Raw genomic sequence first — 461,373 nt, 5'->3', positions numbered from 1 at the left:
TAATTAAAGAAACACCTGAATATTTGCATTATTCAAAAATGCCAAGCTTTAGCTACAATCAACGTTTTCACCATGCGACTAACCTGGCTTTGAAATATGATCCATCTGTTGATGGTCTAAAAACTGGCTACACTAAAGCAGCGGGTTATAATTTGGCATTAACGGCTTCACGTCCTTCATTTTCATCTGACTTAGCTCAAAGACGTTTATTAGTAATCGTTTTAGGTACACCAAGTGCGGTAAAACGAGCTGAGATTGCAGATAAATTAATGAATCTTGCTTATACCTATACACGTGATGAAGTCATTATTCCTGAGCAAAAATTAATTGCCGAGCTGCCTGTTGTAAAGTCGACTTTAAAGATGTTTAAGGTAGCGACAAAGCAGCCTACGATTGTAACGACCTCTTTATATGCTGACCCAGCACCAATTGACTTAAATAATTTTGATAATCTAACTCAGCGCGTTCAAGTACTTGATAGTAACCTTCAGCCAAAGGTTATTGCTCCGCTCGAAACGACTCAAACACGTGTAAACATTGAGTTAAATGAAAAACAATTAACTGCGCCGTTAATGAAAGTAATGAGCTTAGCCACAGTATCGATTTATCAAAATAATCAACTGATCCGTAGTCTTCAAATCGAAGATAACGTACATATTGAAGAAGCCAATATTTTCCAAAAAATTGCAATGTGGTTTTCTAGCCTCTTCTCTATTTTTTCATCAAGTGAACATAGTGCTGCAAAACTCTACCCTGTAGATTCGCACTAAAAACATCAAATTGTGCACAGATGCACAATAAATTTTATAAATAAAAGATGGCATAATTTAGCCATCTTTTTTTATAGAAAAATAATTAGGTGAAAAAAATGGCCCAAAATTTACATCATATTGTAATTGTTGGTGGTGGTGCTGGTGGCTTAGAACTAGCAACTCAACTCGGTGAAACTTTTGGGAAAAATCGTAAAGCAAAGATTACATTGGTTGACCAAAACCTCACTCATATTTGGAAACCCCTGCTTCACGAAATCGCTGCTGGTTCTTTAAATCCGCATGAAGAACAAACTAACTATTTCGCACACTCAGAAAAACATCATTATGAATTTGTGCTAGGAACATTAATTGGAGTCAATAAAGATAAAAAATTAATTGAACTAATGCCCCCTCAAGTGTCTAAGGATCAACAGAATCATCCGCAAGAGCTCAGTTATGACACACTTATTTTAGCGCTTGGCTCAGTATCAAATGACTTTAATACCACGGGTGTACGTGAAAACTGCCATTTCCTCGACAGCAGAAAGCAAGCCGATGTTTTCCAGCAAGATTTATTACATCTTTATATTGAAGCTCAAAATCAACCTAATCAACGAACTTTAAATATCGGAATCGTTGGTGCGGGAGCAACAGGTGTAGAGCTTGCAGCCGAGTTAATTGAAACAACCAAAAACTTTTATCGATATGGTTTAAAGAAGATTCACCCTAACCAAGTCAAAATTACCCTCATTGAAGCCTCTGAGCGCATTTTACCAGCTCTGACGGATAAAACTGCTGAACATAGTGCCGAGCAACTCAGAAAAATGGGCGTTGAAATTTTAACTCAACACCGCGTTGAAAAAATTGATAAGCATTGCATCTACTTTAGTAATGGCAACCAACTCAAAAGTGATATTACCGTTTGGGCAGCAGGCGTAAAAGCACCTAAGGTATTAGAAAGTTTTACAGACTTTAAACGCGATAACATTAACCGTTTAATGGTCTATGCAACCCTGCAAACCTATTCTGATCCAAATGTATTTGCGTTTGGTGATTGTGCCCATTGCCAACTTGATGCAAGACATCCTCCTCTTGGACCACGTGCTCAAGTTGCTAGCCAACAAGCAAGCTTTTTAGTCGATGCTATGGCTGCCAGACTTAATGGCCGTTCACAGCCCATGTTTACGTTTAACGACAAAGGTTCCCTCGTGTCTTTAAGTCGTAATAAAGCCGTTGGAGAATTACTTGGCGATGTCAGCGTGCAAGGTTATATTGCAAAAACCATGTACGTATCTTTGTATCGTTTACATCAAGCAACGATTCATGGATACACTCAAGCTGGACTACTCACAATGAAAGATTTACTTACAAGACGTGTACGTCCAAAAATTAAGCTGTATTAAGTTGAATTTTTTAAGTTCGTCCCTATTTATATAAAAACGCATTAGAAAAAGTGCCAAAGATTAAGATTTTGTAGTCTACAAAATTTATTTTTCACTTTATGATGTACGCTTTAATTGATTGAATGGATCAAAAACATGACTGCTATTGCAAATAACCACGTGGTTTCATTCCACTACAAATTAACAAACGCTGAGGGTGAAACACTTGATCAATCTCAAGGCGAACCACTTGCCTATTTGCACGGTGCAGGCAATATCATTCCTGGTCTTGAAAATGCATTAGAAGGTAAAACTGTTGGTGACAAATTTACTGTTAATGTACCAGCAGCTGAAGGTTATGGCGAATACAACCCAGACCTAGTACAAGAAGTTCCAGCTCAAATGTTCCAAGGTGTTGAAAACATTCAACCTGGTATGCAATTCCAAGCTCAAACAGATGACGGCGTTCAGATCGTAACTGTTAAAGCTGTTGAAGGCGACAACGTTGTTGTAGATGCTAACTTCCCACTTGCTGGTCAAGATTTAACTTTTGAAGTTGAAATCGTAGAAATCCGTGAAGCTTCTGAAGAAGAATTAGATCACGGTCACGTACACGGTGCAGGTGGTCACCACCACTAATTCATCTTTAGATGAAGATAAAAGCAAAGCTTCGGCTTTGCTTTTTTTATGTATTTATTTTTATATAATATCTTGATAATAAACCTCTAACTCACTCAACTTTATAAGGGTATCTTTCATGTCAAACGTAAATCAGCTGATTTGGTTTCGTCAGGATTTGAGAGTTCGAGACCATGCTGCTTTATGGCATGCTTGCCAGCAAGGACCTTCAATTGGGTTAGTTATTTTGTCGCCTGAACAATGGAAAATACATCACGATGCACCTATAAAAATTAATTTCTATTTACGTCAGCTTCAACAACTTAAAAAAGAATTAGAGAAGCTTAATATCCCACTGATCATTCAAGTGATTCCCTACTGGAAAGATATTGCAGATTATATTTGCGAACTCACACATCAACTTCATATCGAAAATGTTTACTCAAATATAGAAGTAGGTGTGAATGAGTTAAAAAGAGATAAAACTGTACAGCAGGCTTTAAATCAACAAGGTAAAGAACTTTTTTTATTTCATGACCGTACGATTTTTCCTTTACGTTCTATTCGCAACCAGTCACAGCAACCATATCAAGTTTTCGGCGCATTTAAAAAAGCATGTTATTCGAAACTAGATATCAGTGGTTTGCCTCAGTGCTATCCAATTCCTGAAAAGCAAAAATCTAACCCAGAGTCTGATTCAAATATAAAAAGTTTAAGTCTAGAAGATATCGAAGCTTTTTTTGACTCATCTATTTCTAAAGACCAACAAAACTTGTGGCCGACTGGAGAAGGTTTTGCTCTGGAGCAGCTCGACGTATTTATTGAAAATCATTTATCTGATTATAAGTTAGAACGTGACTTTCCAAATGTAAAAGGAACTAGCCAACTTTCCCCCTATTTAAATCTTGGAATTTTGTCTATTCGTCAATGCTTACAAGCCCTTTTCCGAACTGAACATGGCAACTTCCATATTGCAAACGAAGGTCAGCAGACTTGGTTAGATGAACTGCTTTGGCGAGAGTTTTATCAGCATATTTTATTTGATTTTCCACATGTGTCTAAACACATTCCGTTTAAAAAAGATACTCAGAAAATTAAGTGGAATCATAATCCAGAGCACCTAACCGCATGGCAAACTGGCCAAACAGGTATACCGATTATTGATGCGGGCATGCGTCAGCTACAAAAAACAGGATGGATGCATAATCGAGTACGCATGATTACCGCTATGTTTTTATGTAAAAACCTACTCATCGATTGGCGAATAGGTGAACAATGGTTTATGGAACACTTAATCGATGGTGATTTAGCAGCTAATAATGGTGGTTGGCAATGGTGTGCATCAACCGGAACTGATGCTGTCCCCTATTTCCGAATTTTTAACCCTATTGCTCAATCTAAGAAATTTGATCCAAACGGAGACTATATTCGTCAATGGGTGGATGAGTTAGCAGATCTAGACAATAAAATGATTCATGAACCCTACTCAAGTAAGACTCCACTTCAGTTGAATTATCCGAAGCCAATTGTTGATTTGAAAGAAACTCGTATGAAAGCAATTGAAACTTTCAAGAGTATTTAGATAAGACTTGCGTCTTATCTGTTTATTTTTGATTAAAAAAATACGAGAAATTTGACTATATTGTGACTTTACTCTAAAAATAATACTAAAAGGATTTATAAAAGGACAAACACAACAATAAATTCAAAAAGCATCACAGCTCATTATAAAAGTATAAAAATTAACATTACAAAAAAGGTAGCCAGAGGTCGCATGCAGCAAAAGAACCCAGGAAGAACACTCGTCTTATGGATTATCGCAGCTCATCTATTTATGGGGATGGTGGCATATGAGTGGCTGCCTGTAAGTTTTAGAGGAAGCTGGATTTTTATTCTTATTCTTTTAATTTCTGGTGCTTTTTTAGAAGTCGGCGCATCTTTAATTGTGGGTTTACTCGCTTTCATAGGTGTTGCAGTATATTTTCTACTCGACCTAGGGGCACAAACACATATTGAACGTCAGCTCCTTTTACTTTTTATTATTCCTCTCATTCCTCTTTTTCTTAGTGCTGTACGCCATAATATTGAAATTAACGTCCAAAAATATCGTGATATACAAAGTTATGATCGAAATTATCGCCGTGATATTTTCCCGCTTAGCGCACTTAAGTATTTTCAACGTAGTTTCTTCAAACTTCTTGATCATCACCACATACAAGATTATGAAGTCTTTGAAATCAGGATTCTCAACCGAAGCTTAATTAAAGAAATGTTAGGCGATGATGTATGGAAAACCACTCAAAATGAAATGATTAAAATTTTGAGCCAGCATCACCCGCAAGAAATTGTTTTCCAGTTTGCTGATGATGATCTAGAAACGATATACAGTATTGTTATTCGTAAACAAAAAACCGAAGAAGAACCTGAATTTATTAAAAAGCTAAGAGAAATTATGACTTTGCGGCTTGAAGTCGAATATAAAGTTATTCAGATTCCACCTGAAGAGGAGATTACTTAATGTCTAATCTTCTTAATATTTGTGGAATTATTATCGCCTCTAGTCAATATCCAGATGGCACTTTGCAGCAGTTCTATCGTCAATATTATCATTGTGAGATTAAATCTGAACAAACAAAAACTGAAGTTCAAAGTATTAATGACCTTTCCATGTTTTTCCCATCACAGGACACATGGTGGCCTATTTTTACAATTGACCAAATCAGTTCCGATAGCTTTCAAGGACTTATTCATAAAGGAATAAAGCCAGGCATCATATTACCAGATGAGGTTTTTAGCTTTTCTCACTATTTCTTATTAAAAGAGGCAGTGAGCCAAGGTGCTATTCCGATTGTACTTTTTAAATCTGAACAACCTCAATATTTTGCCGCCAAAGCTACATTTTCAACTGCAATTGGCTTGCGACCTATGGCTGCTTTTGTTTCAACAGGTTGGGATGAAAACTTAATTTCCCAGACGGCTGGCAGCTATATTGTTAAGTTTAATCCAAAGGAACTTCCGCTACCCTCTAGAGAGATTAAACAAAAGCAGCACTTATTTTATTCAGCCAAAAATTTTAATGGTCATGTTTCAGGTTATGAAATTATTATTAATCCTCCTGCTGATCTTCCGACTACAAATATTCGATATCCTCAACTCGGCATTTCATGGAAATTTAATAATATTAAATACATAAGTACCCCAGAACATGTAAACACTAGTTTTATTGGGTATATTTTTATTGGTTTAAGCACAGTCGTAGTTCCACTCGATCTTATTTTAACCACAACCTATCCTGACCTACTTGGTACTTTCGGCAGCTATATTTCTTGGATCTCCTTGGTCGTCGGGGTGATTTTATTGTTATTGCTGATCTCATCTATTATTAGGAGGGTTAAATCAAATGGCTCCCATTGATATTCTCTTCCTATTTGGTTTTTTAGGCATCTGGATTCCTCAAGCATTTTGGGCATGGCTAAGTTATCAGGCTTGGAAATACTCAAAAACAGCAGAAAAAGAGTTACAAAACTTACCCGTACCCGATAGATGGCCCGTTTTGAGTGTTTTGATTCCTGCCTATAATGAAGGTGTAGTCATTGAAGATACTTTACATGCAATCGCGCAACAGGATTATCCGGCAGAAGCATATGAAGTTTTGCTGATTAATGACGGTTCTAAAGATAACACCCTAGAAATCGCCGAAAATCTAGCGCAGATTTATCCTTGCATAAAAATTGTCAATGTTCCTAAAGGAATGGGAGGCAAAGGTAAATCTAGGACACTGAATAATGGCCTACCACATGCCAAAGGTGAACTCATTGTTGTTTATGACGCAGACAGTACGCCTGAACCCGATTGCGTAAGGTTATTAGCTCAAACACTACTTGCAGATAAAAAATTAGTGGCTGTAAATGGCAAAGTAAGAACCCGTAATTGGCAAGATAGTATTTTGACTCGATTTATTGCCATTGAATTCATCTTTTTCCAATGGATTTTCCAAGGCGGGCGTTGGCAACGTTTTGAGCTATCGACATTAATGGGTACCAACTATGTCATTTGGCGTGATGCTTTAGAAACCTTGGGTGGTTTTGATGAGAAGTCATTGGTCGATGACACTGAAATGAGCTTCCGTATTTTCATCGGTCAAAAACGAATTAAATGGGTTCCCTACGCTATTGGTTGGCAACAAGATCCGCCATCTTTGAGTGTATTTGTTAAACAGCGCTCACGTTGGACTCAGGGTAATTTTTATGTGACTCGTAAATATTTACCCGTAGCGTTGAGAACCCCATTTCCTATTGGAATTGAAATTCTAAATAACATTATGTGCTACATACTTTTCGTACCCGCTTTATTCTGGAGTCATATTACCTTGACGCTTGGGTTACTGGGTATCGCTGGCATTTCAGTTCCAGGCCCCTTCACATTATTGTGGGGCCTCTCGTTTTGCCTATATGTTGCACAAATGTGGTTTACCCTTTCACTCGAAAAAGTTAAACCAGAACTCTATTTTTACTCTGTTTTATCTTACGTAAGTTATTCACAAATATTTCTATTTATTGTTTTTAAAGCCGCATATGACATGCTTAAAAATAAAATACAGGGCAACTCCCTTCAATGGTACAAAACGGAACGTAGCAAGGAGAAAAAATAAATGAAAAAGACTTTTGATCTCTACAAAACAGCTCAAGTGCTCCTTGCCAGCACCAGTCTTATGCTCGCCATGTCTGCTCATGCGTACATATGGAAACTCGACGATATTAGCACTTCTACTAAATATACGGTCGAGCCTCATTTTTTCTATATTGGAAAAGGTGCCCAGTGGCAAAACATTCAATTTTCAAGTGATTATTCCACTGAAAGTGATACAACTTTACTCGTAAAATATGATGACAAACTCATTTATAACACTACACTGAGTGGGGATGGTCAATTCAAATTTGATATACCAGCAAGTCAGAGTGGCTTTCATCGTTTAGATTTTATTATTCAACAGTATGCTAAACCGACTACGCTGAATCAAACCAAAGAAACATTCTGTACAGAAGATATTGATCACTTAACTTATTTAAGCAATTCCCAACTCGACTTTACGCCTATCCGTAATATATACCGTTTAAAAGACTTGCCAGATGCTTTGGCTAATCCACAAGCGAGACGGCCTACTCCGTTTGTTGGTATTTTAAAATATAACCGTAAAGAGATTATAGAAGCTTCTATGCTCGCTAGATTAGCAAGCTCATGGACTTCAATCACACCAATTGAATGGGTTGATTCAGGACAAACTAATTTAAATGATGAAACAAATTTCATTATTGAAGTGATTCGCTCAGCTACGCCACTCAAAGGGGGTGCTTTAGTACAAATTGCAAAACCAGCAGATGGAGTGGCCACTCTTTCAATTAGTTATCACACACCACAAGAACTCACTGCTGCCATAAATGGACTAATCAATCCCTCGTATGTAGAGCAACTTGATACAGGAAGTGCAGTTTTCCCTACAACGATCTCTACACCAACTTGGGCACAGTTTAAAAAAATCAATACACTTGCAGACTTAGGCATTGAGGACTTCAGATTAAATCACGCGGAAAAGAACTTATTCCTTGATTTCCCAGCAGTATGGCAACCAACCGATATCTTGCAAGGGCAAATTGCACTACGTATTCAAAGTGGTTTATTGCAAGGTTCAAATATTACGGCTTGGATTGATGGTGGACTCGCAGGCAGTATGAAAACAGCCGATCTTGCTTCCGATCCCGTAAACCGACAATTTAACATTTTTGCCAAAGCTATTTCTAATACCACCAATTTTAATTTAAAGCTAGAAAACTCAGTCATTGCTAATTCACAGTGTTTACCTACTGCACATGGTTCGCTCTGGATTGATACAGCTAAATCTACCCTAAAGCTACCCCATAAACTCAAAAATGGCGTAGCCGCAATTTCAATGACTTTAGCAACGACTCCGACAATTGCAATTGATGATCAATCTGGTGCGTTAAATATCGCGATTGTATTAGGCCAAACTGCGAAAAAAATGCTTTTAACACAAGGACCAATGCCACTTAACCTAGTCCGTTATTCGCCAAGTGCTCCACAAGCAATAAATGTTCGTGTGAATAAAGATATTTATCAACAACAGGTATTAATGCATCAAGATATTATTTATGCGCCTGCTGCTGTTAATGGTTTTATTGTGAGTTATAACAACAATCGCTTTGATGTGATTACCGACTCACAAGGCGGTGCACAAGCTTTCATGCACCTATGGGAAAAAATACAACATAAAATTCCAAATAACGTGACAAAAATGCTCGTTTCAGAAAATGGAAATATTTATGTTTTACAAAAACTTATTGTTGGAAATCAAAAAGCACCATTAGTTCAACAATCTTCTTTCTTCTTATTAGTTGTGATTATCTCTGCAATCATGATAATAATTATCTTCTTGTGGTACTGGTTAAGACGAAATAATGAAAAAACAGATACCAATTAAAATAGCTGCTTTTATTATTTTAATTATTTGTAGTGTTATCGCTTATGCGGGGTTGTTCAAACATCAAGGACAAGCCCCGCATATTGAAGGAATTTTCTGGCAGCCCGACAATAACACTACTCCACCAGAGGGAAACTGGCACTATTTAGGTGTTGATACATTTGTTCCCCAATGGTCTGTTGTTGAGTCTAAATCATGGTGGAAAGAATCAAATTTTCCTCAATGGGAAAAAGCAATTAATTTAGAAAAAATTAAACAAAAGCCTTGGGCTAAAAATCTAATATTGGGTTTAGCCGGCGAATATAATGAACCTAAAGCTCGGGCAAATGTAACTGAGTTAGGGGAAAAATCTGCTGAAATTATAAAAGAGCAAAAAACTACACCTAAAGGTTATTATTTTCCAGTGGAAGCAGATCCGACTTGGTTAAGAGTAAGTGCTTTAGGTCAGGTTTTAACTAAACTTCCGGTACCAGTTTGGGTGAGTATTTATAGTGGTGAAACCGAACCCGAACATTATGATTTATGGGTTAAAAGCTGGTTACCAGAACATAACGGCGTTTTCTTCCAAGACGGAGTTGGCGTAGGTGTACGTTCCCCTCAACAAGCTAAACATATTTTAGATCAACTTGAACAACAGCTTGGAAAAGATAAAGTAATTATAGTACTAGAAGCCTTTAGAGTTAAAAAGAATGGGCAATTTAGAGCTGCATATCCTTGGGAAATTATTTCTCAACTAAAAGCATATGAAGGAAAAACTGTCTATATTTTTGATGGACCACATTACATGAGCCGCTGGTGCGTCAATATTGTGAGCTTGTGGTATCGCCTCACTTATGGTGGTATTCCTACCACCATAAAGCAAGTAGAACACTAGACTAATTTTTTTATTAATAGAAACCTCTACTATTAGAAATCCTTATAAAAGACGAGTTCCACTCGGGTATTGTTGTAATGATCTTTTGTATTTACTGGCACATCTTTAAAGTAATTGCCATATAGTCGTTCAACACGTAGTTTTATTGGTTGATAATTAAAAGGCTGCCATGAAATGCCGGGGCCATATTCAAATAAATTGTTGTAATACTCATCTTTACTGTCAGCTAAGCCATGCAATTTCAAATAAGCTTGTACAGTTCCGTTTTCGCCTTTATAGACATTCAAACCCGTACGTAAGCGTAAATCGCCAATAACGTTATAATCTTCTCTAGAATAAGTTGCTGCATTACCATATAAATCAGTGAAGTAATCATTAAAGCAAAGTGAATGATTACAATTATTTTGAGAATACCACTCTTGATAACCTGTCACCCCACCGACAACACTTTCACGAAATTTATCTCTATTTCGATCAATCAGATCGTAACTTCCCCCTACTTCTAAATACATGCGCACAGGTATAGATGTCCAAGGTTGATAATTAGCGCCCACACCTAGAGTTACTGCATTTTCATCAATAATTTCAGGTCGTACCCCGCCCTGAGATTGGGTATCACGGTTTAGGTTTAAAAAGCCATACACTTGTGCTCGACCATTATCAAGATTCTTACCATAGCGAGCTTTAAGTGGAAAAATCACATCGTCGTAACGTGACTCATATGAAGGTGCAAAATACACATCACGGAAATAAGTTTTGACTTCCCCTCCACTTAAATTCTTTACGGCCTGTGTCGCCTTATTGGCAATATCGGTATCTTTAGATTGCGTAAGCTCCTTAAAAACTACCAAAGCTTCTTTATTATTTTTTTGAGAGTTAAGTAAATAGGCTTCTTGAAGTTTTAAATTATCGTCTGCTGGGTCTAATGCCTCTGCTTTTCTTAAACTTTGCAAAGCTGCTTCTTGTTTGCCTATTCTAATCTGCAAATAAGTTAAACTTTTCCATACTTTAATATCTTGAGGTGTCATTTCGCCGAGCTCTAATAATAACTTCTCGGCATTTTCCGGTTGAGTCTTCTCAATTTTATAAAATTGGTCCCATTTATCATAAATCGGATTACCTGGTTTATATTCTTGATTCACAATCTCTTGGGCGAATGTAGTCTCCATGCTTAAGAGGCCTAAAGCTGGACAGATCGAACCAATAACGATGAGGGAACGGGTTAGAGATTTTATTGTTTTGTTATTCATTGAGACCTCTAGAGTAAAGTGGATAGAATGTTTGCGTAGAAGTAAGATTAAAATTTAATCAATAAATATTATAATTAAACTTATAAATTACACTATTTTGTAAGTAGGCTAGATTCCATAAATTGTTCATTTTATCTCCTTTTATATTATGTTTTAAAAAGTAGTTATCTGATTGTTTTTCCTATAATGACACATTTTTTAATCGTATTATTGTAAATAATCTTATAGGATAAGATAAAAATTTATAACTAAAAAAGGTAAAGTCATGTCCTTTTCCCAACATCCAGAACATCATTTTATTCACCGCTCAGGTTGGTTAAGGGCAGCCGTTTTAGGCGCTAATGACGGAATTATTTCTGTTACTAGTCTAATCATGGGAATGGCTGCAAGTGGAGCCACTGCTCATACGCTTCTTATTACCTGTATTGCTGGTTTAATTTCTGGCGCAACCTCTATGGCAGCCGGAGAGTATATTTCTGTAAAATCACAAGAAGATATTGAAAAAGCTGACTTAAAATTTGAAGCACAAGAACTCAAAAAGCATCCGCAACGTGAATTGGATGAGCTCACCCAAATTTATATAGCCAGAGGCTTAGCACCAGATTTAGCTCGACAAGTTGCGACTGAACTTACAAATCATGATGCCTTAGGTGCTCACGCACGTGATGAAATTGGTATTCATGAAAATACAGCAGCAAATCCTGTTCAAGCTGCATTAGCTTCAGCTGGCTCATTTTCATTTGGGGCATTGTTTCCTATGCTCGCTATTCTACTCAGTCCTGATATATGGATCGAAAAAACAGTTTTAATATTTGGCATTATTTCATTAGCTTTTTTAGGGGCGCTATCAAGTCATTTCGCAGGTACTTCTAAGCTGAAAGGAAGTTTACGCATTACCTTGTGGGGAATCTTAGCAATGGCTTTTTCAAGCTGGATCGGATCTTTGTTTCATGTTACTCCAATTTAAAAAACCAGAACTTTTAAATATTTAAGAAATAAATATTTAAAAACTAAATGCCCAATATTATTTGCTCTTGGTTCTGATTTCACGTTATGGTGAAGAGAAAGAAATGAGGTGAATAAAATGACCCTGTTACAACAACTTGAAATTAAACATCCGATTTTTCTTGCCCCTATGGCGGGTGTGTCTACCCCTGAACTTGCCGCAGAAGTTTCTAATCAGGGTGGTCTTGGGTCATTAGGGCTCGGAGCAAATACGGCAAAAAGTGCTCGAGAACAAATTTTAAAAACCCAAACACTTACAGAAAAATCATTTCAGGTTAATTTTTTCTGCCATCAGCCCGAACAACTTAATCCTCAAACCTCAGCACAATGGATTGAATATTTACGACCACAGTTTGAAAAGTTCGGAGAACAGCCTCCTCAAAACTTAAACTGTATTTATCCAAGTTTTCTTGATAATGATGATTTTCTAAATGTCGTATTAGAAACCAAACCTAAAGCGGCCAGTTTTCATTTTGGCATTCCCCATCCCCATCAAATTCAGGCATTAAAAGATACCGGAATTATCACTATGGTTTCTGCTACCAATTTAGTTGAAGCACAAGCCATTGAAGCGGCTGGTATAGATATTATTATTGCTCAAGGGATTGAAGCAGGCGGACACCGAGGAATCTTTAATAAGACTTTTGATGCAGCAATTAAAACGAGTGATTTAGTACATCTTATTGTCAAACATTGCAAACGACCTGTAGTAGCCGCTGGTGGCATTATGAACGGCGCACAAGCACGACATATGTTGAGCTTAGGAGCTACAGCTGTTCAACTCGGAACTGCTTTCGTTCAATGTCCATCTTCAAATGCATCTGCCGAGTACCGTAAAGCTTTATTTAATGAGCCTGTGACGCAAATTAGTGCCAGTCTTTCTGGACGTCCGGCCCGTGGATTGCTCAACCATTGGCACACACAAATTGATTTACCTAATCGCCCTCCTCAACCCGAATATCCCTATACCTATGATTTAGCCAAGCAACTCAATGCAATTGCAAGCAAAAATAAAGACTATGGCTTCGGTGCTTTTTGGGCGGGTAGTAATGTCTCACAAATACGTGAATTAGCTGCTGCCGATTTAGTTAATCAGTTAGTGGTAGAAATGCTAGAAGATGAGTAAATTTAAAAAAGCCAGTAAATTTACTGGCTTTTTCTTTAATGAGTTTCTAATAAGTTAACCTGTTCAACTTGCACATCACTCATCAAATTGCCTTCAGCTAATAACTGATTAAAATAGTTTTCGACCACTAATGCTTGTTCAGCAGTACTTTCAACTTTATACATATTTTGGCGGAATTCATTACTTGAGCGTAATCCTTTTGTGTACCAAGCAATATGTTTACGGGCAATACGACATCCAGAATATTCACCATAAAATTGATAAAGTTCTGATAAATGCCCAAGTAGCACATGCTTCACCTCTTCAATATTAGGTGCAGCTAAGTGCTCTCCAGTTTTTAAATAATGAGCAATTTCACGGAAAATCCATGGTCGACCTTGAGCAGCACGACCAATCATGATTGCGTCAGCACCTGTATAATCGAGTACATATTTTGCCTTTTCAGGACTATCAATATCACCGTTCGCAATAAGTGGAATATTGATTAACTCTTTGACATGTTTGATCAAATCATAACGTGCTGTATTTAAATACATGTCTTCACGGGTGCGACCATGTAAGGCCAATGCAGCAATTCCCACTTCTTCTGCTCTTTTTGCGACTCTTAAAATATTTTCTTGACCATTTAAAAAGCCCAAACGGGTTTTTAATGTCACAGGAACATCAACAGCAGTAACCACTGCATCAAGAATTCGTGCCACTAAATCTTCATCTTGTAACAATGCTGAACCAGCAAGTTTATTACATACTTTTTTGGCTGGACATCCCATATTGATATCAACAATTTGTGCGCCATTTGCCACTTGATAACGTGCAGCTTCTGCTAATTGCTCAGGATCAGAACCTGCAATTTGAGCAGAAATTGGAGCGAGTTCGCCGTCAAAATTTGCACGGTAGAGGCTCTTTTTGCTCATCCGCAAAGTTTTATCAGCAGTCATCATTTCACTGACTGCATGGCCTGCGCCAAAATACTTGCAGAGTGTTCTAAATGGACGGTCAGTGACCCCGGCCATAGGAGCAACGATTAAATTATTTGACAGTTGATAGGGACCAATATACATATATATTCATACAATTGATGATCAACATAGTATACTTCATCCGCTTAATCGGCTCATCTTTTTATGCAGGTGCTTTCCTCGCCATGAACAAACCGTTGTCTTCCCGTTTTTTATTAAAATCATTCGGTATGGCTGCCGTATGCATGAGTTTAGCTGCTTGTGGTGATAAAGCTTGGTGGTCAAATAATGATGAGCCTGAATTAGAAAGCCAGCAAATTAAAAAGTTAATTCCATCGCGTGTGCATGATCGTGAGTCATGGGCTAAAGATATTGACGACATTATGAAAGACTTGGATATTCCTAAAACCAAGAAAAATGTCTGTAGTATTGTGGCTGTAGTAGATCAAGAATCTAACTTTGTTGCCAACCCTCAAGTACCGGGTTTAGGCCAAAAAGCAGTTGAAGAAGTCAGCACACGTTTAAATGAAAAGTTTGAAGATAAGCTTGGCAAAACCATTGGTGGAACAATTGCCGGTTATTTTGAAGAAGTGCTAAGAACTCAGCCTTCTCCCGATAACAACTATATGAGTCAAATGCGTAAAGTTAAAACCGAAAAAGACCTCGACTTACTTTACCGAGAAATTTTCGATTTTATGGCTAAGCATTACCATGTGAGTGCGTTAACAGGTGCGGCCAAATTAGTTGGGCAAGATATTGGCGAGAAAATGAACCCTATTACGACCTTGGGTTCTATGCAAGTTCATATTAACTATGCGAAAGCCAATAAACGCTCAAGCATGAATACTGCTGCACTTCGTGATGACTTATATACTGAATATGGCGGTTTATATTATGGTATTCATCGTTTAATGGTTTATCCAGCAGACTACGATAAAGCCATTTATCGATTTGCAGACTATAACTCAGGTATGTATTCTAGCCGTAATGCTGCTTTTCAAAGCATGTTAAATGACCTAACAGATACAGAAATCAGTCTTGATGGTGATCTACTTCTTTACACAAAAGATGGTGATCCGCGTCCGACTCAAAGCCAGTCAGAAAAAGAACTGATTACTGTATTTGCAAAAAATAATGTATTGGTTACCCCACGACAAATTCGTGATGATCTTAAATTAGAAAAAGAGAAAAAGTTTGAAAGTACTCAAACCTATATTGCTCTGACGAAACTTTATAAAGCAAAGACAGGTAAAGAACCTATCTATGCAATCATGCCGCAAGTGGTCATTTCTGGGCCAAAATTAAGTCGTGACTATAATACCAACTGGTATGCAACCCGCGTAAACGGACGATATGAATCATGTATGCAACGAGCGAAACGCATAAGACTATAAAAAGTCTCGCCCTGTTCGATTTTGATGGAACCTTGTGTAGTAAAGATAGTTTTACAGGGTTCATCTTTTATGCTTTGTCTAAGCGCCATATTGTTAAACAAGGTTTGAAAATCCTGCCATGGATTCAAGCCTACTATCTTAACTTTTATCCAGCCCATGCTATGCGTGCCAAGTTATTTCGTAGCATGTTCAAAAATACCCCTGCAATTGAACTGCAAAGATTAGGTGAAGAATATGCACAAGAGTTAGTCTCTTCGCTTTCACCTGAACTTTTCGCACAGTTACAACATCATCAGTTACGTGGTGATCGAGTGGTACTGGTTTCCGCTTCAATTGATGTCTATCTTGCTCCACTTTGTAAACTACTAAATATCGAATTAATTTGTACTGAAACTCAAATTAAAAACGGCATGATGACAGGTTATTACTCCACCCCAGATTGTAGTAGTGAACAAAAGAAATTAAGAATACATCAGCAATACACGCTCCAGCATTACCATCAAGTTTATGCGTATGGTAATAGCTCAGAAGACCTAGATATGCTCAGTCTCGCGACACATCCGTATATGGTGGGTGAAGACCGTGTTTTACCTAGTTTAACGCCAGAAAAAAAGCTCGCATAAAGCGAGCTTTTTTATTTAGATATAACTTAATAAATTGCCATATGATCACGATGAATCATTTCAAGTGAACGAGCTTCACCTAACACTTGATAAACCTTATCTGAGGCTAAGCCTTTAATAATTTCAGCAGATCGTGAACTGAAATTCACTCGACCTACTGCAATACGTTTACCTTGTTTATCTACACATTCAACCACATCGCCACGATCAAAATGTCCTTCAACAGTTTTAACTCCTACAGGGAGTAAACTACGATGTTTTAATTTAATCGCTTCAACAGCACCATCATCAATTACAAGACGGCCAGCTGTTTGTAAATGAGCAGCGAGCCATTGTTGATGAGCAGTCATGCGGTCTTTATCTGTAGTAAACAGCGTACCTAGCATTTCACCTGCCATCGCACGTGACAAGACATTGTCACTTTCACCACTCGCAATGAGTGTTGGACAGCCCGACTTAGCAGCTAAACGTGCGGCACGAACCTTAGTCACCATACCACCTCTGCCGAGCACACCACCACCGCCAGCCATTTCGAATAAAACATCGTCCATGGCACGAACAGTAGATAGTAATTTCGCATCGGGGTTATGACGCGGATCTGAATCAAACATACCCTGCTGATCAGTTAAAATGATCAACAATTCTGCATGAACCTGACCTGCAACCATCGCGGCTAAAGTATCGTTATCACCAAAGCGAATCTCGTCGGTAGATACCGTGTCATTTTCATTAATAACCGGAATCACACGCCAATCAATCAAGTTTTGCAAAGCATCACATGAGTTTAGGTAACGACGGCGGTCCGCTAGATCATCATGGGTGAGTAAAACCTGAGCAGTACGAATGCCATGTTCTTCAAGTACACTAGACCAAGTATGAATTAAACCCATCTGCCCAATCGCAGCACAGGCTTGTAGACTGGGTAGATCGGTGGGTCGACTTGCAAGCTTCATACGAACCATACCTTCAGCCACAGCTCCAGAAGACACTAAAATAATTTCATGTCCTGCATTGTGTAGATCTGCAATCTGTTTCGCCCAATGCGAAATAGCATTCAAATCTAAACCTTGCCCATTGGCTGTGAGTAAAGATGATCCGATTTTAACAACGATTCGTTTACACTCACTGAGCTGACGTTGCCCATCGACCACTTCTATCATGTTTTCCTCGGTTTTTTAGTCACGAACGTAGATGCTTTCTACATCATTGTCGTCTTCATCATCGTCAAAATCATCATCATCGCCCAACATGCCTTCAAGACGTTGTGCTCGACGCATAGCGCGATATGCTTCTTTTGCCGCAATGGTTTGTTCACGTGTTTCAACTTCTAGTTGTTCACGGAAAGCTCTTACTTCTGCTGCATATTCAGGATCTTCAACTTCGCGTTCACGTTGTTGTTCAATCTGATCCATGAGGTAATACACAACGTCTTTTGTACCTTCACTTAATAGACCTGATGTCTTAAAGACAGGCCCAGTCCACTCTAGTTCATCTAGAATATGCTGACACCACTCTTCACGACTTTCTTCAGCAATCTGATCAAGTTTATTCAGCACTAAAACAATCGGAAGTTTAGCCAAAGTAGGAGAAAACTTAGCTAACTCATTCATAATTGCTTTTGCATTATGCGCAGGATCCGAACCGTCAATTGGTTGCACATCAATAATGTGTAAAAGGATACGCGTACGTGCCAAATGTTTAAGGAAACGAATTCCTAAACCAGCACCTTCCGCTGCACCTTCAATCAAACCAGGAATATCGGCCATTACAAATGAACGATGACGGTCAGCATCTACAACGCCAAGGTTTGGAACCATGGTTGTAAATGGATAATCTGCTACTTTTGGTTTTGCAGCACTTACAGCACGAATAAAGGTTGATTTACCAGCATTTGGCATACCCAATAAACCAACATCTGCCAATACTTTTAATTCAAGACGAATTTCACGAAATTCACCTTTGATGCCTGTCGTACATTTACGCGGAGCACGGTTAGTTGATGATTTAAAATGGGTATTCCCCAAACCACCGTCACCACCACCTGCAACCAGAATTCTTTGGCCATCTTCAACCAAATCGCCAATAATATCGCCTGAATCTGTATCAACAATTGTTGTACCAACGGGTACTTTTAAAACCACATCTTCACCACCACGTCCGGTACAGTTAGCGCCTGCACCATTCTTTCCGCGTTCAGCACGGAACTTACGTGTGTAACGGTAATCGACTAGCGTACTTGTATCATCATCAGCTTGAATATAGATACTTCCACCACGTCCGCCATCACCACCATCTGGGCCACCAAATGGTACAAATTTTTCACGGCGAAAACTGGCTACGCCATTGCCACCGTCGCCAGCCTCTACGGTAATGACTGCTTCATCAACAAAGCGCATCTGCCAATCCTCTAAAAACTCTAAAACCGCCTATTCTGCCATATTTTCATAAAATTCTCGAATAGAAAATGGGACAATTCCCATTTATAACGGTCTGTTTTTATCTTTAAGTCATCAAAAGCAATTTAGATTTACAAATACAGGCTTTACCCAACATAAAATGCAGAATAACTATTTAATTTTTAAGGATGCACATTGCGCAGTGGCAAGGTCATTTGCATATCAAGATTTGCTTTTGTTTTTGGAACCGAATTATACATGATCGCATTAAATGAAGAGACATTCCCCATTTCCATAGGATCATTCACTTGTAGACTTGGGTTAAATCGATGTTTAACCGATAAATTTACTGGCTCATCAAATTCAAAATAAACAGGACCATCAAAAACAATTTTAACTGGAATGGTATAACTACGTTTTAAATTAAAAGGAACATCCAGCTTGATGGGAACATCTAGTTTAAGTGGAAATTTTGGCAAAAATTTACTTTGATAGACGAGGTCTGTCGTAGTTTCAAGAGGCATAACCTGATCAATTTTTAAAGTTGTCGAATAGTCAACACTCACTGTAATTGGTGTCTCTACAGCAAAACTTAAATCTGCCAGATATTTCCCTTTTAAAGGTAAAGTTAGTTGGCGGTCTATATCTAATGTTGTATCAAGTTTACCAATAGATTGAACCTGTAAAGTATTGCCAACTTGAATCTTTGTTTCTAAAGAGTCAGGCAAACTAATATCGGCATTATGAGCCGAAACAACTAAATTAGCTTGAATATTGAGATATACCCAAAACATAACAGCAGCAAGGATCATCATTAAGAAAAAACTGATCAACATACTCTTGAGTGAACGAAACATTACTATTCACCCTATTGATCAGTTGTTGTCTGCGATGTTTCTGAACCCACTACCCGATTTAATCGCATAGTGGACAGAGGAATTTTTAACTCACCATTTGCAATCTTCACAGGCAATGTGTTTTTCACATCAACCGAAGCATTTAGTGCTGTTTTAACAGGGACATTCAAATTACCCTCAATTGGAATATTAGTATCCAATCTTGCTTTTAGAGGAATATGTAAATTTTCTTTTAATACCGTCCGCACTGGCGCATCAAATTTTAAATGAACCTTTTGCTCAAGCGGAACATTAATATCAATCGGAACATCAAGTTTTAATGGAATTGTTCCTTTTAATGGTAACGTAATATCACGTCCTAAAACCCTCACTTGAACCTTCGTATCGATTGGTAAATTCTGTTCAACTTTTAATGTTTCTTTGACAGGAATGGTGGTGCTAATCGGCACCATATTATCGAAGTAAACACGTGGCGTTAATGTCTGGGTTAATGGAATATTCAGTTTCTCATCAATTGGAATACTGGCATTTACCCGCCCTTTTACATCCACGTTTAAAGCATCTTGTACTTTAACCTTAACTTGTAGAGGTTCTTGCAAGTCAATAGCAACTGCTTGATTCTTCAAAGGAATGTAAATATTAAAATGCTTAAACACCCATATTGCAATGAGTACACCACATAAATTGGCAATAATGATGAATATAAAAACGACCAACAAACGTTTAAACTGCGACAATTCCTATCCCTTACTATTTTCTTTTTTTCCTTAATTCCTATTCTCATTTATTTACAAAAAATAGTCAGCATATATTTTGTACGGTTGTAAAAAAACCCAGTCTAAACTGGGTCTTTTTGTGAAAATCTTTTATAGATCGTTAAATGATCTTAAGCATTCAATTCTGCTGGAATTTTTTTGTAACTTACGCCGCACATTTGTTCAGCGATACGTAATACCTGACAGCTATAACCAACTTCGTTATCGTACCAAACATAAGCAGTTAAACGGTTACCAGAAGTAATCGTTGCTTGAGCATCATACACACCAGCAGTACGAGAACCGATAAAGTCACTCGATACAACTTCAGTCGAGTTGGTATAACCAATTTGACCTTGAAGGCTAGAGTTAATCGAAATTTGACGAATGTATTCGTTCACTTCTTCACGATCAACTTCTTTATCAAGCGTTAAGTTCAAGATAGCAAGAGATACGTTTGGCGTAGGAACACGTACAGAGTTACCAGTTAACTTACCTTTCAATGCAGGTAATGCTTTAGCAACAGCTTTAGCAGCACCAGTTTCAGTAATAACCATGTTCAATGTAGCTGCACGACCACGACGATCTGCTTTATGGTAGTTATCAATTAAGTTCTGGTCATTTGTAAATGAGTGAACAGTTTCAACGTGACCGTTAAGAACTTTATATTTGTCATCCAATACTTTAAGAATTGGAGTAATTGCATTTGTTGTACAACTTGCAGCAGAGATGATTTTGTCTTCATCTAAGATATCTGTGTTGTTTACGCCAAATACAACGTTTTTCATTTCGCCTTTACTTGGTGCAGTCAATACAACACGTGCAACGCCTGGGCATTTCAAGTGTTGGCTCAGACCTTCAGCATCACGCCATTTACCAGTGTTATCGATTAAAAGCGCGTTTTGAATACCGTATTCAGTATAGTCAACTTCACTTGGGCTTGATGCATAAATCACTTTAATGAAGTTACCGTTAGCAATGATTGCTTCGTTTTCTTCATCAACAGCGATTGTACCAGCGAAAGTGCCATGAATAGAGTCACGACGAAGTAAAGAAGCACGTTTTGCTAAATCGCCATCAGAAGATTTACGCACAACGATTGCTTTAAGGCTTAGGCCACGACCTAAACCTGATTGGCTAATGATTAAACGAGCCAAGATACGGCCAATACGACCAAAACCATAAAGAACTACATCTTTAGGCTGTTCAGAAGTTGCACTACCTTTAATTGACTCAACTGCTTGAGCAACAAAAGCGTCAACATCACCGCCTTTTTCTTTATATTCAACTGCAAGTTTACCGATATCAACTTCTGCAGAACCAATGTTTTCAACTTTTGCTAAAGCTTCTAAAATTGGAAATGTATTTACAACAGAAAGCTCAACATCTACAACACGTGTACGACGGTGAGTTTTCAAAATTTGAATAACAGAACGGTTAATTAAAGAGCGACCGTAAACAGATACGACAATATTTTTTTCACGGTATAATTGACCGATTACGGCAATCATACGTTCCGCGATTTCTTCACGGTTTTTCCAACGGCCTTGGTGTTCAGCATGCAGGGCGATGATAGTGTCTTTGCTCACAGATACGTCCTCTAATTAATTATATCTAGGCGTGATTTTTTAAACCCCGTAATTGTAATGGAATTATCGACAAGAATGAATCAAAAGCTGACGTTAGTGGCTAGATTTTCCTAAAATTCATCATAAATTCATAAAATACCTATAATTATTTTTTATTATCTTATTGTTTAAAGCAGCTAAATTTTTGCTTTTTCTTACTTTTTAGATTCTGATGCTCTAATCGTGAGCATCATTTTTTAATCTTTTTTGATATTTTGCGACGTTTAGCTGCAAATTTTTGGCTTTTTGACGTTGGTGATAAAGGTGAACCGCACCTTCTAAAACGAGTACAAATACTGCACACCAGATCGGAATATAAGTAAACCATTCTTCTTGGCCAATACTCTCCCCTAAAACTAGGGAAGCTAAAGCAAGCAAAACTGGTTCCAAATACCCTAAAAGGCCAAACACAACTAAGGGTAAAAAGCGGCTTGCCAGAATATAACTTCCCAAACCAATAGCACTTAAAATTCCAAGCCCAATAATGATCAAAGCAAGACTCGGTTGATCTATAAATTTGCTATAAGGGAGTAAACCTGTATGGGTTAAATAAATCGCAATCGGCAAAATAATGACTAAGTCCCACCAAAAGCCGCCTAAATTGTCTGTTTTAATTTTTTTACGCAATAAAAAGTAGGCAGAATAGCCAACCGCAACCAATGCAGTTTCCCAAGCAATACTTCCTAAACGCCAGATTTCATGGCCCACGCCAATGACAGCAAGAATAATTGCGACCCATTGAAATTTTGATATTTTTTCGCCATATAGCACACTGCCAGCCAATACTAAAACAAGTGGCAATAGAAAATATCCTAAAGATACTTGTAGGCCTCGCCCATGCATAGGCCCCCATAAAAACAGCCAAAGTTGGACTGAAGTTAAAACGGAGGTTGTGATTAACAATAATAATAAAGATGGCTTAGCCAAAATACGCTGGTAGATATTTTTGATATACGCTAAATCGCCACTCCACCACATAAACAAAGTTAGAAATGGGATTGTTGCAATAATCCGCCATCCGAAAGTTTGTTCACTATCAAGCTGGCCTAACAATTGAGTATAAAAATAAAGTACACCAAAAGTGACAGATGCCATGACAGACAAGCTCACGCCCTTAAACATCACCACCCTCTTAGACTTTAGTAAAAATAGCTCACCACAATACTTGATTTATCCACTATAAAAAAGAAAAAACCATGTGAAAACATGGTTTTCTCTTAATCAGACATTTACATTTATTCTTTATGTTCTGTACGGATAATATCACGAATATCAAAACCTAATGTTTTTGCATAATTTAGATATTCATCCACTACTTCTTGTTCAGGATGAGGAGTTCTTGATAATACCCAAAGATATTTACGAGAAGGTTCTCCCACTAAAACAGTTTGATAGTCTTCATCTATTTTTAAAATCCAGTAATCTCCACGAATAACTGGAATCCATCGCACAGCTTCCGGTAAGAAACTCACCTTCAATTTGCTGTTATATGGCGGGTTAACCACGAAGGCTTCACCAATAGATTGCTGTAATTGTTTTCTATTGTCATAGCAGCGATTATCTACAACCACATTTCCATTTTCATTTAAGGTGTAAGTAGCAGATACGTTATAAGCACATTTTTTTTGGAAAAATGCAGGCTTACGCGCGACTTCATACCAAACACCTAAATATCGGTCCAGTTCAACTTTATAAACAGTTTGCAAGGGTTTCGGCTGAGCATAGACATAGGTTCCAACAGCTAAACCAGCCAAAACGACACCGCCTAACGCAATTTTAGCCAAACGCCAACTGGCTTGCGGAACATTATTTCGAAATGCCATTGTTGCCCTCAACGATTAGTTGTGAATACAAAAGAACTCAAATATCTACAGTAGCTTGTTTTTTAAACACATTATGTAGCGTTATGTATTCATTTATTGCAACATCTGCGCTTTTAATCGAAGAATTTCATCACGTATCCGCGCTGCTTGCTCAAACTGTAAATCTTTCGAGGCCTTTAACATGTCTTTTTCAAGCTTAGTAATATGTTTAGTAAACAATTTAGGGTCTGAAAGAATATGTCTTTCATCGGCACTCAATGCTTGTGCTTGTTCAAGTACTTTTTCATCAATCTCGTCATCTGAAAGTACCTCACCCGAGTCAATTTCTTTGACAGCCTGACGAACCGCACTACGAGGCGTAATACCATGCAACTCATTAAATTCAATTTGCTTGGCTCTACGACGATCAGTTTCATCTATTGCCTTTTGCATAGAGTCAGTAATTCGGTCAGCATATAAAATTGCTTTACCTTTTACATTACGCGCAGCACGACCAATTGTCTGAATAAGTGAACGTTCCGAACGTAAAAAGCCCTCTTTATCTGCATCTAAAATAGCGACCAAAGAAACTTCTGGCATATCCAGACCTTCACGTAGCAGGTTAATACCGACTAAAACATCAAATACGCCTGTACGTAATTCATGAATAATTTTGACACGTTCAACCGTATCAATATCTGAGTGGAGATAAGCCACCTTAACGCCATATTCTTTTAAATATGAAGTCAGATCTTCTGCCATACGCTTCGTTAAAGTCGTAATTAATACCCTTTCATTCAAACTCTTACGAATATTAATTTCAGAAAGAACATCATCCACTTGGGTTAAGACAGGACGAATCTCAATTTCAGGGTCGATGAGACCTGTTGGACGTACCACCTGTTCAACGATTTGGTCTGACTTTTCTAATTCATATTTAGCAGGTGTTGCACTTACAAAAATGGTGGTCGGTACAATACGTTCCCACTCTTCAAATTTCATAGGACGGTTATCAAGCGCACTTGGTAAACGGAAGCCATAGTTTACTAAGTTTTCTTTACGCGATCGGTCACCTTTATACATCGCTCCAATTTGTGGAACGGTAACGTGTGATTCATCAATAATCAGTAAAGCATCTTCTGGAATATAGTCGAATAAAGTCGGCGGAGCTTCACCAGATGGTCGTCCCGACAAATGACGTGAGTAGTTTTCGATACCATTGGTATAACCCAGCTGTTGCATCATTTCCAGATCGTAACGTGTCCGTTGCTCAATACGCTGTGCTTCGAGTAATTTGTCATGTTCACGGAAAAATTTAAGTTGATCTTGTAATTCATCCTTAATTGTATCAATCGCACGCGTTAAATGATCTTTCGGTGTTACGTAGTGGCTTTTCGGATAAATCGTTACCCGAGAAACTTTACGAACCATTTTACCTGTAAGCGGGTCAAACCAACGGATTGAGTCGACCTCATCATCAAATAGTTCAATTCGAATGGCATGTTGATCAGATTCTGCTGGGAAAATATCAATAATTTCACCACGAATTCGATATGTACCACGTAAGAACTCAAGTTCATTACGCGTATATTGCATTTCAACCAAACGACGGATGATTTCATCACGGCTTACTCGGTCACCCTCGACCACATGCAGCAACATTTGCATATAAGCATTTGGATCACCCAAACCATAAATTGCAGACACCGATGCCACAATAATTGCATCGCGACGTTCTAATAAAGCTCGTGTTGCAGATAATCGCATCTGGTCAATGTGATCATTAATAGCTGCATCTTTTTCGATGAACGTATCCGAAGATGGAACGTAAGCCTCTGGCTGGTAGTAATCGTAATAACTTACAAAATATTCAACCGCATTATTAGGGAAGAAAGATTTAAACTCACCATAAAGTTGGGCAGCCAAAGTTTTGTTATGAGCCATCACAATTGTAGGGCGCTGTGTTTGAGCGATCACATTTGCCATGGTATAGGTCTTACCTGAGCCAGTTACCCCTAGCAATAACTGATTACGAAAACCATGCTCGATACCATTGACCAGCTTTTCAATTGCCTGTGGCTGATCACCTGCTGGCTGATAATGAGTGACCAAATCAAAAGGTTGATTTTCGTTCAAAGTTATCTCTCTTTATGAAAAAATTGAATTTAACGTCTCCCCTTTTAATGGGGATTTTTATCTTAATTTAAAGTGCAAATTGAGTTGGAAATTCAATGTAAAAGATTAAGCATCTTAACACTTGACCAATACTATAATCAGTTGCAACATGAAGCTATCCATTAAATAAAAAGCATAACCATGACCTATCAATATCATGATGAAAGTATTGTAACCGAACTTCCAGAAGATACAGTTTTTGTATTTGGTAGTAACCTTGCTGGACAGCATGGTAGCGGCGCAGCACGCGTTGCCAGTCAACACTTCGGAGCAGTTGAAGGTGTGGGGCGCGGCTGGGCTGGTCAAAGCTTTGCAATTCCAACTTTAAATGAACATATTCAACAAATGCCTCTTTCACAAATCGAGCACTACGTTGAAGATTTTAAGATATATGCAAAAAATCATCCTAAAATGAAATATTTTGTCACTGCTTTAGGTTGTGGCATTGCAGGTTATAAAGTCTCTGAAATTGCACCACTCTTTAAAGATATCGATCACAACGTTATCTTTCCAGAATCTTTTAAACCTTATGTTGAAGATAATGCAGTTTCTCAATTTCCAACATTAACTCAAAAGATGGTAAAAAGTTTCATTAATGATGAAGTAATTTTTTACTTCAATCATGGAAGTGAATCTTTTGAAGAAGCCTTAGATAAAACAGATTTATCAGCTGCTGAAAAAGCAATTGCTCTTATTGTTTTAAATGAAGAGCTATACCCTCGGGATCGTTATGGCCGAGGCCGCGATCATGAGCTTAGTGATATTTTAGGTAAGCTCAATGGTAAAATTTTTGACCTGCATGGAAACTCTGAGGGGGCCATGATTTTTGTGAGCGCAGTGGTTGCACTCATGGAACTTTATGATTTTGACGAGCAAGACTTTATCAAATTATGGCGTGGTGAAAAGAATATTGACCACCCTATTAATCGTTAATTTCTCTAATAAACTTATGAGCTAAGCAGATAATATCTGCTTTCTCATTATTTTATTTTTACTTACATTTAATTTTCTTATTTTTAATTATTCTAATAAATTTAAGTTCTTTATATTCCCAAATCTTAATTTTTCTCATTATACTTTAAGGCGAACTGAATACTTAAAGAAACATATGGAAACTTTAGATTCTTCAATTTTTGACCTTAGCCCAATTCCAATGTGGATTGAGGATTTCAGTGAAGTTAAACAACAATTTGATCTATGGAGAAATCAAGGTATTGAAAACCTCCATGAATTTTTAAGCCAAAATAAAAATTTAATTATTGAATGTGCCCATAAAATTAAAATTGTTCGTGTGAATCAAAAAACCTTAGAACTTTTTGAAGCAAAAACTCACGAAGAGCTATATTCGAGTTTAAATCTCATTTTTAAAAAAGAGATGTTTGAATCCCATATTAATGAATTAGAGGAACTATGGAATGGTAAAACCCATTTTTCAAGCACGACTGTAAATTACACTTTATCGGGCAAACGTATTGATGTTCAGTTAAGAGGATCAATTTTACCCGGTTCTGAATCGACTTTTGAACGTGTATTAATTACCACCGAAGACATAACGCCTTATCAAAATGCGCTTCGTGAAGAAGAAAAAAATCGTCGCTTAGCTGAATCCATGTTTATCTACTCACCCACGTCTCTTTGGGTTGAAGATTTCAGTCGTATAAAAAATAGAATTGATCAACTTAGGCTATTGGGAATTGAAGACTTTAGAACTTTTCTAGATGTTCACCCTGAATTTGTCCGCCAGTGTATAGAAGATATTCTGATTTTAGATGTTAATCAGGCAACTCTCGATTTATTTAAGGCTCCTGATAAATCCACACTTTTCAGAAATACACATAAGGTTTTTGCTGAAGAGATGATTGAAACCTTTCGGGAACAACTCATCGAATTATGGCAAGGTAATATTCATCATAAACGTGAAGCCATTAACTACGCTTTAGATGGCCAAATAAGAAATGTCTTGCTTCAATTTACCGTTTTTCCCGGATATGAAGAGACTTGGGGACTTGTACAAGTTGCACTTACCGATATTACCGCGCGAAAAAAAGCGGAAAACTACCTTGAATATTTAGGACAACACGATGTTCTTACCAAACTATATAACCGCGCTTTTTTTACAGAAGAACTGAATCGTTTAAACCGAAGCATTATTCGCCCTGTTTCTTCAATTTTCTTAGATATGAATGGATTAAAAGAAACCAATGATCAGTTTGGTCATGATATTGGGGATGGTTTATTGCGTCGCGTTGGAAATATTTTAAGTCAGGCCATTTTAAATACGCCCTATACGGCTTCTAGAATAGGTGGCGATGAATTCGTGATTTTAATGCCGGGGGCAGATGAGGCGAATGTTCTCATTGTGCTTCAAACCATTCAGGAACTTTTTAATATCGACAATCAATATTATTCAAGTCACCCAATTAGCATCGCAATTGGACATGCAACCACTCAAACAAATGAGCAAATTGAGGACATGTTAAAGCGAGCGGACCATCACATGTATCAAAAGAAAAAAAGTTATTATCAGGAAATTTTACTCAATCAATAAAAAAACAGGCATATTGCCTGTTTTTCAAAATTAGCGTTTTCCCATAGAACGACGCGTACCACGTGGAGGCATCCACGTTCTATCTGCGTATTGCTCTGGTTTAGGACGTACTTGGTTGTGTACCGCATCGTCGGCTTGATTGCTTTCATTCGGCATTGGGAATGGCAATTTCACCAAAGCCTTTTTCTGTTTTGGCTGTTGCTCAGTCATGATTCATTCTCGAAATTTCGATTGCGACTTATTATAAATGATTTTTATCATTTCTTTCCAAAAAAGCTTCAATTGAATAAAACAGAGACAAGATCTTTCTTAAATCAAACTTTTTTACATCTAAAAATACCCACATCCGCAAATTACTTAATTTTTGCGATAAGATAGTATGCTTTTTATTTTTTAATCCCATAAGAGGAATATTGCCGTGGACGTACGTCTTTCTGATCGTGTCAATGCTATCAAACCGTCCCCTACACTTGCTGTAACCAACAAAGCTGCTGAACTTAAAGCTGCTGGCAAGAACGTGATTGGTTTAGGTGCTGGCGAACCAGACTTTGATACCCCGCAACACATCAAAGATGCTGCAATTGAAGCGATTAATAATGGTTTCACCAAATATACGGCTGTAGATGGTACTCCTGGATTAAAAAAAGCAATTATTGCTAAATTTAAGCGTGATAATAATCTTGATTATCAAGCGAATCAGATTTTGGTTTCATGTGGTGGTAAGCAAAGCTTCTTTAACTTGGCGCTTGCTCTATTAAACAAAGGCGATGAAGTTATCATTCCAGCACCTTTCTGGGTAAGCTATCCAGATATGGTCATTATTGCTGAAGGTACTCCAGTCATTGTGAAATGTGGCGAAGACCAACGCTTCAAAATCACTCCTGAACAATTAGAAGCTGCGATTACACCTAACACTCGCTTAGTTGTATTAAACAGCCCTTCTAACCCAACTGGTATGATTTATAGCAAAGCTGAATTAGAAGCTTTAGCTGAAGTTCTACGTCGCCACCCACAAGTATTTGTTGCATCTGACGATATGTATGAACCAATTCGTTGGGAAGATGAGTTCTACAACATCGCAACTGTTGCTCCAGATTTATATGACCGCACGATTGTTTTAAATGGTGTTTCTAAAGCATATGCAATGACTGGTTGGCGTATTGGCTATGCAGCCGGCCCAGCAAAAATCATTGGTGCAATGAAAAAGATCCAATCACAGTCAACTTCTAACCCAACTTCTATTTCGCAAGTTGCTGCTGAAGCTGCATTGAATGGTCCACAAGACGTTTTACAACCGATGATCGAAGCGTTTAAACGCCGTCATGACTTAGTTGTAAACGGCTTAAATGACATCAAAGGTATCTCTTGCTTACCTGCTGATGGCGCTTTCTATGCCTATGCAAACATTCGTCCTCTTATTCGTGCAAAAGGCTTAAAATCTTGCACAGAGTTCTCTGAATGGTTATTAGAAGAAACTGGCGTAGCAGTAGTACCTGGTGATGCATTTGGTTTAGGCGGTTTTATGCGTATTTCATATGCAACAGCTGACGAAGTACTTGTTGATGCGTTAGCACGTATCAAAAAAGCTGCTGACTCAATTGAAGGTGTAGATGCTGCTATCGCTTCAATCGAAGCTGAAAAAGCTGCGAAATAATCTGTAAAAATTAAAAGGGCCTCAAAATGAGGCCCTTTTTTATAATTTAAATTATTATAGGTTAAATAACGCAGCGACCTGTGACTCAGTCAATTTCTTTGTATCATTTTGAAAAGTATAAAAATCAGGTTTTGAATCAATAAAAATTTCCATATCCAAATTCAAGTCTTCTACTGGCTCATTTAAAGAAAATGCATTGATGTTGCAGTAACTTTGATCTTTCGTTCTCCAAAAAATTGTTGTTCCACAAACATTACAAAAACCTCGTTCTCCCCAGTCAGAAGAGTTAAATACACTAAGATGCTTTTGCTGAATAAACTTTAAACTATCTTTGACCACATCAATTGTCATAATGACACCACTGGTTTGTCTACGACACATCGAGCAATGGCAAGCATGTACATCATGATTTTTTAATTCAACTTCAAAAGTTGTTTCACCACATAAACACTGACCGTTCATTATTATTTTCCACACTAAGTTTATATTTTTAGAGTTATAAAATATTCTGCTCAACCAGAATTTACAAGTTTATAAACTATAAAGTGGCCTATATTTCTTGTACTTGACAATATGTATTTTAACGCCTAATTTAACATCAAGTTCTATTTTAGAACTTAAAGAATTAAAGGACTCAAAAAATGAAAAATCCGATGGAAATGAATGGCCTTGAATTTTTACAAGCCATGATAGAAGGCCATATTCCTCCTGCAAGCATTAGCAAAACTATACCTATGCAACCTACTGAAATCTCAGAAGGATCTGTTACTTTCAAAGCCCAAGCGGATCATAATCATCTAAATCCACTCGGTGGCGTGCATGGTGGTTTTGCTGCAACAGTCCTAGATTCGGTGACTGGCTGTGCAGTACATACGATGTTACCTGCGGGTGTAGGCTATGGCACAATCGACCTTAACGTGAAAATGTGCCGCCCCATTCCAAAGAACCATCCTTTAATTGCGACAGGAAAAGTCATTAATTTAAGTAAAAATTTAGGTATTTCCGAAGGAAAGATTATTGATGAGGAAGGTAAACTGTATGCCTATGCAACAGCAACCTGCATGATTATTCGTCCCTAATGATTAAAGGCAGCCTTAAACCGCTGCCTTTTTTATTGAGTAATCTTGATTATTTGGACGTTCACAAGTTTGCGCAATCACATAAGGTGCCCAAATATTTTTAAGTTGAAGTTCTATAATTTCTTGATGCTCAGTAGACCAAGCTAACACTTTATTTTTACCCAACAACAACTCCCCTTCTAATTGAAAAATATATAGAGATTTAGAGGAGTTTAATAATTTCGAGCTTTTTAAAATTTTAAGTGAATTATGCACATTCCATTTAGAACTAAACCAAAGCTGCAGTAAATCGCCTAAATATAAATTCTGTTTTTTGAAAGGATAAGCATCAATCCATGCATCTTCTACAGGTGTGTAATAAGATTCTGATTGAGTTAAGACATTAAGATAATTTTGTTGATAAAAATCAAAATTAGAAAAAATAGAAGCGATCGTAAGCGTTTTCATACTTATCTCCGATTTAGCCATTTTAGTGCTGGCAAGTTGGTTTAAATCCACACTGTTTGGATTTCTCCAAACGCTTGTTCTTTCTTGAATCTAGCAATTGACTTTTTAAAGTGCAAGTAATTTCTTAACACAGCGCCCAACTGATCAAATAAAAAGCATACAACACAAAAATGAAGTAAACATGACAATTTAGACTTGACCCTTCTCAAAATCTCCTTATAATCGCATGCAGATTCTCCCATAGCTCAGTCGGTAGAGCGACGGACTGTTAATCCGCAGGTCCCTGGTTCGAGCCCAGGTGGGAGAGCCAAATACTAAAAAGCCCGCAGCATTAAAGCGGGCTTTTTTTTGCCCTAATTTTATTAATAGCTATAAAAAAATCCCCTATCAATATAGAGGATTTAATTTTCATGGGTAAACCATTTACTTGTCTTAATGATCTAATCTAAGTTTGAAAAAGATATTCCTTTCTTAAATCATTATTCCATTTCAACTACTTTTAAAGGATTAAAAGACTGAGTGGTCGGCATCATTTCAATACGATTAATATTAATGTGCGGAGGTTGTGAAGCAACCCAAGCTACCGTATTTGCAATATCTTCAGGCAAGATTGGATTCTTTTTATCATAAAGACTGTTCACTTTCTCTTGGTCACCTTTAAAACGTACCAAAGAAAACTCTGTACCCCCACAAAGCCCGGGCTCAATGTTAGTTACTCGAATGCCGGTACCTGATAGATCAGCTCGAAGGTTTAAACTAAATTGCTCCACGAATGCTTTGGTTGCACCGTAAACGTTACCACCCGGATATGGGTATGTACCTGCAATTGACCCCATATTGATAATTAAGCCAGACTTTTTATTTACCATGCTTGGTAAAATTAGTCGAGTAACAGTAATAAGCCCCTTAACATTGGTATCAATCATAGTGTACCAATCATCTAAGTCTGATTTATCCGCTGACTCCAACCCTAATGCCAATCCAGCATTATTTACCAATAAATCAATTTGACTAATTTGAAATTCGGCTGGTAAATCAACTAGGGCCTTATTTATATTTTCTATGGTATCTGTCATGTCAAATACTAAGGGATAGAACTTTTCACCAAGTTCTTGCTGTAATTCTTTTAATTTTTCTGCCCGTCTTCCACAGCCAATAACTTTGTAACCTAACTCAATCAGTTTTTTTGAAATACTATAACCAAAGCCCGCAGAGGCGCCTGTAACTAATGCTAACATTCTTATATCCTTAAAATATTCGACTAATTTAGTTGAACCGATTATGAACAAAACTATCTTTATATTTACATAATATTCGTTATTACTTTAAAAAATAAAAGTTTTTAAAAAAATTTTAAGAGAAATTAAAATTTATAAAAAATATATTTATTAAATAATTATATGCATTAAAAAACTAAAAGCAGAATATGCCTACCGCCGAAGAAATAAAGCTCACCTAATAAAAAAGTTTACCTTTTACGGTAAACTTTTTATTTAAAACTTCTAATATTATGCAGGCACACCGCTGTGAAAACGGAAAGTATCATCAGGCGTTAAAATCAGATTTTTTTCAACCTCACGAATATGCTCAATGCGCTGCTGAATATCCTCTTTAGGATTTTTCATTTTTGCAGTTTTTGCAACATCAAGTGCAAGTGCCAAATAGTCTTCAAAATGACGAGACTCCGACTTAAGCAAATAGCGATAATAGCGTCCTAACTCATCATCTACACGTGGGGCAAGAGCATGAAAGCGTTCGCATGAGCGCGCCTCAACAAAAGCACCTACCACAAGTACATCAATTAAAGCTTCTGGCTCATAAGTACGAATCTCTTTACGCAACCCACCAGCATAACGCCCTGCACTTAAGCCATCCCATTTCTGACCACGCTTAGCCATAAGCTCAAGCACTTGTTCATAATGAAGCATTTCTTCCCGTACGAGCTGCGCAAGCTTTACTTGCAAATCAGGGAAGAAGCTATAACGGAACATTAAATTCATTGCTGTACTAGCTGCTTTTTTTTCACAATTCGCATGATCTTGCATCAAAATATCTAGATTATTGATTGCCTCATCTAACCATGCTTTTGGTGTTTGGCAGCCTAAAAAAGCCAAGACAGGTTGCATTAATTCATCGTAATTGATACTCGACATAACCAAATTAACCTGCCACCTGAATTGCTGCTTTCATATCTTTAACAGCTTGAACCAGACCCACAAAAACACTATCTGCAATAATTGAGTGTCCAATGTTTAACTCATGAATTTGTGAGATAGCAGCAATTGGAGCAATATTTTTAAGGTTAAGGCCATGACCAGCATTTACAACCAAACCTTTTGAAGCTGCATATTCAACACCTTTGATAATACGCGCCAACTCAGCCTGTTGATCTTGCTCTGTTGCCGCATCTGCATATGCACCCGTGTGTAACTCAATCGTAGGTGCACCACATGCAACTGCTGCATCAATTTGAGCTAAATCTGCATCAATAAATAATGATACGTCACAGCCAATAGCAGCTAAAGTCTGAGTTGCAGCTTTAACTTTTTCAAAGTTACCTACTACATCTAAACCACCTTCGGTAGTTACTTCTTGGCGTCTTTCAGGAACAAAACAAACATGCTGTGGCTGAATTTCTTTCGCAAACTCGACCATTTCATCAGTAACAGCTAACTCAAGATTCATACGTGTTTTTAATAATGGACGCATGCGGCGTACGTCATCATCTTGAATATGGCGACGGTCTTCACGCAAATGCAAAGTAATGCCCTCTGCACCAGCTTGTTCACAAATAAGAGCAGCTTCTACAGGATCTGGGTAAGTAGTACCGCGCGCCTGTCTCAAAGTAGCAACATGGTCTATGTTTACACCAAGCAATGCAGCCATAAATAAATCCTAATTACGATTGAGTTTGAGTGTTTTGAATCCACAATTGTCGACTTTTTAGGGGACGATCACCTAAAAGCGATGTAATCATTTGACGGTATAGTTTACCTAATAATTGCAATTGTTCGAGAGAAAAATCCTGCCCTTGCTCATAATCCAACATAGACAAAATCGCTTTCCCTGACAAAGAAGAACGACTCGCCTGCACAACAGGAGCAAAACCCTCTGTCACTTGAAATTGATAAAACTGATGAGCCTGAATCGGCTGTTGTTGGGCATCGACTGAGAAATCAAGTGCGTATCCAAGTTCAGGAAGTAAAATATGCTCGAACTGGCGCAAAATCTGCCGAAGAAAAAGGTCAGGATTTTCGTGGGAAGATAATTGTTGTAATTGAAGTAACGTTAACTGATATTGCTCAAACGTTTGTGGCATTGTCTCTTCTAATGGACAAAGTCTAAGAACAACTTCATTTAAATAAAATCCAGCAAAAAAAGCATCACCAAAAAAGAAAACAGGCTGATTTAAGATTTCAAGCTTTGTAAAGTTTTTCAGCTCACTTTTACCCGTGGCTTGCAAGCGGATAGGCTGATATTGAGGGGGCGGAGTCTGTCTTAAAATACCATCGACTCGCCCATACTCCTGAGTAAAAAGATGCACAATATGACTTTTTTCACGGTACTTACGGTGATGAATCATATATCCATGGAGGACTTCATTGCGCATCATAAAAAGAAACTATTCCTCAGATTCTTTTTCTTTTTTGTCATCCTCATCATCACCGTCAGGAATTACCGCCCCTACAACCGCCGCTGTACCTTTAACAACACCTTTTGTAGTTTTATAGGCGATACCTACTGGTACGGTTACAAGCTTGTATACACAACCTTGTAACATCAATGTACATCCAATTATAGCGACCAATGATGTAATTGTTTTCATACCAGCATCCTTATCCTTTAGATATCACTATACCCTAAGCTTTTTAAAGCACGCTCATCATCAGACCAGCCACCTTTAACTTTAACCCACAAAGTAAGCATGATCTTTTGCTCAAACATTTTTTCCATGTCTTTACGAGCATCCATACCGATTGTTTTAAGCTTGGCACCTTTTTCACCAATCACAATCGCTTTTTGGCCTGCACGATCTACAAAAATCGTTGCATCAATATAAGTACAGGCTGGCTTTAAACGACCAGTTTTTTCATTAACAGTCTCTTCTTCCGTTTTGAAAGATTCAATTTGTACTGTTAAATCATAAGGTAATTCTTCACCTAACTGACGCATGATTTTTTCGCGAATAATTTCGCTAGCTAAAAAGCGTTCAGAACGGTCAGTAATCTGATCAAATGAATACAAAGGCGCTTGGTAAGGAAGATACTTCTCAATCGTTTCGCTCAAGTGTTCCAAATTTGCTCCGCGTAATGCAGATACAGGAACGATCTCGGCAAAATTCATAAGTTTAGCGCGCTCTTGAATCAAAGGCAGAATATCTCTTTTATCTTCAAAAGTATCAGCTTTGTTAATCACCAAAATAACTGGCATTTCAGCATTCTTGAGTTTTTCAAGCACTAAGTCGTCATTTTGCGTCCACTTATAAGCATCAATAACAAATAAGACCAAATTGACGTCGCGCAATGCAGAATGAGCTGCACGATTCATCATTTTATTAATAGCGCGCACTTCTTTTTTATGCATACCTGGGGTATCTACATATACCGCCTGCATTTTTTCACGCGAATCAATACCAATAATTTTATGACGTGTTGTTTGAGGTTTACGCGAAGTAATAGAAAGCTTTTGACCTAACAAATGGTTCATGAGGGTAGATTTACCCACATTTGGACGTCCCACAATCGCCACAAATCCGCTCTTAAAATCCGAAGGAATTGTTACGCCTTTGGAACTAAAAAATTGATCAATCAGATTATTAGGATCTTGGTTCTCATTTGAATCTGGATTGATTTGATCAGAATGCATCGACATGCAGGTTATTGCTCCAATAACTTTAAAATTTCCGCCGCTGCTGCCTGCTCGGCAAAACGACGACTTGAACCCTCACCATGAATCTTTGATAAGCCATCTATCAAACATTCAACTTTAAAGTGCTGGTGAGGTGCATCACCCTGAATATCTACAACCTCGTAAACAGGGAGAGGTTTTTTACGTGCTTGTAGATACTCTTGTAAACGTGATTTAGGGTCTTTAAGTTGATCCGTAGGCTCAATATGGTCTAAATACGGTACATACCATTTTAGCACAATATCTGTAAGTAAGTTGAGATCACCACTATCAATATAAATTGCACCAATAATGGCTTCTACCGTGTCAGCCAATATTGACTCACGATGATGACCACCAGATTTCAATTCACCCGTACTTAATATTAAACACCGACTAAGTTGCAAATCGGTTGCAATCTTACCTAACGCCTCCTGACGTACTAAAGTCGCTCGCATACGCGTTAGGCGACCTTCGTTTTCATTTGGATAGGCATGATATAGATAATTGGCAATAATCATGCCTAATAATGAATCGCCTAAAAACTCCAAGCGCTCGTAATTGTATTTATGACTCACCGAACGATGAGTCAAAGCTAACTGTAACAATTCAAGCTGCTTGAATTGATATCCGATTCGACTCAATAAGCGAGGATCACTTAGTTTGAACTGATGTTTTATCAAAACTCTTCTCAAATGTTAAAACTAAATCAATATTTGATAAGAAGGGTTTTCTTACCTCATATTTCTTTTGGACTTTTAGACCAGACTCATTAAACACTTGCGCAATCTCTTTAAAATGAAGATCACGAATATTGTTCATTTCCAGTCGCTGATCCATTTGTGTCATAAACTTCTGTGGAGTGATGTCAGAAGAGCTTTCTTGTAAAAGCTCTTCTATTTGATTGTTAATCAATCGATCATCCCAATATGCTGGCCAAACTGCAAGTACAGCTTTTACTGCAACCGCAAATATAACCACCCCAAATAAAATTGCTAAATACGAAGTACCTTGTTGTGCCTTACGCATTTCTTTTTTTCCTAATGGTTGTTTTTAATCTATTTTTCCATTTCGGCCAAAGTTAGGAAGATGTAAACCTGGTTCTTTATGCATCCAGACATAGAATGCTCGTCCTGTTAAATTTTCTTCAGGAACGAAACCCCAGAAACGACTGTCTGCACTTTGATCACGGTTATCCCCCATTGCAAAGTAATGTCCTTTTGGAACAGTCACTTCCCAATATAAACCGTCTTGGTTTGCATATTTACCATTTTCAACATAGTTGATAAACGGTGCTTGACGCGCCACATTTACGCCTTCAAGTTCACGCATTGTAAAGGTGTGCTCACCAATCGTCTCTTTATGATAAATAGACGTTGGTGTATCTAATACATCTTTTTCACGGCTAAACTGTGTTAATACTTTCGGTACTTTTTGTCCGTTAATAATCAATTGTCCATGATCATAAACAAGATGATCGCCTGGCAAACCGATTACACGTTTAATATAACTAATGGTAGGTTGAGGTGGATAACGGAATACAATCACATCACCACGCTTTGGTTCTCCCACATCAATAATTTTCTTATTAACGATAGGTAAACGCACACCATAATCAAATTTATTAACCAAAATAAAATCACCAGTTTCTAAAGTAGGTACCATAGAGTCCGATGGAATATTAAATGGTTCGTAAAGGAATGAACGAAGTACAAGTACTACAGCTAAAACTGGCCAAAAGTCATAAGCCCATGTAATAACAAAATTTTCGTTCCCGCGCCCTTTATTTGCACGCTGCTTGAATACAAGTTTATCTAACAACCACACTGCAAATAGAATCAGCGTAACTGGAACAAGAATTAAATTAAAATCAAAATCCACACGACCTCACTCGCAGCCTAGCTGCTTGTCTTAAAGTAGGGGAAAGTAATGTCTTACTCCCCCCGACCCTCATTTCTTATCTTTCTACTTTCAATACAGCCAAGAACGCTTCTTGTGGAATTTCAACACTTCCCACTTGTTTCATACGTTTCTTACCTTCTTTTTGTTTAGAAAGTAGTTTTTTCTTACGCGAAACGTCACCACCATAACATTTTGCCAATACGTTTTTACGCATCGCTTTTACAGTAGAACGGGCAATAATTTGCGCACCGATTGCTGCCTGAATAGCAACATCGAACATTTGGCGAGGAATCAAGTCTTTCATTTTCTCAACCAATGCAATACCACGATGGCGTGCATCATTACGGTGACAAATCATAGCCAAGGCATCAACCTTTTCGCTATTAATTAACACATCAACCTTAACTAAAGCTGAACTTTCAAAACGTACAAAGTTATAGTCTAAAGATGCAAAGCCACGAGAGCATGACTTTAATCTGTCAAAGAAATCCATAACGACTTCAGCCATCGGGATTTCAAAAGTAATAGAAACTTGGTTACCCAAGAATTTCATATCTTTTTGTACACCACGACGTTCGATACATAGCGTCATTACATTCCCTAAGTATTCTTGAGGAACAAGGATATGACATTCTGCAATCGGTTCACGCAAATCTTCTACAGTAGATCCGTCTGGCATTTTTGATGGACTGTCGATATAAATCGTTTCGCCCTTCTTGGTTAATGCTTCATAAATTACAGTAGGCGCAGAACTAATGAGATCAAGATCGTACTCACGCTCTAAACGCTCTTGTACAATCTCCATGTGTAGCATTCCTAAGAAGCCACAACGGAAACCAAAGCCTAGTGCATCAGAACTTTCTGGTTCAAAGAATAAAGCCGAGTCGTTAATCTGCAATTTTTGTAGCGCTTCACGGAATGGCTCAAAATCGCTCGCATCAATCGGGAAAAGACCAGCATAAACCTGTGGTTTAACTTTTTTGAAACCCGGTAAAATCGTAACATCAGGGGTAGATGCAAGCGTAATCGTGTCACCTACTGGCGCACCAAAAATATCTTTAATACCCGCAATTACAAAACCTACTTCACCAGCTTCAAGGATATCTGTTTCCGTATGCTTCGGATTAAACACACCCACTGAAGTGACCGGATGAGTTTGACCTGTCGATTTAACCAACATTTTGTCGCCCTTACGGATACGACCTTGTTTAATACGTACAAGAGAAACTACACCTAGGTAGTTATCAAACCATGAGTCGATAATTAATGCTTGTAATGGAGCATCACGATCACCTTCAGGCGCTGGAATAACATCGACTAAACGCTCTAAAACACCTTCAACACCTAAACCAGTTTTCGCTGAACAGGTTGGTGCATCTGTGGCTTCAATCCCGATAATTTCTTCAATTTCATGAATTACACGTTCAGGTTCAGCCTGAGGCAAATCAATTTTATTTAAAATAGGAAGAACTTCGAGACCTTGTTCAATCGCGGTATAACAGTTTGCAACTGATTGTGCTTCTACACCTTGTGCAGCATCTACAACCAATAGTGCACCTTCACATGCAGCTAATGAACGAGAAACTTCATACGAGAAGTCTACGTGTCCGGGAGTATCAATAAAGTTAAGTTGATATTCCTGACCATTAGGATGAGTATAATATAGCGTGACTGAAGCGGCTTTAATGGTAATCCCACGTTCGCGCTCAAGCTCCATTGAGTCCAAGACTTGAGCTTGCATTTCACGATCTTGTAGACCACCACACATCTGAATAAAACGGTCAGCCAATGTAGACTTACCATGGTCAATGTGGGCAATAATCGAGAAATTTCGTATATTTTTGATATCGACGGATTTTTTAGCTTGCGCCATGGGTTACCTTGAGAAAATATAGAGTGCTATGTAGCTTGTTTTAATACACAGCCAAAGCAGTTAAATAAATTGCGTGAGATTATAACAGATGGATATTTTAAAGTATCCAAAATAATCATGAGCTTTGTACTTATGTTTTAAAAATGACAATCAAAGTGAGGCCACTACTTCAGGTTATTGAGCATACGAAATAGTAAAATCATAAGGGTTTATGCTTGAATCAAGCGGCTTGTATGCATGGGTAAAAGTTGGAGACATTCGTTTTGGACGTCCTGTAGCAATTTCAATGCATGCCCATTTAGTATTTCCGACAAATAATACGGCCTGATCTGATGGGCGGAAAAATACATATTGGCGAAACGAATAAAGAGCATTGATATCATCTAACCATGTACGTAATACAATTTGTTCGCCTTCAAATGCAGCTTTACGATATTGCACATGATGCTCAACCGCGACCATTGCATGTTTTAGTTCAAGATATTTAGTTACCCCGACTCCTAATGTTTCAACATGAGCAGCAGCTACATCTTGCATCCACTGTACATACATCACATTATTCACATGTCCTAACGCATCAATATGATGTGGCTGCACCTGAATATGTAAATCAAAAATACTACTCACAAATGTTCACTCTTATTTATTAAATTTCAAACTAAAATAAGTGTAGGTAGATATCACTATACGCTCAAGATAAATAACAAAAACCACCCATGTTTAGGGTGGTTCATTGTTTCTTTTTTAAGTTTACTGAATACGTAAACCAAGCATTGCGCGTTGTCCCTGACGAATAATTGCAACACGCGCTACCGTATTTTTTTGCAAGTTAGAAACGACTTTTGCAAAATCCTGACTATTTAAAATCTGGTTATTGTTGACTTGAACAATCACATCACCCGGTATGATATTTGACAATGATGCTAAGCCACCACGGCGAACATCTTGTACATAGATACCACCTTTTACACTTAAAGCACTTTTTTCTGGCTCAGCTAAATCACGAATGCTCATTCCTAAAACTGGGCCTTTAGATACAGTACTTTGTGCACCTGTGGCAGGCGTTTCATCTGGAGCAGTCGTTAAAGTTGCTGAAATATTACGGGTTTTGTCGTCACGTAATACTTCAAACTGAACAGTTTGATTCGGCTGTACTTTGTTTAATGCGTAGAGTAATTCACTCGTGCGCGATACCGGATTACCGTTATATTTCAGAATCACATCACCCGCTCGCAAGCCTGCTTTTTGTGCAGGTGAGTTCGGAGAAATTTGAGTAATTAAAGCACCTTCAGGTTTTGGTAACTTGTAAGCATCGGCAAGGTTGCGGTCAATGTCTTGCATCATCACACCAAGATAAGAGCGTGTTACCTTACCTTTAGTTTTAAGCTGTTCGGCTACATCCATCGCTACGTCAATCGGGATAGAAAAAGACAAGCCCATATAGCCGCCAGTACCACTAAATATTCGAGAGTTTACCCCGACTACTTCACCATTTTGGTTAAATAGTGGACCACCAGAGTTACCTGGGTTTAGCGCAACGTCAGTTTGAATAAATGGTACCGAAGTTTCACCACTCATATTTCGTGATTTAGCACTCACAATACCTGCCGACGCAGAGTAGTCAAAACCGAAAGGCGAACCAATTGCTAAAACTGGCTCTCCCACTCGCAAACGGTCAACATTTCCTACGCGTAAAGCTGGATAGCTATTTCCAGTCACCTTTAACAATGCAACGTCTGTACGCTCATCACTCCCAACCACAGTTGCATCAATTTCACGGCGGTCATTTAAAGTAATACTAATGCGTGAGGCATTTTCAATCACATGGTGGTTGGTGAGTAGGTAACCATCTTTACTAATAAAAAATGCACTACCGTATGCAGTTTTTTCTTGTGGACCCTGTTGCTGTGGAATGATGACCTGATTTCCAAAGAAACGTTTCAAAATTTCAGGGACTTGCTGCTGCAACAGTTCATCCTGAGTCATTTTTTTTACGACGTTTACACTCACCACTGCTGGACTAACTTGTTCAACGAGGTTTGAAAAATCAACAGCAGCATTTGCCTGAACAGCAGCAACTGTAAATACCGCTGCATACATTCCTTGTTGTAAATAGCGAGTTTTCATTCGGTGCTCACCCACAATTGGTCTACGAGAATAAGAATAAAACTGTTGTATCACAACGCTTTGGGGTTGTGCGTAACAATATGTTTATTTGTAAGGCATCCTTACAATCATTATTTTACGCATTGCAACTTTTTAAGCCAATTGCAATTTTTCTCTGAGTTAGAGCGCTTAAGCTCTTGCCTTTTTAGATAAAAAGGGGTGTCATTAGCGGACGTTTTAGATTGTTGCGAATGGACATGCCTAATTTACAGACAATTCACCACTTTGACGTGATTATTGTGGGCAGCGGCGGTGCTGGTTTAAGTCTGGCTTTATCGTTACCAAATCATTTTAATATTGCAGTTTTAGCCAAAGCTGCTTTAACCGAAGCAAGTACCTTCTATGCTCAAGGTGGTGTTGCTGCTGTTCTTGATGAGACTGACTCTATTCAACAGCACATTAATGACACTATGATTGCAGGCGCTCATTTATGTGAAATGGATGCGGTACAACATACCGTAGAAGGCGGTCGTCCTTCTGTTGATTTTCTTTTAAAGCAAGGTGTGCAATTTACTTTAGATGAAGATGAACAACTTCATTTAACGCGCGAAGGTGGCCATTCACAGCGACGCATTATCCATTCTGCTGATGCAACAGGTAAAGCCATTTCAACCACCTTGGTTGAACGTGCCAAAGAACGTAAAAATATTACTATTTTTGAAAATTACATTGCGATTGATTTAATTACATCGCATAAATTAGGTCATACAGATCAAGCAAATCGCGCTATTGGTTTGTATGCCTTAGATGAAAATACAGAAAAAGTTCATACTTTCCTTGCACCATTTACCGCACTTGCTTGCGGCGGTGCGATGAAAGCTTATCTGTACACATCTAATCCAGATATTGCTACAGGTGATGGTATTGCAATGGCCTTCCGTGCAGGTTGCCGTGTAGCCAATATGGAGTTTAACCAATTCCACCCAACTTGCCTGTATCACCCTCAAGCGCGCTCTTTTTTAATTACCGAAGCCATGCGTGGTGAAGGTGCTTATTTACGCTTGCCAGATGGCGAGCGTTTTATGCTACGTTTTGATGATCGTGCAGAACTAGCTCCTCGCGATATTGTGGCACGTACCATTGACCATGAAATTAAACGCCTCGGTATTCGTCATGTGTGGTTGGACATTACACATAAATCACCAGAGTTTATCAAAGAGCACTTCCCTACACTTTATGCGCGATTGCTTGAGTTAGGTATCGACATTACCAAAGACATGATTCCAGTGGTACCAGCAGCGCACTATACATGTGGTGGTGTTGTGGTTGACTCAAATAGTCAGACTGATATTGAAGGTCTCTATGCGATTGGTGAGACGTCTTATACGGGCTTACATGGTGCAAACCGTATGGCAAGTAACTCATTACTTGAGTGCTTCGTTTACGGCATGAGTGCAGCAAAAGATATCGAAAATAAATTTGATGAAAACTTCAAATTACCTGAAGTACCAACTTGGGATGACTCACAAGTAACCAACCCTGATGAAGATGTAGTGATTTTACAAAACTGGGATGAGTTACGTTCGACCATGTGGAACTATGTTGGTATTGTAAGAACTACAAAACGTTTAGAACGTGCTTTGCACCGTATTGAAATGTTAAAGCGTGAAATCACTGAGTATTATCAAGACTACCGTGTCAGCAAAAATTTAATTGAGTTGCGTAACCTTGTTTTAGTATCTGAGATGATTGTGCGCTGTGCTATGCAACGTAAAGAATCACGTGGTCTACATTACACGCTTGATTATCCAGAAACTTCGAGTGAGATTCGTAAAACAGTTCTAACACCGCCAAATTTTGCAGTTGAACAGCCATTGGTTAATACTGATATTTAAGCTGTTCTTCTAAAAAAAGCACAGTTCAGACTGTGCTTTTTATTTGCTTTAATATTTATGATCTAGGTGGAATTGAATAAGTTGCGGTCACATGTGCAACGGGTTCTTCTAACCCTACTGAATAAATCCAGACCTCACCCACGACCAAGCTCTTTCCGACTTTCATGAGTTTACATTCACTACGTAAGTCTTGATCACCTGCGGGTTTTCTTAGAAAATTAATATTAAAATTGGTCGTTACAGCTAAACCGATAATTCCGATTTCACCTAATATTGCAATATATAAAGCAAAGTCGGCCAAAGTCATCATGGTTGGACCAGATATGGTACCACCGGGCCGTTGATGCCTTTGATCGACATGATAATAAACGACAGCAGCTTTAGGCGTGACTGATTCAATCGTGCAATGTTCAAGACTTGGTGGAAATTCCTTTTCAAGAAATGCCACGATTTCTTCTTTTGAGCTTTTCATCCTTGTTATTCTTCAATCTATAAATCATATGTAAGATAGCATAAGAAAATAGCAGATATTTTCTATGACGTTTTAAATCAGAATTAACGTCATTTTTCACCACTCCCATAGTCTATAAGAGTGGCTCATCCAATTGCTTATCCTAAATATTGCAATGCCTGTTCGAACACCTGATCAGGACTTTGGGTTGCATCTATTCGCTTAATACGTTCAGGTTCAGCTTTCCACAAGGTTTCATAACCTTCACGAACCTTAGTAAAGAAACTTAACTTTTCTTGTTCAAAACGATCTAAAGCTCCACGTTCACGTGCACGGTTCATCCCGAGTTCAATCGGTGCGTCTAACCAGAACGTTACTTCTGGCATGCGTGAAACAAAGTTCTGATTTAAAAGCTGTAATTTATCTTGGCTTAAACCACGACCAGTACATTGATAAGCAAAGCTTGCATCGGTAAAACGATCACTTAATACAATTTTATTAGACTCTAAAGCCGGCAAAATGACTTGTTGTAAGTGTTGAGCACGTGCCGCATAAATTAAGAGTAGCTCAGTATCATGACTCATATTTTCATCATGATTCACTGCCAAAAGCATAGAACGTATTTGTTCAGCTAGCGGCGTACCACCCGGTTCACGGGTTAAAACAACTTGTTTACCTTGCTCTTCAAAATACTGATGAATTTTTCGAATGAGTGTAGTTTTACCTACCCCTTCCGTGCCTTCAAAGCTAATAAACATCTCTTTTCCTTATTTCTTCGATCTCAACACGGATAAGTACTCTTGCACCGCTTGATTATGCGCTTGCAAGCTTGCTGTAAATTTATGCCCACCATTACCAGTCGCTACAAAATAGATGTTATTTGAATCATCTGGATGCAATGCAGCTTCAATTGCTTTTTGGCTTGGTAAAGCAATTGGCGTTGGCGGTAAGCCATTAATAGTATAAGTATTATATGCTGTTGGGGTACGGAGGTCTTCTCGAGTAATATTGCCTTTATAGTTATTACCCATACCGTAAATAACAGTTGGATCCGTTTGTAAGCGCATACCAATTTTTAAACGGCGAACAAAAACTCCTGAAACTTGTGTAAGTTCACTGTCTAAACTTGTTTCTTTCTCAACAATAGAAGCCATAATTAATGCTTCATATTTATCTTTATAAGGTAAATTCGGCGCACGATTTGCCCAAGCTGCATCTAGTGCTTTCATTTGACGGTGGTATAAATCGGTCAGAATTTTCTTATCTGTTTCACCTTTGGCAAAGAAATAAGTATTAGGTGCAAACAGACCTTCAGAATGCCCATAAGGAATCCCAAGCGCCTTCATCAACTGATCATCTGGTAAATCTAATATTGTATTTTTTACGTTTTTATCATTTTTGAGTGCAGTAATAAGCTGTTTAAAAGTTGTACCTTCAATGACCAAGACACGGTTCATCTGAGCATTATCTGCATCAGATAGCATCTCTAATACTTCCCTTACACTCATTCCCTGTTCAATTTCATACACACCAGCTTTCATGCTGTCATGAATCATAAATTTCTGATAAAGCTTCAATACCACTGGAAAGCTAATTTTGCCTTCTTTCGCCAAACGATCAATAAAACCAGAATAGGTTTCACCAGATGTAATGGATAACATCTGTTTTTTGCCTTCAATAGGATAAGCTTTGAATAGACTCGACCATAAAATGGCAAAAGTAGAAATTAAAACAATAAAAAGGCCAATTAGAACCAATCGCTTAGAAAATTTTGGAGCTTGTTTTTTGTTATTTTTCTTGGCGTTTTTTGCTTTCGCATTCACAGGTGGCTTCGGCATATTAATGAATCTGATTTAAGTTAAGGATATGAAATAAATCTATGCATGCCTGTGTTTCTAGCGTTTTCTCACCTAAATGAGTGACTACTCGCATAGGGTTTAAAGCATTACAAAAGAATAGACTTTGTATTTCAGATACTTCATCTAACTCAATTACACGTACTTCACAGGCAATACCATGGTGCTGCATACGTGCCAGAATTTCTGCCCGCATTACACCGTGGACGCCATTATAGCGAAGTTCCGGAGTAATCCATCTATCATTTAAGCGAATAAAACAATTACTACTAACCCCTTCAACAATATAACCTTGTACATCAGTAACTAATGCTTCAGCCCACCCTAGTTGATCTGCTTCTTTTTTTAGCAATACTTGTTCAAGACGGTTTAAAGATTTAAGCCCGACCAAGCTTGGCATGGTTAAACCTAAGGCCTGATTTAAAACACCACACTGTATAACGTCTGGCAAAGATGGCTCTAAAGCTTTCGGATAAAACCAGATATAAATATCGGCGTCATGCTTTGGCAAACTATAGCCACGGTCGCCTATCCCACGACTAATCACAATTTTTAAAGTGCCGTTGAGTACAAGATTTTGCTTTTGTAATTGCTCTAAGCTCTGTTCTATGAGTTCAAAATCCGCAATTAAAGACAGTTTTTGACATGCAAGTTTTAGGCGCTCCCAATGTCTTTCTTTAAGCTCAATCTGATTTTGGAAAACACGAATTGTGGTAAAGCATCCATCTCCATAATGAAATGCTCGATCCAGTAAAGGAATGGTTTCAACAGGTTGCCCATTTTTAAAACACCACATGTTTAACCCATCCTATGCTTAAAACGACCCGACAATACAACACCTTTCATTTAAATATTAAATGACTGATTTTAAAAAATTATACCGATTTCGTATCAACTTTTGAAACTTGTTCTATATCAAGATTTAAGAATAACTTATCTATTTTTACTATTTCTATTTTTTTCATATTAAATTCGTTTTTTATTATTTTTTTAGAATAAAGACTAGCGCTATTCTGCGTTCATGTTTTGAACATTTCATATTTTTTGAGGACTTATCTCATGCGTTTTTCACAATTAAAAGTCGGGGTTATCGCTGCACTTCTGTCTGTTTCATCATTTGCAGCGCAAGAATTTTTAAACGTCTCTTACGATCCTACTCGTGAGTTATATACAGATTTCAATAAACAGTTCGGTACTTACTGGAAACAACGTACTGGTCAAGATATTGAGTTCAAACAATCACACGGCGGTTCTGGTAAGCAGGCGCGTGCAGTGATTGATGGCTTAAATGCAGATGTAGTGACATTAGCACTTGCAGCTGATATCGATGAAATTGCGGAAAAAGCAAAATTACTTCCAGCTGACTGGCAGAAAAAGTTACCGCAGAACTCTACCCCATACACTTCAACAATTGTGTTTTTAGTGCGTAAAGGTAATCCAAAACAAATTAAAGACTGGGGTGATTTAATCAAACCAGGTGTAGAAATTATTACGCCAAACCCGAAAACTTCAGGTGGTGCTCGTTGGAATTATCTTGCAGCTTGGGCTTGGGCAAAACATCAACCAGGTGGTAACGATGCTAAAGCACAAGAGTATGTTCGCCAAATTTATAAACATACTAAAGTTTTAGACTCAGGTGCACGCGGTGCAACCACAACTTTTGCTGAACGTGGTATTGGTGATGTATTACTCGCTTGGGAAAACGAAGCATATTTAGCTACTCGTGAACAACCAGGCAAATTTGAAATTATTACCCCGTCTCTTTCGATTTTAGCTGAACCTCCAGTTGCAGTTGTTGAGAAAAATGCTGCGAAAAAAGGCAACTTAACGATTGCTAAGGGTTACCTCAACTACTTGTATTCACCAGCTGGTCAAGAAATTGCAGCACGCAACTTCTACCGTCCACGCAATGCAGCCGTTCTTAAGAAATACAGCAACGTATTTAAGCCATTGAAGCTTGTAACTATCGATAAAGAGTTTGGTGGTTGGACGAAGGTACAAAAGAAACACTTCGACAATGGTGGTGTTTTCGATCAAATCGTGAAAATCAATAGTACAGAGAAGTAATTCTTTGTACTAAAGATAAGGAGAACAGACATGATTCATACTGTAATTGTTCCAGGTGTAGGTGGAAGTGAACATCAGCATTGGCAATCTTGGTTGCAGCGTAAACTCGTGTCTAGTTCTCGTGTTGAGCAAAAAAACTGGGATAGACCTGTACTAAATGAATGGGTCGAGCAATTCGTTAAAACGGTTCAAGCAGCGCCAGCTCCTGTGCAAATTGTTGCTCATAGCTTTGGTTGCTTAACAAGTGTTGCTGCTTTAGCTGAGCATCCAGAGTTAAAAAATCGAGTTAAGAAACTTATTTTAGTCGCTCCGGCAAATCCAGCACGCTTTGGGGAAGCAGGTTTTGCTCGACATAGTTTGACCGACTACAAAGATTATTTTCATCAATTAAAAATTGATGTGCCTACAACGCTCCTCATTAGTGAAAATGATCCATGGCTTGGTTTTTTTGATGCATTACAACTTGCGAAATCATGGAAATTAAACCCTGTTAATCTTGGTGAAGTCGGCCATATTAATGTTGCTTCAGGTTTTGGCCCGTTTCCAGATTTGCTGAATTATTTGATTCCAGAAGATTCGATGTGTAGTCACTCATCTATCGACCCGGTAAAAACTCATTTCTCTTTGAAATTTGCTTAATACCCAGCTTTATATCGCACCGTTTATCTTTATTTATTCGCTTACTGGTTTCAGCAGGCTTTTCTCTTTGAGGAAATATCATGTCGCAGCGATCCCGAGTGCTGCCTGGGTTTGGTCTATCTTTGGGCTTCACCCTCGCCTACGTTTCTTTTATTGTGCTTATTCCATTAGCCGCAGTCTTTATCAAATCATTTGGAATTGGATGGGACGGATTATGGGAAATTTTAACCTCTGAGCGTATTTTAAAATCGCTTCAGCTCAGCTTTAGTTCAGCTTTAATCGCAGCCTTTATTAATGTTGTGTTTGGCTTACTTTTGGCTTGGTGCCTTGTACGTTATAACTTTCCTGGGAAACGCTTGGTTGATGCATTAGTCGATTTACCTTTTGCTCTTCCAACTGCAGTTGCAGGTATTGCGCTTACCTCACTCTATGCACCCACTGGTTGGATCGGTCAGTATTTAGAACCACTCGGTATTCAAGTTGCATATACGCCAATCGGTATTACGTTGGCATTAATATTCATCGGTATTCCATTCATTGTAAGAACAGTTCAACCTGTACTCAGTGATATCGAAACTGAACTTGAAGAAGCAGCTTCGGCACTCGGCGCAAATCGCTGGCAGACAATTACTAAGATTATTTTACCGATATTACTACCAGCTCTATTCACAGGCTTTGCTTTAGCATTTGCTCGCGGTGTCGGTGAATATGGTTCAGTTATTTTTATTGCAGGTAACCAGCCGTTTAAAACAGAAATTGCTCCGCTCATGATCATTTCACGCCTTGAAGAATATGATTATGCAGGTGCAACAACAATTGCTGCGGTCATGTTAGTTCTCTCTTTCATCATCTTATTTGCCATTAATTTACTTCAAGCATGGGCAAACCGTCGTACAGGGAGAAATATCACATGAACCTACATACTGACAGCAATGCACTTGCGCTTAAATTGCAATCACGAGATGCAACACGCGAACCAACTTGGGTACGTTATACCTTAATTACAATTGCGCTGATTTTTTTCCTCAGTTGCCTCATGTTGCCACTCATTCTAGTTTTTGTAGAAGCATTTAAACAAGGACTTGAAGTCTATGTTCAGGCTTTGATTGATCCAGATACGTTATCAGCAGTGAAATTAACTTTATTAACCGCAGCAATTGCAGTGCCGATTAACGTGATCTTTGGTGTTGCCGCAGCATGGGCTGTTTCCAAGTTTCAGTTTAGAGGTAAGGCAGTTTTAACCACCATCATTGATATGCCTTTTTCGGTTTCACCCGTTATTGCAGGTTTAATGATTGTACTTATTTTTGGTGCTCAAGGTTGGTTTGGCGGCTGGTTAATGGACCATGACATTAAGATCTTGTATGCAGTACCCGGAATTGTTTTAGCAACCATCTTTATTACAGTCCCTTTTGTAGCTCGTGAGTTAATTCCACTCATGGAGGCTCAAGGAACAGAGGAAGAAGAAGCAGCGATTGTATTGGGTGCTTCAGGCTGGCAAACCTTTTGGAAAGTGACATTACCTAACATTAAATGGGGTTTGATTTACGGCGTGATTCTGTGTAATGCCCGTGCAATGGGTGAGTTTGGTGCAGTATCGGTAGTTTCTGGCCATATTCGTGGTGAAACCAATACCCTGCCACTTCATGTCGAAATTTTATATAACGAGTACACCTTTAGCGCAGCATTTGCCGTGTCCTCATTGCTTGCTTTTTTAGCCCTATTAACGCTGGTATTGAAAACGTGGTTAGAACTACATCAAGACAAACCAGAACCACATTCAACTGATTCGTAAGGAATGAAATCATGAGTATTCAAGTTAAAAATATTGAAAAACACTTTGGTGCATTCCATGCGCTTAAAAATATTTCTCTAGATTTTCCAGAAGGTGAACTGGTTGCCCTACTCGGCCCATCTGGTTGTGGTAAAACAACCCTACTTCGGATTATTGCAGGATTAGAATCAGCTGATGGTGGTCAAGTGCTACTTGAAGGTGAAGATGCGACCAATGTACACGTGCGTGAGCGTCAGGTTGGTTTTGTATTTCAGCACTATGCTTTATTCCGTCACATGACAGTATTTGACAATATTGCATTTGGTTTACGTGTTCGTCCTCGTGCAACACGCCCTTCAGAAGCTGAAATTAAAAAACGTGTTACTCGTTTACTTGATCTAGTTCAGCTTGGATTTTTAGCAGACCGCTACCCTGCTCAGCTTTCTGGTGGACAACGTCAGCGTATTGCTTTAGCCCGTGCTTTGGCAGTAGAACCACGAGTCTTATTGCTTGATGAACCATTTGGTGCGCTAGATGCTAAAGTCCGTAAGGAATTACGTCGCTGGTTACGTAACTTGCATGATGAATTGCATATTACGTCAATCTTTGTAACCCACGATCAGGAAGAAGCACTCGAGGTTGCAGACCAAATTATTGTAATGAATAAGGGCAATGTCGAGCAGATCGGCTCACCTCGTGAAGTTTATGAAAAACCTGCAACGCCATTTGTATTTGATTTCTTGGGTCAAGCAAATCGTTTTGAAGGTGAACATGCCGGCGGTATTATTCGTATTGGCAATGACCGTATTGAATTACCAACGGCAGTTGAGGCACCTCAAGGAAAAGTGATTGCTTTTGCCCGTCCAGATGAGTTACATATTCACTCGCAACCGCAAGCGAATACGATTGAAGCGACTTTTGTACGTGAAATCTGGATTGCTGGAAAAGTTGTGGCGGAATTACAAGACCGTAATGGACGTTTAATTGAAATTGCTCTGAGCAGTGAAGCTGCAAAATTACATGCATTTAAACCAAATCAAACTGTTTGGGTGAGTGCATCTCAATTGCACTTATTTGCAGATCAAGTTGCTTAAGAAATATATTTGGTGAGGAAATATCTTGCGGAACTAAAGCAATTCCTCACCTCTTTTGAGGAAAAGTGTGAATGAACTTTCAACAATTAAGAATTATCCGAGAAACTGTACGCCAAAACTTTAACTTAACCGAAGCATCGGCTGCACTCTACACGTCTCAATCAGGTGTAAGTAAACATATTAAAGATCTAGAAGATGAGCTAGGTGTACAGCTTTTTATACGAAAAGGTAAACGTCTTCTAGGTTTAACAGAACCAGGACAATCTCTTCTTGGCATCGTTGAACGCATGTTGGTTGATGCTGAAAATATTAAACGCCTTGCAGAAGATTTTAATAAAGTTGATGAAGGCACATTAACGATCGCAACAACCCATACTCAAGCACGTTATGTGCTACCTCCGATCGTAAACCAATTTAAGAAGTTATTTCCTAAAGTTCATTTGATTTTACAACAAGCCAGCCCTGTTGAAATTTCAGAAATGCTCTTACAAGGTGAAGCGGATATTGGGATTGCTACAGAGTCTTTAACAACTGAAGAAAATCTGGCTAGTATTCCTTACTATCAATGGCAACACAGCATTATCACACCGCAAAATCATCCTTTAGTAAAGGCAGACAAGATTACGCTTGAGCTTTTAGCGGATTACCCACTCATTACTTATCATGGCGGTTTTACAGGCCGCTCTAAAATTGACAAAGCTTTCGAAGAAGCTCACCTAGATGCAGATATCGTAATGTCTGCTCTTGATGCAGACGTTATTAAGACTTATGTCGAATTGGGCATGGGAGTCGGAATTGTCAATGACGTGGCCTATGACACAGAACGTGATCATCGTTTAAAACAAACTAAAACTGATATTTTTGGTGTCAATACGACATGGATTGCAGTTCGCAAAGGTCATCTACTACGCGGTTATGGTTACGAGTTTATTTCCTTATGCTCACCTGATGCCGATATCAAAGCACTTAAGAAAATTGCTTACCCAGATGAATAAAGATTCAACAATAAATAAAAGAGCTTTTTAGCTCTTTTATTTTATGAGACGCAAAAAAAAAACGAGCCGAAGCTCGTTTTTTCTTTTAGATCTTACCAGTAGAAGTTCACACCAACTTTACCAACTGGTAACCATTGGTATTTATCGTCATTCGCGATTTTACGAGCTTCCGCATTTACTGCTTCTTCAAGTGATTGATCACCAGTTGTAACTGCTGAACCTGTTGAAACAAGTTTAACTGTTGGGTTACCAGTGTAATAAGCACCTACTTCACCGAATACACCCCAGTTTTTATTGATTTTAGGTGCAAAACCAAAACCTAGGTATGGAGCGATATCATTTTTATAAGACATTTGACCGTTAATTTTTACACCATCGGCACCCGCAATAAAGTCTTGGTTATTGACACGGAATGAACGGGTCGCATCAACGTTACGAGTCAAATCATAGTCATTATCAAGATATGCTGCACCAGCCGCTACATATAGACCTTGAGCCCAACGGTTAGTACTTGCACCCCATGGACGAATTTCAGCATTTAAATAAACATTGTTGTTATCCATATCGATGTCATAGGTTGAGCCGTTGACTTTTACATCATCAGACCAAGAAATGTCACCACCGTTATAACCGAGTGCCAAACCTACATATGGGTTTGCTTGCCACAATAAAGCACCACCGTAACCAGTTGTACCTACCTCAGCACGCGCCCCCACAGGAATTAATTGGTTTTTGTCAAATGCGTAGCTGTCATGAACAACTGCTTCATCTGCCATTACAGCACCAGCAGCGAATAAAGCTGTTGTTGTTACTAAAACACGTAATGCTTTCATAGTTTTCTCCTCAAAAAGGCTCTGTTTTTAATTTATTCATCTTGTGACTGAAATCATAATAAAGAGAGCTTAGAGTCTTTTTTATACAAAAAGTGGTAGATTTCTGTTATTTTTTGATACAAATTGAGTTAAATTTTTATTTTCAAATCATTTTTGTGTAAAAAACACTTGATTATCTAATAAGCTTATTTTCATTTACCTCATTTATATCCTCAATTAAACGTAACACGTTTTTTCAAAGATTCTTGTCACAAATTAGTGTAAAATCTTTAAAATTTTTTATGGAAGGAAGATCATGTCTCAGCTTTCTACGATCATTGAGCAAGCATTTGAAGACCGCGCAAACTTTACTGCAGCAGATTGCTCAAGCGAAATCCGCCAAGCTGTTGAAGAAGCAATTGCTGGTTTAGATAACGGTACACTTCGAGTTGCTGAAAAGATCAATGGTGAATGGGTTGTTCACCAATGGTTAAAAAAAGCTGTTTTATTATCATTTAAATTAAATGACAATAAACCAATCGAGTCATGTGATCTTCGTTTCTACGACAAAGTTGAAACTAAATTCTCTGGTTGGACTGAAGAACAATTTAAAGCAGCAGGTGTTCGTGTTGTTCCTCCTGCTGTAGCACGTCGTGGCAGCTTCCAAGCTAAAAACGTAGTGTTAATGCCTTCTTATATAAATATTGGTGCTTATGTAGATGAAGGCACAATGGTTGATACATGGGCAACTGTAGGTTCATGTGCTCAAATCGGTAAAAATGTTCACTTGTCTGGTGGTGTAGGTATCGGTGGTGTTTTAGAACCATTACAAGCTAACCCAACCATTATTGAAGACAACTGCTTTATCGGTGCGCGTTCAGAAATCGTTGAAGGCGTTATCGTTGAAGAAGGCTCAGTTATTTCAATGGGCGTTTTCATTGGTCAATCAACTAAAATTTATGACCGTGCAACTGGCGAAGTCCATTATGGTCGCGTTCCAGCAGGTTCAGTTGTTGTAGCAGGTAGCCTGCCGTCTGCTGATGGTAAATACAGCTTATATGCTGCAATTATTGTGAAAAAAGTTGATGCGCAAACACGTGCAAAAACAAGTTTGAACGATTTGTTACGCGCTGACTAATTTCAGTTTGATCAAACATCTCTACGGTCAACACTGATCGTAGAGATTTTATTTTTTATATAGTGTGGTATTTCTAGAATGGCTTCCTTACGTTCCTCTGCAATTCCTGTCTCAGACCCTGCGTCCGGTTTACGCATTACCGAGATTTTTTACTCGTTGCAGGGTGAAGCAAACGCCTCTGGCCTACCGACTGTATTTATCCGTCTAACGGGCTGTCCATTACGTTGTAGTTATTGTGATACCACTTATTCTTTTGAAGGCGGTGAACGTTTTTCACTTGAACATATCATTGAAACAGCTACCCAATATCAAACTCCTTATATTTGTGTAACTGGTGGTGAACCACTTGCACAGCCAAACTGTTTAATTTTATTACAACGTCTATGTGAAGCTGGCTTTGATGTTTCTTTAGAAACCAGTGGCGCGCTCGATGTCTCAAAAGTAGATTCGCGTGTTTCTAAAGTTCTTGATTTAAAAACTCCAACTTCTGGTGAGGAACATCGTAATCTCATCAGCAATCTTGATCATTTGACTGCGCACGATCAAATTAAATTCGTCATTTGTAATCGCGAAGATTATGAATGGTCAAAGCAGCAAGTTGAAAAATATCAACTGCATAAAAAAGTCAGTACCGTTTGGTTCTCCCCTGCCTTTGCAGTTGAAAAAGGTGCTGTTAGCCTGCCACGTCTAGCACGTGATCTGGCACAGTGGATACTTGATGATAAACTCCTCGTTCGCTTCCAACTTCAGTTACATAAACTGCTTTGGAACGATGAATCAGGTCGTTAATCACTCAATAAAATAAATCATTCCGAATATGGAGAAAAATATGCGCCCTCGTGCCATTGTTTTGCTTTCCGGCGGCTTAGACTCAACCACTTGCCTAGCTTGGGCACAAGCACGCTATGAATGTATTGCTATTAGTTTTATGTATGGCCAACGCTCAACGACTGAACTAGATGCAGCAAAAGCATTAGCTCAACGTGCAGGTGTTGAACATCGTGTAATTAATATCGATTTGGCGAATTTAGGTGGATCTGCACTTACAGACCACAACATTGCTGTACCTGAACAGTTACAAGAAGGTATTCCTGTAACTTATGTACCAGCGCGTAACACTATTTTCCTCTCTTATGCTCTAGCCGCAGCTGAAGTATTTAATGCTGAAGCGATTGTTATTGGTATCAATGCTGTTGATTATTCAGGATATCCTGATTGTCGTCCTGAATTTATTGATGCTTTTGCGAATATGGCACGCTTAGCAACTAAAGCTGGCGTAGAAGGAAAACCACTTAAGTTTGAAACACCACTGTTACATTTATCCAAAGCGAATATTATACGTTTAGGGATTGAACATGGCGTAGACTATAGTCAAACGGTATCTTGCTACCAAGCAGATGCTCAAGGACGTGCGTGTGGCAAATGTGACAGTTGCCGTTTGCGTAAAGAAGGCTTTATCGAGGCTGGTGTTGCCGACCCAACACGCTATATACCGTAATAAGTAGGTAAAATTTATGAAGTTGTTAAAATCAAATCTTATTCTTTCATCTTTGTTTTCAACAGTTGCTCTTATGGCTGGTGCAGCACATGCTGCCGAAAACCCAGTTCAAGCAGCATATAAAAGTACCAACGTTAAAGGTGCATTAGTTAACGTTTGTAAAGATCAAACAGCTAAAGGCGGCAAACTAAGTTCATCTGAAGTTAGCAAATTCTGTAGCTGCCAAGTTGAAGCACAAGGTAAAGTGACTGAAGCACAAAAATGGGAAATCCAAAGTGCAATCAATGCGAAGAAAAGCCCAAGCTCTCTAGGATTTGTACAACAACAAAACCGTGATCTTAAAGCATGTTTCGGTCCTCAGTTAACAACTAAACTTGAAAAATTAACTGAAGATGCAATGAAAGCTGCTCAACAACAAGCTCCTAAAAAATAAGCTTTTGTTATTCCAAATTAAGCCTGCATTTATGCAGGCTTTTTTGTAGCTCTGTTAAAATGACCTTATCGAACTTGAACAATTCATCTGAAATAAACCATGCAAGAACAATGGAAAACTAACGCAATAAATAAGACCTCTATTGTCTCATTCAGTGGTGGCAAAGACAGCTCCCTTGCACTCTACCATGCAATGCAAACTGGTACAGTTAATGGACTCATTGTCATGCTAGAAGAGCAAGGTCAGCGCTCTCGTTCGCATGCTATGCCACTTGATATTATTCAAGCTCAAGCTGAAGCAATTGGCCTACCCGTATTTATGGCTTCTTCAAGCTGGAATGACTATGAAGCTAAATTTATTGAATTACTCATTCAGGCAAAACAACAAGGTGCCGAGGTACTTGTTACAGGTGATCTAGATATGCCTGAACATGGCTGTTGGCATGATCGAATAACTCAACAGGTGGGACTTAAATTAGGAATGCCTCTTTGGCTTCGCCCACATCGTGAAGTTGTTGAAGAATTTATTAATCTTGGTTTCCGTAGTGTTCTTGTGACAGTGAACTTAAAACTAGGAATGACAATTGAAGATTTAGGAAAAACTTTAAACTTAGAATATATAAAAGAACTTGAAAACCGCGGTATTGATCCATGTGGGGAAGGTGGTGAATTTCATACGACTGTGATTGATGGCCCAATTTTTAACAAACCAATTCCTGTAAGAAAGCTCGATATTGTTTATCATGAAGAATATGCTTTTTTACCACTTGAATTAGATCAAATTTAGCTTTTTTGAAGGATGAGAAATGACTGACAATATCCAATTACCAAATCAGGTATTCCCAACAACACAGGGTGAAGTGAACTTGACTGAGGTCGAAAATGAATGGTTAATCATTTACTTCTACCCTAAAGATTCAACTCCAGGATGTACAACACAAGCTGTTGGTTTTTCTTGTCTAAAAGATCAGTTTGAAGCTTTAGGTGCTCGTATTTACGGTGTTTCGCGCGACTCAGTAAAAGCACATCAAAACTTTACTGAAAAGCAGGCACTGACTATTGATCTGATTAGTGATAAAGAAGAAATACTGTGTAAACACTTCGATGTGATTAAAGAAAAAAATATGTATGGCAAAAAAGTAATGGGGATTGAACGCTCTACTTTCATTTTCCATAACAAAACTTTAGTTAAAAGCTACCGTAAAGTTAAAGCTGCTGGACATACAGAACAAGTTCTAGAAGACTTAAAAAACCTTCAAACAGCTTAATAAAATTAACAAACAAAAAGCGAGTTTCACACTCGCTTTTTGTTTGCAAAGCATTACCCAATACTTTGACTTTGGCGTATCATAAAAACATTAGAATAATTATTTTAAGGCAATGATATGAGTCTACTCAAAACTTGCTCTTTGCTGCCTGCTACTCTTTTTATCGGTGCATGTAGTGCAAATACATTAGTAATGCCCACTGATAGCACCACATCAATTGCTCAAATTCAAAACAATTCCAATGAAATAAGCTGCCAAGATTTACAAAACCCAGCCTATCAACAAGCTGTATTGAGCACAATTAATCAGATCCGACAGCAATCACGCCAATGTGGTCAGCAGTATTTCCCAGCAACCAAACCTTTGAGCTGGAGTAATAATTTATATAAAGGTGCACTTTCTCATAGTGAAGATATGGCTGCACACAACTTTCTCGGGCATGTTGGCTCAACAGGTCTGGACTTAAAATCACGTTTGAAAATTTACAATACCCTTGGTAAAGCCAATGGTGAAAATGTCGCTAGTGGCCAAAAAACTTTAGGGCAAGTTATGTCTAGATGGCTAACAAGTCCCTTGCATTGTAGTAATCTAATGAATCCAAAATTCACCACTTACGCAATCGCGTGTGCTTCTGATCAGTCTGTGAAGCAAAAGAGTTATTGGACTCAACAATTTGGTACACGTTAAAAGGAAAAATGATGCAATCTGGTTCAATCACTCCAATTTTAAGAATTTTTGATGTTGATTTAGCTCAATCATTTTATCTTGAGTTTTTAGGTTTTCAGCTTGATTGGCAACATCAATTTGAAGATAACTTTCCTTTATATTTACAAATTTCCAAAGATGATTGCGTTATTCATTTATCCGAGCATTTTGGTGATGCAAGTCCACATAGTGCAATTCGTATTTATTGGGAACATATTTATGAGCTGTACAGCGAACTAAGCAAAAAAGATTATAAATTTTCTAAGCCTCAGGTTGAAAAAACAAATTGGGAAACACTTGAACTCAGCATCACCGATCCTTTTTCCAACCGAATTATCTTTTGGGCAGATGCTTAATCATTCAGTCCGCTAAAATTTGATAATGGAATACTTTCGATATAATTCTCCATTGATCATCTTCAAACACAAATGTAAGTGCATCATAAAAATATTTAGGGTGGATAACGCATTCAACATGGACTAGCGCCAACCGTTCATTAATCACATTGATTGAACTGATTTTATCCTGTCGTGTTTGTCGCATTGAAGCTGGAGAAATCCGACTCGCAACAATCGGAAAATATTCAGCCATGCTAAGTCGTAGTATGGGTTGCTCGGTTACATTGATATATATGGCATCAGGATGAAAAACATTATTTAGAAGTTGCACATCACAAAAATACAAACCATCAAAATATTGCTCTAGTTGTTTTTGAATCTCAGTAATAGGATTATTTTGCATTTTAAGTACTCAAACTTTGTCTTTTTCGTATCGCAGAAACAGTTTCACCTGCAACACCCCAATTATCAGTTTCAACTTCATCAATGACTACAAATGTAGTTGCAGGAGAACCACAAGCTGAATTAATTTAGATTGGTTTTATCATCGATAAGATATTTGCGTTGTAGTTCAGCATAAACTTCCGTCTCTTTAAATTCATCTAAAAATTTAATCGTTCCTACAGGGAAAAATTCCGTTTGGATTTCACCACGATAATAAGCTTCACGCATTGGTGTTGCCGAAATTGAATCTTTTAAGCTATCCAGCTCAACCATAATCCATTCAGGAAACAGTCTCAAATAATAGGAAGACTCGTCTTTAAAATGTCCGATCAAACCAACTTTTAAGTTAGGTTCAATTACGCCATTCACTAAAGATTTGACTTGTTTCACCCACTTTTCGTCATTATAAACATCTACCACATGTACAAAACGGATGCGTTTTTGTTCTTCTAGAGAAAAATTTGACAAGATCATTTGCTCACGCTCTATTGCTAAGAACGGATTTTTAATATTACGTTCCATTTGAGCAGAGCCTAACGCCAAAACCACATAATGGCTTTGTTGTAAGGCAATTTCAATGGTCTGCATATGAGCCAAATGAAATGGTTGAAAACGCCCTATAAAAACGAGATAGTCAAATTTATACATAATTAGATTTTCACTTTTTATGAACTCATCAGTAACGCTCATTACAAAAAATATGCGCCATAATGAGAACCTAAAAATTAACAACGTGGTTTAAAGCAAGGATAGTACGATGACACTTAGCTGTATTCAACAACCTCATCAACATTTAAACGCAAATTTAGAAGGTGGCGTACTCACCTTAGCCATAAATCGCCCAGATGCAAAAAATGCACTCTATGGCGAACTTTATTTATGGATTGCCAAGGCACTGAATGAAGCCGACCTTCATAAAGATGTTCGAGTAGTTATTCTACGTGGTGTCGAGCAAGATTTTACCGCTGGTAATGACATGAAAGATTTTATGGGTTTTGTACAAAATCCAAATATGGGGCCAGCTGGAGAAGTTCCACCATTCGTTCTACTTAAAGCAGCTGCCAAATTATCAAAACCACTTCTTATTGCAGTAAAAGGTGTGGCAATTGGAATTGGCGTTACGATTTTATTACATGCAGATTTAGTTTTTGCTGACAACACGGCCCTATTTCAGATTCCATTTGTAAGTCTTGGCCTTTCTCCAGAAGGTGGTGCAAGTCAATTACTCATTCAACAAGCGGGTTATCACAAAGCAGCTGAGCTTCTACTTACTGCAAAAAAATTCAATGCTGAAACTGCTGTACAAGCAGGCTTAGTTAATGAAGTAGTTGAAGATTCTTACGCATCTGCTCAGGCAACAGCTCAGCATTTAGCAGCTTTGCCTCTTGCATCATTAAAGCAGACAAAAGCGCTTATGAAGCATAATTTAGAGCAAATTATTGAATGTATTGATCATGAAGCTGAAATCTTTATGCAGCGCGTTCACTCACCTGAAATGCTAGAAGCAGTACAAGCATTTATGCAGAAACGTAAACCAGATTTCTCTCAGTTTAATTAAAATCAATTTCTATGATTTGAATAAACTCAAAGGCAGGCTCTTCATAAGGATGGCTTGCCTTTAATGCTTTCGCTACAGCCTTGGCATTTTCTTCAATTACAATTGTTTCTACACGCCACTCATCAATTTGTTCGAGTTCACCTAGCTCTCCGATATAAGGATCGGCTCCTTTAACTGGTTTGAACTGCCCTATTCCTTTCACTTGCCATGCACAGTGTTCATAATTACCGATACCACCTGCACCAGCAGAGAAAATGGCTTGTTTAGTCGATTCAAGATGTGACTCAGGTACGTAATAAATCAGCTTTAACATGGGCAAAATGACTCAAAACTAGTGAACTTGCTTTAAATCATACCGTTAAAAAAGCTTCAAAATCAAAGTCAGCTCATCATTACCAAATAATTTGCTCCAATAAAGAGGATTTGAATCGCAAGTGCTAAGCCAAATAAACGCCAGCCCTTATCTTTTTTATAAAACGTTTTTATATGATTTTCATTTTTCATCATTTTGATCTCCGATTTTTTATCGTTGTTACAGAGAAAGCAAAAATTGAACCAACCTCAAATAAAGCATAAGGGGTTAAATAGTAAGCTGTCTATACTCTTATACGTTTTTTTAAAATGCTTCAAGAGCTTCAACAACCCATATGCAGCTATTAGTTTGAAGAAATTTGAAAATTCAGTGATTTATCTTCATCCCTATAATTTTAAGCATCCGATTTCTTTAAATATCTATTCTCATATATTGTCATAGCGAAAGCCAAACCACACAAAATGACAAAACCACAAGTCATTGGAATTAATGTACCGTTATATAATTGCCCAATAATTGAGGCAAGAATAAGTGACAAGACAGAGGAAGCTGCACCAATAATAGCCGATGCCATTCCAGCGACATGCCCCATTGGTTCCATCGCAATCGCGTTTAAATTACCAAATAGAGTTCCAAATAATAAAAATAAAATACAGGCATAAAGCATAAACATCCAGAATGATACAGCCACGCCTAAAAGCTGAATTCCCAAGAAAATTAAAGAAATTAAGCACAAACCTAAAAAGCCATAAATACAGATTGGACGCATACCAAACTTCATAACAATTTTAGAGTTTGTAAATGAGGCGATTCCCATCACACCAGCAAGCACAGCAAAATAAGCACTAAACTCTTGTCCTGTTTTACCAAACTGCTGCATAAAGATTTGTTGAGAAGTTCCCAAATAACCAATGAATCCACCAAAGCAAAAGCCTGCACATAGCAAATAGCTCATAGTGGTTTTATTACTTACAACTTCTTTAAAGCCCTCTTGAAATGCTTGCAACCGCATAGGTAAACGATTTTCAGGAAGTAATGTTTCTTCTAATCGTAAAGCAATCCATGCTCCAATCACTGTGGCATAAACCATATATAAAACAAAGATCTCACGCCAACCAAAAAAATGAATAATGAGTTGTCCTAGACTCGGAGCAACTGCTGGAGCCACCATGAATACCATCATGATTAAAGACATGATGCGAGCCATTTGAGCTCCGCTGTATTTATCTCTAACAATTGAAATCGTAGCAACATAAGGCCCTGAAACACCAATACCTTGAATAAAGCGCCCAACTAAAAACCACTCAAAACTTTGCGTTGTAAAGCACAATAAACTTCCCAGAAAATAAATAATAATTCCTGTGAATAAAATGCGTTTACGCCCAATCGCATCGGATAAAGGCCCCGCAATGAGCTGCCCAATGGTCATGCCAGAAAAGATACCAATGATGACCCATTGCGACTGATTATTATTTTTTAATTCAAAAATACGTCCAATCTCGCCTAGCGCAGGCAAAACTGCATCTATCGAAAAAGAAACAATCGACATGAGCAATGCCATAAGCAATGCAAATTCACGGAAATGGATTTTTGATTTCATTTTTCTTCCAATTGCAGGGCAACATAAATTAAAGCAAAAAAGTTACATAGATCATTATGTATCATTTTTCATTTTTTTAGATAAGTACTTATCCAAGTAGTTTCGAGAAACAAACGATCAAGCAGACATTTCATCTAACTGACTGATGTCTATAGGGTTCTGGCATACGCATTTATAACAGCATTAAGTATAAAAAATAGTAGGCTAATATAAAAATAGTTTAAGTTTAAAAAGTTATTTCTTTGTCTTTTATATACATAGACTGGGAACAATACAAACCACTCCCATGCAGGACAAAAGGCCTGCTTTTTCTTCAAAAACTGTCTATCTCGTACAAAAATAAAGATCTGTAAGAGAATCAATACCAAATTAAAAATATAAATTACTTCAAAGCCGAATTCTATCTTCACCAATACAAGGCTTCCAATAAAATTGATTAGTGGTAAGAAAATTAACAATTTGAAACTTAGGTTATTTAATTTCTCTAATTCTTTAAGATTATTCATTTTCATCTATGTCCTATCTACTTTTTCTTTTAATGAATTCTATGATTTTATTCATATATGCAGATAAAGAAAATGCCACTCGAGAGTGGCATTTTCAAGAATTTATATTTTAATTAACCAATAAACTTACGTGCGTTACGGAACATACGTAACCATGCACCATCTTCAGTCCACTCTTCTGGACTCCAAGAGTGTTGAATTGCACGGAAAGTACGCTCAGGGTGCGGCATCATAATCGTTGCACGACCATCTTTAGAAGTAACACCAGTAATCGCTTCAGGTGAGCCATTCGGGTTCAATGGATAATGTTGAGTCGGGTTACCGTGGCTATCAACATAACGCAATGCAACTTGGTTAGATGCGTTTAAGCTTGCAATGTTAGCTTCACTTGCAACAGCACGACCTTCACCATGTGCTACAGCAATCGGTAAGATTGAACCTTCCATACCATCAAGCAATACAGAAACAGATTTTTCAACACGAACGTTTACGCTACGAGCTTCAAAAACTTCTGACATATTGCGGTGGAAACGTGGCCAGTGTTCAGCACCCGGAATAAGTGGTGCCAATTGTGACAACATTTGGCAACCATTACAGATACCTAAGCTGAATGTTTCTTCACGATGGAAGAACTGTTCAAACTGATCACGTAATTTAGCATTGAACAATACTGATTTTGCCCAACCACCACCTGCGCCCATTACGTCACCGTAAGAGAAACCACCACAAGTCACTAAACCTTCGAAATCACTTAGGCTTACACGACCAGCAAGTAAATCGCTCATGTGTACGTCAATCGTATTAAAGCCAACTTTGTCAAAAGCTGCTGCCATTTCAATATGACCATTTACACCTTGCTCACGCAAGATTGCCATATTAGGACGACGTGTATTAATGAACGGCGCTTCAATAGGTTCATTCAAGTCGAATGTTGGTTTAGCAATCAAACCTTGATGCGTATTATCAGTAATTAATGAAAATTCCTGATCAGCAGTTTCTACGTTATCACGTAAACGCTGGATCTGATGAGATACCTCAGACCAAGCTTGTTGTAATTCAGCACGATCTAAAGTTAAACCATTTACAGATAATTGATCTGAGTTATTTACACGACCAACTACAGCAATTGCATCTTTTAAGCTAGAAGCTGCGATTTCTGCTTGTAAAGCTTCCCAATCAGTTGCTTTGATTTGAAGTACTGTACCAATTTCTTCTGCAAATAAGCCCGCAGTAGTCTGGTTTTCTAACGCAACACCTAAACGTGCAGCAAACATCATTTCAGCTACAGAAGCTAATAAACCACCATCGCCGATGTCATGGTAAGCTTGAATCAAACCACGATTGTTCCAGTCTTGGATTAAAGCGAAGAACGCTTTGAAATCATCAAAACTATCAACATCTGGAGTGATTGAACCGATTGCTTTATATACTTGAGCAAGAATCGAACCACCTAAACGGAACTGACCTTTAGATAAATCAATACGTACAAGTACTGAATCTTCTAAATTTTTAAGTTCAGGTGTTAAGGTCTTACGAACATCAGTTACTGGAGCGAATGCAGTAATTACACCCGTCATTGGAGAAGTTACGGCTTTATCTTCACCGTTGTCATTCCAAGTCGTACGCATTGAAAGTGAGTCTTTACCTACTGGAATCGCAATTCCTAAAGCAGGACACATTTCCATACCAATCGCTTTCACGCCTTCAAACAATGCTTGGTCTTCACCTTTTTGACCAGCAGCAGCCATCCAGTTTGCAGAAAGTTTGATATCGCTAATTTGTTCAATGTTTGCACATGCAATATTGGTAATTGCTTCAGCAACTGCCAAACGAGCAGATGCTGCTGGATTTAACAATGCAACTGGTGGACGTTCGCCCATTGCCATTGCTTCACCAGTGAAACCTTGTAAACTTGTTGTCGTTACTGCTGCATCCGCAACAGGAACCTGCCAACGACCGACCATTTGATCACGAGCAACCATACCTGTAATTGAACGGTCACCAATTGTGATTAAGAATGACTTAGACGCAACTGTAGGGTTTTTCAATACGCGGAAAATCGCATCTTTCAAATCAACTTTTGAAGCGTCAAAATCATCGCCACTACGTTCAATAGTTTCATAAGAACGTTGCATGCGTGGCGTACCACCAAGCATTACCTGCATTGGCATATCAACAGCATCATTTTGGAACAACGGATCTTCAACTGTTAAGTGACGTGCTTCAGTTGCTTCACCTAACACAGCAAACGGACAACGTTCACGTGCACAGATTGCTTCGAACTGCTCTAAAGATTCTGGACGAATAGCAAGAACATAACGCTCTTGTGCTTCATTTGACCAGATTTCCATTGGGCTCATGCCCGGTTCTAATGAAGGAATCTTACGAAGGTCAAGAACTGCACCTAACTCATGATCATTCACAAGTTCGGGCATAGCATTTGATAGACCGCCCGCGCCAACGTCGTGTACAGAAACGATTGGGTTGAAGTCTTCTAAACGCCAGCAAGTATCGATTACTTCTTGACAACGACGCTCCATTTCTGGGTTTTCACGTTGTACAGAAGCGAAATCAAGGCTTTCACCCATTGTACCGCTATCTACAGAAGATGCTGCACCGCCACCAAGACCGATTAACATTGCAGGGCCACCCAATACAATGAGCAAGTCACCTGGTTGAATCGCATCTTTTTCTACATGGTCAGGACGGATATTACCGTAACCACCAGCAATCATGATTGGCTTGTGGAAGCCTTTCACTTCACCATTTACATTCTGTTCGAAAGTACGGAAATAACCATTTAACGCAGGACGACCGAATTCATTGTTAAATGCCGCGCCGCCTAATGGACCTTCAATCATGATTTGTAATGGCGAAGCCATACGTGAAGGTTTACCGTAGTTTTCTTCCCAAGGTTGTTCAAAACCAGGAATGTTTAAGTTCGAAACTGTGAAACCTGTTAAACCAGCTTTTGGTTTACCACCACGACCTGTTGCACCTTCATCACGGATTTCACCGCCTGAACCAGTTGCAGCACCAGCAAATGGAGAAATTGCTGTTGGATGGTTATGAGTTTCAACCTTCATTAAAATATGAGCAGCTTGGCTCTTATATTTATAAACAAAGTGACCATTTTCATCCGCTTTCGGATAAAAACGCATCGTGTCATACCCCACAATTACTGAAGCATTATCTTTATATGCCGATAACACATCAGTTGGAGATTCTTTATAAGTGTTTTTAATCATCTGGAACAATGATAATGGTTGTTTTTCACCATCAATTGTCCATTCAGATCCAAAGATTTTATGACGACAGTGCTCAGAGTTTGCTTGTGCAAACATCATCAACTCGATGTCATTCGGATTACGACCAAGCTTACCGAATGCTTCAGTTAAGTAATCAATTTCTTGTTCAGATAACGCAAAACCAAACTCATTGTTAGCTTTAACCAAAGCTTCTTTGCCTTGGCCCAAGATATCAATTGAATTTAATGGTTTTGGAGCTGTTTCTGAAAATAATGCTTTTGCATCATCAATTTGAGCAAAAACTGTTTCTGTCATACGGTCATGAAGTACTTGTTTAACTTCATTCGTAATTTCAGTAACACCTTTTAACGTGAATAAAAGACCACGTTCTAAACGGTGTACTGGTGTATTACAGTTTTTGAAAATATCAGTTGCTTTAGAAGACCAAGGTGAAATAGTACCCACACGTGGTGTAACTAAAATCTGAATCTCATCACTTGCAGATTGACGAAGTTCAAAAGACTCACCGTCATTCAATAATTGCAAAGCAGATTGATGTTGCTGCTCGTTGAGCGCTTGATCAAACAAATAGACCCATTGGCTGTCAAAAGATTGAACAGAACTAATTGACGATAAACGTGTTAATAGTTGAGCTTTCTTAAAAGAAGAATGTGCTGCTGCACCGGCCACGATAAACATGTTGATTTTGGCTCCACGGGCAGGTCTTGTGAACCTTACCGCAATGTGACTTTAGAGAGAGCGCATATTCTACTGCTTCTTGCTAAAATCAGCTAGATGTAGAATCAGTATTCTGTAACCTAATTCTGCAAGAAGTGAGTAGTTTTTTGTTCAAAATCATTTTTTTAGGCATTCTAGCTAAAAATAAATTGTTTCATGTTTATTCAATAACATAATAAAACCTGAACTAAGACAAACTATGTCGCACCAAGCTAGTGCTTTTAACTTTTTTTTGGCATGATCAGGTTTTACAGTTTTGAATAATGATAAATGGAACAAATGCGTTGGTTAGAGCTGCTTTCTGCAGTTCGTTTAGGTAGTAAAAAAAGCAGTACAGAACTGGCTCGTAGCCCATTCCATAAAGATTATGACCGTATTATATTTTCTCAAAGTTTTCGTCAGCTAAACCGTAAGACGCAAGTTCACCCACTCGCACAGCATGATGGCATTCATACCCGTTTAACTCACTCACTTGAAGTTTCCTGTATTGGCCGCTCAATGGGTATGCTTGCTGCAGAAAAAATAAAAAATGAATTACCCGTCTGGATTTCCCCTGCCGATGTCGGCGCAATTATTCAAGCAGCCTGTCTTGCCCACGACATTGGAAACCCACCTTTCGGGCATGCGGGTGAATATGCGATTCGCGAATGGTTTGACGATGCTTCACATGATGATTTTTTGAAGAAATTAAGTCCTGAAGAGGAAGCAGATGTTCGCCAGTTTGAAGGTAATGCTCAAGGATTACGTTTATTAAGTCGCATTGACTATCATCCAAATGATGGAGGAATGCGCTTAACCTATGCAACCCTAGGTGCTTATTTAAAGTATCCATGGCTTTCAAAAACGATTGCGTCACAAGGTGATCGCCCTTCTCATCAACGAGCAAAGTTTGGTTGTTATCAATCTGAAAAAGAAATTTTAAAACAGATTGCAGAACAACTCGGACTTATTCAATTAGGTGAATACCATTATTGCCGTCACCCGCTCACCTATTTGTTAGAAGCTGCGGATGACATTTGCTATGCCTTAATTGACTTAGAAGATGGCATTATCTTAAATATGCTGAGTTACCAAGAAGTTGAGCCAATTTTCTTAAACCTTATTGCCGACTATGGTCAGCCTGAAGAATTGTCACATCCAAATAGTACATGGCAACAAAAGATTTCGGCATTACGTGGTCGTGTCATGAAACGGCTTGTAGATGAAGTCACTACAGCCTTTGCTAAACATCATTATGAAATCATTACAGGTCAGCTTAAAGGTAACCTTTTACAATATTGCTCACCTGATATTGCTATTGGTATCGAAACAGCCAAAAATCTGGCGCGTGATAAAATTTTTGAGCATCCACAAAAGTCTGGCTTAGAAATTATTGCGCATCAAAGTTTACAAACAATTTTGGATGCATTTGTACCGCTGACCACACCACATAAATCTTTAAGCTTTAAAGAACAACGTTTAATGTCTATCCTTAATCTGTATGGTGCTAACTTTAGCAATAATCATTACAGCAATATTATGCAAGTACTCGATATTATCAGTAAGTTTTCAGATCATCAGGCTTATAGCTTGGCTCAAGAGCTACAAGGTAATAAAATTGGTTTGTTTTAAGCTGGCTTAATATAGAAAGAAATAAAACCAGTGTCGTTTTCAATTAGTGTTAAAACGACCAGATTTACAGTTATGAATAAGTGAAACTAATCTATGATCGGATGTTTAATTGGCGAAGTGTTTGCCCTAGAAGCCCCTACTGTCTTACTGAATGTAAATGGTGTGGGTTATGAAATTGATACGCCACTTTCAACATTTTGCCAATTACAAAAAGGCCAAAAAGTTACGTTATGGACGCATTTGGTTGTCCGCGAAGATGCTCAACAGCTTTACGGTTTCAGTGATGCTCAAGAAAAAATAATTTTCCGCACCTTATTAAAAGTAAATGGTGTCGGCCCGAAAATGGCATTAGGGATTCTATCGACGTTAAGTGTTGAGTTACTAGTGCACACGATTGAACATGACGACATCAACACGTTAATAAAAGTCCCAGGCGTTGGCAAAAAAACAGCCGAGCGTTTAATGATTGAACTTCGTGACCGTTTCAAAACACTGGCTCAAGGAACTTCTTCTACGACTACCCTGCCTCAAATTCAGTTTGCTGCAAACTCTCCTGTGGCAGAAGCAGAAGCAGCTTTGCAATCTTTAGGTTACAAGCCACTTGAGGCACAAAAAGCTGTTGCTGCTGTTAAAGCCGATTACACCGAATCAGCCGATATTATTCGCGCTGCTCTAAAATCAATGATGAAGTAAAACACTTATGCAAGACCGTTTAATCAGTGGAGCAGAAAAACCAGAAGATCATTTTGATCGGGCGATTCGACCAACTTCACTTGCCGACTATATTGGGCAACCTGTAGTACGCGAACAAATGGAAATTTTCATTGGCGCTGCTCGCGGTCGTGGTGAAGCACTCGATCACACGCTGATTTTTGGTCCACCCGGCTTGGGTAAAACCACACTTGCCAACATTATTGCGCGTGAAATGGGCGGTAATCTTAAATCTACTTCGGGGCCAGTTTTGGAGCGTGCGGGTGACTTAGCTGCAATGCTTACCAACCTTGAAGAAGGCGATGTCTTGTTCATTGACGAAATTCACCGCCTTTCTCCAGTGATTGAAGAAATTCTTTATCCAGCGATGGAAGACTACCAATTAGATATTATGATTGGTGAAGGGCCTGCTGCTCGTTCAATTAAACTCGATTTACCCCCGTTTACACTGGTCGCGGCTACAACACGTGCAGGTTTGCTCACCTCACCTCTACGTGACCGTTTCGGTATTGTGCAACGTCTTGAGTTTTACTCTGTAGAAGACCTCACTCATATTGTGTCACGCTCTGCAAACTTGATGAATGTACCCATTACTGTTGAGGGCGCAGAAGAAGTTGCACGCCGTGCACGTGGTACACCACGTATTGCCAATCGTTTATTACGACGTGTTCGTGACTATGCCCAAGTAAAAGGCACAGGCGAAGTGACCCATGAAATGGCACAGCGTGCGCTTGATATGCTCAATGTTGATAAAGCTGGCTTAGACACCCTAGATCGCCGTTATTTGAGCATGCTGCTAGAGCGTTTTGATGGCGGCCCTGCTGGAGTCGAAGCGCTTGCAGCAGCAATGGCTGAAGATAGCGGCACACTTGAAGATGTGATTGAACCGTATTTAATTCAACAAGGTTATGTGATGCGTACCGCGCGAGGTCGCATTGCAACAAACCAATCTTATTTACAGTTTGGAATGACACCACCTGAGCCTAAAAACTAATCAAAGGAAGAGAGTTTTCTCTTCCTTTTTTAATTCTTCTATTCTTCCGACTCAAATAATTATTTTCTTATCAATAGATTAGTTACTCGATACCTTTTAAGTCTTTCTTTATACCTTATTGATTTTTTAATATTTTTAAAAACTGAATTATAAGAAATCTAGATATTAAATCTTATGAACAATAATATTTTTAGGATAAGGACATGTATAAGAAAGCCGCTTTATTTTTACCACTTGCCTTAATGAGTCAGCTGAGCCTAGCAGATTGGGTTACCGATGCTGCTCAACAAAATGAAAATCAGATTATTCAGCTAAGACAAAACATTCACCAACACCCTGAACTCGGCAATATGGAATTTAAAACCTCTGCCCTTGTTCAAAAAGAATTAAAGTCTTATGGCATTCAAGTCAAAACAGGCTATGCGAAAACCGGTGTAATTGGCATCTTAAAAGGTAATAAACCCGGCCCTATTATCGCACTTAGAGCGGATATGGATGCTTTACCTATGGAAGAAAAGAGTGGTGTTCCCTTTGCCAGTAAACAAAAAGCAATTTATCAAGGTAAGGAAACTTATGTGATGCATGCATGTGGACATGACGCACACACTGCAATGTTATTAGGTGCGGCAAAAATTTTGGCTGCGAATAAAGATAAAATATCGGGCACAGTTATTTTTGTTTTCCAACCTGCTGAAGAAGGTGGTGCAGATATAGATAACTTCACTCAGGGTGATCAAATCGGTTCACGAAAAATGATCGCTGATGGTGCTTTTAAAGACTACAAACCAGAAGCTATTTTTGGAATGCATGTCATTGCGGGTATGAAAAGTGGTCATCTTTATTATAAAGATGGTGCCATTTTAAATAGTGCAGACCACTTACGTATTCAGGTCAACGGCAAGCAGGTTCATGGTTCGACGCCATGGTTAGGCAGAGATCCAATTTATGCATCGGCACAAATGATTAATAATTTACAAAGTCTTATTAGCCGAAGAACAGATCTAACCCAAGGTATGGGCGTAGTCAGTATTGGCAATATTCAAGGTGGTACAGCAGGAAATGTGATTCCCGAACAAGTCAATATGATTGGCACCATTCGCTCTAATAACGAAGAAATAAGAAATAATATCTTAAAAAGTTTACCAGTCATGATAGAGCATAATGCTCAAGCCAATGATGTAACTGCTAAAGTTGAAATTGCACCTTATGCACCAGTAACCATGAATGATAAAACCCTTACTCAACTTATTCAGCCAACATTAGCCAAAGTTGTAGGAGATTCAAAACTACATGTACTTGATCACAATGCAAGCGCTAGTGAAGATTTTGCCTATTATGGCAAGTTAATGCCCTCATTTTTTGTTTTCTTAGGGGCTACACCAGAAAATCAAGACTTAAGCCAGGCTGCACCGAATCATAATCCCTATTTTATTGTAGATAACAAGGCCTTAAAAACTGGAACCGAGCTACATGTAAGGTTCGTATTAGATTATCCGAATATATCAAAACAAGTCCAAACTTCATGGAAGCCCTCTTAACTTAAAAAGCTTGCTAGCCATAAGATGTAGCGTTTTTAGATTAGAAATTCAACAATCGCAATTGAAAGGTTGTGCCATAGGACTTAGTATGCAATCTGCTAAACTGCCCCGTATTTAAAAGCAGATGTATGGCTTTTGAATAGAACTAATGTTTTATTCAAAGCCATATTTTAAATATAAAGCTCTATAGTGAACTAAAACGGAATCCTCTCATGGCGAATCATTTTGAATTCAACATTCGTGTTTATATTGAAGATACGGACGCAGGCGGTATTGTTTACCATGCCAACCACATTCGCTATATGGAACGTACTCGTACTGAATGGCTCCGTGCTTCTGGCGTTGATCATTACTGGCATCAAAAAGACTACAACTTTGTCGTACACAAAATTGACGTAAAATACATGCGTCCTATTTTAATGGATGATTTAATTACTGTTACAGCACGTGTAGTTTCATGTAAAGCTGCGTCATTTGTGTTGCAACAAAATATTTATCGTGGTGAAATCTTGCTTGCTTCTGGCGAGGTTGAGTTGGCATGTTTAAGCAAAGAACTTGTAGCTCGTCGTCTTCCAGAAGAAATACGTGATCTTATTCGTAAAGAATTGGAACAAGACTAAAAAAACAACCGGCATATGTAACTATGGCAACAAACATTGAATCAACCCTGCATATTTCTGACCTTATTTTACAGGCAAGTCCAGTCGTTCAGTTGGTCATGCTAATTTTATTGTTAGCATCAATCTTTAGTTGGTATCTGATTGCCAAGTTACATATGAGTTATAAAAAAGCCCATCAAGAAGATGAACATTTCCAAAAAATGTTCTGGTCGGGTGCTGAACTCAATACGCTTTACAACAATGCTCAGCTCAACTCAAAACGCTCAGGTCTTGAAGATATTTTTTATCAAGGGTTGAGTGAATTTTTTAAACTTAAAAAACGTCAGGCCCCTGTTTCACAAACGATTGAAGGAACTGAACGTATTTTACGTGTAGGTTTGAGTCGTGATCAGAGCCACCTAGAATACGGCTTAGGTACTTTAGCAAGTATTGGCTCTGTAGCTCCTTACATCGGTCTATTCGGTACCGTTTGGGGGATTATGAATGCATTTATCGGTTTAGCTGCTGTTGATCAAGTCACTTTGGCAACTGTTGCACCAGGTATTGCCGAAGCACTTATTGCAACCGCAATTGGTTTATTTGCTGCAATTCCTGCTGTATTGGCTTTTAACCACTTCACTTCTAAAAGTGAAAGTGTTTACTCTGATCGTGCTTTATTTGCTGAAGAGATGATTGCCTTATTGCAACGTCAGTCTGTGGGTTCATCACAGGAAGATGCATAATGGCAATTCAGCGTTCAGGGCGCTTTGAGCGTATAAAAAAACCACTAAAAAGTGATATGAACGTCGTACCCTATATTGACGTTATGCTTGTACTTTTGGTTATTTTCATGGTGACTGCTCCCATGATTACTAGTGGTATTAAAGTCGATTTACCTCAAGCAAATAACCATCCAATCGAATCAAAAGATATGCCAGCCATGGTCACCATTGGTAAAGATGGCAATATTTATCTTCAGTATGAAGATTACAAAGATAGTGAACCATTGTCTCGTGAAAAACTTGAAGAAGTTTTAAGCGATGCTCAAAAGCAAGCTGAACAAGAAAATAAACAACTCACAGTTTTAGTCAATGGTGATAAGTCTCGTCCTTACGGAGAAGTCGTATCATTGATGGCAAGTTTACAAGAAGCAGGTTTAACTCAAGTTGGCCTTCTGACAGAGCCTTTAAAATAAGCTATGAATAAAAATCAAAAGCCACACTTTAAACAAAATGCGATTGCATTGAGCTTCACACTAGGAGTTCATGCAATTGCCATTGTTGGCTTGCTTTTTTTAGGCTTGAGTAAACCACCTGAACAGCCAAAAAAGCTAACAACTATTTTAGTTAAGCCAGAAGATTTACCTCCTCCTTTAGCCAAAGAAGTTGAACAAGAAACTACAGCTACCAATGAAGCAAAAGAGGTGTTAACCCCTATTGTGGATGAAACGCTTCCTGAAAATCTTCCGGCTACGCCTCCTCCTCCAACCGCTCAACAACTTGCTGCTCAAAAGCAAAAGGTCGAACAGGCACAGCAAGCAAAATTAGCTGAACAAAAACGCAAGGCTGAGGAAGCGGCGAAAGCTAAACAAGCAACAGAGCAGCAACGTGTAGAGGAAGCACAAAAGCAGCAGGCTGAAGCTAAACGTCAAACTGAAGCTAAAGCAAGAGCGGAAGCTGAACAAAAACGCAAAGCCGAACAAAGTGCGAAAGCTGAAGCAGATGCTAAGGCTAGACAAAAAGTCGCTGAAGAGGCTAAGCGTAAAGCTGAGACCGATGCAAAGCTGAAACGTGAGGCTCAAAAGTCTGAAAATGCTAAACTTTTAGCCCAGCAAGAAGCTAAACGTAAAGCTGAAGCTGAGGCAAAAGCCAAGCAACAAAAAGCTAATGATGATGCTAAACGTAAAGCCGACGCAGATGCGAAAGCCAAGCAACAAAAAGCTAATGACGACGCTAAACGTAAAGCCGACGCAGATGCGAAAGCTAAGCAACAAAAAGCTAATGACGATGCTAAACGTAAAGCTGACGCCGATGCAAAAGCTAAGCAGCAAAAAGCTGCTGACGATGCTAAACGTAAAGCTGACGCCGATGCAAAAGCTAAACAGCAAAAAGCAAATGAAGATGCCAAACGTAAAGCTGATGCCGATGCAAAAGCTAAACAGCAAAAAGCCAATGACGACGCTAAACGTAAAGCTGATGCCGATGCAAAAGCTAAACAGCAAAAAGCAAATGACGACGCTAAACGCAAAGCTGACGCCGATGCAAAAGCTAAGCAGCAAAAAGCTGCTGACGATGCTAAACGTAAAGCTGAAGCAGAGGCTGAAGCAAAAGCTGCATCTGCTCAAAAAGCACAAGAAGAGGCAGCTCAAAAGAAAGCCGAAGCTAAAAAAGTTGCTTCTTCAGCTAGACGTGATTTTGAGCAAAAAATTCGACGCTCTTGGGATGTTCCAACGGGCAGTAGTGGTAAAACAGTTGGTGTTCGTTTTACCCTCTCAGATTCGGGAAGTGTCAATTCAATTGTAATCACGCGTTCAAGCGGAGATGATGCTTTAGATGCAAGTATTAAGGCCGCAATTCAAGCCTCTGCGCCATATCCTATGCCATCAGACCCAGATGCAAGACGCGAAGCAAGAAGTGTTACCTCTACATTTAGAGCGCAATAATTTTGAAAGAGTTACATGCTTTAAATAGTTTAAGGCATGTAACTATGCTACAAAATCAACAGTCACAAAAATACCAGCTATGACTTTAAACTTATGAATACGAGCCGCAAACACCTGCTATCTTTAGCATTGATCACCGCATTAAGCCCTGTAGCTCCTACAACTGCTTTTGCCCAGTTATATCTGGAAATTGCTAAAGCACCAGATCAGGCACCTAAAATTGCTATTGTCCCGTTTAATAATGACAATGGGCTCTCTCCTATTGTTGAAACTGACTTAAACCGTTCTGGACGCTTTACAAGCTCATCTAAAAATTTACCTGCTAATGCTGCAATCAATCAGATTCAAGCTTCTGACTGGCAAGCTGCCGGAATTCCATATGTAGTTACAGGACAAATTAAACAAACAGCTACGGGTTTTGAAGTTCATTACCAACTTTATGATGTACAAAAGCAGCAATACATTTTAAATGAACTTTTAAATGTACCCGCTTCACGTATACGTCAAGCTGGCCATATGGTAAGTGATGCTATTTATCAAGCACTTACAGGCATTCCTGGTGATTTTAGTGGCCGTATTGCGTATGTACTCAGAAACCCTGCCACCGCTGCAGAGCGTTATACTCTACAAATTGCAGATACCGATGGTGAACAGCCAAAAACTGTTTTGTCATCTCGTGATCCAATTCTTTCTCCGGCATGGACACCAGATGCCAAGAAAATTGCTTATGTTTCTTTTGAAACCAAACGTCCAGCAATTTATCTACAAGATTTATCTACTGGAACACGTGAAGTACTCACTAGCTTTAAAGGCCTAAATGGCGCACCGAGTTTTTCACCTGATGGTCAATCAATGCTATTCACAGCATCTATGAATGGCAATCCAGAAATCTATCAAATGGATTTATCAACTCGCCAAGTTAAACGTATGACAAACGACTCGGCAATTGATACAGAAGCACGTTATACACCAGATGGAAAATCGTTTATTTTCACTTCTGACCGTGGTGGTTCAGCCCAAATCTATCGTTATACCTTTGCTGATGGTTCAGTAAAACGTCTAACGTTTAAAGGTTCATTTAATGCACGCGGAACTTTGAGTGCAGATGGCAAAAAGATTGCTCTTGTTCATCGTCCAAGTGGCAGCAGTTATAAAGTTGCAATTCAGGACATTAATACTGGCATCACCAATATTCTTACTCCAACCAGTTTAGATGAATCACCAAGTTTCTCACCGAATGGGCAAATGGTGGTCTACGCGACTCGTGAAGGTAACCGCGGCTTGTTATCTATCATGTCTACTGATGGACGTTTCCGTATGAATTTACCAAGTGAACAAGGTGAAGTACGTGAACCAGCTTGGGCACCAAAATAACTTTTAATTCCATTGATGGAGAAGATCATGAAATCAATCAAATATTTAGCTTTACCCTTTCTTAGCGTAGCACTTGTAATGACGGGTTGTGCTAGCCGCAAACCAGCAACAACTACTGCAACTGGCACAAATCCAAGTACAGTTAACACATCTGGTTTAAGTGAAGATGCGGCATTAAATGCTCAAAATTTGGCTGGTGCTTCATCGAAAGGTGTAACTGAAGCAAATAAAGCTGCTTTGGCTAAACGCGTTGTTCATTTTGATTATGACAGTAGTGATTTATCTACTGAAGACTATCAAACGCTTCAAGCCCACGCTCAATTCCTTATGGCAAATGCAAATTCAAAAGTTGCATTAACTGGCCATACAGATGAACGTGGTACACGTGAGTACAATATGGCTTTAGGCGAGCGTCGTGCTAAAGCTGTACAAAGCTACTTAATTACCAATGGTGTAAATCCACAGCAACTTGAAGCTGTAAGTTATGGTAAAGAAGCTCCTGTGAATGCAGGACATGATGAATCTGCGTGGAAAGAAAATCGCCGCGTTGAAATTAATTACGAAGCAGTGCCTCCTTTATTAAAATAAGGCATATGCATAAAAAAACGCTCATATTTTATGAGCGTTTTTTTATAACAACACAACTTAAGAAGATTTCTTTTCTTCTTCAGAATGTTGCATAGATTCAATCAAATCATGCTTATTAAAATCTTTATATTCAGGCTTAGCCTCATAGTCTTTCCAAGCTTCCTGAACATTTTCTTTCGAAATTTCATCTAGATTGATTGGTTCACCTGCTGTTGGGGTAGCATCAAACTTCTTTGTTGTCATTTCGATTCTCCTAAAAATATACAGTCCGTTGTCATATAATCAACATACCATTTAAAATGGGGGTTGTAAGCATAAATCCAACACAAATAAAGTAAGATAATTTTTATTTTGTGACATTCTCATCTAGAATATGCCACGTATTTATCTGACTCATTTTGATGCTTGAAGCACAGGAGCTTTTTTTATGTCCAACCTCACATTGTCCCAATTTTTACAACAACAAAAAGGGAATCTAACACCTGAGTTGGCTCAAGTCATCGACACTATCGCCACCACCTGTAAAACGATCGATCAAGCCTTACAAAAAGGTGCGCTCGCTGGTATTTTGGGTAGTGCTGGTAATGAAAATGTTCAAGGTGAAACACAGAAAAAACTTGATGTGATTTCAAATGACTATTTAATTGATGCTTTAAAAGTTCATCCACAAGTGGGTGGCCTCGCTTCTGAAGAGCTTGATGAGTTCACACCTGCACAAGAAAATGGTAAATATTTAGTTTTATTTGATCCATTAGATGGCTCAAGTAACATCGACATCAATATGTGTGTAGGTACAATTTTCTCTATTCTGCCTGCAAAAAATGCAGTAACCCAAGCAGAAGATTTCATGCAAGCAGGTACACAGCAAGTTGCTGCTGGTTACGTACTTTATGGTCCATCAACCATGATGGCCTTAACTGTAGGAAATGGCGTAGTATTCTTTACTTTAGACCCAGAAACTCAAACATTCTTGCTTACTACTGACAATGTTCAAGTTTCAGCAGATACTCAAGAGTTTGCAATTAACGCATCTAACCAACGTCATTGGGAAGAACCTGTAAAACAATATATTGATGAATTACTTGCAGGTAAAACATCTGTACGTGAAAAAGATTTCAATATGCGTTGGGTAGCATGTATGGTGGGTGATATTCACCGTATTTTATGCCGCGGTGGTATTTTCCTTTATCCATACGACTTAAAAGACCCGAAAAAAGCAGGTCGCTTACGTTTAATGTATGAAGCAAACCCAATGAGTATGCTGATTGAACAAGCTGGTGGCACATCAACTACAGGCCGTGTTCGCATTTTAGATATTGAACCGACAGAACTTCACCAACGTGTTCCTGTAATTATTGGTTCTAAAAATGAAGTTGAGCGTGTAACAAGCTATCATTAATAATTTTAATTATTTAGGGCATCATAGTATCATGATGCCCTTTTGTTGGATATTTTCTCATGGCGGTTATTTTTTTAGAATCAAAAGACAATGCAAAAATTAAACATTTGCGTGGGTTAATCGAACTTAATAGCGCCCGAAAAAAGCACCAACAAACAGTTCTTGAAGGTACCCATCTCTGCTTGACGTGGTTACAACAGCAAAAGAAGATTTTTTCTTTATTTACGACAGAACAAGCATTAGAACATACTGATTTAAAAAAAATAATTGAACTACATCAAGGTCATATCTTTGTTATTAGTGAAGTTTTATATAGAGATTTGAGCACACTTGGTACAAGCTTACCTTGTTTAGCTATTATTGATTTACCTAAAACTGCATCAACAATTGACTATAAAGTAGATACTTTAATTCTGGAAAATATACAAGATCCAGGTAACGTAGGCACATTACTACGTTCAGCAGCGGCAGCAAATATTAAACAAATTATTTGCACACAAGGATCTGCATCACTTTGGTCGCCACGAGTTTTAAGAGCAGGCATGGGCGCTCATTTTAGCTTACATTGTTTTGAAAACTTCCAACTCACAGATATTCTTCCAAAATTTCCAATACCAGTTTTTGTTACAAGTTCTCATCGCTCAACTAGTCTTTACTCAAAAGATCTTTCAAAACCATGTGTCTGGATTTTAGGAAATGAAGGCCAAGGTGCAAGTGATTACGCCCTAGATCATGCAGAATCTGTAACTATTCCTCAGCCTGGTGGACAAGAGTCTTTAAATGTAGCAATTGCAGGATCAATTTGTTTTTTTGAGATGGTTCGTCAACGCCAATAAAACGTTAATTTATTTTACATCTCACATATTTGTGAAAAAAATCAATTACACTAGTAAAAAATAACCGATTGTTGTCAACCTCCCACCTCTTTTCAACGTTATATAAGAGATATATTGAAGATAAGGTGGGTATGTCCAATGACAGGATTTTCCATCTCCATGGATTTAGCACCGAAAAAGTCTCGATCGGAAACATCTAGTGCTCATGCAAGCACGGCTGAACAACGCCTGAAAGTTTTCATGCAAGATGTTACTGGTCGTGCTTTGGTGATGATGGAGAGTGCTACCCAAGGTCAACAAGGTATTGCGATGGATTTGGTTCAAGAAGCATTTATTGCTTTACACAAATCTTATGCCGATAAAAGTACTGAAGAATGGTATCCCCTGTTTTATACTATTTTAAACAACAAACTTCAGGACTGGCGCCGCAAAGAATCTCGTAGAGCAAACCCATTTTCATTCTTCAAAAAAGTTAGTCTGGATAGTGACGACGATGAAGTTATTGATGTAGTTGATGAAAAAGCCATTAATCCTGCGGATTTTCTTGATCAAGCAGTGACTATCGAAGAAATTCGAGAAGCAATTTCAAGGCTACCTGTTCGTCAACAACAGGCATTTATGTTACGTGCGTGGGAAGGTTTTGACACACACACAACAGCTCAGATCATGAACTGTACTGAAGGTAGTGTAAAAACCCATTATCACCGAGCAATTCAGGGACTTAGAGAGTACTTAGCCCATTTAAATCCCTTGGGAGGTTCTGATGAATCATGATGATTTCACTAAAAAGGTGACGTCTAAACTTGATAGTTTGGCACATCACCATAAAAATAAAACAGTGGTCATGAATCATGTGCTTGACCATATTCAACAAAAACCAGCCTCTTTTTATAGTGTCTGGAAAATGTCTGGTTTTGCACTTGCAGCTGCGATCACAGGTTTTGTAATTTTACCTAATTCAGCAGATATTGTTGATAAGCCGCAAAATCAAGTGATTGTAAATCCTAAATTATCTCCACAAATGGTGGAAGATTTAGAAATGCTAATGGTCTTGGGTGAGGATAAAGTACAACATGGCAGCTAAAAAATTAGCACTTATCCTTTGTTCATTAAGTTTCCTGCAAACGAGTTTTGCAGGTTTTGAACGATTTTGGATTTTTTCTAAGGATGCCAATACACAAGTTGATGACACATGGAATGCTCTTTCTGAAGAGGAACAACGTGCAGTTATTAAACGCTACCAGAGCTTAAAAGAGTTACCAGCGAATCAAAGTACGAACCTACAGCAACGTATGGACTGGTTTACTCAACTTCCCGATGCTGAAAAAGAAAAAATGCGTGAAGCATGGCAAAAAATGAGTACACAAGAGCGTAATGACTTACGCCAGCGTATGCTTAAAGCGAATGGCGAAGAAAGAACAGCTATTCGTGAAGAGTATATGAACAAGTATTTAGAACATTAAATATAATTCTGTAAAATTCATACACAGTGACTTTAATGTCTTAAATAATTTTCTATGAAAAAACCTCCAATTGGAGGCTTTTTTATACAGTTTATTTACGGTAGCGTCTATAGACCGCTAAACCAAGTAAAGATGCTAAAGACAAAATTCCTAAGCTACCACCACCGCCCCCACCACTTCGAGAATCATCTGTGGTAGTTGCAGTACTTATTAGATTAATTGTCCCAGCCTTAGATGAGATTTTACCATCTGCATCATAAACGTTATAGCTTAATGAATCGTTGAAAACATTAAAGACGTTATTTGCCTGAATATAGATATTTCCGCCATAACAAATTTTATCCTTGTCATCTTTTGGACATGGTCCTTCTTTATCAGCTTTAACTACTTTAAAAATACCATCTTTCGATGTTTTACTTGGTAAATAAATTGGTAACTCTACACCCTTTTCATTTACCCAAAATTGTGATTTAGGCTTTAAAAGCTTGTTTACAGGCCCATCACCGTCATCGTTAGCATATTTAAGTAAATTCAAAGGAATAGTTTCATTTGCAAGATATTTAAAGGTAATTGTTCCATCGCCAGAAATCGGTTCAATATTATTAAAACGAGCTTTTATCAGACCGCTTGAGCTTAATTTATTATCAGCTGTTGTAATTGTATATTTACAATAAGCATAGGTACCAGCTTGAGTCACCGTATCGTCTTTGCGATAAAAAACAATTTGCTGTAAAGCACTATTCCACTCACAGAATACCTTGTCCTGATCAGATAGATCTTTAACTTGTTGAGCATCATATTTATCATCAAGAGATCCAATACCTAATGGCTCAGTTACAATACGATAATCTGTGGTGTTGAAGAACTTCAGCACATGATTAGCGTCTTCAGTCGGTAAAGGTAAATCATAGTTCTTTAAATCAAGATAGATTGCGCGATACTTAAGATTTGCTTTAGTTGTATCAATTAGGTTCTTAAATTCAGCTAAACGTACTTTATAGTAAGTAATAAAGTTAGAAGGCGTCTTAGGGTCCTTAATATAATTATCAAATAAATCATAATTTTGTTGATAAGTATCAATTAAAGTTGTTAATGAAATATTACTAACATCCTCTAAATCACCTGCAGTGAGCTTCATTAACTCCACAGAACCAATATCACAACTATTACGACTGTCTGGCTGATAATATGAGGTACTATCTGTCAAACGGTTTAAACCACGTTGATCAATTGTGGCACAACTTCCTTTACTATCTTGATCAACGTCAATTAAATCTGTGCTAGAAGAAATATTTTTTGGATAGTAAATAGGTAAGAACCCAGTATAAGCAGTTGCCGCTTGTAAAGGACTTAATAAATTGCTGAATGCTTGTGTACTAATATTAATATTAGTCTGACCATCTGGTAGAGATTCCTTTGGAACATCACACTTTGCTGTTGCTGATGTCCAGTCAAGTGCATTGAAATCCAGAGTCAGACCAACACTCTTTTGCTCTGCTGCCGCACCTAAAAGATATTTACAAGCATAACTTCCAGTATTATAAGCCAATACGTTAAAACTTAGCTTTTTTGCGCCCAGTTTGTCGTAGAGGAAAGTACTATTCGCATTGTTTTCAACAATTGTATTATTTAAAAGTACTAAACTACTGCTTGAACTTAAAATACTTGATGTATTGGCTGGATTATTGGTATCACCAGTAAACTTAATAATACTGCCGTTCGTACTATTCGCTATATTTTTTGCAATGGTATTAACCGATAATGTCGCACTAGGTTTACCACAGAACTCAAATGTACTTGTTGAAGCAGTATTACCATTATTCACAATACTATTTGATGTAAGGGTAATCGTACGTGGTGCATAGACAGTATCACTAAAACATCCCATTGATAAAACACTGCCTTGTGTTGCGTTATTACCTTTAAGTAATGAATGACTTGCTGACAAAGTAATATTAGGTGAAGCTAAATAAATTGCTCCACCGTTTGTTGCTTGAGATGATAAAATCTGGCTATTTTGAAAAGCAATATCAGCACCAGCATAAATCGCGCCACCCTGGCCAGTTGTAACGCCATTTTCAAGAATTACATTATTTAAGGTCAAGGGCTGTTTATAGGTAGTCGTATTGAAAATGCGTGATTTACCTTGAGCATTAATACGTGTTTGTAAGTCAAGTTGTGCAGGATAATCATTAGTTAATACGCTTTTTTTCTGCCAATCTACGGGATCAGCACCAAAAATAGCAATATTAGCATTTGGAACTAATTCCTTATTTAGAGTGTAAACTCCTGCTTTAAGCTGAATCGATTTTTGTGTAGTTTCACGCGTATCAATAACAGTACATCCACCATACGATTTACGCAACTCAGCTGTTTTTATCGCTTCACGCAATGAACAAGCATTAGTATTGTCGCCATCTTCATCGTCAAAAGTTGTAACATCAATTCTTCCAGTCGTTGTATCTGCAAATAATGGCATCGCAGAAATCACAGCTAATGCTAATAAAGCCTTTTTATAATTTTTCATAGCCTTTATCATCCTTGATTATGACTTTAAACGTCTTAAAGCAATTAAGCCAAATAGACCAAAAACTAAACCACCACCTACACTTCCGCCTCCACCCGCACTTACAGATTTATCTTCAATACCTGATGGTGGATCTTGTACGATTTGAACTGGAACAGTTAGATAAACATCTGCAGCATCATTAAAACGTGTGGTAGTAGTAACGACTAATAGATTAAATACATCTGCTCCATGCCAGTTCCCATTTGGAACATAAGTTAAATTTCCCTGAGCATCAATAGTTAAAGTCCCTTTAGATGGTGTACTGGTTTGAACAATCTTCATACATCCAGACTGCCAAGCTTGACCATCTGTTCTTTTTCCGAACATTTTTTCACATGTTCGTGAAGAAACTAACTCACCATCACCTATCACATCAGCAATATTAAATTTGGCAATTTCTCCATATTTAATATCTTGACCATGCGTACTAATATCATCTCGGTTAATTGTTAATTCAATTGAACCTAAATCGCATAGCTCATCATAACCACTACGATTTTTTCCACGTTGGTCCTGTTTTTCACAACTTGCTAAGCCGACAGAAGTACCATCACTATATAAACGACCTTTGTTAATTAACAATGATTGTGAAAGGCTAGTATATTTATCGAGAATTCGAGGTTTAAAGAAACCTAAGAAACTATCACTTGGTGTTGAATAAGGGCAAAGCAATCCATCTGCAGGTGGTACATCGCAAATTCCTTCATCTGCATTCCCTGCAATTAATTTTTCATTAGCTGAATATATAATATTTGGTAACTCTGCCGAAGCATTACGATTACATTCTGTTGTTACTAAATTGCTCTGCACAATGGTTTTATCTGTTGCAGATACCTTACAGTTCGTCGTATTGCCTACTAAAATACTATTAGAGACAGAAGCTTTTCCTTGTGGAGCATCAAAATATAAGCCTCCCACATTTTTAATTAGAGTAATATTATTGATCACCATGCCATCACGGACATTGGCAATAAAACTACCTTTATTATGAAAAATCGTACTATTACTTAAACCAATAATACGAGAGGTTAAATATCCTCCCGTACTTTCATCTGCAAATTTAGTTTCAGCATGAAACAATGTGCCATTTGCTGCAGTTACTTCATTATCACGCACTACAGAGCGACTGATATAGTAAAGTGGCATATCACTATATAAAATGCCCCCCTGACTCGCTTTATTATTCTGTATCAGGCTATTAGTAATCGTTACTGAGCCTGCTGTTTTTGTAGTATTTGATAAAATCCCTGCGTTATAAATTGCTCCGCCATTTGTTGCATAGCCATCCAACAAACGTGAATTTTGAATAACTAATTGTTCATGATTATAAATTAAACCGCCGTTACCCTGCGGTACTGCACTCTTTGAACCAGCACCTTTTAAATTGACATCAACAAATGAAACTGTAAAAGAAGCTTTTTCAACACTACCATCATCTATACGGAATAGTTGATCCGTACCAACCATTTTAATCGTTGCATTATGAGAGTTGGGAGCTCCTTCCTCAACCAGAGTAGAATCATTTTTTGCAGTACTAATAGCTACAGGAACAGTAATTACTATACTTTTATTCAAAGTATATTCTTTATCACGCTGCAAAATAATATTTGAAGAAGCATCTTTATTTCCGCAACCATTGTAACCGTTTGCATATTTTTCAACATCAGCAGCATTGGAAGATGCACGATATTTTAGAAATTGTATTGCTTCTCGTAATGAACAGACCGTGTTATCGACGTCTTCATCAGTTGTAGTTGTGACTTGAATATCGGCAGAATAAGCGTGTCCAGCAGCAGCCAATAAAGCAAAAGCAATGCTCCGTTTGAGCATACCCATCTCCTTACATCTTTTTTCATTTTTCTTTGTCAATATTGCAAAATTTCCGCTTTTGCAATCGCATCCTTTGTGCGTACTTTGTCACAGCAAGTAGAATTTCTCAAGACATTTTGGTCGGTCTGTAGAGTCATTTTTGAATCAGCTTACAAAAAGCTTCATACATTTAAAAAACTTTTTTAAATACAAAAATGTGAATGTTTAAAAATTAGAAAGTGCTTTAAAAAGAGCAAGTGCTCTGAAATTAGAATTTTTTGTCCGAGACACTATTTTTAATAGTTTTTATGTGCGCAGGTGAGGCAATAAGACAAGATTAAATAATATCTATGGTTGATATTCATCAATCAAAGCATAAATTTGCCTTAAAGTTGCATTCGAAAGTTTTGTTTTTTCGCCTTTGAGAAGTTTTTCTAACTGAGCAACTGTCTGTAGTAAAAGAGAAGCTTGGTGAGGGCCATGTAATAATAAGTAGTCAACAATTTGCTGATCAAAATGGATACCACGTCTAGACATTACAGACGTAACTAAAGAGTAACGGTCCGCATATAAGCTTCCACTCGGCACTTTAACACTAACAGCTTGCGTAAGTCGCGACTGTAAGTCTGGCAATTCTAACTTTAATTCGATAGGCGCTACACGTGAAGAGAATACTAGCTGTCCTTCGTGATTATTCATTAAATGGAAGACAGCTTTTTGCCAATGAGGCACACCACTAATTGATTCAATATCATCCAAAGCGACAAGATCATAATGCTCTAAAGAAGTAATTGCTTCGATAGGAGCATCAAGGAGTTCAAGCAAAGAAACTTTAATTGCAGATTTACCTACTTCTAAATAAGAGTCACAAATTGCGGAAAGTAAGTGACTCTTTCCTGTCCCTGCTCCACCGTAGATGTAAAACCTACTCACCAGACCAGCATGTAGTTGACGCACAGCATCGACTACATTCCCCCAACTTGGTCCCGAAAAATCACTGATTCGGGCATCAAGTTGAGGTTCTATATCCAGTTGGAGTTGACGCATATATTGAATTAACCTTGAAATTATTTCTGGTTAGGGGATTTCAGTTCATCTGTATCTTGCTGTGTTTTAACTTCAAGATCAAGCTTAGTGCTTTCGGTTTCTACATGAATTTGCTCAATATCGCCATGTTGGATCACTAATGTAGAAGGTGGAGCATAAAGTGAGCTTCTTTCATAATTCTCTCTTAAATGCTTCAACAACACTACAATAACAGCAGCAACAGGCAATGCAATTAACATTCCTAAGAAACCTGCAAGCTGTGCACCTGCCAATACGGCAAAAACAACTGCCACAGGAGATAAACCAATTTTATCACCCAGTAGGAATGGCTGAAGAATATAACCCTCTACCGCTTGGCCAATCATAAATACTACGCCAACCAGTAATAAATGCATCCAATCCAAACCGAACTGGAACAAGCTGGCAATAACAGCTGCAATAATACCTACGGCAAATCCTAAATAAGGAATAATACTGGCAAGACCAGCCACCATACCAATAATAAGACCAACTTCCAAACCAATGAGCTGCAAACCAACTGCATATACTACGCCTAGCAATAGCATGACGAGAAACTGACCCTTAACAAACGCACCTAAAACGCTATGGCATTCACCAACGATCTGTAAAGTAGTTGCTTCATATGGGCGTGGAATGAGACGGCGTAAGTTTTGTAGCATACGGTCCCAGTCTAATAAAAAATAAAAAGCAATAATTGGAATTAGAACAACTGTTCCACCAATTTGAATAAAATTTAGACCTGATTGTGCAAGCTTTAATAAGACAGCTTGAATACTATCGGCACTGTAATTTGTCTGAACATAATCCATGACAGCTTTGGACATTTGATCTGTATCAATTTCCATTTGCTGAACATTAAATGTCGAAGAAACCCATGGCAATAGTTCTGCATTAATCCAGTGAATACCTGCTGGAATGCTATCTCGGGCGTAAACCAATTGTTTCCAGATCAGAGGAACCAAATACCATAGTGCAATGGTTAGTGTTACACCAATTCCTATGAACACCACGCTAATTGCTAACCAGCGAGGCAATTTGATTTTTACCAGAACATCAACGAGTGGACTGAATAAATAAGCCAGGAAAAAAGCACCGATAAAAGGAATGACTACAGGCTTGAGTAAGTACAATACCCATACCAGCAATACAATACCTGCGAGTAAAAGAATACGGCGCAGTATACGATCTTGCATAAAATCTAGCCTTTTTTGATTTAATCGTTATAAATGAAAAAATATTTTTATTAAAGATAGCATTTTCGAGCATAAATAACATAAGAGTTTCGTATATTCAGGTTATAATCTGCCGCCAATGCGGAGACTTCATTTATGAGCAACTCAACTTCTACCCCAAATACCAGTTTAAGCTACAAAGATGCGGGTGTCGACATTGAAGCGGGCGACGCACTGGTCGATCGTATCAAGTCAGTCGCTAAACGTACAAGTCGTCCTGAAGTAATGGGCGGGCTTGGTGGCTTTGGTGCACTATGCAAAATTCCTAAAGGTTATGAAGAGCCTGTTTTAGTTTCTGGAACCGATGGTGTAGGAACTAAATTACGTTTGGCACTTAATCTTAATCGTCATGACACAATCGGCCAAGATCTTGTGGCTATGTGTGTAAATGACCTTTTAGTTTGTGGTGCAGAACCATTATTCTTCCTTGATTATTACGCGACTGGTCACTTAAATGTTGACGTTGCTGCAAATGTTGTTACTGGTATTGGTAAAGGTTGTGAGCTTGCAGGTTGCGCACTTGTAGGTGGTGAAACCGCAGAAATGCCAGGCATGTATGAAGGCGAAGATTACGATCTTGCTGGTTTTGCTGTTGGTGTTGTTGAGCAAAGCAAAATTATTGATGGCTCTAAAGTAAAGTCTGGTGACGTACTTATCGGTGTTGCATCAAGTGGTGCTCACTCGAATGGTTACTCATTACTACGTAAAATCTTAGACGTTAAAAACGTTGATTTAACTCAAGTGATTGATGGTCGTCCTCTTGCAGATGTTGCAATGGAACCAACACGTATCTATGTAAAACCAGTTCTTGAACTTTGCAAACAAGTTGATGTGCATGCTATGGCACACATCACTGGCGGCGGTTTACCTGGTAACTTACCACGTGTATTACCAAATGGTGCTCAGGCAGTCATTGATGAAGCTTCTTGGGAATGGTCTGAGTTATTCCAACTTCTACAACGTGAAGGCAATGTAGAGCGCTTTGAAATGTACCGTACGTTTAACTGTGGCGTAGGTATGGTCATTGCTGTTGATGCTAATGATGCAGAAAAAGCAATTGAAGTGCTTAATGCTCAAGGTGAAAAAGCTTGGAAAATTGGACACATCCAAGAAAATGCTGAATCAGTGGAAGGCGCAGACGAAAAAATTCGTGTGATCTTTGCATGATAAAAATTGCTGTTCTAGTCTCTGGGAACGGCAGTAATTTACAAGCCTTGATAGATGCAAATCTATCAGGGCAAATTGTAGGTGTACTGTCTAATAAAGCAGATGCTTATGCCCTAGAGCGTGCTCAAAAAGCCAATATTGCTACGGCCGTTATTTCTCATAAAGACTTTCCAACTCGTGAAGTGTTTGATGAAGCAATGCATCAACAGCTCTTGGCTTGGCAAGTGGATGTGGTTATTTTAGCCGGTTTCATGCGCATTTTAACTCCCACCTTTGTCAACAAATGGCAAGGGAAAATGCTGAACATACATCCCTCACTTCTTCCAGCTTATAAAGGTGTGAACACTCATCAACGTGTCTTAAACACAGGTGATCGTTTACATGGTTGTACCGTACACTTTGTAACGGCTGAACTTGATTCTGGTCAATCAATTGCCCAATCCGCTATTTCAGTTAAAGAACATGATACTGCCGCTTCATTAGCAAATCGAGTGCATGCACTTGAGCACTTTATCTACCCACAAGTAGCAGAGTGGTTATGTAACGGTCAACTTACATGGAAAAATGGCCAAGCTTATTTCCGTGATCAAGTTCTTGAACACCCTATTCGTTTTGCAAATTGGTAAAACTTTTTAATTAAAAGCAAAAATAAAAAAGGACATGCCAGCATGTCCTTTTTTTTATAAGTCTAAAAATTAATTTGGCTGATGATGAATCAATTTCTTTATAGAATTCACTGTATCAATAGGATGTTCTAGAGGAAACATATGTCCCCCTTCAACCACAGTAAATGGGATTCCCATTTTTCGCTTTGCCATTTGAGGAAAGCCTCTTTTTAAGAAATCACTTCCTTTACCTACAACTAAATGCACAGGCATCTTAGGTTTTGGCATAGGCAGCCACCACCAAGAAGGATTCTTACGGAAAATTGCAACTTCATCCTCACGAGAAATCGTTAAAGTAACTCCGCCACGGACCGAATCTTCTTTCAAAGCATAGTCGATGTAGGCTTGAAAACAATCTTCATCAAAATCTTTATAGAAACCTTTGGGACGCAGTAATTCAGCAGCCTGCTCTCTTGATTCCCAATGTTCACGACGGCGTGCAGATAAGCCTGCTGGAGTCATCGCATCAACCAATTTAGGACGAAATAGTTTTGCCATATGAAATGCAAATGAATATCGCCCTAAAATAAGAGGCGGATCTAACATAATAACTTGAGAGAAGAGTTCAGGACGCTGAAAAGATGCCATCAACGTTAAAACCGAACCAAGAGAATGGCCAAGTCCAATCACTTTACGTCCTTTCGCCTGTCGCACAATACTGTCAATTACCTGATCAACCAAAGCAGGCCAATGGTTAGTCACAGGATAACGTTTATCAGGACCAATCAGAGGAACATAAATAATGTCATATTCCCCTTTCAACTGGTCAAACAGTTTTTGATACACTTTTGATGGCACGCCATTCGCATGAGCAAAGTGTATAACTGGTTTCATTGACATACCGCTATCCTAAAACAGATTTTATTGTAATTTTGCGCTTTGACGAGTCTGCACTTCTTGAGCAATAGATTCACTTACCCCTTGCCCGATTTGTGCCCCCATACGACCTAAAATGGATTGTAATGGGTTGCGCTCAATTGTGTAGTCAACTTTATTATCAAGGTTTAGTTCACGCATCAAGCTCGTAATGTTACCTGAACGGTCAGCAACACCTAATTGGATTGCTTGTTCGCCAGTCCAGAATAAACCAGAAAAAATAGCTGGATCATTCGATTTTAAGCGCTTTCCACGCCCTTCTTTAACTGCAGTGATAAAGTGAGTGTGAACATTATCAAGAACAGATTGAATATGTTGCTTTTGCACAGGATCAATCGGTTTTGTCATACTTAAAATGTCTTTATTGGTTCCTGCCGTTAAAGTGCGATCTTCAATACCAAGTTTCTGAGCTAAACCAGTAATCCCATAGTTAGGCATGATCACACCAATTGAGCCGACTAGACTTGATGGATTGACAATAATCTCATCCGCAGCAGACGCAATATAATACGCACCTGATGCGCCCATATCACCAATAACAGCGTAAACCTTTTTATCTGGATGCTGTTTTTTCAAATAACGAATTTCCTGCCAGATTTCATCAGACTGAACTGGGGAACCGCCAGGTGAGTTAATATTAAGTGCAATAGCTTTACTATTTGAAGCTTCAAAAGCACGTTTAAGCGCTTTATTGGTATCTTCACTATTTACTGATTGATTACTCGAAGCATCAATAGTTCCAATAATATCCACTACAGCCAAATGAGCACTACTGCTACTTACTGCAGAGCCTTCTTTGCTGGTTGAACAGCCTTTACCCATAAGTACAATAATGAATAATAAATAAATAAAAGTTAATGTTTTAAAGAAGATTCCCCAACGGCGACTACGGCGCTGTTCCTCTACTGAAGCAAGTACAGCCTTCTCAAGAATTTGCCATTCTGGTCCATTTTGTTTAGGGATTATAGGTTCATTTTGTGGTTTTGGTGGCCAATCGGACATAAAATTCCAATCCAAATTAATCTAAAATGATGTCATTATATACGTTGATTTGATAAAAACTGTCTAAATAATATGATTTCATTTATAATAATTTTATCTTTTTTTAATTATTGCTTCCTTTTTACCGCGATAGATGACCAAATTAGATACAAAAAGCATGAACTACTACCTACTCAAAACTTTTAGCCGCCAGCCAATTCAATTTGGACGTTTTCTTGCTCGTATGTTGGCAGGGTTAATTAATACTTTAAAAATTACTAAAACATCAAAAAGTATAGAACTAAACCTACAAATCGCCCTCCCACATTTAACGCCACAGCAGCGAATAGAAATTACGCAGCAAGCTATTCGTAATGAAGTCACCTCATACTTTGAATTTTTAAGTATTTGGGGCTCATCAAATAGTAAGAATATTTCACGTATTCACCATATTGAAGGTGAACATTACTTTCACGAAGCACTTGCCGCAAAAAAAGGTGTGGTTTTGATTGTTCCACATTTTGGTACATGGGAAGTCCTGAATGCTTGGTGTTCACAATTCACTTCAATGACAATTTTATACAAGCCAGTAAAAAATGAAGATGCAGACCGTTTTGTTCGAGAAGCACGTAGTCGTGAACAAGCTCACTTGGTTCCTACTGACGAAACTGGTGTAAGACAAATTTTTAAAGCCTTAAAACAAGGTGAAACTACCGTAATTTTGCCTGACCATACGCCTAACGTCGGCGGCAGTATGATCAATTATTTTGGTGTTCCCCTTGCCTCAAGTAATTTAAGTACCAAGCTTATTCAAAAAACTAAAGCAAAAGCTTTATTCCTTTACGCGATTCGTAACGAAAATGACGGTTTTACAATGCACGTTGAACCTATGGATGAGAAAATCTACGAAGGTAGTGCAGATGATGGAACTTATGTCATTCATCAGGCTATTGAACAACTCATCCATCGTTATCCAGAACATTACCACTGGAGCTATAAACGTTTTAAAGCAAACCCTGCTTTAGATAATATTTATAATATTGATCCAGCTGAAGCTCTTCAAATTGTGGATAAGCTTAAAGCAGAAGCTTCACAAATTTCTGTGAAGCCAAGTACGCTCGAAACGTCGAGTGTATAAAATCATTTGATGATTCTCAGATACAAAACTTAATGTTCCTTGCTCAACTGTGCTTTTAAATGGAATATTAAGTTCTTGTATTCTCGCTAAAACTTCTTTGCTTGGATGACCATATCGGTTATTAAAACCGGCAGACGCAATAACAAGCTTGGGATTTAACATCGCTAAGAAGTCATAGGCTGAACTATGCTTACTACCATGATGACCTAAGACCAAAACATCTACTTTTAAATCAGGATATTCTTTTATCAATTGATATTCTGCTTCCCATCCCGCATCCCCCATAATTAAATAATTCTGATAACCCCTTACTTGTTTTAAATGAATATAAACAACACAAGAATATTCATTTTGGTTAGTAGGAACTAAATTTAAATCATTTTCTTTAGGCCAAAGTATCTCAATATCTAACTGTGGATATTGCCATTTTTGCCCTTGATGACAATAGGTAAATGATTCTTTCACCTTCTCTGCCCATAGCTGATTTGATATAACTTGTTTGATAGGAAAAGCCTGAGCGATAAAAGGAAATGCCCCACTATGATCTTGGTCAAGATGAGATAACACGACGTGATCTAGTTGCTTAATACCTTTCTGACGTAAATATGGAACTACTACATTTTGACCAATACTGAAAGTTTTCTCGTCATAAGAACCACCCGTATCAATTAACCATGTCTGCTCTGGATGTTGTAGAAAAATCGCTTGTCCTTGGCCTACGTCTATAATATTTAATTGAATTTGCTGTGAGGTTTTATTCGGAATGAGTAAGGGTAAACAACATATAAGACTCCAAGATTTTGGTAAAACACCACGCGGTAAAAATAAAATAATAATGGCACAGCTTAAGCCTATCAAAGCCAGTGGTGTCAGACTAAAACCTTGCAACGGTAGAGATAATTTCTCTAAAAGACTAAAGCATGTCAGCACCATACTGAGCAAAATATCATTAAACTGAAAGAGTGCATTTCCAAGTGAATTAAAAATAAGCCACACACAAGCCGCGAAAATATTTAAAGGAACAATAACTCCTCCTAACAGAGGAACAGCAATAATATTTGTGAGAGGTGCTACCCATGAAATCTGCTGAAAGAAAATCAACATTAGAGGACATAGAGCAATATATATTTTGCCCTGAGATTCAATTAAATTTTTAGTTAAAAGAATTATTTTAGATAGCAAACTCAATGAGGCAAGATTTGGTGCCTGTACTATGGTTTGATAAATGCGTAATAAAATAAAGCAAGAACCATAAGAGAGCCAAAAACCTGCTGATAAAACACTAAATGGATCAAAAAGTAAAAGTAGACTTGCGCTATAAACCAAGAGCGAAAATGGCTTAACTGGCAGTTTGAGCAACAATAAAAAGGCAAATAAAAATACTGAGAGTAAAGTTCTTAAGGCTGGAATTTCAAAGCCGACAAAAGCTGCATAAATCAAAACGCCAAAACATAACGGAATCATTGCTAAAATTTGCTTGGGCTGCCACAAATAAAGCTGAGGATAATAACGTCGTACTAATTGATGTAATCCCCAAGATAACAAGATTGCGAAAATGAGGACATGAGGTCCTGAAATGGCCAACAAATGAGAGATTCCTAACTGCTTAAATTGATTTTTAATGTCTTCATTTAAAAGACTTTCATCCCCAGTTAGAAGCGCTAATAATAGTCCTTTATTCTGAAAGGGAGATTTTTTTAGCATTAATCTAAATTTTAGACGGAGTTTTTCTATATTTAATTGTTGGCTAGTCAAAAAATTTTGTTGCTGTTTTAAGTGATTTTGATAACCTAACCGATAAATTTCATTAGAGTTTAAAGGCTCAATATGCCGAACACTGAAACCTGACATTATGTTTCGTTGAATGAACCATTGTTCTTGATCAAAAGCACCTGATACTGCATAACTATGAGCTGGTCTGGTTTTACCCGAAATTCGATAGTAATGACCTAATTGTAATTTTGGCTCCTCGATTAATGCACTCTCATTTTCATTTTTTAAATATAGCAACCAATTCACCGTATGGGATGACCGCCCTAGAACTTGAGCGAGTTGCTGTGCCTTATTATCTTTTTCTTCGCTTATTCGGTCTATATAAACCACAATCTCTAAAGACTCAGGTTGCATCTCCCGTAGTTGTAGTCTTTCATTTAAGGCATGCTGAGCATACTGATGGCCTATAACAAAAAGGCTAAGACCACAGATTAAATAATAAACTCCTTTTAATATGGGACGATTTAAAAAAATATGCCGCTTAAAAATATAAAAAATTAAGCAGATAAAGAGCAAAACTTTACCAACCCAACCATATTGCATTACTAAAGGAAGATCTATTCCCATAAATGCAATACCTACAATCCACCCCAATAAAATAAGCTTTAACATTTAAAATCATATCGTTATCTTTTTAGGGGCAAAATTAAAGCCCAACTGAGTGGGCTTTAACAATGTGATTTAATGACAATTTTTTAAGAACCGCTTACCCAAAGACCATCTTCCATATGCAAGATTGAATCTGCTGCCTGAGCCAACTGCTCATCATGGGTCACAATGAGCATAGCCATATTGAGCTCTTTCTTAAGATCAGTCAGTAATTCGAAAATACCAACAGCTGTTTTACGGTCCAAATTACCCGTTGGCTCATCCGCTAAAACTACGGCAGGTTTAGTGACTAAAGCACGTGCCAAAGCCACACGTTGACGCTCACCACCTGAAAGTTCACCAGGTTTATGATCCATACGGTGAGATAATCCCACTCGATCTAGTAAATATTCAGCTTGTGCCTTTACCGACTTATATTGACTGTCTGCTCGAAGCATTAAAGGCATTGCCACATTTTCAAGCGCAGAAAACTCAGGTAATAAGTGGTGGAATTGATAAACAAAACCAAGGTATTTGTTACGTTGAAAACCACGTTCGGCTTCACCTAAATTATCAAAACGTTGACCATTTAAAAATACTTGTCCTTGTGTTGGTTGTTCTAGACCACCTAACGCATGAAGCAAAGTACTTTTACCTGAACCACTCGCACCCACAATTGAAACAAACTGCCCTGCTTCAACTTGTAAAGAAAGACCTTTAATGACTTCAACCTTAGATTTACCATCATCAAAATGTTTATATATTTCTTTTGCTTCTAAAACAATTTTACTCATAGCGCAGTGCCTCGGCAGGTTGAACTTTGGCAGCACGAAGCGCCGGATAGATAGTCGCCAAGAAGCTTAAAAGTAAAGAAACAATCACGATAATCGTCACATCTTGCCATCTTAAATAAGAAGGAAGGTAATGCACGAAATAAGCATCGAATAGATTTAAGCCCAACACATTGTTAAACCATGAAATGATATCGCTAATGGTTAAAGCTAAAATTACACCTAAAACTGTACCCGCAACTGTTCCAATCACACCAATCACGGTGCCTTGCACCATAAAGATTTTAGTAATCATTGATGGCGACGCGCCTAATGTACGTAAAATGGCAATATCTGATTTTTTATCAGTCACAACCATGACTAACGACGAAACAATATTAAATGCTGCAACCACAATGATAAGTACAAGTAATAAACCAACTAGTGTTTTTTCCATTTGAATGGCATTAAACAGGTTGCCATGCGTATAGGTCCAGTTCGTTGCATAGAAATTGCTTGGTAAACTTTTTACCAAATCATCTGCAACTTGTGGCGCGGCAAAAATATCATCTAGTTTTAAACGAACACCTTGAGCACCATCAGGCAAGCGTAATAAGGTTGACGCATCATATAGGGCGATATAACCCACCATAGAGTCGACTTCAGCGCCTACACTAAAAATACCCACCACTTTAAAACGCTTGAAACGAGGTACAACACCGGCTGGAGATGGTGTTGCTTCAGGTAAAACCAATGTCACACTGTCATTTAGACGTAAGCCTAATGAGTCAGCCATATCTTTACCAAGCACAATACCAAACTCACCCTTTTTAAGTGAATCTAGACTCCCGGCAACAATATGATTTTGAATAATAGACACATTCTTTTCATATTTTGGGTCAATACCCGTCACCATAATACCAGCGACTTGCCCTTGCGCGGTTAACATACCTTGCAATTGGGTAAAAGGTGCAACCCCAGTTACATGTGGATGATGTTCAACTCGTTTTACCAGTTCAGGCCAATCCGTGAGGATTTGTGTAGATGAAACTGTCGCTTGCGGCACCATTCCCAAAACACGGTTTTTCAATTCACGATCGAAACCGTTCATTACAGAAAGTACCGTAATCAGCACTGCGACACCTAGTGTCAAACCGACCATCGAAACCAATGCAATAAAAGAAATAAAATGATTACTGCGTCTTGCGCGAGTATATCTCAACCCTATATACAGTGAGATTGGTTTAAACATACCTTCTAAATCCAAGGTGATTGATGGGAAATAGCAGATGCCAATGTCAAATTACATTCACATTTACTATTTGGCCATATCGTTAGATGCTGTATTAAGGTTTAAAAATCAGTAAGTTCTGATCTTCCCTTAACAATCCTAATATTATATTGCTGCGCTATTTTCTACTACTTAAGTTAGGAGATCAATTTGATCATGCATTTCGCTACGAATTAGAACAATTTAATGAATAAGCTCAACAAATTACCCAAATCTTCTCCTATTTAGACTTCATATGTTGAGCAAAGTTCCGGTTTGCCTGAATGTCTTTATAGAAATATAAAAAGAGCCCAGACAAGATAATTAAAGCCCCTACAAAAACCATAATCGAAAGTTGTTCATGATTTAAGGCAGCTCCAATCATCATCGCTAACATTGGTGTAATTACTGTCGTTAAAGATAAAGTCGTTGGCTGAATATTTTGTATAAGTTTGAAATAACAAAACATGGCGACTAAAGAAGCCATGAGTACCGTATAAATTAAGGCAAATAAAGATTTAGCTTCTGGCAAATGTGTCGGTGCATATTGCCAAATAAATGGAATAAAACAACTAGCAAAAATAGAAGACACTAAAATAGAACCTGTTGCCTGAGCCATCGGCTGGATCTGAGCATTAACTTTCTTAACCCAGAAAATTGAAAAAGAATAAACAAACACACTGATCAGCATAAGGACAATACCAAACGGATGCACATGCTGATTTGCACCGCTCAAACAAATAATCGCTAGCCCACTGACCGCAATTGCCATACCCAACCATTGCAGCTTATAAAGTTGTTGGCCAAATGCAAACCGACCAATAAGCCCTGCCATAATAGGTGCTAAGCCAAACATAAGTGCAATCATGCCTGAACTTAAATATTGGGTTGCGGCATAAGTAAAAATTTGGGAACCAATTAAGCTAAAAGATCCGGCAATGTAGCTATGAACTGCTTGTCGATGAGCCGGAAAAGGTGTTCTTAAAATCAGTAATATGATTACTGCCAAAGGCAATGCAATAAAAAAGCGTAACAACAATGCCCACATCAGATGTAAATCAGACACACTCCAAACAATAGCCAATGGAGTGGTTGCCCAAATGAACACTAACAAGGCATAAGTTAAAGCCAAATTGGTTTGCGATGGCATGTGATGCTCACTTAGCTGTTTTACGTTTTTGCTTTAAAATTGTTTGATCTAATGAACTTGAAAATTCACGCTTATCTCGCTCGGAAATAGGCGGTGGTCCACCAGTTTGCACACCCGCACCACGAAGCGTATCCATGAAATCACGCAGATGTAAACGTGCTTTAACATTCGCGGTTGTATAAACTTCACCACGTGGATGAATAGCAACGCCCCCTTTCTCGATCACCTGAGCTGCCAGTGGAATGTCTTGCGTAATGACAATGTCATTTTCAATCATACGATCAACTATTTCTTTATCGGCCTGATCAGCGCCACTTAAAACCTGTATTGACTTAATACGAACAGAAGGTGTAATTCCAACATTTTGATTAGCAACAAAAATAACTTCTAATTGATAACGATCTGATGCACGCAAAATTACTTCACGTAAAATTTTTGGTAAGGCGTCTGCGTCTACCCATAGTTTAAATGGCAGCACGTTATTCTCTATTTCCACTAAAAATCTAAGTCTAACAGATGCTTTTCGAAGGTGAGTAGAAATAAACATTAAACTTATTTTTAATTTCAACATTCAAGTTTTTATAGACGAAGCTTACTTTTAATTTATAAATAGAAGCCACATTTCTCTTTAAATGACTAAATATGTGCTTTTACAAGAGAATTTACACATGACGACTTGAAAAATAGTAAACACCCTCGATTTAATATAACAAGTAATGTGAACCCAACAGCATCGTGCTTATGAAAAATCAAAACAGTCCAGAAGTAATTAAAGTAAATGACCAAAATTTTGGTAGTCATGGCGAACATTGGAATCTATTGACGTCCCATCCTGAAACAGATGTGCCAAAATGGTTAGGGCTAGCACTTGATGCACCTGTAATGCCGATGGGCTTATGCGAACATGAAGAAGATATGGATCAATCTTTTTGGTTGATTCAAGGTCCACAAAACCAAAAAGTTACAATCAACCAGATTATTGCTGTTGAAAACCAAAAGCCTCGAGCACTCAAAACAGCCTTTCCAAGTTTTGAAAGCCCATATCAATATAATGCAAAAATTGAACGTATCATTACTTGTGACTCTGCAACGCAAGCCGTGTTAAGTTTAAGACTAAATAAGAATACAACCGTTTATGCGTTTGATAATTTATTTAGCGTTAACGCTTGTCAATATGACAAAAACCAAAACTATCAAGTTCAATTTAATGCATGGGCTTATGAATTAGAACCAGTTCCAGCAGGTGAGAAAATTGTTGTTGATGACCCAGCTTCAATTAAACATCACCGTGCATTAAATGCAATTTTGACTGAACATAATGGTATTGCTCCTGAAAACTTACAGGAACTCATTAATGAATGGCAGCCAAAAACCCCAGAAGATCAAGAACCTGTAACTGTTGATTTTTCTAAAATGGTCGCATATTTATATGGCGAAAATCTTGGTCAAGAAGATGAAGCATGGTTCCAAGGTAATATTGTTGGCAAAACTTCTATGACATTTATGGGGGCAGAATATACCCTTTATGATGTTACTTTGGTTTTAGAAGATGATCTTCCTGCCATATTAGTGCGCATTGCGACCAAAAACGATTTGTATAAAAACTTTAATATTGGCGAATATATTCGCGGTAATATCTGGATTCAGGCGACTATTTGTGCTAAAAAGGGTGAAACTAATTGAATTTCACTAATATTTTAATAATTAGGTTATTGAATGAAGATTATACCCGAACAAACTACCAGCCTCATTCAATCTAGTAGCCTGCGCGTAAAGGTCGATACTGGTGCGTTTTGCTTTTTTGTATTGGGTATGTTTTTAGCTGCCATATTCATGCACCAACTTGGTTTAGTACCTTTTTAGTTTATAAAATTTATTCAAAAATAAAGCCCTCATTTGAGGGCTTTATTTATTTGATTTGCTTAACCATTACGTTTTGCAAAATCATCCATAAAGCTAATTAAAGCCTGTACGCCTTCTAATGGTACAGCATTATAAATACTTGCACGCATCCCACCCACAGAACGGTGTCCAGCTAAATTCAACAAATGGTTTGCTTCCGCTTCTTTTAAGAATTGCTTGTCTAAAGCTTCATCTGCCAAGGTAAACGGTACATTCATAATTGAACGGTTCGGAATTGCAATCGGGTTATTGTAGAAATCACTTGAGTCGATATAACCATATAACAACTGAGCTTTTTCAAGGTTAACTTTATGGATAGCATCTACCCCACCCTGCTCTAACAACCATTCAAATACCAAACCAGACAAGTACCAAGCGTAAGTCGATGGAGTATTTACCATAGAACCATTTTTCGCTTGGTCACCATATTTTAAAATGCTTGGAATTTCTGGTTTAGCTTGATCAAGTAAGTCATCACGAATAATGACAATTGTTAAACCAGCAGGACCAATATTTTTTTGTGCGCCAGCATAAATCAAACCAAACTTGGTCACATCTAATGGAGCAGATAAAATACTTGATGAATAGTCACAAACGAGTGGAGCTTTTACATCAGGAATTCCTGCGAACTGTAAGCCACCAATCGTTTCATTATCCGCATAATGTACATAGGCTGCATCGTCAGATAAATTCCATTCGCTTTGCTCAGAAATTGCGAACTTGCCATCTACTTTAATACCAGCATTTACAACATTAATGTCGCCATAACGTTTTGCTTCTTTTAATGCTTTTTCAGACCAGATGCCTGTGTCAATATAATCAGCTTTACTGTTCTTACCTAAAAGGTTTAAAGGAATCGCAGAAAATTGTAATGACGCACCGCCTTGTAAAAACAGTACTTTATAATTTTCTGGAATATTCATTAACTTGCGTAAATCTGCTTCGGCTTTTTCAGCCACAGCAACATAGTCAGCACTACGGTGACTCATTTCCATGATGGATAGACCTTTACCTTGCCAATCCAACAATTCTTGTTGAGCTTTTTCTAAAACGGCAGTAGGTAATGCAGCAGGACCAGCACAGAAATTGTACGCGCGCATGATTTTTCCCTTGTATAAAGTCAAACACAATAAAAATGGCATTTAACCACAGATTGCTTAAGCTTGCAGCAGCTTCTCAAGTAAATATTTCAATGCTGGACTGTATTTAAGTTTATTTTTTCAATTATTGTTGTTATTTCCATAGTTTTAATTATCGCCTTCAAAATTTAAAAAGATTTTAAGCAAAAAGATCAACTTGACTTGTGATTATCATTTCACATACCTTGATAGATATTAGAAAAAATATTGGCTTAGTAAATTCAATAATTAAAGGAGCTAAAATCAAAATGTTTTTATACAAATGTATAATAAACAATATGATAATTGAATTTAATAACAAGAAATTTAAACTATAAGGGATGCCAGAAATTGTTATTTAAAATGCCAGCACATCGATATAGACAGTCTATTTTTCCCTTTTCATTTAAACCAAAACATCTTGCTTTGGCTTTAGGCTTTTTTTTCACTAATCATTTATATGCCGGAAGCTTAAGTTATGCTGAAGCAGAACAACAAGCTTTAAAAAGTTCATACAGTACTCAAGCCAACCAAGCATTACAGCAAGCATCTCAATTAGAAGCTGAAGCAGTAAAGGGCCTCGGATTACCTCGAGTTGATTTAAATGTGAGAGCCTATGCTTTTCATAGTGAAACAGATGTACCTCTTGGCTCTTTTAAACAAAAACTTGAGAATGATTTAAGCCAAGGGCTGAATGACAAACTTTCACAGTGGAACAATGTCATTCCATCGGATGTGCTGGGACAAGTTCAAGAAGGCGCCAATCAAACCATCCATGATGGTATTAACCGATTTCCAGATTATGCGAATCTGACCATTGAAGATCAGGTTGTACGCCCTTCTATTTCAGTCGTTATGCCACTCTATACAGGTGGTTTAACCAGCAGTGCAAAAAAACTAGCAAATATTCAAGCACAGCGTTCGGAGCTTTCAAGCCAGCAACAACAAGATATACAGCGGTTTGAAGTAGTACAAAGTTACTTTAATGTGCAATTACAGCAGCAGCTGGTCGCAAGTAGCTTATTTAACTTTAACGCGATGCAGAAACATTACAGCAATGCCCTAAAGCTCGAACAACAAGGATTTATTAGTAAAGGGCAACGCATGCAGTTTGAAGTCGCTCGTAATAATGCAGAACGTACTTTACAAAATACTCAAGCCAACTTAAATGCCAGTCGCTTCAGTCTTAATAATCTTTTACATCAACAAAATAATATAGATTTAAGTACGCCACTATTTGTAAATAACACCCCAAGCCAGTCTCTAGAATCTCTTTTAAGCAGTTATTCACAAAAATCTAGCCTTGTACAAAAAATGCAGATGGATACTCAACTGGCTAATGTAAATATTCAAGCTCAGGAAGCTGCAAAAAAACCAAGTCTTTTTGCCTTTGGTGAATATGCTCTCGATAAAAATGAAAACTGGATTGTCGGTGTAATGGCAAAATACAACCTATTTTCAGGTGTTGATAAAAATAAGAATATTCACGCTGCTGAATTGAAGCGCTATGCCTCTGAACTCATGACTGAACGAACTAAACAAGAGATTGAAGCTCTTTTGAATAAGTCATATAACGAACTTAACTCTGCTCAACAAAGTCATCAGCTCTTACAAAGAAACGTAAATGCCGCTCAAGAAAACCTACGTATCCAAGAGCTTTCTTTCCGTGAAGGAATGGGTACAGCAACCCAAGTAATTGATGCACAAAATGCATTAAGCGCGTTAAAAACTGAAATGGCTTTAAATGCTTATAAATATGTCATGTCACTCGCGACTTTACTACAAAGTCACGGCTCAATTGACCAGTTTAAAGCATACGTTAATCAACCACATACCGACTATATTCGTTAAGGGGAGTATAAAATGAATCAAGACTCAGCTCATTCAGAACAAGATGCTCCTGTTGCGGATACAGCAGAAACCAACCAAGTTCAAAAAGATGATCAAGCGAGTGATCATCAAGAATCAAGCACAAATAAAAGTGATTCCAAACCACCTAAAAATTCAAAAATTAAACTGATTATTGGTGTAATCATTATTGCCCTATTGGGTTTAATTATTTTTGGTTTATGGAAAAGTTATCAACCAAAGCCTATTGAACTACAAGGCCGAGTTGAAGCCGAAACAATTCACGTAAGCACAAAAGTTCCGAGTCGTATTGAAGAAATTTATGTACAAGAAGGCCAGAAAATTTCCAAAGGCCAGCCACTTGTTCGTTTGGTTAGCCCGGAAATAGAAGCTAAAAAACAACAGGCTTTGGCTACCTTACAATCTGCTTTAGCATTTCAATCTACGGTAGATCGTGGTTCTCAACAAGAGAATATCGATACACTTTATGCCAACTGGCAAAGCACGAAAGCACAAGCAAATCTTGCAAAAACCACTTACCAACGTGGTGAAAATTTATATAGACAAGGTGTCATTTCACGTCAAAGACGAGATGAAATGCTTGCAGCACAAACTTCTGCTCAAGAATTAAGTGAAGCCTCTTATCAACAATATGCTCGTGCAAAACGTGGCAGTACGAGCCAACAAAAATCTACAGCAGATGCACAGGTTGAAATTGCAAAAGCAGCTGTAGGTGAAGCAAAAGCACTAGAGGAAGAAACACGTTTACTCTCTCCTATTTCAGGTACGGTTTCAAAAACTTACGGTAAACCTTCTGAATTAGTTGCTATGGGTGTACCTGTTGTCAGCATTTTAGAAGATGATGATTTATGGGTAAGTTTAAACGTGGGTGAAAATCAATATGCCTCTGTTTATAAAAATAAAACCCTTGAAGGATTCATTCCAGCACTTAATCAGAATGTGAATTTTAAAATTAAGAATATAGATGCTGAAGGTGAATTTGCCACTATAAAAACGACTCGCCAAACTGGAGGCTATGATATTCGCAGCTTTAAATTGCATCTTGTGCCTGAGCGTCCAGTGCAAGATTTAAAAGTTGGGATGAGTGTTCTATTTAAAATTAAAGAAGAAAAATAAAGCATGTTTGCCAGTATATTACGTGAACTAAACTATCTAAAAAGCAACAAATGGGATTTGTGTATGGTGACACTCATCCCCGCTTTTATCATTTTTATGTTTAGCAGCATGTTTTACGCAGGTAAAGCTGAACACTTACCAATTGCGATTATTGAACAGGATCAAAGTGAACTCAGCCGTAATATTGAAAAGTATCTTTCTTTAAATCATACGGTAGATATTAAAACAATTACGGCGAGCTCCACAGAAGCGGAACAACTACTCAATGAAACCCAAATATGGGGATATGTTTTCATTCCAGACGGTGCTGAAAAACGCTTTGTGAAAGCGCAAGATGCTCAAATCAGCATTGCATTTAACCAGTCTTTTTTTAGTGTCGGGAACACGATTTCCTCCGCAATGTTGATCAGTACCCTCAATGCTTTAGCAGACTACGCAGGCCAGAGTTATCTAGCAAATAATATCCCCTATTTAGATGTTCCTACCGCTCATGTCAAAATCTCAACGCTTTATAACCCAAGCATGAGCTATGAGTTTTATTTAGAACCCTTCATGGTTCCAGCCGTATTGCATTTGTTGCTATGCTGCTGTGTTGCCTTTGCTATTGGACAAGAACTTAAACGTGGCACATTAACCACTTGGGTAAACCGAGAAAGTTTTATTCAAGGCTTATTGGCTAAAAATTTGCTCTATAGCCTTATTTTTTGTTTCTGGACATGGTTATGGATGTTTTGGCTAGTCGAAATCCGTGGCTGGTTTGTAGCGGGTTCTCTTAGTTTATTGCTATGCGCACAGTTCCTACTTTATTTTGCCTACGCTTTGATTAGCAGCACAGTTATTTTAGCAACCAAAAATTTAAGCAAAACTTTTGGCTTTATTGCCGTTTATGGTGGGTCATCTTTGAGTTTCGCAGGCGTTACCCTGCCTTTAAATAATGCACCGATTTTCACTAAGTTTTGGTCACTTATTATTCCCTATACCCCTTATGCCAAACTGCAAACTGAACAATGGGTCATTGGAAGTCCAATTTTCATTTCAATCACTCCATTTTTAATACTTCTGGGTTACTGCCTTATTTACTTCTTTTTAAGTTCTTTGCTGCTTAAAAAATTAATTCGGGGAGCAATTTAATGAAAGATTTTTTTCAGGCATATTTGCAGACTTTTAAAGATATTGTAGGAAACAGTTCAGTTTTCACGACTCTGATTTTATCGGTCATTCTTTATAGTTTTTTTTACCCGACCGCCTATAAAGCTGAGCGGGCAGAATCAATTCCTATTGTCATTGTTGATGAAGAGCAAAGTCTCTTAACTTCTCAATTAATCGGTCAAAGTGCAAATAGTCCGCATGTTCATATTGTTACTGTTACAAGCAATTTCTTACAAGCAGAACAAATGGTTCGTGAACAAAAAGCCGATGGTATTTTACTTTTACCAAGCAACCTAACGCAAAGCTTACGCCGTGGAGAAGCTGGCGGAATTGGCTTATATTTAAGTACAACCAACTTTTTAAAAACTAAAGAAATTGGTTTAGGCTTAGCTACATCCATCGAAGCAACCTTAAAAGAATATGTCGAAAAATTTGGAGAGCGCACACATTTCCAACCCGCGCTTTCTATTCATCAAGTCCCTTTATTTAACCCCCTTTCAGGCTATGGAAGTTACATTTTTCCGGCTGTTGCATCTTTAATTATCCATCAAACCATTGTGTTAGGTTTAGCGATGCTGATTGCAAGCTACCGTGAGCAACACCAAAAAATTACAGCTGTTCGCTTCGCTGGAATTTTCGCAAGTATATTTACCATTGGTTGTTTAAGTAGTTTTTATCTTTTTGGTTTTACGTTGTGGTTCAACGACTATCCACACGGTGGAAACTTCATAGGTTTACTCGTTGCTGTTCCTATTTTTATTAGTTGTGTGATTGGATTAGGCATGTTGATTGGCTCACTTTTAGATATGCCAGAACGTGCCGGACATATTATTGTGTTTAGCTCTGTACCCTTATTCTTATTAACTGGCGCTGCATGGCCACATCAAGCAATGCCCGAATGGTTACAATGGTTTGCGTGGTGTTTACCATCAACACATGGGGTACAAATGTTTGTGCAACTTAACCAGATGGGTGTTCCTTTAGCCACAGTTGTACCAAAACTGATTTTTCTTGCGACAATCGGTCTTATTTTTTTAATCTGGGCATATTCACGTTTAAAAACCTCCAAGTGAAGAGTTTTCTGAACTTGGAGCATAAATTATATTTTTATTTACTATAAAATCTGATAGTTAAAAGTCATTCCTTAAAAACCATTGACCATAAAAATATAAAAAAACCAATAAATTCAAATTATTAATTAGTAACAATTGTCATAAAACCTTAAAAAAACTTTAAGTTGAAATTAAGAAAATTTCTCCATAGTAAAACTGTTTAGTTTTTCAGCAGCCTAAAAGGGTAACTCTGCTACCCTGCTCTATGACGGAATTTGATATGGCAAAGGTATGTTATTGCGCAGATGACTTTGCAATGAATGCAGAGATATCTAATGCAATTATTCAGTTAATTGAAAGAGGAGCACTTCAAGCGACCTCATGTATGACCCAATCTGAACTCTGGGAAACTGCTGCTGCCAAACTTAAACCTTTTTCGAATCAAATTGACATTGGTTTACACTTAAATTTCACTCATGCGTTTACTTCAGGTAATACGGTTTTCTCATTACCTGCACTCATGTTTCGCGCATGGTCATCAAATCTTAACCTTGAATTAATTACCCAGTGTATTGAAGAACAATGGGATGCATTTGTTTCAGTCATGGGAAAACAACCCGATTTTATTGATGGACACCAACATGTTCATCAATTTCCGTTTATACGGGATATTTTGCTACAGCTTTTAAAAGAGAAAAATTTCACTGGTTGGATACGTAATTTACAACATCCAATTTATCTACCCCATTATCGTTTTAAAACGCATATGCTTTCTGCACTTGGCTCAAATGCCTTAGCAAAGGCGTGCCAAACTTACCAGTTTAGCCAAAATGAATATTTCGCTGGTATCTACGACTTTAAACAAACTGATTATGCCGAACTGAATCAATATTGGCTTGCTCAAGCAAAAGACCACTTACTTATTATGTGCCATCCCTCACTTTCTATACCAAGTGAGCAAGACCCAATCCAGCATGCACGTATCCAAGAATACCAATATTTTTCTTCTGATCAGTTCCCTCTTGATTGCCAGAAAAATGGCATCCAACTTACCAGACTAGGGGCAATGCAATGAGCACAAAACCTTTTTTATCCTGCGTTGTTCCCGCTTATAACGAAGCAGAGAATTTAAAGACATTTATTCCAGCTTTAGCAAACAGCTTAAAGCAACAAAATCTTAGCTATGAAATTATTGTGGTCGATGATGGCAGTAAAGACGATACTATTCCGATCTTACAAACGATGATCGAAGATTATCCTTTAGTTGTACTGGAATTATCACGAAATTTTGGTAAGGAAGCTGCTTTAAGCGCAGGTTTAGACCATGTAAATGGTGAAGTTGCGCTACTCATTGATGCTGACTTTCAACATCCTTTTGAAGCAATTCCGACCATGATTAACCTTTGGAAAAATGGTTATGACATGGTTTATGGCATTCGTAATCGTACTACTGAATCATGGCTAAAACGGACACTAACCCAAGGTTACTACCGTATTTTAAATTTAAGCTCACCTATTGATATTCCTGAAAATGCTGGTGATTTCAGACTTCTTGACGCAAAAGTTGTTGAAGCAATTAAACAATTACCAGAAAAAAATCGCTACATGAAAGGCCTTTATGCATGGGTCGGTTTTAAAAGTATCGGGATCAATTTCTCTGAGCAAGATCGTCAACATGGTCGTTCTAGTTTTAACGTAAAGTCATTATTCAATCTGGCAATGTCTGGTTTAACTGGGTTTTCAGATTTACCTTTGCGAATTTGTATTTATCTAGGTGCCCTGTTGGCTTTAGGCGCTATGAGTTACGGTGTTTGGATCATTATTAAAACCCTGATTGAAGGAATTTCTGTACCAGGTTGGGCAACTCTTGCGGCAGGCATGACGCTATTAGGTGGCATTCAATTGTTATTCATTGGAATTTTAGGTGAATACATTGGCCGAATTTATGCAGAAGTTAAAAATCGACCAAAATATATTGTTTCAACCGAACATTCTCGTATTAAGCAAGAACACCCAATCACTCACTCCGAAAATACGTTCTCTAGTTTCTAATGTTTGCACATATTTTTCAGCTCGCGCGGTTTACCACGACTGGGGCCGCGGCGGCACTTACGCACTACAGTATTGTCATGCTCTTGTTTAAACGAAACATTGCATTGCAGTATGCTAATTTAGTCGCCTTTCTACTTGCCTATTGGGTGAGCTATTTTGGGCATCGTATTTTTACTTTTAAAGCCCAGCATATTTCTCATCGACACACACTACCCAAATTTACCTTAGTCGCTGGATTAGGTTTTTTATTCAATGAGAGTTTTCTCTTACTTTCTAATCTTTACTTCAGTGCCCCTGTTTCAACATTGGTTTGTGTAGCTATTGTCCTGACTTCAATTGTGACTTTCTTGCTTAACCGTTTTTTTGCATTTCAACATTAAGGATTATGTATGCAGCAATGGCTTCGTAGTTCCAAATTCTTATTAATATTTTTACCGATTTGGTTGTTTGTTTTGTCTTGGATAAGACCCCTCTCTGTGCCAGATGAAGGACGCTACGGAGATATTAGTCGATCTATGTTTGAGTCGGGAGATTGGTTGATTCCCCGTATCAATAGCTTGCCATTTATGCATAAGCCTCCTCTATTACATTGGTTAAGTTCTATATTTATGGAACTGTTCGGTATGCATATTTGGGTATTGAGATTAGTTCCAGTGCTAGCAGCTACACTCATGCTCGTCAGCCTATTCTTATTCGTTAGAAAGCACATTTCAGAACGTATAGCACAACTTACTGCCATTATTTTAGGCACCAATTTACTGTTTTTTGGTAGTAGTGAATATATTAACCATGACCTACTGCTTGCTTCATGGATTACAGTCAGTGTTTTATGTTTTGTTGATTTCACAATTTCAGCGCGTAAATCTATTTTATTTTTAGGATATTTTGCAGGTGCGGCTGCGTTCTTAAGTAAAGGCCTGATTGGTATATTAATTCCCGGCATGATTCTCTTACCATGGTTGCTTTACACCAAACAATGGAAAAAAATCCCTTCATTGCTTAACCCTTTGGGGATTCTGTTATTTATATTATTGGTTAGTCCATGGCTCTATGCAGTCCAACTTAAATATCCTCAATTTTTGCATTATTTCTTTATCGACCAACAATTTAGTCGATTTAGCTCAAAAGAGTTTAATAATAAGCAACCATGGTGTTTCTATCTCGTTATTTTGATGTTCAGCTTTTTACCATGGATTCTGTCGAGTAGATTTGGATCTATTAAAGCCGTATTTCAAAATTACAAGAAGTCCGCTTTACTGGCCCTGCTTATATGGTGGTTTATTTCTGTTACGGTTTTCTTCTCTATTCCGCCTTCTAAGCTAGCTGGCTATATTTTACCATCTGTGCCTCCACTCGCTGTTTTCTTGGCTCTTGTTATCAACCAAGTACTTGAAAGTGAATATAAAACTAAATTACAGGTTTGGGGTATACCTATATTTATTATGCTGGTCGGAATAGGTATTGCTGCTACACCGCATTTCATGCGTGCACATCAACCTTTTTTCCAAAACCAAGCGATATTTATTTATATCATTGGCACGCTATTGGTTATGCTTCCACTGGCTTTAGTCTGGTTATATAAAAAGCAAAAATTAAACTATTTGAACTATATTTTTATCAGTTTAATTGTTCTGTGTAGTTCAGTCCCATTTGCTGTTCGTATTTTAGATACTAAAAATAATGTGGGACAAACAAGTTTTTCTGAATATATGACACCATCAACAAAAATAGTTTTCTACAATTACTATTTCTATGATGTGCCTTTCCTTTTGCAGCTAAAACAGCCTGTATATATTGTGAATCAATGGGATACTGTGCATTCAGATAGTGCTTCTTTAGAAATTAAAGATGGTTTATTGTTTGAACCACAACGCAAAAAATACTTATGGAGTGAGCAACAGCTTCAAGATGCTTTAACGCAAAAACAAGATTTGATTGTCGTAAGTCAGCCTAATAATTTTGCAACTAAAGATCCATCTGCTAAAACACTACATTATCGAAATTATGATGTGTTTATCTTCCACTCAAACAAATAAATAACCTAATAAAAAAGGAAGCTTACGCTTCCTTTTTTTTTTAATTAAGACTTACTCTTCTGACACATCGTCATTCGTAGAAACTGCATCTTCACCATCTACTTCTGAAGTATCAACTTCTCCTTCGAGAAACTCTTCTTCATCTTCGACAGCTTCAATAGACACAACGCCCACTAAAGTTTCTTCTTCGCTTAAACGAATCAGACGAACACCTTGTGCATTACGACCAGTCATTGCAACTTCAGCAGCACGCGTACGAACTAATGTACCACCATCAGAAATAAGCAACAGTTCTTTGCTTTCATCAATAGATACTGCACCTACAAGCTCACCATTACGTTCACTTGTCTTAATCGCAATAACACCCTTACCACCACGTTTTTTGGTTGGGAAGTCATTTACAGGAGTACGTTTACCATAACCATTAGCACTCGCACACAGCACTTCACCCGTTTCAGGAACAACAACAAGCGATACGATGCGACTTACTACATTTAAATCTGCTGAATCTTCGTTGTCATCAGATTCATCATTTTCAACTTCTGCATCTTCTTCACTTAAAGTACTGCTTGCAAAGCTAACACGCATACCACGGACGCCTTTAGCAGTACGACCCATTGAACGCACGTCGGTTTCTGCAAAACGAATTGCCTTACCTTCATTCGAGAACAACATAATTTGCTGATTACCATCAGTAATCGCAACACCAATCAAGGTATCTTCTTCATTTAGTTCAATTGCACGTAAGCCATTTGAACGAATGTTAGCAAACTGCTCCAAATCAACACGTTTAACGGTACCTGAAGCTGTCGCCATAAATACATAATGGTTTTCTGGGAACTCAGTTAACGGCAAGATAGCTGTTACTGTTTCATTCGCATCTAAAGGTAACAAGTTTACAATTGGGCGGCCTTTAGCACCACGTGATGCTTGAGGTACTTCAAATACGCGAAGACGATACACTTTACCTACGTTAGTAAAGCAGAGTACAGTCGCATGGTTTGAAGCCACAATCAGATGTTGAATAAAGTCATCATCTTTCATTGAGGTCGCAGACTTACCACGTCCACCACGGCGCTGAGCCTGATAGTCTGAAAGTGGTTGAGTTTTTGCATAACCTGTTTGTGAAACCGTTAATACAACTTGTTCTTCAGGAATTAAATCTTCACGGCTAAAATCAATACGTGATTCAATAATTTCTGTACGACGACCATCACCATACTGTTGTAGTACTTGCGCTAATTCTTCACGAATTACAGCCATCAATAAATTGAAATCATTAAGAATTGCCGTAAGTTCAGCAATTTGACCTAAAATTTCAGTATATTCTGCATGTAATTTGTCTTGCTCAAGGCCCGTTAAACGATGTAAACGCAATTCTAAAATTGCACCCACTTGCGTTGGTGATAAACGGTAAATTGATTCAGTTAGACCAAATGGACGATCTGGGTTTTCACCTTCGATTTCATCTGGGCGAACAGAAATAGCGCCAGCTTTTTCAAGTAAAGAGATAACGCCACCACCAGCCCACTCACCTGCTAGTAAACGCTCGCGCGCTTCAGCTGGGTTAGCAGAAGTTTTGATGGTTTCAATAATTTCATCAATATTGGCTAAAGCAACAGTTAAGCCTTCTAAGATATGACCACGTTCACGTGCTTTACGTAATTCGAACATGGTACGGCGTGTCACTACTTCTTGGCGGTGACGAATAAATGCCGCAATAATATCTTTCAGATTCATCAATTTTGGTTGTCCGTTATCAAGACAAACCATGTTGATGCTGAATGAGTTTTCAAGCTGTGTATTTAAGAATAAGTTATTTACAACAACTTCTGCGTTTTCACCGCGTTTTAAGTCAATTGCAATACGCATACCGTCTTTGTCAGACTCATCACGAAGCTCTGAAATACCTTCAAGTTTTTTCTCTTTAACTAACTCGGCAATACGTTCAATAACTCTTGCCTTGTTGACTTGATATGGAATTTCAGTAAAGACGATAGTTGTACGACCTGTCTTTTCATCTTCTTCGAAATGGTATTTACCACGAATGTGCAGTCGGCCTTTACCTGTACGGTAAGCATCAACAATGCCTGATTTACCGTAAATAATACCGCCAGTAGGGAAATCAGGACCAGTAATGTATTCCATCAACCCTTCAACCGAGATATTCGGATTGTCAGCATAGGCTAAGCATGCATTCACAACTTCTGTCATGTTATGCGGTGCCATGTTAGTTGCCATACCTACGGCAATACCAGCAGCGCCATTAATTAACAAGTTAGGAACACGTGTTGGAAGCACCTGAGGAATACGCTCAGATCCGTCGTAGTTATCTTCCCAGTCAACTGTGTCTTTTTCTAGATCTGCAAGAAGCTCGTGCGCTAACTTAGTCATACGGACTTCGGTATAACGCATTGCAGCCGCGCTATCACCATCGATTGAACCGAAGTTACCCTGACCATCTACCAATAAATAACGTAAGCTAAAATCTTGAGCCATACGTACAATAGTTTCATAAACAGCTGAGTCACCATGAGGGTGATATTTACCGATTACGTCCCCAACAACACGTGCAGATTTCTTGTAGGCTTTGTTATAGTCATTGCCCAATTCGTGCATGGCAAATAGCACACGACGGTGAACAGGTTTCAGACCGTCTCTCACATCCGGCAATGCACGAGATACGATTACACTCATTGCGTAATCTAAATATGAATGCTTGAGTTCATCCTCAATGGCAATCGGTCGGATTTCCGATACGCTCATGCATACTCCTTCTTACAGATAGAAATTTCCATCTGCTAATATGTCTTGATCTTGCAAAAAATTTAGTTCTGAAAACTGAACTAAAATCGAAAAAAATATAGCTGTATAGTATAGCACAAACTGCTCGTTAACTGGGAGTTTAGCAATCTGAAAATAGCATTTTTTTACAATAAAAATTTCATTAGAATTAATAAGTTAAAATTAGAGAATTCTAGTTTTAAATGTATTTCTTAAAACTCAACAGTTCGAACAAAATATAGACAACATAAAAGTGCTCTCTTTAGAGCACTTTTCATCTAATCTTAAAAACAAAACTTAGTTTATTAGCCAAAATACATAATATTTAGCTTGAACATACTCATCTTGTTGTAAATCCATTATTCTTTAATTTCTTTAAATAATGGGTTTGAAATATCATTTTATAGGCCGATATTGAGCAGGAATCCACTGATATCCTTTTGAGCCTTTACCAATGTGTCCAATGCCAGGAAAAGCGATATGTGCTGCCCCTACCCACCATTGGTTTTTATAGGCTTGTTCAAAGATATTCTTACGAACAGCAATAGCCTGATTCGAGTGAGTATCAGGTTTGTAGCTTGCATCAGGATAAGGAAACTGTACTGCACCATAGTGTACAACATCGCCTAGGCCTAAGAACTTTTGACCGTTTTGTCCATCTACTAAATATGAAGAATGCCCTTCAGTATGACCATGAGTAACGATGAGTTGAACATTCGGTACGTTAAAAGAAGTTTTGGTAAAAGCGACGAGTTGCCCTGCCTTTTGGTATGGCTGTAAGGCATCTCTCGTCATTTTAAATATTGGCTTAAAAAAATCGGTAGCTTTTGCTTCATTCGTTCGCGATGTCCAAAAATCTACATCTTCTTTAGCCAGATAAACTTTTGCATTCGGATAAGCCATTTTGCCATCAAGTGTAATACCGCATAAATGATCAGGATGAGCATGTGTAATCAAGATGGTATCTATTTGTTCAGGCTGTACGCCTGCGTTCTTTAAATTTTCACGCACATGGCCCAAGGTTGGACCAAAACATTTTGCTGTGCCAGCATCAATTAAAATATTTTGTGTGGGTGTTTGAACAAGATAGGCAGAGAAATCTGTGACAATCTGATTATGCTCATCTATAGGAACAAAGTTTTCTGCAAACAATCGATTGGCTTTTTCAGCTGAAATACCCAATAAATCACTACGAGGTAGTCCCAACTCGCCATCAAACAATGCTGTTACCTTAAGGTTTCCTACTGGTTGTAAAAAATAACCATCAACTTGATGTACACTTGGCGTTTGTTCTGCATGTATAACTGTACTGGCACTCAGCAGTAAGAATATCGTAAGTGATTTTAATGATTTCATCATAGAGTCCTTCGTATTTTCATACTTTAACTCTATTGGTTTTGATCTATTTAAATCGCTCAATAAGCGATAAGAAACGCTCAAATTGACTTATTCGGTAACTAGAACAGCTGGATCTATACCATAACGCTCTATAAAGCGATCACGAAAAATAGCAACAGACTGGTATCCCGATTTTGCCGCAATAGTTTTCATAGGTAATTTTTTCGAATACAACAACTCAAGTGCAAAAGTAAGCCGTGCGTGGGTAATTGTTTCTCTTAAGGATGTGTCTTCATGGCTAAGCTTACGGCGCAGTGTCGCACTGCTCAAACCTAATCGCATTTCAAACTCACTAGACTGCCAATGGTGCTGTGGATTCTCTATGACCCAATCATGAATGATTTTTGTCAATTTAGGTGGTGGTACAATTAACACATCTGAACAATGCTGTTGGCATAACTGTACAAGTATAGCGGTAATACATAAACGTGCTTTCACCACATCATGATTAAATAAAGCCGCTTGCCACTCAGCTAAAGATGTAGCGAAATCATCAATTGAAAACTTTAATATTGCTTCAGTTCTGTCTACAACAGGCTTAGCCCAAATCATTTGTGCAGCTTGAATGACTTCTTCACACATAGGCACCAGAATAGTGAGATATTCACCCGTTATAGGGTCAGGCAGATTAACTGCATCGATAACCGTATCGGGTTTTATAATGTATAGATCGCCGGCACTAAAATTGATTTGTTTTGTTTGAAGATTTAATTGTTGTTGCCCATATAAAATAAATCCCATGTGCAACTGACTAACTTTAATATTGGATAGTCCATGCTGATTTTTCGAACGAATACATAAATAATCTCGTGCCATATCTGCCCGTGCCAATCTCACAAGTGATTGATGCAATTGGTGGGCCTCTAGGGAAGCGGAATAATTAATATTCATAATGATGATCTAAATAAAAAACGCCCTTGGCTATTTATAGCACAAGGGCGTTTTTCGAATAAGTGACAAGCTGTAAATTACAACTTGCTTACTAACTCTGGTACTACAGTGTTCAAATCACCAACTAACCAGTAGTCAGCAACACTGTTGATTGGCGCTTCTTCGTCTTTGTTGATTGCAACAATAACTTTAGAATCTTTCATACCAGCTAAATGCTGGATCGCACCAGAAATACCTACAGCAACATAAAGGTCAGGCGCAACGATTTTACCAGTTTGACCCACTTGGAAGTCGTTAGGTACAAAGCCCGCATCAACTGCCGCACGTGAAGCACCTTGTGCTGCACCAAGCTTGTCAGCTAATGGATCAAGTACTTTATGGTAGTTCTCACCAGAACCTACACCACGACCACCAGAAACTACGATACGAGCCGCAGTTAATTCTGGACGATCAAGCTTAACGATTTCTTCAGATACAAAATGAGAAATACCTGCATCTTTCGCATCACTTACTGCTTCAACCGCAGCAGAACCACCTTCAGCAGCTACTGGATCAAATGCTGTACCACGAACTGTACCTACAATGATTGCTTCGTCAGATTGAACAGTCGCAATCGCGTTACCTGCATAAATCGGACGCTTGAATGTATTTGCAGATTCAACAGAAATAATGTCTGTGATCATGCTTACATCAAGAAGAGCAGCAACACGTGGAAGAATGTTCTTACCAGTTGTTGTAGAAGCAGCTAATACGTATTTGTAACCTTTAGCTAAATCAGCAACTAAAGCAGCTACGTTTTCAGCTAACTGGTTTGCATAAGCAGCATTATCAGCAAGTAGAACCTTGCTTACACCAGCAACTTTAGCAGCAGCATCAGCAACTGCCTGAGCACCAGAACCAGCAACTAATACAGTAATATCACCACCGATTTTTTGTGCTGCAGCAACAACGTTTAAAGTAGCACCGTTAAGTACTTGGTTGTTGTGATCAGCGATAACTAAAATACTCATGATTTTATCCTTCCGTATTAGATCACTTTCGCTTCATTTTTCAATTTTTCAACAAGCTCATCTACAGATTTCACTTGTACGCCAGCTTTACGTTCTGCTGGAGCTTCAACTTTAACAGTTTTAAGCTTAGTACCAGCTGCAACGCCATAATCAGCAGGAGATTTAGTATCAAGTGGCTTCTTACGAGCTTTCATGATGTTAGGCAATGCTGCATAACGTGGCTCATTCAAACGCAAGTCAGTTGTAATGATTGCTGGAAGTGCCAGTTCAACAGTTTGTAAACCACCGTCAACTTCACGAGTTACTTGTACTTTGCCGCCATCAACTTTCACTTCAGAAGCGAATGTACCTTGGCCCGCACCTAATAATGCGCCAAGCATTTGTCCTACTTGGTTAGAATCATCATCAATTGCTTGTTTACCAAGAAGGATAAGTTCTGGTTTTTCAGCGTCAACAACACCTTTTAAAATTTTAGCAACTTCTAAAGCGCCAATTTCATCAGTGGTTTCAACTAAAATACCGCGGTCTGCACCCAAAGCCATTGCAGAACGGATTTGTTCTTGAGCTTCTTTAGGACCCACAGAAACAACAACGATTTCTGTTACTGTTCCTTTTTCTTTTAAGCGAACCGCTTCTTCCACTGCGATTTCACAAAATGGGTTAATTGACATTTTAACGTTAGTTAGGTCAACCCCACTATTGTCCGGCTTAACACGAACTTTGACGTTGGCATCAACCACGCGTTTTACAGCAACAAGAGCCTTCATGTAATCCTCGGCTGTTCTAGCAAAAGTAAATGTTGAGAAAAGTATATTAACTCTTCAATTAAAATTTTTTAGGTACCCTATCTTGCAATGTGTTTGGCATTTCGGTCAAGTCACAATTTTCGCTACTGCTATAAAAAAGATGAAATGCCCAGTTCACTAATTCAAATTGCTTATTCGCTCAATGAATTTAGCAAATAAGCCAAACAAATTTTAAACCTTGAATTTCTTAATATTTTAAAAAATATGGTAGCGTAAAATCCTTTAATTTTAGAGGGGAAAAAAACAACAAAAACACCATTTTCTCCCCGTATGAGAGCACTCACGGTACTCTGAAAAATTGGCAATTAGGTAAGAACATCCATAAATAAATGTTGAACAAAATAAAAAGCCAGTTACTGCTAATTACTTAATTTCTCAGCATATATTTCTATTAAAAACAAAATATTAAGTTACCATTTAAACATAGGCAAAGGACTCCAAGGCTTTTGTAAAAAACGCTTTAATCCTAAATAAACTAGCGTTTTATGAAATCCAGCATTTGGATATTGGCGTGTTAACTTTTTGAACTCACTTTTAGGAATATTTGAACGTAATAAGCCTAAAGAGAAATCTGCATAGTCAGCTTGTCTAAAATATTCAACCAATGGGTATTCTGAAAACTTTGTCGTTGTTAATTTATGATGTTCTGTAATCATTAATGTTATTTCTATTTGCCAATCTAATAACCGATGCAAAGACAAATAACTTAACATCACTTTGACGGATGGCTCTAAATAATCAATTGTTTTACTTGTCCATATCCCAATATCATGAAAGGCAACTGCAATAGCTACTTTACGTATAGTCTCTTCATTACTATCTTGGCTTAATATTAAACAGCATGCTGCCACACGTTTACAGTGATTTAAGTATCCTGGATAATCTGCATCAATAATATTTTGATATTCCTGTAAAATTGTCTCAATCAAGATACTACATTGTCTAAATGCATCTTGATCAAGTGATAAAATCAAACCTTCTTTAGTGTTCATTCTTTTGTGCTCTCGGATGAGCTCGATCATAGACTTGTGCCAAATGATCAAAATCAATATGTGTATAAATTTGTGTCGTAGATAAATTACTGTGGCCTAACATTTCTTGTACTGATCGCAAATCACCACTGCTTGATAACATATGGCTAGCAAAACAATGCCGTAATAAATGAGGATGCAAATCTACATTCACACCTGCTCTTTGTGCTTGAAGCTTTACACGCTTTTCGATTTGCCGTGGGGTTAACGCGCCACCTCTTTGAGAAATAAAAACGAAAGCATTTTGATCAAAATGGCCTTTCCAGATTTTATAAATTTTCAGCCAATTCAATAGGCTTTCTTTCGCCTTTTTTCCAAACGGTACAATACGGGTTTTATTTCCTTTACCCGTAATACGTACCAGTTGACGGTTAAAATCGATATCTTTAATTGTTAAGCCTTGCAGTTCAGCCAAACGCAAACCACTTGAATAAAGTAACTCGAGCATGGCTTTATCTCTTAACCACAATTGCTGATCAATTGGTTTTTCAGGCATAGATTGATCTAAAATTTGATTAACCGTTTCTATGTCGATCATACCCGGCAAGGGTCTAGGCTGACGTTTTAACTTAAAGTCATCAGTAGGGTTAATTTCTAAATATTTTCCTTGTTCAGCCCATTTCATAAACTGGCGAATTGAAGTGAGATGACGCTGCATACTGCTTGAACTTAATTGGTCCTGCTCAACACGCTGGGCCAAATATTCACGTAAATCTGAAGCTTCAATATTTCTTAAATCAATTTGTTTGAGCTCGCAGAACTCAAGAAAGCTTTTAACATCTCTTTCATAAGCTGTAATCGTGTGCTCAGACTGGTTCTGAATTTTTCTTTCTTTTAACCACATTGAGAGCAGCTGTAATGCAAAATCCAAATTGCTCTCCATTTATTTGCTCATTTTATTTTTTCAGTGTATCAAAAAGTAGTTGTTCAGGAAATTTAAGATCGTACAGCGCAACAACTCATTACCTTATATATTACACTTCATTTTAAGTATTCGTCGGAACCCTGCTGTCATGACTACCATACTCATTCCCTACTTAATTGCCATTACTTTACTTACGCTTACCCCTGGTCTGGATACGACTTTAATTATTCGTACCGCTACTCTTGAAGGTAAATCGAAAGCATTTCAAGCAGCTGTTGGTATTAGCCTTGGCTGTATTGCATGGGGAATTGTGGTTGCTTGTGGTCTAGGGGCTTTGCTTATGGCTTCTGATCTAGCTTTTAATATTCTGAAATGGATGGGGGCTGCTTATTTAGCTTGGCTGGGTTTGAATATGATTTTAAAACCGCGTAGCCAACTTGCGGACATGCAAGAAAACAACTCAAATGTCCCTTCTTCACAGAATTGGTTTATTAAAGGTTTTTTGGGTAACTTACTTAATCCCAAAGTCGGAATTTTTTATATTTCATTTCTTCCACAATTTATTCCACCACAAGCATCGGCTGTTACTTGGATTATGGGGCTTGTGATGATTCATGTGGTGATTGGAACCTTATGGTCAATTTTATTAATTTTGGCTATGCAACCACTATCACGTTATCTGAAACAACCCCAATTTGTGAAATATATGGACCGGATTACGGGCAGTATTTTTGTGTTGTTTGCTTTGAAATTGGCTTTGAGTAAAAGATAAATTTTAAAAAGCGTGCTAACGCATAGCACGCTAAATAAGATTTAAAAACTTACACTAGTTTTTCTAAGTAGGTTTTTATTTGAACTGAAACTTCATCGGCATGTTTTTCTGCCAATTGATGGTCCCCACCTTTCACAACATATAACGTCGAATTTTCAAACTTTTGATTTAAATATTGACCCACCTGAACGGGGCTCACTGGATCGTTATCACCCCAGATTAATAAAGTTTCAATGCTTATATCTGATAAAAACTCTTCGTAGTTAGCATTGGTAGTAATAAACCAATCTGGATATTTTAAAAATGCTTGGCGGTATGCTTCTCGCCAGTCTTGTACATTAAATCTTTCAAGGTTAATTCCACCCGAAGTTGCAATCAAGACTAACCCTTTTATCAGTTGAGGTTTTTGCAACGCTGCCGCAACAGCAAAAATGCCACCCATAGATTGCGCAATAATTACAGATTCTTCATTAATTTGATCGACCACATGATTTGTTAGATCTTTAAAACTTTTGACCTCAAAGGATTCAGGTGTATCGCCGAAACCGGGGTAACCAATAATTTTTGTCTGGTAATGCTGAGGTAATTTTTCAATTAAGGGATGCCAAAATGTCATACTACCTGATGCGCCGGGTAAAAAGATTAGATTATTCATATTTTTATAAAGTAATAAAATTGAAAAATTATTGTATATAAAAGAAAGCCTCTTTTATCATTTTAGTTAATAAAAGAGGCCTCTATTTAGGTAATGTTATTAGCCTTGGAAATAACGTAAATCCAAACGCCCATCATATACATGAGTTGTTGGACCCGTCATCCAGACCACATCGCCTTCTTGCCATTCGATTTGTAGCTTACCACCAGCAAGTTCAACTTCCACTGAGTTACTCAATAAGCCACGGCGCATACCACTTACCGCAGCAGCACAAGCTCCTGTACCACATGCAAGTGTTTCACCTACACCGCGTTCAAATACACGAAGGCGCACATGCTTTTCATCAATGATTTGCATAAAGCCAGCATTCACACGTTCAGGGAAACGTTTATGTGATTCAACTTGTGGGCCAATGCCAGCAACATCTGCAGTTAATACATCTGGAACAATAGTGACAGCATGAGGATTGCCCATATTGACCACATCAATACTAATGTTTCGGTCATTGGCTAACTCAAGTGTATATAAAGCTTCTGGTTGTTCAGCAATGAATGGAATTTCATTCGGCAAAAATTTCGGGTAGCCCATATTCACGCGAACCCAACCATTTTGCCCCAGTTCAGGTTTGACAATCCCTGCTTTGGTTTGAACAGTAATACTAGTTTTCGTTGTTAAATGACGCTCATGTACAAAGCGAGCAAAACAGCGTACACCGTTACCACATTGTTCAACTTCAGAACCATCTGCATTAAAAATACGATATTTAAAATCTGCTTCCGGTAAATCAGGTGGTTCAACAATTAAAAGTTGATCAAAACCAATACCGAAATGACGATCGGCTAAGCGTTGAATTGTTTCTGTATCCAAATAGGCGCGTTGGCTGATCAGATCAACCACCATAAAGTCATTGCCTAGGCCATGCATTTTAGTAAATTCTAACAACATTTCATTTACTCCTCAGGCAATAAACTTTCTTTTTCCCAAAGGGATTCAACTGTTTCACGTTCACGAATCAAATGGGCTTTGTCGCCAGACACCATTACTTCTGCGGCACGTCCACGTGTATTGTAATTTGAACTCATTACAAAACCATAAGCGCCAGCACCGAGAACAGCTAACAAGTCATTTTCTTTTAAAGCCAATGAACGATCTTTACCAATGAAATCACCTGTCTCACAGATTGCACCAACAAGATCCCAAGTTTTTTCTTCAGTATCAGAACTTGGCACCACAGGTTGGATATCCATCCAAGCTTCATATAATGCAGGGCGAATTAAATCATTCATTGCTGCATCAATAATGGCAAAGTTACGGTGGCTCGTTGGCTTGAGCAAATCAACTTTAGTTAAAAGCACACCTGCATTTGCACTAATGCTACGGCCCGGTTCCATATAAACCTTGAGACCTAACTTTTCTAAAGCAGGTTTCATTGAGTTAGCATATTCTTCAACACTTGGCGGTGTTTCATCTTTATAACAAACACCTAAACCACCACCGATATCAATGTGTTTAAGATTAATACCAAGTTTTTTCAACTCTTCGATCATCAACATGACACGGTCTAAAGCATCAACGAATGGTTTAGTCTCGGTTAATTGCGAACCAATGTGGCAGTCAATTCCAATAATCTCAAGGTTTGGTAAAGATGCAGCATATTGATAAGTTTCATAAACGGTATCACTTGGGATACCAAATTTATTTTCTTTAAGGCCTGTTGAAATATAAGGATGTGTTTTTGCATCTACGTCTGGATTTACACGTAAAGAAATCGGCGCTTTTTTGCCTAGACGAGCTGCAACTTTTTGAAGACGATCTAGTTCGGCATACGACTCTACATTAAAGCAAGCAATGCCTACATTTAACGACGTTTCAATATCGGCTTCAGTCTTACCTAAGCCAGAAAAAACAACTTTAGATGCATCTCCACCCGCTTTTAAAACACGTGCAAGCTCACCACCTGATACGATATCAAAACCAGCACCAAGTTTTGCCAATACATTAAGAACAGCTAAATTTGAGTTAGATTTCACCGCAAAACAGATTTGATGATCAATAAAATCAAAAGCACGATCCATATCTAAGTAATGTTTTTCAAAAGCTGCTTTTGAATAAACATACAAAGGTGTGCCAAATTGCTGCGCAAGCTGCTCCATAGAACATTGCTCTGCGTGCAATACTCCATTAATGCGAGTGAAACTCATGAATGTGTCCTTATTTCAAAGCTTAAGGTGAAGTTGTTTGGGTTGGGGCTGATGATTCAACTGGCTGATCAGCTTGTTCATCCTGTTGCACAACTTGTTTCTGTTCTTTATTACGATAGAGCAAGTATTTCGCGCGTTTGTCATAATTCGGATCAGAAGGTAGCTGTAATGCTCCTGACTGACCGCAAGCGCTTAGCAAAATACTGCTGCTCAATAAACTGATGAGGCAAATGACACGACGCATCTGAGCACCTGATTTAAACAATTCGATGCAGTATACCGTGATCGTGCAGGCGGCTAAAGAGTAAACTTAAAGAGAAAAACAATATGCATAAAAAACGCCAGCTTTTCAGCTGGCGTTTGATCATAACCAAATAAATTTAATTACTTTTTATGACGCGGTTTATAGAAGAAGAAATAACCAATGATCAAGATAATAAACCAAATTGGGCTGACTTTAAGCGCTTTAAACGTATCTGGCTCTAAAGACAACACGTAAATCATACCAATAAAGAAAATAATCGTGATCCAACATGTAAATAGGCCACCCGGCAATTTAAATGTTGATTTTGCATGCAGCTCAGGACGTGTAGTGTAGTAACGGATATAACTCCAGATAATCAGTAACCACACGCAAATGAACAGAATCGTTGAAAGTGTTGTTGCAAGCGTAAACGCCTCAACGGTATTTGGTACAAAATACTGTAATGCTGCACCTAACAATAAACACGCAGCAGAGAAATACAATGCGTTTGCAGGTACCGCACGTCTGTTCAATTTACCAAAAGCTTTTGGTCCCTGATCTTCACGAGATAGACCAAACAACATACGGCTTGTTGAAAACACGCCACTGTTCATTGATGACATCACTGATGACAACACAACTAAGTTCATTAAGATTGCTGCTGCCGCAACGCCTGCTTGACTAAACAAGTTTACAAACGGGCTGATCGCCGGATCAATTTTATTCCATGGTGTTACTGACATGACAATAATTAATGCGAACACATAGAAAATAATGATACGAATTGGAATTGAGTTAATTGCTTTAGGCAAATTACGTTCAGGATCTTTAGTTTCCGCAGCTGTTGTTCCGACAAGTTCTACACCAACGAAAGCAAAAATCGCAATCTGGAAGCCTGCCAAGAAGCCATGTACACCCGTCGGGAAGAAACCACCATTTGCCCACAAATGAGTAAAGGATGCCACTTCACCTGTAGTCGAGGTAAAGCCTGTAAAGATCATCCATAGACCCACAGCAATTAAAATAATAATTGCTAGGATTTTGATAAGCGCAAACCAAAACTCCAACTCACCAAACAGGCGAACTGTTAACAAGTTCAAGCCCATAATGAATACGATGGCTGCAACACTGATCATGGCACCTTCGACAGGAGAGAAAGGTAGACCATTATTAAAGAATTGTAAGTAATAGATAATTGCAGAAAGATCGGCAATACCAATGGTGATCCAACACAACCAATAGGTCCAACCTACAAAATAACCTGCCCATGGGCCAATTAAATCTGTTGTGAAATCAATAAATGATTTATAGGCAAGATTTGAAAGAAGTAATTCGCCAAGCGCACGCATGACAAAAAACACCATCACACCAATAATCAGGTAAATAAATAAGATTGAGGGGCCAGCAAGACTAATCGTTTTGCCTGATCCCATAAATAATCCCGTACCAATTGCACCGCCAATCGCGATCAGCTGTAAATGCCGATTTGAGAGGCTACGATGGAGCTCACCTTGTTCATGAGGCTCATTCAGATTTTGATTCGACATCTTATCAATACACTCCAGTAATTTTTTTTAGTCCGTTAGCTAAAATCAAAAAGACGATATCGCACCATTTGCAGGTATCTTTTAAATGTATATTTTTTGATAATTTTTCAGCTAACCGATTTTTATCTGTATTGCTGATGATTTCAAGCTACATACAATTAAATCTGATAATACGCACAAGCCCATAGCAATACAACGCACTTTACGGTCTAAAAACATGACTTGAACTTGTCTGATTTTTAAATTAAAAAGACGATTCAATTGACCATTTTCTAATCTTCAATTTTATTTCAGTCCTTCATCTGTTTATTAAAAACACCCCTGCTCGACCTTAATCTTTTAAATTAACTAACACATGACAATGACCTAATATTTTCGTTGTTTTAAATTAAGCAAAATGTATTCCACTTCAAAACTGATTCTCTATTTTGGTTTTGTTATACTCCGTTTCTACTATTAATTAAGAAGTTTTTAACTGAAGTCGAATATGAGCAAAGTCAAAACTGTTTACCGTTGCGAACAATGTGGTGCCGATCATCTTAAATGGGCAGGTCAATGTTCAGAGTGTGGTGAATGGAATTCTTTGACTGAAGTCAAACTTGAGCCTACCACTGCTCACCGCGCACGTCCAAAAGTTGGAGGCTATGCTGGCCAAGCTGCCAATATTACAACTCTAAATAAAGTCACTTTTTCCCATGAAACACGCTTACCGACAGGCATCAGCGAATTTGACCGCGTACTTGGCGGAGGCTTAGTTACGGGTTCAGTCGTATTGATTGGTGGTGACCCGGGTATTGGTAAATCGACTATTCTTTTGCAAACAGCAACCTATATGGCAAGCGCAAAAAGCTCTGCACTTTATATTACCGGTGAAGAATCTTTATCTCAGGTTGCACTTCGCGCTCAACGTCTTGACCTACCTACTGACCAGTTAAAAGTCATGGCAGAAACCTGTGTTGAACGTATTTGCGAAGTCTTAGAACAAGAAAAACCTGTCGTGGCGATCTTAGATTCGATCCAAACGCTTTATACAGAAACACTTCAATCGGCACCGGGTGGTGTTTCACAAATTCGTGAATCTGCTGCTTTATTAACTCGTTATGCAAAAAATAGTGGCACTGCACTCTTCATTGTTGGTCACGTGACCAAAGAAGGTGCACTGGCAGGTCCACGTGTTTTAGAACACATGGTGGATTGTGTACTTTACTTTGAAGGCCAATCAGACTCACGTTATCGAATGATTCGTGCTGTTAAAAACCGTTTTGGTGCGGTGAACGAGCTTGGCGTATTTGGCATGACAGATAAAGGCTTACGTGAAGTTGCTAACCCTTCTGCCATTTTCTTAAGCCGTTATGATGAAGCGATTCCGGGTTCAATTGTCATGATTAGCCGTGAAGGAACTCGTCCTCTTTTGGTGGAAGTCCAAGCTTTAGTTGATGATGCTCAAGGACAACCTCGTCGCGTAGCATTGGGTCTGGAACAAAACCGTTTGAACATGCTGCTTGCTGTAATGCATCGCCATGGCGGTGTTCAAACCACCGGACAAGACGTCTATGTCAACATTGTTGGTGGTTTAAAAATTACAGAAACAGGTTCTGACTTGGCTGTTTTACTGGCCTGTGCATCAAGTTTACGAACCAAAGCATTGCCTCAGCAACTTGCCGTTTTTGGAGAAGTTGGCCTTTCTGGTGAAATTCGTCCTGTACCAAATGGCCAAGAGCGTTTAAAAGAAGCTGCAAAACATGGCTTTAAGTATGTCATTTTGCCTAGAGGTAATGCGCCGCAAAAAGCAATTCCCGGCGTACAAGTCATTGCGGTTGCCCGTCTGCATGAAGCATTGACTGAGGCAATGCAACTCAGTGATGAATTGACATAAAAAAACATACTTTTATGGTTGAAATTTAGCGTAAATACCTTCATAAATACTATTACAATTTAATTTTAGACAGGAATTTCCTATGGAAGTACACCAGCGTGGCTTGATTACCGGTATTTTAATGGCTGCTTTAGCAATTTCGCCTCTTGCTGAAGCTAAACGTGCAGGTGGTGGTAAAAGCCACGGTATGGCACGCTCTACTACTTCAAGCCAGTCTTATCAACAACCTCGTCAAGTGACTCCTGCTCAACAACCTGCTACTGCACCTCAACGATCAGGTCCGGGTGTTGGTTCAATGGTTGCAGCTGGTGTAGCTGGTGCTGCCGTAGGTGCTGTTGCAGCAAATGCTTTAGCTGATGACAAACCAACATCAACTGAACATCAAGCAACTCAAGCTGGAACAGAACAAGCTGCTCAAGCGCAACAAGAAGAGAAAAAAGGTGGAATTCCTAGCTGGCTTTGGGTATTACTTGCAGCAGCTTTAGCCTTTTTTGTTTTCCGCAAATTGGGCGCAAAAAAAAAATTAGCAGCTAATAATCCTTACGCACCAAATAACGACGGTCAAAACCCATTTGGTCGTTCTGCTGCACCACAAGCGACACCACGTAATGCAGGAGATAATACAAATATCTTTGGTCAATCTGTTGGTGGCGGTGCAGCAACCCAAGCTCCTTTTGGCGGTGCAACAACGAGCAATGGCAATCAACTTCCAGATGGTAGTGAACCTGCTGCTTTCTTACGTATCGCACGTCAACGTTTTAATCACATCCAGTCGATGAATACTGCAAGTAACATTGAAGAAATTCGCCGTTACTTAACACCAGAACTTTATAGTTCTATGTATAACGACATCATGGAAAACCAAGATCAAGACGTTGCTGAATTTAGCAATCTGAATGCGATGGTTGTAGACAGTGCGACTGAAAATGGTCAATACGTTGTAAGCGTACGCTTTACTGGTACTGTGAGTGAAGATTTAAACAGCTTGCCACAACCATTTACTGAAATCTGGCACTTTGTTAAACCTGCTGGTTCTCAGCAAGACTGGGTTGTTGCTGGTATTCAACAAGCTTAAGCTAAATAAACCCTCAATAAAAAAGCCACAATATTGTGGCTTTTTTTATTTGTCAGTTTTTAAGCAATTTCAGCTGGGAATGTAATGACTTTTTCAATTTTGACCTGATCCATTGCAACCATGAGTAAACGGTCGATACCTAAAGCAATTCCTGAACATTCTGGCATATGAGGCAACGCTGCTAAAAGATGCTCATCTAAAGGCATAACATGAAGGCCTTGCTTAGCACGCTCTGCATTGTCTGCTTCAAAACGAGAACGTAACACCTCTGCGTCGAGTAATTCATCGTAAGCATTGGCAAGCTCTAAACCTTCAATATAAACCTCAAAACGTGCTGCGACCTCTTCCCCATCTTCATCTACTTTCACTTTTGCCAAAGATGCCATTTCTGGTGGAAAGTCAGTTAAAAAGACTGGCGCATCAAATCCTAAACTTGGTTCAACAAAATGAGAAAATAATAAATCCATGTAAGCTAGGCGGTCATCGCCTAAATCAAGATTTAATCCCACACGATTTGCAGTACCTTTGAGTTGCTTCAATGTTGCTTGCAATGGGTTGATATCGAGGCGATCTTGAAAGGCATGTTTATAACTTAAAATAAACGGACGAACTTCACCAAAACGATGCTGCAAACAGCTTTGCAATAAATCGGCGGTTTCATGCATTAATGCTTTTAAGTCTAGACCCGGGCGGTACCATTCGAGCATGGTAAATTCACTATTGTGTTTACGTCCGTGTTCATCGTCACGAAAAACCTTACAGATTTGATAAATTGGCCCGCTACCACTCGCTAGTAAACGCTTCATGGCAAACTCTGGAGAAGTCTGTAAATATTGAGTCTGCAATTTGCCATTAATATGACGTAAAGCCTGAACAGACGCTAAATGTACATCGGTGACACCTGCTTGTGAAACAATCGGTGTTTCCACCTCCATGACATCACGTTCAGCAAAAAAATGACGAATCTGGTTATAGAGCTTGGCACGTGCTTTTAAGGCATCAATTGAACAAGTTGGTTGATAACTTAAACTCATGCCTGCGGCCCTCCATGTGCTGCCCATTCACGGCGCAGTGGATAGTTTTTACGTAATAAATCAAATGCTTTTTGCTCTACTTTGCCCTCTTTAATGCAGGCACGGATGTTGGCATCATCTTGAGCAATATCATAAATCTGAGTTAATTTTTGCTTTAACACTTCTTTTAAATCATTTCCTGAAAAATAGTCGTCACATGCAGGCAACTGAGTCTCGAAACGTTTATTTATATCAAACCCAAACTTTTGGCAGAATGCTTCATAAATCATTTGCGTACCGCGAGCCTTCCCTTCAAGGCTATAACCTGCAATATGCGGTGTTGCCAACGCTAACATGTCTATAAGTTCTTCTGATATGACGGGTTCATGCTCAAATACATCGAGCACAACTTTACGCTGAGTACGCTGAATATCTTCGATTAAAGCAGCTTCTTTCACGACCGGACCACGCGCACTATTAATTAAAATCGTGTTCGGTTGAAGTGCAGCAAACGCTTGCTCATCAAAAAGATGATACGTCGCATGTTCACCATTTTTGGTTAAAGGCACATGAATTGAAATTGCATTCGCTTGTTGCAAAAGGGTTTCTAAACTTACATTTTTAATTGAATCTAACTGCACAAATGGGTCAAAGCCTATTACATTCCAGCCCAGCAACTGGGCCATATGTGCCAAACGCTTACCGACGTTTCCAAGCCCCACAATGCCTAGGGTAAATTTTTCTTGTTGTTCTAAAAGGTTGGCATCTAAATGAAGTAAAGCAGTAATGACATATTCAGCAACTGCCTGCGCATTACAACCTGCAGCATTGGCCCATGTAATTCCTTGTTTTTCTAAAGCAGGAATATCTAAATGATCGGTGCCGATTGTGGCACTACCCACATATTTTAAAGCGGTGTTTTGAATTAAACTTTCGTTTACTGCGGTGACTGAGCGAACCAATAAAGCTTCAGCATCTTTTACATCTGCGTGTGTTAAGGTGCGTCCTGCATGGTGTTGAATATCGCCAAATTCTGAAAAAAAGTAATCGGTAAATGCCAAGTTTTCATCTGCGACGATTTTCATTATCTGCAACTCAAAGCTTATAAAAACGTTATTATCCTTTGAGTTGTAGCAAAGCACAATGTTCAGGGCGTTAAATTACGATAAGGCTTCTAAGCGTAGTTCACCTACAAACCACCACCAAAATAAAAATAAGCCATCACCGCAAGAGTAAGCCACATTAAAATAATAAGTACAGCAACCAAATAATTTCGTGGCCCTTTTTCATGTTCTTCTAGCCATTGGTTAGCTTGCTGTTCTGCATCGAAAATAACTTGTTGAGGCGTAAATCGAAGCGCTAACCAAATGAGTATCGGCAAAATGATGGCCTCATCTAAAAGGCCTAAAATAGGAATAAAATCTGGAATTAAATCGATTGGACTAAAGGCATAAGCCACAGCCACCACAGCAATAACTTTTGGGAACCATGGCATTTGAGGATGCTTTGATGCAAACCAAAGCATAATAATTTGTTTTTTTAGACGTTTTGCCCATTCTTTTAGTGATTGTAACCAAGACATTTGGACAGACTCTGAACTACATAACTCTGATCATAAAGTATAAAGTTCGTGCTTAACTTAAAATTAGGCAAAATAGAAATGTATATTTCCATTATGTTTGATCATTCTTAGTATTTGAGCTGATCTGATCAATATTTCAATGCATGACCTTTATGTATATAAAACGAAATCATCTCCACGACAAAAGCTTGCTAAAGTTAGGCCTGAAGTTTTTGCGAGTCGAATAGCCATACTGGTTGGGGCAGAAATTGAAGCCAATAAACCAATATTAAGCTGAGCGCATTTACGAATTAATTCGTAGCTTGCACGACTGGTCATAACAACAAAACCCAAACTGGTGTCGTAGTTTTCTTGAGCTAAATAACCTAGTAGTTTATCTAAGGCATTGTGACGGCCGACATCTTCAAATAAAGCCATGATTTTACCTTGAACCACCCAAGCAGCGGCATGAGCGCCACCCGTCAAGGCAGTAATTTTTTGTTGATATTTTAATTGAGAAATCGCGATTGGAATTTGTTCAAGCCATTCTTTGGAAGGTTCGATGGTAATTTTAGAAATATCGAGCTGAAGCTGCTCCAAGCTTTCAATACCACACAAACCACAGCCTGTACGACCCACCAACATACGCCGCCTTTCTTTTAATGCAGCAAATGCTCTAGATGAAATGGTCATATTCACTTCAATTCCCAGTTCACTTTCATGAACCTCAATGGCATACAATTCTTTTAAGCTCGTTAAAATTCCTTCGGACAGACTAAAACCCTTAGCGAACACACTCACATCGGTAGGTGTAGCCATCATTACTGCATGAGAAATGCCGTTATATACCAAAGCAATCGGATGCTCTTGAACAATATTATCTAAAACACTTTCAGATTCGGTTTTCTTAAACCGCTTTACTTGTAATGTTTCAACCCCATAAGAATGTGGTGTCAAAATAATTTCCTTTATCTTGAAATGGCGCTTGATTAGAGCGCCATTTGTTTGAATTACATTTTTAATATCGCTGTTAATTTAAAGGTTACTTACTTTCTTATCTGCATCTTCAGGGTCAACTGCCGTTGCCAAATTAAAGTGTGCGGGCGCATCACCAGCATGCAATATCACAGGAACACTTTTTGAAGCTGGAATTTTGGCGTATTTATCATGACTGCTTAACGCCACTAAAGGATTAGTCTCTGGATAGTACGCAGCTAAACTGCCACGTGGAATGTTGTAAGGCACAATACGGAAACTATGTACAATCCGCTTAACCCCATCTGAGAAAACACTTTCAATATCAACCCACTGATTTGCTTCAAAGCCAGCTTCATCAATGTCTGCTTGGTTCATAAACAAAACACGGCGTTGCCCAAAAACTCCGCGGTAACGGTCGTCGAGACCATATAGCGTCGTGTTGTATTGATCGTGAGAGCGAGTGGTCATTAAGGTATAAACTTTGCTGTCAGTATAAGCAGCAGCATATTGATTTTCTTTATCGCCATAGACTTCACTCAGAGGTGTAATCATAAACTGCGCCTTACCACTTTTTGTGTTCCAAATGTGCTGATTGGCTGGATGCTCTAGATGGAAACCACCCGGGTTATAGACACGTAAATTAAAATCATGGAACTCATCAAAGACCTCAGCAATTGAGTCACGAATACGATCATAGCTTTCAATGTACCATTTCCATTTGATCTTACTATCTGGTAGCACGGCTTCAGCCATTCTTGCCACGATGTCGGGTTCAGATAAAATATTTTCAGAAATTGGGGTATTACGCCCAGCCGACAAATGAATATTACTCATCGAATCTTCGACTGAAATGGCCTGCGGACCATGAAGCTGCTCATCAATTTCGGTACGGCCTAAACATGGCAAAATCAGAGCCTCTTTACCACAAACCAAATGGCTACGGTTTAACTTGGTTGCAACATGAACGGTTAAATTACACTTTCTAAGTGCTTCTTGGGTATACGGTGTATCTGGCGTCGCAACTGCAAAGTTACCACCTAAACCAATAAAGACTTTGACCTCACCTTCAGCCATAGCTTTAATCGTTTCAACGACACCATGCCCATTTTTTCTAGGGGATTTAATCCCAAACACGCGGTCAATGTTGTCGAGTAATTTAGGACTAGGTAACTCATTAATGCCCATAGTTCGGTCGCCTTGCACATTACTGTGCCCACGAACTGGACAAAGCCCTGCACCCGGACGACCAATTTGCCCACGAGCCAATAATAAATTCGCCAACATATGCACATTAGCTGTTCCATGGCGATGTTGAGTAATACCCATCCCCCAACAGAAAATTGAGCGCTCAGACTCTAAAAAGAGCTTAGCGAGTTTTTCTAAATGCTCTGGTGATAGACCCGAGTGTTTATAAATATCTTCCCACTCAGTTTTTTCAACCTCGGCAATCATCTCGTCGAAACCGATTGTATTCACCGCAATAAAGTTTCGGTCAAAAACGCTTGGTTTACCTGAAGCGAGCGCCTTTTTATCCCACTCATTTAGGTGCTTTAAAATCCCTAACATCAGTGCATAGTCACCACCAATTTTAGGTTGGAAATAATAACGACTAATTGGGGTACTGCCGTTAGTCATCATTTCAAGTGGTGCTTGTGGGTCTTGGAAACGTTCAAGTCCTCGTTCTTTAATTGGGTTAATCGCAACAATGTTACCGCCACGTTTAGACACTTCACGCAAAGTACCTAACATACGTGGGTGATTAGTTCCGGGATTGTGCCCAAAACTAAAAATTGCATCAGCTAAATCAAAGTCTTCTAGGGTGACTGTGCCCTTTCCTAAACCAATCGAATCAAGTAATCCAACGCTTGTGGTTTCATGGCACATGTTCGAACAGTCTGGGAAGTTATTTGTTCCAAAGCTTCGCACAAACAATTGATATAAAAATGCTGCCTCATTACTTGCACGGCCAGAGGTATAAAACGCAGCTTGATCTGGGTTATCTAAGGCATGAAGATGCTTAGCAATAATCTGAAATGCTTCATCCCATGAAATTGCCACATATTTATCGGTTGCAGCATCGTAGCGAACTGGATCTGTTAAGCGACCTAAGTCTTCTAGAAAGAAATCACTTTGTTCTGATAACCAACTGACGGTATGACCTGCAAAATATTCGGGAGTCACTGTTTTACTGGTTGCTTCAAATGCAACTGCTTTTGCGCCGTTTTCACAGAAGTTAAAGGCATGAGCATTTTTCTTTTCTGGCCATGCACAACCGGGACAGTCGAACCCTGTAGGCTGGTTAATATTGAGTAAGGTAATCGAACCTTTTTTTAAAATATCTTGCCGCTTTAAGTTTCGAGCGACACTAAGAAGTGCTCCCCATCCGCCCGCAGGATGAGTATAGGGTTCAATTCGTGCAAAGCCGTTATTTTCCTGAATATGCTTTTGTTCTTCTGAATTATCCACTTTGTCATCCTCTTATTACTTTTTACACATTCTATAGGTGCAATAAATCACAACTTAATTATGGTTATATCTACGCTATTTGCTGTTTATCTTAATAAGTAAAAATCCACTTTTATCTTACTCATGATATTTAGAGGCAGCCTCAACGCTAGTTATAATATGTGCCATATTTTTTATAATTACAATCATTCAGCAAAAACCAAAAAATTATTTAAATTAAATAAAAACAACATCTTAAAAACAAAACGATCTATTTTTTACAGATAAAAACATAATTCACTTTATATTTTTAAAAAATAGAAATGATGTAATGAGCTGAAATTTACGTCATTTTAAGTAGGTTTTTATGGGTTTAAGCAGTATAAATTAATTGAAAAAAACAGATTCAGAGAACTTATGAAGGTTGTGATTGCGCCAGACTCTTTTAAAGACAGCCTATCGGCTTTGGGCGTCGCTCAAGCCATTGCCAAAGGATGGCAAGAGGTTTTTCCAAATGCTGAAACACTGATATGTCCAATGGCAGACGGTGGTGAAGGAACCATAGAAGCGGTGTTAGAGGTCTGTGAAGGGGAATGGCGTGAAAAAACCGTAATGGGACCATTAGGTCAGCCTGTTCAAGCAAGATGGGGATGGTTAGAAAAACAAAAAATCGCCATCATTGAAATGGCTCAAGCCAGCGGCATACAGTTAGTTCCACCGTCTGAGCGTGATGCTTGTCACAGCACAACGTTTGGCGCAGGCCAGCTCATTTTGGATGCTTTAGATGCAGGTGCAAAAGATATTATTTTAACTGTGGGTGGCAGTGCAACCAATGATGGTGGTACAGGGTTACTCAGTGCTTTGGGCGCAGTTTTGCTCGATGCTAACCACAACGTTTTACCCGCAGGTGGACTCGCGCTTAAAAACCTATCAAAAATTGATTTAACGCATTTCGACCCACGTATTCAGCACACACGTTTTTTATTGGCTGCCGATGTGACCAATCCACTTTGTGGTCCAAACGGCGCATCTCATATTTTTGGTCCACAAAAAGGTGCTTCACCTGCTCAAGTAAAGTTACTCGATGGAGCTCTTGCCCATTTTGCCGATGTCTCACTTAAGCTTTTAGGTTTCGATAAACGAGATGAAGCGGGTTCTGGCGCTGCGGGAGGTTTAGGTTTTGCAGCCAAAAGTTATTTAAATGCTGATTTTAAGGCTGGAGTTAAGGTTGTGGCCGAACTCAATCAGCTTGCCCAAAAAATCTCTAATGCAGATTGGGTCATTACGGGTGAAGGTAAATTTGACCAACAAACCTTAAGTGGTAAAACAGTTTTTGGGGTGAGTCAAATTGCCAAAACACACAATGTTCCTGTCATTGTCATTGCAGGAACATTAGGCGAAGGCTATCAAGCGCTTTATGAGCACGGCGTTACAGCTGCATTTTCGCTAACTAATGGCCCGATCACATTAGAACAAGCCTGCGAACATGCGGCAGAACTTATTTATGAAAGAACAGTCGATATTGCGAGGTTAATTCAATTTAGCCAAACCAGTTTGAAAGATAACCAAGCTTAATCTGCTAATTTTAAAAGACTTTCTTTACAGCTTTCCAATATTTCATCGCTAAGCACAGATTGGTCTGGGCATGCGCGAGACAAGGCAATTGCCCCTACAGATTGAGCAAGAATATTAATAGCTTGCTTTCTCAACTCTGGCGTTTCCAAAGAAACTTGTTTTGCTCGTTCATTCATAATGAACTGAATAAGTTGCTCAATGCCCTCTTCAAATTCGACTTTTACTTCGTCTGGCTGTCTTGCAGTATCACAAGATAGTGCAGTTAAGGTACAGCCCAAATCTCGGTTGTCTCGATGAGTGCGGGACACATAAAGCTGAATAAATTGAGTTAAGTTTAAGCCTTCTATTCTTTTTAAAACCTGCTCAAGCCCGTGCTTAACGGTAATTGAGACAAGGTCTGTTTTCGAAGTGAAATGTTTATAAAAGCCGCCGTGAGTAAACCCTGCGCTAGACATTAACTCGGCAATGCCAACTCCGTCATAGCCTTTGTTACGAAAGAGTTGAGTCGCCTTTTCAACAATTTTTTCTCGGTTTTCTTTTACCTGAGTTTTACTGACTTTCATGTTGGCCTACTCACTTTTTATTCACCCTACTGGTCATAATTATACATTGATTATGGTTGACATCAAAACCTGTATATTTTAGATTATAGTCATAATCTAAAAATTAAAGCGTGGAGACATCACATGTCAGCTCAATCAAAAGTACTTATTACAGGAGCTTCGTCAGGAATTGGTTCTGTCTATGCAGACCGATTTGCTCAACGTGGCCATAACTTAATCTTGGTTGCACGAGACACCAATCGCTTAGATAAAATCTCAAAAGATCTTCAAGAAAAATACGGTGTACAGGTCGAGTTCATTCAAGCCGATCTATCAAAAGATCAAGACATCACTAAAATTGAAGATGTACTCAAAAACGATGCTGATATTGAAATTTTGGTAAATAACGCTGGGATTGCACTGAATGGAAACTTTTTGACTCAAGATATTAAAGACATTGAAAAACTTATAACTTTAAATATGACCGCAGTTGTTCGGTTGTCTCATGCAATTTCGCAACCTCTTCTACGCAAAGGTAAAGGCGCGATTATTAATTTAGGTTCAGTGCTTGGATTAGCTCCTGAACTTGGTTCGACCATTTATGGCGCAAGTAAATCTTTCATCCAATTTTTTAGCCAAGGCTTACATTTAGAGTTAAAAGATCATGGCGTGCATGTTCAAGCCGTATTGCCATCTGCAACTAAAACCGAAATTTGGGAGCGCTCAGGCATCGACTTAAGCCAAGTTCCACCATTAATGGATGTCAATGATTTGGTCGATGCAGCTCTGATTGGTTTTGATCGTAAAGAAACGATCACAATTCCTGTGCTAAAAGACGTAAATCAATGGAATAATTTTGAAAAATCACGTATCACATTACTACCAAACTTTTCTTCGGCTGAAGTAGCCCAACGTTATAAAATTAACTAATGCTACTACCCAATTCTCAAGTAGGAAAATCTTATGAACGTTATTGATGCCATTCAGAAACGTCGTGCTATTAAACGCTTCGATTCTTCATTTCAACTCTCTGAAGAAAATAAACAACAGTTATTACATGAAGTTTTAGCAAATGCACCAAGTGCATTTAATTTGCAGCACTGGCGCCCTGTTGTAATTGAAGACGCTGAACTAAGACAAAAAATTCGCACCATTGCTTGGGACCAGCCACAAGTTACCGAGGCTTCTTTACTGATTGTGCTATGCGCAAAAGTAAGCTCGTGGGAAACAGATGCTAAACGTGTATGGGATGGAGCTTCTCCGGAAGTTCAAAATATTATGGTTGGTGCAATTGACCAATATTACCGTGACCGCCCACAAACCCAACGTGATGAAGTGATGCGTAGTGCGGGTATTTTTGCTCAAACTTTAATGTTGCTTGCCCAAGAGCATGGTTTAGACAGTTGCCCAATGGATGGTTTTGACTTTGATGCGATGGCGAAGTTAATTAACTTACCTGAAGATCATGTGGTGTGTTTAATGATTGCGGTTGGTAAGTCAGCTTCCGAGCCTTACCCACGTGTGGGCAAACTTCCTTACGACGATGTCATTATTCAAAATACATTCTAAGTTTTTAGTCAGATTTTAGACCCTCATGCTGCTTATAGCGTGAGGGCCTAATTTTTAATAGCTCTTATTATTTTTGTGAAACTATTTTCCTGCTGAGTTATTTAATCTATTCGTTAAACGCCGAACTAAAAGAAAAAATAAAGGCACAAAGAAAATAGAAAGTAGAGTTCCCGAAATCATACCGCCCGTTACGGCGATACCAATTTCTTTTCGGCTCACAGCTCCTGCTCCTGTAGATACAGCCAATGGTAGAACACCTGCAACAAAAGCCAGAGATGTCATAATAATTGGCCGTAATCGCTGACCCGCACCTTCAATAATGGCGTCCATTAATGCCTGACCAGCCTCCAATTTGGCTGCCGCAAATTCAACAATCAAAATAGCATTTTTGGCAGAAAGTCCAATCGTGGTAAGCATAGCCACCTGAAAGTAAATATCGTTAACAAAACCAGCTAGGCTTGCAGCAACTACAGCACCAATAAGACCCAAAGGAATAACCAGCATGACTGAAACAGGAATAGACCAACTTTCATAAAGTGCAGCCAAACACAAAAAGATAAAGATGATGGAAGCCAAATATAACCAGATCGTTTGGCCACCCGCGAGCTTCTCTTGATAAGACAATCCACTCCACTGAAGATTAAAGCCTTGTTGTTGATCGACCAATTGCTGCATCTTATCCATAGCCCCGCCTGAACTTTCACCCGTTGCAGCAGAGCCTTGAAGTTGTACGGCTGAAAGACCGTTAAAGCGTTGCAGCATTTGAGGCCCCATTTGCCACTTTACAGAAGAGAAACTAGAAAATGGCGTCATTTGACCAGTAGCGCCACGAACATACCACTGCCCAATATCTTGAGGTAAAGAACGATAGTTCGCTTCGCCTTGTAAATAAACTCGCTTAACACGTCCCCTATCAATAAAGTCATTAATATAAGATCCGCCCCAAGCAGAAGATAAGGTATTACTGATATCAGCTTGAGCTAATCCAAGAGCACTGGCTTTTCTTTGATCGATATCGACTTGTAACTGGGCTTTATCTTCTAAGCTATTCAAACGTACTGCTGCTAGGCCAGAATCAGCATTTGCTGCTTTTAACACATTATTTTGTGCAGCGATTAAAGCATCTCGTCCTTTATTTTCAGCATCTTGCAACCAAAGTTCAAAACCACTTGATTGCCCAAGCCCTCTTACAGCAGCGGGTGAAAGTACCTGAACACGTGCGTTACGCAGTGACTTAAAATGTGCATTTGCGCGAGCAATCACAGCTTCGGCTGTATTTTCACTACCTTCTCGGTCATCCCAATGTTTGAGTCCAGCAAATGCCATTCCCACATTTTGACCACTGCCTGCGTTATTTCTACCCATCACCATGAAAATCACATTGAGATTATCCTTTTCTTTCGTTAAAAAATAATCTGCGATCTGATTACCAACCCTTTCTGTTTCAGCTAGTGTCGTGCCTACAGGCGTACTAAATTGAACCATAACCGAGCCTTGGTCTTCTTGGGGTAAAAACCCCGTATTCATACGCGTATATTGCCAACCTAACAAAGCTGTAATACCCACGAATATGATCATAAATATTTTGGGTTTACCTAAAACAGCAACTAGCTTTGTACGGTAGCCTGATTGACCTTGCTCTACTTTACGGTTGAACCAAGTAAAAAATTTTCTCTGTTTATGCTTTTCATTTGCAGGTTTGAGTAAGGTTGCACATAGCGCAGGTGAAAGTGTTAAAGCAACAATTGCAGAAAGTACCATAGCCGATACGAGCGTTACCGAGAACTGGCGATAGATAATCCCGACGGAACCACCAAAAAATGCCATAGGTAAAAATACCGCTGCGAGTACCATGGCAATACCCACGAGCGCACCTGATATCTCCTTCATTGAAATTAAGGTGGCTTGCCGAGCATCAACATTTTGTTCATGCATAACCCGCTCAACATTTTCCACGACCACAATTGCATCATCTACAAGCAAACCAATTGCCAAAACCATCGCAAACAAAGTCAGTGTATTAATGCTATAACCAAGTACGCTCAATACGCCAAATGTACCTAACAATACAACTGGGACTGCAATTGCCGGAATTAAAGTCGCACGCCAGCTCTGCAAAAATAAGAACATGACAATAATGACGAGAACAATCGCTTCAGCTAAAGTTTTAATCACTCCATTTACCGAAGCTTCTACAAATGGCGTACTGTCGCGTGGGTATGCAACTTTTAAACCCGCTGGCATAGAGGCAGTTAATCGTGTGACCTCAGCTTTAACTCGCTCAGCGGTTTCTAATGCATTGGCACCAGATGCAAGCTGAATAGACATCCCCGAAGCTGGCTTTCCATTCAGACGTGTAGACGTCTGATAACTCTCTGCACCGCGCTCGACTCGGGCAACATCTTTAAGTAATACAACCGCACCATTTGTTTGTGTCCGCAAAATAATATTTTCAAATTGGCTCACGGTTTGTAGCCGAGATAATGCTGTTACTGTTGCATTTAGAGCCTGCCCATCACGCGTGGGTAATGCGCCTAATTCTCCCGCAGTAATTTGAGTGTTTTGTGCTTCAATTGCGGTTCTAACGTCTGATGGCATTAATCCATAACTGTTTAATTTATGAGGATCAAGCCAGATACGCATTGCATATTGAGCACCAAATACAGTGATTTCACCTACTCCATCGACCCGACTTAATGGGTCTTGAAGTGTGCTCACCATATAGTCAGATATGTCGACAGAAGATCTAGTCCCACTTTCATCATAAAGCGCAAAGACCAGTAAACTATCGCCTTGTGATTTTGTTACAGTGATCCCTTGCTGCTGAACCTCTTGAGGCAATCGACTCAGCGCCTGATTCACAGCATTTTGCACCTGCACCTGCGCAGTATCGGGATTGGTATTTTGATCGAAACTCAGACTTATTCGTGCTTGTCCTGCCGAACTACTACTCGATGAAAAATAAAGAAGACCATCAATACCCTTAATTTGTTGCTCCAAAATCTGGGTCACACTGTCTTCAACAGTTTTGGCCGATGCTCCCGGGTAATTCGCAGTGACATTTACACCCGGTGGTGCAATGTCAGGATATTGCTCAATGGGTAACGTTAAAATCGAAATCGTCCCCAATGCCATAATACAAATAGAGAGGACCCAAGCAAAAATAGGTCGTGCAATAAAAAAACTCGACAACATAGAGAATCCTCAGCTCATTGGGGTAGGATCAATCGTCATGCCGGCACTTAAACCTTGCAGACCATCAACAATGACTTGATCTCCCGCTTTCAAGCCAGAGGTCACTAACCAACGATTATCAATCGCACTCCCTAAAGTAATTTTTCGTTGTTCGGCTTTATTATCTTTTCCAACAACCCAAACAAGCGCATTTCCTTCTGCATCTCGGAACAGCGCACCTTGAGGAATTAAGATACTGTTAGGACGTGTGCCCGTTCCAAGTTCCGCCCGTACATATATTCCCGGTAATAAAGCATTATTCGAGTTAGAAAACGCAGCACGTAACGTGACACTTCCAGTGGCTTCATCTACTGCAATATCACTAAATTTAAACGTTCCTTGTTCCGCATAGTTCGTGCCATTTTCAAGCTGTAAACGTACTGAAAGCTCAGTCGGTTTTATTCCATTTTCAGTAAGCTGTTTGCGCAGCGCCATGTATTCATCACTCGACTGAGTCAAATCAACATACATGGGATCTAGTTTTTGAATCGTTGCTAAAGGATCTGTTTGGGCCGAGGTGACTAAAGCTCCACGTGTAATTGAAGAGCGCCCTATCCGTCCTGAAATAGGCGCAGTAACTTGTGTATAACGTAAATTGGTTCGTGCCGTTTTCAGTAGGGCTTCATTTACTGTCACGGTGGCTTTTGCTTGTTCATATGCACTTTGAGCATTATCAAGCTCTTGCTGACTCACGCCATTTACTTTAATCAATTCTTTATAGCGCTCGGCTTGCAAACGAGTCGAATTTACTGTTGCTTTAGCGAGTGCAAGGTTACCCGCGGCCTCGTCAACGCTATCCCGATAAAGTGAAGAATCAATTTTATAAAGGGGTTGGCCTTTACTTACCTGAGAGCCTTCTTTAAACAATTGCTCGACAACCACGCCATTTACTTGCGGTCGCACTTGAGAAATCTCAGAGGCAACTGTTCTTCCAGCCAATTGATAGGTAGATTCAATCGTCTCTGGTTTTATAGTGATCGTGCCCACCTGTTGAATATTTTTAGTCACAGGCTGATCAGAATCACAGCCATTCAAAAAAAGTAGCAAAGGCAATAAACACAAAGCATTACGATGTAAAAAATTAAAAACAAACATATCTGGGACCCCAGACTTATAGACAATTTATTTACTTTACTGTAAAGTAAATAAATAAGATGTGCAAGAAATCCTCATATGTTAAAAAAATCTCCAGGTCGTCCTTCTCGAATTCGCCCTACTATCCTTGCAGCAGCGCGTGCACTATTTCTTGAGCATGGATTAGAAGTTCGTTTAGAAGCTATCGCAGCTAAAGCCGGAACAAATCGACAAACTTTATATAACCATTTCCCAACTAAGACGGCTCTACTTATTGAAGTTTTTGATCATTTAAAAACAGAAATGGAAGTGCCTTTTGTTGAACAACATGAATTAAAAAATAAGCGCCTAGATCAATTACTCTTAGAAATTGGGCAGGCTGTACAAAATCATTTTTATCATATTGATGTCATTCGCCTGCAAAGATTGCTGATTATTGCATTAGTTGAAATGAAGGAAATTCTTCCAAAAATTCAACAGCGTACTCAAGGAAATATTAAAAGATCGTTAACCGATATTCTTGCAACAGCACACAATGCAGGCATTGTTAAAATTGATCAGCCAGAGGAAGCAACAAAAGCATTCCTCGGTGCTGTAATGGGATATGCATATCCTGCTACGCTGATTAGCGGAAACATTCCGACCCCTCAAGAGCTACAGCAGTTAAATGAAGAAGTTTGCCGGACCTTTTTAAAAGCATGGCAATATAAAGAATAGATATTTCAGAGCTTATTCCTTAAACTTAAATTAATGAATAAGCCTGTAATAAAATAATATTAAAGAGAAAATTAATTATATTTCTGTAAGGTTTTAATCAAAGCCTCATGAAATTTTTTGGGATTTTGCATTTGTGGAGCATGCCCCATATTGGCAAATTCTATTAATTCAGCATTTGGAATCCTTTTGGCAGCTTCTTTACCAAGAACACTGTATTGACCAATTTTTTGTTTAACTTCAGGTGGGGCAATATCACTTCCAATAGCAGTGGTATCATCAGTCCCAATATAAAGCACAGTAGGTACTTTAATGTTAGGAAACTCATAATAGACAGGTTGGGTAAAAATCATGTCGTAAATAAGTGCTGAATTCCAAGCGACTTTCTCATGTCCTTTACCTGCATTTAATCCAGCCAGCATATCAACCCATTTACCATATTCTGGCTTCCATTCCCCTCCATAATACGTTTTTGACTCATAAGCCTTAATTGACTCAGCACTTAAATTCAATTCGCGCTGATACCATTGATCAACACTACGATATGGAACTCCTTTTGCTTTCCAATCCTCTAGTCCAATCGGATTAATCATTGCTAATAATTTTGTTTGTTTGGGATACATCAACGCATAGCGAGTAGCCAACATTCCCCCTGTGGAATGTGCTAACAAAATAGGATTATTAATCTTTAACCTATCCAATAAAGCATGTGTATTTTGCGCAAGCTGTTGGAAGCTATATTGATAATGATCTGGTTTGCTAGAAGTACAGAAACCGATTTGATCGGGAGCAATCACCCGATAGCCATTTTGTGTTAGAAAACTAATGGTTTCTTCCCAAGTTGCACCACAAAAGTTTTTGCCATGCAAAACCACCACTGTTTGCCCATTAGGTTTTTGGGGTTGAACATCCATATATCCCATTTTTAAATTTTGCTGTTGGGATGAGAAGTTAAAATATTGGAGCGGATAAGGATATTTAAATCCTTCTAAATGCTCTCCATACACATTATTTGCAGAACTGACTGTTGATGCAGTAAGACAAGCAAAAAATAAAGACAAGAATGGCAGTTTATTTTTCATCTTTCATTTCTCTCGAACAAATAGGAATAAGGATGTTTTAGCTGAGTTACATCCGAGTTCAAGATCGATTCGAATGTAAAAGTTTTACGGATTATTTAAATAGAAATTTGGATAAACTTTTCTCGACGCCTTCAGGGTTTTCTTCAATTAGCCAATGACCTGTGTTAGGTAAAATTACCGCTTCTAACTTAGCTGGATCTTCCACAAACTTCGCTCTCATTTCTTTAATCAAAACATCATTCACTCCCTTTTCACCACTAAGTGCCATTGCAGGAATAAATAACTTCTTGTTATTTGCTAAAAGTGCTTCATTTTGTAGGGCTGAGTCTTTTTTTGAACGGTAATAGCCAAAAGCTGCTTTTAATTTATCTCGAGTCGAATACGGCTCAATCAACTCAGCAAGGAGTTCAGGCTTAAAAATGTCTTTTTTACCTGCATAAGTTTTAATAAAGTACGAGAGAAATAAATTTGGGTCATTTGCAATTTGCTTTTCAGCAATATCACCAAAACTAAAATAACCAAAATGCCAGCCTAAACCCGGCCCTTTTGGTGAATAACCCGGGTGATGGAATGTCTCCATATCTGGAATTGGAGAATCCATAAAGACAACTTTTTTAACGTAATCTTGATTATTTGCAACTAGAGGATAAGAAGCCGTATTTCCAATGTCATGACTAACATAATAAATAGGCTCATTCTTGGTAATTTGTTTTATGGCACTTAATAGAATTTTCGATACATTCTCTGCGGAGTAATCATCGTTAAGTATGGGAGATGATTGACCTAAACCCGGTAAATCTATTGCAATCACTTTATGGTCTTTCATATAAGACAGCATGACTGGTTCCCACATTTTCCATGTCGAACCAAAACCATGAATAAATACAATCGGTGTACCTTTAGATCCGCCTTCAACGTAATGGAGTTTTACGCCTTCAGACTCGATAAACTTACTAGATAAACCTTTTGCATAAGCATATTGCCCTAACCCATTAGATTTCACTTCATTAAACATTTGCTGTGAAACGGCTGGCGGTGTATCTATCGACTTTAAGTTTGGGTCATATTCTGCATTCGCATATGAAGAACTAACCAAAATAAAAGCTGTAGAAATGGATATATTTTTAAAATATCTATTCATATTAATGACTCATTTAAAATAAATAATTCATTGCACCCAAGCCTTAAGCCTGAGTGCGATGAATTTCATATTTATTTAAATAAAAAGTTCGATAAACTTTTCTCGACACCTTCAGCGTTTTCTTCCACCATCCAGTGTCCTGTATCTGGCAAGATAATGGCTGTGTATTGGGCTGGATCAGCTACAAATCTTGCTCGCATCTCTTTAACCAAAACATCATTTACGCCTTTTTGGCCGGTAAGCGCCATAGAAGGTATGGTTAACTTTTTACCATTAGCAAGTAATGCTTCATTTTGACGAACTGAATCAGCATGAGAATGGTAATAACCAAAAGCTGCTTTTAATTTATCTCGAGTCGAATATGGCTCAATCAACTCAGCAAGGAGGTCAGGCGTAAAAATGTCTTTTTTACCTGCATAAGTTTTAATAAAGTACGAGAAAAATAAATCTGGATCATGTGCAATTTGCTTTTCAGCAATATCACCAAAGCTGAAATAACCAAAGTGCCAACCCAGACCTGGACCATCAAGTGTGTATCCCGGATATCCAAACATCGCACGATCTGGAATTGGCGAGTCCATAAATACTACTTTTTTGATATAGCCCTGATTATTGGCAACCAGTGGATAAGAAGCCGAATTACCTAAATCGTGACTGACATAATAGATTGGCCCTTTACCAGCAATTTTTTTAATCGCACCAATCAAGATTTTTGAGGTATTTTCTGCCGAATAATCATCGTTAAGTATGGGAGATGATTGACCTAAACCCGGTAAATCTATTGCAATCACTTTATGGTCTTTCATATAAGACAGCATGACTGGTTCCCACATTTTCCATGTCGAACCAAAACCATGAATAAATACAATCGGTGTACCTTTAGATCCGCCTTCAACGTAATGGAGTTTTACGCCTTCAGACTCGATAAACTTACTAGATAAACCTTTTGCATAAGCATATTGCCCTAACCCATTAGATTTCACTTCATTAAACATTTGCTGTGAAACGGCTGGCGGTGTATCTATCGACTTTAAGTTTGGGTCATATTCTGCATTTGCTTGACTTAATCCCAATACACCAATTGCTGCAGACAGAGTCATTACTTTAAAAAATTTATTCATTTTCTTAGCCTTGATTTATAGAGTGAGCTTATTGAGCAGTTGGATAGTCGGTATAACCCGTTGCATCGCCACCATAGAAATATTCAGATTTTGCTGGTGCTAAAGAATGACCTGACTGTAAACGCTCTACTAAATCTGGGTTGGAAATGAAAGGACGACCAAATGCCACCGCATCTACTAATCCTTTATCAAGAATAGTTTCGGCTCTTTCGAGTGAGTAATTTCCACAAACAATTAATGTGTTTGTGAATAATGAACGGAGTTTTTCTCTGAAACCCACAGGATAAGTATCACCATGTGGAAGCATGTCCCACTCAGCCAAATGAATATAAGCGATATTTCTTTTTTGTAATTGTTCAGCTAAATAAAGCGTAATTTCTTCGGGTTGTTGGTCTGTCATGCCATTAATCGTTCCCCAAGGTGATAAACGCACACCTACTCGGCCAGCACCAATCGCCTCAATCAATGCATCGACTGTTTCTAATAAGAAACGTGCACGATTTTCGACAGAACCACCATAGTTATCGGTACGCTGGTTCGCATCTGTAGATAAGAACTGGTCAAACAAATAACCATTTGCAGCATGAACTTCAACTAGGTCAAAGTTGGCTTTCACGGCATTTTGAGCAGCTTGAATAAATTCCTGTTTAACGTTTTGAATATCATCTAAATCCATTGCTCGTGGCATCTCGGCAGGTACCATTGCCCCTTCACCTTTTTCATTGGCAATAAATACAGATGCTTTGGCCTGAATTGCAGATGGTGCAATCGGTTGCTCGTGATTAATATGCAATGAAGAGTGCGACATACGCCCTACATGCCATAACTGAGCAGCAATTTTTCCGCCTTTTTCATGTACAGCTTGAGTCGCTAATGCCCAGCCTTTGATTTGTTCTTCTGAATAAATACCAGGTGTAAAAGAATAGCCTTTACCTACGTCAGAAACTTGTGTGCCTTCAGTAATGATTAAACCTGCACTTGCACGTTGACCATAATAAAGTGCATTGAGTTCGGTCGGCACATCGTTAGGCTGTGCTGCTCTTGATCTGGTCATTGGTGCCATAACAATACGATTATTGAGTTCAACATCGCCCACAGTCACTGGATTAAATAATTTGTGATTCATTTTTTAGCCCTTAAAATATGGATAAGATTATTTATGTAGTGATCACTATATAATCATGCTAAAATACAGTCAACTTTTTTTGTAGTGATTGATACAAAATGGAGAACAAAATGAACAAAACCGCAGGTCGTGGCCGTCCTCGTAATTTCGATCGAGATGCTGCATTAGACAAAGCAATGAATCTATTTTGGCGAAATGGTTATGAAGCAACATCGATTAATGACCTGACAAAAGAGATGGAAATCAATCCGCCAAGTCTCTATGCTTCTTTTGGAAATAAAGAAAAGTTGTTTATTGAAGCTGTTGATTATTATGTAAAAAGCTTTGGCAATTATCGAATTGAGGCACTTCAAGAGTCTTTAACAGCTCAAGAAGGCATTAAAAATTTGTTAATCAGAACGATTGACCAATTTTATAGTAAGCCTGATAAAACCGGTTGTTTAGTCGTATCCGCAGCATTATCAGGTTCATCTGAAAGTAAAAATGTCCAAGAGATCTTAAGTAATGAGCGTAGAAAGACTGTTGCTCTCATCAAAGCAAGACTTGAGCAAGGTCAAAAAGATGGCGATGTAGCTGAAAGCTTAAACTCGGATGTATTAGCAGATTACTTTGGCATGATACTGTTTGGTATCACGATTCAAGCAAAAGATAATGTGCCTGTTCAAAACCTATACGAAAGTGTAGAAGTAGCTTTAAAAGCTCTAAGAAACTAATTTTAATGATTCTATAATTGAAATTATTTTTTTTGATTTCAACTTAATTCATTAAGGTGGTTTTGCTTGGACAGCTAATAAGGATTTCAGTTGAATGGAAATAACTACTTAGTTTTTCTTACTTTTATTGTTTCCTAACTTTTCATTTCAACTCAAGATTAGAAATAAATAAACTTCCTTACGACGATGTCATTATTCAAAATACATTCTAAGTTTTAAATTTTTAGGCTTCCATACAATTCTATTTTTTCAATATGAATCGTTGGAAGCCTTTAATTTGAAATGCATTTAGGGGGCTAAAAAACACAAATTTTCAAACAGAAAATTAAACCACCTTATTCCTATCATCTTCTATGTATGACATCGTAATATTAATTAAGCAGTCAACTAACTCTTCAAAAGTGAAACCCATATTTTGTGAAGCAAAAAAGTTCATCGTTAAAGCAATGCTTGAATGAATCAAAATATAAACCATCATTTTTAAGTTTTTGATTTTTAATACTTCAGGATGCTTCATGGCATATTCAATCGCCAATACATTAATCGCTTTTACAGCTTTTACATGACTTGCTTCAGTACTATATTTAGAAGAAACACTGAGCCAATAAAAATATTTATTATTATCCTTCGCCAAAAATTCACCGATTTTTAAAAAAATTCTTCTGATTGCTTCAGGGATCTCTAAATCCAAAATTTCTGGAATTACGTCATAAATGACTTTGGATATTTCCATAATAAAGTGCTGCTGCATCTCAATAAAAAGTGCTTCTTTATTTTTGAAATACTCATAAAAACTTCCCGATCCTACGCCTGCTATCTCACACACTTTAAGTACAGTGGTATGGTCCAAGCCGTTTTTCATAACAGATATAAATCCTGCACTCACTATAGACTCAAATGTGTTTTTAGCTCTATTTTGTTTTGGTTTTCTTATAGTTACCATTGTTTTTTATCCTTCAAAAAATCCGTCTTTTTTCCGTATAAATTCATTGATAAATTCTAGTTGAAATCAAAATTTGATCAATTGTTTTTTAAAGATGAGTTAAAAAAAATGAATACAGCTCTCGCTACAAATCAAAAAATTGTTCGTCGTAATGTTGAACTTTCTTACGATGTGAATAAAAGTTACTCTTTTTATTATGAAGAAAATCCTGTCGTTACGTCTTTATTCGTTGTACTTTCAGCTATGTTTCCCCCAGGTGAAATGTTCTTTATTGAAAGTATCAGAAATGTTCGAAATCAAATTAAGGATGAAAAACTTTTAGAAGATATCAGAGCCTTTATTGCTCAAGAAGCCTTTCATAGCCGTGAACATAAAACACTGAACAATCATCTCATCCATTCTAATTATCCTGAAGTAATCGAGATTGAGGCCAAAACTAAAGCACGATTGGATAAATTACGTAAACTTTCAATAGTCGAACAAGTCGCGGCGACAGTAGTTATGGAACACTACACAGCTACTCTCGCTCGCCTATTACTCACAGACCAGTTAATTAAGCGAAAAACTACACAAGAGAGCAGAAATCTTTGGGAGTGGCATGCACTCGAAGAGCTTGAACATAAGTCGGTTGCATTTGATGTGCTAAATGCCATCGGTGGCAACTCGAGTAAAAATAGAAAACTCGCTTTAGCTAGAGTTGCAAAACTTATCATGCCTATTATGTTTGAATATTGGATAAAAATTTTAAAAAGGAAAGATATTAGATTTAGCTTAAAGCAGTTAAAGGATGGTGTTTATTTAGGATTTGGAGGAGTTAATCGGTTAGGAATTTTATCGAAAGCATTTGTGGATATGCTTGATGTCAGAGATGAAAATTTTAATCCTTTACACATGCAAACCGAGCAATTAGAAGCCGAATTTCGAGAAAAGCTATTTGGCCAACGAGGTTTTTTGAAAGAGTCTCTAAGCTAGAAAAACAATATATAAAGCCCTCATCTGAGGGCTTTTAGAAATTTGATTTCCTTTAAAAATGTGTAGAGATTACATAGGATCGCCAAATTTAAACTGCTTCAAAAAACATTCTAATATCATCTCTCTATTCCCTACTTGACCCGAGCTTAAAAGCTGAATAATCGCGCCTTCAATCATATATAAAAATAGTTTGGCATCCTGAAAGGAAACATCGGTTTTTAGTTTTATAAGTTGGCTATAGATTTCATTCAGTAACCACGTTCTATACCTCACTGCGATTTGATAGGCTTTGGGATAGGTCAGTTTTGTTTCAAAAATGGCTTTAAATAATAAGTAGTACAGCCCTTCTAAATCGGTATGTAAAAGATAAAGTGTTTTAAGTTTATCCATCACATCTGCACCTTGGTCGTAGTCAGCAATTGATACTACTTTTTCTTTTAAGCGTTCTTTTTGAACATTCAAACAGATTTCGATAAACCGCTCTTTAGAGTGAAAATAATGATAAAAAGTCGCTTTGGGAATTTGAGATTCTTTCACGATTTTGTCGATTCCAACGGTATGAAATCCGTGGTTGTGAAACAGATTAATCGATTTATTTACGACTTGTATGGCACGTGGGGAGATCACTAAATGTCGCATAGTTTTACCGTTATAAAATTCTTGTTGTAGATAAGCGAGATACTTTTTTGGGAGAAAAAAAGGCATAGCAAAGCCGTAAAGACTGTGCTTAGCACATCTCAAGTTTTATTGTTGATTAAGTTTTTTGGTCGTGACGAATTAAAGCCTGAAAAGCGCAATGGCCATCAAACTGCTTTTAAAGTTTAAGTCGTGTCGATATAGACTTTGGCAAAGGCTGCCAAGAAATTAAGAATGTGCAAAGCCAACTCCTTTTTATTGGGAGTTCCGCCAGACATGAATAGGAATTATGGTGGCAGAACGAAAGGGGGTTAGCAGACTGGTCAAACGTGGCCAGCACACCCGAAGGTGTCCCCCTCCCGTTCCGCCGCAGAGGGGGCACGAGGGCTCAACACTAAAAGTATGAAACTTTTAATGTACGTTTGATGCGGTCTGCTAAAACCGACTGGCAATGTGGCCAGCAGGCAAAGGATAGTGCTCCGCCCTATTGCAGTCAAGCACACAAAATGACATTTGCTTTAATTTAGATCATTAAAAAGTAAGGATAAATAATAGGAGAGTTATTGTTAAATGAGGGTTTATAAATGAGAGAAAAACAATCTTAGGAGGCTGTTTTATTTGAGCTAGAAAGATTTTCTATAAGCTGTATTACTTTAATTTTAAATAATCTTCATAACTCATTGTCTCTAAAACGTGTAATTTACTTATTTCTAGTTTTTTCATAATATCTGGAATCAAAGATGCATTAGCTAAAAAGAGCTGATCAGTTCTATCAAATCCACCTTGTAACCTTATTTTTCGATTTTGAACATAAATATCCATCAACCGCTGCTCTCTTAGACTTTGTATAATGATGGCTTTATATTCATCAAAATCTATTTTTTTATTATCTTTAAAAGAATACTCATCAAAAAGTTGATAGTAAAAGTTTAAGAATTTTTCTTCCCCATTTAAATATTCATCCAAGCTATTATTTTTCAATGAGATGTCGTAGCAAATGATATTCGATTGATCAGCTTCTACTTCTGAAAGCCAATGATCAAAAATAGAAATAGAAATGACCGTGTCCCACATAAATTTACTCAAATTACTAGAATTTTATAAGGATACATTAAGAGCTTTTCAGCGTATAAAATATTTAATTCAACACTAAATAATTTATAAACCTCTCTTTGCTACAACCATGACAGCAATTGTTTTTTCTAAAAACTTAGGACTCTTCTCATTAATTCTGGTAACAGCCCATAAGACTGCCGACTTAATCTCAGAAGAAGCCAAATAGAGCTTTTTAGTAAGGTTGAAACCAAGGTTTTTTGGGCTTAGTTCCCATATATGCTGGACTAACTTTAATTGGCCCCTGACCTTTTCCGCATTCTTGAACACCCCACTCACTCGGACGAAAACGTGCATTAGCTCCATCGGGTTCAGGTTTACCAAATTCTTTTGCAATATCATAATGAATAGATGGAATTTCAAACAGTACGATGTCCCCACGAGAACAGGCGATGGTGGGACGTTTCGTATCGTAAACCCATTTACCATAACCATTTCCCTCATTAGGATCAAAGCGCATAACTGGACCTATTTGCTGATCCCATGCCAATTCCATTCGAGGAGGCTCCATCGCAGTGACCCATATTCCTGCGACTTTTACAGGATGAGGGAAACGTACAGCTTGTAATCCACGTAAACTCAGGGGTAATTGTGGCTCACCGTTGTCAAAAGCATCGTAACGATTAATTAAACTCCCTTTGGGAATCAACAATTCGCCATATTGTACATCTTGAGATAAAACGAAATGACTGCGACTTTCTTTGTAATGCTGCTCAAGTGCGAACTCATACTTTACCGATGCAGTCATATAAAATAAATAACCTGCCCATAGGTCACATATCAATGCCAATACAGTAATAAACAATGTCTTTCGAGAAAAAAATCTCACAGGCTTTTGAGCCTTCTTTCGCCAAAAGAATAGTGCTTTCACCAATAAGCCTAGTGTTAGTACAACACCGATCAATGGTGCAATAAACAACAGAAAAATTGCAAAAAAGGAGAATGGTTGTATTGGTATCATAATTGTTAAATCTTTAACTTCATATTTTTCAAAGGTGAGTCCTAAGAAAATTGTATATCTGTATTAAAAATAGGCATTGCTATTTAATACTTATATTTTTAAATAAATATATCTTTTTCTCAATTTCAAATAATGGGCATTATATGAATTATAAAAATAAAACGAACCCAATAACGCTAATCTAAATAAAAAAGCTAAGCCCCGATCACCGAGGCTTAGCTTTGAAAAATAATTTTAAATTAAAAAATTACTTATTTGATGTCAGTAAACTCAGAAACAGGTTTGTTAACTTCAACTTTTGTACCTGCAAATTTTTCGCTCACAAACTTTTGTACTTTAGGTAAGTGGTAAAGTTCACCCAATTTCGTATAGATCGGGTCATTTTTATTCGCTTCAGCCACACCTAATAAGTTCACATAAAGCTTTGTAGACTGGTCAATAGGTTCACGGAAGATAGAATCTTTCAGTACGTTTAAGCCACCTTCAAGTGCCAATGTATTACCTAATACAATTGCATCAACGTCGTTTTTAACACGAACTGCTGTTGTCATTTGAATTGGTTTTAATTTTAAACCTTTAGGGTTTTCAGCGATGTCATTCGTTGTCCCTTTTACAGGGTCAAAGTCTGGTTTAAGTTTAATAAGTTTAGCAGACTGTAATAATGTTAATGCACGCGCTTCGTTAGCAGTATCGTTTGGAATCGCGATTGTAGCGCCTTGTGGGAACTCATCAACAGTTTTAACTTTATTTGCGTAAAGACCCATTGGTTCCAAGTAAGTCGTCGCAACAGCCGCAACTTTAGCTGTATTTGAAGCGTTGTAAGCTGCTAAATAGTTAAATGACTGGAACGCATTTACGTCTTGTTCGCCACTTGCTACAGATGTATTCAACACAACGTAGTCAGTCAGGTTAGTTACTTCGAGTTTAATACCCGCTTCTTTAGTTTCAGGAAGCGTTGCAACATATTTCCATACGTCAGTGTCTGAACCTGTTGAAACAAGTTTAATTGTGCGTACTGACTCAGTTTTGTCTTTAGCTGGTGCTGAATTTTCAGTTTGTGCAGGTTGTTTATTACATGCAGTCAGTGTGAGTACAGATGCACTGAACAGGACACTAAATAATTTTTTCATAGATACATCCTAAAATAGGAAACGCCTACTCTACAAAAGAGCGAGGCATTCCCAACCATTGGGTCGAAATGCAATATTTGGCTGGAAGTAATTCCAGATATATAAGGGTTTAGAAGCCTGAATTCAGCCTTATTTCTTCCTTGATCTTGCTCGCTGAACAACAGAATTATGTTTTGAATCAGTTTCTAAATATTGGATCATCATATATCAATAAGTGAATATTCTACAAATAACTTGTTCGATTTTGATATATAGATGTGCTCTTGGTAAGGGACTGATAATAAAAAATATATTATATAAATAAAACAGTTTTGATTAAAATATGTACTTATTTGATTTATATGAAATTTTCAGGATTTGTTAGCAATATTTAAGCTAACTATGACTGTAATTTATGCCGTATGCATAAAAAAAGCCTCTGTTTTCACAAAGGCTTTTTAAATTAGTTAGTTAAGCTCAGTTTCAATTACTTATGAACCCAAGGCACAGCTGGTGAGCCAATCCACGCAGATTTAGCAGGAATATTTTCACCTTTCATAACCAACGTTAATGGCCCTAACACTGCATGATGGCTAACATTAGCGTTATATAAAATAATACTACGTGAATTTACAACCACATCATTTCCAATATTCACTTGTCCAATTTTCATAATACGATCTTCAAACAAGTGGGTTTGTGGGCCTGAGAAGCTATTAAACTCTGCACGGTCACCAATGCTTACACAGTCGAACTCAGTAATATCAGCCGTATCCATGTAAACATCTTTACCAATTTGAACACCCAAAATACGTAAGAAGAATGGCAGCATTGGCGTTCCTCTTAAGTAGTTTAAGAAGTTTGGAATGGCAACTGATTCATATAAGCTGGTAATCCCTTCACTTAACCACACAAACATGGTCCACATTGGCGCTGAACGTGGTTGATAACGACCAATTAAAGTCCACTTCATCAATGCAACAATAATGAAACAGCCAACACCATAGAGTAAACCAGCAAGCGTTAAAGCCAATAAACCAGTTGGGATGTTGTATTTATTAATAACATCGATAACTTCAAGCACAATCATATAACCCACACCAATTGCGAGTGCGGCTGGTAATACAACACGAAGGCCTTCAATAAAACCACGCATGAAACGGCGCTTGAAGCTTGGTTTAAACGTTAAGTGGTCAGGATATTTTTCGGCAGCTTCACGTGCAGGCAATAATAATGGCGGCGAACCAAACCAAGTTTGACCATCATACATTTCAAGGTTATCTGGTGTTTTTGACTGTACGCCAATTAAAACGTTATCTGGTAAAACAGTTCCATCAGCAATATAAGCACTGTTTCCGACAAAGCTACGGTTACCGATTTTGGTCGATTTTAATGTCATCCAACCGCCTTTGATCTCTTCATCACCCAACATTACCGCATCGGCAATAAAGCTTTCTTCTCCCAAAGTCAGCATTTCAGGAATAACGCCATTTGCGGTAGAAATTTCAGTATTTTTACCTACTTTCGCCCCTAACATACGGAACCATGTAGGTGCATAAATCGTAGCAAACAGGCCGTGCAATGTTTGTAAGCTTGTTTCTAAAATTTGAGATGCAAACCATTTACGATAATAGGTGCTGCCATGAACAGCGTAGGTTCCAGTCTCAAGACGAGGCAATGCAATTTTGCGTATTGCTGAAGAAATGACAGCAGTAATCATCATCATCATTGCACTAGCTGGAATCGCTAAAGCAAAATAATAAAGTGCGATTTGCAGGTGGTTATTCGGATTGATATTAAATACGTTTACATCTAACCAATCGACCAAAAGGAAACTTGGGAAAATTGGAATAAAGAACAGACAAGCAATGATTAACGCACTAACACCATAATATCCATATTCAGCAATCTTACGAATAAACGATAATTTAGGACGTTCTGGCATTTTAGCGTGTTCATCTACATGCCCTATTTTCTTAGCTGGCGTACCATCCCAAATTTCTCCTGCCGGTACAACCGTGTCATATTCAATTGAAGTTAAGGCATTTACATGAGCTTGTTTTTCTAACACTGTATTTTCTTCTAATACAGCATATGAACCCACATAACTATCTTCTTTAAGGTGAATTGAACCCAACACCAAATGTCCATGTTCGACTTTGGCATTTTCTAAATTCACTTGAGAGCCAATACTCACGCCATCTTCAACAGTTAATAAAGATGGCATGCGAATATGAACTGAACTAATGGTGACATCATGTCCAATTTTTGCGCCCAGTGCTTTTAAATAGAGGTTAAGTAAAGTTGAACCTGACAATAAATAAACTGGTGAAATATTGCTAATACGGTCTGCTAACCACCAACGGAAATACGTCATTCCCCAAAGTGGATAACGTCCAGCACCAATGCCCAGCATTAATAATCGTTTCACCGTAATTGAAAGTACAAAACTACTAATAATAACGCTGATATAAACCAATAGAGACAACGCGATTGCATATGGAATGCTGTCTCGGGTTCCACCTGTAAAATAGTGATAGGTAAAGAATGGTGCTAACCACTGCAAAATATTAATCGAAATTAAAACTGGAATAGTCGCAAGCTGTGCAATACCGCATAACCATTTATAAGTTTGATTACGCGGGTTGTCTTGCCCAATCTGGCTATCAAATAATGTAGGTTCTGGCTGTTCTAACATTAGAGCAGCAATTGCTCCCACTCTTCTCGCTTGATATAAGCTTTGAATTGTAAGATGGCTATATTCTTGATGTTCACGCAGGTTTGAAATTAAAACGGCTGCTAACAGCGAATGCCCACCTAAATCATCAAAGAAATCCGAATCTAGTTTAATCGGCATGTTCGGAAACAGGCGGTTTAAAATTTCAAATAAAATTTCTTCGGCTGGATTTTGCGGCTGATCAGATTCACTGCGGTCAATCACACTCGTAAGTGGTCTTACTTTTAACGCTTTACGGTCAATTTTTCCAGATAATAAACGCGGTACTTCTTCAATAATCTCAAAACGATTCGGCACCATATAAGGTGGTAAACGTTGAGCTAGAGTATGACGAAGTTGCTTAATTTGTATGGGCTGTTTCGCATCAAGCTCAGCTGCAATAAAAGCAATAAGCTGATCAATTCCGTCTTCTTGACGTAGAATTACAGCCGCAGTACCAATACCTTCAATATCACAAAGTGCCGCTTCAATTTCACCGAGTTCAACACGGAAACCACGAATTTTCACCTGATCATCGGCACGGCCTAAGCAGTGGACTTGCCCAAATTCATCAATTTTTGCCAAATCACCAGTACGATAAAGTAACTCTTCATCCGCACTCATTGCCCAAGGGTTTTCAATAAACTTATCAGCCGTTAAATCAGGTCTGCCTAAATAGCCTGGTGCTACACTCGGACCGAAAATACACAGCTCACCTGTTTCACCTTGAGGCAGTAATTCTCTTTCAGCGTTAATCACCAACATGCCATAGTTTGGTAAAGGTTTACCAATGGTGACGGGTTTACCGCGTTCTAACGACTCAAGACTTGCAGTAACCGTAGTCTCGGTTGGGCCATAGGTATTAAACATTTGATGGTGAGGTAATGCCCAACGGTCCACCAGTGAGTCTGGGCACATCTCCCCACCTAAATTAATAATTCTTAAATTAGGTACATCTTCAGGGAACAAAGCCAGTAAGGTTGGAACCGCATGTAAAACAGTAATTTGTTCCTGCTTTAATGTTTGGCATAAACGTTCAGGGTCACTGACAAGCGACTTAGGTGCAATCCACAAAGTTGCACCAACCAAATAAGACAGCCAGATTTCTTCAAACGACATATCAAAAGCGACAGAAAAGCCTTGATAGACTTTATCCTGCTCTTGAATATCTAAAATATTATTTTCACTACGTAGAAAGTGACAAATATTTTTTTGAGTAATTACAATCCCTTTCGGCTTACCCGTTGAGCCTGACGTATAGATAATATATGCAGGTTGATCGGAGGTCGTTCTAGCTAAAGGAATATTTTCACTGAGTGGCTTTTGAAGTTCAGTATTTGTCCATTTTGTTTGTGGCACTTCAGCTAAGTGTTCATACCATTCATCGGTAGTAATCATCCCAACAGCTTCGGCATCTTCAAGACAAACCGCAATACGGTCGGCTGGCGTATCCATATCAAAAGGAAGCCACGCTGCACCACTCAAACAAATCGCCAATTGGGCTTTTAAAAGCTCAATACCACGAGGTACCCATAACCCAACAATATGACCTGGTTTTACCCCTCTTATTGTCAAATGTTGAGCCATAATTAAGGCTTGCTGATATAACTCCCCATACGTCAACGTTTTATTTGCTTCAATTAAAGCTGTTTTATCTGAGAGATTTTGAGCAGTTTGAATAAAAATATCGGCGAGTACTTCATCTTGCAAAAATTCGGGGTGAAATTTACCACGAATAATATTCTTCGAACTTGTTACGAATTGGTTCATTTTTTATAACTCACTTTAATTTTTTGATTTAGCTAAAATAAAGTCATGTTTGAGTTTTTCTGACCTATTAAAGAAATCAATTGCTATGTAATAAATTAAAGAGTTGAACTTAAATGAAGATTAAAGTTTTTATTTTAAGAATGGAGAGTGAACTATTAAATGAGAAGAACAAACGATTTTTATTACTTATAAATCAAACTAAGATGACAATAAGGAAAAATATAGGCACATATTTTTATAAAAATTAAATAGCGTTATTCAAAATTGATATATAACAAATTACTTATTGCACAAGGCTACTTCACGAACTAGGGCAAGAAAGGCTTTCAAACCAGCAGATTGGTTGCGTCTTCCTGAATAATATAAACAGAGACCAGACATACAAGGCATCCAATCGTCCAAAACAGAAATAAGTTGACCTGACTCAATTTCAGCACGAACATCCTGTTCCATAAAGTATCCTAGGCCAATGTTCTCTAATACTGTAGCTCTTGATAAGCTTGCTTCATCAAGGGTAATCGGTCCTTGCACATCAATTTGAATAATTTCTCCATTTTTTTCAAACTTCCAGCTAAATAGTGCACCATCAGGAAGACGTACTCGAATACATTTATGTCTAAAAAGATCTGTTGGTATTTTTGGCTTTCCGTAACGCTCCAAATACTCAGGTGAACCAACAACAACATATCTTTGAAGTTTACCAAGAGACACTGCAATCATGTCACTTGGAACAAGATGGGCAACTCGAATACCTAAATCAAAACCATCAGCAATAATGTCAACAAGTTTACCCTCAGTCACCAAATCAATATTCATTTCTGGGTAACGTCGGAGAAATTCGATAATCACAGGAGAAATAATTTCTCTCGCTGCAAATGCGGCCGCATTGATTCTTAATGTACCTGAGGGTGTTTCTCTCTGCGAACGTACAATATCTAAGGCACTATGAATATCCTGAAGAGCAGGCCCGACTTGTTCTACAAAAAGTCTGCCTGCTTCTGTCAATGAGACACTACGTGTTGTTCGATTAAACAGACGTACACCCAAATTTTCCTCTAATTTACTAATTGCATGACTTAAAGCTGTTGTAGACATCCCAAGTTCAATCGCAGCGCCACGAAAAGTTCCTCGCTTGGCGATTGCCATTACTGCTTTTAGATCATTTAAATTTGCTCGTTCCATTATCCTGATTTATTCAACTAAACATCCCATTTTATACGGATTGTTAGAACAATCGTCAAATTATAAAATTTAAAACATCAATTTAGATCATTCAAAAAGAGCGACTCATGAAAGATATACCAGAAGTGGTTAGTGCATACTTTGATGCTGATCAAGCGAACGACGTAGATGCTTTAAACCAAATTTTTTCTGACTCTGCCATTGTTGAAGACGATGGCAGTCTATACAGAGGAATTGTGGAAATTCGTACATGGTTGCTGACAATGAAAGAAAAATACCAGTACTCACTTGAAATTATTGAGGTTTCTAATACAGACCATATCAGCACGGTTTTAACACAAGGGAGTGGCAACTTTCCAAATAGCCCTGTGAAACTTAAGTTTCAGTTCACACTTGAAAATGGCAAAGTTGTTAAATTGAGGATTTATTAATGGAAGATTTTATTACTTTAAAAGGAAAACGTGCCTTAATCACTGCGGGTACAAAAGGTTCTGGCGCTGCCACAGTTCAATTATTCCATGAACTCGGCGCAACAGTACTAACTACTGCTAGAACTCAACCAGATTATTTACCGAATAATGCACATTTTGTTTCTGCTGATCTCACAACTCGAGAAGGTTGTGAAGCTATCGTCCAAGCAGTACAAGAGATATTAGGGGGTGTGGATATAATTATACACATGCTTGGTGGTTCATCTGCACCAGCAGGTGGATTCGCAGCATTAACCGATGAAGAGTGGTATAAAGAACTTCACCTAAATCTGATGCCTGCAATACGTATTGATCGTCAACTAATTCCCAATATGATTCAGCAAGGCCAAGGTGTTGTAATCCACGTTACGTCAATACAACGTTCACTTCCATTACCAGAAGCTACGACAGCTTATGCTGCTGAAAAAGCAGCGCTAGCGACTTATAGTAAAAGCCTGTCAAAAGAAATATCTCCCAAAGGTATTCGGGTTATTCAAGTCTCTCCAGGATGGATTGAAACAGAGGCATCTATTGCTCTTGCAGAGCGACTGGCTTTACAAGCTGGTACAGATTACGAGGGTGGTAAAAAGATAGTTATGGATTCAATCGGAGGAATTCCTATTGGACGACCAGCTAAACCTGATGAAATAGCAAATCTTATCGCCTTTTTGGCATCATCCCGTGCGTCTGCAATTACAGGTACTGAATATGTTATTGATGGTGGGACGATTCCTACAATTTAATAGTCATATTGAATCACACCTATACTGTATTTTCTCTTCACTTGAGCAGTTTTAAATTACAGGTAAAAAAAAGCCCTCGTCATTAACAAGGGCTTTTTAAGAATTTGGCGGAAGCGGTGAGATTCGAACTCACGGAGGACTCACACCCTCGTCGGTTTTCAAGACCGGTGCATTAAACCGCTCTGCCACGCTTCCAACGAGCGCTATAATATAAATAAAAACTCAAGTTGGCAAACCTTTTATTTAACTTTTAATTCAAACGCTCAAAATAAATACAAATTAATTTAGTTTTCTGGATTTTCGTTCTTTTCATAGCGAATTGTATTGATATACCAAAGCTTTTTTCCAGATGGCGTGTGTACTTCAATCTCATCATCGACTTCTTTGCCGAGCAGTGCACGAGCCATCGGCGATTCAATTGAGATATGCTGCGGGTGATGATCATAAATTTCATCGATCCCTACAATACGTAAAGTTTTTTGCTCGCCTTCTTCGTTTTCAATCTCTACCCAAGCGCCGAAGTAAACCTTACCATCTTGTTCAGGAGCGTAATCAATGATTTTTAATTCTTCTAAACGTTTTCCTAAATAACGTACTCGTCGATCAATTTTTCTAAGTAGCTGCTTATTGTATTGATAATCGGCATTTTCACTGCGGTCACCTAAGCTTGCAGCCCAATTCACTTTCTTTGTGATTTCTGGTCGTTCTTCATGCCAAAGTTGTTTTAATTCAGCAACTAATTTGTCATGCCCAGATCGAGTGATTAAGTTAGATTTCATGATTAAAAACCACTGTTCAACAACATATCGCTTACAAGATGTAGCATTTTATACCCTATTTTCTCATATCAGAAGTGTATAAATTTTCTTCCTTAAGAAATTCATGTGTTTATGATGATATATCGAATATTTAATTGTACGAAATTTGACAATACTTTTTTTCAATACTATGATGCGCGCAGATTAAATGTTGAGCAATTTTTAACCTTCTAGAAAACTATGTAGATTTTCTACACAGTTTGTTTTTTTCATTTCATGTCATTTTGAATGACGTCATGACTGCCCACCCCTTATTGAATTTATCAACTTTTAGAAGTTATGGCAGCTTTTTGTCTGACTTTTGGGGCATAAATTACCTGTAGCGGAGACAACATGCACAGTAATTCAAGTTCAGGGTCGAGGCTTTGCCTTAACTCTTTATTTTCTTCTCTCCCGTTAAAAGCACTTGCACTCAGTACTATGCTTTTTCCATTTCATAGTATTAATGCAGGAAAAACCCTACAGTACAATACTGTAGTAAATACAAACACTTTAACTGTTGTTGCGGTAGAAAGCCCGACAACCGTTTTCAAAGAAGATCAGTTTTTACATGGTTTTGGTTACGACTTAGCCCGTAACTATGCACAAAGCCTTAATGTAAAGCTGGACTTTAAAATCGTGGCAGACAATGCCACTGCACTTAGATGGGTTCAGCAAGGTAAAGCAAACTTTGCGATGACGACCGCTGGTTTAAGTACCATCGAGAACAAAGGGTTGATGTCTTTTTCTGCAAGTTGTGGTGACACAGTCGATTTGCAAAAAAATGGTTTAAATCCTGAGTTAAGCTGGGTGTTTAAACAAGCTGATGATCCCCTCACCCAGACCGCTAGTGGCTTTGTATGCCAAAGTAAGCAAAATGGTGTGACTCAACAACTCGCTTCTTTCTATAATCGTAATGTGGTGAAACCAGAAGCTTGGTCAACTATTCAACGTGACTTAACGACGCGTTTACCGATTTATAAAGCAAGCTTTAAACAAAGTGCAGCTAAATACGATCTCGACTGGCATTTACTTGCCGCAATTGGTTATCAAGAATCATATTTAAAGCCAGAATCTGTTTCTCCCACAGGTGTTCGTGGCTTAATGATGCTGACCAATAGCACTGCTCGAGCAATGGGTGTGAGCAATCGTAGTGATCCAGCTCAAAGCATTCAAGGTGGCGCGAAGTATTACGACCAGATGTTAAGTGAATATGATGATATTCCTTTCCCTGATCGGAACTGGTATGCGCTGGTGGCCTATAATATGGGACCAGGTGCGGTAAACCAGATTCAGAAGCGCTTGCAAGCACAAGGGAAAGATCCAAACCAATGGGTTAATCTCTACAATTATTTGCAAAGTAACAAAGCGCGTAATGGTCGATATAAGCAAGCGGTTCAATATGTCACTCGTATTCGTGCTTATCTTGAACATATCAAAACAGCGCAAACACGAATCAATATCTAATTTTATTATTTAAAAGTTGATAAATTCTTTGTTTGTATGAATAAAAAGCTTACCTCTTGGGGTAAGCTTTTTATATGAATTCTTTTAGATTTAAGCTGTATGCTCTAATACTTTCTTAAACAAATCTTTTTGTTCTTGGCTTGGCTTGGCTGTTTGTAAAGCCATTAATTGAGACATATCGCCTTGAACTTTAATTTTACCAGTCATGAATGCCTGCATAGCAGCAGCCATATCAAACTCTAAGAATACTTTACGTAAAGTTTCAGCATCCATATTTAAAGTTGTTTTGGCATTTGAAGACAAACCTTTTTGGATTTTACCCCCATCTAAAGCTAATTCGGTATTTCCAGAAGCATCTGTAACTACTAAATTAATTGCCAAATTCGCAAGAGCAGGTGGCAAATTAAGATCCCCTGCTTCAGCAGTTAATTTTTCGACAGTAGCAAACCAATCTTCAGTTAAAAATGCAGGCATGATTCTTCCTCAAATTTATTTGTTCAATTTCTCTAGTTGTCTATCCAGACAACATCATGTGAAGCAATTCTGCTTGAGCGTTGTTATAGCATGTAATTTAAATTTTGGGCTATGACTTTTTGTACGGAACATTCATTTTTTAGTATTTTGATACATTAAAGGCACTTGTTTATAAAGTGCCTTTAACATTGTCTATATCTAGCGTTTATTCAGCAGCAAAGCTTAAGTTCACGACATCTAAACGGTTTTTAAGCTCTTCTGGATCTTTAAAATCTAACTCGCGCTGAGAATCTAAAGCTTCAAAATCGAACAATTCACGGTCCGCTAACTGAGACGGCGATACGTTTTGTAACGCGCCGAAAATACTATGTAAGCGTTTCGGATATTGTTTATCCCAGTCACGTAGCATTTCATTAAGCATGGCACGCTGCAAGTTTTCCTGCGAACCACAAAGGTTACATGGAATGATTGGGAACTGACGTAACTCTGCATATTTGATGATGTCTTTTTCTTCAACATATGCCAATGGACGAATCAGAATATTCTTCTTGTCCGATGATAAAAGCTTTGGAGGCATCGCCTTTAAACTTCCGCCATGAAACAGGTTTAAGAAGAATGTTGCAAGAATATCATCGCGATGATGTCCTAAAGCAACTTTAGTCGCACCAATTTCTTGTGCAAAGCCATACAAAGAACCACGGCGTAAACGTGAACATACTGCACAGTAGGTTTTCCCTTCCGGTGTTAAACGTTTAGTAATGGTATAGGTGTCTTTTTCTAAAATGTAATATGGAATGTTATTTTCTTCCATATAACGAGGTAAGACATCTTCAGGAAAGCCCGGTTGCTTTTGGTCAAGATTAACCGCAACAACATCAAAATTGATTGGTGCAATACGTTTAAACTGCAACATGATATCGAGCAAGGTATAACTGTCTTTACCACCAGACACACACACCATGACCTTATCGCCCTCTTCAATCATATTGAAGTCACGAATAGCATGCCCAACTTGACGGCGAAGCTTCTTGAGCAAACGGTAATAGGCCGAGCTTGTTGGAAGTTCAGGCTTAAAATTAAATCCCTGATTGGACTCAACTGGCGCGTACATAGACGAGATATACCCATAAATAAAAATACCGCGCAATTTTATATGATTCAGAAGAGAATCGCATCAAAAGAATAGTTTCAATTCTTGAAGTCGTCACATTGCTCATGCATGATGCAAAAGTGATGCTCTATTTTTGACTGAAGCGTTCAAAAAATGTGCAAAATGCTTACTTTTTGGACTTTTCCACAGTTTTCCACAAAACCTGTGGATAAAATTGTGGATTTCTTCGCACTTGACAAACTGTTTTGACCTTCTGTTAAGGGTTTTATTTAAATTGATCATTTTTTAACCAATGTTTTTTACCCTTTAATATCAACATGTTATTCAAGTCAATAGAATCATTTTAAAAATAATTTTTAATTTTTTTTGATGAGCATTCGAACAAAACAGCTTGATTTTTTGAAAGAGTCGAAATAAAAAAAATTACACAAAACTTCTTTAAGTAATATTTTTTGATAAACTCTTTGGCAAGTTTTAAATACCTTAAAATTGTGAATAACATAAAATGAAAAATTCGGTTCAATTTCTGATTTCTTGTTTGCTGGGGATGACCACTTTTACGGTCGGCATGACTTCGAGTTCAGCAGGCCAAATGTATATTTACCAAGATAAAAATGGTAGTACATTGCTCACTAACCGAAAAAGTTATGATCAATCACTTAAAAAAGTAAAAGTGACTTACTACCCTGATAGTAATATTCATAGTTATACGAACTGGGGAGCATCAGAAGCTTCTGTTCTGCCAAGCTACAATAAAAATAAAAATGCTTTTGATCATATTATTAAACAAGCTGCTCTACAGCATGGTGTATCTGAAGGCTTAATTAAGGCTGTCATGCATACCGAGTCAGGATTTAACGTCAATGCCCGCTCTCCAGTAGGCGCGCAAGGTCTTATGCAGCTTATGCCAGCGACTGCACGTCGATTTAACGTGACCAATGCCTTTGATGCTCAGCAAAATATTTTTGCAGGTGCAAAATATTTAAGCTGGTTACTCAAACGTTTTGGGGGTAATACTCAAATGGCGCTTGCTGCTTATAATGCTGGCGAAGGAAACGTTGATAAATACGGCGGTATTCCACCTTTTCGTGAAACACAAGATTACGTGCGCCGTGTAACGAGCCGATATCAAAACTTATATTCATCTGGTTCTGGTTTCTCATCTTTTTCTAATACTTCAGCACAAGTCACTTCTCAATCTACTAATTTAGTGGAAAACACAACAGCTCAAATAGCAGCACCAGCTCCTAAACATTCCAATTCTCGTCAAATTGTGACTTTATCTAATGGAACATTTACTGATGCGCCTACAGGTACTTATGTCACAAACAATGCCACAGCAATTGCACATATTCGAATAGAGTAAGAACGTTTACTGACAGTTTATTTCGTCAAGTTTATGTGCTTTAAATTGTAATGATCTATTACCTGATCCTTACCATTTAGGCGAATTTAGCCAATTATTCTTTAAATTTAGGTACATTCTACTTCGTGAAAGAATGTATCAATTCCTTATTTTTTTCTTGAATTTTTCCCCTAAGCCCCGCATATTAGCTGCATGATTTAGAATTTGTAAATCAGATAACATTTTATTTATAAGAGGATTTTCTCAATGATGCGGATTGGTTTGTTTTTGCTTACCAACCTCGCGGTACTGGTTGTAGCTGGCATTATTTTGTCACTCTTCGGTGTCGGTAGTTACCATGGCGCGGGTGGCTTGAATCTAGGCAACCTTTTAGTGATCTGTTTTGTGTTTGGTATGGTGGGATCTTTAATCTCGTTATTCATGTCAAAATGGATGGCTAAGAAAACGACCGGTACAGAACTGATCGACCCGAATGCTCCTCGTAACCAAGCTGAAAGCTGGTTATTGCAAACAGTCGCTGAACTTTCTCAACGTTCTGGTATTAACATGCCAGAGGTTGGTATTTTTCCATCATATCAATCCAATGCCTTTGCAACAGGCTGGAATAAGAATGATGCCTTAGTTGCAGTTTCATCTGGTCTACTTGAACGTATGAACAAAGATGAGCTACGTGCTGTGCTTGCGCACGAAATTGGTCACGTTGCGAATGGTGACATGGTTACCCTAGCACTCATCCAAGGTGTCGTGAACGCCTTTGTTATGTTCTTTGCTCGCGTAGTCGGTGATTTTATCGACCGTAATGTTTTTGGTCGTCAAGATGATCAAGCCCCAGGTATGGGTTATTTCCTCATTACCATGGTATTAGATATCGTCTTTGGTATTCTCGCTTCTGCGATTGTGATGTGGTTCTCTCGTTATCGTGAATACCGTGCTGATGAAGCAGGTGCACGTTTAGCAGGTAAACAAGCAATGATTTCTGCATTATTACGTCTCCAAGCTGAGACAGAATTGCCAGATCAAATGCCAAAAGAAATGAAAGCTTTCGCGATTGCGGAAGGTAAAGAACAAGGCTTTAGCTTAGCTGCTTTGTTCCAAACCCACCCAACAATTGAACAACGTGTGGCAGCTTTACATCAATTAGATTGCCCATAAAACGTTTAACGTGAAGAGATAAAGCCTCCAACTGGAGGCTTTATTTTTATTACATGGTTTGATAGAGACCCCAAAGATAACTTGCACCCCACCAAACAGCGAAACCAATTAAAAGTAGTACAAACGCGCCTAATAAATCGGGTATATGCAACCATAACCAACTCACCACAGGATTACGCCAGAAAGCTGAGTGCTGCTGCTTCTTTTCGAGTTTTTCATGCAAATATGGATGAACAACATGAATATCGCTCTGAATCGCATATTCTTCGCGTATGTGTGTATGAACTACATCTAATGCTTTTCTACTAGGGCGTATAAAAATATCAAAAATAGTCCCAGCAACTGGAACAAAACCCACTACAGCATCTACAACAGCGAGTTTGATAACTGGAGTTAACTTATGTTGTGGTACACCAATCTGTTTAGCTTTATAAATCGCATAACACGTCAGCACAAAACCTGCGACATCACCGGCAATCGGAATCGTGCTCAGTGCAGCATCGGCACCAATGCCCTGCTTCGTAAAAGGAATACGCACCGCGCTGTCCATCATGGTGGCAAACTTGGCAAGGTCTCGTTCTAATGCGATGACCTGTTGCTCTGTTAATTTTTTTTCTTGAGGCATCTAAATCAAATATATGAAGAGAAGTTAAACTTAATATACTTGATTTAATGCCTCTTTTTAAATTGTTTACTTTTAACTAGATGCTTTCGATCTAAATAGTGAACGCAATAACACATACATAACTGGAATAAAGAATAAAACCAGCACCGTACCAAACATAACACCACCTAAAATACTAATACCGATTTCTTGACGGCTCACAGCCCCAGCGCCTTGAGCAAACACGAGAGGAATCACACCTGCACCAAAAGCTAAAGAGGTCATTAAAATCGGTCTTAGACGCAAGCTAGCGCCCTCTAAAGCTGCCTGAATGGCATTCTTACCCTTTTCTTGAGCCAAGGCTGCAAACTCAACAATTAAAATTGCGTTTTTACATGACAGACCAATTGTGGTTAACAGTGCAATCTGGAAATACACATCATTGGGTAGTCCGAAAATATAAGAGAAAATGACACTTCCTCCGACACCTAGCGGAATAGAGGTCATCACAGCGGCTGGAATGCTCAAGCTTTCATAAAGAGCGGCTAAACATAAGAAAATAAAGCCTGCCGAAATTAAATATAACCAGACGGCCTGATTTGTCGACTTCTGTTCTTCAAAAGATAAACCTGTCCAAGCTAAACCGACATCTTTTTGCTGATTTACAAGTTGTTCAACATCTTTCATTGCCTGACCTGAACTGCTACCACTCGCAACATCTGCCTGTAACTGCAAGGCGCTATAACCCATATAGCGTTTTACGATTTCAGGAGCGCCACCCCAGCTAAAGTTAGCAAATGAACTAAAAGGCACCATTTCATTTTGGTTGTTACGCACAGACCAGTTATATAAATCTTCAGGTTTCGATCTAAACTCGGCATCACCTTGAATCATGACACGCTTAATACGACCGCGGTCAATAAAGTCATTTACATACGTTCCGCCCCACGCGCTCGACAAAGTATTGTTAATTGCAGGGAGTTCTAAACCATTTGCTAATGCTTGTTTCTGATCAATTTTGATATTGAGATTTGCTTTACTATTGGTTGATTGCTTATCAAAGTTTTCAAAAGTTGAATAATTTTTACTTTGAGTTTGCAACTGACGGAAGGTGCTATCTAGAAAATCTTGTCCTTGCCCATTTAGATCTTGAATCCATAAATCCATACCGTCGGTTTGACCTAAACCATTTACCGAAGGTGGTAAAGTCACATTAATTTGAGCATTATTTAATTGACTAAAATATTTCATTGCCCGCTTTTGTATAGCATCCGCTGAGTTTTCTTTTCCGGTACGCACATCCCACGGTTTTAAAGCAATGAACCCTTGTGCTAAATTTTGTCCTGTACCCGAATTGTTTCGACCATAGCGGATTAAGACTAAATCGACATTTTTATCTTCTTGAGTTAAGAAATATTGACGAACTTGTTCACCAATTTTCTGACTTTGAGAAATCGGAGCGCTATCAACAAGTTTAATTTGAACACTTAAAATGCCTTGATCTTCTTTAGGAATAAATCCACTTTTTAAACCGCTATAGAACAGTGCAAAAACAGCAATCAAAGCCACAAAAATCACAACAACCGACTTACTGTAATCAATGCTTGTTTGAACGATCTTGATATATTGATTTTTAAGTTGATCAATCTTTTGGTTAAACCAAACTGCCCAGCGCATAGGCTGAGGATTAGGCTTTAAAATTAAGGCACACAATGCTGGTGTTAGGACTAATGCAACAACAAGCGATAACGCCATAGCGGCAACTAAGGTAATGGAAAACTGGCGGTAAATCACCCCAATTGAGCCACCTAAAAAAGACATTGGAATAAAAACAGCAGTTAATACCAATGTAATCCCAATTAAAGCCCCACTAATTTCGCCCATTGACTCAATCGCTGCTTCTTTGGGTGTTAAGTGCTGTTCATGCATGAGCCGTTCAACGTTTTCCACGACTACAATCGCATCATCCACTAACAAACCAATGGCGAGTACCAGTGCAAATAGGGTTAAGGTATTAATGCTAAAACCGAGCACGTATAAAACAGCAAAAGTTCCTAAAATAACAACCGGAACGGTAATACTCGGAATGAGTGTCGCGCGCCAGCTTTGCAAAAATAGGAACATTACCAAAATAACTAAAATAATCGCTTCAATAAGGGTCTTTACGACTTCTTTAATCGACTCTTGAACAAACGGTGTATTATCACGTGGATAAACAATTTTATAGCCAGCAGGTAATTTAGTTGTAAGCTGATCTAGAGTTTGATGGATGAGTTTAGAGGTCTGAATGGCATTTGCACCCGAAGACAGTGAAATACCTAAACCTGCGGCAGGATAACCATTAATGGTGTTAAATGACTGATAGTTTTCTGCACCTAACTCAACTCTAGCAATATCTTTTAAATAGACATAACTCGCTGTTTGGTTTGATTTCACTACAATATTTTTAAAATCTTCGACTGTTTTTAGTCGAGAACCAGCTGTAACTTTAGTATTTAAATATTGTCCATCAATAACAGGTAAATCACCAATTGCACCCGCAGCCACTTGGGTATTTTGAGCAGTGATTGCACTGGCAACATCACTTGGCATTAAATTATATTGTTTTAATTTATCAGGGTTTAACCAGATTCGCATTGCATATTGCGAACCGAAAACATCAGACTCACCCACCCCTTCAATACGGTTCAGGTTATCGACCACGTGTGTCGTTAAATAGTCTGATAGCTCAATATTTCCCGCTTTACCAGTCGAGTCATATAAACCTACCACCATAAAAGTATCGCCCAGAGACTTACTTACCGTCACCCCTTGGCGTTGTACTTCATCTGGTAAACGTCTTATCACGCCACTAATGCTATTTTGTACTTGTACCTGTGCCGTATCTGGATTTGTTCCATTATCAAAACTAATGGTAATTCGGCTACGTCCCGACGAGTCGCTGGTAGAGCTGAAATAAAGTAAGTGATCAATACCTTGTATTTGCTGTTCTAAAATTTGAGTAACACTTTGCTCAACCGTTTGTGCATCTGCCCCACTATAACTTGCCGATACTGTAATTTTTGGAGGTGCAATATCGGGGTAGCGTTCTACTGGCAAATTCAGAACCGAGAAAATACCAAATGCCATAACAATAATTGCAAGTACACTGGCAAAAATAGGGCGCTGAATAAAAAATTTAGATAGCATGGCTGCTCAGAATTAAGTCGTCAATTAACGGGTGGCAATACCGAATTCGGCATCTTGATCATCAACGAGCGATATATAAAAGACAAGTAGAATTAACACAATAAATGCAATTAGGACAAAAACAAAGCAGGAATGCCTATTTCCTACAAACCCATAAAGAAGGTTTTAACAAGTGTCACTGAAAGTTCATGAATTCTTCATGATCACGTCAAACTCAATAAGCAGACTAGAGCCGTTTCAACTAAAACAATATGAGTAGAATTATGTTTAAAAGAGCAATTTTATGCTTAAGTTTAATTAGCTTGGTTGGTTGTAATGACGATGATAAAACTGAAAACACGCCAACTACACCAGAATATCAACTTCCTAAGATTTTAGTGATTGGGCACCGTGGCGCTAGCGCTTTACGCCCTGAACACACTTTAGCTTCTTATCAAAAAGCCATTGATGATGGTGCAGATTTTATTGAACCGGATTTAGTATCTACAAAAGACGGCGTGTTAGTTACTCGCCATGAAAATGAGATTGGTGGAACAACCAATGTAAGCACTTTAACTCAGTTTGCAGACCGTAAAACAACAAAAAATATTGATGGTAAAGACTTAACAGGTTGGTTTACAGAAGACTTCACTTTAAGTGAATTAAACCAACTTAAAGCGCGTGAACGTATTCCAGAGTTCCGACCTGCAAACACAGCTTATAATGATCTCTACCCTGTCCCGACTCTAGAACAAGTGATTGAGCTGGCAGAAGCAAATTATAAAAAAACGGGAAAAATTATTGGCTTATATATTGAGACTAAACATCCGACTTACTTTAAAAATCATAATCTGGCAATGGAAGATACTCTTCTTAAAACACTAGCCAAATATGAATATACACGTGATATTGCACCTGTCTATTTACAGTCTTTTGAAGTGAGTAATTTAAAATATTTAAAAGATCAGCTCGACCTTCATAAAACCATTAAACATGCACAAATTATTCAACTTTATGACGCTAAAACTTCGCAACCAGCCGACTTCGTTGAATCTGGTGAAACTAAAACTTATGCTGATTTAGCCACAGCACAAAGCTTAAAAGACATAGCTAAATATGCAAACGGTGTAGGACCAAGTAAAGGTTATATTCTAAACTTTAATGACAATGGCTCAGTTCAAACGACTTCGTTTATTTCTGATGCGCATAAAGCTGGCTTAAAAGTACATCCTTATACTTTCCGTCCAGAAAATAATTTCTTACCAAAGCCTTTAAAATGCAGTCAAGATAAACCAGCTGAGCGCTGCCCAACTGGTGCTTTAAAAGAGTTTGAAGCCTATTTCAAAGCGGGTGTTGATGGAGTCTTTACAGATGACCCAGCACTTGGCCGTGAAGCCGTTATTAATTATGAAAAAGCTGCAAAATAATTAAAATTTTTAATAAAAAACAGGGCAATAAATGCCCTGTTTTTTTTATTTCTCTACGACATTATCAAAATAAAGTGGGATCCACTGATATTGCTCAGCGTTTACTTTATAAACATGACCAATGCCTGGGAATGGTAAATGTGGTGCTGCGACCCATTGCTGTTTATTTGAAATTTCAGCAAACATTTTTAAACGGGTATTAATCGCCTGCTCAGAATTCACATCAAAATCCACACCAGTTTTTGGAGCATCAAACTGCAAAGAATGCGAGTGAACAATATCTCCAACAAAAATGATTTGCTGATCATTACTCTTTAAGCGAAAGCTATGATGCCCAGGTGTATGACCACGTGTATCGATCACTTCAAAACCTTGAATAACATCGCCATCTTTAAATGTCTTGAATGCTTTTTTTGCTTGATATGGAGCAAGAGCAGTTTTTATATTTTTCACAGTACCTAAATAGTTTTGCTTTTTATCTGCTGGCACTGTTTTTTCAGAAGCTGGATTTAACCAATAATCAGCTTCGCGTTCATGTGCATAAACGGTTGCATTTGGAAATACAGCTTTCCCATTTTGGGCAATACCACACACATGGTCAGGGTGTAGATGAGTAAGTAAAACAGTTTTTACATTAGCAAGTTGATAACCTGCCAATTCAATATTTTTTGCAATCGAACCCAGTTGTGGGCCAAAGCAACTTGCTGCACCACTATCGACAAGCGTTAAATTCTTACCATCATCTACTAAAAATGCATTGACCGAAGTTTGAATACCCTTCTCATTCACAGCGGCATATTTCGTTAATATTTTAGTTTTTTGAGTCTGATTTAAATTTTTAAACAAGTTAGGATTTAGATAAATCGTGCCATCAAGTAAAGACGTTACACGGTATTTTCCGAATTGATGCTTATAATATCCAGGTACTTGTTGAGTAGGAGTTTGTTCGGCATACGCAGCATGCATGCTAAAAAATGCAAGACCCAAAGCTACACATAATTTTTTCATCTCTTCTTCTCTATTCAGTTATAAAGTCAAAATCTTTAAAAAAGATTTAATAATTTTTTAAGACCCAAATTATATAATGCATGAAATGTGTCAGAAATATAAGTAAATGAATAGCTATTCTCCTTATAAAGGTAAAACAGGCCTTAAGCGTATATTAAATGCAACGGGCTACTCGATTTCCGGATTTAAAGCAGCATATAAAAATGAAGCAGCTTTCCGTCAAATTGTTTTGATTAATCTTATTTTAATTCCAGTTAGTTTCTTTCTTGAAGTAACCCGCAGTGAACACGTCTTACTCATTATTGTATGTCTATTTGCAATGATCGTTGAATTGTTCAATTCGGCTATTGAAGCAGTCGTTGACCGAGTGTCTCTTGAAAAACATCAGCTTTCTAAAAATGCAAAAGATATGGGAAGTGCCGCTCAATTTGTTGCGCTTTCTATTATTGCCATTACATGGTTGTTCATTTTATTAGGATAAAAAAAACCATGCTTATAAGTAAATAAGCATGGCTGTAACAAAGAGGAACTTCTAGCTGCTGTTCCTGTTTTTTAATATAAGTTATTGAACTTAACTATTTCTTAAAATCACGTAAAATAAAAAATCCCTGTATTAACAGGGATTTTTTTAGTTCAAGCGTTGATGCGTTATTACATCATTCCGCCCATACCACCCATACCGCCCATATCTGGAACAGCTGGTTTATCTTCTGGAATGTCAGTAATCATACATTCTGTAGTTAACATTAAACCAGCTACAGAAGCAGCGTGTTCAAGTGCAGAACGAGTTACTTTAGCTGGGTCAAGAATACCCATTTCTAACATATCGCCATATTCGCCAGTTGCAGCGTTATAACCGAAGTTACCTTCACCCGCTTTAACTGCATTGATAACTACAGATGGCTCATCACCAGCGTTTGAAACGATTTGACGAAGTGGAGCTTCGATCGCACGGCGTAAAATATTGATACCCGCTGTTTGATCGTCGTTAGCACCTTTTAGGTTGTCTAATACATTTACAGCACGTACTAGCGCAACACCACCACCAGCAACCACACCTTCTTCAACTGCTGCACGAGTTGCATGAAGTGCGTCGTCTACGCGGTCTTTCTTCTCTTTCATTTCAACTTCAGTTGCCGCACCAATTTTAATTACAGCAACACCGCCTGCTAATTTAGCAACACGTTCTTGTAATTTTTCACGGTCGTATTCTGAAGAAGATTCTTCAATTTGAGCACGGATTTGCTGAACACGCTCAGCAATAGCAGCTGCATCACCAGCACCATCAACAATTACAGTGTTTTCTTTAGAAACAGTGATCTTGTGTGCAGTACCTAAATCTTGAAGAGTTGCTTGTTCTAAAGACATACCAACTTCTTCAGAAATAACAGTTGCGCCAGTCAAGATTGCGATGTCTTGAAGCATTGCTTTACGACGGTCACCGAAACCAGGAGCTTTAACAGCACATACTTTGATAATACCACGCATGTTGTTTACAACAAGAGTAGCAAGTGCTTCGCCTTCAACATCTTCAGCGATGATAAGAAGTGGTTTACCAGTTTTCGCAACTGCTTCTAAAACAGAAATCAATTCACGAATATTACCGATTTTTTTGTCAACAAGAAGAATGAACGGGTTTTCAAGCTCAGCTGTTAAAGTATCTTGCTTGTTTGCAAAGTACGGAGAGATATAACCACGGTCAAACTGCATACCTTCTACAACGTCTAAAGCGTCTTCGAAGCCAGAACCTTCTTCTACAGTGATTACGCCTTCTTTACCTACTTTTTCCATCGCTTGAGCGATAAGTTTACCAACAGTAGTGTCAGAGTTAGCAGAGATAGAACCAACTTGTTCAATCGCTTTAAAATCATCAGCAGGTTTTGCATTTGAACGGATATTTTCAACTACAGTTTTTACTGCGATATCAATACCACGTTTTAAATCCATTGGGTTCATACCTGCAGTTACAGATTTGATCCCTTCATTTAAAATTGCTTGAGCAAGTACAGTTGCAGTTGTAGTACCGTCACCAGCGATGTCGTTAGTTTTGCTAGAAACTTCACGAACAAGTTGAGCACCCATGTTTTCAAACTTGTCTTTTAAAGAAATTTCTTTAGCAACAGTTACACCGTCTTTAGTGATGTGTGGAGCACCGAAAGAACGGTCAATCACTACGTTACGACCTTTAGGGCCTAAAGTCACTTTAACAGCATCTGCAAGTACGTTTACACCTGCAATCATTTTTGAGCGAGCTGAATCACCAAATTTTACGTCTTTAGCTGACATATTAAACTCCGAATCTTTTTAAATACTGAATCTGATAATGAATTGAGTTATGGATTGATTAGCCTTCCAACACAGCTAAAATGTCTGACTCTTTCATGATTAAGAGTTCTTCACCACTTACTTTCACTGTTGTACCTGCATAAGTACCAAACAATACTTTGTCACCAACTTTAACATCCAAAGCACGTACGCCATTCTCAGTGATTTGACCATTACCTACTGCAATTACTTCACCTTGAGATGGTTTTTCAGCAGCAGAACCTGGAAGTAAAATACCACCAGCAGTTTTGGTTTCTTCTTCTACGCGACGAATTACAACGCGATCATGTAATGGACGAATGTTGCTCATAATTAACTCCATCAGACTAAGTCTTTTTGATTAATCGTTATTGCTTTAATCCAGAGCAATAACAAAATATTTAGATGTCACTTTTGTGGGGATGAAAAAAAAGGCTTCAAGGGGAAAATGAAAAAAAACTTATCTTTTTTGGTCATTTTTTAACAAGTTGTGAAGAGTTTTTATTAAATTTAAAGCACAAAATAAAAGAGGCTATTTTCATAGCCTCTTTTATAAAGATAAATATTAATGTTAAACAAAGAGTTGCTGGTTATTTAACAATTCATCTAATGTTGTATTTACCTGATTTAAAGTTATCAATGAAACACTACTAAACATTGTACCTTCACCATCTCGGTCAAGACTAATAGTCGTGTTTCCAGCATCTTGCTCTACAGTAATAAATTTCGCTAATGTGCTCACGTCTTTAGAATAGTCAATTAATAGTTCACTTAAATCGATTTTGTCTGCTTGAGTATCAGTTCTTACATCACCTAAAGTAAAATCTAACACCGTATCATGTCCATTCCCACCAGTCGCATCTTGGCTATTTAGCAATTGGAACAGTATGGAATCAGTACCTTCATTAGTCATATAGGTATCGTTACCTTCACGCCCATTCAAAACGTTATTACCAGAGTTACCTGTTAAAAGATTATCTAAAGCATTGCCTGTTGCATTTAGATGAGCAGAACCAACCAACTCCAAGTCTTCAACATAACGACCACTTTCTAGACCTGTCGACCAATCAGAATATCCAACCAGACTATAACTCACAGAGCTAATTATTTTATCGTGTCCACCAAAATCAACATCTCGATAGCCTGATTCAACAAGTTGGTTCTCCCAATAACCGCTTTCTACGAAAACATCTTGATAGTGGCTAGTATCTACCCAAACATCTTCATAATGACTTGTATCAACATAAACGTCTTCATAATGACTAGTATCAACCCAGCCTTCTTCTGAACGTATATAGGTCAATTCATAACCTTCTTGCCATTGTCCATTCGCAAAATCATAATATTGTTGTTCATATCGACTATAATCACTATCTGCCATGCCATTATCAATATAAGTTATACCATTCTGATTTTGATAAACATTTTGTACAGTTGAATAACCACTTGTGACCAATTGGGAATCATAATAACCATCAACAAACCATATCTGTTCGTAATGACCTTCAGTGACCCATTCTGGATATGTATAGCTATTATCAATCCAGACATCTTTATATATTGCATACGGCTCAACAATATATTCTTGAACAAAATCAATTATATGATCAACTATATAAGTATTATCAGCAGAATCACCTTTAAACTGATCAACAGTGATTGTAGTTAAATCACTAATTGCTTTATTGATAGTTTCACTACGATTTCCAGCACGATCAATAACAGTAAGATCAAATGATGTTGCATTCTCATACATATAAACAGAGAAAGTTCCATCAACCATAACCGTCGTACTTATTACAGAAGTTACAGAAGATTCTTGATCAGCAAAATGATATATAACTTCAAGGATAGCTCTACTTTCTGCATGTCCCGTGAGCTCTCCCAATCCATTTATGGCAAGTTGTGTGGCTACATTCGGTACTGTTGTATCATTCGTAGCAACAATCGTTGAGCCCACACTTATATTTTGATTGGCATCAACCACTTTTACTGTCAATGTTTCACCATGCCAATATTGTGACCATAATTGCACCCAGAAAGTACCACTACTTCCCACAGTAGTCTGACCAACTAAATTATTATTAGCATCGAAAATATTAACAGTTGAATATGCTTCAGCCTCCCCAGAAAGTATATTTCCTTCTTCCAATACAAGTTGTGTTGCTGCATTTGGCGCAACGATGTCTATGGGTGCCTTAATTTCGGTGTAAGCGCTTTGATACCCATTATGTTCCACAACAACACGTAAAGTTTGTCCATTCACCTGAGGTGAGTATAACTGGATATTAAAATATCCAGTTTCATCTACAGAACCACCGCCAATATAATTACTATACACATCAAAAATATGCATCTCACTATTTGGTGTAGCAGTTCCCTCAATAAAGAAACCATTTTCAGATAAAACAACATGATCTGCTGATGGTGGTGCATTAGTATCTGCAGTAAAAGTAAAATTAAATGGCGTACTTATATTTTTAGCTAAATCCGTTGCCGTGATAAATAATTGCTCTCCACGTAATACAGGTGGATACATACCAACATTGAAATATCCAGCTTCCTCCATTTGAAATTCTGCTCGTAAATCTCCATCCGCATCTATTACTTTAATAATTACTTTTGAATCAGCATGTCCAGTTATCTCATGACCGTCGTTACTAATCGCTACCTCATTAATCACTGGAGCAATATTGTCTAATGGCGCAATAAGTTCAGTGATTGGGCTGTATTGATATGTATTCTGGTCATAAACTCGAATTAGTAACGTCTGTCCATGTAGATAATAGCTATTTAACTTAATAGCAAAACTACCATCTTCATTAACTATACTGCTCCATTCTCCATTAATGATCTGACCATCAGTAGATGTGACAACAATCGTCATTCCTGCTGTCGCCTTACCTGTAAGAATATGGCCATTTACATCCAATTTTAGCTCTGTTGCAGCAATTGGTGAGTTGGTAAATAAGGGTACTATTTCGTGAACAACTTCACTGCGGTTACCAGCTTTATCTTTGACAACGATACTTAAATTTTGTGTCTGGTATTGACTCAAATTGATCCATTGATTAAAGACCCCACCATATCCAACATCAGTTGTTGTGATAACTGCACCATATTGATCAATAATTTCAATCGTTGCATTTGGCTCAGCCTCACCAAAAAGCAATCCGTCTGACGTTAACGTAATATTTGAAGCAGTTGGCGGTGCAACATTATCAATTAAAGCATTTTGTTTAACCTCAATACTTCGGTTACCTGCTATATCTACAACGATGAAAGTTAATTCCTCTCCATGTAAATAGACTTGATTAAAATAACCTGACACATTACCCGCACCATCTACATAACCAGAACCTATCACCTCACCCGCAGCATTTTTGACTTCAATCCGAGTATTTACTTCTGCTTGCGCCGTAAAGTTTTGACCGTTTGAGTCGAGCACAATATTTTCAATCGGATTTGGCGAGATATCATCAATTAAGGCATTCTGCTTGACCTCTGTACTGCGGTTACCAGCTCGATCAACTACAACAAAAGTAAGCTCCTCTCCATGTAAATACACTTGATAGAAGTAACCAGAAACATTACCCATGTTATCGGTTGAACCAGATCCTACCACCTCACCAACAGCATTTTTAACTTCGATTCGACTATCTGCTTCCGCTTGCGCTGTAAAGTTCTGTCCATTGATATCAAATATAATATTTTCGATTGGATTCGGTGCAATATCATCAGTTAAAGCATTTTGCTTAAATTCAATACTTTGATTACCTGCTTTATCTATAACAATAAAAGTGAGTTCCTCACCTTTTAAATAAACTTGATTCAAGTAACCTGACACATTACCAGTGCTATCGACATAACCATAACCGACAAACTCACCAGCAGCATTTTTGACACCAATAAAACTATTGGCTTCTGCTTGTGCCGTAAAATTTTGCCCATTTTCGTCAAAGATGATGTTTTCAATTGGATCTGGCGCAATGGTATCCACCAAAGCATTTAACTTAAGTTCGACACTGCGGTTACCCATTCGATCTATGACAACGAAAGTTAATTCCTCTCCATGTAAATAAACTTGGTAGAAGTAACCCGTCACATTACCAGTGCTATCGGTAGAGCCCCAACCTATCTGGTTACCAAATGAGTCAAAAACTTCGATCTGACTGTTTGCTTCCGCTTGTGCTGTAAAATTTTGACCGTTCGCATCAAGTACAATATTTTTAATCGGATTAGGCGCAATATCATCAAATGGAGCCTTAACTGAAACAGCTTCACTCACATTTCCAGCTCGATCTTTAACGGTGACTATGAACTCTTCACCATGTAAATTGTAAGTACCGAAAAAAATAGTGAATGTACCATCAGCATTTACACTCTGATTCCACGTATTCATCTGCTGACCATTTTGATCAAAAATCTGGATGAAGGTATTTGGCTCAGCTACACCAGAAAGGGAGGAACCATCTTCACTAAACATGAGATTACTTGCAGCCACAGGAGCAATATCATCAAGCGGTGCTTTTACAGTAACCCCACCACTCATATTACCTGCTCGATCTACTACAACCACTTTAAACTCTTCGCCATGCAAGTAGTTACTGTCTAAAGAAATGTTAAATGTTCCATCCCAATTAACATTATTATTCCACTGATTTACCAATTGACCATTATGATCAAATATTTGAATCGTAGCATTTGGCTCAGCCATACCAGTTAGATATGAACCATCTTCGCTAAATACTAAATTAGTCGCATTTTCTGGTGCCGTATTATCAAGAAAGGCTGCTTGTTTTACTTCAACGCTACGATTACCAGCTTGATCAATCACAACAAAAGTGAGCTCCTCACCTTTTAAATAAACTTGATTCAAGTATCCTGAGACATTACCAGCACTATCTACATAACCAGAACCTACAAGCTCACCTGCAGCATTTTTAACTTCAACTTGAGTATTTACTTCTGCTTGCGCTGTAAAGTTCTGACCATTTTCATTGAAAATGATGTTTTCAATCGCGTTCGGGGCAATGTCATCAATCAAGGCATTCTGCTTGACCTCTGCACTGCAGTTCCCCGCTTTGTCAACTACAACAAAAGTGAGTTCTTCTCCATGTAAATGAACCTGATATAAGTAACCAGAAGCATTACCCATGCTATCGGTTGAACCAGAACCTATGACTTCACCAGCAGCATTTTTGACTTCAATTTGAGTGTTTGCTTCTGCCTGAGCTGTAAAGTTCTGTCCGTTCGCATCAAGTAAAATATTTTCAATTGGATTTGGTGCAATATCATCAGTTAAAGCGTTTTGCTTAACTTCTGTACTACGGTTACCAGCTCGGTCAACGACAACAAAAGTGAGTTCTTCTCCATGTAAATAGACTTGATATAAATAACCTGACACATTACCAGCGCCATCTACATAACCTGAACCGATGATCTCACCTGCAGCATTTTTAACTTCAACTTGAGTATTTGCTTCGGCTTGTGCTGTAAAGTTTTGACCATTGAGATCTAATACAATATTTTCAATTGGATTTGGTGCTACATCATCAGTTAAAGCATTTTGCTTAACTTCTGTACTACGGTTACCAGCTCGATCTACTACAACAAAAGTGAGCTCTTCACCATGTAAATGTACTTGATACAAATATCCTGAAACATTGCCTGTGCTATCTGCTGATCCATAACCAATAATGTCACCATTGGTATTTTTAATTTCAATCTGGCTATTTGCTTCAGCGTGAGCTGTAAAGTTCTGACCATTGATATCTAATACAATATTTTCAATCGGATTTGGCGCGGCATCGTCATTCAAAGCACTCTGCTTGACCTCTGCACTACGGTTACCCGCTCGGTCAACTACAACAAAAGTAAGTTCCTCACCATGTAAGTAAACTTGCGGGAAATAACCAAATACATTACCTAAGCTATCGGTATAACTAGTAGTAATCTTATTTCCAGCCTGATCTAATATTTCAATAGAGCTTCCAGCTTCTGCCTGAGCTGTAAAGCTTTGGCCATCTTCATTGAAGATGATATTTGCAATCGGATTTGGTGCAATGGTGTCAATTAAAGCATTTTGCTTAAATTCGATACTACGGTTACCAACTCGATCTATGACAACAAAAGTAAGTTCTTCACCATGTAAATAGATTTGATTGAAAAAGCCTGAGACATTACCAGCACTATCTGTAGAACCCCAACCCGTCTGATTACCTAATGAATCAAAAACTTCAATCTGACTATTTGCTTCTGCTTGTGCTGTAAAGTTTTGACCGTTTGCATCAAGTAAAATATTTTTAATTGGATCCGGTGCAATATCATCAAGTGGAGCTTTAATTGAAACAGCTTCACTCACATTTCCGGCTTGGTCTTTAACAGTGACCGTGAATGCCTCTCCATGTAAATTATTGCTACCTAAGAAAACAGTAAATGTACCGTCCGAATTGACGGTATTATTCCATATATTCACTAGCTGACCATTATGATCAAAAACCTGAATCGTAGTATTCAGTTCTGCTACACCCGTAAGATATGAACCATCTTCTGAGAAAACTAAATTACTGGCTGGTGTGGGAGGAACTGTATCAGCGGTAATTACAGTATCGGTGCTTATTTGTCCACGAGCATCCTTAATTGATAAGAACAACTGCTCACCATCAACAAGAGGACGGTCAAGCTGGAGTTTAAAATAACTTGATCCATTCCAACCGTTATCTTCACCGACTTTAATTTCGGCTAAGATTTCACCTTTGGCATCTTTAACAATGAGAGTACTATTATTTTCAGCTTGCCCACTTATCACTCCGTCCGAAGTAAAGCTATCTACATGGGGGGCAAAAGCATAGTTAGGCGCCTGTATCTGAGCAGCTAAACTTACATTTCCATTTACATCTGTAGCCGTAACATAAACTGTCTCAGCATTGGTTAAAAACATACCTAATTCTATCGAGAAACTTCCACTCTCGTCGGTCCAGTTATTCCAAAACCATTTATTAAGAATGTTTCCTTGTCCATCTTTAACCAAAATTTCAGAGAAAGGTTCTGCATGACCATAAACTAAATCACCAGCATCGTTGAAATTTAAATCTGTTGGAACAGGTGGAGGAGTCAGATCTACAATAATCTTCTGTTCAGGGCTTATTAGACCTTTATTATCAATAATTTGAACGGAAATTTGCTCTCCATCAATTAAAGGTCGGTTTACACTCAAGCTAAAATGACTAAATTCATTCCAACTATTGTCATCACCTAATGTAACCTTTCCTAATTCATTACCGTCAGCATCACGCACAATTACCGTACTATTATCTTCAGCAAACCCAGAAATTAAGCCTTCTTGTGTAATACGTTCAACATGTGGAATATAAGCAAAGTTTGGAACTTCGATTAGGACTTCACTCGTATTTTGATTTTTATCTACTACTTGTACGGTAACCGACTCACCTTCTTTTAAAAATTGGAACACAGGTAAACTTGCAAAGCCTTGTTCATCTGTAACACCGTTAGCGATTAGATTTCCTGTTCCGGAAAACACAAGAATAAGGCTGTTAGGTTCATTGACATGTACTGATAAAGTTTCGCCACTGATATCAAATTGTGGAGTTTCTAAAAATACTGCGGGCGTATAGTCTGCGGTAATATATTGTGGATGGCCTGAAACATTATCTTTATCTGTAGAGATAATAATTTGAGTGCCTTCTTCCAAAGGCTGATCGAGGGACAAAGTAAATGGTCTAACTTCACCTAATTCCATTACACTAAAAGGCGTAATACCTGAGCCCTCAAATGCAATAGAGTTAAACTCTTGTAGAATATTTCCATTCTGATCTTTTACAATAAAATGACTACCTTCAGTCGCATAACCAGTGATCACACCTTCTGGACTAATTCGTAAAATACTAAGAGCTGGAACTTCAGTAACTAGTCCAATTGATGAATTTTCGCTGCTGTATCCATTATAAGTAGCAACTGCATAAACTTCTTCATTTGAACTAATTGAAAGGTCTTGTAGAGTAAATTTACCCTCATCATTAGTTATTGTACTTGCAAGCCAATCACCATTTTTATTGTAGATATCAATCTTGCTTCCTTTATAACCACTACCTGAAATGATAGCTCCATCTATATTGTTGAAAGTTAGTGAATCTAGAGTTGGCGAATTCGGAGTATGATCTACATTATAATTTTGAATCTGTTTAATAATCGCTGTATTGCCAGCTTGATCAGTAAGGCTAATATCAATTGATATATTAGTTTGCGATTCTTCTGACCACAAGAACTCTGCTGGAATTTCAGCAACCCATTCTTGGGTTAGCTCATCAAAATGAAAGTTATAAATAACATCATTTAATATCGTATTTATTGAAGTCAGTGAGCTATTTAAATCTGTTGGTAGATTATCTACGTCCAGTCTTATAGAAATAACTTGATCTTTTTCAACTAGACTTATTGTATTGTCTTCAGTAATCGGCTTTACAGTTACTGCAATTGCTTCAACATTTAAGGAATTATCTACAATCACTTTTTGTCCAGCGGTTTCTGAGGTATTGCCTGCAAGATCCGTTACTACGGCTTTATAGAGATAAATACCATCAGCTAAATCTTTTTGTTCAGCTGTTGTTTCCTTCCAAGTTTTTCCTTCATCTTTCGAAATTTCATAGTGGTCTAGTAAAGCAGCTTGTTCGCCGATCACAATTGGTTGAGTTAGCTTCAAAGTAAAATTATTATCTTGCGTAATCCAATCCGTTGCTGATATACCCGTATCAGTCAAATCAGATAAAGTTAATTCACCTGCTTGCGGCGCTGTTGTATCGACAACGACTTTTTGTATAGCGGTTTCTGAGGTATTGCCTGCAACGTCTGTAACTATAGCTTTATATTGGTAAACACCATCGGTTAAATCTTTTTGAGCTACTGTGGTTTCCTGCCACGTCTTACCATCATCTTTCGATATCCAGTAAGTAATTTGGCTATTTACTTCTTGTCCGTTAATCTTTAAATCAAAAGTTTTATCTTGCGTAATCTGATCTGTTGTTGAAACACCTGTATCGCTCAAATCAGATAAAGTCAGTTCACCTGCTTGCGGCGCTGTTGTATCCACAACGACTTTTTGCACACTGGTTTCAGATATGTTGCCTGCAACGTCGGTTACTACAGCTTTAAATTGATAAACACCATCAGCCAAATCTTTTTGAGTAACCGTTGTTTCCTGCCAAGTCTTTCCTTCATCTTTAGATATCCAGTAAATGATTTGGCTATTTACTTCTTGTCCGCTAATCTTTAAATCAAAAGTTTTATCTTGCGTAATTTGATTAGTTGCTGAAATGCCCGTATCAGCCAAAGCAGCTAAAGTCAATTCACCTGCTTGCGGCGCTGTTGTATCCACAACCACTTTTTGCACACTGGTTTCAGATATGTTGCCTGCAACGTCGGTTACTACAGCTTTAAATTGATAAACACCATCAGCCAAATCTTTTTGAGTAACCGTTGTTTCCTGCCAAGTTTTACCATTATCGATAGAAACTAAATACGTTACTTGGCTGCCACTTTCCTGTCCTTCAAGCTTTAAATTGAAGTTTTTATCTTGCGTAATCTGATCAGTTGCCGAAACACCTGTATCACTTAAATCAGATAAAGTCAGTTCACCTGCTTGCGGCGCTGTTGTATCCACAACCACTTTTTGTATAGCAGTTTCCGATGCATTTCCAGCTCGATCTGTTACTACAGCTTTGTAAAGATAACTTCCATCCACTAAATCTTTTTGAGTTACTGTTGTTTCTTGCCAAGTCTTACCATCATCGGTAGAGACAAAATACGTTACTCGACTTCCACTTTCCTGTCCCTCAATCTTTAAAGTGAAGTTTTTATCTTGTGTAATTTGATCAGTTGCTGAAATACCTGTATCGCTCAAATCAGATAAAGTCAGTTCACCTGCTTTCGGTACTGTTGTATCCACAACCACTTTTTGTATAGTAGTTTCCGATGTATTTCCAGCTCGGTCTGTTACTACAGCTTTGTAAAGATAACTTCCATCTACTAAATCTTTTTGAGTTACTGTTGTTTCTTGCCACGTCTTACCATCATCGGTAGAGACCAAATACGTTACCCTGCTGCCACTTTCTTGCCCCTCAATCTTTAAATTGAAGTTTTTATCTTGAGTGATCTGGTCGGTTGTTGAGGTGCCTGAGTCTAAAAGATTTTTGAGAATCAAATTACCTGGCTCAGGAGGGGTCGTGTCTTTAGGATCTTTCCGTGACAGTAAAGCAATTGTTCCTGCGCCCGCTAAAGCACTGACCACCCCAGTCCAGAGAGGGTTAGAAGATGAAGAGTCTATAAGTTTTGGTGCATCTTTTACTTCTAAATAATTAACAGTAGTCTGTCCAGTAGCATCTTCACCTAAACTGGCAGTCCAGTAACTCTGCCCTTCATTTAAAAGAATTTGCGGGTTTTCGCTAATAAAATAGTTTTCTAAAATAATTTCAGTTCCATCTTTTAGATGAATAATTGCATTATTTCCCTCTCTTGTTATTGAGGCAATTTTTTCTGGGCTTATATCGATTTTTGCGATTTCTTTAGGATCTACTACAATAGTTTTTGTCTGGCCTACATCAATATCAACTGTATTATTTTTTGAAGCATTATTTGCCATTAATGATACTTGTACCATTTATCCACCATGAAATTTTAAATATTATTAAGTTTTTCTAAAATATTAAGTCAATAGATACTCATTTATAAAATATTATTAAATTTCACAAAAGACTAAAACCCTTATTATAGCTAGTTAAAAACATGGCTTTTTATATAGTTAAAAATTTTTATGTATCCATTAATATTATTTTTAAAATGATAAAACATTTAAAATGTTTTCCTATTCCCCATATATAGAATTTAAAGCTTAGGCATTGTAATGGATAAAATTTTATCAATCTACTCTTAAGTTAAATGTCTTATAGAATTTTTATAAATTAAATTAATTGAAAAATCTTTAAATCATAATTAAACCAATAATGATTAATTCTTCCTTCATTTGAAATGACATTAAAACTATTCGGAACATGATAATGCAAGCGGCTAGATGTCGCTGTTCCTGCATGAATATCATAAATAGGGTGATCTATTCCTAATTGATAAATTTGCGTTAAATCATATACGGCTGTTTTATGAAGATGCCCATGTAACATACCAAATAGCCCTGTCTTACTCCATTTTTCGAGAGCCATTTTCCCTAATACGGGACAATCTTTAATACCATGCTCATCATCAGGCGGGGTATAAAAAGGCTGATGAAAAACAACTAATTTGATTTTATTCTCTGGCCCCTGCTGTAATCGCTCATATGTAGTTTGAATTTGCTCAATCGAAATATGTCCACGCGTATGATAACGGCGGCGTATACTGTTTACGCCAACAATATAGAAATGTTCAGTTTCTAAAGTTGGTTCAAGCTGGCCAAAAAAATATTGATAGCGAGTAAATGGTGAGAAAAAACGGTTCCAGATATGGTACAACGGAATATCGTGATTACCAGGCACAACAAGATAAGGAATATTAAGACTATCTAAAAACTGACGACAATTATAAAACTGTTGATATCTGGCTCGCTGAGTGATATCTCCACTCACAACAATAACTTCAGGTCTATGTTCGGTACAAAAAAGCCGAATTGCATCTAAACAGGCCTCAATTTCTGTTCCAAAATGCAAATCAGACAGATGTAATAACATTGGGCACCATAATATTTAAAGCATTCTTTTCTACAGTGAAATTTAGTGGTGTTTTCATCTCTAAAATTTCACCATCTAAAGCTACAGTAAGTTTTGATTTTTTTGCACATTCAACAATGACATGATCAGCACAAAAACTATAAACATCTTTTGTCTCTTCAACCTTTCCCTGAATCCATTGCCAAAGCATATTTAATAAACTAAGCCTATCACTTTTTGTAATGACCACTCCAGCGACTCTTCCCTGTGCAGCACAATCAGCAATTCTTAATTTCATATCACATAGTTGCAGTTGATTATTACCAAAGAAAATTAGTGGGGTTTTGACTGGATATTTTTTTCCATCAACTGTGACGGAGAGCTTCAAAGATTTATTTTCTCTTAATAAAACATCTAAAGCTGAGGTATAGGCATGTAACGGTAAACGTCCTAAGTATTTATTGTAGAGCTCACGTTTTTTTATAAACAATGGATAAAGGCCTAGGCTCGCATTATTTAAGTAAATATGATCGTTAATAGTCGCAATATGTACAGAACGCGGTGTACCTGTAGCAATGACTTCAGCAGCCTCTAACAAATCTAAAGGAATATCTAAAACTTTAGCGACGTAGTTAAAAGTCCCCAAAGGTAAAATTCCCATAGGGATATTGGTGTGTCGAAGTTTTGATGCTACTGCATTTAACGTCCCGTCCCCACCCGCTGCTACAACAACACCTAAATTTGCGTTTTGACTATGCCGATGAATCACTTGATTCATTAAATCATCAAATGAAACATCTTCCGATAATTCAAAAACTTGTATTTCAAAACCAAATTCGGTGAGTACAGTCATTAATTGTTCATACATATCTTCATGTTTTGAGGCATGAAAACCCGACTTCTGGTTATAGATGATAGAGAGAGGTTTTAAAGTCCGCATTTTTATTATCTTAAAGAGGATTTACCTTGTATTTTGTATAGAAAATCGCCTAATAAAAGTCTCTTTATGTAAATTTCGAATGATGATCATTTGTTTAATCAATAATAATTCTCAAGAAAAATTTAAACATCAAGTTATTGATTTTAAAAAAAATAAATAATATAAATAACACACATACAACATAAAAATGTAAAGAATAAAATACACCAAAAAACAATAAATATATGATTTAAATTAAAAAAATAAAAAATCAAAAAATCTATTTCTTATTCTTTAGTCTTATTTTTTTTATGATTTTGTGCTTTAATACAGCCACTTTTTTATTTGATCTTTCATTGTACCTCAATGAATGACTTGTACGTTGTACATATTTTGAATAGGCCTCACCATGACCACAGTGAACGCACCAGAATTCGTTCGTCATCCTAAGCTTATCGCATGGGTTGAAGAAATTGCAAACTTAACCAAACCAGCAAAAATCGAATGGTGTGACGGAAGCGAAGAAGAGTATCAACGTCTAATCGACTTGATGATCGCTAACGGCACCATGCAGAAATTAAACCAAGAAAAACATCCTGGTTCTTATCTTGCAAATTCTGACCCATCTGATGTTGCGCGTGTTGAAGATCGTACTTACATTTGCTCTCAAAAGAAAGAAGATGCTGGTGCGACAAACAACTGGGAAGAACCAGCTGTTATGCGTGAAAAGTTAAATGGTTTGTTCGAGGGATCAATGGAAGGTCGTACAATGTACGTTGTGCCTTTCTCTATGGGTCCACTTGGAAGCCATATTGCTCATATCGGTATTGAATTAACTGACTCTCCTTACGTTGCTGTTAGCATGCGTAAAATGGCACGTATGGGTAAAGCAGTTTATGACGTATTAGGTACAGACGGCGAATTTATTCCTTGTATTCATACCGTAGGTGCTCCACTTGCTGAAGGGCAAAAAGACGTTGCATGGCCTTGTAACCCTGAAAAATACATCGTTCATTACCCAGAAACTCGTGAAATCTGGTCTTACGGTTCTGGTTATGGCGGTAACGCATTACTTGGTAAAAAATGTTTAGCACTTCGTATCGCTTCTGTTATGGGTCGCGAACAAGGTTGGTTAGCTGAACATATGCTTATTCTTGGTGTGACTAACCCACAAGGTGAAAAGCACTATATCGCTGCAGCATTCCCATCTGCATGTGGTAAAACAAACTTCGCAATGTTAATTCCACCAGCAGGCTATGAAGGCTGGAAAATTGAGACTGTAGGTGACGATATTGCTTGGATCAAACCAGGTGAAGACGGTCGTCTATACGCAATCAATCCAGAAGCTGGTTTCTTTGGTGTTGCTCCTGGTACAAATACCAAGACTAACCCTAACTGTATGGCAACTCTTCACAAAGATGTTATCTATACAAACGTTGCGGTAACTAACGACGGTCAAGTATGGTGGGAAGGTCTTTCTAAAGAAATTCCAACTAACTTAACTAACTGGAAAGGTCAACCTCACGTAAATGGTGAAAAGGCTGCTCATCCAAATGCGCGCTTCACTGTTGCTGCTGGTCAATGCCCTTCTATCGATGCTGACTGGGAAAATCCAGCAGGTGTTCCGATTTCTGCATTTATCTTCGGTGGTCGCCGTGCAGATACGGTTCCTTTAGTTTCTGAAGCTTTTGATTGGGTTGATGGCGTTTATAAAGCTGCAACTATGGGTTCTGAAACTACTGCTGCTGCTGTTGGTCAACAAGGTATCGTTCGTCGTGACCCATTCGCGATGCTTCCATTTGCTGGCTACAACATGGCTGACTACTTCGATCACTGGTTAAGCCTTGGTCAAGAAGTAAGTACAAAAGCTGAAGCTGCAGGTAATAAATTACCAAAAATCTTCAATGTAAACTGGTTCCGTCGTGATGCTGAAGGCAACTTCGTATGGCCTGGTTTCGGTCAAAACATGCGTGTTCTTGAGTGGATCATTGACCGTTGTGAAGGTCGTGCAAACGCTGTTGAAACACCAATTGGCCTTGTTCCAACTTACGATGACTTGAACTGGGAAGGTACTGAATTCTCTAAAGAAGAATTTGACCTTATCACAGCTCAAGATAAAGATCAGTGGGTTACTGAAATTGAAAGCCACACTGAGTTATTCAATAAACTTGGTGAGCGCTTACCAAAAGCATTAAAAGAACGTCAAGCAGCTTTACTTGAAGCTGTAAAAACTGGCTTCTAATTGCTAAATATAAAAAAGGTCGCCTTGTGCGGCCTTTTTTATTATGCGGCATCATCTTTTTGTCGACGTCCAGTCAAATAGCTTTCCAAATTTTTTACTTGTTTTTCATCAAATGCCAAACCTAACTTAGTTCTACGCCACAATATATCTTCTGCCGTATTTGCCCATTCATTTTCACATAAATACTGAACTTCAGATTCGAATAAACCGTGACCAAAATCTTGCCCTAACTGCTCAAGAGCTTTTCGCTCATGCAAAATATCCCAAACCCTAGACCCATAGGCATTTGCCCAGCGAGTAGCGAGCTGCTCGGTTATCCCTTCAACTTGGTTTTGAATCTTTATAACTAAATCTTCAAGTGTGGTCCAATTCTCCGCCCCAGGTAACACTTCATTTGCAGTCCACTCATCTCCCATATCTGTAAAAAACGGGTCAAGATGCTCCAGAGCCGATTCAGCTAATTTCCGATAAGTTGTAATCTTTCCACCAAATACGGACAGCAAGGGAGTTGTTTTATCTTCAACTTGCAATGCCAAAGTATAGTCACGTGTAACTGCAGAAGGATTATCTGACTCATCATCACATAAAGCTCGAACTCCAGAAAACTGACTGACGATATCAGTACGGGTGAGCTGCTTTTTAAAATGTGTATTTGTCACCGTTAAAAGATAATCAATTTCTACTTCTGTAATCTCTACCTTTTGTGGATCATCTAAATATTCCTGATCTGTCGTACCTATTAATGTGTATTGTTCTAAATAAGGAATGGCAAACACGATGCGTCGGTCTTCATTTTGCATGATAAAAGCTTTATGACAATCATATAGTTTAGGCACAACAATATGACTTCCTTGTATCAGCCGAATTTGATATGGCGATTTTAATTGTAGGTTTTCACTAATAAGTTCTTCGACCCAAGGACCTGCTGCATTCACTAAGGCTTTTGCACGTATTTGATAAGACTCAGCCCCGCTTTGTAGTTCCAAATGCCACAGTTCTTGTTGTCTATAAGCCTTAACACATCTTGTCCGTGTTACAACTTTGGCACCCTTCTCTTTAGCTTGTAGTGCATTCAACATAACAAGACGTGCATCATCTACAGTACAGTCCGAATATTCAAAGCCACGCGTTATAGCTGGTTTTAGGGGACTATCTTCTTTGAAATAAATAAGATTTGACCCTAATAATTTTTCTCGTTTTCCTAAATGATCATAAAAAAATAGGCCTGCCCGAATTAACCACGCAGGACGCAAATGTGGCCGATGAGGCATAATAAAACGCATTGGTTTAATAATATGCGGAGCTTTAGCCAACAAGACTTCACGCTCTGCTAAAGCTTCTCTAACCAACCGAAATTCTTTATGTTCTAAGTAGCGTAAACCGCCGTGAATTAATTTACTGCTCGCAGATGAGGTGTGACTAGCTAAATCATCTTTTTCACATAAAAATACCGATAAGCCCCGACCTGCCGCATCATTAGCAATACCGACGCCATTAATACCGCCACCAATCACGGCAATGTCATATATTTTTGAATAATCATTAAGCTGTACTGTCATTTCTCATTTTCTTTTTATTGTTGATCTTATAAAAATTAAAACATCAAATTGATGAAACAACAATCAAAAAAGTAGAATAATCAATTTTAAATAACCGAGTATTTAGCGTTAATTGATTACCCTACTATTGAATTTAACCAATTAAAGAACAGATCAATCCTCAGCCCAACTTTGACTACGCTTAACTGCCTTCAGCCAACCTTTATAAATAACTTCAGATTGCTCACAAGACATTTTTGGTTCAAATACTTTTTCTATCGCAGACTTATTTCTTAACTCATTAAGATCTTGCCAGAAACCCGTTGCCAATCCTGCAAGAAAAGCTGCACCTAAAGCAGTAGTTTCTTTCATTATTGGGCGTTCTACTGGGGTTGATAAAATATCGGCTTGAAATTGCATCAAGAAATTATTTTCCGTTACCCCACCATCTACTCTAAGTGTACGAAGCTCTTCTTCTGCATCTTGCTGCATCGCATCAAGTACATCTCTTGTCTGATAAGCAATTGACTCTAAAGTTGCACGAATAATATGTTCTATACTTGCTCCACGAGTGAGACCAAAGATTGCCCCACGCGCTGTCGGGTCCCAATAGGGAGCACCTAAACCTGTAAAAGCAGGTACAACATATACACCATTGCTGTCTTTTACACGTGTTGCATAAAGCTCAGAGTCTTTAGCGTTCTTAATTACCTTTAACTCATCACGAAGCCACTGTACGCAAGAGCCACCATTAAACACGGCGCCCTCTAAGGCATAGTTCACTTCACCATTTGCACCACATGCAATCGTCGTCAGTAAACCATGCTCTGAACGAACAATCTTTTTACCCGTGTTCATGAGTAGAAAGCAGCCTGTGCCATAGGTATTTTTTGCTTGCCCGGGTTCTACACACATTTGCCCGAAAAGTGCAGCTTGTTGATCCCCTGCTATACCGGCAATCGGAATCCCCACTTCTTGACCGCTAATGGTATGTGTGTATCCATAAACCTCAGATGAACTACGAACTTCGGGTAGCATTGCTCTAGGAATATCTAAAGCTTGTAAAAGTTTTTCATCCCACTCAAGCTTTTCAATATCAAAAAGCATGGTTCGCGAAGCATTGGTAAAATCAGTGACGTGAACAGCGCCATTGGTTAGTTTCCAGATTAACCAAGTGTCCACCGTACCGAACAATAATTCACCTCGCTCAGCGCGTTCACGGCTTCCTTCTACATGGTCCAAAATCCATTTTATTTTGGTAGCAGAAAAATAAGGATCAATCACTAACCCCGTTTTTTTACGAATATATTCTTGCCATCCTGCCTTATGTAATTGATTGCATATCTCAGTCGTTTGTCGACTTTGCCAAACAATCGCATTGTAAATCGGCTTGCCCGTTTTTTTATCCCAAACAACCGTAGTTTCCCGCTGATTGGTAATCCCAATTGCTGCAACTTGTTCACTCTTGATGCCAGCTTGAGCTAGAGCTTCTACCCAAACAGCACTTTGTGTGGCCCAAATTTCCATAGGATCATGCTCAACCCAACCTGGCTGCGGATAAATCTGAGTAAATTCTTTTTGAGCAATACTTACAACGTTAGCATCATGATCTAAAACAATTGCTCTTGAGCTTGTTGTTCCCTGATCAAAAGCAACAATATATTTTTTCGGGCAATTTGACATCTGAATGTCCCTTTCATTATCCACACACATCTAGTCCACAATGCCAAGACATCATGCCTAACAGTATTTATTTAAAATTTTCTTTGGAATATATCATTATTTTTAAGAGATATAGGTTTTCTTGGCTTAAACATTACGCATTCTTTATCACTTTTTACTACTTGGAAAAAATAGTATGTCAAAGATTGGAGCAAGACTATAAAAATGAGCTGATCGGCTAATTTGAAATCACATGAATATTCAACTTATTCCTTTGCTTAAATAATAAACATTGTTTTACAGACATAAAAAAAATAAAGTGAAATACTCCTCTGGATAATATGTAAAAACGGAATAAAACTTCTCTTTTTTAGCATTCAACCCAAGCGAAACATGGAGCGACTCATGGTTGATCAACCTTCTACCGCAACAACTCCGCATTCTAATTTAGATACAAAAACCCGGCTAAAATCAATTTTGGGCGGTTCCGCGGGTAACCTTGTCGAATGGTACGACTGGTACGTATATGCCGCATTTACGCTCTATTTTGCTCATGCATTTTTCCCAAAAGGAAGTCAAACAGCTCAACTTCTTCAAGCGGCTGCAATTTTTGCTGTAGGTTTTTTAATGCGCCCAATCGGTGCATGGATTATGGGAATCTACTCAGACCGCAAAGGACGTAAAGCAGGTCTTACACTTTCCGTTACTTTGATGTGCGTAGGCTCACTTCTTATTGCTGTGACACCAAGTTATGAAAGCATTGGTGTATTTGCCCCTCTTTTATTAGTTGTCGCTCGTTTAATTCAAGGCTTAAGTGTAGGCGGTGAATATGGTGCCAGTGCCACTTATTTAAGTGAAATGGCCGAAAAAAATCGGCGTGGTTTTTTCTCAAGCTTTCAATATGTCACCTTAATTGCAGGACAACTGACAGCTCTATGTGTTCTTTTAATATTACAAATGGTATTAACCGAACAACAGTTACATGATTGGGGATGGCGTATTCCATTCTTTATTGGTGCTTTACTTGCCATTGTTGTGTTCCGTATTCGTCGTGGCTTATTAGAAACACAATCTTTTAAAAATGCCCAAGCTGAAAAAGACCAACCACAATCGGGCATGTTTGCTTTATTCAAACACTACCCTAAAGAAGCTTTTACAGTATTATTTTTAACAGCTGGCGGAACTTTAGCTTTTTATACCTATACTACTTACCTACAAAAATATTTAGTAAATACGTCCGGATTTACAAAACCCGAGGCCACTCAAATTACCACGTTAGCGCTATTTATTTTCATGTGCTTACAACCTGTAGCGGGTGCTTTGTCAGACCGAATCGGTCGAAAACCTCTTATGATTTTCTTCGGAATAACTGGTGTTTTATTCACATATATTTTATTTGATGCACTCGCAAACACGCATAACTACTGGACAGCTTTCTGGTTATGTTTTGGAGGTCTAGTGATGGTGACTGGCTACACTTCAATTAATGCTGTGGTTAAAGCAGAGCTATTTCCTGCACATATTCGAGCTTTAGGGGTAGCTTTACCCTACGCGATTGCCAATACATTATTTGGCGGTACAGCAGAGTTCTTTGCTTTAAGTTTTAAAGAAGCTGGACATGAATCCTGGTACTTTATTTATGTGAGTATTATGATCTTCATTTCACTTATTATTTATATTTTTATGAAAGATACTAAGCATCATTCAAAAATTAAAGAACATTAATATTTTAACAAAAGAGCTAATATCGCCAGCCGATGTTAGCTTAAATCGTGCGATTAAGCCCCAACAATCGCTGTGTTTTATGAGATACTAGAGATAAGAATATAAGGATGATACTGATGAATAGAAGTATTTTATGTTTGGCATTAAGCAGTATGTTTGTTTTAACCGCTTGTCAGACCACCCCTCGACAATACAATGGTTCAACTGGCTACCAGATTGAAAACCAAACAAAAACTTCGGCAACTTTAGCTTACACATTGGCTAGCCGCACTAATCAGCAGTTAGATGAACGTAAATTGCAACGTGCTTGTCAAAATGTATTAGGCGCTCAAAAAGTTTATAAATTATCAGTTCTAAGCATTAATGAGATTTCAAACCCAGCTCAACAAGAACATTATGGTGTTCAATTGGGTGAAACTCGTGCCTCATTTGGTTTATCGAATACGCCTAGTTTAAACAATGGCGAAGACTATGCAACTCGCCAAGCACTTGAAGCACGTCCAAGTACGTTAAAAGTAGTTCGTTATACTTGCTCATAATATAAATAAGACGCTGTTCTTTTACAGCGTCTTATAAAAACTTACATTTCTAAACTCTTTAGCTTCATCAAGATCTGGCCATGTCGATGCACTTCTTTCATCAATTTTTTCATATTTTGGATGACTAAAGTTTTTAACACGGCTATCTGCGACCCAAACCTCTGGCGAAAATTTCAAGAATTCATCTAAAAAGAAACGGTTGCACTGGTCATACAACACATCAGCAGCCAATAAAACATCAACTTGCTCTGCTTTATATAAATCGTCCAAATATTCCAGCTCAACATCATTCAACAAAGCATTTTCACGGCAGGCAGCAAGACTAACTTGATCAATATCACAACAAATTACTCTTTTAGCACCAGCCATTTTAGCTGCAATTGCGACTACGCCCGAACCTGCACCAAAATCTAGAACAACTTTATCTTTAACATGATGTGGCTCTGCAAGTAACCACTGCGCCATTGCTAAACCAGATGCCCAGCAAAAAATCCAATATGGCGTGTCATTCCAGATACGGCGAATAACTTCATCATCTAAGCGATCAGTTGGGAAAACGGGTGGAATCAACCACAAGGAAACAGGCGTTTCTGGTAACTGTTGTACCATCAACTCACAATGAGGAATAACTTCATGCAAGGCTTGAAGTAAATGTTCAGGGGCTTTGGTAAGTTGGAAAGTGCAGCTCATAAATAAGCTCAACAATTTATAATTACTATTTGATTAACCACATTGCGAGCAAGACTAAAACAGCGGCTTATAACATGATAGCGTTTAGTTACTAAAAAATACGTTAGTTCAATTCCAATGTATTAATTACAGCAACCGTTTTGGTCTTGCGTAGCTTCGCTACTCATCCCGAAAGAAAAGTAACATACGAGCTCCTAACATTTGCGTTAAACGGTAGGACCCCGTCGTGAATAAATTAAATTAACCTAAAGCTTTTTCAGCAGCTTCTACAGTTTGACGAATCAAAGTTGTAATTGTCATTGGACCAACACCACCTGGTACTGGCGTATAAGCAGAAGCAATTTCTTCAATACCTTGTAGCTGGATGTCGCCTACACCACCACCATCGCGTGGATGGAAACCAGCATCAACAACTACTGCACCTTGTTTAATCCAGTCTTTTTGGATGAGTTCAGCTTTACCTACAGCACCAACAATAATGTCAGCTTGTTTCACAAGCTCAGGTAAGTTTTGTGTACGTGAATGGCAAATTGTTACTGTTGCATTCGCTTGCAATAGCATCATTGCCATTGGTTTACCTAAAATTGCTGAACGACCAACCACAATCGCATGTTTACCAGCAATTTCAATGTTGTTTTCTTTTAAAATGGTCATAATGCCCGCAGGAGTTGCTGAACCATATGCAGCTTCGCCCATAGCCATACGGCCAAAACCAAGACAAGTTACACCATCAACATCTTTAGCTAATGAGATTGCATCAAAACATGCGCGCTCATCAATTTGTGCAGGAACGGGATGTTGTAGAAGAATACCGTGAACATCTGGATTAGCATTTAGCTTTTCGATTTCAGCTAATAATTGTTCTGTTGTAGTTTCTTGTGATAACTCAATTTTTAAAGAATCCATGCCTACTCGACGGCAAGCATTTCCTTTCATGCGTACATAAGTTGCAGATGCGCCATCATCCCCAACCAAAATAGTCGCTAAAATTGGGGTACGACCTGTTTTAGCTTTTAAAGCTTCAACACGTACTGACAAATTTTCTTCAATTTGCTTTGCTAATGCACGACCGTCTAAAACCAATGCCACAGCACATCTCCAAGGTAGACATGAATTTAATGTGCCAATAATACATGATTATTTGGACAAATTTATTCTAGATGTTGCTTTTATGTTCATCTTATCTCAAAACAGTATTGTTTTTTTTCTAAAGGTTGCTAATATGTGCATCACCAAATGTAGGCGGGGTGGCAGAGTGGTCATGCAGCGGACTGCAACTCCGTGGACGCCGGTTCGATTCCGACCTCCGCCTCCAAATTTGGTAAAGCCCGGGTGGTGAAATAGGTAGACACAGGGGATTTAAAATCCCCCGCCCACAAAGCGTGCCGGTTCGAGTCCGGCCCCGGGCACCATTTTCTAGTTCAGAGAATGGTGTAATAAAGAATCCAGCGTAAGCTGGTTTTTTTATGTCTAAAAAAAAGGATGCTTATTAGCACCCCTCTCCACTCGATCTATTTAAGCAGTTTTTTGCTTATCTTTTTCAGGTGTTAAGTTCGCATCTAACACTAATTGATAGTGTCGACTTGAATCTACTTTATATTCTGCATTTTTAATTGAATCCACAAAAATCCAATCCGATTGCACTTGCGTATCATCGAGTGTAACCACCAGGTAGCCCCGCTGATTTAAATTGCAATACGTCAATTCATCGATAAGTGTAGTAAAGGCAAATTCAAACTTTTGCAACTGAGCCAAAGGAATACTTAAATATTTTTCAAGACCCGGTGAAGAAACCGAACTTGTCGCCAGTTCAACACCGACATACTTTCCTTTTTGGCTATACAGGTAAGATGTCCATGCATTATGGGTATCGCCAGCCAAAACAATAATTTTCTTATTAAACTCTGCCAATTTATCATACACAAACTCTCGCTCAGCATAGTACCCATCCCAAGCATCGAGATTATATGGAACTAAAGTTGTGACTCGCGCTTTTTCTTGAATAGTTAAAGTTGGATCACCCTGCTCTAATCGCAATTTCAATGTGACTAATTCTGTAATTTGCGCATTCATTTTAGCTAACGCATCTGGCGAAGTTCCACCTGAAGTAATTTGCCCCAGAGAAACCAATAATTCAGCAGGAATCCACATTTTACTCATTAATACTTGCTGACCAATCACATTCCATGTTGCTGTAGATTGTTTTAATTTATCAACCAACCAATCTCTTTGTGTATGCCCCATTAAAGTACGCTTTGAATCTGTTAAATCAGCCTGAAATTTTTGAGCATCTAAACCAGAAGCTGTCATATAGTCCCTGTATTCAAGCTGTTTATCTCGCGCAATAATGCGTGTATCTAACATTGTTAGTTGTACAAGTGACCCAAAATTAAACTGACGATAAATATTTAGATGATCTGTGTTAGAAACAGGGCGAATTGGCATCCATTCAAAATAAGCCTGTAGAGCAGCTAACTTACGATCAGAAAAAGATCCTTCATTATCCTGATGGTTTTCCGCACCATCACGCCAAGTATCATTTGCTAACTCATGATCATCCCAAATTACAATGAAAGGATGACGCTGATGAGCTGCCTGCAAGTCTTTATCCTGACGATATAACGCATAACGTTTGCGATAATCTTCTAGTTTAATAATTTCTTTATTGTTATCAGATGGCAAAGTACGGCCCAATTTTTCTGCATCTTCTGTCGCATATCCATCAGCGCCATATTCATAAATGTAATCTCCCAAATGAATGACTACATCCACATTCTGTTTTGCTATTTCACGATAAACATAGAAGTAACCCGCAGGATAGTTAGAACAAGAACATACTGCAAAGCTGACCTTATTGGTACTTACAGGCAAAGTTTTAGTTTGACCAACAGGTGAAGTTTTATTACCAAAATGGAAACGGTAATAATAAATGGTATCCGTCTGTAGACCTGTTGCATCTACTTTCACGGTGAAATCATCCGTTTTAGTCGTTTGAACCACGCCAGTCTTCAAGTTCAGCTTAAACTGGTCATCGGTAGCAATTTCCCAAGTCACCTTAAGGCGCGCACTAAGATCTACCGGTGTTAAGCGCGTCCATAAAATTACTTTATCCTGCAAAGGGTCGCCGCTCGCAACTCCATGTAAAAAATCTGCTTGTGCCTCCGAACTTTCTTCATCGGAACCATCATTACAACCCGTAAAAGCTACCGACAAAGATAGCGCCCCAAAACCGAAAAGACTTTTTTGAATTAATTCTCGGCGTGAAATTTTCTCTGACATAAAATTACCTAAGTTTTAAGCAATGAGTGTCTTAAACTTAAGTAGATAAGATGAACAACTGATCTCAGTTTAATGAATAAATCATGACATAAATTGGTTAATTTATATAAATACTAACAAGAACTGATTGAAAATAAAGCAAACTCTCTGATTTTCTCTTGCCAATCGCGTACTTGTCCTCTATTATTGCGCACATGCCCGGGTGGTGAAATAGGTAGACACAGGGGATTTAAAATCCCCCGCCCACAAAGCGTGCCGGTTCGAGTCCGGCCCCGGGCACCATTTTCAAATATTGAATTTGGTGCTACAAAGAATCCAGCGTAAGCTGGTTTTTTTATGCTTAATTAAAATGAATTGTATGATAAGAATATTATTACTTCTATTTAGCATTCTTCTCTTAACAAAGATTCATGCTACAGGCCTTTTTTCTTGCACTGTTTATTTCAGAGATAACCATTCGTATTTTTCAGGTTGCTCTATCACCAAACATGACTATTTAATTAACGCACCTAAACAGATAATAAATAAATTCAAGATATTAGAACGAAAAATAGAAACGTATTGGATCACTTTATTAGTAGATGCCAACTCTCAAGAGAATGGTGTTTTAGTTTTAAAAACTAAAGAACGAGATGAAATTCATTTAAAAGCATCTTGTCATTTATTAGATGCATTTGAAGGTATTGTGAATCGAGAGTAATCACCACTCTCGATTCATCACCAGCTCTTCCATTTCAAGGTCTAAATATCCTGCATCCTGTGCCACCATCATCATTGCTTCAGCAATATAGTCAGCAGCACTATCATCCAAGGAAGAATCTAGATCTTCGAACTGAGGTTTCATTTCATTGATTTCAATTACAGTTTGATGAGCATATCGATAAATATCCTGATCAGCTAAAGCAGGCTTCTGAACTTTTTTGGCAAATTGTTCAATTAACTGCTTGAGTTCAGCGACTAAAATATCTGGATAATACTCGTCATCAAACATTGGGAGAAGTAAGTCTTCGAACATACAAAAGTTTACACAGCAGCAGAAACCTGCCGCTTATAACATATTTTCAAAACAATAACGACAATTTTCCCTGACTCAATCATCTAACCCATGAAATTAATCAATCATAGTCTGATTATAAAAGCCTATTTTTTAAGCTTGTTTCATCGCTTTCCAAACAAGAATTGCATCATGCATAGCTTTTACATCATGTGCTCGAACAATTGACGCTCCTTGCTGAATGCTAAGCAAATGCCCCGTAACGCTTCCCACTGCGCGCTCATCTGCAGCTACGCCGTGTAAAGCTTCACCAATAAAACGTTTACGAGAAAGGCCAGATAAAATTGGATAACCCATTTCACTAAGCTTCCAGAATTCATTTAACAGTCTTAAATTTTGCTGCGCATTTTTTGCAAAACCAAATCCAGGATCAATAATAATATTCTGTTTTTTTACACCTGCAGTTAAAGCCTCTTCAACGCGCTGCTGAAGCTCTTGCATTACATCCAATGTCACATTCGTATATTGATCTAGCTGATTCATTGTGGTGGGCTCACCACGCATATGCATAATCACCACAGGGATATCCAACTCTACTGCCGTTTTTAAAGCATTTGGTCGAGTAAGCGCACGTACATCATTCCAAATATGAGCACCCGCTTCTTTTGCTGCACGGATAACATCTGGCTGACTCGTATCAATTGATAGAATCACATCATGTTTAGCTAAAGCTGCAACTACAGGTACAACTCTTCTAATTTCTTCTTCTACACTTACCTCAGATGCCCCCGGACGGGTAGATTCCCCACCAATATCAATAATGGTAGCGCCCTGCTCTATCATGATTAGCGCATGAGCAATAGCTTGATCTACTTGATTATGTTTTCCACCATCACTAAAAGAATCTGGCGTGACATTTAAAATACCCATAACATGAGGCTGTGATAAATCCAACTGAAGCTGCCCACATTGTAGAATTTGCTGAGGTAAAGGCATTAACTGCATGACAAGCTCCAATTTAATATTCGGCAACATTTTAACAAGACTCTGATCAATATACTGCTGATTTCTTTTCGGCTTTGTCTGAAATACATGCATAAAAAAAGAGCCACATGACTGTGGCTCTTTTGCTTAACTCATTTAGTTCATTGCTGGTAATGGTGGTGGTGTAGATGGACCATCTTTTGGTGGTTCAAATGCAGCCACTGGATTTTCAGCAACATAGACTTTAGGTGGTTGTGGCTCACGACCTTCCATAATGTCACGAATTTGATCACGATCAATGGTTTCCCATTCCATCAAAGCTTTTACCATTGCATGTGCAATATCTTTATTACCTTCTAAGATATTACGTGCAACTTTATATTGCTCATCAAGAATACGGCGTACTTCTTCATCAACTAATTGTTGAGTTGCTTCAGAAATCGTACGGCTTCCTACATTTCCAAAGAAACCATTCTGGTTTTCATCTTCGTAAACCATTACACCCATTTTGTCAGACATACCGTACTTAGTAACCATTGCACGCGCCATTTTAGTAGCTCGCTCAAAGTCGTTTGAAGCACCAGTAGATTGCTGTTGGATAAACACTTCCTCAGCAATACGACCACCAAACAAAATCGCAATTTCATTTAGCATCTTGTCTTTATAATGGCTAATCTGGTCTTGTTCAGGTAACTGCCAAGTTACACCCAAAGCCCAACCACGTGGCATGATCGTTACTTTATGAACAGGATCTGTACCAGGCAAAATCTCTGCAACAATTGCATGACCAGCTTCATGATAAGCAGTTGCACGACGCTCTTCTTCACGTAGAACCATCGACTTACGCTCTGGACCCATGTAGATTTTGTCTTTTGCATCTTCAAAGTCATGCATGTCGACCGTATTCTTATTACGGCGTGCAGCAAATAATGCAGCTTCGTTAACAAGGTTAGCCAACTGTGCACCAGAGAAACCTGGCGTACCACGTGCTAACACTTTCATGTCCACACCTGTAACTGAAGGTAATTTTTTCAAATGCACATTCAGAATTTGCTCACGACCACGAATATCCGGTAAACCAACCATTACTTGACGGTCAAAACGACCTGGACGTAATAATGCTTTATCAAGCACATCAACACGGTTAGTTGCAGCAATAACGATTACGCCTTCATTACCTTCAAAACCATCCATTTCCACAAGCATCTGGTTTAAGGTTTGTTCACGCTCATCATGACCACCACCTGTACCCGAACCACGGTGACGACCAACTGCATCAATCTCATCGATAAAGATGATACATGGCGCGTGACCCTTCGCCTGCTCAAACATATCACGGACACGGGACGCACCCACACCCACGAACATTTCTACAAAGTCAGAACCTGAAATGCTGAAGAAAGGAACCTTCGCTTCACCAGCAATTGCTTTAGCTAATAATGTTTTACCAGTACCCGGAGGACCAACCATAAGTACGCCACGAGGAATAGTCGCGCCCAAACGTTTGAATTTTGCAGGGTCTTTTAAGAAATCAACAATTTCAACAACTTCTTGTTTTGCTTCATCACAGCCGGCGACGTCAGAAAAATTGACTTTGATCTGGTCTTCAGAAAGCATTTTTGCCTTCGACTTACCAAAACTCATCGGTCCATTCTTTCCGCCTGCACCACCACCCATGTTACGCATAAAGAACATGAATAACAAAATGATTAACAGTACAGGGAAACTAGCAATGAGAAGTTGCATCAAAATGCCTTGACGTTGTGGAGCTGTTCCCTCAACAACAACATTTTGTTTATTTAAGCTTGGCATAAGCTCAGTGTCTTCAACTTGCGGACGAACAGTTTCAAACTGTGATCCGTTAGTTTTTTCACCATTAATATTTAAACCGTCAATTGTGACTTGCTTAATTTGGCCACTATTCACCGCTGCAACGAAATCTGAATATTTCATCGCAGTAGGCTTGTTGCGGTCACTGATATTACTGAAAATTAAAATCAGAACACCAAGTATTATTAGCCACAATACGGCATTCTTGAAGTAATCGCTCAAAGCTTTATTCCCATATCGATCTAATTTGATCATGCCCAATCTTGGCCGATCGTCATAAAAGCAGCAACTGTATTGCTTGCGGATAACCTAAAAGTACAAAATGCACAATTTTTAGGAGCTTGGCAAGTAAACTTTATTGCAATGCTTTCTTACGCCCTTGTCCAACCAAAAAAACTTCTTTAGATCGTGCACGAGAAGCTGCTGGTTTTACTGTTTTTAACACATCAAAACTATCAACTACTTGTTTACGAAACTCATCAAATCCTGCACCTTGGAACACTTTAACCACAAGTTGTCCATTAGGACCAAGAACCTTTTGAGCAAAATCTAAAGCCAGTTCACATAAGTAAATCTGTCTAGGTTGATCAACAGCCCTATTACCAGATGTATTGGGGGCCATATCAGAAATTACAATGTCTACTTGTCGCCCATTTAAAATATTTAACAATTTTTCAAATACATCTTCTTCTCTAAAGTCGCCTTGTAAGAAACTGACATCAGGCAAAGCATCCATAGGCAAAATATCGGAAGCAATCACTAAACCTTTGCTACCAACAAGTTTCCCAGCGATTTGAGACCAACTACCAGGAGCCGCGCCTAAATCTACTACCGTCATGCCTGGCTTGATCAGCTTATATTTTTCTTGAATTTCAAGAAGTTTATAGGCCGCTCGAGCACGATACCCTTCCTTTTGAGCTTTTTTAACAAAAGGATCGTCTAGATGTTCTCTCATCCACGCACGACTACTTTTCGACAATTTCTGGTTTGTAATGCGTGTTGCCATAACTCACTAAATATCAAAAAAACTTCTGATCGTTCATTGTACGTGAAAATTACTCTCATTACAGTACGGATGTAGCGTAATCTCACTAAGTTTTACAGTTTTTTTCCAATAATGTTGATCGATTATTTATACAGTTTTTCGTACATCTGGATTTAAGTTTTTTGCTATACTAAGCCGTTTTTAAAATCAGGTATTTTTAATGGCCGCTTTATCTATCCATGAACGTAAACGTTTACGTCAAATTGGTCATGTGCTTAATCCGGTTGTCATGATTGGTGGACAAGGCTTAACAGACGCGGTAATCGAAGAAACACTTCGTGCTTTAAACGATCATGAGCTTATTAAAGTTAAGATTGCTGGTGAAGACCGTGAAGCTCGTACTGCAACAATTGAAGCAATTGTAGAAGCAACTGGTGCAGAAGCTGTGCAAAAAATTGGTAAAATTGTTTTGCTTTACAAAAAAGCAGCTAAACAAAACCAGCATTTGTCTAATCTTGTTCGTCACGCTCACTTAGCAAACTAATTTAATTTGACAAACTATGGCAAGTTACGAACTTTCAGCTTTTGATCGTTTTCATGCTGTTTCCGTTGTTGGCGCAATTGAACAGCAAGCACCCTATACTTTAAATATCGGTTTTTGGATTCGTGATCCAAATCAACTTATTATCTGGCCTCAAGAAGTCGCGGCTCATCCTCGTCAAGATTTTTTGTGGGAAGAAACTTGTTTCGAAATTTTTGTTGGCGTGCATGATGAAGATTATTATCGGGAGATTAATCTTTCCCCTTCTCAAGCATGGCAGTCATATCAGTTTGAAGAATATCGCTATCCAGAAAGTATACCTCCCCTTGCTGCTTACGATATTGAACTGAATCATCTCAAGCGTACTCACTATGGCTTAAATGTTAGTCTCGATTTAGGGCAATTTATGCAACAGCATCGCTTGAAATGGGCAAACCTTTATTTAGGTTTAACTACAGTTTTAAAAACCAAAGAAGGTATGCAGTACTATGCAATGCAGCATAGTGGAAAAAGTGCAGATTTCCATAATAAACGTGACTGGTTACATCAGTTCTAAAAATAAAAAAGCGAGAAATTAATTCTCGCTTTTTTATAGCTGGACCAAAGCAGTGATCATTAATTGTCTCGTGCTTTATTCCAAGCTTCGACTGCATTATTTTTAGTACGTTTAATACTTTCACTTAGAGAATCTTTGTGTTTCAAAGAAATCTGGCTAATATCACCTTTAAGCTCTTTGCTCACTTTTGTTAAATCTTCAATAAGCGCATTAATTTCTGCTTTCAAAGCATTTTTAAGATCAGATAAACCTTCTTGCGAAGTACTAAACTGAGCCTTAATCACATCAAGACGTTGTAAAATATCTTGTTTAATTTGGACAAATTGATTTTGAATATTTTTATTTAACTCATGAGTTTCAGCTTCAATTTTCTCTTGAGCCTCGCTTAAAACTTCTTGAACTTGTTCTTGAGTTTCAGCAATCGCCTCTTTTACCTGAGCTTTAGCTTCAGTAGCAACTTCTTTAACTTGCTCAGTTTTTTCAACAACAGTTTCTTTTACCTGTGCAGTTTTAGCGGTTACTGTTTTTTTAGCCTTAGTTGTAGTTGCAGCTATCGTTTCTTTCACTTCATTGACCTCAGCTTTGACTGATTCAACTACTGCCTGAGTTTTTTCACTCACTTCTTTTGAAACTTCATTATTGCTCATACTATTTCCTCATATTGTTTATTTTTTAACTAGCAATACAATAAATCCAGTTCAAAGAATTCTCCTTGCAAATTGTTAGACAATTTATCAAAAGTATCTGATTCAGATGAGTGGATAATTTTTTTATAAAAAGCAAGCAATGAATTATATTTTTTAGCAGAAAAGAAATAGACTTTGAGGGGTTCCATGCGTATAATGCGCTGTTAAGTTACAAGCGGGCAGACCGATAGGGAGGGCATGTTTTATCCAAACATCGCCGATCTTTTTTGGGTCTACTCGCTTTTTTACAGCCGAAATTCAGGAGCTTTGGTTTGAGCATCCCCGCCATTTTAGCCCTCGCAGATGGAACGATCTTTAAAGGAACGTCAATCGGCGCAACGGGAAGTACGACTGGAGAAGTCGTTTTTAACACAGCCATGACTGGCTATCAAGAAATTTTGACTGACCCAAGTTATGCACAACAAATTGTGACATTAACTTACCCTCATATTGGTAACACAGGTTGTAACGCGGAAGACGTTGAATCTGGTCGTATCCATAAAGTATGGGCGAATGGTTTAATTATTCGTGACCTTCCTCTACTACACAGTAACTTCCGTGCTGAGCAATCGCTGAGCGAATATCTGCAAGAACACAATGTTGTTGCAATCGCAGATATTGATACGCGTAAATTAACACGTATTTTACGTCAGACTGGTGCACAAAACGGATGCATCCTTGCTGGTGAAAATATTACTGAAGAAGAAGCAATTGCAAAAGCTCGTGCTTTTGGTGGCTTAAATGGCTTAGACCTTGCAAAAGAATGTTGTGATCCAACTGGTTTTGAATGGTCTGAAGGTTCATGGACTCTAGGTCAGGGCTTCTCTCAACCTGAATTAAAATATCATGTAGTTGCATACGATTACGGTGTCAAAACCAACATCTTACGTATGCTTGCAGACCGCGGTTGCAAATTAACCGTTGTACCTGCAGAAACTCCGGCTGAAAAAGTATTGGCACTTAATCCGGATGGCGTATTCCTTTCAAATGGTCCTGGCGATCCAGCTGCTTGTGATTACGCAATCGAAGCTGTAAAAACTATTGTTGAAACCACAACATTACCTGTATTTGGTATTTGCTTAGGACACCAAATCTTGGCACTCGCTTCTGGTGCAAAAACTGTAAAAATGAACCATGGTCACCACGGTGCTAACCATCCTGTACAAAATCTTGAAGATGGTACAGTGATGATTACTTCACAGAACCATGGTTTCGCTGTAGATGCAGAAACTTTACCGGCTAACTTAAAAGCAACGCATAAATCATTGTTCGATGGCACCTTACAAGGTATCCACCGCACAGACAAACCAGCTTTCAGCTTCCAAGGTCACCCTGAAGCAAGCCCTGGTCCACATGATTGTGCACCTTTGTTCGATCATTTTATCGAACTTATCGAAGCATCTAAACAGTAATTACGGAGCGAATAATGCCTAAACGTACGGATATTAAAAGCATCTTAATTATTGGTGCTGGCCCGATTGTGATTGGACAGGCATGTGAGTTTGACTACTCAGGTGCTCAAGCATGTAAAGCACTTCGTGAAGAAGGCTACCGTGTTATTTTGGTTAACTCTAACCCAGCTACCATCATGACAGATCCTTCAATGGCTGATGCAACTTATATTGAGCCGATTACTTGGCAAACTGTTGCACAGATTATTGAAAAAGAACGTCCAGATGCAGTATTACCAACGATGGGTGGTCAAACTGCATTGAACTGTGCCCTCGCACTTGATGAGCATGGCGTTCTTGAAAAATATAATGTTGAATTAATTGGCGCAAGCAAAGAAGCGATTGAAAAAGCCGAAGATCGTAAACTCTTCGATATCGCTATGCGTAAAATTGGATTGGAATGTCCAAAAGCTGCCATTGCTGAAACAATGGAAGAAGCTTTAGCAATCCAGTCACGCTTTGGTTTCCCAGTAATTATTCGTCCATCATTTACAATGGGTGGTTCGGGCGGTGGTATTGCATATAACCGTGAAGAATTCCTTGAAATTTGTGAACGTGGTTTTGACCTCTCTCCTACTCACCAGTTATTGATTGATGAATCTTTAATTGGCTGGAAAGAATACGAAATGGAAGTTGTTCGTGATAAAAACGACAACTGTATTATCGTATGTGCGATCGAAAACTTTGACCCAATGGGCGTTCACACGGGTGACTCAATTACCGTTGCTCCTGCTCAGACATTAACAGACAAAGAATATCAATTGATGCGTAATGCTTCGGTTGCAGTTCTTCGTGAAATTGGTGTTGAAACAGGTGGTTCAAACGTTCAGTTCGGTATTAACCCGAAAGATGGACGTATGGTTGTCATTGAGATGAATCCACGTGTATCTCGTTCATCTGCTCTTGCTTCTAAAGCAACAGGTTTCCCAATCGCAAAAATCGCAGCAAAACTTGCTGTTGGTTATACCCTTGATGAATTGAAAAATGACATCACTGGTGGCGTGACTCCTGCAAGCTTCGAACCATCGATTGACTATGTTGTAACGAAGATTCCTCGTTTTAACTTCGAGAAATTCCCACAAGCAGAACCAGTTCTTACCACTCAGATGAAATCTGTTGGTGAAGTCATGGCAATTGGCCGTAACTTCCAAGAATCTGTACAAAAAGCATTACGTGGTCTTGAAGTTGGTGTAAGCGGTTTCGATGAAAAAATCGAAGCTGGCGCAACAAATGCAAAAGAAACCATTTTAAAAGAGCTTAAAGTTCCAGGCCCTGAGCGTATCTGGTATGTAGCAGATGCTTTCCGTCATGGTTTCTCTTTAGGTGAAGTGTTTGAAGCAACCAAAATTGATCGTTGGTTCCTCATTCAAATTCAAGACATCGTTAAAACTGAAGCTGAAGTAAAAGCTTTAGGTTTTGGTGACTTAAACGCTGACAATATCCGTGCATTCAAACGCAAAGGTTTATCTGACCTTCGTATTGCTCACCTCATGGGTATTTCGCAAAAGCAATTCCGTAAACAACGTTGGAACTTGGGTGTTTATCCAGTTTACAAACGTGTTGATACATGTGCTGCCGAGTTTGAATCTGGTACTGCATACATGTATTCAACTTACGATGAAGAATGTGAAGCAAATCCATCAAATCGTGACAAGATCATGGTTATTGGTGGCGGTCCAAACCGTATTGGTCAAGGTATCGAATTTGACTACTGCTGTGTACACGCTGCATTAGCTATGCGTGAAGATGGTTATGAAACAATCATGGTTAACTGTAACCCTGAAACTGTTTCTACTGACTACGACACATCAGATCGTTTGTACTTCGAACCTGTAACACTTGAAGATGTACTTGAAATCGTACGTACTGAGAAGCCAAAAGGCGTGATCGTACAGTACGGTGGTCAAACACCTCTTAAATTGGCACGTGCTTTAGAAGAAGCTGGTACACCAATTATTGGTACATCACCAGATGCAATTGACCGTGCAGAAGACCGTGAACGTTTCCAGCAAATGATCCAACGTTTACAGCTTCGTCAACCAAACAACAGCATTGTAAAATCTGCTGAAGAAGGTATCTCTGAAGCTGCGAAAGTAGGTTATCCGTTAGTTGTTCGTCCATCTTATGTATTAGGTGGTCGTGCGATGGAAATCGTATACAACGAAGAAGAACTTAAACGTTACCTTCGTGAAGCAGTTCAGGCATCTAACGAAGCCCCTGTTCTTCTTGACCGTTTCTTAGATGATGCAACTGAAGTTGATGTTGACTGTGTATCTGACGGTAAAGATGTTGTGATCGGCGGCATCATGCAGCACATCGAACAAGCAGGTATTCACTCTGGTGACTCTGCATGTTCAATTCCTCCTTATTCTTTATCTAAAGAAATTCAGGATGAAATGCGTCGTCAAACTGTTGCTATGGCAAAAGAACTTGGTGTGGTTGGTTTGATGAACGTTCAGTTCGCAGTTAAAGGCGATGATGTTTACGTTCTTGAAGTTAACCCACGTGCTTCACGTACAGTTCCATTCGTATCGAAATGTATTGGTGATTCTTTAGCAAAAGTAGCTGCACGTTGTATGGCTGGTCAATCACTTGAATCTCAAGGATTTACTAAAGAAATCATTCCAACACACTTTGCTGTGAAAGAAGCTGTTTTCCCATTCGCTAAATTCCAAGGCGTAGATCCAATGCTTGGACCTGAGATGAAATCTACAGGTGAAGTAATGGGCGTTGGTAAAACATTTGGTGAAGCATTCTATAAAGCTGTTTTAGGCTCAAATGATCGCTTACCAGGTTTACCAACTGAAGGCGAAGTAAAACATGCTTTCTTATCAGTACGTGAATCTGACAAGAAATATATTGCAGATATCGCTAAGAAATTAGCTGCATATGGCTTCAAGCTTATTGCAACTGGTGGTACATACCAAGTGCTTAAAGAAGCAGGTTTAGAATGTGAATCTGTGAATAAAGTAACTGAAGGTCGTCCACATATTGTTGACCGCTTGAAAAATGGTGAAATACACCTTATTGTCAATACCACTGAAGGTAAACAGGCTCAATATGACTCTGCAATGATCCGTCGTGCTGCCCTACAAGGCAAAGTGTATTACACAACGACTATCAATGGTGCAGAAGCTGTTTGCCAAGCTTTTGATGTGAAATTGCCAATGGATGTATACCGCTTGCAAGATTTAACTGTAGGTTAATTTGTTACCGATAAGTCCCGTCACCTTATCGGTGGCGGGATTTTTTCATTTTTTTAACTGTGTTTTCTCAACTTAAGAGGGACCAAAATGCAACGCTATCCAATGACCCCTGAAGGTAAAATTGCCTTAGAGAAAGAATTACAACATTTAAAATCTGTTGAACGTCCACGTATTATTCAAGCTATTGCAGAAGCACGTGAACATGGCGACTTAAAGGAAAATGCTGAATATCATGCTGCACGTGAACAGCAAGGTTTCTGTGAAGGCCGTATTCAGGATATCGAAGGTAAATTAGGCGCTGCTCAAGAAATTGATGTTAAAACACTTGAGCAAAATGGCCGTGTTGTTTTTGGTGTAACAGTAACAATTGAAAATCTTGATACTGAAGAACGTAAAACTTATAAAATTGTTGGCGATGACGAAGCAGATTTTAAAATTAATAAAATCTCGGTGAACTCACCAATCGCACGTGGTCTTTTGAGTAAGAGTGAAGGCGATGAAGTAAAAATCGTGACTCCTCAAGGCGAAGTCGAATATGAAATCGTAAGTGTAGAATATCTCTAAGATAGTGCACAACTAGCCCCTCTTTATGAGGGGTTTTTATTCAATACCATCGATATATTTTTTGGGAAATCACACATGGATAACTCTTTAATTAACACTCCAGTTCGTCATTGGTGTGAGTTTGAATTTATCCATAAAACTGTTAAAAACCCGAATATCCATATCAGTGGTCATTATTCTTATTATTCAGCCTATTGGGATCAAGGTTTTGAACGTTGTGTCGTGCGTTACTTACATGATAAAGCCTCGACACCAGACAAACCGATTGACCAACTTTATATTGGTAATTTTGTTTGCTTTGGTGCTGAATGCGTCATTATGATGGGTGGCAACCAACTTCATAGACCAGACTGGATTTCAACTTTCCCTTTTGATACCCGTAGTTTTTTAGCAGCTGGTGATACTGTAATTGCAGATGGATGCTGGATTGGTAGTCGTGCAATGATTATGCAAGGGGTCAAACTTGGTGAAGGTGCAGTGGTTGCAACCGGAGCTGTGGTCACTAAAGATGTTCCACCCTATGCAATTGTAGGTGGCGTGCCTGCGAAAATTATTAAATATCGTTTTCCTCAAGAACAAATCGATAAACTGCTTGCTTTAAAACTTTATGATTTAGATGAGAAGCAAATTTTAAAAATACGCGAATATTTACAAACTGAAGATATAGATGCTTTATCTACACATATAGAAAATTTGCGGAATCGATAAAAATATATCTACAAAAATTTGTTGTTATAAACTCACAAATGATTACGTGCTTGAATTTAAATCGTCAAAAAATAAGTATAAAGTATTGAATAAATAAGCATCATTACAATAAGGAAAACACTCATGTTATATCAACACATTCTTGTACCAATTGACGGTTCTGAAACTTCTTTAATTGCCATGAAAGAGGCAATCAAACTGGGAAAAGCGTTAAATAGCAAAATTACGGTTGTGCAAGTTATGGCTCTTGATCCGTTTATTGCTGACGCCTATGTAAAAACTGGTCAAACGAATGATTTGATTGAACGGACAAGAACCTATTTACTCGATATTTTAGAACACGCAAAACAAGAATTTGCCAATGAAGGCATTACTGTCGAAACTAAACTACTTGAAGGTTTTGTTGTACATGAAGAGATTATTCAGGCTGCTCAAGACTTAAATGCAGATCTGATTGTTATGGGTTCTCATGGCCGTACAGGGGTCCGAAAACTTGTACTGGGTAGTGTTGCACAAAAAGTCTTAGGCGAAAGTCATATTCCTGTTTTAATTGTTCGATAATTTGAATATTGCCTATTTTGTTAATTCTAATAATTTAGGCAATAACTTAAAAAAAATCCTTTCCAGGATCTTTAAGGCTGCCAAGCAAATTGCTTTAAGTTTACTTTACCGTTTAATAAATAGACTCCTTCAGCTTCTAGCTTTAACTGCTGAACATTTTCACCCTTGTCATTAAGTTTACTTAGGCTAATTTTGCCTTGAGAATTAATAACCCGATACCAAGGGACTTGATGATCCGCTTCAAGATGTTTCAAAACATAGCCCACTAATCTCGCATGTTTAGGTAACCCTGCCATACGAGCCACTTGCCCATAAGTTGCGACTTTTCCGTAAGGAATCAAAGCAATGACTTCTAAAATCTGCCGATGTAGTTCATACTGAGTTGTCAAAATGGACTCCATAAAAATTGACATAATTCATATCATATAAAAATTTTTGACTAAAACTAAATGCAATCCAAGGTGGGCTTGAGGAAAATCTGCATGAAAAAAATATTATTGGTGGTTACTGGGACTTTACTGTGCGCTTCTTGTACTACTCGCCCTCCTATTTCTTCAGGAGAAGTACCTAAAGTATCTACAGATGGCCGCCCTATCGTTCCTGTCACATTCGTTTTTACCACTAACTCTCCAGAAGCTACAAAGTTTGATAATTACCAGCAGATGCGTAAAGAAATCAAAATATTAAATAAATATTATGTAGATGATAAAAATAATAAGATTTTTAAATTTAAATTACACCGTTATATCCCTTACGAAGAGTTTTCAAAATTACATTGCGATTTAAAGCAGCAAATCAATCAACCCTACCCGATCTCTACTGAAACTATTCCTGCCAGTGTAAACACCTGTTTTCCTAAAAGAACTGTCAGCAAGGAAGTCATCATTTTTATTTATGATGCCTATTCAACTAAGTGGAAATTTGAAGATGTAACAAGTAGAGCATTTCGTAATAATGGTAAACCTTTTGTTTTATTAGATTGGAACCGACTCAATTATAATATTCAGGCTGGTAGCGTACATGAAATGGGACATGTGTTCGGACTAAAACATGTCTGTGCACCGAATGCTACAAAACGTACACCAACCAACATTATGGCGAGTGCCGAATGTAAACGTGGCAGCGGTGGACTTAGAAATTTAGGTTTTACATCGGTCCAACTTCAAACGATTTTAGAAAATTACCAACGTTATCCATAAAGATTTTAAAAACTCATTTCGATGAAAAAACCTAAATCATCTTGTGCTGCATAATAATTTTCAGGGGTCAGTAATGAAGTCATATAACTGCTGGCCTCTGAAAAGTCGTCTTCATTGACTGGACACGGCTGCCAAAATGTTTTCAAATTATTGGTATAGATTGGATATAAACGCAGTCGATCTTTTGACAAATCTAGCCGAGCAATACATCCATACGGCAAAGCGTTTTGCTCTCTATATTCACCATTGCTATTAAAAACCGCATTGCCAATACCAAATACCACAGGCTTCTGATTAATCACTTTAATCGGTTGGATGGTATGAGCTCCATGACCGATAACGAGGTCCGCACCAACTTGAGTCAAAATATTAGCAAGCTTGCTCTGTTCCTTGGTAATCGGCTTAAAGTCGATGCCCCAATGGCAAATAACAATAATTTTATGCTCAGGGTTAGTCTGCTTATAACGACCTATTTGTTCAAGCAAAACCCCATTTAGACATGCAACTCCACTCTTAGGACCTAAGGCATAAAAATCATAATCTAGATAGGCAGTGTCTCTGTGCCAATAGCCGTTAAAAATAACGTAATGCTTGTTATTAAAAGTGATTTCAAAGTAGCTATGGGCTTCTTTTTGATTTGTGCCTGCACCGATATAAGAAATATTGGCCTGATCAAATTGTTGTAATGTATAAGCTAATCCACGATCCCCAAAATCTTTTAAATGGTTATTTGCCAGTACCACATGGTTAAGGTGAATATTTTTGAACGCTGCTAATGTTTGTTCGGCATCAGCTTTAAGAATAAATGACTTTTTATGTACTAAAGGAGAGTGTTTTTCTAAAGAGAAAACCGCTTCAAAGTTAGCGATATTTACATCATGTTCACCTAAAAAAGCTTTTATTTTTTCAAATGAATAACTGTAGCCATATTGTTGCAGAGCATCTATTTGCCCTTTAACCTTACGTTTTTCGGTGTAGATTTCTCCAAAGTAGGTATCACCTAAAATGTTAATAATGCGGCTTGGGGTAAAGCAAACTCTAGGTCTTACAGTCTGTGCTTGAAAACAGTGATAATAAGGAATTAAGTGCTCAGCACGATGAATATCATCTAAAAAAGAAAAGAAACCAATAGTCTGATTTTCCTCAAAGAACGTCAGATAAATTTTTCTAAATGAATTTGTAAGATATAAAACCTCTACTACATTCTGTGCCATTAATAGAGTCTGTGGTAGATAAGACTTTCCTTTAAAATTCAGCTCTTTTATAAAGAAAAGTTTTCTAATTTCAGCTGGCTGGTTATAAATATTTTTAACTAATAAAAACAAATATTTTAACTGGTTTTGTGTACTTCCTTTTTTCAAATTTAAATTATAGGTAACAGCTCTTTTTGACAAAATTAAATAGGCTTGCTCATCTGTACCGCAGAGCATATTGCTTAAAGTATCCTTCACATCTGCTGCTTGGGTAAAAATTAGCAACTGCAATAGTTCAGTAAAGGTGTAAAGTTCCGAGTGTTTTAAGCCTAGATTTTGCTGACCTAATTGCTCAGATAGGTGTTCAGGGACAACATAGTCATCTTGAGCTTGTACACTTTTTTGCTGAAATTGCTCTAATGCGTAGTCGATTAGCAGTAGCGTTGAAATATCATCGTCAAATTCGAATTGCCATAAATCTTCATCGAAACTTGTCGTATCGATATGTGCTAATAACTTGATTTCAACAGGCTGATATTTCATGGCTCATCACCTTTGTAATCTTTAACGTAAGCGATGTAACCCGATAAATTGTGTTCTTGGTCATCAATCCGTACTCGAAAACGATCATGACGAATATAAAACGCATGTAAAATTTTATCTGGCCGAGCCATATACATCGCCATTTCCGGATAAAAAAATCCTGTAGTTTGAAAATCAGCTCTAAACTCAATTAGCTTTTGAAGCTCAGGCATATACGCTTGCTCAAAAAGTGCTATACGCCCCTGCTCTTTTAAACGGTTCACCATTTTATAAGCAGCCATTAGCATTTCTAATAAAGTTGCATATGTTGTTTTTCGATTTTTAATAAAAATAAAATGTTTTAAATAATTATTTAAACCAAAAATAAAATATTTATCTTCGGGGCATATTTTAGTGAGTTCATTTGTACAATAACTTAACCAATGATCATGGTATTTTTCATATCTTTTCTCAATAAAACATTCAAACATTAATTTAACGGTTTCTATTAATCTAGAATCTTGGTTAATTTGATATAAACGTAATAATGCTAAAGCAGCCTCACCATCATAATAAATAATTCTAAATTTTTCTTTTAAATCATAATCTGGATAATTTAATACATGAGTTGTTGAGCCATTTGAATCTATTAATTTTAAAATACCATTTGCTAATTTTTCTGCATATTTTTGATAGTCAGTTTTTTGGGTAATTTCTTGATATTTAGTTAACATTAAAATGGCGGCCGCATTGGCGCCTAATTTGATTTCGAACTCCCCTTCTTTGCCATCAATCATAAAGGCTGTTTCTGAGTCTTTTTCTTTATAAAAGTTGGTCAGTGCATAGTGAATGGCAGTATGTATTTTGGGCCAATATTCTGGCTTGTTCTGCACTTCAAAAGTTTCTACTAAGGCATATACCGAGGTACAGTGGCGTACCGTATTATAGTTACGAATGTCCCGATCATAAGCAGAGAAATAGCCGTAAATAAATTTGCCATTTTCTTGAATCTGTTCATGCAGAAATGCCGAATTTTGCTCAATTAGATGCTGAAAATGCTGTTTTTTATTGCTTGAAATTCCTCTAATTCCATTTACATCATAGCCACTCGCTAAGTTAATAAATTCCTCATTTTCATAAAATGCTGCGCAGGTATCAAAAGTCCAAATGTCTTGCAGCTCTTGTAATTTAATCTGTGGTTTTGGAGCGTTATATTTTTGCTTAACTGCATAATTTAGGTTTGTTTCATCAAAAAAGTTCGGTTTGTCGTAGCTCAGGCCTCGAATGATTGCTTTTCCATAAATCTCTTGTTCGAGAAAAGCTACTGAACAGTGTTCATCAAATCCAATCCCTTTACGGTAGTGATTGTTGTGAAATTGATGATGGACCTGCTGCTCTACTTCTTTCCAAGCATGTTTCGTCAAGTTATATGCCACATCAATTTTTATATAATCATCCAGCGGTGACTGTGCAAACTGTTCATTAATAAAATCTAATAATTGTTTTTTGGCCTGCTCTAAATTTGTTTTCTCACTGTGCCAAACGCTGCATCTCTGGTCTTTAGGACCATAAGATAAAAATAAAATAATATCCTGTTTAAGACTCGGAACGTGCTGAACAACTTGTTCTAACCAAAGGTTCATTTTTCTTTGGAATTTTAAAAATGCCGTCACTCGAATTTAGTCCCTATTCGTTAATTGTTGTTCTATAAAATTTTCAATACATCATAGCACGGACAAGCTAAAAGCTAGATTAACGTATTGTTTAAACATAAAAAAAAGAGCCCGAAGGCTCTTTTTTATTTGGTTAATTATCTATTAATAGATAATTTGACCATTAGCAAGTAACTCTGCCTCACTAGTAACAACACCTTGTAAAACCAACAGATTCGTAAAGTTATTTGTAGGTAAAATCACCCCAGTTAACCCATCACGGTCAATTTGAATTGTTGTATTACCACCACTTACAACGACATTGATATATTGTCCAATAGTAAGGTCTGTTTGAGCTCCATCGAGTAATCCTCTGATATCAATCAGGTCGGCTTGCTGGTCTGTAGCGACATTACCCACATGGAAGTTAGTCCAAGTATCTACGCCATTACCACCTGTATTACCACCATTACCTATAGCAACATTGTTTAATACATGGTAAATGAGAGTATCTGAACCAGCCCCAATCGTGCCAGTATCCGTATTGAACGTGTCATTTCCTGATGTACTAATTACATGAGTATTGTAATCAGAAGTAGTCAGGTTAACCGTCAATGATGATAAAGACTCGGCGCCATTCGCTGCCACTAACTTATAGTTAATGGTATCGGTTGGATTCGCTAATGTTAACGATGAAGTATTGGCACGGTAATCATAGTCACCATTCGAATTGATCACAAATGTACCATTCGCAGTAGTAATAGATTGTCCAGTAGCCTCAACATATACACCAGGACTTGTTTCAACATAAAGTTTGACACTATCAGCAGTAAAGATACCACTGTCTGCAACTCCACCTATTGTGTCACCATGGACAATGTTTCCATGAATCCAGTCAGATGAATAATTGTTCAAGTGAGTTGTAGTGGTCGTTACTTGAGTATCCAATGTGGTCACACCAAGTGTAATCGCTGTCAACGTATATTGAACACGGTATGTACCTGCTTCCAAGTGTAGAACGGAATCTTGGAAAGCTACAGTCCCGAGACTAATACCACCCACACTCGCAAGCGCTGTCGCCGAACCAGTATAAGTAGTATCAACCCATACTCCACCAACAAATTGCTGAACAACATAGCTCACTGTTGGTAATGCACTCAACAATGGTTGGTTAGCATAAGTTGCTGCTACCTGTACATCTACTAATTCTCCAGCCCCAACGGTGAAAGTATTAGAAATTACAGAAGTCGAACCAATCAAGTTGATTGTTATGTTCGGACTTGGAACATCTACAGGTGTATCAGTTGAGTTACTAAAATCAACCGTTGCAACAGCTTGGTCTGCATTGGCAACGATTTGAGTCGTACCATCCGTTCCAGGACTAGCAGTATTCCAAGTAATGCTGACATCAGGTGATCCAATTTGTATGTGCAATACCGCTGTGCTAGTACCACCTGATACAGGATCAGTAATGGTGTAAGTGAAGCTATCTACTTTGCCAATGTTTGCAGCATTAGCAGTTGGTGTATAGCTGTATGAACCATTTGCAGAGATAGTAAGTGTTCCATAAGCTCCAGTGACCGCTGTAGAAGAACCAATAGATGTTGGTATTGCACCCACTTGCTCACCCACAACTGTAGACACTACTGTTGTTCCAGTAATTGTATCTGGCACATATGAAGGACCATATATAGTCGAATCATCATCCGTAAGCACATTACCGCTCACTGTTGCTGCACTATATGTAGGTACTACTGTGTGATTATAGTCATCGCGAACCACACTCATTGTGCCTAACAATCCTACACCAACACCGGTATAGACCATAAACGCTCTATAAGAACCACTTGCCAAGTCTGTGATAGTCGCACCGAATCCGTTACCACCGAGTATTCCGACGTTAATTAATCCCGTACTAGCATCACCTGCAACATTCTGCCACGAACCATCTGGTGCTTGTTTTTGTAACACTATTTTATAGTCGTTAAGCAAAGACAAACTTAGTAAAGCGCCATAGCTAATCGTTGCGTCTGAAGTATGTCCAGCAGCAATACTGAAGCTCACACTCGGGGTACCTAGAAGCGATACGTTGAGCCCCTCGGTTACGCCTATCAATGCTAGATAGGTTGCAGAACCAGCATTAATACCCGTTGTAGTTAATGGAACAATATCAATTGCCACACTATCTACATTGTCATGTGCAGTAATTGTTGGCACAAGAACAAGACCAGCAAGGTTAGCGCCAGTACCCAGGTTACCTGCAAGGTCAGTATAGGTGTTATTTGCAACACTCAAGCTCGGTGCTGTTGCACTGCCATCTTGAGTGAAGGTTGCTGTCCAGGTCACACCACCATCTGCTGTGGTCAAGCCAGTAAGCGTACCACCTGCCAAGGTCACATCTGTTGCATCAAAGCCAGTTACTGCTTCACTGAATGTGAAGGTTACTGTGGTACTTTCACCTACAGACAGGTTAAGGTCTGTTGCACTGATCGCAAGCGTCGGTGCAACAATATCTGCCACTAAACCAGCCAATGCCGCACCAGTACCTAGGTTACCTGCAAGGTCAGTATAGGTGTTATTTGCAACACTGATGCTCGGTGCTGTTGCACTGCCATCTTGAGTGAAGGTCGCTGTCCAGGTCACACCACCATCTGCTGTAGTCAAGCCAGTAAGCGTACCACCTGCCAAGGTCACATCTGTTGCATCAAAGCCAGTTACTGCTTCACTGAATGTGAAGGTCACTGTGGTGCTTTCACCAAGAGCAAGATTCAGGTCTGTTGCACTGATCGCAAGCGTCGGTGCTACCACATCTGAAGTCAGGCCAGCAAGGTTAGCGCCTGTACCCAGGTTACCTGCAAGGTCAGTATAAGTGTTATCCGCCACACTGATGCTCGGTGCTGTTGCACTGCCATCTTGAGTGAAGGTCGCTGTCCAGGTCACACCACCATCTGCTGTGGTCAAGCCAGTAAGCGTACCACCTGCCAAGGTCACATCAGTTGCATCAAAGCCAGTTACTGCTTCACTGAATGTGAAGGTCACTGTGGTGCTTTCACCAAGAGCAAGATTCAGGTCTGTTGCACTGATCGCAAGCGTCGGTGCTACCACATCTGAAGTCAAGCCAGCAAGGTTAGCGCCTGTACCCAGGTTACCTGCAAGGTCAGTATAAGTGTTATCCGCCACACTGATGCTCGGTGCTGTTGCACTGCCATCTTGAGTGAAGGTCGCTGTCCAGGTCACACCACCATCTGCTGTGGTCAAGCCAGTAAGCGTACCACCTGCCAAGGTCACATCAGTTGCATCAAAGCCAGTTACTGCTTCACTGAATGTGAAGGTCACTGTGGTGCTTTCACCAAGAGCAAGATTCAGGTCTGTTGCACTGATCGCAAGCGTCGGTGCTACCACATCTGAAGTCAAGCCAGCAAGGTTAGCGCCAGTACCCAGGTTACCTGCAAGGTCAGTATAAGTGTTATCCGCCACACTGATGCTCGGTGCTGTTGCACTGCCATCTTGAGTGAAGGTCGCTGTCCAGGTCACACCACCATCTGCTGTGGTCAAGCCAGTAAGCGTACCACCTGCCAAGGTTACATCTGTTGCATCAAAGCCTGCCACTGCCTCACTGAACGTGAAGGTCACTGTGGTGCTCTCACCAAGAGCCAGATTCAGGTCTGTTGCACTGATCGCAAGCGTCGGTGCTACCACATCTGAAGTCAAGCCAGCAAGGTTAGCGCCTGTACCTAGGTTACCTGCAAGGTCTGTATAAGTGTTATCCGCCACACTGATGCTCGGTGCTGTTGCACTGCCATCTTGAGTGAAGGTCGCTGTCCAGGTCACACCACCATCTGCTGTAGTCAAGCCAGTAAGCGTACCACCTGCCAAGGTCACATCTGTTGCATATATCTGTTGCATCAAAGCCTGCCACTGCTTCACTGAACGTGAAGGTGATGTTCGCTGTTTCGCCTGCCGCAAGTGCAAGGTCATCCGCGGTAATCGCAAGTGTTGGTGGCACAATATCTACAACAAAGCCGTCTGTACCATCAAGCACATCGCCTGTACCCGGGTTGCCTACTGTATCGGTGTAGCTACCATCAGCCACGGTAATGCTTGGTGCTGTGCCTGTGCCATCTGGCGTGAACACTGCTGTCCAAGTGATGTTATCCGTTGTCGTCAATGCACCTAAGGTACCGCCAACGAGGGTGATATCAGTTGCATCAAAGCCTGCCACTGCTTCACTGAACGTGAAGGTAATGTTCGCTGTTTCACCTGCCGCAAGTGCAAGGTCATCTGCGCTAATCGCAAGGGTTGGTGCTGTTGCATCAACAGTTACTGTGCCTGTCGCAGGTGTTGAAACGTTACCTGCCACATCCGTTGCAGTCACGCTCACTGTGTGCGGGCCATCTGCCAACACTGGAAGCGTATTGTCTGCAAGCGTCCAGGTACCGTCACCATTGTTGGTCGCATTGTAGTTGATACCATCTACGGTCACCACTACAGTCGCAGCAGGATCATCGATCGTACCGGTCAACGCAGGTGTGGTGTCATTGGTAGATGCATCTGTGAAGCTCACAACCGGTGCAACAAGGTCAACGATAAAGCCGTCTGTACCATCAAGCACATCGCCTGTACCCGGGTTGCCTACTGTATCGGTGTAGCTACCATCAGCCACGGTAATGCTTGGTGCTGTGCCTGTGCCATCTGGCGTGAACACTGCTGTCCAAGTGATGTTATCCGTTGTCGTCAATGCACCTAAGGTACCGCCAACCAGGGTGATATCTGTTGCATCAAAGCCTGCCACTGCTTCACTGAACGTGAAGGTAATGTTCGCTGTTTCACCTGCCGCAAGTGCAAGGTCATCCGCGCTAATCGCAAGGGTTGGTGCTGTTGCATCAACAGTTACTGTGCCTGTCGCAGGTGTTGAAACGTTACCTGCCACATCCGTTGCAGTCACGCTCACTGTGTGCGGACCATCTGCCAACACTGGAAGTGTATTGTCTGCAAGGGTCCAGGTACCGTCACCATTGTTGGTCGCATTGTAGTTAATACCATCTACGGTCACCACCACAGTCGCAGCAGGATCATCGATCGTACCGGTCAACGCAGGTGTAGTGTCATTGGTAGATGCATCTGTGAAGCTCACAACCGGTGCAACAAGGTCAACGATAAAGCCGTCTGTACCATCAAGCACATCGCCTGTACCCAGGTTGCCCAAGACATCGGTGTAATTACCATCAGCCACGGCAATGCTTGGTGCTGTGCCTGTGCCATCTGGTGTGAACACTGCTGTCCAAGTGATGTTGTCAGTCGTAGTCAGGCCAGTCAATGTACCGCCTACCACTGTGATGTCGCTTACATCAAAGCCTGCTACTGCCTCACTGAACGTGAAGCTGATGTTGGCATCTTCACCTGCCGCAAGTGCAAGGTCATCTGTCGTGATTGCAAGGGTTGGTGCTGTTGCATCAACAGTCACTGTACCTGTTACCGGCGTTGAAACGTTACCTGCCACATCTGTTGCAGTCACGCTCACTGTGTGCGGGCCATCTGCCAACACTGGAAGTGTATTGTCTGCAAGGGTCCAGGTACCGTCACCATTGTTGGTTGCCGGGTAATCCACGCCATCCACAGTCACTACCACAGTCGCAGCAGGATCATCGATCGTACCGGTCAATGCAGGAGTCGTATCGTTGGTCGATACATCCGGGAAGCTCACCACCGGTGCAACAAGGTCAACGATAAAGCCGTCTGTACCATCAAGTACATCGCCTGTACCCAAGTTGCCCAAGACATCGGTGTAACTACCGTCAGCCACGGCAATGCTTGGTGCTGTGCCTGTGCCATCTGGTGTGAACACTGCTGTCCAGGTGATGTTGTCAGTCGTAGTCAGGCCAGTCAATGTACCGCCTACCACTGTGATGTCGCTTGCATCAAAGCCTGCTACTGCCTCACTGAACGTGAAGCTGATGTTGGCATCTTCACCTGCCGCAAGTGCAAGGTCATCTGTCGTGATTGCAAGGGTTGGTGCTGTTGCATCAACAGTCACTGTACCTGTTACCGGCGTTGAAACGTTACCTGCTACATCTGTTGCAGTCACGCTCACTGTGTGCGGGCCATCTGCCAACACTGGAAGTGTATTGTCTGCAAGGGTCCAGGTACCGTCACCATTGTTGGTTGCCGGGTAATCCACGCCATCCACAGTCACTACCACAGTCGCAGCAGGATCATCGATCGTACCGGTCAATGCAGGAGTCGTATCGTTGGTCGATACATCCGGGAAGCTCACGACCGGTGCTGTGGTATCAATCGTTACCACAGCTGTATCTGTTCCTGCATTACCTGCAGGGTCAGTTGCTGTCACGGTAATGGTATGCGGGCCATCTGTTAATGCTGGCAGTGTATTGTCTGCAAGGGTCCAGGTGCCGTCACCATTGTTGGTCGCTGGATAGTTCACACCATCCACAGTCACCACAACAGTCGCAGTCGGATCGTTCACTGTACCAGTGAGTGCTGGTGTGCTGTCATTGGTCAACACATCATCGAGTGCAACCACAGGTGCAGTAATGTCCGCAGACACCACGCCTGAACCTGGCAATGAAGTATTGCCTGCAGGGTCAGTTGCTGTTGCTGTCACCGTTTGACCATCTGTTAAGTCACCCGGGTTTGGTACTGACCATGTGCCGTCTGTACCGGCAACCACAGTTGCTGTCGTACCATCCGGGAAGCTTACCGTCACGGTTGAACCCGGTTCTGCTGTACCTGTCACTGGATCAGTGGCATTGATTGGATCAAGGACCGGTGCATTTGGTGCAGTGGTATCAATCGTCACCACAGCTGTATCTGTTCCTGCATTACCTGCAGGGTCAGTTGCTGTCACGGTAATGGTATGCGGGCCATCTGTTAATGCTGGCAGTGTATTGTCTGCAAGGGTCCAGGTGCCGTCACCATTGTTGGTCGCTGGATAGTTCACACCATCCACAGTCACCACAACAGTCGCAGTCGGATCGTTCACTGTACCAGTGAGTGCTGGTGTGCTGTCATTGGTCAACACATCATCGAGTGCAACCACAGGTGCAGTAATGTCCGCAGACACCACGCCTGAACCTGGCAATGAAGTATTGCCTGCAGGGTCAGTTGCTGTTGCTGTCACCGTTTGACCGTCAGTCAAGTCACCTGGGTTTGGTACTGACCATGTGCCGTCTGTACCTGCAACCACAGTTGCTGTCGTACCATCCGGGAAGCTTACCGTCACGGTTGAACCCGGTTCTGCTGTACCTGTCACCGGATCAGTGGCATTGATTGGATCAAGGACCGGTGCATTTGGTGCAGTGGTATCAATCGTCACCACAGCTGTATCTGTTCCTGCATTACCTGCAGGGTCAGTTGCTGTCACGGTAATGGTGTGTGGACCGTCTGTTAATGCAGGCAGCGTATTGTCTGCAAGGGTCCAGGTGCCGTCACCATTGTTGGTCGCTGGATAGTTCACACCATCCACAGTCACCACAACAGTCGCAGTCGGATCGTTCACGGTACCAGTGAGTGCTGGTGTGCTGTCATTGGTCAACACATCATCGAGTGCAACCACAGGTGCAGTAATGTCCGCAGACACCACGCCTGAACCTGGCAATGAAGTATTGCCTGCAGGGTCAGTTGCTGTTGCTGTCACCGTTTGACCGTCAGTCAAGTCACCCGGGTTTGGTACTGACCAGCTGCCGTCTGTACCTGCAACCACAGTTGCTGTCGTACCATCCGGGAAGCTTACCGTCACGGTTGAACCCGGTTCTGCTGTACCTGTCACCGGATCAGTGGCATTGATTGGATCAAGGACCGGTGCATTTGGTGCAGTGGTATCAATCGTCACCACAGCTGTATCACTACCCACATTGCCTGCAGGGTCAGTTGCTGTCACGGTAATGGTGTGTGGACCGTCTGTTAATGCAGGCAGCGTATTGTCTGCAAGGGTCCAGGTGCCGTCACCATTGTTGGTCGCTGGATAGTTCACACCATCCACAGTCACCACAACAGTCGCAGTCGGATCGTTCACGGTACCAGTGAGTGCTGGTGTGCTGTCATTGGTCAACACATCATCGAGTGCAACCACAGGTGCAGTAATGTCCGCAGACACCACGCCTGAACCTGGCAATGAAGTATTGCCTGCAGGGTCAGTTGCTGTTGCTGTCACCGTTTGACCGTCAGTCAAGTCACCCGGGTTTGGTACTGACCATGTGCCGTCTGTACCTGCAACCACAGTTGCTGTCGTACCATCCGGGAAGCTTACAGTCACGGTTGAACCCGGTTCTGCTGTACCTGTCACCGGATCAGTGGCATTGATTGGATCAAGGACCGGTGCATTTGGTGCAGTGGTATCTACTGTCACGACAGCTGTATCTGTACCGACATTGCCTGCTGCATCTGTTGCAGTCACGGTAATGGTGTGTGGACCGTCAGTTAATGCAGGCAGTGTATTGTCTGCAAGGGTCCAGGTGCCGTCACCATTGTTGGTCGCTGGATAGTTCACACCATCCACTGTCACCACCACAGTCGCAGTCGGATCGTTCACGGTACCAGTGAGTGCTGGTGTGCTGTCATTGGTCAACACATCATCGAGTGCAACCACAGGTGCAGTAATGTCCGCAGACACCACGCCTGAACCTGGCAATGAAGTATTGCCTGCAGGGTCAGTTGCTGTTGCTGTCACTGTTTGACCGTCAGTCAAGTCACCCGGGTTTGGTACTGACCATGTGCCGTCTGTACCTGCAACCACAGTTGCTGTCGTACCATCCGGGAAGCTTACAGTCACGGTTGAACCCGGTTCTGCTGTACCTGTCACCGGATCAGTGGCATTGATTGGATCAAGGACCGGTGCATTTGGTGCTGTGGTATCAATCGTCACCACAGCTGTATCTGTTCCTGCATTACCTGCAGGGTCAGTTGCTGTCACGGTAATGGTATGCGGACCATCTGTTAATGCTGGCAGTGTATTGTCTGCAAGGGTCCAGGTGCCGTCACCATTGTTGGTCGCTGGATAGTTCACACCATCCACAGTCACCACCACAGTCGCAGTCGGATCGTTCACTGTACCAGTGAGTGCTGGTGTGCTGTCATTGGTCAACACATCATCGAGTGCAACCACAGGTGCAGTAATGTCCGCAGACACCACGCCTGAACCTGGCAATGAAGTATTGCCTGCAGGGTCAGTTGCTGTTGCTGTCACCGTTTGACCGTCAGTCAAGTCACCCGGGTTTGGTACTGACCAGCTGCCGTCTGTACCTGCAACCACAGTTGCTGTCGTACCATCCGGGAAGCTTACAGTCACGGTTGAACCCGGTTCTGCTGTACCTGTCACCGGATCAGTGGCATTGATTGGATCAAGGACCGGTGCATTTGGTGCTGTGGTATCAATCGTCACCACAGCTGTATCTGTTCCTGCATTACCTGCAGGGTCAGTTGCTGTCACGGTAATGGTATGCGGACCATCTGTTAATGCTGGCAGTGTATTGTCTGCAAGGGTCCAGGTGCCGTCACCATTGTTGGTCGCTGGATAGTCCACACCATCCACAGTCACCACCACAGTCGCAGTCGGATCGTTCACTGTACCAGTGAGTGCTGGTGTGCTGTCATTGGTCAACACATCATCGAGTGCAACCACAGGTGCAGTAATGTCCGCAGACACCACGCCTGAACCTGGCAATGAAGTATTGCCTGCAGGGTCAGTTGCTGTTGCTGTCACCGTTTGACCGTCAGTCAAGTCACCTGGGTTTGGTACTGACCAGCTGCCGTCTGTACCTGCAACCACAGTTGCTGTCGTACCGTCAGGGAAGCTTACAGTCACGGTTGAACCCGGTTCTGCTGTACCTGTCACTGGATCAGTGGCATTGATTGGATCAAGGACCGGTGCATTTGGTGCAGTGGTATCTACTGTATAAGTTTGTGTATCGTTAACTGTGCTGCTATTACCTGCTGCATCAGTGAAGGTTACTTTGGCATCAATGGTTTTATCTGCATCAGCAACTAAACCACTACCTGGTACACTTACAGTCCATGTACCTGCTGCACTGTCTACAGTTGCAGTATAGGTTTGACCATTAATAACAACAGTAACGACTGTATTCGTCGCATCTGCTGGAACATTTTTCAAGACACCTGTAATGGTGACATTGCCTGATGCTTCTGAAACATTAATCACGTTATCAGCAGTTACTGAATCAACTGCAAAGTTGACACCATCTGTATTTGGACCAACTGCATCCACAATACCTGTTCCCGGTAACGATGGGTTACCTGCTGGATCGGTTGCGACTGCTGTTACCGTGTCTCCATCTTTAAGATCACCTGGGTTTGGTACTGACCATGTGCCGTCTGTACCGGCAACCACAGTTGCTGTCGTACCGTCAGGGAAGCTTACAGTCACGGTTGAACCCGGTTCTGCTGTACCTGTCACTGGATCAGTGGCATTGATTGGATCAAGGACCGGTGCATTTGGTGCAGTGGTATCTACTGTATAAGTTTGTGTATCGTTAACTGTGCTGCTATTACCTGCTGCATCAGTGAAGGTTACTTTGGCATCAATGGTTTTATCTGCATCAGCAACTAAACCACTACCTGGTACACTTACAGTCCATGTACCTGCTGCACTGTCTACAGTTGCAGTATAGGTTTGACCATTAATAACAACAGTAACGACTGTATTCGTCACATCTGCCGGAACATTTTTCAAGACACCTGTAATGGTGACATTACCTGATGCCTCTGAGGCATTAATCACGTTGTCAGATGTTACCGAATCAATCGCAAAATTTACTGATCCTGTATTTGGTGCTGCAGTATCAACTGTGACCACACCTGTATCTGTACCTTTGTTACCTGCTGCATCTGTTGCAGTCACGGTAATCGTGTGTGGACCATCTGTGAGCACTGGCAGTGTATTATCTGCAAGGGTCCAAGTGCCGTCACCATTGTTGGTCGCTGGGTAGTTCACACCATCCACAGTCACTACCACAGTAGCGGTCGGATCATTCACTGTACCGGTTAACACAGGTGTGCTGTCGTTTGTGAGCACATCATCAAGAGCGACTGTCGGTGCTGATGTATCAAGCGTATAAGTTTGTGTATCGTTAACTGTGCTGCTATTACCTGCTGCATCAGTGAAAGTTACTTTAGCATCAATGGTTTTATCTGCATCAGCAACCAAACCACTACCCGGTACACTTACACTCCAAGTGCCTGCAACTTTATCAACTGTTGCAGTATATGTTTGACCATTAATAACAACAGTAACGACTGTATTCGTCGCATCTGCCGGAACATTTTTCAAGACACCTGTAATGGTGACATTGCCCGATGCCTCTGAGGCATTAATTACGTTATCAGCAGTTACTGAATCGACTGCAAAGTTGACACCATCTGTATTTGGCCCAACGGCATCCACAATAGCAGTCCCTGGTCCGGAAGTATTGCCAGCAGGATCTGTTGCTACGGCTGTTACCGTATCTCCATCTTTAAGATCACCAGGATTATCTACTGACCATGTACCATCTGGTCCTGCTACAACAGTTTTCGTACTTCCGTCCGGATAAGTCACTGTTACTGTTGAACCAGGTTCTGCCGTACCTGTAATTGGGTCTGTCCCATTAACTGGGTCAATCACTGGCGCATTTGGTGCTGTGGTATCTACTGTATAAGTTTGCGTATCTTTAACAGTGCTACTATTACCTGCTGCATCTGTAAACGTTACAGTAGCATCAATAGTTTGATCTGGATCTGCTTTTAAACCACTACCCGGTACGCTTACACTCCAAGTACCTGCAACCTTGTCTACAATTGCAGTGTACTCTTGACCATTGATTACAACAGTCACAACAGTATTTGCTGCATCTGCTGGAATGTTTTTCAAAATACCAGTAATCGTGACATTACCTGCTGCCTCTGAGGCATTAAGTACATTATCTGATGTAACTGAATTAACAGAGAAATTTACTCCATCTGTATTTGGTGGAGTAGTATCGGTAGGTGTTGAAGAGTCATTATTACTATCATGATTCGATGCTGCTGCGATAATACCACCCGCAACTAATGGGATAGCCCACAGCCATGGGTTTATACCACCATCGTGATAAAGCAATGGTTCAATTGAAGAAATAGGCTGATAAATAACATCAGACACCAACTCTTGTGGTGCCTCTGCTGGTAAAGCAGCTGGTAAATCTTCAGCTACGAGTGCTTGTGGCTCAACATCACTGTCGGCATCCGCATCCGCATCAGCGTCCGCGTCTGCATCATTTTCAGCATCTTTGAATTTTGCCCAGATTAACTGTCCATTTTCGTCTTGAAAAACAAGGCTGTTATCTTTAGGCTCAGCTGTTCCACTAAAAAAGCCTTCAATAACAATTGTCTCGCCATTTTTAAGGCGAATGACTGCATTGGTTCCCTCCCTATTCACTACCAATACATCACTGGCAGCCACTTTTACCAATACAACCGATGCTTCTGTAAGCGATGCGGAAGTTCCCTTGATGGTTGACAAGGTGTCGTGACTATCCTTGGCAATAATTTGTATTTCAGGCATATCTGTATTCCTTTTATATTATTGATTTAAATGATTTTTTGTATAATTCTTTTTACTTAATGTTTTAAAGTTTTTGACCTACAACTTAAAAACATTAAGTAATGTGATCATTTTTACATTAACCACTTTAAAATAAAAAAAACAAATACTAAAGTACCTAAAGAAAAAATTTTAATTAATAGAAATTATATATAAGTCTTCTTTGAGTTTATCTTGTGTTAATTTAAGAGAAAATTTCTTTAAATGTTTTATATATAAAACAAATTTCTTTTTTTATATTTACCATTTGTTGAAATGTCATTTAATTAAAATATTCATATAACAATTATTAATATCTTAATAAAATAAAATATATTATTAATGATATATATAGAAAAAAAAGGCTTTAGGTAATATTTCACTATTACACTAAAACCTAATTTGTAAATCTTATATAAAATTTAAAACTGCAAATATTTAGAAATTATCCGGGCTCTCAAAACGTTTTACTTCTTGTAACTTATTCGGGTCATGCATTGTTGCAATTCCATCTTCTGTTTTTTGGTCAACCAGAATATCAGGATTAAAAACGGTAATTGTTTCTCTACCCAGTGCATCCTCTCCAACAATATATTGAAAGCCTCTTCGATTCATCTTATGACACAGTCGTTGATAGAGACCTTTTAAACCTTCGGTTTCTTCATTCGGATTGTAATAGAAAGCATTCATCACAGCTGGAAGGCCTAGACCACATACAATGCCTGATAACAACACACTAATAAAAGTATAGCCAATCAGAATACTGCTATAAGGACTTAATGCAGGAATATTGGCAACCGCCAAAATCAATGCAAGTGAAATCCCCCCTCGTACCCCACCCCAAGATAAAATGGTTAAACTACCATTATAACTTTTCATTTTCCGCATATTCGGGAAAAAGGCAAAAGCCATGAAGTTGGCTGCAAAACGAGAGATATGTAGAATAAAGAACGCAACAATACCGCCTAAAATTAGGCTAAAGTTTAAATCAAGAATAAATAACTCTAGACCAATTAAAGTAAACAAGAATGAGTTGATGATTCCTTCTACGGTATGCCAAAAATGATTAACTTCTTGAATCTCTTGCTCTTCTCGTATTTCTTTCCATTTGTTTCCAACAATTAAACCACCTATTACACAGGCAATCGGTGCTGATGCATGGGCAAACAAAGCCACTAAATATGCTCCACTCGCAAGCAAAGCTGTTGTCAAAATCAGGGACTCCATTTCGTGTTTACCACGTAATAGACGCAACACCCCTACCCCAAATGCCCAACCAATCCCGACCGCAACAACAATTTCATAGAGTAGAGCTTCTAGTGTCGCCATCAACGAGAAATGTTCACCCTGTAAAACATTGAGTAAGGTCATAAATAATGCAATACACATTGCATCATTAAATAGTGACTCACCTTCCAGCTTAACGATCAAATGATGCGGTGCACGGATCGAACTAAGTACACCTTTAATACCAATAGGATCTGTTGCCCCTAAAGCTGCACCTAAAAGTAAAAGCACCAGAATTGGCACATGATATCCAACCAGAAGTTGGAATCCGTAGAGCAATCCACCAAATAAAACGGCGCAAATGACTAATGCAATGGTGGCCAAGATACTAATTTGCTTCCAGTAACTTTTTAAATCAGAAATTTTAAATTTAAGTGCTGAAGAAGTTAAAATAAAACAGATGACACCATTAATTAAAAAATCATAAAAATCGATATGGCGCACGGCTTCTTCAATATTATGAATATTAATGGTAATAAACTGGTTACCGTTTAGCAGGCTTGCGCCCCATTGCAAAATAAAGACAAAAATTGCTGAGACCAGCGGCACACCAATAGCCTGAGGAAAGCCTAAAATGCGCTTATTAAAGATCGTGGTTGCGATTGATAGCGCAAAAACCACTGTGAATGCTTGTAGTAGAAAAAAATTACCCATGAATACCCTTCTTCTGGGTCAACGACCAAATAAGAGAAACTTTGTTAGATCGACCAAACTTAATAAAAAACTGGCATAAAGAATGCCATAATCATAAAAAACAGAAATTAGGACACAAGTTTAACGAATTGATTGAACAATCTATCACTCTGTTAAATTTCTTAACATTATTTATAGTTATGATCTAAAGAAAAACGGATGAGCTTCTTAAATATGTTTAACAAGACTCATCCTAGAAAAGATTAAACTGGATTGTTAAAAGTATCGCATTGGTTAATATCGCCAGTTTTTAAACCAACCTGGAACCAGTGCATTCGCTGTTCACTACTACCATGTGTAAAGCTATCTGGAACAACCTGACCAGTAGAGCGTTTCTGCAAATAATCATCTCCAATTTTTTGAGCAGCATCCATCGCTTCTTCAATATCACCTTGCTCTAAAAATTGAGTACGTTGCTGATTATGACTCGCCCAAATACCAGCTAAACAATCGGCTTGCAATTCTTGACGAACAGATAATTGATTACCTTCTCTTTGGCTCGCTTGTGCACGGGCTTGTTGTACTTGTGAAGAAATACCAAGCAAGGTTTGAACATGGTGCCCTACCTCATGCGCAACCACATAAGCTTGAGCAAAATCGCCTGCCTGATCTTGTCTTGAAAGTTCAGTTTGGTTTTGCTCACCAGAAATTCCCATTTGCTGACGCATATCTTTAAAGAATTCTGTATCAATATAAACCTTCTGGTCTGCTGGACAATAAAATGGTCCCATTGCAGATTGAGCAGTACCGCATCCAGATTGAATCATCCCACTAAATAACACCAATCTTGGTGGCGTATATGTTTTACCTAACTGTTTAAATATAGGAGTCCACGTATCCTCTGTATCAGCCAAAACAGTTCCAACAAAATCAGAGGCTTCTTTTTGCTCGGGTGTTAAACTTTCTGGTGCAGTTGCATTTGACTGCTGTGATGCAGTGACTTGCTGAGTTGCCTGATAAGCTTGTTGTGGATCAACCCCAAAAAACTTCCACGCAACAAATGCAACAACCAAACCAATAATGCTGATACCACCTGCTCTAACACCGCCACCACCTCGACGGTCTTCCACATTGGTACTAATTCGACGACCTTTCCAGCGCATAATTTCCCTCTTATTTTAGAATGGCATCATGAACCCGATGCTTTTTTTGGCCACATTTTTTGTATTAAGCTTACAATTAATAGAACAATTGCACCCGCAACCAGCCCTATTCCAAAGTTAATTAGCGTCGGTGTTAAAGCACCAATAATATTGCCTACTGCTGGTATTGTTTCTACATGATCCACGGTGTTTTCAGTTAAGTGATGAAGTAGTGGAATCGTATGATTAATAATCCCGCCACCAACTAAGAACATTGCAATGGTGCCTACGATTGAAAGTAATTTCATTAAAATAGGTGCAAAAGCTAATAAACCTCGACCTATAGTTTGCTTAAACGAGGTAGTTTGCTTAGTTAAATATAATCCCAAATCATCAATCTTAACAATCATGCCGACTAAGCCATAAACACCAATTGTCATAACAATAGCAATAATACTGAGTACGCTTACCTTAGTCATTAAACTGGCTGTAGCTACGGTACCTAAAGAAATAACAACAATTTCAGCAGATAAAATAAAATCTGTTCGAACGGCTCCTTTTACTTTTTCTTTTTCAAAATTTGCTAAATCTAATTCTTCACTATCAAATTCTGCTTTTGCTTCTTCAGATGTAGAGGGCTTTTTATGCATAATGGTATGAAGTACTTTCTCCACCCCCTCATAACACAAAAATAAACCTCCCAACATTAAGAGTGGATTAATCAGCCAAGGCGCAACCACACTAATCAACAATGCTAAAGGAACTAAAATAAGTTTATTAACAAATGAGCCTTTAGCCACTTTCCAAACAATAGGTATTTCACGATCTGCACGCACACCTGTAACTTGTTGCGCATTTAAAGCTAAATCATCGCCTAAAACACCAGCAGTTTTCTTTGCTGCCATTTTGCTCATTAAAGCAACATCATCTAAAATTGTTGCAATATCATCTAGTAATAAAAGTAAGCCACTTGCCATTTCTTATCCAAGTTTGTATTTATTAGGCTATTGTAAGATGATTTTTTTCAATTTCTGTAATTTTACTGAATAAATTCACAATATTATTTTAAGAAAAGTTTAACCAATCGCTGACGAATTTTTTTTATTTCCCGTACAATAATGCCAATCTTTTATATTGCAGGGCTTACTACCCCTGATTAAGCCAATAAGACAGTGGAATAAATAATGAGTAATGTTGATCAGCGTCCAATTATTTTGACAGGCGACCGCCCAACCGGACAACTTCATCTTGGGCATTTTGTCGGTTCTTTGCGTTCTCGTGTAGGTTTACAGGATAGCCATCATCAACATCTCTTGTTAGCAGATGCACAAGCCTTAACAGACAATGCAGATAACCCAGATAAAGTCCGTCGCAATATTTTGGAAGTTGCTCTAGATTATTTAGCTGTAGGCATTGATCCAACAAAAACCACAATTTGCGTTCAATCATGCTTACCAGCACTGAATGAACTTACTATGCTCTATCTTAACTTCGTGACGGTTGCACGCTTAGAGCGTAACCCGACCATTAAGTCTGAGATTCAAATGCGCGGTTTTGAGCGTGACATTCCAGCTGGTTTCCTCTGCTACCCTGTTGCACAAGCCGCAGACATTACTGCTTTTAAAGCGACTGTGGTTCCAGTGGGTGAAGATCAAATTCCAATGATTGAACAAACCAATGAAATCGTACGTCGAGTAAACCGTCAGATTGGCCAAGACCTTTTACCTGAATGTAAAGCTTTGCTTTCAAATATGGCACGCTTACCTGGTTTTGATGGCAAGGCAAAAATGTCTAAATCATTAGGTAATACCATTGTTTTAAATGCTTCTGATAAAGACATTAAAAAAGCTGTAAATGCGATGTATACCGACCCAAATCATCTTCGCATTGAAGATCCAGGTCAGGTTGAAGGAAATATTGTATTTACTTACTTAGATGCATTTGACCCAAATAAAGAAGAAGTTGAGGAGTTAAAAGCACATTATCGTCGCGGCGGCCTAGGTGATGGAACTGTTAAAAAACGTCTTGAAGGTGTTTTGAAAGAATTGATTAGCCCTATCCGTGAACGTCGTGAAGAACTTGCTAAAGATCCTGACTACATTATGGATGTTTTACGTCAAGGTACAGATAAGTGTCGTCTTATTACTCAACAAACCTTAGATGAAGTTAAAGACGGTTTAGGATTATTTAAATTCTAATTCCTTTAAAAACTAAAAGCCCTTCGGGGCTTTTTTTATGCTTATTTTATTCATAGCATAATTTTTTAGAATTACTAATGTATTGACGACTATTCACATGCTTTTACCCTATTAACGTGAAGTAACACTTATTAACGCTAATAGCGATGAAGAATTTCTTAACTATCTCTATTATTCATCATGTAGGTTACATGATATGAACCTCACGACATTTCTCCTTAAACCGAAACTGTTTTTACAGATTCGTTGTTCTACGCAATGATCACCCCAATCATTGCGTATTTTTTTGCTTAAATATTTAGTTTTCTTTAGAAATTTTATTTTCTTGATTACTTATTTTTAATAGATAAAAAAACACCGCATCATTTTCAGATGCGGTGTTTTTTAAGATTCAGGATAAAGCGATTAAGCTAAACCTTTCTCTTTTAAAACTTGCAACATTGTTGAACCAAGCTCAGCTGGGCTACGAGTGTAAGCCATTCCCGCGCGTTCAAATGCAGCGAATTTCTCTTCAGCAGTACCTTGACCACCAGAAATGATCGCACCAGCGTGACCCATACGCTTACCTTTAGGTGCAGTTACACCAGCAATGTAACCTACTACAGGCTTAGTCACGTTAGATTTGATGAATTCAGCAGCTTCTTCTTCAGCTGTACCACCGATCTCACCAATCATGATAATTGCATCAGTATCTGGATCGTCTTGGAACAATTGAAGAGCTTCGATTTGGTTCATACCTGGGATTGGGTCACCACCAATACCGATACAAGTAGACTGACCTAAACCAAGCTTAGTTGTTTGAGCAACAGCTTCATAAGTCAATGTACCTGAACGTGAGATGATACCAATACGACCTGGTTGGTGAATATGACCAGGCATAATACCAATCTTACATTCGCCTGGAGTGATCACGCCTGGGCAGTTAGGACCAACTAAACGAGTACCGTTACCGTTAGTTTCTAAGTAGCGTTTTGCTTTAAGCATGTCGATTGTTGGAACACCTTCAGTGATCACAACGATTAGGCCAACACCTGAATCAACCGCTTCAACGATAGAATCTAAAACGAATGGAGCTGGTACATAAATTACAGATGCATCTGCATTTGTTTCACGTACAGCTTCTTTCATTGTGTTGAATACTGGTAAGTCAAGGTGAGTAGTACCACCTTTACCTGGAGTAACACCACCAACAACTTTTGTACCGTAGTCTAAAGCTTGTGCAGAGTGGAAAGTACCGTTTTTACCAGTAAAACCTTGTACCAATACTTTAGTGTCTTTATTAATTAATACGCTCATGATTGATACTCCCCTTACGCTTTAACTGCAGCTACAACTTTTTCTGCGGCATCAGACAAGCCGTTCGCAGAAATTAATTTCAAACCAGATTCATCAAGTAATTTAGCACCTAACTCAGCGTTGTTACCTTCTAAACGAACAACAACTGGAACAGTTACGTTTACTTCTTGAACCGCTGCAATAATCGCTTCAGCAATCATGTCACAACGTACGATACCACCGAAGATGTTAATTAAAACACCTTGTACAGATGTATCAGCAAGGATGATTTTGAACGCTTCGATTACGCGCTCTTTAGTTGCACCGCCACCAACGTCAAGGAAGTTTGCAGGCTGACCACCATAAAGTTTAATGATGTCCATAGTTGCCATTGCAAGACCAGCACCGTTAACCATACAACCGATGTTACCTTCTAAAGCAACATAGTTAAGATCAAATTCAGATGCTTTTAATTCACGCTCATTCTCTTGAGATTTGTCACGTAAAGCAGCAACTTTAGGTAAACGGTAAAGCGCGTTAGAGTCGATACCAACTTTTGCATCTACACATAAAATATCGCCATTTTCACGAACTGAAAGTGGGTTAATTTCGAATAATGCAAAGTCATTTTCTACAAATGCTTGGTAAGCAGCAGCCATAATTTTAACAAATTGGCTGATTTGCTTGTCTTTCAAACCTAAAGCAAACGCAACTTCGCGCGCTTGGAATGGTTGTAAGCCAACTAATGGGTCAACTTCAACTTTGATAATTTTTTCTGGAGTTTCTTCTGCAACTTTCTCGATTTCTACACCACCTTCTGTAGAAGCCATGAAAGTAATACGACGACTAGAACGGTCTACAACCGCACCCAAGTAAAGCTCACGCTCAACTGGGTATACGTCTTCAGCAACAATAATGCTGTTTACTGGTTGACCATTTGCATCTGTTTGATACGTTACAAGACGAGTACCAATAATGTTATTTGCAAACTCGATAACATCTTCTTTAGATTTTGCAACTTTAACGCCACCAGCCTTACCACGACCACCAGCATGAACTTGCGCTTTCATTACAGCGAATTTACCACCAAGCTGTTCGAATGCAGCAACTGCTTCGTCTGCATTGGTTGCCAAGATACCTTCTTGTACCGGCATACCATATTCTTTCAATAACGCTTTAGCTTGATACTCATGTAAGTTCATTTAGTTACCTACTTAACTTTGTTTGTTGTCTTCAATTTGCGCAACATTCTCATGTTGTATATGCAAATTGCTGTCTACCTCTATCACCTTGATGTTTTTTTAATCACACCATCAAATGTGAAAAAGAGCGGAGAACCGCTCTTTATTTTATTTACGCTTACGTTGAATCGCGTGAATTGCACGACCATCTACAGCAAGTGCAGCTTCATGAACAACTTCAGAGAATGTTGGATGACCAAATGTCATTAACTGAAGATCTTCAACAGAAGATACAAATTCAAGAGCGATCATACCTTGGTGTACGATATCAGATGCAGCAGGTCCAATGACATGCATACCTAATAAACGGTCAGTTTTTGCATCAGCAACAAACTTAACAAAACCAGCACCTTCACCCGCCGCTAAAGCACGACCATTTACAGCAAAACCGAATTGACCAGTTTTAACTTCATGACCTTTTTCTTTAGCTTGTTCTTCAGTTAAACCAACCCATGCCGCTTCCGGATGTGTATAGATAACAGAAATGATTGTGTCGTAGTTCACTTGAGCTGCATGACCGTGAATACGTTCAACAGCCATTACACCTTCTTCCATTGCTTTATGAGCAAGCATTGGACCACGAACTAAGTCACCAATCGCATATACACCTTCTACAGAAGTTGCACAGTAATCGTTTACTTCAACTAGACCACGTTCAGTCAATTTAATGCCTGAATCATCAGCTAATAAACCTTCTGCATAAGCTTTACGGCCTACACAAACGATTAATTTGTCAAAAGTCTGAGTTTTTTCTTCGCCACCTTGAGTGTATTTAACAGTCACTTCGCGACCATTAACTTCAGTACCAGCAACTTTAGCGCCAATACGAATATCAAGACCTTGCTTAGTTAAAAGTTTTTGGTAGTCTTTTGCCAAAGCTTTATCAGCCATTGGTAAAAATGCATCCATTGCTTCAAATACAACAACTTCAGCACCAAGACGACGCCAAACAGAACCAAGTTCTAAACCAATTACACCAGCACCAATAACACCTAAACGTTTAGGTACTTCTGGGAAGTTTAATGCGCCAGTTGAATCAACAATAATATCTTGATCTACCGGAGCTACTGGAATATTTACAGGTACAGAACCAGACGCAAGAATTACGTATTTAGGTTCTAAAACTTGAGTCTCACCTTCGTGTGAAACAAACTCAACTTTTTTACCAGCAAGTAATTTACCAGTACCTTTTAACCACTCAATACCATTGCCTTTAAGCAATTGATCGATACCACCAGTTAATTGGTCAACAATTTTGTCTTTACGAGCAAGAAGCTTAGCAAGATCAAAATTCACTTCACCTGTAGTAATACCGTGATCAGCTAAATGATGCACTGTATCTTCATAACGATGTGAAGAGTCAAGTAATGCTTTAGAAGGGATACAACCTACGTTTAAGCATGTACCACCTAAAGATGGCTTACCGTTGTGAATACGTTTTTCGATACAAGCGACTTTAAAACCTAGTTGAGCAGCACGAATTGCAGCTTCATAACCACCAGGACCACCGCCAATAACAACAAGATCAAATTGTTGAGACATTGTTTATCTCCATGGTCCGAGATAGAGGATCACTCTATCTCGGTAATATTATTCGAAGAAATTAAAGATCAAGGATGAGTTTAGCTGGCTCTTCTAACAATTCTTTGATTGCTACCAAGAAACCTACTGCTTCTTTACCATCGATCATACGGTGGTCGTAAGAAAGCGCTAAATACATCATTGGCAAGATTTCAACTTGACCATTTACAGCCATAGGACGCTCTTGGATTTTGTGCATACCCAAGATACCAGTTTGCGGCTGATTCAAAATTGGAGTTGAAAGTAATGAACCGAAAGTACCACCATTAGTAATAGTGAAAGTACCACCAGTCATTTCTTCGATAGATAATTTACCGTCACGTGCTTTAGCAGCATAAGCACCAATACCAGCTTCAACTTCTGCGTAGCTCATACGATCAGTATCACGTAATACTGGTACAACAAGACCACGATCAGAAGATACTGCAACACCGATGTCATAGTAACCGTGATAAACAATATCGTCGCCATCAATTGACGCATTTACCGCAGGATAGCGTTTAAGTGCTTCAGTTACAGCTTTAACAAAGAATGACATGAAGCCCAAACGAGCGCCATGGCGTTTTTCAAACGCATCTTTATATTGCTTACGCAATTCCATGATTGGCTTCATGTTAACTTCGTTAAATGTAGTTAACATTGCAGTTTCTTGAGTTGCAGAAAGAAGACGCTCAGCTACACGCTTACGTAAACGAGTCATTGGAACGCGTTTTTCGATGCGCTCACCAACAGCTACGCTTAACGGAGTAACGTTAGCAGCTGGTTTAGCTTGATGGTTTGCTACATCTTCTTTAGTGATACGACCACCGCGACCAGTACCTTGTACGTCAGCAGCAGCAATACCTGTTTCAGACAAAGCTTTACGAACTGCAGGAGCTTGACCAGATACAGCTTCAGTGCGCTCAACAACAGGAGCTGCACCAGCTTGAGTTTGAGCAACTGCTTGCTCTACTGCAGGAGCAGCTGCCGCACCAGCACCAGCTTCAAACTGAGCAATCACTTCGTCAGAAAGAACTGTATCGCCTTCACCTTTAATGATTGCAACTAAGCTACCATCTGCAGGAGCAACCACTTCTAAAACAACTTTGTCGGTTTCAATATCACAGATCACTTCGTCACGTGATACAGGTTCACCCACCTTTTTGTGCCAAGTTGCGATGGTTCCATCTGCAACAGACTCTGGGAATACCGGTGCTTTAATTTCGGTTGCCATTATTGAGAATCTCCTGATTGTTCAGCTTCGATTGCCAATGCATCATTAATTAGCTGAGCTTGTTGTTTTGCATGCAAGTACGGTGAGCCACAAGCTGGTGCAGCAGAAGCTTCACGACCTGCAAAACTGATACGGATTTGTTTGCCAGATTTTAAGATATCGTCGTATAAACGCGGTGCGATAAATAACCAAGCGCCTTGGTTCTTCGGCTCTTCTTGTGCCCAAACAAGTTCTTTCACGTTTGGATATGCAGCTAAGATTTCCGCAAGACGTTGTTCTGGGTATGGATATAACTGTTCAATACGTACAATTGCGACGTTAGTTAAGTTTTGTTCACGACGTTTTTCGAGTAAGTCGTAATAAACTTTACCACCACAAAGTACAAGACGAGTTACATCTGACTTGTTAATTTGGTCGATTTCGTCAATTACAGTTTGGAATGAACCATTTGCAAGCTCTTCTAAAGTAGAAGTAGCAAGTTTATGACGAAGTAAAGATTTCGGTGACATTACGATCAATGGCTTACGAATTGGGCGTACAGCTTGACGACGTAATGCATGGAAAATCTGTGCAGGTGTCGTTGGAGTGATCACTTGCATGTTATCTTCAGCACATAACTGTAAGAAACGTTCTAAACGAGCTGATGAATGCTCTGGACCTTGACCTTCGAAACCGTGTGGTAACAACATTGTTAAACCACAAACTCGTTCCCACTTAGTCTCGCCAGAAGCAATGAACTGGTCAATTACAACCTGAGCACAGTTTACGAAGTCACCAAATTGTGCTTCCCAAATAATTAAGCTCTTAGGAATTGTAGTTGCATAACCATATTCAAATGCAAGAACCGCTTCTTCAGATAATAAAGAATCGTAAATTGCAAAACGAGGCTGGTTTTCTTTAACGTGACAAAGTGGAATATACGTTGAGCCATCTACCTGATTATGCAATTTTGCATGACGGTGCGAGAATGTACCACGCCCAACGTCTTCACCAGTAATACGAACAAGGTAATCTTCATCGATCAAGGTTGCGTAAGCTAAAGTTTCAGCAGCCCCCCAGTTCAATGCAGTTTCACCAGTTTGCATTTTCACACGATCTTCAATTACTTTTTGCACTTGACGCTGCATAACAAATCCTTCCGGAAGTTTGCTCATGCCCTCGCCTAATTCTTTTAAGCGATTTAAGTCAAATGAAGTATCCCAATCGTCTGTGTAGTCATGGCCCAAATAAGGTGTCCAATCAACAAACATTTTTGTATTTGGTTCAAGCACTAAAGCATTTGCCACATGGTTTCCCGCTTCTAAATCAGCACGGTAATCTTCAACCATTTGGTCTGCTTCAGCACGATCAATTACTTTGTTTTGAACAAGTTGATCTGCATAGAGTGTACGAGTTGTTGCTTTTTTAGCAATCACTTGATACATCAATGGTTGTGTACCAGACGGCTCATCTGCTTCGTTATGACCACGACGACGGTAACAGAACAAGTCAAGTACTACGTCTTTACGGAATTCGTGACGGAAATCATGTGCTAATTGAGTAGCAAAGATTACTGCTTCAGGATCATCGCCATTCACATGGAAAATTGGCGTCTGAATCATTTTTGCAACGTCAGTACAATATTCAGTAGAACGCGCATCACGTGGATCAGAAGTTGTAAAACCAACTTGGTTGTTCACGATAATGTGTACAGTACCACCAACCGTATAGCCACGAGTTTGTGACATCTGGAAGGTTTCCATGTTCACACCTTGACCTGCAAATGCAGCATCACCATGAACAATCACAGGTAATACATCATCACCGCCGATGTCTCTACGACGCACTTGACGTGCACGCACAGAACCTTCGACTACAGGACCAACGATTTCCAAGTGAGATGGGTTAAATGCTAATGCCAAGTGAACTTCGCCACCAGGAGTCATTACATTACTTGAGAAACCTTGATGGTATTTAACGTCGCCAGAACCTTTCTTATGAATAGCTTTGCCTTCAAACTCGCCAAACAAGTCTGCAGGGTTTTTACCCATAATATTAACAAGAAGGTTTAAACGGCCACGGTGTGGCATACCAATAACAACTTCTTTACAACCAACAGCACCAGCACGTTGAATGATTTCATTCACCATAGGAATAAAAGATTCACCACCTTCTACACCAAAGCGTTTAGCACCAACGTATTTATTGCCTAGGTATTTTTCAAGTCCTTCTGCAGCGGTTAAACGCTCCAGGAACCCTTTCTTTTGATCATTTGTAAAATTAAGCTGACCACGAACACTTTCAAGACGTTGTTGAATCCAACGCTTTTCTTTTGTGTCCACGATATGCATATATTCAACACCGATTGAACCACAATAGATTGCTTCCATTGCTTCAATCATTTCAGCAAGCGTCGCTTCGCTCTTACCGATCTCAAGATTACCGGTATTGAATACTGTGTCTAGATCTGATTTGGTTAAACCGTGAGCTGAAAGCTCTAAATCTGGAATATCTTCACGCTTAGCAAGACCTAATGGATCTAACTTAGCTTTTTGATGTCCGCGATTACGATAAGCAGCAATAAGTTGTAAAACGCCAATTTGACGACGTTCATGCTCAGTACTTACCGTACTTTGTACAACAGGTTGAACACGATTAGCATTACGTCCTAGTAATAGGAATTGCTCACGCACAGCGCCGTGTGGTTGGTCACCCTTTGGATATTTATCGAAATATTGGCGCCAGTCCTCAGCTACAGAGGTTGGGGAAGACAGGTACTGCTCGTAAAGTTCTTCAATATACGCTGCACTATCAGCGGAAAGTTCAGTGTCAAGACGCAATGCGTCAGCAACTTCTTGCATTTGTGGACCCATTTCCTATTGCAAAAAATATTACAGGCTGCCTTTTAAGCACACCCATGATGCATAATGCCAAATTGGTAAAAAAGGCATTACTTACCCAACAGGTCTTTAAGACCATGGGGCGTCATACTACCTAGAGAGGAAACTCCATAGGTAATTAATGAATCACAACACCCTCAATGGCATCATCACTCACCTTATACTCGATTAAAACCGAGCAATTTTTTGCAAATCTTTTTAGAAAAATTAACTTTAAAATTAACTTTTCTAAAATGACTTTAACCATAAAAATTAAGCACAGATCTAAGATTGTGCTACTTAAATTAATTTCACTAGTATACGCTTTTTTCACCTATAACTTTGTGGCAAATCGTATCATGTTCTTAACGAACGATTGATTTTTTTGACACATACCACCTATAAATTGGCGAAATACATATGCGATTTTATCTTTTAATATATGGTGCAATATATAAAAACCTCATCTTTTTCGACCAAAGTCTAAAGTTTACATTATAAAGTTAAAAAAAAACGCACATCAAGGATGTGCGTTCTCTATTTGTGCAGAATTAACCCGCTTGATCTAATAGCATATTACGGATGTGACCGATTGCTTTTGTAGGGTTTAGACCTTTAGGACATACTGACACACAGTTCATGATACCTTTACAACGGAACAAACTGAATGGATCGTCAAGACGAGACAAACGGTCTGCAGTAGCAGTATCACGAGAATCAATAATAAAACGGTATGCATTCAACAATGCTGAAGGACCCAAGAACTTGTCAGGGTTCCACCAGAATGATGGACATGAAGTTGAACAACATGCACAAAGAATACATTCATATAAACCGTTTAAGTGTTCACGCTCTTCAGGAGATTGTAAACGCTCTTTAGGTGGAGCTGGTTGGTTATTGATCAAGAATGGCTGAATCTTGTCATATTGATCATAGAATTGGTTCATATCAACAACCAAATCTTTAACTACCGGCAAACCTGGTAACGGACGAATTACGATTTTCTCTGGTAAATCATTTAGGTTTTCTAAACAAGCCAAACCATTTTTACCATTGATATTCACACCATCCGAACCACAAATACCTTCACGGCAAGAGCGACGGAATGTTAACGTTTCGTCTTGAACTTTCAACGCAAGCAATGCATCAAGCAACATACGGTGCTTGTCAGTCAATTCAAGCTTGAAAGTTTGCATGTACGGCGCTTTATCCTTATCAGGATCATAGCGGTAGATTTCGAATGTACGAGTACCTCTACTCATCTTTATACTCCCGATTAGAATGTACGTGGTGCTGGCGGAATTGCATCAACAGTCAACGGTTTGAAGCGCACTGGCTTATATTCCAAACGGTTATCTGATGAATACCATAACGTATGTTTCATCCACTCATCATCACGGCGACCGTATGAATAAGTTGGGTGATCAGCTGGTAATTCATAATCAACTACAGTATGCGCACCACGACACTCTTTACGCGCAGCAGCTGAAATCAGAGTTGCTTTTGCAACTTCATACAAGTTTTCAACTTCAAGCGCTTCAACACGTGCAGTGTTAAATACTCTAGATTTATCTTTTAAGTGGATATTACGTACACGTGGCTCAAGAGCAAGGATCTCTTTTACACCCTTATCAAGCAATGCTTGAGTACGGAATACACCAGCGTGATCTTGAACGATATCACGAATTGCATCAGCAACTTCTTGAGCATTTTCACCAGAAGTTGAGTCATCCAACTTACGTACGCGATCCAAAGTTTGCTCTAATACGTTTGTTGGAAGTGGCGCATATTCATCACCATGATGCTTAGTTACGTAATCGATAATGTGCTCACCAGCAGCCTTACCAAATACAACCAAGTCAAGAAGTGAGTTAGTACCTAAACGGTTTGCACCATGTACTGATACACAAGAACATTCGCCAATTGCATAGAAACCTTTTACAGGTTTAGTGTAGTTGTCTGTACCCGCTTCAGGTAAGCACACTTGACCATGCATATTCGTAGGAATACCACCCATTTGATAATGGATTGTTGGTACTACAGGAATCGCTTCTTTTGTAATGTCAACGTTCGCGAATTTTTTACCAATCTCAAATACAGATGGTAAACGCTTCATGATTGTATCAGCACCCAAGTGAGTCATATCAAGTAAGATATAATCACCTTTTGGACCACAACCACGACCTTCTTTAATTTCTTGGTCCATAGAGCGTGAAACGAAGTCACGTGGAGCCAAGTCTTTTAAAGTAGGTGCATAACGTTCCATGAACGGTTCGCCGTCTTTATTACGAAGGATTGCACCTTCACCACGACAACCTTCAGTCAACAATACACCAGCGCCCGCAACACCCGTTGGGTGGAATTGCCAGAATTCCATATCTTGTAATGGAATACCAGCACGAGCAGCCATACCAAGACCGTCACCAGTGTTGATATAAGCATTTGTTGATGCACGGTAAACACGACCAGCACCACCAGTAGCAAATAATGTCGCTTTTGCTTGGAATACTGAAATGTTACCAGTTTCTTGGTCAATTGCTGTTACACCAAGAACATCACCAGCTTCGTTACGAATCAAATCAAGAGCGATCCACTCAACGAAGAATTGAGTACCCATTTTCACGTTGCTTTGATAAAGCGTGTGCAATAATGCATGACCTGTACGGTCCGCAGCAGCACAAGCACGTGGAACTGGTTTATCACCATAGTTAGCAGAGTGACCACCGAACGGACGTTGGTAAATTGTACCATCAGCGTTACGGTCAAACGGCATACCCATGTGTTCAAGTTCATATACAACTTTTGGTGCTTCACGACACATAAACTCAATTGCGTCTTGGTCACCTAACCAGTCAGAACCTTTTACTGTATCGTAAAAATGGAAATGCCAGTTATCTTCTTGCATATTACCTAACGACGCACCGATACCACCTTGAGCAGCTACAGTGTGCGAACGTGTTGGGAAAACTTTAGTGAGTACTGCAACTTTCAAACCTGCTTGAGCAAGTTGGTAAGATGCACGCATACCAGAACCACCACCACCAACGATAACTGCATCGAAAGTGAGGTTTTGAATATTTGAATAATCTTCTTTAGGGGTTATCGCGCCCATGATGTCTTCCTATCAATTCGCCCAGAAAATCTGGATACCCCAGATTGCGTACACAAACACTGCAATAATGACAGCCGTCGTCAGTACAAGGCGTAAACCTTTCGCTGAAGGACCCATTTGACGAGTAGTGACATAGTCAGTAAAAACTTGCCACATACCAATCCATGCGTGTGCGATAAGCGATAAAATTGCCAATAAAGAGAAAATCTTCATTGGTAATGTCATCATGAAACCAGCCCATTGTTGATAGTCAAATCCACCTTTGCAGAGAATCCAACCCAAAAGAACAACAGTATAGGCTGCAAGTACAACCGCACTTACACGCTGGATAAACCAATCACGAGAACCTGAACCAGTTAAACCTGTAGCACTTTTCATTAGAACATAATCCATATAAAGGCTGCGATAATAGCTACCACAGATAAGATCAATGAAATTGTCGCTGCTATACGACCACTTTGCAGTTCTTCAGCAAAACCTAAATCTGCAAGTAAGTGCTTTACTCCAGCAATAAAGTGGAATAACAAGCCGGCTACAAATACCCAAACGATAAAACGTACAAGGATATTTCCAAACACGACATTTTTAACGTAGTCAAATCCTTCTGGTGAAGATAATGATTTATCTAAAATCCATAATAGAACTGGTACTAATAAGAAAACGATGACACCTGATAAACGGTGTAAAATTGATGCAATAGCCACGGGTGAGCGTAAATTTACCGCTAACACCTGACCCATGGACAAATTGACAGGTCTGTTGCTTTTCACAGCGGGCATCCTGTAGGTAGAAACTCCGACCGGAGTTTGTTGAATTAATTCCAAGGAAAGCTGGCATTGTTAGGCAAGCACAGCTCATGCCTAACCTATAAACGACACTGAATTATAAAACGCGAAGTATCAAAATACAAACAATCCACTTTCCCATTTAAGCAAAAAACAATTAAATAAGAATCATTAACAATGATATCACCCTATTAACCCTGTTAAAATGGCATGCAGAGTTCCATCATGTTATTGTTTAAAATAACTTTTTATTTAATTTCATTTTTTCTGCAATTTCTTTTAAATAAGCAAACTTTAGACTAAAGATAAAGTCATAAATTCATCATATAAATAGAAAAATGTTAGTAACTGGTCATATTTTCAATAAAAGCTACAATTCAACTAAGTGAAGTTAGTTCGATTCAATACAAATCAGTCAATCTAAAATACATTTGAGAAAGCAATTTTTATTGAAAATAAAATTTTTAATTATTTTAAAGCTGTTCAATTAGCTATTTTTTATACAATTAAACTTAAAAAAACATCAACATTCTTTGTTACAACTAAATAAAAATAGAGTTTTTTTTGATTAGCAATTTTAAATTACACCATGAGTTTTATGATTTTTTTAATTGGATTGGCATTTTCTACCGACTTACCACTCCCAATCTTAATTTAAAAATTTGCTTACAATTGTACTGATACTTCATTTTTTTTCTGCACGTTGTTGTTGAATTGACTTATTATACCATCCCGATGCAGTGATTTTACTGACTTTTTTGCTCGGGTCTTGATGACTAACTCTCTGTGAGAACGTTATTTTTTATCCATAAGTATAATTGACAAAATTTCAGTACTCACTAATCTTATAGCAAATTTTGACACCGTCTGATTCGCACATGAGAACATTAGGATTTCGAGTCAGATCAACATTCACCAGGACAGGAGATCTATTGAATGTCTGAAGCAAATGGCAAAAAAGCCGTATTACATCTTGATGGCAAAGAAATTGGTTTACCAATCTACAGTGGCACTTTAGGTCCAGATGTAATTGATGTCAGCAGCATATTGAAAGAAGGTCATTTTACTTTCGATCCTGGTTTTATGGCGACAGCTGCATGCGAGTCTAAAATTACGTTCATTGATGGTGACAAAGGTATTTTATTACACCGCGGTTACCCAATCGACCAGTTAGCAACTCAAGCAGACTATCTTGAAACTTGTTATTTATTATTAAATGGCGAGCTCCCAACTGCTGAACAAAAAACAGAATTTGATGCCAAAGTTCGTGCTCACACTATGGTTCACGACCAAGTTAGCCGTTTCTTCAATGGTTTCCGTCGTGATGCTCATCCTATGGCAATCATGGTTGGTGTTGTTGGTGCATTATCTGCGTTCTATCACAACAACCTTGACATTGAAGACATCAATCACCGTGAAATCACTGCGATTCGTCTAATTGCAAAAATTCCAACGCTTGCTGCTTGGAGTTACAAATACACAGTAGGTCAACCATTCATCTATCCACGTAATGACTTAAATTACGCGGAAAACTTCTTACACATGATGTTTGCTACTCCTGCTGACCGTGATTACAAAGTAAATCCTGTTCTTGCTCGTGCAATGGATCGTATCTTCACGCTTCACGCTGATCACGAACAAAATGCTTCGACATCTACAGTACGTCTTGCTGGTTCTACTGGTGCAAACCCATACGCATGTATCTCTTCAGGTATTTCTGCGCTTTGGGGACCTGCTCACGGTGGTGCAAACGAAGCTGTTCTTAAGATGCTTGATGAAATCGGCAGTGTAGAAAACGTTGCTGAGTTCATGGAAAAAGTAAAACGTAAAGAAGTTAAACTCATGGGCTTCGGTCACCGTGTGTACAAAAACTTCGACCCACGTGCTAAAGTCATGAAACAAACTTGTGACGAAGTTCTTGAAGCATTAAATATCAATGATCCTCAATTAGCGCTTGCTATGGAACTTGAACGTATTGCATTGAACGACCCGTACTTTGTTGAACGTAAACTTTACCCTAACGTAGACTTCTACTCAGGTATCATCCTTAAAGCGATTGGTATCCCAACAGAAATGTTTACAGTAATCTTTGCTCTTGCACGTACAGTAGGTTGGATCAGCCACTGGTTAGAAATGCACAGCGCACCATACAAAATCGGTCGTCCTCGTCAGCTTTACACTGGCCCAACTCAGCGCGACATCAAACGTTAATATTCGAAAGAACAATTAATGATAAAAAAGCTGTCTTCTGGCAGCTTTTTTATTGGGGTATTTTCAATTCAATTTAAAAACTTATTCTTCATCAAACACACTTAATAAATGATGACTAATTCCATCAGCCCTCAACCAAGCCAATTCATAACTCGCTTTAGCCAAAGCTAGAACACGTCTTTCAAATTCAACCCATATTGTTTTGACTTGAGGTTCTGAAATACCCAAACCACTTTCTGTTGCCAGATGCTTATTTTTTTCACATATTTTCAAAGCATGATAAAGCTTGCGACCTTTACTCGCCCCTTCCATCAACCGAACACGCTTACTTAAAATAAATCCCTCTACATGCTGCAAGTTCGCATGAGGCAACATAGGTACTAGGATTTGATTCAACTGATCATCTAAGCGCTTCCACACAGCCAAGCGTTGCTCTGCTGTATAAGTATTCCATTGAATCACTTCATGGTTAAAACGGCGACAACCACGGCACACCTGATCACCAAAAACTGTTGAACAACGCCCTGCACATGGGGTGAGAGAGAGCATTCGATGATCATTACTCAAAACAAACTCCTTAAATAAACCATATACTTTTTATGGTTTTCTCGCTTATTACACATTTTCGCGCTAAAATATGCGCCTTAAATTTATATCTTAATACATTTGGAGTTTTCCATGAACGCTACTGTAGAACAGCTTGCACCTGTAGAACAGCAAGCGACCGCGGGTTGGGTTGTTGCAGCACTATATCAATTTAAAGAAGTTCAAGATCCTGCAGATCTTCAGCAACGTCTATTAGACTTAGTGAAAACAATTAACCTTTGTGGAACTCTGATTGTAGCAGGTGAAGGAATTAATGGTACTGTTGCGGGCGATCGTGTAGCAATTGATAGTCTCTATCAATTTTTGCTTAATGAAGGTTTTACTTCTATGGAATACAAAGAATCCCATAGTTCTGACAAACCTTTCCGTAAAATGAAAATTAAACTTAAAGAAGAGATTGTGACTTTAGGTGTTGAGGTTAAACCCCGCGACCTAGTGGGCCACTACCTTGATCCAAAAGAATGGAATGATTTAATTGCACGTGATGATGTAATTTTAATCGATACGCGTAATGATTATGAATATAAGGCGGGTACTTTCAAAGGTGCAATCGACCCGAAAACTGAGACATTCCGTGAGTTCCCAGAATATGTCAAAAAAGAGCTAGAGCAACATAAAGATAAAAAAATTGCGATGTTCTGCACAGGCGGTATTCGCTGTGAAAAATCAACATCTTTACTTCTTCAAGAAGGCTTCCAAGAGGTTTACCATCTCAAAGGCGGTATCCTTAAATACCTAGAAGAAACCCCTGCTGATGAAAGTTTATGGGAAGGCGAATGTTTCGTATTTGACGGACGTACTGCTGTAACTCATGGCGTTGAGGAAGGCGTAAATATTAAATGTCATGCTTGTGGTTGGCCATTAACTCCTGAAGAGTCAGCTTTAACGAGTTATGAACATGGTGTTTCATGTGTGTATTGCATCGACAAGACAACTGAAAAACAAAAAGCTGGTTTCCGTATGCGCCAGTCGCAAATTGCAGCTGCAAAGCGTAAACGCTTGTAATAAAAAGAGGAGGATCAAATGATCCTCCTCTTCCACCTAATGAATCTATTAAAAATCAATATTATTTATACTGCTCCATAATTTTCTTAAACTCCATACTTACACAATTCATTGGTGCAACAGTTGGAGATTTCCCAACAACAGCTCTTAACTTCCCATCATTAGAAAAGTCTAATCCAATCTGACTATAGGTATTAATATCTGTATAAGGTCCTGTATTAATTACAATATCTACAATATCTAACTCACCCTCATCAAAAGTAAAGCTCATTCCATCTTCTTGTTCTTGATCCAATAATGCTGATACTGTTTGATTCCCTTTGGTTAAACTCACTTTATTACCTTGTTTTACCAAAACACACTTTTCATCTGAGTCGGCAGCCACCAAATTACTTTCAATGAAATTATTAATAACCTTATCTGAACATTTATTGTATTGCTGCATATTCTCTAATGCAGGAAGTATTTGACAGGCATTCGTATTAAAATTAAAAATCATTGGTATTGAGTTATTCAAAATATCAACTTTCTTAGGTAATTGAGATAAATTTCCATCTTTAATTAACATTAATAGTGCATCATAGTCTTTAATATTTCTATTATTCTTAATAGCTTCCAATAACTCTTGAATAGCTTGATAAATAGGGCTATTTGCTTTCATCTCAGCATTAAATAGATCCACATCATTATTAACACTGTACCCCTTTTTAATAAGTTCAGTTACCAAGGCAGAATTTGCAGAATTTAACTTTTCTGTAGCCATGGTTCCAGATTGATACCACGTTGCAGGAACTTGGTTACTGGCATACGCAACGACCATATCCGTAAGCGGATTAATATTTACATTACCCTCACGCTCAACATAACTATAGTAGCTTTGTCCATTAGCTTTTACCTGTAAACGACAAGGAAACTTACTATTGTCTACTTCACCTTGCCACTTACCTTGGGTATTAACATTTACAGTATTTTTAAAACCGATTCCATCTTTACAAATTGCTGTTACATTTGCACCATTCAAAGCAGAAGTTGAAAATGCTGTACCAGAGATTAATTTATAAGTAACTTCATTTTGATTAGATTGTGAAATTTTCGCTTCAATAACACTGTTACTATTTTCACCACCACAAGCTGTAAGCAATATTACTGAGAGTAAGCCACTAATTTTACAAATTATATTCATATTAAATCGCATTGTTATAACACTAAAGATTTTTATATCGATCATGGACTAATACATGATGATAGGTAAATTAAACTCTATTAAAAGCATAATCATTAAAATAACAATAAATATTATATATAAATAAAATTAATGTAAAAATATTATTACACTCAATTACCTGTTAAAAATTCAGGTAATAAAAAACGCCCTAGAAAGGACGTTATTTATTATTTCTTCTAATAAATTAATTTGGAGTATGGTACATCAAATATAATTCATTCAAATTATCTGGAATTTCTTCTGCCAGTTCATCCATTAACTGTCCATTACGACGGAAAGATTCCATCTGCGGATCTTCTTCATCAATTCCACTAAATACCATCATTGGTAAAGTTAAATCAATTAATTGTTCTTCATGTTCAGGGGCAAACCATGCCTCTTCATTTAAGAACATCGCATCAACAAATCCCACACTCCAGTCGCCTAAGCTAGATTCAACATCAGCTTCTTCAATTTCAAATGGAAATACAATTCCATTCTCATTTGCTAAGTCTTGTCGAATTGACTCTAACCACGCCTTGATTTGCTGAATAATTTCAGCAGGAACCTTTTTATGGTTATTATCAAACAGCTCATCTAACCAACGGTCAAACTGAGGGCCTACTGCAATTGCACACAGAAAACCATGAGTTGCAGCGAAATCTAGACCATACTCATTGTGGTCTCCATCTAGATATTCACTTAATTGGTCTAAATCTAACGCACTCATTGTGTTACCTGACTATAAAAAAGAAATCCACGATAGCATAGCATTTAAGCTGACGATGCCCTATTCAGATTTGATTAGTCTTCATCATCAAGATCATCATCGTCTAAATCATAATCAAAATCTTTCAACTCACGCTCTAAACGGCGTTGAGCCAATAGATCATCAATTAATCTACGTTTTTCTAATGATTCTTTCGCAGTGATTTTGCCTGATGACTCATCAAAACCGACATCATCATCATCACCGTAGTTATCATCTAGTTCAAAATCTGTAGAAGACACTAAAACTACCTCTAATGAAAAAATGTGAATGGGTCTAGGCGCTATTTATCTCTCTTACAGAATCATGTCAAGTTTTATTTATATTTTTTTCATTAAACTGCATATTTGTACTTTTTTTCACCCGAAAAATTGTGTATTTATAAAACTCAACTATTTTTTTGATCAAGAAAAAATTCTATGATCTTTTCGATGATTTAAGCTTGAAAAAAATGATTTTAGCCCAATATTCAAAAAACAGACGTGAATTCAAAGATATTTTTTATTTAACGGTTACCGATCAAACCCAAAACATTTCAAGCAAATTGTGCTATCATGCACGGTTTTTCACTGCCACAGATTCAACGAAGAGTAAGCAAAGATGAGCGATATGCATTCCCCTACTTCTCAAGTAGCGGCTCTGATTAGCCGAGGCAAAGAACAAGGTTACTTAACTTACGCTGAGGTTAACGATCATCTGCCGGACTCGATTACTGAAAGCGAACAGATTGAAGACATTATTCAAATGCTTCAAGACGTTGGTATTCCTGTACACGAGCGTGCACCTGAATCTGACGATACCATGTTCGGTGAGTCAACTGACACAGCCGATGAAGTTGCTGAAGAAGAAGCTGCTGCCGTACTTGCATCGGTTGAAAATGAGCCTGGACGTACGACAGATCCTGTACGTATGTACATGCGTGAAATGGGTACAGTTGAACTGTTAACCCGTGAAGGTGAAATCAGCATTGCAAAACGTATTGAAGAAGGAATCCGTGATGTCCTTAACTCAATTGCGTACTGGCCAAATGCTGTTGAAGTTGTATTAAAAGAATATAATGATTTCTTGACTGGCGAACGTCGCCTTGCCGATATTTTATCTGGCTATCTTGACCCGGAAACTGACGAAGATATTCCTGAAGTTCTAGAAGAAGAAACAGAACTTGAAGAAGATGATGCGCCAGCTACACCAGCAAAAGAAGTTAAGCTTGACGATGACGAAGAAGATGAAGAGTCAGAAAGCGACGATGATTCTGAAGGTGAGTCTGGTCCAGACCCTGAAGTTGCAAAAATTCGCTTTAATGAACTTGAATCTGCATGGACTAAAACAAAAGGTATTATTGAGAAACATGGCCGTAACAGCCCTGAAGCAGACGAAGCTTTAGAAGCTTTAGCTACTGTGTTCATGATGTTTAAATTTACACCACGTTTATTCGATATCATTTCTGAAATGATTCGTGGCACACATGAACAAATTCGTGCCAATGAACGTGAAATCATGCGTTATGCAGTACGTCGTGGCCGTATGGACCGTACTCAATTCCGTACATCTTTCCCTAAGCAAGAATCTAATCCAGCTTGGTTAGATGAACAAATTGCTAAAGCTCCTGCTGAAATCAAGGCGCATTTAGAAAAAGTTCGCCCAGATGTTTTAGCATTCCAGCAAAAAATTGCAGATATTGAGAAAGAACTTAGTTTAAGCGTTGCTGAAATTAAAGATATTTCTAAGCGTATGGCGATTGGCGAAGCGAAAGCACGCCGTGCTAAGAAAGAAATGGTAGAAGCCAACCTTCGTTTGGTAATTTCGATTGCGAAGAAATATACCAACCGTGGTTTACAGTTCCTTGACTTGATTCAAGAAGGGAACATTGGTTTGATGAAAGCTGTAGACAAGTTTGAATATCGTCGTGGTTATAAATTCTCGACTTATGCAACTTGGTGGATTCGTCAGGCGATTACCCGTTCGATTGCCGATCAGGCTCGTACAATTCGTATTCCAGTACATATGATTGAAACGATTAACAAGATCAACCGTGTATCTCGTCAATTGTTACAAGAAATGGGCCGTGAACCAACACCTGAAGAATTAGGTGAACGTTTAGAAATGGACGAAGTTAAGGTTCGTAAGGTACTTAAAATTGCCAAAGAACCGATTTCAATGGAAACACCTATTGGTGATGATGAAGATTCGCATCTTGGTGATTTCATTGAGGATCAAAACATCACTTCTCCAATTGATGCTGCGACTTCAGAAGGCTTAAAAGAAGCAACACGCGAAGTATTGGAAAACTTAACTGAACGTGAAGCAAAAGTATTGAAGATGCGTTTTGGTATTGATATGCCAACCGATCACACCCTAGAAGAAGTGGGTAAGCAGTTTGATGTAACACGTGAACGTATTCGTCAGATTGAAGCGAAAGCATTGCGTAAATTACGCCACCCTTCTCGTTCTGAACACTTACGTTCTTTCTTGGAAAATGACTAAGTTTTGAAGGCTTGAAATTTCAAAACCAAGCCCCATTTAATAGAAAGAGCTATAAACGCCTGCGATAATGCAGGCGTTTCAAATCATGAGGTAACTTATGTTAGACCGCACTCCATCTCGCGAACTACAAGAACATCTTTGGGTATTTCCGATGGATTATCCAATTAAACTTATTGGCGATGCGGGTGAAGAATTACGTGTTGCTGTAGTCGATATTTTGGTGAAACATTTCCCAGACTTCGACCACTCAACATTAAAAGTTCAAGAATCTCGCACCGGCAAGTATCATTCTTTAACAGCACAATTGCGCTTTGAAGAATTAGAACAAGTTCATGCACTTTATGCTGACTTAGCTGCTTGCCCGCAGATTAGAACTGCGCTTTAATTTTAAGTTCTTCAATCAATACCACAGTCAGACACTCTTACTGTGGTATTTTTTTGAGAAATTTTTAAGCTATCAAACAGTGAAAAAACAATACAAATATTTAGAAACCCTATTATAAAATCCTTTAAAATTACAGGGTTTTCGGCTTCTATCTTGCAGATATTAACTGGGTGCCGCAGAAACCAACTTATAGGAAAATATTGTGATGAGCCTTGATAAACCTAACTTGATCATTCGCCAATGGAACGATTTACAAGATTATCAAAGCAAGTTTGAAACCATGAAACTCTTAACAAACGAGCGTGATCAAGATACGCCTGATGAGTTATGGTTACTTCAACATCATAATGTCTTAACACAAGGTCAAGCTGGTAAACCAGAACACATCCTAATTTCATCAAATATTCCAGTCGTACAAACTGATCGTGGCGGGCAAGTGACTTGGCATGGGCCTGGTCAGCTTGTTGCTTACTTCATGTTTGATCTTAATCGGCTAAAATGGAACGTACGTACTTTGGTCAGTTTTGCTGAACAATTCATGATAGATGTTTTAAAAAAATATGGAATTGAAGCTTATGCCAAGCCCGATGCACCTGGAGTATATGTAGATGGTCGTAAGATTGGTTCTTTAGGTTTTAAAATTCGTCGTGGTCGTAGTTATCATGGATTAGCATTAAACTTAGACTGTGCCTTAGATGGATTCCAGACCATCAACCCTTGCGGCTATGCAGGCTTAGAAATGGTACGTATACAAGATTTAGTGACTCCTTATCCATCATTTGGTCAACTTTGTCAGGACTTTATTGAGTATATTAATAGTACTGGGTACTTTAATGACCCTAAAGTCAAATATGAATAAATCGCTTTGCGATGAAATAAAAATGGATTAGAGTAATTACTCTAAATTTGCTTTCGCATAATTTTAACAAGGGATACGCGAGTGATTTCAACAAAAGCGGTAAAGCCGACTCTGCAACTTGCCTACGTTAAGCTCATGATGGATGTTATTGGTCGTGGCTTGGTCATGGCAAGTCAAGTGGACACTGAAATACAAGAGGAAGTATCTAAGTTTCCTGTTCACTTTGTACTTTCAATGAATGTTTTCCCGAATGGACCAGCATTTTTTGCTCGAGTGACAGAAGACAAACAGTTAGAACTACTTCAAAGAGCTGAAAGAAAACCAGACTTAACGATTACATTCAAACACGTCACTCATGCCTTTTTGGTGTTTTCTTTTCAAGAAAGTACTGCTCAAGCATTTGCCAATGACCGAATGATTGCCGATGGTGATGTATCTGCTGCTATCCGCTTAGTACGCTGCCTAAATAAAATGGAAGCCCTTATTTTACCTAAATTGGTTGCTTCACTAGCAGTCAAAGAATACCCAACCGAACTTAGCCTAAAAGAAAAATTCAACGAGGCTGCAAATATTTACCTAAAAGTAGCCAAGTCCTATTTCAAGCGGAGCGCATAACATGGCCAAACCATATTACGAATTCTTTTGTCCTGTAAAAGTCATTGCTGGTAATGCTGCGCTAGAACATATTCCGTTTGAGCTTGCAACTTTAGGTGCAAAACGCCCTCTTATCATTACCGATAAGGGTGTACGCGCAAATGGCTTATTAAATCCGATTGAGGCTGCATTTAGTACAACTGATGCTGTCATTGGCCATGTTTTTGATGATGTACCACCCGACTCGAGTTTAGAGGTCGTTCGCCTTGCAGCAGAAGCTTATCGAGCAAACAAATGTGATGCGATCATTGCTGTAGGTGGTGGCTCAGTCATAGACACTTCTAAAGCAACTAATATTTTAGTTTCTGAAGGTGGAAATGACTTATTGCAATATGCAGGTGCTCATAACCTACCGAAGCCATTAAAACCATTTTTTGTGATTCCAACAACTTCTGGCACTGGTTCTGAAGTAACCATGGTTGCAGTGGTTTCAGATACTCAAAAGAATGTTAAGTTAGCATTTGCTTCTTATTATTTAATGCCACATGCAGCGATTTTAGATCCACGCATGACGCTTACATTACCGCCTCATTTAACTGCAATGACTGGTATGGATGCATTAACGCATTGTGTTGAAGCCTATACATGTATGGCTGCCAATCCATTGAGCGATGCTTATGCAAGTGCCGGAATTAAAAAGATTAGTGAAAATCTCTTTAATGTCTTAGAAAACCCAAATGACTCACAAGGCCGCTTAGAGTTAGCTCAAGCTTCAACAATGGCGGGTATTGCATTTTCTAATTCAATGGTCGGCTTAGTTCACTCTTTAGGACATGCTTTAGGTGCTGTTGCTCATCTACCCCACGGTCTATGCATGAATTTATTCTTACCTTATGTACTTGAATATAATAAACAAGTAAATGGTCAGAAAATTGGTGAGTTACTATTACCACTTGCTGGTGCAGATATTTATGCACAAACGCCTGCAACCCAGCGTGCAGATAGAGCAATTACGACTATCTTAGCAATGCGTGATCGCCTATTTACTTTAACAAAGTTACCACGCACTCTACGTGAAACAGGTAAAGTAACTGAAGCTCAGCTTGATGAAGTTGCAGAAAAAGCACTAAATGATGGCTCAATTATTTACAACCCGAAAGAAGCAAGCTTAAAAGATATCCGAGATATCTTAGAAAAAGCTTGGTAATTCGATAAGTTAAACTCCAAGAAACTCCATAAAGGTCTGATTTATATATTGAATCAGACCTTTTTTATCACTAAGCATTTTTATTGATTATTTTATTTGAAACATATGGCAAAAAAATTGCTAAAAAATAGATGAAAGTACTGACAATTTATATCAATTTAGGATAGATTGGCGCACTTTATCTTTTTCTGTAGGGGGGATCGTTCGTCTCAAACGATCCTTAACACCAAGCTGATCCTTGATCAACGATTATGAGGATAACGCCGTTGACAAATTTATCTGGGACTAAACCAACAGGCAAGCTTCAAAAGAATCTTGTACTTTGGCATATTGTTATTATTGGTTTAGCTTATATTCAGCCATTAACGTTATTTGATACTTTTGGTTTAGTGTCAGAACGAAGTGGTGGTCATGTACCAACTTCCTACATTTTTGCATTAGTCGCAATCTTATTAACATCGATCAGTTATGGACATATGATTAAGCGCTACCCTTCTTCTGGGTCGGCCTATACGTATGCTCAAAAATCAATTCATCCTAATGTTGGCTTTATGGTGGGTTGGTCTTCTTGGTTAGACTATCTACTGTCACCGCTTGTTAATATTATCTTGGCAGATATTTATCTAAGAGCTCTTTTTCCAGAAGTAAATAACTGGTTATGGGTAATTGGTTTAACAACGCTCATGACTGTTATTAATTTATTTGGTGCACGGTTCGTTGCACGTTTTAACAGTACGATTGTTGTTATTCAGCTTGGCGTAATTTTTTATTTTGTTTATCAAGTATATATCTTACTTACTCAAGGTGTATATGCAGATGGAACTTTAAATCCAGATAAAGCAGCATTGTGGTCATTAACTCCTTTTTGGAACGATATGACATCTGTCAGTTCTTTAATTGCTGGCGCGACCGTACTCTGCTTCTCTTTTACCGGATTTGATGCCTTATCGTCTCTTGCTGAAGAAACAAAAGATGCAGAAAAAACGCTACCAAAAGCTATTTTTTCTACAGCATTACTTGCAGGTATTATTTTCATTGTAAGTACTTACTTCATCCAATTATATTTCCCAAGCAATCCAAACACTTACTTCAATCCTTTAGATGAATCACAACCTGTGATGGTCGCTGCGATTGGTAGTTTGATGTTTAAAACTTTGGTTTTATATTTTGCTGTAGTCGCTGTGATGGCATCAGGTATTTCTGCACATGCGGGTGTATCACGCTTAATGTATGTGATGGGGCGCGATGGGGTCATCAACAAGAAATTATTTGGTCATATCAGTCCAAAATTGCATACTCCAACTTACAACATTCTTATTGTTGGTGTGGTTGCTTTATCTGCTGGTTTTCTAGATCTTGAACATATTGTTAACTTGATTAGTTTTGGTGCTTTAACTGCTTTTAGTTTTGTTAACTTCTCTGTAGTTTCTCGCTATGCATTAAGAGACGGCAAGAATAAAACGCTTAAAGACATCATTAATTATATTGCTATACCAACACTTGGTTTTGCCAGTGTGTTTATGATGTGGTTAGAGATTGATAAGCTTGCCTTACAAATTGGCTTAGCTTGGGCCGTTATTGGTGTAGGTTATTTGGCCTATAAAACCAAAGGCTTTAAATATAATGCTCCACAGCATAATGAACATGAGTAATAAAAAAGGCGCTTAAAGCGCCTTTTTTATGGTCAAATTAACCAAAAATTTTATTTACAATGCCTTGTACACGTTGAGCATAAAGTTTTGCTGTTTCAAGATCACCTGTCGGAACCTCTTCCACACTTGCATCCGAAGGAGATTGAACTAAAAGCCCTACCGAACCACCTAAGTTGTTTACATCTTCACGTGTTGCATCTTTCGTATTTGCTGGCAATAAACCAAGACTCACCCAAATGCCACCATGCTGTGATGCTAAAGTTTGCAGTTGAATAAGAGTTACTTGCTTATCACCATTTAAGCTCGCACTGTTTGTAAAACCTGCAAATACTTTATCTTGCCAACCACGTGTAAACCACACTTTTGAAGTTGCATCAGCAAACTTTTTAAACTGCCATGGCGCTGTACCCATATAAGTAGGCGCACCAAAAACAATCCCCTTCGCATCATTTAATGTCTGCCAATCTTGATCAGTAATATTTCCCTCTTGATCAATTTGGATGAGCTGAGCATTAATTTCGTTTGCAAACGTTTCAGCCACGACTTTAGTGTGGCCATAACCAGAGAAATATACAACCGCGATATTAGAGTTAGACATGGGAGCAAACCTTTGTTTTATTAAATTCCACTTTATGATATATTTTAGAAACTAGGTGTCAATTAGTTACTAGTTGGTAACTAGGGTAATTTTTCAAGAAATTATAGGTAAATGGTATGAATGAATGTCTAAAATATAATATTTTTCAACAACATTGCCCTGCTCGTTTATTTTTTGAAAAAATTGCAGATAAATGGGTTTTATTGATTTTAAATGTTCTTGAGGAAGAAACTCAGCACTTCAATTTGCTCAAAAAGAATATTCAAGGTATCTCCCCTAAAGTCTTATCACAGAAGTTAAAAATGCTGGAGAGAGACGGTTTTATTGAGCGTAAAATTCAGAATACATCCCCAATTCGTGTTGATTACTCACTTACCGCTTTAGGGCAAAATGTAGCTTCAATGGCATTCCAATTAAAGGAATGGGCCGAAACCAATATTGAGCAAGTTTTAGCAGCTCAAATGACTTATGATGAAAAAGTGCTAGAGCAAGCTTAACCCAAGAATCCTTTAAAATTTTATTGAACTTGATCGATTAGGCTTTTTTCTTAGCTTAAAAGCCGCTCAACTTAATTAATTTTAATCGGTTCAGGTGGCACACTTATTTTAAATTGAATAGTTAAAGGTTCGCATTGTTTTAACTCCTGCTCATTTTTCAAATAGATGCTTTCTAGACCATATTTCCAAGTACCATTCATGACTTCAAATGCAGGATAATTGACAATGAAAGTTTTGGTTTCATTAGGCTGATATTCGTAAGTTTGAGTCTCTTTACACTCATTTTCTGGATAAGAACGTTTAGTATTTCCAAATAAATAGAGTTCTAAAGGCACATAACATGCAGGTTGTCGTTCTTGTATTTTCTCTAATCCCTTATTAGTTTGAGTAATCTGCAATGCAATTGTGCCATTTAAAGTTAACTGCTGTGCATATTTAAAAACTGTTTCTTTTTCGATGGGTTCACGCGTTACATTATTCAGGAACTGTAATTTACGATGCAAGCCATTACAGTCATCTTCAACAGGCGCAGGTAACCAGATTTCATTATCTTTTGAGTCACCTTTCTCACCATCGGCAGGTGTTTCATAATCACCTGGTTTACCGGGTTTAGTCGGATTTCCCGATCCACCTAAACTGGCACCACCCGCGAATAAATCCTCTCCACAAGCAGTCAAAAGACCACCCATCAAAATGAAACTCATGGATATTATTAATTTTTTATAAGTTATTTTCATCATATTGATAAGCTCCGAAACGGAAAATTTTGGTTGCACCCTCTTTTCCTTCATCGAGTGCACAACGTTCAATGGCTAACTTGAGTACTTGTAATGATAGATCTTCCCACAAGCGTAAACTTGCTTCTTTAAGTAAAGTGATCGATTCATCTGTTAGTTCATCAGCAAAAATTGCTTGTTCTAAATAGGGTTCTTTTTCTGGTTGAAATAAATTATGAACTCCAGCAGCTAAATGTGCCTCTAAGTTATTCGTTAATAATTTTCGAACTTCGAATTGCTCAACATCAGGCATAAAACTACGCTGCTGCAACACCACAAGGCCATCTTGTTCTTTCACAATGTTCAGACGCTCAAGTTCATTCAAAATAGATCTTGGGTGTTTTTCAGTTGAAACTTTCTTTACCAAACTTTCAAAGCTAATCTGATCTTCGCTAATAAAAGGAATTTTTTCTGCCAATCCCTCTGCAAGCCACAAGCCAATCACCCGAGCAGGAACACTTACGGGCTCTGCTACTTTTGCTTCTGTTAAAGGCTGCCCAGCCTGCATCGCCTTTTTAAAGGCATTCACATCTTTGCGATGTAACCCTGAAAGTAAACTGACCGCTGAATCAGTTGGCTTTTGTTCTATACGCTCTAGCTCAGTTAAAGCCTGTTGATAGAAAACAGGTTTCAAAGCAGTCACAAAGTCGTTATATCCCACTCCTGAACGAATTAACCATTGCGTCAGGTATTCCATTAACATTAATACCTGCTTCTGATTAAGTTCTGCATTGTTCGTTTGGAGTGTGGTCATAGGGTAACAATTTTCCTTCATATTTGAAAAACAGTATGGGCCGAGCAATTGTCACACTGAACGGTTTAAGATGCAATTTTCATTCTTAGACCTCTTTTGGAAACCGATCAACATAATGATTTGGCGCATTAAAATGGGTAAAAGAAATACTGATTGAGACATCTAAACTTTCTACACTATGCCACCAACCAATTGGTATAAACAAAGCTTCCCCAGCATTCAAAATACATTCCACTGGAGTGATTGATCTTGCCAAAGGATATTTTTCAAAATCAATTTTTTTTGCATTACTTAATTCGCTAAACACCCAATGATCGTTATATAGATGAGGAACTTGCAAGGCAGGAATTAAAGTTACTTTTTTGCGTCCATAAATTTGAACCAACATATTATTCGTTAAATCATGATGTAATGGCGTAAATGTTCCTTTAGGTCCAAACCATAAAAAACTACGCTCATCTTTTAAAGCCAAGTCACAATAACCTTCTGCAAAATCACCTATATCTAAAAATAGTTCTTGAAGCATCTGATGGCTGTTGGTCGCATTATTTGCAGTCATATAAAAATCATTACTGGCATCAACTGACATAACTTTTGATACAAATTCTGACATCTTCATTTTCTGTTTTAGTGATGGAGAATGTCTTTCAAACTGTTCATCTAAATTTCTATTCATCTGAACTTCAACTGAATGAAGGCCAAATTTAGAAGCAAAATATTGCGGAGACCATTTGTGCAAAGCTGGCCAATGTTCTATTCCTTCTTTTAAAATTACAGGACGATGTTGACTATAGTAATCTTTTATAAAGCTAGAGAACTGTGGAGCAGTAATTGAAGGAATTTCTTCACTATAGCCAGAGTTTAGCTGTGCCAATTGATCTACAGTTTCTATTAACCATTCACGTTTTTTAAGTTGATGATACTTTTTCTTCAAAATCTTATATAACTGATTATTTTCTAAATTATTTAAATACTCTTTTACTTTTAAACCATCATGCCCCTGCTCTATTAATATTTTTATAATTTCCGCAGACGTGACCTTATTTAAAACTTGTTCAATTATCCACTCTTGATCATGATCCGATAAAATCTGAAATTTCAAATCATTCATTTCAAATCTTGGCTCAAATCCATTTGCTTTTAATACATCGACTAATTGTTCAATTCCACACCCTTTTTCTAAATTTTCTTCAAGCCAGTTTTTCCATTCTAATGGCAACTGGTCAAACCATTTTTGGCTTTGTTCGAATATTTCAATTTGATTATAAGCTGCCATGTTGAACCTTTTTTCAAATTTGATCTTTACAACTGCATTATAATTGATCTATTTTAAAAATGTTAAATTTTCACATTTTTAATAAAAAAAGGGTTCATGTGATGAATAACATAGTAAAAGGAAGCAGCATTGCTTTGATTTTTATAGCTTTAAGTGGGTGCGGGTCTGACGATAATGATTCGACACCAACACCAACACCGACACCGACACCGACACCAACACCAACACCAACACCGACACCAACACCGACACCGACACCAACACCAACACCGACACCGACACCAACACCGACACCGACACCGACACCGACACCGACACCAACACCAACACCAACACCAACACCAACACCAACACCAACACCAACACCAACAAGTGTAGCGGATCGCTTTGTTGGAAGTTGGTTAGCGGGCAAAGGAGGTTGTATTAACGGTTCTGCTCTAAAAATGAACGTTATTAAGGTTTCTGATAACAGTGTTCGATTTGCTAGTGAAACAATACGTTATGAGAATGAATCGAACTGTACAGGTAACATCGTTGCAAGTTACCGCCAAGCTGAAGATTTTAGTCTGGTTTCAAATATTGGAGCACCTCAGACAATACAAACCTCAAGCTATAATAAAGTAGATTGGCAGCTTGTTGTAGCTGGAGAATTGGAGCAAAAACAATCTGCTATTTTAGGTTTTAAAAATGCAAATCAATTCTGCCTAGTCCCTACGAATGAACCAAATGCGATACATAATTATTTGCAGCAAGCAAACTTTGATCTCATGAATACTTGCTTCACAAAAACAACTCCACCAGCAAGCATGCAAAAGCCGACACAAGTATTGGCAACAGCAAGTTATAGACTAGCGGACAATAAAGAATCTTGGGCAGATCTATTAACCCAACTTAATGATCAAGGACGCCAAGGCTACGCCCTTCTCACACCATCAGTCAGTTTGGATAATCCTAATAGTAGCTTTGCCCTATATAAAAATTTATATGTCAAAAACAATAAAACCACTGATACATACACCTATAAAACAGTTGATGTTAAAACTAATTCAGTGGCAAACCGTTATTTACTATGGGTAAATGAGTTAAATAAACAAGGTAGCTTAGGCTATATATATAAACTTTCATTTGGAGAAGTAACTTCGAATACAGATAAATATTTATTTGTTAAAAATGATAAGAAACCAGCAACATATTCTTATTCTAATCGCTTCTTAACCAACACTTCTCGCACGAGTATTTTGAATGCCTTCAATGAACTTGGTGCACAAGGTTGTAAGCTAATTTACGCAAACTCAGAATTCACCAATAACGGCACAACGAATGGAACCTTCTATGTACCTACTTGTGTAAATAGCAGTACACATAACGGAACCTATGCATATCGTTATTTTGAAGTTCCACAACATATTCCGTTTAACAAGGAAGATGCAATAAAACTTGAAAAACTTCTTAAAGAGCAGGCAGCTGAAGGTTATAGATTGGTGGATGCGAACAATAATCTAGGCTTCTTTAATATTGATGGTTATCTATTTGAGCGTGATAGTGAAAATACAGGGCCTATTGAATATAAAGTATTTATTGAAGATGCTGCATCCGAAACAGATGAGCCATATCTCGTTGAAAATCGAATTCAAGACCAAGGTAAATTAGGTTGGTTCTTTGCAGTTCGACTTGGATCGGTCTATACCAACTCACCAACAAATTATGATTTAGCAAGTGGTGTAATTTTCCCTAAATAAGACATCTAAAACAAATAAGGCCACAACTGTGGCCTTATTCTTACTTAAAATTAGATAACTTATCCTAAGTTTTTAAAGCCCTGCTGACGCCATGCTTCATAAACAATCACGGCGGTTGCATTAGATAAATTTAAACTTCTTGAGTTTTCGGCCATTGGCAAACGGATCCACTGTTCTTGTGGAAACATTAAGCGGACATGCTCAGGCAAACCACGTGTTTCTGGCCCCATCAGTAAAGCCACAGGCCGATTCAAATCGACTGTATGTGGAGTCGCTGAGCCTTTAGTGGTGAGTGGAAAAACATGCTCAACACCTTTAGCTTTCAAGTCTGCAAGGCATAGTTCAATGTTGTCCCAAATCTGCATACGCGCCCATTCATGATAATCAAGGCCTGCTCGCTTGAGCTTTTTATCATCTAACTCAAAACCTAGTGGCTTGACTAAATGTAGCTGTGCGCCCGTATTAGCACATAAACGAATGATATTGCCTGTATTGGCAGGAATTTCAGGCTCGTATAGGACAACATGAATCACAAATTTTCTCGACTTTAATAACCAGCAATAAATTCAGATAAATTTATTGCCATTTTAACTGTTCACGTAAATTCACCACTTCACCAATAATAGTTAAAGTCGGCGCTACGATATGATGTTCAGAAACTTTAGTTGCAATATCAGCTAATGTTCCAACAATAACTTTCTGTTCTGGTGTGGTTCCTTTAGATATCAAAGCTACAGGCATATCAGCACGTTGACCATGAGCAATAAGTTGCTCACAAATGCGTTCTAAACCAACTAACCCCATATAGAGGACTAAAGTTTGATTTTCATAAACTAGTTCATTCCAAGGGAGTTCAGGGGAACCTTCCTTTAAATGCCCAGTCAAGAAACGTACACTTTGTGCATAGTCACGATGAGTTAATGGAATTCCTGCATAAGCTGAACAGCCTGATGCTGCGGTTATCCCCGGCACAACTTGAAAAGTGACATTAGCCTCAACTAGCTCTTGAATCTCTTCACCACCACGCCCAAAGATAAACGGGTCACCACCTTTTAGACGACAAACACGCTTTCCTTTTTGAGCATATTCAACCAGTAAAGCATTGATACCATCTTGAGGAACAGAGTGATTTGAACGGGCTTTACCTACATAAATTTTGGTTGCATCGCGACGGCACAGCTCTAAGATCGGTGCAGACACCAAACGATCATAAATCACGACATCTGCTTGCTGCATAAGACGCAATGCTTTTAATGTCAGTAGCTCAGGATCACCTGGTCCCGCCCCCACCAAATAAACTTCACCTTTAGGTGCAGTCCATTCTGTTAAGGCTTGCTGAATCAAATCATTTGCAACTTCTAAATTGTCATTAAAAACTTGTTCTTTTAATGGGCTAGCATATAAGTTTTCCCAAAAGATTCGACGCTCATCTGGGTTACTAATCTTTTCTTTTACCAGCTTACGCCATTGACCAGAAAACTCAGCAAGTTTCCCAATGCCATGTGGAACAATCGTTTCTATTTGAGTACGAAGTTGTCTCGATAAAACGGGTGATGCGCCATTTGAGGCAACAGAAATGATCAATGGAGAACGGTCAATAATTGCTGGAACCATAAAGCGGCAGTGTGGAATATCATCGACACTATTGACCAGTAAATTACGCGCTTCACATTGCTCAAAAACAGCTTTGTTCACTTGCGCATCATTAGTCGCAGCAATGACTAATCTGTAAGGGGTATTTAAAAAAATTTCGGCAAAGGCCTCAGCAAAATACTGCCCTCCACTCGCCTGAACCAACTCTAAAAGCTGATCTTCAATTGCTGGAGCAATAATATCAATTACGGCTCCAGCTTTGACTAAAAGATTTGCTTTGCGCAAAGCAATATGCCCACCACCCACAATCAGACAACGTTGCTGTTGCAACTTTAAAGAGATTGGAAAAATATCCACCTTAAACCTCTACATTAATCATCTGATTTGGGTTAAGCAAAAACCGTGCACAATTTAGATGCAAAGCTTAGTCAATAAAGGTTAAACCACCCATATATGGGCGTAATACTTCTGGAATCTCGATAGAACCGTCTTCACGTTGGTAATTTTCCATTACAGCAAGCAAAGTACGTCCAACTGCAAGACCTGAACCATTTAGTGTGTGCACTAATTCAGTCTTCTTTTGATCCATTCTGTAGCGTGCTTTCATGCGGCGTGCCTGAAAATCACCCATATTAGAGCAGCTTGAGATTTCACGATAAGTATTTTGGCTTGGAACCCAAACTTCTAAGTCGTAAGTTTTAGTCGCACCGAAGCCCATATCTCCACCACAGAGCAAAATTTTGCGGTATGGCAAACCAAGAGCCTGCAAAATGCCCTCAGCATGCGCAGTAAGGTCTTCAAGTGCCTGCATAGAAGTTTCAGGTTTAACGATTTGCACCATCTCAACTTTATCAAACTGATGCTGACGAATTAAACCACGGGTGTCGCGACCATAAGAACCAGCTTCACTACGGAAACATGGTGTATGCGCTGCATATTTTAATGGCAAGCGCTCGGTATCAATAATCTCATCGCGAACGAAGTTAGTAACAGGAACTTCTGCTGTAGGGATGAGGTAATATTCTTTTTCACCTTGAAGTTTGAACAAATCTTCTTCAAATTTTGGTAACTGACCAGTACCACGAAGTGAATCAGCATTGACCAAATAAGGCACATAAGCTTCTGTATAGCCATTTTTTAAAGTATGGGTATCAAGCATGAACTGAGTTAATGCGCGTTGTAGGCGCGCTAAAGAACCTTTCAACACACTAAAACGTGAACCAGTCAATTTAGTCGCAGTTTCAAACTCTAAACCGCCCATCCACTCACCTAAGTCAGTATGATCTTTGATTTCAAAATCAAACTGACGAGGTGTACCCCATTTTGAAATTTCAACGTTATCATCTTCATCTTTACCAGCAGGAACAGACTCATCTGGTAAGTTAGGAATGCTAAGCGCTTTTTGTTCAATCTCGTTTTGAAGCTCTGACAAAGCAACTTCAGCAGCTTTGATTTCATCACCAATCGCTTGCATACGCGCCATGATTTCAGAAGCATCACCACCGGATTTTTTAATCTGACCCACTTGTTTTGCACCGGCATTACGTTCTGCCTGCAATTTTTCAGTTTTTGATTGCAAGTCTTTACGGCGAGTTTCTAAAGAAGCCCATTCTTGAACATCTAATTGAACACCACGTTTTGCCAAAGCTGCATTAACAGCTTCAATATTATTTCTGAGTAACTTAGGGTCGATCATAATCAATCATAATATGGGTAAAAAACTGGCTATAGTGTAAGGCCTTCACACTAAAAAATATAGTGATCATCTTCATAACGAATAGCTTTCACACAATTGTTAGAATAGATCACCTATTTTAGAACTTATACTTTGGCACACTCGGTAAATACTCAGGTTTAATGAATTTACTCGCTTCAAAATATGGCAGCGTTAATTCAGACATCCCTTCAGCATAAGAAGCCAATTCATAAATTGGATAGACAAAAACAATCCCATTTGCGCCGTAGTAGAAATTATCACTTAATTGCAGTTTTTCACGACTGATATTGTGCTCTTGAAGCCAATTTGTATTTGCATCAAAAAGTGCATCAACTAATTGTTTTTCGACATCTGGCTGAATGAGTTCCGCAACAGTAATATGTTTTTTATTTAATAAATCAAAAGTCACGAACTCTTGATGTGACATGCTATGTGCTGCACCAACAGAATACGAATAGGTCTGTAATGCAAAGGTTGCAAGATTATAATTTTGCCCTAAATAGCGAACATAAATTGCACTTTGACTCGAACGAGGCTCGCCTTCAGGCACTTCGACTGGCTGATCAGCCAAATTTGCAAAAGCATTCGGATCTGCTTTCTTTATTCGATTAGTGAAGTAATCATTAATCCACTTCTGATTGGTTTGTACTGTTTGGAAATCATACTCAGTACAACCATCTTCTAAACAAACTTTTGATTTTGGCAATTTTACTGGGATTACTTTTGCCTGAATTACAGGAACACCAGCCTCTTTAGTTTCTTTAACTTTTGCAGTCGAAGCAGCCTGCTCTTCTTTGGCTGTCGACTTTGGTTGGCAACCACTCACAATTGCCATTGCAGCCATTAATGGAAGAATACAAATAATTTTTTTATCGTAAAGTCGCATAATAATCCCCATGAATTTACCTCTATCACTATACAAAGCGTCCGATCAAGGTGGGGTTAAAAAATGTATCTATCTCTCTTATATAAAAAAAGCTACCGTGAAAGGTAGCTTTTTTGAAGAGGCTTTAATTATTGATCAATAATATCTGTGCCTTTTGGTGGCGTAAAGTTAAAGACAGATGCTGGAATTGAAGCATTTACTTTCACGTTCTTAAAGCGCACATAAGTAGTCTGACCTAATGAGTCTTGTAACACCATAAGCGTAGGTGCTTTATTTGCTCCAAAACTAATTGTTAAGCTTTGGAAAGCACCATCTTCTTTTTTAGGGAATAATGTGAAATAAAGTTTTGATTTATCGGGTTGCGTTACACGATAAGATTTCATGATTTGATTGGTATTACCAGAAAGTAATAATGCTGGTGTATCTGCAACCTGATCATCTAAGCTTTGGCGGACCGCTTGTTGTAAATCTGGATCATAGATCCAAACTGTTTTTCCGCTCGTTACAATAGTTTGTTTAGCAGGACTTACTGTTTCCCAATAAAATTTCCCCGGACGCTCAACTTTCATTGAGCCTTTAAATGTCTGGTTCATATGCTGTGCACTTAAACTCTTTTTCTGTGCCACAGTTTTTGTATTGGCTTTAGTTGTTTGTTCAAAGTCGGCAGTCAAACGCTGTAAACCTGATAACTGATTAACCAGGTTCCCAATTGCCTGTTGCTCCGGTGCTGCTACAGGCGCAGCAAACACTGTAGTACTCATTACAGGAGCAAGCACTGACGCGCTGAGTGTAATAGCACACATAGTTTTACGAAGCATATTCATGTCATCACCTTTTTAGTTGCTGTAAGACAACTTGCCATCTTCCAAAGTTATGAAACTTAGCAAGCTCTTAATTCAAGACTCATATTAACCGACAAACTCTGTGCTAATCATTGAGAAAATAAGATATTTTGTTATGTTATTCATGTTGTTTGTAGAATTTCATTCATCATGATGAAGATACACTAGATTAAATTCCATAAAAAAAGCCCACAAAATGTGGGCTTTTTTTTTGAAGCTAAAACTTATACAGTTTCAACTTTTACGTAGCGACGGCCAAATTGACCTTTCACTTCGAATTTTACTACGCCGTCAGCAGTAGCAAATAAAGTATGGTCACGGCCCATACCAACATTTGCACCAGCGTGGAACTCAGTACCACGTTGACGAACGATGATGTTACCAGCAGTTACAGCTTGACCGCCGTAAACTTTAACACCTAACATTTTTGGGTTTGAATCACGACCGTTCTTCGTCGATCCACCGGCTTTTTTAGTTGCCATGTCTCTTACTCCTCGTGATTAGCCTGAAATACCAGTAATTTTCAACTCAGTGAACCATTGACGGTGACCTTGTTGTTTACGGTAGTGTTTACGACGACGCATTTTGATAATGCGGATTTTGTCGTGACGACCATGGCCAACCACTTCTGCAGTTACTTTAGCGCCAGCTACAACTGGAGCACCGATTTGAATGCTGTCACCGTTTACAACCATTAATACATCATCAAATGTAATAGTCGCACCAGATTCAGCTTTCAATAATTCAACTTTAAGGGTTTCACCCTCAACTACACGGTGCTGTTTACCACCGCTTTGGATTACTGCGTACATAATGTACTCCAATTAGCCCGTGTCGTCGTGCCGATAAGGGATATATCGATCTTAAAACGCTCGCCACTGGGGTTATATAAGGCGACAGATTTTAAGTGAAATTTGATCAAACGACAAGTATTTTCTATTTATCAGTGACTCCTATTCCCCTCTTTTTACAAAAACAACAGACAGCTTAGATTGGAATTTAGCAGTTTTCATTGATTCTGAATGAAAATTAAAATACAGTTCCAGACACAAATTGCGACAAGAACAAGTTGTATTAATGCTGATGTCATTAAATTTATTGTTTTGCCGGAAATACCATGTTTTGCTTAAATAAAGAACAAAGAACGCATAAAGACAATAGAAATGATTAATATCAGCCACTTGTTCACCTGTGCAACACACCTTTAATTGTTACACTAACGCCACTTATCTACCAGTACGGGGTTTTTCTTCATATGGTCATCGATTTCAAGCAAGACATTCTTGCGCCTGTTGCCTCAGACTTTGCTGCGATGGATCACTTGATTAATGAAGGAATTAGCTCAAAAGTCGGTTTAGTCATGTCTGTCAGCAAACATGTGGTTGAAGCTGGCGGAAAGCGTATGCGTCCGATTATGTGTTTACTGGCGGCTCGCGCTTGTGGTTTAGACAACATGCAAAATGCACAACGTCTAGCTGCAATCATTGAAATGTTGCATACCGCGACATTGGTTCATGATGATGTGGTAGATGAATCTGGTCTTCGTCGTGGCCGTCCTACTGCCAACGCAACTTGGAATAACCAAACTGCTGTGTTAGTGGGTGATTTCCTTATTGCTCGCGCTTTTGACCTATTGGTTGATTTAAACAACATGACTTTATTGAAAGACTTTTCAACAGGTACATGTGAAATTGCTGAAGGTGAAGTATTACAACTTCAATCGCAACACCAACCAGATACAACAGAAGAAACTTATTTAAAAATTATTCACGGTAAAACGTCTCGCCTGTTTGAGTTGGCTACAGAAGGCGCTGCTATTTTGGCTGGACAAGAAGCGTATCGTGAACCATTAAGATTGTTTGCCGGTCATTTTGGTAATGCATTCCAAATTATTGATGATATTTTAGACTACACTTCAGATGCTGAAACATTAGGTAAAAATATTGGTGATGATTTAATGGAAGGTAAGCCAACTTTACCGTTAATTTCTGCATTAGCACACTCAACAGGTGAAGAGCATGCGATTATTCGTCGCAGCATTGCAACTGGTGGAGTGGACCAATTATCTCAGGTCATAGAAATTGTACAGAAGTCTGGTGCTTTAGATTATTGTCACCAACGTGCCCAAGAAGAAACAGAAGCAGCACTGCAAGCTTTATCAAACCTACCTGATACACCGTATCGTCAGGCTTTGATTAACTTAACTCAGCTTGCGTTACATCGAATACAATAGATATTATTTTGCCTATGCATATAAATTTTTCAGATCTTTTTTTAAAAATACAGAAACAGCTTGAGGATTCTCAAGCTGTCATTGACGAAAATCTACTTATTGAGTTAGTCAATGCTATTCGTCCATCCGATCCTCAAAATACGGATGAGATAAAGCAAAAAATACAGGCTTTCATTGAAAGCCTATTACGCACACCTACAGCACCCTTCCTGCTACAAACTTTTTTATTACGTCTAATTAATCGCTATAAACAAGTCAGCTTATATGCTGATAGCGGAATTTTGTCTTTAGATGGTTTCTGGAACCAGCTAGGACAAAGACTCGGAGCACATTTTTTACCGTTAATCGAAGATGCAAGCCAACTCAAAATATTAATTGGTAGAATTTTCTATTTAGAAAGTGACAAAATTTGGCTCAATAATATTGATGAGGAAGATTGGGCAAATCTATTTGGTCTTATTGGACAAAGCCAAAGTAATGTAGATGAAAAGCTTGTCATTCAAAGTGAAATGATTAAAGCGATTACCGTTTTATCTTATCGAATTAGTGGAATTGGTCTTTACCCCGAATTTATTAATGCTCAACCGGAATTAACTGAATATGAATCACCATTTTTAGTTCAAAACCGTGAAATTGTTGAGTTTATCGAGAAGTACAAAAAACAAGAACTTTTTGAACATGAAATTGCGGTGACTTCCCCTCCGGATGCATCACAAGCATTTGTTATGTTGGAACAGTGTCGGGATGTGGTTTTAAAAATTCGCCGTGCTACCAAAAGAATTGGGGTCAGCTTAAGTTTGACTTACTTATTGTCATTACTTGAGCAGTGCCTCGATCGAATTGAATTACTGCTTTATTTGGTTGTAGATAACACTAAAGGAAAATATGTCTCTTTAGGACATCTGATTTCCGATTTAACCAAGGCGCACTATAGTGAAAAAAGTGTTCGCTCTTTATTAAGTACAACAAGTGAACTTATTGCTTTTCAAGTAACTGAAAATGCCAGCCGAACAGGTGAACATTATGTAAGTACTGATACCAAAGGCTTTTGGGGCATGTATAAAGCTGCTGCTGGAGCGGGTGTCATTATTGCCTGTATGGCATCTTTAAAAATTCTTGCAGCAAGAATGACAATGGCTCCGCTAATGCAGGCCTTTACTTTCAGTATGAATTATTCTCTAGGATTCATTCTGATTCATGTACTGCATTTCACAGTTGCAACCAAACAACCTGCAATGACAGCTGCGGCCCTCGCAGCCACTGTGCAACAGCGTAAAGGCTCTAAAACAGCTCAAATTGCAGAGTTAGCAGCCCTGATTATTAATATTATTCGAACACAATTCATTGCTATTTTAGGCAATATTTCAATTGCGATTCCTACTGCTGCACTCATTACATTTGCTTGGCAGTTCTATCTTGATGAGCCCTTGTTAACTCATACTAAAGCAACGTATTTGTTGCACAGCTTAAACCCCTTCACTTCATTAGCAGTTCCACATGCAGCGATTGCCGGAGTGTGTTTGTTTTTGTCGGGTCTCATTGCTGGATACTTCGATAACCTAGCTGTTTACCGAAAAGTCGGTCCACGCCTAAGAGCACATCGTCGCTTAGCCAACTGGTTTGGGCAAGATCGCCTCAACCGTTTTGCTGAATATATTGAGCGCAATTTAGGAGCATTAGCGGGTAACTTCTTATTCGGGATTATGTTAGGAAGCATGGGGACCATAGGGTTTATTTTAGGTTTACCTTTAGATATCCGTCATATTGCCTTTGCTTCGGCCAACTTTATTCAAGGTTTAATGACCATTAACGGCAGTCCAGACATCGGACTGATTATCGTATCCTTTCTAGGCGTGTTATGTATTGGTCTCACTAACTTATTCGTTAGTTTCACTTTAACGATTATTGTGGCTCTACGTGCACGTCGTGTTCGCTTCGAACAATGGAAACCTTTAGCCAAACTCGTTATGACCCACTTTCTGACTCGTCCAAGTGATTTTTTCTGGCCCCCGAAACAGCCGCTAGAACTTGAAGAAAATACGACTACAAATAATGGAAAAAAGATAGAACATTAAAAATTTTGCTTTGTACACAAAATGTGAATTCCGTCAATTTTGTTGTGATTGTTTTTCCAAATGTTAAAAATTTTTCAAAATGAATTTACGATGATCTATCAGGCTTGAAAAAAAGTGTACTGGCAAGTACACTTTTAACGGCTTTCAGTAGTGGACACTGCTTGAATAAGCAAAGGTATTTATATGCCCTATTTGTTGCTTTTTATTGGTTGTATTTTTTTAGGATTAGGTGTTCTTGGTCTTTTTGTACCAAGACTTCAGTCTTTGGATCTTCTCAGCGTTCAAATATTGAGTGAATATCGTTCAGAATATCTTAACTCTATTACGATCTTCCTAGCACGGATAGGCGGTATGCCTTTTGTACTTTTTTTATCCTTTCTGGTGTGTATATATCAGGCATGGTATAAAAAATATATTACTGTTATTTTCATTAGCGCGGGAGTTCTTGGCAGTATCACCATGGGTTGGCTGCTCAAGTGGTGTGTTGATCGCCCAAGACCCCCGCAGGTATATCATATTGTCGAAAGTTACGGTGCATCGTTCCCAAGTGCACACAGTGTTTATGCATCAACACTGGCTTGTCTGGCAATGATAATGTTATGCCATAAGCCCAACATTAACTCTCCTTATATCATTTTGATTTCTTGCCTTTGGTTTATCTGCATGGGGCTTTCAAGAATATATGCTGGAGTTCATTTTCCAACAGATGTACTCGCCGGTTGGGGCATAGGTTTTATTTGGATTGCACTGCTTTGGCTCTGGTTATTACAAACACAAAGTAGGTTAAGTAAAAAACAAATATATTTTTAGATTTTATCTAACGAGGTGGAACAATGATGTCGGCTAAGCTTTGGGCTCCTGCCCTTACTGCTTGCGCATTAGCAACAAGTATCGCACTTGTTGGTTGTGGCAAAGGCTCCGATGAGAAACAGCAAGCTGCTGCTGCTCAGAAAATGCCGCCTGCTGAGGTAGGTGTTATTGTTGCTCAACCACAAAGTGTTGAACAAAGCGTTGAGCTTTCTGGCCGTACTTCAGCATATCAAATTTCTGAAGTTCGTCCTCAAACAAGTGGTGTAATTTTAAAACGCTTGTTTGCTGAAGGAAGTTATGTACGTGAAGGTCAGGCTCTTTATGAACTGGACTCTCGAACAAACCGTGCAACGCTTGAAAATGCAAAAGCATCTCTTTTACAACAACAGGCAAATCTAGCTTCACTACGTACCAAGCTAAACCGTTATAAGCAACTTGTTTCGAGTAATGCTGTATCTAAACAAGAATATGACGACTTACTTGGTCAGGTTAATGTTGCTGAAGCACAAGTTTCTGCTGCGAAAGCTCAAGTAACGAATGCAAATGTAGATCTTGGTTATTCTACAATCCGCTCACCAATTTCTGGTCAATCTGGACGTTCTTCTGTAACAGCTGGTGCTTTAGTTACAGCAAACCAAACTGATCCTTTAGTGACGATTCAACAGTTAGATCCAATCTATGTTGATATTAACCAGTCTAGTGCCGAGTTATTACGTTTACGCCAACAACTCAGCAAAGGCAGTTTAAACAACAGTAACAACACGAAAGTGAAGTTGAAGCTTGAAGATGGTTCGACTTATCCAATCGAAGGACAACTTGCTTTCTCTGATGCTTCTGTAAATCAGGATACAGGAACGATTACTTTACGTGCCGTATTCTCGAACCCGAACCATCTGTTACTTCCGGGTATGTACACAACTGCGCAGATTGTTCAAGGTGTAGTTCCAAATGCTTATCTGATTCCTCAAGCCGCAATTACGCGTTTACCGACAGGTCAAGCTGTAGCAATGCTTGTTAATGCTAAAGGCGCTGTTGAGAGTCGTCCTGTTGAAACCTCTGGTGTTCAAGGACAAAACTGGATTGTGACTAATGGTCTCAAAGCTGGTGAAAAAGTGATTGTTGATGGTGTTGCCAAAGTTAAAGAAGGGCAAGAAGTGTCAGCAAAACCTTACCAAGCTCAACCAGCGAATCCTCAAGGTGCAGCTCCAAATGCTACAAAACCGGCTCAATCAGGTAAACCTCAAGCAGAACAGAAAGCATCTAATGCATAAGGGGTAGATTGAATGGCACAATTTTTTATTCATCGCCCCATTTTTGCGTGGGTGATTGCATTAGTCATTATGTTGGCGGGTATTCTCACGCTAACTAAAATGCCTATTGCACAGTATCCGACGATTGCACCACCGACAGTTACAATTGCTGCAACTTATCCTGGTGCATCGGCTGAGACTGTTGAAAATACTGTAACCCAGATCATTGAACAACAAATGAATGGTCTAGATGGTTTACGTTATATTTCATCTAACAGTGCGGGTAACGGTCAAGCTTCTATTCAATTAAACTTTGAACAAGGTATTGATCCGGATATTGCACAGGTTCAGGTTCAAAACAAACTACAATCTGCAACTGCTCTTTTGCCTGAAGACGTTCAACGCCAAGGTGTGACGGTTACTAAATCTGGTGCAAGCTTCTTGCAAGTTATTGCATTCTATTCACCAGACAATACCCTGTCAGACTCAGACATTAAAGATTACGTAAACTCGTCAATTAAAGAACCACTTAGCCGTGTTGCTGGTGTTGGTGAGGTACAAGTCTTTGGTGGTTCATACGCAATGCGTATCTGGCTCGACCCTGCAAAACTTACCAACTATCAGTTAACACCAAGTGATATTGCGACTGCTTTACAAGCGCAAAACTCACAAGTTGCTGTAGGTCAGTTAGGTGGTGCACCAGCGGTTCAAGGTCAAGTGCTTAACGCAACAGTAAATGCGCAAAGCTTGTTACAAACACCTGAACAATTTAAAAATATCTTCTTAAAGAACACAGCATCAGGTGCTGAAGTTCGTTTAAAAGATGTTGCACGTGTAGAGTTAGGTTCTGATAACTACCAGTTCGATTCGAAGTTTAATGGTAAACCTGCTGGCGGTCTCGCAATTAAAATTGCAACTGGTGCGAACGCACTTGACACCGCTGACGCTGTTGAACACCGTTTAGCAGAATTACGTAAGAACTATCCAACAGGCCTTGCAGATAAACTGGCTTATGACACTACTCCATTTATTCGTCTTTCAATTGAAAGTGTTGTACACACATTAATTGAAGCGGTAATTTTAGTGTTCATTGTTATGTTCTTGTTCTTGCAGAACTGGCGTGCAACGATTATTCCAACACTTGCTGTACCTGTTGTTGTATTAGGTACATTTGCTGTTATTAATATCTTTGGTTTCTCAATTAACACCTTAACCATGTTCGCTATGGTATTGGCAATTGGTCTTCTGGTCGATGACGCCATTGTTGTAGTGGAAAACGTTGAGCGTGTGATGAGTGAAGAGCATACCGATCCGGTCACGGCAACTTCACGATCAATGCAACAGATTTCTGGTGCGTTAATTGGTATCACAAGCGTATTGACAGCGGTATTCGTACCAATGGCATTCTTTGGTGGTACAACAGGTGTAATTTACCGTCAATTCTCGATTACCCTTGTAACAGCAATGGTTCTATCGTTAATTGTAGCGTTAACTTTCACCCCTGCACTTTGTGCAACCATTTTAAAACAGCATGATCCTAACAAAGAACCAAGCAATAATATTTTTGCTCGTTTCTTCAGAGGATTTAACAACGGTTTTGACCGCATGTCGCATAGCTACCAAAATGGTGTTAGCCGCATGCTTAAAGGCAAAATCTTCTCTGGCGTACTTTACGCTGTAGTGATTGGCCTACTAGTGTTCTTGTTCCAAAAACTCCCATCTTCATTCTTACCAGAAGAAGATCAGGGTGTGGTCATGACACTTGTTCAATTACCACCAAACGCAACGCTTGACCGTACAGGTAAAGTGATTGACACCATGACAAACTTCTTCATGAATGAAAAAGATACTGTGGAATCTATTTTCACCGTTTCGGGCTTCTCATTCACGGGTGTTGGTCAAAATGCTGGTATTGGCTTCGTTAAGTTGAAAGACTGGAGTGAACGTACTTCACCAGAATCTCAAATCGGTGCGTTAATTCAGCGCGGTATGGCATTAAATATGATCGTCAAAGACGCATCTTACATTATGCCATTACAGCTTCCTGCAATGCCTGAACTCGGTGTAACAGCTGGATTTAACTTGCAACTTAAAGATTCAAGTGGTCAAGGTCATGAGAAACTTATTGCAGCACGTAATACGATCTTAGGTTTGGCTTCACAAGATAAACGTCTTGTAGGGGTACGTCCTAATGGTCAAGAAGATACACCTCAGTATCAAATTAACGTAGATCAGGCTCAAGCTGGTGCTATGGGCGTTAGCATTGCTGACATTAACAACACTATGCGTATTGCATGGGGTGGCTCATACATTAACGACTTCGTTGACCGTGGTCGTGTGAAAAAAGTTTATGTTCAAGGTGATTCGGATAGCCGTATGATGCCTGAAGACTTAAACAAGTGGTATGTACGTAATAGCAAAGGCGAAATGGTACCGTTCTCTGCATTTGCTACAGGCAAATGGACATATGGTTCTCCTCGTCTTGAACGTTATAACGGCGTATCATCGGTTAACATTCAAGGTACACCTGCACCTGGCGTGAGCTCTGGTGACTCTATGAAAGCCATGGAAGAAATTATTGCTAAGTTACCATCTATGGGCTTACAAGGTTTCGACTATGAATGGACAGGTTTATCACTTGAAGAACGTGAGTCTGGTGCTCAAGCTCCATTCTTATATGCGCTTTCATTGTTAATCGTTTTCCTTTGCTTAGCTGCATTATATGAAAGCTGGTCTATTCCGTTCTCGGTTTTACTTGTAGTACCACTTGGTATTATTGGTGCAATCGTATTGACTTACTTGGGTATGATTATTAAAGGAGATCCAAATCTCTCAAATAACATTTACTTCCAAGTAGCAATGATCGCGGTCATTGGTCTTTCTGCAAAAAATGCGATCTTGATTGTTGAGTTCGCAAAAGAGTTGCAGGAAAAAGGTGAAGACCTACTTGAGGCAACTTTACATGCTTCAAAAATGCGTTTACGTCCAATTATCATGACTACCCTTGCCTTCGGTTTCGGTGTACTTCCACTTGCCCTTTCAACAGGTGCTGGTGCAGGAAGTCAGCACTCAGTCGGTTTCGGTGTACTCGGTGGCGTACTCAGTGCAACGTTCTTAGGTATCTTCTTTATCCCTGTATTCTATGTGTGGATTCGTAGTATCTTTAAGTACAAACCAAAAACCATAAACACTCAGGAGCATAAATCGTGATGCAAAAAGTATGGTCTATTTCAGGTCGTAGCATTGCGGTATCTGCACTTGCGCTTGCTTTGTCAGCTTGTCAAAGCATGCGCGGCCCAGAACCAGTCGTGAAAACCGATATTCCAGAAAGCTATGCATATAACAGCGCTTCTGGTACGTCTATTGCTGAACAGGGTTACAAACAGTTCTTTAGCGATCCTCGTTTGCTCGGAGTGATTGATTTGGCGCTTGCCAACAACCGCGACTTACGTACAGCAACGCTCAATATTGAACGTGCCCAACAGCAATATCGAATTACGCAAAACAACCAGCTTCCAACAATCGGAGCAAGTGGTAGTGCAATTCGTCAGGTTTCTCAAAGCCGTGATCCGAATAACCCCTACTCTACTTATCAAGTAGGTTTGGGTGTAACTGCCTATGAACTCGATTTTTGGGGCCGTGTACGTAGCTTAAAAGATGCTGCACTAGATAGTTATCTTTCAACGCAAAGTGCACGTGATTCGACTCAAATCAGTCTGATCAGCCAAGTTGCTCAAGCATGGTTAAACTATTCTTTCGCAACTGCGAATTTAAGACTTGCAGAGCAAACGCTTAAAGCACAACAAGACTCTTACAATCTCAACAAAAAACGTTTTGATGTGGGCATCGACAGTGAAGTTCCACTACGTCAAGCACAGATTTCTGTAGAAACTGCGCGTAATGATGTAGCGAACTACAAAACACAGATTGCTCAAGCACAAAACTTGTTGAACTTGTTAGTGGGCCAATCGGTTCCACAAAACTTGTTGCCAAACCAACCTGTAAAACGCATTACTCAACAAAATGTATATACAGCTGGTTTACCGAGTGACTTGCTTAACAACCGTCCAGATGTAAAAGCTGCTGAATATAACTTAAGCGCTGCTGGTGCGAATATTGGTGCTGCAAAAGCACGTTTATTCCCAACAATTAGCTTAACGGGTTCTGCTGGTTATGCATCAACTGACTTAAGTGATCTATTTAAGTCTGGTGGTTTTGTTTGGTCAATTGGTCCAAGCTTAGACTTACCAATCTTTGACTGGGGTACACGTAAAGCCAATGTGAAAATTTCTGAAACCGATCAGAAAATTGCATTGTCTGATTATGAAAAATCAGTTCAGTCTGCGTTCCGCGAAGTTAATGATGCGCTTGCAACTCGTGCCAATATTGGTGAGCGTTTAACAGCTCAACAACGTCTAGTAGAAGCAACTAACCGCAACTACACACTGTCAAATGCCCGCTTCCGTGCTGGTATTGACAGTTACTTGACAGTTCTTGATGCACAGCGTTCATCTTATTCAGCAGAACAAGGTTTATTGTTGCTTCAACAAGCTAACTTAAATAACCAAATCGAGTTATATAAAACTCTAGGCGGTGGTTTAAAAGCAAATACTTCAGATACAGTGGTTAATCAACCATCAAGTGCTGAACTTAAAAAGCAATAAGTTTTAAATAACTTAATTTATAAAAGCTCACTTCGGTGGGCTTTTTTATTGCATCTGATGTGAATATTTTTTATCTTGAAACTTTAAGAATTTAGATTGATAAAAAACAATGTTACTGAGTAATTTAGAAAGTGTTCCGGGCCACCAGATTGTAAAGCAACTTGATGTTGTTTATGGAAGTACCGTCCGTAGTAAGCATGTTGGCCGTGATTTGATGGCAAGTTTAAAAAATATTGTAGGTGGTGAACTTACAGGCTATACCGAATTATTAGAAGAATCCCGCCAAGAAGCCATGGATCGCATGATTGCCAAAGCTCAGCAACTTGGTGCGAATGCAATTGTTGGTATTCGGTTTTCAACTTCAAATATTGCTCAAGGTGCTTCTGAATTATTCGTATATGGTACGGCTGTGGTTGTTCAACCTCAAGCGCCCCATCTACCAGATCCATTTAGTGCATAGGTAGAAAATGGACAATCTTATTTTTCAGCTTGTTATTTTTCTGATTCTTTTCAGTATTGGTTGGGGTTTTGGCCGCCATATTGAACAAAAACATTTGAAAGAACTTCAAGAAAAAGAACAGCAATTTGCCCATATCAGAATTGATACCAATCGTTTTGCAACGAGTGATCAGCTAGGTCATTTGATTAGTAGTAATGTCGTGATTTCTCATGACTACTTTAAATACGTATTGGCATCCATTAAGAATGTTTTGGGCGGAAGACTCACCAGTTATGAGAGTGTAGTTGAGCGTGCTCGCCGTGAAGCTATTGTTCGCTTAAAACAACAAGCCCATACCGCAGGAGCTAACCATATTATGGGAGTTCGGCTGAGTACAACCGAACTTGGTATGCAGGGAGGAATGGTCGAAGTATTTGCATACGGTACAGCAGTAAAAGACTAGCACTGCCCCATAGCAGAAAAATGAATGCGCGGATTGCCAATATTTTTAGTCAAGTGTTGGCAAATTCCGGTAATTTTCCAACTCTCTTGTTGTTTTGCCAAAGTAAAATAATAACGACCAAATGAATGAAAATAATCATTTTCCGAAAAACGATAAATTTGATAATTACATTCTAACCATGCTTGATCTTGTTCAATACGGATAAGTGGGTTACTTAAGTTATGCTGTAGCCGTAAATGCGATAAAGCTTGTTGCCGAGAACCTTTATATTCATGACAAGACACGACACATAAAGGCTCTCCCCTAAACTGGAAATAGTCCACCTCAAGTTGATCTGCCAATAACTCATCAAAAGCATCCCAATTTTTCTGGTCAAAGACCAATTGAAAACGCGTAATGACGTCTAAAATACGGTGATAATCATGCTCCATGGTGAACCTTCTATGCGGGTTTTTCCATCAATTTAGCACGGCGAAATCACTTTTTTATTTTACTTTTGTTTTCCGAATCATTTTATAAAGAAGTTTTGGTGACATCCGAGAAACCATCACACCCAGTTTTTCTTTAGCTCCACCAACAACAATATATTCTTGACCCTGCATTAATGCTTTTACGGATTGCTCTGCAAATACATCTGCCTCTAAACCATTCTCGATAGCCTCATCTTGATGACCTTGAGGTTGCCCAGCACCATTTAGCGCATTGAAAGAAACGTTAGTTTTTACAAAGCCTGGGAAAATAACTGAAACCTCAACACCTTGATCGGAGACTTCAGCACGTAAACTATTTGCCCACATGTGAATTGCCGCTTTAGCAGCAGAGTAGCTTGCACGGTACTGAGTCCCTAATAAACCCGCTACACTCGACACAAATACAACTCGGCCAGACTTTTGTTTTAGCATGGTCGGCAGCACAGTTTTGGTTAATGCCACTTGAGAGAAATAGTCGACTTCCATAATGGCCCGTTCGGTTGCCATTGTCGTATCTTTAATTAAAGCACGTTGGCTTAAACCTGCATTATTGATGAGCCAGTCAATTCGCCCTTTCGCTTTTAAAATCTGCTTATAAGCTTCGTTTACTTGTTTTTCATCAGTAATATCGGCAACCACTGACACATGACGGTCAGCGTTTAATAAGCCAACCCGAACTTCTTCTAATTCTTCAAAACGACGCGAGGTCAAAATCACTTCGGCCCCTTGCAAAGCCAACTCACCGGCTAAGGCCTTACCCAGACCAGAAGATGCTCCCGTAATCCATACCACTTTATTTTGCAAAGTATCAAGTTTGGCCATGCTTTATGTTCCTATTATCTTTTTAAATTATGCTGCTTGATGCATGAAGGCCAAAAAGTGGTTGATATAATGAGTGGCTGTGGTCTGATCGACCTGTGTACCTAACTTTTCCAAACGTTTATAGCCCAAATGCGTCGTCATGTTGATTACTCCGTTAAGAGTTTTATCGACAACTAAATTAAATTTTAAACGCTTTTTAGGCTCACGTACTAGGCTTGTTACGCCTAAATCTACAATTTGTATTAATGTTTCAAAAGCTGCCGCTATACTTTGCATATTACCGTCACGAATTTGCTGCGTAAGGTTTTGAGCTTGTTGTACGAGCTGCAGGGTAACTGGGTAGGTAATATAAACTTGTTGCCCCTGTTCTTTCATCAGAGATGTCATGTAATCGACTAAAGGCAAAAGACGCTCATTTCCAAAAAATGAAACTGACCATGGCATATATTTTCGAAAAGTCTCTAAAACCTGCTGAACCACTTTTTCAGACTCAGCTTGTTGTTTTGGAGACATGGTTGCATTTCCTGACTGTAAAAGCACAGAAAAAACCTGCTCAATAATTTCACAAGAAAGATCAGAGAGTACATCGCCTAAAGGCTTTGCCTGACTTTGACTTATCCCATCATGCAGTTTCTGTCGAATGGTCTCGAATTGGGTATAAGTTGAATCGGAAATTTTCAAAAAAACTTCATAACTCATGAGCAACATCCTTTTTCAATTCGTTTGTAATTTTTGTGCCGTGTGTCTACACGATTAAATTGTGATCCATCTTTCATAAATCTACCGTTTTTTGAAAAAAATACAAAACCGTTTATCTGTTTTCAGCACATTAATTTCGAGGCATTTTTTTGCTACAATAGGTGCAATTTTTTATGCATATTCGATCTAAGCTACTATGACTGACGCTCAAACCGCTCAAAATATTGCGACCACATACGATCCAACCGAGATCGAAAAGAAGTGGTACCAAACGTGGGAAGAACAAGGTTACTTCAAACCTTCTGGTCACGGTGAATCATTCTGTATCATGATTCCGCCACCAAACGTCACAGGTAGTTTGCACATGGGCCATGGCTTTAACAATGCCATTATGGATGCCCTCACCCGTTATAACCGTATGATGGGTAAAAACACTTTGTGGCAACCGGGTACTGACCATGCTGGTATTGCAACGCAAATGGTTGTTGAGCGTCAACTTGGCTTACAAGGTGTGACTCGTCATGACTTAGGCCGTGATAAGTTCATCGAAAAAGTTTGGGAATGGAAAGAGCAATCTGGCGGCACAATTACGAAACAAATTCGTCGCTTAGGTTCATCTGTAGACTGGTCACGTGAACGCTTCACGATGGACGAAGGTCTATCAAACGCAGTTAAAGAAGTATTCGTTCGTTTGCACGAAGACGGTTTAATTTACCGCGGTAAGCGCCTTGTAAACTGGGACCCTAAACTTCAAACAGCACTTTCTGATCTTGAAGTAGAAAGCAAAGAAGAAAAAGGCTCACTTTGGCACTTTAAATATTTCTTTGAAGACAAATCAGTTAAAACTCAAGATGGCAAAGACTATTTAGTCGTTGCAACAACTCGTCCTGAAACATTACTGGGCGATACTGCCGTTGCTGTTCACCCAGAAGATGAACGTTATGCACACCTTGTTGGTAAAAACATTGTATTACCAATTACTGGTCGTTTAATTCCGATCGTTGCTGACGACTACGTTGAGAAAGACTTCGGTACTGGCTGTGTAAAAATTACTCCTGCTCATGACTTCAATGACTATGATCTAGGTAAACGCAATAGCTTGCCAATCATTAATATCTTCAACAAAAATGCCGAAGTTTTAGGCGAGTTTGAATATATTGCAAAAGCTGGCGAACAGATTTCTAAAACCATTACTGCACCTGCGGAATATGCTGGTTTAGAACGTTTTGAAGCACGTAAAAAATTAGTTGCTCAAGCTGAAGCTGAAGGCTGGTTAGATCAAATCCAACCGTATGACTTAAAAGCTCCACGCGGCGACCGTTCTGGCGTGATCATTGAGCCGTTACTTACTGACCAATGGTACGTAAAAATTGCTCCGCTTGCTGAGCCTGCAATTGAAGCAGTTCAAGATGGTCGTATTAAGTTTGTTCCAGAGCAGTACAGCAACATGTACATGGCATGGATGCGTGACATTCAAGACTGGTGTATTTCACGTCAGCTTTGGTGGGGTCACCGTATCCCAGCTTGGTACGATGCAAATGGCAATATCTATGTAGGTCGTAACGAAGAAGAAGTACGCGCGAAAAACAACATCGCTGCTGATGTTGAACTTAAACAAGACGAAGACGTTCTTGATACATGGTTCTCATCTGCACTTTGGACATTCTCAACCTTAGGTTGGACTGGCGATGCACAAAAAGATGCAGCAAATGATTTCTTAAAAACTTTCCACCCAACAGATGTATTGGTGACAGGTTTTGACATCATTTTCTTCTGGGTTGCCCGCATGATCATGATGACCCTACACTTCATGAAAAATGAAGATGGTTCATCTCAAGTTCCATTTAAGACTGTTTACGTTCACGGCTTGGTACGTGATGGTGAAGGTCAAAAAATGTCGAAGTCTAAAGGTAATGTACTTGATCCATTAGACTTGATTGACGGTATTGATTTAGAAAGCTTAGTTGCGAAACGTACAACTGGCCTAATGAACCCGAAAGATGCAGCGAAGATTGAAAAATCAACGCGTAAAGAGTTCCCAGAAGGCATTAATGCTTATGGTACTGACGCAGTTCGTTTCACGTTCTGTGCGCTTGCAAATACTGGTCGTGACATCAAGTTCGATTTAAAACGTGTTGAAGGCTACCGTAATTTCTGTAACAAAATCTGGAACGCAACTCGTTTCGTTCTGATGAATGTTGAAGGTCAAACTGTTGGTCAAGAAGCGCGCCCTGATTTATGGGAACTTCCAGAACAATGGATTATGAGCCGTCTGCAAAAAGCTGAAGCTGCCGTACACCAAGCGTTTGCAACTTACCGTTTAGACCTTGCTGCACAAGCGATTTACGACTTTATCTGGAATGAATACTGTGACTGGTACGTTGAGTTAACTAAACCAGTTCTTAACGATGCTGAAGTTTCTGAAGAGCGTAAAGCTGAAGTACGCCGTGTATTGCTTGCAGTGATGGAAGCATCATTACGTTTGGCTCATCCATTAATGCCGTATTTGACAGAAGAAATCTGGCAGACGCTTGCACCAATGCTTGGTCAAGGCGGCCCAACGATTATGACTGCTCAATACCCTATTCCTGAGCAAGCAAAAATCAATGAACAAGCTGAAGCAGACATGCAATGGCTTCAAGGTTTGATTGGCGCAGTACGTAACATTCGCGGTGAATTAGGCTTAGGTAATGCGCGCTTGTTGCCAGTATTACTTCAAAACACATCTGACGCTGAACGTGAACAAATCATTCGTATTGAAGCATTGTTCAAAGCATTGGCTAAAGTTGAAAGCATTGAATTCTTGAATAAAGACCAAGAACCACCTTTGTCTTGCTCTAGCGTTGTTAGCCATGCATCGGTATTTGTACCAATGAAAGGCTTAATTGACCCTAAAGCTGAGCTTGCTCGTTTGCAAAAAGACTTGGATAAAATCCAAAAGCAACACGACCAAATCGCGGGCAAACTTGCAAATGAAGGCTTTGTATCTAAAGCACCAGCAGCGGTTGTTGAAGGTGAAAAAGCTAAGCTTGCTGAGTTTGCTGCTCAGTTAGAGAAAGTTAAAGCGAATATGGAGCAGATTGCTGCGCTTTGATGCTGTAGTTTGATTCAAAAAATCCCCTCACTTGAGGGGATTTTTTTTTAAATATCAATTATTATCTATAAAATTTTATTGTTGAATAATTATGGAAAAAGAACTGTTAAATACTAAAAGAAATGAGATTACTAAAATTTTTGAGAAAGCTCAAAATCGTTTAGTATTCCAATCTTCTGATCTTTCTTTTGAATCAATAGCCAATATGGTTGAAGCTGGAGCTATTGATATTGAGCCCAAATATCAAAGACGAGAAAGATGGGACGTAAAGAAACAATCTGCTCTAATTGAATCCTTTGTATTAAATGTTCCTATTCCCCCAATTTATTTAGCTGAAGATGAATATGGAAGATATTCAGTTATTGATGGTAAGCAGCGTATTACAGCTATTTATAAATTTATTAAAAAAAATTTAAGAATAGAACATTTAGATAAATGTGAAGAATTGAATAGTTTTACATATGAACAACTACCACTTTCTCTAAAAAATGCTCTACAAATTAGACCATTCTTACGTGTAATTATCTTATTGAAACAATCTGACCCAAGTCTAAAATATGAAGTTTTTAATCGATTAAATACAGGAGGGGATAATCTATTACCACAAGAAATCAGAAATTCATTATATGAGGGTGAATTTAATGATCTTTTAATGGAGTTATCCCATAATATTTTTTTAAGAAAACAACTAGTTTCATCTGAAAATTATAAAAAATCGACTATATATAAAGAAATGCAAGATGTTGAATATGTATTAAGATTTTTTACAATCAAACAGTTTTGGGAATCTTTCCCGAGCAACAACATGCAGTTAGCAATGAATGATTTCATGCAGAATTATAGCAGCCAAATCGATATTGATCAGGCTAAAGCTCTATTTGATAAATCTATCGAGTCTGCTCAATTAATTTGGGGTGATCAGGCTTTTAAAAGACCTGAAGGTAGCTCTAAACTTATTCAGGGAATATATGATGCTCAAATAGTTTCACTAGGTATTTTAATAAGTGAAGGGTATATTGATCTAATTAACAAGAATTCTAATTTTATCTACCAAGCATTTTTAGATTTATACCACAATGATGATGAATATCAGAACTCAATGCGCCAATTTACCTCTAATGCAAAAAATATTAAATTAAGAATTTATAAAACTGTTGAACTAATTCAGGAGGTTATTAAGTCGTGACCTCTATTGCTAGAACTGAGTATTTCGAAAGAATTTCTTCAATTATAAGTTCATTCGAAAGACAACATTTATATAATAACTTTCTTAATGAACTTTCTCCTACTGAGTCACTTCACAATAATCAAGCCCGCTTATTAAGAAATGGTTTATCTATTTCTAATTTTTGTTTTTTTGAGGATTTTATAAAATCTAGGTTAGGTGAATGCTTACAAGACTTACCAAGTATATTTAGAGATTTTCAAAGTATACCTGATGCACTTCAACAAGTAATAACTATAAATGCTTTAGAATCAATTCAGAAAAGGGGTGAAACAATAAAAAGAAGTAAAAGTATTCCTGATGCAATAAATTTCATTCAGGAAAATACTTATAGTATTGGTAGTACATATAATAATTCCACCCCTTATTCAATTTCAAAATTCTCATTAGGATGGTCTAAAGAGAATATTAATTTTGATGACTATGTTAACTATTTAGGTTTTTTTCATGTAAAAAAAAGTAATGAAATTATTAAAAAAATTTCTTCTCATCTTTTTATGCCTATATTAGATCCTCAATTACAATTTAATCAAATTTCTATTGCTCGACATAAAGCAGCCCATGTACCTTCTCATAATATTTCAGTTGAGGACTTAAAAGAAAATATTAAAAATACTATTATTTATGCTTTTATCTTTGACTATTGTATTTCTTATTCAATGAAACTCTATCGTACTAATAGTCCGACTCATTTAGAAAAAAAATTTAACTTTCACGAAAATCTTCCTAAATTCAGAAGTATTATACAAAATAATGAAATTTATCAAACTCATTACAATTCTCAATCTAGATCTATAAAAAATTATACTGAGTATAGTTTAGCTAAAAATGTGACGTTATCTAAATTGAAAATCAATGAATTTTTAGTCTTTAAGAAAAATATAGAATCATACATAAATGAGTGGTATTTCAATTTTTAAATTCATTTAATATAAAAACTTGTATCTTTAAGAAATATAAAGTTCTATTACTCCCTTTCGTTAAAGGAGGGAGTATTCATTGTAAAATTTCATTCAAGCTTATAATTACATGTAACTCCTCCTCTATGGGATGAAGAACATTATACCAAAAGGTTATAAAACCCCATGCTCCAACAACATCTCTACTCCACTCACTTTTTTCATATGCTTTAAACGCTCCTTTTCCCACTTCAATTGCTGCTTTAACTCAGCACAGTCAGCATCTATAGCTTTATAAACATCACTAATATGCGCATGCTCTGCTTTCACATTCTTGGCTAACTGAAAAGAATCCAAAATATCTGCTATTTGGCTTTCAAGCTGCTGGCTTTGTGCATCCAATGCCAGTTTATAAAACCTCAATTGCTCGGCAGATAGTTCTTTAGCGCCTAGCCCTTTATTCTGTTCAAGTTGTAACTGGAGTTTGAGTAAATAAAACAAATCGTGTTTTTCATATGCCTGACTTGCTTGTTGGAACAACTCAGTTTTTTCTTCTTTTTTAGTTTCATCTTGCTCACGGTCTGGGTGAATCATCGCGGCAATTTTTAAATAAACCGTTTTAAGTGACTGCGCTGCCATTTGCTCAGCTTGTTCGCGTTTTTGTTGTTGTCTTTGCTGTTTGGCTTGTTCCCGTGCTTGTTGGTGCTCGGCCGCATACTGTTCAAAGTCTTCTTCAAGTTCTGAACTTTGATCAGCACTTTCATCGTATCCAGATTTTATTGACTGAGCTTTCTTATTCTTTTTTACCGATTCCGCTGCATGTTGCTGATAAAAGGTATCGATCTGCCTCACTAACTCTAACTGTTCAGCAGAAAGCATTTTGGAGCGCTTCAACATGTGTGAAAGCTGGGCAATTTTTTCATCTAATTTTTGTATATCCGCTTTGGAAAACTCATGACTATGCAACATATTCCAGAGTTGATCTAACTGCTGAAATAGCACTTCATGCAAATCGCCATACACAGGCATCAGTTTTTGTCGTATGTGCTGTTGAATCTCGGCTTGCGCATTTTGCCATGTGCTTAGGCTAACTTTTTGCTGTTCTATTTTATCAATCAGGCGATTCAGTTTTTTCTGCTGTGCAGATGGTTCAGACCTTTGCTGCAAGCTCACTTTAAGATCAAAGGACATACTCATCCACCTGAAAAAGAAAAAAGTGTAGCAATAATCAGACGAGGAAGGTAGCCAAGCATTCCTTAAGTCAGAATCAGCCTATTCATTTTTAGAAAATAGAATGCGATTATCTAAGTTATAACCTAAGAGATCCACCAAATCACTAATGGCAAAGTCACGGCAGCACATAAGGTTTGGAAGCTAATCACAGCTGCCATAAGCTGACTATCACCACCCAAAACTTTGGTTAAAATGTATGAAGCAGAAGCCGTCGGTAGTGCAAAGAAAATAACTAAAATTTGCGTTTGTAAGTTTGGTAAACCAAACCACATGCAGACCGCGTAAGCCAAGGCAGGCACTGCTAAAAGTCGTGCAAATGTGTCTGCCGCCAATACCACAATGTCTTTTTTAATTTGCATAAACTGCAAAGCTGCGCCAACACATAACAACCCCAATGGCAAACTCGACACTGAAAAAAGCTTAATAAACTGAGTAAAGCCTTCCCAAATCGGGATATGCAGTGCATTGACTGCTGCCCCGACCACACACGATGCAATTAAAGGATTTTTAAGGAGTGCAATCAAAACAGGTTTAATTGCCATGTGTTCTTTAGAGGTTAGAGCAAGCACCGAAATAACGTTCACGAGCGGAATGCAAAGCGCCAATAAAATTGCCAGTATTGCCATTCCTTCACTTTTAAAAAGCGAAGTCACTAAGGCCAAACCAATATAGGTATTAAAGCGAACCATACTTTGTACATGCACACCAAAACGTGCAGGCGGTATGTGCCAAAACATTCGGAGTATGTATAAAAAGGCGGTCACTGCAAAAACCACAATCAACATCGCAATAATGGCTGTGCTCAAGCTTTGTAAGTTAATTTTTGCAGTCGATAGCGTACTAAAAAGCAAAGCAGGAAATAAAATATAGTAATTGAGCTTCTCTGCCCCAGCCCAAAACTCATCGCTAAAAAAACGATATTTTTTAAATAAGTATCCCGATGCAATTAATGCAACTAAGGGAAAAAGAGATAAAACAATGCTATTCATTTCTTTACTCGAGTTTTGTGGAGGTTTGCTGTTTGGCAACTACCTTGGCTTACTCATATATTAAAGATAATGAAAACTCATGATAAAATGAGTTTTTACTCATAACAAATACAACATGACCTTTACCCAACTTGAAATTTTCGCACTCATTGCTGAACTAAAAAGCTTTACTGCTACAGCAGAAAAGCTAGGAATTTCACAGTCGGCAGTTTCCCATGCGCTTAAATCATTAGAACAACAATGGGGCATTAACCTGATTTCAAGAGCTCAGAGTGATATTGAGCTCACCACGACAGGTCAGCAGTTATTGACTCATGTAAAAGAGTTATTGAGTATTTCCGATACCTTAGAAAAAGAAGTGGCTGCCATCCATGGTTTAAATGAAGGCACATTACGTATTGGTTCTTTTGGGGCTTCATCCTCTATTTATCTATTGCCTGAAATTTTAGAAACCTTTCGGCAACGCTACCCTAAAATCGAAATTTATATTGATGAAGGTGAAGATAAAGAAGTTGCTCAATGGTTATTAGAACGGCGCATAGAAGTTGGTTTTTTGATTATGCCAGATAAGCGATTCGATACATTCCCTTTAATTGAAGATCGTTTTGTTGCATTAATTCCTAGTCACTACCCGCTCGCACAACAACTCTATATTGATCCAGCACAACTAGAAAACTGTCCTTTCATCATGACAATGGCTGGGAGTCGATATCAAGTCGAATTAATTTTAAAAAATTTTAATGTGAAACCAGACATCAAATTTTATGTATCACAAATTCTGAGTATCGTCAGCATGGTTCACAATCAATTAGGAGTGTCCATTGTGTCTGATATGGTCATCACCAAAGATTTACTCTCACTTTATCCAAACGTAGTTAAACGCCCTTTTAAACCGAACCTTAAACGTTCGATTGGTCTCGCAGTCAAAAATAAAAAGCACATGAGTCCCGCTGTGAAAGCATTTATTGAAGTTGCCCAATCGGTTTGGTCAAATCATTAAATGATTACGAATAATTTTTAGAAATTTGATAACGAACTTTTTCAGGTCAATTTATAAGCGCATTAGATGACTTGTAACGTAAAAAGCGCCATAACTGCTCTATCTTAACCAAATCAACGCACCATTTATCGCCAAAAACTACTTTTTCAATTCAAATTGGTGCACTTATTGCATATTCACTTTTATGCAATTGAGTTTGTTTCGACAAACTTAGGTTTTTAGATTCCTTAAATCTATTTTGGTGCAATTTACAGCCCCAGATTTGTTCCAAAATGGAATTTAGCACTTTTTTCGAGCATGCTATGCAAAATGTAGATCTATTTTTCTTATTACTTGGTGCTGTTTTGGTTCTTGCCATGCACGCAGGTTTTGCATTCTTGGAACTTGGTACGGTTCGCCATAAAAATCAGGTGAACGCACTTAGTAAAATTCTGACTGACTTTGCCCTCTCTGCAATCGCTTACTTCTTTGTTGGTTACTACATTTCCTATGGTCAGCACTTCTTCCATGATGGGACAAGCCTCGCAAGTGATCATGGCTACAACTTAATGCGTTGCTTCTTTTTACTGACTTTTGCTGCGGCTATTCCTGCCATTATTTCGGGCGGTATTGCTGAACGTGCAAAAATGCGTTCACAAGCAATTGCAACACTCGCTTTAGTTGCACTGGTTTATCCATTTTTTGAAGGTATGGTCTGGAATGGCAACTACGGTCTGCAAAAATGGTTAGAAGCAACTTTTGGTGCAGCTTTTCATGACTTTGCAGGTTCAGTCGTAGTGCATGCTATGGGTGGTTGGATTGCACTTGCTGCCGTGATTTTATTGGGTGCACGTTCTGGTCGTTATAAGAAAGATGGTCGTGTAAGTGCTCATCCACCGTCTTCTATTCCATTTTTAGCGCTCGGTTCATGGATTTTAATTGTAGGTTGGTTTGGCTTTAACGTGATGAGTGCACAGCGTGTTGATGCTATTTCTGGTCTGGTTGCAATTAACTCGCTTATGGCAATGGTCGGCGGAACAATTACAGCAAATGCGATTGGGAAAAACGACCCTGGTTTCTTACACAACGGTCCACTTGCGGGCTTAGTTGGAATCTGTGCGGGTTCTGACATTGTTCATCCAGTCAGTGCGCTGGTTATTGGCGGTGCAGCTGGTGCAATGTTCGTGTATCTATTCACCTACACACAAAACAAGCTCAAAGTAGATGATGTGTTGGGTGTATGGCCTTTACACGGTGTATGCGGCGCATTTGGTGGTATTGCAGTAGGTCTATTCGGCCAAAAATGGCTTGGTGGTTTAGGCGGTGTATCTTTTGCTTCACAGCTCATCGGGACAGTACTTGCAATTGCTATTGCGCTCGCTGGTGGCTTTATTGTTTATGGCCTACTCAAAGCAACTATTGGTATTCGTTTATCTCAAGAAGATGAGTTTAGAGGGGCAGATTTATCTATTCATAAAATTTCTGCAAACTCTGAAGAAGGTATGTTCTAACTCAACAATTGATAAGCAGGGTCAAAATATCCTGCTTATCATTAAGTTTTAAAGTCCTTGCCTACCCAAATCAATTAAAAAAAATTCCAAATAAATAATATATATCTATGAATCATCAATATTATTTTTTAAGTCGCAACTTTATTTCAACATTAAATTTTGTTTAGTTTAAGAACAATTTAAGTTTTATTTTATGTAATGCCTTCAACTCACACTCAAATTGATGTTGCATGGCAATGAACCAACAAAAACAATTTTTTCAACTTCAGCTTATTTTTCTTGCCCTTAGTTTTTTTATACTTTTATTTATATTTCCAGTGGGTGGGAAAATTGATATGTACTTCATCCAGCCATGGATGGATTCAACGGGTCATTTCTTTAATCGGGACAATTGGTACCTTGTCAGAGTTAACCATGAAATCGTAAAACAGATCATTACCACTGTTTATGTGATCTTTTTATTTCTGTGGATTGCATCGTTTAAAGTAGAAAAATTGAAGCTTTATCGCTGGCAATATGGCTATATGTTTTTTGTGAGTATGATTGGTAGTGGTGTAGTTGGCCTATTAAAATCACAATCTGCTCATGCTTGCCCTTGGAACATGGTTCATCCGACTGCTTTAAGTTATGTGTGGGATTTTACTGCTACCCATGGTCATTGCTTTCCAGGTGGTCACGCAAGTGCAGGCTTTATTTTAATGACAGGCTTTTTTGTTTATCGCCTTGAGCAACCTAAACGTGCCTATTTTTATCTGATCGCTGGCATTATCTTAGGCTTTCTGATGGGCTGGGGACAAATGATGCGTGGCGCCCATTTCCTTAGCCACAATTTATGGACAGGCTGGGTCGTTTGGGCAGTGAATATCTTATTTTATAAAATATGTATTCACCGCTTTGAGTTTGAAAAACGAATCAAACAAGAACTTGCTTAAATCAAGTTCTTGCTTCATGAATATGTAGAGCTTTAGGCAATTTAACTAAAACAGAAAGTCCGCCAAGTTCCATGCTTCGATCTAGTGTCAAAGTTCCACCTAAACGCTGAGTCGCTCGATCAACAATTGATAAACCTAAGCCACTCCCCACTTCAAGGTGGTGGTGTACACGATAAAAACGTTTTAAAACTTTATCGTAATGTTCTGGGTCAATCCCTGCACCGCTATCTTCAATTTGTATACACGCATCGCCATCTGTAGCAGTAAAAACTGAAATATTAATCATTCCTTCATGAGGCGTGTATTTGATTGCATTATCAATTAAGTTAAAAATAATTGAGTGTACTGTTGGCTCAATACTATGCATTTCAATTGGTTCGTTGCGGACAAAACCTAGGTCAATATCTTTTTGCATAGCTAAATTAACCAGTTGTTCAACACAATTTAAAGCGACATCATTAAGCTGAAAAGTTTTGGTTGGTTCAATTACACTTAAAGAGACATCTTGCTTAGCCAAAGCTAAAAGCTGTGTGACCAAATGCTGAATACGCGCTAATCCTTTACTCAGATTTTGCAAAGACTCGTGCTCAGGAAGCTGACTAATTAGAATTTTAGTTTGTAAATTTAGAGCTGTAACTGGTGTTCGAAGTTCATGTGCAGCATCGGCAATAAACTGTTTTTGTTCCATTTGAGCCTTTGATATGCGCTCAAATAAACGGTTCATTTCATCAATAGTTGGCAATAACTCTTGAGGGTAGTCTGCAACTTCAATGGGTGTCAGCTCTTCCGAATCACGATGAGTTAGTTCATTTTTAAAGTCATCTATTGGCTTTAGCCCTCGACGAATAATTGCAGCCAAAGCAAAAATTGCAAATGGCAAAATAATTAAATATGGAATGAACATACTTCCCGCAAGTTCCCAAGCAAAAGCTTCGCGAACTCGTTCTTGTTGACTGACCTGAATCTGGTAATCTTTTAAAGGCAAAACATAAGTTCGCACTACGCCTTGGCTAGTTTTATGAGAGTAAAAACCAGCTTGTGTAACAGGTGCAACCAACAGATGTAAACTGTGAGATAAATGAGCCTGATCCTTATAAGCCCAAATATCTAAAAACAAATCTTCTTCATGATAAGTTTTATGTAAATCAAACTTACTACTTACTGTTCTTAAAGGATACTCAGCTGTTCGTTCTGCTAAATACTGCATTTGAGTATCTAAAATTTCATCAACTTCTTGAAGTGCAACCTTATAGGCACTAAAAATTAATATACAACCTAAGATGACACTGAAAATTGAGGTGCCCCAAATCAGTCGTTTCTTTAATGAATAATGCACTTTTATAAAGTTCCAAAATTGAAGCGAGGATTACCCTAAACGGTAACCCAACCCTCGAATAGTTCGAATAAAGTCTTTTCCAAGTTTAGCTCTCAAGTGATGCACATATACTTCAATCGTATTACTGGTCACTTCACTATCGAAATCATATAACTTATCTTCAAGATTTGCCTTAGAAAAGATTTTATTTGGATGGCTCATTAAAGGAATAAGAATCGCCCATTCACGGTTCGACAAATCAATCCGCTGGCCTTTAAAGGTTGCAATATGTTGTTCAACATTTAAAACCAGATCGCCATTTTGTAAAAGTTGCTCATGATTCGCAAGCTGAGCCTCTACTCCAGTACGGCGCAATAGCGCATGAATACGGGCAAGTAACTCATCGAACTCGTATGGTTTAATTAAGTAATCATCTGCACCGTGGTTTAATCCATCCACGCGGTTTTGCAACTGGTCTCGTGCCGAAATGATTAAAACTGGAGTGACAGCTCTTTGACGGATTTGCTTTAAAACCTGCATGCCATCCATCATCGGCAAACCTAAGTCTAATAAAATGATATCAAACTTATTTTTAGCTAATTGAGCCAGACCATCCAAGCCATTATTGACCCACTCCACCTCAAATTGATGATATTGCAGCAACGTTATTGTTGACTCAGCAATCATAAAATCATCTTCAATCATTAAGATTTTTGTCATGTTCTAGGCTCGCTTTAATTCACATGGGCACATGAGTGCAACATGTCCAGTTGAGGGTTAATGACCTGAGTTTTCACATCCAGCATACTTAACAAACTTGGGAATAAATTATCCTGACTTAACTTTTGTTTCGTTTGTTGGCCTAAACAACTCACTTGCGCAAGATTGTGCTGTTTCCAGTTATCAGAGAACCACATAATCATTGGTACATGTGTTTGTTGAGTCGGTGCAATTGCATAAGGTGAACCATGTAAATATAAACCATGTTCGCCAGTTGATTCGCCATGATCAGATAAATACCATAAACCTGTTTGATATTTCGATACTTCTTTTAAATTATTAATCATCTGACTTAATACATGGTCTGTATATACGATTGAATTATCATAGCTATTTATTAATTCGGTTGGAGAACAACCCTGTATCGCATTAGTATCGCAAGTCGGTTTAAACTTTTGATATTCCACAGGTGCACGCTTGTAATAGGCTGGGCCATGACTGCCGACTTGATGTAAAACAATTAAACGTGGACGCGTGTCTTCTTTAGGAATAGTAGCTAAATATTCATTTAAGCTATCAATTAAAATACCATCAAGACATTCGCCATCTTTACACCATTTTTGCTTTAACTTTTCTGGAATTTGATATTGCTCAACACGATCACATGCGCCTTTACAACCAGAATTGTTATCAATCCAAGTCACCTGATAGCCCGCACGCTTTGCAATATCAAGTAATCCTTCACGATGACTTGCTAATTGCTCATCATAGTCAACACGTGGCATGCCAGAGAACATGCATGGAACTGAAACAGCTGTTGCTGTACCACATGAACTTACTTGAGAAAAATTCAAAATATCTTGTTTAGAAAGCTCCGGATTCGTATTTTTAGCATAACCATTGAGTGAAAAACTTTCCGCACGCGCTGTCTCACCGACAACCAGCACCATTAATTTAGGCAGGTTCTTTTGTACTGACTGAACCTGATGAGCATCTTGACCATAATGTATTAACGGTAAGTTCTTCTTAGGTGCCTTTTTATGATAATAAGACATCAAAGAAGAAATAGTGTTTTGAGGAGAAATCATGCCTTTTAAATCACGATGTTCACGAAAAATAGCTGCAAAATCCACATAATATGTAAAAAGCAGAATACCAACAATTGCAAAAGAAGCGATAATTGAACCGACTTTTTTCAACAAAAAATGGGATACTTTTTCTTTTTTAAGCTTTACTTGAGTAATTAAAATAATAGGTAAAACAACGAAGAAAACTGTCCAAAGTCCAAAGCGTAATGAAACTAAATCAGAAACTTCAGATACATCTGTTTGTATCATATTTTGAATCTGATCAGGCGAGATGATTACACCTAACGTATTTACAAAATAAGAGCTAAAACCACCAATGAAAACCAGCAAAATTGCAAAAAGTTTGGCTGTCCATTTCCAGTTTAAAATTTGTAAAAGTGCATAATACGCAGCAACAACAATAAGCACTGTAGCAGCTAAAAATAGAATAGCTTTTACTCCAAAATATGGAGTTAAAAGATGTACTTTGTTATAAAAACCAATATTTAAAACTGCACCTAACCAAATGGCTATAATGAAATTAAACATAAACAGTGAAATCTGTTTATTTTTTAAGGTAGAAAAAAAATTCAGCATCTTGGGGGAACTACAATCTTTTTATGATGCTTTACTGTAGAAATTGAAACTTAAAAATGACTTAAATAAAAAATGATCTAATACATAAATCTTAAAAAATACTTATTTCAAATTTTTTCTAATAAAAAGACGAGGTTAAATTTAACCTCGTCTTTTTTGATTTTTAACTAAATATTGTTCTTAGAAACTATATTTAGCCATTAAACCAACACGGTTATCTTTGTAAGACTTACCTTCAAAGGTATCACGCTTACCATTTACATACTCTAGACCCAAATCAATTGGTTTAACTGGTGTATAAATCACGTTAAGCCATGCTTGTTGAACTTTTTCATTTGCAGAAGCATTTAATCTTGCAAAATCAGTACCGTCATCAGCGAATTGAGCACCATATGCTAGAGTAGAACGTAAGTTAGGTAAAATCTTATAAGTTCCACCCACTTGTACCGCTACAAATTTATTCTGCTCAATAGAATTACCTTCTACTGCATAAGGAGTGTTACTACCATATAAGTAACTATTATCACCAACAACATATGATGCATCAGCAAAGAGTTTTAAAGGATCAGACACTTTAAAGTCAGTACCTACAGCAACACCCCATCCAATTTTATCATCATCAGCAAGCTGTGATTTATAATTTTCAACTAATGCACGAGCTGAAGCAGAACCTCTGCCGTCTGCATAGCCTTGAGTAATTTTAGCAGTTAATGCAGGTAGGCTATACTTAATACTATCGCCTGTTACCGAAGTAGTGCTATCACCTTTTTCAGCAGAAACAAATAGTTGCGTAGTCGGACCTAACTTGTAGTTATAACGTACTTGCGGAACACGTTTAGTACCACCACCAATGTTTGTCGAGAAGTCGATCATTTCTGGTGCATGGTTAGACAGGAAGTTTGAAGTTGTTTGACCAAACAACCAGTTGTTATATGTTAAATAAGCATGACGAATACGCAATGAGCCATTTGAGTCTGATGTTGAGCCAGCAAAATCGACTTCGATTTTACCACCTACTTTATCGTCTCCTACAGGCGTATTAAAATCTAAACCAAGGCGTGTCGTTTTAGCAGTCGCACGTAATTTATCATGCGTTTTGCCGTCTGACTTACTTACATCACCGAAGTCGTTATCCGCACCTTCAATAATATAGTTAGCGTCACCACGAACAAAACCATATAGGTTCACATCAGCGCCAGCTTTAGATTTAAATCCTGCTAACGGTGAAACTGGTGCAGCAACTGGTTGTGCTTTCACTTCAGCGAGTTGAACTTGCTGTTGTTGCTGTACTTGCTGTTGTTGTTGCTGTACTTGGCTTTGTTGTTGAATTAAAGCTTTTAAAGCCTCAACTTCTTTACGAAGCTGTTGAATTTCCGCTTTGTCGGAAGTCGCAGCATGTGCCCCACTCATCATTAAAGCTGTAACTGTAAGAGCTAAACTTTTAACAACGAAAGATTTACGATTAAGGAATAGATCCATCAAAAACTCCAAAAAATATATTTTATGTTGCCTATCCATGCCAAGTTGATTTACGCCATTAAATTAGGTGACTAAAAAATCAACTCTCCTCCACTTTGGTTACATTAATTTTATTACCGCAACCAAAACCAATTTCAACGTTATGCAAGACCAAAATCAATAATCAAAGACATAAAAACTATACTTTGACTTACAGATTTTCACCTTAACTTCATGTTGTAACGAATCCTACACAACTCTCTTATCTTATAGAATGATTAAATCGTTATTTCATTATTCTTTTTTAGACTTTAGGCTAATATCCAATCTACTTGAACATTTTTCTACCCATTTTAATTGATTCACATGATTTTTCTTGTTAACGAAATCCATTTTTACTCCAGTTAGCTTCCATTTGCTACCTAAACAAGATGGCACAATTAATAGAGCATTTAAATAGCTAAAAACATACATTTTTAAAAACATAGACAAAGGTAGTAGATAATGACTAGATCACTCCTTAATCGATACTAAATTTCTTTATTTCATTTAGTTAACATTATTTTTCTTGTAGTTTTGCATGTTTCCAGACAGAAATAGGGAGCAAAGTAACAGTGCCAATAATGACAATAGCTATCAAATAATGGAAATAACCGAAAGCATCTCCAAACACACCACTCAAGCTATAAAGCCCCCCACTCACAGTCGCCATGACTGAAACCTGAAAGGTAAAATCTGTTCCTGCATATTCTTTTCGACTGTAGTGCATGACTAAGGTCAACATAACCACTAACAACATTGCCGAGAATGCATCCTCTAAAGCATTGACTGTATAGATAGCCCAGACATTGAGTTGAATTTTCTGTTCGTAAGCATAAGCTAAATAGGCATAGGCCGCTAAACTCATGATTTTAAATACTGAAAAAATAATTAAAGTGGTAGGTCTAGAGAAGTATTTCAGCACTCCACCAGCGATTGCTGCCCCTGCCAGTGCTGCTACTGCACCGAGCATGGTGATATAAACGCCAATTTGAGTAAAACTTAGCCCCATATCGACCATTAAAGGTTTAAGTAATGGTCCAGCTAAACCATCTGCTACTTTAAAAGTAATAAGTACAACCAACCAAGAACGAAGCTCTTTATTTTGGGAGAAATAACTCAAGTAAGCTTTAATCTTTATGACTAAATTTTGCTGGCTAGGTTTAAGTTGATGACCTGAATAAACTGCATGTTTAGGTTCTTTAAATAATAAAACGGGTAAAGTATTTAAAAACACCAAGGCTGCTAATAACAGGAAAGTGGGTTGCCATGTTAACCAGTCTAAACACCAGAGTACGGCACCTCCACCTACAATAAAACCGAGTCGGGAACCAATCACCTGAAATGTATTTCCCCAATGTTGCTGGTCATGCTTTAACAAATTGACGGCCAAAGCATCGGTCGCAATATCTTGTGTTGCTCCTGTTAAGTTCATTAAAAGAAGCGAAATAAAAAAGGCAAATAAATAAAGAGGCTGGTCTAAAGCTTGAATGGGGAAAAAAGACAAAATACACAGCACAGCTACCGTCAAAAACTGCGTAGGTAAAATCCAACTACGATAGTGCCCCAAACGGGAAAGTGCATGTCGGTCAACCCACGGCGCCCAAAAGATCTTAATTGACCAAGGCAACATTAATAGACCAAAACCACCAATATGAGCGAGTGACACACCTTGTGCCCTTAAAATAACAGGTAAAGCATGAGTCATAAAACCGACAGGTAGCCCTTGTGCCCAATATAAGGAAAATAGCAGAAGATAAAGATTTTGCTGCCGAAACATATATACCTACTTTTTATTTCTTTAATGAGGAATAACATCAAATGTCATGTTGTTCTTACATTTTGCCAATGAAGCATATATTTCAAAAGATTAAGATAAAACGAGGACAAGTTAAAATTTAAAAAAATATGGATCAACATTTCCCTAATTTACCTGATTTGGTACCCCAACGTGGTACTGCTTTAAGCCGAGCACTATTTAAGAAACTTTTTTTAGCGCAAGGTTGGACAATTGAAGGCGAAGTTCCTAATTTTCCAAAAGCAGTAGCGATTATTTCCCCTCATACTTCCAATATTGATGGATGGTATGGCTTTCTTGCGATTTTCGGATTAGGTATCCAAATTACAGTATTGGGTAAAGACGCCCTTTTTAAACCACCGTTTAAGCGGGCATTAGACTGGGCTGGAGTCATTCCTGTTAAACGTGATACAGCCAATGGACTTACTGAACAAGTGGTTGCAACCATTCAAAAATATGACAAGATCTGGATTGGGATGGCGCCCGAAGGCACACGTAAAAAAGCAAAAAAAATGAAAAGTGGTTTTTACCATATTGCCGCAAAAGCCAATATTCCCATTGTGATGTTTTCTTTTGATTATGACCGTAAGACGATTCACTGCTTAGGTCACTTAGACCCGAGTGGCAACTACGATGAAGATCTCACCAAGATTTTTGAGCATTATAAAGGAAAAATCTCACCCAAAAATCGTAATTGGCTTGCCGAACCTTTACAAAATCTAGTGAAAAAAACCTAGCAAAAATTGAGCGAATCTGGTCTTATGGCCCTTCTTAATTTATCTCGACATAGATTATTTTTAAAGATGAAAATTGCTCAATTTGCCAGTATTGGATTTATCTCTCTAGCACTCTTTGGCTGTGATAAATTTAGCAAAACACCAACGCCGACTACCTCAATTAAAGCCCGTGAACCTGTAATTGCGCTTGCTTTAGGTGGCGGTGGAGCAAAAGGATTTTCACATATTGGTGTGATCAAGGTTTTAGAGTCTCATGGAATTAAGCCTAAAATTGTAACGGGTACCAGCGCTGGTAGCTTTGTTGGAAGTATCTACGCGAGTGGACAAACACCTTATCAATTGCAAAGTCTGGCTCTGAAATTACAAGAGTCTGATATCCGTGATTTAACGCTTAACCGTCAAGGCATTATTCTTGGACAAAAGTTACAAGACTACGTTAACCGTAATGTTGGCAATAAACCGATTGAGAAATTCCCAATCCGTTTTGCGGCTGTGGCAACTCGTCTTGATAATGGTCAAAAGGCAGACTTTATTAAAGGTAATGCAGGCCAAGCAGTACGCGCCTCTTGCAGTATTCCAAATGTGTTCGTGCCAGCCACAATCGGCAATCAAAAATACATTGATGGTGGATTAGTTAGCCCAATTCCCGTTAAAACAGCTCGTGATATGGGTGCAGATATTGTGATTGCCGTTGATATTTCAGCGCGTCCAGCAGGTAATCGCCCAGCCAATATGTGGGGATTATTAGATCAAACCATTAACATTATGGGTCAACAAAGTATTAATGAAGAACTCAAGCAAGCCAATGTTGTGATTCAGCCTAAAGTGGGTCATTTAGGTACACTTGATCTCAAATCAAGTAATCAGGCAATTTTGGAAGGTGAAAAAGCTGCTCAAGCTCAAATTCGCCAAATTGAAACTGCAATTGCAACTTTCAAAAAATCTCCAGCAGCATTTAAGCCCGCACCACGTTCTAAATTCTAATTGAAGTGGTTTTTTTCTATCCACATTTCCTATCATCTGCTACAGTGGTAAAAGTGATATTAGTCACTTTTACCCATCATAAAGATATATAAAAGAGCAGATTTATGGAGTTTGTTGTACAACCTTGGCACTGGTTTGTATTGGGTATCTTACTTATTCTTTCTGAACTGATTCTACCTGCCTTTGCCGCACTCTGGTTTGGTATTGCCGCCATTATGGTGTGCATTCTCTATTGGCTATTTCCAGATATTAGCCTCACAACACAAATTGTATTGTGGATAATACTATCCGTGCTATGCACCATTCTTTGGTTCAAATTTATTAAACCCTTATCAATTGATAAAACGAAAGCGGGACTGCCCCGTGAAGCAACGATTGGTCAAATTGGAATGGTGATTCAAACCGGTCTAGACCATGATCAAATTATTGTTCGCTTTCCAATGCCTATTTTAGGGGCCGATGAGTGGAATTGTCGGAGCACTACTCCTGTTAAAGTAGGCGATCGTGTTAGAGTTATTGATATTTCGGGTAATGACTTAATTGTTCAAACCCATGGTACTTCATAAACATTAAAGATAAAGAGAGGGTATTTTCATGCCAGTCGGTACTATTATTGTTTTAGCCTTTTTGGCTTTTGTGGCTATTACCATTTTTAAAGGGGTTCGTATTGTTCCTCAGGGCTACAAATGGATTGTCCAACGTTTAGGTAAATATCACACCACCCTTAATCCGGGACTTAATTTTGTAATCCCCTACATCGATGATGTCGCTTATAAAATTACCACGAAAGACATTGTGTTAGATATTCCATCACAAGAAGTGATTACACGTGACAATGCTGTATTACTTATGAATGCTGTGGCATATATCAATTTAACCACACCAGAAAAAGCAGTTTACGGTATTGAAAACTATACATGGGCGATTCAAAACCTTGTACAAACCTCACTGCGTTCTATTGTCGGTGAAATGGATCTAGATGATGCATTGTCTTCACGTGATCATATTAAGGCTAAGTTGAAAGCTGCAATTTCTGATGATATTTCGGATTGGGGTATCACCTTAAAAACGGTTGAGATTCAAGATATTCAGCCATCTACAACAATGCAAGCTGCCATGGAAGCTCAAGCTGCGGCAGAACGTCAACGTCGTGCTACAGTAACGAGAGCAGATGGTGAAAAACAAGCTGCCATTTTAGAAGCTGACGGTCGCTTAGAAGCATCTCGTCGTGATGCAGAAGCACAAGTTGTTTTAGCTGAAGCTTCGCAAAAAGCGATTGAAATGGTAACAAGTGCAGTTGGTGATAAAGAAACCCCAGTGGCTTACTTGCTAGGTGAGCAGTACATTAAATCGATGCAAGATATGGCTAAATCAAGCAATGCTAAAACCGTAGTTTTACCTGCCGATGTTTTAAATACAATTCGTGGCATTATGGGAAAGCATAATTAATTTAATTGCTTGAAATAAGTCATTGAAATAAAAACGGCGACAATCATGTCGCCGTTTTATATTGAGTATTATTGGTTGTTTAATCTTTTTTGATCTTTCAAAGGTAGTTTTTTTACGACCAAGTCATAAGAGTCGCGAATCAAGTCTTGAAGTAAATCACGAGTTAAGTTTTTATGCGGAGTAATGGAAATCCAGTGCTTTTTATTCATGTGGTAACCAGGAATAATAAATGAATAGAGCTCCTGATATTCCTGACTTTTATAAGGGTCACATTTGAGATTAATCATTTTGACACCAGCTACGTCCGCTGTGAGCATGAATATTTTTTCTAAAATTTTAAAAACTTCATAGTCAGGTCCAAATGGATGAACGTGTTGGCTAAAAGGAAGATTATGTGCAATTTCAATTGCTTTTTGATGGAGTTGTTCACCATTCATTCTCTTCTCCCTTATCCATTTCACATGAATATAAGCAGGATTATTGATTTAATTTTTTCTTAGTTGGTACGTGCTAAAAGGAATTGTGAAATCTCAACTAACTCTTTTGCATTGTCACCAAAATAAGCTAAAGCTTCAAAAGCTTGATCATGCAATTCTTTAGCATAAATCTGTGCTTGCTCAAGCCCCATTAAAGCTGGGTACGTCGATTTTTGAACTTGCTCATCTTTACCAGCAGTTTTGCCCAAAGCTTCGGTACTCGAAGTAATATCGAGAATATCGTCTAATACTTGAAAAGCCAGTCCAATGGTCTGCCCATATTGGCGCAATTTTGGAATTGCTTGATCTGTTCCAGAAAAGATAGTGACTGCACCCATCATAATTGCAGCCTGAATAAGCGCACCAGTTTTATTACGATGAATATTTTCAAGTTCGTCTTGAGCAATTTGTTTAGCTTCAGCTTGTAGGTCTAACACCTGTCCACAAACCATTTTAGAAGTGGCTGTTGCTAAAATCTGAATTTGTTTTAATACAATTGCAGCATCGGTACCCTGCCCTTGTTCATCGAACAAACGACTACCTAAAACTTCAAAAGCCATTGATTGTAAAATATCGCCTGCGAGTAAAGCAGTATCTTCACCAAATGCAACATGACATGTCGGCTGACCACGGCGCAGTAAATCATTATCCATACAAGGCAAGTCATCGTGCGCTAGCGAATAACAATGAATTAACTCTACAGCAACCGCAGCACGACGAGCCGCAGCAAAATTTGGATTAGGCTGTAAAGAAGCTGTGGCATAACACAAAGCCGGACGCACACGTTTTCCACCAAGCATGACTGCATGATGTACTGCACTTTTTAAAGGCTCTGGAATTGAGAACGCGGCCAGTGTCGTCAATAAATCTTGTTGAATACGTTGTTGAGCTTGTTTTAAAACATCCGCATTAACTTGAGAGAGTGATGACACAGTCGCCTCGATAAAATCAGTAGAGAAATTTTATTGAATGTAATGAAGCATTCATGCGCTACATCATACACGATTCACTGTGAAAAGTGGGTGATGAGTTTTTGAAGGCAACTGTAAAAAAGCCTCTACATGATTGAGAGGCTTTTTCTTACTTAATGACTTTTAGAAGCTGTCACCTGGGACGCGTACCCAGCCTTCCATTAACACACGTGCACTACGGCTCATAATGGCTTTTTTCACGACCCATTGATCGTTAATAAGTTCCGCTTGAGCACCAACACGTAATGTTCCAGATGGATGACCAAAACGTACTGCTTCACGTTCGCCGCCGCCAGCCGCAAGGTTTACTAACGTTCCCGGAATGGCAGCCGCAGTGCCAATCGCAACAGCTGCTGTTCCCATCATTGCATGGTGCAATTTACCCATCGACAAAGCACGAACCAGTAAATCGACATCACTCTCTGAAACTGACTTACCACTTGAAGCGATGTAGTTTTTCGGTTTAGAAACAAAAGCAATTTTTGGTGTGTGCTGACGTGCAGCCGCTTCTGAAATATCTTTAATTAGGCCCATCTGTACCGCACCATACGCACGAATTTTTTCAAAACGTGCCAGCGCAGTTGCATCACTATTAATATGATCTTGCAGCTCTGTACCTTGGTAACCCAAATCTTCTGCATTTAAGAAAATGGTTGGAATTCCGGCATTAATAAAAGTCGCTTGGAAACGACCAATATCAGGAACATCTAATTCATCAACGACATTCCCTGTAGGGAACATATCACCGCCTTCTTCGCCATCATCGGCTGGATCTAAAAACTCAATTTGAACTTCAGCAGCAGGAAACGTCACTCCATCAAGTTCGAAATCACCAGTTTCTTGAACTTGATCATTGGTGATAGGCACATGCGCAATAATGGTTTTTTGAATATTTTTTTGCCAGATTCGAACCGTGCATAGACCATTTTCTGGAATACGATCTGCATCAACCAAGCCATTTGAAATCGCAAAAGAGCCAACAGCAGCGGTTAAATTACCGCAGTTACCACTCCAGTCTACAAAAGCTTGATCAATTGAAACCTGACCAAACAAATAATCAACATCATGATCTGGCTGAGTACTTTTAGCCAAAATAACAGTTTTACTGGTACTTGAAGTGGCTCCGCCCATCCCATCAATTTGTTTTCCATAGGGGTCTGGGCTACCAATTACACGTAGTAAGAGCTGATCTCTTGCTTGTCCTGCAACTTGGGCTTTTTCCGGCAAATCATCAAGCTTAAAAAAGACACCTTTACTGGTTCCACCACGCATATAAGTTGCTGGAATTTTAATTTGCGGTACTGAGCTCATATCAACTGTTATCCTTACTATTATGTTCTTCTATATCAAAACAAGCATTCTTGTTTACCCTTCTCTGCATCTTAAATTGTTTTAAGGCCAAGAGATAGCGATCTGCTTTATACATCAATCGTATTGACGCGAGCATATTTTGAGAATTTAGCAATATGCTTGCAATGACTTAATCTAAGCAAAATCTATGAAAAAAAGTCTATATGAAATTATATTTTTTAGATCACTTTTCACTCCATATTGAAATATTAAAAGTAAGCCGATGATTTTAAATATATTTTAATATTACTTTTCAGTCACAGCTTATTAATTTGTAGTCTAGGCTAAAATAACTCCATCTATTAGAATAATTTACTTATTCATTGTGAGTGAAGACCTTTGACCAACGAATCTTCTACACTGCAACGAGGACTAAAAAATCGACATATCCAATTAATTGCTATGGGTGGAGCAATTGGTACCGGATTATTTTTAGGCTCGGCGCAAGTGATTCAATCTGCGGGACCATCCATTATTTTAGGATATGCCATTGGTGGCTTAATCGCGTTTTTGATTATGCGCCACTTGGGAGAAATGATTGTTGAAGAACCTGTTGCAGGATCGTTCAGCCATTTTGCTTATAAATATTGGGGGAAATTTCCCGGATTTTTAGCTGGATGGAATTATTGGATACTCTATGTTCTGGTTGCGATGAGTGAACTCACCGCTGTTGCCAAATATATTAATTATTGGTGGCCTCATATTCCAGCGTGGACTTCTGTCTTATTTTTCTTTGTCGTTATTACAGCCGTAAACTTAACCAATGTTAAGTTTTATGGTGAATCTGAATTTTGGCTCGCCATTATTAAAGTAACTGCGGTCATCTCGATGATTATTTTTGGGCTTTATTTGTTGTTTACAGCAGATGCGGGTTCAAGCATTTCATTTAGTAACCTGTGGACACATGGTGGATTTTTTCCAAATGGCTTTAGTGGTCTGTTCTATATGTTAGCTTTCTTAATGTTCGCCTTTGGCGGCATTGAGCTAATTGGTATGGCAGCAGCAGAAGCAAAAGATCCGAAAAAAACCATTCCAAAAGCAATCAACCAAGTTGTTTTCCGTATATTGATTTTCTATATCGGTTCACTAACCATTTTGCTTTCATTAGTGCCATGGAACCAGTTAGATCTTGGTGGCCTCGACAAAAGCCCATTCGTCATGATTTTTAGCCAAATGGGAATTGGTTGGGCTGCGCATCTTCTTAACTTTATTATTTTAACTGCTGCTTTATCTGTTTATAACAGTGGTATGTTTGCAAACAGCCGTATGTTATACGGTCTAGCTCAACAAGGTAATGCTCCAAAAGTTTTCAAAAAAGTAAACAAACAAGGTGTACCTGTTCCAGCCGTATTACTTTCTGCATTATTAATTTTTGGTTGTGTACTGTTGAACTACTTTGTACCCGAAGATGCATTAAGTCACTTAATGTATATCGTTGTTGGTGCATTAGTATTGAACTGGGCAATGATTAGTTTGACTCACCTCAAATTTAGATCAGCAATGAAGGCAAAAGGTGAAACAACTCACTTCCCTGCACTTTGGGCACCATTTAGCAACTATTTGGTTTTAGGCTTTATTGCGGTTGTTCTCTACATTATGTGGAGCCAAGGGTTCAAAGAATCTGTGATGATGATTCCTATCTGGATTGTTCTCATGTTTGTACTATTTAAATTATTGAATTCTAAAAAACAATAATATTATATTTCGTACCTAAACACTAAAAAGCCCCTATTTCGATAGGGGCTTTTTAGTTCATAATCAGAAAATTAAGCGCTATAAAATTAAAATTTCATCGACAATAAAATTAGATGTTATGCATATTTATACTGACGCGAACAGTAAGCTCGTTCAATTTCTGGCGAACGTAATTGTTGATGCTTAGTTTTACGCCCTGCCATACGTTTGCGCCAGAGTTTAAAACTATTGGTTTTCAGGTTGTATCTCATTAAACGAATAACTTCACTTTCACTTAAGCCATATTCTCGCTCAATTGCTTCAAATGGAGTGCGATCTTCCCATGCCATTTCAATAATTCTAGATAAGTCCTGTTCATCAACTTTTTTCATGTTATGCCCTTTTGAATTATACGATAGCCAAATCTGATTTTTAACAAACAACCTTCTAGGAATAACTTCACTTACCTGATTGCTTGCCTTAAACCTTTTCGTGTTTTGCTTCAGATCATAGAAAGATCAACATGAATTTTTTGTGATTTTTTAGCTTTCTAAACTGTTTTTCTACAAGACATAAGTGTTCCAAACTGTTGAATGGTTCAACTTTATCTTTATTGCCCACTATCGCAAAAGTTTTAATAACTAAAATGTAAAAAAGCCATTGCCTTCGCAATAGCTTTTTTGTTTATAATCATAAAATTATGCGCCCTTAGCTTAACTGGATAGAGCAGTTGCCTCCTAAGCGACCGACGTGGGTTCGAGTCCCGCAGGGCGCACATATTTCACCTCTTAATCCTTCACTTCAGCCAACAATGTTTCAGCTGCAAGTTTTCCTAAATTATTAGAAGCAAGCGGACTATCACCAGTTAGCAATTTACGGTCTCTATGACATTGACCTGTAATGCCCTTATTTAAAATTTCTACACCGAGTTTTTCAAGGTTTTCACCTACTAGCCAAGGTAAAGCCCCGGGCATATAACCAATATCAATATTTGCGCCCTTATCTAATGAATCAGGGAATACACAAATTTGATAGCCTTTAAAAATATAGTTTTCTGGTTGTTCATCTACTGCCGCAGCCAGTAATGAAGCTGGACCATGACATAAAGTAATAATAAATTTATCTTGTTCAACCGCCCATTTAAGAACTTTTTTCACCTCAAGGCTATGTGGAATTTTAGCTAATACGCCATGCCCACCCGGAATAAATACAGCCGCATATGGTGAATTTTCCCCCACTGCGTTTTCTAAAATATCAGTTAGCTTTAATGGATTTTTTAATTTGTCTGCATATTTCTGAAAGGTATCTAATACAACTTGTTCTTGCTTTGGCATTGCCCACATTTCAAGTTTGGCAGGGTTTCCAGAAAGTGTCGCAACATCAATTTCAAAGCCAGCATTATCTAAATGAAACATCGGTAAAAGCATTTCTACAGGGTGGTTACCTGTTGAAAAGAACTTACCGTTTTGCATCTGGATGTAACGCTCATCAGTTGCAATCATTAAAACTTTTTTATTACCCGCATACGGCGTTGAATAAGTCGTGCCGTCGTAATCGGTTTTAGGAGCAGTATATTGACTCAGTGAATAAGGTGATGGGAAAAAGGCATTATCTTCAGCCAAATCTGGAGTAGGATTTTTATCATCAATATTTGCGGTATTCATTGTTACTATCCTTTTTCATCAGTATGGAAAGAAATAATAAAGTAGGAACCAATTGTTATTTCTTACTCAATTTATAGGTGAAGTTATGGAGCTGGTGCAATCTGCCAATAGAATTTGGCAATTTTTATAGAGAAATAGGCAGAGTCTAGAATTAAAAAGTATAGTTTAGGCGAACCTGTCGTTCACCCAAACGTTAATGATTACAGCGTTATGCATTCATTTCTAAAACGATCTTTCCAATATGATCACCTTGTTCCATACATGCGTGAGCACTTTGTACATCTGAAAAAGCATACGTTTTATAGATTTGCGGTAAACATTTACCTTGTGCCAAGAGCGGCCATACATGCTCATGCAAAGATTGTGCAATCTCGGCTTTTTCTTGGCTATTACGTGCTCGCATCGTTGAACCCGTAATTGTGGCACGTTTTAAAATCAGTTTTTGTAAATCAAATTCTTTTGCGATTCGACCACCCATAAAACCAATAATGACAAGTCGGCCATCACGTTTTAATAGATTTAAATTTTTCGTGAAATAAGAACCACCCACAATATCCAAAATAACATCAACACCTTGATTTTGAGTATGTTTCAAAATTTCTTGCTCAAAATCTTGGGTTTTATAGTTAATTGCTGTGGTGAAACTAGAGAGTGCTTCAACTTTATCTTCACTACCAACGGTCGCAAAAGTTCTAATTCCTAAAGCTTGGCAAATCGCTAAAGCTGTAGTTCCAATACCACTTGCCCCACCATGAATCAGTGCGGTTTCATCTTTCTTTAAACGGCCAATATCAAATAGGTTTGCCCAAACCGTAAAAAATGTTTCTGGAATCGCAGCAGCTTGAGTAAAAGATAAATTTTCAGGTATTGGCAATACTTGAGTTGCAGTTACCGCACAATATTCTGCATAACCACCGCCATTTGTTAGGGCACAAACTTTATCACCAACCTTGAATTGATCTACTTGTTCACCCACAGCAACCACGACACCAGCGACTTCAAGTCCCGGTATTTGAGTAACACCTTTAGGCATTGGATATAAACCCATACGCTGTAAAACGTCAGGACGGTTAATTCCAGCAGCCTTTACCTCAATTAAGACTTCATCTGCTTGAGGTACTGGAAGACTAGCATCTTGAACTTTTAGAACCTCAGGTCCACCAGGAGCCGTAATTTCAATAATTTTCATGGTTTTGGGAAGGGTCATAAAATACTCCATGTTTGATTTATATTTCAAAATACTAATCTACGTTAAATAATTGAGGACTTGGGTGGAACGCCAAACAGTCGCTTAAATTCTCGGCTAAATTGTGAAGCACTGACATACCCCACTTCATAGGCTGCTTCTGCTACACCCATTTTATTGTTCATGATTAACTCACGAGCCTTATGTAGCCGAGTAATTTTGATGTACTGTAAAGGCGAATAATTCGTCACCTTTTTAAAAGTTTGATGAAAAAGCGAGATGCTCATGCCCGCTTGTTTCGCCAATTCTTGAACCGTTAAATTATGATAATAATCACGCTGAATAATTTCACAAATGGTGTAAATCACACCATTTCGACTTGCTATAGCCGATAAACTCTCGACTAAATTACCACCTGAGGCCTGCACCACACGATAAACCAATTCTCTTTTAACTTGCTCACCTAATATAAAAGTATCTTGTTTAGAGCGAAGTAAATTGAGCAATCTGAGAGCAACCTCTGAAATGGTGGCATTCATGTCAATCACTCTAAGTCCACAGCTTAATTTTAAATCTTCCGCGTGAGCATCTTCAGTAATCACTTGTTGCTGTTTATCCATTTTAGTAATGAGATCAGCCATCATTTGTGGTTCAAATTTTATTGCAATCGCCAACATTGGTTCATTATTTTCAACAACAGTATCGCAATCAAACGGTATTGCAATTGAGATGAATAAGCACTGCCCTCGTTGAAATTGAAAGATTTCTTTACCAATATACCCTCGCTTCAATCCCTGTATAACTAAAACAATTGAGGGTTCTTGCAGCACGGCAACAGGAGGTGTGGAATGATCTACACGCATCAAAGTGATGTTAGAGATAAAAGTAGGATAGAGTCCTTCTGCTGGAGCCAAGTGCAAAAATGCATCGACCAAATGTTCTGTAAGATGATTTTGCGGCATAGTTTTATTGTGAGAAGTAATCTAATAATCAATATAACAATGAACCTAAAATGAAAACATCTGTCTTACGTTTACTTTGTATAAATAAGCAATTCAAATCAATTTTTAGGCATAAAAAAACCTAGAGCATTCTAGGTTTTTCACTTCATCAGATTATTTAAGCCGATAAATTAAAGAACATTGCTGCAATCAAAATGATTACACCGAGTACTATTCGATACCAAGCAAAAACGCGTAAGGTATGACGCTCTACAAACAGAACCAATGCTTTTACAACAAACAATGCGGCAATAAAAGCAGCAACAAAACCTACCCCAATATTAATCATATTATCAGCGGTCAGTACGTCAGCATTTTTAACCAAGTCAAAAGTTGCAGCACCCAACATGGTTGGCATAGCAAGGAAGAAAGAGAATTCTGTAGCAGCCTTACGTGATAAGCCCGCAAACATCCCCCCTACAATTGTTGCACCCGAACGTGAAGTTCCCGGAATCATGGCAACACATTGAGCAAGGCCAACTAAAAGCGCTTGTTTAAAAGTAATTTTGGTTGCATCAAGTGTCTTATGTTCAAATTGTCTAGATTCAACCCAGAAAATAATAAGTGCCCCCACAATTAAGGCAATCGCCACCACAATTGGGCTGAATAAAACACTTTTAATAAAGTCTACTGCCAAAACCCCAATAATAACTGCGGGGAAGAATGCAATAAGCACACTGATAGCAAAATGACGTGATTCCACATCACCACTAAAGAAGCCTTTAATCAAGTTAACAATTTTTTGTCGGTATAACCAGCACACTGCCAAAATAGCACCTAACTGGATTACGACCTCAAATACACGACCGCCGTCTGAATGGAAATCGATAATATGACCAAATAAAATTAAATGGCCTGTACTCGAGATTGGTAAAAATTCAGTTAAGCCTTCGACAAAGCCTAAAAACAGTGCTTTTATAACTTCAAAATTTTCCATCACTTGCTCAAAAAGTTAATCACCAGAAAAGTCTAAAAATTTGTTTTATATCATGTATAAACCATAATTTTGGCCTAGTTCATGCCCAATATCAGATCATTTCTAGCATTTGTGGTTATTGCCCTTAGCAAAAGGCGGTTTATTTAAAGGGGAATAATGTATCACATCATCATGACAATCTTAGGTTAACTATCGTAAAAAGATGAACTTGGTTAAGAACTACAAAATTTCTCATTCTATAGCTAGAGATTTTTACGCTTATTTACCCGAGGAATGATCTTAAAAAGACATGACAAAAACATGATATTATTTTTCTTACATGCAACTCATATCAAAAATTCTATCTGAATGAAAAATACCAAAATTAATGCACGTCATCTTATTATCGATTTATTTCTTTCCTCAGCTTATCCTCAGCTCACCATTAAACAAATATTGATTGCCGCTAAACTCTTTAATATGAGTGACAACGGTATTCGCGTTGCGACGACTCGGCTATTAAATGAAGGCATGATAGAAAGCGTCGAGCGTGGTATCTATCAACTTTCGCCATCCACTAAAGACTGGGCAAAAGTCATTTTGAATCGTAAAAATGGCATTAAACAGACCAAAGAATGGGAACAGAATTATCTGGCAGTATTTACGGGTACATTAGGTCGTATAGATCGGACTGCTTTAAAAAAGAGAGAACATGCTTTACGTCAATTTGGTTTTAGAGAACTCGAAACTGGAATTTATATACGCCCAGACAATTTAGCCTATAGTTTTGAAAAAACATGTGAAGAACTTGTTTTAGCAGGCCTTGAAAATGAAGCCAAAATTTCTATTATTCAAAAATTTGACTCAAAAACAGTTTCGTTAATTCCTTCTTTATGGGATACAAAGCAACTTGAAGAAAATTATGAGATGTATAGTCAAGATATCCAAGAATGGCTTTTGAATTATAAAAATTTATCCTTAAACGAGGCTGCTACCCAAGCTTTGTTATTAGGACGTGAAACGATTACCTTACTCATGAATGATCCTCTGCTGCCCCCTCCATTTGTTAACGAACATGCCCGCAATCAGTTTGCTCAGAATGTACAGCAGCTCGATTCGATTGGACAAAAACTTTGGCAGAAACTTTATGAAAATGAATTAGCCCATTAAAGAGCGATTTATTTTTTTACAAACAAATATTACACTTTTTAAAGTTTTATGATTATATTAGTAATATAAAATATGGATACTAAAATCTGATTTGGGAGAATAAAAATGAACGCACAAGTCAGTGTGACCGATCTCTTTAGCAGAGAAGAAATACAGGAACTCACACAACCCTCAGATGCGTATGGTGCTTGGGCTGTTGCAAGTACATGGGCTGTTATTGGCGGAACATTTGCCAGTTTAATTATGATTTGGGATTACTTACCGAGCTGGGGCAAATTACTTGCTTGTATGCTTGCCTTAGCAATATTGGCAGGTCGCCAGTTATGCCTAGCGATTTTGATGCATGATGCATCACATAAAAGCTTGTTCAAAAATAAAAAATAAATGACTTTGTAGGTGAATGGCTATGCGCCCGTCCCATCTGGAATGATCTACAAAAATATCGCGTACATCATGTACGTCATCATGCAAAAACCTCTACTCCAGATGACCCAGACCTTTCTTTAGTTTCTGGCTTTCCTGTAAGCAAAAAATCGCTTACTCGTAAATTCTTACGCGACTTAACGGGTATGACCGGATTAAAGTTTAGCTTTGGTCGAGTGTTAATGGATCTCGATTTAATGAAATGGACTGTTGCCAATGATCAAGTCTGGTTAGATCGAAGCAATAAAGATTTCGTTGACTATGCCAAAAGTCTTATAAAAAACAGTAGTGGTGCCATTGCAACCAATGTAGCTCTTTATGGTGTTTTAAAAGCTTTTGGTCAACAACGGTTTTATTGGTTATGGCCCCTAGCTTATTTAACACCCTTCCCATTATTTTTAAGAATTCGCTCCATGGCCGAACATGCAGGGATGCAAACGAGCAATACCGCTTTAACCAATACACGAACAACACGTGCAGGTTGGATTGCTAGAAGCTTTGTGGCCCCTATTCATGTCAATTACCACATGGAGCACCATTTAATGGCTTCGGTACCCTACTTCAAATTGCCGCGTATGCATCGTTTATTGAGAGACCGCGGCCATGTTCCGGCACCACCTAGCTATTTTGAAGTAATTGAATCACTCTCATCTAAGCCAGAACAATCTACTTAATTAACTCAAATAATAAATGAAAGGCCATGAAATTAAATTTGTGGCCTTTTAACTTAAATCATCCATCTTATGTTTGGTTTGGAAATATTTAGGCGTAACACCCATCCAGCGCTTAAATGCACGGGTAAAGTGAGAAGTCTCGGCATAACCCAGCATTAAAGCCACTTTTTCAATCGACATGTTATTTTGAGCTAAAAGTTTCTGGGCATGCTCCTTTTTCAGCGAGTCTACCAAGAGTGTAAAACTAGTATCATCAAGAGCTAAATAGCGTTGCAGGGTTCGCTCTGACATATTCATGATTTGAGCAACTTGCCCGACTTTCAATGTCTCAATCTCCCCATTCAAAAGCAATTTTTCAGCAACTTGTTTGACTCTCCCTTTCCAGCCACTTTTTAATTTTAATTTCTCTATATCTCGCTTGCATTGTGCATTTAACAACGGCGCTAGCATTGGATCCGCCGTTAATACAGGCTGTGCTAAATACTCTTTTGGAAATATCCAACGATTACTCTTTTGATTAAATAAACAAGTGACAGCCAGTTGATGACTTATTTGGTAAAAACCTATCGGTTCTGGCATTTGTAATTCAACTTTTCCTAAATGAGAAAGGCCTGTTAATTTTTTTGCAATTTGAACAAAACCGATTAACAAAAAAATTTTGGCATTTGAACTCAATTGAAATTGATTAACAGGCTGATGAATTGACCAACATGCGTCATTATTTTCTTGTTTTAATTCTGGTTTAAAGACCTTACAACGTGAGCCAATGAACTGTTCAAGAATTTTCAGCGCCTCACCTAAAGTTGGAGAAACTATGGCGGCCATTCCGACTGAACCATAGCATGAAGCTGTCATGTTTAAAGCTAAATATCCTGCTAATGCTGGCTCTTTGCATAACTCGATGGCCCGTTCAATAAGCTCATTTAAGATGTTGAACTCAACATACCAATAAGGCTTTTTTAATTGGTCTAAGGCTATTCCACTTCCCTCTAAAAGTTGCTCACCAGAGACACCCCACCGCTTAACAGTCTCGACGATTAAATTAATATAAGTTCCGGGTAATTCTGGATTCATGAGCAACCCATTGAGCAAAATAAAATGGCGCGAAATGGTAAAAACTGTCAGTTCATGAACTATGCCATGCTTTTAAATTGATGCATAGTTATTCAAAAACAAAATCCGCTGAATTGCACTAGACAGCACAATTTCTGAAAAGAATATAGGTCGCCTTATGAACATTCTGATTGTCCATGCTCATCCAGAACCACAGTCTTTTACTGCTGCTCTAAAAAGTACAGCTAAACAAGCCTTAGAAAAATTGGGGCACACAGTAGAGATTTCAGATTTATATACGATGCAATTTAACCCTGTTGCGTCCACAGAGGATTTTCTAGAGCTTAACCAACCTGATTATTTTAACTATGCCCTCGAACAAAGAAATGCCAGCAAAAATCAACTTCTAGCTCCAGATATTCAAGCAGAAATTGAAAAAGTAAAAAAAGCTGATTTAGTTATTTTTAATTTCCCACTTTATTGGACATCTGTTCCAGCAATTTTAAAGGGCTGGATTGATCGTGTGTTCGTCTCTGGCTTGTTTTATGGTGGTAAGCGGTTTTATAACCACGGTGGCATGGCAGGTAAAAAAGCGATGTTGTGCTTAACACTCGGTGGTAGAACACACATGTTTGGAGAGAACTCAATTCACGGCCCAATTGAAAATTATTTATCACCGATTCAACGTGGTACTTTGGCATATGCAGGTTTTGATGTTTTACCACCATTCATTGCTTATCACGTACCTTATATTAGCCAAGAAACACGAGAAACCCTTCTCGACGACTACGTAACCTACCTCACTCATCTAGACAAGCTTGAACCACTAAAATTTCCTAAGCTTGAGCAATTTGATGAAAAACTATATCCACTCTAATGCTGTGTTTGAGCTCTAAAAATTAAATAGCCGAATCTATCTTTATATTTTTGGCTATTCTCTCTCATAGTTACTCCCGAACAGAGAGGCAAAAACGCTAAAAAATAGATCAAACGGTAAAAAAACTAAGGTAAACTTTTTTATAAAATTAAGAATATAAAAGTTAATCAATAATATACAGATGTAGAGAAACTAGACTTATCAACTAAAAATGACAACTACTACTCATTTCATAATCGATTAATTCATATTTTTACAAAAAAATCTTTGACCATTTTTCTTGGATTTGTGACAAAAATGTCACTAAAACAAACATCATTAATAATAGTTAAAAAATATAAATATCAATGAATTAAAATAATTTGGCAAAGAAAATATTCCTTCATATTTCATCCATTATTGACACTATTTGTATAAAAAGTGAGTACTCTTCAGTTCATATAACAGATTTACTCTTATTGTAATTATGCTATTTTTGTTACATGGAGTTATCAAAGCTTTTATAAGTTGTAATTAGAAGCTTTGAAGGCAACACAGTTTAAACGGTTTAACTCTGTTACTTTTAAAAAAATGTCTTGAAGTTCAAGGAAAGATTAAAATGAAATTAAAACATCTGAGCACTGCAATGATTTTAGCAACGCTGCCTGCAACTGGGGTTTTTGCAGCAGCATTGGATCGCTCTGGACAATCGATGTCTGCATTTTTGCAGCCTGGTAACTACTTTGAAGCTGGTATTTCTATTTTAGACCCTGATGTAGCGGGTAAAGAGGCGGGTGTAACTCCAACACGTCGCGATATTAGCGATATGGGTGATGATTATTTTTTCCCAAGTGCAGCCTTAAAACTACAACTTAACGATAAGTTCTCTTTTGGTTTGCTTTACGACCAACCATTTGGTTCAGATGCACAATACTCCGGTAATAATGCATTCGTTTCAAATCCAGGTTCTGACACAGTTCTATCACCTGCTGCAATTGACGGGATTGTTACTAAAAAAGCTATCCAATTATTAGAATCAAAAGGCATACCAGTTAATGAACAAACATTAACTGGTGCAAAGGGCCAAATTCTAGCAAGTGACAGTTTTAAAACATTAGCTGGTGCTTTGTCGGTTGCTAATGGATATTTAGGAACTGGCGGAACAAAAGTTGAAGTTGATACACAAAACTTATCTTTTGTTTTTGGTTATCAACCAACTCAAAATTTTAACTTCTATGCTGGTCCAGTATTACAAACAGTTAAAGGTAATGTAAGTCTCCGAGGTCAAGCTTATAGCCTTTATAATGGTTATGATGCGAATATTAAAGAAACTACTGGTGTAGGTTGGTTAGCAGGTGCAGCTTATCAAATTCCAGAAATTGCGCTTAAAGCATCTTTAACTTATCGATCTGAAATCGACCATAAAACTAATATTAATGAAGAATTATCTTTATTAAATTTCCCAGGTCTTACTTCTGTGCTCGCTGGTTTAGATGTTCCTGCATCTAAGCTCCAAGCTATTAATTCAGAAGGCAAAACTACAATTACAACACCTCAATCTGTAAACCTTGATTTCCAAACTGGTATCATGGCTGACACAGTTGCGTTTGCTAATGTGCGCTGGGTGAACTGGAAAGACTTCTCTATCCAACCATATAAATTTGGTAAAGTTTCAGAAGCTGTAGGCAATCTTGTTGGGCGTCCGAACGGTTTTAACTTAGTTGAATACTCTGATGACCAATGGTCTGTTAATGCCGGTGTAGGCCGTAAACTTACCGACAAGTGGGCTGGTAATGTTTCTGTAGGTTGGGACTCTGGTGCGGGTAACCCTGTAACTACTTTAGGCCCAACTGAAGGTTATTGGAACGTAGGCTTAGGTCTTCAATACAGCCCTACTCCACAAACATTCCTTGCTGGCGGCGTAAAATATTTCTGGTTAGGTGATGCTAAAGCGCAAACTGGCGCACAAGCTGGTAGTGATCAATATGTTGCAGAGTTTTCTGACAACAATGCAATCGCTTATGGTTTAAAACTTGGTTATAAATTCTAAGTTCAAAACTCATTCATATAAAAAAGGCGCTTAAAGCGCCTTTTTTTATTATTTGTTTCTTAAGCTGGAATGCTACGTTTTGAAACTGAACGGATTGCTTCTTTTAATGCATCATATCCGTGAATAGCTGGAAACTGCGGGAACTCAGCAATCACGTTTGCAGGTGCATCAAATAAGAAACCGTGGTCAGCCTCTCCAAGCATCGTTGTATCGTTATACGAATCACCCGCTGCGATTACACGGAAATTTAATCCATGTAGTGCTTTAACCGACTCACGTTTTTGATCAGGTTGACGCAATTTATAAGCTGTAATCATTCCTTCTTCATCTGTCTCTAATTTATGACAGAAAATTGTTGGCCATCCTAATTGCTTCATTAATGGATGTGCAAACTCATAAAACGTATCTGACAAGATCACAAGTTGGAAATGTGTGCTCACCCATTCAACAAATTCTTTTGCACCAGGTAATGGCCCCATCTCGGCAATGACTTCTTGAATGTCATTTAAGCCTAAACCGTGTTGTTTTAAGATATTAAGGCGCTGAGTCATTAAAACATCATAATCCGGAATATCACGAGTTGTTGCTTCGAGTTCTTTAATCCCTGTTTTTTTTGCGAAATTGATCCAGATTTCAGGAACTAAAACCCCTTCAAGATCTAGGCATACGATTTCCATGAATGCTTCCAACGTTGGTTAAAAATTGCTGTATCATACCACTAAGATTTTCAGTTTTGCGTTGTTATTGATCAAATCAATTTTATTCATAAGGATCGAAATTAAAGTGCTAAGCACTTTATTCACTATCCATTAGAATATTTTTCATAACTCAATGCGCCCAAGCCTTTTGCCAGGAACACACATGACCGTTATTCCGACTATTGATATCGTAGATGCTCTTGCAGCCGAATATGCGACCAAAAGCCCGCGAGAAATTTTAGAGCTTGCCTTAAGCCAGCAAGGTGAAATCGCAATTTCTTTTTCGGGAGCAGAAGATGTTGTCTTAATTGATATTGCTTCACGTTTGGGTAAGCCATTCCGTGTCTTTAGTCTTGACACTGGTCGACTGCATGCCGAAACTTATCAATTTATTGAAACTGTCCGTAAACACTACAATATCAATATCGAAATTTGTTTCCCTGAATCTGAAGCTGTTCAAAACATGGTAAACGAAAAAGGTTTATTCAGCTTTTTTACAGATGGGCACCAAGAATGTTGTGGTATCCGAAAAGTTCAGCCTTTGCGTAAGAAACTTGCGACTTTAGATGGCTGGATTACGGGCCAACGTAAAGATCAAAGCCCTGGTACACGTACAGAAATTCCAGTAGTACAAGCTGATGCAGGTTTCTCTGGTCCAGATAAGCAACTCATTAAATATAATCCTCTAGCGAACTGGACAAGTGCTGAAGTATGGAGCTACATCCGTATGATGGAGATTCCATACAACCCTCTTCACGAACGTGGTTTTGTTTCTATTGGCTGCGAACCATGTACACGTGCTGTATTACCGAACCAACATGAGCGTGAAGGACGCTGGTGGTGGGAAGAAGCGACTCAAAAAGAGTGTGGATTACACGCAGGTAATATGAAAAAGTAATTTGTTATCAAAAAACCACTGCTAAATCAGTGGTTTTTTTTATGTCATGTTCCGTACACAAAGTCATATTTTATCTACTCTAAACGCTATATACTTAATTTTACGGTTCTATAATTCTAATAAGAGCTCAGATAAGGGCTTCTTAGAAAAATGCATGAGGCACAATGATTTATGCGTCCATTACACCCAATTGATTTCATTTTTCTGTCACTTGAAAAAAGACAGCAACCCATGCATGTCGGTGGATTATTTTTATTTGAAATTCCTGAAAATGCACCTGAAACTTTTGTACATGATTTAGTTGAAGATATTAAACGCTCAAAAAGCATTCCTATCCCACCCTTCAATAACCGTTTAAATGGCTTATTTTGGGATGAAGATGAAGAGTTCGATATCGATCATCACTTTCGCCACATTGCTCTGCCTCATCCTGGCCGTATTCGTGAACTTCTAGTTTATATTTCACAGCAACATAGTTCGTTAATTGATCGTGCAAAGCCTCTTTGGACTTGTGACATTATTGAAGGAATCGAAGGCAATCGTTTTGCCATGTATTTTAAAATCCATCATGCAATGGTCGATGGCGTTGCAGGTATGCGTTTGATTGAGAAATCTCTATCAAAGACACCAGAAGAAAAACATGTTGTTCCTTTATGGTGTGTTGAGAGCAAAAGAACTAAACGACTAAAAGTACCGACGCCTAGTACCAGTAAGATTAAGAGTATTTTAGGAGGCATTAAGTCTCAACTCGATATCGCTCCTAAAGTCATGCAAGAGCTATCTCAAACTATATTTAAAGAAATGGGTAAAAATCCTGATTATGTTTCTACTTTTCAGGCGCCAGTGTCGATTTTGAACCAAAGAGTGAGTGCTTCACGTCGTTTTGCGGCCCAATCATTTGAGTTGAGCCGCCTTAGAAAGATTTCAAAAGTATTAGGCGTGACAATTAACGATGTTGTACTCGCAGTATGCTCTGGTGCTCTACGTGAATATTTGATTAGTCAAAATAGCTTACCTAAAAAACCACTTATTGCCATGGTGCCAGCTTCATTACGCACCGATGATTCTGATATGAGTAACCGAATTACCATGATTCTGGCAAATTTAGGAACTCATAAAGACCAACCATTAGAACGTTTAGAAATCATTCGTCGCAGCATGCAAAATTCAAAGCAACGCTTTAGCCGTATGACTGCGAATGAAATTTTAAACTATAGTGCAGTTGTTTATGGTCCGGCAGGATTAAACATCATGTCAGGAATGCTTCCTAAGCGTCAGGCGTTCAATTTAGTCATTTCCAATGTACCAGGACCACGTGAGCCGCTTTATTGGAATGGCGCGAAATTAGATGCTCTCTACCCTGCTTCAATTGTCATGGATGGACAAGCACTAAACATTACTATGACCAGTTATTTAGATAAGCTTGAAGTTGGATTAACAGCTTGTAGAAATGCTTTGCCAAAAATGCAAAACCTTTTGACTCACTTAGAAGATGAGATTCAACGTTTTGAAGAAATTATTGCAGAGAAACAGCTGAAACATCATTCAGCAAGTTAGAAAATTAAGGGGCTTTGAATTGGCCCCTTATTTTTTGATTGTGCGGCACTGGTTAAGCAACTGATGACATACTGAACGAATCATTGCAGTTGTGATCGGTACTTCTTTACCTTGGTCATTCAACATATAGCAGCTATTTACTGGCGTGCTTTCTAAAACATGTTTAAGACCGTTGCTAATTAAGTTTTCACTTACATTCATGGGTTATACCTCTTATTGTTTGCTAAGACGTTAAATAGGGAGAACGTCTACGGCTACTGTATGTAAGTAGTATTTAAAATTCATGAATGAAAGTAAAATTTCAGTTGTAACAAGGATTAAGCGATATCTTGTTACAACTTTAACTTAAAATGATATCGTATTGCTCTTGCGTATATAAATTTTCGACCTGAAATTTAATGACACGGTTGATGAAATGCTCTAAATCTGCCACTGCTGGCGCTTCTGCTGTTAATAATCGGTCAATCACAGAAGGATGGGCAACAACAGTAAAGCCACTCGTTGACTCAAATGCACGGGTATATCGTAATATCTCACGAAATATTTCGTAACACACTGTCTCTGCTGTTTTGACAAAACCACGTCCTTGACAGGTTGGACACGACTCACACAGCAAATGTTCTAACGATTCACGTGTTCGTTTACGCGTCATTTCGACCAGACCAAGTTCTGAAACTTGAGTGATTTTGGTCTTGGCGTGATCACGCTCAAGCATTTTTTCAAACTGACGCATCACCTCTTCACGGTGAATTGCCTCTTGCATGTCAATAAAATCAATAATGAGAATACCACCCAAATTACGCAGTCTAAGTTGACGCGCGATAACTTGAGTCGCTTCCATATTGGTTTTAAAAACGGTGTCCTCAAGACTACGACCACCGACATATGAACCCGTATTAACATCAATCGTTGTCATGGCTTCAGTCTGATCGATCATCAGATAGCCGCCTGACTTCAAAGCTACGCGGGTTTGTAAGGCTTTTTGAATATCTTCTTCGACATTATAAAGATCAAATAGTGGTCGCTCGCCTGGATAATGAATGAGTCGACTCTGCATATTCGGGACAAATTCTTCAACAAACTCAAGAAGCTTCGCGTGAATCTCTCTCGAATCGACATAAATCTTTGCAGTTTCGTCGCTAGCCAAATCTCGAATAATACGTTGAGGTAATGGAAGCTCTTCAAAAATTAAGGAAGGGACAGCAACATCAATTTGTTTTCGTTGAATGTATTCCCATAATTTACTCAGATAGCACATATCCTGTGCAATTTCTGCCTCATCTACACCTTCAGCAGCTGTACGTACAATCACGCTACCCGGCAAATTATGTTCAGATTGAATACCTTCGATAATATTACGTAGTCGCTCTCGCTCTTCCTCAGACTCAATACGCTGAGACACACCAATATGATTTCCATATGGCATGAGAACCAGATAACGAGAAGGAATTGAAAGGTCAGTACTCAGACGCGCGCCTTTTGTTCCCAACATATCTTTCATTACTTGGACAGTAAGCGTTTGCCCAGGATGTAAGAGTTCAAAAACATTTGGGGTAGGCTGTGAACGAGGCCAAACCATATCATTGATATGTAAAAAGGCTGTTCGAGACAAACCAATATCAACGAAGGCAGCTTGCATGCCCGGAAGCACCCGCACGACTTTACCTTTGTAAATATTGCCGACTAGACCACGTTTGACTGTACGTTCGACATACAGCTCATTAACAGTTCCATTTTCGATTAATGCCACCCGACACTCCATAGGCGTGACATTAATAAGTAATTCTTCTGACATACATAAACTCAAAGCATTATAAAATTTTTATTAAAGAGTCAGAGAAGCTGTTAACTTTAACTTTGCCTAGTGTTCATCGACAATGCTATTCAATTAAGAATGATAACAACCTCTTATGTCTTTACTCTTTTTAATAACTGTGCAAATTCGTATAAAGGAAGTCCTACCACATTACTATAACTTCCTTGAATTTGGGGAATATATTGAGAAGCAATCCCTTGAATTGCATATCCACCGGCCTTCCCCACAGGCTCACCTGTAGCCCAATAATCTTCCATATCTTGCGTAGTCAGAGGCTGAAACTCAACTTGAGTTTGCACCACCTGACTTAACATTTTTTGTTGCGTAGAAATACATAATCCAGAAAACACATCATGCCAACGTCCAGATAATTGTTTCCAGATTTCAAAAGCATGATTTTTCGATTCAGGCTTGCCAATAATTTGGCCATCAAGCCCAAGACTTGTATCGGCAGCAATAACGATTGCGTCTGGAAAAAGCTTCAATACAGTTTGTGCTTTTTCTCTAGCTAACCGTTCAACATAATGGTGAACCAGCTCATTTTCATGAACGGACTCGTCAATATCTGGACTATAAATTTCAAAATCCAAATCCAGTTGCTGCAATAGCTCCTTCCGACGAGGAGAGCTAGATGCTAAAACTATATGCGCCATTTTGCCAAACAATAATAGACGATTGGCCAAGTGATGATACTTGTCATCAATGGTTGCCAATGTCTAGCAATCGAAAAATGAATTCCACCCATGGTCTGCGTTACCCACATAAACGCTAAATGAGCAATAATGACCAGAGTTGCAATTGTCCATAAATTACCAAAGGTTAAAATACGGCGCTCGCGAATTAAAAAACGGGTAAGAAAAGTCACAATTACAAAACTTAAAGCATTAAGGCCTAAAGGCGCATCAAGCAAAAGGTCTGTAAAAATCCCCATTCCAAATGCAAACCAGACTCCACACCATGTTGGCTGACATACCACCCAAAATAGCATAATCATTAACATGAATAATGGGCGCCAACCTGAAATATCGTAGGATAGCGGGTAAACCATGAGCACGGAGCCGACAATTACAGAGAGGATAATTCCCCATAATGGATCATTTCGTTTTTCTCGTTTCAATTTAGCGATCGGCATATGGTTGCTCCTTCGCTAAAGAATCAGAGAAAAGTACGACTACATGATGCCCTGTTGCTAATTGTGCGGCTGGTGTAACATCAATTTCTGCAAACTCGCCCGAATTATGACGTCTTATTTTGGCAACTGTACCCACTGCGTACCCTGCTGGGAAATGTTCACCCAAACCTGAGCTAAACACTTTATCACCCACTTGAATATTCGCACTCGTCGGGACATATTCCATTTTCAAACGACCCAAATCACCAGTACCAGAAACAATCGCCCGCATTCCAGTGCGTTCAAGACGTACTGAAAGTGAATGTTCTTTATCTGATAACAACATTACACGTGAGCTATGAGGATATACATTAATGATCTGTCCCATAATTCCTTTATCATCCAAAACCGTTTGACCGACCTTAAGATGGTCCATAGAGCCACGGTTAACAATGATGATATGACGTAATGGGTCTGCATCTGTCCCAATTACTTCGGCGATCTCCATACGTCCATCAATAATTAATGGAGTATCAAGAAGACCTCGCAAACGGGTGTTTTCAGCGGACAGTTCAGAAAGTTTCTGTAAACGAACCTGAGCTTGTAAAAGCTCAGCCTGCATCGCAGTATTTTCACGACGCAGTTGTGCTTCAGATTTTGTTTGTTGATTCAGCCATTCTCTCGACAGTACTGGATAACTGGCCAATGCATAAATTGGGTTATATGCAGCGTACAAGACATCCCTTGCTGGCTGAATTACATACGGCATGCGCCAATCAAAAAACAGCACAACCAAACATGTAATGACCGCAATAATGAACGAGCGGAAAGATGGCGGCTGTCTTGAAAAAATATTCGGTTGCACCGCCTAATCCTTAAACTTAACCAACAAAAAGCATGTCATGGTTCGGGTTGTCGAAGAATTCTAATACTTTACCACCACCACGGGTCACGCAAGTAAGAGGATCTTCAGCAACCACAACTGGTAAACCAGTTTCTTGAGCTAATAATTTATCGAGGTTACGAAGTAATGCACCACCACCTGTCAACACAATACCGCGCTCGGCAATATCAGAAGAAAGTTCTGGAGGCGTTTGCTCAAGTGCAGATTTTACTGCGCTTACAATATTTTGTAATGGATCAGAGATTGCTTGAGTAATTTCGTCAGAAGTTACAGTAATTGCGCGAGGCACACCTTCTGCAAGGTTACGGCCACGTACTTCAATTTCTAATGTTGTGCCATCAGAAACAGCCATACCTACTTCTTTTTTAATAATTTCAGCAGTGGTTTCACCAATTACACAACCGTGAGCTTTACGAACATAATTGATGATTTGCTCATCAAAAACATCGCCACCGATGCGTAAAGAGTCAGCATAGACACAACCTTGCAATGAAATAATTGCAATTTCAGTTGTACCACCACCAACATCCACAACCATAGAACCACATGCTTGTTCAACTGGCATACCTGCGCCAATTGCAGCAGCCATAGGTTCTTCAATCAAACGAACATCACGGGCACCAGCATTAAATACTGCTTCGCGAATCGCACGGCGCTCGACCAAAGTTGATTTACATGGTACACATACAACTACACGAGGTGCAGGTGGGAACAAACGTTTTTCGTGAACTTTACCAATAAACTGATTCAACATGGTTTCAGTCACTTCAAAATCCGCAATTACACCGTCTTTCATTGGACGAATTGCAGAAATATTCGCAGGCGTACGGCCCAGCATTTGCTTAGCATCTAGACCTACAGCAGCAACAATTTTTTGTGAACCACTGTGACGAATTGCCACAACTGTTGGTTCATTTAATATAATGCCGCGGCCTGGTGCATAAATAAGTGTATTTGCTGTACCTAAATCAATGGCTAGATCCGGCGAAAACAAGCCAATTAGTCGTTTTAGAATCACGGTTCGTTCTCAGTTAAACTTTCATGTGGATGCAAGGTGGCAACTTTAAACTAAATGTGATGATTTGAACAAGTCAATCGCTTATTATAACGCACGATATTTTGAAAATTTTTAATACTGATTAGGTGATGTTATGTCTACATCGGATGCACAGCATTCAGCAGATTTAAATGCACAAACAGTTTCAGCAATCGCCAATCTTGCTCGATTGTCGCTCAATGATACGCAATCTGCTGAATATGCTCAAAGTCTAAATAAAATTTTAGGCATGATGGAAACCTTAAAAGGCATTGATACGGAAGGCGTAGAACCTTTGAAAAGTCCTTTTGACAATCCTCAACCTTTACGTGCTGATGTGGTAACGGAAAGCAATCATCGAGATGAATACCAAGCAGTTGCACCTGCAACTCAAGATGGTTTGTATCTTGTTCCTCGCGTGATTGAATAACTTTTACTCAATTAACCCATCTTCCCTATTTTGAATGTAAAGAAATTTTACTCATGACTGATTTACATCGCTTATCAATTCGTGAACTTGCTGAGGGCTTAAGCCAAGCGAAGTTTTCATCTCGCGAACTGACTGAACACTATTTAAAACGTATTGCTAAAATTGACCCACTGGTAAAAAGCTACGTGACGGTTACGCCTGAGCAAGCGCTTGCTGAAGCAGATGCAGCCGATGCAGCCTTAAAAGCGGGTAATGCAACTGCTTTAACGGGTATTCCACTTGCTCACAAAGATATCTTTTGTACCAAAGGTATTAAAACAACTGCTGGTTCAAAAATATTAGACAACTTCATTTCTCCTTACGATGCAACTGTTGTTGAAAAAACTAAAGCAGCTGGTCTTGTCACTTTAGGTAAAGTGAACATGGACGAGTTTGCGATGGGTTCAACTTCTGAAAGCTCATATGTTGGCGCAACAAGTAACCCGTGGGCACTCGACCACGTTCCTGGTGGCTCGTCAGGTGGTTCTGCTGCGGCTGTAGCGGCAGATTTAGCGCCTTTCGCTACGGGTACTGATACAGGTGGTTCAATTCGCCAACCTGCGTCATTCTGTGGCTTAACAGGCTTAAAACCAACCTATGGTCGTGTATCTCGCTTCGGTATCATTGCCTACGCATCATCACTTGACCAAGCAGGTCCAATGGCACGCTCTGCTGAAGACTGTGCTTACCTGATGAATGTAATTGCAGGCCATGATGCAAAAGACTCGACTTCGGTTAAAAAAGAAGTTGATAACTACGTTGCGAACTTAAATGGCACATCTGTAAAAGGCTTACGTATTGGTATTCCTAAACAGTACTTTAACGTTGCAGGCTTAGATGCAGACGTAAAAGCTCGTGTCGAAGAATCATTGAAAAAGCTTGAAGAAATGGGTGCAACGCTTGTTGAGATTGACCTCAACATGACTGAAGCCTATGTACCAACGTATTACCTGATTGCGCCAGCAGAAGCATCATCTAACTTGTCACGTTATGACGGCGTTCGTTACGGCTACCGCTGTGAAAACCCAGCAGACTTGATGGATCTTTACAAGCGTTCACGTTCAGAAGGCTTTGGTCCAGAAGTTCAACGTCGTATCTTAATTGGTACTTATGCACTCTCTGCAGGTTATTACGATGCTTACTATGTGAAAGCACAAAAAGTACGTCGTTTAATTCAACAAGACTTCTTAAAAGCATTTGAAAATGTAGATGTGATTGCGGCTCCTTCTGCACCAACAACTGCTTATAAAATTGGTGCGAACTTAAGTCCAACTGAAATGTATTTAGGCGATATCTATACACTTGCAGTGAACTTAGCAGGCTTACCAGCGATTAATGCTCCTGTTGGTTTTGATAAAGACAGCTTACCTGTAGGCTTACAATTAATTGGTAACTACTGGTCAGAATCACAATTGTTGTCGATTGTTCATCAATACCAACAAAACACCGATTTCCATACTCAACGTGCGGCAATTGCTGAGGAGAATGCATAATGGCTGAAGCTCAAAAGTTGAAATTGATTGACGGTTGGGAAGTCGTTATTGGTATCGAAATTCACACTCAGCTTGCAACCAATTCTAAAATTTTCTCAGGTTCATCGACTGAATTTGGTCAAGACCCAAACACGCAAGCGAGCCTTGTAGACTTGGCTATGCCGGGTGTACTCCCTGTTTTAAATGAAAAAGTAGTTGATCTTGCCATCCGCTTTGGTTTGGGTATCGATGCATACATCGACCAAGCATCTGTGTTTGCACGTAAAAACTACTTCTACCCTGACTCGCCAAAAGGCTATCAAATTAGCCAAATGGATAATCCAATTGTTGGCTTGGGTCATATCGACATTCAACTTGAAGATGGCACAACAAAACGTATTGGCGTAACTCGTGCTCACCTTGAAGAAGATGCGGGTAAATCGATTCATGATCAATTTGAAGGCATGTCTGGCATTGACTTAAACCGTGCTGGTACACCTTTACTTGAAATCGTTTCTGAGCCAGACATGCGTTCAGTTGAAGAAGCAGTGGCATATATCAAATCAATTCACACCCTTGTGCGTTGGTTAGGTATTTCCGACGGTAACATGGCTGAAGGTTCATTCCGTGCGGACTGTAACGTGTCTTTACGTCGTCCGGGACAACCATTTGGTACGCGCTGTGAGCTTAAAAACCTCAACTCATTCCGTTTCATTGAACAAGCGATCAATGTTGAAATTGAACGCCAAATGGAAATTTTGGAATATGGTGGAAGCATCGACCAAGAAACTCGTTTGTTCGATCCAAATAAAATGGAAACGCGTTCAATGCGCTCTAAAGAAGAAGCGAACGATTACCGCTACTTCCCAGATCCAGACTTGTTACCAGTAATTATTGCAGATGAGCAAATTGAAGCTGCTCGCGCTGCACTTCCAGAGCTACCTGCTGCACGTCGTGCACGCTTTATCGCAGACTTTGGTGTAACTGAATACGATGCACATGTACTTACGCTTTCACGCGAAATGGCAGACTTCTTTGAAGCTGTTGTGGCTGCTGCTGGCGGTGCGAAGCAAGGTAAAGTATCTGCAAACTGGGTAATGGGCGAATTCTCAGGCGCATTAAACAAAGCAGGCCTAGATTTGGCTGAATCACCTGTTTCTGCTGAACAGCTTGGTGGCATGATTGCTCGTATTGTTGACAACACCATTAGCGGTAAGATTGCTAAACAAGTCTTTGGCTTTATGTGGGAATCGGAAGGTAAATCTGCCGATGACATTATTGCTGAAAAAGGTTTAAAGCAAGAAACCGACACAGGTGCAATTGAAGCAATCATTAAAGAAGTACTTGCAGCCAATGAAAAAATGGTTGAAGAGTACAAGTCTGGTAAAGAAAAAGCCTTTAACGGTCTTGTTGGTCAAGTCATGAAAGCTTCTAAGGGTAAAGCCAACCCTGCTCAAGTAAATGAATTAATGAAAAAATTGATTGGTTAATTTGACTAGCCAACTCAAGAAAAGCCTCGATTTATCGGGGCTTTTTTATATCCGTCTAAAGCATTCTTCGACTAAAGAATGCACTTTTTTCCTAAAAAATTACTCAGTGACTGTGCTAATTTAAATTAAGAATTTAGATAACTTATATTTTAAAAAGAGAGATAAATCATGTCTAAAAAGATTTTAATGTTGGTCGGTGACTATGCCGAAGACTATGAAACCATGGTTCCTTTTCAGTTCTTAACTGGTTTAGGTTATACCGTGCATGCTGTTTGCCCAAATAAAAAGAACGGCGACCATATTGCAACGGCTATTCATGATTTTGAAGGTGAACAAACTTATAGCGAAAAACGTGGCCACAATTTTGCGATTAACTATGATTTTGATGCCGTTAATACCGAAGACTATGTAGGTCTAGTTATTCCGGGTGGTCGAGCACCAGAGTATTTGCGCATGAATGACCGTGTTGTCGAAATTGTGCGTGAGTTTGATCGAGTGAAAAAACCAATTGCAGCCGTATGCCATGGCGCTCAGTTACTCGCAGCGGCAGATGTATTACAAGGTCGCCTCTGCTCAGCTTATCCAGCATGTGCCGCTGAAGTAAAATTGGCAGGTGGACAATATGCAGATATTGCTGTGACTGAAGCAGTTACAGATGGTCATTTAGTAACTGCCCCAGCTTGGCCTGCACATCCAGCTTGGTTAGCGCAATTTGTGAAAGTCTTAGGCGCTAAGATTACGCTCTAAATAGATCTCTTCATCCCAATTAAAATAAAGCCTGCTGATTAAATAGCAGGCTTTATTACTAAAATAGAAAACTAGATTTTTTATCTTGTGATTCCCAACTTATTCCAAATCTCTGGTGTTAAAAACGTCGTCACCAATTTATTTAAATCGATATAGCGCAATGTGCCCTGCAACTGCTGTTTAACTGCGGGGTCTTTAACAATATCTTCACCCGCACTTTGACCTAACTGCTGAAAAGCCTCTCCAACGGCCTTCACACCTTCAGCCTGAATCACAGCTTTAGTTTGGGTAGAACATTGCTCCACAATGACACGTTGTAAAACCTGCGCCAGTTTCTGATCTAACTGATCCTTTTGCTCAGGCGTTACATTACTAAATGCTTTTAAATCAGGATGGGCAGCTAAAGCCGTAAATGTCCATTGAAGCACAGTGGTCTTGTCTGAAGCCGTTGTGGCCTTAACTAAACAGTCACTTAACTGATCAACCGTGGGACCCGCCATCGCAATTTGTGTTGTACCCAGTACAGCAACTGCCATACAGACTGAACGGCTCAAATGTGAAAACTTACGGCGGGCAATCGCATAAACTTGACGTGACATGGGTCTAGCTCCAATAAACAATCTGTTCTTTGTATCACAGAGCTAGTGGTGTTACCTGTTATGACTCTGTAAATCGTCTATTTCTTCAAATTTAACAATTACTTTAATAATTAGCCCATTCCAGCATACTTCCATGCTTCTGGAATATTTGGTTGTTCTGGTGCTTTATTTAAATCAATATTTAAGTTTCTACTGCCCTGATAAGATTTTTCACCTGAATCTGAGGCAGGTGATACGCTTAAATTATAACGATAGCGGAATTGCCACATTAGCGGTTTGACTGGACGAATATCTAGACTGAGACTATCTTCATCATGACAATTTCCTTGAGAACTTTCATAATCTTGCTCAGAAAAACATGCCCGAATCATCCGATTAAAACTAAAGGGATAATTTTTAATAAAGGAACGCTCATTACCTGACTCTGTTAACTCATAAAAACTAGCTCGTTCAATATTCGCACCACCTCCTGAGTACATTTCAGAAAATGAATCAATTACAGCAATTGCATAACGATTTTGGGTGATGGGAAAAAGCTTAGGAAAGATAAACTGCCCATCAGATGTACCCTCCTTTTGAGTAGAGAGATTTACATGCCACTGTTTCGATAGTTTGAGTCCCTTTGCAGAGTCGTTAAATTGAATAATATCTCCACCCGACAGAAGCCATAACTGCCGATCTGCTGTTTTTAAAACTCGCCATTGATCCAGATGCTCGCAAAGCTTTTTAACTTGTATGCAAAGTTGCGCCTGCTCATTCTGACTTAATTGTGTTTTTTTAAACTCTAAAATACTTAAGGGCGCAGCAAAAGCAGGCTTGGCAAAACAAGCAAACATTCCTGCTATAACCAAGAAAGCTATCTCTATTTTACTTTTAATCATTTTTTATTTTCCTAATGATATTTCTTTTCAACAAATTAGCTATTTTACAATAGCTTCAATTCGATCAAGCTCCCACACCCCACCTGCTGCCAAACCTTTGCACATTCCTGTCCACATATCCTTAGTATGTACAAAACTCTTGCCATCCCAGACCCACTCTTCACTTGCCCAGCAATCGCCTATGCCTCTTCCTTTTTGAGCACTACTAATAATACCGCTATCGAAATCAGAAGCTGTTTCTGTCACAAACGTTGCTTTACCAGTCAAAGACTCATCGAGTGCCCATGCCCCATACCCTTCGTTATAAGCCCCTCTCCAACACAATGTAGTCGCCAAAACTTTCTTATTGGTTAGTTTATATAGCTCAATTTTTTGTGGTTCAGCTCCATCACTATTACCACCATAAATTCCTTCACAAAAGTCTTCTTTAGGATTCGGATTAACTGCTATCAAGCTACGGTGTATTGCTTGATACTGCTTGCTTTTCGGTTGTAGCGTTAAATAAGGTTTGGCTGTAGTTTTAATGCGTTTAACAACCAGTTTTGGCTCAGGCATAAGTACTTTAGCTTCATTGGCACTTCCCTTTTTAACCAAAGCACCAACAGTCCCAATACGCTTCTGAAAATCATCCATTTTTAATAACACAGCAGTCATTCCAGCATCGGAAATTTTCCATTCATGCTGAGCATTCTTAAATACAATTTCAGGTTCCTGTTTAGACTGTTGTAGTACAGCGTTGACTTGCGAGTTATTCAATTTACCCATCAATGGCAAATCGGTACCATCTATAGTCACAGCGCCTAAATCTTTGCCATTTACATAAAAATGAATATTTTTAAGCTGATTGGTTGGCAAGCTTTGCTCATAGTCTGATAAAGCAAATTCGGCTTGCACAGCTTGTTTTGGCCCTGCTTTACGTGTTAATAAAATTGAAGCTGGATTATCACCATTGTCTTCATTTTGATAGCCTGCGGCTTTACATGTACCCGTATTGCTACAAGAGATTTCCCATTCTTGGTGTGAAAATGAAATACCTTTTATGTCTTGAGCAAAACCATAAGAACTGATGACTGATAAACAGCACATTGAAAGGATTTTTTTCATTTTTTCATGTCTCTGCTGGTCTGTTTTATTATGAAGTTAAAAGAAGTTAAAAACAGTTTTCAATTTTGAATTGCCTTATAGTTTAAAAGAATATGTTAGATTTATATAAGATTTAAATTGATTACTTTCTAAAAATGAAAAAACTAAATTTTTTATTAAGCACAGCATTGATCAGTCTAACTTCAACTGCTTATGCAGAAGTAAAAAGCTTTACTCCCCATTTCCCAAAATTTTATAGCTCTGCTGCAACCCGCAAAGCAGATAACCAGTTCTACGCCCTAGGAGAAGCAAAGTTTTTAAACGGCGTTACAGTCCCGTTTTATGGTGTTACAGCACAAAGCCCGACAGAGAATGGTTTACTTAAAGACTTTGAAACCTGTACACCTAAAAGCTGCCATTTTAATTTTAAACTCGATGCTCAGCATGCAAAACAACTCAAGCTTCTTGCATTACCTGAATCAGGTTTAGTGCTCGTTCCAAGAAATTGGCAAGATGTGCAAGCAAATGCAGGCGCTAATGGGACTGGTTTTGCTCTAATAATGAGTGCAGATCAAAAACAAGCCATAGAACTCTATGATTCTTCATTTTGCGTTGGTTGTGGGCTACCAAATGCAACGCTCTATTTCCCAGAATTGTTAAAAGAAAGTCTTGAAAATGAATTCGGTGGCTATAAAGACCCTAAAAAACTCATCAATATTGTTCATCCTTCTAAGAAAGTGGCTTTTTTTAGTTATCAAATTCCACAAGTGAACAATAAAACGCATGGTATTGCTAAATATGATGATGAAGACACTTTTAACTATAAAGAGATTCAAGTCACCTTAGATAAATCTCAACAGTCTTTAGTAGGACCTATCCTTAATTTTTATAATACAACCCATTAATCCAATGCTTATAAAAAAACCCGCTTTCGCGGGCTTTCTTTTATTTATGTAGTATCGATTCAAAAGCTTTTAAACGTTTATAAATTGAAAGTAATTCAATAATTGTTTTCCATGAACTAATTAAATATTGGAAGGATTCACGAACCTTATCGAATACACCGCCAATTTGGTTAATCAAACCTAACGTCATCTTCCCACTTGCAATTGCAGGGAATAAAACGACTAGACTATATAAAATGTCTAACTGCTTATACCAAGTTGCTACCAAGTTAAAGTAAGCATAATGGAAATAGAGTCGGAAGTAGTTTTTACGGACTTTACTAAATAACTCACGTAACGTAGCAGGTTTTGCGCGGTCTGCATGGTCTTCACCATAGACCAATTCTTTACGATAAGCTGCTTCTACTTTTTGATTATTAAATTGTAGTCCTGGTAATTTAATACCAACTACCATTAAAAGAATCGTACCAAAAGCAGCCCATACAATTGCGGCCCATACTAGAGAATGTTCTAGTTCACCAACAATTGGTAAAACTGGAACATGTTTAGACAGTTGAAATAAAATAGGTAAAAAGGCAATTAAAATCATGACTGCTTTTACCAGTTCAACACCTAAGTCTTCCATAATAGTTGCAAAGCGCATGGTGTCTTCTTGCACACGCTGCGAAGCACCTTCAATATGACGCAGTTGTTCCCAATGTTCTGTGTAGTATTCATTCATTGCTGTACGCCAACGGAATACGTAATGGCTTGTGAAAAAAGCATTAATTACAGCAAGAGTCACAGCAACCATAGCAATATAAAGAAAGACCATTGTCTCACTATATAGTGCCGAGAGGTCCCCACCTCCACTCGAAAGCATTTTTTGAATTAAATCCCAAAATGGTACATACCATGCATTAATCGCAACACTGACCTGAACACCAAACCAGATGTTAAATAAAATAAATGCAGAGCCCCATATAGACCAACGCTGCCATGGATTATTAGAAATTGTCTTCCAAAAGCCAGCAAAAAGTGCAGTAGAGACTAAAAACCAGAGATAAAACCATAAGAAAGTTGGAGACCAAAAACGACTCACACCCACAGGGAGTTGTGCATCATGATAGCCCTTAGCAAACCCGATAAAAGTTCCCCACGTGTTTCCACCTGAGTACCAGAGCACCATATTGAGTGCGATCCAAACAACCACAGATATAAAAAAATACCGTGGTGATGGAAAGAATGATTTGAACATTGAGCGTGGATATCCTTATATTTCTTCAAATTTACAATGGAAGGAATACTAAAACCTAAACCTTAAAATTGTGAAGGGCAAAGTTTAGAGAATTGTCAATTTTTCCCGTTTCATTGAAGGATTTGATCGTTTTTTTGTAAATTCATCCCTTTTTGGCAATTTAATCCATTTAAATTACCTTGTATATGACTCTCGATAGAGCCATATACGGCTTTTATAACACAGCAATATCAGAGATTAAATCTCTTCTTTACGAACAATATAACCTTCCAACTGCATTGCCTGAATCAGCAAATCTAGGTCTGATGCGCTTTTAAGCTCAACATCAACACTCACAGCGCTTTCTTTAGCACGACTTGTTGCTGCAAAGCGTTCATGACGCAATTCATAAATATTACCGCCTTGCTCAGCAATGATTGCTGTTAAACGAGCTAAAGCACCCGGATTATCTGGTAATTCAACACGAATACGAACCATACGCCCTGTACGCGTTAAATGACGCTGCAATACAGAGACCATAACGCGTGTATCAATATTGCCACCAGAAAGCACTACACCAAGCTTATGACCTAAAAATAGATCAGGACGAGACATAATTGCAGCAATACCTGTTGCACCAGCCCCTTCACATACTGTTTTCTCAATATTGAGTAACAGCGCAATTGCCTCTTCAATCATGTCTTCAGTAACAACAACAATGTCATCAACATATTGTTTAGCAACTTGAGTTGTAAGCTCACCCGGAGTTTTTACCGCAATACCTTCTGCAACTGTAGAGCCCATTGAAACGGCATGCTGATAATTGCATAAAAGTTTCGCCATACTTGGATATACAACCGATTGCACCCCAATCACTTTAATTTTGGGATTGATAGCTTTAGCAGCAATCGCAATACCAGAAATTAGACCACCACCGCCAATTGGCACAACTAAAATGTCTAGTTCAGGAACAGCTGCAAGCATTTCGAGTGCAATGGTTCCCTGACCTGCAATAATTTCTGCATCGTCAAATGGGTGGATAATTGTTAAAGATTCTTCTTGTGCAACACGGTGCATTTCAGCAGCAGCTTCTGAAAAGTCTTGTCCATGTAAAATGACTCGTGCCCCATATTCTCGCACTCGTTGTACTTTTACATTAGGTGTAGATTTCGGCATCACAATAGTTGCTGTTACGCCTGTGCGCTGAGCATGATACGCTACACCTTGCGCATGATTACCTGCCGAAGCTGCAATAACACCATGTTGTTTTTCTTGGTCAGATAAACACAACAGTTTATTCAGTGCACCCCGTTCTTTAAAAGAAGCTGTAAATTGTAAGTTTTCAAATTTCAGCCACATCTCAGCCCCTAAGGTTTTAGAAATGGTTTCTGAGAAAACAAAAGGAGTTTTTACGACTAAACCTTCTAAACGCTCTGCGGCAGCATGAACATCATCTAATGTTGGAAACCCATTTTTAACCTGTTGCTGTATCATTTATCTAGTCAGCCTCAATACATTACAAATCAATTATTTTTTAAAAATGACATCAATATTTTATATTGGTCATCAGAGTTTTCAGCATATCCAACATATACCTAATATACAAAAATTTTTATTCCAAAAATTAAGGATTTAAATTTCCATAAAAAAAGCCCTATTCAGGCTTTTTAATTAATTTTCAAATAATTAACATCAAATTATTGAGTTTGTGCACTTAACCCTTCAGTAGACATATTCTGTTCAGCTATTTTTTCATCAATAGCAAACTGAATATCAGAAAGTTTGGCATTGGCTGCATCGATGCCAGATTTCATGGTAGCTTCACGACCTTTCACATCAAAAATATGCGCTTTTTCTCTTAAATCTGGCTGAATAACAACATCCGCATATTGTAATTCTTCTGCCGCCAAACGACCTTGCATAATATTAATATTCTGGTTAAACAGTCCCCAGACATTCGATGTTTCTGTATAAATAGGCTGAGCTAAAATATCAACAGCAATAATCACATCAGCACCTAAGTCACGTGCAACCTCAACTGGTACAGGACTGACCAAACCGCCATCGACATATTCTGATTTTCCAATTTTAGTAGGTACAAACATACTTGGAATCGAAGCAGATGCTCTTACGGCTTGCCCAGTATTACCATAGTTAAATACGGTTTTAGTGCCATGCTTTAATTCGGTTGCAACCACATACATTGGGATTTTCATTTTTTCGAGTGGGACATTATTTACTTGCTGGTTAACGTAGTTTTCTACTTTTTTACCATCAAAAAAACCTTTTAGTCCAATACTAATATCACGCACATCGCCAGCTTTCATTTTTAAAGCAGTATCACGTAATTGAGCAGGACTTTTGCCACTGGCATAAAGTGCTCCAACAATACTACCCGCACTGGTACCTACAATAAAATCTGGTCGGATACCATGTTGCTCCAAAACCTCAATGACACCGATATGAGCATAACCTCGTGCTCCACCACTACCTAATACGAGCGCAACGACAGGACGTTTTTGCTGTTTTTTAATTCGTGCAAATGGCTGATCAACAGAGCGAGCATAAGCCTCTGCTGTTGGTGATTTTAGCGCAGCAGATAAGTGTGTAGTGGTCTGGCATCCTGCCAACACCATAGAGAGTCCGAGAACCCACAATTTAAGCTGTTTCATGGCCTATCTTCGCACTATGAGGTTTAAGTTCGGATTGCAATTTTAGTTGTTAGTCTCGTTAAAAGCTGTATTGAATTTATTTAATTTGTCATGTTTAAAATTTAGACTCAAGTATTTTATTTATCCCCCTTATGAAAAAGGCCCCTTATTTATAAGAGGCCTTTTGTAACTTACCAGATATCTGAATCAACTTTTTTCTTCAATTCCGGATAATTATCAATTTTAAACTCAGGCTCTTTAATGCCTTTTTTCAATTGTTCACGGTAATCTTTCAACAATGTGCGTGCCATCGGTGTTAACAGTAAAATTGCAATCAAGTTAATGGTTGCCATGATACCCATAAACAAGTCAGCCATAGACCAAACGAGTGGAACACTACCAATTGCACCGAAGTACACCATCACCAATACAAAAATACGGAAGATGAACATGACTTTCGGATTGTTATTAATAAACTGCACATTACCTTCTGCATAGGCATAGTTACCTAGTACGGCTGAATAACAGAATAAGAATAATAGAACAGCAAGGAAGTCCGATCCCCAATGCCCAACTTGAGTTTCTAAAGCACGTTGAGTTAATTCAACACCAACAAAACCTGCATCTTGGTAAACACCAGAAACCAAAATAATGATTGCAGTACTTGTACATACAATGAAAGTATCTACAAATACACCGAGCATTTGTACCAAACCTTGGTTTACAGGATGTTTTACATCAGACGCAGCCGCTGCGTTTGGTGCAGAACCCATACCAGCTTCGTTAGAGAACAAGCCACGCTTAATCCCTTGCATCATTGCCATTGATACTGCCGCACCAAAGAAACCACCTGCTGCAGAATTAAAATTGAAAGCTTCAGTCACAATCAGCTTTAAAATATCAGGCAAAATCGCATAGTTACTGATTGCAATATAGAGAGCAACAGATAGGTAAAGACCTGCTTTTAAAGGTACAAACATCTCAGCAAATTTAGCGATACGCTTAATACCACCAAAAATTGCCAATGCAACCATAACGACAAGCGCAATACCAACCCATGAAATTTCTAGATCAACGCCACCTAAATGAGCAATAACATTGGCTTTATCCCAACCCCAAGCATGTGAAGATGCATTAGCAATCGCGTTGATTTGAACTGAGTTAAATACGAAACCGTAGGTAAAGATCAATGCAAGTGCGAAGACCACACCAAAGGTTTTACTGCGCAAACCTTGAGTAATATAGTAGGCTGGTCCACCACGGAACTGTTTACTCTTACTATCTCTAACTTTAAATAGCTGAGCAAGCGTAGACTCAATAAAAGCAGAGCTCATACCAAGAACAGCAGTTACCCACATCCAGAACACTGCACCAGGACCACCAATTGCGATAGCAATTGCTACACCAGCAATATTACCTACCCCAACACGGCTTGCAAGGCCAGTTACAAACGCCTGAAAAGGTGTAAGACCATGCTCATCTTCCCCTTCTGTACGACTACTTTTCATCACTCGGATACTTTGCAAGAACATGCGAATTTGCACAGCTCCTGTTAAGACCGTATAAAAAATACCTACAGCTAGCAAGAAAATAACCAAAAAGTCCCATAAAGGGTCATTAAAAAATTTTACCCACGACATCAGTGTGGCATTGAGTTGTTCATTCATACTCGGTCCGCTTACGTTCCTTGCTAATGTGCTAAAAGCACATGCCAAAATACTGCAATAAACAAAAAAGCCCCTAGAAACCGGGACTTTTCAGTAAATTCAAGAAAAAACTTTTAATGTCAATTGAATAGCAATTACCGTCACAAGTTTAAGCAACATCATGCCCAACACTAAGCCTTTGAAGGTTGCATGAGAGAAAGCGACCTTCAGATAAAAGAATATCATTGCGCTACTGAACTTTTCCGCTTTCGGAAAAACAGTATGCATCGACTCAGCTACAAACTTGGAAACTAACAAATGACCACCGCTAAATAAACTCGTCTCATGATTCCCATCAGTTAAGCGAGTTTTACAAAATCTGGATTTAAGCCAATAAGCATATTTACATATACTTTTGAACAAATGTCTAAACTGGATATAAATTTCAAAGACTGTAACGAGCCATCGCCATAACGCGACTATCTGCGCCCTTTTCTTCATGATCAAAGAAGAGTGCGTTTAGACCTGTACTAAGCTGTTGTATTTTTTGTGGCTCAGTAGCTGCTTGAGTTACGTTCATTTTCATGGTTGCAATGGTAATCGCCAATCCTTGTTTCATGAACTGCTTGTTGATGAGTGGTAAACTCATGTAAAGCTCCTATACCTCGTGTATTTCTCCATTTCTGCATCTAAATCCTTTTTGTAAAAGAATTTTGTTTGCAGCCAGCATTTCCTAACGTGAGTATGGAGAAATCATACCTGCGTAAAAAAGTCGGTATTATGCAGAAATTTAAAGTTTTGTGTATATTTTTCATTAAAATTTTATATAAAAAATGGTCATATTTTATATAAAACTATCCGTTTTGTACTGTTTTTAAACATATTATACCTTTATTTCAATTGAATATTTTTCACCCACTCACTGTTATGCTTTTATTTTTATAACCGACAAAATCACACTATTTTGTCTATTTAAATCTAAAGTGGCATATTCGAATTATGATTAATCAGACAATATGTCTAGACTAATTAAATTATCATACCTGTAAGCATATCTCTTTTCTAATATTTTTTGCTTATAAATGAAGTACTTTCAAAGTATGAAAGTAAGCTTCAAAAAGTATGAAATATTTATGAAAAAGATGTAGGAGTACTCATGAATCTGGAACAAGTTCGTCTCGTTGATGAAGCTATCACTTCTCGACATTCTGTCCGCGCTTTTTTAAATACTCCAATTGAGTCCGAAGTCATTAAAGATATATTACAAGTCGCAAGTCGAGCACCTTCTGGAACAAATACTCAACCATGGAAAGTCTATGTGGTAAAAGGCAACAAGCGTGATGAAATGGTAGAGCGTGTTTGTGCAGCACAAATTGAAGTTTCAAAAAACCCAGAACTTGCAGAAAAATATAAAGAAACCTTTGCCTATTATCCTGAGAAATGGATATCGCCGTTTATTGATCGCCGCCGTGAAAATGGTTGGGGACTCTATGGTCTACTCGAAATTAAAAAAGGTGAAAAAGAAAAAATGGCAGAACAACAGTTACGTAATTTCAAACTGTTCGATGCTCCAGTCGGCCTTTTCTTTACTGTCAATAAAACGATGGGAATCGGGTCTAAAATGGATATCGCAATGATGATCCAGAACGTGATGGTTGCTGCTAAGGCACGTGGTTTAGATACATGCCCACAAGCAGCATGGAACCATTTTCACCCTGTTGTTTTAGATATCTTGGGTGCATCAGATGATGAAGAACTCGTATGTGCAATTGCGTTAGGTCATGCTGATCCCAACCACATTGTAAATACATTTATTACCCCTAGAGAACCAGTTGAAAATTTCGCAGTTTTTCTAGACGAATAATATATAAGTAGCCATTCTCTTAAAACTATGAGAATGGCTTTATTGTTACCTGTTTCGTCGCTTTCAATACGACAATAAAACCGCTTAGTGTAAATAACACCATCATCACGCCCATATTGAGCGACGCAGACCAAATAAGGAAATTAAGTAATACACCACCTAACAGGCCACAAGCGAATTGCATACTTCCCATGATTGCACTCGCTGTCCCTGCGCGAGCGCCTTGTTTGGACATTGCCAACGCCATTGCATTTGGTCCTGTTAAACCAATCCCTGAAATCGCTAAAAATAGCCCTAACATTACAAGCCATAAAGGCGCTGCTGGAATTAAACCAGCAATTAATACAATGATTGCTCCTGTTACTTGTACCATTGAACCAGCTCTTAAGCGTTTAGTGATTTCAACACGTGTTGTTAAGTGCTTATTTAAAGATGACATCAACATAATGCCAAAAGCATTTAGTCCAAATACATAAGCAAACTCTTGTTGATTGAGTCCGTACTGGTCCATGAAAACTGCTGGTGCCGAGCTGATATAACAAAATAGCGCTGCTCCTGTTAAACACCCTGCAAACATAGGTAAACGGAAGCTCGTATCTTTGAAAATAGCCCCATAGAGGGTCACTACTTGATATGGTGAAAGCTTAAGCCTTTTATCAGTTGCTAAGGTCTCTTTAAAGAAGAAATGTACACACAACCAACATATGACGCCGACAATTGAAAGGGCAATAAAAATAGCTTGCCAAGGGAACCAGATTAAAATCCATGCTCCAATCATAGGTGCCAAAATTGGTGCAAGTCCCATTACAATCATCATGCTTGAAAAAGCTTGTGCCGAGCCTTGAACATCGAGTTTATCGCGTATTGCTGCACGAGCCATGACCACGCCAACACAGCCACCTAAAGCTTGCAAAATACGAGCAGCAATCAAGCCCCATTCATTTGTCGCCAATACGCAAAATAAGCTTGCAACGGCATAAAGTGCGAGGCCAAAGTAAAGTGGTTTTTTTCTACCAATACGGTCGCTTAGAGGACCATAAACCAACTGCCCAACAGCTAAACCAAAAAAGTACGCTGGTAATGTATTTGCCACCATTTGCGTACTTACCCCAAAATCATGAGCCATTTGTGGTAAAGCAGGTAAGTACATATCGATGGATAATGGCCCTAAAGCCGTAAGCAAAGCGAGCAGCATAATCCAGCCAATAGAGTATTGACGCTGGGCTGTTTGTTCAGACATAACGATATTTCATTTTTCAATCATTTGCATACAGACAAGCTTACACTGTCTATCGTATGATTTGTGCAACATTGGTGTAGAAATACACAAATCCTTTATCACTCAGGTTGATCAGCAAGGACTTCCTTTGAAATCTTGGTTTAAACGCCTAAAAAGAGCGACTTATAACACAACATTTATGTATAACGTACGAATGCTGATAGCCTTTTCAGGAACTGCTTTCGTGCCTTATTTTTTAGGCTATCAATTAGCAACCATTCCACTCACTTTAGGTGTAGTCGCAGCAGGTTTAAGTGATATTGATGATCGCTTTTCCGTGCGAATCATGAACCTGATTTATACTTATATAGGGTTCTTCGTTACCGCTGCTTCCGTACAACTACTTTTCCCCTACCCAATGGCTTTTGCTTTAGGGTTAATTGCATCATGTATTGGCTGGATTTTACTTGGTTCATTAGGACGTCGTTACGCAACCATCTCTTATGGCTGTTTAGTTGTTTCAGTCTATACCATGCTAGGTGTTCACCTTTTTGATCATTGGTATATCCAACCTGCCCTTTTAGTGGCAGGTGCTGCGTGGTACGGCCTCATTGCTACTATTAGTTTTTTATTATTTCCAGTTCGACAACTACAAGACAAACTGGCTGCGTCTTATGCATCTTTAGGTGATTTTCTTTTTGCAAAATCAAATTTGTTTGATGTAGATATGACCCCTGCCAGCTATCAGCAAAGTATGATCGAGCTGTCGTTAGAAAACGGTAAGTTAATTACGATTTTTAATGACTTAAAAACAGCTTTACTGACTCGTTTAAAAGGCGACCGTGGACAAAAAGATACCCGCCGAAGCTTACATTATTATTTTGTTGCTCAAGATATTCATGAACGTGCTGACTCAGCCCATATTGATTATCAAAAATTAGCCAAAATTTTTCAGCACAGTGATATTTTATTTAGATTCCAACGAATTTTGGCTGTTCAAGGTAAAGCTTGCCAAGAGTTAAACGAATGTATTTTGCAACGCAAACCTTATAACCATAATAAAAGGTTTAAACAAAGCTTTGAAAACCTACGCCTCTCTTTAGAGAAGTTACGTCGTGATCAGCATTATGACCTTTTATGGGTAAATGCTCTTTTCGCTTTATACCAAAATTTAAAGTCTATCGATTCCCAGTTACTCAATTTGGAAACTGAACAACACATTCAATCTGATAAAGTAAAACAAGCCGAGAACCAGCTGAAAGATGATGATTTACAAGGATGGAATGATATCGTCATCCGAATAAAACAGAACTTAACTCCTGAATCTGTGCTGTTCCGCCACGCGATTCGCGTCTCAATTGTTTTGTTTATCGGATATGTCTTTATTCAAATGACCCATATTGAATATGGCTATTGGATTATGCTTACAGCTCTATTTGTAAGCCAACCCAACTTTAACGCGACCAAGCGCCGCTTACGTTTACGAATTGTTGGGACATTAATTGGTATTATTGTTGGACTTGCGATTATCTTCTTAATTCCTTCGACAGAAGGACAACTATTCATGTTGATATTAAGTGGAGTCCTGTTTTTTGAATTACGTAGTAAACAATATGCGCAGGCAACTGCCTTTATCACCATTTTGGCATTAATTAACTTTAATCTAGATGGTTCAGCAATGGCTGCTGCCATTCCTCGATTTGTAGATACTTTAATGGGATGTGCTTTAGCTTGGTTTGGGGTGACCTTTATTTGGCCTGACTGGAAGTTTCGACGTTTGCCTCGTAACATCAGACGCTCACTCCAAGCTCAATGTAATTATTTAGCCGAAGTTGTCAAACAATATCATGAAGGCCGTAATCATGCGCTAAATTACCGAATTGTACGTCGAGCTGCACATAATACTGATGCTGAAGTTGCTTCACTTATTTCAACTTTAGCAACTGAACCAGACTTTGACCCGACTCGTAAATCCGATATTTTTGAATTTTTATGTTTAAACCATACATTTTTAAGTTATATCGCGGCACTTGGAGCACATCGAGAAAACATTCAGGATCAAGCTGTCCTTAAACTATTAGACCAAGCCCTTGATGATATTCAAGGTGCTCTATTAAGAGACGAAATGCCTGATCTTACAGCACAAAATATGCTCCAAACGATACGTCAACGTTTAAGCCAAAATGATGAAGATGACCAAAAATCACTCATTATTTTACAGCAGCTCTCGCTCATGCTTGGTGTATTGAACCGATTTAGTATGTTAAAACAACGGCTAAGTCATGATCTTGATAATGATGCCAGTGAGCTTGCATCATTATAAATTTGCCTCGGAATTTAGTATTAAATTGGCATAATATCCTTTCCTGACTTATGCCAATTAGTGCTAAACTTAAAACAGTTTACAATTTGTTATTTGCACTATGACCGCGAAAACTTTATACGCTTATACGCTTCAGCCTGTTCCATATGATGTGTCAGAAGCTGAACAACGTAATGCACAGCTTCTTATCTGGCGCAGCACTAATAAAATCAGCACAAAAATTTGGGCTATTATGGGTGTCGTTTTAGCCCTAGCTATATTAGGTCTTATTTTTATTAAGAACTACTCTACTGTTTTTTGCTGGGTTGCTATTGTCGCTGTAGTACTTTACTACCTAGGTCGTAAATACGGATTAGAATGGTACGTTAAACGCAAAATGAATGAATTTCCGGTACAGGAAATCAAAGGTATTCGTTTAGGTGTACAGCCTCATGGCATCGTGATGCGTCAGCAAATGGGCCTTCAAGAAGGCGTTGGTACAATCGGATGGAAAAATATCTACGAATGGTACAACGCACCTGATTTTATTTTGGTCAATTTCAAAGTGAAAGATCCAAAAGGTCAAGAGCAGCAAGGTGCTTATATTCTACCTAAGCGCATGGATTCTAAGAACTTCTCGTTCAACACGATTCGCACTCACTTAAAAGAATCTGTAGGTGAACCAAAAACCTTGTAATTCTAGATTCTATAAAAAGCCTCCTGATGGAGGTTTTTTATTAAAGTAAAAATAAATGATAATGAAAATTAATATTATCTCCAAAATCCATATTATCTACTCAATCTTCGGCTATACTTCGTTACAAGATCTCCATCATATTTACATTTTCGACCATGTTTAAAAAAATTTTATTTCAAATTCATTGGTTTCTGGGTATTACTGCTGGCCTCATCTTATCCATTATGGGTGTAACAGGTGCAATTTATTCTTATGATCAACAAATTTTAAAATGGGTGAATTCTGATAGTTATGTTGTTCAAGCTGAAAACACTCCAAAGTTAACCCCTGCTCAGCTATATCAACATTTCAATACAACTCAGCCTGAAATTAAAATTAATAGCATTACGATTGCCAAGGACCCCACCTCTTCTTCTGTTGTAAATATTGAAAAAGAAGGTGAACGTCGTGGCTACAATATGATGGTTAATCCATATAACGCTCAAATTCTGCCAGATGTGAAAGGCCGAAAGTTGTTGTTACTCATACAACAAATTCACCGTAATTTAACAGCTGGCGAAGTTGGTAAACAAATTACTGGTGCTTGCGCACTCATGTTAATTTACTTTGTACTCAGTGGGTTATATTTACGCTGGCCTAAAAAGCATTCTGCTCGTCAATGGCTCGCTGTGAAGCCGAAACTCAAAGGCCGAAATTTTATTTGGGATCTACATGCTGTTGTGGGTACGTGGGTCATTGTTTTTTATCTGCTTTTCGCATGTACAGGTCTATATTGGTCTTATGACTGGTGGCGTAGTGGCATGTTCAAAGTGATGGGAGTTGAACAACCTAAACCACAAGGTCATGGTGCTACTCCTCAAAATCGCGGAATGCAACAAGGTAAACACTCTGACCGCAATAAAGATAAAAAATCAGAACCTCAATTAGATAATACTCAGCTCATTACAGCACTTAATCAAACATGGAGTGGCTTCAATAGTCAGGTCGGACGTGATTATTCGACACTAACATTGAACTTACCGAAAAAAGATGATGGAAAAGTTGAGTTAAGCTTTGTCGATGCTACGCCACAACATGAGCGTGCACGTAACCAAGCCATCTATAATTATCAAACTGGTAATATCGAAAAGATGGAGCTTTACGAAGATAAAAAGCTTAATCAAAAGATCATGAGCAGCATGTTACCAGTGCATCGTGGTAGTTTCTTTGGACCAATTTATCAGTTTGCTGCCATGCTTGCTTCATTGGCAATGCCTTTGTTCTTGGTTACAGGATGGATGCTTTATCTTAAACGCCGTAAACAGAAAAAATTAACACAGGCGGCTCGTCAGTCTTTAGCTGGACAATACATTGATCTAAATGCGAAACCTTGGCTTATTACCTATGCAACTCAAACAGGTGTAGCCGAACAACTCGCTTGGAGTACAGCAACAAGTTTACAAGAAGCTCATCAACCTGTTCAGGTTATACCTGTACAGCAGCTAACACAGTTTGATTTAGAGCAGCATGAGCAAGTTCTATTTGTGATCAGTACTTATGGTACTGGTGATGCACCAGATCTCGCCACAAGCTTTGCTAAAAAGCTTTTAAAAGCAGATCTAGATCTTAAACACATTAACTATGCTGTTTTGGCATTAGGTTCTAAAGAATATCCTGATACTTATTGTAGCTTTGGGCATGTGGTAGACCTCTGGCTTAAAACTAATGGTGCTCATGCCCTCTTTAGTACAATTGAAGTTGATAATGCAAACTTATCCGATATTCAAAACTGGAATCAGGCACTCGCGAAAGCAACTAAATTAGATTTGCATGCGGTAAATTTAGAAAAAGTATTTGATACATGGGTACTGCAACAACGTGACCTACTCAATCCAAATAGCTTAGGTCAACCTGCTTATAATATTGAGCTTAATGCAAAGCACGAAGCACTATGGCAAGCGGGTGATATTGCTGAAATTCAACCTGGCAATAGCCCTGAACGTATTCACGACTTTTTGCAGAAGCATCATATTCTTAAAAACACAAAAGTTGATTCTTTACAGATTTCAATCGAAAAAGCTCTTTGGAATAAAGATTTAACGGGCGAAATTGAACCATTTGCGAATCTGGACCATTTATTAGAGCAGCTCCCTACTCTACCAACGCGAGAGTATTCGATTGCGAGTATTCCTTCTCAGCAAGTCCTTCGTTTGGTTGTACGCCAACAATATGATGCGTCTGGTAACTTAGGTTTAGGTTCGGGTTGGCTTACTCAACATACGCAAGTTAATAATGAAATTGCCTTGCGTATTCGTACCAATGAATCATTCCATCTTATTGATGATAACCGCCCTATTATTTGTATTGGTAACGGAACAGGTATTGCTGGCTTAATGAGCCTATTACACACCCGTACACGTCATAATTACACTGAAAACTGGTTAATCTTTGGTGAACGTCAAAGAGCCTGTGATTTCTTCTATGAATCAACTATTGAGGCATGGAAAACCACAGGAATGTTAAAACGCCTCGATTTAGCATTTTCGAGAGATCAAGAACAACGTATGTATGTTCAAGATGTAATCCGTCAGAATGCAGCAGAATTAGTAAGCTGGATAGAACGCGGTGCTATTCTGTATGTATGCGGTAGTATTGATGGTATGGCAAGCGGAGTTGATCAAGCACTTATCGAAATTCTGGGTGAAGAACAGGTAGATGATTTAAGACAACAAGGTCGTTACCGCCGTGATGTTTATTAAAGATTAATAAAAACAAAAAAAACCGAGTAATAGCTTAAATGCTTTACTCGGTTTTTTATTGCATTCAGAATGATTTTGCATACACTGTCTGCAATTTAAATTGCAACTCTAAGCACAATGCAAGTCAGTAAGTGGATCCGTATTTTCCTAGCAATCATTGGTTCGATTTTATTTCTAGATGGATTAGTTTTAATTTGTCTCAATAAAATTAATGTAGGCACAATTATTCCTTTCATTTTAGGTACTTTCTTCTGCCTATATTCTTTATTTTATTATCATTTAGAACGCTTTTTCTTCTACCACTATCGCTTACATACATTTTGGCGTTTTGGGTGGCTATGCTTCTGGATATGGCTAATTGGCTTAGGCTATTTCTTTAGTTTTATTAAAGAAAATAAAGATACTTCAGATAATATTCCTCCAGTAAGAGCAATTATTGTCTTAGGAAGCGGTGTCGAAAATGGCCAACCATCTAAAATTCTTGCAAAACGTTTAGATACAGCTGCCCCTTTAGCGCTTAAACAACAGCAAGCAAAAGTTGTTTTAACAGGTGGTTTAGACTTTTCAGAAAAAGAAAGCGAAGCATTAGTGATGTCTCGTTATCTTCAGCAAAAGTATCATATTGCAAAAGAACGGATGATTCTTGAAGATAAAAGTACCAGCACTGAGCTTAATTTGAAAAATAGTCAACCACTATTAGCACAGCAGCACATTAACTTAAACCAACCAATTGCTATTGTGACAAGTGATTTTCATATTCCTAGAGCAGTAGCAATTGCAAAGAAACAGGGCTATACCCAAGTTTATGGAGTAGCAGCCGAAACACCTTTAGCTACTCGCTACAATGCATGGTTACGTGAATATTTCGCGTATGCGAGTGGATGGCTTCTAAACGAATATTAAAAGTAATTTAGTCGAAAAACTGCTATTCAAAAAAATAGCAGTTTTTTTATTTGCCAAAATATTAGCAAGCAGTACAAATATAAAGTCGATCTAAGCTGAAGATAATAAATTGCAGATTAAATTCTTATATTTAGTCTCAAATGAAATAAATTTAATGAGGATCAGGAACCCATCGAAGGCATAAGTATAGAAGTACTAAAGTTAAAAAATTGAAATCAATAGAAAAATAACTCGAAGGAGTAAAACTTTATTTTTTTAGAATAGAAAATTGAAAAATATATCTAGTCACATAGTAAATATGTTTACATGTAAGCAAAAGATATTTATGGAAGAATTAATTTAGGAAATTAAATTTTCTGAAAGAAATAATGGTGGGCGCTGACGGGATCGAACCGCCGACATTCTGCTTGTAAGGCAGACGCTCTACCAACTGAGCTAAGCGCCCTTAATGAGAAAAGATAGCGAATGTATCTTTATACTCTACATTCTCTAGACAAGGGAATCAAGAGAATGGCGCAGCGGACGGGGCTCGAACCCGCGACCCCCGGCGTGACAGGCCGGTATTCTAACCAACTGAACTACCGCTGCACTACAATACTTTAAAATAAAGTATGGTCACATATATGGTGGGCGCTGACGGGATCGAACCGCCGACATTCTGCTTGTAAGGCAGACGCTCTACCAACTGAGCTAAGCGCCCCAGAAGAAAACTAATTATTCATTAATTTTTTGATTTAAAACTTTTACATTTCAAACCTTCTTCCAAACACAACCCGAACTGAAAAGTGGCGCAGCGGACGGGGCTCGAACCCGCGACCCCCGGCGTGACAGGCCGGTATTCTAACCAACTGAACTACCGCTGCACTTTCACAATATCGAAATTGTGGGGTAAACGATGTTAAGTCTTAAGTGGCGCAGCGGACGGGGCTCGAACCCGCGACCCCCGGCGTGACAGGCCGGTATTCTAACCAACTGAACTACCGCTGCACTTGAGAGCTTAACGTAAAGGCTTGGTGGGCGCTGACGGGATCGAACCGCCGACATTCTGCTTGTAAGGCAGACGCTCTACCAACTGAGCTAAGCGCCCTTAACGTCTTCATCGTTTGTGAGGTGCATTATAGAGAATCTTTAACAGGTGTCAAACGCTTTTCGACTTCTTTTTAAAAAAATGCGAATGAATGATTAAAAATAAGTCATTATTAAGTAAAAAACAATTTTTTGTATTTTATTTAAACACTTATTTCAATATTTACCACATTTACACAGCTCATCAAGATTAGATAAAACTCGCTCTCAGGTTAAAGATTGTTCAGATAAATAAACTAACGCATCTTCAGCAACTAAATCAAATAGCTCAATGATTTCTTCATTACGCATTCGAACGCAGCCATGTGACATTGGCACCCCCATTGGTTGCGTGTCTGGAGTCCCATGAATGTAAATGTAACGCTGCATGGTGTCGTGACCTTCGCCTTTATTAAAACCTTCTTCTAGGCCATCTAACCAAAGAATACGAGAAAGTATCCAGTCTCGTTCAGGATATTGGGTAGCTAACTCAGTGCTATAAACCTCCCCTGTTGGCTTACGTGCAATAAAAACTGCATTTTGTGGGGACTCGGCACCAATTTTCTTTGCCACTCTATGCCATCCGCGTGGTGTTCTACCCGTATTTTCCTGCTCACCGATTCCATTCTTTCCTGTAGAAATAACATAAAACTTATTATGTTTAGGCAAAGTTAATGTTTGGTTCACTAAATCGATAAGAACATCAGCATCTTCGAGCTTAAATTGAGACATTGGACTTATTCTCTTATATCAACTCAAATAAATTGAGTTTAATTAAAAAATTGTTGTAAGGGCTTGTCTTGTACTGAAATAAAAGATTATCAATCTTCTTTTATCTACGCGCAGTTTCACCACTTGTCTTGCGCCAAAAATAAAAGATTATCAATCTTCTTTTATCTACGCGCAGTTTCACTGCTTGTCTTGCGCCAAAAATAAAAGATTATCAATCTTTTATTTTTGGCTCAGGGCGTAGCCATAACCAAACTGCAACGATGAACATAGTAAGATCAGTAAAAACCTTGACTAAAAGTGGTGCTGAAGTGAATAGCATGATCATTCCGCTAATCGCCATCATTATGCTTGCAATCCACTTTGCTTTACGAGGCACTGTGCCATTGGCTCGCCAATCACGTAGCGTTGGACCATATTTAGGATGATTTAACAACCAATTATCCATTTGTGGCCAGCCTTTTGACGCAGCCCAAGCAGCCAGAATCAAAAACACTGTTGTTGGCATACCTGGTAAAATTGCTCCAATAATGCCTAGCGTGATAAAAATCACAACTAAAGAGCGCCAGAACAATGTTCGCATATATAAACCTTAACCTGCTGTTAGCGTTAGTATAAAGTGTTTTTCTAATATTTTTTGTTGATCCATTATGAAATTAGGATGAATTACTTCGAGTATTAAATGTATGAATATTGCCTCAGTTAAAACGTCCTATTTCGAGCCATGGCTTCAATTTCAACACCCTATAGTTAGACAACTCGCTTTTTGTATTGCTAGTCCAAATTTACTTTGTCAAATACCAAAAAGCTTAGATATACAACATCATTTCAAGTTACATACAAGTGAGTTTTGGGAGGTTCATTTTCAAAACTATTTGCCGCGTTTGAAAGAGCTTGATCAAACTCCAGAGCCTTTAATTCGGTTTTTATCTCAGCTTAAAAGTACACGCTTAGGTTTACGCTTTGAGCATCTACTCTGGTTTTGGTTGCAAGAGGATCAGTATCATCCCTATCAACTATTAGGACATAGTATTCAAAAAATTGAGGGAGCAAAAACTTTAGGAGAACTAGATTTTTTAATTTTAAATAAAGAAACTCAAGAAATTGAACATTGGGAGGTAGCCTTAAAATATTATCTAGGTGAGGCAGATTTACATTTAGAACAATGGATTGGCTTAAACCGTCAGGATACTTTAAGCAAAAAGCTTTATCATTTTACGAACAAACAATTTCAGTTTTCTGAAGCCTTAAACTTTGAAATTCAACAACGTTTTTCGGTTTTAAAGGGTCAGCTTTATCTTCCTCTAGATTTAAATTTACAACAGCTGCTACCTGACTGGATAAATTTACAGCGTCGTTTAGGGTATTGGGGCACCACAATTCCTCATTCTTCTTTTTATCGATTAGAAAGACAGGAATGGCTGTGTCCAAATAATCAACCTAGTTCCGCCCCAGCACATTGGTGGACAGACGGTTTATATTGTAAAAATGGTCAGGAAGTTCTGTTTTATATGTTTAGACATCCTTCATATTTAAAATTTAAGTGCAACTTCCAGAAATTTAAATAATTAACAATAAATTTAAGATTCTAGAAACATTTTATAACGTTTTTACTATTAAACAGTCATGTTTCTTTTTCCGTTTGTTTTTTAATCTAAATTTACTTCATTATTAAATTTAAACGGAGAAAATGATGAAAAAAGTTTTAGCTGCTTCTGTCATGATTGCTGTTGTTTTAACAGGCTGTAATACGTTTAAGGGTTTTGGTAAAGATGTTTCTAAAGCAGGTGATGCTGTAACGAATACTGCTGAAAAAACACAAGATAAAATGTAAGTTAGAGTTATCACTAAAAAACCTTATCGTTCCGATAAGGTTTTTTTATTTTTACGTACCCATCACGTAGAGATTCGCCTATTATATCGGACTATATTTCACCTGATCAGCACGCAATTTCCGGTATGAACCATTCAGATACTCTCTCGCTTAGCCTAGAACTTTTACAACAACCTTCTGTTACTCCAGTTGATCATACTTGTCAGACCATCATGGCAGACCGCTTACGCCAAGTTGGTTTTCATATTGAACCAATGCGTTTTGGTGATGTAGATAATCTCTGGGCACGCCGCGGAACTGAAGAGCCTGTATTTTGTTTTGCAGGTCATACTGATGTCGTTCCGACAGGTAAATTAGAAGCATGGAATTCAGACCCATTTGCACCTGAAATCCGCGATGGAAAATTATATGGTCGCGGTTCGGCAGATATGAAAACAGCTTTGGCAGCTATGGTTGTCGCATCTGAGCGTTTTGTAGCAAAACATCCAAACCATAAAGGTTCTATCGCATTTCTGATTACTTCAGATGAGGAAGGCCCTGCTGTTAACGGTACGGTCAAGGTTATTGAGACTCTTGAAGAACGTAACGAAAAAATTAAATGGTGTTTGGTAGGTGAACCCTCAAGTACGCATAAATTAGGTGATATTGTTAAAAATGGGCGTCGTGGTTCGCTTAATGCAGTATTAAAGGTCCAAGGTAAACAAGGTCATGTTGCTTATCCACATTTAGCACTTAACCCAATTCATGAGGCATCACCCGCTTTAACAGAGCTATGCCAAACTGTTTGGGATAATGGAAATGAATATTTCCCCGCAACATCATTTCAGATTTCAAATATTCATTCTGGAACTGGTGCAACCAACGTAATTCCGGGTACTTTAGAAGTTACTTTTAACTTCCGTTATTCAACAGAAGTAACAGCTGAACAGCTTAAACAACGTGTTCATGAGATTTTAGATAAACACGCTTTAAAATATGAAATCGTTTGGAATTTGTCTGGTTTACCTTTCCTGACTCCAATCGGTGAACTCGTTAATGCCGCTCAAACTGCTATTTTAAATGTAACTGGCACTGAAACTGAGCTTTCAACAAGTGGTGGTACTTCTGACGGACGTTTTATTGCTCCGACAGGTGCACAGGTATTGGAATTAGGGGTTCTTAACGCAACAATTCATCAAATTAATGAACATGTTGACGTGCATGACCTCGATCCCCTGACTGATATTTATGAGCAAATTTTAGAAAATTTATTAGCTAAGTAAAAATTAAAAAGGAACTCAAATGAGTTCCTTTTTTTATAGATGAAGCGAGTTTTGGATATATTGCAAATTAGGAACGTGGTAGCGTTGATTCTCCATTCGCACATATTTAAATACACTTGGATTCTGCAAAGTATCTTGTATATCTTCATTTTCATCTACGACTTCAGAAATACGTAAACGAACTGAAGCTGGCATCGATTTACAGATGAGTGCAAAACGTTGGCTGATATCTTCACTTTCAATAACCAATGCCACTGCTCGCGAGTCAATTTCATTATGCAATGAATAGACCGGAAGCTTTACGTCATGCCATTCAATATGCTTAATACTATTTTTAACATCCATCGCTGATAACACTATGTTTTGTGGCAATAGCATCGGCACTTGCTGATCACATTCAATAATATATGCATCAATAAAACCAGTTGAAACAGTAATTAAATGTTGAAGTTCTTGCTGATCCATTTCCCCAATTAATGATGTACTTATCTGATTTTTCATTAGGCAAGTTCCTCTTCACGTGTCGTGAAAAAAGCATCAATATTGTGAAGTAAGTCTTCTTCTTGGAAAGGTTTACCCATGTATTGGTTGACCCCTAAAGCAAATGCTCGTTCACGGTGTTTTTCGCCAGTTCTTGATGTAATCATAATGACTGGCATATGTTGATGTAGATCATGATGTCGTACGAGGTTAAGTACCTCAAAACCATCCATTCGTGGCATTTCAATATCAAGCAACATCAGATCTGGTTTAATATTTTCCAACTGCTCAATTGCATCAATACCATCTTTAGCAGTGACTACGTCATAGCCTTGGCGTTCGAGTAAACGAGTCGTCACCTTACGGACTGTAACAGAGTCATCTACAATCATAATGAGACGGCGTTCGTCAGACTCGCGTTGTCTATAGACAGTCTCATTGAGCGACTTATGTCGACGAGTAGACTGAATTTGGCGAGCAATATTTTGTCCATCTAAAATGAGACAAACTTGACCATCACCTAAAATAGTTGCACCTGCAATCGCACCAATACTAGAGAACTGCTGCCCGATTGGCTTAACTACAATCTGCGCTCGTGAACCAATAAGCTGATCAACCAATAATGCAATTGTTTGTCCATTATTGGCCTTAATCATTAATACTGGTAGCGAATACATCATCCCACTTAAACGTGGAATCGGCTGATTACCAACAAACTCAGATAAATAGCGTAATGGATAGCGTTTATTTTCAAATTCAAAGAACTCTTGTGCACTTCCAAAATACTGTTCTAATGATGTTGGTGAAACTCGAACAATTCGATCAATTTGAGCTAACGGAATTGCAAATTGTTGATCAGCAACTTTAACCATTAAGGCATCACTAACAGCTACTGTGGTTGGAACACGTATGGTAAAGATTGTTCCTTGCCCATAAACAGAGTCAACAGTCACATGTCCGCCCAAAGCTTTAATATCACTTTGTACAACATCAAGCCCTACACCACGACCTGAAATCTGAGTGACTTGATCGGCTGTACTTAACCCTGGATGGAAAATCAACTGCAAAATATCTTGATGTTCTAAGACTTGTTCAGAATTAATTAAACCAGATAAGAGGGCCTTTTGACGGACCTTCTCAATATCAATACCTCGACCATCATCTTTAAATGTAACAACAACATCCGTACCTTGACGGTGAATATTTAGTTCAATACGTCCAGTTTCTGGTTTTTTTGCTTGTTCGCGTTGCACACGATCTTCTAGACCGTGGTCAATTGCATTTCGAAGCATGTGCTCAAGCGGTGTAACCAAACGCTCTAGCATTGTTCGGTCTAGCTCACCTTCAGTATTATTAACAAAAAGCTCTGCTGGTCGATCCAATGCAGTAGAAGTCTGTCTCACAATTCGTTGTAAACGAGGTAGCAATCGAGAGAATGGTACTAGACGAGTTCGCATTAGCCCTTCTTGGATTTCGGCCTGAATACGTGATTGCTGTACCAATAAACTTTCGGTATCTCTGATTTTTTCAGATAAAGTATTTTTGAAATCCACTAAGTCTGATGCAGATTCGGCAAGTGATTTCGATAATTGATTTAATGAAGAGTATTGATCCATCTCTAGAGGATCAAACTCTGTATAACGAGAGTGCTCAATACCGTGTTTTGCAATAATCTGGGTTTCTAATTCGCCTTCCATTCGACGTAACTGGTCCGCAAGTCGTTGAATGGCTAATTCCATTTCCACGAGCGTATGACCAAATTGACTGAGATCCATTTCAATTCGTGAACGGTTAATCGAATTTTCACCAGACAAATCAATCATTTTCTCGATTAAATCTGCTGAAACACGAATCATCTCATTGTTTTGTTCAAGATGCTGCGTTTGTTCCCATGCACCTATCATTGGCGGTGGTTCTGTACCATCACCTTGCACAAAACTCATTACAGGTTCCGTGCCAAATAGATCAGTTCTAGTCAATTTACTCGGAATTTGAATTGCCGTTTCAATAAACTGAATATTTTCTAGACTATGCTGTAATCCATCGAAATGTTGATAATTTTGCTTAAAAATTGCCTCTTTTAGCCAGACAATCGCACTCTCTAATAAGTTGTCATAAATATTTGAGCTAAAATGATAAAGCGCAAATTTTTCAAAAGCATTCTCAAGTTGATAAGCAATTGCTTGCACAGTTTCTAGTCCCAACATACGGGAACCACCCTTCAAACTGTGCACTGCTCTTTGTAGCTGAAGCAAGATACTACGATTGGTACGCTGTTCAAACCATTGCTTTAACAGATGATCGGCCATCTCTAACAGTTCGGCCGCTTCCTCCATAAATGTCTGCTCGACAACAGAATCAATATCCTGATCTTGGATACTGTCTGTATAGCCTTCTGCATCAAAAATTTGTAATTCTGTGTGCTCAACAAGTCGAGTATTAGACTCAACAATCTGCTCAAAATTAGAAGTTAACTCATCGAGATTTAACGCAGTATCGTTTATAGCTTCTTGCTGTAATACTTCAACATTTAATTCTGGTATAACATCTGTTTCAGACTCTGCTTGCATCTCTTTAACAACAGAGCCAAGTGACTCATATACCTTACCGGCACTCTTAAGCGCTTGAATAGTATGAGAAGCCGCATAATCTAGGTGCTGCTCACGTACTATTTGTAGACGGTCAGCTAAATCATCTTGAACCAGACGGATAAAATCAATAAGAGCAGATGAAGCAACCAACTGTCTTTGAATGATGCGCTCATAAATACTTTCTAATTCATGTGCAATTAAACCAATATAATTTGCCTGAATCATATTTGCCCCACCTTTTAAGGTATGCAAATAACGCATCAGGTTATTAAGAGCAGCAAAGTTCTCTTGATCATTAACCCAAATATTAAGATCTGTATCCATTCCTTCAAGCAACTCATCGGCTTCTTCAAGAAAAATATCTAACAGTTCTGGATCAAAATAACGATTTACGTGCTCAGTAGTCATGAATTGGCGATCTAAATGCATACTCTGACTCATTGCTACATGATCAGTTAATACACTTTCGATAGATGCCGGAGATTCATCTGATGTTTGTTCTACATCAACACTAAATAATGACTCAACAACATCCTGATTATCTAATGGTTCAGAATTAAGGCTTGGAATATGTTGGGTATATAGTTTTAGCTCTTCCAAAACATTTTGGTGTTGCTCAATAATACTAACTCGTTGACCCGCAGCTAATGCGTCAAATAACTGAATTAATTGTTGATGTGCTTTCTGATAAATTTCAAAAACATAATCTGATTGCAATAAATCAGGTCGATCAAGCAATACGTCATAGCTATCTTTTAGTTGGTTCGTATATTCATATAAACCAACCATGGCCTGAGACTGAGTATGTTGCAGTAACAAGTCAGCTTGTTCACTTAATCGTTCAAGATAATGAGGAAACTCAGAACGAATTCCTTTCTCAAAATCTAACTCTGCATCAAGTAATTCTGAAACATTGAGCTGTAACAGCTGAGATACCAGACCATGTGGAGGCATGAGTGGGCTTGAATGCTCCCCATGCTGCTCCATATAAGCATCCCAAACTTGGTTAAACTGTTTCAGATTAGAATCTAATTGGTCATTAGAGCAATACGCAGCTAATAGATCTAAACAATTTCGAATAAACTGTCTGTAATCACGGAGTAGTAATATCTCTTCTGAATGAGAAGAAAGTTCTTCTTGTAATAAGATTTTGAATAAATGCTCAACCTTCGTACTAGCATCAAAAATTGCTTCGACCTGAGCCATTGCCGAGCTACCGCGCAATGTATGTAATGCACGTATGAGCGCATTATAACTCTCGTGCTGATGTATTTCTTGTTCTAAAAATTGATCAATGGTCGCTAAATGCTCTTCCGCTTCTTCCATAAATAAAACTAAGGTTTCAGCAAGATTATGTTCACTTTCTATCGTGGTTTCTAGGATTAAATTATCTGACGCCTGCTCTAAATCATTCACCTCTAAACCAGTTTTAGTTTCCGCAGTGAGAGTATCAGACAATAATAAAAGTTCTTCTAAAGCAGGCTCTAAACTTTGCTGTTGTTGTAATTGTTGTCCCAATAAAATAAGAGGTCTAAAATCTACTGCATGTTCCTTTTTAGATTTAAAGTCATCTACTAATTTAAAGAAATAGAACTTAAATACCAACTGAACATATTGTTGGATGTTAGGAGTTAATGTGAGACTCTCATTGATGATCCGATTAAGCGTATCTTCTACAGTCCAAGCAAGCTCAGCAGAGGATTTCGCTGCAATCATTCGCCCTGAACCTTTCAAGGTATGAAAATGGCGACGGATCTCAGTCAGCGTAGCAACATTTTTAGATTGCATCCATTCATGAATCAAAGATTGCAATTCAACAAAAATTTCTTCAATTTCTTCAACGAAGATATCAAGAAATTCAGCATCTTGTTGAGAATAGCTATCTTCCGGTAGCATCATTGCTTCAGTTAAAGTTTTTAATATTTCTTTCATAGCAAAGGCTTCTTTTGCTTGTCTCCTAAATGGAGAAAAACGACAGAGTCAACACTAGATAAATAGCTGTGTCCCCAATATTTACCTAGCGTTGTTAATACTTTTAAAAGGATAGCTATTATAGAAACAGCTATCCTCGTCCCCAATTTAATCAGGTAATTTAAAGTCCGTTACCGATTCACGTAATGACTCTGCCATATTTGCTAATTCAGAAACCGAACGTGCTGTATCGAATGTTGCAGTTGTCGTTTGCGAAGTAATTTCTTGTACGACGGTCATGGTTGTCGCAATATGACTCGCAGATGCAGACTGAAGTTTTGCTGCATCAGAAATGCTGGCCATTAAGTTTGCCAAGTCACCCGATACTTTTTGAATCTCGTCCAAGGCAATACCCGCATCTTTTGCCAAGTTCGCTCCGCGTACAACCTCAGTGGTTGTCTGTTCCATTGAAATAACAGCTTCGTTAGTATCGGTCTGAATTGTTTTAACCAGAGTTTCGATCTGTTTAGTTGCCGATGCTGAACGTTCCGCAAGACGCTGTACTTCATCTGCAACCACGGCAAAACCACGTCCAGCCTCACCTGCCATAGATGCTTGAATTGCCGCATTTAATGCAAGAATGTTTGTTTGGTCCGCAATGTCGTTAATTAACGATACGATGTTACCAATTTCTTGTGAAGACTCACCCAAACGTTTAATACGCTTAGAAGTTTCCTGAATCTGCTCACGAATCGTGTCCATACCTTCAATTGAACGGTTTACCACTTGTGCGCCATTAGAAGCAATTTGTACCGAACGTTCTGCTACTTCGGTAGATTCCGATGCATTTGAAGATACTTGGTCAATTGATTGCGCCATTTCATTCATTGCGGTTGATGCGCCGGCAATCTCTTGTGCCTGATGCTCTGATGCTTCTGCCAACTGGTTAGTAATATTCTGTGTATCATGCGTATAACGAGCAACTTCCTGAGAAGTTTCATGAATTCGGGATACAAGATCACGTAATTGGTCAATCGCAAAGTTAATCGAGTCGGCAATTGCTCCCGTAAAGTCTTCAGATACCGTTGCATATGAACGCAAGTCACCGTCTGCCAAGTCGGCGATTTCATCTAGTAAACGTAAAATCGCGTTTTGGTTACGGTCATATTCTTCTTGTAAGGTAGCTACACGTTGTTTATCTGCTTTACTACGAAGTGATAAAAGCTTTAAGACTGAACTAATTAAACCAATAAGTGACAATGTAAGAAGTGCAACTAAAGCAAAAGCTTTCCAACCATATTGTGTTTGCTTAGAAAGATCACCCAATACAGATAACATTTCATCAGATTCCGATAAGATCTCGCCTGATGACTGACGTACGTTTACAATCTGATCTGTATGCTGAAGAACTGATGCCGCTGCAGATTTTAAAACTTTATCATATTCAGATTTAATACCTTCCAAAGACTCACGTACTTCCGGAGACTCAACTCTAGCAACACCCAATTCAGCATTTCCGTTTAGCTGTGCATTTAAATACACACCAAACGTCTCAATATCCACACCAAAGTCATGTGCTGAGGTCTGAGAGTTTTCAGTACCAACCAAAACAGTGTTAATAGAGCGCAAAATACGTTCTGCAATAAATACTTGGTTCTTAGCAATAATCACCTGACTACTTGGTGCTTTTTCGCGAACCATCTTATCAACCATCAAGTTATATTCAGCCTGAATCTCTGGAATAGAATCACTAATCGAGATATTCATGTTATATAACTGATTAATTACGTCTTGATGTGACGAGATCAAGTTAATGTCATACGACAAAGCTTTCCACAGAACTGCAACCTTTTTGTATTCTTTTGAAGATGTACCATGAATATTTTCAACATCTTTGATATTTTCTGCAAAAAGTTTATTTGATTCAGCTAAGTCTTTCATAGCTTTAGGTGAACCAGAAGCCGTTGCTTCAGTAGCCTGTCTAGAAATCGTTTGTGACAATAAACGCAACTCACCCAAACTACGTGTTAATTCGTTATGTCGAGGTACGTTATAAAATAAATAAACGAGCGAAGTTAAAGCAAATACCAAACATAACAACGCTACATAAAGGATAGGCTTGGACTTTTCACTTTCCCCAAATAAACTGGCGTATTGCTCAATTCCTGACTGGATTTTTGCAATAAAATTGAGACCCGATTTTTCGGACGCAACACGATTGCCGCCTTTCTTTTTAAGCTTAAAGCCCATAGCTTCTCCCCAGAAAATACTCTGTTTTTCACAGCGTAAAAAATTAGTTTATAAATTTTGTCGATGCATTCATGTAATGTGGGTTTTGCAATAAACGACTAAATAAAAAGACATGCCAATGCTGGTTATGTTGGTGAAAATAACCTTGGCAATAATCTTTTAGGTTTTCCTCTAAGTCTAAGCTTTGAGAAAAAAAACTTTTTTTATTAAAGTGCTGAATCCCCAAGACCTGATCCACAACCAACCCCACATACTGGTCGTGATGGCTAATACATAACACTTTTTGGGCAGACGAAAATGTACTTCGTTGCCCTGAAATAAAATGAGCCAAATCAGAAACTGAAAGCAACCTTCCCCGAATGTTCGCTAAACCTTTTACCCAACTTTGAGCATTTGGAACTGGCGTATATTTCGGTGGATAGATAACTTCTGACACTTCCCCAAGTGGTGCGACGAAGTATTGCCCTCTCATTTCAAAAGCAATTCCTGACCATCGCTGTGCTTCATTTTGAACTGAAGCGTAATTCTTATTACCCCGTTTAGACAAACGAAGTAACTCGATAAATCCATTCGCTGCCATACTCGATCCTATAAAACGGGCAGATAATCCCGTTATTTATGTTTTTATGGATGGATGAGTTAATTTAGAAATTGTTTAATTACATCAATCAATTGCTTTTCTTCAATAGGTTTAATCAGATAATCGATCGCACCTTGACGCTTGCCCCATACTCGGTCAGTTGCCTGATCTTTAGTACTCACAATAACAACAGGAATATGCTTAGTGTCTTCATCGCGGGTAATCTGACGTGTTGCCTGAAAACCATTTACACCAGGCATAACAACATCCATTAACACTAAGTCAGGCTGTTCAGCTTTTGCTAAAGTTACACCATCTGCACCATTAGATGCTTCAAGTACATCATAGCCGTGCTTGGTTAGAATTTCTCTAAAACGATAAGTTTCTGTTGGTGAATCATCAACAATAAGAATACGTGCCATTTCTTTGCCCTTAAATTACTTAATTATGAACTTACATGATTACGAATCGCGTTTAACAATTCGTCTTTGCTAAAAGGTTTCGTCAAGTATTCATCTGAACCTACCACACGCCCTTTTGCCTGATCAAATAAACCATCTTTGCTAGAGAGCATGATAACGGGAATGTTCTGATAATTTTGAGAGTTTTTAATCAAAGCGCAAGTTTGATAACCATCTAAACGAGGCATCATGATATCGACAAAAACAATATCTGGATTTGCCTCTGCAATTTTGGACAAAGCTTCAAATCCATCCACCGCAGTAATGACTTCACAGCCTTCTCGCTGTAATAAAGTTTCGGCTGTTCGGCGAATGGTTTTTGAGTCATCAATTACCATTACTTTCAGATTTTGGAATGCATCTTCCATTTAATCTTCCATCCCCATAAATATAAAATATAAATGCAATTTAACTTAAATTTGTTTTTACGCATTTATACGCATTTTTAACATATCTCACAGTCTATTTTCAATGAGGCATTTTTGTCTACTTTCTCATTTATAAACAATAACTTTTAACCTCATCACACTTTAATTAAAATTATCATTTTTTTTATAATGACTATATTTTTATTCAGCTAAATAATAACTAATATATTAAAGATTAATTATTTAAAAATAAGCAATTTAGCTTTCTTTTTTTGGGGATATTCAATGAATAATCGGATGAAATATGCCTTTTATAGGAACTGCTTGTCTGTATCTATAGGCATTATTTCCTTCGGTTCGCTCTATTTTTCAACAACCTTGGCTCTAGCGGATACTTCTAAAGTGGTCTGGTATCGTTATTATGATCAACACGGTACGGCCAATATCAGTACATCTGTCACTCCTGCTCACATTCGTTACGGTTATGAAGTTCTAGATCAAAATATGCAAGTGATTAAAAGAAATCACTCTTATAGTGCCGAGGCTGATTTAAATCAATCAAGTCAACGAGCATTATCGGCACGGCATAGAGAACTAGATATCAAATTAAAAAATGCTTATAGCAATAGTAAGACAGCCATGCTTAAAAGAGATCAAGCATTACTTGCTATAAAGAAGCAAATTAACTATCAAGAGGAACAACTCGACCAGTTACAACAAGACAAAATTTTATTTAAACGTCAAGAAATGGAATATTTCAGAAAGAGAGAAGTCATTCCTGAACGACATAAGACTTTGATTGAAAACAATCTAAATAATATTTACAGAGTCAAACAGACACTTGAAACACTTTCCAAGACTTACAAACGTACCAATAGCGAGTATGAAAACATTATCGAACGTTTAAAAAAGCTTGAATAACTGTAAAGGTTTATCAAGAATAGGGGCAAAATAAAATTTGAACTATAGGATGATGCTGTATGCACAAGATGCATCTCACCCCTTCCACTATTTTTAAACTGAGTATTATTAGTGTATGTTTGATTTTAGCTGCATGTAATCAGCAAGAAACGACTAAAACAACGGCATCAGCTCCAGCAAAAATTGAACTCATTCCTCAAGACCTGATTGCAGTTAAAGAAGGAGCACTTGACTCTCAAACTGCATTTACGGGAACCATCCGTGCGGTTCAGCAAAGTTCAATTCAGGCTCAAGTGAGCGCCACAGCGACTACTGTAACTACAAATGTTGGTCAACAGGTACAAAAAGGCCAAGTTTTAGTGAGATTGAATAATCAAGACAATGTTGCACGATTAGCACAAGCGCGCGCTAACCTCGCATCAGCTCAGTCACAAGCTGAACTTGCACGCAATTTAATGAACCGAAAGCAACGACTTTTTAATCAAGGGTTTATTGCTCGTGTCGAGTTTGAACAGAGTCAGGTTGACTATAAAGGACAACTTGAAAGTGTAAAGGCTCAACAAGCGAATGTTGATATTGCTCGTAAGGCTGATCAAGACGGCATTATTACCAGCCCAATTTCAGGCGTCATTACTAAGCGACAAGTCGAACCTGGTCAGACAGTATCAGTTGGTCAAACATTATTTGAAATCGTAAATCCAGACCAACTTGAAATACAAGCCAAGTTACCAATTGAGCAGCAGTCTGCTCTTAAAGTCGGTAGCAGCATTCAATATCAGATTCAAGGAAACTCTAAACAGTTAAATGCGACGCTTACACGTATTTCACCTGTTGCAGATCAAGACAGCCGACAAATCGAATTTTTTGCCGTTCCTAAAGAAAAAATTGATTCGTTAAGCATTGGCGCTTTCATTAATGGAAATATTCTTCGTAATGACACTCAGCAAGGCCAAACGATTCCTTTAGATAGCATTCAAAATATGCAACATGATCCTTTTGTATGGGTGGTACGCAATCACACCATTCAAAAAGTTAAAATTCGTGTGATTGAACAGCGCTATAACGACAATATTGCTTTAGTTGATGGCCTACAACGCACAGATCTAGTGAGCCGTATTCAATTTGATGATTCCGACATTAATAAAAAAGTGACGGTTACAACCGAAAAAAATAAATAAGGTAGCAAATAGCATATGTGGTTTACTCGAATCAGTGTGAAATACCCCGTTTTTACTATTATGATGATGATCAGCTTAATGGTACTCGGGTTAGCTTCTTGGAAACGGATGACGGTTGAAGAGTTTCCGAACGTCGATTTCCCATTCGTAGTAGTGACTACGCAATATGCTGGTGCTTCACCTGAAGCTGTCGAATCAGATATTACAAAAAAACTCGAAGATCAGATCAATACAATTTCAGGGATTAAACAAATCACTTCACGCTCAAGTGAAGGCTTTTCAATGATTGTGGCTGAGTTTAATCTCGATACTTCATCGGCCCTTGCAGCACAAGATGTTCGTGACAAGATTGCTCCAGTCACAGCCCAATTTCGTGATGAAATTGATACACCGATTGTACAACGCTACGACCCTTCTTCTAGCCCGATCATGTCAGTTGTATTTGAATCAAGTAGCATGAGTTTGGCTCAATTAAGTTCATATGTAGATAAACGTATCGTGCCGCAGCTTAAAACCGTGTCTGGTGTCGGTAATGTGAATTTATTGGGGGATGCCAAACGGCAAATACGAATAAAAATTCTTCCTGAGCAACTGCAAAGTTACGGTATTGGTATTGATCAGGTCATTAATACGCTAAAAAATGAAAATATTGAAGTTCCCGCAGGAACCTTACAACAAAAGAATTCTGAACTGGTTGTACAGATTCAATCAAAGGTCATTCATCCACTTGCTTTTGGTGACTTGGTGATTGCCAATAAAAATAGTTCACCAATTTTTCTAAAGCAAGTTGCAACGATTGAAGATACTCAAGCCGAATTACAATCAAGTGCATTTTATAATGGAAGAACAGCGGTCTCTGTCGATATTTTAAAGAGTTCTGATGCCAATGTGATTCAGGTTGTTGATAAAACCTACCAAACTTTAGAGAAATTAAAAACACAAATGCCTGCGGGTTTAAACTACAAAGTTGTGGCCGATAGCTCCAAAGGAATTCGTGCTTCAATTAAAGATGTGACCCGTACTATTATTGAAGGTGCTGCCTTAGCAGTTTTAATTGTTCTATTATTTTTAGGCTCTTTCCGCTCTACCGTTATTACAGGCTTAACCTTACCGATTACTTTGCTAGGAACCTTAACGTTCATTTGGGCTTTTGGTTTCAGCATTAATATGATGACGTTATTGGCCCTATCGCTCAGTATTGGCCTCTTAATTGATGATGCGATTGTGGTTCGGGAAAACATCGTAAGACATACTGAACTTGGCAAAGATCATGTGACTGCTGCCTTAGAAGGCACGAAAGAAATCGGTTTAGCCGTACTCGCAACCACGCTTACCATTGTGGCCGTATTTTTACCTGTCGCCTTCATGGGCGGGTTGATTGGACGTTTCTTTTATCAGTTTGGTGTAACGGTGAGTACAGCCGTTTTAATTTCAATGTTTATTAGTTTTACGCTCGATCCGATGCTTTCTGCTCACTGGAAAGATCCAGTCAAGAAAAAAGATAATTGGTTACAACGCTTTTTTAACCATATTTCTAATGTGTTAGATCGACTGACTCATGTTTATGAAAAGCTCTTAAAGCTGGCTTTACGTTTCCGTTTTATCACAGTCATTATTGCAATTGTTTCACTATTTGCTGCACTAGGACTGTCTAAACTAATTGGAACTGAATTTGTACCGACCCCAGATAAAGGTGAAGTTCGTATTCAGTTCGAAACTCCTGTAGATGCATCTTTGGAATATACCCAAGCGAAATTACATCAAGTCGATAAAATTATTAGGCAGTTCCCCGATGTGGTCTCTACTTATGGCGTGGTCAACAGTGAAGTAGACTCAGGCAAGAACCATGCAGGTTTAGGTGTGACCTTGAAGCCAAAACAAGAACGTAGCTCAGATCTGAATACACTCAACAATGAGTTCCGTGATCGTTTACAAAGTGTAGCGGGTATTCGAGTGACTTCTGTTGCAGCCGCGCAAGATTCTGTCTCTGGCGGACAAAAGCCAATCATGATCTCTATTAAAGGATCTGACCTAAATGAGCTACAGAAAATTTCAGATCGTTTTATTGCTGAAATGGAAAAAATTAAAGGTGTAGTTGATTTAGAAAGCTCATTGAAAGAACCCAAGCCGACTCTGGGTGTCCACATTAATCGTGTACTGGCAAGTGACTTAGGTTTATCCGTTTCTCAGATTGCCAATGCGATTCGCCCATTAATTGCGGGTGATAATGTCACAACTTGGGAAGATCGCGATGGCGAAAATTATGATGTGAATGTACGTTTAAATGAAAATAAACGTATGCTTCCGCAAGATGTGCAGAACCTATATCTCAACTCCAATAAGACCAATGCGACTGGGCAAAATATATTAGTTCCACTTAGCGCAGTTGCAACAACCGAAGAAAAACTCGGTGCTTCACAAATTAACCGACGTGATCTTGAGCGTGAAGTACTGATTGAGGCAAATACCTCAGGACGACCTAGCGGCGACATTGGTCAAGACATCGATAAAATGCAAAAGGTATTTAAACTACCTGCTGGATATACATTTGATACTCAAGGTGCCAATGCCGACATGGCTGAATCTGCTGGATATGCATTAACAGCCATTACCCTCTCAATTGTGTTTATCTATATTGTTTTAGGTTCTCAGTTTAATAGCTTTATTCATCCTGCTGCAATTATGACCTCTTTACCATTGTCACTCATTGGTGTTTTTCTTGCCCTATTCTTGTTCAAAAGTACCCTAAATCTATTTTCGATTATTGGCATTATCATGTTGATGGGGCTAGTCACTAAAAATGCGATTTTGCTTATTGACTTTATTAAGAAAGCAATGGATCAGGGGACAAGCCGTTACGATGCTATTTTACAAGCGGGCAAAACACGTTTACGTCCAATTTTAATGACGACAAGTGCTATGGTGATGGGGATGGTTCCTTTAGCTTTAGGTCTTGGCGAAGGCGGTGAGCAAAGCGCACCAATGGCTCACGCTGTGATTGGGGGAGTAATTACCTCTACCCTATTGACTCTTGTGGTTGTACCCGTCATTTTCACTTATCTAGATGACTTGAAAAACTTTATGCTGCGTCAAACTCGACGATTCATGTCATAATGCAGCGATTATCGTATAATCTGCGTTTTTATAACGCTTAACTTTTAGGACTTTTTCCATGCGCGCAAGCCGCTTTTTATTTGCAACGTTGAGAGAAACCCCAAATGATGCTGAAGTGATTTCACACCAGCTCATGTTACGTGCGGGGATGATTCGTAAATTGGCATCTGGTTTATATACATGGCTGCCGATGGGAACACGTGTGCTTAAAAAAGTAGATGCGATTGTTCGTGAAGAAATGAACCGCTCAGGCGCAATGGAAGTATTCATGCCCGTGACTCAACCCGCAAGTCTTTGGGAAGAATCGGGTCGATATGAACAATATGGTCCTGAATTATTACGCTTTAAAGATCGTCATACGAACCCATTCGTACTTGGGCCAACGCATGAAGAAGTTATTACAGACATGGCGCGTAACGAACTTAAAAGTTATAAGCAGCTTCCTGTAAATTTCTATCAAATTCAAACCAAATTCCGTGATGAAATTCGTCCACGTTTTGGTGTAATGCGTTCACGTGAGTTCATCATGAAAGATGCTTATTCTTTCCATGCAACTCAAGAGTCACTACAAGAAACTTATGACGTAATGTACGACACCTATAGCCGTATTTTCACTCGTTTAGGTTTAGATTTCCGTCCAGTACAAGCCGACACAGGTTCTATTGGTGGTTCAGCTTCACACGAATTCCACGTATTGGCTGCTAGTGGTGAAGATGACATCGCATTTTCAACTGAATCTGATTATGCAGCAAACGTTGAAATGGCTGAGGCTGTTTTAGTGGGTGCACGTGCAGCACCGACACAAGAATTTAAATTGGTTGAAACACCAAATCAAAAAACAATTGATGATGTATGTCAGTTCTTAAATGCTGATCCAAAGCAATCTGTTAAAGCTTTATTGGTTCAAGGTGTTGCTGACGAAAAAGGTAATGTTCCTGTTGTTGCTCTATTTGTACGTGGTGACCACGAACTTAATGAAATTAAAGCTGAGAAGCATCCTTTAGTGGCTGCCCCTCTTACTTTTGCAACTGAAGCACAACTTCAAGCATTTGGTTTAACTGCTGGGTTTACAGGTCCACAAGGTTTAGTTGAAAAAGGCTTAACTGTAATTGTTGACCGCGCTGCATCTGTTCTTTCAGATTTCGTTGCTGGTGCAAATGAAGCTGATAAACATGCTGTTGGCGTAAACTGGGAACGTGATGCGCAAATTACAGAAGTTTTTGATTTGCGTAATGTCGTTGAAGGTGACCCATCTCCAGACGGTAAAGGCACGCTACAAATTAAACGTGGTATTGAAGTAGGTCATATTTTCCAACTTGGTACTAAATACTCTGAAGCTTTAGGCTGTAAAGTTCTAGGTGAAGATGGCAAACCATTTACAGTAACCATGGGATGCTACGGTATTGGTGTAACACGTGTTGTTGCAGCTGCAATTGAACAAAACTACGATGACAAAGGAATTATGTGGCCACAAGCCATTGCACCTTTTGAAATTGCAATTGTTCCAATGAATGCGCACAAATCTCCACGCACTCTTGAAGCAGCAGAAGCACTTTATGCAGAACTTCAAGCTCAAGGTTTTGATGTGTTGCTTGATGATCGTAACGAACGTCCGGGCGTTAAGTTCTCTGACCTTGAATTGATGGGTATTCCACACCGTATTGTGATTGGTGAAAAAGGTCTTGATGCTGGTACTTTTGAATATAAAGGCCGTCGCGATGCTGAAGCGAGCAATTTAACGAAAGAAGAACTTTTAGCTAAGTTAGCGCGTTAATAAATAGACAAATAAAAAAGCAGCTTCTTAAAGCTGCTTTTTTTAACTCAATTTTTATGCCTGAACCGTTAAGTCTTTAATAGTTGTCGATGAACCATTGGTTTTAACAGACTCAATTCCTTTATCACGTGAAGCTTCGCTCGCATAGAATTGACTTGTGCCAATAATTTGATGATTTGCAGCTTTTAAATTGAAATAAGGTTTCCCATTCTTTGCAGTTAAACGCTCATATCGTGCGTCATCACCACTATTTTTCTGAATTGATTCAATACCATTTACCGCAGAAGCTTTTGCCTTATATAGCTCGCTATTTAAAATAGGTTCACCATTTCCTGCCTTTAAAATAAAGCGGTATTGTCCATCACTCGCTAGTGAAATTTCGTACCATCCTGCCATAAAAACCTCATTTTTTTGTTGGTGTGGGTATGACTTTCGTTATTATTCTGGACGAAAGTTATTTGTTATTTATGACAATATAAATGGGCTATCATTCTTTGAATAGCCCATTTTTTATACTTTTTCGTAATAAAATTATAATGATGTTAGAAATTTAAAAAGTAGAGATATAAGTGCATATCTCTACTGAAATGTAATTAAAATTAACAATTTAAGCTTTTTTTACAAATTCAGATTTTAACTTCATCTGACCAATACCATCAATTTTGCAATCGATATTGTGGCCATCACTTGCATCTGGAACTAAACGAATCGTTTTTACTTTCGTGCCTACTTTTACAACTGAAGATGAACCTTTAATTTTTAAGTCTTTAATGACAGTTACGCTGTCGCCATCAGCTAATACATTTCCATTAGCATCTTTAATAATTTCTTGTTCTTCAGCAAGCGATGCATCCCCTTCTTTCCACTCATTGGAGCATTCAGGACAAATCAATAAGTCGCCATCTTGGTAAGTATATTCTGATTGGCATTGTGGGCAGTTTGGCAAAGACATGAAAAAATCTCAAAAAGTATATTATGCGAGATATAACTCATTTTTTAAAGTTTTAAATAAAAGACTTTTACCAAAAAAAATTTATACATTCATTTTGAGTTTTTACTTAATAAATATTCTTTCAAAATAATTGCATGGTTATTTTCAACATCTTTTGCTGAATATAAAAGCGTCACTGTATGTTCTACTGCGATGTGTTGTAACTCTTCAACTGCGGAGTTGGTTTCAAGCTCTTTTAAATAACGCTGCTTAAATTCTTCCCAATGATCTGGCGTTGCTGCATGGAACCACTTGCGCAGTTCAGTTGAAGGGGCCACTTCTTTTAACCACAAATCTAAATGAGCATTTCCCTTACTAATCCCCCGACTCCATAGGCGATCAACCAAAATTCGCTTCCCATCACTAGGCTCAGCTTTTTCATAAATTCTTTTAATATGTATATCCATAATCTTTCTCTGTGTAAGTTTTACATTTTAGATAAACCCTATAAAAGAAAAGTGAGCAGATTTTAGCTCCACTCACTTTTTAAATATTTCATTAAAATTTTAGAAGGTTTATTGGTCAGGGATATCTGCTTCGATTAACAATGTCAGTAAAGATAAAGATTCTTGCCATCCTAAGTAGCAGGCTTCTACAGGAATAACTTCAGGTATGCCTTCTTGCGTAATATGTACTTCTGTACCTACCAATACGCTTTTTAATGTAATAGTAACCTGCATAGTCCCAGGTAAATTTGGGTCATCGAATTGATCGTTATATCGAATTAATTCATTTGGAACTAATTCAACATATGTTCCACCAAAAGCGTGTGTTGAACCTGTCGAAAAATTGGTAAAACTCATTTTGTATGAGCCACCAACACTTGCATCAAAACTATGAACCTTGGCAGTAAAGCCATGCGGCGGTAACCACTTGACTAAAGCATCTGGGTCTAAAAATGCACGGTAAACTCGCTCGGCTGGAGCCTTAAACACGCGATGAAATTTTACTGTTCCTGTTGCCATCATATTCTCCTTATTTTAATTTCTTTCAAATTATCGAAATTATGCTTATTAGCTTAAACCTTCCGATTTATGCGAACGTATATTTTTGGTGTTTTTTCAAACAAAATACTTTTTTCAGGCGAAATCAAATTACGAAAACTAGGGCTGATTTTTTAGTAAAAATGGAGCAAAATAGTCAGCAATCATAAAGAAACATATTGAATTTGAGATTAATCATGAGTCTGCTCGCTTTCTCCTCATATGCTTTAAACGGTATAGATGCACAGAAGTTTTTACAAGGCCAGGTTACTGTAGATACTGAACGTTTAGCTGAAAATGAAACTCGCTATACAGCCATTTGTGATCTTAAAGGTCGTATTCACTTTGGCTTGTGGCTAAAAAAGATTAATCCTGAAAGTTTTGAAATTGTAGTTGCTCAAGATCAAGCTGAAGAGTTTGCCAAACATATTAAAAAATTTGGTGCTTTTTCGAAAATGACTTTGAGTGAACAAGGTGCTGTGTTTCCAAAATTTGTGAATCATCAAACTGAGTTTAGTACAACTGAAACTGATATTTCTGAATGGCAAAAACAAGCCATTATGACTGGTCAAGCATGGATTACACAGGCAACTGAACATGAGTTCCAACCACAAGAATTGCGTTTACATCAACGTGAAGGTGTCAATTACGATAAGGGCTGTTACTTAGGTCAGGAAATTGTGGCGCGTCTTTGGTTTAAAGCAAAACCAAAACACTGGTTACATCTGGTTCAGGGTACAGGTGAAGCACCTGCTTCAGCAACTCAACTAAATAACGATATTGAAGTCGTTAATAGTATTGCAAATGATCAAGGTTATCTTGCTTTAGTTGTTGCTAAACCTGCTGCTCTACAAGAGTTGGGGCTTCAAATTCTTGAGTTACCTGAAGCTTTAAGTGGCGATGTTGCAAGACCACAATAATAATTTTATTAGCTCGAATTGCCCACTTCTAAGTTAGTGGGCTTTTTTATAGATACAAAACACTAATGATTTCATTAGATTAGAACATCAATTTTTTAAGTTTTATATGCCATCATTAGCCCTGTTGAAATTAAAGAGAAAAAAGATGAAAACTAAACTTGCTACACTCATGTTGAGTCTGGCTATTTTCGGTTCTGCTCATGCTGACGTTAAAGCCCTTGAACAAAATCTTAAGACGAATTATCCAGATTTGCCTGTAAAAGGTGTTTATCAATCTCCTGTACAAGGCATCTATGAAGTGTACACAAGCGGCCGTATTGTCTATACCAACCAAGATGCTAAGTACTTTTTTGTTGGTAACCTAGTCGACATCAAACAACAAAAAAATATGACTGAAGAACGTATTGCCGAACTGGGCAAAATTGACGTTAAAAGTTTGCCATTAAATCAGGCCATTAAATATGTAAAAGGTAAAGGCGAACGTACGATCTATGTCTTTAGTGACCCAGATTGCCCATATTGCCAGCGCTTAGAGCAAAATATGGTTGGTGTTGATAACGTAACGGTATATGTGTTCCTTTATCCTCTTACTAGTTTGCATCCAAATGCTGAAAAAGTTTCAAATCAAATCTGGTGCTCAAAAAATCCAGCAGAAGCTTGGACAAACTACATGCTTAACCGCAAATTGCCGACTAATAGCAAAAGTTGCTCAAGCCCAATTCAGAAAAATATCGCTTTAGGTCAAAAATTAAATATTGATGGAACACCTACCCTGTTCTTGCAAGATGGCCAAAGACTCTCTGGTGTTCCAAGTGATGCCAAGCAAATCGAAGCATTACTTCAGTCAGCAAAATAATAATATTACCCGCTCCATTGTATGAATGTGAGTGGGTATTTTTTCTCCACAATTTGCCCAAAGTGCAGCGCTTTATATACAAATCGGCTGTTTACTTTCAGCAATCAATATTTATGATGAGAAATGAAACTATTTAATGCATCAATGGAATGATGTAGCTACGAAGTAAAAGGTTAAAAAGAAATGAAGAAATTACTAATCGCAAGCCTAATCACCCTTTCAAGTGCATCAATTTTTGCAGCTGATAACACGGCGACTGCTGCTAAAACCGATGTTTTCAAACAAGCTGAACAACTCTACGCAGCAAAAAATTACTCTGCTGCATTTCAGGAAATGCAACGCCTAGCACAAACAGGTAATGCCCAAGCCATCTATAACTTAGGCTATATGACTCAAATGGGCCAAGGTACAGCAAAAGACTCTTCTAAAGCCCTCAAGTATTATGAAGATGCTTCAAATAAAGGGTACGCCCAAGCGAGTTACACGCTTGCACAAATTTATGAGACTGGTGAATTAGGAGTTGCCAAAGACAGCAGCAAATTCAGTCAATATATTCAAAAAGCATCGGCTCAAGGCTCTGATGATGCAACTGTGAAAATCGCGACGATTTTATTTGCTCAGAAAAAACCGCAGTCACATCAAATTGCCCTTCAAAAGTTAGCGCCTTTAATTAGAAAGGGTAACTATCCAGCGACTCAGGTGAAAGCACTTTATGATATTAGCCAAGGTGTGGAAAATAAAAATCCGTTAATGAAACGCCAAGGTATCGAAGCTTTGCAATCGATTGCTCAAAAAGGCTACGCTCCTGCGTCTATGGCTTTAGCGACCATGATGGCGAATGGCAATATCATTCCGCAAAATTTACCTGAGGCCAAAAAGATCTTTACTGAACTTGCCAATCAAAATGTTCCTAACGCTAAAGAGTCTTTAGCCTCGGTTGATAAGATTATTGCAGAAAAAAGTAAGCAGGCTGCAAATGCTCCCGCACAACCAGCACCAAAGAAATAGTACTAGCCCCTTACGGGGCTTTTCTTTTACCACCACAAAGCAATAAGCCCGCTAACGCCAATAAAACCAACAACTGTACTAATCATAAGCGGTGTTAATGCTTTTTCATTTAATCCATAAGCCTGTCCAAAAATTCCGAAAGCAATCGGCATTGGTAAAGCAGCAATTAATGTTCCTGCGTAAAGCATCTCACGACTTACATTTGGAGTGATCAAAAAGAGAGAAAAAATAACAGATGGCATAAGAATAACTTTAAATATCGCCAACAAAATGCTTTCTGTATTTACTGTAGTGATTCCAATACCCACTAAACTCCCACCAATTGCAAACAAAGCCAAAGGCGAAGCTGTGCGTCCAAGTAACTCTAGAGACTGATCAAGCGTTGTAGGAAGATTAACATCGAAAAGAATACATCCCATTCCAACCAAAATCGCGATAATGACAGGATTCTTGAGTAAGTTTAAAAAAGTCTGTTTTAAAAGCGGTAAAAGATTTTGTTGTTGATGTAAACCAGCTTCGGCCAGAATGAGCATCAGTGCCACAATCAATAAATTTTCAATGATGAGTGTTAAAGAAATATAAATCGCAGCATGATTACCTATCAACATGGTTAAAATAGCTGTTCCCATAAATCCAGTATTGGACATAGATGCGCCCATCGAAATCACGGCGCTATGAGTTAAACTATTTTTAAAATATTTTCGATAGAGAATAAAAGCCAAGAAAAATAAAATTAAAGACCCACCGCCATAAGCAAGAAAATAAGCAGGGTGCCAAATGTCTTGTAAGTTTTTATTTGCCAATGAGTGAATTAAAAAAGCTGGTAAAGAAATTTTAATTACAAATGCGCTAAGAGCCCTGATCTGTTCAGGCGTTACCAATTTGATGAGGACACAAACATAGCCCATCAATAGCAATATCAAGATAGGTAAAATAACCTGAAAAACCACTGACCGTCCTCACTTAGCGAAAGAAAAATGGGCAAAGATAACTTTGCCCAAAACAATTAAAAAGAGTTAAAAAGCTGCTTTAATCCATGAGGTTGGCAACGTAAATACTGAGGCGCAATTTTAACTTCTGCACCTAAAGCTGCTGCTGCATGCCAAGGCCATCTTGGGTCATATAACATTGCACGAGCAAGACCAATAGCATCAGCTTGCTGGTTTTCCAAAATTTGTTCGGCATGTTCTGGCTCAGTAATTAAGCCTACAGCAATGACTGGAATAGACACATGCTTTTTGACTTGTTCAGCAAATGGAACTTGGTAACCTGCCCCAATCGTAATAGATTGATGCTCGTGCAAACCACCACTAGACACATGCACATAGGCTGCGCCCAATTGCTCTAAAGCTTTTGATAAACCAACTGTAGATTCAACATCCCAGTGCTCGATGCTCTCTAACCAATCAGTCGCAGAGAGTCTAACACCAACAGGATAACCTTCAGGTACAGCGAGTTTAATTGCCTGAAGAACCTCAAGAGTCATACGCATACGGTTTTCTAAAGAACCACCATATTCATCAGTACGCTGATTGGCAATTGGCGATAAGAATTGATGTAGTAAGTAACCATGTGCAGCATGAACTTCAATCAACTCAAACCCAGCTTCTACAGCACGTTTTGCCGCTGCTGCAAAGTCTTGTTGAACTTGTTTAATCTCAGCAATGGTCAAAGCATGGGGTGCTGCATCATGAACAGAAAAAGTACTTTCACTTGGTGCAACCGTTTGCCAACCATGAGGCTGATCTTTTGCAATCTGACCTTTACCTAACCATGGCTTTTCAGTAGATGCTTTACGCCCTGCATGTGCTAACTGAATTCCAAATGGCATTGGTGAAAGTGTATGAACCTTAGCTAACAACGTTTTGATTTGGTCACGTTGCTGATCATTCCAGAGCCCAAGGTCAGCATAGCTAATCCGACCTTCAGGTTGTACAGCAGTCGCCTCTACAATACAAAGCCCAGCGCCAGACAATGCATAATTTGCCCATTGCTGTTCATGCCAATAGGTAATTTCACCATCATCTGTTGCCGAATATTGGCACATTGGAGCAATTACAATTCTATTGACCAGTTGTAGTGAACCAAAGTTAACCGTTTCAAATAATTTCGCCATTTTTAATTCCTAGAATTGCTTAATTACACGTAAACCTGCACTCCAGTTACGTCCATCCGCTGGTTCAAAATAACGTCCATTACCATCATTTACGATCACTGAACCTGCATAGTTTTTATCAAATAGGTTATCAACACGGGCAAAGCTATTCACTTTCCAGTCGCCCATTACCCATGCATAACCCACATTAGCTGAGGTTACACTGTAGCTTGGTGCCGCGTCACTGTTGGTATCATTCACGTATACTTTATCCATATACTGTACATCTACACCGCCATATAGACCGTGCGATGGCTGCCAAGCTAAAGAGGCATAAGCCTGGTTTTTAGCAATTCCTGGAATGGCATTACCCGATGGAATTTGAGCAATACTTCCTAAAGCTGGAATATCAGCATCAAAAGTTGCATCTAAATATGTATAGCTAGCAGTCGCTGTTAAATCTCGCCACAACTTTTTATTCCATGCAAACTCTACGCCTTCACGTAAGGTTTTATCTGCATTACGAAACGTTGATCGTCCATTTGAGTTGCCCGCAGAAACGATGTCATCTTTGGTTTTAGTTTGAAAAACTGCCAAAGTAAAATCACCAAATTGGTTTTGTGATTTTAAGCCTGTTTCATAGGTATCGCTTGTGGATGCGGTTAAATCAAAATTAAAACCACTTTCTCCATCTGGACGATATGCCATTTCAGTAAAAGTTGGCGTTTCAAATCCTTTGGCATAACTCACATAAGCCATGAGTTCAGGTAAAATTTGCCAGCTTAAAGCAGCCGAAGGTAAAACTTTATCGTAATCAGTCTTACCACTATCGTCGCCATTACTTAAATAGTTATCTTTAGATTTGTAATGGACATTGCTATAACGAACACCCGTATCTAAACGCCAAGTTGGTAAGAACTGCCATGACGCTTGTAAATAGGGGTCGATATTCCACAAAGTATTATCTTCATCACGACGCAAATTACCTTTGACGCCATAAGAAGGCTGCCCGTTTACTAAATTAAAGTTTTCAAAACCTTTACGATCTTCATCCATTGCATCGAGTGCAACACCAACACTTAGAGTAGTATTAGGAAGTAACTCTTTGCCCGTCCAACGGAAATCAGCACCATAATAATCACGCTCAAAATCAATTACCCCGCCTGCATGATTGATGCTGGCATCTTGTGTTGATTTAGGTATAGATTGATATTGAGTGACTTGGCGATTACCTAAATATGCCATGGCATAGAGTTCATTTTTATCATTAATCGGTTTAGACCAAGTCACACCCGTTTGAGTTTGTTCAATATCTTTACGGACATTAAATTGCTTTAAGAATGGAACTTGTTGCTTTGGATTAGCATTCCACTGGTCATGTGTTAAACCCTGCGGGTCATCTGCATGAATTTTGACATAGTTGGTTATCCAGTTGATTTTGCTACCATCATTAAGATTCCAACTGAGCTTTGCATTATTTAATACTTTTTCTGCACCACTATGTTCTCGGTAACCATCAGTATCGAAGTATGATGAACTAATAACATAGCTTGGTTCATTCGCACCCTTTGCCCCACCTTGTAGCACGAGTCCCGCTCGGCTTTTATCGTGACTGCCTCCCGAATAACTCAGCTCAATTGAATCTTTTCCTTGTCCTTCTTTAGTAGAAGTTAAAATTGTCCCGCCAGATGAGTTTCCATATAGTGATGAAAAAGGTCCCGTTAGAACTTCAACATGATCCAAACTACTTAAATCGATATTAGACGTTTGACCCTGTCCATCTGGCATCGTAGCAGGAATACCGTCCACATACAGGCGAATGCCTCGAACACCAAAAGTTGAACGCGCACCAAAACCACGCATAGATAACTGTAAATCTTGTGCATAATTTTCACGATTGCGAAGCTGTAAACTCGGTATACCCTTCACAACTTCGGTTAAATTTACTTGTGAAGAAGTATCGACTTGAGGTGCATCTATTCGAAAAACCGAAGCTGGCGTCTGCAAATAGGTTGTATCGGTACGAGTTGCTTCCACATGTAACGTTGGCAATACAGTCACGTCTTGGGTTAAGTCTTCTGCCCAAACAAGTGGGCTAGAAATGCAGCCCATACTCATCAAAATACAGTAATGAAGTCGATCTAAGCGTAATAAGGACATGCTTATTTCCTTTATTTATATTGTAGTTATCATAACAAAAAGCGGTGTCTTGTCTGGATATTGAATTCGATCTGCATTGTTGTAAATCTAGAACACTCTTCATCGATATCTAAAAACTGATTTCCAGATTAGAATTATCGACTCAAAGATGGGTGGTCTTTCCAGCAATATCGTTCAGGCCAATCTTTTGCTTCTTCGGCATAATCAATTCCAATCCGTGGCGTCAACACTACTTCTGGCTGTATCGAAGCTGCCTCAATCCACAGTCCCGTTTCTTCACCTAAAGTCTGGCCTTTTAAAGTTCGATCAATACCCAAATAGCGTGTCAATTTTCCGGGTCCAGCTAGAAGCTTATATTCTTTTTTTGTTGAAGCACCATTTAAAAATACAGAACGAATCATGACCCCTTCAGGGATGCCTTCTGTCTGAGTAATCAGATTGAGCATTTCATACATGCCATAAATTAAGTAGACATAAATCGTACCACCAGAGCGATACATTACATCTGTTCGTGCTGTGCGCTTGTCATTGTAGCTGTGGCAAGCTTTATCCCGAACACCCAAATAAGCTTCTGTTTCACTAATTGTGCAACGTATGACTTGACCATCAGGTTGTCGCTTACATAATACGCAGCCAATTAGGTCATAAGCCACTTCTGAGGTTTCACGTTGAAACCAGCTTAATGGTAAAATATCTGACATAGTAATCTCTGAAATATTACATACCACACGTTATACTTGATTAATCCAGTATATCTGTTAATTCTGCGAGTTGGCATGCCTGAGTTACCCGAAGTCGAAACAACCAAAACCAGTTTATTTCCTCTATTGAATCAAAAAGTTCTAAGTGTTGAAGTACGTAATCCGAGCTTACGTTGGCCTATCCCCGATGATATTCAAAAACTCATTGGGCAACGTCTCATTGGGTTGAATCGACGTTCAAAATATATTTTGGCAGAGTTTGAACAAGATCAAATGCTCTGGCATTTAGGCATGTCAGGTAGCTTTCGCCTGTGCCAACCAAATGATGAGCTGAGAAAACATGATCATTTAATTATTCAATTTGAAGATCAGCAATTACGTTATCATGACCCTCGTCGTTTCGGTTGTATTCTTTGGCTTAACCCTGAAACTCAAGGCAAACTTATTGATACTTTGGGACCTGAGCCTTTAAGTGCTGACTTTCATGCAGAATATTTAGCTTCCAAACTCAAGAATAAGGCTGTCGGCATAAAAATTGCACTCATGGATAATCATGTAGTCGTCGGTGTAGGCAATATCTATGCAACTGAAAGCTTATTTAATGTTGGCATTCACCCAGCACAACCCGCTGGTGATTTAAGTATGCAACAAATTGAAAAACTCGTTGTCGAGATTAAACGCATTTTAAAGTCGGCAATTGATTTAGGTGGCTCGACATTACGAGACTACAGCAATGCCATGGGAGAAAATGGTTATTTCCAGCAAACTCTACTTGCTTATGGTCGTGCTGGAGAAATGTGCATTAACTGTGAAACCACATTAGAAAACTTAAAACTTGGTCAACGTGCCAGCGTATTTTGCCCACAGTGCCAACCGCTTAAAAAGCTGAGAAAGCCTTAATTTTTTGGAGAAAGACAACATGCAAACAGCAATTGTCCGTCATATTTTAGTCAAAGATAAAGACTTAGCTGAGCAGCTAAAAAAGAAGTTACAAAATGGTGCCGACTTCGCAAAAATTGCCAAGCAATATTCCACCTGTAATTCGGCAAAACGTGGCGGTGAACTTGGCGAAGTCAAAAAAGGACAACTTGTGCCAGTCATCGACAAAGTTGTTTTTACAGCTGCTGAACGTGTTTTACAAGGCCCAATCAAAAGCCAGTTTGGCTATCATCTTTTAGAAGTTAAATTCCGAATGGGCAGCTTACGTTGATTCCATTAATTTAATTATTTTTTTCAAAAGCTTGAGCCTGTGCATTCAGTTGATATGTCCAGGCTTTAACACACTCACCCGACTCTAATTTCACATCTGCAATGACACGCTGGTATTGAAAAGCTTCAAAGTCATCAAGCATTTGCCAGTTTTCAGCAAGTTTTTCTGTACTAAACAAATAACCCTCTACCCAATCCGCTTGCGAATCTAACTCAAGCGCTTTTAAGCCTTTATCTGGTCCCCAATCTAAAATATGAATCACACCGCGTACACTAGCTTTTTCCCAGCTTCCGCCAATCTGCTCTAAAATATGAGCATTGGCTTTATTCGGACATAAAGTGCCATACACAAAAAGCTGATTCATTTATTTATATCCTTTTTACAATGTACGTAGTTGAGCCTATCGGTAGCTTGTCTATTTTATCAATATCTTTAGCCCAGTATAAAATACTAAGTAATAAAAAACGGCACTCTCGGTACCGTTTCCTATTAATTCAGAATATTGTTAAGCTTGCTTTTTCAACTCATCGCGAATTTCACGCAATAACTGAATGTCTTCAGGAGTTGCAGCTGGAGCTTCTGGCTCTTCTTTATTACGACGAAGTTTATTTAATAATTTCACCATTAAGAACACTACCCAAGCCAAAATTAGGAAGTTAATTAAAATGGTGAGGAAATTACCATAAGTTAAAACATTGATACCTGCTTTTTGCAAAGCATCTAAAGATTGCAGATTTGTAGGATTGGATCCTAGAACAATAAATTTCTGCGAAAAATCAACACCACCGCCAGTAATCACACTGATAATTGGCATGATAATATCTTTTACTAAAGAGTCCACGATTTTGCCAAAAGCACCACCAATAATCACACCAATGGCTAAATCCATCATATTGCCTTTAATGGCAAATTCTTTAAATTCTTGAATAATACTCATCTAAACATCTCCAGATGTCGGGGGCCGAAACAGGTCATATTTTTCTTTTTCATTGGCCTCGTATCAAATTAGATAGTACTCGCCATGATATTGATAATTTAATATTTTTATCAAAAAAAAGAAAACTATCTCACACTTTAACAACATATTCTCTTATAAGAAAAATATGATTTTAAGCTTAGTTTAATTTTAAATATAACGATTAAAAAAACCGCTGATCGAAATCAGCGGTTTTTATCATCCGAAGATAAGAATAACTTATTTGTTACGCTTACGTTCGTTTTCAGTCAACCAGCGCTTACGGATACGGATTGACTTAGGTGTTACTTCAACTAATTCATCATCTTCAATGAACTCAAGCGCTTGTTCAAGCGTATATTCAATTGCAGGTACTAAAGTTAAAGCATCATCTGTACCAGAAGCACGTACGTTAGTTAACTGTTTAGCTTTAGTTGGGTTCACCACCATATCGTCTGAACGTGAGTTAATCCCTACGATCATACCTTCGTAAACTTCTAACTGTGGTTTAGCGAATAGACGACCACGGTCTTGCAAGCTGAACAATGCATAGCCAAGGCAAGTACCTTGAACCATAGAAATCAACACACCGTTTTGACGCTTCGCAACAGTACCTTGTTTCATCGGACCGTAGTGAGAGAAGCTTGAAGTCATGATTCCTGTACCAGAAGTCATAGTCAAGAATTCTGAACGGAAACCAATTAAGCCACGTGAAGGTACAGTTGCTTCAATACGGATACGGCCTTTACCGTCAACTTCCATATTTGTCATTTCACCTTTACGGTTACCCATTTGTTCCATTACAGAACCTTGGTGCTGTTCTTCAACGTCAAATGTAACGTTTTCGTAAGGTTCTTGTTTTTCACCGTCAACTTCTTTCAAGATTACTTGTGGACGAGATACGCCCATTTCGAAACCTTCGCGACGCATGTTTTCAATTAAAACTGAAAGGTGAAGTTCACCACGACCAGATACTTTAAAACGGTCTGGACTGTCAGTATCTTCTACACGTAATGCTACGTTGTGAATTAATTCGCGGTCTAAACGTTCACGGATGTTACGTGAAGTAACGAATTTACCTTCTTTTCCTGCAAACGGCGAGTTGTTTACTTGGAAAGTCATTGTTACTGTAGGTTCATCTACAGACAATGGTGGTAAAGCTTCAACATTTTTCGGATCACAAATCGTGTCAGAAATATGAAGTTCATCAATACCTGTAATACATACGATATCGCCTGCTTGAGCAGAATCAACATCAACACGCTCTAGACCGTGGTAACCCATAATTTTTAAGATACGGCCGTTACGTGTCTTACCATCTTTATCAATGACAGTTACAGGTGTATTTAAACCAATTGAACCACGTTGAATACGACCAACACCGATAACACCTACGAAGCTGTTATAGTCAAGTGAAGAGATCTGCATTTGGAATGGACCATCAGCATCAACTGCTGGTGGTTCAACAATGTCAACGATTGTTTGGAATAATGGCGTCATGTCGTCAGCCAATTCTTCTGGAGAAGGACCAGCAACACCACGTAAACCAGATGCATAAACAACTGGGAAGTCTAGCTGTTCGTCAGAACCGCCAAGGTTGTCGAACAAGTCAAATACTTGGTCAATAACCCAGTCTGGACGCGCGCTTGGCTTGTCAACTTTGTTGATAATTACGATTGGTTTTAAACCACGAGCAAACGCTTTTTGAGTTACAAAGCGAGTTTGTGGCATTGGACCTTCTTGAGAGTCAACCAATAACAATACACAGTCAACCATCGACATTACACGTTCAACTTCACCACCGAAGTCGGCGTGTCCCGGGGTGTCGACGATATTAATACGGTATTCTGTATTCGTACGAGCATCGGTCCATTTAATTGCAGTGTTCTTTGCAAGAATGGTAATACCACGTTCACTTTCAATAGCGCCCGAATCCATGACACGCTCAATCTCACCAGCGCGATCACCAAGAGCACCTGATTGTTGAAGTAATTTATCGACAAGTGTGGTTTTCCCGTGGTCGACGTGGGCAATAATTGCAATATTGCGGAGATTTTTGATATCTGACATAGAATTCGATAAGCCTGAAACTTGAGGGCAAATTATACAGAAAAATTATAGATTTTAGTAGTGACAGTTTATTGACATTGACAAAAAAAATTTCCAATAGCCTGTATTTCGTTTTGTAAAGATAGTTATCTCGATTAGAATAGCGCCAATTTGCAAAATTGCGGCGGACCTACACCCATGTCCAATCAACACTCTCAAGACCATTTAGACCTTGTTTATGGTTTAAATGATCGACCAAAACCTTTGATCGCTTTTTTAGCAGCTTTCCAGCATTTGCTTGCGATTATTGTACCAATTGTTACACCTGGCCTTTTAATTTGCTTAGCTTTAGGCGTTTCACCCACCGAAACCAACATGATTTTATCGATGTCTTTGGTGATTTCGGGTATTGCCACATTTCTACAATGTAAAAAAGTTGGTCCGTTTGGTGCAGGTCTTCTTATTGTACAAGGCACAAGTTTTAACTTTATTGGTCCTATTATTGGTATTGGTAGTGCAATGGTGGCTGCTGGAACACCTGTAAACCAAGTTATGGCTGCAATATTTGGTGTGGTCATTGCCGGCTCCTTCATTGAAATGGGTGTTTCGCAAATTCTTCCATGGGTAAAAAGACTCATTACTCCTTTGGTGACAGGTATTGTTGTTCTATTAATTGGCTTAACGCTTATTAAAGAAGGCTTGATTAGTATGGGTGGTGGCTATCAAGCCATGCAAGATCATACTTTTGCAAGTGCAGACAACCTTATTATGTCATGTACCGTACTTGCGATTATTATTGTACTCAATCGTATTCGAGTGGTTTGGATTAAAAGCTCAGCTATTTTAATCGCGCTAGTGATTGGCTACATTCTTGCTGGATTTATGGGACATCTAGATTTCTCTAGTATTAAAGATGCACCCCTCGTACAAATTCCAACACCAATGCATTTTGGTTTGAGCTTCTCATGGGGCTTATTTATTCCAATGGCATTCATTTATTTGGTGACCTCTTTAGAAGCCATTGGTGATGTGACAGCAACCAGTAAACTTTCTAACCAACCCGTTAATGGTCCTGAATGGATGAAACGCATTAAAGGTGGTGTATTAGTGAATGGTGCAAACTCTTTACTCGCTGGATTATTTAACACTTTCCCAAGTTCTGTTTTCGCTCAAAATAATGGTGTAATTCAACTCACTGGCGTGGCTAGCCGCTATGTAGGTATCTGGATTGCTGGATTACTTATTTTATTAGGTCTATTTCCTGCGGTAGCTGGTGTTATACAAGCAGTTCCTCAAGCAGTTTTAGGCGGCGCTGTTATGGTGATGTTCGGTGCCGTGGCTGCATCAGGCATTAATATTCTTTCATCTATTCACCTTGATCGCCGAGCATTATTAATTATTGCCATCTCACTTGCATTAGGTTTGGGTGTTGCTCAAGTTCCTCAAATTTTAGAGCATCTTCCAGAATTATTTAAAAATATTTTTAGCTCTGGTGTGGCAACAGGTGGTATAGCAGCATTAATTTTGAATGTTGTGCTTCCTGAAACGCATAAATAACTAACTTTTAATTTTGATTACTGCCCAGCTCCCACTGGGCATTCTTCTTCATGAGAGATGTACATGGATCCTAGAAGTGAAGTGGTATTAAGACAGCAAGACTATTTAAAAGGTAGTATCTTGTTAATTAATGCACCGAATGATGCCTTAGTCAGTCAATTACCAGCTGGGACTGATGCGTCAGTCTGGACATGGAACCATGCCGACTATCAAGGATTTATAAATAGTGGAACAAAAGCTCACTTCTCAGTTGAGTTTCCCTCACAAGAATTCGACCAAGCAATTATTTTTGTTCCAAAATCTAAAGAACTCTTAAATTACATATTACATGTAGTGATGAGCCATCTTAAAACCAATCAATCGGTTTTTTTAGTCGGTGAAAAAAAAGGTGGCGTAGAAAGAGCTGCCAAACAATTACAAAGCTTTGGCAAAGTACTAAAACTTGATAGTGCACGTCATTGTCAGCTATGGCACTTAAAGATTGAGAAAACGGAACAAATTAAACCTCTAGAAAAATGGCTTAAAACCTATACTGTTCAGGTTAATGAACAAGAGCTTACGATTTGTGCCCTTCCCGGTGTTTTTAGCCAAAATCATCTAGATGTCGGAACTGCTGTTTTACTCCCTTATCTTAATCAGGTGAAATCAGGTAGAATTGCCGACTTCGGGTGTGGTGCTGGAATTATCAGTTGCTATTTGGCAAAAATAAATTCAAGTAATATTATTCATGCCCTAGATATTGATGCTTTCGCTTTACGGTCAACGGAAATGACTTTTAGTCGAAATGGAATAGGTTCAGACCAGTTGAGATTGCAGCCTGTGATAGGTATTGCAGACGCTCCAACAGAACTCGATGCCATTGTCAGTAATCCTCCTTTCCATCAAGGTATTCATACCAACTATGATGCAAGTGAAGGACTCTGCCAAAACGCTAAAAAACATTTAAAGGCATCAGGTGAGCTATGGATTGTAGCAAACCGTTTTTTAAACTATCCGATCTTAATTGAGAAGCACTTTGGTCAGTGCCAGATTAAAACTGATCTTCAAGGCTTTAAGGTGTTATATGCCTGTGCATAACAAACTATGTAAGGAATCTCCATGAGCGAAACACATGCTCCTGAAAAACTCCAGCGTAAGCTTGGGGCTCGTCATCTGAATATGATCGCCATTGGTGGTTCCATTGGTACAGGCCTCTTCCTTGCTTCTGGATCGACCATTGCAAATGCTGGCCCGGGTGGAGCACTACTCGCCTATTCTCTTATTGGTATTATGATTTACTTCTTAATGACCAGTTTAGGTGAACTTGCAACCCATAATCCAACTTCTGGAGCTTTTTTTACATATGGTAGTCGTTATGTCGAAGAAGGCTTTGGTTTCGCTTTAGGTTGGAACTATTGGTATAACTGGGCAATTACAGTTGCATTCGAACTTGTTGCAGTTCAGTTTATTATGAAGTTCTGGTTCCCTGATATTCCAGGGTTTTACTGGAGTGCGCTGTTCCTCATCGTAATTTTTGCAATCAATGCCATGACAGTAAAAGGATTCGGCGAAAGCGAATTCTGGTTCTCTATGGTAAAAGTGATCGCAATCGTTGCCTTTATTATCATTGGCTTAGCCATGATCATTAAGATTATGCTAACTCCAGGTGTCGCAGCTTTTGGAAACTGGACCTATAAAGAAGCACCTTTTGTTGGTGGTTTACAGGCCATGATCGGTGTAGCAATGATTGCCGGATTCTCCTTCCAAGGCACTGAAATGGTGGGGGTTGCTGCTGGTGAATCTAAAGATCCAAAGAAAACGATTCCACTTGCAATCAAACAGATTTTCTGGCGAATCTTATTATTTTATATCTTATGTATCTTCATTATCGGCACACTCATTGCCTATGATGACCCAAATTTATTACAAGCTGCTACCACTGAAAATGTTGCTCTTTCTCCTTTTACATTGCTCTATGAAAGAGTAGGTTTTGCTTTTGCAGCTGGTTTAATGAATGCTGTCATTCTTACTGCTATTTTGTCAGCAGGTAACTCAGGCATGTATTCATCAACTCGTATGTTATTTAAAATGGCTCAGGAAGGTCGTGCACCAAAGTGGTTTGCAAAACTTGATGGTCGTGGCGTTCCAATGAATGCACTATATGCCACTACATTTATTGCCGCTTTTTGTTTCTTGACAACCTTTATTGGTGAAAAACAAGTCTTTAACTGGCTACTTAATATGTCAGGGATGTGTGGTTTTATTGTCTGGCTGGGCATTGCTATTTCACACTATCGTTTCCGTAAAGGCTATATTGCTCAAGGATATAAATTAGAAGATTTAGCTTACCGCGCCAAATTTTTTCCATTTGCCCCTTGGTTTGCCTTTATTCTCTGTTCAATCATCATCTTAGGGCAGAACTATCAAGCCATTTTAGGTGGAAAAATTGACTGGTTAGGCCTACTTTCAACTTATATTAGTTTGCCATTATTCTTAATTATTTGGTTAGGCTATAAGTGGAAAAATAAAACTAAACTGATCGCTTACGATCAAATGAATGTGAAGCCAGAGCAAGACTAAGAATCGGTAATTTAAAGTAAATCAAAGATCAAAAGCTTGATCTTTGATTTAAAAAGCGTAAAATGCCGTTCAGATTTTCAACGGCGCTTTTAAATAAGGAGGACATCATGCCAACACTACAAGGTAAAACAGATTAAATAATTTGGCACGATGTCAGCTCACGGACAAGTGTACAAATTCACTTCACTTGTCCGAATGCTCAAATTTAAGACCTAGCATTCGCTAGGTTTTTTTATGCCTGCTCGGACAAAAATAAGAGAAAAATTATGGGCATACAAAAAATATTAAATGAGGAAGCACTTTACGGTGTTCCCGTTAAAATTTTCACTCAAGATATAGATAGTGAAAGTATCGAACAACTCAAGAAAATGGCTCAACTGCAATTTATCTACTCACATATTGCTGTTATGCCAGATGTTCACGTAGGAAAAGGCGCGACTGTAGGCAGTGTTATTCCAACTAAACATGCCATTATCCCAGCAGCAGTCGGTGTAGATATTGGCTGTGGAATGAATGCAATTCGCTTAAGCCTAAAGGCCTCGCAATTGCCTGATAACTTAAGTCGTTTACGCGATGCAATCGAACGTAAAGTACCAGTCGGATTTGCTTTGCATAAACAAGTTAAAGCAAAAGCTTCAAGCATTATTCCGCTTGAAAAACGCTTAAAGCCTATTATCAAAAAGCATCCTGGACTTGTTCGAATGCTTCGACAATTTGATGCAACATGGCAAAAGCAACTTGGTACTTTAGGTGGTGGCAATCACTTTATCGAATTATGTATTGATGAAAATCAAGACGTATGGGTGATGCTACATTCAGGTAGCAGAGGGCTGGGTAACGTTATTGGTACTTATTTTATTGAATTAGCCAAGAAAGAAGCTCAGCATCGTTTTGGTCACGTACCTGATAAAGACTTAAGCTATTTTGCCGAAGGCTCAAACAGCTTTGATGATTATGTAGAAGCTGTAGAGTGGGCTCAAGAATATGCTTTTGAAAATCGCAAGGAAATGATGCGTTTAATTTTAGAAGCGATTCGCCCTCTTCTACCCTCTTTTCAAATGACCAAAGAAGCTATTAATTGTCATCATAATTATGTAAGCCGTGAAACACATTTCGGTGAAAGTTTACTAATTACCCGAAAAGGTGCAATTCGAGTAGGCTTAGATGAATTAGGCATTATTCCAGGCTCAATGGGAGCACGCTCTTATATCGTCAGAGGTAAAGCAAACCCTGAGTCATTTTGTTCTTGTTCTCATGGAGCAGGTCGCAAGATGAGTCGAAGCAAGGCAAAAACTCTTTTTAACCAGCAAGATCTTATTGAACAAACCCAAGGTATTGAATGCCGCAAAGACAGTGGTGTTGTTGATGAAATCCCAAGTGCTTATAAAGATATTGATGAAGTCATGGCAAATCAGGCTGACCTCATTGAAATTGTTCACACACTTAAACAAGTTTTATGTATTAAAGGTTAAAATATGAAAATTAAAGAAATGTCAAAAATCAAAGTCCGTAATCAAGTGGCGCTTTCCCCTTTACTTCATAAAGGTGGAATGCATGAAACGGAGAAACCTCGTGCTCAACATCGTAGAGATAGACAAGATGCTAAACAGCAATTGAGAAAAGGTGATTGGTAAATAATTTAGACCAAGATCGAAAGTAATTATTATTAAGGAGACATAGAAATGACTAAATATTTTAAAAATCGCAATAAAAAAAGCGACTCTAACGAGTCGCTTTTTTACTGTTCAAGAACTCAAATTATTGAGCTGCTGCAGGAGCTGCCGCTTCTTGACCAGGTTGAACAACTACAGTACGGCTACCAGTGATTGTCGCGAATACACGACGGTTCATAGCACGACCTTCTTTAGTTTTGTTGTCAGCAATCGGTTGATCCCAAGCGAAACCTTGAGTAGACAAACGAGATGCATCAACGTTGTATTCGTTTACAAGAGCTGATTTAACAGAGTTAGCACGAGCTAAAGATAAACGTTCGTTTAACTTACGTGGACCAGTGTTATCTGTGTGACCTTCGATACGTGCAGTAGCGTTAGGGTATTCAGTTAACTTCTCAGCAACTTTAGCGATTTCTGGCTTGTATTGGTCTTTGATGTTTGACTTGTTAGTATCAAAGAACACACGAAGTTCCATGTTAAGGTCTTCAGTTAACTCTTGTGGTTGTGGAGCAACTGGAGTTGGTTCAACTGGAGCAACTTCTACTACTGGAGCAGCAGGCTTCAAGTGACCACCAAGAACTACGTTTAAACCAGCAAGAGCTGTATAACGCCAGTATTTCTCATCAAAATCATAAGTACCACGAGCTTCAGTACGAAGTGATAATGCATCATTCAAACGATAGAAAGCACCTACACCAGCATTACCGATTGTATCTTTCTTGTCTTCATAGATACCATCAAACTCAGTTTTAGTTTGACCAGCACCTAATAATACGTACGGCTTAAATTTGCTGTCGTAGTTCTTAGTAATCAAATCTGAAGTTGCGTAGAAGTTACCAGCAACAGTTTTTTGTTTATATTCAGCACCAGCTACGCCAGTACCATCAAGATCACCTTTAACTTGGTTATATTCAGCTTCGAAACCTAACCAAGGAGTTAATTCAACACCTAGTGCAGCACCAACGAATAAATCATCTTGTAATTCAGCATGACTAGTTAATTTATCGTTGTTGTGGTCACTATCCTGCCAAGTATAACCTACCAATAAAGGGGTAACAGTTACGCCAGCATTAGCAGCAGCTAAAGGTGCAGCGACAAGCATAGCAAGTGCAATACGACTCAATTTCATGGATATCCTCCAGAGATAACAATTGTTGTTCAAGCTCAGCCTAAATTTATTGGCCCCTGAGATATTTTCACCCCAGTATTATTTTTAAGCTATTCACATTTGAATCATACAAACACTTGATAGACTTTCCAAGTGCTTGATAATTTTAATCAAGTAAATTATTGACAAAATTACTTACAATTTCCGTTGTAATTCGGTAATTTTTTACTCAACTAGCAAATATGAACAACTTCTTTCTTTCGCTTAGGGTGATTTTACCAGTATTCTAGCGTCCTGATAACCTTTATTTAATTTTGTGTTTCCTCATTATAAAAAGTCATATAAATCATTGATAGAACGCATAAAATCAAAATATTTCTTTATATATTAAGGAATTTTAATGTTTAAATCTCCTGGTTTCACATTGATGGAACTCACTATAACGCTCGCAATTCTTATGATTATGTTCACCCTAGCCCTTCCTTTATACCACCAATTTATGGCTTCAATGGAATTAAAAAACACGCCTCAACTACTCACAATTCATATACAAAAAGCTAAATACGACGCAATTCTACGACATAAGAGTGTCGTACTTTGCCCAAGTGTTGATTTGTCTATATGTAATAGTAATTGGCATACAAGGCTTATAAGCTTTGTAGACACAAATCATAATCTACAAAGAGAAAGCGACGAAGAAATATTAACCAATATTGAACTTAATCATCATTATGGTTCTTTGAAATTTCAAAAATTCGGCAAAAAATTAAATAGTATCGTATTTCAGGGAGATACCGGACTTCCACGTGAGTCTAACGGCAGTTTTACTTATTGTTCTTATAATCAGCTTAAAAATTTTAAATTAGTTCTTAGCAAAATGGGGCATGTACGCTTAGAAGAACTTCAAAATTGTTAGAACTCTACAGTCTAATACAGAATCCAAGCCATCCCCCATTTTGCAATATACTGCTTAAGTTTTAATGTTTTCTTAATTTGAGATAAAGAACAATCGGAGATTACAACAATGACTGATATCGTAATTGTTAATGGTGCTCGTACTGCCATGGGTGGTTTTCAAGGATCACTATCAGGACTTACAGCGCCTGAATTAGGTGCTGTAACGATTAAAGAAGCAATCGCACGAGCAGGTTTACAACCTACTGATGTCGAAGAAGTCATTATGGGTTGTGTTCTTCCTGCTGGCTTAAAACAAGGTCCTGCTCGTCAAGCAATGCGCAAAGCTGGCTTACCTGATTCCACAGGTGCTGTGACGATTAATAAGCTTTGTGGCTCTGGTATGAAAGCCGTGATGCAAGCAACCGACATGATTAAAGCAGGCAGTGCTGAAATTGTTGTTGCCGGCGGCATGGAGTCTATGACAAATGCACCTTATGTTTTACCAAAAGCACGTGCCGGCTATCGTATGGGCCATGGTGAAATTAAGGATCACATGTTTCTTGATGGACTTGAAGATGCTGAAACTGGTCGTCTAATGGGTTCTTTTGCTCAAGATATGGCAAATACTCGTGGCTATACACGCGAGCAAATGGATGACTTTGCAATCCGCTCTTTGAAACGTGCTCAAACAGCAATTAACGAAGGTTATTTCAAAGATGAAATAGTTTCGGTTACCGTGCCTAGTCGCAAAGGTGATGTCATTGTTGATCAAGATGAACAACCTTTAAATGCAAAGATCGACAAAATTCCTTCACTTAAACCAGCTTTTGCAAAAGACGGTACAATTACCGCAGCAAACGCAAGCTCTATTTCCGATGGCGCATCTGCATTAGTATTAACCTCAAGTGAGGTTGCTACTCAACGTGGTTTACAGCCACTGGCAAAAATTATTGCAACAGCTTCAAACTCTCAGCATCCTTCAGAATTTACAATTGCTCCTGTTGGCGCTATTGAAAAAGTTCTTAAAAAAGCGGGTTGGAATGCGCAAGATGTTGACCTGTGGGAAATTAACGAGGCTTTTGCCATGGTTACCATGTGCCCAATTGATGATTTCAAACTTGATGCTGAAAAAGTCAATATTAATGGTGGTGCTTGTGCATTAGGTCATCCAGTAGGTTCTACAGGTTCTCGTATTATTCTTACGCTGATTCATGCACTAAAACGTACTGGCGGTAAAAAAGGTGTTGCAGCACTTTGTATTGGCGGTGGTGAAGCAACAGCCGTTGCGATTGAACTTATTTAATTAAAATTAACTATTTTAAAATCCCACTTCGGTGGGATTTTTTTATGAAAAAACTACAAAAAATGACCCACAAAATCACTTTTAAGTTTTAACTTATTCTTTTAAACGAAAACAACAATGGACAATAACAATGCAACTCAATCACTACCTCAATTTCCAAGGTCAGGCAGAGCAAGCCTTTAATTTTTATAAATCAGTTTTTGGTGGCGAGTTCGCCATGTTGAGTCGCTATGGTGATATGCCACCATCAGAAGGTGTGACATTATCTGAAGCGAACAAAAATCTGGTTCTTCACGTTTCTCTACCTATCAATGAATACACTGTACTTATGGCATCAGATACAAATGATCAATTCTGTGCGCCTAACAGTGTTTTTACCCAAGGCAATAATCACTACATCGCAATTAATCTTGAAAAGGACGAGCAAGAAAAAGCTAAACAACTTTTTGATGCGTTGTCTGTTAACGGTCAAATTGAAATGCCTCTAGAAAAAACGTTCTGGGGTGCATTATACGGAGCGTTTACCGATCAATTTGGTATAAAGTGGATGGTTAACTGCCAACTTGATACATAATTTTCAATATAAAAAATCCCGCAAGTTGCGGGATTTTTTATTTCAGGATTTATTGAGCACCTGTTTGATAACTCGCTTCTGGCACACCAGTTGAAGCTTGATATGGATTGGTAAAGTCTTGCAAACCTGCCGCAGCTTCTTGTACGTCTTTGCCTTCTTTTACGACAAAGCTATCAAAACCAGAACGCTTTAAGTAGTTTAAAACATCCTTAAACACATCACCTATTGCTCGCAGTTCACCTTGGAAACCTTGGCGACGTAATAGTGCAGCAAATGAGTAACCACGCCCATCACCAAAGCCAGCAAATTCAATAAAGATTGCATCAAGTTCATTTAATGGAAATGTATGATCTTCAGGTGAATCATTCACAGTTACATACAAAGCTTTTTTGCCTTGAACATTAGCTAATTGGTCTAGTTGAGCTGTTGTTACCACAACATCACCTTGAGGAACTACACCATCTTCAGCAATGATTTGATAAGTATTATCTGCAATCGTGCCATCTTTATAAAGCACTGGTAGAGCTGTATTAAGCATATGCACGCTCCTTAAATGGTTGAATTCCTACACGGCGATATGTATCAACAAAACGCTCACCTTCAGTACGCAAATCAAGATAAGTATTTAATACTTCCTCAATTACATCAGGCACAGCATCTGCTGCAAATGATGGTCCTAAGATGTCACCGATTGATGCATCATGGTCAGAATTACCACCTAATGTAATTTGGTAGAATTCAGCGCCTTTCTTATCTACACCTAAAATACCGATGTTACCTACGTGGTGATGACCACAAGCATTCATACAACCAGAAATATTTAGATCTAAATGACCAAGATCATAAACTTTATCTAAGTCATCAAAACGACGTGTAATTGCTTCAGCAATTGGAATTGATTTCGCATTTGCAAGTGAACAGAAATCACCGCCCGGGCAACTAATAATATCGGTAATAAAACCAATATGTGCACGTGCCATATTTTGTTGCTCAAGCGCTTGCCATACATCGAACAAATCTTTTTGAGGCACATCTGCCAAAGCAATGTTTTGTTCATGAGTTGTGCGAAGTTCACCGAAAGTATATTTATCAGCAAGGTCTGCAATAAAGTTCATTTCTTCGGTGGTTATATCACCCGGTGCAATACCTGCACGTTTTAGAGAAATCGTAACAATACGATAGCCCTTCACTTTATGCGCATGCGTGTTGATATTGAACCATTGCTTGAATTTTGGATGCTCAGCAAATAAAGCAGTGAAGTCTTCATCTGCCAAATCTTGATAGTCAAATGGAATGAACTCTTCATCCAATTTTTTCAAGATTTCTGGCTGAATTCTTAATGATTCACGTGTATGTTCAAATTCAGCTTCAACTTTCTGTGCAAACACTTCAGGAGTTAATGCTTTAACAAGAATTTTGATACGTGCTTTATATTTGTTATCACGACGGCCATGCAAGTTATAAACACGTAGAACCGCTTCTAAATAAGCAATTAAATCTTCACGCGGTAAAAACTCACGAATAACGCTACCAATGATTGGAGTACGGCCTAAACCACCACCAGCCATAATTTTATAGCCGATTTCACCCGCTTCATTACGCACGATGTAAACACCAATATCGTGGAATGCAGTTGCCGCACGATCTTTTTCTTCAAGCGCAGAAACTGCGATTTTGAACTTACGTGGCAAGAATGCAAATTCTGGGTGGAATGTACTCCACTGACGAATCAATTCACATGTTGGACGTGGGTCTGCAATTTCACCAGCAACTACACCTGCATATTGGTCAGTTGTTGTGTTACGAATACAGTTACCACTGGTTTGAATAGCATGCATTTGTACAGTTGCAAGTTCAGCCAAAATATCTGGCACATCTTCAAGTGCAGGCCAGTTCAACTGGATGTTTTGACGTGTAGATACGTGTGCATAACCACGGTCATAAGCAGTTGAAACTTCAGCAACTTTACGTAATTGCTTAGAATTCATTAAGCCATACGGCACAGCAATACGCAGCATAGGCGCATAGCGTTGCACATATAAACCATTTTGCAAACGTAACGGACGATATTCATCTTCAGAAAGTTTGCCAGCTAAATAGCGTTCAGTCTGATCGCGGAACTGAGCAACTCGTTCATTAACCAGCTGCTGGTCGAAATCGGTATATAAATACATGGCGTATGGCTAGTAGATTCATTATTAAGGCGGATAGCATAGCGAGCTTTCATTCATCAATAAAATGCTTTTTTTGCATATTTAATAACGGTTTTATTGATAAGCTTTAATATAAATCGACATAAAAAAGCCCGGATAAATCCAGGCCCTTTCTATAAAAGCTTTTTATTTGTTATCTGGTAAGGCATAGGCCACTAAATAGTCGCCCATTTTTGTACCAAATGAACCATGACCACCAGCCATGATCACAACATATTGCTTACCATTGATTTCATAAGTCATTGGTGTTGCTTGTCCACCCGCTGGTAAACGCGCTTCCCAAAGTTTCTTACCATTAGTAACGTTAAACGCACGTAAATAATTATCTTGAGTTGCACCAACAAACATGACATTACCGGCAGTAGAAATTGAACCACCTAAACCAGGCACACCAATTTTCACAGCTGGTAACTGGAACAAGTTCGGTAAGCTGTCACGAATTGTACCAATACGTTTTTTCCATACCACTTCATGAGTTTTCAAATCAACGCCAGCTACATAGCCCCAAGCTGGTTGTTTACAAGGTAAACCAAGCGGAGATAAGAATGCACTAATTTCAACACCATAAGGTACGCCGTACATCGGTTGCACGCCCTGCTCAGTTCCCGCACCTTTTGCAGTTTGTGCACGGTTTGGATCGGCAGGAATTAAACGACTGACGAATGGCAAACCAATCGGGTTCATCACAGCAACCTGACGGTCAGGGTTAACTGACATACCGCCCCATTCAAATACACCTAAGTTACCAGGGAAAACTAAAGTACCGTTTTCAGATGGTGGAGTATAAATACCATCGTAATTTAGACGTTTGAAAGATACACGACACATGAGCTGATCAAGCATAGTGGCACCCCACATATCTTTATCAGTCAATTTATCTTGTGGAGCTAAGTTCAAGTCAGAGAATGGCTGAGTTTTTGAATAATGCTCGCCTTTAGTTTGTGGTCCACGTTTAACTGTTTGTGGAACTGGTTTCTCAGTTACAGGAACAATTGGTTGACCATTACGACGATCAAGAACAAAGGCATTACCTGTTTTAGTCAATACATAGATTGCAGGAACAGTTTGGCCAGCTTTGTTTTTGATATCAGCTAAAGATGGTTGTGATGGTACGTCCATATCCCATAAGTCATGGTGGGTTGTCTGGAAGTTCCACACTAATTTACCAGTTGAAGCATTAATCGCTAACATCGAGTTTGCATAACGCTCTTTCAACTCGGTACGGTCGCCCCCCCAGATATCTGGAGTACCTACACCTGTTGGAACATAAACGATATCAAGTTTGGCATCGTATGCTAAAGGAGCCCACGCATTTGGTGAGTTATGAACGAAATTCGTACCTTCGCCCGGCATTGCATTTGGATCTGCTGCGCCAGTATCAAATACCCAAAGGAGTTTACCAGTGTTAACATCGTATCCACGAATTACACCAGACGGCTCTTTATTTGAGTAGTTATCGGTTACCGAACCAGCAATAACAACTGTTGAACCAGTCACGATACCAGGGGATGTTGGGTTGTAGCCACCTGGGTAAGCATATGGCATAAACTCTTGCAAGTTCACTTCACCATTTTTACCAAAGTCAGTACATGCTTTACCAGTTTCAGCATTCACCGCAACTAAACGGCCGTCATTCACAGGAACAAAGACTTTACGCGGACATTGTGTAGAGTCAGATTTCTTGCTTTGAAGACTCGTTGCAAACTCAGTTGTGTTGTTTGCATCGTAGTACATCACACCACGGCAAGTTAAATGCTGGAACGATTTATCCGTTTTAAGCTTCGGATCAAAACGCCATTTTTCTTTACCTGTCGCAGGATCAATTGAAATTAATTGCTGGTGAGCAGTACAGATAAACATGTTATTACCGATTTTAATCGGTGTAACCTGATTGGTTGTTTCGCCAGAATCATTACCCGTTTTAAGATCGCCAGTACGTAAAGTCCAAGCAACTTTCAAATCTTTTACGTTTTGATCATTAATCTGTTTTAACGGAGAATAACGTACACCTGCCTGAGTACGACCATACGCTGGCCAGTCACTCTCTGCTACACCTGGTACCGCTTGAGCAGTTTCTGGTTGAGGTGTCTTGATTTCACCATTAATTTCTTGCGGATCGTTGAAAATCGAATAGACCATCAACAAGATTGCAATTGCTAGAGTTGAAGATAAGGCAACTTTACTTGATCCAAGGTTGCTGATTCCACGAGTTACGGCTGGAACCAATAACCATAAACCAAGAATACCTAAAATATCTAAACGAGGTGCAAGCGCCCAGAAGTCTGTTCCAACTTCCCAGACACCCCAAATAATGGTACCTAGCATTAAAGCAGCGTACACCCACAATGCAGTAGATGCGCACTTATAGAGTTGCCATGCAACAATTAGGAGTAATACACCAGTAATAATATAGTAAATTGAACCGCCTAATGTAGCGAGCCAAATACCTCCAATTAACAGGAATAACGCTAATAACCCAATAATAATTACGGTAAAAGTCGTTAAACCTGATCTTGAAGTAGGTTGAGTCATAAACCACCTCTTATCAATCATCATTTTTATCGGAAAGATAGGCCAAGCTTTTCATCAAAAATCGGCCTATCGATACATCTAAAACAAAACTCAGGCATAAAGAAAAAACGGAAGGTCAGGATTATTCAATCAATGATTTAGCCCTCGACAATCCGTTTTTCAGAGTAATTACGCTTAGAATGCAGTTGAGAATTTAATACCGCCTACCCAAGTGTTATCACCATTTTTTAATGCACCAACATGACGAACATATTGCACATTTGGACGGATAGTTAGCCAGTTTGTCGCATGAATACCGTAGTAAAGCTCGGTATTGTATTCAGTGTCGTATTCTTTATTTTGGACATCGTTCCAATCATCGTTGATATGGATACGCGCAACACCGAGTGCCAATTCATCTTGAGGACGTTGATTGAGCAAACCTTTATAGACTAAGCCTACATTTTGCATGTTATCAATTTTGTTGGTATCAGAATCATGGAACGTCAGGTTCACAAACCCAGTCAAACCACGATCTGTTTGATCAGCTGGCTGGAATAATTTTTGTTTTGCAGTTACCCACACACCTTGCTTATGAGATGTTTGAGCCTTATTTGTAATTTCTTCGGCATCAGCAGTGCTGTAGTAATACCCTAAACGGTATTCACCAGCCATACTTTGAGCACCTAATTTAGGTGACCAAACCACTTCAGCAGGAATAATTGCCCCATGTGAACCATCAGTACTTAGGTTAAAACCTTTGCCTCGGTCCAAATTTTCTGGGTTATATTCATAGACACCAACTTGGGTATATAAATCGGGTTGCAAGTTATATTTAACACGCATTGCCCATTGGCTGACAGGCCAGTTATACCACTGATCACCAACCCAGTTACCCACTTGCGAACCACAAAGCGCCAAGTTCTGGAAATCACAGTCAAAACTATTAAAGTCTTCACCTTCACCAAAACGACCCACTTTAACGTCTAACTTCTGGTCAAGAAATTTTTTCTTGATCCACAAATCAGTTAAACGCCAAGTTTGCTCACGCCCCCACACTTCTTGTACCGAGCTTAAGTGCCCCGCCAAAGCTGGTGAATGTTCAGAAAGCGATTGCCCATCACGATAAGTTAATGTGATTTGAGCTTCAGTATCTTGCCACCCTAAAATTTTATTTAAATCAAAATGAGTTCCTAAAGCAAGTTGCCCCGTATAAGCACTACCATGCGTTGATGTATTTTTTGAATCTAAAATACCGGCGTATTCGCCGGTATATCCAAAAGAAAAATCATAACCTTGTGCTTGTAACGCGGTGCGTTGACCGTTCCAATCACCCAACATCCACGGACTATTTGGGTCGAATGCAGCAGCAGCTTGTGCGTGCTGTATGAAAAGAGTAATTGATAAAACGGATAAACAGGAAGCCATCAAGGATTTATGTGTTTTCATGTTTACATACCTTTTATGTCTTTGTTTATAAAGGGTACGCTAATTTTATGTAAAGAAATTATTCAAAATGTTAATCAATTGATTAATCTAATAATAATCTTAATACACAGTGTCTAAGAAATGGCCTCACCTCTTTACCATTGTCCTTCACCAAGTTTTTGACCTATAAAGGAATATCTCATTTTTGATCTTGAAAACTTAATTGGACAAGCCAACTGTGGTTCTGTATCTGCTGTATTATTCTGCAAAGGAACATCCACAATCCATCCACGTTGTTGTGCTAAGGGCGAGTTTAATGACTCCGTGAGACTTAAAACAGGTTCTACACACACATCAATGTTTGCAAAAATTTCATGCCACTCTTTAAATGTTTTGCTTTTAATTTTTTCTTGAATGGCTTGTTTAACTTCTTTCCGATCTTCGGTATCTAATGAAGCGCCCTTTTGTAATAATAGGGGCAGATCAAGCGCTATGGATAAACCTGACATAAATTGTGGTTCAAGACTACCAATTGAAAGATAACGACCATCTTGGGTCATATAGTAGTCATAGAAAATACCACCATTGAGCATTCCATGCTCTGGAGCCTGTTCGACTTGTGCAGCAAGTGTGGCTGATGCAGCCATACTATTTAAGCTAGCAACACAATCGGTCATGGAAATATCAATATATTGCCCCATACCACTACGCCCGCGTTCAACCACCGCCGCTAAAATAGCAATCACTGCATGAAGTGAACCACCTGCAATATCTGCAACTTGAATACCGAGTGGTGGCGGACCGCTGTCTTGTCGGCCACTATACCCAGCAATACCGGCTAAAGCTAAATAGTTAATGTCATGACCTGCTCTATCTTTATAGCTTCCTGTTTGTCCATAACCTGTAATTGAGCAGTAGATTAAGCGCGGATTAATTTCGGCAAGTGTTGAGTAATCTAATCCTAGACGGCGCATGACATCAGGTCGAAACTGCTCTATGACAATATCAAACTCGGAAATTTTGGCTTTAATTAATTCAATACTTGCCGGATCTTTTAAATCAAGAACAATTGACTGTTTATTTCGGTTTAAATAACTATGTGCCGTTGCTTGCCCATTTGCGTAGGGCGGCATGATCCGAATTAAATCTGGACGCGATGGAGATTCGATATGGATGACTTCTGCGCCCATATCGGCTAAATACATTGTGGCAAAAGGTCCGGGTAAGAGTGTCGAGAAATCGAGAACTTTAAGTCCATTTAATGCTGTCGTCATCGTTTTTTTAACCACTATTATTCATATTTTCTTTTATATTAGTTAAGCAAATATTCTAAAACAATGTCATGTTCAGCCATTTACCTTGATCATTTCGGCAATTTAACATGTAAAAAGTGCTTTTACTCTGTTGTAAATCGCCAATTTATTTTTTTAGACGGTCATTTAGGTCAATTTAAAGTGAACATCAAAGAGACTGAAGGATTCAATATGAGTCGCGATACGATTAGCATCCACTTCGTGAATGCGGCTTTGACAGGCGTAAAGCGCCTTGGCATGGATGTTGAAATGCTCCTTTCACATGTGGGCATTGAAGCGGAATTATTACGTCAACCTAAAGCTCGAATCTCACCAGAACAATACACTCGTTTTATAAAAATGTTGTGGATGGTCACACAGGATGAACACGTTGGATTTGACGTACAACCACGTCGTCTGGGCACTTTTGCCATTATGTGTCAGTTGATTATTCACGCAAAAACATTGGGCCAAGCCCTTGAACTGTCATCTCAATTTTACAAATTATTTGGCGATGAATGGTCTGTCAGCCTAGAGCGTGACAAGCATGAAGCACGTCTAGTCCCACTCATCCCAAAAACTTTAGATCCAGATCACTTCATTACCGAAAGTATGCTTATGATTTGGCATGGTCTAGCATCATGGCTCATTGAACGCCGTTTGCCATTAGAGCGTGTTCATTTTAGCTACCCACGTCCTGCACATGCAGATGAATATGATGCATTATTTTTTGCACCAGTCATGCAGTTTGATGCACCACGTACTGAAATAACTTTTGCGGCTGATTATCTTGATTTGCCAATCCGTCAAGATGAAAAAACGCTAGAAGAATTCTTAAAAGCAGCCCCTGCTCAACTTTTAGTAAAATTCAAAAATACCAACTCGCTAACTTCTCGTATTCGTGAAGTGCTAAAAAGCCAGATTGGTGAAGAAATGCCAACGCTTAATGACGTTGCATCAATGTTGTATTTATCTCCTCAAACCTTACGTCGTCGCTTGGCTGCCGAAGGTAAAAGCTATCAAGGCGTAAAAGATGCCTTACGTCGAGATGCTGCAATTCACTTGTTACTCAATCCTGAATTAACACTTGAAGATGTTGCTCAACAAGTTGGTTTTAGTGAAACGAGTACGTTCCACCGCGCATTTAAAAAATGGACGGGTGTAACCCCTGGCCTATATCGCCAGCTACACGGTTATCACTAATTCTTTAATCTATTTAAGTTTCACATTTAGCCCAAGTTCAACTTGGGCTTTTTTGTATTTCTATTGGCAAAAATCATCACCTGACTGGTGCGCTTATCGTCATTGCACTCGCTATTAAAACCAGTACACTCAAAACACAAATAAATTTTAAGCAATAAAAAAGGAACTGTTATGAGCGAGGCTTATATTATTGATGCCATTCGCACCCCACGCGGAAAAGGAAAAAAAGACGGCTCTCTTTATGAAGTAAAACCAATTACCTTACTCACCACTTTATTAAATGAATTACAGCAGCGCCATCAACTCGATACATCGAAAGTCGACGACATTGTTTTGGGCTGCGTAACTCCTATTGGTGATCAAGGCGGTGACATTGCCAAAACCGCAGCGATTGCAGCTGGCTGGAATGATGATGTTGCTGGAGTTCAAATCAATCGTTTTTGTGCTTCAGGCTTAGAAGCAGTCAACATGGCAGCCATGAAAGTCCGTTCTGGTTGGGAGGATTTAGTGGTTGCTGGTGGCGTTGAATCAATGTCACGCATTCCAATGGGTTCCGATGGTGGACCATGGGCGCTAGACCCAGAAACAAACCTTAAATCATCATTTGTTCCACAAGGCATCGGCGCTGACCTCATTGCAACCTTAGATGGTTATAGTCGTGAAGATGTTGATAATTTCGCTGTGAAGTCACAACAAAAAGCAGCAGCAGCTCAATCAAATGGTTATTTCAATCACTCTGTCGTACCAGTAAAAGATCACGCAGGCGTGGTGATTTTAGATAAAGATGAGTTTATTAAAGGCAATACCACACTCGAAGGACTAACGAAGCTCAACCCAAGTTTTGAAATGATGGGGCAAATGGGTTTTGATGCAGTTGCTTTACAAAGATATCCAGAAGCACAAAAAATAAATCATGTTCATCACGCAGGTAACTCATCAGGCATTGTCGATGGAGCAGCTGTAGTTTTATTGGCTTCTGAAAAAGCAGTAAAAGAACAAAATTTAAAACCACGCGCTAAAGTTTTGGCGACTGCATTAGTCGGTACTGACCCAACCATCATGCTAACTGGCCCTGCGCCAGCCGCACGTAAAGCTTTAGAAAAAGCAGGACTCACGATTGATGATATTGACCTATTTGAAGTCAATGAAGCATTCGCGGCAGTTGTAATGCGTTTTATTAATGAGCTCAACGTCCCTGCTGAAAAAGTCAACGTAAATGGCGGTGCGATTGCTTTAGGCCATCCGTTAGGAGCAACAGGTGCCATGATTTTAGGCACACTACTTGATGAGCTTGAACGACAAGATAAAAAGCGCGGTTTAGCGACGCTCTGTGTTGGCGGTGGGATGGGTATTGCCACCATTATTGAACGCGTATAAAAATTAGGGATATAAAAGATGAGTGCAATTCAATACGAAAAAAATGCCGACAATATTGTCATTTTAACGCTTGATTCAACAGGTCAATCTGCGAATACCATGAATGCCGAGTTCCGTGACTCGCTCGATGAGGCAACTCAGAAACTTAAAGCAGAAACAGAACTTTCAGGTGTTATTTTCCGCTCAGCTAAAAAAACTTTCTTTGCAGGCGGTGACCTAGATGAGCTGATTCAAGTTCAGCCTGAACATGCAACAGACTTTTTCAATATGGTTGAAAAGTTAAAAGGTCATTTACGCACAATTGAAACGCTAGGCATTCCAGTCGTTGCAGCATTAAATGGCACTGCACTTGGCGGTGGTTGGGAAATCGCATTAAGTTGCCATCACCGTATCGCAATCAATGACCCAAAAAGTAAGTTCGGCCTACCTGAAGTCACTTTAGGCCTGTTACCGGGTGGCGGTGGTATTGTCCGCATGGTACGCCTACTTGGCTTACAAAACGCGTTTCCATTTTTAATGGAAGGCAAACAGTTCGGTGTCGATAAAGCAAAATCTTTAGGCTTAATTCATGACACAGCTGAAAATGAACAAGAGCTTTTAGATAAAGCAATTGCTTGGGTAAAAGCGAATCCAAAATATCAACAGCCTTTTGATGTGAAGGGTTATAAAATCCCGGGTGGTGATCCAAAAACGCCAGCAGTTGCACAAGTTCTTGCAATTGCCCCAGCCATGTTAAGAGACAAAACCAAAGGTTGTTATCCTGCCCCTGAAGCGATTATGGCTGCCGCAGTTGAAGGCGCTCAAGTTGATGTCGATACTGCACTGCGTATTGAGTCTCGCTACTTTACTCAGCTTACAACAGGCCAAATTTCTAAAAATATGATCGGCACTTTCTGGCATGGTCTAAATGCAATTAAGTCTGGTGCGAGCCGCCCTGCCGACGTTACAAAATGGCAAGCCACTAAAGTTGGTGTGTTGGGTGCGGGCATGATGGGTGCGGGCATTGCTTATTCAACAGCCATTAAAGGTATTCCAGTTGTCCTTAAAGATGTATCTGTTGAAAATGCGGAGAAAGGCAAAGCATATTCACAAAAGCTTCTTGATAAACGTGTTTCACAAGGCCGTATGACTGCAGAAAAACGTGATCAGGTTTTATCGCTCATTACGGCTACAGCATCAGCTCAAGATCTTCAAGGCTGTGACTTAATTATTGAAGCGGTATTTGAAAATCAAGAACTCAAAGCCAAAGTCACTCAAGAAGCTGAACAATATTTAGCGCCTAATGGCGTAATGGCATCCAACACCTCAACCCTGCCAATTACAGGTTTAGCTCAAGCAAGTAAGGATGATAAAGCTTTTATCGGTCTGCACTTCTTTAGCCCTGTCGACAAAATGCAGTTGGTTGAGATTATTAAAGGTAAAAACACCTCCGCAGAGACTCTTGCTAAAGCCTACGACTTTGTACAACAAATTGGAAAAACACCGATTGTTGTCAATGATAGCCGTGGTTTCTTTACGAGTCGTGTATTTGGTACGTTCATTCAAGAAGGTATGCGTTTGCTTGCAGAGGGTGTTCACCCAGCACGTATTGAAATGGCAGCACTGAAAGCTGGTATGCCAGTTGGCCCACTCGCTATTCAAGATGAAGTGTCTTTAACCTTAACTGAACATGTTGCTAGTGAAGCACGTAAAGCCCTGCAAGCTGAAGGAAAAGATTTACCTAAGACTTCTGTAGATGAAGTGGTTCACACCATGATTCATGAGTTAAACCGTAAAGGCAAAGCTGCTGGAGCTGGTTTCTATGACTATCCGGAAAATGGTAAAAAGCACCTTTGGGAAGGCTTGAACCGCTGGCAAAAAGATCATGATATTTCTGAACAAGACATGATTGATCGCATTCTGTTTGTACAGGCACTAGATACCTTACGTTGTTATGAAGAAGGCGTATTAGAGTCTGTAATTGATGCCAATGTCGGTTCTATCTTTGGGATTGGTTATGCACCTTGGACGGGAGGAGCAATTCAATTCCTAAATCAATACGGCACTGATAAAGCACAAAAACGAGCTGAAGAGTTAGCTGCTAAATATGGTGAACGCTTCACACCGCCTGCACTGCTAAAAACCAAAGCTGAGCAGAAACAAAATATTCAATAACTTAGACTTATTAAATATTTAAAAACTGCATAAACCTTGCCCATATAAATATATTTTATTTATATGGGTTTTTCTTTATGACCTTTAAGATTTCAGCCTCACACCTAAATATGCTATAAATAGACTTCATTTTTGTGCTTCTATAGCACATTCGAGAAATCCTTATGTCCGATAAAAATTCTTCCGAGTCAGCAGTTCTAGGCTGGAAATTTGTTCTGATCGTTGGTGTTTTAAGTGCGATTTTCCTTGGCTTTTTCTATTTAGCAATGAGTAATGAACCTGACTACATGCCAGGAGCACAGCGCAAAGCACAACAAGAGCAAATGCAGCAAAAAGCTGAACACTCTACAGAGCAACACGCTCAACATGACGATATGCCTAAAATGGATATGCAAGAACATAAGCACTCAACTCAGTAATCAGATATTTTTCAAATGACAGATTTTTCCCGCAACGCACTGGTTGTAGAGGGTGGAGGCATGCGTGGTGCCTTTACCAGTGGTGTACTTGACTCATTTTTACAACAACAGTTCAACCCATTCGATTTATACGTTGGTGTATCGTCTGGTTCGACCAATGTGGCTAACTACTTGGCAGGCCAGCAAGGTCGCACTCTAACGTTTTATGTTGATCACTCACTTCGCCCTGAATTCATCGATTACAAACGCTTTTTCAAAGGCGGTGATTTACTTGATTTAAAATGGATGTGGGAAATTGGTGAGCAAGAGCACCCACTTGATCAACAAAGTCTTTTTGCTAAAAATCCAGATTTTTATATGGTGTTGACGCATGCCAAAACAGGTCATGCAGAATATCTTCGTGCGGGTAAAGACAATTTGCTAAATGCACTTCGTGCTTCTAGCTCAATTCCGGTTTTAACGCGTCATCCCGTCGATATTATGGGTGAACCTTATTTTGATGGGGGTGTTGCAGATGCCCTACCCGTTCGCTGGACGGCTCAGCAAAGTGATGTGAAAAAACTATTGGTTTTACGCACACGCCCGAAAAATTACTTTAAGGCGAGTAGTCGAGGCGATCAATTCCTCGCGAAATATGCGTTTAAACATCATTATGGTTTTGCAAACAGCTTACGTAGCCGTTGTGCTCGTTATAACGCTTCGGTCGATTTTGTTCGTGGTGAAAATCCAGAACAGCAAATTTTAGAAGTTTGTCCACCACCACTTAAAAATATGGCTGGCCGTTTAACTACTAACCCGAAAAAGCTTCGCTACAGTTATGAAGTCGGCTTAGAAACAGGGCTACAGGCAATTGAAAGCTGGAATGCCATGAAATAAATCCAACTTGAGATTTCTAAAAAGAAGTCTCAAGTTAATTCTAAAATCATATCAATATGTGGAATGCCACAGTCTTCGTAAACCTCACCTTGCACATGAAAACCTAAAGCTTCGTAAAAAGCTGTCACATAAGTTTGCGCAGAAAGCTTTAAATAAGACAGTTTATGACGACGTGCATAGTCAATAATATGCTGCATTAAAATTTTACCAATACCCTGCTTTCGATAAGGCACTAAAACAGCAACACGCCCTACGCTATGCTGTGGCAACAGACGTGCTGTAGCGATAGGCTGTTCTTTGTCATAAACAATAAAATGCAAAACTGTGGCATCCAAGTCGTCCCATTCATCTTCAGATGCAATTCCCTGTTCTTGAATAAAAACTTGTTCACGGATGTATTTCGCATCTTTCTCGAGCTGTTCCCAACCACCCTCTATAATTTTATACATCCGCTCACCGCCCTAGCACTTACAGCCAATATTTTCGATCGGCAATTGATCTTGTAACAACAATTCCAACGTTTGTTTTTTAATACCGTACATTTCTTTCAATGCTTGGATTTGAGCCATAATCTTGGCATCAGGTTCAGAAACGTTTTTGCGTTTCGTCGCCAAAATCATTTTGTTTTTGCTGGTATGTTCAAGCGATACAAACTCAAAAACTTTAGTTTCATAACCATACGCTTTTAAAAGTAACGCACGTAACGTATCGGTTAGCATTTCGGCTTGTTGCCCCGCATGAATACCAAACTGTAGCATTGGTTGTAACACTTCAGGACTATGTAATTGTGGGCGTAACTCTTTGTGACAACACGGCGCGCACATAATCATTGAAGCATTTAAACGAATTCCAGTATGAATGGCAAAGTCTGTTGCAATATCACACGCGTGTAAGGCAATCATAACGTCCAGTTTTTCTGGCTGATAACTACGGACGTCACCTTCAAAAAAGTCTAAGTGGTTAAAATGCACTTTGTCTGCAACATTCTGGCAAAACTCAACCAGATTTGGGCGCAATTCAACTCCAGTGATCAATGGTGTTTTTTGCTGCTCTTGCAAATAATCATATAACGCAAAAGTTAAATAACCTTTGCCCGAACCAAAATCTACAATGCGTAACTCTTGTTGAGATGCATCAATTTGCTCATAAGCACTCGCAAAAATTTCAATAAATTTATTAATCTGTTTCCATTTACGCGCCATGCTTGGAATGATTTGGCCTTTTTCATCAGTAATACCAAGCTCTTTTAAAAATGCATTGCCCTGCTGTACATAGCGCTGCTTTTCACGATCATGAGTCTGAACCGTTTGCGTCGCATTTACTGCCTGCTTTTTCCCTATATTTAAGAGGGCTTTTTTCTTATTTTTCTTGAGTTGTATTTCTTGATTAGTTGAAAATAAATTCGCTTGTTTACATTGAATGATTAATTGCTCAATCTGTTGCAAGCCTTCTTCAAATGAATAATTTTTAGTCATATCTTGGGTAGTATGATGATATAGAGCTGAAAGCTGTTTTTGGCCATGTAGCTCTACAACGCGGAAAGTGATTTTTTCCAGTTGCGCCAACTCTCCTTTATATTGACTCAAGATCAATCGCTCAAAAGCTTGTTGGTCAAGCATTTGCTTGATTTTATGAAAGAATTGCTGTTCTTGCTCAAAGGAGAAAACCGACACGGATATACCTAAAAATGAAGACTCATATAAAATAGAAGTTTAAAGGGTCTAGGATTAAAAATAAAATAACTTTACGACTGTTTTGTATTTCTATACATTCGTATTTTTAATCAAAAAAATTAAACTTATGAGTAAATCTGTGTTGGAAACTTACGATCCAAAAGAAGAACTATTTAATGCCTACAGCCATGGCGCTGGTATTATTATGGCAGTTATAGCTTCTATCTTTTTAATTATAAAGGGATCTTATCTTTCAACTGCTCAGTGGGTAGGTTTGTGGGTATACTCATTTAGTCTCATTTTGGTTTTCACCAGTTCCACACTCTATCACTTTGCTCAAACACAAAATCTACGCTACTGGTATAAGAAACTTGACCATACAGCTATTTATTATTTAATTGCTGGAACGTATACCCCCTTCTTAAGCATCGCAATTCCTACTACAAAAGCTCACTATCTGTTGATTGCACTCTGGAGCATTGCTGCGATTGGTACACTTTTCAAGTTAGTTTTTATTCATCGTTTTCAAAAAATTTCTTTGCTGGCTTATATTTTAATGGGATGGCTTGCCGTGTTTGTAATGGATGACATGCGCACGTATTTAAGTAAAGACGCATTGATTTTCTTGATCATTGGCGGGTTAGCTTATACGGTTGGAGCATTGTTTTACGCGTTAAAAAAGGTAAGATATACCCATGCGATCTGGCACATTTTTGTGCTTTTAGGTGCAGGAGCACATTTTCTTGCTATCTATTGGTACATAGTTTAGTTCATTTTTCACTCTTATTCAGTGATCCTGAAAGAGTCATGGATGATGTTCTTTCACGCTATTCTTTTAGAAAAAATACGTGTTTAAAAGGAATAGTAAATTAAAAATAAATTTTAACTGATATAAGGTTTTATATGGATTCAACCTCTGCGACTGCTGCTCCGGCAGTAGCCACTAATTCAAAAACACGGGTTTTGTTTGCAAGCTTAGTCGGTACAACCATTGAGTTCTTCGACTTTTATATCTATGCAACTGCTGCCGTTATTATTTTTCCTCACTTGTTTTTCCCTGCTAGTAGTGGCAGTGCCGCAGTCTTACAATCTTTAGCAACCTTCGCAATTGCCTTTATTGCCCGTCCCATCGGTGCAGCAATATTTGGGCATTTAGGAGACCGTATTGGTCGGAAAGCCACATTGGTTGCAGCTTTACTCACCATGGGTATTTCAACCGTATGTATTGGTTTACTTCCTACCTATGCACACATCGGAATCTTCGCACCCTTACTATTGGCTGTATGCCGTTTAGGACAAGGCTTGGGTTTAGGTGGTGAATGGAGCGGTGCAGTATTACTCGCGACTGAAAATGCCCCTGAAGGTAAAAGAGCATGGTATGGCATGTTCCCACAACTTGGCGCTCCAATTGGTTTTATTTTGGCAACTGGTTCATTTTTGTTATTGAGTGCCACCATTCCTGAGCAAGCATTCATGCAATGGGGCTGGCGTATTCCATTTATTGCAAGTGCTGTATTAGTGATTGTGGGCTTATATATCCGTTTAAAACTTCATGAAACTCCAGCATTCCAAAAAGTTTTAGATAAGCAAAAAGAAGTTAATATTCCATTTAAAGAAGTTATCACTAAACACACGGGTAAGCTTATTCTTGGTACGATTGCAGCAATCTGTACATTTGTCGTGTTCTATCTTACCACCGTATTTGCCTTAAACTGGGGAACCACAAAGCTTGGTTATGCACGTGGTGAGTTCTTAGAACTACAACTCTTTGCTACCCTTTGCTTTGCTGCATTCATTCCTTTATCAGCTATTTTTGCAGAAAAATTTGGTCGTAAAACAACCTCTATTGGCGTCTGTATTGCTGCTGCGATTTTCGGCTTGTTCTTCTCTAGCATGTTAGAGTCTGGAAATACCTTAATCGTCTTCCTTTTCTTATGTACAGGTTTGGCGATTATGGGCTTGACCTATGGTCCGATTGGTACAGTTCTTTCTGAACTTTTCCCAACTTCAGTTCGTTACACAGGTTCAGCATTAACGTTTAACTTAGCAGGCATTTTTGGTGCATCATTTGCGCCACTTATTGCAACTAAGCTTGCTGAAACTTATGGTTTATATGCAGTTGGTTATTATCTTACTGCGGCATCACTTTTATCACTCATCGCTTTCTTACTCATTCGTGAAACGAAAAACGATGATGTGAATAATCAGATCTAAAAATTAGAAATTCTGATATAAAAAAAGCCGGTTCAAAATTGAACCGGCTTTTTTTATAAATATATGATCTTAATTTATTGATGCTGGATTCGAAGGTGCAATGCTATTTGATACAGCAGGAGCTGTTACATTACTTGCTGCAACAGCAGCTGGTCCAGCAACAGCAGCTTCACCAATGAGTGCAACTTTTGCTTTTTCTTGGCTCTTCACAGATAAAGCAGGGTTAGTTGCTACAATACGATTAATGTTTGCTGAGTTTGCCGGAGCAATCGCAGTCGTTTGTAAAATAATTGGGCGATTACCTGTGTTACCCAACGTATAGCGAATGCCTGTACGCGGGCTAATCACTGTAGTATTTTCTTGCTTCACCACAGCTTGAGCCGAAGTTGGGCCTTTTGCTGCAAGTACTTTATCAACCGTTGTCGTTTGAGGGGCTGAAGCTGCTTCTGCTGCGAAAACAAAACTAGGTACAGCAAGAACAGTTAAAAATAAAGGTTGTAATACTTTTTTCATTGTCTTTCCAACATACACTCTGGATGAGAAGTAAATAGCATTTAATGCTTAAAACTGCAAACATTATTCACAGGCTTACTACAAACATAAAAAAAGCAGAACAATTGTTCTGCTTTTTTTCGTTAAGGCAGATTAAATCTTACCGTGACATTGCTTATATTTTAGTCCAGACCCACATGGGCATGGTGCATTACGGCTTTCTGGAACAGGGAAAGCTTGCTGATCATTAGACTCGTTCACGCTTTCTTGAGAAAGTGTAACTTCACCAGTTAACCCATCTACGTCATCATGTTCGAAAGAAAGCTTCATTGATTCAGCTTGCTGCTGCTGTTGAGCTTCCATTTCTGCAAGTTCTTCTGGTGTTGGGATATGTACACGAGACAAATCAGTCACAACATCAGTTTTAATAATACCCAGCATATTTACAAACAGGTTAAAAGCTTCTTTCTTGTATTCCTGTTCAGGGTTCTTTTGCGCATAGCCACGTAAGTGAATACCTTGACGCAAATAATCCATTGCAGCCAAATGATCTTTCCAATGACGATCAAGAGAGTTTAAAACGAAGTGACGTTCAAGCATTGCTGCTGATTCATCACCCATTTGAGCGCGGCGCTGGCGATAACGTTCAATTACTTCATCGCTAATACGCTCAACTAAACCTTCTTCATCTAGACGGCGATCTTGATCTAACCATTCTTGAATTGGTAACTCAATACCCAAATCAATACGCAGAGCGTTTTCTAAACCTTCAACATCCCACTGGTCATGAATTGACTCTGGTGGAATAAAGTTAGCAATCACGCCTTTCATCACTTCGTGATGCATTTCTTCAACGTATTCTTTTAAAGTATTTTCAGCTAACACTTCATCACGTTGTGAATAAATGATCTTACGTTGTTCATTATTCACATCATCGTATTTCAATAAGTTTTTACGAATATCAAAGTTACGCGCTTCAACTTTACGCTGAGCGTTCTCGATTGAGCGACTCACCATTTTGTGCTCAATCGCTTCATTTTCTTGGAGACCCATTGCGCGCATCATTCCGACTACGCGATCACCTGCGAAAATACGCATAAGGTCGTCTTCAAGAGACAAATAGAAACGAGAAACACCAGGGTCACCCTGACGGCCCGCACGACCACGTAACTGGTTATCAATACGGCGTGATTCATGGCGTTCAGAACCAATGATGTGCAAACCACCTGATTTCAATACATCTTCGTGGTCTTGTTCCCATTGTGCTTTCAGACGTGCTTCATCTTCAGCAGTAGGGTTTTCAAGTTTGGCAAGTTTTGCTTTCCAGTTACCACCCAAGATAATGTCCGTACCACGACCAGCCATGTTGGTTGCAATCGTTACTGCATTCGGGCTACCGGCCTGAGCAATAATGTCAGCTTCACGCTCATGTTGTTTTGCATTCAACACTTCGTGGTGAATACCAGCTTGCATTAACTTAGAAGATAAAATTTCACTGGCTTCAATGGTCGCTGTACCAATCAGAATTGGCGCAACACCTTGCTCACGAATATTCGTAATTTCCTGAATAATCGCATCGTATTTACCGTTACGGTTTAAATAAATTAAATCGTTTTGGTCATTACGTACCATTGGGCGGTGAGTTGGAATAATCACAACATCAAGGCCATAAATTTCTTTCATTTCCGCAGCTTCAGTATCAGCAGTACCTGTCATACCTGAAAGCTTTTTATATAGACGGAAATAGTTCTGGAATGTTGTGGTCGCTAAAGTTTGGTTTTCAGGCTGAATTTCCAAACCTTCTTTCGCTTCAACTGCTTGATGCAAACCTTCTGACCAACGACGACCTGGCATTGTACGACCAGTGTGTTCGTCAACAATCACGACTTCGCCATCGTGAATAATATAGTGAACATCACGTTGGAATAAGAAATGTGCACGAATAGCAGCAGACACATGATGAACAAGGCTCAGATTCGTTGCTGAATATAGGCTTTCACCTTCAGCTAACAGACCCATTTGAATAAGTTCTTGTTCAACAGTTTCATAACCAATTTCAGTCATTTCAACTGAACGCTGCTTTTCATCAATCCAGAAGTGCCCACCATCTGCAACTTTTTCTTCTTTTTGCGGATGTAATTTAGGAGGAATCGTATTGATTGCAGAATACAGATGCGAAGAGTCTTCACTTTGACCAGAAATAATTAATGGTGTACGTGCTTCATCAATCAAGATTGAGTCAACTTCATCGATAATGGCATAGTGCAAACCACGTTGTTTCTTTTCTGCTAAAGAAAACACCATGTTGTCACGTAGGTAGTCAAAACCGAATTCGTTATTAGTACCATAGGTAATATCAGCAAGATAAGCTTCCGCTTTTTCAGACGGACCTTGCATTGAATAGATCGTACCAATGCTTAAACCTAAAAACTCAAATAATGGACGGTTCAACTCAGCATCACGCTGTGCCAAATAATCGTTCACCGTAATGACATGAACGCCTTCGCCACTTAATGCGTTTAAATAACACGCCAAAGTACCCATCAGGGTTTTACCTTCACCGGTACGCATTTCGGCAATTTTACCTTCATGTAAGGTAATACCACCAATAAGCTGAACGTCATAGTGACGCATGCCCATTACACGCTTGGCTGCTTCACGACAAACTGCAAATGCTTCTGGAAGTAATTTATCTAAACTTTCGCCATTATTATAACGTTGTTTGAATTCTGGAGTTTTTGCAGATAAGTCTGCATCGCTTAAAGCTGATATCGTCGGCTCGAGCGCATTGATTTGCTCAACAATTTTGCGCATTCGTTTGAGTTCGCGCTCATTTTTTGTACCGAAGATACCTCCGATCAGACTTGCCAACATGGATAAACTCTCTAAATCTTGCTTGGTCAAATGAATAAACTTTTTCTCAGTCGTTTATTATGGTGCCAGAAATTTGAAGTACAAGGGGTTTGCACAAAACCCCTAAAAAAAATCTGATAGTTAGATGAATGGTATTTCATTCATCTAGTCCCCCTTAATGTATCTGGCACCTAAAAAGCACCATTAACGCTCATCTATTAAGCATAACTTCCGAGAAATCTAATTTAGCAAATTTACCTTAAAGTTACATTGATTAAGCACTTAAAATAATGAGTTTTAGTCATATATATTTACACTTATATAAAAATTTCATAATAAAATATAAAAACAATAATTTTAATCATAAAGTAAATGCTGCATATTCATTCAATCGAATAACAAATTATGAGCAATTGAGGAACGATCATGACATTACGATTAGGAGACACTGCCCCTGATTTTCAACAAGAATCGAGTGAAGGCATAATTAATTTTTATGATTTTTTAGGGGATAGTTGGGGAATCTTATTTTCACATCCAGCCGACTATACGCCAGTATGTACAACAGAATTAGGTTACACAGCAAAATTAAAAGATGAATTTACGAAGCGTAATGTTAAAGCGATTGCTTTGTCAGTAGACGATGTAGAGTCTCATAAGGGCTGGATCAACGATATTAATGAAACACAAAACACAACGGTAAATTTTCCAATCATTGCGGATAAAGATCGTAAAGTATCTGAGCTTTATGGTTTCATCCATCCTAACGCCAGTGAAACACTCACAGTGCGTTCTTTAGTTATTATTGATCCGAACAAAAAAGTTCGCTTAATTATTACCTACCCTGCTTCAACAGGTCGCAATTTTAATGAAGTCTTACGTGTGGTTGACTCATTACAATTAACAGATAAGCATAAAGTCGCTACACCAGCGAACTGGCAACAAGGCGAAGATGTGGTTATTGTGCCATCACTTAAAGATGAAGAAGAAATTAAACAACGCTTCCCTAAAGGCTATACAGCGGTTAAGCCTTATTTACGCTTAACACCACAGCCTGAAAGCAATAAAACCGACTAAAGGTTTTTATTGCTTGCAAGACAAGCGAAGTGCGTAGGCAAACATTCTAAAGTTTCCTAATAAAGCTGACAGTTATGTGCTGATTTTAAAAGCCTTTAAAAAAGGCTTTAATCGAAGCGCAAGACAAGCGAAGTGCGCTTAGGCAGGCATCTGAAAGACTCCCTACAAGACAAGCGAAGCGCGTAGCGCAAGCATCTGAAAGGTTCCTTGCAAGACAAGCAAAGTGCGTAGGCAGGCATCAAAAGATTTCAAATAAGCCAACCGCGTAGTAAATCTTAAGCAAAATAAGTAAATTTTTCACCCTTAAAAAGCCATCCAACGTGATGGCTTTTTTATTTATGTATTGAATACACATGGTTTTTACTGCTCAGATCAGTTATAACTCGAAGCGATTCGGTATAAAAAATAAAAATCATGATCTATAAAATTCATCATTTAAAGTGTGGCAGCATGTGCCCAGTTTGTGCCCCACTCTTTGGACAAAAAGGCTTTCGCGCTGAAGTCGTCTGCCATTGCCTTCTGGTTGAAACTGATCGAGGCTTAGTGCTTATTGATACAGGCTTTGGCTTGCAAGATTATTTACATATGAAACAACGCCTAGGCTCATTAGTTAAACGTTTAGGTAAAATTGAGCCTAACCTTGAGTTTAGTGCTATTCAGCAAATTCAAAAGCTCGGATTTAATCCAAAGGATGTACAGCACATCTTTGTCACTCATCTTGATTTTGATCATGCAGGTGGAATTTCAGATTTCCCACATGCCACTGTGCATGTTTTAGCTGCAGAATATAACGCAGCCCAACTTCCAAATTTTAAGGGCAAACTTCGTTATAGAACCAATCAATATAAAGATCATCGCTACTGGAACTTTGTTGAATACCAGCAAGGTGAAGCATGGTTCAACCTCGAAAAAGTAAAAGGCTTTCCTCTGTTCCAAGATGAAATTTTAATGGTGCCTCTATTGGGGCATTCAGCTGGTCATTGTGGTATTGCCATAAAGCAACAAAATCAATGGATATTATTTTGTGGGGATGCTTACTACTCACACCTAGAGTTAAACCCTAAAAATAAATTAAGATCACTCGGTGTGCTGGAAAAAACATTTGCAGAAGATAATGAGCAACGCCTTGTTAATCTCAAACGCTTACAGCATTTAGCTCAACATGAGCCAACGATTGAAATAATTTGTGCTCATGATCCTTATGAGCTTAATCGGTATCAAACATGAAAAAATTATCGCTCATTACACTTCTCATCTGTATAAATTTACAAGGATGTATGCAGCATGAAAGTATTGCTCATGAGCAACGACCAAAAGACTGGGGCACTTTAGTCTCTCAGAGCCATAACTTTTATCAAATTAGTAATGATGTTTTTCGCAGTGAACAACCTAGTGCTGCAATGATTTCAGAATTAAAGAATCATCAAATTGGAACAATTATTAATTTAAGAGCCAAAGACGCAGATACTTTAGTTTTTAAAAATGAAAATTTTAATCTTGTGCATATTCCTATCAACACATGGGCAATTAACCGCCAAGATCTATTAGAGGTTATGCAGCAAATCAAAATTGCTAAACAGAGTAATCAACGTGTTTTATTGCACTGCTACCATGGTTCAGACCGTACAGGCGCCAGCGTTGCGATGTATCGCATTATTTTTGAAAATTGGGCAATTGATGATGCGGTTAAAGAAATGAAGGAAGGTGGTTATGGCTACCATATTATCTGGAAAAATATTGACCGTTTATTCACCCCTGAAAATGTAAAATGGATTCAACAGCAACTGTCGAATCCATCTTAACTACATCTTAAGTAAACCTTAGATCAGATTAACGCTGATCTAATGGCACCCAATCAATGACCCAAGCCGATTTCATATTTAAACTTGAATCAGAAGTAATTTTCTTACGGGCCGCATCTGCTGTATCACGGTCTTTCGCAGGACCTACCATAATACGGATTCCCTTGCTTGTTTGGCTCGTAGTTACCTTGTAGCCTTTAGCTCGTAATTTAGAAACAACTGCATCTGCATTTGCTTGGTTAGCAGCCAATGCAACTTGCACCATCCACTTTTTATCACCATTTTCCAGCAATTCACGCGCTTTTTCAGCCTCAGCTTTTTTATCAGCTTCTGCTTTACGTTTAGCCTCTGATGTTTTCTTATCAGCTTCTGCTTTGTGTTTTGCTTCAGCTGCTTTTTTATCAGCTTCTGCCTGACGTTTTGCTTCAGCTGCTTTTTTATCAGCTTCCGCTTGACGTTTTGCTTCAGCTGCTTTTTTATCGGCTTCTGCTTGGCGCTTTGCTTCAGTTGCTTTCTTATCAGCTTCTGCCTGACGTTTTGCTTCAGCTGCTTTCTTATCAGCTTCCGCTTGGCGTTTTGCTTCAGCTGCTTTTTTGTCTGCATCTATTTTTGAAGTATCAGTTGTTTTATTTGCCACATTAGTTTGCTGGTTTTTAGCTTTCGCCTCACCCACTAACTCTGGTGGAATATTATCTGAACTTTCTTGAGCAGCTGTACGACGTGCATTAATCGCAGCGTACTCTGCTGCGGCTTTACGAGCAGCATCAGCTTCAGCTTGCTGTTGCATTGCTAAAAACTCAGCTGCACGTGCTTCTTGCTCAGCAACTGCTTTTTCACGCGAACGGCGCTGTTCTTCTAACAAACGTTTTTCTGTTTCAACATCAACCGCTAGAGGTTGTAGTTGTACCATTTGTCCTTCGGTTGCTTGCTTTGGCTTAGTTTGAGTTTTTGGCGATGTGGATGCGGGTGGCTGAACTTCAACCTGTTTTATTTCCTCATTCCCTTTTAGAAGTAATGCTGCCAATAAAACACCACCTCCCAGTAAAACAACACCACCCATCCAGCGTTGTTTGTTATTCATTGACATTCTTCCAAATACTCCCAAATCGCTTCTAAAGTATGAAACGAACCACAGGCCAAAATCAGCTGATTGTTATTTGTTTGCTCAAGCGCTGATTTAAAAGCCTCTTTGATATTGCCATATTGTTGTACTGTCTGGCCTTGCAAGGCATCATTGAGTTGCTGAATCGGTGCAGCACGCGGCACATTCAACTCAGCAATTTTCCAATGTAAAACAGTAGGTTTTAATAAATCGACTACTGATTTTATATCTTTATCTGCCAGCATTGAAAATACTGCGACAACTTCTGTGTACTGTTTATTGTATTCTAAGAAATTTCGCAATTGCTTTAACAAAAATTCAACACCATGTGGATTGTGTCCGGCATCAAAAATTACCGTTTTACCCTCCACTTGACGCTGCTCAAAACGTCCAGCTAAACGTGCAGATTGAATACCTTTTTCTAATGCTGACTGAGAAATTTCAAGTCCGCTGTTTAAAATAGCTGCAACCGCTCCCGCAATATTTTCAATGGCTAAATGACCTAAGGGAAGCTTTAAAGTAGTTCCTTCTGAGGCAAAGTACCAGTTTTGTCCATCATCGGCGAGTTTATAAAAATAATCACGATTAACGGCATATAAGTCTGCTTGCGTACTTTCTGCTTTATCTTGGATTGCTTGAGGTAAAATTTGTTCGCCAGCAAAAACAACCGGAATTTGTGGACGAATAATGCCTGCTTTTTCAAAAGCAATTTTTTCGATGGTATCGCCCAACCAGTCAGTATGATCTAGGCCAATATTAGTAATAACTGCAACATCGGGATCAATTACATTGACGACATCTAAGCGTCCACCCAAACCAACTTCGAGCACCCATACATCACATTGCTGTTGTTTAAAAATGACAAAAGCAGCCAAGGTGGTTGCTTCAAAAAAAGATAAGCTTAAATCACAATCGCGACGAGCCTGATCGACTTGAACAAAAGCATCAATCAGACTTTGATCATCGACTTCAACTCCACCTAATTTGACTCGCTCATTAAAGCGATAGATATGAGGTGACTGATATAACCCAACTTTATAACCCTGTGCGTTTAATATCGCGGCCAGTGTGGTTGTAGTTGAGCCTTTACCATTCGTTCCGGCTACTGTAAAAACTTTAGCGGTAGGCTGAGTTACACCCAGCTTTTCTGCAACAGGAATTACACGTTCCAGACCAAGATCTATCCCTGTAACGTGAACATGGCTCCAATAATTGAGCCATGTATCTAAAGAGTCTATTGAAAGTGGAGCTTGTTGGTTCAAGGTAAGTTCATCAATTTCGATACAAGTCGAGATACAGTATCACGTAAAGCATGACGATGAACAATCTGATCGATTACACCATGATCAAGCAAATATTCAGCACGTTGGAACGGTTCTTCTAGAGTTTCACGTACAGTCTGCTCAATTACACGTTTACCAGCAAAGCCAATCATCGCTTTAGGTTCAGCAATATGAATATCACCCAACATTGCTAAAGAAGCTGTTACACCGCCATATACAGGATGTGTTAACACCACGATATAAGGTAAACCTGCATCTTTTAACTTTTGGATCGCCGCTGAAGTACGTGCCATTTGCATAAGAGACAGCATACCTTCTTGCATACGTGCACCACCAGAAGCTGCGAAACAGATCAATGGTTGACGTTTTTCAATAGCAAGTTCAGCAGCCTGAACAAAACGGTCGCCTACAACTGTACCCATAGAGCCGCCCATAAAGTCGAACTCAAAAGCACATGCAATCATATCTACGCCATTTAAATTACCTTGCATGGCAATTAAGGCTTCCGTTTCACCAGTTTTGGTTTGCGCTTCACGCATACGATCTGGATATGGCTTAGTGTCGACAAACTTTAACGGATCTTTCGCGCTAAATTCTTGCCCTAATTCTGCTACTACATTGTCGAAGAACCAGTTCAAACGATCACGAGCTTTCATACGTAAGTGTTCATCACACTGCGGACAAACATACGCATTGAAAGAGATTGCTGTACGTGTCACTAGAGCATGACATTCAGGGCATTCAATCGTTGGCTCAGTAAATGTTGCTTTGAGAATTTGTTGCTCATTTGCGACTTCAATACCTGGAACCGGACGTTTTGTCCATGGTGTCGAAGGGCTAAGAACTTTCCCTGATTTCACTTCTTGATTCATACTAACTCATCGAGCGCTGCTCGAAGCTCCTTGACTTTATTCACCGTCTGTTCAACAGCGTCATCCGCTGCCAACGTTGCAAAATTTTTAACGAAAGCACTACCTACAATCACAGCATCAGCAACGCTACCCATTGCTTTTGCTGAAGCCGCATCACTAATACCAAAACCAACACCTACTGGAATATCAGTGGCATTTTTGATTTTTTGAATACGTGCAGCAGCTTCTGCCGTATCTAGTGTTGCGGCTCCCGTTACACCCTTAAGTGAAACATAGTAGATAAATCCACTTGCCTGATTTGCCACATGTTGAATGCGTTGGTCTGTAGAAGTTGGTGCGAGCAAGAAGATTTGATCCATGTCATGTTGCTTCAACACAGCACCAAACTCTTTTGACTCTTCTGGCGGTAAATCCACCAGTAATAAGCCATCTACACCACACTCTTTCGCATGAGAAACAAACTTCTCGTAACCAATCACTTCAACCGGATTTAGATAACCCATTAAAACAACAGGTGTATCCTGATTCTGTTCACGGAACTCCTTTACCATATTAAGAGCATCTAATGTGTTAGTCCCTGCTGCAAGCGCACGTTCAGCTGCAAGCGCAATTACTGGACCATCGGCCATTGGATCTGAAAATGGTAAACCAAGCTCAATGACATCTACTCCTGCCGCAACCATTTTATGCAGTAACGGAACTGTTACTTGCGGTTGTGGATCACCCGCCATGACATAAGATACAAGCGCTTTACGTTGTTGGGACTTAAGCTTTTCAAAACGGGTGGCAAGACGTGACATAGGGTTGTGCTTTCCTTGAATTATTTAAAATTGAGGAGTTGTTTGTAGAAATACAAGAACATCGCATTTTAACGCTATTTTTTGTCCATTGAACAGGTCTAACGTTATGGCGATATTCGATTGTATGATTCATACAACCCATGGCGTACATTTATCAATATTTTGAAACTTTTCTCAATGATCAAAGCTTCCTATTTTCGAGCCATTATTAGATCGTCATCTGAATAGAAAATCGCCACAGGAAGGCTATTTTATTGCATTTTTATTTGTTAGCTGTAATTGTCTTTTTCTTGCTAATAGGGTTTGTCCTGTCAAATTTTTATGGGCACGTGCGAGTGCTGACTGGTCCGAATATCCCAATTGTTCAGCAATTAAAGTGAGGCTGGCATTTTGGTTAAGTAATATCTCACAGCGTCTCATACGCTCTGCATCTAAAATTAATTTAAATGAAGTGTTTAATGACTGTAGCTGGCGCTGCAAGCTTCGTACTGAAATATTCAACTCGATGGCAATATCTTCTATTTTAGGGGCCTGCTGCCTTTGCTTAAAATATTCATGGACGATCCAATGTATTTGCTGAGCTAAATCTGTATGTATTTTACGCTGAGCTAATGCTTCTTCTGCCTGTTTCACTAAAAGTTGCATTAAGGTTGGGTCTGCATGCTGAGGACGAATACTTAGTCCCTCACTTGCAAAAGTTAATGCATAGTAAGGTTTTTCAAATGATAATTTGCATTGAAAGAAACGCTGATAGTGCACTAAGGGACCACGTGCACGGTGCACGAACTCAACTTGTTGCAAGAGAAAATCATGTAGTGGGGCTATCTGTTTAGCAAGCTGTACCATCGCGGCCAAGGTCAATTCACAAAGTATGATATTGCTGTCATCAACCAATGGCCAATACAAACGAATTTTAGAAGCATCTTGCTCAATTTGCATAGGCACCACTTGTTCACCGTCAATCACCAGACGATGAAACTTCATAATATATTCAAGAACCTCGGCAAAACTGCCACTTCGGGATGCCATATAGCCCAATACACCAAAATTAGCGGGTGTAATGCAAGTGGCCATTTCCAAAGCTAAATTGGAAACTTGTAGCTGAGATTCGGTTAGCTCTAAAAGCTCAAGAAAAAAATTTAAAGATGATTGAGCATCAATAGACGAAGCTAAAATATTTTGAACTTGTCGGGCCTGAACATCCGTCAGATTTAATGCCTGCCAGTCCATTTCCCTTTCTTTTAAGTAAGTATTCCAAAGGTAAAAATACCCATTTGAAATCGTAAAATCCTGCATGGCTCATCCTTTTTTTACTGCCATCTTGTCGCAAACTGTATAAAAATTGGCAATAACTGTCAAAACAAAGCCGACCAGCCGCGACATACTAGTAAACAAGTTAGATGCGAGAAATAAAATATGAACGCACATGTTTCTTATCAAGTCGAGCCAGTGGTTCGTAAAGATCTAGATTTTCACTTAAACGAAGCACCTCGCTTTTGGTTTAATAATGATCCTTTTTTGACTCGTATGTTTGATGCACTCAGCTTAACCTTTCCTGATGGGGAGCGTTATTTCATTGAATGCGTTCGTATGTTCCGTGACAAAATTGAAGATCCAGAACTACAAAAACGAGTTGTGGACTTTATTAAACAAGAAGCTCAACACGGTATTGCTCATGACAAAATGAATCAGCTCATGAAAGAACAAGGTATGCCTGTTGATCAATTCACAGCTACACTAAAAAGAATTTTTCGTTTTGAACTCACCAAACGCTCACCACAATACAATATTGCAATGACGGCAGCAGCTGAACATTTAACGGCATTAATGGCAGAAACGTTTTATAGCAATAAAAAAACTTTAGAAAATGCTTACCCCTATGTCCGAGCGCTTTTTGCTTGGCATGCCATTGAAGAAATGGAGCATCGTGATGTTGCTTTTGATGTCATGAAACAAGTAGGTGAAGTTCCTGAGTCGACTCGTCGATTTGTATTGGTTCTTACAACAGTACTCATGTTTGGTTTTACGCTCTATCGCACCAACATCATGTTGAAATGTGATGGTTTTAGTTCTAGAGAAAGACTCTTAATGAGCCTTAAAGGCTTACCTTGGTTCTTCGGCAAAAATGGCACATTAACTGCTATGAAAAGCCAATATTTAGATTGGTTTAAAAAAGATTTTCATCCAAGTCAGCATCCGGTCATTCGTCAATATCCAGTCTGGATTGAAACACTTGAAAAGACCAATGATCCTATTGCAGCTGGTGAAGCATTTTGGCAAGCAGGTTTATAACCTGCTTGTTACCATTTTGCATAATGTTGTTCTAGTAAACCGTATTGCTCATTGCAATTGATTATATCAGTTGCCTCATGCTCAATCGTGCCGCTAATTTTAGCTTGCCACTGATTGAACTGACTTCCAATCATTCTTAAATTAATATTTTCGTATCGGCACCAACCAATATGGACCTGTAGATTAAGTTTTTGATCTAGAGAGCTAATTTGCCAAAGTTCATCATTTACTTTTTCAAATAAAACATCAGTCAGGGGAAATAAAACTCCGTTAATCCATAAGCAGTTTTCATTACCAAAGCTTTCATTAACCCCTGAAGCTAAATTTAAACCAATACGTCGCCCTTGCTCATCCCAAAAATTACATGAAAGCCAGAACCAAGCTGTTTCAGGTCGCAAAAAACCACATGTATCATCTAGAGATGCAAATGTCTTTTCATCAAATTGTACAATTTGGTTTTGTTTATTAATAAACATCCCTTCTACACCCAGCGTGGTCTGCTTTTGGGTATAGGTCCAACCGTTAATGCCTGTTGGTGTACATAAACTTAAGATATCGGTTCCAGCACAAAAAATACGAGCGCTGAGTTGGATCTCACCATATTTAGTCACTCGAATATATCGCACACCATTGGCATGTTGGATATCAAACTGATAAGGCGATTTAGAAAAATAGCTTTGATTAAACAATGGCTGTTCATCAAGATAGGTTTTATGACCTAAAGGCTGAATCGCATTCCACTCAATGACTTGCTGGGTTTCATGGTCATAAATATAGAAAAAACCGTGCCCGACCCAACCGATATCTGCAATCGCTAAACCAATACTATAATGTTTGTGTTGAATACCGCAGAATTTAAATTTTTTATATTTTAATTGCTTACGCCAGCCCTTTAAGACCTTACCATAAGGGGTTTTATAAATATAATGTTGTACGTGAATGGTTGACGGTACAGATTCAAAACGCCCATAACGAGGCTGTCCATTTTCTTGAATTAAATCCATTTACCCACTTCCATATGAATATTAGATTTCAAATGACCTATACCACGGTCAAATACGTATTTTCCCAAATTGTTGCAGCAAAATCGCCTTTTATTAAATGAATATAGCGCCCTGCTACACAATCTATCGCTAAGCAGTCATCAATATCAATGACTCGATCTGTGTGTGCTTTTTGCCACTGTTGATCTATAAATTGTTTACCTAATTGTTTTGCAATAACCGCATTGGGTGCAACAACAAACTCATAACGGTGAAGCTCACCGAATTCACGAGCATTATATCCGCCCAGATTAATTAAATATAACTTTAAGTCATCTGGTTTTGGTGCTGCGTCAGTAAAATGAATTTGATAATTTTGCTCTTGAGATTTTAGTCCCGAAAGCTTAGCCCAAGCATCAATATGTAATCCTTGAGCCTCACCAAACCAAGCCTGTTTAAGTTGAGGATAAACTTCTTCCAAAGTATCTCCTACAGCCATGACAACATCATGAACTTCTGTATTTGCGCGTGCATGACGCCCACCCAACATTACCATAAACAGACTTGGCATTTTTATTCCCGCTTACATCTCAACCATTTCTACGCCATCAATGCGTGCAACAGTCATTAAATCTTTATCTCCACGACCTGAAACGGTCGCAATAATAATCTGATCTTTAGACATAGTCGGTGCAAGCTTAGAGACATAAGCCATAGCATGTGAGCTTTCAAGAGCAGGAATAATTCCTTCGATTTTGGTTAAATCACGGAAGCCTTGTAGAGCCTCTGTATCATTAATCGGCACATACTCAACACGCTTCATATCTTTCAAGAAGCTATGTTCAGGACCAACACCCGGATAATCCAACCCTGCAGAGATACTGTGTGTTTCGATAATCTGACCTTGTTCATCACTCATCAAGTAAGTACGGTTACCATGTAACACGCCAACGTGACCTGCATTTAACGGCGCAGAGTGTTTACCAGTTTCAATACCAAAACCAGCAGCTTCAACACCATACATTTTCACATTGGCATCGTTTAAGAATGGGTAGAACAAACCCATTGCATTTGAACCACCGCCCACACAAGCAACCAATGCATCTGGTAAGCGGCCTGCTTGTTCCAAAATCTGTTTACGTGCTTCACGCCCAATAATTGACTGGAAATCACGTACAAGTTGTGGGTATGGGTGAGGACCTGCCACCGTACCAATCACATAATAAGTACTATCAACATTGGTTACCCAGTCACGCATCGCTTCGTTCATGGCATCTTTAAGTGTTTTAGAGCCACTCTGTACAGGCACAACAGTCGCGCCCAACAAACGCATACGATAAACGTTCATGGCTTGGCGCTTAACGTCTTCAGCACCCATATAAACAACACATTCAAGACCCAAACGCGCTGCAATTGTTGCAGTTGCCACACCATGTTGCCCAGCACCAGTTTCAGCAATAATACGTTTTTTACCAGAAAGCTTTGCCAATAACGCCTGACCAATCGTGTTGTTTACCTTATGTGAGCCTGTATGGTTCAAGTCTTCACGTTTAAGGTAAATTTGTGCACCACCTAACTCTTTTGACCATCGCTCAGCATAATAAAGTGGACTAGGACGACCTACATAGTAGGCGAGATCGCGGTCGAATTCTGCCAGAAACTGTTCATCATTTTTCATGCGGGAATAGAGATTTTCTAAATCTTCTAATGCCGCCATTAAAGTTTCTGACACAAAACGTCCGCCATGGATACCAAAATGCCCTGCAGCATCTGGGTACTGTGTATAGTCAATCACATTGTTTTGCTGATCCACGTTGGACTCCTTGCATAAATCGTTCAATGAGTTGTTGGTCTTTTATACCTTTTGCGGATTCTACGCCTCCGCTCACATCTACTGCAAAAGCACCGGTAGTATGAATAGCGTCAATGACATTGTCAGGGGTTAAACCACCTGCCAAGATTAAAGGAATATCAAGTTTTGGGAATTTAGACCAGTCAAACTGATGCCCTGTGCCCCCTTTAAGCTCAGGATGCCACGCATCGAGCAATACAGCACTGGCACCAGCCGCCTGATATTTTTGAATTTCAGCAATTACATCTAAATCAGGTTTAACCTGAATCGCTTTATACCAGCGACGTTTACAATGGCGAGCTATTTCCTGACATTGTTCTGGAGTTTCATCGCCATGTAGTTGTAATACATCTAGGGGAACACAATCAAGTACATCCTGAATTTCAGTGGCACTTGCATTCACAAACAAACCAACCATTTGTACATAAGGTGGAATTACTTTTGTAAATTCTTGAACCTCTGCAACTGTCACGTGTCTTGGACTTGGCGGAAAAAAAACAAAACCGATCGCATCTGCTCCAGCAGCAACAACTGCCTGAACATCTTGAATGCGAGTAATTCCACAGATTTTTGCGCGTGTACGTTTTTGGTTTGATGGGCTCATGATCTGCCTAAACTACAACCATTTCTTAAAATAAGCGCCATTGTAATGCAATTTTTGCCCCTTGCGTAAAAGTTCTCTGGGAATTGCTCCAAATGACATTGTATGAAATAAATCGCCACTTTATACTGCGTAAAATTGGAAGCAAGTGTAAGCAATTAATGCTTTAGGGAAGCTGGTGAAAGTCCGGCACTGCCCCCGCAACGGTAACAATGTAAAGCATATTTTTTAAGTCGATATCGACTTACACCACTGCATTAATGTGGGAAGGTGAATATGTCCATAACATAAATATGGCGCTGAAGTCCGGAGACCTACTTGTTTCATCTATCTACCCGATCATTCACGTGGGGTGAATGTATGGAGCATGTTATGTCTAAGTCTTTTCAACCTACTCGTCTGGTAGGGGCTATCGCTATTGCGATGGGGTTTTCACCTGTTATTTTTGCTGAAGATACCACGAACACAACTCAGCTTGATCCAATTGTAATCACTGCCTCAAAAAGTGCTGAAAAAGCCAGTGAAGTTCCGGCGCGTATCAACATTATTGAACCAAAAGTTCTCGAACAATCCCCTATCGCTTCTTTACCACAATTATTACAAACCGATGCTTCCATTAATATGGTGCAAAGTGGCGGTATGGGACAACTTGCAGAGATTTATTTACGAGGTACAGAATCTGATCATACTCTCGTGCTACGAGATGGAATTCGACTAAATAATGCATCCTCAGGAACAGCAAGTCTTGCATTTATTGACACAACAGATATTAAACAAATTGAAGTATTGAAAGGGCCTGCCTCTGTTCTCTATGGTACTGATGCAATTGGCGGAGTAATTCAGCTCGTTTCAAAAACACCTGAAAAGAATAGAGCTTTTATCACGGGTGAAATTGGTGAGAATAAAACTTATAAATCAGTTATTGGCGCTGATTTATATGAAGATGGTTTTTATGCCCAAATTCGTGGACAACGCTTAGAGTCTGACGCAACCAAAGTAACTAATCAAAAAACCAACTCATCAGATACGGCATCATTTGATCAGAAAGGTTTTAGTACAAAGTTTGGTGTTGAACAGAAAGATTACGGTATTTCTGTTGACTATAGCCATAATGAAGGTTCAAGCCTTTATGATGCTTATACATTTAATGGTGCCTTGCTTAAACAAGACTTCGAAAATGAGATTATCAATTTACGTAGCCGTTTAAATGTAACAGATAACTTAGAATTAAATACTCGCTTATCACAATTCAAAGATGAAGTTAATCAAAAAGACTCTACTGATTTTGTTCATAGTAAAACTCAGGAAGTAGAGTTATATAGCAAATGGAAGTTTTTACCGCAGCAAACACTCTTAATTGGTGCCACCCACCGTACGTTGGATGGAGATATTCTGTCTTATGGAGCACCATACAATGAGAACGTAGACTCGACAGGGTATTATCTTCAACATCAATTCAATGGTGATAGATTAAACACTCAAGTCGGTGTTCGTGTAGAAGATAATGAAAAATATGGCTCACATACTGTTGGTCAAATTGCTGCACGTTACCAACTTTTAGATAAAACAAGTATCTATACCAATATTGGTACTGCTTTTAAATCACCAACGCTTAATGAACTTTTCAACTCATGGAATGGCAATCCAGATTTAAAACCAGAAGAAAGTACATCTTATGAAATTGGTATAGATCAAACTCTACCAGCAGGTTTTAAAACAGGTTTATCTGCTTACTATACTGAAGTTGAAGATCTTATCGGCTCAGTGAACTTTGGTAAATTAACTAATATTAATAAAGCAACTTACCAAGGTGGTGAATTTTATGTTGGTTGGCAGAAAGATGATCTTTTTGCAAAAGCAACTTATAGCTATGTCAAACCTGAAAACGAAGAGACTCATCAGGATTTAAATCGTCGCCCTCGTCAAGGATTAACCTTAACAACAGGTCTGCAAAATGAAGTTTATGGCATTAGTGCTTCGCTCGTTGCAAAATCAAAGTCGAAAGACTGGGATAGTAATTACAGGAATCCAGGTTACGCAACTGTAGATATTAATGCTTACTGGAATATGAATCCGCATATTAAATTGTTTACTAATATTCAAAATATTGGAGATGTTGATTACAAAACAGCTTATCAAGACCAAGGATACTATTACGTAAATGGTGGCCGTCTTGCATCAGCTGGTGTGACCTTAAGCTACTAAGCAAAAGTTTAATTATAAAAATATTTTCTTAACTCCAGTTTCGGGGTAATGTTCTGACCGACATTATCCCCTTTTTTATGTTCAGGATATCCATCATGGGACACCGTTTAAGCAAAATCTATACACGCACAGGCGACTCAGGCACAACAGGTTTAGGCGATGGTTCTCGTGTTGCCAAGGACGATTTACGAATTGCAGCACTTGGTGATGTTGATGAACTCAACGCCATTATTGGAGTACTTCGTGCTCAAATCACAGATAGCCAAGTAACTAATAAGGCTGATTGGGATAAAAGCTTAAGTCTGATTCAACATTGGCTTTTTGATTTAGGTGGAGAAGTTTGTATTCCAAACTACAATTTACTTAAGCCTGTTTGTATTGAATTTCTTGAAAAAGAAATTGACCGTATGAATGAAGACTTACCAATGCTTAAAGAGTTTATTCTGCCATCAGGCTCTTTAACTTGCAGTTATGCTCATCAAGCCCGTGCTGTTTGTCGCCGCGCAGAACGATCTCTACTGTCAGTACAAACACGTGATCAAAATATTCAAACCACGGCGCTCCAGCTTTTAAACCGCCTGTCTGACTGGTTGTTTGTTGCATCTCGTGCTTTACAACGTGCCGAGGGCGGTCAAGAAGTACTTTGGCAAAAAAATATTAATGAGATTATTTAAAAATAGATTAGATTAAACATGGTCTCTGCTCTTTTTAAAGAGACCATAGTCAAAATATTTCATAGAAGAAAATTATGCGCATTATTGGTCATCGTGGTGCACGCAAAGAAGCTCCTGAAAATACACTAGGTGGGTTTCAGCACATAAAAAATTTAGGTATTCGTGGTGTCGAATTTGATATTCGTCAGCTTCAAGACGAAGAGTTGGTCGTGATCCATGATGATAATTTTTTACGTACAGCTGGAGTCGATCAAATTGTTGAGCAATCTACTTTGGCTCAAGCCCTGTCATTTGATCATCGTCAAAACTGGCCTGACTGGCCAAGTTCAGAGCCAACACCAACTCTCACAGGCGTTTTAAACCTGCTTGATAACTTCGATCATATTGAAGTCGAAGTGAAAGCTGTAAGAGACATGGCATTCGCAGAAAAGTTAGTTGAAAAGCTTGAGTCTGAATTGCAGGGTTTTAAGAATGTCGTAACTATTACCAGTTTTGATCTTCAAATTTTAACTGCCTTACGCGATATAAACTCTCAATTCAAACGGGGGTTGTTAGTCGAACTTCCAGTTGGAGCAACAGCAATTGAACTCGCTCATCAATATGGTTGCTGTCATATTGGCTGGCACGATCAACTCGCAACAGATGAAATGATTCAGCTTTCACGGCAGGCCGACTTAAATATTAGTGTCTGGACAGTGAATGATGTAGAAAGAGCAAAAAGACTTAGGGATTTAGATGTACAAGGGCTAATTACAGATATTCCAACCACGATGTTACAAGCTCTATAAATATAAAAAAGGTGGTAAAACCACCTTTTATTTCTTTTGTGCCTGAATAAGGCGTTGTCCACTCTGATCAAGCAGATATAGCGTATTACCTACGAGTTGGAAGCGTTGAATACGTTGCAAAGCATCCACTAGCTCTGCCTCTTGAGCCAAAGCACCATCACAGCTTAAATGTCCTGCATTTACCTGCATGTCAAGTTTTTGCTGACTAAAATCAAATGTATAACGACCAAAAACTGCGTTACATCCAGTATGGCCTGATACTGTTTTGATAGCAGAATTTAAAGAGAGCGTCGGCCACTGTGTAAAGAATTTTGCCTTATGACCACTGATCTGAGTAATCTGCCAATCAATATCTTGAATGCCATCAGCACTCACTCTCTTTTTTACAACAAGCGATTGAACATGATGAACTGTTTTTTTTGTTTGAACTTTTTTTGTATTTTGATCGGGTGCACTTTGACATGCGGCTAATACAAGACTGATTGTGACCAAGATACACTTCAATGATAATTTCCTTGCAATATCAATGCTGTTCTTTTTTTTCAATCGTTGTACGTTCATTAAACAACTTCTCCTACTTGAAAAACTCTGTGACATAGTTTAATTCTGTTACCGTTCTTTCAATACATCTGTACAATAATGCTAGTGATTCTCACTAAGCACGTGCTAATATGAAGGATAGAATAGCAATATATCTTGATGATCGGTTTTGCTATGTCGTTTTGTCTTTGTACCTTGTCTGACAAGGATTCTAGGAGCGCTGCCGGATATGACTTCCGCCCCACTCAAAGCCCCAATTAACTGGACCGCTAGCATTACCTTAATTGGTTTACCAATTCTTGCCGCAATCATAATCCCGATTTACGCGTATTATTATGATTTTAGTGTAAGCGCATGGGTAAGCTTATTTTTTCTTTTAGCTCTAAGTAGTATGGGGATTACTGCTGGTTATCACCGCCTGTGGGCTCACCGAGCTTATGAAGCGTCGTTACCGCTTAAAATTCTTTTAATGATCGGTGGAACTTTTGCCGTACAAAATAGTATTTTGTTCTGGGCATCTGGTCACCGTACTCACCACAGACATGTTGATCATGTCGATGAAGATCCATATTCAATTGAGCGTGGTTTTTGGTATGCCCATATGGGTTGGATGATCCGTGATCATTCGCCATCTGAGCCAGACTTTAAAAATGCACCTGACTTGCTCAATGATAAATTGGTTATGTTCCAGCATAAATACTATGCTTTACTCGTAGTTGCAGTTCATGTTGGAATTTTAGGTTTAATTGGTTGGGCAACTGGCGATTTATGGGGTGTGGTCCTCATAGGTGGTCTCTTACGATTAATCATTAGCCATCAAGTGACTTTCTTTATTAACTCACTTTGTCATATGTTTGGTAAACGTCCTTATACAGACGAAAACTCGGCACGTGATAATTTCTGGTTAGCTATCGCCACTTGGGGCGAGGGTTACCACAACTATCACCATATCTTCCAATACGATTATCGTAATGGTGTGAAATGGTGGCAATATGACCCAACAAAATGGTTGATTTGGTCTTGTTCTAAACTTGGTTTAGCTAAAAATTTACGTCGTATTCCAAGCTTTAATATTAAAAAAGCAGAACTGGCGATGAAGTTTAAATATGCCGAGCAAGATCTTGCTATCTATGGTCATGATGTAAATGCTGACATTAGTCAAATGAAACAACGTATTGCACAAGAATACGAAGCATTTACCCATACTTTAAATGATTGGGCAAAACTTAAAGAACAAGAGTTACAAGCGAAAAAAGCAGCAATGGCTGAAAAGATTCATAGAATGGATCACAAGCTTAAAGTTGATTTTCAGTTGCTTGAACACCGTTTAAGTCATCACCGTGAATGCTTAGAAACACTTATGCGTAGTGTTAAAAAGAATACCAACGTGGTGTCAGACTAAAATAAATTCTGATCAAGAATAGCTCTTTCGGGAGCTATTTTTATGCCTGCTTTTTAACTATGGTATAGTGAAATCCGCTCTCTCTATTTTGCCAAGCCCATGCAATTTAATCCGCTCTACCCTTCACTTCCTTCTAAATTATTCCATATTCAGCAGCCATCTCCTTTGCGTGGTGCAAAAGCAGGCCATTTCAACGCCGCTTTGGCAAATGAACTGCAATGGTCAGAAGACGAAAAAAATGCATGGGTTGAAATCTGTAGCGGACAGCTTACTTTCTCTGAATTCCCTTCTCTGGCGATGGTCTATGCTGGCCACCAATTTGGACAATGGGCAGGACAACTCGGTGATGGTCGTGGCTTACTGATTGCACAAATACTCAATACAAAGGGTCAAACCATCGACCTACATCTCAAAGGTGCAGGTCCGACACCCTACTCAAGAATGGGAGATGGACGTGCAGTGCTGCGTTCCGTTGTCCGCGAATATTTGGCTGGACATGCTTTAAATGCCTTAGGCGTCGCTTCTAGTCACGCGGTAGGTTTTACCACCTCTACTCAAGGGGTACAGCGCGAAAAATTAGAGTTAGGCGCAATGCTGCTCAGAACATCTGAATGTCATATCCGTTTAGGACATTTTGAATGGATCAATCAATACGCTCCAGAGTTACTGTCAGAATTTACTCAAAAATGTATTGAATGGTATTATCCTGAGTGTCTAGAAACTGAGAATCCTATTTTATCCTTTGCCAAAAAGGTAATTGAGCGGACTGCAATCATGATTGCGAAATGGCAATTGGTTGGATTTGCTCATGGCGTGATGAATACCGATAACTTAAATATTACTGGTTCAACACTCGATTTTGGTCCATATGGTTTTATGGAACGCTTCCGCCCGAACTGGATTAATAACCACTCAGATTACCAAGGTCGTTATACTTATCAAAATCAGCCAAGCATAGGCCATTGGAATTTATGGACGTGGTTAAACAACTTGATTCCACTTGCTGAACCTGAACAAAAGGATCAGTTCAAAGAAGAGTTAGCGCGTTGCTTAGAACAATTTGAACCGACTTTTATTGAACATTACACAACTGGTTTATGTCAAAAAATGGGACTTCCCCATTTTCATAAAGACAGTCTTGATTGTAGTTTTGCGTTTTTAAGAATCTTACAAACTGAACAACTCGATTACACTCAGAGCTTTATCCGACTTCAAAATAAAGAATATAAAACTCTACGAGATGATTGCCTTGATATTCGACAGTTTGATGAGTTTCTTAGCCAATATCAAAGTATTCGTGAACATCAAGATACCGATGAACTTGATGTAAAGATGCAGCAAGCAAATCCGATTTATATTTTACGTAATCATATGGCTCAGCGTGCTATTGAAGCTGCGGAACGTGATGATTTTAGCGAAGTAGACCGTTTATTTAAGCTGCTTGATCAGCCATATACAAGACAACCAGAGCTCGAACAGCCACAAGATTTAGGTCCGTTACCAAGTGATGTACCAGACGTAGCAGTCAGCTGTTCTTCTTAATACTTTAAAGACTAAAACTCTCTTAACTCGCTTAAGAGAGTTTTTTTAAACATCAAAGAATAATGTATGAAAATTAGACCTATCATTATTTGTACACTACTTATAGTTCCACTCGGAATCACTTTTTATAAATATGAAAAATATTTACCGACTTTTACGCCAAGCCATCAAGCGCTTTCACGCGAAGAGATTTCGGATCTAATCAAGACCAAGCCTGTCACCTCAATTGAAGTATTTAAAAGTCAACGCATACTTCTGCTCAAGAGTAATCAGGACGTGATTCGTCGTTATCCTATTCGTCTTGGCCTTAATCCCAAAGGACATAAACATTTTGAAAATGATGGAAAAACACCGGAGGGGATCTATTCTATAGATTGGCGCAATTCACAAAGTGTTTTCTATAAATCATTGCATATTTCCTATCCCGATATGAAAGATATTGCTTATGCCAAGCAACATAATCAACCAACAGGTGGAGATATCATGATTCATGGATCAGTTCCAAAATCCTTTTTATCTATGCCTTTTAGCTCGACTTATATGCCCCATAAAGATTGGACATTAGGATGTATTGCGGTTAGAAATACAGATATAGATGAGATTTGGCAATTCGTACCAAATCATACGAAGATTATTATTTATCCATAAAATCTTTAAAACTATCCACATTTTCTGTGGATAACATTGTGGTTATCCACAGAATAACTTTTACTAGTGTTTTACTCTTCAGGATATTCGAAGCGGTAACCTACACCATAAACAGCTTGAATCCATTCATGACGGTTACCAGTTTCAGCCGCTTCACTAATTTTTCGGCGCAAGTTTTTGATATGGCTGTCAATTACACGATCAGCAACGTCAAAACTATCTGGATTAATATGATCCAATAATTGTGCACGTGAATACACTTGCCCTACATGCTCTAAAAATAGCTCAAGTAAGCGAAATTCGGTTGGCGTTAAGCTCAACGATTTTTGTTGATACCAAATTCTTTGCTGAGCTTTATCAATTCGGAAAGAATCATTTTGTTCAGGCTCTGCCTTCCGCTCTAAACGGCGTAAAACTGCCTGTACACGAGCAACAAGTTCTTTTGGGCTAAATGGCTTACATACATAATCATCAGCGCCCATATTCAGACCTAATACACGGTCAATTTCTTCGGTACGGGCAGTGACCATAATAATCGGTAAATCTGATTGTTCACGAACTTTACGGCAAATGGTCAAACCATCCATTCGTGGAACCATTAAGTCCAGAACCATTAAATTAGGTTTACGTTGCTGGAAACTCGCATAAGCATCTTGACCATCATGAAACATACTTACTTCAAAACCGGCAGCTTCAAGATAATCACGCACTAAATGCGCTAATTCGACTTCATCTTCAACCAACATCACATGTTTCATGAGATATTTTTCCTTTTATATTTAACTCTGCTTTTTAAAAGTGAGCACACAACGTAAACCACCTAGCGGTGAATGTTCAAAACTCAGTGTACCACCAAGCGCCTGCGCAATTTTACAAGACAAAGCCAAGCCTAGCCCTGTTCCACCTGTACTACGCGTACGCGAATCATCTACGCGATAGAAACGTTCACCTAAACGAGATAACTGCTCATCGTTTAAACCAAATGGGCTGTCATCAACATACAAAGTCCACTCCTGCGGAGTTTGAGCTGTATGAATATGAATTTTGCCACCTGTTTCTGTGTAACGAATACTATTACTAATTAAATTAACAATAATCTGTTTAAACCGATCACGGTCTAATAATAGCGGAGAATTTGTTCCTTCAACTTGAATTTCGAGACCAGCCTGCTCAAGTTTAGGTTTAAAGTTTTCTACTTCCTGTAATACTACTTCCCACGGATTAACAGAACTTAAATAACACTTAAGCTGCTGGGCATCTGCCTGTGCCAGATCTGCAAGGTCTTGAGTCAATTTTTTCAAGCTTGAAACCTGACGCATCATTGCATCTAAATGTTCAGGGGTTGCTTTTCGAATCCCGTCTTGCATCGCTTCAATTTGTGCTTGTAATACAGCCAACGGCGTTTTTAGCTCATGAGAAGTATCTGCCACCCATTGACGTCGCGACTCTTCATGCTGATGTAAAATTTCTGCCAAATGATTCAATTGGGTGGATAAATCGCCCAACTCATCATTTCGTTTAATAACAACTTGATGTTGATAGTTTCCTTTCGTTAATTCATTGGTTGCATTTAATAAACGCTGAATCGGTTTTTTAAAATAAGTCGCCATCAAGAGCGCCGCAACTAAACTTGAAAGTAAGGTTAAAGCATAAATTAAAAGTAAATAGCGCTTTTGATTACTAAAGAAATTAATACTCAAAGCATCTTCTTTATCTAAAACAGGTTTTAAACCTAAATATCCAACCACTTGATTATTTAAGATAATCGGGCGAAATGACATCTGATCTGAAGAAGGCGGCTCACCTACAACAAACTGGTGACGTGCATCATACAAAGATAAACGGGAACTCAAACCTAAACGGTCAGGCAAAGCAATAAAACGCTTCTTACCATTTTGAGTTTCAATATCTTTTAAGCTCCCTTTCTTTGATTTATTTTTATCATCACTTGGGCGAAATTGGTTTGCGCTTAAGGGGAATCTTAATCCTTCAAAGGGTTGATATTGAGAAGGTAAATTTTGCTCAAGCGTTCTTAACTCTTCATCGCTAAAAATAGTATTTTTATTTGTCGGTGCAACTTGCGGTGAAATATTAATAAGGGCATGTTCATCGAAAGAATGCTGTTGTATGGCAATGTCATATTGACGACGAAGCCACCACTGCGAGAGACGATCGTAGTCGTCAGGAGCAGCGGTTCCTTCAATTTGTAAAATCTGTGCCTGAATCGCATTCCCCCAATCATGGTACACCGTATAGACATCGCCTAGATTGGTAATAAGGCGGTCGAGCTTCTGCATTTCAACGTCAGCCACATATTTGGCAAAGTTCTTTTGCATTGTCCAGTGCAAAACGCTCAAACTTGCAGTCGCAATAAGCAATGTGGTGAGCAAGACTGTCAGAAACAACCGTAATGCAATGGGAACACGTAGAACGTTCAAAAGCACTCTCTCATTTTTACCCTATATTTCGCATTGTAACCAACAACGAAAAGAAAAACTCTCCATTGTTTCTACATCTTTATTATCTAATCTTTAAGCGATCAGTAAACACAACATTAAAAGGCTTTAAATATGAAAATGACGGCAAAAATTGCATTATTCAGTGCGGCAATTGTAACAATGGGAAGTTTAGCGGCGTGTCAATCGACGACTCAACCACCTAAACCTGAGCGTGGAATGATGCAAGATGGCCCACGTGAAGGCCACCACCGTATGAAACATCGTGAGTTCACACCAGAACAAAAAGCAGCATGGGAACAGCACCGTGCCGAACGTCAAGCTCGCTTTGAACAAATCCAAAAAGCATGTGATGGAAAGGCCAACGGACAAGCAGTAAATGTTCAAGTTGGAGATAAGACACTTGAAGGTACTTGTAACCTTCGTTTTGAACCAAAACGCCCTCAACCACCAGTTAACGCCCCTGCTCCTGCATCAATTCAAGCAAAATAATTCTAAAAATCATGAAACAAAAGGCGCCTATAGGCGCCTTTTGTTTATACATAACTGTTTACGATTTTGACTATTTGTATCATATAAACATAACCAAAAGTGTTTACACTCAAAGCACTTAGCTAGTTTAAGCATTTTTTTCTTGACTTTGCAGTCACAAAGTAAAGGTCCTGAGGTGCTTGTGCAGTTATGCAAGTTGTTGCACGATGTAATAGTCCAAGGTGCCTCATGGCACATTCTCATAGATTAAGATTATAACTCTGGTTTCACCAGTATTGAGGAACCCGATATGCCACAATACAAAGCGCCCTTACGTGATATGCAATTCGTTTTGCATGAATTATTAAATGCTGAAGAACACTATGCAAAATTACCTGATTTCCAAGGTAACGTAAGCCGTGAATTGGTTGATCAATATTTAGAAGCTGCGGCAGACTTTTGTGAAAATGAACTTTCTCCTTTAAACCAAGTTGGCGACCGTGAAGGTTGTACTTGGAATGATGGCGTAGTTACCACTCCAACAGGCTTTAAAGAAGCTTATCAAAAATATATTGAACTTGGCTTTCCGTCTTTATCAGCAGAAGAACAATACGGTGGTCAGGCTTTACCTAACTCTTTAGGTATTGCAATTTCTGAAATGGTTGGTACAGCAAACTGGTCTTGGGGTATGTACCCTGGCTTGTCTCACGGAGCTGTACGTACATTAGAACATCATGGTTCTGATGAACAAAAAAATACTTATTTACCAAACCTTGTTTCAGGTGTTTGGACAGGTACGATGTGCTTAACTGAATCTCATGCAGGTTCTGACTTAGGTATTATCCGTTCTAAAGCAGAACCAAATGCTGACGGTAGCTATGCAATTTCTGGCGAGAAAATCTTTATCTCTGCTGGTGAACATGACATGGCTGAAAACATCATCCATATCGTTCTTGCTCGTTTACCAGGTGCGCCAAAAGGTACCAAAGGTATCTCATTATTCATCGTTCCTAAATTCCATGTAAATGCAGATGGTACTGTGGGCGAGCGTAATGCGGTTCGTTGTGGTTCTATCGAGCACAAAATGGGTATCCATGGTAACGCGACTTGTGTCATTAACTTTGACCAAGCTAAAGGTTACTTGATCGGACCTGAAAACCGTGGTTTGAACTGTATGTTCACCTTCATGAACACAGCACGTATTGGTACTGCTGTTCAAGGTTTAGCAGCATCTGAATCATCTTTCCAAGGCGCGTTAACTTACGCAAAAGAACGTTTAGCAATGCGTTCACTTTCTGGTCCAAAAGCTCCAGAAAAAGATGCAGACCCAATTATCGTTCACCCTGCTGTTCGCAACATGCTTTTAACTCAAAAAGCATTTGCTGAAGGCGGTCGTGCACTTGTTTACTTACTTGCTCAATATGCTGACATCGTTGAAAAAGGCGAAACAGAAGAAGAGCGTAAGTTTGCTGACAACATCTTGTCTTTATTGACTCCAATTGCAAAAGCATTCTTAACTGAAACAGGTTCTGAGTCTGCTAAGCACGGTGTTCAAGTCTTCGGTGGTCATGGCTTTATTTCTGAGCATGGCATGGAACAAATCGTACGTGATACACGTATTTCATGTTTGTATGAAGGTACAACTGAAATTCAGGCACTTGATTTGTTAGGCCGTAAAGTATTGCAAACTCAAGGCGCAATGCTAAAAGACTTTACCAAAATTGTTCACAAATTTGTTGAAGCAAATAAAGACAACGCTGCCATGAAAGAATTTGTTGAGCCGCTTGCAGCTCTTAACAAAGAATGGGGCGATCTCACTATGCAGATTGGTATGCGCGCAATGCAAAACCCAGATGAAGTAGGCGCTGCTGCTGTAGATTACCTCTACTTCTCAGGTTATATCACTTTAGCGTATCTATGGGCTCGTATGGCACTTGTTGCACAAGAGAAATTAGCAGAAGGTACGACCGATGTTGATTTCTATAACGCGAAAGTTACAACTGCTCGCTTCTACTTCAAGAAAATCTTGCCACGCGTACGTTCTCATGTAGACGTGATTGCAGGTGGTCTAGATCCATTGATGTCATTAGACGCTGAACATTTCGCTTTCTAACCATAGTTAGTTGCGATATGCAATGTTAAAAAACAAAAAAGGACTGCTCAGTTTTGACGGTCCTTTTTTTATAAAATCAATGATAAATTTACACTTTAAATTCCATATCCATTTCGTTTTACAGGATATCTAGCACAGGCCAATGTGCACAAAAAAGGTGAACGATTATGCCAATTTACAATGCTCCTTTAGCTGATATGAAATTCATCTTAAATGATGTATTTAAAGCAGAACAATTTTGGCAGTCTAATGAGAAACTCGCTCATGTAGATGCTGCAACAGCTGAAGCAATTTTAGAAGAAATGGCTAAATTTGCTCAGAACGTGACTCATCCATTAAACCGTACTGGTGATGAAGAAGGCGCTCGCTATGAAAACGGCGAGGTTTTCACACCAGCTGGTTTTAAAGATGCATTCCGTCAATATGCAGAAGGTGGTTGGATTGGTTTAGGTGCCGATGAAGAATGGGGCGGCCAAGGCATGCCAAAAATGCTCACCGTTCTTTCTGATGAAATGTTATTTGCAACTAACCCATCATTTATGCTCTACCCGCTTCTTTCTGTGGGTGCAGGCATGGCTTTAAACAGCTATGCATCTCAAGAACAAAAAGAAACTTACTTACCAAAGATTTATTCAGGTGAATGGTCGGGCACGATGTGCTTAACCGAGCCACATGCAGGTACTGACTTAGGTATTATTAAAACTAAAGCAGAACCTAATGAAGATGGTACTTATAACATCACAGGTACTAAAATCTTTATCACTGGCGGTGACAACGATTTAGCAGAAAACATTATTCATTTAGTACTTGCTAAAACGCCAGATGCTCCTGCTGGTTCACGCGGTATTTCTTTGTTCATCGTGCCAAAGTATTTGGTAAACGAAGATGGTTCATTAGGTGAACGTAACCTCGTTGGCCCAGGTTCTATTGAACATAAAATGGGGATTAAAGCGTCTGCAACTTGTGTGATGAACTTTGATGCAGCAAAAGGTTACCTTGTTGGTAAAGAAAACGAAGGTCTTGCTGCCATGTTTGTCATGATGAACTACGAACGTTTATCTATGGGTATCCAAGGTTTAGGCGCGTCTGAATTTGCTTATCAAAATGCAGCGCAATATGCGACTGACCGCTTACAAGGCCGTAGTGCAGCTGGTGTTCAATCACCAAATAAACCTGCCGACAGCATTTTAGTTCATGGCGATGTTCGTCGTATGTTGTTAAACGTACGTGCAAACAATGAAGCATCACGTGCTTTTGCAGTCTATGTTGGTCAACAGCTCGATATCACTAAATTCTCAACTGATGCTGAAGCTGTGAAAAAAGCCAATAATCGCGTTGCGCTTTTAACACCAATTGCTAAAGCTTACCTCACAGATACCGCATTCCAAGCAACTTTAGATGCTCAGATGGTGTTCGGTGGTCACGGTTATATCCGTGAATGGGGTATGGAACAATGTATCCGTGATCTTCGTATTGCTCAAATCTACGAAGGAACGAACGGCGTTCAGTCTCAAGATTTAATTGGTCGTAAAACCATTAAATGTGGCGGTGCGTTCATTGCTGAATACATCACTGAAATTCGTGACTTTGCAAATGACTTAGACACCGATTTGAACTTCATTAAAGATGCAACTTTAGATGCTGCAACTGAAATCGAAGCAATCACTCAGTTTATTATTGAACAAGCTGCTGAAAACGTAGACTTCCCGAATGCTGCTGCTGTTGATTATCTACATGCAGTTGGCTTACTCAGCTTCGCTTATATGTTTGCAAAAATTGCGGCAGCAGCAAAAGATAAGTCTGGTGATTTCTACCAAAACAAACTTGCTTTAGCTCAATACTTTGCTGATCGTATCTTGCCGGATATTGATGCACGTATTGCTAAAATTAAAGCGGGTTCTGACTTAATTATGGGCTTCAGTGAAGACTACTTTACGAACCAAGCTTAATTAAATTCTTTATGAAAAAGCGTCTGAATATTCAGGCGCTTTTTTATTTTGTATTTACTATTTTCATTGGCATGAAATTTGTTTAATTTCTAAACATTAAGAAACAAACAAAAGATCTTACTATGCCTGATCCTAAAAAATACGAGCGAATACTTGACCGTTTTGGTCATTACGCCGTAGAAGCCTTCCACTATTTAGCCCTGTTTATTATTGGATGTATGGTGGCTTGGTCCGCAGCCAATACTGTTTTTGAAATTTTGACTGTCAAAAAGTATGCTTCAATTGATGATATTTTATTATTATTTATATACTTAGAACTTGGAGCAATGGTTGGAATTTACTTTAAAACCAATCATATGCCTGTACGCTTTCTTATTTATGTTGCGATTACGGCGTTAACCCGCCTACTCATTTCCGATATCCAACATGACCATAAAGCGGATATGGACCAAGTCATTATTACCGGCTCGATTCTTATTTTAGCTCTTTCTATCTTGGTTGTTCGTTTTGCATCTTGGAATTATCCGTCAGTGATGAGAGAGAAACATGCAAAAACACCAACGCCTTTAAAGCCTCCTCAGCCTCAAGATGATGAATTAGCATAAAAAAATGGCCTCAATATTGAGGCCATTTATATATTCTATATTTCAAAATTAACGGACACGATAAATTTGATGTTTTGAGTCTACAAGTAAATATTGATTCGGTGTTTTAACCCAACGGTATCCACGTGGTGGCTCATACAAACGATGCGATCTCCAGTCTGAAACATAATAGCGACTATTGCGGTATTCTGCTGGAACACGATCGCCACGCTTAAATGCTACATATCGACCATAGTGCTTACCGCGATCGGCATTTGACCACTGTGGAGCGCGATGATCATTTCGGTAGTCATGACGGCGGTCATCACGATGCTCATATCGATCATAGTTTTTACCATGATTATTGTCCCAACGATGACTTGTATCGGCCATCGCAGTAGCTGACACACCCAACATTAATGTTGAAAGTACAAGAACGATTGGCTTTTTCATGACCTATTTCCTTTTATCTTGATCTGAAGCTAGATTAAAAGAGAGTCAAGGAGAAACCATGAATAAAACAGCTTTGATTGATATTGTTTGTAATGACTATAAAGAAAATATGAAGAATCTGTATCTGTGCTACCATTACCATTTTTCAAACTAGGTCAATTGCTGTGTCTGAAATCAGTTTTGAACGTCTTCATCAATTTTTTTGCAAAGTTCCAACCGTACAAGAAGCCCGTATTATGGCTCATGGAGCAGACGGCGAACATGCTTGGTGGTTTAAGTTCAGTATTGATGTAGAACATCCGCTAGCATGGCAAACAGTTCAAGAATTAGGGCATGTTTTAAACTATCTATCGACGAATGAACGTCTACCGACTTTATTCTTCCCTGTTTCTCCACCGCCATACATGAACGGTGAAGCGAAAGACTTTTTATCTTGGATTATTCAGTGTAACCATCCTGAGTTTAACCCAGATGTGGTTTGTGACTGGCTTGAGGCACGTTTACCAAATCCTGTAGATGATGAGTCGCAGTGGAAAATTAAGACTGATTTGAGTGAATTAGAAAAGTTAGATGATAAGACGTTGGATCAGTTGATTCCTCCAGCGCCTTAAATCGGACTTGTGGCACAGCCTTTACTTACAGTGATGTTCTAATGTCTTTTGTACAGGCTAATGCCTCACTTTTGAGAGGTCAAAAGTGACAAAAACCTTTGTTTCACTGATGTTGCTTCCCTGCAACACAGTGAAACGGCGACATCCATGTCGCTAATCACCTTGCCAATTTTGTACAAAATCACGGCAATAAATAAGCTCCAAGTTTAGAACCAATTAGGACTCCGTCGTGAAGATAGAGCCTCAAGCTTTATATAAAGTTAGGCTTAGAAAGTCGACAAACCTGACCATTCCATAAAACGATAAATCCAATACTTCACTTTAGACTCATCTGCATACTTCGCGTAATCCACGCTCATCTGTCTACCTTGTAGGTTTGACCAAGAGGTATTGAAGTAATCTTGTGCATCTTTAAAGACTTGATCTTGAACTTTACCCACAACCAACATATCCGTTTCAAGGTTGTAATTTTTTAAATTACGGGCTGTAAAATTAGCAGATCCTACAATTAATTCAGCTTGTTGGGCGTTATATTTCAAAATCATTTTGCTATGGTTCTGCTCACCATGTGTATCACACCAACGGATTGGAATACCCGCAGCATGTAGCTCTGAAGCAACTTGTCGGTTAGGAATACCATTCTTTTGTCGACCAAACGCATCTTTATTTGGATCAAGTAAAACTCGGACAATAACCCCTCTATCTTGAGCGCTTTTTAGGGCCTGAATAATCTTGCGCTCAGATAAATAGAACATACTTAAATCAAGATGCTCTTTAGGCTTAGCTGAGTTAATCAATTTCAATACAGATTGATAAATCGCCCCTTCAGTTAACACCTGAACTTGAGGTTTGGTTACGTCTTTTTCAAAGTCACCTAAAATGAGCGATGGAGAACTACTACCTGACATTCGCGCAACCGCGGCTTCAGATTGTAAAACATCTGCGGCTGTCGCTCCTGTTACAACTAATGCAACATTTGAGTGTCTAGAACTACCATCATGCGGATTTGCTGAAGTCACCAGTGACTTCCAACCAGCATCAGTATCGACGACTACAGTTTTACGGTGATTCGCCTTAAAATTAAATAAGTTCAAATAACTGCGCAGTGTAATTTTTTCATCACCGAATGGATTTGGCAACCAGCCTTTCTCAGGGTTATTTCCAACATTCTGACAGCAGATGTACCATAAGCCTGACCAGAACGGATTAGAAGCACGTAAAGGAGCTAAATTGGTTTCAATCACATCAACACCCGCTTGACGTAACTGGCGGTAATGTTCAGGGCTTAAACCACCATATACTGAGTTAATCGGGTCAGTAATTAATACAATCTGGATTTGGCGATTTTGTCTTTTTTTACTGACTAATGCATCGGTTAACTCTTGCATTAATGGCCTTTGCTTCAGTTTTGAGTCACCCACTTCTGAATTAAACAAGAACATGTCGACCACAACTGTGGTTTTTGCCTCATCAATCATTTTCAAGATTTCATCAAAGATATGCTGATCAACCTGTTGTTGCCCTTTTGCATCAAGGTAGGTTTTATCTGCTAAAAATTTGACATCGGCATGTCTAAGCTTGCCACTAAAGTTAATCCCTTGCGGCAATGGTTTTACTGTGTGGTAAATTGCCGATGCAATATATGCAATAGCAACAACGCAAAGTAATATCGCCATATAACGACGCCCTGACCAATTTATTTTTTGATGAATTCGTTGAAAAATACGCATAAAAAAGACCTAACTTGATGGTTTCAAATTAGGTCTTTTGGATTGATTTTTCAAGTTTAGTTTCGTGTTAAAGCCTTAAAAACTAAAATCAACACCTACCGTAAAATTGCGTCCAACTTGTGGAATATTTGATAAGAAAGATGCATGTTGATAAACCGTGTCATCTAACAAGTTATTCGCTTTCATATAAACACGATAATCTGTTTTTGCACCATATTGCCCAGAATATGCCACCCCAAGATTAAGCATGTTATAGCCTTCAGTTTCGGTCTCGTAAGCTGCAATCTTGTCTTGGTTAAAGACATGATAATACTCAGCAGAACCACTAAAACCATCACCAAAATCTGCGTCGACTTTAGTACCTAAACGTCCTGCTGGAATACGCGGGGCATTACCCTCTGCATCAATTTTACCGCGCACATAATCACCAAAAGCACTGATCTTGTACATTGGTGTAATTTGATAACCAATTTCACCCTCTGCGCCATAGAAGCGTGCTTTATCTTGAGTATATTGAACTAAACGGAAGTCTTTATAACGGTCAAGGGTTTGCGCGTAGATGTAGTCATCAAACCAGTTATGGTAAACATGAAGATGGTAATCAAGTTTGTCATTATCAAAATGCAAACCTAACTCAACATTATTCGATTTTTCCTTACTGAGTTGATCATTTCCTAACTCATAAGTATTTGTCGCAAAGTGCCCACCATTGGCATATAACTCTTGGGCTAAAGGTAAACGTTCCTGATGTGAAGCGACAAAAGAAAGTTTATAGTTCGGTGCAAACTCCCAATTCGCAGCACCTGCGTAAGAAAATGCAGAGCCATCAAAATCTTGTTTAGAGTTATCGTCTACATCAACCTCTTGCTGATCTGCACGTGCAGAAAGCTCAAAGTGTACGTCTTTCCATTGCTTATGTTCTAAAGCAAATACGCTCCACTTTTTAGTAGTGGTTGGTGCCATAAATGCTTCTTCGCCAGTTAAATTCAGTTTTTGCTGACCTAACTGTGCACCGATCACCCCTTCCCAACTTGCAATTGGGTTATGTACTAACTCAACACGCCCGTCATAGCCTTTGTTTTGGAATCGGGTTGCAATTGCTCCCTCTTCAATTTCGTCATGTTGATAGTCGGTATAGCTCGCTTGTGCACGTAACTTTTGGAAGCCTGCAAATGGATCATTTAACTCAGTTTTAAAATCATAACGCTCAGATTTTAAGTCAATCCATGGACCGCCATGTTCGTGATCATGAGCTTCTTGTCCATGATCATGAGCTTCTTCACCATCTTCATGCTCATGGTCTCCACAATGCAAATGTGGTGTTCCTGTTAAATGAGCGCTACAACTTTCGTATTCATGACTATGCCCTGGTAAGCCATATTGATCGCGACGGTTGCTATAAGAAATACCCGTATAACCACGGTCATAAATCCAAGACAATCCGACATTAACTGAATCGCCCTGAGCAAAGGTATTGTCTACACGGCGCTCTTTTTCACCTTCATGAATATAATTTGGTGCAATGTAGTTATTCGCATCACGTGTTAACCCCTCGACACGTAAAGCAACCTGGCTACCCAAGCCAACAGTTACTCCAGCACTCGCCAGTTTTTCATCACTTCCAGTGTTGTAACGTAAGCCAACTTGTCCTTCATAACCATTTTCAGGCATTTGCGTAGGGATCTTGTTATCAATTACGTTGACTAAACCGCCAACAGTTCCAGCACCAAACAGTAAAGTTGAAGGGCCTCGAATCACTTCGACTTGCTTCGCAAGCACAGGATCTACAGTTACCGCATGGTCAGGAGACAAGGTCGAAACATCAATATTTTCTGATGAATTTTGAAGTACTTTAACGCGTGGTCCATCTTGCCCACGAATCACTGGTCGACTCGAACCAGCCCCAAACTGATTAGCGTAAATTCCTACTTCACTACTCAGCGCATCCCCAATGGTGGCGGCCCCTTGCGATAAATGCTTTTGATCAACAACAGTATCTGCAACTGCAAAATCTTGTGAAGTTTGCTCAAGTGGATGAGCCTTAATTCGAATAGTTTCTAACTTTTCAACATTTTCACTTTCTGCTGCAAGCGAAGGAACGGATATGACAGCTAAAATGGATAAGGTCAAAATATTTTTATAAAACTGCATTGGATGTGTCCCGGATCACGATATGTTTTATTTTTGTTATATTATAACATTTCGTTTGTTTTGCAATAAAAAACATTTCTGATTCGACGATTCGTTAGACTGGTCAACTAAATGATGTGAGTAATTTTTGATTTCTAATGCCTTTTACCATCTCTCATGCCGTTATAGCTCCTCCCTTATCTAAGCTTAGCCAAAACACTTTACCAATTGCCGCGTTAGCCATTGGGAGTATGACACCCGATCTTTACCGCTTATTTACAGTTCAGTCCAGCATGCTGACGCACCAATGGAAAGGTCTGATTTATCCCAACCTTGCATTAGGCCTCGCATTTTGTGCAGTTTGGTATTTTCTTTATCGTCCAGTGGTGTACCGTTTTTTTGGTGTGCAACATGATCTTGGCCTCAGCTCTTTAAAACGTATTTTTATATTTTTTATTGGAGTTATATTTGCACTCATTGTCGGTATAGCAACTCATCTGATTTGGGATGGTTTAACACATTCAGATTTTCGAACGTTTGTATTTAAAGATGTTTTAGCGACAACTATTCATCTTTTTGGTCATCCCTACCCTTTGCATCGTCTTTTACAACTTGGCTCCTCTGTTCTTGCCTTACCTTTTCTTGGTTGGATGGGTATTCACTATTACCAGCGCTACAAACAACACTGGAAAGTAGATAAAAAAATTAAATTTTTCGCGTGGTCTCTGTTTATTCTATCTACAGTGTTAGGCTTATTTTCATTTTGGGATTATGCACGTTACATCCCCCACGAAGTTTGGCATGCCGATACCTATTATTTTACAGGCCGTTCTATCAACGAGTTTATGCAAGGTTGGTTAAGTACTTTTAGCTTAGGATGCTTGTTATTCTTGTTTTTAGATCGGCAACAAAGAATGGGATGAATCAGAAAATTTGCTGCCAAATTGCTCATTTTCAGGTTAATTTCCGCGGTTTTTTGATCTAGTTCTTGTGGCAAACCATGCAACAGGGCATAATCGAAAACTTATTTTTTTGACGGTGCGCGGTTTACGCATCCGTCTTTTCAGCCAATATAGTTTGGATATTTTTCATCATGATGCGAACTCATTACTGTGGCTCTTTAACTGAAGCCCAAATCGACCAAACCGTTACACTATGCGGTTGGGTACATCGTCGCCGTGACCATGGCGGTGTTATTTTCCTTGATATGCGTGACCGTGATGGTCTCGTTCAAGTGGTTATTGACCCAGATACTCCAGAAGCATTTGCAACTGCAGATAAAGCACGTTCTGAATATGTATTAAAAATTACAGGTCGTGTTCGTCGCCGTTATGAAGGTACTGAAAATGCCAACATGGTGAGTGGTCAAATTGAAGTTTTAGGTAAAGATATCGAAGTTCTTGCCGCTTCAGAAACACCTCCATTCCCTTTAAATGATGAAAATACCAATATTTCTGAAGAAATTCGTTTGAAATATCGTTTCTTAGATATTCGTCGTCCTGAAATGTTGGATCGTTTACGCTTCCGTTCTAAATTGACCAATCTTATTCGTAACTATTTCGAAGATAATGGTTTCTTAGACGTTGAAACACCTATTTTGACACGTGCAACTCCTGAAGGTGCGCGTGACTACTTAGTACCAAGTCGTGTACAAAATGGTAGTTTCTATGCACTTCCACAATCACCACAATTATTCAAACAATTGTTGATGGTGGGTGGTATTGATCGTTACTACCAAATCGCGAAATGTTTCCGCGACGAAGACTTACGTGCTGATCGTCAACCAGAATTTACTCAAATCGACGTTGAAACATCGTTCATGAGTGACGATGACATTATGGACTTAATGGAAGTCCTTACTGTGAAGATGTTCGATGAACTTCTTGGCGTTAAATTCGATAAATTCCAACGTATGACTTACGCAGATGCAATGCGTGACTATGCATCAGACAAACCTGATATGCGTATTCCGTTGAAACTTGTTGACGTTGCAGACTTAATGCAAGAAGTAGAGTTCAAAGTATTTGCGGGTCCTGCAAAAGACCCTAAAGGCCGTATTGTTGCTTTACGTGTTCCAGGTGCAGCATCATTGCCACGTAGTGCAATCGATGAATACACTAAATTCGTTGGCATCTATGGTGCAAAAGGTTTGGCTTACATCAAAGTTAATGAACTCGCTAAAGGAATTGAAGGCCTTCAATCTCCAATCGTGAAATTCATTGAACCGATTGTACTTGAATTGTTGGCACGTGTTGGCGCACAAGATGGCGATATCGTATTCTTTGGTGCTGATAAAGCTAAAGTTGTAAATGATGCAATGGGTGCTCTTCGTGTGAAGATTGGCCATGATTTGAATCTTGCAACTTGTGAGTGGGCTCCACTTTGGGTTGTTGATTTCCCAATGTTTGAAGAAACTGACGATGGCAAATGGACTTCTGTTCACCATCCATTCACTCTACCAAAATCAAGCGTAGAAGAAGTGAAGAGCAATCCAGGTGAAGCGCTTTCTGTTGCTTACGACATGGTATTGAACGGTACTGAAGTTGGTGGTGGTTCTCTACGTATTTATACATTAGAAATGCAAAAAGCGATTTTTGAAGCGCTTGGTATTTCTGATGAAGAAGCAGAAGAGAAATTCAGCTTCTTATTAAATGCACTTCGTTACGGTGCTCCTCCTCACGGTGGTTTGGCATTTGGTCTTGACCGTTTAGTGATGTTAATGACTGGCGCGACTTCTATTCGTGACGTTATTGCATTCCCTAAAACTAAAACTGCTGAATGTCCACTTACTCAAGCACCTGCTCCTGTTGAAGCAAATCAGCTTCGTGACTTGGGCATCCGCTTACGTGAAAAGCCAAAAGCTGAAGAATCTAAATAATTTTTAGATTCTCAAATTAAAAAACCCTGCTTATGCAGGGTTTTTTATTCATTAATTTTCAAATTTTAATGGGATATTTCTTTTTCAAAACTTGAGAGTGTTTTAAATTTTTGATCAAAAATTTGAATGATTTCTGTTTTAAGCTTTTCAAAATCGACCACGTGTTCATCATCATTTAGACAAATTTGTGGAAGTTGTTCATTCTTAATAACCTGATTAATTTCAGGGAGATTTTGTAGCCTTAAGTTAAAGTTTTGTCCACGCTCAAATATATTGACAGGATAAAAACGGGATGAGCACAACTGCCACAATCGAAAAAGATACTGATTAACGTCTAAAGGCTGTCTAAATCGATGACTTGATACTTCATTTAAATAAACTTCTTCAGTTTTCCAAACTTCTTCAAATACTGATTTCAAAAAAGGTTGAGGCAAATGAGTACTATAAAAACTTGAAAATTTTCGATTATATAAACTTAAAAAATTACCCAAATTACTACTCATAGAATAGCGATAGTTAAAAAGTGCATAGGGATTTTTATGGAGTAATTTTCGCTTATCAAAGTGCTTATTAATAATCGCAACATCAGTCAAGGCAACGGCACCTAGAAAGTTCTCTTCACCTACAACCATAAGTGGCTGTAAACGCACACCATCACAAGGTAAACCATTTCTAAAAAAGAACTCAGGCTCTAAAGGCCTATTGATAAAAGTATCATCATTAAAATAGACAAAATGCTCTGCTAGTCCCTCAATTTTATGAATATTGATTTCAATAGCATGCGAGTTAAATGTCGGTAAACAGTTTGATTCCATGATTTGATCATGTGTGACCAAATTTAACTTAGGATGATTTTTGACTAAAAATTCAGGGAAATGACCACAAGTCACCAGATGGATCTTTCTAACCCACGGGCAAAATTTCTCAATAGATCGAAACCAGTAATGAAGATTATTCCAGTCGCGATAGCGGCATTGTTCAACATGTTCAACCGCCTTTGTTTTAGTTTCTTTGGATTTATAATATATGTATTGTTGCTGCCATTTCGTATCAGTTGAGTCCACCCAAATCATTACAAAATCAACAGGCTGCATTAAACATATATCCAAATAAGTACAGAAATTTACTAGAAAATTTCAGATAAAAAATGGAATTCAAGGTTTATTAATGTTAATAAAAATTCATAATTTATTCATAATTTTAATTTTTCTACACAATTGAGGCAATTTAGACTCTATTGAGATGAGAGTGGGCAAATGGCATAATATCACCACTTTTTCTCCCTTGGTGATTCATTATGGCAATGCGCCCTGATGTACGTCGACATGCTTTAATCGTAATTGTATTCTCTCTTGCGCAGTGGTTTTTCATGCGCTATATCCTTGCAAATGAATTATTTAACATCACTACAAATCAACGTATTCTTTATTTCTGCGTAAGTAGCTTAGCAGGTGCATTGCTTATTTTTGTTGCGCTGATTTATATGGTTTTAAAAGGAAATGCGGATAAAAATTAATATCCGCCTCCCCTCATAAATTTAGATAATCCTAAAATTTATTTCCCAATATAGTTATCGCATAACTGTATCAATTCCGGATGTCTGTCATGCTGATGGACAATAGGAATGATCTTTTGGTTACGATTAATAATAAGACCTTGATCATTAATCGTAATTTGATCTATTGGATATAATCCAAGAGTTACAATAATAGACTCAAATGGCTGACAGCGAGTTACATCAGCTAAATCATTGGTAATTAATAATTTATTGTGCATTGCCTGATCATAAATTCTTTCAGACATTTTTTGATATGGCTGTTTGCAGAACTCTTCAATCATTTTATTGATATAGACTTTAATCGAGTTCATATCTCCAATTGTGACGCCTGAGCACGAAACCTGCTCATCTTTTGCACTACTATAAAAACTATCTCCATACGCATCGATAATCCATTTTTGATTATATTGCTCAGTGCCTATCGTATAATCTGGATTTTCCATCCCAACAAAGAGTCCTTTGCCGAGATCTTTAAAAGGATTACCCTGAAAAAAAACGTCTCGCACATCGCTAAGCAGCACATGTGAAGCATCAGGATGACTTTCTACAACTTCTTTATATTCAAAAAAGCGACTCACATGCGGATAGCCTGTGATTTTAAGTGCTTTTATTTTTGAATCAGGAACTGCTTCATTTACAGTTAATCCAATAATTTTCTTAAGAATATTTTTTATAAACTTAAACTTGTAAATACCTGAGTATTTTGACTTTGATTTAAATTTCCCAATCGTTGAAACTTTAAATTCAATTTTAAATTTTTTGATATCTGAAAATGCATTAACAAACTCCGGCATTTGCTCTTTATAGATAATTAAAGTCAAAATGCCATCAAAGTCTGTCTTTTCCAAAGAATATACAAAAGAAGAAATGAGGTCAGCGCTGTATCCAGTTGCTGACCCAATAATAATATTTTTTTGCTTAGTCATAAAATTAGTAAGAAAATCTAAAAAAACGACTAAATTATATATTTATTAAGTATATATTTCTTTAGTTTAACTCTTAGGTAACGTAACAAATCACTATCATCTTGTGAAATAGGAGTAATTAAGCTTCTTTCCTTTTCTAAATAACTTAACGCATCATTATTTTCGATGATTGGGTGATCGAATAAAAAACTGACATAGAAACTAAAATCGCCTCGTCCAACAAGGTCTTGCCAGTGATCATAAATTTTTATCGGCTGATGGTAATCAACCAACATTTGTGCCATTTTACGATCTACAACATAGGCATACGCATAGGCTAGTTTTTCGAGATAGTCGTAATCAACTTTTAGAATTTTTTGGTTATACAACTCTTCCGGTAAAAACTTTCCACGAACGCGATTGCATATTTTCATTTGAATACCGCCCAAGCTTAGAAAAAAGCACGGACCTAGGTTCAAAGAACTAATATGTTTTTCTAAGTCTTGGAAATCAATTTCAAAACGCTCGATCACATCATCTTCAAAAATAATTGCATATTCTTCATCGGAGCTTAAAAAATCTTTTAGTGCAGCAATATGAGACATGGCACAACCAAGCTCGCCAGGCGTCATCGGTTTTTTCTTGCCTGCCACCCCTTGTTGAAAATATTCACTGACGCTTAAATTTTTACCGATTACCCCAAACTGCTTAAATTCATCACGATATTTGTAAAATGTTGCTTGAGAGTACAACTTTTTTAAACGTTCACTATTAGCAGATTCAATACTGATTAAATATTTTTTCATTTCATTCAAATGTTAAAATGAGTCAGGGATAGTCTATCTAATTATAGTTATATCGAGTGTAAAATTTAATGCTAAATCGCCTGATTCAAAAAAAATGGTATAAATACCAACAAGCAAAAAAAGCAAAATCTTTTGACTCTCATTGGTATATGCGTTTTGGCTGGTTAGAACAACCGTTTACTACACTTGAGCAACTAGATTCTCTCTTTGAGATCCACTCCCCTAAAAAGTTTACATTTGCAGACAGCTTTTATGCCTATGAAAATGGCCGTCATTTCATTTTTTTTGAAGAAGTTGATGACGAACATCCAGTAGGTTTTCTTTCTGTTTTAGAAGTCTTTAAAGATGGCACCTACACACCACCAGAGACAATCTTAAAGCTCGACTATCACCTTTCTTATCCTTGTATATTCAAAGTAGAAGACACTTGGTACATGATCCCAGAGACTTCTGCCAACAAGACGATTGAACTTTGGAAATGTACTGAATTTCCACTGAAATGGGAAAAGCATTCTAATCTGATCGAGAATATCGAAGCAGTCGACAGCACCCCCTTCTATCATGAAGGCTTATGGTATCTTTTTACTTCAACGCGTCGTGATTGTAAGAAATTTGGTGATCGTTTAGATCTATTCTTTACCGAAGATATTTTGAATCCTGAATGGCAAGAGCACCCAATGAACCCAGTGTGCCGAGGCAGTCAGCAGTTCCGTATGGCGGGTAAACCTTTTATTTATAAAGGCCAATTGGTTCGACCAAGCCAAGATTCTTTAAAACGTTATGGCGGCAATATCGAATTAAAAGCGATTACTCAGCTTAGCCCAACAGCCTATGAAGAAAAATTACTAGAAGTGGTTTTACCAGACTGGAATCAGGCAGATGACGGTTGCCATACCATTAATGTCGAAGATAACTTCGTAGTACTTGATGCCATCCGCCTTACGCCAAAAAATAATTAAGTTTTTAGCAGGCCTTTATAAATATTAAGCGTCTGCTCGGCCATGGCTGGCACAGTTAATTCAGCTTTGGCTTTTTCATACAGAGGGCTAAAGTCATTTTGTGCATCTGGCTTAAGTGCAGCTTGAATTGTGCTTGCTAGGCCTTCTGCATCTCCAATTTCTGCTAGATATCGTTCTGGCAGCCACTCGATCACACCATTCACTTTAGTTGAAGCCATAGCTTTATCGGCCTGTAAAGCCTCTACCATGACGAGTGGAAAACCTTCACGGTCAGAAGATAAAACTACAACATCTGCCAACTGAACCAAATCTCGAGCATCAGTTCTAAACCCAAGAAAAGCGACCCGATTTTGCATGTTTAATTCACTGACTTGTTTCTCTAAACTTGCTCTAAGTGAACCATCGCCTACAATCCATAAATTGGCATCGATATGTTGCAGCGATTCAATCAATAAACTGATATTTTTTACTGGTTCTAGACGTCCAATACACATGACAACTTTTTTGCTAGGGTCTAGCTCAGCAAAATCTTTTTGAATCGATTGAAGTAATTTTTCTTTATTTTCAGCTGTAAGTACGGGTTGAGGATATACCCCGTTGTAAACCACGTGTGCTTTCGACTCAGGAATGCCTTGCGTTAGAGCTTGGCTCACCGCAATAACAGCATCACCGGTTAAATAGGCAGATTTATTCTTTTTAGTACCGTGTACCGTCGTTACAAATTTAGGGCCAGCTAAAAAAGGCTTAATACGGGCAATCAGCTCAGCCGCCTTTCCTGCTTGTGCATGAACAATAGCAGGTTGAATTTTTTGGATCAGATTTTTAAGTTGCCAAAGTAAAAAAATATTCCAGCGGCTGCGTGCAAAATCAACAGCATGAAAATGTACCTGTTGGCTAAACTTGTCTAGATAGCAAGGATGTGCAATCACATGTACTTCATGATTTAAAGCGAGCTCATTAACCAAATTAAAAGTATGCTGCTCTAAACCTCCAATTCCACCGCTCGTTGCCAATACCTGAACAATTTTCATAGCTTGCCTACTTATTTTTATCTTTATTCAGAGTCTGTTCAAACAACTTAGCTTCTTTTAGAAATGCATAAAACGCGTTAATCATACTATTTACGAAACCACGCCAACCATTTAAGAAACTACGGCGAATGAAATAAGACTTCATAAAAGTCACTGGCATCACCAAAACCAATTTTGCAACGCTTGGAGACTTTCCTTTTTGGAATTTCTCTAATGCTTTTAAATTGGAATATTGGTTATTTTTTTCGACTTTCACGAAAATGCTCGACTCGCCATAATGATAAATATCATGTTGAGCGCGCTGAGATTCACCATCCACAATCACATTTTCATGGACCTTATTGGCAAGGTCATAATGTCCTTTAGACTTGCGAAAAAAGCGTACCTTTGCATGCTTTTTAGTATATTTACTGTTGGGAACACCTAAAAAAACATCATTAATCGGTGTGATTAAAGCATCAAGCTTATTCTGCTGAATGGTCTCAACAATTTCTTGTTTTAACTCCTTAGATAAGACTTCATCACCATCTAAATTGAGTACCCAATCATTACGGCATTTTGCTAGAGCCAAACTTTTTTGCCCAGCATAGCCTTGCCAGTCTTGATGAGAAATTTGCGTATTTTCAAAGCGCTGTGCAATTTCATAGGTATTGTCAGTACTGCCAGAGTCTAAAATAATAACTTCATCAAACTCACTGACACTTTGCAAAGTTCGCTCTAACCAAGCGCCACAATTTAAAGTGACAATATAGACACTACATGGAATTTTATTCATAACTTATAACGTCCTTTAGCAAGGGCGATACGCATCTGTAAAGCATTCATGGCACCATGCGTGCTGACACGTGGAATATTAAATTGATTAACTGGTTCGTACGCTTCGATTTTTTTACGAGTTGATACGGCGTTTTTAAAGCCAATCTCTTGAGCCATTTTCTGGTGCTTTTCGTTAAATCGACCAAATGGATAAGCAAAGCTAGGACATTTTCCAGCTAGTGCTTCGACATCTTGTTTAGACTCAAGCATCTCTTGATAAGCAGTTTGATCATCAAGCTTAAGTAAATTCACATGATGTTGTGTATGTGCACCAAATTCAATGAAACCAGAGTTTGCCATTTCATGGATTTGCTCATGAGTTAGCTTTTCGATTCCTTCAATTTGCGTAGCCAAATAAATGGTTGCCTTTGCATTATATTTTTTAAGTAACGGATAGGCATATAGATAATTATCCATAAAGCCATCGTCAAAACTTAAAGCAACAACGTTCTTTTGACCACGATATTGTTCAAGCTCAGAGACAAAGCAAAAAGTAGCTTTTTTACGCGTCAACAACTGTAAGAGTTGTTCAAACTTTTCAGGAGGCATATTCATGCCAGAGGCCGCATCTTTAGGGGTCACCTGATGCAGCATGACAATACGTGGTAGTTTGCTCGAACGAAACGGAAGCCAAAATGTATAATTACCCAGCACATATAACAGTGCAGCAAGTGCTAGTAGGCCTACCGCAACGTACAAAAACCACATCATGCATAAACCTCATGTGACCATTCATAATCTTCTGAAAAGGGCTGCTTAAATGTCACTTCAACCATAAATTGGGTGATGCGTTTAGCATTGAAAGACCTACGTGTTTTCTCCCAGCCCTCTTTCGCTATTTTTTCAGCCTGATCTGGGTTTTGATCAAAGAATTGGATCTTCTTGGCCAAATCAAACTGATCATCAAAGTAAACCACTTCCTGTTCGGTGTAGAGCTTCTCAAAGCCCGGAATTCTTGGGCTAAAAGTCAATAAACCATTACCAGTCAGCTGTACAATACGGTCAGAACTATACAGAGTTACATCATTACGGCGTGAGTAATTAAGTCCCATTTTTGTTTCAGATAGAACTTTATAATACGCTTTGCCGTAGACACCGGGTTGCTCAAAACAACCATAATATTGATAGTTCACATGGCCTTGTTGCAACGCATCTGCTAAGTCCTTTAAGAACTTCTCACGCTCAGGTTCTTTATAAACCACGCCACAAAAAATAAAAGTCTTATCCGTATTCACATTTGAAAATTGCTGTAGTGTTTCTACATTACGGTGACCCACATTTGGCAGATAAGCTACGCTTAAATGCGGCTGTTTTAATTTTTGTAGATATTCCCCACCGGTTGTACAGAAAATAGCATCTAAATATGGCGAGAACGCTTTAACAAAGTCGAGTTTGCTTTCAAGATAAAGTGGGTCAACATACCAAAATGCAATTTTAGTATTTGGATAAGCTTCTTTAATCTGTCTGAGAACATCTGGACTCATTAAGTCACTATGTCCAATAAGTACCAGATCAGGTTCAATATTATTAACGACCTTTAGTACTTCTTTATTGGCCCAATTGGCACCCAGTTTTTTTGTTTTAAAAATGGTTCCCATTCGAGCCATGTCACGAAAACTAAAGTCATAAACGAAATGGCCATTTTCAATTAATCCGGCAGAAATTTTACGGTCTGTGCAGTAAAAATGGGCGCCTTGTTTATTAAAGCCAAAATTCGCAATATGCAATATTTTCATTTATTTACTCAAAATAAAAAATTTAATTTTTCGCTAAAAGATATGTTGCCACACGGTCTGCTTCTTTAAAAGCATAAGGTTGTGGTAACTGTACAACACAAGTCTGCTGTGAAATTAATTTTGATTCTAACATTTGATCAACTGAGTGGGTAATCCGGTCATCTTTCAGCCGGTCCATTGCCATTACACCGACTCGACAACCCGCGGTAAGCGCCTCAAAAATCATAGATACACTGTCTTCTGTTACCCAAACAGCTTCTGCTTTTTGCATTTCTTCAAAAATCCAGCCTTGAGGTGTTTGATCAACTGGAAATATTTGTAAATGCCCAGCAAAGCTTTGCTGTCTTAAAGTATCGATAAATTCTGCTGGCGTACGACGTGAAGTTGTTAAAATAATTTCAGCGTTTGGATTATTCTCAACAATTTTTTGAACACTGCTTAATACTTTGTTTTGGTTCCATTGATGTCGTTTAGATG

Annotated in this window: 403 protein-coding genes, 12 tRNA genes, 6 pseudogenes and 1 riboswitch (2 of these 422 only partly in view); of the genes and pseudogenes, 188 read left to right on the top strand and 233 right to left on the bottom strand. The window is 38.8% G+C overall.

Going from position 1 to position 461,373, the window contains the following annotated elements; genetic code table 11:
- The 9 genes from AOLE_RS04870 to AOLE_RS04830 all read left to right on the top strand — a co-directional run.
- On the top strand, positions 1-770 hold the 3' portion of the coding sequence (locus AOLE_RS04870) for a D-alanyl-D-alanine carboxypeptidase PBP6B (RefSeq protein WP_013197118.1). 550 nt of this gene lie to the left of the window's left edge; only the last 770 of its 1,320 coding nucleotides appear in the window; its start codon lies beyond the left edge, outside the window; it ends in the stop codon at positions 768-770.
- A gap of 98 nt (positions 771-868) precedes the next feature.
- Entirely contained in the window at positions 869-2,155 is a 1,287-nt protein-coding gene (locus tag AOLE_RS04865; protein ID WP_013197117.1) for an NAD(P)/FAD-dependent oxidoreductase, read from the top strand.
- A 135-nt stretch (positions 2,156-2,290) separates the two neighbouring features.
- A complete protein-coding gene (slyD, locus tag AOLE_RS04860) occupies positions 2,291-2,773 on the top strand; it encodes a peptidylprolyl isomerase (protein ID WP_005307390.1) in 483 nt (160 codons plus the stop codon).
- 118 nt (positions 2,774-2,891) lie between these two features.
- Positions 2,892-4,334 (top strand): cryptochrome/photolyase family protein, encoded by a 1,443-nt coding sequence (locus AOLE_RS04855; protein ID WP_013197116.1) that lies wholly within the window; start codon positions 2,892-2,894, stop codon positions 4,332-4,334.
- Between the two features lie 192 nt (positions 4,335-4,526).
- Positions 4,527-5,270: a hypothetical protein gene (locus AOLE_RS04850; protein WP_005307396.1), complete on the top strand. Its 744-nt coding sequence runs from the start codon at positions 4,527-4,529 to the stop codon at positions 5,268-5,270.
- On the top strand, positions 5,270-6,166 hold the full coding sequence (locus AOLE_RS04845) for a hypothetical protein (protein ID WP_013197115.1): 897 nt from the start codon (positions 5,270-5,272) through the stop codon (positions 6,164-6,166). Before AOLE_RS04850 ends, AOLE_RS04845 begins: the two co-directional genes overlap by 1 nt.
- Positions 6,153-7,403 (top strand): glycosyltransferase family 2 protein, encoded by a 1,251-nt coding sequence (locus tag AOLE_RS04840; protein ID WP_005307402.1) that lies wholly within the window; start codon positions 6,153-6,155, stop codon positions 7,401-7,403. Before AOLE_RS04845 ends, AOLE_RS04840 begins: the two co-directional genes overlap by 14 nt.
- Positions 7,404-9,248: a hypothetical protein gene (locus AOLE_RS04835; RefSeq protein WP_013197114.1), complete on the top strand. Its 1,845-nt coding sequence runs from the start codon at positions 7,404-7,406 to the stop codon at positions 9,246-9,248. It abuts the gene before it with no gap.
- On the top strand, positions 9,226-10,122 hold the full coding sequence (locus AOLE_RS04830; RefSeq protein ID WP_013197113.1) for an alpha-amylase family protein: 897 nt from the start codon (positions 9,226-9,228) through the stop codon (positions 10,120-10,122). Before AOLE_RS04835 ends, AOLE_RS04830 begins: the two co-directional genes overlap by 23 nt.
- A 32-nt stretch (positions 10,123-10,154) precedes the next feature.
- Here the strand turns inward: AOLE_RS04830 and AOLE_RS04825 are convergent, their stop codons facing one another.
- The gene (locus AOLE_RS04825) at positions 10,155-11,372 is read right to left on the bottom strand and encodes a tetratricopeptide repeat protein (RefSeq protein ID WP_023274155.1); all 1,218 of its coding nucleotides are present in this window, start codon (positions 11,370-11,372) and stop codon (positions 10,155-10,157) included.
- 265 nt (positions 11,373-11,637) lie between these two features.
- Between AOLE_RS04825 and AOLE_RS04820 the strand changes: the two genes are divergently transcribed.
- Both AOLE_RS04820 and AOLE_RS04815 read left to right on the top strand, forming a co-directional pair.
- Positions 11,638-12,339, top strand: a complete 702-nt coding sequence (locus tag AOLE_RS04820) for a VIT1/CCC1 transporter family protein (RefSeq protein ID WP_013197111.1) — start codon at positions 11,638-11,640, stop codon at positions 12,337-12,339.
- 117 nt (positions 12,340-12,456) lie between these two features.
- Positions 12,457-13,503 (top strand): NAD(P)H-dependent flavin oxidoreductase, encoded by a 1,047-nt coding sequence (locus tag AOLE_RS04815; RefSeq protein WP_013197110.1) that lies wholly within the window; start codon positions 12,457-12,459, stop codon positions 13,501-13,503.
- Between the two features lie 35 nt (positions 13,504-13,538).
- On the opposite strand, the gene dusB is transcribed toward AOLE_RS04815, so the two are convergent.
- Positions 13,539-14,564 carry a tRNA dihydrouridine synthase DusB gene (gene dusB / locus AOLE_RS04810; protein ID WP_013197109.1) on the bottom strand — a complete coding sequence of 342 codons (1,026 nt, stop codon included), beginning with the start codon at positions 14,562-14,564 and terminating at the stop codon, positions 13,539-13,541.
- Between the two features lie 83 nt (positions 14,565-14,647).
- Between dusB and AOLE_RS04805 the strand changes: the two genes are divergently transcribed.
- Entirely contained in the window at positions 14,648-15,856 is a 1,209-nt protein-coding gene (locus AOLE_RS04805; RefSeq protein ID WP_013197108.1) for a DUF1615 domain-containing protein, read from the top strand.
- Positions 15,823-16,479 carry an HAD-IB family hydrolase gene (locus AOLE_RS04800; protein WP_013197107.1) on the top strand — a complete coding sequence of 219 codons (657 nt, stop codon included), beginning with the start codon at positions 15,823-15,825 and terminating at the stop codon, positions 16,477-16,479. Before AOLE_RS04805 ends, AOLE_RS04800 begins: the two co-directional genes overlap by 34 nt.
- Positions 16,480-16,505: 26 nt before the next feature.
- Here the strand turns inward: AOLE_RS04800 and proB are convergent, their stop codons facing one another.
- The 8 genes from proB to uvrB form a co-directional block, all read right to left on the bottom strand.
- A complete protein-coding gene (proB, locus tag AOLE_RS04795; RefSeq protein ID WP_004790764.1) occupies positions 16,506-17,639 on the bottom strand; it encodes a glutamate 5-kinase in 1,134 nt (377 codons plus the stop codon).
- A 15-nt stretch (positions 17,640-17,654) separates the two neighbouring features.
- Positions 17,655-18,875, bottom strand: coding sequence for an Obg family GTPase CgtA (gene cgtA / locus AOLE_RS04790; RefSeq protein ID WP_004790763.1), 1,221 nt, complete (start codon positions 18,873-18,875; stop codon positions 17,655-17,657).
- 182 nt (positions 18,876-19,057) lie between these two features.
- The gene (locus AOLE_RS04785; protein WP_013197106.1) at positions 19,058-19,732 is read right to left on the bottom strand and encodes a hypothetical protein; all 675 of its coding nucleotides are present in this window, start codon (positions 19,730-19,732) and stop codon (positions 19,058-19,060) included.
- Positions 19,733-19,743: 11 nt separating this feature from the next.
- A complete protein-coding gene (locus tag AOLE_RS04780; protein WP_004790761.1) occupies positions 19,744-20,469 on the bottom strand; it encodes a hypothetical protein in 726 nt (241 codons plus the stop codon).
- Between the two features lie 149 nt (positions 20,470-20,618).
- Entirely contained in the window at positions 20,619-22,076 is a 1,458-nt protein-coding gene (locus AOLE_RS04775) for a glyceraldehyde-3-phosphate dehydrogenase (protein ID WP_004790760.1), read from the bottom strand.
- Positions 22,077-22,292: 216 nt separating this feature from the next.
- Positions 22,293-23,240 carry an EamA family transporter RarD gene (gene rarD, locus AOLE_RS04770; protein WP_081399274.1) on the bottom strand — a complete coding sequence of 316 codons (948 nt, stop codon included), beginning with the start codon at positions 23,238-23,240 and terminating at the stop codon, positions 22,293-22,295.
- A 110-nt stretch (positions 23,241-23,350) separates the two neighbouring features.
- Positions 23,351-23,938, bottom strand: coding sequence for a lipocalin family protein (locus AOLE_RS04765; RefSeq protein WP_005307444.1), 588 nt, complete (start codon positions 23,936-23,938; stop codon positions 23,351-23,353).
- Between the two features lie 93 nt (positions 23,939-24,031).
- Entirely contained in the window at positions 24,032-26,053 is a 2,022-nt protein-coding gene (gene uvrB, locus AOLE_RS04760) for an excinuclease ABC subunit UvrB (protein ID WP_013197104.1), read from the bottom strand.
- 180 nt (positions 26,054-26,233) lie between these two features.
- Between uvrB and AOLE_RS04755 the strand changes: the two genes are divergently transcribed.
- Together AOLE_RS04755 and AOLE_RS04750 are read left to right on the top strand one after the other, a co-directional pair.
- Entirely contained in the window at positions 26,234-27,025 is a 792-nt protein-coding gene (locus AOLE_RS04755; RefSeq protein WP_004790757.1) for an A1S_2505 family phage non-structural protein, read from the top strand.
- 175 nt (positions 27,026-27,200) lie between these two features.
- Entirely contained in the window at positions 27,201-28,640 is a 1,440-nt protein-coding gene (locus tag AOLE_RS04750; RefSeq protein WP_013197103.1) for a sensor domain-containing diguanylate cyclase, read from the top strand.
- A gap of 30 nt (positions 28,641-28,670) precedes the next feature.
- Here AOLE_RS04750 and AOLE_RS04745 read toward each other — a convergent pair whose 3' ends face one another.
- Entirely contained in the window at positions 28,671-28,850 is a 180-nt protein-coding gene (locus AOLE_RS04745) for a hypothetical protein (RefSeq protein WP_002118942.1), read from the bottom strand.
- Between the two features lie 208 nt (positions 28,851-29,058).
- Here AOLE_RS04745 and AOLE_RS04740 point away from each other — a divergent pair, with 208 nt between their 5' ends.
- Positions 29,059-30,294: a pyridoxal phosphate-dependent aminotransferase gene (locus AOLE_RS04740; RefSeq protein ID WP_002118408.1), complete on the top strand. Its 1,236-nt coding sequence runs from the start codon at positions 29,059-29,061 to the stop codon at positions 30,292-30,294.
- A 54-nt stretch (positions 30,295-30,348) separates the two neighbouring features.
- On the opposite strand, the gene AOLE_RS04735 is transcribed toward AOLE_RS04740, so the two are convergent.
- Complete coding sequence (locus AOLE_RS04735; protein ID WP_013197102.1) at positions 30,349-30,756, bottom strand: GFA family protein; 408 nt, start codon at positions 30,754-30,756, stop codon at positions 30,349-30,351.
- Positions 30,757-30,935: 179 nt separating this feature from the next.
- Between AOLE_RS04735 and AOLE_RS04730 the strand changes: the two genes are divergently transcribed.
- Positions 30,936-31,373 carry a PaaI family thioesterase gene (locus tag AOLE_RS04730; RefSeq protein WP_013197101.1) on the top strand — a complete coding sequence of 146 codons (438 nt, stop codon included), beginning with the start codon at positions 30,936-30,938 and terminating at the stop codon, positions 31,371-31,373.
- A 15-nt stretch (positions 31,374-31,388) separates the two neighbouring features.
- Here AOLE_RS04730 and AOLE_RS04725 read toward each other — a convergent pair whose 3' ends face one another.
- Positions 31,389-31,820 (bottom strand): hypothetical protein, encoded by a 432-nt coding sequence (locus AOLE_RS04725; protein WP_004790752.1) that lies wholly within the window; start codon positions 31,818-31,820, stop codon positions 31,389-31,391.
- Positions 31,821-31,861: 41 nt separating this feature from the next.
- Positions 31,862-32,008, bottom strand: a complete 147-nt coding sequence (locus AOLE_RS19720) for a hypothetical protein (RefSeq protein WP_081399273.1) — start codon at positions 32,006-32,008, stop codon at positions 31,862-31,864.
- Between the two features lie 46 nt (positions 32,009-32,054).
- Here AOLE_RS19720 and AOLE_RS04720 point away from each other — a divergent pair.
- A tRNA-Asn gene (locus tag AOLE_RS04720) sits at positions 32,055-32,130 on the top strand.
- Between the two features lie 169 nt (positions 32,131-32,299).
- On the opposite strand, the gene AOLE_RS04715 is transcribed toward AOLE_RS04720, so the two are convergent.
- The 12 genes from AOLE_RS04715 to AOLE_RS04660 form a co-directional block, all read right to left on the bottom strand.
- Complete coding sequence (locus tag AOLE_RS04715; RefSeq protein ID WP_013197100.1) at positions 32,300-33,058, bottom strand: SDR family oxidoreductase; 759 nt, start codon at positions 33,056-33,058, stop codon at positions 32,300-32,302.
- A 270-nt stretch (positions 33,059-33,328) separates the two neighbouring features.
- Positions 33,329-33,973, bottom strand: coding sequence for a tRNA-(ms[2]io[6]A)-hydroxylase (gene miaE, locus AOLE_RS04710; protein ID WP_013197099.1), 645 nt, complete (start codon positions 33,971-33,973; stop codon positions 33,329-33,331).
- A gap of 7 nt (positions 33,974-33,980) precedes the next feature.
- Complete coding sequence (pdxJ, locus tag AOLE_RS04705; protein ID WP_004790748.1) at positions 33,981-34,706, bottom strand: pyridoxine 5'-phosphate synthase; 726 nt, start codon at positions 34,704-34,706, stop codon at positions 33,981-33,983.
- A 13-nt stretch (positions 34,707-34,719) separates the two neighbouring features.
- Positions 34,720-35,433: a DNA repair protein RecO gene (gene recO, locus AOLE_RS04700; RefSeq protein ID WP_013197098.1), complete on the bottom strand. Its 714-nt coding sequence runs from the start codon at positions 35,431-35,433 to the stop codon at positions 34,720-34,722.
- Positions 35,434-35,442: 9 nt separating this feature from the next.
- Positions 35,443-35,646 carry an NF038104 family lipoprotein gene (locus AOLE_RS04695; RefSeq protein WP_004790744.1) on the bottom strand — a complete coding sequence of 68 codons (204 nt, stop codon included), beginning with the start codon at positions 35,644-35,646 and terminating at the stop codon, positions 35,443-35,445.
- 17 nt (positions 35,647-35,663) lie between these two features.
- Entirely contained in the window at positions 35,664-36,686 is a 1,023-nt protein-coding gene (era, locus tag AOLE_RS04690; RefSeq protein WP_081399272.1) for a GTPase Era, read from the bottom strand.
- 11 nt (positions 36,687-36,697) lie between these two features.
- Positions 36,698-37,390 carry a ribonuclease III gene (rnc, locus tag AOLE_RS04685; protein ID WP_004790741.1) on the bottom strand — a complete coding sequence of 231 codons (693 nt, stop codon included), beginning with the start codon at positions 37,388-37,390 and terminating at the stop codon, positions 36,698-36,700.
- A complete protein-coding gene (locus AOLE_RS04680; protein WP_005307477.1) occupies positions 37,362-37,736 on the bottom strand; it encodes a DUF4845 domain-containing protein in 375 nt (124 codons plus the stop codon). The genes rnc and AOLE_RS04680 overlap by 29 nt, the downstream gene beginning before the upstream one ends.
- A 24-nt stretch (positions 37,737-37,760) precedes the next feature.
- A complete protein-coding gene (gene lepB / locus AOLE_RS04675) occupies positions 37,761-38,588 on the bottom strand; it encodes a signal peptidase I (protein ID WP_013197097.1) in 828 nt (275 codons plus the stop codon).
- A 76-nt stretch (positions 38,589-38,664) separates the two neighbouring features.
- Positions 38,665-40,482, bottom strand: coding sequence for a translation elongation factor 4 (gene lepA / locus AOLE_RS04670; protein WP_013197096.1), 1,818 nt, complete (start codon positions 40,480-40,482; stop codon positions 38,665-38,667).
- Positions 40,483-40,656: 174 nt separating this feature from the next.
- Positions 40,657-41,109, bottom strand: coding sequence for an acyl-CoA thioesterase (locus AOLE_RS04665; protein WP_004790729.1), 453 nt, complete (start codon positions 41,107-41,109; stop codon positions 40,657-40,659).
- A gap of 123 nt (positions 41,110-41,232) precedes the next feature.
- Positions 41,233-42,609 carry a Do family serine endopeptidase gene (locus tag AOLE_RS04660; protein ID WP_005307484.1) on the bottom strand — a complete coding sequence of 459 codons (1,377 nt, stop codon included), beginning with the start codon at positions 42,607-42,609 and terminating at the stop codon, positions 41,233-41,235.
- Positions 42,610-42,839: 230 nt separating this feature from the next.
- On the opposite strand from AOLE_RS04660, the gene nadB reads away from it, so the two are divergent.
- Positions 42,840-44,483 (top strand): L-aspartate oxidase, encoded by a 1,644-nt coding sequence (nadB, locus tag AOLE_RS04655; protein ID WP_013197095.1) that lies wholly within the window; start codon positions 42,840-42,842, stop codon positions 44,481-44,483.
- A gap of 55 nt (positions 44,484-44,538) precedes the next feature.
- Here nadB and AOLE_RS04650 read toward each other — a convergent pair whose 3' ends face one another.
- From AOLE_RS04650 to pabC, 4 genes are all read right to left on the bottom strand, one after another.
- Complete coding sequence (locus AOLE_RS04650) at positions 44,539-44,955, bottom strand: PaaI family thioesterase (RefSeq protein WP_013197094.1); 417 nt, start codon at positions 44,953-44,955, stop codon at positions 44,539-44,541.
- 137 nt (positions 44,956-45,092) lie between these two features.
- A complete protein-coding gene (gene tmk / locus AOLE_RS04645) occupies positions 45,093-45,692 on the bottom strand; it encodes a dTMP kinase (protein ID WP_013197093.1) in 600 nt (199 codons plus the stop codon).
- A 9-nt stretch (positions 45,693-45,701) separates the two neighbouring features.
- Complete coding sequence (mltG, locus tag AOLE_RS04640) at positions 45,702-46,772, bottom strand: endolytic transglycosylase MltG (protein WP_013197092.1); 1,071 nt, start codon at positions 46,770-46,772, stop codon at positions 45,702-45,704.
- Position 46,773: 1 nt separating this feature from the next.
- A complete protein-coding gene (pabC, locus tag AOLE_RS04635) occupies positions 46,774-47,586 on the bottom strand; it encodes an aminodeoxychorismate lyase (RefSeq protein WP_013197091.1) in 813 nt (270 codons plus the stop codon).
- A 263-nt stretch (positions 47,587-47,849) separates the two neighbouring features.
- Between pabC and AOLE_RS04630 the strand changes: the two genes are divergently transcribed.
- From AOLE_RS04630 to AOLE_RS04605, 6 genes are all read left to right on the top strand, one after another.
- A complete protein-coding gene (locus AOLE_RS04630) occupies positions 47,850-48,857 on the top strand; it encodes a sulfate ABC transporter substrate-binding protein (protein ID WP_005307495.1) in 1,008 nt (335 codons plus the stop codon).
- Positions 48,858-48,887: 30 nt separating this feature from the next.
- Positions 48,888-49,496 carry an RBBP9/YdeN family alpha/beta hydrolase gene (locus AOLE_RS04625; RefSeq protein WP_013197090.1) on the top strand — a complete coding sequence of 203 codons (609 nt, stop codon included), beginning with the start codon at positions 48,888-48,890 and terminating at the stop codon, positions 49,494-49,496.
- Between the two features lie 80 nt (positions 49,497-49,576).
- Positions 49,577-50,410, top strand: a complete 834-nt coding sequence (gene cysT, locus AOLE_RS04620; RefSeq protein WP_005307499.1) for a sulfate ABC transporter permease subunit CysT — start codon at positions 49,577-49,579, stop codon at positions 50,408-50,410.
- On the top strand, positions 50,407-51,291 hold the full coding sequence (gene cysW / locus AOLE_RS04615) for a sulfate ABC transporter permease subunit CysW (protein WP_005307502.1): 885 nt from the start codon (positions 50,407-50,409) through the stop codon (positions 51,289-51,291). The genes cysT and cysW overlap by 4 nt, the downstream gene beginning before the upstream one ends.
- Positions 51,292-51,302: 11 nt before the next feature.
- Positions 51,303-52,364 carry a sulfate/molybdate ABC transporter ATP-binding protein gene (locus AOLE_RS04610; protein ID WP_005307505.1) on the top strand — a complete coding sequence of 354 codons (1,062 nt, stop codon included), beginning with the start codon at positions 51,303-51,305 and terminating at the stop codon, positions 52,362-52,364.
- A 71-nt stretch (positions 52,365-52,435) separates the two neighbouring features.
- Positions 52,436-53,359, top strand: a complete 924-nt coding sequence (locus tag AOLE_RS04605; RefSeq protein WP_004790709.1) for a CysB family HTH-type transcriptional regulator — start codon at positions 52,436-52,438, stop codon at positions 53,357-53,359.
- A gap of 92 nt (positions 53,360-53,451) precedes the next feature.
- Here the strand turns inward: AOLE_RS04605 and carO are convergent, their stop codons facing one another.
- Positions 53,452-54,192: an ornithine uptake porin CarO type 3 gene (gene carO / locus AOLE_RS04600; RefSeq protein ID WP_013197089.1), complete on the bottom strand. Its 741-nt coding sequence runs from the start codon at positions 54,190-54,192 to the stop codon at positions 53,452-53,454.
- A 295-nt stretch (positions 54,193-54,487) separates the two neighbouring features.
- Here carO and dapD point away from each other — a divergent pair, with 295 nt between their 5' ends.
- The 8 genes from dapD (at position 54,488) to AOLE_RS04560 (ending at position 59,568) form a co-directional block, all read left to right on the top strand.
- A complete protein-coding gene (gene dapD / locus AOLE_RS04595; protein WP_013197088.1) occupies positions 54,488-55,309 on the top strand; it encodes a 2,3,4,5-tetrahydropyridine-2,6-dicarboxylate N-succinyltransferase in 822 nt (273 codons plus the stop codon).
- Between the two features lie 78 nt (positions 55,310-55,387).
- Entirely contained in the window at positions 55,388-56,098 is a 711-nt protein-coding gene (queE, locus tag AOLE_RS04590) for a 7-carboxy-7-deazaguanine synthase QueE (protein ID WP_013197087.1), read from the top strand.
- A gap of 40 nt (positions 56,099-56,138) precedes the next feature.
- Entirely contained in the window at positions 56,139-56,807 is a 669-nt protein-coding gene (queC, locus tag AOLE_RS04585) for a 7-cyano-7-deazaguanine synthase QueC (protein WP_004790702.1), read from the top strand.
- A gap of 16 nt (positions 56,808-56,823) precedes the next feature.
- Entirely contained in the window at positions 56,824-57,240 is a 417-nt protein-coding gene (locus AOLE_RS04580) for a hypothetical protein (protein WP_003650267.1), read from the top strand.
- Positions 57,241-57,339: 99 nt separating this feature from the next.
- On the top strand, positions 57,340-58,026 hold the full coding sequence (locus AOLE_RS04575) for a Dph6-related ATP pyrophosphatase (protein WP_005307517.1): 687 nt from the start codon (positions 57,340-57,342) through the stop codon (positions 58,024-58,026).
- A 19-nt stretch (positions 58,027-58,045) separates the two neighbouring features.
- Entirely contained in the window at positions 58,046-58,507 is a 462-nt protein-coding gene (locus AOLE_RS04570; RefSeq protein ID WP_013197086.1) for a peroxiredoxin, read from the top strand.
- A 117-nt stretch (positions 58,508-58,624) separates the two neighbouring features.
- On the top strand, positions 58,625-59,194 hold the full coding sequence (locus AOLE_RS04565; RefSeq protein WP_013197085.1) for a CAP domain-containing protein: 570 nt from the start codon (positions 58,625-58,627) through the stop codon (positions 59,192-59,194).
- An 11-nt stretch (positions 59,195-59,205) separates the two neighbouring features.
- Positions 59,206-59,568, top strand: a complete 363-nt coding sequence (locus AOLE_RS04560) for a glyoxalase superfamily protein (RefSeq protein WP_013197084.1) — start codon at positions 59,206-59,208, stop codon at positions 59,566-59,568.
- Positions 59,569-59,572: 4 nt separating this feature from the next.
- On the opposite strand, the gene AOLE_RS04555 is transcribed toward AOLE_RS04560, so the two are convergent.
- From AOLE_RS04555 to AOLE_RS04550, 3 genes and pseudogenes are all read right to left on the bottom strand, one after another.
- A complete protein-coding gene (locus AOLE_RS04555; RefSeq protein ID WP_013197083.1) occupies positions 59,573-59,953 on the bottom strand; it encodes a nuclear transport factor 2 family protein in 381 nt (126 codons plus the stop codon).
- Between the two features lies 1 nt (position 59,954).
- Positions 59,955-60,059 (bottom strand): annotated as a pseudogene (locus tag AOLE_RS19715) (tautomerase family protein); the annotation flags it as partial.
- Between the two features lie 16 nt (positions 60,060-60,075).
- Positions 60,076-60,642, bottom strand: coding sequence for a nicotinate-nicotinamide nucleotide adenylyltransferase (locus tag AOLE_RS04550; protein WP_013197082.1), 567 nt, complete (start codon positions 60,640-60,642; stop codon positions 60,076-60,078).
- 109 nt (positions 60,643-60,751) lie between these two features.
- Between AOLE_RS04550 and AOLE_RS04545 the strand changes: the two genes are divergently transcribed.
- Positions 60,752-61,552 (top strand): enoyl-CoA hydratase-related protein, encoded by an 801-nt coding sequence (locus AOLE_RS04545; RefSeq protein ID WP_013197081.1) that lies wholly within the window; start codon positions 60,752-60,754, stop codon positions 61,550-61,552.
- Here the strand turns inward: AOLE_RS04545 and AOLE_RS04540 are convergent.
- The 4 genes from AOLE_RS04540 to purL form a co-directional block, all read right to left on the bottom strand.
- A complete protein-coding gene (locus AOLE_RS04540) occupies positions 61,545-61,865 on the bottom strand; it encodes an NIF3 1 (RefSeq protein WP_013197080.1) in 321 nt (106 codons plus the stop codon). The genes AOLE_RS04545 and AOLE_RS04540 overlap by 8 nt on opposite strands.
- Positions 61,866-61,933: 68 nt before the next feature.
- Entirely contained in the window at positions 61,934-62,059 is a 126-nt protein-coding gene (locus tag AOLE_RS20805; RefSeq protein ID WP_013197079.1) for a KGW motif small protein, read from the bottom strand.
- 200 nt (positions 62,060-62,259) lie between these two features.
- Positions 62,260-63,465: a multidrug effflux MFS transporter gene (locus AOLE_RS04535; RefSeq protein ID WP_013197078.1), complete on the bottom strand. Its 1,206-nt coding sequence runs from the start codon at positions 63,463-63,465 to the stop codon at positions 62,260-62,262.
- A 619-nt stretch (positions 63,466-64,084) separates the two neighbouring features.
- On the bottom strand, positions 64,085-67,918 hold the full coding sequence (purL, locus tag AOLE_RS04525) for a phosphoribosylformylglycinamidine synthase (protein ID WP_013197076.1): 3,834 nt from the start codon (positions 67,916-67,918) through the stop codon (positions 64,085-64,087).
- A 309-nt stretch (positions 67,919-68,227) separates the two neighbouring features.
- Here purL and AOLE_RS04520 point away from each other — a divergent pair, with 309 nt between their 5' ends.
- From AOLE_RS04520 to pal, 10 genes are all read left to right on the top strand, one after another.
- Entirely contained in the window at positions 68,228-69,568 is a 1,341-nt protein-coding gene (locus tag AOLE_RS04520; protein WP_004790671.1) for a deoxyguanosinetriphosphate triphosphohydrolase, read from the top strand.
- 93 nt (positions 69,569-69,661) lie between these two features.
- Positions 69,662-70,261: a Holliday junction branch migration protein RuvA gene (ruvA, locus tag AOLE_RS04515; RefSeq protein ID WP_013197075.1), complete on the top strand. Its 600-nt coding sequence runs from the start codon at positions 69,662-69,664 to the stop codon at positions 70,259-70,261.
- Positions 70,262-70,268: 7 nt separating this feature from the next.
- Positions 70,269-71,273 carry a Holliday junction branch migration DNA helicase RuvB gene (gene ruvB, locus AOLE_RS04510; RefSeq protein ID WP_004790665.1) on the top strand — a complete coding sequence of 335 codons (1,005 nt, stop codon included), beginning with the start codon at positions 70,269-70,271 and terminating at the stop codon, positions 71,271-71,273.
- A 203-nt stretch (positions 71,274-71,476) separates the two neighbouring features.
- On the top strand, positions 71,477-72,811 hold the full coding sequence (locus AOLE_RS04505; protein ID WP_013197074.1) for a M20 family metallopeptidase: 1,335 nt from the start codon (positions 71,477-71,479) through the stop codon (positions 72,809-72,811).
- 212 nt (positions 72,812-73,023) lie between these two features.
- Entirely contained in the window at positions 73,024-73,431 is a 408-nt protein-coding gene (gene ybgC / locus AOLE_RS04500) for a tol-pal system-associated acyl-CoA thioesterase (RefSeq protein ID WP_004699892.1), read from the top strand.
- 23 nt (positions 73,432-73,454) lie between these two features.
- On the top strand, positions 73,455-74,153 hold the full coding sequence (gene tolQ, locus AOLE_RS04495; protein ID WP_004790660.1) for a protein TolQ: 699 nt from the start codon (positions 73,455-73,457) through the stop codon (positions 74,151-74,153).
- Positions 74,153-74,605, top strand: coding sequence for a protein TolR (gene tolR / locus AOLE_RS04490; protein ID WP_003650231.1), 453 nt, complete (start codon positions 74,153-74,155; stop codon positions 74,603-74,605). The genes tolQ and tolR overlap by 1 nt, the downstream gene beginning before the upstream one ends.
- Before the next feature lie 3 nt (positions 74,606-74,608).
- Positions 74,609-76,072, top strand: coding sequence for a cell envelope integrity protein TolA (gene tolA, locus AOLE_RS04485; protein ID WP_013197073.1), 1,464 nt, complete (start codon positions 74,609-74,611; stop codon positions 76,070-76,072).
- 93 nt (positions 76,073-76,165) lie between these two features.
- Positions 76,166-77,446 (top strand): Tol-Pal system beta propeller repeat protein TolB, encoded by a 1,281-nt coding sequence (gene tolB, locus AOLE_RS04480; protein WP_013197072.1) that lies wholly within the window; start codon positions 76,166-76,168, stop codon positions 77,444-77,446.
- 27 nt (positions 77,447-77,473) lie between these two features.
- The gene (gene pal, locus AOLE_RS04475) at positions 77,474-78,034 is read left to right on the top strand and encodes a peptidoglycan-associated lipoprotein Pal (RefSeq protein ID WP_013197071.1); all 561 of its coding nucleotides are present in this window, start codon (positions 77,474-77,476) and stop codon (positions 78,032-78,034) included.
- 57 nt (positions 78,035-78,091) lie between these two features.
- Here the strand turns inward: pal and AOLE_RS04470 are convergent, their stop codons facing one another.
- Entirely contained in the window at positions 78,092-78,277 is a 186-nt protein-coding gene (locus AOLE_RS04470; RefSeq protein WP_004790651.1) for an NF038105 family protein, read from the bottom strand.
- Positions 78,278-78,461: 184 nt separating this feature from the next.
- Between AOLE_RS04470 and AOLE_RS04465 the strand changes: the two genes are divergently transcribed.
- From AOLE_RS04465 to AOLE_RS04445, 5 genes are all read left to right on the top strand, one after another.
- Positions 78,462-79,433: a class 1 fructose-bisphosphatase gene (locus AOLE_RS04465; protein ID WP_013197070.1), complete on the top strand. Its 972-nt coding sequence runs from the start codon at positions 78,462-78,464 to the stop codon at positions 79,431-79,433.
- A 59-nt stretch (positions 79,434-79,492) separates the two neighbouring features.
- Entirely contained in the window at positions 79,493-80,269 is a 777-nt protein-coding gene (locus tag AOLE_RS04460; RefSeq protein WP_013197069.1) for a TrmH family RNA methyltransferase, read from the top strand.
- A gap of 159 nt (positions 80,270-80,428) precedes the next feature.
- The gene (locus AOLE_RS04455; protein ID WP_013197068.1) at positions 80,429-81,043 is read left to right on the top strand and encodes an RNA polymerase sigma factor; all 615 of its coding nucleotides are present in this window, start codon (positions 80,429-80,431) and stop codon (positions 81,041-81,043) included.
- The gene (locus AOLE_RS04450) at positions 81,033-81,353 is read left to right on the top strand and encodes a hypothetical protein (protein ID WP_004643705.1); all 321 of its coding nucleotides are present in this window, start codon (positions 81,033-81,035) and stop codon (positions 81,351-81,353) included. The genes AOLE_RS04455 and AOLE_RS04450 overlap by 11 nt, the downstream gene beginning before the upstream one ends.
- Positions 81,343-81,732 carry a DUF3106 domain-containing protein gene (locus AOLE_RS04445; RefSeq protein ID WP_004790640.1) on the top strand — a complete coding sequence of 130 codons (390 nt, stop codon included), beginning with the start codon at positions 81,343-81,345 and terminating at the stop codon, positions 81,730-81,732. Before AOLE_RS04450 ends, AOLE_RS04445 begins: the two co-directional genes overlap by 11 nt.
- Before the next feature lie 91 nt (positions 81,733-81,823).
- Here AOLE_RS04445 and AOLE_RS04440 read toward each other — a convergent pair whose 3' ends face one another.
- The 4 genes from AOLE_RS04440 to cxpE form a co-directional block, all read right to left on the bottom strand.
- Positions 81,824-84,259: a CSLREA domain-containing protein gene (locus AOLE_RS04440; RefSeq protein ID WP_013197067.1), complete on the bottom strand. Its 2,436-nt coding sequence runs from the start codon at positions 84,257-84,259 to the stop codon at positions 81,824-81,826.
- Positions 84,260-84,277: 18 nt separating this feature from the next.
- The gene (rbtA, locus tag AOLE_RS04435; protein WP_081399117.1) at positions 84,278-86,137 is read right to left on the bottom strand and encodes a rhombotarget A; all 1,860 of its coding nucleotides are present in this window, start codon (positions 86,135-86,137) and stop codon (positions 84,278-84,280) included.
- A 321-nt stretch (positions 86,138-86,458) separates the two neighbouring features.
- Positions 86,459-87,157, bottom strand: a complete 699-nt coding sequence (gene hda, locus AOLE_RS04430; RefSeq protein ID WP_013197065.1) for a DnaA regulatory inactivator Hda — start codon at positions 87,155-87,157, stop codon at positions 86,459-86,461.
- A 20-nt stretch (positions 87,158-87,177) separates the two neighbouring features.
- Complete coding sequence (gene cxpE / locus AOLE_RS04425; protein WP_004790632.1) at positions 87,178-88,371, bottom strand: chloramphenicol efflux transporter CxpE; 1,194 nt, start codon at positions 88,369-88,371, stop codon at positions 87,178-87,180.
- A gap of 135 nt (positions 88,372-88,506) precedes the next feature.
- Between cxpE and purM the strand changes: the two genes are divergently transcribed.
- A complete protein-coding gene (gene purM / locus AOLE_RS04420; protein ID WP_013197064.1) occupies positions 88,507-89,577 on the top strand; it encodes a phosphoribosylformylglycinamidine cyclo-ligase in 1,071 nt (356 codons plus the stop codon).
- Positions 89,574-90,203, top strand: a complete 630-nt coding sequence (gene purN / locus AOLE_RS04415) for a phosphoribosylglycinamide formyltransferase (protein WP_004790628.1) — start codon at positions 89,574-89,576, stop codon at positions 90,201-90,203. Before purM ends, purN begins: the two co-directional genes overlap by 4 nt.
- A 69-nt stretch (positions 90,204-90,272) precedes the next feature.
- Here purN and AOLE_RS04410 read toward each other — a convergent pair whose 3' ends face one another.
- Both AOLE_RS04410 and sppA read right to left on the bottom strand, forming a co-directional pair.
- Positions 90,273-91,082 carry an alpha/beta fold hydrolase gene (locus AOLE_RS04410; protein ID WP_013197063.1) on the bottom strand — a complete coding sequence of 270 codons (810 nt, stop codon included), beginning with the start codon at positions 91,080-91,082 and terminating at the stop codon, positions 90,273-90,275.
- Between the two features lie 21 nt (positions 91,083-91,103).
- On the bottom strand, positions 91,104-92,120 hold the full coding sequence (sppA, locus tag AOLE_RS04405; protein WP_004790623.1) for a signal peptide peptidase SppA: 1,017 nt from the start codon (positions 92,118-92,120) through the stop codon (positions 91,104-91,106).
- 133 nt (positions 92,121-92,253) lie between these two features.
- On the opposite strand from sppA, the gene AOLE_RS04400 reads away from it, so the two are divergent.
- Positions 92,254-93,237, top strand: a complete 984-nt coding sequence (locus AOLE_RS04400; RefSeq protein WP_005307585.1) for a lysophospholipid acyltransferase family protein — start codon at positions 92,254-92,256, stop codon at positions 93,235-93,237.
- On the opposite strand, the gene AOLE_RS04395 is transcribed toward AOLE_RS04400, so the two are convergent.
- The 3 genes from AOLE_RS04395 to AOLE_RS04385 form a co-directional block, all read right to left on the bottom strand.
- A complete protein-coding gene (locus AOLE_RS04395) occupies positions 93,190-95,622 on the bottom strand; it encodes a DNA internalization-related competence protein ComEC/Rec2 (RefSeq protein WP_013197061.1) in 2,433 nt (810 codons plus the stop codon). The two genes, AOLE_RS04400 and AOLE_RS04395, sit on opposite strands and share 48 nt — an antisense overlap.
- Before the next feature lie 83 nt (positions 95,623-95,705).
- On the bottom strand, positions 95,706-96,392 hold the full coding sequence (gene lolD, locus AOLE_RS04390) for a lipoprotein-releasing ABC transporter ATP-binding protein LolD (protein ID WP_005307591.1): 687 nt from the start codon (positions 96,390-96,392) through the stop codon (positions 95,706-95,708).
- The gene (locus AOLE_RS04385; protein ID WP_004790618.1) at positions 96,385-97,620 is read right to left on the bottom strand and encodes a lipoprotein-releasing ABC transporter permease subunit; all 1,236 of its coding nucleotides are present in this window, start codon (positions 97,618-97,620) and stop codon (positions 96,385-96,387) included. Before AOLE_RS04385 ends, lolD begins: the two co-directional genes overlap by 8 nt.
- A 149-nt stretch (positions 97,621-97,769) precedes the next feature.
- Here AOLE_RS04385 and AOLE_RS20615 point away from each other — a divergent pair.
- Positions 97,770-97,850, top strand: a pseudogene (locus AOLE_RS20615) (PilZ domain-containing protein); the annotation flags it as partial.
- 29 nt (positions 97,851-97,879) lie between these two features.
- Here AOLE_RS20615 and AOLE_RS04380 read toward each other — a convergent pair.
- Together AOLE_RS04380 and AOLE_RS04375 are read right to left on the bottom strand one after the other, a co-directional pair.
- A complete protein-coding gene (locus tag AOLE_RS04380) occupies positions 97,880-98,788 on the bottom strand; it encodes a DMT family transporter (protein WP_013197060.1) in 909 nt (302 codons plus the stop codon).
- A gap of 7 nt (positions 98,789-98,795) precedes the next feature.
- The gene (locus AOLE_RS04375; protein WP_081310814.1) at positions 98,796-99,284 is read right to left on the bottom strand and encodes a YaiI/YqxD family protein; all 489 of its coding nucleotides are present in this window, start codon (positions 99,282-99,284) and stop codon (positions 98,796-98,798) included.
- A gap of 245 nt (positions 99,285-99,529) precedes the next feature.
- Between AOLE_RS04375 and AOLE_RS04370 the strand changes: the two genes are divergently transcribed.
- Both AOLE_RS04370 and AOLE_RS20470 read left to right on the top strand, forming a co-directional pair.
- Positions 99,530-100,471, top strand: a complete 942-nt coding sequence (locus AOLE_RS04370; protein ID WP_004790613.1) for a hypothetical protein — start codon at positions 99,530-99,532, stop codon at positions 100,469-100,471.
- A 33-nt stretch (positions 100,472-100,504) separates the two neighbouring features.
- Positions 100,505-100,651, top strand: a complete 147-nt coding sequence (locus AOLE_RS20470; protein ID WP_004790612.1) for a hypothetical protein — start codon at positions 100,505-100,507, stop codon at positions 100,649-100,651.
- A 59-nt stretch (positions 100,652-100,710) separates the two neighbouring features.
- Here AOLE_RS20470 and serC read toward each other — a convergent pair whose 3' ends face one another.
- Positions 100,711-101,790 (bottom strand): 3-phosphoserine/phosphohydroxythreonine transaminase, encoded by a 1,080-nt coding sequence (serC, locus tag AOLE_RS04365; RefSeq protein ID WP_005307603.1) that lies wholly within the window; start codon positions 101,788-101,790, stop codon positions 100,711-100,713.
- A gap of 381 nt (positions 101,791-102,171) precedes the next feature.
- On the opposite strand from serC, the gene AOLE_RS04360 reads away from it, so the two are divergent.
- The 8 genes from AOLE_RS04360 (at position 102,172) to AOLE_RS04325 (ending at position 111,082) form a co-directional block, all read left to right on the top strand.
- Positions 102,172-103,659 carry a TolC family protein gene (locus AOLE_RS04360; protein ID WP_013197058.1) on the top strand — a complete coding sequence of 496 codons (1,488 nt, stop codon included), beginning with the start codon at positions 102,172-102,174 and terminating at the stop codon, positions 103,657-103,659.
- A 12-nt stretch (positions 103,660-103,671) separates the two neighbouring features.
- Positions 103,672-104,793, top strand: coding sequence for an HlyD family secretion protein (locus AOLE_RS04355; protein ID WP_013197057.1), 1,122 nt, complete (start codon positions 103,672-103,674; stop codon positions 104,791-104,793).
- A gap of 3 nt (positions 104,794-104,796) precedes the next feature.
- Entirely contained in the window at positions 104,797-105,924 is a 1,128-nt protein-coding gene (locus AOLE_RS04350; RefSeq protein WP_174435480.1) for an ABC transporter permease, read from the top strand.
- On the top strand, positions 105,924-107,015 hold the full coding sequence (locus AOLE_RS04345) for an A1S_2622 family ABC transporter permease subunit (RefSeq protein ID WP_005307614.1): 1,092 nt from the start codon (positions 105,924-105,926) through the stop codon (positions 107,013-107,015). The genes AOLE_RS04350 and AOLE_RS04345 overlap by 1 nt, the downstream gene beginning before the upstream one ends.
- Before the next feature lie 259 nt (positions 107,016-107,274).
- A complete protein-coding gene (locus AOLE_RS04340; protein ID WP_013197055.1) occupies positions 107,275-108,069 on the top strand; it encodes a ChbG/HpnK family deacetylase in 795 nt (264 codons plus the stop codon).
- Positions 108,066-109,046 (top strand): glycosyltransferase family 2 protein, encoded by a 981-nt coding sequence (locus AOLE_RS04335; protein WP_005307620.1) that lies wholly within the window; start codon positions 108,066-108,068, stop codon positions 109,044-109,046. The genes AOLE_RS04340 and AOLE_RS04335 overlap by 4 nt, the downstream gene beginning before the upstream one ends.
- Positions 109,046-109,426 carry a GtrA family protein gene (locus tag AOLE_RS04330; RefSeq protein WP_005307623.1) on the top strand — a complete coding sequence of 127 codons (381 nt, stop codon included), beginning with the start codon at positions 109,046-109,048 and terminating at the stop codon, positions 109,424-109,426. Before AOLE_RS04335 ends, AOLE_RS04330 begins: the two co-directional genes overlap by 1 nt.
- Before the next feature lie 9 nt (positions 109,427-109,435).
- Positions 109,436-111,082, top strand: a complete 1,647-nt coding sequence (locus AOLE_RS04325; RefSeq protein WP_023274150.1) for an ArnT family glycosyltransferase — start codon at positions 109,436-109,438, stop codon at positions 111,080-111,082.
- A gap of 51 nt (positions 111,083-111,133) precedes the next feature.
- Here AOLE_RS04325 and gyrA read toward each other — a convergent pair whose 3' ends face one another.
- The 7 genes from gyrA to xerA all read right to left on the bottom strand — a co-directional run bounded on the left by gyrA (position 111,134) and on the right by xerA (position 119,846).
- A complete protein-coding gene (gyrA, locus tag AOLE_RS04320) occupies positions 111,134-113,848 on the bottom strand; it encodes a DNA gyrase subunit A (protein WP_013197053.1) in 2,715 nt (904 codons plus the stop codon).
- Between the two features lie 414 nt (positions 113,849-114,262).
- Positions 114,263-115,222 carry an MBL fold metallo-hydrolase gene (locus tag AOLE_RS04315; RefSeq protein WP_013197052.1) on the bottom strand — a complete coding sequence of 320 codons (960 nt, stop codon included), beginning with the start codon at positions 115,220-115,222 and terminating at the stop codon, positions 114,263-114,265.
- 90 nt (positions 115,223-115,312) lie between these two features.
- Complete coding sequence (locus AOLE_RS04310) at positions 115,313-116,155, bottom strand: helix-turn-helix domain-containing protein (RefSeq protein WP_023274149.1); 843 nt, start codon at positions 116,153-116,155, stop codon at positions 115,313-115,315.
- Positions 116,156-116,232: 77 nt separating this feature from the next.
- Positions 116,233-117,165 carry an electron transfer flavoprotein subunit alpha/FixB family protein gene (locus tag AOLE_RS04305; RefSeq protein ID WP_013197050.1) on the bottom strand — a complete coding sequence of 311 codons (933 nt, stop codon included), beginning with the start codon at positions 117,163-117,165 and terminating at the stop codon, positions 116,233-116,235.
- 17 nt (positions 117,166-117,182) lie between these two features.
- Positions 117,183-117,932, bottom strand: a complete 750-nt coding sequence (locus AOLE_RS04300) for an electron transfer flavoprotein subunit beta/FixA family protein (protein WP_005307637.1) — start codon at positions 117,930-117,932, stop codon at positions 117,183-117,185.
- Positions 117,933-118,381: 449 nt separating this feature from the next.
- Entirely contained in the window at positions 118,382-118,963 is a 582-nt protein-coding gene (locus AOLE_RS04295; protein ID WP_013197049.1) for an HD domain-containing protein, read from the bottom strand.
- Positions 118,953-119,846, bottom strand: a complete 894-nt coding sequence (xerA, locus tag AOLE_RS04290) for a site-specific tyrosine recombinase/integron integrase (protein ID WP_081399268.1) — start codon at positions 119,844-119,846, stop codon at positions 118,953-118,955. Before xerA ends, AOLE_RS04295 begins: the two co-directional genes overlap by 11 nt.
- Positions 119,847-120,015: 169 nt before the next feature.
- On the opposite strand from xerA, the gene AOLE_RS04285 reads away from it, so the two are divergent.
- Positions 120,016-120,639: a LysE family translocator gene (locus AOLE_RS04285; protein WP_013197047.1), complete on the top strand. Its 624-nt coding sequence runs from the start codon at positions 120,016-120,018 to the stop codon at positions 120,637-120,639.
- Between the two features lie 49 nt (positions 120,640-120,688).
- Here AOLE_RS04285 and AOLE_RS04280 read toward each other — a convergent pair whose 3' ends face one another.
- The 5 genes from AOLE_RS04280 to AOLE_RS04260 form a co-directional block, all read right to left on the bottom strand.
- Positions 120,689-121,294, bottom strand: a complete 606-nt coding sequence (locus AOLE_RS04280; RefSeq protein WP_023274148.1) for an alpha/beta fold hydrolase — start codon at positions 121,292-121,294, stop codon at positions 120,689-120,691.
- Between the two features lie 99 nt (positions 121,295-121,393).
- Positions 121,394-122,239, bottom strand: coding sequence for a diaminopimelate epimerase (gene dapF / locus AOLE_RS04275; protein ID WP_013197045.1), 846 nt, complete (start codon positions 122,237-122,239; stop codon positions 121,394-121,396).
- 5 nt (positions 122,240-122,244) lie between these two features.
- Entirely contained in the window at positions 122,245-123,495 is a 1,251-nt protein-coding gene (gene lysA, locus AOLE_RS04270) for a diaminopimelate decarboxylase (RefSeq protein ID WP_005307652.1), read from the bottom strand.
- A gap of 22 nt (positions 123,496-123,517) precedes the next feature.
- Entirely contained in the window at positions 123,518-123,739 is a 222-nt protein-coding gene (lptM, locus tag AOLE_RS04265) for an LPS translocon maturation chaperone LptM (protein ID WP_004790575.1), read from the bottom strand.
- A 140-nt stretch (positions 123,740-123,879) separates the two neighbouring features.
- The gene (locus AOLE_RS04260) at positions 123,880-125,286 is read right to left on the bottom strand and encodes an amino acid permease (RefSeq protein WP_005307657.1); all 1,407 of its coding nucleotides are present in this window, start codon (positions 125,284-125,286) and stop codon (positions 123,880-123,882) included.
- Positions 125,287-125,773: 487 nt separating this feature from the next.
- On the opposite strand from AOLE_RS04260, the gene radA reads away from it, so the two are divergent.
- Positions 125,774-127,162: a DNA repair protein RadA gene (gene radA, locus AOLE_RS04255; RefSeq protein ID WP_013197043.1), complete on the top strand. Its 1,389-nt coding sequence runs from the start codon at positions 125,774-125,776 to the stop codon at positions 127,160-127,162.
- An 82-nt stretch (positions 127,163-127,244) separates the two neighbouring features.
- Positions 127,245-128,237 (top strand): Tim44 domain-containing protein, encoded by a 993-nt coding sequence (locus tag AOLE_RS04250; RefSeq protein WP_013197042.1) that lies wholly within the window; start codon positions 127,245-127,247, stop codon positions 128,235-128,237.
- A 59-nt stretch (positions 128,238-128,296) separates the two neighbouring features.
- Here the strand turns inward: AOLE_RS04250 and epmA are convergent, their stop codons facing one another.
- The 5 genes from epmA to AOLE_RS04225 all read right to left on the bottom strand — a co-directional run bounded on the left by epmA (position 128,297) and on the right by AOLE_RS04225 (position 134,255).
- Positions 128,297-129,271, bottom strand: coding sequence for an EF-P lysine aminoacylase EpmA (gene epmA, locus AOLE_RS04245; RefSeq protein ID WP_013197041.1), 975 nt, complete (start codon positions 129,269-129,271; stop codon positions 128,297-128,299).
- Complete coding sequence (locus tag AOLE_RS04240; RefSeq protein ID WP_013197040.1) at positions 129,268-130,335, bottom strand: 4-phosphoerythronate dehydrogenase; 1,068 nt, start codon at positions 130,333-130,335, stop codon at positions 129,268-129,270. Before AOLE_RS04240 ends, epmA begins: the two co-directional genes overlap by 4 nt.
- Before the next feature lie 104 nt (positions 130,336-130,439).
- Complete coding sequence (locus AOLE_RS04235; RefSeq protein WP_013197039.1) at positions 130,440-130,832, bottom strand: YkvA family protein; 393 nt, start codon at positions 130,830-130,832, stop codon at positions 130,440-130,442.
- 150 nt (positions 130,833-130,982) lie between these two features.
- Positions 130,983-131,768 (bottom strand): formate dehydrogenase accessory sulfurtransferase FdhD, encoded by a 786-nt coding sequence (gene fdhD, locus AOLE_RS04230; protein ID WP_013197038.1) that lies wholly within the window; start codon positions 131,766-131,768, stop codon positions 130,983-130,985.
- Positions 131,769-131,846: 78 nt separating this feature from the next.
- Positions 131,847-134,255: an FdhF/YdeP family oxidoreductase gene (locus AOLE_RS04225; RefSeq protein ID WP_013197037.1), complete on the bottom strand. Its 2,409-nt coding sequence runs from the start codon at positions 134,253-134,255 to the stop codon at positions 131,847-131,849.
- Positions 134,256-134,651: 396 nt separating this feature from the next.
- On the opposite strand from AOLE_RS04225, the gene AOLE_RS04220 reads away from it, so the two are divergent.
- A complete protein-coding gene (locus tag AOLE_RS04220; RefSeq protein ID WP_013197036.1) occupies positions 134,652-135,809 on the top strand; it encodes a glycerate kinase in 1,158 nt (385 codons plus the stop codon).
- Here the strand turns inward: AOLE_RS04220 and AOLE_RS04215 are convergent.
- Positions 135,806-136,372, bottom strand: coding sequence for a TetR/AcrR family transcriptional regulator (locus AOLE_RS04215; protein ID WP_013197035.1), 567 nt, complete (start codon positions 136,370-136,372; stop codon positions 135,806-135,808). The genes AOLE_RS04220 and AOLE_RS04215 overlap by 4 nt on opposite strands.
- A gap of 123 nt (positions 136,373-136,495) precedes the next feature.
- Here AOLE_RS04215 and AOLE_RS04210 point away from each other — a divergent pair, with 123 nt between their 5' ends.
- Both AOLE_RS04210 and AOLE_RS04205 read left to right on the top strand, forming a co-directional pair.
- On the top strand, positions 136,496-137,281 hold the full coding sequence (locus AOLE_RS04210) for an SDR family NAD(P)-dependent oxidoreductase (protein WP_013197034.1): 786 nt from the start codon (positions 136,496-136,498) through the stop codon (positions 137,279-137,281).
- 33 nt (positions 137,282-137,314) lie between these two features.
- The gene (locus AOLE_RS04205) at positions 137,315-137,920 is read left to right on the top strand and encodes a nitroreductase family protein (protein ID WP_013197033.1); all 606 of its coding nucleotides are present in this window, start codon (positions 137,315-137,317) and stop codon (positions 137,918-137,920) included.
- 81 nt (positions 137,921-138,001) lie between these two features.
- Here the strand turns inward: AOLE_RS04205 and adeE are convergent, their stop codons facing one another.
- On the bottom strand, positions 138,002-141,115 hold the full coding sequence (gene adeE / locus AOLE_RS04200; protein WP_013197032.1) for a multidrug efflux RND transporter permease subunit AdeE: 3,114 nt from the start codon (positions 141,113-141,115) through the stop codon (positions 138,002-138,004).
- Between the two features lie 9 nt (positions 141,116-141,124).
- Positions 141,125-142,249, bottom strand: a complete 1,125-nt coding sequence (adeD, locus tag AOLE_RS04195) for a multidrug efflux RND transporter periplasmic adaptor subunit AdeD (RefSeq protein ID WP_013197031.1) — start codon at positions 142,247-142,249, stop codon at positions 141,125-141,127.
- A gap of 78 nt (positions 142,250-142,327) precedes the next feature.
- On the opposite strand from adeD, the gene AOLE_RS04190 reads away from it, so the two are divergent.
- Positions 142,328-142,945 carry a TetR/AcrR family transcriptional regulator gene (locus tag AOLE_RS04190; RefSeq protein WP_013197030.1) on the top strand — a complete coding sequence of 206 codons (618 nt, stop codon included), beginning with the start codon at positions 142,328-142,330 and terminating at the stop codon, positions 142,943-142,945.
- A 71-nt stretch (positions 142,946-143,016) separates the two neighbouring features.
- Here the strand turns inward: AOLE_RS04190 and AOLE_RS04185 are convergent, their stop codons facing one another.
- The 4 genes from AOLE_RS04185 to AOLE_RS04170 form a co-directional block, all read right to left on the bottom strand.
- Complete coding sequence (locus AOLE_RS04185) at positions 143,017-144,024, bottom strand: alpha/beta fold hydrolase (RefSeq protein ID WP_013197029.1); 1,008 nt, start codon at positions 144,022-144,024, stop codon at positions 143,017-143,019.
- Between the two features lie 91 nt (positions 144,025-144,115).
- Complete coding sequence (locus AOLE_RS04180; RefSeq protein WP_013197028.1) at positions 144,116-145,165, bottom strand: alpha/beta fold hydrolase; 1,050 nt, start codon at positions 145,163-145,165, stop codon at positions 144,116-144,118.
- A gap of 71 nt (positions 145,166-145,236) precedes the next feature.
- A complete protein-coding gene (locus tag AOLE_RS04175) occupies positions 145,237-146,286 on the bottom strand; it encodes an alpha/beta fold hydrolase (protein WP_013197027.1) in 1,050 nt (349 codons plus the stop codon).
- A gap of 28 nt (positions 146,287-146,314) precedes the next feature.
- A complete protein-coding gene (locus AOLE_RS04170) occupies positions 146,315-147,412 on the bottom strand; it encodes an alkene reductase (protein WP_013197026.1) in 1,098 nt (365 codons plus the stop codon).
- A gap of 110 nt (positions 147,413-147,522) precedes the next feature.
- Here AOLE_RS04170 and AOLE_RS04165 point away from each other — a divergent pair, with 110 nt between their 5' ends.
- Positions 147,523-148,125 (top strand): TetR/AcrR family transcriptional regulator, encoded by a 603-nt coding sequence (locus AOLE_RS04165; protein WP_013197025.1) that lies wholly within the window; start codon positions 147,523-147,525, stop codon positions 148,123-148,125.
- 325 nt (positions 148,126-148,450) lie between these two features.
- On the opposite strand, the gene AOLE_RS04160 is transcribed toward AOLE_RS04165, so the two are convergent.
- Entirely contained in the window at positions 148,451-149,068 is a 618-nt protein-coding gene (locus tag AOLE_RS04160; RefSeq protein WP_013197024.1) for a TetR/AcrR family transcriptional regulator, read from the bottom strand.
- A 108-nt stretch (positions 149,069-149,176) separates the two neighbouring features.
- Here AOLE_RS04160 and AOLE_RS04155 point away from each other — a divergent pair, with 108 nt between their 5' ends.
- A complete protein-coding gene (locus AOLE_RS04155; RefSeq protein ID WP_013197023.1) occupies positions 149,177-150,040 on the top strand; it encodes a metal-dependent hydrolase in 864 nt (287 codons plus the stop codon).
- Between the two features lie 69 nt (positions 150,041-150,109).
- Here the strand turns inward: AOLE_RS04155 and AOLE_RS04150 are convergent, their stop codons facing one another.
- From AOLE_RS04150 to AOLE_RS04125, 6 genes are all read right to left on the bottom strand, one after another.
- Complete coding sequence (locus tag AOLE_RS04150; protein ID WP_035331513.1) at positions 150,110-150,679, bottom strand: TetR/AcrR family transcriptional regulator; 570 nt, start codon at positions 150,677-150,679, stop codon at positions 150,110-150,112.
- A gap of 645 nt (positions 150,680-151,324) precedes the next feature.
- A complete protein-coding gene (locus AOLE_RS04145; RefSeq protein WP_013197020.1) occupies positions 151,325-151,750 on the bottom strand; it encodes a hypothetical protein in 426 nt (141 codons plus the stop codon).
- A 214-nt stretch (positions 151,751-151,964) separates the two neighbouring features.
- Positions 151,965-152,708 carry a hypothetical protein gene (locus AOLE_RS04140; RefSeq protein WP_081399267.1) on the bottom strand — a complete coding sequence of 248 codons (744 nt, stop codon included), beginning with the start codon at positions 152,706-152,708 and terminating at the stop codon, positions 151,965-151,967.
- Positions 152,709-153,001: 293 nt separating this feature from the next.
- A complete protein-coding gene (locus AOLE_RS04135) occupies positions 153,002-153,880 on the bottom strand; it encodes a MetQ/NlpA family ABC transporter substrate-binding protein (protein WP_005307722.1) in 879 nt (292 codons plus the stop codon).
- A gap of 466 nt (positions 153,881-154,346) precedes the next feature.
- Positions 154,347-158,345 carry a delta-poly-L-ornithine synthetase PosA gene (posA, locus tag AOLE_RS04130; protein ID WP_013197018.1) on the bottom strand — a complete coding sequence of 1,333 codons (3,999 nt, stop codon included), beginning with the start codon at positions 158,343-158,345 and terminating at the stop codon, positions 154,347-154,349.
- Between the two features lie 279 nt (positions 158,346-158,624).
- Positions 158,625-159,527: a LysR family transcriptional regulator gene (locus tag AOLE_RS04125; protein WP_013197016.1), complete on the bottom strand. Its 903-nt coding sequence runs from the start codon at positions 159,525-159,527 to the stop codon at positions 158,625-158,627.
- 107 nt (positions 159,528-159,634) lie between these two features.
- Between AOLE_RS04125 and AOLE_RS04120 the strand changes: the two genes are divergently transcribed.
- Positions 159,635-159,958 (top strand): nuclear transport factor 2 family protein, encoded by a 324-nt coding sequence (locus tag AOLE_RS04120; protein WP_013197015.1) that lies wholly within the window; start codon positions 159,635-159,637, stop codon positions 159,956-159,958.
- Positions 159,958-160,740, top strand: coding sequence for an SDR family oxidoreductase (locus AOLE_RS04115; protein WP_013197014.1), 783 nt, complete (start codon positions 159,958-159,960; stop codon positions 160,738-160,740). The genes AOLE_RS04120 and AOLE_RS04115 overlap by 1 nt, the downstream gene beginning before the upstream one ends.
- A gap of 105 nt (positions 160,741-160,845) precedes the next feature.
- Here the strand turns inward: AOLE_RS04115 and AOLE_RS04110 are convergent.
- Together AOLE_RS04110 and greB are read right to left on the bottom strand one after the other, a co-directional pair.
- A tRNA-Ser gene (locus AOLE_RS04110) sits at positions 160,846-160,935 on the bottom strand.
- A gap of 89 nt (positions 160,936-161,024) precedes the next feature.
- Positions 161,025-161,519 carry a transcription elongation factor GreB gene (greB, locus tag AOLE_RS04105; RefSeq protein WP_004790517.1) on the bottom strand — a complete coding sequence of 165 codons (495 nt, stop codon included), beginning with the start codon at positions 161,517-161,519 and terminating at the stop codon, positions 161,025-161,027.
- A gap of 372 nt (positions 161,520-161,891) precedes the next feature.
- Between greB and AOLE_RS04100 the strand changes: the two genes are divergently transcribed.
- On the top strand, positions 161,892-163,004 hold the full coding sequence (locus AOLE_RS04100; RefSeq protein ID WP_023274147.1) for an MltF family protein: 1,113 nt from the start codon (positions 161,892-161,894) through the stop codon (positions 163,002-163,004).
- Positions 163,005-163,094: 90 nt separating this feature from the next.
- On the opposite strand, the gene AOLE_RS04095 is transcribed toward AOLE_RS04100, so the two are convergent.
- Together AOLE_RS04095 and ttcA are read right to left on the bottom strand one after the other, a co-directional pair.
- Complete coding sequence (locus AOLE_RS04095; protein ID WP_002118641.1) at positions 163,095-163,478, bottom strand: SCP2 sterol-binding domain-containing protein; 384 nt, start codon at positions 163,476-163,478, stop codon at positions 163,095-163,097.
- 205 nt (positions 163,479-163,683) lie between these two features.
- The gene (gene ttcA, locus AOLE_RS04090; RefSeq protein WP_005307874.1) at positions 163,684-164,589 is read right to left on the bottom strand and encodes a tRNA 2-thiocytidine(32) synthetase TtcA; all 906 of its coding nucleotides are present in this window, start codon (positions 164,587-164,589) and stop codon (positions 163,684-163,686) included.
- Between the two features lie 505 nt (positions 164,590-165,094).
- Here ttcA and AOLE_RS04085 point away from each other — a divergent pair.
- Together AOLE_RS04085 and htpX are read left to right on the top strand one after the other, a co-directional pair.
- Positions 165,095-165,955 (top strand): lytic transglycosylase domain-containing protein, encoded by an 861-nt coding sequence (locus AOLE_RS04085; RefSeq protein WP_023274146.1) that lies wholly within the window; start codon positions 165,095-165,097, stop codon positions 165,953-165,955.
- Positions 165,956-166,201: 246 nt separating this feature from the next.
- Positions 166,202-167,107, top strand: coding sequence for a protease HtpX (gene htpX, locus AOLE_RS04080; protein WP_005307880.1), 906 nt, complete (start codon positions 166,202-166,204; stop codon positions 167,105-167,107).
- Between the two features lie 49 nt (positions 167,108-167,156).
- Here htpX and AOLE_RS04075 read toward each other — a convergent pair whose 3' ends face one another.
- Both AOLE_RS04075 and AOLE_RS04070 read right to left on the bottom strand, forming a co-directional pair.
- On the bottom strand, positions 167,157-167,732 hold the full coding sequence (locus AOLE_RS04075) for a DUF4112 domain-containing protein (RefSeq protein WP_013197011.1): 576 nt from the start codon (positions 167,730-167,732) through the stop codon (positions 167,157-167,159).
- A gap of 72 nt (positions 167,733-167,804) precedes the next feature.
- The gene (locus AOLE_RS04070; protein WP_013197010.1) at positions 167,805-170,900 is read right to left on the bottom strand and encodes a multidrug efflux RND transporter permease subunit; all 3,096 of its coding nucleotides are present in this window, start codon (positions 170,898-170,900) and stop codon (positions 167,805-167,807) included.
- 263 nt (positions 170,901-171,163) lie between these two features.
- Here AOLE_RS04070 and AOLE_RS04065 point away from each other — a divergent pair, with 263 nt between their 5' ends.
- Positions 171,164-172,306, top strand: coding sequence for a glycerophosphodiester phosphodiesterase (locus AOLE_RS04065; protein WP_013197009.1), 1,143 nt, complete (start codon positions 171,164-171,166; stop codon positions 172,304-172,306).
- Positions 172,307-172,351: 45 nt separating this feature from the next.
- Here the strand turns inward: AOLE_RS04065 and AOLE_RS04060 are convergent, their stop codons facing one another.
- Positions 172,352-173,314: an MBL fold metallo-hydrolase gene (locus AOLE_RS04060; RefSeq protein ID WP_013197008.1), complete on the bottom strand. Its 963-nt coding sequence runs from the start codon at positions 173,312-173,314 to the stop codon at positions 172,352-172,354.
- A 106-nt stretch (positions 173,315-173,420) separates the two neighbouring features.
- Between AOLE_RS04060 and AOLE_RS04055 the strand changes: the two genes are divergently transcribed.
- Complete coding sequence (locus AOLE_RS04055) at positions 173,421-173,795, top strand: diacylglycerol kinase (protein ID WP_013197007.1); 375 nt, start codon at positions 173,421-173,423, stop codon at positions 173,793-173,795.
- Positions 173,796-173,965: 170 nt separating this feature from the next.
- Here the strand turns inward: AOLE_RS04055 and groL are convergent, their stop codons facing one another.
- The 5 genes from groL to AOLE_RS04030 all read right to left on the bottom strand — a co-directional run bounded on the left by groL (position 173,966) and on the right by AOLE_RS04030 (position 188,272).
- Positions 173,966-175,600, bottom strand: coding sequence for a chaperonin GroEL (gene groL / locus AOLE_RS04050; RefSeq protein WP_005307896.1), 1,635 nt, complete (start codon positions 175,598-175,600; stop codon positions 173,966-173,968).
- 58 nt (positions 175,601-175,658) lie between these two features.
- Complete coding sequence (locus AOLE_RS04045) at positions 175,659-175,949, bottom strand: co-chaperone GroES (protein WP_002120604.1); 291 nt, start codon at positions 175,947-175,949, stop codon at positions 175,659-175,661.
- A gap of 240 nt (positions 175,950-176,189) precedes the next feature.
- Positions 176,190-186,293 carry a biofilm-associated Ig-like repeat protein Blp1 gene (blp1, locus tag AOLE_RS04040; RefSeq protein ID WP_013197006.1) on the bottom strand — a complete coding sequence of 3,368 codons (10,104 nt, stop codon included), beginning with the start codon at positions 186,291-186,293 and terminating at the stop codon, positions 176,190-176,192.
- A gap of 301 nt (positions 186,294-186,594) precedes the next feature.
- Positions 186,595-187,353, bottom strand: a complete 759-nt coding sequence (locus tag AOLE_RS04035) for a metallophosphoesterase family protein (protein ID WP_013197005.1) — start codon at positions 187,351-187,353, stop codon at positions 186,595-186,597.
- Positions 187,334-188,272, bottom strand: coding sequence for a diacylglycerol/lipid kinase family protein (locus tag AOLE_RS04030; protein WP_013197004.1), 939 nt, complete (start codon positions 188,270-188,272; stop codon positions 187,334-187,336). The genes AOLE_RS04035 and AOLE_RS04030 overlap by 20 nt, the downstream gene beginning before the upstream one ends.
- Positions 188,273-188,660: 388 nt before the next feature.
- Between AOLE_RS04030 and AOLE_RS04025 the strand changes: the two genes are divergently transcribed.
- Positions 188,661-190,493: a phosphoenolpyruvate carboxykinase (GTP) gene (locus tag AOLE_RS04025; RefSeq protein ID WP_005307903.1), complete on the top strand. Its 1,833-nt coding sequence runs from the start codon at positions 188,661-188,663 to the stop codon at positions 190,491-190,493.
- A 41-nt stretch (positions 190,494-190,534) separates the two neighbouring features.
- Here AOLE_RS04025 and glpD read toward each other — a convergent pair whose 3' ends face one another.
- Both glpD and glpK read right to left on the bottom strand, forming a co-directional pair.
- Positions 190,535-192,052 (bottom strand): glycerol-3-phosphate dehydrogenase, encoded by a 1,518-nt coding sequence (gene glpD / locus AOLE_RS04020; protein ID WP_013197003.1) that lies wholly within the window; start codon positions 192,050-192,052, stop codon positions 190,535-190,537.
- 153 nt (positions 192,053-192,205) lie between these two features.
- Complete coding sequence (gene glpK, locus AOLE_RS04015; RefSeq protein ID WP_013197002.1) at positions 192,206-193,714, bottom strand: glycerol kinase GlpK; 1,509 nt, start codon at positions 193,712-193,714, stop codon at positions 192,206-192,208.
- Between the two features lie 372 nt (positions 193,715-194,086).
- Here glpK and AOLE_RS04010 point away from each other — a divergent pair, with 372 nt between their 5' ends.
- Together AOLE_RS04010 and AOLE_RS04005 are read left to right on the top strand one after the other, a co-directional pair.
- On the top strand, positions 194,087-195,418 hold the full coding sequence (locus AOLE_RS04010) for an MFS transporter (RefSeq protein WP_081399115.1): 1,332 nt from the start codon (positions 194,087-194,089) through the stop codon (positions 195,416-195,418).
- A 116-nt stretch (positions 195,419-195,534) separates the two neighbouring features.
- The gene (locus AOLE_RS04005) at positions 195,535-195,957 is read left to right on the top strand and encodes a hypothetical protein (protein WP_005307920.1); all 423 of its coding nucleotides are present in this window, start codon (positions 195,535-195,537) and stop codon (positions 195,955-195,957) included.
- 21 nt (positions 195,958-195,978) lie between these two features.
- Here the strand turns inward: AOLE_RS04005 and AOLE_RS04000 are convergent, their stop codons facing one another.
- A complete protein-coding gene (locus AOLE_RS04000) occupies positions 195,979-196,647 on the bottom strand; it encodes a class I SAM-dependent methyltransferase (protein WP_013197000.1) in 669 nt (222 codons plus the stop codon).
- A 240-nt stretch (positions 196,648-196,887) separates the two neighbouring features.
- Complete coding sequence (folD, locus tag AOLE_RS03995; protein WP_013196999.1) at positions 196,888-197,736, bottom strand: bifunctional methylenetetrahydrofolate dehydrogenase/methenyltetrahydrofolate cyclohydrolase FolD; 849 nt, start codon at positions 197,734-197,736, stop codon at positions 196,888-196,890.
- A gap of 152 nt (positions 197,737-197,888) precedes the next feature.
- Here folD and AOLE_RS03990 point away from each other — a divergent pair.
- Together AOLE_RS03990 and AOLE_RS03985 are read left to right on the top strand one after the other, a co-directional pair.
- A tRNA-Cys gene (locus AOLE_RS03990) sits at positions 197,889-197,962 on the top strand.
- An 11-nt stretch (positions 197,963-197,973) separates the two neighbouring features.
- Positions 197,974-198,059: transfer RNA gene (locus AOLE_RS03985), tRNA-Leu, on the top strand.
- 103 nt (positions 198,060-198,162) lie between these two features.
- Here the strand turns inward: AOLE_RS03985 and AOLE_RS03980 are convergent.
- Positions 198,163-199,926, bottom strand: coding sequence for an alkaline phosphatase D family protein (locus tag AOLE_RS03980; protein ID WP_013196998.1), 1,764 nt, complete (start codon positions 199,924-199,926; stop codon positions 198,163-198,165).
- 196 nt (positions 199,927-200,122) lie between these two features.
- Here AOLE_RS03980 and AOLE_RS03975 point away from each other — a divergent pair.
- Both AOLE_RS03975 and AOLE_RS20250 read left to right on the top strand, forming a co-directional pair.
- Positions 200,123-200,208, top strand: a tRNA-Leu gene (locus tag AOLE_RS03975).
- Between the two features lie 76 nt (positions 200,209-200,284).
- Positions 200,285-200,626 (top strand): hypothetical protein, encoded by a 342-nt coding sequence (locus tag AOLE_RS20250; protein ID WP_013196997.1) that lies wholly within the window; start codon positions 200,285-200,287, stop codon positions 200,624-200,626.
- Here the strand turns inward: AOLE_RS20250 and AOLE_RS03965 are convergent, their stop codons facing one another.
- From AOLE_RS03965 to rlmE, 4 genes are all read right to left on the bottom strand, one after another.
- Positions 200,627-200,941, bottom strand: a complete 315-nt coding sequence (locus AOLE_RS03965) for a DUF5713 family protein (protein ID WP_005307931.1) — start codon at positions 200,939-200,941, stop codon at positions 200,627-200,629. It lies immediately after the preceding gene.
- Positions 200,942-201,073: 132 nt separating this feature from the next.
- Entirely contained in the window at positions 201,074-201,925 is an 852-nt protein-coding gene (gene folP / locus AOLE_RS03960) for a dihydropteroate synthase (RefSeq protein WP_023274143.1), read from the bottom strand.
- Between the two features lie 135 nt (positions 201,926-202,060).
- Positions 202,061-203,956, bottom strand: coding sequence for an ATP-dependent zinc metalloprotease FtsH (gene ftsH / locus AOLE_RS03955; RefSeq protein WP_035331510.1), 1,896 nt, complete (start codon positions 203,954-203,956; stop codon positions 202,061-202,063).
- Between the two features lie 133 nt (positions 203,957-204,089).
- The gene (gene rlmE / locus AOLE_RS03950; RefSeq protein ID WP_013196994.1) at positions 204,090-204,740 is read right to left on the bottom strand and encodes a 23S rRNA (uridine(2552)-2'-O)-methyltransferase RlmE; all 651 of its coding nucleotides are present in this window, start codon (positions 204,738-204,740) and stop codon (positions 204,090-204,092) included.
- A gap of 199 nt (positions 204,741-204,939) precedes the next feature.
- On the opposite strand from rlmE, the gene yhbY reads away from it, so the two are divergent.
- The gene (gene yhbY / locus AOLE_RS03945; protein ID WP_004790462.1) at positions 204,940-205,263 is read left to right on the top strand and encodes a ribosome assembly RNA-binding protein YhbY; all 324 of its coding nucleotides are present in this window, start codon (positions 204,940-204,942) and stop codon (positions 205,261-205,263) included.
- Positions 205,264-205,279: 16 nt separating this feature from the next.
- A complete protein-coding gene (locus AOLE_RS03940) occupies positions 205,280-205,816 on the top strand; it encodes a DOMON-like domain-containing protein (RefSeq protein ID WP_004790459.1) in 537 nt (178 codons plus the stop codon).
- A gap of 59 nt (positions 205,817-205,875) precedes the next feature.
- Here AOLE_RS03940 and AOLE_RS03935 read toward each other — a convergent pair whose 3' ends face one another.
- Positions 205,876-206,463, bottom strand: coding sequence for a hypothetical protein (locus AOLE_RS03935; RefSeq protein ID WP_013196993.1), 588 nt, complete (start codon positions 206,461-206,463; stop codon positions 205,876-205,878).
- Between the two features lie 29 nt (positions 206,464-206,492).
- Positions 206,493-206,651: a hypothetical protein gene (locus AOLE_RS19690; RefSeq protein WP_081399114.1), complete on the bottom strand. Its 159-nt coding sequence runs from the start codon at positions 206,649-206,651 to the stop codon at positions 206,493-206,495.
- 123 nt (positions 206,652-206,774) lie between these two features.
- Here AOLE_RS19690 and carA point away from each other — a divergent pair, with 123 nt between their 5' ends.
- From carA to AOLE_RS03910, 5 genes are all read left to right on the top strand, one after another.
- On the top strand, positions 206,775-207,914 hold the full coding sequence (carA, locus tag AOLE_RS03930) for a glutamine-hydrolyzing carbamoyl-phosphate synthase small subunit (RefSeq protein ID WP_005307938.1): 1,140 nt from the start codon (positions 206,775-206,777) through the stop codon (positions 207,912-207,914).
- Positions 207,915-207,928: 14 nt separating this feature from the next.
- Complete coding sequence (gene carB / locus AOLE_RS03925) at positions 207,929-211,159, top strand: carbamoyl-phosphate synthase large subunit (protein WP_013196992.1); 3,231 nt, start codon at positions 207,929-207,931, stop codon at positions 211,157-211,159.
- A gap of 87 nt (positions 211,160-211,246) precedes the next feature.
- The gene (greA, locus tag AOLE_RS03920) at positions 211,247-211,723 is read left to right on the top strand and encodes a transcription elongation factor GreA (protein WP_005307940.1); all 477 of its coding nucleotides are present in this window, start codon (positions 211,247-211,249) and stop codon (positions 211,721-211,723) included.
- A gap of 75 nt (positions 211,724-211,798) precedes the next feature.
- The gene (locus tag AOLE_RS03915; protein ID WP_013196991.1) at positions 211,799-212,431 is read left to right on the top strand and encodes a CatB-related O-acetyltransferase; all 633 of its coding nucleotides are present in this window, start codon (positions 211,799-211,801) and stop codon (positions 212,429-212,431) included.
- A 123-nt stretch (positions 212,432-212,554) separates the two neighbouring features.
- Entirely contained in the window at positions 212,555-212,992 is a 438-nt protein-coding gene (locus tag AOLE_RS03910; protein WP_005307948.1) for a universal stress protein, read from the top strand.
- A gap of 71 nt (positions 212,993-213,063) precedes the next feature.
- Here the strand turns inward: AOLE_RS03910 and AOLE_RS03905 are convergent, their stop codons facing one another.
- Complete coding sequence (locus tag AOLE_RS03905) at positions 213,064-213,393, bottom strand: MGMT family protein (protein WP_081399262.1); 330 nt, start codon at positions 213,391-213,393, stop codon at positions 213,064-213,066.
- A gap of 81 nt (positions 213,394-213,474) precedes the next feature.
- On the opposite strand from AOLE_RS03905, the gene AOLE_RS03900 reads away from it, so the two are divergent.
- Positions 213,475-214,191 carry a zinc metalloprotease gene (locus tag AOLE_RS03900; RefSeq protein ID WP_013196989.1) on the top strand — a complete coding sequence of 239 codons (717 nt, stop codon included), beginning with the start codon at positions 213,475-213,477 and terminating at the stop codon, positions 214,189-214,191.
- A 5-nt stretch (positions 214,192-214,196) separates the two neighbouring features.
- Here AOLE_RS03900 and AOLE_RS03895 read toward each other — a convergent pair whose 3' ends face one another.
- From AOLE_RS03895 to AOLE_RS03860, 7 genes and pseudogenes are all read right to left on the bottom strand, one after another.
- Positions 214,197-215,927 carry a CapA family protein gene (locus AOLE_RS03895; protein WP_013196988.1) on the bottom strand — a complete coding sequence of 577 codons (1,731 nt, stop codon included), beginning with the start codon at positions 215,925-215,927 and terminating at the stop codon, positions 214,197-214,199.
- Positions 215,924-217,579, bottom strand: coding sequence for a glycoside hydrolase family protein (locus AOLE_RS03890; protein WP_023274142.1), 1,656 nt, complete (start codon positions 217,577-217,579; stop codon positions 215,924-215,926). Before AOLE_RS03890 ends, AOLE_RS03895 begins: the two co-directional genes overlap by 4 nt.
- A 144-nt stretch (positions 217,580-217,723) precedes the next feature.
- A pseudogene (locus AOLE_RS20865) lies at positions 217,724-221,395 on the bottom strand (beta strand repeat-containing protein); the annotation flags it as partial.
- On the bottom strand, positions 221,322-230,111 hold the full coding sequence (locus AOLE_RS20245; protein ID WP_404814723.1) for an Ig-like domain-containing protein: 8,790 nt from the start codon (positions 230,109-230,111) through the stop codon (positions 221,322-221,324). The pseudogene AOLE_RS20865 and the gene AOLE_RS20245, both read right to left, overlap by 74 nt.
- A gap of 456 nt (positions 230,112-230,567) precedes the next feature.
- Complete coding sequence (locus tag AOLE_RS03870; RefSeq protein WP_013196986.1) at positions 230,568-232,070, bottom strand: cation:proton antiporter; 1,503 nt, start codon at positions 232,068-232,070, stop codon at positions 230,568-230,570.
- A 242-nt stretch (positions 232,071-232,312) separates the two neighbouring features.
- A complete protein-coding gene (gene ypfJ, locus AOLE_RS03865; protein WP_005310083.1) occupies positions 232,313-233,212 on the bottom strand; it encodes a KPN_02809 family neutral zinc metallopeptidase in 900 nt (299 codons plus the stop codon).
- A gap of 26 nt (positions 233,213-233,238) precedes the next feature.
- The gene (locus AOLE_RS03860) at positions 233,239-234,168 is read right to left on the bottom strand and encodes a DUF808 domain-containing protein (protein ID WP_013196985.1); all 930 of its coding nucleotides are present in this window, start codon (positions 234,166-234,168) and stop codon (positions 233,239-233,241) included.
- A 207-nt stretch (positions 234,169-234,375) separates the two neighbouring features.
- Here AOLE_RS03860 and trpS point away from each other — a divergent pair, with 207 nt between their 5' ends.
- Entirely contained in the window at positions 234,376-235,389 is a 1,014-nt protein-coding gene (trpS, locus tag AOLE_RS03855; protein WP_004789430.1) for a tryptophan--tRNA ligase, read from the top strand.
- Positions 235,390-235,794: 405 nt separating this feature from the next.
- Here trpS and sucD read toward each other — a convergent pair whose 3' ends face one another.
- The 10 genes from sucD to sdhC all read right to left on the bottom strand — a co-directional run bounded on the left by sucD (position 235,795) and on the right by sdhC (position 247,448).
- Complete coding sequence (sucD, locus tag AOLE_RS03850) at positions 235,795-236,685, bottom strand: succinate--CoA ligase subunit alpha (RefSeq protein WP_003655479.1); 891 nt, start codon at positions 236,683-236,685, stop codon at positions 235,795-235,797.
- Positions 236,686-236,699: 14 nt separating this feature from the next.
- Positions 236,700-237,866, bottom strand: a complete 1,167-nt coding sequence (gene sucC / locus AOLE_RS03845; RefSeq protein ID WP_003655470.1) for an ADP-forming succinate--CoA ligase subunit beta — start codon at positions 237,864-237,866, stop codon at positions 236,700-236,702.
- Between the two features lie 147 nt (positions 237,867-238,013).
- Positions 238,014-239,447, bottom strand: a complete 1,434-nt coding sequence (lpdA, locus tag AOLE_RS03840) for a dihydrolipoyl dehydrogenase (RefSeq protein ID WP_005310073.1) — start codon at positions 239,445-239,447, stop codon at positions 238,014-238,016.
- A gap of 61 nt (positions 239,448-239,508) precedes the next feature.
- Complete coding sequence (gene odhB, locus AOLE_RS03835; protein ID WP_005310070.1) at positions 239,509-240,699, bottom strand: 2-oxoglutarate dehydrogenase complex dihydrolipoyllysine-residue succinyltransferase; 1,191 nt, start codon at positions 240,697-240,699, stop codon at positions 239,509-239,511.
- On the bottom strand, positions 240,699-243,539 hold the full coding sequence (locus AOLE_RS03830; RefSeq protein ID WP_013196984.1) for a 2-oxoglutarate dehydrogenase E1 component: 2,841 nt from the start codon (positions 243,537-243,539) through the stop codon (positions 240,699-240,701). Before AOLE_RS03830 ends, odhB begins: the two co-directional genes overlap by 1 nt.
- Before the next feature lie 157 nt (positions 243,540-243,696).
- The gene (locus tag AOLE_RS03825; protein ID WP_002116082.1) at positions 243,697-243,825 is read right to left on the bottom strand and encodes a hypothetical protein; all 129 of its coding nucleotides are present in this window, start codon (positions 243,823-243,825) and stop codon (positions 243,697-243,699) included.
- Between the two features lie 283 nt (positions 243,826-244,108).
- On the bottom strand, positions 244,109-244,819 hold the full coding sequence (locus AOLE_RS03820) for a succinate dehydrogenase iron-sulfur subunit (protein ID WP_003655458.1): 711 nt from the start codon (positions 244,817-244,819) through the stop codon (positions 244,109-244,111).
- A 14-nt stretch (positions 244,820-244,833) separates the two neighbouring features.
- Complete coding sequence (gene sdhA, locus AOLE_RS03815; RefSeq protein ID WP_013196983.1) at positions 244,834-246,669, bottom strand: succinate dehydrogenase flavoprotein subunit; 1,836 nt, start codon at positions 246,667-246,669, stop codon at positions 244,834-244,836.
- Positions 246,670-246,681: 12 nt separating this feature from the next.
- Positions 246,682-247,047, bottom strand: a complete 366-nt coding sequence (gene sdhD, locus AOLE_RS03810; protein ID WP_003655454.1) for a succinate dehydrogenase, hydrophobic membrane anchor protein — start codon at positions 247,045-247,047, stop codon at positions 246,682-246,684.
- Complete coding sequence (gene sdhC, locus AOLE_RS03805) at positions 247,047-247,448, bottom strand: succinate dehydrogenase, cytochrome b556 subunit (protein ID WP_081399112.1); 402 nt, start codon at positions 247,446-247,448, stop codon at positions 247,047-247,049. The genes sdhD and sdhC overlap by 1 nt, the downstream gene beginning before the upstream one ends.
- A 497-nt stretch (positions 247,449-247,945) precedes the next feature.
- Here sdhC and AOLE_RS20860 point away from each other — a divergent pair.
- Positions 247,946-248,026, top strand: a pseudogene (locus AOLE_RS20860) (hypothetical protein); the annotation flags it as partial.
- Positions 248,027-248,390: 364 nt separating this feature from the next.
- A complete protein-coding gene (gene gltA / locus AOLE_RS03800) occupies positions 248,391-249,665 on the top strand; it encodes a citrate synthase (protein WP_004789414.1) in 1,275 nt (424 codons plus the stop codon).
- Between the two features lie 81 nt (positions 249,666-249,746).
- Here gltA and AOLE_RS03795 read toward each other — a convergent pair whose 3' ends face one another.
- Positions 249,747-250,232 carry a DUF1289 domain-containing protein gene (locus AOLE_RS03795; protein WP_005310058.1) on the bottom strand — a complete coding sequence of 162 codons (486 nt, stop codon included), beginning with the start codon at positions 250,230-250,232 and terminating at the stop codon, positions 249,747-249,749.
- Positions 250,233-250,343: 111 nt separating this feature from the next.
- Between AOLE_RS03795 and trhO the strand changes: the two genes are divergently transcribed.
- A complete protein-coding gene (gene trhO, locus AOLE_RS03790) occupies positions 250,344-251,276 on the top strand; it encodes an oxygen-dependent tRNA uridine(34) hydroxylase TrhO (RefSeq protein WP_013196980.1) in 933 nt (310 codons plus the stop codon).
- 61 nt (positions 251,277-251,337) lie between these two features.
- Here the strand turns inward: trhO and AOLE_RS03785 are convergent, their stop codons facing one another.
- The 3 genes from AOLE_RS03785 to AOLE_RS03775 form a co-directional block, all read right to left on the bottom strand.
- On the bottom strand, positions 251,338-252,459 hold the full coding sequence (locus AOLE_RS03785; RefSeq protein ID WP_013196979.1) for a hypothetical protein: 1,122 nt from the start codon (positions 252,457-252,459) through the stop codon (positions 251,338-251,340).
- 226 nt (positions 252,460-252,685) lie between these two features.
- On the bottom strand, positions 252,686-253,210 hold the full coding sequence (locus tag AOLE_RS03780) for a YecA/YgfB family protein (protein WP_004789407.1): 525 nt from the start codon (positions 253,208-253,210) through the stop codon (positions 252,686-252,688).
- Between the two features lie 74 nt (positions 253,211-253,284).
- The gene (locus AOLE_RS03775; protein ID WP_002116495.1) at positions 253,285-253,491 is read right to left on the bottom strand and encodes a PA3496 family putative envelope integrity protein; all 207 of its coding nucleotides are present in this window, start codon (positions 253,489-253,491) and stop codon (positions 253,285-253,287) included.
- Between the two features lie 358 nt (positions 253,492-253,849).
- On the opposite strand from AOLE_RS03775, the gene rpoD reads away from it, so the two are divergent.
- The 6 genes from rpoD (at position 253,850) to AOLE_RS03745 (ending at position 260,430) form a co-directional block, all read left to right on the top strand.
- Positions 253,850-255,733: an RNA polymerase sigma factor RpoD gene (rpoD, locus tag AOLE_RS03770; RefSeq protein WP_005310050.1), complete on the top strand. Its 1,884-nt coding sequence runs from the start codon at positions 253,850-253,852 to the stop codon at positions 255,731-255,733.
- A 97-nt stretch (positions 255,734-255,830) separates the two neighbouring features.
- Positions 255,831-256,118 carry a YbeD family protein gene (locus AOLE_RS03765; RefSeq protein WP_002116017.1) on the top strand — a complete coding sequence of 96 codons (288 nt, stop codon included), beginning with the start codon at positions 255,831-255,833 and terminating at the stop codon, positions 256,116-256,118.
- Between the two features lie 205 nt (positions 256,119-256,323).
- The gene (gene lipB, locus AOLE_RS03760) at positions 256,324-256,977 is read left to right on the top strand and encodes a lipoyl(octanoyl) transferase LipB (RefSeq protein ID WP_004789403.1); all 654 of its coding nucleotides are present in this window, start codon (positions 256,324-256,326) and stop codon (positions 256,975-256,977) included.
- An 81-nt stretch (positions 256,978-257,058) separates the two neighbouring features.
- A complete protein-coding gene (locus tag AOLE_RS03755) occupies positions 257,059-257,592 on the top strand; it encodes a hypothetical protein (RefSeq protein WP_004789401.1) in 534 nt (177 codons plus the stop codon).
- A 1-nt stretch (position 257,593) separates the two neighbouring features.
- Positions 257,594-258,778: an iron-containing alcohol dehydrogenase gene (locus AOLE_RS03750; RefSeq protein ID WP_004789399.1), complete on the top strand. Its 1,185-nt coding sequence runs from the start codon at positions 257,594-257,596 to the stop codon at positions 258,776-258,778.
- Between the two features lie 266 nt (positions 258,779-259,044).
- Entirely contained in the window at positions 259,045-260,430 is a 1,386-nt protein-coding gene (locus AOLE_RS03745; RefSeq protein WP_013196978.1) for an APC family permease, read from the top strand.
- Between the two features lie 37 nt (positions 260,431-260,467).
- Here AOLE_RS03745 and AOLE_RS03740 read toward each other — a convergent pair whose 3' ends face one another.
- Positions 260,468-261,028 (bottom strand): flavodoxin family protein, encoded by a 561-nt coding sequence (locus tag AOLE_RS03740; protein WP_013196977.1) that lies wholly within the window; start codon positions 261,026-261,028, stop codon positions 260,468-260,470.
- 116 nt (positions 261,029-261,144) lie between these two features.
- Here AOLE_RS03740 and AOLE_RS03735 point away from each other — a divergent pair, with 116 nt between their 5' ends.
- Positions 261,145-261,525: a winged helix-turn-helix transcriptional regulator gene (locus AOLE_RS03735; protein WP_013196976.1), complete on the top strand. Its 381-nt coding sequence runs from the start codon at positions 261,145-261,147 to the stop codon at positions 261,523-261,525.
- Between the two features lie 71 nt (positions 261,526-261,596).
- Here AOLE_RS03735 and AOLE_RS03730 read toward each other — a convergent pair whose 3' ends face one another.
- The 3 genes from AOLE_RS03730 to AOLE_RS03720 form a co-directional block, all read right to left on the bottom strand.
- Positions 261,597-262,229, bottom strand: coding sequence for a hypothetical protein (locus AOLE_RS03730; protein WP_013196975.1), 633 nt, complete (start codon positions 262,227-262,229; stop codon positions 261,597-261,599).
- A 16-nt stretch (positions 262,230-262,245) separates the two neighbouring features.
- Complete coding sequence (locus AOLE_RS03725; protein ID WP_013196974.1) at positions 262,246-263,055, bottom strand: DUF6502 family protein; 810 nt, start codon at positions 263,053-263,055, stop codon at positions 262,246-262,248.
- An 85-nt stretch (positions 263,056-263,140) separates the two neighbouring features.
- Positions 263,141-264,331 (bottom strand): cupin-like domain-containing protein, encoded by a 1,191-nt coding sequence (locus tag AOLE_RS03720; RefSeq protein WP_013196973.1) that lies wholly within the window; start codon positions 264,329-264,331, stop codon positions 263,141-263,143.
- A gap of 101 nt (positions 264,332-264,432) precedes the next feature.
- Here AOLE_RS03720 and AOLE_RS03715 point away from each other — a divergent pair, with 101 nt between their 5' ends.
- On the top strand, positions 264,433-266,070 hold the full coding sequence (locus tag AOLE_RS03715) for a PT dipeptide repeat lipoprotein (RefSeq protein WP_041834572.1): 1,638 nt from the start codon (positions 264,433-264,435) through the stop codon (positions 266,068-266,070).
- Between the two features lie 59 nt (positions 266,071-266,129).
- Here the strand turns inward: AOLE_RS03715 and AOLE_RS03710 are convergent, their stop codons facing one another.
- The 7 genes from AOLE_RS03710 to rplU form a co-directional block, all read right to left on the bottom strand.
- A complete protein-coding gene (locus AOLE_RS03710; RefSeq protein WP_002116042.1) occupies positions 266,130-266,603 on the bottom strand; it encodes a tRNA (cytidine(34)-2'-O)-methyltransferase in 474 nt (157 codons plus the stop codon).
- A 43-nt stretch (positions 266,604-266,646) separates the two neighbouring features.
- The gene (gene cysG / locus AOLE_RS03705; protein WP_013196970.1) at positions 266,647-268,020 is read right to left on the bottom strand and encodes a siroheme synthase CysG; all 1,374 of its coding nucleotides are present in this window, start codon (positions 268,018-268,020) and stop codon (positions 266,647-266,649) included.
- A 67-nt stretch (positions 268,021-268,087) separates the two neighbouring features.
- Positions 268,088-269,359, bottom strand: a complete 1,272-nt coding sequence (serS, locus tag AOLE_RS03700; RefSeq protein WP_013196969.1) for a serine--tRNA ligase — start codon at positions 269,357-269,359, stop codon at positions 268,088-268,090.
- A 118-nt stretch (positions 269,360-269,477) separates the two neighbouring features.
- Positions 269,478-270,278, bottom strand: coding sequence for an RsiV family protein (locus tag AOLE_RS03695; protein ID WP_013196968.1), 801 nt, complete (start codon positions 270,276-270,278; stop codon positions 269,478-269,480).
- Between the two features lie 116 nt (positions 270,279-270,394).
- Entirely contained in the window at positions 270,395-271,090 is a 696-nt protein-coding gene (gene lolA / locus AOLE_RS03690) for an outer membrane lipoprotein chaperone LolA (protein WP_005310008.1), read from the bottom strand.
- 242 nt (positions 271,091-271,332) lie between these two features.
- Positions 271,333-271,590 carry a 50S ribosomal protein L27 gene (gene rpmA, locus AOLE_RS03685; RefSeq protein ID WP_002116037.1) on the bottom strand — a complete coding sequence of 86 codons (258 nt, stop codon included), beginning with the start codon at positions 271,588-271,590 and terminating at the stop codon, positions 271,333-271,335.
- A gap of 18 nt (positions 271,591-271,608) precedes the next feature.
- Positions 271,609-271,920 (bottom strand): 50S ribosomal protein L21, encoded by a 312-nt coding sequence (gene rplU / locus AOLE_RS03680; RefSeq protein ID WP_004639133.1) that lies wholly within the window; start codon positions 271,918-271,920, stop codon positions 271,609-271,611.
- 443 nt (positions 271,921-272,363) lie between these two features.
- On the opposite strand from rplU, the gene sdsA reads away from it, so the two are divergent.
- The 8 genes from sdsA (at position 272,364) to AOLE_RS03640 (ending at position 283,042) form a co-directional block, all read left to right on the top strand.
- Positions 272,364-273,341 (top strand): All-trans-nonaprenyl-diphosphate synthase, encoded by a 978-nt coding sequence (sdsA, locus tag AOLE_RS03675; protein WP_005310003.1) that lies wholly within the window; start codon positions 272,364-272,366, stop codon positions 273,339-273,341.
- Between the two features lie 14 nt (positions 273,342-273,355).
- Positions 273,356-275,416 (top strand): site-specific recombinase, encoded by a 2,061-nt coding sequence (locus AOLE_RS03670; protein WP_013196967.1) that lies wholly within the window; start codon positions 273,356-273,358, stop codon positions 275,414-275,416.
- Positions 275,417-275,599: 183 nt separating this feature from the next.
- Positions 275,600-276,226: a phosphatase PAP2 family protein gene (locus tag AOLE_RS03665; protein ID WP_013196966.1), complete on the top strand. Its 627-nt coding sequence runs from the start codon at positions 275,600-275,602 to the stop codon at positions 276,224-276,226.
- A 23-nt stretch (positions 276,227-276,249) separates the two neighbouring features.
- Entirely contained in the window at positions 276,250-277,497 is a 1,248-nt protein-coding gene (gene adeI / locus AOLE_RS03660) for a multidrug efflux RND transporter periplasmic adaptor subunit AdeI (RefSeq protein WP_004789373.1), read from the top strand.
- 12 nt (positions 277,498-277,509) lie between these two features.
- Positions 277,510-280,686, top strand: a complete 3,177-nt coding sequence (gene adeJ, locus AOLE_RS03655; protein WP_013196964.1) for a multidrug efflux RND transporter permease subunit AdeJ — start codon at positions 277,510-277,512, stop codon at positions 280,684-280,686.
- Complete coding sequence (gene adeK / locus AOLE_RS03650; RefSeq protein WP_005309989.1) at positions 280,686-282,140, top strand: multidrug efflux RND transporter outer membrane channel subunit AdeK; 1,455 nt, start codon at positions 280,686-280,688, stop codon at positions 282,138-282,140. The genes adeJ and adeK overlap by 1 nt, the downstream gene beginning before the upstream one ends.
- A gap of 109 nt (positions 282,141-282,249) precedes the next feature.
- Positions 282,250-282,600, top strand: a complete 351-nt coding sequence (locus AOLE_RS03645) for a YbjQ family protein (RefSeq protein ID WP_004789368.1) — start codon at positions 282,250-282,252, stop codon at positions 282,598-282,600.
- A gap of 7 nt (positions 282,601-282,607) precedes the next feature.
- Complete coding sequence (locus AOLE_RS03640) at positions 282,608-283,042, top strand: YbjQ family protein (protein ID WP_005309986.1); 435 nt, start codon at positions 282,608-282,610, stop codon at positions 283,040-283,042.
- Here AOLE_RS03640 and AOLE_RS03635 read toward each other — a convergent pair.
- From AOLE_RS03635 to AOLE_RS03625, 3 genes are read right to left on the bottom strand one after another with little or no spacing between them, the layout of a single operon-like run.
- On the bottom strand, positions 283,039-283,473 hold the full coding sequence (locus AOLE_RS03635) for a nuclear transport factor 2 family protein (protein WP_013196963.1): 435 nt from the start codon (positions 283,471-283,473) through the stop codon (positions 283,039-283,041). The genes AOLE_RS03640 and AOLE_RS03635 overlap by 4 nt on opposite strands.
- Before the next feature lie 54 nt (positions 283,474-283,527).
- Positions 283,528-284,334: an SDR family NAD(P)-dependent oxidoreductase gene (locus AOLE_RS03630; RefSeq protein ID WP_013196962.1), complete on the bottom strand. Its 807-nt coding sequence runs from the start codon at positions 284,332-284,334 to the stop codon at positions 283,528-283,530.
- A 27-nt stretch (positions 284,335-284,361) separates the two neighbouring features.
- Entirely contained in the window at positions 284,362-285,033 is a 672-nt protein-coding gene (locus tag AOLE_RS03625) for a hypothetical protein (protein WP_013196961.1), read from the bottom strand.
- A gap of 196 nt (positions 285,034-285,229) precedes the next feature.
- Between AOLE_RS03625 and AOLE_RS03620 the strand changes: the two genes are divergently transcribed.
- The 3 genes from AOLE_RS03620 (at position 285,230) to AOLE_RS03610 (ending at position 290,272) form a co-directional block, all read left to right on the top strand.
- On the top strand, positions 285,230-288,127 hold the full coding sequence (locus AOLE_RS03620; RefSeq protein ID WP_013196960.1) for a valine--tRNA ligase: 2,898 nt from the start codon (positions 285,230-285,232) through the stop codon (positions 288,125-288,127).
- Between the two features lie 91 nt (positions 288,128-288,218).
- Positions 288,219-289,313, top strand: a complete 1,095-nt coding sequence (locus AOLE_RS03615) for a GmrSD restriction endonuclease domain-containing protein (RefSeq protein ID WP_013196959.1) — start codon at positions 288,219-288,221, stop codon at positions 289,311-289,313.
- A complete protein-coding gene (locus AOLE_RS03610) occupies positions 289,310-290,272 on the top strand; it encodes a hypothetical protein (protein ID WP_013196958.1) in 963 nt (320 codons plus the stop codon). The genes AOLE_RS03615 and AOLE_RS03610 overlap by 4 nt, the downstream gene beginning before the upstream one ends.
- 153 nt (positions 290,273-290,425) lie before the next feature.
- On the opposite strand, the gene AOLE_RS03605 is transcribed toward AOLE_RS03610, so the two are convergent.
- Positions 290,426-291,442: a molecular chaperone DnaJ gene (locus AOLE_RS03605; protein ID WP_013196957.1), complete on the bottom strand. Its 1,017-nt coding sequence runs from the start codon at positions 291,440-291,442 to the stop codon at positions 290,426-290,428.
- A 125-nt stretch (positions 291,443-291,567) separates the two neighbouring features.
- Positions 291,568-292,473, bottom strand: a complete 906-nt coding sequence (locus AOLE_RS03600; protein ID WP_013196956.1) for an AEC family transporter — start codon at positions 292,471-292,473, stop codon at positions 291,568-291,570.
- Between the two features lie 115 nt (positions 292,474-292,588).
- Between AOLE_RS03600 and AOLE_RS03595 the strand changes: the two genes are divergently transcribed.
- From AOLE_RS03595 to AOLE_RS03585, 3 genes and pseudogenes are all read left to right on the top strand, one after another.
- On the top strand, positions 292,589-293,473 hold the full coding sequence (locus tag AOLE_RS03595) for a LysR family transcriptional regulator (protein WP_013196955.1): 885 nt from the start codon (positions 292,589-292,591) through the stop codon (positions 293,471-293,473).
- A gap of 302 nt (positions 293,474-293,775) precedes the next feature.
- Positions 293,776-294,963, top strand: a complete 1,188-nt coding sequence (locus AOLE_RS03590) for an ammonium transporter (RefSeq protein WP_023274394.1) — start codon at positions 293,776-293,778, stop codon at positions 294,961-294,963.
- Positions 294,964-295,186: 223 nt separating this feature from the next.
- Positions 295,187-295,895, top strand: a pseudogene (locus AOLE_RS03585) (phosphatase PAP2 family protein).
- A gap of 1 nt (position 295,896) precedes the next feature.
- On the opposite strand, the gene AOLE_RS03580 reads toward AOLE_RS03585, so the two are convergent.
- From AOLE_RS03580 to AOLE_RS03555, 6 genes are all read right to left on the bottom strand, one after another.
- The gene (locus tag AOLE_RS03580; RefSeq protein WP_013196952.1) at positions 295,897-297,231 is read right to left on the bottom strand and encodes a two-component system sensor histidine kinase PmrB; all 1,335 of its coding nucleotides are present in this window, start codon (positions 297,229-297,231) and stop codon (positions 295,897-295,899) included.
- A gap of 30 nt (positions 297,232-297,261) precedes the next feature.
- On the bottom strand, positions 297,262-297,930 hold the full coding sequence (locus AOLE_RS03575; RefSeq protein WP_005309947.1) for a DNA-binding response regulator PmrA: 669 nt from the start codon (positions 297,928-297,930) through the stop codon (positions 297,262-297,264).
- A 14-nt stretch (positions 297,931-297,944) separates the two neighbouring features.
- Positions 297,945-299,594, bottom strand: coding sequence for a phosphoethanolamine transferase (locus AOLE_RS03570; RefSeq protein ID WP_013196951.1), 1,650 nt, complete (start codon positions 299,592-299,594; stop codon positions 297,945-297,947).
- A gap of 180 nt (positions 299,595-299,774) precedes the next feature.
- Positions 299,775-301,073, bottom strand: a complete 1,299-nt coding sequence (locus tag AOLE_RS03565) for a DcaP family trimeric outer membrane transporter (protein ID WP_013196950.1) — start codon at positions 301,071-301,073, stop codon at positions 299,775-299,777.
- Between the two features lie 273 nt (positions 301,074-301,346).
- Entirely contained in the window at positions 301,347-301,538 is a 192-nt protein-coding gene (locus AOLE_RS03560; protein WP_034591627.1) for a hypothetical protein, read from the bottom strand.
- 73 nt (positions 301,539-301,611) lie between these two features.
- Positions 301,612-302,871, bottom strand: a complete 1,260-nt coding sequence (locus tag AOLE_RS03555) for an MFS transporter (RefSeq protein WP_013196949.1) — start codon at positions 302,869-302,871, stop codon at positions 301,612-301,614.
- 128 nt (positions 302,872-302,999) lie between these two features.
- Here AOLE_RS03555 and AOLE_RS03550 point away from each other — a divergent pair, with 128 nt between their 5' ends.
- The 4 genes from AOLE_RS03550 to AOLE_RS03535 all read left to right on the top strand — a co-directional run bounded on the left by AOLE_RS03550 (position 303,000) and on the right by AOLE_RS03535 (position 306,059).
- Positions 303,000-303,626, top strand: coding sequence for a lysophospholipid acyltransferase family protein (locus tag AOLE_RS03550; RefSeq protein ID WP_013196948.1), 627 nt, complete (start codon positions 303,000-303,002; stop codon positions 303,624-303,626).
- Positions 303,627-303,692: 66 nt separating this feature from the next.
- A complete protein-coding gene (locus AOLE_RS03545) occupies positions 303,693-304,610 on the top strand; it encodes a patatin-like phospholipase family protein (protein WP_013196947.1) in 918 nt (305 codons plus the stop codon).
- Between the two features lie 104 nt (positions 304,611-304,714).
- Positions 304,715-305,176, top strand: coding sequence for an NfeD family protein (locus AOLE_RS03540; protein ID WP_004789340.1), 462 nt, complete (start codon positions 304,715-304,717; stop codon positions 305,174-305,176).
- 28 nt (positions 305,177-305,204) lie between these two features.
- Complete coding sequence (locus AOLE_RS03535; RefSeq protein WP_013196946.1) at positions 305,205-306,059, top strand: SPFH domain-containing protein; 855 nt, start codon at positions 305,205-305,207, stop codon at positions 306,057-306,059.
- 68 nt (positions 306,060-306,127) lie between these two features.
- On the opposite strand, the gene AOLE_RS03530 is transcribed toward AOLE_RS03535, so the two are convergent.
- The 3 genes from AOLE_RS03530 to prpF all read right to left on the bottom strand — a co-directional run bounded on the left by AOLE_RS03530 (position 306,128) and on the right by prpF (position 308,817).
- A complete protein-coding gene (locus tag AOLE_RS03530) occupies positions 306,128-306,496 on the bottom strand; it encodes an MmcQ/YjbR family DNA-binding protein (protein WP_013196945.1) in 369 nt (122 codons plus the stop codon).
- A 59-nt stretch (positions 306,497-306,555) separates the two neighbouring features.
- Complete coding sequence (locus tag AOLE_RS03525) at positions 306,556-307,467, bottom strand: polyprenyl synthetase family protein (protein WP_013196944.1); 912 nt, start codon at positions 307,465-307,467, stop codon at positions 306,556-306,558.
- Positions 307,468-307,629: 162 nt separating this feature from the next.
- Positions 307,630-308,817 carry a 2-methylaconitate cis-trans isomerase PrpF gene (prpF, locus tag AOLE_RS03520; protein ID WP_013196943.1) on the bottom strand — a complete coding sequence of 396 codons (1,188 nt, stop codon included), beginning with the start codon at positions 308,815-308,817 and terminating at the stop codon, positions 307,630-307,632.
- 378 nt (positions 308,818-309,195) lie between these two features.
- Here prpF and AOLE_RS03515 point away from each other — a divergent pair, with 378 nt between their 5' ends.
- A complete protein-coding gene (locus AOLE_RS03515) occupies positions 309,196-310,551 on the top strand; it encodes an amino acid permease (RefSeq protein ID WP_023274392.1) in 1,356 nt (451 codons plus the stop codon).
- A 116-nt stretch (positions 310,552-310,667) separates the two neighbouring features.
- Here AOLE_RS03515 and AOLE_RS03510 read toward each other — a convergent pair whose 3' ends face one another.
- On the bottom strand, positions 310,668-310,922 hold the full coding sequence (locus AOLE_RS03510) for a TIGR03643 family protein (protein ID WP_013196941.1): 255 nt from the start codon (positions 310,920-310,922) through the stop codon (positions 310,668-310,670).
- Positions 310,923-311,232: 310 nt separating this feature from the next.
- Between AOLE_RS03510 and AOLE_RS03505 the strand changes: the two genes are divergently transcribed.
- Positions 311,233-311,305 (top strand) — tRNA-Arg (locus AOLE_RS03505).
- Positions 311,306-311,318: 13 nt separating this feature from the next.
- Here the strand turns inward: AOLE_RS03505 and hchA are convergent.
- From hchA to AOLE_RS03485, 4 genes are all read right to left on the bottom strand, one after another.
- On the bottom strand, positions 311,319-312,194 hold the full coding sequence (hchA, locus tag AOLE_RS03500; protein WP_013196940.1) for a glyoxalase III HchA: 876 nt from the start codon (positions 312,192-312,194) through the stop codon (positions 311,319-311,321).
- A 208-nt stretch (positions 312,195-312,402) separates the two neighbouring features.
- On the bottom strand, positions 312,403-313,413 hold the full coding sequence (locus AOLE_RS03495; protein ID WP_081399110.1) for an NAD(P)H-quinone oxidoreductase: 1,011 nt from the start codon (positions 313,411-313,413) through the stop codon (positions 312,403-312,405).
- 32 nt (positions 313,414-313,445) lie between these two features.
- Positions 313,446-314,342, bottom strand: a complete 897-nt coding sequence (locus tag AOLE_RS03490; protein WP_013196938.1) for an AraC family transcriptional regulator — start codon at positions 314,340-314,342, stop codon at positions 313,446-313,448.
- Positions 314,343-314,499: 157 nt separating this feature from the next.
- The gene (locus AOLE_RS03485) at positions 314,500-315,318 is read right to left on the bottom strand and encodes an undecaprenyl-diphosphate phosphatase (RefSeq protein WP_005309907.1); all 819 of its coding nucleotides are present in this window, start codon (positions 315,316-315,318) and stop codon (positions 314,500-314,502) included.
- A gap of 348 nt (positions 315,319-315,666) precedes the next feature.
- Between AOLE_RS03485 and AOLE_RS03480 the strand changes: the two genes are divergently transcribed.
- Both AOLE_RS03480 and AOLE_RS03475 read left to right on the top strand, forming a co-directional pair.
- Complete coding sequence (locus AOLE_RS03480; protein ID WP_013196937.1) at positions 315,667-316,467, top strand: PaaX family transcriptional regulator C-terminal domain-containing protein; 801 nt, start codon at positions 315,667-315,669, stop codon at positions 316,465-316,467.
- A gap of 105 nt (positions 316,468-316,572) precedes the next feature.
- A pseudogene (locus AOLE_RS03475) lies at positions 316,573-317,564 on the top strand (fatty acid desaturase family protein).
- 48 nt (positions 317,565-317,612) lie between these two features.
- Here the strand turns inward: AOLE_RS03475 and AOLE_RS03470 are convergent.
- Entirely contained in the window at positions 317,613-318,638 is a 1,026-nt protein-coding gene (locus AOLE_RS03470) for an AraC family transcriptional regulator (protein WP_013196936.1), read from the bottom strand.
- 157 nt (positions 318,639-318,795) lie between these two features.
- Between AOLE_RS03470 and AOLE_RS03465 the strand changes: the two genes are divergently transcribed.
- Positions 318,796-319,494: an NAD(P)H-dependent oxidoreductase gene (locus AOLE_RS03465; protein ID WP_013196935.1), complete on the top strand. Its 699-nt coding sequence runs from the start codon at positions 318,796-318,798 to the stop codon at positions 319,492-319,494.
- 598 nt (positions 319,495-320,092) lie between these two features.
- A complete protein-coding gene (locus AOLE_RS03460; protein ID WP_013196934.1) occupies positions 320,093-321,523 on the top strand; it encodes an OmpP1/FadL family transporter in 1,431 nt (476 codons plus the stop codon).
- Positions 321,524-321,582: 59 nt separating this feature from the next.
- On the opposite strand, the gene thrH is transcribed toward AOLE_RS03460, so the two are convergent.
- Positions 321,583-322,200, bottom strand: a complete 618-nt coding sequence (gene thrH, locus AOLE_RS03455; protein ID WP_003655338.1) for a bifunctional phosphoserine phosphatase/homoserine phosphotransferase ThrH — start codon at positions 322,198-322,200, stop codon at positions 321,583-321,585.
- Positions 322,201-322,384: 184 nt separating this feature from the next.
- On the opposite strand from thrH, the gene AOLE_RS03450 reads away from it, so the two are divergent.
- Both AOLE_RS03450 and AOLE_RS03445 read left to right on the top strand, forming a co-directional pair.
- Entirely contained in the window at positions 322,385-323,119 is a 735-nt protein-coding gene (locus tag AOLE_RS03450; protein WP_004639063.1) for a phosphoadenylyl-sulfate reductase, read from the top strand.
- 171 nt (positions 323,120-323,290) lie between these two features.
- Positions 323,291-324,676, top strand: a complete 1,386-nt coding sequence (locus AOLE_RS03445) for a WS/DGAT/MGAT family O-acyltransferase (protein WP_005309889.1) — start codon at positions 323,291-323,293, stop codon at positions 324,674-324,676.
- 27 nt (positions 324,677-324,703) lie between these two features.
- Here the strand turns inward: AOLE_RS03445 and AOLE_RS19665 are convergent, their stop codons facing one another.
- The 6 genes from AOLE_RS19665 to AOLE_RS03420 form a co-directional block, all read right to left on the bottom strand.
- Positions 324,704-324,877: a PA1571 family protein gene (locus AOLE_RS19665; protein WP_002116397.1), complete on the bottom strand. Its 174-nt coding sequence runs from the start codon at positions 324,875-324,877 to the stop codon at positions 324,704-324,706.
- A 139-nt stretch (positions 324,878-325,016) separates the two neighbouring features.
- The gene (rng, locus tag AOLE_RS03440) at positions 325,017-326,471 is read right to left on the bottom strand and encodes a ribonuclease G (RefSeq protein WP_004789319.1); all 1,455 of its coding nucleotides are present in this window, start codon (positions 326,469-326,471) and stop codon (positions 325,017-325,019) included.
- Positions 326,472-326,584: 113 nt separating this feature from the next.
- The gene (locus AOLE_RS03435; protein ID WP_023274390.1) at positions 326,585-327,145 is read right to left on the bottom strand and encodes a Maf-like protein; all 561 of its coding nucleotides are present in this window, start codon (positions 327,143-327,145) and stop codon (positions 326,585-326,587) included.
- A complete protein-coding gene (mreD, locus tag AOLE_RS03430; protein WP_004789317.1) occupies positions 327,133-327,624 on the bottom strand; it encodes a rod shape-determining protein MreD in 492 nt (163 codons plus the stop codon). The genes AOLE_RS03435 and mreD overlap by 13 nt, the downstream gene beginning before the upstream one ends.
- Positions 327,611-328,468: a rod shape-determining protein MreC gene (mreC, locus tag AOLE_RS03425; RefSeq protein WP_004789316.1), complete on the bottom strand. Its 858-nt coding sequence runs from the start codon at positions 328,466-328,468 to the stop codon at positions 327,611-327,613. The genes mreD and mreC overlap by 14 nt, the downstream gene beginning before the upstream one ends.
- 16 nt (positions 328,469-328,484) lie before the next feature.
- Positions 328,485-329,525, bottom strand: a complete 1,041-nt coding sequence (locus tag AOLE_RS03420) for a rod shape-determining protein (protein WP_004789315.1) — start codon at positions 329,523-329,525, stop codon at positions 328,485-328,487.
- Between the two features lie 133 nt (positions 329,526-329,658).
- On the opposite strand from AOLE_RS03420, the gene gatC reads away from it, so the two are divergent.
- The 4 genes from gatC (at position 329,659) to AOLE_RS03400 (ending at position 333,721) form a co-directional block, all read left to right on the top strand.
- Positions 329,659-329,973 (top strand): Asp-tRNA(Asn)/Glu-tRNA(Gln) amidotransferase subunit GatC, encoded by a 315-nt coding sequence (gene gatC, locus AOLE_RS03415; RefSeq protein WP_000107699.1) that lies wholly within the window; start codon positions 329,659-329,661, stop codon positions 329,971-329,973.
- Positions 329,974-330,026: 53 nt separating this feature from the next.
- Positions 330,027-331,505 carry an Asp-tRNA(Asn)/Glu-tRNA(Gln) amidotransferase subunit GatA gene (gene gatA, locus AOLE_RS03410; RefSeq protein ID WP_013196931.1) on the top strand — a complete coding sequence of 493 codons (1,479 nt, stop codon included), beginning with the start codon at positions 330,027-330,029 and terminating at the stop codon, positions 331,503-331,505.
- The gene (gene gatB / locus AOLE_RS03405; RefSeq protein ID WP_013196930.1) at positions 331,505-332,974 is read left to right on the top strand and encodes an Asp-tRNA(Asn)/Glu-tRNA(Gln) amidotransferase subunit GatB; all 1,470 of its coding nucleotides are present in this window, start codon (positions 331,505-331,507) and stop codon (positions 332,972-332,974) included. Before gatA ends, gatB begins: the two co-directional genes overlap by 1 nt.
- 168 nt (positions 332,975-333,142) lie before the next feature.
- Positions 333,143-333,721, top strand: coding sequence for a DJ-1/PfpI family protein (locus tag AOLE_RS03400; RefSeq protein WP_013196929.1), 579 nt, complete (start codon positions 333,143-333,145; stop codon positions 333,719-333,721).
- An 80-nt stretch (positions 333,722-333,801) separates the two neighbouring features.
- Here AOLE_RS03400 and AOLE_RS03395 read toward each other — a convergent pair whose 3' ends face one another.
- From AOLE_RS03395 to AOLE_RS03385, 3 genes are all read right to left on the bottom strand, one after another.
- On the bottom strand, positions 333,802-334,320 hold the full coding sequence (locus tag AOLE_RS03395; RefSeq protein ID WP_004789310.1) for a hypothetical protein: 519 nt from the start codon (positions 334,318-334,320) through the stop codon (positions 333,802-333,804).
- Positions 334,321-334,430: 110 nt separating this feature from the next.
- Positions 334,431-335,201 carry a hypothetical protein gene (locus AOLE_RS03390; RefSeq protein WP_013196928.1) on the bottom strand — a complete coding sequence of 257 codons (771 nt, stop codon included), beginning with the start codon at positions 335,199-335,201 and terminating at the stop codon, positions 334,431-334,433.
- 39 nt (positions 335,202-335,240) lie between these two features.
- Positions 335,241-336,305, bottom strand: a complete 1,065-nt coding sequence (locus AOLE_RS03385) for a DUF1176 domain-containing protein (protein WP_013196927.1) — start codon at positions 336,303-336,305, stop codon at positions 335,241-335,243.
- Between the two features lie 134 nt (positions 336,306-336,439).
- Between AOLE_RS03385 and AOLE_RS03380 the strand changes: the two genes are divergently transcribed.
- Entirely contained in the window at positions 336,440-337,189 is a 750-nt protein-coding gene (locus tag AOLE_RS03380; RefSeq protein WP_013196926.1) for a DUF4850 domain-containing protein, read from the top strand.
- Between the two features lie 40 nt (positions 337,190-337,229).
- On the opposite strand, the gene sbmA is transcribed toward AOLE_RS03380, so the two are convergent.
- From sbmA to AOLE_RS03355, 6 genes are all read right to left on the bottom strand, one after another.
- Positions 337,230-338,426, bottom strand: coding sequence for a peptide antibiotic transporter SbmA (sbmA, locus tag AOLE_RS03375; RefSeq protein WP_013196925.1), 1,197 nt, complete (start codon positions 338,424-338,426; stop codon positions 337,230-337,232).
- A 237-nt stretch (positions 338,427-338,663) separates the two neighbouring features.
- Positions 338,664-339,899, bottom strand: a complete 1,236-nt coding sequence (locus AOLE_RS03370) for a threonine ammonia-lyase (RefSeq protein ID WP_013196924.1) — start codon at positions 339,897-339,899, stop codon at positions 338,664-338,666.
- Positions 339,900-340,102: 203 nt separating this feature from the next.
- Positions 340,103-341,077 (bottom strand): patatin-like phospholipase family protein, encoded by a 975-nt coding sequence (locus AOLE_RS03365; RefSeq protein WP_013196923.1) that lies wholly within the window; start codon positions 341,075-341,077, stop codon positions 340,103-340,105.
- A 170-nt stretch (positions 341,078-341,247) separates the two neighbouring features.
- Positions 341,248-342,723 carry an alanine/glycine:cation symporter family protein gene (locus tag AOLE_RS03360; RefSeq protein WP_013196922.1) on the bottom strand — a complete coding sequence of 492 codons (1,476 nt, stop codon included), beginning with the start codon at positions 342,721-342,723 and terminating at the stop codon, positions 341,248-341,250.
- A 99-nt stretch (positions 342,724-342,822) separates the two neighbouring features.
- Positions 342,823-342,990, bottom strand: a complete 168-nt coding sequence (locus AOLE_RS20240; RefSeq protein ID WP_107881224.1) for a hypothetical protein — start codon at positions 342,988-342,990, stop codon at positions 342,823-342,825.
- Between the two features lie 157 nt (positions 342,991-343,147).
- The gene (locus AOLE_RS03355; protein WP_013196921.1) at positions 343,148-343,351 is read right to left on the bottom strand and encodes a hypothetical protein; all 204 of its coding nucleotides are present in this window, start codon (positions 343,349-343,351) and stop codon (positions 343,148-343,150) included.
- Between the two features lie 507 nt (positions 343,352-343,858).
- Between AOLE_RS03355 and AOLE_RS03350 the strand changes: the two genes are divergently transcribed.
- Positions 343,859-344,566, top strand: coding sequence for a nitroreductase (locus AOLE_RS03350; RefSeq protein ID WP_013196920.1), 708 nt, complete (start codon positions 343,859-343,861; stop codon positions 344,564-344,566).
- 25 nt (positions 344,567-344,591) lie between these two features.
- On the opposite strand, the gene AOLE_RS03345 is transcribed toward AOLE_RS03350, so the two are convergent.
- On the bottom strand, positions 344,592-345,806 hold the full coding sequence (locus AOLE_RS03345) for a multidrug effflux MFS transporter (RefSeq protein ID WP_013196919.1): 1,215 nt from the start codon (positions 345,804-345,806) through the stop codon (positions 344,592-344,594).
- 127 nt (positions 345,807-345,933) lie between these two features.
- On the opposite strand from AOLE_RS03345, the gene yccS reads away from it, so the two are divergent.
- The 4 genes from yccS to AOLE_RS03325 all read left to right on the top strand — a co-directional run bounded on the left by yccS (position 345,934) and on the right by AOLE_RS03325 (position 352,425).
- Positions 345,934-348,108, top strand: a complete 2,175-nt coding sequence (gene yccS, locus AOLE_RS03340; protein WP_013196918.1) for a YccS family putative transporter — start codon at positions 345,934-345,936, stop codon at positions 348,106-348,108.
- A 100-nt stretch (positions 348,109-348,208) separates the two neighbouring features.
- On the top strand, positions 348,209-348,784 hold the full coding sequence (locus AOLE_RS03335) for an SdpI family protein (protein WP_013196917.1): 576 nt from the start codon (positions 348,209-348,211) through the stop codon (positions 348,782-348,784).
- Positions 348,785-348,939: 155 nt separating this feature from the next.
- Entirely contained in the window at positions 348,940-351,522 is a 2,583-nt protein-coding gene (locus AOLE_RS03330; RefSeq protein WP_013196916.1) for a PepSY domain-containing protein, read from the top strand.
- A 117-nt stretch (positions 351,523-351,639) separates the two neighbouring features.
- A complete protein-coding gene (locus AOLE_RS03325) occupies positions 351,640-352,425 on the top strand; it encodes a YdcF family protein (protein ID WP_005309828.1) in 786 nt (261 codons plus the stop codon).
- 369 nt (positions 352,426-352,794) lie between these two features.
- Here the strand turns inward: AOLE_RS03325 and AOLE_RS03320 are convergent.
- From AOLE_RS03320 to AOLE_RS03285, 8 genes are all read right to left on the bottom strand, one after another.
- Positions 352,795-352,870 (bottom strand) — tRNA-Val (locus AOLE_RS03320).
- A 66-nt stretch (positions 352,871-352,936) separates the two neighbouring features.
- Positions 352,937-353,013: transfer RNA gene (locus AOLE_RS03315), tRNA-Asp, on the bottom strand.
- 36 nt (positions 353,014-353,049) lie between these two features.
- Positions 353,050-353,125: transfer RNA gene (locus AOLE_RS03310), tRNA-Val, on the bottom strand.
- An 86-nt stretch (positions 353,126-353,211) separates the two neighbouring features.
- A tRNA-Asp gene (locus tag AOLE_RS03305) sits at positions 353,212-353,288 on the bottom strand.
- Between the two features lie 47 nt (positions 353,289-353,335).
- Positions 353,336-353,412: transfer RNA gene (locus tag AOLE_RS03300), tRNA-Asp, on the bottom strand.
- Positions 353,413-353,436: 24 nt separating this feature from the next.
- Positions 353,437-353,512, bottom strand: a tRNA-Val gene (locus AOLE_RS03295).
- Positions 353,513-353,718: 206 nt separating this feature from the next.
- The gene (elsL, locus tag AOLE_RS03290; protein ID WP_013196915.1) at positions 353,719-354,222 is read right to left on the bottom strand and encodes a cell wall-recycling L,D-carboxypeptidase ElsL; all 504 of its coding nucleotides are present in this window, start codon (positions 354,220-354,222) and stop codon (positions 353,719-353,721) included.
- A 211-nt stretch (positions 354,223-354,433) separates the two neighbouring features.
- A complete protein-coding gene (locus AOLE_RS03285) occupies positions 354,434-354,802 on the bottom strand; it encodes a YbaN family protein (RefSeq protein ID WP_013196914.1) in 369 nt (122 codons plus the stop codon).
- Between the two features lie 103 nt (positions 354,803-354,905).
- On the opposite strand from AOLE_RS03285, the gene AOLE_RS03280 reads away from it, so the two are divergent.
- From AOLE_RS03280 to dapE, 3 genes are all read left to right on the top strand, one after another.
- Positions 354,906-355,787: a DUF1853 family protein gene (locus AOLE_RS03280; RefSeq protein ID WP_013196913.1), complete on the top strand. Its 882-nt coding sequence runs from the start codon at positions 354,906-354,908 to the stop codon at positions 355,785-355,787.
- A 122-nt stretch (positions 355,788-355,909) separates the two neighbouring features.
- The gene (locus tag AOLE_RS03275) at positions 355,910-356,053 is read left to right on the top strand and encodes an entericidin A/B family lipoprotein (RefSeq protein ID WP_003655297.1); all 144 of its coding nucleotides are present in this window, start codon (positions 355,910-355,912) and stop codon (positions 356,051-356,053) included.
- Between the two features lie 125 nt (positions 356,054-356,178).
- On the top strand, positions 356,179-357,315 hold the full coding sequence (gene dapE / locus AOLE_RS03270) for a succinyl-diaminopimelate desuccinylase (protein WP_013196912.1): 1,137 nt from the start codon (positions 356,179-356,181) through the stop codon (positions 357,313-357,315).
- Positions 357,316-357,348: 33 nt separating this feature from the next.
- Here the strand turns inward: dapE and AOLE_RS03265 are convergent, their stop codons facing one another.
- The 6 genes from AOLE_RS03265 to pilG form a co-directional block, all read right to left on the bottom strand.
- Complete coding sequence (locus AOLE_RS03265; RefSeq protein ID WP_013196911.1) at positions 357,349-357,816, bottom strand: hypothetical protein; 468 nt, start codon at positions 357,814-357,816, stop codon at positions 357,349-357,351.
- Positions 357,816-362,318, bottom strand: a complete 4,503-nt coding sequence (locus AOLE_RS03260) for a hybrid sensor histidine kinase/response regulator (protein ID WP_013196910.1) — start codon at positions 362,316-362,318, stop codon at positions 357,816-357,818. Before AOLE_RS03260 ends, AOLE_RS03265 begins: the two co-directional genes overlap by 1 nt.
- A gap of 147 nt (positions 362,319-362,465) precedes the next feature.
- Positions 362,466-364,547: a methyl-accepting chemotaxis protein gene (locus AOLE_RS03255; protein ID WP_013196909.1), complete on the bottom strand. Its 2,082-nt coding sequence runs from the start codon at positions 364,545-364,547 to the stop codon at positions 362,466-362,468.
- A gap of 43 nt (positions 364,548-364,590) precedes the next feature.
- Positions 364,591-365,127: a chemotaxis protein CheW gene (locus AOLE_RS03250; protein WP_005309806.1), complete on the bottom strand. Its 537-nt coding sequence runs from the start codon at positions 365,125-365,127 to the stop codon at positions 364,591-364,593.
- Between the two features lie 59 nt (positions 365,128-365,186).
- Positions 365,187-365,549 carry a response regulator gene (locus tag AOLE_RS03245; protein WP_004789266.1) on the bottom strand — a complete coding sequence of 121 codons (363 nt, stop codon included), beginning with the start codon at positions 365,547-365,549 and terminating at the stop codon, positions 365,187-365,189.
- Between the two features lie 23 nt (positions 365,550-365,572).
- Complete coding sequence (gene pilG, locus AOLE_RS03240; protein WP_000389061.1) at positions 365,573-365,956, bottom strand: twitching motility response regulator PilG; 384 nt, start codon at positions 365,954-365,956, stop codon at positions 365,573-365,575.
- Between the two features lie 285 nt (positions 365,957-366,241).
- On the opposite strand from pilG, the gene AOLE_RS03235 reads away from it, so the two are divergent.
- The 4 genes from AOLE_RS03235 (at position 366,242) to AOLE_RS03220 (ending at position 372,943) form a co-directional block, all read left to right on the top strand.
- The gene (locus AOLE_RS03235) at positions 366,242-366,877 is read left to right on the top strand and encodes a hypothetical protein (RefSeq protein WP_013196908.1); all 636 of its coding nucleotides are present in this window, start codon (positions 366,242-366,244) and stop codon (positions 366,875-366,877) included.
- Between the two features lie 68 nt (positions 366,878-366,945).
- A complete protein-coding gene (locus AOLE_RS03230) occupies positions 366,946-368,055 on the top strand; it encodes an efflux RND transporter periplasmic adaptor subunit (RefSeq protein WP_081399256.1) in 1,110 nt (369 codons plus the stop codon).
- A 15-nt stretch (positions 368,056-368,070) separates the two neighbouring features.
- Positions 368,071-371,169, top strand: coding sequence for an efflux RND transporter permease subunit (locus tag AOLE_RS03225; RefSeq protein WP_013196906.1), 3,099 nt, complete (start codon positions 368,071-368,073; stop codon positions 371,167-371,169).
- A gap of 58 nt (positions 371,170-371,227) precedes the next feature.
- On the top strand, positions 371,228-372,943 hold the full coding sequence (locus AOLE_RS03220; protein ID WP_013196905.1) for a proline--tRNA ligase: 1,716 nt from the start codon (positions 371,228-371,230) through the stop codon (positions 372,941-372,943).
- A gap of 54 nt (positions 372,944-372,997) precedes the next feature.
- Here the strand turns inward: AOLE_RS03220 and AOLE_RS03215 are convergent, their stop codons facing one another.
- The 4 genes from AOLE_RS03215 to AOLE_RS03200 form a co-directional block, all read right to left on the bottom strand.
- Positions 372,998-373,339: a YegP family protein gene (locus AOLE_RS03215; protein WP_005309794.1), complete on the bottom strand. Its 342-nt coding sequence runs from the start codon at positions 373,337-373,339 to the stop codon at positions 372,998-373,000.
- A gap of 211 nt (positions 373,340-373,550) precedes the next feature.
- Positions 373,551-373,895 (bottom strand): zinc ribbon domain-containing protein YjdM, encoded by a 345-nt coding sequence (locus tag AOLE_RS03210; protein WP_013196904.1) that lies wholly within the window; start codon positions 373,893-373,895, stop codon positions 373,551-373,553.
- 89 nt (positions 373,896-373,984) lie between these two features.
- On the bottom strand, positions 373,985-374,341 hold the full coding sequence (locus AOLE_RS03205) for a DUF488 domain-containing protein (RefSeq protein ID WP_013196903.1): 357 nt from the start codon (positions 374,339-374,341) through the stop codon (positions 373,985-373,987).
- Positions 374,342-374,449: 108 nt separating this feature from the next.
- On the bottom strand, positions 374,450-374,902 hold the full coding sequence (locus AOLE_RS03200) for an SRPBCC family protein (RefSeq protein WP_081399109.1): 453 nt from the start codon (positions 374,900-374,902) through the stop codon (positions 374,450-374,452).
- A gap of 212 nt (positions 374,903-375,114) precedes the next feature.
- Between AOLE_RS03200 and ygfZ the strand changes: the two genes are divergently transcribed.
- The 3 genes from ygfZ (at position 375,115) to AOLE_RS03185 (ending at position 377,701) form a co-directional block, all read left to right on the top strand.
- Positions 375,115-375,837 (top strand): CAF17-like 4Fe-4S cluster assembly/insertion protein YgfZ, encoded by a 723-nt coding sequence (gene ygfZ / locus AOLE_RS03195; protein ID WP_013196901.1) that lies wholly within the window; start codon positions 375,115-375,117, stop codon positions 375,835-375,837.
- 145 nt (positions 375,838-375,982) lie between these two features.
- Positions 375,983-376,693: a DsbC family protein gene (locus tag AOLE_RS03190; protein WP_005309781.1), complete on the top strand. Its 711-nt coding sequence runs from the start codon at positions 375,983-375,985 to the stop codon at positions 376,691-376,693.
- A gap of 183 nt (positions 376,694-376,876) precedes the next feature.
- Positions 376,877-377,701, top strand: coding sequence for a tetratricopeptide repeat protein (locus tag AOLE_RS03185; protein ID WP_013196900.1), 825 nt, complete (start codon positions 376,877-376,879; stop codon positions 377,699-377,701).
- A gap of 26 nt (positions 377,702-377,727) precedes the next feature.
- Here the strand turns inward: AOLE_RS03185 and AOLE_RS03180 are convergent, their stop codons facing one another.
- The 4 genes from AOLE_RS03180 to AOLE_RS03165 form a co-directional block, all read right to left on the bottom strand.
- A complete protein-coding gene (locus AOLE_RS03180) occupies positions 377,728-378,651 on the bottom strand; it encodes an AEC family transporter (protein ID WP_013196899.1) in 924 nt (307 codons plus the stop codon).
- Positions 378,652-378,707: 56 nt separating this feature from the next.
- On the bottom strand, positions 378,708-379,817 hold the full coding sequence (locus AOLE_RS03175) for an NADH:flavin oxidoreductase/NADH oxidase (protein WP_013196898.1): 1,110 nt from the start codon (positions 379,815-379,817) through the stop codon (positions 378,708-378,710).
- A 9-nt stretch (positions 379,818-379,826) separates the two neighbouring features.
- Positions 379,827-381,956 carry a TonB-dependent receptor family protein gene (locus AOLE_RS03170; RefSeq protein ID WP_013196897.1) on the bottom strand — a complete coding sequence of 710 codons (2,130 nt, stop codon included), beginning with the start codon at positions 381,954-381,956 and terminating at the stop codon, positions 379,827-379,829.
- 134 nt (positions 381,957-382,090) lie between these two features.
- The gene (locus AOLE_RS03165; RefSeq protein WP_013196896.1) at positions 382,091-382,657 is read right to left on the bottom strand and encodes a DNA-3-methyladenine glycosylase; all 567 of its coding nucleotides are present in this window, start codon (positions 382,655-382,657) and stop codon (positions 382,091-382,093) included.
- A gap of 75 nt (positions 382,658-382,732) precedes the next feature.
- On the opposite strand from AOLE_RS03165, the gene mutM reads away from it, so the two are divergent.
- Entirely contained in the window at positions 382,733-383,557 is an 825-nt protein-coding gene (gene mutM / locus AOLE_RS03160; protein ID WP_013196895.1) for a bifunctional DNA-formamidopyrimidine glycosylase/DNA-(apurinic or apyrimidinic site) lyase, read from the top strand.
- Between the two features lie 19 nt (positions 383,558-383,576).
- Positions 383,577-383,867 carry a peptidylprolyl isomerase gene (locus AOLE_RS03155; protein WP_005309756.1) on the top strand — a complete coding sequence of 97 codons (291 nt, stop codon included), beginning with the start codon at positions 383,577-383,579 and terminating at the stop codon, positions 383,865-383,867.
- A 10-nt stretch (positions 383,868-383,877) separates the two neighbouring features.
- Here the strand turns inward: AOLE_RS03155 and AOLE_RS03150 are convergent, their stop codons facing one another.
- The 3 genes from AOLE_RS03150 to typA form a co-directional block, all read right to left on the bottom strand.
- Positions 383,878-384,231, bottom strand: a complete 354-nt coding sequence (locus AOLE_RS03150; protein WP_013196894.1) for a gamma-glutamylcyclotransferase family protein — start codon at positions 384,229-384,231, stop codon at positions 383,878-383,880.
- Positions 384,232-384,372: 141 nt separating this feature from the next.
- Positions 384,373-384,804, bottom strand: coding sequence for a large conductance mechanosensitive channel protein MscL (gene mscL / locus AOLE_RS03145; protein WP_013196893.1), 432 nt, complete (start codon positions 384,802-384,804; stop codon positions 384,373-384,375).
- Between the two features lie 258 nt (positions 384,805-385,062).
- A complete protein-coding gene (gene typA / locus AOLE_RS03140) occupies positions 385,063-386,892 on the bottom strand; it encodes a translational GTPase TypA (protein WP_004789229.1) in 1,830 nt (609 codons plus the stop codon).
- A gap of 177 nt (positions 386,893-387,069) precedes the next feature.
- Between typA and AOLE_RS03135 the strand changes: the two genes are divergently transcribed.
- The 5 genes from AOLE_RS03135 (at position 387,070) to AOLE_RS20460 (ending at position 392,621) form a co-directional block, all read left to right on the top strand.
- Positions 387,070-388,428 (top strand): uracil-xanthine permease family protein, encoded by a 1,359-nt coding sequence (locus AOLE_RS03135; protein ID WP_013196892.1) that lies wholly within the window; start codon positions 387,070-387,072, stop codon positions 388,426-388,428.
- A gap of 63 nt (positions 388,429-388,491) precedes the next feature.
- The gene (locus AOLE_RS03130) at positions 388,492-389,505 is read left to right on the top strand and encodes a methyltransferase (protein ID WP_013196891.1); all 1,014 of its coding nucleotides are present in this window, start codon (positions 388,492-388,494) and stop codon (positions 389,503-389,505) included.
- A gap of 21 nt (positions 389,506-389,526) precedes the next feature.
- The gene (locus AOLE_RS03125) at positions 389,527-390,987 is read left to right on the top strand and encodes an amino acid permease (RefSeq protein ID WP_004789223.1); all 1,461 of its coding nucleotides are present in this window, start codon (positions 389,527-389,529) and stop codon (positions 390,985-390,987) included.
- Between the two features lie 266 nt (positions 390,988-391,253).
- Entirely contained in the window at positions 391,254-392,459 is a 1,206-nt protein-coding gene (locus tag AOLE_RS03120) for an RtcB family protein (protein ID WP_013196890.1), read from the top strand.
- Positions 392,460-392,462: 3 nt separating this feature from the next.
- Complete coding sequence (locus AOLE_RS20460) at positions 392,463-392,621, top strand: hypothetical protein (protein WP_013196889.1); 159 nt, start codon at positions 392,463-392,465, stop codon at positions 392,619-392,621.
- A gap of 124 nt (positions 392,622-392,745) precedes the next feature.
- On the opposite strand, the gene omp38 is transcribed toward AOLE_RS20460, so the two are convergent.
- Entirely contained in the window at positions 392,746-393,789 is a 1,044-nt protein-coding gene (gene omp38 / locus AOLE_RS03115; protein WP_009389439.1) for an outer membrane protein Omp38, read from the bottom strand.
- 379 nt (positions 393,790-394,168) lie between these two features.
- Between omp38 and AOLE_RS03110 the strand changes: the two genes are divergently transcribed.
- From AOLE_RS03110 to AOLE_RS03100, 3 genes are all read left to right on the top strand, one after another.
- Positions 394,169-394,684: a GspH/FimT family pseudopilin gene (locus AOLE_RS03110; RefSeq protein ID WP_013196888.1), complete on the top strand. Its 516-nt coding sequence runs from the start codon at positions 394,169-394,171 to the stop codon at positions 394,682-394,684.
- 108 nt (positions 394,685-394,792) lie between these two features.
- Entirely contained in the window at positions 394,793-395,968 is a 1,176-nt protein-coding gene (locus tag AOLE_RS03105; RefSeq protein WP_013196887.1) for a thiolase family protein, read from the top strand.
- 130 nt (positions 395,969-396,098) lie between these two features.
- Positions 396,099-396,542 (top strand): VOC family protein, encoded by a 444-nt coding sequence (locus tag AOLE_RS03100; RefSeq protein WP_009389331.1) that lies wholly within the window; start codon positions 396,099-396,101, stop codon positions 396,540-396,542.
- 49 nt (positions 396,543-396,591) lie between these two features.
- Here the strand turns inward: AOLE_RS03100 and AOLE_RS03095 are convergent, their stop codons facing one another.
- The 5 genes from AOLE_RS03095 to AOLE_RS03075 all read right to left on the bottom strand — a co-directional run bounded on the left by AOLE_RS03095 (position 396,592) and on the right by AOLE_RS03075 (position 403,968).
- Complete coding sequence (locus AOLE_RS03095; protein WP_013196886.1) at positions 396,592-397,080, bottom strand: DUF934 domain-containing protein; 489 nt, start codon at positions 397,078-397,080, stop codon at positions 396,592-396,594.
- Positions 397,073-398,716 (bottom strand): nitrite/sulfite reductase, encoded by a 1,644-nt coding sequence (locus AOLE_RS03090; protein WP_013196885.1) that lies wholly within the window; start codon positions 398,714-398,716, stop codon positions 397,073-397,075. Before AOLE_RS03090 ends, AOLE_RS03095 begins: the two co-directional genes overlap by 8 nt.
- Positions 398,717-398,881: 165 nt before the next feature.
- On the bottom strand, positions 398,882-401,287 hold the full coding sequence (locus AOLE_RS03085) for a glucose/quinate/shikimate family membrane-bound PQQ-dependent dehydrogenase (RefSeq protein WP_013196884.1): 2,406 nt from the start codon (positions 401,285-401,287) through the stop codon (positions 398,882-398,884).
- Between the two features lie 174 nt (positions 401,288-401,461).
- Positions 401,462-402,694 carry a carbohydrate porin gene (locus AOLE_RS03080; RefSeq protein WP_081399253.1) on the bottom strand — a complete coding sequence of 411 codons (1,233 nt, stop codon included), beginning with the start codon at positions 402,692-402,694 and terminating at the stop codon, positions 401,462-401,464.
- A 155-nt stretch (positions 402,695-402,849) separates the two neighbouring features.
- Positions 402,850-403,968: a CaiB/BaiF CoA transferase family protein gene (locus AOLE_RS03075; RefSeq protein WP_013196882.1), complete on the bottom strand. Its 1,119-nt coding sequence runs from the start codon at positions 403,966-403,968 to the stop codon at positions 402,850-402,852.
- A gap of 210 nt (positions 403,969-404,178) precedes the next feature.
- On the opposite strand from AOLE_RS03075, the gene AOLE_RS03070 reads away from it, so the two are divergent.
- The 5 genes from AOLE_RS03070 to AOLE_RS03050 all read left to right on the top strand — a co-directional run bounded on the left by AOLE_RS03070 (position 404,179) and on the right by AOLE_RS03050 (position 410,015).
- The gene (locus AOLE_RS03070; RefSeq protein WP_004789200.1) at positions 404,179-405,189 is read left to right on the top strand and encodes an AraC family transcriptional regulator; all 1,011 of its coding nucleotides are present in this window, start codon (positions 404,179-404,181) and stop codon (positions 405,187-405,189) included.
- 171 nt (positions 405,190-405,360) lie between these two features.
- Positions 405,361-406,566 carry an acetyl-CoA C-acetyltransferase gene (locus AOLE_RS03065; RefSeq protein WP_013196880.1) on the top strand — a complete coding sequence of 402 codons (1,206 nt, stop codon included), beginning with the start codon at positions 405,361-405,363 and terminating at the stop codon, positions 406,564-406,566.
- An 18-nt stretch (positions 406,567-406,584) separates the two neighbouring features.
- A complete protein-coding gene (locus AOLE_RS03060; protein ID WP_013196879.1) occupies positions 406,585-408,720 on the top strand; it encodes a 3-hydroxyacyl-CoA dehydrogenase NAD-binding domain-containing protein in 2,136 nt (711 codons plus the stop codon).
- Positions 408,721-408,884: 164 nt separating this feature from the next.
- A complete protein-coding gene (locus AOLE_RS03055; protein ID WP_013196878.1) occupies positions 408,885-409,139 on the top strand; it encodes a hypothetical protein in 255 nt (84 codons plus the stop codon).
- A gap of 15 nt (positions 409,140-409,154) precedes the next feature.
- Positions 409,155-410,015, top strand: a complete 861-nt coding sequence (locus AOLE_RS03050; RefSeq protein WP_013196877.1) for a patatin-like phospholipase family protein — start codon at positions 409,155-409,157, stop codon at positions 410,013-410,015.
- A 29-nt stretch (positions 410,016-410,044) separates the two neighbouring features.
- On the opposite strand, the gene AOLE_RS03045 is transcribed toward AOLE_RS03050, so the two are convergent.
- Together AOLE_RS03045 and AOLE_RS03040 are read right to left on the bottom strand one after the other, a co-directional pair.
- On the bottom strand, positions 410,045-410,464 hold the full coding sequence (locus AOLE_RS03045; protein ID WP_013196876.1) for a GNAT family N-acetyltransferase: 420 nt from the start codon (positions 410,462-410,464) through the stop codon (positions 410,045-410,047).
- Positions 410,465-410,476: 12 nt separating this feature from the next.
- Entirely contained in the window at positions 410,477-411,688 is a 1,212-nt protein-coding gene (locus AOLE_RS03040; RefSeq protein ID WP_013196875.1) for a class I SAM-dependent methyltransferase, read from the bottom strand.
- A 127-nt stretch (positions 411,689-411,815) separates the two neighbouring features.
- Between AOLE_RS03040 and trhA the strand changes: the two genes are divergently transcribed.
- Both trhA and AOLE_RS03030 read left to right on the top strand, forming a co-directional pair.
- The gene (gene trhA, locus AOLE_RS03035) at positions 411,816-412,457 is read left to right on the top strand and encodes a PAQR family membrane homeostasis protein TrhA (protein WP_013196874.1); all 642 of its coding nucleotides are present in this window, start codon (positions 411,816-411,818) and stop codon (positions 412,455-412,457) included.
- A 134-nt stretch (positions 412,458-412,591) separates the two neighbouring features.
- Complete coding sequence (locus AOLE_RS03030) at positions 412,592-413,902, top strand: MFS transporter (RefSeq protein ID WP_013196873.1); 1,311 nt, start codon at positions 412,592-412,594, stop codon at positions 413,900-413,902.
- 69 nt (positions 413,903-413,971) lie between these two features.
- Here AOLE_RS03030 and AOLE_RS03025 read toward each other — a convergent pair whose 3' ends face one another.
- Together AOLE_RS03025 and secA are read right to left on the bottom strand one after the other, a co-directional pair.
- The gene (locus AOLE_RS03025; protein ID WP_004789183.1) at positions 413,972-414,415 is read right to left on the bottom strand and encodes a hypothetical protein; all 444 of its coding nucleotides are present in this window, start codon (positions 414,413-414,415) and stop codon (positions 413,972-413,974) included.
- Between the two features lie 132 nt (positions 414,416-414,547).
- The gene (gene secA / locus AOLE_RS03020) at positions 414,548-417,268 is read right to left on the bottom strand and encodes a preprotein translocase subunit SecA (RefSeq protein ID WP_013196872.1); all 2,721 of its coding nucleotides are present in this window, start codon (positions 417,266-417,268) and stop codon (positions 414,548-414,550) included.
- Positions 417,269-417,673: 405 nt separating this feature from the next.
- On the opposite strand from secA, the gene AOLE_RS03015 reads away from it, so the two are divergent.
- The 3 genes from AOLE_RS03015 to AOLE_RS03005 all read left to right on the top strand — a co-directional run bounded on the left by AOLE_RS03015 (position 417,674) and on the right by AOLE_RS03005 (position 420,126).
- Positions 417,674-418,324, top strand: a complete 651-nt coding sequence (locus tag AOLE_RS03015) for a peroxiredoxin (RefSeq protein WP_013196871.1) — start codon at positions 417,674-417,676, stop codon at positions 418,322-418,324.
- A 414-nt stretch (positions 418,325-418,738) separates the two neighbouring features.
- Positions 418,739-419,551, top strand: a complete 813-nt coding sequence (locus AOLE_RS03010; RefSeq protein WP_176564280.1) for an MBL fold metallo-hydrolase — start codon at positions 418,739-418,741, stop codon at positions 419,549-419,551.
- A complete protein-coding gene (locus tag AOLE_RS03005; protein ID WP_013196869.1) occupies positions 419,548-420,126 on the top strand; it encodes a dual specificity protein phosphatase family protein in 579 nt (192 codons plus the stop codon). The genes AOLE_RS03010 and AOLE_RS03005 overlap by 4 nt, the downstream gene beginning before the upstream one ends.
- A 28-nt stretch (positions 420,127-420,154) precedes the next feature.
- Here AOLE_RS03005 and AOLE_RS03000 read toward each other — a convergent pair whose 3' ends face one another.
- From AOLE_RS03000 to AOLE_RS02980, 5 genes are all read right to left on the bottom strand, one after another.
- On the bottom strand, positions 420,155-421,213 hold the full coding sequence (locus AOLE_RS03000) for an SPOR domain-containing protein (RefSeq protein WP_023274384.1): 1,059 nt from the start codon (positions 421,211-421,213) through the stop codon (positions 420,155-420,157).
- Positions 421,204-422,490, bottom strand: a complete 1,287-nt coding sequence (folC, locus tag AOLE_RS02995) for a bifunctional tetrahydrofolate synthase/dihydrofolate synthase (RefSeq protein ID WP_013196867.1) — start codon at positions 422,488-422,490, stop codon at positions 421,204-421,206. Before folC ends, AOLE_RS03000 begins: the two co-directional genes overlap by 10 nt.
- Positions 422,487-423,383: an acetyl-CoA carboxylase, carboxyltransferase subunit beta gene (gene accD / locus AOLE_RS02990; RefSeq protein ID WP_005309656.1), complete on the bottom strand. Its 897-nt coding sequence runs from the start codon at positions 423,381-423,383 to the stop codon at positions 422,487-422,489. The genes folC and accD overlap by 4 nt, the downstream gene beginning before the upstream one ends.
- Positions 423,380-424,183 (bottom strand): tryptophan synthase subunit alpha, encoded by an 804-nt coding sequence (trpA, locus tag AOLE_RS02985; RefSeq protein ID WP_013196866.1) that lies wholly within the window; start codon positions 424,181-424,183, stop codon positions 423,380-423,382. The genes accD and trpA overlap by 4 nt, the downstream gene beginning before the upstream one ends.
- A gap of 246 nt (positions 424,184-424,429) precedes the next feature.
- Positions 424,430-425,479 (bottom strand): AraC family transcriptional regulator, encoded by a 1,050-nt coding sequence (locus AOLE_RS02980; RefSeq protein WP_013196865.1) that lies wholly within the window; start codon positions 425,477-425,479, stop codon positions 424,430-424,432.
- Positions 425,480-425,599: 120 nt separating this feature from the next.
- Here AOLE_RS02980 and AOLE_RS02975 point away from each other — a divergent pair, with 120 nt between their 5' ends.
- Complete coding sequence (locus AOLE_RS02975) at positions 425,600-426,475, top strand: metal-dependent hydrolase (protein WP_013196864.1); 876 nt, start codon at positions 425,600-425,602, stop codon at positions 426,473-426,475.
- 8 nt (positions 426,476-426,483) lie between these two features.
- Here AOLE_RS02975 and AOLE_RS02970 read toward each other — a convergent pair whose 3' ends face one another.
- From AOLE_RS02970 to AOLE_RS02955, 4 genes are read right to left on the bottom strand one after another with little or no spacing between them, the layout of a single operon-like run.
- Entirely contained in the window at positions 426,484-427,479 is a 996-nt protein-coding gene (locus AOLE_RS02970; RefSeq protein ID WP_005309642.1) for a DUF2804 domain-containing protein, read from the bottom strand.
- A gap of 37 nt (positions 427,480-427,516) precedes the next feature.
- Positions 427,517-428,029 carry a DUF1543 domain-containing protein gene (locus tag AOLE_RS02965; protein ID WP_013196863.1) on the bottom strand — a complete coding sequence of 171 codons (513 nt, stop codon included), beginning with the start codon at positions 428,027-428,029 and terminating at the stop codon, positions 427,517-427,519.
- Between the two features lie 12 nt (positions 428,030-428,041).
- A complete protein-coding gene (gene trpB, locus AOLE_RS02960) occupies positions 428,042-429,271 on the bottom strand; it encodes a tryptophan synthase subunit beta (protein ID WP_003655197.1) in 1,230 nt (409 codons plus the stop codon).
- Positions 429,246-429,914 carry a phosphoribosylanthranilate isomerase gene (locus AOLE_RS02955; RefSeq protein WP_013196862.1) on the bottom strand — a complete coding sequence of 223 codons (669 nt, stop codon included), beginning with the start codon at positions 429,912-429,914 and terminating at the stop codon, positions 429,246-429,248. The genes trpB and AOLE_RS02955 overlap by 26 nt, the downstream gene beginning before the upstream one ends.
- Before the next feature lie 126 nt (positions 429,915-430,040).
- Positions 430,041-430,247, top strand: a riboswitch (cobalamin riboswitch).
- Positions 430,248-430,283: 36 nt separating this feature from the next.
- Here AOLE_RS02955 and AOLE_RS02950 point away from each other — a divergent pair.
- From AOLE_RS02950 to AOLE_RS02940, 3 genes are all read left to right on the top strand, one after another.
- The gene (locus AOLE_RS02950; protein ID WP_023274383.1) at positions 430,284-432,116 is read left to right on the top strand and encodes a TonB-dependent receptor plug domain-containing protein; all 1,833 of its coding nucleotides are present in this window, start codon (positions 430,284-430,286) and stop codon (positions 432,114-432,116) included.
- 95 nt (positions 432,117-432,211) lie between these two features.
- Complete coding sequence (locus AOLE_RS02945) at positions 432,212-432,790, top strand: cob(I)yrinic acid a,c-diamide adenosyltransferase (protein WP_013196860.1); 579 nt, start codon at positions 432,212-432,214, stop codon at positions 432,788-432,790.
- Positions 432,791-432,864: 74 nt separating this feature from the next.
- Entirely contained in the window at positions 432,865-433,578 is a 714-nt protein-coding gene (locus tag AOLE_RS02940; protein ID WP_013196859.1) for a glycerophosphodiester phosphodiesterase, read from the top strand.
- Positions 433,579-433,605: 27 nt separating this feature from the next.
- On the opposite strand, the gene AOLE_RS02935 is transcribed toward AOLE_RS02940, so the two are convergent.
- Positions 433,606-434,139, bottom strand: coding sequence for an META domain-containing protein (locus tag AOLE_RS02935; protein WP_005309630.1), 534 nt, complete (start codon positions 434,137-434,139; stop codon positions 433,606-433,608).
- 208 nt (positions 434,140-434,347) lie between these two features.
- On the opposite strand from AOLE_RS02935, the gene AOLE_RS02930 reads away from it, so the two are divergent.
- From AOLE_RS02930 to AOLE_RS02920, 3 genes are all read left to right on the top strand, one after another.
- Positions 434,348-435,520 (top strand): acyl-CoA desaturase, encoded by a 1,173-nt coding sequence (locus AOLE_RS02930; protein ID WP_005309628.1) that lies wholly within the window; start codon positions 434,348-434,350, stop codon positions 435,518-435,520.
- Positions 435,521-435,619: 99 nt separating this feature from the next.
- Positions 435,620-437,062, top strand: a complete 1,443-nt coding sequence (locus AOLE_RS02925) for a protein adenylyltransferase SelO (protein WP_013196858.1) — start codon at positions 435,620-435,622, stop codon at positions 437,060-437,062.
- Positions 437,063-437,128: 66 nt separating this feature from the next.
- Positions 437,129-437,710 (top strand): L,D-transpeptidase family protein, encoded by a 582-nt coding sequence (locus AOLE_RS02920; protein WP_013196857.1) that lies wholly within the window; start codon positions 437,129-437,131, stop codon positions 437,708-437,710.
- 71 nt (positions 437,711-437,781) lie between these two features.
- Here AOLE_RS02920 and AOLE_RS02915 read toward each other — a convergent pair whose 3' ends face one another.
- Both AOLE_RS02915 and baeS read right to left on the bottom strand, forming a co-directional pair.
- Complete coding sequence (locus AOLE_RS02915; protein ID WP_003655179.1) at positions 437,782-438,468, bottom strand: response regulator; 687 nt, start codon at positions 438,466-438,468, stop codon at positions 437,782-437,784.
- Between the two features lie 21 nt (positions 438,469-438,489).
- A complete protein-coding gene (gene baeS, locus AOLE_RS02910) occupies positions 438,490-440,148 on the bottom strand; it encodes a sensor histidine kinase efflux regulator BaeS (protein WP_023274382.1) in 1,659 nt (552 codons plus the stop codon).
- 132 nt (positions 440,149-440,280) lie between these two features.
- Here baeS and AOLE_RS02905 point away from each other — a divergent pair, with 132 nt between their 5' ends.
- The 4 genes from AOLE_RS02905 (at position 440,281) to AOLE_RS02890 (ending at position 445,304) form a co-directional block, all read left to right on the top strand.
- The gene (locus AOLE_RS02905) at positions 440,281-440,658 is read left to right on the top strand and encodes a hypothetical protein (protein WP_013196855.1); all 378 of its coding nucleotides are present in this window, start codon (positions 440,281-440,283) and stop codon (positions 440,656-440,658) included.
- A 289-nt stretch (positions 440,659-440,947) separates the two neighbouring features.
- Positions 440,948-442,750: an acyl-CoA dehydrogenase C-terminal domain-containing protein gene (locus AOLE_RS02900; RefSeq protein WP_004789135.1), complete on the top strand. Its 1,803-nt coding sequence runs from the start codon at positions 440,948-440,950 to the stop codon at positions 442,748-442,750.
- Positions 442,751-442,917: 167 nt separating this feature from the next.
- Complete coding sequence (locus AOLE_RS02895) at positions 442,918-444,699, top strand: acyl-CoA dehydrogenase C-terminal domain-containing protein (RefSeq protein WP_004789132.1); 1,782 nt, start codon at positions 442,918-442,920, stop codon at positions 444,697-444,699.
- Positions 444,700-444,821: 122 nt separating this feature from the next.
- Entirely contained in the window at positions 444,822-445,304 is a 483-nt protein-coding gene (locus tag AOLE_RS02890) for a phosphate-starvation-inducible protein PsiE (protein ID WP_013196854.1), read from the top strand.
- Between the two features lie 48 nt (positions 445,305-445,352).
- Here the strand turns inward: AOLE_RS02890 and AOLE_RS02885 are convergent, their stop codons facing one another.
- A complete protein-coding gene (locus AOLE_RS02885; protein WP_013196853.1) occupies positions 445,353-445,736 on the bottom strand; it encodes an RcnB family protein in 384 nt (127 codons plus the stop codon).
- Between the two features lie 164 nt (positions 445,737-445,900).
- Between AOLE_RS02885 and AOLE_RS02880 the strand changes: the two genes are divergently transcribed.
- Positions 445,901-446,347, top strand: a complete 447-nt coding sequence (locus AOLE_RS02880; protein WP_004789125.1) for a hypothetical protein — start codon at positions 445,901-445,903, stop codon at positions 446,345-446,347.
- A 266-nt stretch (positions 446,348-446,613) separates the two neighbouring features.
- On the opposite strand, the gene AOLE_RS02875 is transcribed toward AOLE_RS02880, so the two are convergent.
- Positions 446,614-448,077, bottom strand: a complete 1,464-nt coding sequence (locus AOLE_RS02875) for a phospholipase D family protein (protein ID WP_013196852.1) — start codon at positions 448,075-448,077, stop codon at positions 446,614-446,616.
- 75 nt (positions 448,078-448,152) lie between these two features.
- Positions 448,153-450,228 (bottom strand): zinc piracy TonB-dependent receptor ZnuD, encoded by a 2,076-nt coding sequence (gene znuD, locus AOLE_RS02870; protein ID WP_013196851.1) that lies wholly within the window; start codon positions 450,226-450,228, stop codon positions 448,153-448,155.
- Positions 450,229-450,365: 137 nt separating this feature from the next.
- On the opposite strand from znuD, the gene AOLE_RS02865 reads away from it, so the two are divergent.
- Together AOLE_RS02865 and aspS are read left to right on the top strand one after the other, a co-directional pair.
- A complete protein-coding gene (locus AOLE_RS02865; protein WP_013196850.1) occupies positions 450,366-451,130 on the top strand; it encodes a DUF4184 family protein in 765 nt (254 codons plus the stop codon).
- A gap of 170 nt (positions 451,131-451,300) precedes the next feature.
- The gene (gene aspS, locus AOLE_RS02860; protein ID WP_004789117.1) at positions 451,301-453,085 is read left to right on the top strand and encodes an aspartate--tRNA ligase; all 1,785 of its coding nucleotides are present in this window, start codon (positions 451,301-451,303) and stop codon (positions 453,083-453,085) included.
- Positions 453,086-453,150: 65 nt separating this feature from the next.
- Here the strand turns inward: aspS and AOLE_RS02855 are convergent, their stop codons facing one another.
- Positions 453,151-454,179 carry a stealth conserved region 3 domain-containing protein gene (locus AOLE_RS02855; RefSeq protein ID WP_013196849.1) on the bottom strand — a complete coding sequence of 343 codons (1,029 nt, stop codon included), beginning with the start codon at positions 454,177-454,179 and terminating at the stop codon, positions 453,151-453,153.
- A gap of 203 nt (positions 454,180-454,382) precedes the next feature.
- Here AOLE_RS02855 and AOLE_RS02850 point away from each other — a divergent pair, with 203 nt between their 5' ends.
- Positions 454,383-454,601, top strand: a complete 219-nt coding sequence (locus AOLE_RS02850; RefSeq protein ID WP_004789113.1) for a hypothetical protein — start codon at positions 454,383-454,385, stop codon at positions 454,599-454,601.
- Between the two features lie 38 nt (positions 454,602-454,639).
- Here the strand turns inward: AOLE_RS02850 and AOLE_RS02845 are convergent, their stop codons facing one another.
- Both AOLE_RS02845 and AOLE_RS02840 read right to left on the bottom strand, forming a co-directional pair.
- The gene (locus AOLE_RS02845; RefSeq protein ID WP_013196848.1) at positions 454,640-455,569 is read right to left on the bottom strand and encodes a lipooligosaccharide outer core biosynthesis glycosyltransferase GtrOC6; all 930 of its coding nucleotides are present in this window, start codon (positions 455,567-455,569) and stop codon (positions 454,640-454,642) included.
- Between the two features lie 29 nt (positions 455,570-455,598).
- Positions 455,599-456,354, bottom strand: coding sequence for a glycosyltransferase family 25 protein (locus tag AOLE_RS02840; protein WP_013196847.1), 756 nt, complete (start codon positions 456,352-456,354; stop codon positions 455,599-455,601).
- 68 nt (positions 456,355-456,422) lie between these two features.
- Between AOLE_RS02840 and ghy the strand changes: the two genes are divergently transcribed.
- The gene (ghy, locus tag AOLE_RS02835) at positions 456,423-457,313 is read left to right on the top strand and encodes a glycosyl hydrolase Ghy (protein WP_013196846.1); all 891 of its coding nucleotides are present in this window, start codon (positions 456,423-456,425) and stop codon (positions 457,311-457,313) included.
- Here ghy and AOLE_RS02830 read toward each other — a convergent pair.
- The 5 genes in view from AOLE_RS02830 to AOLE_RS02810 are tightly spaced (at most 22 nt apart) and all read right to left on the bottom strand, a layout consistent with a single transcriptional unit that may run on beyond the window.
- Positions 457,310-458,344: a glycosyltransferase gene (locus AOLE_RS02830; protein ID WP_013196845.1), complete on the bottom strand. Its 1,035-nt coding sequence runs from the start codon at positions 458,342-458,344 to the stop codon at positions 457,310-457,312. The two genes, ghy and AOLE_RS02830, sit on opposite strands and share 4 nt — an antisense overlap.
- Before the next feature lie 7 nt (positions 458,345-458,351).
- Positions 458,352-459,119, bottom strand: coding sequence for a glycosyltransferase family 2 protein (locus AOLE_RS02825; RefSeq protein ID WP_013196844.1), 768 nt, complete (start codon positions 459,117-459,119; stop codon positions 458,352-458,354).
- Positions 459,116-459,871, bottom strand: coding sequence for a polysaccharide deacetylase family protein (locus tag AOLE_RS02820; RefSeq protein WP_023274381.1), 756 nt, complete (start codon positions 459,869-459,871; stop codon positions 459,116-459,118). Before AOLE_RS02820 ends, AOLE_RS02825 begins: the two co-directional genes overlap by 4 nt.
- Positions 459,868-460,896: a glycosyltransferase family protein gene (locus AOLE_RS02815; RefSeq protein ID WP_013196842.1), complete on the bottom strand. Its 1,029-nt coding sequence runs from the start codon at positions 460,894-460,896 to the stop codon at positions 459,868-459,870. The genes AOLE_RS02820 and AOLE_RS02815 overlap by 4 nt, the downstream gene beginning before the upstream one ends.
- Before the next feature lie 22 nt (positions 460,897-460,918).
- Positions 460,919-461,373, bottom strand: partial view of a mitochondrial fission ELM1 family protein gene (locus AOLE_RS02810; RefSeq protein ID WP_013196841.1) — the 3' portion only. The gene runs 436 nt beyond the window's last position; 455 of the gene's 891 nt are visible here — the last part of the coding sequence; its start codon lies beyond the right edge, outside the window; it ends in the stop codon at positions 460,919-460,921.

The organism is Acinetobacter oleivorans DR1 (assembly GCF_000196795.1).
Lineage (GTDB): Bacteria > Pseudomonadota > Gammaproteobacteria > Pseudomonadales > Moraxellaceae > Acinetobacter > Acinetobacter oleivorans.
This window is presented reverse-complemented; position numbering and strand designations above follow the sequence as displayed.

Bases quoted from the DNA above. Each gene is read 5' to 3' on its own strand.
- AOLE_RS04865 (WP_013197117.1), top strand. From the start codon at position 869: ATGGCCCAAAATTTACATCATATTGTAATTGTTGGTGGTGGTGCTGGT.
- slyD (WP_005307390.1), top strand. From the start codon at position 2,291: ATGACTGCTATTGCAAATAACCACGTGGTTTCATTCCACTACAAATTA.
- AOLE_RS04855 (WP_013197116.1), top strand. From the start codon at position 2,892: ATGTCAAACGTAAATCAGCTGATTTGGTTTCGTCAGGATTTGAGAGTT.
- AOLE_RS04850 (WP_005307396.1), top strand. From the start codon at position 4,527: ATGCAGCAAAAGAACCCAGGAAGAACACTCGTCTTATGGATTATCGCA.
- AOLE_RS04845 (WP_013197115.1), top strand. From the start codon at position 5,270: ATGTCTAATCTTCTTAATATTTGTGGAATTATTATCGCCTCTAGTCAA.
- AOLE_RS04840 (WP_005307402.1), top strand. From the start codon at position 6,153: ATGGCTCCCATTGATATTCTCTTCCTATTTGGTTTTTTAGGCATCTGG.
- AOLE_RS04835 (WP_013197114.1), top strand. From the start codon at position 7,404: ATGAAAAAGACTTTTGATCTCTACAAAACAGCTCAAGTGCTCCTTGCC.
- AOLE_RS04830 (WP_013197113.1), top strand. From the start codon at position 9,226: ATGAAAAAACAGATACCAATTAAAATAGCTGCTTTTATTATTTTAATT.
- AOLE_RS04825 (WP_023274155.1), bottom strand. From the start codon at position 11,372: ATGAATAACAAAACAATAAAATCTCTAACCCGTTCCCTCATCGTTATT.
- AOLE_RS04820 (WP_013197111.1), top strand. From the start codon at position 11,638: ATGTCCTTTTCCCAACATCCAGAACATCATTTTATTCACCGCTCAGGT.
- AOLE_RS04815 (WP_013197110.1), top strand. From the start codon at position 12,457: ATGACCCTGTTACAACAACTTGAAATTAAACATCCGATTTTTCTTGCC.
- dusB (WP_013197109.1), bottom strand. From the start codon at position 14,564: ATGTATATTGGTCCCTATCAACTGTCAAATAATTTAATCGTTGCTCCT.
- AOLE_RS04805 (WP_013197108.1), top strand. From the start codon at position 14,648: ATGAACAAACCGTTGTCTTCCCGTTTTTTATTAAAATCATTCGGTATG.
- AOLE_RS04800 (WP_013197107.1), top strand. From the start codon at position 15,823: ATGTATGCAACGAGCGAAACGCATAAGACTATAAAAAGTCTCGCCCTG.
- proB (WP_004790764.1), bottom strand. From the start codon at position 17,639: ATGATAGAAGTGGTCGATGGGCAACGTCAGCTCAGTGAGTGTAAACGA.
- cgtA (WP_004790763.1), bottom strand. From the start codon at position 18,875: ATGCGCTTTGTTGATGAAGCAGTCATTACCGTAGAGGCTGGCGACGGT.
- AOLE_RS04785 (WP_013197106.1), bottom strand. From the start codon at position 19,732: ATGTTTCGTTCACTCAAGAGTATGTTGATCAGTTTTTTCTTAATGATG.
- AOLE_RS04765 (WP_005307444.1), bottom strand. From the start codon at position 23,938: ATGGCATTTCGAAATAATGTTCCGCAAGCCAGTTGGCGTTTGGCTAAA.
- AOLE_RS04755 (WP_004790757.1), top strand. From the start codon at position 26,234: ATGACCTATCAATATCATGATGAAAGTATTGTAACCGAACTTCCAGAA.
- AOLE_RS04750 (WP_013197103.1), top strand. From the start codon at position 27,201: ATGGAAACTTTAGATTCTTCAATTTTTGACCTTAGCCCAATTCCAATG.
- AOLE_RS04745 (WP_002118942.1), bottom strand. From the start codon at position 28,850: ATGACTGAGCAACAGCCAAAACAGAAAAAGGCTTTGGTGAAATTGCCA.
- AOLE_RS04735 (WP_013197102.1), bottom strand. From the start codon at position 30,756: ATGAACGGTCAGTGTTTATGTGGTGAAACAACTTTTGAAGTTGAATTA.
- AOLE_RS04730 (WP_013197101.1), top strand. From the start codon at position 30,936: ATGAAAAATCCGATGGAAATGAATGGCCTTGAATTTTTACAAGCCATG.
- AOLE_RS04725 (WP_004790752.1), bottom strand. From the start codon at position 31,820: ATGAAAACGCTTACGATCGCTTCTATTTTTTCTAATTTTGATTTTTAT.
- AOLE_RS04715 (WP_013197100.1), bottom strand. From the start codon at position 33,058: ATGTTAGCATTAGTTACAGGCGCCTCTGCGGGCTTTGGTTATAGTATT.
- miaE (WP_013197099.1), bottom strand. From the start codon at position 33,973: ATGTCGAGTATCAATTACGATGAATTAATGCAACCTGTCTTGGCTTTT.
- pdxJ (WP_004790748.1), bottom strand. From the start codon at position 34,706: ATGGCTGCATTGCTTGGTGTAAACATAGACCATGTTGCTACTTTGAGA.
- recO (WP_013197098.1), bottom strand. From the start codon at position 35,433: ATGATGCGCAATGAAGTCCTCCATGGATATATGATTCATCACCGTAAG.
- AOLE_RS04695 (WP_004790744.1), bottom strand. From the start codon at position 35,646: ATGAAAACAATTACATCATTGGTCGCTATAATTGGATGTACATTGATG.
- era (WP_081399272.1), bottom strand. From the start codon at position 36,686: ATGCATTCTGATCAAATCAATCCAGATTCAAATGAGAACCAAGATCCT.
- AOLE_RS04680 (WP_005307477.1), bottom strand. From the start codon at position 37,736: ATGCGTAAGGCACAACAAGGTACTTCGTATTTAGCAATTTTATTTGGG.
- lepA (WP_013197096.1), bottom strand. From the start codon at position 40,482: ATGGCGCAAGCTAAAAAATCCGTCGATATCAAAAATATACGAAATTTC.
- AOLE_RS04660 (WP_005307484.1), bottom strand. From the start codon at position 42,609: ATGAAAACTCGCTATTTACAACAAGGAATGTATGCAGCGGTATTTACA.
- nadB (WP_013197095.1), top strand. From the start codon at position 42,840: ATGGACATGCCTAATTTACAGACAATTCACCACTTTGACGTGATTATT.
- AOLE_RS04650 (WP_013197094.1), bottom strand. From the start codon at position 44,955: ATGAAAAGCTCAAAAGAAGAAATCGTGGCATTTCTTGAAAAGGAATTT.
- tmk (WP_013197093.1), bottom strand. From the start codon at position 45,692: ATGTTTATTAGCTTTGAAGGCACGGAAGGGGTAGGTAAAACTACACTC.
- mltG (WP_013197092.1), bottom strand. From the start codon at position 46,772: ATGCCGAAGCCACCTGTGAATGCGAAAGCAAAAAACGCCAAGAAAAAT.
- pabC (WP_013197091.1), bottom strand. From the start codon at position 47,586: ATGTGGTGTTTTAAAAATGGGCAACCTGTTGAAACCATTCCTTTACTG.
- AOLE_RS04630 (WP_005307495.1), top strand. From the start codon at position 47,850: ATGCGTTTTTCACAATTAAAAGTCGGGGTTATCGCTGCACTTCTGTCT.
- AOLE_RS04625 (WP_013197090.1), top strand. From the start codon at position 48,888: ATGATTCATACTGTAATTGTTCCAGGTGTAGGTGGAAGTGAACATCAG.
- cysT (WP_005307499.1), top strand. From the start codon at position 49,577: ATGTCGCAGCGATCCCGAGTGCTGCCTGGGTTTGGTCTATCTTTGGGC.
- cysW (WP_005307502.1), top strand. From the start codon at position 50,407: ATGAACCTACATACTGACAGCAATGCACTTGCGCTTAAATTGCAATCA.
- AOLE_RS04610 (WP_005307505.1), top strand. From the start codon at position 51,303: ATGAGTATTCAAGTTAAAAATATTGAAAAACACTTTGGTGCATTCCAT.
- AOLE_RS04605 (WP_004790709.1), top strand. From the start codon at position 52,436: ATGAACTTTCAACAATTAAGAATTATCCGAGAAACTGTACGCCAAAAC.
- carO (WP_013197089.1), bottom strand. From the start codon at position 54,192: ATGAAAGCATTACGTGTTTTAGTAACAACAACAGCTTTATTCGCTGCT.
- dapD (WP_013197088.1), top strand. From the start codon at position 54,488: ATGTCTCAGCTTTCTACGATCATTGAGCAAGCATTTGAAGACCGCGCA.
- queE (WP_013197087.1), top strand. From the start codon at position 55,388: ATGGCTTCCTTACGTTCCTCTGCAATTCCTGTCTCAGACCCTGCGTCC.
- queC (WP_004790702.1), top strand. From the start codon at position 56,139: ATGCGCCCTCGTGCCATTGTTTTGCTTTCCGGCGGCTTAGACTCAACC.
- AOLE_RS04580 (WP_003650267.1), top strand. From the start codon at position 56,824: ATGAAGTTGTTAAAATCAAATCTTATTCTTTCATCTTTGTTTTCAACA.
- AOLE_RS04575 (WP_005307517.1), top strand. From the start codon at position 57,340: ATGCAAGAACAATGGAAAACTAACGCAATAAATAAGACCTCTATTGTC.
- AOLE_RS04570 (WP_013197086.1), top strand. From the start codon at position 58,046: ATGACTGACAATATCCAATTACCAAATCAGGTATTCCCAACAACACAG.
- AOLE_RS04565 (WP_013197085.1), top strand. From the start codon at position 58,625: ATGAGTCTACTCAAAACTTGCTCTTTGCTGCCTGCTACTCTTTTTATC.
- AOLE_RS04560 (WP_013197084.1), top strand. From the start codon at position 59,206: ATGCAATCTGGTTCAATCACTCCAATTTTAAGAATTTTTGATGTTGAT.
- AOLE_RS04555 (WP_013197083.1), bottom strand. From the start codon at position 59,953: ATGCAAAATAATCCTATTACTGAGATTCAAAAACAACTAGAGCAATAT.
- AOLE_RS04550 (WP_013197082.1), bottom strand. From the start codon at position 60,642: ATGTATAAATTTGACTATCTCGTTTTTATAGGGCGTTTTCAACCATTT.
- AOLE_RS04545 (WP_013197081.1), top strand. From the start codon at position 60,752: ATGACACTTAGCTGTATTCAACAACCTCATCAACATTTAAACGCAAAT.
- AOLE_RS04540 (WP_013197080.1), bottom strand. From the start codon at position 61,865: ATGTTAAAGCTGATTTATTACGTACCTGAGTCACATCTTGAATCGACT.
- AOLE_RS20805 (WP_013197079.1), bottom strand. From the start codon at position 62,059: ATGATGAAAAATGAAAATCATATAAAAACGTTTTATAAAAAAGATAAG.
- AOLE_RS04535 (WP_013197078.1), bottom strand. From the start codon at position 63,465: ATGAAATCAAAAATCCATTTCCGTGAATTTGCATTGCTTATGGCATTG.
- purL (WP_013197076.1), bottom strand. From the start codon at position 67,918: ATGTTTATCGTGGCCGGTGCAGCAGCACATTCTTCTTTTAAGAAAGCT.
- AOLE_RS04520 (WP_004790671.1), top strand. From the start codon at position 68,228: ATGGAACAAATGCGTTGGTTAGAGCTGCTTTCTGCAGTTCGTTTAGGT.
- ruvA (WP_013197075.1), top strand. From the start codon at position 69,662: ATGATCGGATGTTTAATTGGCGAAGTGTTTGCCCTAGAAGCCCCTACT.
- ruvB (WP_004790665.1), top strand. From the start codon at position 70,269: ATGCAAGACCGTTTAATCAGTGGAGCAGAAAAACCAGAAGATCATTTT.
- AOLE_RS04505 (WP_013197074.1), top strand. From the start codon at position 71,477: ATGTATAAGAAAGCCGCTTTATTTTTACCACTTGCCTTAATGAGTCAG.
- ybgC (WP_004699892.1), top strand. From the start codon at position 73,024: ATGGCGAATCATTTTGAATTCAACATTCGTGTTTATATTGAAGATACG.
- tolQ (WP_004790660.1), top strand. From the start codon at position 73,455: ATGGCAACAAACATTGAATCAACCCTGCATATTTCTGACCTTATTTTA.
- tolR (WP_003650231.1), top strand. From the start codon at position 74,153: ATGGCAATTCAGCGTTCAGGGCGCTTTGAGCGTATAAAAAAACCACTA.
- tolA (WP_013197073.1), top strand. From the start codon at position 74,609: ATGAATAAAAATCAAAAGCCACACTTTAAACAAAATGCGATTGCATTG.
- tolB (WP_013197072.1), top strand. From the start codon at position 76,166: ATGAATACGAGCCGCAAACACCTGCTATCTTTAGCATTGATCACCGCA.
- pal (WP_013197071.1), top strand. From the start codon at position 77,474: ATGAAATCAATCAAATATTTAGCTTTACCCTTTCTTAGCGTAGCACTT.
- AOLE_RS04470 (WP_004790651.1), bottom strand. From the start codon at position 78,277: ATGACAACAAAGAAGTTTGATGCTACCCCAACAGCAGGTGAACCAATC.
- AOLE_RS04465 (WP_013197070.1), top strand. From the start codon at position 78,462: ATGTCCAACCTCACATTGTCCCAATTTTTACAACAACAAAAAGGGAAT.
- AOLE_RS04460 (WP_013197069.1), top strand. From the start codon at position 79,493: ATGGCGGTTATTTTTTTAGAATCAAAAGACAATGCAAAAATTAAACAT.
- AOLE_RS04455 (WP_013197068.1), top strand. From the start codon at position 80,429: ATGGATTTAGCACCGAAAAAGTCTCGATCGGAAACATCTAGTGCTCAT.
- AOLE_RS04450 (WP_004643705.1), top strand. From the start codon at position 81,033: ATGAATCATGATGATTTCACTAAAAAGGTGACGTCTAAACTTGATAGT.
- AOLE_RS04445 (WP_004790640.1), top strand. From the start codon at position 81,343: ATGGCAGCTAAAAAATTAGCACTTATCCTTTGTTCATTAAGTTTCCTG.
- AOLE_RS04440 (WP_013197067.1), bottom strand. From the start codon at position 84,259: ATGAAAAATTATAAAAAGGCTTTATTAGCATTAGCTGTGATTTCTGCG.
- rbtA (WP_081399117.1), bottom strand. From the start codon at position 86,137: ATGGGTATGCTCAAACGGAGCATTGCTTTTGCTTTATTGGCTGCTGCT.
- hda (WP_013197065.1), bottom strand. From the start codon at position 87,157: ATGCGTCAACTCCAACTGGATATAGAACCTCAACTTGATGCCCGAATC.
- cxpE (WP_004790632.1), bottom strand. From the start codon at position 88,371: ATGCAAGATCGTATACTGCGCCGTATTCTTTTACTCGCAGGTATTGTA.
- purM (WP_013197064.1), top strand. From the start codon at position 88,507: ATGAGCAACTCAACTTCTACCCCAAATACCAGTTTAAGCTACAAAGAT.
- purN (WP_004790628.1), top strand. From the start codon at position 89,574: ATGATAAAAATTGCTGTTCTAGTCTCTGGGAACGGCAGTAATTTACAA.
- AOLE_RS04410 (WP_013197063.1), bottom strand. From the start codon at position 91,082: ATGTCAATGAAACCAGTTATACACTTTGCTCATGCGAATGGCGTGCCA.
- sppA (WP_004790623.1), bottom strand. From the start codon at position 92,120: ATGTCCGATTGGCCACCAAAACCACAAAATGAACCTATAATCCCTAAA.
- AOLE_RS04400 (WP_005307585.1), top strand. From the start codon at position 92,254: ATGACCAAATTAGATACAAAAAGCATGAACTACTACCTACTCAAAACT.
- AOLE_RS04395 (WP_013197061.1), bottom strand. From the start codon at position 95,622: ATGTTAAAGCTTATTTTATTGGGGTGGATTGTAGGTATTGCATTTATG.
- lolD (WP_005307591.1), bottom strand. From the start codon at position 96,392: ATGAGTAAAATTGTTTTAGAAGCAAAAGAAATATATAAACATTTTGAT.
- AOLE_RS04385 (WP_004790618.1), bottom strand. From the start codon at position 97,620: ATGTTTAAACCAATCTCACTGTATATAGGGTTGAGATATACTCGCGCA.
- AOLE_RS04380 (WP_013197060.1), bottom strand. From the start codon at position 98,788: ATGCCATCGCAAACCAATTTGGCTTTAACTTATGCCTTGTTAGTGTTC.
- AOLE_RS04370 (WP_004790613.1), top strand. From the start codon at position 99,530: ATGAAAAATCAAAACAGTCCAGAAGTAATTAAAGTAAATGACCAAAAT.
- AOLE_RS20470 (WP_004790612.1), top strand. From the start codon at position 100,505: ATGAAGATTATACCCGAACAAACTACCAGCCTCATTCAATCTAGTAGC.
- serC (WP_005307603.1), bottom strand. From the start codon at position 101,790: ATGCGCGCGTACAATTTCTGTGCTGGTCCTGCTGCATTACCTACTGCC.
- AOLE_RS04360 (WP_013197058.1), top strand. From the start codon at position 102,172: ATGCCAGCACATCGATATAGACAGTCTATTTTTCCCTTTTCATTTAAA.
- AOLE_RS04355 (WP_013197057.1), top strand. From the start codon at position 103,672: ATGAATCAAGACTCAGCTCATTCAGAACAAGATGCTCCTGTTGCGGAT.
- AOLE_RS04350 (WP_174435480.1), top strand. From the start codon at position 104,797: ATGTTTGCCAGTATATTACGTGAACTAAACTATCTAAAAAGCAACAAA.
- AOLE_RS04345 (WP_005307614.1), top strand. From the start codon at position 105,924: ATGAAAGATTTTTTTCAGGCATATTTGCAGACTTTTAAAGATATTGTA.
- AOLE_RS04340 (WP_013197055.1), top strand. From the start codon at position 107,275: ATGGCAAAGGTATGTTATTGCGCAGATGACTTTGCAATGAATGCAGAG.
- AOLE_RS04335 (WP_005307620.1), top strand. From the start codon at position 108,066: ATGAGCACAAAACCTTTTTTATCCTGCGTTGTTCCCGCTTATAACGAA.
- AOLE_RS04330 (WP_005307623.1), top strand. From the start codon at position 109,046: ATGTTTGCACATATTTTTCAGCTCGCGCGGTTTACCACGACTGGGGCC.
- AOLE_RS04325 (WP_023274150.1), top strand. From the start codon at position 109,436: ATGCAGCAATGGCTTCGTAGTTCCAAATTCTTATTAATATTTTTACCG.
- gyrA (WP_013197053.1), bottom strand. From the start codon at position 113,848: ATGAGCGTATCGGAAATCCGACCGATTGCCATTGAGGATGAACTCAAG.
- AOLE_RS04315 (WP_013197052.1), bottom strand. From the start codon at position 115,222: ATGAAATCATTAAAATCACTTACGATATTCTTACTGCTGAGTGCCAGT.
- AOLE_RS04310 (WP_023274149.1), bottom strand. From the start codon at position 116,155: ATGAATATTAATTATTCCGCTTCCCTAGAGGCCCACCAATTGCATCAA.
- AOLE_RS04305 (WP_013197050.1), bottom strand. From the start codon at position 117,165: ATGAGTATTTTAGTTATCGCTGATCACAACAACCAAGTACTTAACGGT.
- AOLE_RS04300 (WP_005307637.1), bottom strand. From the start codon at position 117,932: ATGAAGGCTCTTGTTGCTGTAAAACGCGTGGTTGATGCCAACGTCAAA.
- AOLE_RS04295 (WP_013197049.1), bottom strand. From the start codon at position 118,963: ATGAACACTAAAGAAGGTTTGATTTTATCACTTGATCAAGATGCATTT.
- xerA (WP_081399268.1), bottom strand. From the start codon at position 119,846: ATGTGGTTAAAAGAAAGAAAAATTCAGAACCAGTCTGAGCACACGATT.
- AOLE_RS04285 (WP_013197047.1), top strand. From the start codon at position 120,016: ATGACTACCATACTCATTCCCTACTTAATTGCCATTACTTTACTTACG.
- AOLE_RS04280 (WP_023274148.1), bottom strand. From the start codon at position 121,294: ATGAATAATCTAATCTTTTTACCCGGCGCATCAGGTAGTATGACATTT.
- dapF (WP_013197045.1), bottom strand. From the start codon at position 122,239: ATGTTGTTAGAATTTACTAAAATGCATGGCCTAGGCAATGACTTTATG.
- lysA (WP_005307652.1), bottom strand. From the start codon at position 123,495: ATGAGTTTCACTCGCATTAATGGAGTATTGCACGCAGAGCAATGTTCT.
- lptM (WP_004790575.1), bottom strand. From the start codon at position 123,739: ATGCGTCGTGTCATTTGCCTCATCAGTTTATTGAGCAGCAGTATTTTG.
- AOLE_RS04260 (WP_005307657.1), bottom strand. From the start codon at position 125,286: ATGTCGAATCAAAATCTGAATGAGCCTCATGAACAAGGTGAGCTCCAT.
- radA (WP_013197043.1), top strand. From the start codon at position 125,774: ATGAGCAAAGTCAAAACTGTTTACCGTTGCGAACAATGTGGTGCCGAT.
- AOLE_RS04250 (WP_013197042.1), top strand. From the start codon at position 127,245: ATGGAAGTACACCAGCGTGGCTTGATTACCGGTATTTTAATGGCTGCT.
- epmA (WP_013197041.1), bottom strand. From the start codon at position 129,271: ATGAGTTTAAGTTATCAACCAACTTGTTCAATTGATGCCTTAAAAGCA.
- AOLE_RS04240 (WP_013197040.1), bottom strand. From the start codon at position 130,335: ATGAAAATCGTCGCAGATGAAAACTTGGCATTTACCGATTACTTTTTT.
- AOLE_RS04235 (WP_013197039.1), bottom strand. From the start codon at position 130,832: ATGTCTTGGTTACAATCACTAAAAGAATGGGCAAAACGTCTAAAAAAA.
- AOLE_RS04220 (WP_013197036.1), top strand. From the start codon at position 134,652: ATGAAGGTTGTGATTGCGCCAGACTCTTTTAAAGACAGCCTATCGGCT.
- AOLE_RS04215 (WP_013197035.1), bottom strand. From the start codon at position 136,372: ATGAAAGTCAGTAAAACTCAGGTAAAAGAAAACCGAGAAAAAATTGTT.
- AOLE_RS04210 (WP_013197034.1), top strand. From the start codon at position 136,496: ATGTCAGCTCAATCAAAAGTACTTATTACAGGAGCTTCGTCAGGAATT.
- AOLE_RS04205 (WP_013197033.1), top strand. From the start codon at position 137,315: ATGAACGTTATTGATGCCATTCAGAAACGTCGTGCTATTAAACGCTTC.
- adeE (WP_013197032.1), bottom strand. From the start codon at position 141,115: ATGTTGTCGAGTTTTTTTATTGCACGACCTATTTTTGCTTGGGTCCTC.
- adeD (WP_013197031.1), bottom strand. From the start codon at position 142,249: ATGTTTGTTTTTAATTTTTTACATCGTAATGCTTTGTGTTTATTGCCT.
- AOLE_RS04190 (WP_013197030.1), top strand. From the start codon at position 142,328: ATGTTAAAAAAATCTCCAGGTCGTCCTTCTCGAATTCGCCCTACTATC.
- AOLE_RS04185 (WP_013197029.1), bottom strand. From the start codon at position 144,024: ATGAAAAATAAACTGCCATTCTTGTCTTTATTTTTTGCTTGTCTTACT.
- AOLE_RS04180 (WP_013197028.1), bottom strand. From the start codon at position 145,165: ATGAATAGATATTTTAAAAATATATCCATTTCTACAGCTTTTATTTTG.
- AOLE_RS04175 (WP_013197027.1), bottom strand. From the start codon at position 146,286: ATGAATAAATTTTTTAAAGTAATGACTCTGTCTGCAGCAATTGGTGTA.
- AOLE_RS04170 (WP_013197026.1), bottom strand. From the start codon at position 147,412: ATGAATCACAAATTATTTAATCCAGTGACTGTGGGCGATGTTGAACTC.
- AOLE_RS04165 (WP_013197025.1), top strand. From the start codon at position 147,523: ATGAACAAAACCGCAGGTCGTGGCCGTCCTCGTAATTTCGATCGAGAT.
- AOLE_RS04160 (WP_013197024.1), bottom strand. From the start codon at position 149,068: ATGGTAACTATAAGAAAACCAAAACAAAATAGAGCTAAAAACACATTT.
- AOLE_RS04155 (WP_013197023.1), top strand. From the start codon at position 149,177: ATGAATACAGCTCTCGCTACAAATCAAAAAATTGTTCGTCGTAATGTT.
- AOLE_RS04150 (WP_035331513.1), bottom strand. From the start codon at position 150,679: ATGCGACATTTAGTGATCTCCCCACGTGCCATACAAGTCGTAAATAAA.
- AOLE_RS04145 (WP_013197020.1), bottom strand. From the start codon at position 151,750: ATGTGGGACACGGTCATTTCTATTTCTATTTTTGATCATTGGCTTTCA.
- AOLE_RS04135 (WP_005307722.1), bottom strand. From the start codon at position 153,880: ATGAAAAAATTATTTAGTGTCCTGTTCAGTGCATCTGTACTCACACTG.
- posA (WP_013197018.1), bottom strand. From the start codon at position 158,345: ATGAACCAATTCGTAACAAGTTCGAAGAATATTATTCGTGGTAAATTT.
- AOLE_RS04125 (WP_013197016.1), bottom strand. From the start codon at position 159,527: ATGGAACGAGCAAATTTAAATGATCTAAAAGCAGTAATGGCAATCGCC.
- AOLE_RS04120 (WP_013197015.1), top strand. From the start codon at position 159,635: ATGAAAGATATACCAGAAGTGGTTAGTGCATACTTTGATGCTGATCAA.
- AOLE_RS04115 (WP_013197014.1), top strand. From the start codon at position 159,958: ATGGAAGATTTTATTACTTTAAAAGGAAAACGTGCCTTAATCACTGCG.
- greB (WP_004790517.1), bottom strand. From the start codon at position 161,519: ATGAAATCTAACTTAATCACTCGATCTGGGCATGACAAATTAGTTGCT.
- AOLE_RS04100 (WP_023274147.1), top strand. From the start codon at position 161,892: ATGCACAGTAATTCAAGTTCAGGGTCGAGGCTTTGCCTTAACTCTTTA.
- AOLE_RS04095 (WP_002118641.1), bottom strand. From the start codon at position 163,478: ATGCCTGCATTTTTAACTGAAGATTGGTTTGCTACTGTCGAAAAATTA.
- ttcA (WP_005307874.1), bottom strand. From the start codon at position 164,589: ATGTACGCGCCAGTTGAGTCCAATCAGGGATTTAATTTTAAGCCTGAA.
- AOLE_RS04085 (WP_023274146.1), top strand. From the start codon at position 165,095: ATGAAAAATTCGGTTCAATTTCTGATTTCTTGTTTGCTGGGGATGACC.
- htpX (WP_005307880.1), top strand. From the start codon at position 166,202: ATGATGCGGATTGGTTTGTTTTTGCTTACCAACCTCGCGGTACTGGTT.
- AOLE_RS04075 (WP_013197011.1), bottom strand. From the start codon at position 167,732: ATGCCTCAAGAAAAAAAATTAACAGAGCAACAGGTCATCGCATTAGAA.
- AOLE_RS04070 (WP_013197010.1), bottom strand. From the start codon at position 170,900: ATGCTATCTAAATTTTTTATTCAGCGCCCTATTTTTGCCAGTGTACTT.
- AOLE_RS04065 (WP_013197009.1), top strand. From the start codon at position 171,164: ATGTTTAAAAGAGCAATTTTATGCTTAAGTTTAATTAGCTTGGTTGGT.
- AOLE_RS04060 (WP_013197008.1), bottom strand. From the start codon at position 173,314: ATGAAAAAATTATGTGTAGCTTTGGGTCTTGCATTTTTTAGCATGCAT.
- AOLE_RS04055 (WP_013197007.1), top strand. From the start codon at position 173,421: ATGAATAGCTATTCTCCTTATAAAGGTAAAACAGGCCTTAAGCGTATA.
- groL (WP_005307896.1), bottom strand. From the start codon at position 175,600: ATGTCAGCTAAAGACGTAAAATTTGGTGATTCAGCTCGCTCAAAAATG.
- AOLE_RS04045 (WP_002120604.1), bottom strand. From the start codon at position 175,949: ATGAGCAACATTCGTCCATTACATGATCGCGTTGTAATTCGTCGCGTA.
- blp1 (WP_013197006.1), bottom strand. From the start codon at position 186,293: ATGGTACAAGTATCATTAATGGCAAATAATGCTTCAAAAAATAATACA.
- AOLE_RS04035 (WP_013197005.1), bottom strand. From the start codon at position 187,353: ATGTTATTACATCTGTCTGATTTGCATTTTGGAACAGAAATTGAGGCC.
- AOLE_RS04030 (WP_013197004.1), bottom strand. From the start codon at position 188,272: ATGCGGACTTTAAAACCTCTCTCTATCATCTATAACCAGAAGTCGGGT.
- AOLE_RS04025 (WP_005307903.1), top strand. From the start codon at position 188,661: ATGACCACAGTGAACGCACCAGAATTCGTTCGTCATCCTAAGCTTATC.
- glpD (WP_013197003.1), bottom strand. From the start codon at position 192,052: ATGACAGTACAGCTTAATGATTATTCAAAAATATATGACATTGCCGTG.
- glpK (WP_013197002.1), bottom strand. From the start codon at position 193,714: ATGTCAAATTGCCCGAAAAAATATATTGTTGCTTTTGATCAGGGAACA.
- AOLE_RS04010 (WP_081399115.1), top strand. From the start codon at position 194,087: ATGGAGCGACTCATGGTTGATCAACCTTCTACCGCAACAACTCCGCAT.
- AOLE_RS04005 (WP_005307920.1), top strand. From the start codon at position 195,535: ATGAATAGAAGTATTTTATGTTTGGCATTAAGCAGTATGTTTGTTTTA.
- AOLE_RS04000 (WP_013197000.1), bottom strand. From the start codon at position 196,647: ATGAGCTGCACTTTCCAACTTACCAAAGCCCCTGAACATTTACTTCAA.
- AOLE_RS03980 (WP_013196998.1), bottom strand. From the start codon at position 199,926: ATGTCAGAGAAAATTTCACGCCGAGAATTAATTCAAAAAAGTCTTTTC.
- AOLE_RS20250 (WP_013196997.1), top strand. From the start codon at position 200,285: ATGATAAGAATATTATTACTTCTATTTAGCATTCTTCTCTTAACAAAG.
- AOLE_RS03965 (WP_005307931.1), bottom strand. From the start codon at position 200,941: ATGTTCGAAGACTTACTTCTCCCAATGTTTGATGACGAGTATTATCCA.
- folP (WP_023274143.1), bottom strand. From the start codon at position 201,925: ATGCAGTTAATGCCTTTACCTCAGCAAATTCTACAATGTGGGCAGCTT.
- rlmE (WP_013196994.1), bottom strand. From the start codon at position 204,740: ATGGCAACACGCATTACAAACCAGAAATTGTCGAAAAGTAGTCGTGCG.
- yhbY (WP_004790462.1), top strand. From the start codon at position 204,940: ATGGCCGCTTTATCTATCCATGAACGTAAACGTTTACGTCAAATTGGT.
- AOLE_RS03940 (WP_004790459.1), top strand. From the start codon at position 205,280: ATGGCAAGTTACGAACTTTCAGCTTTTGATCGTTTTCATGCTGTTTCC.
- AOLE_RS03935 (WP_013196993.1), bottom strand. From the start codon at position 206,463: ATGAGCAATAATGAAGTTTCAAAAGAAGTGAGTGAAAAAACTCAGGCA.
- AOLE_RS19690 (WP_081399114.1), bottom strand. From the start codon at position 206,651: ATGGAACCCCTCAAAGTCTATTTCTTTTCTGCTAAAAAATATAATTCA.
- carB (WP_013196992.1), top strand. From the start codon at position 207,929: ATGCCTAAACGTACGGATATTAAAAGCATCTTAATTATTGGTGCTGGC.
- greA (WP_005307940.1), top strand. From the start codon at position 211,247: ATGCAACGCTATCCAATGACCCCTGAAGGTAAAATTGCCTTAGAGAAA.
- AOLE_RS03915 (WP_013196991.1), top strand. From the start codon at position 211,799: ATGGATAACTCTTTAATTAACACTCCAGTTCGTCATTGGTGTGAGTTT.
- AOLE_RS03910 (WP_005307948.1), top strand. From the start codon at position 212,555: ATGTTATATCAACACATTCTTGTACCAATTGACGGTTCTGAAACTTCT.
- AOLE_RS03905 (WP_081399262.1), bottom strand. From the start codon at position 213,393: ATGGAGTCCATTTTGACAACTCAGTATGAACTACATCGGCAGATTTTA.
- AOLE_RS03900 (WP_013196989.1), top strand. From the start codon at position 213,475: ATGAAAAAAATATTATTGGTGGTTACTGGGACTTTACTGTGCGCTTCT.
- AOLE_RS03895 (WP_013196988.1), bottom strand. From the start codon at position 215,927: ATGAAATATCAGCCTGTTGAAATCAAGTTATTAGCACATATCGATACG.
- AOLE_RS20245 (WP_404814723.1), bottom strand. From the start codon at position 230,111: ATGCCTGAAATACAAATTATTGCCAAGGATAGTCACGACACCTTGTCA.
- AOLE_RS03870 (WP_013196986.1), bottom strand. From the start codon at position 232,070: ATGGGTAATTTTTTTCTACTACAAGCATTCACAGTGGTTTTTGCGCTA.
- ypfJ (WP_005310083.1), bottom strand. From the start codon at position 233,212: ATGCGCTGGAAAGGTCGTCGAATTAGTACCAATGTGGAAGACCGTCGA.
- AOLE_RS03860 (WP_013196985.1), bottom strand. From the start codon at position 234,168: ATGGCAAGTGGCTTACTTTTATTACTAGATGATATTGCAACAATTTTA.
- trpS (WP_004789430.1), top strand. From the start codon at position 234,376: ATGAGTAATGTTGATCAGCGTCCAATTATTTTGACAGGCGACCGCCCA.
- sucD (WP_003655479.1), bottom strand. From the start codon at position 236,685: ATGAGCGTATTAATTAATAAAGACACTAAAGTATTGGTACAAGGTTTT.
- sucC (WP_003655470.1), bottom strand. From the start codon at position 237,866: ATGAACTTACATGAGTATCAAGCTAAAGCGTTATTGAAAGAATATGGT.
- lpdA (WP_005310073.1), bottom strand. From the start codon at position 239,447: ATGTCTCAACAATTTGATCTTGTTGTTATTGGCGGTGGTCCTGGTGGT.
- odhB (WP_005310070.1), bottom strand. From the start codon at position 240,699: ATGGCAACCGAAATTAAAGCACCGGTATTCCCAGAGTCTGTTGCAGAT.
- AOLE_RS03830 (WP_013196984.1), bottom strand. From the start codon at position 243,539: ATGCAAGAAGTTGCTGACGCATTGCGTCTTGACACTGAACTTTCCGCT.
- AOLE_RS03825 (WP_002116082.1), bottom strand. From the start codon at position 243,825: ATGGTTAAAGTCATTTTAGAAAAGTTAATTTTAAAGTTAATTTTTCTA.
- AOLE_RS03820 (WP_003655458.1), bottom strand. From the start codon at position 244,819: ATGAGTAGAGGTACTCGTACATTCGAAATCTACCGCTATGATCCTGAT.
- sdhA (WP_013196983.1), bottom strand. From the start codon at position 246,669: ATGGGCGCGATAACCCCTAAAGAAGATTATTCAAATATTCAAAACCTC.
- sdhD (WP_003655454.1), bottom strand. From the start codon at position 247,047: ATGAAAAGTGCTACAGGTTTAACTGGTTCAGGTTCTCGTGATTGGTTT.
- sdhC (WP_081399112.1), bottom strand. From the start codon at position 247,448: ATGCCCGCTGTGAAAAGCAACAGACCTGTCAATTTGTCCATGGGTCAG.
- gltA (WP_004789414.1), top strand. From the start codon at position 248,391: ATGTCTGAAGCAAATGGCAAAAAAGCCGTATTACATCTTGATGGCAAA.
- trhO (WP_013196980.1), top strand. From the start codon at position 250,344: ATGAACGCTACTGTAGAACAGCTTGCACCTGTAGAACAGCAAGCGACC.
- AOLE_RS03785 (WP_013196979.1), bottom strand. From the start codon at position 252,459: ATGAATATAATTTGTAAAATTAGTGGCTTACTCTCAGTAATATTGCTT.
- AOLE_RS03780 (WP_004789407.1), bottom strand. From the start codon at position 253,210: ATGAGTGCGTTAGATTTAGACCAATTAAGTGAATATCTAGATGGAGAC.
- rpoD (WP_005310050.1), top strand. From the start codon at position 253,850: ATGAGCGATATGCATTCCCCTACTTCTCAAGTAGCGGCTCTGATTAGC.
- AOLE_RS03765 (WP_002116017.1), top strand. From the start codon at position 255,831: ATGTTAGACCGCACTCCATCTCGCGAACTACAAGAACATCTTTGGGTA.
- lipB (WP_004789403.1), top strand. From the start codon at position 256,324: ATGAGCCTTGATAAACCTAACTTGATCATTCGCCAATGGAACGATTTA.
- AOLE_RS03750 (WP_004789399.1), top strand. From the start codon at position 257,594: ATGGCCAAACCATATTACGAATTCTTTTGTCCTGTAAAAGTCATTGCT.
- AOLE_RS03740 (WP_013196977.1), bottom strand. From the start codon at position 261,028: ATGTCTAACTCTAATATCGCGGTTGTATATTTCTCTGGTTATGGCCAC.
- AOLE_RS03735 (WP_013196976.1), top strand. From the start codon at position 261,145: ATGAATGAATGTCTAAAATATAATATTTTTCAACAACATTGCCCTGCT.
- AOLE_RS03730 (WP_013196975.1), bottom strand. From the start codon at position 262,229: ATGAGTTTCATTTTGATGGGTGGTCTTTTGACTGCTTGTGGAGAGGAT.
- AOLE_RS03725 (WP_013196974.1), bottom strand. From the start codon at position 263,055: ATGACCACACTCCAAACGAACAATGCAGAACTTAATCAGAAGCAGGTA.
- AOLE_RS03720 (WP_013196973.1), bottom strand. From the start codon at position 264,331: ATGGCAGCTTATAATCAAATTGAAATATTCGAACAAAGCCAAAAATGG.
- AOLE_RS03715 (WP_041834572.1), top strand. From the start codon at position 264,433: ATGAATAACATAGTAAAAGGAAGCAGCATTGCTTTGATTTTTATAGCT.
- serS (WP_013196969.1), bottom strand. From the start codon at position 269,359: ATGATCGACCCTAAGTTACTCAGAAATAATATTGAAGCTGTTAATGCA.
- AOLE_RS03695 (WP_013196968.1), bottom strand. From the start codon at position 270,278: ATGGGGATTATTATGCGACTTTACGATAAAAAAATTATTTGTATTCTT.
- lolA (WP_005310008.1), bottom strand. From the start codon at position 271,090: ATGAATATGCTTCGTAAAACTATGTGTGCTATTACACTCAGCGCGTCA.
- rpmA (WP_002116037.1), bottom strand. From the start codon at position 271,590: ATGGCAACTAAAAAAGCCGGTGGATCGACGAAGAACGGTCGTGATTCA.
- rplU (WP_004639133.1), bottom strand. From the start codon at position 271,920: ATGTACGCAGTAATCCAAAGCGGTGGTAAACAGCACCGTGTAGTTGAG.
- sdsA (WP_005310003.1), top strand. From the start codon at position 272,364: ATGGTCATCGATTTCAAGCAAGACATTCTTGCGCCTGTTGCCTCAGAC.
- AOLE_RS03670 (WP_013196967.1), top strand. From the start codon at position 273,356: ATGCATATAAATTTTTCAGATCTTTTTTTAAAAATACAGAAACAGCTT.
- AOLE_RS03665 (WP_013196966.1), top strand. From the start codon at position 275,600: ATGCCCTATTTGTTGCTTTTTATTGGTTGTATTTTTTTAGGATTAGGT.
- adeI (WP_004789373.1), top strand. From the start codon at position 276,250: ATGATGTCGGCTAAGCTTTGGGCTCCTGCCCTTACTGCTTGCGCATTA.
- adeJ (WP_013196964.1), top strand. From the start codon at position 277,510: ATGGCACAATTTTTTATTCATCGCCCCATTTTTGCGTGGGTGATTGCA.
- adeK (WP_005309989.1), top strand. From the start codon at position 280,686: ATGCAAAAAGTATGGTCTATTTCAGGTCGTAGCATTGCGGTATCTGCA.
- AOLE_RS03645 (WP_004789368.1), top strand. From the start codon at position 282,250: ATGTTACTGAGTAATTTAGAAAGTGTTCCGGGCCACCAGATTGTAAAG.
- AOLE_RS03640 (WP_005309986.1), top strand. From the start codon at position 282,608: ATGGACAATCTTATTTTTCAGCTTGTTATTTTTCTGATTCTTTTCAGT.
- AOLE_RS03635 (WP_013196963.1), bottom strand. From the start codon at position 283,473: ATGGAGCATGATTATCACCGTATTTTAGACGTCATTACGCGTTTTCAA.
- AOLE_RS03630 (WP_013196962.1), bottom strand. From the start codon at position 284,334: ATGGCCAAACTTGATACTTTGCAAAATAAAGTGGTATGGATTACGGGA.
- AOLE_RS03625 (WP_013196961.1), bottom strand. From the start codon at position 285,033: ATGAGTTATGAAGTTTTTTTGAAAATTTCCGATTCAACTTATACCCAA.
- AOLE_RS03620 (WP_013196960.1), top strand. From the start codon at position 285,230: ATGACTGACGCTCAAACCGCTCAAAATATTGCGACCACATACGATCCA.
- AOLE_RS03615 (WP_013196959.1), top strand. From the start codon at position 288,219: ATGGAAAAAGAACTGTTAAATACTAAAAGAAATGAGATTACTAAAATT.
- AOLE_RS03605 (WP_013196957.1), bottom strand. From the start codon at position 291,442: ATGTCCTTTGATCTTAAAGTGAGCTTGCAGCAAAGGTCTGAACCATCT.
- AOLE_RS03600 (WP_013196956.1), bottom strand. From the start codon at position 292,473: ATGAATAGCATTGTTTTATCTCTTTTTCCCTTAGTTGCATTAATTGCA.
- AOLE_RS03595 (WP_013196955.1), top strand. From the start codon at position 292,589: ATGACCTTTACCCAACTTGAAATTTTCGCACTCATTGCTGAACTAAAA.
- AOLE_RS03590 (WP_023274394.1), top strand. From the start codon at position 293,776: ATGCAAAATGTAGATCTATTTTTCTTATTACTTGGTGCTGTTTTGGTT.
- AOLE_RS03575 (WP_005309947.1), bottom strand. From the start codon at position 297,930: ATGACAAAAATCTTAATGATTGAAGATGATTTTATGATTGCTGAGTCA.
- AOLE_RS03570 (WP_013196951.1), bottom strand. From the start codon at position 299,594: ATGCTGAATTTTTTTTCTACCTTAAAAAATAAACAGATTTCACTGTTT.
- AOLE_RS03565 (WP_013196950.1), bottom strand. From the start codon at position 301,073: ATGGATCTATTCCTTAATCGTAAATCTTTCGTTGTTAAAAGTTTAGCT.
- AOLE_RS03560 (WP_034591627.1), bottom strand. From the start codon at position 301,538: ATGTTTTTAAAAATGTATGTTTTTAGCTATTTAAATGCTCTATTAATT.
- AOLE_RS03555 (WP_013196949.1), bottom strand. From the start codon at position 302,871: ATGTTTCGGCAGCAAAATCTTTATCTTCTGCTATTTTCCTTATATTGG.
- AOLE_RS03550 (WP_013196948.1), top strand. From the start codon at position 303,000: ATGGATCAACATTTCCCTAATTTACCTGATTTGGTACCCCAACGTGGT.
- AOLE_RS03545 (WP_013196947.1), top strand. From the start codon at position 303,693: ATGAAAATTGCTCAATTTGCCAGTATTGGATTTATCTCTCTAGCACTC.
- AOLE_RS03540 (WP_004789340.1), top strand. From the start codon at position 304,715: ATGGAGTTTGTTGTACAACCTTGGCACTGGTTTGTATTGGGTATCTTA.
- AOLE_RS03535 (WP_013196946.1), top strand. From the start codon at position 305,205: ATGCCAGTCGGTACTATTATTGTTTTAGCCTTTTTGGCTTTTGTGGCT.
- AOLE_RS03530 (WP_013196945.1), bottom strand. From the start codon at position 306,496: ATGAATGGTGAACAACTCCATCAAAAAGCAATTGAAATTGCACATAAT.
- prpF (WP_013196943.1), bottom strand. From the start codon at position 308,817: ATGAGCTCAGTACCGCAAATTAAAATTCCAGCAACTTATATGCGTGGT.
- AOLE_RS03510 (WP_013196941.1), bottom strand. From the start codon at position 310,922: ATGAAAAAAGTTGATGAACAGGACTTATCTAGAATTATTGAAATGGCA.
- hchA (WP_013196940.1), bottom strand. From the start codon at position 312,194: ATGAATACCGCAAATATTGATGATAAAAATCCTACTCCAGATTTGGCT.
- AOLE_RS03495 (WP_081399110.1), bottom strand. From the start codon at position 313,413: ATGGAGTATTTTATGACCCTTCCCAAAACCATGAAAATTATTGAAATT.
- AOLE_RS03490 (WP_013196938.1), bottom strand. From the start codon at position 314,342: ATGCCGCAAAATCATCTTACAGAACATTTGGTCGATGCATTTTTGCAC.
- AOLE_RS03485 (WP_005309907.1), bottom strand. From the start codon at position 315,318: ATGGAAAATTTTGAAGTTATAAAAGCACTGTTTTTAGGCTTTGTCGAA.
- AOLE_RS03480 (WP_013196937.1), top strand. From the start codon at position 315,667: ATGAAAAATACCAAAATTAATGCACGTCATCTTATTATCGATTTATTT.
- AOLE_RS03470 (WP_013196936.1), bottom strand. From the start codon at position 318,638: ATGAATCCAGAATTACCCGGAACTTATATTAATTTAATCGTCGAGACT.
- AOLE_RS03465 (WP_013196935.1), top strand. From the start codon at position 318,796: ATGAACATTCTGATTGTCCATGCTCATCCAGAACCACAGTCTTTTACT.
- AOLE_RS03460 (WP_013196934.1), top strand. From the start codon at position 320,093: ATGAAATTAAAACATCTGAGCACTGCAATGATTTTAGCAACGCTGCCT.
- thrH (WP_003655338.1), bottom strand. From the start codon at position 322,200: ATGGAAATCGTATGCCTAGATCTTGAAGGGGTTTTAGTTCCTGAAATC.
- AOLE_RS03450 (WP_004639063.1), top strand. From the start codon at position 322,385: ATGACCGTTATTCCGACTATTGATATCGTAGATGCTCTTGCAGCCGAA.
- AOLE_RS03445 (WP_005309889.1), top strand. From the start codon at position 323,291: ATGCGTCCATTACACCCAATTGATTTCATTTTTCTGTCACTTGAAAAA.
- AOLE_RS19665 (WP_002116397.1), bottom strand. From the start codon at position 324,877: ATGAATGTAAGTGAAAACTTAATTAGCAACGGTCTTAAACATGTTTTA.
- rng (WP_004789319.1), bottom strand. From the start codon at position 326,471: ATGTCAGAAGAATTACTTATTAATGTCACGCCTATGGAGTGTCGGGTG.
- AOLE_RS03435 (WP_023274390.1), bottom strand. From the start codon at position 327,145: ATGGCGCATATAGTTTTAGCATCTAGCTCTCCTCGTCGGAAGGAGCTA.
- mreD (WP_004789317.1), bottom strand. From the start codon at position 327,624: ATGCCGATCGCTAAATTGAAACGAGAAAAACGAAATGATCCATTATGG.
- gatC (WP_000107699.1), top strand. From the start codon at position 329,659: ATGTCTACATCGGATGCACAGCATTCAGCAGATTTAAATGCACAAACA.
- gatA (WP_013196931.1), top strand. From the start codon at position 330,027: ATGACTGATTTACATCGCTTATCAATTCGTGAACTTGCTGAGGGCTTA.
- gatB (WP_013196930.1), top strand. From the start codon at position 331,505: ATGGCTGAAGCTCAAAAGTTGAAATTGATTGACGGTTGGGAAGTCGTT.
- AOLE_RS03400 (WP_013196929.1), top strand. From the start codon at position 333,143: ATGTCTAAAAAGATTTTAATGTTGGTCGGTGACTATGCCGAAGACTAT.
- AOLE_RS03395 (WP_004789310.1), bottom strand. From the start codon at position 334,320: ATGTCACGTCAAGTTTATGCGATTGCCCGCCGTAAGTTTTCACATTTG.
- AOLE_RS03390 (WP_013196928.1), bottom strand. From the start codon at position 335,201: ATGATTAAAAGTAAAATAGAGATAGCTTTCTTGGTTATAGCAGGAATG.
- AOLE_RS03385 (WP_013196927.1), bottom strand. From the start codon at position 336,305: ATGAAAAAAATCCTTTCAATGTGCTGTTTATCAGTCATCAGTTCTTAT.
- AOLE_RS03380 (WP_013196926.1), top strand. From the start codon at position 336,440: ATGAAAAAACTAAATTTTTTATTAAGCACAGCATTGATCAGTCTAACT.
- sbmA (WP_013196925.1), bottom strand. From the start codon at position 338,426: ATGTTCAAATCATTCTTTCCATCACCACGGTATTTTTTTATATCTGTG.
- AOLE_RS03370 (WP_013196924.1), bottom strand. From the start codon at position 339,899: ATGATACAGCAACAGGTTAAAAATGGGTTTCCAACATTAGATGATGTT.
- AOLE_RS03365 (WP_013196923.1), bottom strand. From the start codon at position 341,077: ATGAAACAGCTTAAATTGTGGGTTCTCGGACTCTCTATGGTGTTGGCA.
- AOLE_RS03360 (WP_013196922.1), bottom strand. From the start codon at position 342,723: ATGAATGAACAACTCAATGCCACACTGATGTCGTGGGTAAAATTTTTT.
- AOLE_RS20240 (WP_107881224.1), bottom strand. From the start codon at position 342,990: ATGCATACTGTTTTTCCGAAAGCGGAAAAGTTCAGTAGCGCAATGATA.
- AOLE_RS03355 (WP_013196921.1), bottom strand. From the start codon at position 343,351: ATGAGTTTACCACTCATCAACAAGCAGTTCATGAAACAAGGATTGGCG.
- AOLE_RS03350 (WP_013196920.1), top strand. From the start codon at position 343,859: ATGAATCTGGAACAAGTTCGTCTCGTTGATGAAGCTATCACTTCTCGA.
- AOLE_RS03345 (WP_013196919.1), bottom strand. From the start codon at position 345,806: ATGTCTGAACAAACAGCCCAGCGTCAATACTCTATTGGCTGGATTATG.
- AOLE_RS03335 (WP_013196917.1), top strand. From the start codon at position 348,209: ATGACCGCGAAAACTTTATACGCTTATACGCTTCAGCCTGTTCCATAT.
- AOLE_RS03330 (WP_013196916.1), top strand. From the start codon at position 348,940: ATGTTTAAAAAAATTTTATTTCAAATTCATTGGTTTCTGGGTATTACT.
- AOLE_RS03325 (WP_005309828.1), top strand. From the start codon at position 351,640: ATGCAAGTCAGTAAGTGGATCCGTATTTTCCTAGCAATCATTGGTTCG.
- elsL (WP_013196915.1), bottom strand. From the start codon at position 354,222: ATGTCTCAATTTAAGCTCGAAGATGCTGATGTTCTTATCGATTTAGTG.
- AOLE_RS03285 (WP_013196914.1), bottom strand. From the start codon at position 354,802: ATGCGAACATTGTTCTGGCGCTCTTTAGTTGTGATTTTTATCACGCTA.
- AOLE_RS03280 (WP_013196913.1), top strand. From the start codon at position 354,906: ATGAATATTGCCTCAGTTAAAACGTCCTATTTCGAGCCATGGCTTCAA.
- AOLE_RS03275 (WP_003655297.1), top strand. From the start codon at position 355,910: ATGATGAAAAAAGTTTTAGCTGCTTCTGTCATGATTGCTGTTGTTTTA.
- dapE (WP_013196912.1), top strand. From the start codon at position 356,179: ATGAACCATTCAGATACTCTCTCGCTTAGCCTAGAACTTTTACAACAA.
- AOLE_RS03265 (WP_013196911.1), bottom strand. From the start codon at position 357,816: ATGAAAAATCAGATAAGTACATCATTAATTGGGGAAATGGATCAGCAA.
- AOLE_RS03260 (WP_013196910.1), bottom strand. From the start codon at position 362,318: ATGAAAGAAATATTAAAAACTTTAACTGAAGCAATGATGCTACCGGAA.
- AOLE_RS03255 (WP_013196909.1), bottom strand. From the start codon at position 364,547: ATGGGCTTTAAGCTTAAAAAGAAAGGCGGCAATCGTGTTGCGTCCGAA.
- AOLE_RS03250 (WP_005309806.1), bottom strand. From the start codon at position 365,127: ATGGCAGCGAATGGATTTATCGAGTTACTTCGTTTGTCTAAACGGGGT.
- AOLE_RS03245 (WP_004789266.1), bottom strand. From the start codon at position 365,549: ATGGCACGTATTCTTATTGTTGATGATTCACCAACAGAAACTTATCGT.
- pilG (WP_000389061.1), bottom strand. From the start codon at position 365,956: ATGGAAGATGCATTCCAAAATCTGAAAGTAATGGTAATTGATGACTCA.
- AOLE_RS03235 (WP_013196908.1), top strand. From the start codon at position 366,242: ATGAATAATCGGATGAAATATGCCTTTTATAGGAACTGCTTGTCTGTA.
- AOLE_RS03230 (WP_081399256.1), top strand. From the start codon at position 366,946: ATGCATCTCACCCCTTCCACTATTTTTAAACTGAGTATTATTAGTGTA.
- AOLE_RS03225 (WP_013196906.1), top strand. From the start codon at position 368,071: ATGTGGTTTACTCGAATCAGTGTGAAATACCCCGTTTTTACTATTATG.
- AOLE_RS03220 (WP_013196905.1), top strand. From the start codon at position 371,228: ATGCGCGCAAGCCGCTTTTTATTTGCAACGTTGAGAGAAACCCCAAAT.
- AOLE_RS03215 (WP_005309794.1), bottom strand. From the start codon at position 373,339: ATGGCAGGATGGTACGAAATTTCACTAGCGAGTGATGGACAATACCGC.
- AOLE_RS03210 (WP_013196904.1), bottom strand. From the start codon at position 373,895: ATGTCTTTGCCAAACTGCCCACAATGCCAATCAGAATATACTTACCAA.
- AOLE_RS03205 (WP_013196903.1), bottom strand. From the start codon at position 374,341: ATGGATATACATATTAAAAGAATTTATGAAAAAGCTGAGCCTAGTGAT.
- AOLE_RS03200 (WP_081399109.1), bottom strand. From the start codon at position 374,902: ATGATGGCAACAGGAACAGTAAAATTTCATCGCGTGTTTAAGGCTCCA.
- ygfZ (WP_013196901.1), top strand. From the start codon at position 375,115: ATGAGTCTGCTCGCTTTCTCCTCATATGCTTTAAACGGTATAGATGCA.
- AOLE_RS03190 (WP_005309781.1), top strand. From the start codon at position 375,983: ATGAAAACTAAACTTGCTACACTCATGTTGAGTCTGGCTATTTTCGGT.
- AOLE_RS03185 (WP_013196900.1), top strand. From the start codon at position 376,877: ATGAAGAAATTACTAATCGCAAGCCTAATCACCCTTTCAAGTGCATCA.
- AOLE_RS03175 (WP_013196898.1), bottom strand. From the start codon at position 379,817: ATGGCGAAATTATTTGAAACGGTTAACTTTGGTTCACTACAACTGGTC.
- AOLE_RS03170 (WP_013196897.1), bottom strand. From the start codon at position 381,956: ATGTCCTTATTACGCTTAGATCGACTTCATTACTGTATTTTGATGAGT.
- AOLE_RS03165 (WP_013196896.1), bottom strand. From the start codon at position 382,657: ATGTCAGATATTTTACCATTAAGCTGGTTTCAACGTGAAACCTCAGAA.
- mutM (WP_013196895.1), top strand. From the start codon at position 382,733: ATGCCTGAGTTACCCGAAGTCGAAACAACCAAAACCAGTTTATTTCCT.
- AOLE_RS03155 (WP_005309756.1), top strand. From the start codon at position 383,577: ATGCAAACAGCAATTGTCCGTCATATTTTAGTCAAAGATAAAGACTTA.
- AOLE_RS03150 (WP_013196894.1), bottom strand. From the start codon at position 384,231: ATGAATCAGCTTTTTGTGTATGGCACTTTATGTCCGAATAAAGCCAAT.
- mscL (WP_013196893.1), bottom strand. From the start codon at position 384,804: ATGAGTATTATTCAAGAATTTAAAGAATTTGCCATTAAAGGCAATATG.
- typA (WP_004789229.1), bottom strand. From the start codon at position 386,892: ATGTCAGATATCAAAAATCTCCGCAATATTGCAATTATTGCCCACGTC.
- AOLE_RS03135 (WP_013196892.1), top strand. From the start codon at position 387,070: ATGTCCAATCAACACTCTCAAGACCATTTAGACCTTGTTTATGGTTTA.
- AOLE_RS03130 (WP_013196891.1), top strand. From the start codon at position 388,492: ATGGATCCTAGAAGTGAAGTGGTATTAAGACAGCAAGACTATTTAAAA.
- AOLE_RS03125 (WP_004789223.1), top strand. From the start codon at position 389,527: ATGAGCGAAACACATGCTCCTGAAAAACTCCAGCGTAAGCTTGGGGCT.
- AOLE_RS03120 (WP_013196890.1), top strand. From the start codon at position 391,254: ATGGGCATACAAAAAATATTAAATGAGGAAGCACTTTACGGTGTTCCC.
- AOLE_RS20460 (WP_013196889.1), top strand. From the start codon at position 392,463: ATGAAAATTAAAGAAATGTCAAAAATCAAAGTCCGTAATCAAGTGGCG.
- omp38 (WP_009389439.1), bottom strand. From the start codon at position 393,789: ATGAAATTGAGTCGTATTGCACTTGCTATGCTTGTCGCTGCACCTTTA.
- AOLE_RS03110 (WP_013196888.1), top strand. From the start codon at position 394,169: ATGTTTAAATCTCCTGGTTTCACATTGATGGAACTCACTATAACGCTC.
- AOLE_RS03105 (WP_013196887.1), top strand. From the start codon at position 394,793: ATGACTGATATCGTAATTGTTAATGGTGCTCGTACTGCCATGGGTGGT.
- AOLE_RS03100 (WP_009389331.1), top strand. From the start codon at position 396,099: ATGCAACTCAATCACTACCTCAATTTCCAAGGTCAGGCAGAGCAAGCC.
- AOLE_RS03095 (WP_013196886.1), bottom strand. From the start codon at position 397,080: ATGCTTAATACAGCTCTACCAGTGCTTTATAAAGATGGCACGATTGCA.
- AOLE_RS03090 (WP_013196885.1), bottom strand. From the start codon at position 398,716: ATGTATTTATATACCGATTTCGACCAGCAGCTGGTTAATGAACGAGTT.
- AOLE_RS03085 (WP_013196884.1), bottom strand. From the start codon at position 401,287: ATGACTCAACCTACTTCAAGATCAGGTTTAACGACTTTTACCGTAATT.
- AOLE_RS03080 (WP_081399253.1), bottom strand. From the start codon at position 402,694: ATGGCTTCCTGTTTATCCGTTTTATCAATTACTCTTTTCATACAGCAC.
- AOLE_RS03075 (WP_013196882.1), bottom strand. From the start codon at position 403,968: ATGACGACAGCATTAAATGGACTTAAAGTTCTCGATTTCTCGACACTC.
- AOLE_RS03070 (WP_004789200.1), top strand. From the start codon at position 404,179: ATGAGTCGCGATACGATTAGCATCCACTTCGTGAATGCGGCTTTGACA.
- AOLE_RS03065 (WP_013196880.1), top strand. From the start codon at position 405,361: ATGAGCGAGGCTTATATTATTGATGCCATTCGCACCCCACGCGGAAAA.
- AOLE_RS03060 (WP_013196879.1), top strand. From the start codon at position 406,585: ATGAGTGCAATTCAATACGAAAAAAATGCCGACAATATTGTCATTTTA.
- AOLE_RS03055 (WP_013196878.1), top strand. From the start codon at position 408,885: ATGTCCGATAAAAATTCTTCCGAGTCAGCAGTTCTAGGCTGGAAATTT.
- AOLE_RS03050 (WP_013196877.1), top strand. From the start codon at position 409,155: ATGACAGATTTTTCCCGCAACGCACTGGTTGTAGAGGGTGGAGGCATG.
- AOLE_RS03045 (WP_013196876.1), bottom strand. From the start codon at position 410,464: ATGTATAAAATTATAGAGGGTGGTTGGGAACAGCTCGAGAAAGATGCG.
- trhA (WP_013196874.1), top strand. From the start codon at position 411,816: ATGAGTAAATCTGTGTTGGAAACTTACGATCCAAAAGAAGAACTATTT.
- AOLE_RS03030 (WP_013196873.1), top strand. From the start codon at position 412,592: ATGGATTCAACCTCTGCGACTGCTGCTCCGGCAGTAGCCACTAATTCA.
- AOLE_RS03025 (WP_004789183.1), bottom strand. From the start codon at position 414,415: ATGAAAAAAGTATTACAACCTTTATTTTTAACTGTTCTTGCTGTACCT.
- secA (WP_013196872.1), bottom strand. From the start codon at position 417,268: ATGTTGGCAAGTCTGATCGGAGGTATCTTCGGTACAAAAAATGAGCGC.
- AOLE_RS03015 (WP_013196871.1), top strand. From the start codon at position 417,674: ATGACATTACGATTAGGAGACACTGCCCCTGATTTTCAACAAGAATCG.
- AOLE_RS03010 (WP_176564280.1), top strand. From the start codon at position 418,739: ATGATCTATAAAATTCATCATTTAAAGTGTGGCAGCATGTGCCCAGTT.
- AOLE_RS03005 (WP_013196869.1), top strand. From the start codon at position 419,548: ATGAAAAAATTATCGCTCATTACACTTCTCATCTGTATAAATTTACAA.
- AOLE_RS03000 (WP_023274384.1), bottom strand. From the start codon at position 421,213: ATGTCAATGAATAACAAACAACGCTGGATGGGTGGTGTTGTTTTACTG.
- accD (WP_005309656.1), bottom strand. From the start codon at position 423,383: ATGAATCAAGAAGTGAAATCAGGGAAAGTTCTTAGCCCTTCGACACCA.
- trpA (WP_013196866.1), bottom strand. From the start codon at position 424,183: ATGTCACGTCTTGCCACCCGTTTTGAAAAGCTTAAGTCCCAACAACGT.
- AOLE_RS02980 (WP_013196865.1), bottom strand. From the start codon at position 425,479: ATGCAGGATTTTACGATTTCAAATGGGTATTTTTACCTTTGGAATACT.
- AOLE_RS02975 (WP_013196864.1), top strand. From the start codon at position 425,600: ATGAACGCACATGTTTCTTATCAAGTCGAGCCAGTGGTTCGTAAAGAT.
- AOLE_RS02970 (WP_005309642.1), bottom strand. From the start codon at position 427,479: ATGGATTTAATTCAAGAAAATGGACAGCCTCGTTATGGGCGTTTTGAA.
- AOLE_RS02965 (WP_013196863.1), bottom strand. From the start codon at position 428,029: ATGCCAAGTCTGTTTATGGTAATGTTGGGTGGGCGTCATGCACGCGCA.
- AOLE_RS02955 (WP_013196862.1), bottom strand. From the start codon at position 429,914: ATGAGCCCATCAAACCAAAAACGTACACGCGCAAAAATCTGTGGAATT.
- AOLE_RS02950 (WP_023274383.1), top strand. From the start codon at position 430,284: ATGTCTAAGTCTTTTCAACCTACTCGTCTGGTAGGGGCTATCGCTATT.
- AOLE_RS02945 (WP_013196860.1), top strand. From the start codon at position 432,212: ATGGGACACCGTTTAAGCAAAATCTATACACGCACAGGCGACTCAGGC.
- AOLE_RS02940 (WP_013196859.1), top strand. From the start codon at position 432,865: ATGCGCATTATTGGTCATCGTGGTGCACGCAAAGAAGCTCCTGAAAAT.
- AOLE_RS02935 (WP_005309630.1), bottom strand. From the start codon at position 434,139: ATGAACGTACAACGATTGAAAAAAAAGAACAGCATTGATATTGCAAGG.
- AOLE_RS02930 (WP_005309628.1), top strand. From the start codon at position 434,348: ATGACTTCCGCCCCACTCAAAGCCCCAATTAACTGGACCGCTAGCATT.
- AOLE_RS02925 (WP_013196858.1), top strand. From the start codon at position 435,620: ATGCAATTTAATCCGCTCTACCCTTCACTTCCTTCTAAATTATTCCAT.
- AOLE_RS02920 (WP_013196857.1), top strand. From the start codon at position 437,129: ATGAAAATTAGACCTATCATTATTTGTACACTACTTATAGTTCCACTC.
- AOLE_RS02915 (WP_003655179.1), bottom strand. From the start codon at position 438,468: ATGAAACATGTGATGTTGGTTGAAGATGAAGTCGAATTAGCGCATTTA.
- AOLE_RS02905 (WP_013196855.1), top strand. From the start codon at position 440,281: ATGAAAATGACGGCAAAAATTGCATTATTCAGTGCGGCAATTGTAACA.
- AOLE_RS02900 (WP_004789135.1), top strand. From the start codon at position 440,948: ATGCCACAATACAAAGCGCCCTTACGTGATATGCAATTCGTTTTGCAT.
- AOLE_RS02895 (WP_004789132.1), top strand. From the start codon at position 442,918: ATGCCAATTTACAATGCTCCTTTAGCTGATATGAAATTCATCTTAAAT.
- AOLE_RS02890 (WP_013196854.1), top strand. From the start codon at position 444,822: ATGCCTGATCCTAAAAAATACGAGCGAATACTTGACCGTTTTGGTCAT.
- AOLE_RS02885 (WP_013196853.1), bottom strand. From the start codon at position 445,736: ATGAAAAAGCCAATCGTTCTTGTACTTTCAACATTAATGTTGGGTGTG.
- AOLE_RS02875 (WP_013196852.1), bottom strand. From the start codon at position 448,077: ATGCGTATTTTTCAACGAATTCATCAAAAAATAAATTGGTCAGGGCGT.
- znuD (WP_013196851.1), bottom strand. From the start codon at position 450,228: ATGCAGTTTTATAAAAATATTTTGACCTTATCCATTTTAGCTGTCATA.
- AOLE_RS02865 (WP_013196850.1), top strand. From the start codon at position 450,366: ATGCCTTTTACCATCTCTCATGCCGTTATAGCTCCTCCCTTATCTAAG.
- aspS (WP_004789117.1), top strand. From the start codon at position 451,301: ATGATGCGAACTCATTACTGTGGCTCTTTAACTGAAGCCCAAATCGAC.
- AOLE_RS02855 (WP_013196849.1), bottom strand. From the start codon at position 454,179: ATGCAGCCTGTTGATTTTGTAATGATTTGGGTGGACTCAACTGATACG.
- AOLE_RS02850 (WP_004789113.1), top strand. From the start codon at position 454,383: ATGGCAATGCGCCCTGATGTACGTCGACATGCTTTAATCGTAATTGTA.
- AOLE_RS02845 (WP_013196848.1), bottom strand. From the start codon at position 455,569: ATGACTAAGCAAAAAAATATTATTATTGGGTCAGCAACTGGATACAGC.
- AOLE_RS02840 (WP_013196847.1), bottom strand. From the start codon at position 456,354: ATGAAAAAATATTTAATCAGTATTGAATCTGCTAATAGTGAACGTTTA.
- ghy (WP_013196846.1), top strand. From the start codon at position 456,423: ATGCTAAATCGCCTGATTCAAAAAAAATGGTATAAATACCAACAAGCA.
- AOLE_RS02830 (WP_013196845.1), bottom strand. From the start codon at position 458,344: ATGAAAATTGTTCAGGTATTGGCAACGAGCGGTGGAATTGGAGGTTTA.
- AOLE_RS02825 (WP_013196844.1), bottom strand. From the start codon at position 459,119: ATGAATAAAATTCCATGTAGTGTCTATATTGTCACTTTAAATTGTGGC.
- AOLE_RS02820 (WP_023274381.1), bottom strand. From the start codon at position 459,871: ATGATGTGGTTTTTGTACGTTGCGGTAGGCCTACTAGCACTTGCTGCA.
- AOLE_RS02815 (WP_013196842.1), bottom strand. From the start codon at position 460,896: ATGAAAATATTGCATATTGCGAATTTTGGCTTTAATAAACAAGGCGCC.